The following is a 390,095-nucleotide window of genomic DNA, read 5'->3' on the forward strand; positions in this document are numbered from 1 at the left end:
GTTGTCCGTCCCGTTCGGCCAGCACAAGCAGCACGTCGTCGCGCATGGTCCGGTCCACGCCGTCAAAGAAGGCGCGGGTCAGATAGGGCGTGCCCCATTTGCGGTTGCCGGTGTCCTGATAGAAGCGCCAGAACGCATCCCAGTGCTCGGGCCGCAGCGCGTCCCCGGTCAGGTGCCGGATCGTTCCGCCGAAATCCTGCGCCCGCTGCCGTTCCTTTCGCAGCGCCTTTCGCTTGCGCGAAGAAAGGTCGGCCAGGAAATCGTCATAGCTGCCATAGTCGCGATTGAACCAATGGAATTGCTGGGTGACGCGTGGCAGAAAACCCGCCGCCTTGCCCAGTGCGGCCTCTTCGCCGGTGCAGAAGGTGACATGGACGCCCGATGCTCCGCCGCGCTCGGCCAGCTGCGTCATGCCGGCCAGCAGCGCCCGTTGCACGCCGGGTTCGGGCGACAGCAGACGCGCGCCCGTTGCGGGCGTGAAGGGCACGCAGGATTGCAGCTTGGGATAATAGTCGCCGCCCGCCCGCATATAGGCCTGCGCCCAGGCGTGATCAAAGATGTACTCACCCTGGCTGTGCGATTTCGCGTAAAGCGGGGCGGCGCCGACGATCTGTCCGTCTCTCTCGATGGTCAGGTGAAGCGGCTGCCAGCCTGTTCCCGGTCCGACCGATCCCGAAAGCTCGAGCGCGTTCAGGAAGCGATGCGAGGTGAAGGGATTGCCGTCGCCAAGCGCGTCCCATGTCTCGGGCGCGATCTCGGCGATGGCGGAATGGGTGGTCAGTGTCAGCGGCGCGCTCATGGGACCAGGCCAGGGACCTGCGCGCGCAGTGGCAGCGCGGCCTGGCTCACGATCGCCTCGGCTGCGGCGATCTGCCGGCGGCGCCCGCGCCCGCAGCGAAGTGGACCGATTTCCGGTCTGCGTTCCCCCCCGCAGGGGTCCGGGGGTGTGAGCCCCCCGGCCACCGCCTGCCCGCAGGGCAGGCAGCGTTGCATCCGCGCGGTTCAGACATCGGGGCGGTATCCCTCGAAGGTGATGTTGTCCGCGACCTCCCGCGCGGCGGTCTCCTGCTCGGCGCTGCGGACTGTCCAGCACAGGACCGGGACGCCCTGCGCCTTCAGCGCATCGACCCGCAGATTGGCCAGATCCTTTCTGTCATGCGAGATGAAGCACGCGCCGGTGTCGGGAAAATCGTCGATATCGGCCAGGCGGCGGCGGGTTTCTGCGTCCAGTGCTGGCCAATCCTCGGCCGGAAACCCGCACGAGGTGATCCCGACCGGGATCTCTGGTGCACGCTCGTGAAATGCCTTCACCACATGCGGGTTGAAGGACATCACAGCGACCGGCCCTTCATAGGCTTTCAACTGGTCGGCGACATGCCGGTGCAGATCGCCGATATGCGGCCCAAGGCGCCCATCCTGATCCTTGATCTCGATCAACAGCGGCACGCGCCCCTCGACCAGCCGCAAGAGGGCGGCCAGTGTCGGGATCGTCTCGGCGCTGGTCAGCAGCCGCCGTTCGGCCAGTTCGTCGGAGTCGATATCCGCGATGAAGACCTCCTCACCCGCGAGGCGGGCCAGATCGTAATCGTGAAACACCATGGGCACGTCGTCCGCCGCCGGCTGGACGTCGATCTCGATTCCATAGCCCGCTTCGATCGCGGCCTGTGCGGCCGCGAGGCTGTTTTCGGGTATGTCCTTCCCATGCAGACCGCGATGGGCGATCGGGATGCGGATGAATTCGGACGGCAGGGCGGCCATCAGGCGACCTCGAAGATCGCTTCGATCTCGACTGCGACGCCCAGAGGCAGGGACGGTGCCGAGACGGCCGCGCGCGCATGGCGCCCGGCATCGCCAAAAACTTCGACCATCAGATCAGAGCAGCCGTTGATGACCTTGGGCTGGTCGGTGAAATCGGGGGTGGAATTGACGAAACCCGTCAGCTTGACCACGCGCTTGACCCGGTCCAGATCGCCCACAGCGGCTTTCAGCTGCGCAATCAAGGACAGGCCGCAGCGCCGCGCGGCCGCCGCCCCGGCCTCGACCGACAGGGCCTCGCCCAGCTTGCCCTTGATCAGACCGTTCTCGTCCGCACTGATCTGGCCGGACACGAAGATCAGGTTGCCGCTTTTCACGAACGGCACGTAATTCGCCGCCGGGGCGGGCGCGTCCGGCAGGGTGATGCCTTTTTCGGCCAGGGTTGCGTCGATGCTCATCGGATGTCCTCATCGGTCAGGGCCGTCCGGCATCGCATCCCGGACGGCGGTCGGGATTCGCGCGCAGCCTAGCGCGGGGCGGATCAGGCGACCAGAGCCTCGGCGCGTTTCAGATCGACGCTGACCAGCTGGCTGACCCCCTGCTCGACCATCGTCACGCCGAACAGCCGGTCCATCCGCGCCATCGTCACGGCATGATGGGTGATGATCAGGAACCGCGTCTCGGTCTTGCGTGTCATCGCGTCCAGCAGGTCGCAGAAGCGGCTGACATTGGCGTCGTCCAGCGGCGCATCGACCTCGTCCAGCACACAGATCGGCGCAGGGTTGGCCAGAAACACCGCGAAGATCAGGGCCAGCGCAGTCAATGTCTGCTCGCCCCCCGACAGCAGCGACAGCGTGGACAGCTTCTTGCCCGGCGGCTGGCACATGATCTCGAGCCCGGCCTCCAGCGGATCGTCGGATTCGACCAGCACCAGCCGCGCCTCGCCGCCACCGAACAGGGTGGTGAACAGCGTGGTGAAATTGCCGTTCACCGTCTCGAAGGCGGTCAGCAGACGTTCGCGGCCTTCGCGATTCAGGCTGCCGATCCCGGCGCGCAGCTTGCGGATCGCCTCTTCCAGATCCGTCTTCTCGGCGGCAAGCCGGTCACGTTCCTCTTCCAGTTCGCGCTTGTCCTCGTCAGCCCGCAGGTTCACCGCCCCAAGCGCATCCCGCTGGCCGCGAAGCCGGGCGATCCGGTCCTCCAGCGCTGAGACCGCGATGCCGGTGTCGGTGTCGCCAAGGCTGTCCAGAAGCGCCTGCGGCGTATCCTCGCTGTCCTCGTGGATGCGAAGACGGGCGGCAGCCTCGCTGTCGCGGGCGGCTTCGGCGCGCGCCTCGCGGGCGGCGCGGATCTCGCGCGCCTCGGATGCGGCGCGCTCGGCGTCGCGCTCGGCATGGGCGGCTGCGCGCGCCGTCTCGTCGGCCAGGGACAGCGCATCGCGGGCGGCGGCAAGGCGCCGGTCGGCCACGACCTCGCGCTCTGTCAGGCTGTCGCGCCTTTGGGCGAGGATCGCAGGCTGCGCCTCGGCCGCTTCCAGCTCGTCAGCAGCACCGTCCCTCCGCGCGGCCAGCTCGGCGGCGCGCGTGCCGGCCTGTTGCAGGCGCAGCTTCCAGCCGGATTCCTCCTTGGCGATTTCCTGCAGCCGCCTGATGCGGGCATTCCCTTCGCGCCGCAATTCGTCCAGCGCGGCCCGGCGGGTCATGGTTGCGATCCGCGCGGCCTCGACGCCGGTGCGGGCGTTTTCCACGGCGGCGGCGGCATCCGCTTTGTCGGGCAGATCCGCCAGGGCGCGTTCAGCCTGGCCCAGGCGACCGTGCGCATCCTGGGCATCAGCGCGGTGGCGGGCAAGCTCGCCCCGTGCCGACTCCAGCCGGCTGCTGGCCATCGACAGATCCGATTCCGCCCGTGTCGCGGCCCGCGACGCATCCGACAGCAGCCGCTCTGCCTCTCGCCGCGCATCGCGGGCGGATTTCTCGTTGCCCGAGGCTTCGGCCAGGCAGGCCCTGGCGGCATCATGCCTGTCGGCGGCCACCGCAGCGCGGGCCTCGGCCGCCTCGGCCTGTCCGGCGATCTCGTTCAACTGGTTGACCTTCTGAAGATGCAGGGCGGCCGACGACGACGCCTCGCCCGCCATGACCCGCATTCCGTCCCATCGGAACAGATCGCCCGCGGGCGTCACGAGCCTCTGCCCGGGCGCCAATCCCGCCTGCATCGCGGCACCGGTCGCGACGTCGGCGACCCAGCCGACCTGCGACAGCCTGCGCGACAGGGCGTCCGGACCCGCCACCTGAGCCGATAGCGGCCGCGCCCCTTCGGGCAGGGGTTGCGGCGCGTCCCAGCCCGGCAGCGCATGCCAGCCGGTTTCGCCATCCTCTGCCAGACCGGCCCGCAGATCGTCGCCAAGCGCGGCACCGAAGGCATTCTCGAAACCCTTGCTCACCTGCACCCGGTCCAGGATCGCCTTGCCGCCCGAACGGCCACGGTCCACCAGCCGCCGCAGCGCAGCCATCTCGGCGGCAAGCGCGCCGTTTTCGCCCTCGGCCTCGGACCGGGCCGCGCGCGCCGACGCCTCGGCGGACTCCGCCTCGGCGCGGGCGGCCTCGGCTTCGGCAAGGGCATCCTCGGCGGCTTCGGCGCGATACCGGGCGGCCTCCTGCGCCTCTTCGGCCGCGCGCAGCGCATCTGCGGCGGCGTTGCCGGCCTCGGCTGCGCGGGCCGCGTTGCCTTCGGCTTCGGCGGCGGCGCGTTCGGCCCGGTCTCGCATCGCGCGAAGATCGGCGACCAGCCTGTCGGCAGATTGGTGCCGCGCCGCCAGCCGCGCCGATTCGTCGGTCAGCTCGGCCAGCCGCGCCTCGACCTCGCGCAGCGCGTCTGCAGCTTCATCCGCCTGCGCCGCCGCGATGTCCAGACGGGCCTCATGCCCCTGCCCGGCCTTTTCCAGTTCGGCCTGCTCCCAGGCCAGCCGCTCCACCACCTCGCCCGCGTCGCGGTTCAGGGCGTCCTCGCGCTCGATGTCGCGGTCGAGTTGTGCGATCCGGGCGACGAGGCCGCGCACCTGTTCGGCCGCGCGCGCCTCGGCCTCGTCCAGCGCCTCGCGCTCGACGACCAGCCGCGAGAGGATCGCCGCGGCGACCTGTTCCTCCTCGCGCAGGGGGGGCAGTGCCGCGTCCGCGGCCTCGCGCAGCGACGCCGCCTGCCGCGATGCCGCCTCGGCCTGGGCTGCGGATCCCAGGGCATCGGCCAATGCGTCGGCCGCAGCCAGCCGGGCGGCCTCTGCCTCGGCCCAACGGCGATACAGCAGCACCCCCTCGGCCAGCCGCAGGGAAGCGCCGAACTCGCGATATTTCGCGGCCGCGCGCGCCTGGCGCGCAAGGCTGGCCGCCTGCGCCGTCAGCTGCTCCAGCGTGTCATCGACGCGCGTCAGGTTGTTTTCTGCCCCGTTCAGCTTCAGTTCGGCCTCGTGCCGGCGCTGATAGAGGCCGCTGATTCCAGCCGCCTCTTCCAGGATGCGGCGCCGGTTCTTGGGCTTGGCGTTTATCAGTTCGCTGATCTGCCCCTGACGGACCAGAGCCGGGGAATGGGCGCCGGTCGAGGCGTCCGCGAACAGCATCTGCACATCGCGCGCCCGGACATCCTTGCCTCCGATCTTGTAGGCAGAGCCCGCGTCGCGCGTGATCCGGCGCACGATATCGAACCGATCGTCGTCGTTGAAGCCCGCCGGTGCCAGCCGGTCGCGGTTGTCGACCGTCAGCATGACCTCTGCGTGGCCGCGCGCGGACCGGCGCGATGTGCCGGCAAAGATGACATCCTCCATGCCCTCGCCACGCATCGCGGTCGGGCGATTCTCGCCCATCACCCAGCGCAGCGCCTCGAGCAGGTTGGACTTGCCGCAGCCATTCGGACCGACGACCCCGGTCAGCCCCTCACGGATGACCAGATCGGTCGGGTCCACGAAGCTCTTGAAGCCATTGAGGCGAAGCCGGTCGAATCGCACCTTGGCGCTCCGTCTTGTTCTGCTCGGTTAGCGGATTGTTGCCGCGCCACCGCAACAAGTCAACCGAAACGCCATATATGGCCTCAAGCGAGCGCGCATCCACAAGATGCGCGCGTGTGCCACCGCTGCGATCGATCCTGCTGGCGCCCGTGTCGTGGCGGCGCTAGCGTCCGGCCATGATCGCCACGCTTGCCATCATCCTGTCCTTCCAGCTTGTCGGCGAGGTCGCCTCGCGGGCGCTGGACCTGCCGCTGCCCGGTCCTGTCGTCGGACTGCTGCTGCTGGTGGGAACCTGTATCGCCAGGCCCGCCCTTGCCGACCGGATCCGACCCACCACGATGGGGCTGCTGCAACATCTGTCGCTGTTCTTCGTGCCGGCGGGCGTAGGGATCGTGGCCCATTGGGAACTGCTGCGCGATCATGGGCTGGGGCTTGCGCTGGCGCTGGCGGGATCGACGGTGCTGGCCATCGGCGCGGGCGCGCTTGCGTTCACGGCGGTCGCACGATTGGCCGGGTCCGAAGACCCGACCGCGATCAAGGGCCGGGGCGATGAGTGATCCGCTGCTGATCTGGTCCTATCTGTCCGAAGGCCCGCTGCTGTGGCTGACGGCGACGCTGGTCGCCTATCTGATCGGGGACGCGGCGTTTCGCGCAAGCAAACGGAAAAGCTGGGCAAATCCTGTCATGATCGCGATCATCCTGCTTGCGCTGATGCTGTTGGTGACGGGCACCGATTACGCGACCTATTTCGAGGGGGCGCAGTTCGTCCACTTCATGCTGGGGCCGGCGACCGTGGCGCTGGGGCTTCCGCTCTATGACAACCTGCCGCGCGTGCGCAAGGCCGCGTGGCCGATGCTGGCGGGGTTGCTGGTGGGCTCGTCGGTTGCCGTGGTTTCGGCGCTGGCGATCGCGAAATCCCTTGGAATCCAGGGCTCTGTCCTGGCCTCTCTGGCGCCGAAATCGACCACGGCGCCGGTCGCCATCGGGATCGCCGAACGGCTTGGCGGCCAGCCCACGCTGACCGCCGCGCTGGTTCTGCTGACCGGCATCTTCGGGGCGATCATCGTCACGCCTCTGCTGGACGCGCTGCGCGTAACAGACTGGCGGGCAAGGGGTTTTTCGGTGGGCGTGGCCGCCCACGGGATCGGAACCGCCCGCGCCTTCCAGGTGAACGAGACGGCGGGCGCGTTTTCGGGCATCGGCATGGGACTGAACGCGGTGCTGACGGCGATCATCGCGCCGGTCGCGTTGCGGCTGTTCGGCGGCTGAGGCGTTGCGTGCAGCATGCGTGCGTTGCGTGATGCGATGTTTCGGGCAGGCCGTCGGGAAGCGCCAGCAAATGCCGGGTTTCCGGCTGCACAGGGCGTGCACCTGGGCGACACCGGACATGCACAGGCTGTCCACAGCTTGCGAACGGCCAGGCGTTGCGCCATCCGCGCCGTCCATGCAGCCGGGCTGCCGACGCGCGGCGTGCGACCGCGGGAACGTGAACCGCACAAATCCGCAGGGAATATGATGTAATCGCCGCAAGATACCCTATATGTGGACGAGGCCACCGGGCATGTGCGGGCGGTACCAAGGGGTCGTGCGATCACTTCAGAACAGTGCCGCGCAAGCCGGAACCCCATGGCGATCATCGGCTGCGCCCGACGGGTCGTGTCAGGCGACCGGCAAACATTCGGGTCAGACAAGGCCCATCCGCAACGCGGCAGGACATGCCGATCTTTCAGTTAGGACCCATGTGACACGCAAGGAAAAACCAAGCCCGCTGTTCGGTCAGCATTTCAGGCCGCCGGAAACGCTGCAGGACAGGACGACCGCTGCCGCCAAGCTGATCATCGAGGAGGACCGCTCGCGCCGGGATGAAATTTCCACCCGGCTACGCGAGGCCCGGCTGGAACGCGACGAAAAGCGCGTTGCCGCCGCAAAACCCAAAGCCCCCGCAGTCAAGCGCAGCCGGAAAAAGGCATCCGACTGAGCCCCCCCTGGCTTTGGGCGTCCGCCGGCCGCCCCAGCGGCGGGCCGGTCCGGGCCCGCCACTCTATCCGGCCTTTGGCCGGAAGGCCTCGATCCTGGCCGGATCGGTTTCGATACGGGCCGCGCCGAGCAGATCGAGGCAATAGGGCACCGCCGCAAACACCGCGTTCAGGCAGGTGGCGATGGCCGAGGGCTTGCCGGGGATGGTGATGATCAGCGTGGCGTCGCGGCTGACAGCCGTCTGGCGCGACAGGATCGCGGTCGGCACCTCGCGCAGCGACGCGCGGCGCATCTCCTCGCCAAAGCCGGGATATTCGCGTTCGGCCACGTCCATGACCGCCTCGGGCGTCTGGTCGCGCGGCGCGGGGCCGGTGCCGCCGGTGACGAGGATCAGGTCGGCACCCCCTTCGACAAGTTCGCGCAGTTTCGCGGCCACGCCTTCGCGGCCGTCGGGGACGATGTGGCGGGCGATCTCAACCGGCGAGGTGATGACATCGCGCAACCAGTCCTCTGCGCCGGGGCCGCCCTTGTCCTCGTATTCTCCGCGCGCGGCGCGGTCCGACACGGTCACGATGGCGATGCGGGCGGGACGGGTCATGAGTGCAACCTTTCGGATCAGGCGGTTTCGTCGTCTTCCGGCATGAACGGCAGATCGGTGTCGCCGGGCCGTTCGCCGGCTGCGGTCAGCATCGCGTGGATCTGGCCGCGATGATGGGTCTGGTGGTTGAAGATATGCATCACCACGAGGCGCCTTGGCTTGCTCATCTCGCGCCCCATCGCACCCGAGAACCAGCTGAGGTCGCCGTCGAACCAGTCTGAACCGAGGCCGCTCGCCCAGTCCAGCATCTTGTCATCCAGATCGGTCCGGGCCTGGCGGAAATCGTCCCATCCGCCGTCGAAATCCACCGACTGCGCGATGCCGCCTGCCGGTGCCGGGACATCGGCAAACCGGCTCATCCAGATCCGGTCCGCCCAATAGACATGGTGAAACGTCTTCTCGATCGAGCCGAAGAAGGCCCCCCGGTCCCGCGCCCGCTGATCGGCCCCGATCCGGTCGGCCGCGCGCAGCAGGTTGCCGTTCTGCCAGCGGTTATAGCGTGCCATCGTCAGGGCGTAATCCGGGGTCGCCATGCCAGCATCCATCCGTCAGGACCACGGCGGGGCTGCACCAGGCCGGCGCAGCCCCGCCCGTCGATCTATTTCACCCGCGCATTGCGGTTCGCGACCAGTTTCAGGCGCAGCGCATTCAGCTTGATGAAGCCTGCCGCGTCCTTCTGGTCGTAGGCGCCGGCGTCATCCTCGAAGGTGACATGGGCTTCGCTGTAAAGCGAGTGATCGGACCAGCGGCCGACGCAGGTGACGCTGCCCTTGTAGAGCTTCAGCCGGACGGTTCCGGTGACATGCTCCTGGGATTTGTCGATGGCGGCCTGCAGCATCTCGCGTTCGGGGCTGAACCAGAAGCCGTTATAGATCAGTTCGGCATAGCGCGGCATCAGGCTGTCCTTCAGATGGCCCGCGCCGCTGTCCAGCGTGATCTGTTCGATGCCGCGATGGGCCTCGAGCAGGATCGTGCCGCCGGGGGTTTCATAGATGCCGCGCGACTTCATGCCGACGAAACGGTTTTCCACGAAATCCAGCCGGCCGATGCCGTGCTTGCGTCCGTACTCGTTCAGGTCGGTCAGGATCGTGGCGGGCGACAGTTTGGCGCCGTTGATCGCCACCGCGTCGCCCCTTTCGAAGGTGATCTCGACATGCTCGGGCGTATCGGGGGCGTCCTCGGGGTTCACGGTGCGCTGATAGACGTAATCGGGCGCCTCCACGGCCGGATCTTCCAGGGCCTTGCCCTCGCTGCTGGTGTGCAGCAGGTTCGCGTCCACGCTGAAGGGTGCCTCGCCGCGCTTGTCCTTGGCGATCGGGATCTGGTTCTGTTCGGCGAATTCCAGCAGCTTCGTGCGCGAGGACAGGTCCCATTCGCGCCACGGCGCGATGACCTTGATCGCCGGGTCCAGCGCATAGGCCGACAACTCGAAGCGGACCTGGTCATTGCCCTTGCCGGTCGCGCCGTGGGCCACCGCGTCGGCGCCGTGTTGATGTGCCAGCTCGACCAGCCGCTTGGAAATCAGCGGGCGGGCGATCGAGGTGCCCAGCAGGTAAAGACCCTCGTAGAGGGCATTTGCGCGGAACATCGGGAAGACGAAGTCGCGCACGAATTCCTCGCGCAGGTCCTCGATATGGATGTTCTGGGGCGCGATGCCCAGCAATTCGGCCTTGGCGCGCGCGGGTTCCAGTTCCTCGCCCTGGCCAAGATCGGCGGTGAAGGTGATGACCTCGCAGCCATATTCGGTTTGCAGCCATTTCAGGATGATAGAGGTGTCGAGCCCCCCGGAATAGGCAAGGACGACTTTCTTCGGCGCGTCGGACATGGCGGACCCCTTTGGATTTTGTCGTGGGGAATAAGGCCAATCGCGCGGTGTCACAAGGGCGGCGCGCGCAATAACCGTGCGCGGCCCTTGCCAAGTTTGCGCTTTCGGGGCATGGCGCGGGGATGGAAAACTTTGTCGCCTCCGTCAAGAATGCCGAGGCCGCGCTTCGCGACCTGTTCGGGCCCACGCCGTTGCAGCGCAACGATCATCTGTCGGCGAAACATGGCGCCGACATCTGGCTCAAGCGCGAGGACCTGACGCCGGTCCGCAGCTACAAGCTGCGCGGCGCCTTCAACGCGATGCGCAAGCTTGTGGGCGACAGGCCGGGCACGAACGCGCATTTCGTCTGCGCCAGCGCCGGCAACCACGCCCAGGGCGTCGCCTATGCCTGCCGCCATTTCGGCGCGCGGGGCACGATCTTCATGCCGATCACCACGCCGCAACAGAAGATCCACAAGACCCGCATCTTCGGCGGCGACGCCATCGAGATCGTGCTGACGGGGGATTATTTCGACCAGACCCTGGCCGCCGCGCAGGCCTTCTGCGCCGAACAGGGGGCGGCGTTCCTGTCGCCCTTCGACGATCCCGACATCATCGAGGGACAGGCGACGGTCGGGCTGGAGATGCTGGACCAGCTGGGCCGGGCGCCCGATCTGGTGGTGCTGCCGGTCGGCGGCGGCGGGCTGTCTGCGGGCGTGACGCGCTATCTGGGTGAGACGGGGGCCGAGACCCGCTTCGCCTTCGCCGAGCCGCTTGGCGGCGCCAGCCTGAAAGCCGCGCTGGACCATGGCGCGCCGGTCGCGCTGCCGGCCGTCGACAGCTTTGTCGATGGCGCGGCGGTGGCGCGGATCGGCGCCCTGCCCTTCGACACGCTGCGCCGCTTCAGCCCGGCTGACGTGCATCTGGCCCCCGAGGACCGGATCTGCCGCACCATGCTGGAGATGCTGAACACCGAAGGCGTGGTGCTGGAACCGGCAGGGGCGCTGGCGCTGGACGTGCTGGAAGACCTGGGCGACCTGTCCGGCAAGACCGTCGTCTGCGTCTGTTCGGGCGGCAATTTCGACTTCGAGCGGCTTCCCGAGGTCAAGGAACGCGCCCAGCGTTTCAGCGGCGTGAAGAAGTATTTCGTGCTGCGCATGCCACAGCGCCCGGGTTCACTGCGCGATTTCCTGCAATTGCTGGGTCCGGACGATGATATCGCGCGGTTCGAGTACCTGAAGAAATCGGCCCGCAACTTCGGCTCGGTGCTGATCGGGATCGAAACGACCGAGCCTGCCAACCTGACCACGCTGGTCCAGAGGCTGGAACAGGCAGGGTTCGCCTATCGTGACATCACCAATGACGGCATCCTGGCCGAACTTCTGGTCTGAGGAGGCGCCGCCGACAGGCTATGCCACGCCCAGCCCGCCCAGCGGATCGACGCCGGCGACATGCGGAAGGTCGCGCAGGAACAGCTGCTTGGAGCGGGAATAGCACGACAGGACGGCGTCCAGATCGGCCTGGGACGCATGCCCGGTCGCCGCGCGGCTTTCGCCGATGGCGCAAAGTCTGACGAATTCGCTGAATCCCAGGTTCAGCGCGCATCCCTTGAGCAGGTGCATGTCACGGCAAAGCTGGTCGGCATCGCTGACATCAAGTCGCATCAGGACCGCCTCGACCTCGTCCAGAAACATCTCCACCACGCTTGCGAACGCGCCGCTGCCGATATCGTCGCGCAGTTTCAGCACGTGTTCCCATTCGATCATCATCGCTTCGCGTCCTGCCTTCTTCATCGTCGGGGGTCAGGTTAACCGCGACAGATTTCGGAATATTTAAGGCGCTGCCCGCCGCCGCTTTACCGCTTCTTTACAGGCATTCGGCTAGAACCGCAGACATGAATTTCGCGAATCGAACCCCAGAGGTCACGCCCTCACCCAAAGGCAAGCGCCAGGCCCGCAAGGTGCTGCTGGTCGATGACAGCCGCGCGCAGCGGAATCTGATCGGGGTGCAGCTGCGCCGGGCGGGTTATGCCGTCACCGAGGCCGCTTCGGGGGACGAGGCGCTGGCGCTGTGCGATGGGCTGGAGCCCGATTTCATCCTCTCCGACTGGGTCATGCCCGGCATGTCGGGTCTGGATCTTTGCCGCGCGTTCCGCGCTCGGGCACGCAAGGTCTATGGCTATTTCGTGCTGTTGACCTCGAATGCCGAAGAGGGCGACATCGCCAGGGGGCTTGATGCCGGGGCCGACGATTTCCTGACCAAGCCGATCGCCGGGCAGGAATTGCTGGCCCGGCTGTCGGCCGGCGAACGCATCCTGCGCATCGAGGAGGAACTGCGCGCCAGCAACGACCAGCTGCGGCGCGCGCTGGACAAGCTGGAGGAGACCCAGGCCGCCATCGACCGCGACCTGCGCGAGGCGCGCAAGCTTCAACAGGGGCTGGTGCGCGAACGCGCCGGCCGGTTCGGCCCGCTGCAGCTGTCGCTGCTGTTGCGCCCGGCCGGACATATCGGCGGCGACCTGGTCGGGTTTTTTCCGATCAATGCCGACCGTGTCGGGCTGTATGCGCTTGACGTGTCGGGCCACGGCGTCACCGCCGCCCTGCTGACGGCCCAGCTTTCGGTGCATCTGTCGGGCGCCGCTGACCAGAATGTCGCGCTGCGCGCGGCGCAGGCCGGCAGCGACGCGGTCACGCCCGCCGCGCTGGCGCATTTCTTCAACAACATGATGCTGGAGGAGATGAGCACCGACAGCTATTTCACCATGATCTACGCGGAGCTGAACCACCTCACCGGCCGCGTCCAGATGGTTCAGGCCGGTCATCCCCATCCGATGCTGCAAAAGCCCGACGGACGTGTGTTGAAGATCGGCAATGGCGGCATGCCGGTGGGGGTGTTCGACAATCCGATCTTCGACGAGATCGAATTCACGCTGGAACCCGGCGACCGGCTGCTGATCGCCTCGGACGGCATCACCGAGGCGTCAAGCTCCGCCGGCCCGCTTCTGGGCGAGGAAGGGCTGGAAGCCATCATGCGGACCAACGCCTTTCTGAGCGGACACGCCTTCCTGGAATCGATGGCCTGGTCGGTGTCGGAATACTGCCGCGGCGAACGGCTCGACGACATGTCCGCGGTGCTGATCGAATATCTGCGCCCGGCCGAGACGGTCAAGCTGCCTCGTCACTGAGCCCGGCATCGCGCAAGGGCGGGCATGCCCGGCGCCGCCATCAGATCCGCCGGCCCCGGCCGGCGAGGGCGTCACGCAGAAAGGCCCGGGCCCCCGGATCGGCCAGGCGGCGGGCGGCCTCGGACGCCGCCAGCCAATGCGCGCTGTGACCGGGTTCCGTCGGCGCGGCACGGCGCAGAACCGGCCGTCCGGTCCAAACCGAGCACAGTTTTTCCGCCCACATCCCGTAATCCGGCATGTAGCAGAACCGCCGATAGGCGCCGATTCGGCAGAGCCCCGAAATCGTCCAGCCGGTTTCCTCAAGCACTTCGCGGTGCAGCGCGCCGATCGCGCCTTCGCCCGGATCGATCCCGCCACCGGGCAGCTGGAACTCGGGGTCGGGGGCGTCCTGATGGGTCAGCAGGACCCGCCCGTCGCGGATCAGGACCGCGTAGGCGCCGGGCCTCAGACGATAGCGCCGGGCCCGTCGAGGGGTATGGCCAAAGCGGGGAATCATGGGCGCTCCTTGCTAGATCGGCGCCTTGATAGCGCGGGGCGGCGGGCGGCGGAACCGCCCATGCCGCAGGGGCGCGCCGTCGCCAGCCCCCTTGGGATCGGCGCCGAAAACCTTATATTGGGCCCCGACCCGGCCCGCCTGTGCGCGGTGCCCCAAGGATTTCAAGGATACGCCATGAGCAAGATCAACCAGATCGCCTGGGACGACACGGTCCTGCCCTTCCAGCTGGACCGGTCATCGATCCGCGGCCGCGTCGCGCGGCTGGACGGCGTGCTGGACCATATCCTGTCGCGCCACGACTATCCGGCCCCGGTCAGCGCGCTGGTGGCTGAACTGGCGTTGCTGACGGCGCTGACCGGACCGACCGTCAAGCTGCGCTGGAAGTTGAGCCTGCAGGTCCGCGGCAACGGCGCCGTTCGCACGATCGCCGCCGATTTCTTCGCGCCCCAATCCGACGACACGCCCGCGCGCATCCGCGCCTGGGCCAGCTTCGACCCCGAGCGGCTGGACGATCGCCCGCCCTTCGAACAGATCGGGGACGGCTATTTCGCGATCCTGATCGACCAGGGACCGGGCAGCCAGCCCTATCAGGGGATCACGCCGCTGTCCGGCGGCTCTCTGTCGTCCTGCGCGCAGACCTATTTCGCCCAGTCCGAACAGCTGCCGACCCGCTTTCAGCTGGCCTCGGGACGGTCGCAGATTTCGGGGCAGCCGGAACACTGGCGGGCCGGCGGCGTGATGTTGCAGACGCTGCCCGCCCGGCCGATGGAGGCGGGCGAGGGCGAGGGCGGCAGCGGCGAAGGCGGGCTGATCGAGGCCGCCGACATCCTGCAGGGCGCCGAATCCGAGGACTGGAACCGCGCGAACCTGTTGCTGGACACGGTCGAGAAGCTGGAGCTGATCGGCCCGACGGTCGGCCCGACCGACCTGCTGTTGCGACTGTTCCACGAGGAGACCCCCCGCGTCTTCGATGCGCAACGCGTCGAGTTCGGCTGTTCCTGCACCTCGGACCGGGTGCGCGACACGCTGTCCATCTATTCGGCCAAGGACATTGCGTCCATGACCACCGATAACGGCGTGGTGACCGCCGATTGCCAGTTCTGCGGCGCCCATTACGAATTCGATCCCAACAGCCTCGGCTTCGAGGCGACGGTGGATCAGGATGGCAAGCCGATCGACCCGGACCGGTATGACGGCGACGCGCAGGGCAGGGCCGCCGAGTGACGCCGCAATGGTCCGAACACGGCCTGCGCGAGGCACTGGCGTCCGAGGAGGCGCCCAGTTCGGACTATGATCTGGACGGCACCCCGCCGCCGAATGCGCCGACCCGGCCGGCGGGCGTGCTGGCGGCGTTCCACGAGGATGACGGGCGGCTGGTGCTGACCAAGCGCGCCTCGGGATTGCGTCACCATCCGGGACAGATCTCGCTGCCCGGCGGCAAGGTCGATCCGAACGACAGCAACGAGGTCGCGGCGGCATTGCGCGAGGCCCGCGAAGAGATCGGGCTGGACCCGGCGCAGGTCGATCTGATCGGCATGTTGCCGCCGCATCGCACCGTCACCAGCTTTGCCGTGACGCCCGTCGTCGGCATCATCAGGGGCCCCTTCACGCCGATTGCCGAACCCGGCGAGGTCGTGGAGGTGTTCACCCTGCCCTTCGCCCATATCGCCGATCCCGACCGCTACCGGGTCGAGCGGCGGCGCTGGCGCGGCGGCTGGCGCAACTACTATGTCGCGCCATGCGGGCCTTATTACCTGTGGGGTGCGACCGCGCGGATGCTGCTGGGGCTGGCGCGCAGGCTGCGCCAATGACCCGGCTGCCCGATACCCTGCCCGACCGGCTGCTGGACGATCCGGCGCTGGCCGCGGTGCTGGACGCCATCGAGGCGGACGGCCACCGTGCCCTGCTGGTCGGGGGGGCGGTCCGCAACGCCCTGCTGGGGCAGGCGGTGGAGGACATCGACATCGCCACCGATGCCCGCCCCGAAACGGTGATGCGACTGGCGCAGGCGGCCGGGCTGAAGCCCGTGCCGACCGGCATCGACCATGGCACGGTCACCGTCATCGCCGCAGGGCGCGGCTTCGAGGTCACGACATTCCGCCGCGACGTGGAAACCGACGGGCGACGCGCCGTGGTGGCGTTCTCGGATGACTTGTCCGAGGATGCGCGGCGGCGCGACTTCACCATGAACGCGCTTTATGCCGATCGCGCAGGCAAGGTGATCGATCCGGTCGCCGGGCTGCCCGATCTGGTTTCGCGCCGGCTGCGCTTCGTGGGCGATCCCGAGGCGCGCATCCGCGAGGACTATCTGCGCATCCTGCGATTCTTTCGCTTCCTGGCCTGGTATGGCCGCGAGGCCGAGCCCGAGGCGGTGACGGCCTGCTCCGGGCTGAAGGACGGGCTGAGGCGGATCGCGCGCGAACGCATCGGCGCCGAGACGAAAAAACTGCTGGCGGCACCCGATCCCGGGCCGGCGCTGGCGCTGATGGCCGAAACCGGCGTTCTGGCGCAGGTGCTGCCCGGCGCGGACGCGACCGTGCTGCCATCGCTGATCGCCGCCGAGAACGGCCTCGCCCCCGCCTGGCCGCGCCGCCTGGCCTGCCTGCGCGCGCCCGGCGTGGCCGAGGCGCTGCGCCTGTCGCGCGGCGAGGCCAGGACGCAGGCCGCGCTGGCGCACGCCCTGTCCGAGGGTTGGACGCTGAGCGAGGCAGGCTATCGTCTGGGCGAGGCCACCGGCGCGGACTATGCGCTGATCCGTGCGGCCGAGGGCGAGACGCTGCCCGAGGGCTGGCAGGCACGGCTGGCCCATGCCGCCGCCGCCAGCCTGCCGATCGCGGCAAGGGACCTGATCCCGCAGTTGCAGGGCGCCCAGATCGGGCGCGGCCTGAAGGCCGCCGAGGATGCCTGGATCGCGGGCGATTTCGCGATGCCGGCCCCGGCGCTGATCGACGCGGCCCTGCTGGCCGGAAAGGACGGGCCATGAGCCTGCATCAGCGTTTCGGTCGCATGGTCGATGCGTTTCGGCCCGCCGACGGGCCGCCGCCCGACACGTTGCTGGCCTTTTTCCGCTGGTGCCTGTCGGGGGCATGGCGCGGGCTGTCCGTCGCGGCCGTCACCTCGGCGCTTGGCGGGGCCGCGGATGTGGTCTCGGCCATGCTGCTGGGACGGATCGTGGATGCCGTCAGCGTCAGCACATCGGGTGGTTTCTGGGCCGAGAACGGCCTGCTGGTCGCGGTCTTCATCGGCTTTTTCCTGATCCTGCGTCCGGCGATCTTCGGGCTGTCCACCGCCAGTTCCAACGTCATCATCGGGCCGAACATCCTGCCGCTGGTCCTGTCGCGGCTGCATCGCTGGACGATGGGCCATTCGGTGACCTTCTTCGACGACGATTTCGCCGGCCGGCTGGCGCAGAAGCAGATGCAGACCGCCCGCGCCGTCACCGATGTCGCCAGCGAGATGGTGAACGTGGTGGCCTTCGCGCTGGCCTCGGTGATCGGTTCGGCCGCGTTCCTGCTGTCGGTCGATGGCTGGGGCGCAGTGGCGCTGATCGTCTGGCTGGGGGTCTATTTCGCGCTGATCCGGTTCTTCCTGCCGCGCATCAGGCGGCGGTCGGGCGCGCGCGCCTCGGCCCGCGCGATGGTGACCGGCCAGGTCGTGGACACGATCACCAACATCAAGACCGTCAAGCTGTTCGCCCATGCCGAACACGAGGACCGCGCGGCGCTTGGCGCGATGGCCGGGTTCCGGGAACGCGCACTGGATTTCGGCGTCGTCTCGACCTGGTTCCGGCTGTCGCTGATGATCGTCGCAGGCATCCTGCCGGTCATCCTGGTGGGCGGCGCGATCCTGCTGTGGCGGCAGGGGCTGGCGACGCCGGGCGACATCGCCGCCTCCGGCGCGATCGCCATGCGGCTGTCGCAGATGACCGGCTGGGTCAGCATGGCGCTGATGGGGATCTGGGGCAATGTCGGCGAGGTCGAGGACGGCATGAAGACCCTGTCGCCGCCGCACGCGCTGACCGACATGCCGGGCGCGGTCAGGCTGGACGGCGTGGCGGGGCGAATCGAGTTCGACCATGTGGATTTCGCCTACGGCCGTGACGAGGGCGGCATCCGCGATCTGACGCTGGACATCGCGCCGGGCGAGAAGGTCGGGATCGTCGGCGCCTCCGGGTCGGGGAAGTCAACGCTGGTGGCGCTGCTGCTGCGGCTTTACGACGTCGAGGACGGCGCGATCCGGATCGACGGGCACGATCTGCGCCGCGTCACGCAGGAAAGCCTGCGACGCCAGATCGGCATGGTCACGCAGGAAACCGCGATGTTCAACCGCTCGGCGCGCGACAACATCCTGTATGGACGGCCCGACGCCAGCGACGCGCAGATCGAGGCCGCGGCACGCGCGGCCGAGGCGCATGAGTTCATCCTGGGGCTGCAGGACCACGCCGGTCGGCGCGGCTATGGCGCCAATCTGGGCGAGCGCGGTGTCAAGCTGTCGGGCGGCCAGCGGCAGCGGATCGCGCTGGCCCGCGCGTTCCTCAAGGACGCCCCGATCCTGGTGCTGGACGAGGCGACCAGCGCGCTGGACAGCGAGGTCGAGGCGCAGGTGCAGGAGGCGCTGGTCCGCGCGATGCGCGGCAAGACGGTGCTGGCCATCGCCCACCGCCTGTCCACCATCGCCGAGCTGGACCGGATCATCGTCCTGGATGCCGGCCGGATCGTCGAACAGGGCAGCCACGCCGAGCTGCTGGCCCGCGGCGGGCTTTACGCGCGCTACTGGGCGCGGCAGTCGGGCGGTTTCCTGGGCACCGAAGAGGCCGCCGAGTGAGCGTCTGGACGATCGACAGGCTGGGACGGCGCGGCGATGGCGTGGCGATCGGGGACCGGGGACGTGCGCTGGCCCCGCTGACGCTGCCTGGCGAGCAGATCGAGGGCGAGGCCGAGGACGGCCGGATCGCCGCAGCGCGCATCCTGACGCCGTCGGCTGCGCGGGTGAAGCCGCCTTGCCCGCACTATCGCGCCTGCGGGGGCTGTTCGCTGATGCATGCCTCCGACAGCTTCACCAGCGCCTGGAAGCGGCAGGTGGTCGAAACCGCGCTGGCCGCCCAGGGGGTGCAGGTGCCGTTGCAGGGGATGCATGTCTCGCCGCCCCGCTCGCGCCGGCGGGCGGTGCTGTCGGGCCGGCGGACGAAAAAGGGGGCGTTGCTGGGGTTTCACGCCCGCGCCTCGACCGTGATCGTGGACCTTGCCGACTGCCATGTGCTGCGCCCCGAGATCACCGCCGCCTTGCCGCTGCTGCGACGGATCGTGGCCACGGGCGCGTCGCGATCGGCTGAAATCACGCTGACGGTGATCCTCGGCCCTGCCGGGCTGGACGTGGCGGCCCGTGGCGGCAAGCCGATGGACCCGGCGCTGTTCCAGGCCCTGGCGGCGCTGGCCGAGCAGGGCGATCTGGCCCGACTGGACTGGGACGGCCAACCGATCACGCGCCGACCGCCGGCCCTGCCGATGGGCCGCGCGCGGATCGTGCCGCCGCCCGGTGCCTTCCTGCAGGCCACCGCCGAGGCCGAGGCCGCATTGCGGACGGTTGTGCAGGACATCACCGCGGGCGCGGCCCGGATCGCCGATCTGTTCGCCGGCTGCGGCACATTCGCCCTGCCCCTTGCCGAGACCGCAACGGTCCACGCGGTCGAGGGACTTGCCGCGCCTCTGGCCGCGCTGGACAGCGGCTGGCGGGCGGCGACGGGGCTGCATCGCATCACCACCGAGATTCGCGATCTGGCGCGCAACCCCTTGCTGACCGACGAAATTAACCGCTTTGACGCAATCGTGATCGACCCGCCCCGATCGGGGGCCGAGGCCCAGTGCCGCCAGATGGCGGCCTCGACCGTCGGGCGCGTGGCCTTCGTGGCCTGCGATCCGGTCAGTTTCGCCAAGGATGCGCGCATTCTGGCCCAGGGCGGGCTGCATCCGACCCGGTTGTGGGTGGTCGATCAGTTCCGCTGGTCGCCGCATGTCGAGATCGCCGCAGAGTTCCGGCGCCGCTAGCCCGGAACGGGTTTTCGTGGTAGTTGATCCTCATAAAAACGCAAGAAACAGACCGAGGCAGTGATGTACCAAGCGACCCGCCGAACCGTCACATTTTCGCTGCTGGCATTGCTGGCGGCGTGTGGCAAACCGCCATCCAAGTTCAAGGCCTATGACGGCCCGCCCGTGACCCAGGTCGTCGTCAAGAAGGGCCAGCGGCGGATGTATCTGCTGCACAACCAGACCGTCGTGAAGGCCTATGACATCGGGCTGGGCAACGCGCCGATCGGGCACAAGCAGTTCGAGGGAGACGGCAAGACGCCGGAAGGCGTCTATTTCATCGACCGCTTCAATCCGCGCAGCGCCTATCACCTGTCGGTCGGCGTATCCTATCCGAACGAGCGCGACTCGGCCCACGCGCAGTCCTTCGGTTTCCTGCCGGGCGGCGACATCTTCATCCATGGCCGCGGCCCCGAGGGCAACGCCAAGGCCCCCAAGCTGCGCGACTGGACAGCGGGCTGCATCGCGGTGAAGGACGAGGAAATCGAGGAAATCTATGCGATGCTGCGTCCCGGCGTGCCGATCGTCATCAATCCCTGACCGCCGAAGCCGGCACCCCCGCGCCCCAGGATGACAAAGCCCCGGCGGCTGCCGGGGCTTTTCGGTGCGGGGCCTTTCTGTCGCAAGGCGGGTCAGCTGCCCGCCAGCAGCGTCCACCAGACCTTGCCCGACGGTTCCTGATACCAGGCGAAACCCAGGTTTCTGGCTGCCGGGTCCATGATCACGTCGCGGGTGTCACGCTCGCTCATCCAGGCATTCAGGGTCTGGATGTCGTTCTCATAGGTTTCCGAGATGTTCTCGCCGACCAGCGTGCCGTAATAGCCCTGGCGACGCGCACGCTCGATCGGCGACGACCCGTCCGAACCCCAGTGCCAGGCGCGGTTCTGGGCGGCCATGTCGCGCGAATGCGCCAGCGCCGCGGCGCTGAGTTGCGGGTTCAGCATCATCGGGGGCAACGCCAGATTGGCCCGCAGCATGTTGACTTGCTGCAACACCCGGACGGGAATTTCCGCGGCTTCGCGTTCGTCGATCCTGAACGCGACCGGCAGCGGCTGACCATCGGGACCCAGTTGTGGCGCGGTGCGGGGCTGGCACGCGGCCAGCGCGATCAACGACAGGATCGCGAGCACCTTGAAATTCATCATTATCCTTACCCCTCGTGTGCGATTGCAGGCAGATCTACAGAAACCGGACCCGCCCTTCAAACGCACGAATACGTGAGGACCCCGGCCTGTGGCCGCGCCGCCTCTGACGGCGGTTTGATTTGCCCTGCAGGCGAGGCAGGACTATACCGTTTCCATCCGCACGAGGCGGAGCAGTCAAGGCCGTCCGCAAGAACGGTCAGTCGAACGAAGGACACATGCCAATGAGCACATCGTCTGCCCTCAACCGCCGGGCCTTCCTTGGCTCGGCCGCCGCACTTGGCGCCGCCGGTCTGGCGTTGCCCTCTTTCGCGCAGCAAATCGATCCCTATACCGGCCAGCCGATCATCGGGGCGACCCCCGGCGCCACGCCTGACGCGGGCGCCGTGCAATACGACGCCGAGTCGAACCAGCGCCACAATATCTCCAGCTTCCGGTCGCAGGACTGGCGGCCCTATTTCGACAATCTGACCAATGGCGCGATCCTGTGCGACCTGACCTCGCGCGCGGTGCATTTCTGGTCCGAGGATGAAACCGTCTATCGCCTCTACCCGTCATCGATCCCGGTCAGCAGGGATCTGACACGCACCGGCCGCACCGAGGTCATCAAGAAGGTCGAGGGCCCCAGCTGGGCGCCCACGCCCGAGATGAAGGCCCGGAACCCGGAATGGCCCGATTTCGTGCCGCCCGGCCCCGACAACCCGCTTGGCACCCATGCGCTGTGGCTGAGCTGGCAGTATTACCGCATCCACGGCACCCACGACACCCGCAAGATCGGCCGCAAATCCTCGAACGGCTGCATCGGGTTGTATAACGAGCATATCCAGGAGTTGTTCGGCCTGACCACGATCGGCACGCAGGTTCTGTTGATGTGACAGGGCTGCATCAGTGACGCAGGAAAAAGGGGCCGCGAGGCTCCTTTTTTGTTCCTGATGAATGGCGGCTGTGAGCCCCAAGCGGACCAAAGAAAACCGCCTCAGGCACAGCAGGAAGTGTGCTATCAATGCCCGACAAAAAAGGGGGCGGAGATGACGGACGCGCAGACCATTGCGGATCACTGGGGCAAGGGAGACGTCTATTCCCTGATCCTGGAAACGATGGAATTGGCCGGTATTGATCCCAGCTCCGTTACCATTGAACAACTCGCTCCCGTGGACCATTTCCATGCCAGGGGGTTCCCGGCCACCGTGGAGCTGGCGGATGTATTGCCGATCCGAAGGGGGGATCAGCTCGTGGACATCGGCTGCGGGCTTGGCGGTCCCGCCAGGTATTTCGCGAAGCGTTTCGGTTGCCACGTCGACGGCATCGACATCACGGCCCCGTTTGTCGATGCGGCCAACCGGCTGAGCGCGCTTGTCGGAATGGAAGATGTGGTTGCGTGTCGGCACGGTGACGGACAGAAACTCCCCTATGGCGACAACTCGTTCGATGGCGGCTACACCCAGCACGTCACGATGAATGTCCCGGATCGACGTGCCTTCTTCAGCGAGGCGTTCCGGGTCCTGAAGCCGGGGGCGTTCTTCGCCTTGACTGAACACGGGCTCGGCGAAGTCGGTGATCCGCACCACCCGGTTCCCTGGTCGGAAGACGGAGGTGGGGCTTACCTAATGCGCCCCGCCGATACCATAGCCGCATTGGAAGATGCAGGTTTCTCGGAAATCGCGGCCACGGATATCGGTGAAAAGCATCTCAAGGGTTATCACTCGGCCATTGCGCTCGCGGAAAAGGGCGAAGCACCCGTTTTCGGAACGCACATACTGTTGGGGAAGCAAGCCCCCCTAATCGTTCGTAACGCTGCTCGCAATATCGAAGAGCGAAGAACCCAACCGGTTCAGATCCTTTGCTACAAGCCCGGATAAAATCTTCTCGGGTTCTTCGTCTCAAGGTCTGCTTCGTCCCGCATAGCAGACGCCCTTCAGGCGAGAATCGTCAGACCCAACCGCCCAGATTGTCGCGCAGGACGTTCAGCATCACCTCGATATGGGCCGGGTCGTCGTTCAGGCAGGGGATATAGGTGAACGCCTTGCCGCCGGCATGTTCGAAGCTTTCGCGGATCTCGCCGTTGATCTCCTCCAGCGTCTCGATGCAGTCCGAGGCGAAGGCGGGCGAGATCACGGCGATGTCGGTATGGCCCGCCCGCGCCAGATCGGCGACATGTTCCACGGTATAGGGGCGCAGCCATTCCTCGCGGCCGAAGACCGACTGGAAGGTGGTGTCGATGATGCCGTCGGGCCAGCCCAGCGCCTCCTTCAGCAGGCGCGAGGTCTTCTGGCACTGGCAGTGATACGGGTCGCCCTGCATCAGATAGCGTTTCGGCATGCCGTGATAGGACGCCACCAGCTTGGTCGGCACCCGGTCCCCCAACGTCCGGCGCACGCTGTCCGCCAGCGCGGCGATATAGTCGGGTCGGTCGAAATAGGGCTCGCAGGTCCGCACCGAGGGTTGCCAGGTCTGCTTCATCAGCGCCCGGAACAGCTGGTCATTGGCGGTGGCCGAGGTGGCGCCGGCATAGTGCGGATAAAGCGGCAGGAAGACGATGCGGCGGCAGCCCGCCTTGACCATGCGCTCCAGCACCTCGTCGGTGGTGGGGTTGCCATAGCGCATGCAGAACTCGACCATCACCTGATCGCCCCATTCGGCCTGCACGCGCGCGCGCAGCGCCTCTGTCTGGTCGCGCGTGGTGGTCATCAACGGGCTTTCGCCCTTTTCCTCGTTCCAGATCAGCTTGTAGTTCGCACCCGACGTGAAGGGCCGCTTGGTCAGGATGATCGCCTGCAACAGCGGCTGCCATTTCCAGCGCGGCAGGTCGATGACCCGGCGATCCGACAGGAATTCGTTCAGGTAGCGCCGCATCGACCAGTAGTCATAGCCGTCGGGCGTGCCCAGATTGGCGATCAGGATGCCGGTCCGTGCGGCCGGGATTGCCGGATGGTCGGGGCCGGCATGGACGGGCACGCGGGCGGCCGAGGCCTGGTTGGCGGAGATCTGGTCGGCTGGGACCTGGGTAGCGGGCGCAGTGGCTGGCTTCATGTCTTTTTCCTGATTTCGTTCAGCGCGTCGGCAAGATGTGTCTGCGCCGAACCGGGCCGCAAGGGCTTGGGCTGGGTGTCCGACGGCGACCATCCGGTCAGAAAGACCAGATCGAAGGTGACGCCGATACGGGACGGATCGTCGCGGTCGGGGTGGTGTTCGGCCATGATCGCGGCCGCGCGGGCAAAGACCGCCGCCCGCGTCGGACGGCGCAGCCGGGCGGCCAACGCGTTGCCCTCGCCCATCGCGCGCAGATCGCGGGCAAGATGCAGCAGGTCACGATAGCTGGCCGGCTGGCTCAGCAGATCGGCCACCGGCAGCGCCAGCCCCGCACGGGCCAGCAGCGCCCCCATGTCCCGGATCTCGCCCATCGGCAGGACGCGCGGCGACAGGCCGCCGGTGATTTCGGCCTCGGCCTGCGCCAGGGCGGCGCGCATCCCGGACAGGGTCTGCCCGCCGAAGCAGACGGCGATGAACAGGCCGTCCTCGCGCAATGCGCGGGCGCATTGCACGATCTGCCCGACCGGATCGTCGGCCCAGTGCAACGCCATCGCGTGGACAACCAGATCATGTGCGCCGGGCGCCAGATCAAGCTGCGGATCGTCGGCAACCACCCGCGCCTGCGGAAACCGCGCGGCCCACGGATCGGAAAAACCCGTCACGATGGCGGGCCGCGTAAACGATCTGTTAATCTCGGCAAGCCTATCCTCGATCTCGTCGGCTGCGATTCGATGCAGAATGTCTGCATGGCCGGAGCGGTTCGCACGATCGCGCTGACGCAGCAGCGCGATGCGATCGGTCAGCACGGGTCGGTCGGGGCCGGAGGGGGTGTTCATGGGGCAGGAACATAGGCTGCTTCGCGCGGCGATGAAAGGCGCGCTGAGGCTGCTTTATCCCGCGCAATGCCTTGGCTGCGGGCAGCCTGTCGCCGGCGAACCGGATGACGGGGTCCGGCTGTGCCCGGACTGCTGGCGCGACACACAGTTCATCACCGGCGCCTGCTGCGCGCGTTGCGGCGCGCCGCTGCCCGATGACGGCAGCGGCGCGCGCGATGATTCCCTGATCTGCGACGACTGCCTGACGATCGCGCGGCCCTGGCGGCAAGGGCGTGCGGCGGTGGTCTATGCCGGCACGGGACGCCAGCTTGTGCTGACCCTGAAACACGGCGACCGGCCCGATCTGGCGCCCGCGCTGGCGGGCTGGCTGTCACGCGCGGCCGCGCCGCTGGTCCGGTCCGGCATGGTGGTCGTGCCGGTCCCGCTGCATCTGAAAAGGTTGATGAAGCGCCGCTACAACCAGGCGGCGCTGGTCTCGACCCATCTGGCGCGCGCAAGGCGGCTGGAACACCTGTCCGATCTGCTGATCCGGCACCGCCACACCGAAGGGCAGGACCACCGCAGCGTCAGCGACCGGTTTGCCAATCTGCGGGGCGCGATCACCGTGAACCCGCGCCGCGCCGCGCGGATCGAGGGCAAGGCGGTGCTTCTGGTCGATGACGTGATGACCTCGGGCGCGACGCTGGCCGCGGCGGCCGAGGCGCTGCTGGCGGCCGGATCGGGACCGATTTCGGTCGCGGTTCTGGCGCGCGCGGTCAAGGATGACTAGATCTGGTCCCGAAGCCGCGAAACAGGAACCCCATGACCCAGGCCCCGAAGATCGAGATCTATGCCACCCGCACCTGCCCCTTCTGCGTTTCCGCCAGGGCCCTGCTTGACCGCAAGGGCGTCAGCTATGCCGAGATCGATGTCGGCGCCGCGCCCGGGCGCCGTGCCGAGATGACCCGGCGTGCCGGCGGCCGCCGGACGGTCCCGCAGATCTTCATCGGCCCGACCCATGTCGGCGGCTGCGACGAGCTTTACGCGCTGGACCGCGCCGGCAAGCTGGACCCGCTTCTGCAGGGGCGCGCAGCATGAGCGACGCCGGGATGCTGAGTGTCGGTCTGGTCCAGCTGACGGTCGGTGACGACCCGCTGGCCAACCTGTCGCAGACCATCCCGATGGTGCGACGGGCGGTGGCCGAGGGCGCGCGTTTCGTGCTGACCCCCGAAGCCACCAATCTGCTGTCCCCCGACCGCAAGCGCCAGCAGCAGGTGCTGCAGGTCCAGCACGAGGACCCGACCCTGTCGGCGCTGCGCGCCGAGGCGAAGGCGGCCAAAATCTGGCTGCTGATCGGATCGCTGGCGCTGAAATCGGGCGACAACGACGATCGCTTCGTCAACCGCAGCTTCCTGATCGACCCCGAGGGCGGGATCGCCGCCAGCTATGACAAGCTGCACATGTTCGACGTCGCGATCTCGGACACCGAGCAGTATCGCGAAAGCAGCGCCTATCGGCCGGGCGGACATGCGGTGATGGCGCGCGCGTGCGGCGTGAATGTCGGCATGACGATCTGTTACGACCTGCGATTCCCGCATCTCTACAGAACCCTGGCCCAGGCGGGCGCGCGCATCCTGACCGTGCCCTCTGCCTTCAGCCCGACCACCGGCGAGGCGCATTGGCAGGTGCTGCTGCGCGCCCGCGCGATCGAGAATGGCTGTTTCGTGCTGGCGCCCGCGCAATGTGGAACCCACCCCGCCCCGCACAGCCGCGAACGCCAGCCGCGCCGCAGCCACGGGCACAGCCTTGCCGTCGATCCCTGGGGCAAGGTGCTGGCGGATGGCGGGCTGACTCCGGGTGTGACGATTGTCCAGCTTGACCTGCAGGCGGTTGACAGGGCACGGTCCCGTATTCCGTCGCTGAGCCATGACCGCGACTTTGACGGTCCCTGATCCGCCGCTTCACAATGCCGTGACCCCTATGAACAAACCCGTGACAGATATCGACAAACGGCAAGCAACCGACCGGCTGGCGGCAAGCCTGTTCGCCGAGGTGCTGATCGCGGAACAGCTGTCGCGCAACCTGATCAGCAAGGCCCTGCCGCGCGGCATGCAGATCTCGCATTTCTCGGTGCTGAACCTGCTGGCCCATGTGAACGAGGAACGCACTCCGGCGCAGCTGGCCGAGGCGTTCCACATCACCCGCGGCGCGATGACCAACACCCTGTCGCGGCTTGAATGGGCGGGGCATGTTCACATCCGGCCCGACTGGGATGACGCGCGGCGCAAATTCGTGTCGATCAGCACGGCGGGCCGGTCGGCCCGCGACGCGGCCATCGCCGCCTTCATGCCGCTGATCGCCGAGGTGGTGCGCGACATCGGTGCCGACCGGGTTCGCAGCGCGCTGCCGGTGCTGCGCGAATTGCGGATCCGGCTCGAGGGCGGCCCCGGCTAGGTGGGTCGCCGCGCGGTCAGGATATAGTTCACCGACAGGTCGCGATCCGACAGGCGCCAGCCGAAACCGATCGGGTCGAAGACCATGCCGCGCCGGTCCACCGCCTCGCACCCCGCATGGACGGCCATCTGCGCCAGCTCGTCCGGGGTGATGAACCGCGCCCAGTCATGGGTGCCCCTGGGCAGCCAGCGCATGATCCATTCCGCGCCGATGATCGCCGCGCCAAAGCTTTTCGCGGTCCGGTTCAGTGTCGAGGCGATGACCAGCCCGCCGGGCCGCACCAGATCGTGACAGGTGCCGATGAAGGCGGCCGGATCGGCGACATGCTCGACAATCTCAAGCGCCAGGACGACATCGAAGACCTCGTCCGCCGCTGCCAGCGCCTCGGCGGTGGTGGCGCGATAGTCGATGTCGAGGCCCTGCTGATCGGCATGCAGGCGGGCGACGGCGATGTTGCCCTCGGCCGCGTCCGCGCCCACCACCTCGGCGCCCAGCCGCGCCATCGGCTCCGCGACCAGCCCGCCCCCGCATCCGATATCAAGCACGCGCAGCCCGGAAAGCGGGCGCAGATCCTTGCGCTCGCGGGCAAATTCGCCGGCAATCTGACTGACGATGTAATCCAGCCGCACCGGGTTCATCATGTGCAAGGGCTTGAACTTGCCCTTCGGGTCCCACCAGTCGGCGGCCATCGCCTCGAACTTGGCGATTTCGTCGGGGTCGATGCTGCTCATGCGACGGTCCTTCTGGCGGGCGCTACGGCTTGCCTCTATACTGGCAGGATGGACCGAATGTCAGCGCAAATCTCCGCGACACATGGCCGCCTGCATCCGGCGGACGAACCCTACGACCGCCGCACGCTGGATGTGGGCGACGGTCACCGCCTTTATGTGGAACAATGCGGCAATCCGAAGGGCAGGCCGGTGCTGGTGGTGCATGGCGGGCCGGGCGGCGGCTGCAGTCCGTTCATGCGGCGGTTCTTCGACCCACGCCATTACAGGATCGTGCTGTTCGATCAGCGCGGCTGCGGAAGGTCGCGGCCCACCGCCTCGGTCGAGGCCAACACCACCGCCCATCTGATCGCCGATATCGAGCGTATCCGCACCGATCTGGACATCCGGGACTGGCTGCTGTTCGGCGGCAGCTGGGGTGCCACGCTGGCGCTGGCCTATGCTCAGGCCTATCCCGCCTGCGTCAGCGGCCTGGTGCTGCGCGGCGTGTTCCTGGGTCGCCAGGCCGAGCTGGACTGGTTCTACGGCGGCGGGGCCGCGCGCTTCTTTCCCGATCTCTGGGCGCAGTTCCAGGACCCGATCCCCGAGCCCGAGCGCCATGACATGATCGGCGCCTATCACCGGCGGCTGTTCTCGGAGGATATCGGCCGACAGGGACGCTATGCCCTGCCCTGGCTGATGTGGGAAAACGCCCTTGCGGGGCTTCAATCGGCACCGGTCAGCCACGCGCCGGCGGAATATGCGCGCGCCTTTGCCCGGCTCGAGAACCACTATTTCTCGAACCGCTGTTTTCTCGAGGAGGGCCAGTTGCTGCGCGACCGCCACCGGATCCAGCACTTGCCCGCCGTGATCGTTCAGGGCCGCTATGACATGGTCTGCCCGCCGGGAACGGCTCATCAGCTGGCCCAGGGCTGGGACGGCTGCGATCTCAGAATCGTTCCCGCCTCGGGCCATGCCCTGTCCGAACCACGCATCTCGGCCGAGCTGGTGCGAATCATGGACGGCATTCGCGACGACGATCCGCAGACCGCCGGAAGGGACCGGTGATGCTGGCCTTTCTGTTCTTCCTGCTGGCCAGTGGCGCGGCGGCCTCGACCGGGGCGATCTTCAAGCCGGGCAACTGGTATGACGGCCTGACAAAGCCCGGCTTCACGCCCCCGAAATGGGTCTTTCCGGTCGCCTGGACCACCATCTATCTGCTGTCGGCGATCGCGGCCGCGCGCATCGCGGGGTTGCCCGGCGCCGGCACGCCCCTGGCGATATGGGCGGCGCAGATCGCGTTGAACACGCTGTGGACCCCGGTGTTCTTCGGGGCTCGGCGGATGGCGGCGGCGATGGTGGTGATGGCGCTTCTGTGGGTTGCCGTGGTCGGCATGACCATCGCCTTCTGGCGACTGGACACGCTGGCAGGCGTCATGCTGCTGCCCTATGTGGTCTGGATCTGCATCGCTGCGGCGCTGAACTGGCGGGTCTGGCGCGACAATCCCGGCGCTTCGGCACGCTAGGCGGATGCACGCTGCGCGATCCGGTCCAGCCCTGCATCCAGCGTCGGCGCCTCGATCGCCAGCGCGTCGGCCTTCGCTGTTGCCTGATCCCCTCCAGTCATGCCATTCAAATGTCATGATGAGCATGAGCGATCTCTCATGAGGCAAAGGCCAGAGGCTACATCGCGCGACGGGACGCCGCCGCGCCCCTTGTCGGCCTGGCTGGACTATCTCTCGCGCGTCGCGATGGGCAAGGTTCTTCGCCGGGGCAACCCGTTCACCGATTGGCCGCCCGGGCGGCCGGCCGAGCAAGCCGGGGTCATGGCCTGTCGGGCCGCGATCATCGAGACGGATCAGCTGTCGCGCGTCGTCCAATGCGCCTTCGGGCAGACGCTGGAAAGCCAGATGGCAGTCCTGACGGCGACGCGGTTTCAGGAAGTGCCGCCACACGTCCTGGAATTGGGCGAGGCGATCATCATCGGCGGCGTCGCGGTCACGCCGCGCGATCTGTTCTGGATGCAACCCTTCCGGCCAAGCCGGTCGAGCCTGCTGTCGGACCTGCCAGCGCGCGATCGGGCGGTCGTTCCGAATTCGGCACCAGGGCTGCAATTCTTCGGGCACTGGCTGGGCGACGATTGCAGCGCTCATGAATTCCTGCGCGGCGATCCCGACCTGATGACCACCCGGCGCCCGCGCTGGGGTGACGCGGCGACCTATGAAATCCTGTTCGAACAACGGTGGGACGATGCCGAGGCAATCCGGGCCCGCAACCTGACCATCGTCACCGATCTCGGGTTCAGCCGCGGAAAGCGGGACCGATATCACCGCCTGAGGCGGTGCCTGCGAGACAGGCTGAAAGCCGCGGGGCCGGCCGCGAAGGTGATTTATGTCCGACGTGGCCCCTCGGCGGAAAAACGCGATATCGTCAATCAGGCGGAACTCGAAGCCACGCTGGCGAGTGCCGGGGTCGAGATTGTAACGCCCGAGGGCGACACGCGGCAATTTCTCAGCAGGATCGTCGATGCCGACGTGATCATCTCGATAGAGGGCAGCCAGGCCTGCCATGCCATCTATGCGCTTCGCGATGGCGGGGCGCTGCTGGTGCTGCAACCACCGGAACGTTTTTTCGCCGCGCCGCATGAGTGGATGCGCTGTCTCGACCTCCGCTGCGGCATGGTCGTTGGTGAAAAATGCGAAGGAGGGTTCCGGATCCATGCCGACGAAGTGCTGGCCATGACAGAGAAACTGCTGGATCGCGTCGCCCAGACCCAGCCGTAGGCGACAGCCCCCTCTTGCATTTCCCGCAATCCGCGTCTAAGTGGAAGCCAACAGCGGCGCAGGCTTCCACCCCCTGCCCACCGGACGCTTTCGCATGGGCCCGCTGCGGGCCCTTTTTCGTATCTGAAGGATGTCATGTCGAACGACCTGATCGCCAAGACCGCCATCGACCGGCGCCTGGCCGAGATCATCACCCCGGTGATCGAGGATCTGGGATTCGAGCTGGTGCGGGTGCGCCTGCAGGGCGGCAAGACGGCCACGTTGCAGATCATGGCCGACCGTCCCGAAGGCGGCATCAATGTCGATGATTGCGGCGAGATCTCGGTCGCGGTCAGCGCGACGCTGGATGTCGAGGACCCGATCGAGGACAACTACTACCTTGAGGTGAGCAGCCCCGGCATCGACCGGCCGCTGACCCGCCTGAAGGATTTCGAGGCCTTCGAGGGCTACGAGGCGAAGCTCGAGACGAATCAGGCCATCGACGGGCGGAAACGCTGGAAAGGCGTGCTTGCGGGGGTGGAAGGCGACGAGGTTCTGCTGAACATCGACGAGGCCGGCCAGGTGCAGACCATCGGGCTGAACTTCGACTGGCTCAGCGATGCCAAACTGGTCCTGACGGACGAGTTGATCCGTGAGATGCTGCGCCAGAAGAAGGAGGCCGGCATCGCGATCGAAAATCTGGACGAAAGCGCCTTCGATGCGATCGAGGCCGATGGCGACGGCGAAACCGAAGACAATCAAGGCGCGAACGGCGCCCATGCCAAGGAGTAAGTGATGGCGATCACCTCTGCCAATCAGCTTGAACTGTTGCAGACGGCCGAAGCCGTCGCGCGCGAGAAGATGATCGAGCCAGAACTGGTCATCGAGGCGATGGAGGACAGCCTGGCCCGCGCCGCAAAGTCGCGTTACGGCGCCGAGATGGATATCCGGGTCAAGATCGACCGCAAGACCGGCAATGCCCGCTTCACCCGCATCCGCACCGTCGTCGCGGATGACGCGGTCGAGAATTATCAGGCCGAACTGACCGTCGAGCAGGCCCGCCCCTATCTGTCCGATCCCAAGATCGGCGACGAGATCGTGGACGAGGTTCCGCCGGTGGAACTGGGCCGGATCGCCGCGCAATCGGCCAAGCAGGTGATCCTGCAGCGGGTCCGCGAGGCCGAGCGCGACCGTCAATACGAAGAGTTCAAGGACCGCGCGGGCACGATCATCAACGGTATCGTCAAGCGCGAGGAATACGGCAACATCATCGTCGATATCGGCCGTGGCGAGGCGATCCTGCGCCGCAACGAAAAGATCGGCCGCGAAAGCTATCGCCCCAACGACCGCATCCGCGCATATGTCAAGGATGTGCGCCGCGAGACGCGCGGACCGCAGATCTTCCTGTCGCGCACCGACCCGCAATTCATGGCCGAGCTGTTCAAGATGGAGGTGCCGGAAATCTATGACGGCATCATCGAGATCAAGGCCGTGGCCCGCGATCCGGGCTCGCGCGCCAAGATCGCGGTCATCAGCTATGACAACTCGATCGACCCCGTGGGCGCCTGCGTCGGCATGCGCGGCAGCCGCGTGCAGGCCGTGGTCGGCGAGTTGCAGGGCGAAAAGATCGACATCATTCCGTGGAACGAGGATCAGGCCACTTTCCTGGTGAACGCGCTGCAGCCGGCCGAGGTCAGCAAGGTCGTGTTCGACGAAGAGGCCGGCAAGATCGAGGTCGTGGTGCCCGACGAACAGCTTTCGCTGGCCATCGGCCGGCGCGGCCAGAACGTGCGCCTGGCCAGCCAGCTGACCGGGCTGGACATCGACATCCTGACCGAGGAAGAGGAATCCAAGCGCCGTCAGGCCGAGTTCAATACCCGCACCCAGCTGTTCATGGACGCGCTGGATCTGGACGAGTTCTTCGCCCAGTTGCTGGTCGCCGAAGGCTTCACCGATCTGGAAGAGGTGGCCTATGTCGAACAGGACGAATTGCTGACCATCGACGGCGTCGATGAGGGCACGGCAGCCGAGCTTCAGGCCCGGGCGCGCGACGTTCTCGAGGCACGCGCCAAGACGGCGCTGGAAAATGCCCGCGCCCTGGGCGCCGAGGACAGCCTCATTGAATTCGAGGGGCTGACCCCCCAGATGGTGGAGGCGCTGGCCAAGGACGGGATCAAGACGCTCGAGGATTTCGCCACCTGCGCCGACTGGGAACTGGCCGGTGGCTGGACCACGGTCAACGGTCAGCGCGTGAAGGACGATGGCCTGCTGGAACCCTTCGAGATCAGCCTCGAGGAAGCCCAGACAATGGTGATGACGGCCCGCGTGATGCTGGGTTGGGTCGATCCGACCGAACTGGACCCATCCGCCGAGGCCGACGACGCCGAAGCCGAACCGAACGAGGAATCCGGGGCGTGATGCCCCGGATCTGCCTCCTTGAGTCGCGGTGGACGCATAAAGGATCGTGACGAGCCCGAGCGGCGCTGCATCGTCACCGGTGAGGTGCAACCCAAACGCGGGCTGATTCGTTTCGTCACCAGCCCCGATGGCCTGATCGTTCCCGATCTGGCCGAGAAACTGCCCGGCCGGGGCATCTGGGTCGCCGCCGATCGCGGCGCGCTGGACAAGGCGGTTGCCAAGGGTCTGTTTTCGCGGGCCGCACGGGCCCCGGTGACGATTCCGGAAGGGCTGACCGATCTGGTCGAGGCAGGCGTTGCGAAACGACTGGTGGAACTGGTCTCGCTGACCCGGAAATCGGGCAGGGCCGTGGCCGGTTTCGAAAAGGTAAAGGGCTGGCTGGCCGAAGGACGCGCAAAGGTGCTTCTGCAGGCCAGCGACGGCTCGGAACGTGGCAAGGGCAAGCTGTGGACGCCCACCGGCGGACGCTGGTTTGGCTGCCTGACCGCGTCAGAATTGGGTTTGTCCTTCGGGCGCGATCATGTCATACACGGCGCGCTTGCGGCGGGTGGCCTGACGGACAAGGTGATCTTGGAAGCCGGCAGACTGACGGGTCTGCGCGGGCATGACGGTGGTAATACGGCCACCGGGAAGGAATGAAGACGCAGATGAGCGACAATGACGGAAAGAAACCTCTGGGCCTTGGCGGCAGCGGCCGCTCGGGACAGGTAAAGCAAAGCTTCAGCCATGGCCGCACGAAAAGCGTGGTCGTGGAGACCAAGCGCAAGCGCGTCGTGGTGCCCAAGCCGGGCGCCGCGCCGGGTGCGGCTGGCGAAAAGCCGAAAACGACGGTCTCGAAGCATGCCGGTGATCCGTCCAGGCGTCCGGCAGGCATCTCGGAAGCCGAGATGGAGCGTCGGCTGAAGGCCCTGGCCAATGCCAAGGTCCGCGAAGTCGAGATCGCCGCCGCCCGCGAGGCGGAAGACAAGGCCCGCGAGGAAGAGCGCGAGCGCCGTCGCGCCGAGATCGAGGCCAAGGAGCGCGAGGACCGCGAGCGCGAAGAGGCGCTGAAGGCCAAGGCAGACGAAGAGGCGCGGCTTGTCCGCGAGGCCGACGAAAAGGCCAGGCGCAAGGACGAACCCAAGAAAGAGGAAAAGAAGCAGCCCGAGGCCGCGCCGGATCAGGCCGCCATCGAGGCTGCCGCGACCCGTGCCGAGACCAAGGGCGTCGCTGCCGCGGGTCCGCGCAAATCCGATCGCGACCGTGCCGACCGCGGCGCCGAGCGTGACACGCGCAGCAAGGCCGCGCGCGACGACAGCCGCCGCGCCGGCAAATTGTCGCTGAACCAGGCCCTGTCGGGCGAAGGTGGCCGCCAGCGCAGCATGGCCGCGATGAAGCGCAAGCAGGAACGCACCCGCCAGAAGGCGTTGGGCGGCACCCAGCGCGCCGAAAAGCAGGTCCGTGACGTTCAGCTGCCGGAAACCATCGTGGTTTCGGAACTGGCGAACCGGATGGCCGAACGCGCCGCCGATATCGTCAAGTCGCTCATGAAGATGGGCATGATGGTGTCCATGAATCAGCCGATCGACGCGGACACCGCCGAAATGGTGATCCAGGAGTTCGGCCACAGGGCCGTGCGTGTCAGCGATTCTGACGTCGAGCAGGTGATCGACATGGTTGAGGACAAGAACGAGGATCTCGTGACCCGCCCGCCGATCATCACGATCATGGGCCACGTCGATCACGGAAAGACGTCGCTGCTGGACGCGCTTCGCCACGCCAATGTCGTGTCCGGCGAAGCCGGCGGGATCACCCAGCATATCGGCGCCTATCAGGTGACCACGGATTCGGGCGCGGTGCTGTCGTTCCTCGACACGCCGGGCCACGCCGCCTTCACCTCGATGCGGGCGCGCGGTGCGAATGTCACCGACATCGTCGTGCTGGTCGTCGCCGCCGATGACGCGGTGATGCCGCAGACCATCGAGGCGATCAATCATGCCAAGGCCGCCAAGGTGCCGATGATCGTGGCGATCAACAAGGTCGACAAGCCCGACGCCGATCCCGACAAGGTGCGCACCTCGCTGCTGCACCAGGAAGTGGTCGTCGAAAAGCTTTCCGGCGACGTGCAGGATGTCGAGGTTTCGGCCAAGACCGGTCAGGGACTGGACGAGTTGCTGGAGGCGATCGCGCTGCAGGCCGAGATCCTGGAACTGAAGGCCAATCCTCATCGCGCCGCCCAGGGCGCCGTGATCGAGGCGCAGCTTGACGTGGGCCGCGGCCCGGTCGCGACGGTTCTGGTGCAGAACGGCACGCTGAGGCGCGGCGACATCTTCGTGGTCGGCGAACAGTGGGGCAAGGTCCGCGCGCTCATCAACGACAAGGGCGAACGTGTGGAAGAGGCCGGTCCTTCGGTTCCGGTCGAGGTGCTGGGGCTGAATGGCACGCCCGAGGCCGGCGACGTGCTGAACGTCGTCGAGACCGAGGCGCAGGCCCGCGAAATCGCCGAGTATCGCGAACAGCATTCCAAGGACAAGCGCGCCGCCGCCGGCGCGGCCACCACGCTGGAACAGCTGATGGCCAAGGCCAAGGCCGATGAAACCGTCACGGAACTGCCGGTTGTCGTCAAGGCCGACGTGCAAGGGTCGGCCGAGGCGATCGTCCAGGCGCTGGAAAAGGTCGGCAACGACGAGGTGCGCGTGCGCGTGCTGCATTACGGCGTCGGTGCGATCACCGAATCCGATATCGGCCTGGCCGAGGCATCGAAGGCTCCGGTCATCGGCTTCAACGTCCGCGCCAACGCTCCGGCCCGCAACTCCGCGAACCAGAAGGGTGTCGAGATCCGCTACTACTCGGTGATCTACGACCTGGTGGATGACATCAAGGCGGCGGCTTCGGGGCTGCTGTCGGCCGAGGTTCGCGAGAAATTCATCGGCTATGCCTCGATCAAGGAAGTGTTCAAGGTCACCGGCGTCGGCAAGGTCGCGGGCTGCCTGGTCACCGAAGGCGTCGCACGTCGCAGTGCCGGCGTGCGCCTGCTGCGCGACAACGTGGTGATCCACGAAGGCACGCTGAAGACGCTCAAGCGCTTCAAGGACGAGGTCAAGGAAGTCCAGTCTGGACAGGAATGCGGCATGGCCTTCGAGAATTATGATGACATCCGCCCCGGCGATGTCATCGAGATCTTCGAACGCGAAGAGATCGAACGCACGTTGTGACGTGGGACCTTCTTCGACAAATGCAAAAGGGCGGCCAATTGGCCGCCCTTTTTTTCATCGCTCGCCACCGCGATCGACGGTCGTCTCAGCCCGCGACCGGCTTGCCCTCATAGATACGGCTGCCGACCCGGATGATGATGTTGCCATTCGGAGCCAGCCGCTCGAACAGCCCCTGAACCGAGATGTAGCGTCCCAAGGAAATGGTGCGAATCATGTCAAGTGTCCTCTTCCCAACAAGACAAGCCTGTCACGAAATGTTTAAGGAAAGGGCATATTTCGGCGGATCTGCTGCGTTATCAGGACGGTCATGCGACCGAAAAGCCGCGCTATGTGCGGTCAAAGCCACATTTGCAGGATCGGGATCAGCGGTATGTCGGCCGGCGGCATGGGATAATTGCGCAAATCCGCGGCCCGCGCCCAGCTGAGTCCCTGCCCTTCGCGCGGCTGGACGATGCCCTGCCATTTGCGGCAGGCGTAAAGCGGCATCAACAGGTGGAAATCGTCATAGCCGTGGCTGGCAAAGGTCAGCGGCGCAAGGCAGGACTGCCATGTGTCGATCCCCAGCTCCTCGTGCAGTTCGCGGATCAGCGCGGCTTCGGGCGTTTCGCCGGGTTCGACCTTGCCGCCCGGAAACTCCCACAGCCCGGCCATCGACTTGCCCTCGGGGCGCTGTGCCAGAAGCACGCGCCCGTCGGGATCGATCAGCGCCACTGCGGCGACCAGAACGGTTTTCACCTGCGCGGTCCCGGCATGGGCTTCACGACCGGTAATCGGCGTTGATGTCGATATAGCCATGCGTCAGGTCGCAGGTCCACACCGTCCGCGCGCCCGTCCCCAACCCCAGATCGACCGAGATCCGCAGATCCTGGTTCTTCATGTAGGCGCTGGCCGCGGCCTCGTCATATCCCGGCGACCGCCAGCCATGCTCGGCCAGCACCATGTCGCCAAAGCGGATGGTCAGCCGGTCGCGGTCGGCCTCGGCCCCGGACTTGCCGACCGCGGCGACGATGCGCCCCCAGTTGGCGTCTTCGCCCGCGATGGCGGTCTTGACCAGCGGAGAGTTCGCGATCGCCATGGCGACCTTGTGGGCCTCGGCATCAGAGGTCGCGCCGGTGACCGCGATCTCGACGAACTTCGTCGCGCCCTCGCCGTCGCGCACGACCAGCTGCGCCAGTTCGCGCATGACACCGTGCAGCGCCTCGACGAAGGCCGCGCCCTCGGCGCTGTCCAGCGCGGTGATCGGGGCGGCGCTGCTGCGGCCGGTCGCGGCGAGGATCAGCGCGTCCGACGTCGAGGTATCGCTATCCACCGTGATCGCGTTGAACGTCGTGTCCAGCCCCGATGACAGCGCCGTTTGCAGCAGCCCCGCCTCGATCCTCGCATCGGTGAAGGCATAGACCAGCATGGTGGCCATGTCCGGCGCGATCATGCCCGAACCCTTGGCGATGCCGACGATGCTGATCGCGCCGCCGTCGCCGGCGACGGTGGCGGATGCGCCCTTGGGGAAGGTGTCGGTGGTCATGATGGCGCGGGCGGCGTCGGCCACCCCGCCCTCGTCCAGATCCTGCACCAGATCGCCGATGATCGCCACGATCCGCTCATGCGGCAGCGGTTCTCCGATGACCCCGGTCGAGGACGAGAACACCCGCTCGGCCGGAACCCCGCTCGCCCGGGCCACGGCGGCGGTGACGGCATCGACCGATTCCTGCCCGCGTGCGCCGGTGAAGGCGTTGGCATTGCCGGAATTCACGATGATCGCCGCGCCGTCCGGCGCGTCCCCGCCCCGGGCCAGCTTGGCCTGGTTGTCCAGCACGCAGGCCGCGCGCGTCGAGGACCGGGTGAACGCGCCGGCCACGGACGAGCCGGCCGCGATGCGTATCAGGGTCACATCCTTGCGACCCTGATATTTCACCCCCGCCGCGCCGCTGGCGTATTCGACGCCCGCGATCACCGGCAGGTCGGGAAAGCGCGCAGGCGCCAGCGGCGAGACGGGCAGCCCCGCCTTGGCCATCACTCGGCCCCCAGCAGGGCGCTGTCGTTCAGCAGCGCCGGGTCGATGCCCTCGGTCTTTTCGACCGTCGCGTCCTGGACCATGCGCGCGATCTCGGCCTCGACCTTTTCGCGGCGGACCAGTTGAACCAGTTGCTCGCGCACCTCGTCCAGCGCCGGCGCCTCCCTCAGGCGCGTATCGTTCAACCTGATGACATGCCAGCCGAAATCGCTTTGCACCGGGTCAGAGATCTGACCCTTTTCCAGCCCCTTCACCGCCTCGGCGAAGGGCGGGACCATCTGGTCGGCACCGAACCAGCCCAGATCGCCTTTGTTCGGGCCGCTGGGTCCGGTCGAATTCTCTTCGGCCAGCTTGCCGAAATCGGCGCCGTCATCAAGCTGCGCCTTCAGTTCCTTGGCCTTTTCCTCGGTCTCGACCAGAATATGCGCGGCCGAATATTCGGCTGTCGCCTCGGCGTTGGCGAACAGCTTGTCATAGGCGGCGTTGACCTCGTCTTCCGACGGCTCGACCTCGGCGATCTGGCTGACCGCCGCCGTGGCCAGCGTGTTGCGGCGCTGCAATTCCAGCTGGGCACGCACGCCGGCGGTCTCGGTGCCGGCCTCGGACACGGCGGTCTGGCGGATCAGCTGGTCCAGCATCATGTCCCACAGCGCCTGGTCGGGCAGCGCCGCCATCTGCGGGTCCTGCACCGACTGCTTCATGACGATCATCTGTCCAAGCGTGATCGGCTGGTCGTTCACGGTGGCCACGACCGTGTCGGCGGTCTTGTCCTGCGCCAGCACCGACACCGGCAGCATCACCGGGGTCGCGATCACGACAGCGGCCAGAATCGAACGTTTCAGCATGAAAATTCCTTTTCGGGTCTTGACCGGGCCCCTAGCAGGACCGGGCCAGCGTTGACAGTCAGGCGGGCGCGGCATACATCCCGTCGCAACCGTGGAAGGCGCCGCCGCCGCGTTTCGTTCAGGCCCCTGATACGGCAATGCGGCTGGTGCGGGCAAGTGGCCCACCCCAGACAGGCTTTCCCAACAACGTGATTGCGAAGGTAACATGCTCGGCATCGGAACTATGGCGAAGAAGGTCTTTGGCACGCCCAACGACCGCAAGGTGAAATCGACCCGCCCGCTGGTGGCCAGGATCAACGCGCTGGAGGAACAGTTCCAGGCGCTCTCCGATGACGCACTGATCGAGAAGACCCGCGAATTCCAGAAACGCGTCCAGGAAGGCGAAAGCCTCGACGCGATCCTGCCCGAGGCCTTCGCCAACTGCCGCGAGGGCGCGCGCCGCGCGCTTGGCCTCCGGGCCTTCGACGTGCAGCTCATGGGCGGGGTGTTCCTGCATCAGGGCAACATCTCGGAAATGAAGACCGGCGAAGGCAAGACGCTGGTCGCGACCTTCCCCGCCTATCTGAACGGGCTGACCGGCAAGGGCGTGCATATCGTCACCGTCAACGACTACCTGGCCAAGCGTGACGCGGAATGGATGAGCAAGGTCTTTGCCCAGCTGGGCATGACCACCGGCGTCGTCTATCCGTTCCAGCCCGAGGCCGAAAAGCGCCTCTCCTATGCCGCCGACGTGACCTATGCCACCAACAACGAGCTGGGCTTCGACTATCTGCGCGACAACATGAAGGGCAGCGTCGAGGAAATGGTCCAGCGCGGCCACCACTTCGCCATCGTCGACGAGGTGGACAGCATCCTGATCGACGAGGCGCGGACGCCGCTGATCATCTCGGGCCCAAGCCAGGACCGCAGCGAGCTGTATCGCGTGCTGGACAAATATGTGCCCCTGCTGACCCAGGAACACTACAAGCTGGACGAAAAGGCCCGCAACGCGACCTTCACCGAAGAGGGCAACGAGTTCCTGGAACAGCGCCTGCTGGCCGACGGGGTGCTGCCCGAGGGGCAGACGCTTTACGATCCGGAATCGACCACCATCGTCCACCACGCCAGCCAGGCCCTGCGCGCGCACAAGCTGTTCCTCAAGGACCAGCACTACATGGTCCGCGATGGCGAGGTGATGCTGATCGACGAATTCACCGGCCGGATGATGAAGGGCCGCCGGCTGTCGGACGGCCTGCATCAGGCGATCGAGGCCAAGGAAGGCGTCGATATCCAGCCCGAGAACGTGACCCTGGCCAGCGTGACCTTCCAGAACTATTTCCGCCTCTACGACAAGCTGGCCGGCATGACCGGCACGGCCAGCACCGAGGCCGAGGAATTCGCCGAGATCTATCGGCTGGGCGTCGTCGAGGTGCCGACCAACCGTCCGATCCAGCGTCTTGACGAACATGACCGCGTCTACCGCACCGCCGCGGAAAAGTATTCCGCCGTGATCGAGGCGATCAAGGAAGCCCACGCCAAGGGCCAGCCGACACTGGTCGGCACGACCTCGATCGAGAAATCGGAGATGCTGTCCGAACTGCTCAAGCGCGACGGCATCCCCCATAACGTCCTCAATGCCCGCCAGCACGAGGCCGAGGCGCAGATCGTCGCCGATGCCGGCAAGCCCGGCATGGTCACCATCGCGACCAACATGGCCGGTCGCGGCACCGACATCCAGCTGGGCGGCAATGTCGAGATGAAGGTGATGGAGGCGCTGAATGCCGACCCCGACGCCCATCCCGACGCGCTGCGCGCCCGCATCGAGGCCGAACACGCCGCCGACAGGCAGGCGGTGCTGGACGCCGGCGGGCTGTTCGTGCTGGGCACCGAACGCCACGAAAGCCGCCGCATCGACAACCAGCTTCGCGGCCGCTCGGGCCGTCAGGGCGATCCGGGGCGGTCGCTGTTCTTCCTGTCGCTGGACGACGACCTGATGCGGATCTTCGGCTCGGAACGGCTGGAATCGGTCCTCTCCAGGCTGGGCATGAAAGAGGGCGAGGCGATCATCCACCCCTGGGTCAACAAGTCGCTGGAACGCGCCCAGGCCAAGGTCGAGGGCCGCAATTTCGACATCCGCAAGCAGCTGCTGAAATTCGACGACGTGATGAACGACCAGCGCAAGGCGATCTTCAGCCAGCGGCGCGAGATCATGGACAGCAACGAGGTCGGCGAAATCGCCGCCGACATGCGCCATCAGGTGATCGAGGATCTGGTGGACGATTTCCTGCCGCCGAAATCCTATGCCGACCAGTGGGACGGCGAGGGGCTGAAGACGGCCCTGCGCGAGAGGCTGAACATGAACCTGCCGGTCGCGGAATGGGCCGAGGAAGAGGGCGTCGACCAGGAGGCGATGCGCCAGCGCATCCAGGAGGCCACCGACACCTACATGGCCGACAAGGAACAGCGCTTCGGCGTCGAGAACATGCGCATGATCGAAAAGCAGGTGCTGTTGCAGACGATCGACCAGAAATGGCGCGAGCATCTGGTGACCCTGGAGCATCTGCGCTCGGTCGTGGGCTTTCGCGGCTATGCCCAGCGCGACCCCCTGTCGGAATACAAGACCGAGGCGTTCCAGCTGTTCGAGACGCTGCTTGACGGGCTGCGCCTCGATGTCACCCAGCGCCTGGCGCAGATCCGCCCGCTGACCGAGGCCGAACGCGAGGACATGCTGCGCCAGATGGCCGAGCAGCAGAAGGCCGCGCGCGACCATCTGACAATGGAACATGGCGCCGAGAAGCAGTCCGAGGACGATGCGGACAAGCCTGTGCCGCTGGTAGAAGGCTTCGACGAGACCAACCCGGCAAGCTGGGGCAATCCGTCGCGCAACGACCCGTGCCCCTGCGGCTCTGGCAAGAAGTTCAAGCACTGCCACGGCGCGATCTGAGCCGGCCTGGCGCCCCGGTTGCGTCCCGCGACGGCGTTCGCGCCCGCCGGGCGGGGGTCAAACCCCCGCCACGCCCGGGCGCGAAGGACGGCTGCGCCGTCCCTAGCCCAGACGCGCCGGAAGTCTCCAGCCACGAAGCATCTCGCCGGCCGACATCGGCCTCTTGCCCTGCCGCTGCGCCTCGATGATTTCGACCGCGCCCTCGCCGCAGGCGACGCGAAACCCCGACAGGACCTCGCCCGGCGCGCCCCCTGCCTCGATCAGCCGGCTGCGCAGCAGCTTGACGCGCTCGCCATCGATGTCGCACCAGGCCCCCGGAAAAGGCGACAGGCCACGGATCTGGCGGTCGACCTGCCAGGCAGGCGCGGACCAGTCGATCCGCGCCTCGGCCTTGTCGATCTTGGCGGCATAGGTCACACCATCTTCGGGCTGCGGCGTCGCGGCCAGCGGCAGGGCAGCAAGAACCTCGACGATCAGGTCCGCGCCCAGCCGCGCCAGCCTGTCGTGCAGGTCGGCGGCCGTGTCCTCGGGTCCGATCGGCGTGCGCGCCGCTGCCAGCACCGGCCCGGTATCCAGCCCTGCCTCCATCTGCATGATCGCGATCCCGGTTTCGGCATCACCCGCCATCAACGCCCGCTGGATCGGCGCCGCCCCCCGCCAGCGCGGCAACAGCGAGGCATGGATGTTCAGGCAACCGAGACGAGGGGCATCCAGCACCGGCTGCGGAAGGATCAGCCCATAGGCTGCCACCACCGCCACATCCGCATCCAGCGCGGCCAATGCCGCCTGCGCCTCGGAATCACCCAGCCGCGCCGGGGTCCGGACCGCGATCCCCAGCCTGTCCGCTTCCGCATGAACCGCCGAGGGCCGCGCCGTCTGCCCGCGCCCTGCGGGACGCGGCGGCTGCGAATAGACCGCCACCACATCATGGGCCGCGGCGATCGCGCGCAGCGCCGGAACCGAGAACCCGGGCGTTCCCATGAAGATCACGCGCATCTCAGCCTCCTGCGTTGGTCCACAAATATCCTGCAGGGGGGCTCTGGGACGCGAACTCCCACAGCCTGCCCTGTCCTCACCGCGCCAGCTTGGCAGATTTCCGAACCAGCATCCTGCGTCGCAGCGGCGTCAGGTGATCCACATACAGGCGGCCGTCCAGATGGTCGATCTGATGCTGCACGCTGGTCGCCCACAACCCGACGAAATCGCGGTCCTCGATCTGACCCGTCTCGTTCAGGAACCGCACGGTCACCGCGCGCGGCCGACTGACCGTGGCGGACACGCCCGGCAGATTCGGACTGGCCTCGTCGTGACGGCGCATCTGCATGCTGGCATGCAACACGCTCGGATTGGCCATGCGGACGGCCTGCCCGCGCCGTTCGGACGCGTCCACGACGGCAAGCCGGAGCATGATCCCGATCTGCGGCGCGGCAAGACCGACGCCCGGCATCGCCTCCATCGTGTCGACCATGTCGTCCCAGACCATCCGGACGGTCTCGGTCACCGCCTCGACCGGCTCGGCCGCGACATGCAGCCGTCGGTCGGCATAGGGCAGGAAGGCGCGGACAGTCACAGGAAATCCACGATCAGCCGGCCTTCGAGGTGATCGGCCTCGTGCTGTGCGATGCGCGCGGCCGCCCCCGACAGCGCGCGGCGGCAGCGGCGGCCATCCAGATCGTACCAGGCCACCGTCACCTGGTGCGGGCGCACCACCTCGACACGCTGGCCGGGGATCGACAGGCACCGTTCGCCATCCCGCTGGGCGCGGTCCGAACGGACGACGATCTCGGGGTCCAGCATCACCATTGGCTCGGAGACACCCTGCTTCCAGCCGGCATCCATCACGAAGATCCGCCGCAGAACGCCGATCTGCGGCGCGGCCAGCCCGCGCCCGCCCGCCTCGTACATGCTGGCCAGCAGATCGGCGGCCAGTTGCCGCAGATCGGGACCCTTCAGATAGCCCGAGGGCTGCGAGACATCGCGCAGGACCGGGTCGGGATGGATCAGGATCGGGCGCAGGACGCCGCCCGCCAGCGCGTCCGGAAGGGCGGGTCGCGCCCTGCCGGCATCGGGCCGGTCAGGCACGGGTCCGCTCGCGCTTCAGCTTGACCATCCTGCGGGTAATCATCTGGCGCTTGATCGCCGACAGGTGGTCGATGAACAGCACCCCGTCCAGATGGTCCAGTTCGTGCTGGGCACAGGTCGCCCAGAGTCCGTCGAACTCTTCCTCGTGGGTCTTGCCGTCCAGGCCCAGCCAGCGCATCCGGACCTCGGCGGGCCGGGTCACATCCGCATACTGATCGGGGATCGACAGGCAGCCCTCGTCATAGGTGTTCAGAGTGTCCGATGTCCAGGCGATCTCGGGGTTGATCAGCACCATCGGGCGGCGCTCGGCGTCGGGGTCGCGCGTCGCGTCCATCACGAAGATCCGCTGCAGCACGCCCACCTGCGGTGCCGCCAGCCCGACGCCCGGCGCGTCGTACATGGTGGCCAGCATGTCGTCGGCCAGCGCCTCGATCTCGGGCGTGACGCGGGCAACGGGGGCGCATCTCTTCTTGAGGCGCGGGTCGGGATGGATCAGGATCGGACGAATGCTCATGGCTGACGATTTAGGGGATGGCTTCACCTGACGCAACAACCGGCGTATTCAGGACCCGAAACAAGATCCGAGGCCCTCGATGACCAGAACCGATCTCGACCGGATGCCCGGTTTCGACCTGCCCGATTGCGACGCGGCGCCCGATTTCGACGAGGTGATCGATCGCGTCGGCACGCATTGCTCGAAATGGGACGACATGGAGGCGGCCTACGGCGTCTCGCCCGACCAGGGCGGGCTGGCGATGTGGGTGGCCGACATGGATTTCCGCCCGCCCGCCGCGGTCCAGCAGGCGGTCGAACGCGCCGCCGCGCACGGCGTCTATGGATATCCCGGCGCCAACGCGCCCTATCTTCAGGCCATACGCTGGTGGATGGCAGAACGGCACGGCTGGCAGATCGACCCCGACTGGGTGCTGACGGCGACGGGCCTCGTCAACGGCGTCGCGATGGCGCTGGACGCCTTTACCGCGCCGGGCGACGGCGTGGTGGTGATGTCGCCCGTCTATCATGCCTTTGGCCGGGTCATCCGCGCCTCGGGGCGCAACATGATCGAGATGCCGCTGGCGCTGCAGGACGGGCAGTACCGGATGGACTGGTCGCGCTGGGAAACCATGCTGACCGGGTCCGAGAAACTGCTGATCCTGTGCTCGCCCCACAATCCCGGCGGCCGCGTCTGGACCGACGAGGAACTGCGCGAGGTCGCCGATTTCTGCACCCGTCACGACCTGATCCTGGTCTCGGACGACATTCATGCCGATCTGGTCATGCCCGGTCATCGGCACCGCATGATCGCGACGCTGATCCCCGGGATCCGCGACCGGCTGGTGACGCTGACCGCCGCCACCAAGACCTTCAACATTGCCGGCGCCCATATCGGCAACGCCATCATCGCCGATGACCGCCTGCGCGCCCGCTTCAAGGCCGCGCTGGTGGCGCGGGGCATCTCGCCGGCCTTCATGGGCATGGACATGGTCGCGGCGGCCTATTCGCCCGCGGGCGCGGCATGGGTCGATGCGCTGGTGGCCTATCTTGACGGCAACCGCAGGCTCTTCGACGCGGGGGTGAACGCCATCCCCGGCCTGCGCTCGATGCCGTTGCAGGCCACCTATCTGTCCTGGGTCGATTTCTCGGGCACCGGCATGTCCCCCGCCGAGTTCAGCGCCCGCGTGGAACGCGGCGCCCGCATCGCCGCCAATCACGGCGCGACCTTCGGGCCGGGCGGCCAGAGCTTCCTGCGCTTCAACATCGCCACGCCGCGCGCCCGCGTGGCCGAGGCGGTCGCCCGGCTGCGGGACGCCTTTTCCGACCTGCAATGAGGGCGCTTGCGCGGCTTTTCGCGGCGCTGACGCTGCTGGTGCTGATCGGGGCTTCATGGCTGATGCTGGCGCCCCGGCCCGACATCGCACCGCCCGACCGCCCGCCGCCGCAGCCCTCCGTCCTGACCGGGCCCGTGGACCGCATCCTGATCGAGAAATCCGCCCGCCGCCTGACCGTGTTCCGCGACCAGATCCCGCTCAGGACCTACCGCGTCGCGCTTGGCTTCTCGCCCGATGGCGACAAGGCCCGGCAGGGCGACGGCAGGACGCCCGAGGGGGTCTTTCGCATCGACCGGCGCAACGATGCCAGCGCCTATCACCTGTCGCTGGGGATCGACTATCCCCGGCCGCAGGACCGCGCCCGCGCCGCCGCCCAGCGCGTGGACCCGGGCGGCGACATCTTCATCCACGGCCAGCCGAATCAGCGCCCCGACGGCGACATCCTGGCGGGCGACTGGACCGCCGGCTGCATCGCGCTGACCGACGCCGAGATCCGCGAACTGTTTGCCGCCACCGCGCTCGGCACCCGGGTCGAGATCCGCCCCTGACGCGCCGCACGCTTCGGTGCGTTGCATTCCGTCGCCGGGCCGATCATAACTGGCCCGTATCGATTGCAGCCCCGGAGCATCCCGCGCATGGTCTATCTGGACTTCGAAAAACCGCTGGCCGACATCGAGGGCAAGGCCGAAGAGCTTCGGACCATGGCCCGCAAGGCCGATGGCCCCGTCGATGTCGAGAAAGAGGCCGCGGCGCTGGACAAGAAGGCCGGCGACCTTCTGAAGGAACTCTACCGCAGCCTCGATCCCTGGCGCAAGACACAGGTCGCGCGCCACCCCGACCGGCCGCATTGCCGCGACTACGTGGATGCGCTGTTTTCGGAATACACGCCGCTGGCCGGCGACCGCGCCTTTGGCGACGACCACGCCGTGATGGGCGGCCTGGCGCGGTTCAACGACGCGCCCTGCGTGGTCATCGGCCAGGAAAAGGGCAACGATACCAAATCCCGCATCCACCACAATTTCGGCATGGCCCGGCCCGAAGGCTATCGCAAGGCGATCCGGCTGATGGACATGGCGCATCGCTTCGGCCTGCCGGTCATCACGCTGGTGGACACGCCCGGCGCCTATCCCGGCAAGGGCGCCGAGGAACGCGGCCAGTCCGAGGCCATCGCCCGCTGCACGCAGAAATGCCTCGATATCGGCGTGCCGCTGGTCAGCGTGATCATCGGCGAGGGCGGATCGGGCGGCGCGGTCGCCTTCGCGACGGCGAACCGCATCGCCATGCTGGAACACTCGATCTATTCGGTGATCTCGCCCGAGGGCTGCGCGTCGATCCTGTGGAAGGACGCCGAACGCATGCGCGAGGCCGCCGAGGCGCTGCGCCTGACCGCCCAGAACCTGAAGAGACTGGGCGTGATCGACCGCGTCATCGCCGAACCGCTTGGGGGGGCGCAACGCGACAGGGCCGCCGCGATCAAGGCGGTCGGCACCGAGATCGCCGCCATGCTGAAGGATCTGTCCGGCAAGAAACCCGCGGAGCTGATCAAGGACCGCCGACAGAAATTCCTGTCGATGGGATCGAAGTCGCTGGCCTGACCCGGACCCGCGCCCTGCCGCGGCGCATTCGTCACCCGCTGCCGACCGTCGCCGCAAGCCTGCGCGTCGCGCGGAACGGAAAACGCAGCCTCCATTCGGTTCCCTGATCCAGCCGGCACTCCATGCTGCCATCGATCTGGCTGACAAGCGCGCCCACCATGTAGGGCTGGCGCGGTTCTCCGGCCCGGTCGACGGGCAGGCCGACGCCATCATCGCTGACCGTTATCTCGATTTCGACGTCCAGGATGGTGCAGCGGCAATGGATCCGGCCTGAACTGCGGCCAGGGAAGGCGTGCTTGATCGCGTTCGTTACCAGTTCGTTGACCAGAAGCGCCAGCGGCAGCGCCAGGTCGATATGGATCGCCGCGCTTTCGGTCTCGACCTCGATCCGGATATGTTTCGGGCAAAGAGCCGCGCGGATGCCGTTGATCAGCTTCGGCATAAGCTCGGCCAGTTCGACGATTTCGGTCTGATGGTTGCTGTCGAGGATGTCGTGAACGACGGCAATCGACTTGATCCGGCTGGCTGCGCTGCGCAGGGCGCCGCTGACGCTCTGATCGCCTGCCGAACGGGCCTGCTCGTTGAGCAGGGCCGAGATGATCGCCAGGTTGTTCTTGACCCGGTGCACCAGTTCGCGTTCCAGGAACTTCGCCACCGCCACCGAAGCTTCCAGCTCGTCCGATTTCTTCTGGTAAAGGGCAAGCTGGGAATTCAGGTCCCTGATCTGCTGCGCGTGGATCGAGAATTGCGCGGTGGAATCGGCGACCGATGCAATCAGGATGCGAGGCATGGCCGTGCCATCGGGCGGCAGACCGCGCGCCCTGGCGTGGATCGAAACCTCATCGCGGAAGAAATGCGCCGGGATCCAGTTCGACGACATGGACGCGGATCGCAACAGGTCGGCAAGCGGCATGGGCCGCGTCTTCCAGCCGGCAATATCGCACGGCACGGGTCCGGACGGTCGGGCCAGCCCGAAGGCGTTTCGCCCGGCGGCGTTCGCATAAAGCACGCGCCCTTCCAGATCGACGACCAGCGTCGTGCAGGGATGCGCGTCCAGCGCCAGATCCGCGATCGGCGCCTGGCTGCGCCCGGTCATGATGTCTCGTCAGCGGGATGGCGCGGCAACCGATAGTATTCGCGCGCGTCCGGGGCGGCGTCGTCATGCGGTTTCAGATGGACGACGACGCGGCAGCCCGGATCACCCCTTGCGATGGTCTCGTCCAGCTGCACGCGCGCATAGCCAAGATTGTCCGCAGATATCCGGCCAAAGACATTGGATGTCATCATGCAAAGCGATGTCCGGCCGACGACCATCTCCCCGAACGGGCAGCGGCGATTGCCGAAGACCATCTTGTCCTCATCGATGGAGATCAGGTAGAAATCTCCGCCGATGCGCTTCTTGAGATCGACGCAAACGGACGCGACCTCTTCGGGGCGAAGCTGCGTCTTGCCGAGGACCTCGCGATACGATGCGTCGATCCACAGCCCGACCTGACCGCCCACGGTGCTGATATAGCCCTCGGCGGCTTCAAGACCCACGACACCTTCCAGCGTCCCGCTCAGGTCGCGCAGCAACCTGCGAAAGAACAGATCGCGGTCAAGGGCCACGTCTGCATCGGACATGTCTTCAGGCAAGGCGCCACCCCAATGTCGGTTCCCGGTCCTTTTCTAGGTGGTCTGCGGTGTCATCGCAATGGCGAGGACAACGCGGGTCACGTTGCCGGCAGCGACGTCAGGCGGCGCGGCCCCGGCCTTGCCTGTCGCAGCCCGGAAATTGACGCTTTCCTGACCGGGGGTCCGCAAGCGGTGTACGCGCTGTGCACCCTCGGTGCCTGTCCGGTGCAGGCGTTGTGCCGGCGATTTCCCTGCATTTGCTGGACCGGACGGCACGGGGACAATCTGCCGGTCACCCGCAACGCCCGCTGCCGTTGCGCGCAACACCCGGACTGCCGGGCCGCGCGCTCAGCCGGCGTCGGGCGCAAATCCGGCCTCTGCCATCAGCCGATCGGAATGATCCTCGATCTCGGCCCGAAGCCGCGGCATGAAGGCATGTCGCGGCAAATCGGCCCCGATCACCGGCAGGAACTCGACCACCGCCCGTCCCGGCCGCACGCCCCAGCCCTTGCGGGGCCAGAACAGGCCGGTATTCACAGCGACCGGCACGACCGGCAGCGTCGTCGCCGCACGCAGCGTGCCGACGCCGTGCTTGTAGTCGCGATGCTCGCCCGGCCGGGTCCGCGTTCCTTCCGGATAGATGATCAGCTGGCCCAGCCCCTCGCCCGAAGTCATCCGCGCATTGATCTCGCCCGAGATCGCCCGCAGCGCGTCGCGGCCACGCGACCGGTCGATGGGGATGCCGCCGACCTTGTAGGCGTACCAGCCCATCACCGGCACCCGCATCACCTCGCGCTTCATGATGAAGGCGGGCCGTTTCACGGCGTGGGCGATGGCCAGAATGTCCAGGAAACACTGATGCTTGGCTGCAACGATGCAATCGCCGGTCGGGGGCGTGCCGCGCACTTCGCAGGTGACGCCCAGATGCAGCCGCGCCGCCCATAACAGGTAGCCGACCCAGCGGCCAGCCACCGCACTTGCGGCCGCCCGGCCGCGCATCATGACCCAGGGCAAGCCGCCCATCCCGATCGCCACCGTGGCCAGACCGATATGCAGATAGTAAAGCGCGTTCTGCAGATATTGCCACGGCCCCAGCGGTCCGGGTGTCGACGATTGCGCGCTCATCGGACAGCCTCCAGCATGTTGAGCGCCGCCCATCGGGTCGCGAAGAACCCGACCGCCGCAGCGACGATCGGGATCAGCAGCGGCAGCAGCCAGCCCCAGCCCTGAAAGCCAAGTCCGGTCAGAAACCCGCCGGCCGCGTCCATTCCCGGAAGCAGCGCGACGGCTCCCATGCCGATCAGTGTGCCGACCCCGGCACCGATCGCCGCGCGTTGCGTGAAACGGCGCACGAAGGCGGTGGCGATGGTGATGTCGCGCGCCCCGATCAGCCGCAGCACGCGGATCACCTGCCCGTTCGCCGCCAGCGCGGCCTTGGCCGCCAGCGTGATCATCGAGGCCGACGCCGCCACGATCAGCAGCAGCGAGATCACCCCCAGGACCCGCAGCCGGTTCGCCGCCGAGACCAGCGGTCGTCGCCATTCGGTATGGTCGTCCAGAACCGCCCCGGGCGCCTCGGCCTCCAGCCGCAGCCGCAAGCCTTCGGCATCGAACTCCGCGCCGGTGATCGGCAAGTCGATCAGGGCGGGCACCGGCAGCGCATCCACCGGCATGTCGGGGCCGAACCAGGGGGCCAGCAACTCGGCCACGGCCTCGTTCGACAACAGCCGCGGCGTCCCTGCACCCGGCGTCGCCTGAAGGATCTGTACGACCGCCTGCGCCCGCGCCTGCTGTTCGGAGGCGGGCGCGCTGACACGCACCGTCACCGACTGCGCCAGTTGCGACGACCAGCGATCCGCCAGCCGGCCGGTGGCCAGCGCCAGCGCCAGCGCGAACACCGCCAGAAACGCCATCGCCCCTGCCGAGAACAAGGTCAGCTGCGCGGTATAGCCCGTGGGTGGCACGATCCTGTCGCCCTTGTCGCCATCGCGCCGCAACAGGCCCTGCCACAGCGCGCGCAGGTTCAGCGCCCTGAATTCCGTCCGTCTCACAGATCCGCCCCCGCCAGATGAAGCGCGCCGCCGGCGATCCGCAGCACCCGCGCCGCGACCTGCGCCTTGGCGGCGCGGATCAGGTTCAGGTCATGTGTCGCCACCAGCACGGTCTTGCCCGACTTGTTCAGCTCGATCAGCAACTGCATCAGCCGCATCGACATTTCCCAATCCAGATTACCCGTCGGCTCGTCGGCCAGAACCAGGTCCGGCGACAGGATCACCGCTCGCGCCAGCGCGGCACGCTGGCGCTCCCCGCCCGACAGAGACGGCGGCAGCGCGCGCGCCTGCTGCGACAGCTGCACCCAGCCCAGAAGATCGCGAAGCGCGTCCATGTCCACCCCCTGCCCCGACACGTTCAGCGGCAGGGCGACATTCTCGGCGACCGGCAGGTGATCCAGGAACTGGGTGTCCTGATGAACCACGCCGACGCGCCGCCGCAGCATCGCGATGTCGTCGCGCCCAAGTCCGCGCAGGTCCTGGCCAAAGACGCTCATCCGGCCCGATGTGGGCAGCAGATCCGCGTAGCACAGCCTGAGAAGCGTGGTCTTGCCAGATCCGGACGGCCCGGTGAGGAAATGGAACATCCCCGGCTGCAGGCTGAGCGTCATGTTCGACAACAGCTCGGCGCCGCCGTGATAGCCGAAGCCGACATCTTCCATCTGGATCAAGCGCCACCCCCTTTGTTGCGGGCATTTGTTGCGGCATGCTGCGCCGGCCGCTTGGAAGCCGGGCCCGCGCTTGATAGAACAGCGGGCAGGCGAATGCGAGGGTCGGCATGGGTGAAATAAGGTTGATTTGTCCGGGCTGCGGTGCCGAATACCGCCTGCCCTCCGCAGCCGTTCCCGCAACCGGGCGCGAGGTCGAATGCACAGCCTGCGGCAGGATATGGAAAGCCGGCGCGACGGGCTCGGCCCCGCCGGCACCGGCCAGTTCAAAAGCCGCGGACGAAAGCCCCGAGCAGGTTTCATACACGCTTGCCTTCGGCCCGTCCGCGAATGTCCGACGCGAAACGCCCCAGCCGCAGGTGCCTGACCCCGCGCCGCTGGCACGCAGGGTTCCGGCAAGCGTCCTGACCATCCTGCGCGAGGAAGTCGAGCACGAGCGGCGGGCCCGGCAGGCCGAGAACGCGCGCTCCGGGTCCGGCGACGATGATGACGAGGCAGCGGACCGGATGGCGGTGATCGGCGACACCGACACCGAATGGCCGGCGACCACCGTCACCGGCCCTGCCGACCGGCCGCCGCCGGCCGGCCCGCAACCCGTCGTTCCGGCCGGCGCGACCCGTGCGATGGTCAGCGCACCCGCGCCGCAGCCTGACCCCACGGCGGAGCTGAGCCTGCCGCCTCACGCCCCGGCAACCCAGCCGACCGGGCGCGGTCATCCCGCCGCCGAGGTCACAAGGGACCATCGCCCTGCTTCACATCACGCCGGGTTGGCCGCCTCATCCCCGGGATCGTCCGGCTACAGCATGGGATTTGGATTGGCGGCGATGATCGCCGCTGTCGGCCTGACGCTGTATCTTCTGGCGCCGGGCATGTCCGACGAGGGCACGGTGGGCGAGGCGCTGGCCGGATTCAGGCAGATGGTTGACCGGGGTCGGATCTGGCTTCAGGCCGGGGTGAGCAGCCTGTTCGGCTGACGGCCGGGACGCAACCCGCCCTCAGAACCGTTCCAGCAACCGGCCCAGATAGTCGCGCTCGTCCTGCGGGCGCTCGCGCTGGCCGCTGCGCCGACGGATTTCGTCCAGCAGATCGCGCGCGCGCCGCGCCGGATCGATCCCCTCGGCCAATGGATCGCCCATGGTGATGATGTTTCCGTTTCCATCCCGCTGGCGCCCCAGGGGATCAAGCATTGCGCGCCTGTCGCTGCCGTTCATGTCCTGACCGGCCTGCCCCGAATCGCCGGGCTGGTCGCCCGGTTGCTGGCCGTCTTGCTGGCCCTGCTCGGCGCTGCGGCGATCCTGCTGCCCCATCATGTCGGACAGGGCCCGCATCCCCTCGCGCATCGATTCGATCGCGTCGGCCTGGCGCTGCAAGGCGCTGCCGGTATCGCCCTCGCGCAGGGCCTGTTCGGCGTCCTCCATCGCGCGCCCGGCCTCGTCCAGCTGGCGACCCGCCTGGTCGCCCTGTTCCGAGCCCTGCCCCGGCAGCATGCCGCGCTGCTGGCCCAACTGTTCGCGCAGCTCGCGCTGACGTTGCGCCAACTCGTCGGCGCGGCCCGAAGGCTGGCCCGGCTGCCCCTGGCCGAACTGCTCCTGCATGTCGCGAAACGCCTCGTCGGACAGCCGCTGCTGCTCGCGCAACGTGTCAGCCAGCCGGTTCATCGGTTCGTTGCCCTGGCTGCCCTCCTGTCCCTCGCCACCCTGACCCTGCGTGACCTGCAGATTTTCCATCATCCTGTTGAACTGCTCCAGCAATTGCTGGGCCTCGGCCATCCGACCCTCGTTCATCAGGCGCTGGATCTCGTCCATCATCTGCTGGATCTGGTCGCCGGTGATCGTCTGGGTCTGCTGGTTCTGTGCAAATCGGTCCGCCGGATCGCGCTCGCCCTGCTCGGCGAGCATCCGTGTATAGGCGTCGGTCGCCTCTCGCAGCTCGTCCATCAGCCGCTGAATCTCGTCGGGGCTTGCTCCGTTGCGGATCGCCTCGGACAGTTTCTCCTGCGCCTGCTTCATGCGCGCCAGGGCGTCAGCCAGACCGCCGTCCTCGAGCAGGATGGCCGCTTTCCACAGCGCCTCGGCCAGCTTGTCGCGCGCCTCGTCATCCAGCGGGCCGGCTTCAAGCTGGCGCACCGCAGCGCGCAGCTGCCGATACAGGGATTGATCGATGTAGCCGTCAGGCTGCCAGGTGATCGCACGCAGGATCTCGGCGCTGCGCCCGGCATTCTCGCGCGACCACAGCAGGTCGCGGCGCAGTTCGATCAACGCGGCAGCGCGCGGCTCGAAGAAGCGTCGGCCCGGCAGCAGCGTCCGCAGCGGCGCAGCCTCGCCGACCTGGTCGATGCCGTCGATCGCCTCGAGTGTCAGGCTGACCGGCAGGTTGGCCCAGGGATGCCGCGCCAGATCCTCGACCAGTTGCCCCTGCACCGCGCGCCGATCACCGCCGCGCGGCATGGGAAGGGCAAGCGCGATCGGCGCGCGCGGCTCGGGCTCGACCGCCAGCCCGAACCGCCGGTCCACCGCAGCCAGATCCAGCGCGATCCGCGCCTCGCCGGCGATGACACCGTGGTCGTCCTCGGCCTCGAAATCCTGCATCATCCGCCCATCGGCACGGCGCGTCGGCGCGGCCCCGGCCTTGATCACCGGCGGCTGGTCGGGCGAAACGGACACATCGATGCGCTGTCCCGCGACCGCGATGACGCCCGATCTCTCGGCCCGGAAACCCGGGGCGCCGGGATCGTCGCTTACGATGCTGCCGATGTCCTGCGTCACGGCGGCTCCGTCCCCGTACAGCCGGAACGTCACGGCGCTGCCCTTGGGCAGTTCCAGAACCTGCCCCGCGCGCAGGGCGTTCAGATAGATCGTCGGCCTGCGCGTGTAGGCCGGCGGCTCGGCCCAGCCTTCCCAGCTGGGGCCGGTCTCGGCAGTGGCTCCGGCCAGCGGCCGCCCGACCGTGGCCGCAATCGCCGACACGCCCTGCCCCATCTGCGCGGCGCCGCCAAAGATCAACGCCATCACCAGCGCCACCAGCGAGGCCAGACGCAGCGCCAGCGGATCGCTTCGGGCCAGATCGGCATCGGGCCGGACCGCCCGCGCCGCGGCCGCCCGCGTCCGCATCTGCGCCAGATGCGCCTGCCACAGCGCGCCCTCGCCGCCAATCGCCGCGCTGTCGCCCAAAGCCGCCAGGGGGCGGCCCTGCAAGGACCGGTCCAGTCGATCCACCGCCTCGGGCGCCCGTACCCGGCGATAGCGCAGCCCGCCGCGAATCGCTGCAAGGATGACAGCGACCAGCGCCAGCCCCGCCGCCCAGGGCAGCACCGATTGGGGAATCGCCGTCACGCCACCCAGCGCGAAACCCGCGAAAATCGCGCCCAGCAAAGCAGCCAGCGGCCAGAAGGCACGCGCCGCTCGTTCCCACACCATCCCCCAGCGGGTCAGCCGAAGCGCCAGCAGGATACCGGCCTGCCTTGGTCCGTAAATATCCTCGGGCGTCCGGGGGCAGACAGCCCCCGGCGCTGACGGTTCGCGCAAGCGTCGGGTCAAAGCCATTCCGGGATGGTATCGCGGGACAGCATGTCCTCAAATGTCGGCCTTGCGCGGATGACGGCGAAGTGATCGCCGCTGACCAGAACCTCGGGCACCAGCGGGCGCGAGTTGTATTCGGAGGCCATGACCGCGCCGTAGGCCCCGGCGGATCGGAACGCGATCAGGTCGGCCGCCGCCAGCATCGGCAACTGCGTGTCCTTCTGGAAGGTGTCACCCGATTCGCAGACCGGGCCGACCACGTCGAAGCGCCGGACCTCGGCGCCGACGGCCGGTTCGACCACCGGCACGATGTCGTGATGCGCGCCATACATCGCCGGTCGCAGCAGGTCGTTCATCGCCGCATCCACAATCAGGAAATCCCGCCCCTCGCCCTGCTTGAGATAGATGACCGAGGCCAGCAGGATTCCGGCATTCCCGACGATGTTTCGGCCCGGCTCGATCTCGATCTCGCAGCCCAGTTCGCCGACCGTCTCGCGGATCACCTCGCCATATTCGATCGGCAGCGGCGGGGCGTTGTTGTCGCGTCGATAGGGGATGCCAAGCCCGCCGCCCAGATCCAGCCGGGTGATCGCGTGACCGTCCGCGCGCAGCGCCCGCGTCAGATCGGCGACTTTCGCGTAGGCCACGCGATAGGGGTCCAGATCGGTCAGTTGACTGCCGATATGGACGTCCACGCCGACAATCTTCAGCCCTGGCAGCGCCGCCGCCTCGGCATAGACGGTCCGCGCCCTGGCGATCGGGATGCCGAACTTGTTGTCGGATTTGCCGGTTGCGATCTTCTCATGCGTCCGGGCGTCCACGTCCGGGTTCACCCGGATCGCCACCGGCACCTCGGTGCCCATGCTGGCAGCCAGGTCCGACAACGCACGCATCTCGGGCTCGCTCTCGATGTTGAACTGCCGGATTCCGCCTTCGATCGCCTGTCGCATCTCGGGGATGGTCTTGCCGACACCCGAGAACACGATGCGCTCACCCGGCACGCCGGCGGCCCTGGCGCGCCGATACTCGCCACCCGAGACGACGTCCATGCCTGCACCGAGATCGCCCAACAGCTTCAGCACGGCAAGGTTCGAGTTGGCCTTCACGGCGAAGCAGACCAGATGGTCCGTCCAGTCCAGCGCCTGCCTGAACAGCCCGAAATGGCGCGTCAGCGTGGCGGCGGAGTAGACATAAACAGGCGTGCCCACCTGCGCCGCGATGCGCGACAGAGGCACGTCTTCGGCATGCAGCGCGCCGCCATGGTAGTTGAAGTGATCCACCTACAACTCCGTCACGACGCCCGTCGTGGCGTGTCCGGACATCGAGATGCTGGATTTCGCAGGAGTCCTGGGCGCCGCTGGCCGCTCGGGAGGGCCGTCGACCCCGCAACCCGCCAGCAGCGTGGCGGTCAGGACAAGAAGCGCGGCTGCGCCGGAGACTGGAATACGTATCATCTGCGTCACCCCTGGCAATGACGCATCTATGTCAGAGGCGGCGGCGAAAGCAAATATCCCGCCGCCTCCCGGAAAGCCGCTATTCGGTCACCGCGGCCAGCTGGAGAAGCCGGGCAAACTGGTCCGCACTCAGCACCTCGCGCCAGTGATCGACGCATTCCGAACGCATCATGATCAGAGCCGTCTCTTTCTCACCGATCTGCCGGGCCAGCGATTCGCGCTCTTCGGCCGGTGCGCCGGCGGCAATCTTGGCACGGATTTCGGTGCGCAGGGCGACCGCTTCATCCTCGAGCGACTTGCGCATGGCGGGCATCTCGGCCAGCCAGGACGCAAGTGCGGCCTTTTGCTCGTCGTTCAGCGCAAGCGTGTCCGTGTTCTTCGCCAGAACACCGGTCAGCGCGATGACCGGCTGCGACAGCCCGGTTGCTGCCGGGTCGGACGGCTGCATCTGCGCAAGCGCGAGACCGGGCGACGCGACCGCAAGAACGGCGGCCAGAACGAATGCCTTCATCAGGGTGTCCTCCATTACATTCAGGTTCATGAATATTGCAATGGACTGACGGCGCGCGCACCGTGTCAGATTGCCGCGCTCAGCCGTGCAACCTGGTTTTCCAGCGCGTGATCTGCGCGCGCACCTGATCGGGGGCCGTACCGCCATAGCTTTGGCGCGAGGCGACCGAATTGTGAACGCCCAGCACCGAATAGACCGACGGGGAGATGGCCGGGTGGACCGACTGCATGTCCGAAAGCGGCAACTGATCCAGATCGCACCCTCTGGCCTCGGCCATTGCGACCAGCGAACCGGTGACATGGTGGGCCTCGCGGAAAGGCAGCCCGGCTTCGCGCACCAGCCAGTCGGCCAGGTCGGTCGCGGTCGAGAAGCCGGCCGAGGCCGCTGCCTCCAACCGGTCGCGATTGGCGGTCAGGTCGGACAGCATCCCGGCCATCGCCGCCAGCGCCAGCATCAGGTTGTCGGCGGCGTCGAAGACCTGCTCCTTGTCTTCCTGCATGTCCTTGGAATAGGCCAAGGGCAGGCCCTTCATCACGGTGAACAAAGCCACCGTCGCGCCCAGGATGCGGCCGATCTTGGCGCGAATCAGCTCGGCCGCGTCCGGGTTGCGCTTCTGCGGCATGATCGAGGAGCCCGTAGACCATCTGTCCGACATCGCGACGAAGCGGAACTGGGCCGAGGACCAGATCACCAGCTCTTCCGACAGGCGTGACAGATGCACGGCGCAGATCGAGGCGGCGGACAGGAATTCCAGCGCGAAGTCGCGGTCGCTGACCGCATCGAGGCTGTTCGCCATCGGCCGGTCGAAATCCAGCGCGGCGGCGGTCGCTTCGCGGTCGATCGGATAACCGGTGCCGGCCAGCGCCGCAGCGCCAAGGGGTGATTCGTTCATTCGCCGGCGCGCGTCCTGAAAGCGCGTCAGGTCCCGCCCGAACATCTCGACATAGGCCATCATGTGATGACCCCATGTGACCGGCTGGGCGGTCTGCAGATGCGTAAAGCCCGGCATCACCCAGTCTGCCCCCGCCTCGGCCTGGCCAAGCGCCGCGGCGATCACCGCATGAAGACTTGCAATGGCCGCATCGCACTGGTCGCGCACCCAAAGCCTGAAGTCGGTCGCCACCTGATCGTTGCGCGACCGGCCGGTGTGCAACCGGCCCGCCGGCTCGCCGATGATCTCTTTCAGTCGCGCCTCGACATTCATGTGGATATCTTCCAGCGCGGTCGAGAACGGGAAATCGCCGGCCTCGATCTCTGACAAGACCGTGAGAAGCCCTTCCCCGATGGCCCGCGCATCGCTATCGCTGATGATGCCTTGTGCGGCCAGCATGGCGGCATGGGCCCGGCTGCCCCGGATGTCCTGGGCGTAAAGCCGCCGGTCGAAACCGATCGAGGCGTTGATCGCCTCCATGATCGCGTCGGGACCGGTGGCAAAGCGTCCGCCCCACATGCTGTTGGCGGCATCCTTGGCTTGGGGCCGGTCGGTCATTGAAAAGTCCTTCGGAGGTAACATGCTGCATTCCGCCCTGCTTTATACGGCGCTGGTTATCGGTGCAAACACCGCCTTCGCCGGCGAGGTCGACTGGCAGGCGGCCAAAGACGCGGGGATGGTCAAGCTGGTCCCGTCCGAAGACGCGCCAAGCCTGCCCGACACATCTTTCACGGACCCCGACGGGGGCGCCCACAGCCTTGCCGATTACAAGGGCAAGGTGGTGCTGCTGAACTTCTGGGCGACCTGGTGCGCGCCCTGTCGCGAGGAAATGCCCTCGCTGGACGCGTTGCAGACGGAACTGGGCGGCGACGAATTCGAGGTCGTACCGATCGCCACGGGCCGCAACGCGCCCGCCAAGATCGAATCCTTCTTCGAAGAGACGGGTGTCTCGAACCTGCCGGTTCTTCTGGACCCCAGGCAGAAACTGGCACGCGAGATGGGCGTGGTCGGGCTGCCGGTCAGCGTGCTGATCGACCGCGACGGCAAAGAGGTGGCCCGTCTGCTGGGGGATGCGGACTGGGCCAGCGAGCCTGCCAAGCAGGTCATCCGGCAGCTGACAGCCGACTGACCTGCGCGTGGCGCGGGCAACTGGTCATGTGATCGTTGACCATGCCCGTCGCCTGCATGAAGGCATAGGTGATGACCGGCCCGCAGAAACTGAAGCCCCGCTTCTTCAGCGCCTTTGACAGCGCAACCGATTCGGGCGTGGCGGCTGGCACCTCGGTCGCGTCGGCGAATCCGTTCTGGATCGGATCGCCGCCCACAAAGGACCACAGCCACGGCGAAAAGCCCTCGGCCTGCTCGATCTCGAGGAAACGTCGCGCGCCGTTGACGGTGGCCGCGATCTTGCCGCGATGGCGGATGATCCCGCGGTTCTGCAGCGCCTTGTCGATCCGTCCTTCGTCCCAGCACGCCACGCGTTCGGGATCGAAGCCCTCGAACTCCTCGCGGAAATTGTCGCGTTTCTTCAGGATGGTGATCCAGCTGAGGCCGGCCTGGAATCCGTCCAGCACCAGCTTTTCCCACAGCGCACGGGGGTCGCGTTCCGGGACGCCCCATTCCTGGTCGTGATAGGCGACATAGATCGGGTCGGTGCCGCACCAGCTGCAGCGTGTCATGGGACGTTAACCTCGAGTCCAGATTGTCCTGCGATTTTACGCAAAGTTAGGCAATCATGCGCACAGTGCAAGAAAACCCGTTCCGAAGATGAGGCCCGATGTGAGCAACGGCACCATTCCGAAAGGCTCGCCGCTGGATTACGCGATCGACCAGCAAAGCCGGATCACCCTACCCGCTGTGCGCGCCGCGGTCGAGCGCGGCAGCGGTGTGCTTGCCTTTCAGCCGATCGTGCAGGCGCAGCGCCCCCAGCGCGCGGCCTTCTACGAAGGGCTGATCCGCATCATCGACGATTCGGGCCGGATCGTTCCCCTCAGGGATTTCCTGCCGGCGGCCGAAACGACCGAGCTTGGACGCCAGATCGACTGCCTCTCGCTGTCGCTTGGCCTCAAGGCGTTGGCCGAGGACCCGTCGCTGCGGCTGTCGATCAACATGTCAGCACGTTCGATCGGGTATCCCGACTGGATTCGCACCCTGCGCGACGGAATCACCGACGATCCCCATATCGGCGAAAGGCTGATCCTGGAGATTACGGAAAGCTCGGCGATGGGGATGCCCGATCAGGTGCAGAACTTCATGCGCGAGGTCCAGCGCCAGGGCATCAGCCTGGCGCTGGACGATTTCGGCGCCGGCTATACGTCGTTCCGCTATCTGCGCGATTTCTGCTTCGACATGATCAAGATCGACGGGCAGTTCATCCGCGAGATCGCCCGGCACCCGGACAATCAGGTTCTGACCCGCGCGCTGATGTCGATCGCACATCATTTCGACATGTTCACGGTCGCCGAATCGGTTGAAACCGCCGAGGATGCAAGCTTCCTGATCGACAGCGGTATCGACTGCCTGCAAGGCTACTATTTCGGCGCGCCGACCATCGCGCCGCCGTGGAAGTCGCCCCCGTCGGTCGCGCGGCGCTGATCCCCCCGCCGCCAGAGCCGGCGGCGCGGCAGTCGCGAAGCGGCAGGGCGGGTCTGGTCAGATGTCGAGCCCATGGTCCTCGAGGCGCGGCCCGCGACAACCGCGCGGAAACCGCGATATGCGAGAAGCCGGCCCCGCGCGACAGCGATCGCCCGTCACCGGCTTGACGCGACGGCGCGAACCCGCATCCTAACCGCGATTCGCCGAACATTCGGCGCAGATGGGAAGGAGCCCTTCATGACCAAAGCCGTTATCGTATCCGCCGCCCGCACGCCGGTCGGCAGCTTCATGGGATCATTCGCCAATGTTCCGGCGCACGATCTGGGCGCAGCGGTGCTGCGAGAAGTGGTCGCGCGTTCCGGCATCGATCCGGCCGAGGTCAGCGAAACCATCCTCGGACAGGTACTGACCGCGGCTCAGGGACAGAACCCGGCGCGTCAGGCGCATATCAATGCCGGCTTGCCGCAGGAATCCGCCGCCTGGCTGATCAATCAAGTGTGCGGCTCGGGGCTGCGCGCGGTCGCGCTGGCCGCCCAGCAGGTCGTGCTTGGCGATGCCACGGTCGTTCTGGCGGGCGGACAGGAAAGCATGTCGCTGGCCACCCACGCCGCCTATCTGCGCGCCGGGCAGAAGATGGGCGACATGAAGATGATCGACACGATGATCCGTGACGGGCTGTGGGACGCGTTCAACAACTACCACATGGGCCAAACCGCCGAGAATGTGGCGGAAAAGTGGCAGATCACCCGCGATCAGCAGGACGAATTCGCCGTTGCCTCGCAGAACAAGGCCGAGGCCGCCCAGAAGGACGGTCGCTTCAGCGACGAGATCGTTTCCTACACCGTCAAGTCCCGCAAGGGCGACAGCGTCGTGGACAAGGACGAATACATCCGGCACGGCGCGACGATGGACGCGATGCAGAAGCTGCGCCCGGCCTTTGCCAAGGATGGCTCGGTCACGGCGGCCAACGCCTCGGGGCTGAACGACGGTGCCGCCGCAGTCATGGTGATGACCGAGGAAGAGGCCGCGCGTCGGGGGCTTACGCCGCTGGCACGCATCGCCTCTTATGCGACCGCCGGTCTGGATCCTGCGATCATGGGCACCGGTCCGATCCCTTCCAGCCGCCGGGCGCTGGAGAAGGCCGGCTGGTCGGTCGGCGACCTCGATCTGGTCGAGGCCAACGAGGCTTTCGCCGCTCAGGCCTGCGCCGTCAACAAGGACATGGGCTGGGATCCGTCGATCGTCAACGTGAACGGCGGCGCCATCGCCATCGGTCATCCGATCGGCGCATCCGGGTGCCGCATCCTCAACACCCTGCTGTTCGAGATGAAGCGCCGTGACGCGAAAAAGGGCCTGGCGACGCTGTGCATCGGCGGCGGCATGGGCGTGGCGATGTGCCTCGAGCGCTGATTGGCAGAAGCCGGCGCGCAACGAACTTGCGCGCCGGAAGCTGGATCGGTAACAAGATTGCCTAACACCCAAGTTCGGAAGGGGGGAATTATGTCGAAAGTTGCACTGGTCACGGGGGGTACGCGTGGCATCGGCGCGGCGATTTCCAAGGCGCTGAAAGAGGCCGGTTACACCGTGGCGGCGAACTATGCCGGCAATGATGAGGCCGCGAAGGCCTTTACCGACGAAACCGGCATCAAGACCTATAAATGGTCGGTCGCCGACTATGATGCCTGCTCGGCCGGCATCAAGCAGGTCGAGGACGAGTTGGGCCCGGTTGCGGTGCTGGTCAACAACGCCGGCATCACCCGCGATGCGATGTTCCACAAGATGTCGCCGCAGCAGTGGAAAGAGGTCATCGACACCAACCTGACGGGCCTCTTCAACATGACCCATTCGGTCTGGGGCGGCATGCGTGACCGCAAGTTCGGGCGCGTCGTCAATATCAGTTCGGTGAACGGCCAGAAGGGTCAGGCCGGTCAGGCGAACTATTCGGCGGCCAAGGCCGGCGATATCGGTTTCACCCGCGCTCTGGCGCAGGAGGGTGCGCGCGCTGGCATCACCGTAAACGCCATCGCGCCGGGCTATATCGGGACCGAAATGGTGCGTGCCATCGACGAAAAGGTCCTGAACGAGCGGATCATCCCGCAAATTCCGGTTGGTCGACTGGGCGAGCCCGAAGAGATCGCACGGACAGTTGTCTTCCTGGCCGCGGACGATGCCGGTTTCATCACCGGCTCGACGATCAGCGCCAATGGCGGGCAGTTCTTCTCGTAACGCCACCCACGGAAACGAAAATGGCCCGCGCAGATCGCGCGGGCCTTTTGCATTGCTCTGTCACCGTTCAACGCGTCAGTGGGACAGCCGGGAGATTTCTTCCTTGAGGCGAAGCTTTTCGCGCTTCATCGAGGTGATCTCAAGATCATTCGTACCAGGACTTCTCTGCGCCTTTTCAACGGCATCCGAAAGTGACTGGTGCTTCCTGCGCAGCTCCTCAACATGGGAAGTAACCGACATCGCGTCCTCCTCTGTGGTTATGTCGAACATGATTATTGCACCACAGCTTTTTGATTCTGTCACGAGACTTTCGCAAACAGCCCCGTGATCGGCTTGCCCTCGCGCAGGACCTGCCGCGCATCCACCGTCAGATCCTCGCCGTCTGCACCATGCACGGGCGCCTGGTGAATCACGAACGGTGCCAGCAGGCGCAGCGAAGAGCGCGCGCCCTTGCGGGCCGTCAGCAGGACGCGCCCCGCCTCGCGGCCGGCACGCGCCGCGACCGGAAGGATCGTCAGTGCCCCGGCGCGCCCCGCCAGCGACGCGATCAGGGCATCCAGCCGATCCGCCCGCTGGATCACGGCAAACATGCCGCCGGGTCGCAGCCGTCTGAGGCCGGCGTCGATCCAATGGGCCAGCGGAGTGTCCTCTTGCCTGGCGGCGGCGCGACCGGGCAGCATGGACGGTGTGCCGCCAAGAAAATAGGGCGGATTGGCGATGACATGGTCGAAGGCCTGCTGCCGCAACGAATCTGGCGGATTGGCCAGGTCGCCGGTCAGGACGGTCATCTCGATGCCATTGACTGCAGCGTTGTGTCGCGCCAGGTCGGCGTATTCAACCTGTCGCTCCAGCCCGGTCAGCCGAAGGCCCGGAACCCGCCAGCCCAGGCAAAGGCTGGCCACCCCGGCGCCGCAGCCAAGCTCCAGCACCGACTGTCCTGGCCGCGCGGTGCAGGCGGCTGCCAGCATCACCGCGTCGGCGCCCGAACGATATCCGCGCGCGGGTTGGGCGATCCGCAATCGCCCGTCCAGGAACCCGTCCTCGCGCAGTTCAGTCATCCAGCCCGGCGTCGCGCAGGATCGCACGCGCCATGAATTCGTCGCGATCGGCGATCATCACGCGCCGCGGCAGGATGCCGATCGATCCTTCCAGCACGCTCATGTGCTGGTCCAGTTCGAATGCAAGGATGCCCTCGCCCTGAAGAAGGTCGAGGACCCGCGAAATGCGGACGGGGTCGTTGCTGCGCAAAAGTTCTTTCATGAGAAACAGGTAAGCGGCGGTTGCGAATTTGTCGATGCCGTGGCAATGCGAGGGCTCGGGAACAGGGTGTGGGCATGGGTGTGAACGAAAACGTCCAGAAACCGCTGGATCGGTTGTCGGAGAAGCTGGCCGCCGAGATGGAGGCCGTGAACGCGCTGATCCGGGCGCGCATGTCCAGCCGGCACGCGCCGCGCATCCCCGAGGTGACCGCGCATCTGGTCGAGGCTGGCGGCAAGCGATTGCGGCCCATGCTGACCTTGGCGGCGGCCAGGCTGGTCGGCTATGACGGCCCATACCACGTGCATCTGGCGGCGACGGTCGAATTCATCCACACCGCAACCTTGCTGCATGACGATGTGGTGGATGAAAGCCGCCAGCGCCGTGGACGGGCGACCGCCAACCTGCTGTGGGACAACAAGTCGTCGGTGCTTGTCGGCGACTACCTGTTCGCCCGCAGCTTCCAGCTGATGGTCGAGCCGGGAAACATGCGCACGCTTGAAATCCTGGCAAATGCCAGCGCGACGATTGCCGAAGGCGAGGTTTTGCAGCTGACGGCCTCGCAGGACCTGGCCACCGACGAAAATGTCTATCTGCAGGTCGTCCGCGGCAAGACCGCGGCGCTGTTTTCCGCCGCGACCGAGGTCGGCGGCGTCATCGCCGGGGCGCCCGAGGCGCAGGTTCAGGCGCTGCATGATTATGGCGACGCGCTGGGGATCGCCTTCCAGATCGTCGATGACCTGCTGGATTACGGCGGGGCGACGCAAACCATCGGCAAGAATGTCGGCGATGATTTTCGCGAGCGCAAGCTGACCCTGCCGGTCATCAAGGCTGTCGCCAAGGCCGATGCCGACGAGCGCGCCTTCTGGGTCCGCGTGATCGAAGAGGGCGACCAGCGCGACGGCGACCTGGAGCATGCGCTGCAACTGCTGTCACGTCACGGCGCGATGCAGGCGGCGCGCGCCGATGCGCTGGACTGGGCTGAACGGGCCAAGGCTGCGCTGTCGCTGCTGCCTCGGGATCCGATTCGCGACATGCTGTCGGATCTGGCCGATTTCGTGGTCAGCCGGGTCGCCTGACCGGCCGCGCGCATCCCGAACACCGCCGCCCCGCGCCGTTCTTCACCTGAAAGGCGGGCCGCTTGCGCGGCCCGCCTCTCTCCGGGAAGAGACTCTGTGTGCGGTCTATTTCGCCTGCACGAAGTCGGGATAGGCCTCCATACCCATTTCCGAGATGTCGAGCCCGGTGATCTCGGCCTCGCGATCGACACGGATCCCCATCGTCGCCTTGAGCACCGTCCAGATCACGAAGCTGACGATGAAGGTAAAGGCACCGATCGCCAGCACGCCGATCGCCTGCGTCACGAAGCTGGTATCGGGGTTGGTCGCCGGCACGATCATCGTGCCCCAGATACCCGCGACCAGATGCACCGGGATCGCGCCGACCACGTCGTCGATCTTCAGCCTGTCCAGCAGCGGCACCACGATGACCGCAATCGCACCACCCACGCCGCCGATCAGCAGGGCCGCGAAGACCGTAGGAGCCAGCGGTTCGGCCGTGATCGACACCAGTCCCGCCAGAGCCCCGTTCAGGACCATCGTCAGGTCGATCTTGCCGTACAGCAGTTGCGTCGTGATGATCGCTGCGATGGCCCCGGCCGAGGCGGCCATGTTGGTGTTCACGAAGATCCGGCTGACATCGGCCGCGTCGTTCACCGACCCGATTGCCAGCTGCGACGCTCCGTTGAAGCCGAACCAGCCCAGCCAGAGGATGAACGTCCCCAGCGTGGCCAGCGCCAGATTCGAACCCGGCATCGGCTGCATCCGACCGTCGCGGCGATACTTGCCATAGCGCGCGCCCAGCACGATCGCGCCGGCAAGCGCGGCGAACCCGCCCGTGGCATGCACCAGCGTCGAGCCGGCGAAATCCGCGAAACCCATTTCGGACAGGAAGCCGCCGCCCCACTGCCAGCTTGCCTCGATCGGATAGATCACCCCGGTCAGGATGACGGTGAAGATCATGAACGGCCACAGCTTGACCCGCTCGGCCAGGGTGCCCGAAACGATCGACGCCGTCGTGGCGCAGAACATCAACTGGAAGAAGAAGTCGGATCCTGCGGAATAGCCGTCATCCACCACGCCGGCGCCGACCGGGTCCAGAGCCTTGGGACTGAAGATCTCGCCAATGACGCCGGACACGGTCCAGTCGGCCGGATACATCAGATTGTAGCCGATCAGCCAGTACATGATGCCCGCGATCGCGAACAGCGAGATGTTCTTGAAAAGCTGGGTCGTGACGTTTTTCGACCGGACCAGCCCCGCCTCGAGCATGGCGAAGCCGGCGGCCATCCACATCACCAGAAAGCCCCCGATCAGGAACAGCAGCGTGTTGAAGATATAGGCCACCTCGGCGCTGACGGCAGGGGGGGCGTCGGGTTCGGGCGTTGGCGCGGCCTCCTGCGCCAAAGCAGGCAGCGCGATCAGTGCAAGCGCCGCAACCAGTCCGGGGATCATCTTTTTCATAAGTCGTCACCTGTCTTCTGGTGGGGCGGCCGCAATGTGGACCGCCAACTAGGGCTTGATCCGCAGTTCCACCCCATCTGCACAAGTCATGGGCGGTGAAGCAGGAGGCAGAAACAGGAATTGCCTGCAAGAGGGGCATACTGGCGTGGACATGCCGGATTTCACGGCAACCCGGGAGCGCCCCCGGCGCGATCCGCGGCAAATCCGTGCGGCAGCGACGAGTCCGATTGCAGCGCTTGCAGCCTGATCCTGGCCGCATCGGCGGTTGGCCGCAGACAGGTTTCCCTACGCCATCACGGATTGGTCAGGTCAATTCCATCGCGGCAGTTCTTGCTGTATGGTGCATCTCAATTTGGCCACGAAAACCGGCCCGGCAGAGACGCAGGCATCCAACGAATGAAACGACCCACCGGCACCCCGAAGCGAACGGGCCGCAGCCCCGTTGCCGAGAAACGCAACCAAACCGCTCCGTCGGGCCAGCCGAAGGCAAGCGTGAAACGGCACAAGACCCGCCCGGCCCGCCGCGGCAATGCCGTCGTGCGGGCGATCACCGGCACGGTCAGCCTGCTGTGGCGGATCATCTGGGGATCGCTGTGGCGGCTGGCGATGGTGATGCTGCTGATCGTCGGCGCAGCTTCGGCCTATTACTATACCGGCCTGCCCGAACCCGAGGAACTGTTCGACGCCCGCGCCCGCGGCAGCGTGACCATGCTGGACCACGAAGGCCGCGTCTTCGCCTGGCGCGGCGAATCCTTCGGCACGGTGACCAGTGAAAAGATCGCCCCGGTCCTGCGCAATGCCGTGGTCGCGACCGAGGATCGCCGTTTCTATCAGCATCTCGGCATCAGCCCGCGCGGCATCGCCGGTGCCGTCAAGATCAACCTGGCCGAGGGCCGCGGACCGCTTGAGGGCAATGGTGGCTCGACGATCACCCAGCAGGTCGCAAAGCTGTTGTGCCTGGGCGAGACCTTCGATCCGATTCGCTGGGAGAACGAGGCAGAGTTCGAAGCGGACTGCCGCGTCGGCAGCCTGTGGCGCAAGGCCAAGGAAGTGCCATTCGCCTTCGCGCTGGAGGCCAAGTATTCCAAGGATGACATCCTCAACATCTACATGAACCGGTCCTATCTGGGCGCCGGAGCACGTGGCTTCGAGGCCGCCAGCGAACGTTACTTCAACAAGCCCGCCACCGATGTGACGCCCGCCGAGGCCGCGATGCTGGCCGGGCTTCTGAAGGCGCCCAGCTACTTCGCGCCGACCGCCAACCTGCAGCGCAGCCAGGATCGCGCCAATGTGATCCTGAGCCTGATGCACGAAGAGGGCTACCTGGACGACCAGGAACTGGCGACCGCCAAGGCACGGCCGGCGGTCCTGTCCAAGGCGGCCTCGGCCCGCGCGGGCGGGTATTTCGCGGATTGGGTGATGGAATCGGGCCCGGGTTTCCTGACCAGCGAAACGGCCGAGGATGTGACGATCAAGACGACGTTCGACCAGCGCATTCAACGCGCCGCAGAACGGGCCATGGCGCGCACGTTCGATGAGAAGGTGAAATCCGGCAGCAAGGCGCAGGTCGCGGTCGTCGTCATGTCGGCCGACGGTGCCGTGCGGGCGATGATCGGCGGGCGTGACACCACCGTGAACGGCGCGTTCAACCGCGCCATCCAGGCCAAGCGCCAGACCGGGTCCAGCTTCAAGCCGTTCGTCTATGCCGCGGCGCTAGAGGCCGGGTATTCGCCGTCGGATACGGTGCAGGACGGTCCGTTGACCATCCGCATCCCGGGCAGCAAGCCGTGGTCCCCGCAAAACTATTCGCGCCGCTTCTATGGGCCGGTCACCCTGACCGAGGCCCTGAAACGCTCGCTCAACACCGCCACGATCCGTGTTCAGGAATCGGTCGGCCGCGACGCGGTGCGACAGGTCGCCCATGATTTCGGCATCGTCAGCAACCTTACCACAAGCCCCTCGCTGGGTCTGGGGGCCTCTGAAGCCACGCTGCTGGAACTGACTGGCGCCTATGCGGGCATCCGCAACGGCGGCACCTCGGTCGCGCCATACGGCCTCGTCGAGCTGAACATCAAGGGCGATGACCAGCCGTTGATGGGCCAGATGGGCGGCATGGGGGAGCGCGTCATCAGCCAGCGCGCGGCCGGGCAGTTGATCTACATGATGCAGCAGGTGATCGACAGCGGTACCGGCACCCGTGCCAAGCTGGGCGATCGCCCCGCAGCGGGCAAGACCGGCACAACCAGCAGCTACCGCGATGCCTGGTTCGTCGGTTTCACCGAGCAATATGTGACCGGTGTCTGGATGGGCTATGATGACAACACCCCGCTGACTGACGTGACCGGGGGCGGCCTGCCGGCCGAGATATGGCAGGCGGTGATGTCCGATATCCACGAGGGCCTGCCGGTCCTTCCGCTTTCCACGGTGTCGCCGGATGGCAGCGGGATCATCATGTCGCATGGTCAGGGAACGCCCAAGGTCGTCACATCCGGCTCGGCCGATGATCCGCTGGCGGCGGCGCTGGCCGGCGTGATGAACGGCGTGGACAATCAGCGCAACGCCGAGCAGTCGGGCGGTCGCGTGCTGACCGCCCCGACCGAGATCGGTGGCGGCGGCGCCCCGCGGACCGAGGGGACAAGCAACAGCGCCAGTTCGGACGACGCGCTCAGCCGCGCCTTGAACGGCATATTTGGCGGCAACTAGCGCCCGCCCTTCACGGCTGTCCAAACGGGACTGCGTCAGGCTTCTCCGGGGTTGTCCATGTCCGGCAGGACCGTGACCAGCGCCTTGATCAGCTTCTCGCGCGCTATCGGCTTGGCGACGCTGAGATCCATGCCGCAGGCGAGGTATTCCCGGATCTGGTGCAGCATCACGTTTGCGGACAGCGCCACGATCGGGGTTCGCGGCAGCCCGGCTTCGGCCTCGACACGCCGGATGGCCTTCGTCGCATCGATCCCGCTCATCACCGGCATCGCCACGTCCATCAGGATCACGTCGGCTGCCTCGGCCTTCCAGGCATCCAGCAACGCCTGCCCGTTCGCGACGATTTCCAGCCGCAGGTCATAGCGGCTCAACAGGCTTTTCAGCACCAGCTGATTGGTCAGGTTATCCTCGGCGGCCAGCACCCGCAGCGGCCTGCTTGCCAGCCGGTCGATGAACCGTCGCTCGTGGTCGAGAGGCGCAGCCTTCGGCTGCACAGTGACCCGCGCAACGCGCATCGTCGCGGTAAAGAGGCTGCCTTTTCCGGTCCGACTTTCCGCGACCAGATCGCCGCCCAGCATCCGACACAGCCGCCGCGAGATCGCAAGACCCAGCCCGCTGCCGCCATAGCGCCGCGAGATGCCGGCATCGGCCTGGTTGTAGGGAATAAACAGGCAAGACATCTGCTCGGGGCTTATGCCGATCCCGGTATCAGACACCTCGATCCGCAGCAGCCCGCCGGCATCCGCCGCATCATCCATGCGGACATTCACGGAGATCTGCCCCCTGTCCGTGAACTTGACCGCATTCGAAAGCAGATTGCCCAGGACCTGTCGGAGGCGTGTCGGATCGCCCGTGATCCAGCTTTCCGTCTCGATCTCGACAGCCAATTCCAGCCCCTTTTCTTCGGCCTTCAGCCGGTAAAGACGTTCGATCGCTCCGACCGCCTCGGTCAGATCGAAGGGCATGGTCTCGATTTCCAGCCGGTCGGCCTCGATCTTGGAAAGGTCGAGGATGTCGTTCAGGACGGACAGCAGCAGATCACCCGATTCGACGATCACCGCCAACATCTTGTGTTGCGAGGGCGACAAGGACGTCTCGGTCAGTGCCGTCGCCGTGCCCAGGATGCCGTTCAGAGGGGTGCGGATCTCATGGCTCATATGAGCCAGGAACGCCGATTTCGCTGCGTTGGCCGCCTCGGCCTGGTGGCGCGAGGCCTCAAGCTCGGCAGTGCGTTCGCGCACCGCCCTTTCCAGCCGCCTGGCCTCGCGGACAAGGCGCTGATTGGCCTCGTAAAGCTGGCGACTTTTCGCTTCCAGCAGCGTCTCGGCCTCGTGGCGAGCGCGACGCTCTCGTTCATAGCGGGTCCGGGACACCGCCGGATGCGGCCCATTCCTGCCCTGGGTCATGCCGGTCATGTGGTGTCAGCCTGCCATGCGGACGGTGAATTCGGTTGCATGCTCGTCCTGAAGGCTCAGGTCACGCCGCGAAATATGAGCCGGCTGCCCAAAATGCAGGACACATGCCTCGATCAGCCCGTGGCAGACATCGGGCAGCGCCCGGGGCGATCGATAGATCAGGCGCAGCGACCTGCCGTCCGCAAGGCGATGGCTTTCGAAGGTCGGCAGTTCCGCATCCGGGTAAAGCTTCCGTACCTCGACATGCACCTCGCCTTCGATCGCTTCCAGCATCGACAACGCATCCGTCCGCGCCGCGAAATGGGTCGGATAGGTTTCTACAAAGCGTGCGTGCATCCATTTGCCGAAGGCGCGCTGAAGGTCTGCCGACGATGTGTTGGCGCGATCGGAGAACGCGCCCACCAGATGCATCAAATCGCTGCAGGGGTAATTGCCGACCGTGGAATAGGCACCGCCGGAGGACAGTGGCACGCTGTCGAGCACCTCGTCGACCGCCGCTTCTCCAAGCAGATCATCGGCCATCGCCAGCAGCTCGACGAATATCATTCCCTTCACGATGTTCCCTCCGCGATATCGGCGGGAATCACCTTACGCTGCAGCGATTAAGGCTTTCTGAACGACATGGGGTTCAGCCTGCCCGCTGCAGATCCGCGGTCAATGCGGCGACATCGCCCCGGCGGCGCGACAGCATCGCCGCCATCTCGGCGCGCTCGGAGGCCAGCATGTTCACACCCTCGATGATGATGTTGAAGAACAGGTTTCGCCCCGACTTGTCCGAGACATGCCATTCCACCTCCATCGGCGCGCGGCCGTTCAGATAGGCCGTCGAGGTTACGGCGAAGAAGCTTTTCAGGGGCCTGGCGCCGCCCACCTGCACGCGCGCGCCAACGAAATCGCGGAACCGCTTGCCGTATTTGCGGCCGATATAACCCTGGAACGCCTGTTTGTAGGCCGCGAATTGCTGGCCGCCCAACTGCCGGGCAGTCGGGCCCAGTGCCGAGCGGGCAATGATGTCGACATCGGCATAGCGCGCAAAGATCGCCTCGAACTGACGATACATCTGGGCGGGCGGCTGGCCGCTGTTGATGACGGAATAGACCTCGCCAAGCGCCTTGTCGATGAGCGCCCTGGCCTGTTCGGAATCCAGCGCGTGGGCGGGGCTGGCGCGCAGCAGCATCGCGGATGCCCCGCCCGCAGCCAGAAGCGCCAGCACCCGTCGGCGATCATTCCGCATAGGGGTCGATGGGATCGGGGCCCGAGCCGGTTTCGTCATAAGGATCAATTTCATCGCCATCTTCTCCCAGATCGTGACGGCGGTGCATCAGATAGATCAACCGCGTTTGTGCATAGCTGTCGGCACTATCTCGCAGGACACTGTCCACCGTATCCCCGAAACGTGCGCGATCACCGGCTTTTGAGCCCACCCGCAGGCCAAGCGCCAGCACCCGCTGACGGTCGGTCCCCAGCAGTTGCCGCAGCGGGTCGATGACAGCATCGACCAGCTTGCCGACCGCGTCGCGCTGGGTCGAGGGGCCCAGAACCGGCAACTCGACATAGGCGCCTTCGGGGACCCCCCAGACCGCCAGCGTCTCGCCGAAATCGGTGTCGGCCTCGGGAAGCCCGAAATCACGGCCCGCAGGATCGAACAGACCCGCGATCCCCAGCGTCGAGTTCACCGCGAATCTGAAGAAATTCTTCGCGGCCGGTTCCGGGCGGCCCTGCAGAAGGCTGTTGGCCACCTTGCCGGGCAGGGACAGGTTCGAGCCCATGTTGATCACCAGATCCAGAGGGCCGGGCGATCCGGCGTCCGCCGCCCCTTCGTCGCTCCCCTTGGCAAGTCGTGCGACCGGGCCGATCACACGGGCGTCAAGCGCCTTGTTGAACGCATGCACGCGGCGATTGCTGACCTCGTATGGATCGTCGATCCGAATTCCATCCTGCATCACCGGCCGCGAGGCACAGCCTGACACGGCAAGCGACAAGAGCACGATGACGGGGTAAAGAAACACAGGGCGGCGCAAAGGAATTCCTAACCATTCGGGCATTAAGCCGATCCAGACAGGACGAAGTGCTGACAGTCGGCGCTTGACGGGCAATAATGCTCCGGCGACCTTGCGGCAAGTCGGTCTCGGCTGCAATGCCGCACCAACGCCGCCACCGGGCGATACAGGAAGAGACAGGTCATGAGGACGGTAACGGCATGAGCAAGGCGCCATTTCTGCCGGATGGCGGCCAGGAGCTGCGAAAGGCCCGATCGGCCGGGCTGCCGCTGTTCGCGGCCGTGGCGCTGTTTTCGGCGGTCGTCAACCTGCTGATGCTGACCGGCCCCCTGTTCATGCTGCAGGTCTATGACCGCGTGCTCAGCTCGCGCTCTCAGGAAACGCTGGCGGCGTTGTTCATTCTGGTGGTCTTCCTGTTCTTGCTGATGGGCATTGTCGATCTGGCCCGCAACCGCGTGACCCAGCGGATCGCCGCGCGGTTCCAGGACCGGATGGAGGGGCGCGTCTTCACCGCCGCGCTTCGCGAGGGGGCAATCTCGGGCGACGAGTCGGCGGCGGCCGCCAGTGGCATGCGCGATCTGGATTCCGTGCAGCGATTCGTCGGGTCACCGGTGATGCTGGCGATCTTCGATCTGCCCTGGGCACCGATCTTTCTGGCGGTGGTGTACATCTTCCACCCGATTCTGGGCGTGGTGGCCACCATCGGCGGGCTGATTCTGGTGATCTCGACGATCGCGAATCGCTGGATGACGCGCCGCCCGCTGCAACAATCGACCCGCGCCTCGGCACAGGCGCAGCGGATGGCCGATCTTTACCGTGACGAGGGAGAGGTCATCGGCGCGCTGGGGATGCGCAGCGCCACCTTCGACCGCTGGCGCAAGGCGCGCAGCGACGCGCAGGAGAATGCCGTACGCGGAGCCGATGTCTCGACCGGCTTTACCGTGTTTTCGCGCAGCTTCCGGCTGTTCCTGCAAAGCGCGATGCTTGCGGCTGGCGCCTATCTGGTGCTGCGACAGGAACTGACGCCGGGCGCCATGATCGCCAGTTCGATCATGATGGGCAGGGCGCTGGCCCCGGTCGAGCAACTGGTCGGGGGATGGGCCGTCGTGCAGTCGGCGCAGGACGGCTGGGAAAGGCTTTCCCGGCTGCTGTCGCGCCAGCCCGCCGAACAGCCCAGGACCCCCCTGCCCCGGCCCGAGGCGCAGCTGGACGTGCGGCAGCTTTCGGTGGCACCTCCGGGTCAGCCGTTGGCGACCCTGCGTGGCGTCAGTTTTTCGGTGGCTCCAGGCCAGGCGCTCGGGGTGATCGGACCGTCCGGCGCGGGCAAGACCACGCTGGCGCGCGCCTTGATCGGCGCCTGGCAGGTGGGCGCGGGCTCGATCCGGCTGGGCGGTGCGACGCTGGATCAGTTCGACCCCGACGTGCTGGGCTCGATGATCGGTTACCTGCCACAGCAGGTCACGTTGTTCGACGGCACGATCGCCGAAAACATCGCCCGGCTATCGCCCAATCCCGATCCCGAACGGGTTGTGCGCGCGGCGCGCGCCGCGGCCGCACACCAGATGATCCTTGACCTGCCCAACGGCTATGACACGCGGATCAGCCAGACTTCGGGGCGGCTTTCGGGGGGGCAGATCCAGCGCATCGGCCTGGCGCGCGCGCTTTATCCCGACCCGGTGCTGCTGGTTCTGGACGAGCCGAATTCCAACCTGGACAACCAGGGATCCGAGGCGCTGAACGCAGCGATCCGGCGCGTCAAGGCACAGAAAGGCACCGTCATCATCATGGCGCACCGCCCCGCCGCCATCAACGAATGCGAATTGCTGCTGGTGCTGGAGCAGGGCGTCCGCAGGGCCTTTGGACCCCGCGACCAGGTCCTGCAAGAGATGGTGCAGAACTCGGCGCAGATCAGGAAGGCGCAAGAGGCTGGCCGCAGCGGAGGCGTGACATGACCGAGGACAGCCGCAAGCCAGGCGCTCCGGATCCGGATGCGCGGGCCAAGGCAAGGCCGGCGCCGACCGATCCGCCGCTGCGCCTTTCCAACCCCGAGGGCCCGCCGACGGAGAGGACGGAAACACGGGATGTGCCGACAGCAGCGCCGCATGCCGGCCCGGCCGCGCCCGGACCCCTGCAGGGCGCGGCGGCCGGGCCGCAGACCCGGCCGGGATTGGCGCGGTCGTCCTCGGCGGCCGCGCCAGGCAGTCCGGCGCGGCCGCCGCGCAAGGTCCCGCCGCCCTCTCCGCCGCCACCGCCCAGACCGATCGCCGCCGCTGATCCGGACCGTTGGCCGGTCCGGGGCCCGCTGATCCTTGGGATGCTGGGCATCGTCGTGCTGATCGGCGGATTCGGGCTTTGGGGCATGCAAAGCCGGATCTCTGGTGCGGTCGTCGCACCCGGCCAGGTCGAGGTGGAACAGCAGCGGCAAGTGGTCCAGCATCCCGATGGCGGCGTCGTCAGCCGGATCGCAGTCGTCGAGGGACAGACCGTGGATGCCGGCGATCTGCTGATCAGTCTTGACGGCACGCTTCTGGCAACCGAACTGGTCATCGTCGAGGGTCAGTATTTCGAGATCCTGGCCCGCCGCGGCCGGCTGGAGGCCGAGCGCGCGGATGCCGACCAGATCAGCTTTCCCGAGCAGCTGACAAGCGCCGCCGGCACGAACGAAGATCTGACCGGCCTGGTCGACGGGCAGCGAAGCCTGTTCGAAAGCCGCCGCGATACGCTGCGCCAGTCGCTGGAGCAGTTGCAGAAACAGTCCGAACAGGTCAGTGCGCAGATCAACGGCATCGACGCGCAGATCGACGCCTTGGGCAAGCAGCGCGAACTGATCGCCGAGGAGCTTGAAGACCAGCAGTCCCTGCTTTCGCGTGGGCTGGCGCAGTCGTCCCGTGTGCTGGCGCTGCAGCGCGAGGCGGTGCGGCTGGACGGCCAGCTTGGCGAATTGCAGGCCAACCGCGCGGAGGCCGAGACCCGACAGACCGAACTGGACATCCAGCGCCTTCGCATGGGGGCACAGCGTCGCGAAGAGGCCGAAACCCAACTGCGCGACCAGGGCTATCGCGAACTGGAACTGGCCGAGCGCCGCCGGAGCCTGATCGAGCAGATCGAGCGTCTGGAAATCCGCGCGCCGGTGTCGGGGATCATCTACAACCTCCAGGTCACCACGCCGCGCTCTGTCATCGGTCCGGCCGATCCGGTGATGTATGTCATCCCGCAGGACCGTCCGCTGGTGATCGGCGCGCGGGTCGCGACCATCAATGTCGATGAAATCCAGATCGGTCAGCCCGTCGCCCTGCGCTTCTCGTCCTTTTCCTCGCGCACAACGCCCGAGATCGACGGCAAGCTGGACCGGATTTCCGCCGATGCGCTGATGGATGAGGCGACGCGAACGCCCTACTACCGCGCCGAGATTACCATCCCGGCCGAGGAACGCGAAAAGCTGGGTGAGTTGGCGCTTATTCCGGGCATGCCGGTCGAGGTGTATATCCAGACCGGCGAACGCAGCCCCATGTCCTATCTGCTGAAGCCCCTGGCCGATTACTTCAACCGCGCCTTCCGCGAGAACTGAGCCGCCAGGTCACAGCGGTCACCCAGCCACGCGCGACGGGCGAGCGCATTTTCTTGCCTTTCGGGGCAGCCTGCCGCAGGCTGCCCCAAAACAACAAGGAACACCAACATGTTGAGAGCCCTGTCCCGGCCGGCGACCAGACTTATGGAAAGCTGGCTGCCCGACGCCTTCATCTTCGTGATCATCCTGACGCTGGTCGCCGCCGCGGCCGCGATCGCGACACAGGGCGTGTCACCCGTAGCGCTGGTGGGGATATGGGGGAACGGATTCTGGTCGTTGCTGCAATTCGCCATGCAGATGCTGCTGGTGCTGGTCACCGGCTTCATCCTGGCCAGTTCGCCACCCGTGCGGCGCATCCTGCAATGGGTGGCGGGGTTTGCCACTTCGCGCGGCTCTGCGATCATCCTCGTCAGCCTGGTGTCGTTGGGGGCAAGCTGGATCAACTGGGGGTTCGGGCTGGTCGTCGGCGCGATATTCGCCAAGGAGCTGGCACGCCAGATCCGGGTGGATTATCGGCTGCTTGTTGCAGCGGCCTATTCGGGCTTCGTGATCTGGCATGGCGGGCTGTCGGGCTCGATCCCGCTGACCATCGCGACCGAGGGCCATTTCACCCAGGACCAGATCGGCGTGATTCCGACCTCGGAGACGATCTTTTCGGCCTTTAATCTGCTGATCCTGCTGGCGGTTGTGATCGTCGTCCCTGTCGTCAACCGGCTGATGCTGCCACTGGAATCCGAACAGGTGCTGATCGACCCGGCCAAGCTGAACGACGACACAGGGCCCGCGCCCCTGTCACGCCACGCCACCCCGGCCGAGCGGCTTGAAAACAGCCCCGTCCTGATGTGGCTGATCGGCATTCCCGGTCTGATCTGGCTGGCCACCTATTTCGCCGGCGGCGGCGGCATCAACCTGAACGTCGTGAATTTCCTTTTCCTGTTCCTCGGCATCCTGTGCCACGGCACGCCCCGCAGCCTGCTGGCGGCGCTTGATGACGGGGTGCGCGGTGGTGCGGGTATCGTCATCCAGTTCCCGTTCTATGCGGGGATCATGGCGATCATGACGGATACCGGCCTGGCAGCCAGCCTGTCGGAATGGTTCGTCTCGATCTCGACGGCCGACAGCCTGCCGTTCTGGAGCTTCATCAGCGCCGGGATCGTCAATGTCTTCGTTCCGTCGGGCGGCGGGCAATGGGCGGTCCAGGCCCCGGTGATGCTGCCGGCAGCCGAGGCGCTGGGTGCGGATATTTCGCGTGTGGTGATGGGCATTGCCTGGGGCGATGCGTGGACCAATCTTCTGCAGCCGTTCTGGGCGCTGCCGATGCTGGGCATCGCGGGGCTGAAGCCGCGTGACATCATGGGTTTCTGCGTGGTGCAGCTGCTGATCACCGGGGTCATCATCGGCGGGCTGCTGTATCTGCTTTAGCGTCACCCTGCCGACATATCGGCGCGGATATCCATGCAACGGGGCAAGGGCGGGAATTCCCGCCCTTATCTTTTCCGGCGACGCTTGGAGGCGCGCTTGATCTCGGCCAGGCGCGACGTCGTCGCCATGCGACGCGGCCCGCCGCCGCGCTTGCCTTTTTGCGGGCCGCGCGGCAGGGGAGCGCCGTCAAGCTCCAGAAGTTCCAGCGTCAGACCTCCGGTGACCGGGACAGCCTCGGTCAGACGCACCATGACCCGCTGACCGATGCCGATCCGAAGCCCGGTATCCGCGCCCGTCAGCAGCTGTGCATCGGGATCGTAGTGGAAATATTCCCGGCCCAGATCGCGGATCGGCAGCAGCCCGTCGGCGCCGGTCTCGTCAAGCTTCACGAACGCGCCGAAACGCTGGATGCCACTGATCCGGCCGGCCATCTCGGTGCCCACCCGGTCGGCCAGATAGGCCGCCAGATAGCGGTCGGTGGTGTCGCGTTCGGCGGCCATGCTGCGACGTTCGGTTTCGCTGATATGGGTGGCGGTCTCGGACAGCCTTTCCATATCCTGCGCCGACAGCCCGTCAGGCTTGCCGTCGCGGCCCCCGCCCCAGCCATGCGCCGTGATCAGCGCACGATGCACGACCAGGTCGGAATAGCGCCGTATCGGCGAGGTAAAATGCGCGTAGGATTTCAGCGCCAGGCCGAAATGGCCATAATTCTCGGGATGGTAATACGCCTGCGTCATCGATCTCAGGGTCGAGATGTTGATCAGTTCGTCGAAGTCGGTGCCTTCGGACTGGGCAAGAAGCCGGTTCAGATGGCCGGTATGCAGCACCTGCCCCTTGGCCAGGTTGAAGCCCGACGCCTGGGCCACCTCGCGCAGCGCGTCGATCTTGTCCAGGCTGGGCTCTTCATGGACGCGGAACAGCAGCGGGCGCTGACGACGCGTCAGCTCCTCGGCTGCCGCGACATTGGCCAGAACCATGAATTCCTCGATCAGCCGGTGCGCGTCAAGGCGTTCGCGGAAATTCACGGCCTTCACACGCCCGTCCGGCGTCAGTTCGATCCGGCGTTCGGGCAGGTCCAGATCAAGGGGCTGGCGGCGCGCGCGCGCCTCTTTCAGCAGGCCATAGGCATGCCACAGCGGCTTGATGACGCTGTCCATCAGCGGTTCGGTATGGCTGTCCGGATTGCCGTCCGCGCCGGCCTGGGCCTGTTCATAGGACAGGCTCGCGCGGCTGTTCATCATGCCACGATGGAAATTGTGACTGATCTTGTTGCCCTGTGCATCCAGACGCATCCGAACGGCGATCACCGCGCGATCGACCCCTTCGTGCAGCGAACACAGGTCCGCCGACAGCGCCTCGGGCAGCATCGGCACCACGCGGTCAGGGAAGTAGGTCGAGTTTCCGCGCGTCCACGCCTCGCGGTCCAGCGCCGAGCCGGGCCGGACATAATGGGCGACATCGGCGATGGCGACCCAGATCGAGGCCCCGCCATCCTGTTCGATCGTCGCCCCCACCGCATCGTCGTGATCCCGCGCATCCGACGGGTCGATCGTCACCAGAGGCAGGTCGCGCAGATCCTCGCGGCCCTTCATGGTGGCAGGTTTCGCGGCTTCTGCCTCTTCGATGGCCTTGTCGGGAAATTCGTCGGGGATGCCGTGCTGGTGGATCGCGATCAGGCTGACAGCCTTGGGCGCCGAAGGATCGCCCAGCCGCTCGACGATGCGCGCCAGCGGCAGGCCCATGCGCGCCTTGGGACCGGCCTGCTCGGCCTGGACCAGCTCACCGGGTTGCGCGCCAAGCGTGGCGTCGGCTTTGACGCGCCATTCCTTGTCCTGCCCCTTGTCGATCGGAACGATCCGGCCGCCTTCGGTGTCCTTGCGGAAGATGCCGACGATCCGGTGCGGCGCGGCCGTGATCCGGCGCATCAGGCGGGCCTGGTATTGGTGGTCCTCGCCGTGAACCTCGACCAGCCGGGCCAGAAAGCGTTCGCCACGGGCCAGCGCGGGATCGCTTTCACGCGGCATGTAGAGGATCCGCGGCATCGGACCCTCGCCCCGCCACTCCATCGGTCTGGCGAACAGGTCGCCGGACCCGTCCGGCGCAAGCAGTTCCAGAACCGACACGGCGGGCAGCTTCTCGGCGTCCAGATAGTGCCGACGGCGGCGTTCCAGCTGCCCCTCGGCCTCGAGTTCCTTCAGAAGGCGCTTCAACTCGATCCGCTGCGCCCCCTTGATCCCGAAGGCCTTGGCGATGTCGCGCTTGGAATTGGCGTCGGGATTGTCCGAAACCCAATCCATGATCTGTTGCTTGCTGGGAATCTGCGTCATGGGTCTGCCTGAATTGGATGAAAGCGCGATGATGCGGGCCGCGTCAAAGTTCTCGGGTCATGTCGCGATGAGCGATCCCGGCATCGTCATAGATGGGGCCGTCCACGCTGAAACCAAGCCGCTCGTAGAACCCGATCGCATGGACCTGGGAGCCCAGCCGCGCATGGGTGATGCCGGGGCGCGCGCGCAGCACGTCCATGGCCGCGCGGATCAGCGCGGCGCCCAGCCCCGAACCGCGCGCCTCGGCCAGCACACAGACGCGGCCGATCTTTCCCGTCGCACCCTTGAGCAGGATCCGCGCGGTGCCGACCGGCGCGCCCTCCTGCCAGACCAGCAGATGCAGGGCCTCGCCGTCCAGACCGTCCCACTCTTCGGCCTCGGGCACGCCCTGTTCCTCGATGAACACGGTGCGTCGCAGCGCCCGACACGCGTCAAGGTCCCGGGTCAGTTCGATCCTCATGACTGCCTCACGCGAAATATTCCTCCAGAATACGCTGATAGATCGCCTTCAACTGGTTGACCTGGTCCTCGGGCACGCGTTCATCGACCTGGTGCATGTAACGGCCGACAAGCCCGAATTCGACCACCGGGCAATGATCCTTGATGAAGCGCGCGTCCGACGTTCCTCCGGAAGTGGACAGTTCCGGTCGCCGCCCGGTTTCCTGTTCGACGATGCGCCGCACCAGATCCACGAACGGCCCCGGTTCGGTCAGGAAGGCCTCGCCCGAGAGATCGACCTCGATCGTCAGCGTGACGCCGGTTTCATCGCTGATCGCGCGCGCGCGCCGTTCCAGATCCCTCGACAGCGATTCGCCGTCATGCAGGTCGTTGAAGCGGATATTGACGACTGCGGAAGCCGTTTCGGGAATGATGTTCGAGGCGGGGTTGCCACAATCGATGCTGGTGATCTGCAATCCCGACGGTTCGAAATGCTCGGTCCCCTGGTCCAGCGGCGCAGAGATCAGGCCATCAAGCAGCCGCGTCAACGCGTGCAGCGGATTGCGGGCGCGATTCGGATAGGCGGCGTGGCCCTGCACCCCGCGGGCCGCGATCCGGAAGGTGGCGGATCCGCGCCGGCCGATCTTGATCATCTCTCCCATCTCGCTGGGGTTCGAGGGCTCGCCCACAATGCAGACATCCATCCGTTCGCCCTGCGCCGCCATCCAGTCCAGCAATGCCCGCGTGCCATCCCGGGACGGCCCTTCCTCGTCCCCGGTGATCGTCAGGATCACGGCGCCGGCAGGCGGCGTCGCGGTGACGAAATCGATGGCGGCGGCAACAAACGCCGCGACGCCGGATTTCATGTCGGTCGCGCCGCGGCCCCAGATCACGCCGCCCTCGACATGACCGCTGAATGGCGGATGGGTCCAGGAGCCCAGATCGCCGGGCGGCACCACATCGGTGTGGCCGTTGAACCCGAAGGTTCTGGCGCCCCTTGCGCCCCAGCGGGCGAACAGGTTGGGCGTATCGCCGCGATCGACGCGCCGGACCTCGAAACCTGCGGCGGACAGCAGGTCGGCCAGCATGACCAGCGCGCCGCCCTCTTCGGGCGTCACCGAGGGGCAGCGTATCAGGCGGGCGGTCAGGTCGGCGGCATCGGTCATGTCATTTCCAGAAATCGAAGGCGCGGCGGACAAGGTTCAGGCCGGTCAGCACCAGCAGCACCAGCGTCCAGCGCCGAAACTGCACCACATCCAGCCGGTCCTGCAAGGCAAAGCCCGCCATCATGCCGGTCACGGCGGGCAGGCACAGCACCGCCGACAGCGGCAGCGTGTGCGCGTTCAGCACGCCCGAGACCAGATGCGCCGCAAGCAGAACCACCGCTCCCAGCAGGAAGACGACGCCCTGCACGCGCACCTGCTCGCGCTTGTCCACCCCCAGCGACAGCAGCAGGACAATCAGTGGTGGACCCCAGATGCCCGATATTCCCCCGTATAGCCCGCCGATGACACCGCTTCCGATCTCGGCCCGGCGACGGTGATGCACCGGCAACGCCAGCGGCCGCCCCGACAACTGCCAAAGCGCGAACAGCACGATCGGAAACCCCAGCAGCGCAAACATGATCCCCTGCGGGATGGCGCGGGCGAACCCGGCCGAGACGCAGATGAACACCAGCACCGTTCCGATATGCCAACGGAAGCGCAGGACCGATCCCCATGCCTCGCGCCGCCCCTGCCGGAACGCCTGCTGGCCATTGGTCAGCAATGTCGGAAGGATCAACGCGGCCAGCGCGGTTGTCGCAGGCAGGAACGACCCGAATGCCGACAGCATGATCATCGGCATGGCAAAGCCGACCGCGCCCTTGACGAAGCCCGCAAAGCCGGTGATCGCCACCGCCGCCCAGAATTGCCAGATCTCAAGACCGAACATGGACGCACGCTATGATGCACAGCGCGCAAATGAAATGCAGCTTGGCGAGGATCGGGACATCCACGCAGCGATGTTCAATGCAGGACACTTTCAATCCCAAAACAAGCTTTTCGCGCATCATAGTTGCGCTGCGGCTGCGAAAGTTCTAGCTATGCTGCATTGCCGCAAGAGGACGAATCGATGAAAGACATGCCGCATCACGCCGAAACCGTCCTGTCAGAGATCGAGGATCTTCAGAAACGCGCCACCGATGCGCTGCGCGCCCTGGTCGCGCCCGACGGCAAGACGGATGCCGCCGCGCTGGAAACCCATCAGCGCGCCGCACACGCGCTTGCATGGCTGGCGACCTATACCGAGGCGCTCAAGCAGCTTTCGGCGTGGTCGGGCCGGGTGTCCGGCGAGATGGAGGAATTGATCTGCCGGATCGGTCTGGGCGAATACCTGACCCAGATCGCCGGTGGCATCATGATGAGCCAGAACGAATTTGCGCGCCTGTCCGATCTTGGCATCGACTGGCAGCCTTCCGAGGCGGCGCGCGCGCTGATGGCTGCCAATACGCCGCAGGCGCGCGCCCGGCTCGCACAGCTTATGGCCGAGAGCCGCGGCAGCGCGACCTTTGGCACATCCGGGCTGGACGAGGATCTGGAAATGATCCGCGACCAGTTCCGGCGCTGGACCGACGACAAGATCGTCCCGCATGCCCATGATTGGCACCTGAAGGACGAACTGATCCCGATGGAGATCATCGAGGAACTGGCCGAGCTGGGTGTCTTCGGGCTGACCATTCCCGAGGATCTGGGCGGCCTTGGCATGTCCAAGGCGGCGATGGTGGTCGTCTCCGAGGAATTGTCGCGCGGCTATATCGGCGTGGGCAGCCTTGGCACCCGCAGCGAGATCGCGGCCGAGTTGATCATCGGCGGCGGCACGGACGCTCAGAAGCAGCATTGGCTTCCCAAGCTCGCCAGCGGAGAGATCCTGCCCACCGCGGTCTTTACCGAGCCGAACACCGGCAGCGATCTGGGCAGCCTGCGGACCCGTGCGGTCAGGGACGGCGACAACTGGAAGGTGACCGGCAACAAGACCTGGATCACCCACGCCGCGCGCACCCATGTCATGACCCTGCTGGCCCGCACCGAACCCGACACGACCGATTATCGCGGCCTGTCGATGTTCATCGCGGAAAAGACCCCCGGCACCGATGAGGCCCCGTTCCCGACGCCGGGCATGACCGGCGGCGAGATCGAGGTTCTGGGCTATCGCGGCATGAAGGAATACGAGCTTGCCTTCGACGGGTTCGAGGTCAAGGGCGAGAACCTGCTGGGCGGCGTCACCGGCCAGGGCTTCAAGCAGTTGATGCAGACCTTCGAATCGGCCCGCATCCAGACCGCCGCCCGTGCGATCGGCGTGGCTCAGAACGCGCTTGAACTGGGCCTGCAATACGCGCTGGACCGCAAGCAGTTCGACAAGCCGCTGATCGCCTTCCCCCGCGTCGCCGACAAGCTGGCGATGATGGCTGTCGAGATCATGATCGCCCGCCAGCTGACCTATTTCAGTGCCTGGGAAAAGGATCACGGCCACCGCTGCGACCTCGAGGCCGGCATGGCAAAGCTGCTGGGAGCCCGCGTCGCCTGGGCCTGCGCCGACAACGCCCTGCAGATCCATGGTGGCAACGGCTTCGCGCTGGAATACCAGATCAGCCGGGTGCTGTGCGATGCGCGGATCCTGAACATCTTCGAAGGCGCCGCCGAAATTCAGGCACAGGTGATCGCAAGGCGGCTGTTGGGCTGATCCTCTATGGGCTAGAGTGCTGGAACCGCGACGGAATTATCGCGTTCTGTAGTGATTCGCGCCTGAGGAGAAGCCGATGCCCGCATTATCCCGCCCCCGCCTTGCTCTGGTCAGCCTTGTTGCCATGATGGGGCTTGCGGCGTGCGAACCGGTCGCCACGGCGACGCCGACCGGGGATGACCTCGGCTTCATCCCGGGTGGAAGCTACGTGCTGGTGGGCATGGATGGCAAGACCGTGCCGCTGCGCAACGTGACGCTTCTGGTCGAGGAACAGCGCCTGTCGGGCCAGGGCCCGTGCAACAGCTACTCGGCCGCGAACAACGCATCCCTGCCCACCGTCGCACTGTCGCCGATCATCTCGACGAAGATGGCGTGCAAGGACCTGGAGCTTGAAGACCGCTTCCTGTCGGTGCTTCAGCAGGCCAGCGAGATGGAATTCTATGGCGGCGTCCTGAAAATCAAGTCGCCCTCGACCTGGCTGATTTTCGAACACGGGGTTCGGGCCAGCGGTGCCGACGCGCTGGAACGCGCCCGCGCCAGCCAGTAGCCGGGTTTCGGTCCGCCGCCACGTGCCGCCGGCTACGGCGAATCGAGGCGGCGCAGCAGCCGGGCGCGCGCAGCAGGCAGGGGCCGGCCCACCAGTTCGCGCGCCAGCCGGGTCTCGAGGAAATGCCCGGTGATTGCCAGGCCCTCGGCCAGTCCGTTGCCACGATTATCCCCCGCCCCCCCCAGCAGCGCGGGCAGCGGAAACAGTCGCTCGGCCCATTCGCCGGCCGCACCCCGGCTGACAGCACGGCCGGATCGCGGGCTGACATAGGCCAGCCCCTCGGTCGCCCCGGTCACGGCGCAGCTTTCCAGGTCAAGACCGAACCCCATTTCGTGCAGCAGCCGCATCTCCCATTTCAGATAGAGGCTTCCCCATTCCCCGCCTGCCTCGATCGCGTCCAGAAGCGCCTCGGTCCTGGCGACCAGCGCGGGGTGCGGATCACGCTCTGGCAAGGCAAAGATCAGCAGCGCGCAAATCGCGTTCAGTCCCGCCAGCCCCAGAGGATCGGTCAGGAAGCCCGGGCGCAGCCTCACCGGCTCGACCGAGAAATGCCCAAGCTGATCGTCCGACCGCGCCCGCCAGCGCAGATCCAGACGAGAACCGGGTTGCAGCATTGCCGCCCGCTTTCGTGACGCCCCGCCGGGCACAAGGCCTGCATGCCGACCGTGCTGGGCTGTCAGAACCTGGATGATGACGGCGGTCTCGCCATGCGCCCGGCGCGAGATGACGGTGCCTTCGGCGTGCCATTCCATCGCGTCGCCTCAGTCCCGCGCATCCGGCAGCGTCAGCGAGCCGTCATCGGCAAGCGGCCAGAACGGATTTGTGGCGATTTCCCAGACATGGCCTTCGGGATCGGCAAAATATCCGGAATAGCCGCCCCAGAACACCTTTTCGGGGCGTTTCAGGCAGGTCGCGCCCGCATCCAGCGCCGCCTGAAACACCTTGTCGGTCTGGGTGTCGTCAGTGCAGTTCTGAGCCAGCGTCACGGCGCCCGTTCCCAGATCCGCCGGGTCACGTCCCTGATCGGCGGCCAGATCGTCCCGGCCGAACAGGGCAAGAACCGCGCCGCGCATCTGGTAGAAGACGACGCCGGGTTGCGATGCCGGGTGCGCCCTCCAGCCCCATCGACCGTAAAACTCCCGGGCCCGATCAAGATCGGTGACGCCAAGCGTGATCAGTGTCACGCGTTGCACGGAATGGGTCATCTGGCGCGCCTCCCTGGAACCGTGCCAAGGCTGGCATCCGCCGGCCGCAGGGGCAAGCCAAGCTTTCTGCGCCAACGTCCAGGGTCAGTGCGGCCCCGGCTTTCTCGGCAGACGCCTGGCCCGGCGTTCAAGGGCGCGCCGCGCACCGGCGCCAGAAAAGCCGGAACGGTCCCGCCCACGATTCCGCGCAAGCGCGATTCCCGGGCTGGCCGACCATCGGGATGCCTACTGCATGCGTTGCGTGACGGCCTGGCTGCGACTGCGGCGGCGCGCGCCGGCCTCGCGCAGCAGTGTCACCGAATAGATCGCAAGCGCCGCCCAGATCAGCGGGAACGCGATCAGCCGCGGCAGGCCCAACGGCTCGCCGAAGATCAGCACGGCGCACAGGAAAATCATCGTCGGCGTCACATATTGCAGGATGCCCATCGTGGACAGGCGCAGCAGCTTGGCGCCGTTCGCATAGAACAGCAGCGGGATCGCGGTCACCGGGCCGCAGCCCAGCAGCAGCAGCATGTTGCCTTTCCCGCCACCAAGGAAATGGCCCTGCTCGGTCACCGCCAACCAGCCCAGATAGGCCAGCGCGATCGGACACAGCAGCAGCACCTCGAGCGTGAAGCCCTGATTGGGACCCAGCGGAAGGCTTTTCTTGAAATAGGCGTAAAGCCCCCAGCTGAGGGTCAGGATCACGGCCACCAGAGGCAGGCGCCCCGCCTGGACCGTCAGGATGACCACCGCCGCAAAGGCCAGCGAGATGGCCAGGATCTTGGCGCGGTTCAGTCTTTCGCCCAGCAGCAAGCCCCCCAGCAGAACGCTGAAAAGCGGATTGATGTAGTAGCCAAGCGCGGCGTCCAGCGCGTGGTCGTTGGTGATCGCCCAGACATAGGTCAGCCAGTTGATCGAGATCAGCGTCGCCGTCACCGCGGCCATCGCCAGCAGCCGGGGCCGGCGCAACGCCGCCGCGACATCATCCTGCCGACGCTGCCACAACAGCACAGCCGCCACGATCGGCAGCGACCAGATCACCCGGTGCGCGATGATTTCCGCTGCCGGTATCTGCGACAGGGCCTTCATGTAGATCGGCAGCAGCCCCCACAGACCATAGGCCGCCAGCGCAAACGCCAGACCGCGCGGCGAATCGCCGCTATGTTGCTCGGGGCCCATCATCAGAGTTGCATATGCTGCAATATCCGAGGACGCCAGAGGCGGAATCACTGGGCTGGCAGCAAGGCGACCTTGTTGCGCGCGTGACGGCGGGCCAGATTGCGTCCCTGCCGGCCCGGCACAAGCGGTCTTGCCGGTGGCACCGATGGTTGTCCAGGCTCTGCAAGCTGCGGAAAAAGCGCCAGCAGTTCGGCGCGCGCCGTCGGCTCGACCGCGCGCAGCGCCTGAGGTCCGGGATACAGTGCCTCGGCCGGCGCACCATGGGCGAACACCACCTCGTGCCTGTCGCACGCGAAATGCCAGTAGTCGACCGGCGCCGTTCCCGGTCGCGCCAGGATCCCGGGCAGGCCGCAAAGGTGGCGGGCGGCGACCAGGACCTCATCGGTGCCGAACATCCGGCGCGCGATTTCGGACCGCACCAGCAGACGGTGCTGCGGCGACACCAGCAGGTCCCGTCGCGGCAGCCCCGCCCCAAGCGCGGCTTCAGCGATATGTATCGGCCTCAGTTGCGGCATCGCGGCCAGCAGGCCTGACCCGACCCGGCGCCGGGCGATCCAGCGGACAGGCTGCAATCCGCGATCCCGGGTCACGACCAGATCACCGACCCGCAGCGTTTCGACCGCAACCTCGCCCGTGGACGTGGCGATGGCGGTTCCGGCCGCAAAACAGATCACCGCGCCATTGCGGTTCAACCGCGCGTTCGTCCCGGCGCCGCTGGTCAGAAAGCTGGCGCTGGTCTTGAACTGGCCAAGATTCGGCGTCCCGATCAGCGTGTCGCCATCGATCAGCGTCAGCACGCTGCCCGTCGGACAAAGCCCCGCCGGTCCTTCGACATAGCGCCCCGCCTCGGCGTCCCACCCGCGTGAGATGCTGACCCCGACCGGCACGTTGCCGATCGCCAGCCAGGTCGCCCGGAAATGGAGGCCGCTGGAGGGCTCCAGAAAGATCATCTCGAAATCGGCCTCGACATTCGCGCCCGCCGCGAAGCTTGTGCCGTTCAGCGTCACCGCCGCGTCAAGCCGCGCGCCGCCATCGTCGGGATAGTCGTCCGCACCGTTCGGCATGGCGGTGGTGACCTGAGCGGTCGCGCGGCTGGCGAAGGACACGGTGTCGACACCCGTCTTGCCGCCCGATCCGATCTCGCCCTCGGACTGGCCGGTCTTGCGAAACAGAGCATGGGGATCGATGACCGAAGCCCACTCGATGATGGAAAAGGTAAAGGCCATGCACCCCCCGGCTTGCACAAGACGCCGCGGGCATCAGAGGCCAACAAGGTTAACGGAAGATTAAGGCAACACCCGAAAATCCGCGCGGCGATCGCCTCAGGACAGGCCCGGCTCGTCCAGCAGGGTGCGGCCGTCGCGGCTTTCGATCTCGATCACCCACAAATCGGGATCGACACCCCGCTGGCGGCGGATCGCCTCGTCCACCTCGCCCTCGGGTCCGTCGGCGGCCAGCCGCCAGGCGCGCCGGTCGGTCTGGAAATCCCATTCGCGGGCGTAAAGCAGTGCGCTGCCGTCCAGCCGCGCGCACTTGACCAGCACCGCGCCCGCGGTGTCGTCGCCATGCGCAAGCACATAGGCGGGGATATCGGCCAGCCTCAGCCGCGTCAGATAGGCCGAGACCCAGATCCCCGCAGCCAGCCTTGGCTCAGCCATCGCCGTCGCGGAAATTCAGGCCGATCTCGCCATAGCGTTCGGCCTCGTCCTGCCAGTTCTCGCGGACCTTCACCTGCAGGAACAGATGGACGCGTCGGCCCATGAATTCCTCAAGATCGCCGCGCGCGGCCTGTCCCACGGCCTTGATCGTCTCGCCGCCCTTGCCCAGAACGATGCCCTTGTGTCCGGGGCGCGAGACATAGACGACCTGATCGACGCGGGCGCTGCCATCCTTGCGCTCTTCCCAGGCTTCGGTCTCGACCGTCAACTGGTAGGGGATTTCCTCGTGCAGGCGCAGGGTCAGCTTTTCGCGCGTGATCTCGGCCGCAATCATCCGCATCGGCAGATCGGCGATCTGATCCTCGGGATACAGCCACGGCCCCTCGGGCAGGCGCGCGGCCAGCCAGCCGGCCAGATCATCGCAACCATAGCCCTTCTCGGCCGAGATCATGAAGCTGCGTTCGAACGGATAGGCCTCGTTCAGCTTCTGCGACAACGCCAGCAGCGCCTCGGATTTCACCCGGTCGATCTTGTTGATGACCAGCGCGACCGGAGTCTGGCGGTCCAGCGCCTTCAACTGGTCGATGATCGCCTGCGCCCCGTCGGTCAGGCCGCGATGCGCCTCGATCAGCAACAGGATGATGTCGGCATCGGCCGCCCCGCCCCATGCCGCCGCGACCATGGAGCGGTCAAGCCGACGGCGCGGCCGAAAGATGCCCGGCGTGTCCACGAAGACGATCTGGCTGGCATCCTTGATCGCGATGCCGCGGATCCGGGCGCGGGTGGTCTGCACCTTGTGGGTGACGATACTGACCTTGGCGCCGACCATCCGGTTCAGCAGCGTGGACTTGCCGGCATTCGGCTCACCGATCAGGGCGACAAAGCCCGCGCGGGTCGTTTTCTCGGTCATGCACGGCCCTCCAGCCGGTCCAGAAGCGCCCGTGCGGCCTCCTGTTCGATACTGCGTTTCGTGCCCGCCCCACTGGCCTGCGCCTCGCGGCCATCCTCGATCCGCGCGGTGATGTGAAAGACCGGTGCGTGGTCGGGACCGCTGCGCGCGGTCTGGTCATAGACGGGGGGCGGCATGCCATTCGCCTGTGCCCATTCCTGCAATGCGGTCTTGGCGTCGCGGGGATCGTCCTCGAGGCTGTCCAGCCGGTCCTGCCACAGCCGCAGGATGACCCGACGCGCGGCCTCGAAGCCTGCGTCCAGATAGACTGCGGCGATCACCGCCTCGATCGCGTCGGCCAGCAGCGCCTCCTTGCGGCGGCCGCCCGACATCATCTCGGACCGGCCCAGTTTCAGCACCTCGCCCAGACCGATCTGCCGGGCCAGCGCGGCGCATGTCTCGCCCTTGACCAGCGCGTTGTAGCGCGGCGCAAGCTGGCCCTCGCTGGCGGACAGATCGGCATGAAACAACGCCTCGGCCATCACCAGCCCCAGAATTCGGTCACCCAGGAACTCCAGCCGCTGGTTGTCGGGCCGGGTCCCCGAGGCAAGCGAGCCATGCGTCAGCGCACGGATCAGCAGTTCGGGCCGCGCAAACTCGTGCCCCAGGCGATCCATGAAGGCGCGTATGTCCGCGCCGGTCTTCAATTCACGGCCTTGAGGAAACGATCGGCCCGCCATGTCCAGAAATACAGCAGCGACCGGCCCGCCGACGAGAACATGATCCGGTCCGCGCGGCCGATCAGGTATTTCGCCGGCACGAAGCCCAGCCCGCCGACCTGCTGGGGAAAGCGCGAATCCTCGGAATTGTCCCGGTTGTCGCCCATGAAGAAATACTGGCCCTCGGGGACGGTGAAGGTCGGCGTGTCGTCGGCGACCCAGCCATCCAGGATGTTGAGGACATCATGGCTGGCGCCGTTCGGCAGGGTTTCCGTGAAGCGCGGCTTGACGCATTCGCCGCCCTGCGGCACCGGATCGTTCGCGCAGCGCGGGATCAGCCCCTGCGGCCCCTGTTGGTCCTTGATCTCGATGAAGTCCCCCGCGGGCTGCACCGGCACCTCCTCGCCGTTGAGCCACAGCCGGCCGCCCCGCATCTGGATGGTGTCGCCCGGCAGGCCGATGACGCGCTTGATGAAATCGACACCGCGGACCGGATGGCGGAACACCACGACATCGCCGCGCTCGGGGTCGCTGCCAAGGATGCGCTCGCTGATCGGACACAGCGCGAACGGGCACGAGACGGCCGAATAGCCATAGGCCATCTTGTTGACGAACAGGAAATCGCCGATCAGCAGCGTGTCCTTCATCGAGCCCGAGGGGATCCAGAAGGGCTGGAAGAACAGCGTGCGGAAGATGCCGGCGATGACCAGCGCCCAGAAGACCGTCTTGATCGTCTCCCAGATGCCTTCCTTCTTCTTGCCTGCCGTGCTGTCGGCCATGTCGCTGTGTCCTTTGGCTGCGTGGCACCGGGCCGCGTTTGTCGAGCGTGTTGGTGCGCTTCATGGTCCCCTGCGGCGCACAAAGTCAAGCAGGCGGGGCAGCGGCCGGCCTCGCCTCGATGACGACGAAAGCCTGCGCCCAGGGGTGATCGTCAGTCAGGGTGACATGCACGATGGCCAGATGGCCGGGCGGCGTCATCTGCGCCAGCCGGTCGGCGGCCCAGCCGGTCAGATGCATGACGGGCTGACCGGTGGGCAGGTTGCTGACCGCCATGTCGCGCCAGGAGATGCCCATCGCAAGCCCGGTCCCCAGCGCTTTCGAGCAGGCCTCCTTGGCGGCCCAACGCTTCGCCAGAGTTCCGGCCTCGTCCCTGCGGCGCGCCGCCTTGGCAAGCTCGGTCCGGCTGAAGACCCGGTTGCGGAATCGGTCTCCGAACCGGTTCAGCGTGGCCTGAATCCGGTCGATATTGGCAAGATCGGTGCCGATCCCCAGAATCATGCGCCCGGCCGCACGGACAGGACAAGCCGAAAGGGGATGCAGGGCCGGCGTTCGGCCATCAGTCGAAACCCTGAAAGCGGACCTCGCCGGTCTGCTGGTCGATCCTGATGGCCACCAGCGCCCAGCCCGCCTGCGGCCCTTCGCCGGTCTCCATCCGAATCGGCATCGAGATCGTCAGACCGGTCGCCGGATCGTAGCTTGCCGTTCGCTCGGCAAATCGGATCTCGGCGAAACCGATATGGGCGGCGGTGGCGACCAGATGGCATTGCCGGGCGCCCATCTCGTCCCGCGGCGGATGCAGGATGGCCAGTTGATACGCGGCCGCGGCGGGCTCGATCAGGTCGATCAGGGCGATCCGCACCGCGCCGTTGGCATAGCTGGCGGTATTGTCCTCCCAGGGCTCGACGATCGCATCAAGCTCCATTCCTTCGGGGCAGGGAATGGCAGGCGCCGACGCCGTGGGGTCCAGCGCCATGGCCGGCGCGGCACCCAGCGCAAGCGCCGTGACGATCTGGCGGATCATCATGGTCGCGCCTCGTCCATGCGTCGGCGCATTTCGCGGATCGCGTCGTCCAGCCCGGTAAAGACCGCCTCGGAGATCAGGAAATGGCCGATATTCAGTTCCATGACCTCGGGCAGCGCGGCGATCGGGCCGACCGTATCGAAGGTCAGCCCGTGGCCGGCATGGACCTCAAGGCCCAGGCCGTGTGCCAGCGACGCACCCTTCGCCAGTCCGGCCAGTTCGGCGTCGCGCTCGGCATGCCTGGCTTCGGTGTCCAGATCGCAATAGGCACCGGTATGCAGTTCAACCACCGCCGCACCGATCCGGGCGGCCGCCTCGATCTGGGCCGGTTCGTGCCCGATGAACAAAGAAACCCGGCAGCCCGACTCGCGCAGTGGCCCGATGTAATCGGCCAGCTCGCTTTCGCGCCCGGCGACGTCCAGCCCGCCCTCGGTCGTCCGCTCTTCCCGTTTCTCGGGAACGAGGCAGACGGCGTGCGGGCGATGCCGCAGCGCAATTCGTTGCATCTCGGGCGTCGCGGCCATTTCCAGATTCAGCGGCAATTGCAGATGCGCCATCAGGGCGTCGATATCGGCATCGCTGATATGGCGGCGATCCTCGCGCAGATGGGCGGTGATGCCGTCGGCCCCGGCCGCCTCGGCCAGTCGGGCGGCGCGCAGCGGGTCGGGCCAGGGCGAGCCGCGAGCGTTCCGGATGGTGGCGACGTGGTCGATATTGACGCCAAGGCGCAGCATGGGTTCCTCCGCTGAATTCGCGGGCAGTCTAGCGAGGCCCGGGCGGCGGTGCCAGTTCGGAAGCAACCGCCCACCATCCATACTGTCTCAAGCAACTCGCGGCCCTGGCAGCGCGGTCCGCACTGTCGAAAAATCCGAAACACGTGGCGCCGGAACCGGACATCCGCGCGAACAAGGCGCCGGTCGCGGCCAGCGCGTCCAGCACCTGCCCGATTGCCGGCGCAAGCCGGCAAGCGGGGTCCTGAAGGTCGTTGCGCGTGTCGCGCAACCACAGGATCAGCCGTTCCGAATCGGCGAACCGCGGAATCGCCGGCAAGGGCGCGTTGTCGCGCCGCGCGAGCGCTTCAAAGACCTGCGGTGTCGAAAGGCCGATCCCGGGATTGACCAGCACCAGCGGCACCGGCGGCAGGGCCGGCAGCTTCGTCACGATCTCGCCCGTGCCCTGCATCCGGGCGGGGGCCGACAGCAGGCAGACCGGCACATCCGCGCCCAGCATGGCGGGCGCTGCGGGCAGCGCATGACCCATCCGCGCAAGCCCGCGCAACACGGCGGCGGCGTCCGCCGAACCGCCGCCGATGCCCGAGGCGACCGGCAGCCGCTTGTCCAGCGTGATCGCGGCATCCGCGCCCGCCAACCGGGCGGCACGCAGGCACAGATTGCCCTCGCCCGCTTCAAGACCTGCCGCGAACGGCCCCGTGATGCGCAACGACAGCGGACCCGGCGACAGGTGCAGCCGATCGCCCACACCAGCGAACGCCACCAGGGAATCCAGCAGGTGATAGCCATCGGCGCGACGGCCGGTGACATGCAGGGCAAGGTTCAGCTTGGCCGGGGCAGGCTCGACCACCTCCGCATCAGGCATCGGTCGGCGTCACTCCGAGGCCGTTTCGGCCTGCGCCTGCGGCGGCAGCTGCGTGGTGCCGGCCGATTCCTCTGCCAGCACGGCATCGAGCCCACGCTCCAGCTTGGCGCGGATCCGGTCGGGATCGACATCATCGGTTTCCGACGGGTCCAGCGACAAGGCGCGCTGCCACTGGATCTCGGCCTCGCGGTGACGGCCAACCTTCCAGTAGATGTCGCCCAGATGATCGTTCACCAACGGGTCCGCCGACATGGTGGCGATCGCTTGCTCCATCGGGGCGACCGCCTCTTCATAGCGGCCGAGCCGATAATAGGCCCAGGCCAGCGAATCAAGGATGTAGCCATCGCCCGGGGACAGTTCGACAGCCCTGGCGATCATGTCCAGGGCGCGGTCCAGATTGACGTTCCGGTCGATCCAGCTGTAGCCCAGATAGTTCAGCAGGCTTGCCTGGTCGGGCCTGATCTCGATGGCGGCCAGCAGGTCCTGTTCGGCCCGGTCGAACTGGCCCGAACGCTCCAGCGCGATGCCGCGAGCGTAAAGCGGGAACCAGCGGGCCTGCTGTGGCGCATCCTTCAGCAGCGTCAGCGCCTTGTCATAGGCGGGAACCGCCTGGGCGTATCTTTCCTGCTGGCGCAGCAGATCGCCAAGCGCCACCCAGGCCTGCGACAGATCGGGATAGGCGGCGGTCAGCGACAGCGCGGCCTTTTCAGCCTCGTCCCGGCGGCCGGCACGCGACAGCGCATCGATGCGCGCCAGTTCCGCGACCGGGCGCATCTGACCCATCCGGCGCAGCGCCTCGAATTCCGGCTCTGCCAGGTCGAATTGCTGCCGGTCCTGCAGAAGCTGGGCGACGGTCAGCCGCGCCTCGGCCGTGTCCGGGGACAGCCATGCCGCCAGCCGCGCATGGATCAGCGACAGCGGTTCGGGATCGGCGCTGGACGCCAGCGCCGAGGCAAAGGTCAGATAGATCTGCGCGATGCCGTCGGCCGGGGTCGTGACCACATCGAAGGCCACCGGCTGGTCGGTATCCAGACGGTCCCGCATCGCCTGCAACTGGGGCTCGGCCTCGATGCCGGGCACGGCCTGCAGCAGGCGGACCGCCTCGTCGCGCCGCTCCAGCCGTGCCAGAACCTGGGCCCGCGCCATGAAACCCAGCATATGCGCGCCGGTCGCCTCGTCGGCCAGCAGTCGTTCGGCACCTTCGTAATCGCCGACCATCGCGCGGGCCAGTGCAAGGTGATAGTTCACCATCGGCGCCACCTCGGGATTGGCCGCAAGCGTCTCGAAGGCGGCCAGCGCATCCGATGCCCGGCCCGCGCCCATCAGCGCCCAGGCGCGGACCGTTCCGCCCAGAAGGTCGGTCCGCTCGCCGTGGGCAGCCCGTTCGGGCTGGGCCAGCACGGCGTCCCATTTGCCCTGATGAACCAGGTCGGCCAGGTGGATCATGCCGGACAGTTCCGTCCTGCGCCCGTCGTCCTCCATGTCGGCGGCCAGCTTGACCGCGCGACCGACATCGCCCGCTGAGACCAGCGCGACCAGAGCGCTGTCCAGCAGGTAGCGATCGGTCGGATCATGGGCGACAGCTTGCGCGAAATAGCGCGCCGCGGCACGGAAATCACTTTCCACGGCGGCCATCCGCGCGGCCAGATAAGGCCCCGCCAGCCCGAACATTGGCGGCGCGGGCGCGGGCTGGGCGTCCTCGGGCACGGAGTCCGCCGGCGCGGTCTGCACCTCGTCGGGACGAGGTTCTGGCCGCGGTTGAGCCTGAAGCCCCGCCGGCATGACAAAGGTCAGCAACAGCGGGGCGACAAGGGCCAGGCTCGGGCGGGTCAGTTTCACGGCAATCATCCCGATCTTCACAAATGCGTTGCGACGACCCTAACTGCGGGCAAGGGGCGTCGCAACGCCGCCGGGCTTCGAGCGGCGATCACATGTTCGGGTAATTCGGCCCGTCGCCGCCCTGCGGAGTCGTCCAGTTGATGTTCTGCGAGGGGTCCTTGATGTCGCAGGTCTTGCAGTGGACGCAGTTCTGGAAGTTGATCTGGAATTTCGGCCCCTCGGGGCCTTCCAGCACCTCATAGACCCCAGCCGGGCAATAACGCTGCGCCGGCTCGGCGTATTCGGGAAGGTTCACCGCGATCGGCACCTGCGGGTCCTTGAGCTTCAGGTGGCAGGGCTGGCTTTCCTCGTGGTTGGTAAAGGAAAACGCCACGTTGGTCAGCCGGTCGAAGCTGAGCTTGCCGTCCGGTTTCGGATAGTCGATCGGGGTGAAGTCCTCGGCCTTGCCGGTCGCCCTGGCATCCGACTTGCCGTGTTTCCAGGTCCCCAGCGGGTTCCAGCCGGTCAGGTTCGATACCCACATGTCGAAACCGCCCAGGACCAGCGACGGCCACAGGCCAAGCTTCGACCAGATCGGCTTGACGTTGCGGACGCGCTTGAGGTCGCGGGCGATCTCGCCGCCGCGCACCGCGGCGTCATAGGCCTCCAGCCGGTCGCCCTCGCGGCCTTCGCGCAGCGCGGCGGCGGCGGCCTCGGCCGCCTCGATCCCCGAAATCATCGCGTTGTGATTGCCCTTGATGCGCGGCACGTTGACCAGACCGGCGCTGCATCCCAGCAGCACGCCACCGTCAAAGGAAAGCTCGGGGATCGACTGCCAACCGCCCTCGCTGATCGCGCGGGCGCCATAGGCCACGCGCTTGCCGCCCTCCAGCAACTCGGCGACCATCGGGTGGTGCTTGAATCGCTGGAATTCGGCATAGGGATACAGATGCGGGTTCGCATAGTTCAGGTGGACGACAAAGCCGACCAGCACCTGATTGTTCTCGAAATGATAGATGAAGCTGCCGCCGCCGGCATTCTTGCCCAGGGGCCAGCCCATCGTGTGCACGACCCGGCCCTTGTGGAACTTCTCGGGCGCGACCTCCCAGATCTCTTTCATGCCCAGGCCGAATTTCTGCGGGCAATGTCCGTCGGACAGGTTCAGCCTTGCCATGATCTCCTTGGCCAGCGATCCCCGCACGCCCTCGGCGATGAACACATACTTGCCGTGCAGTTCCATCCCGGGCTCGTATTGGGGCCCGGGCGTGCCGTCGGCGTCGAGCCCCATCTCGCCGGCGACGACGCCCTTCACGCGGTTGCCGTCCCAGACGACCTTGCTGGCGGCCATCCCGGGAAACACCTCGACGCCCAGCTCTTCGGCCTGTTCGGCCAGCCAGCGGCAGACATTGCCCATGCTGACGATGTAGTTGCCGTGATTGTTCATCAGCGGCGGCATCGGCCAGTTCGGCACGCGAATCTCGCCAGATTCGCCCAGCACATAGAAATTGTCGTCGGTGACCTCGGTCGAGATCGGCGCGCCCTTGTCCTTCCAGTCGGGGATCAACCGGTTCAGCCCCGACGGGTCCAGCACCGCGCCCGACAGGATATGCGCCCCGACCTCAGAGCCCTTCTCCAGCACCACGACCTGGATCTCGGGATCGATCTGCTTCAGACGGATCGCCGCCGACAGGCCGGCAGGCCCCGCACCCACGATCACGACATCGTATTCCATGGACTCGCGTTCGATCGGGTTCTGGTCGGTCATGGCGCGGCTTCCTCCTTCGCACTGGCTTTGCCAGCACTAACGCGCCGTTCGCGCGGGGGCAATTGTTTCGCGGCGGCGCAGCAAGCCGAAAACTGCCGGCGGCGCGGATCGCGGGCTTGCAATGGCCGCAAAATTGCGTTCACGATGGCTTTGACGAGATTTCGCGCCCCTGCCATTCCTGAATGGCGGGGGCGTTCGATTAGCGTCGGGACGAGGACCGCACCCCGAAAGGACAGGGCAGCGATGGACAAGATACCAATGACCCGCGGCGGCTATCAGTCGCTGGAACGCGAACTGACCGAGCTGAAATCCCGGGAGCGCCCGGCCATCATCCGCCAGATCGCCGAGGCGCGCGAACATGGCGACCTGTCCGAGAACGCCGAATACCATGCCGCGCGCGAGAAGCAGGGCTTCATCGAAGGCCGCATCAAGGAGCTGGAATCGATCCTGTCGCGCACCGAGGTGATCGATCCCGCCAGGCTGTCCGGATCGGTCAAGTTCGGGGCCACCGTGCATCTGATCGACGAAGACACCGAAGAAGAGCGCACCTACCAGATCGTCGGCGAGGCCGAGGCCGATATCGAGCGCGGTCTTCTGAACCTGCGCTCGCCGCTGGCCCGGGCACTGATCGGCAAGGACGAGGGCGACAGCGTCGATGTCACCACGCCGGGCGGCCAGCGCAGCTACGAAATCATCGCGATCCGCTACGAGTGACGCGCATGTCGCTGACCAGCCGCATTGCATCGTTGGCACAGCGCGACGCAGCCACCATCGTCGGGCTGGCGCTGACCGGGGCGTGGCTGCTGCTGGTCGGGCTGTTCTGGTTCCTGGCACCGGGCGGCGACGGCGCGGCCGGCGGCGTCACCAGGCTGGTCGCCGCCATGGGCGTCGTGTTGCCGCTGGTGCTGATCTGGACGGCGATCTCGCTGGCCCGGTCGATCGCATTGCTGCGCGCCGAGTCCCAAGACCTGCGCCAGCGCCTCGGCCAGTTGCGCGAATATGCGGCGACGCGCCGGCCCCCGCATCCGGCCGGCGACGGGCCGCGCGATACCGCCACCGGCACGCAACCGGCCGGCCAGATGTCCCGGCCCTTGCCGACCGCGACCCCGCAGCCGGCGGGGGCGCGTCCGCAGCCGCAGGGTGGCCAGCCGATTTCACATGGCCGCCCGCGTCCCACCGATCTGCGGCAGGCGGCGATGCGTTTCGATGCGCCCGAATCGATCCGCGTCCCGCCCGAGACGCTGATCCGTGCGCTGAACTTTCCCGACGGCGCCGACGACACCCAGGCGATCTCGGCGCTGCGTGCCGCGCTGAAGGACCACGACAATTCCCGTGTCCTGCGCGCCGCGCAGGATGTCGTCACGCTGTTGGCCGCGCAGGACATCTATATGGACGACCTGCCGCCCGATCCGGCACCCGTCGGCGTCTGGCGCCGGTTTGCCGAGGGACAGCGCGGCAGCGCCATCGCCGCGCTTGGCGGCATCCACGACGAAACCGCGATCGAGATCACCGCGGCCCTGCTGCGCAGCGACGAGATCTTTCGTGATGCAGCGCATCATTTCCTGCGCCATTTCGACCTGCTTCTGACCCGGCTTGTCTCCGATCTGGACGACGCGCAGATCGAGTTTCTGGCCCAGACCCGATCGGCCCGCGCCTTCATGCTGGTGGGACGCGTGACCGGGATCTTCGGCTAGGATCCGATCCGGCTCGCGCCCCGATCCGCCGGGCTGGCCGCGCGCTCGGGCCTTGCCGTGTCCGTGCCCGGATCGCGCCGCAGGATCAGCACCTGACCCGACCAGGGCCAGCCGAAGCGACCGCGGTGCATCTCGACAAAGCCCAGCCGCAGGTAGAAGGCCAGCGCGACGCGGTTGCTTGCCTCGACCTCGGCCCGCAGGCCCGTATGGCCATGGGCGCGGGCATGCGCATCGGCGGCGGCAATCAGCGCGCGGCCTGTGCCGCGCCGGACGGTGCGAACCACGATCCCGTCGATCACCAGATCCGTGGTCGGCGGCGCGGGCCGGAACGCCAGCCGCGCCAGCCACGGCATGCTGACCAGGAATCCGCCCCCCGCGTCGCGCAGACCGGCGATACCCGCCACCCCGCCAGCCGCGTCCAGAGCGGCGATCCCGTGGCTGGCGCGCATCGGGGGCGGAGGCCGCAACCACGGGCCGGGCCAGACACCGCGCCACCAAAGCGCGGCGGCCTCGGGCAGCAGGCTGGCGGGAACGGGATTCAGAATCTGCACGGGCCTGCCTTGTCATGGATTGCACATCGTGCAAGCAATGTTGCCGCGAATGCAGCGAAAACGAAAGCGTGATGGCCCCCTCGCCCGTCCCCAGCCCCCCGCATCAGCGCCCTGCCGCCGATGATCCCGCCGCCGATGAACCCGCCGTGGTGCGGGCGCTGGCGCGCACGCCCCGGCAGGCTTTCGCGCACGGCATCGTGCAATCGCTGCCGTTCATGATCGTCATCGTGCCCTTTGCCCTGCTGTTCGGAGTGGTCGCGGTCGAGGCGGGCATGGACCTGGCGCAGGTGATGGGTTTCTCGGTGCTCGTGCTGGCGGGCGCATCGCAGTTCACGGCGGTGCAGTTGCTGTCCGACCAGGCCCCGGCGCTGATCGTCATCCTGTCCGGGCTTGCGGTCAATCTGCGTATGGCGATGTATTCGGCCTCGCTGGTGCCTTGGCTGCGCGGCGCGACCGGCGGTCAAAGGCTGTTGATCGCCTATGCGCTGATCGATCAAAGCTATGCGCTGTCGATCCAGCATTATGAGCGCCATCCGCGCCTGAGCCTGCCCCAGCGCCTGGGCTATTTCGCCGGCACGGCGGTGGCGGTCTGCGTGCCGTGGATGATCGCCTCGTGGCTGGGCGCGACGGTCGGCCGGGCGATCTCGGACGACATCGCGCTGGACTTCGCGATGCCGATCACCTTCCTGGCGATGATCGCGCCGATGCTGCGGACTCCGGCGCATCTGGGTGCCTGCTTTGTCGCCGTCCTGGCCGCGCTGCTGCTGGCCGGGCTGCCGTCCGGGCTGGGCCTGCTGATCGCCGCGCCGATCGGCATGGCGACCGGCGCGATGCTCGAGGTCTGGGCCGAGCGGCGGCAGGGGGCGACATGAACGGCGCTGTGTCGGATCTGACGGTCTGGATCGTGATCGTGGCGCTGGCGATCGGGACGTTCCTGATTCGCTGGTCGTTCCTCGGCGCGCTGGGGGATCGCGACCTGCCGGCCTGGGCGCTGCGGATGCTGCGCTATACGCCCGTGGCGGTGCTGCCCGCGCTGGTGGCGCCGCTGGTCATGTGGCCCGAGGCCGCCGGCGGCGAGCCCGATCCCGCGCGCCTGTCGGCGGCCGCCGCGACGCTGGTCGTGGGCGTACTGACCAGGAACGTGATCCTGGCCATTCTGGCCGGCGGGTCGACGCTGTTCGGTCTGCTTTACGTCCTGGGATAACCGGTCATCACACCGTTCTTCTGGCGAATCAGCACGTTGTGGTTATTGGCCGGATCGCCGTCCTGAAAGCGCCGCGACCGCACGCCGGGCAAGGTCATGAACCAGTTGCGAAGCTTCAGCGGCGAGAACGCCGATGGCGCCCCCTCGAACCCCGGCAGGCCACGCAGGATCGATGCGGTCTCGATCGCACAGAAGCTCTTGTTGGCGGCGCCCTGCGCCTCGGCCCGCCGGATCGCCAGATCCGCGACCTCGCGGCTGACCGGAACGGTGTCCTCGGCCACCCAATAGGTGCTGCGGGCGTGGTAATCGACATAGAAGCGCCGGAAATTGTCGGTGATCCCGTAAAGCACGTCGTGGCGTTCCGGGATGCGCGGGTGGTTCCAGGTTCCGGCCGGATCATAGATGATCCGCTGGCTGCCGTTGATCAGCAGCGACGAATGCCCCCCCTCGCCCCGCGGGATGCCGATCACCGTGTAAAGCGTGATCGAGGGCGGTTCGTCCGAGACGAAGCGGGCGGCCCGCACGGCCTCGTCGCTGGCCCATATGTTGTCCGCGCCGCAGGCAGCCAGAAACGCCGGCAGCGACGCCGCCAGAAAGACACGTCGTTTCATTGTGGAATGCCCTTCGCCGGAATCAGGCGTTGACCAGCGCCATGAAGATCAGCACCAGGATCGACAGTACCGAAACCCAGACCGCCATCCTGATGAAGCCCGCGAAGGTCTTCTGCTGCTCGGTGATGTCCATCTTGCCATGCTCGTGTTCGGCCATTGCTGCGCTCCGTATTGTCCGTTGCCTCGCGATAGCCCAAACCGGCGGCGCTGTCACGCCCCCCACAGCACCGCACCGTCCCTTTCGCCGACCGCGCGGATGCGCCCGGCAAGGCGCAGATGGTTGACATGTGCGACCGCCTCGACCAGCGCCAGCCCGAACTCCATCGCCGCGATCCGCCGCTTGAACAGGATCTCGAAACAGCCGACCGCGCTGCGCGGCTCGATCCGCAGAGCGGCCTCGATCCGGGCCAGCGCGCCGTGGTGATTGTCGGCCAGCTGCCGCAACCGGTCGGGCAGCCCGGTAAAAGGCAGCTTGTGGCCCGGCAGGACCAGATGCCGCGCCGCGGCCAGCTCGGCCATCCGGGCGCAGCTGGCCAGCCATTCACCGACCGGATCGGCGTCGGGTTCGTTCGGATAGACGCCCAGGTTGGGCGAGATCGAGGGCAGCAACTGATCTCCGCCGATCACCAGATCGTCATCCAGCGACCAGAACGTCGCATGGCGCGGCGCGTGCCCGTCGCCCATCGCCACCAGCCAGCGCCGCCCCCCCATCCGGATCTGCGTCCCCTCGCGCAGGCGGCTGAAGCCGGGCGGCAGGGCGTGGACGACATCGGCGCTGTTATAGGGCCGCTCGGCGGCGCGTTTCGCCAGCATCCCTTCCGGCATCCCGGCGCGGCGCCAGAACGCGATTGCCTGCGCGGTGGGGTGGTCCTGAACGTCCAGGTGCAGCATGCGGGCGGTCAGCCAGGCGGTCCGGCTCATCGCCAGTTCGGCGCCGTCGGTCTGCATGAACCAGCCAGCCAGCCCGATATGGTCGGGGTGATGATGGGTGCCGATCACCCGCCGGATCGGCAGCCCGGCCAGTGGCCCTGCGCGCAGCGCCTGCCAGACGCCACGCGCCCGCCCGGTGTCGAGGCCGGTATCGACAATGGTCCAGCCGTCATCCTCGCGCAGCGCGTAGACATTGACGTGGTCCAGCGCCATCGGCAGCGGCAGGCGCAGCCACAGCACACCCTCGGCCATCTCGACGGCCTCGCCCTCGGCGGGCGGGGCCGCATGCGGATAGACGATCACGCCGCGAAATCGCCCGCCAGCGTCGCGTCGCTGATCGCGCTCAGATCGTCCAGCCCGGCCAGCGCCTCGGCCAGATCGCCGGCATAGCGCGGCAGGACGCGGGCCATGTACACCCCGGCCATCGCCTTGTGCGAGTCCCGGCCGGCCTTGGCCGCGCGCAGATGGTAATGCGCGCCCAGCACGCGGGCAAAGGCGCGCAGATAGGAATCCGCACCCGCGAAACGCTGAGGCATGTCGCGCTCGAGCAGCGTCTGGGTGGCCTCGCGCAGCGTTTCGGCGGCCTGCCAGACATGGTTGGCCAGTTCCGGGTGGTCGCCCTGCGCGGATTGCGCGCCGTCCAGCACCTCGTCCAGCAGGCGCATGGCCGCATCGCCGCCATCGGACAGCTTGCGGCCGACCAGATCCATGGCCTGGATGCCGTTGGTGCCCTCGTAGATCGGCGTGATGCGGACATCGCGCAGGTATTGCGCGGCACCGGTTTCCTCGACATAGCCCATGCCGCCATGGACCTGCACGCCGATATCGGCGACCCGGCAGCCGACATCGGTGCCGTGGGCCTTGGCGATCGGGGTCAGGAAGGCGGCGCGGGCGGCATGTTCCGCCTCGCCGGTGGCGCGCTCGAGATCGATCGCCACGGCGCAGGCCAGGCAGATGGCGCGCGCCGCGAAAACCTCCGCCCGCGCGGTGGCCAGCATCCGGCGCACATCGGGATGCCGGATGATCGGACCCATCTGGTCGCGGTCCTTCGCGTAGGCCACGGCCTGCTGCAACGCGGCCTCGGCGACGCCGACGCCCTGCATGCCGACGCCAAGCCGGGCGCAGTTCATCATCGTGAACATCGCGGCCATGCCCTTGTGTTCCTGCCCGATCAGCCAGCCGGTCGCGCCCTCATAGCTCATCACGCAGGTCGGGCTGCCGTGGATGCCCAGCTTTTCCTCGAGGCTGACGACTTTCAGGCTGTTGGCGACGCCCGGTCTGCCATCCGCGTCGGGGATGAGTTTCGGCACCATGAACAGGCTGATCCCGCGCGTGCCCTTGGCGCCATCAGGCAGCCGCGCCAGCACCGCGTGGCAGACATTCTCGGTGACATCGCTGTCGCCCCAGGTGATGTAGATCTTCTGCCCGGTGATCGCATAGCTGCCGTCGTCGTTGCGTTCCGCCCTGGTGGTCAGCGCGCCGACATCGCTGCCGGCCCCCGGCTCGGTCAGGTTCATCGTGCCCGACCAGTCGCCGCTGATCAGCCGGGGCAGGTACAGGGCCTTCATCTCGTCGCTGGCGTGATGCTCCAGCGCCTCGATCTGGCCCTGGGTCAGAAGCGGGTTGAGTTGCAGGGACAGGCAGGCCCCCGACATCATGTCGGCGACCGCCATGTTCAGCGATTGCGGCAGGCCCATGCCGCCATGTTCGGGATCGGCGGCCAGTCCGATCCAGCCGCCTTCCGCGATCGCCCGGAACCCTTCGGCAAAGCCGGGCGAGGAGCGGACCCTGCCGTTTTCCAGTCGCGCCGGAACCTCGTCGCCCTTGCGGTTCAGCGGTGCCAGCACGTTGCCGGCCAGCTTGCCGGCCTCGGTCAGGATGGCGAGGGCGGTTTCCGGGGTCGCCTCGGCGAACCTGTCGGTCGCGGCCACCTCGGGGAAGGAAACGACATGCTTCAGGATGAATTCGATCTGCTCGACCGGCGCGACATAGCTCATGTGGACCTCGTTCCCATGCGCCTTGGCAAAAGCTGCCGGCGCGACTATCAGACTGTTCCGACCGCATCTTAGGTGGATGCGACCAAGGCTCAACCGAAACCCGGCGTCACGGATGAAGACCGAACGACTGACACCAGATCCCGACGGGCTTGAACGCGCCGCCGATCTGCTGGTTCGCGGCCAGACCGTCGCCATGCCGACCGAGACCGTCTATGGCCTTGCGGGCGACGCCCGCGACGGGCAAGCCGTGGCACGGATCTTTGCCGCCAAGGGCCGGCCGGCCTTCAATCCGCTGATCGTTCATGTCCCGGACCTGGACGCGGCGCGCCGGATCGCCGCGTTCCCCGACGAGGCGCTGGCGCTGGCCCAGGCCTTCTGGCCGGGCGCGCTGACGCTGGTGCTGCCGCTGCGCCGGGATTCGGGGCTGGCGCCGCTGGTCACGGCCGGGCTGGCGACCGTCGGGCTGCGTGTGCCCGCCCATCCCGTGGCGCAGGCCCTGCTGCACGCCTTCGGCGGACCACTTGCCGCGCCCTCGGCCAATGCGTCCGGGCGGGTCAGCCCGACCAGCGCCGATCATGTGCTGGACGCCGATGGCGGACTCGGCGGCCGGATCGCGGCGGTGCTGGATGCGGGACGTTGCCCGGTCGGGGTCGAATCGACCATCATCGGCTGGCCCCTGGGGCGGGCGACCCTGCTGCGCCCGGGCGGCATCCCGGCCGAGGCGATCGAGGCCGCGCTTGGCCACGGCCTGGCCCGGCCTGCCGCGGATCCGGGCCGCCCCAGCGCGCCCGGCCAGCTGGCCAGCCATTACGCCCCGAAGGCAAGCCTGCGCCTGAATGCCGTCAAGGCCGCACCCGGCGAGACGCATCTTGGCTTCGGCACGCCCGGCCCGTTCAGCCTGTCGCCCACCGGTGACCTGACCGAGGCCGCCGCCAATCTGTTCGGCATGCTGCGCGAGGCCGATCGCCTGGGCCGCCCGATCGCGGCTGCGCCGATCCCCGATCACGGCCTGGGCGCCGCGATCAACGACCGCCTGCGCCGCGCCGCCGCGCCCCGCGACTGAGGTCGCCTTGTCCGCACAAGGAATGCCGAAGCCGGGCCCCATCGAGGGGCCCGGCTTCGGCGGCGGGGGCACACCCCCGCACCCCAGCGCCCGTCCCCTGCGGTTGCGCGACCCCGCTATAGCCCCAGCGAGCCATAGACGTTCGAGATCCGCCGGATCGCCACCACATAGGCTGCCGTGCGCAGATCGTCGACGCGGCGATTGGCCATCCAGACGTCGCGCATCTTTCCGAACGCCTCGCGCATCGTGTCGTCCAGACCCGAGCGCACCAGATCCAGCTCATCGGCGCCGTGCAGGAACTGTTCCCTGAAGCCGGCGGCCAGCTTGAAATTCGTGCCGGTGTCGGCCGAGATCCGCTCCAGCTCCTCGATCAGCATCCGCGCCCGGGCTTCCTCGTAGCGGCGCTCCATCCGGCCAAGGCTGATCTGCGACAGGTTCTTCACCCATTCGAAATAGGACACCGTCACCCCGCCCGCGTTGGCATACATGTCGGGGATGATGACCACGCCCTTGCGCTTGAGGATCTCGTCGGCGTCGGCGGTGACCGGCCCGTTCGCGGCCTCGATGATCAGCTTGGCCTTGATCCGCTCGGCATTGCCGGAATGGATCACGCTTTCCACCGCAGCCGGGACCAGGATGTCGCATTCATGCTCCAGCATGGCCAGGCCTTCCTCGTGATACTGACCGCCCGCGAAGCCGCGCACCCCGCCGGTCGCGACGATATGCCCGCGCAACGCGTCGATATTGATCCCCTGCGGGTTGACGATCGCACCGTCCCGCTCGATCACGCAGGTGATCAGCGCCTTGTCCTCGACCGACAGGAACTCGGCCGCGTGATAGCCCACATTGCCCAGTCCCTGCACGATCACCCGCTTGCCGGCCAGCGTGCCTTCCAGCCCGGCCTTCTTCATCACATCGACATGACGGAAGAACTCGCGCAGCGCGTATTGCACACCCCGGCCGGTCGCCTCGACGCGGCCCTCGATGCCGCCCGCTGTGCGCGGCTTGCCGGTCACGCAGGCTTTGGCGTTGATGTCGTCGGGATGCAGCCGCTTGTAGGCATCGGCCATCCAGGCCATCTCGCGCTCGCCGGTGCCCATGTCCGGTGCCGGCACGTTCTGGCTGGGCGAGATCAGGTTGCGGCGCGACAGCTCGTAGGTGAACCGCCGGGTGATCTTTTCCAGCTCCTCCGCGTTCCAGGCGCGGGGGTCGATGCACAACCCGCCCTTCGAGCCGCCGAACGGCACCTCGACCAGCGCGCATTTGTAGGTCATCAGCGCGGCGAGCGCCTCGACCTCGTCCTGGCTGACATCCAGCGAATAGCGGATGCCGCCCTTGACCGGTTCCATGTGTTCGGAATGGACAGACCGATAGCCGGTGAAGGTGTGGATCTCGCCCCGCAGCCGCACCCCGAACCTGACGGTGTAGGTCGAGTTGCAGACCCGGATCTTTTCCTCAAGCCCCGGCGACAGATCCATCAGACCTGCCGCGTGCGTGAACATCCGTTCGACAGATCCCCTGAATGAGTTTTCCATATTCGCCATCTCGGCCTCCCCGCCTGAAATTAATGGTCGCGATACTGATTCGTTTTCCTCGCTGCGAAGCTAGGACAATCGTCGCAGATGTTCCACTTCCAAGCCCGGATCAGGGGTGGCGCGCACCGGCCGACGCGCGCCGGGCTTGCCACAGCCGCCAAATCGGCGATAAAGATCGTTCCATTACAAGCAATTCCTGCCCGTCCAATTTCAGATGAAACCAGAACACTCATCCCGGCATTCCATTCGGTCATGTCCCGAGGCTCATGCCGATGGCGACGCATTCCAAGGGAACGAATCATGAAAAAAGATCAGGCCTTCAACCCTGGCCGCAAGTTCGATCAGGTTCGCCGCGGCGCCAGGGAGGTCTTCTTCCGGGACGGATATGCAGGCTCAAGCGTCGACGACATTGCCAGCGCGTCGCGCGTGTCCAAGGCCACGCTCTACAGCTATTTTCCCGAAAAATCCCTGATCTTCCAGGACGTGCTGTCGAACGAGATGGACCAGATCTCGGCCCGGGCGCCGATTCAGATCGACACGGCGATGCCTCTGGCCGAGGCGCTTGCCCTGATGGCCCGGCAGATCGCGGGCTGGCTTGTCTCGCAGCCGGTCGTGCTGCTGCATCGCGCCAGCATCGCCGAGGCGTTCCGCTTTCCCGACCTCGCGCGTCGCTACCACGCACTGCTCCAGACGTTGCTGCACGATACGGTTCGGGAACATCTGGACCGCTGGGTGGCCATGAACCAGTTGCATATCGACGACACGTCGCTGGCAGCCGCGCAACTGGTCCGACTGTCCGGTGCCGTGGTCCACGAGCCCGCGCTTCTGGCCGGGGCGACCGAGCCCGATGAATCCACCATCCACCGGATCGGTGACGGCGCGGCGCGTGTCTTCCTTGCGGCGCACGGGGCGGAACGCAGCGAGGCGTCGCTTGCAGCCCCTGGCTGACGGGCGGACGGGCCGAGGGTCGGCAGATAACCGCCGAAACGATGACGCGCCGATGATCGAAACGTGATTCCCCTGCCGGGTTCTCAACCCGTGGCGGACATCCTATAACCATCGCCAGGACAATACCGCCCCGGCAAGGGGCTACCGAGGGACGCCGACACCATGTTCAACACGAAGATCCTTTCCATTGCGGCGGTCGCCGCCGCGCTTGCCGGCTGCGCGCCGGCGCCCGCACCGGCACCCATGCCGGTCGCCGTGGCCCCCATTCCGCCTGTGCCGACCTCCGGCATCGCCGGGCTCGAGGAACGCCAGCCCGACCTGTGCGACGCCGGCGATTACGTGCCCTATCTGGGGCAGCCAGGCTCGATCATCCCGACGCTGGCGATCACCCGCGAATACCGCGTGGTCGAATATCGCGGCATCGAGCCGCAGGAATACAATCCGCAGCGGATCGTGTTCCGGCTGGATGGCTCGGGCAATATCTACAACATCGATTGCGGGTGATCCCATGCGCCTTTCCAGCCTGCTTCCCGGACTGTGCGCCGTCGCAGTCCTCGCCGCCTGCGAGCCAGTCGCGCCGCCCGTGCTGCCAGACCCGCCCGCCGATGAATGCGGCGCCGCGGGCTATCAGGGCCTGGTCGGTCAGCCGCGCGACATCCTGCGCCCGATGACCTTCCCGCTTGGCACGCGGGTGATCGGCCCCGACGACGCGGTCACCGCCGATTTCCAGCCCGAACGGCTGAATATCGAATACGGGCGCGCGGGGCGGATCGAAAAGGTCAGCTGCTTCTAGGCCGCCAGACAGCGGGCGCCGCGCCGCCGGCACCGCCGCCCGTTTTTCGTTGCGTTGGCCTGCGCCGGGTGTCACCATTCCGTCATGATGAACGCTTCACCGCCGTTTCAGGCCGATGTCGATCGCGTGGTCTTCAACCGGCAGGAACTGACGGCGATCCTGTCGGTCTATGGGCGTTTCGTGGCTGCCGGCGAGTGGCGCGACTACGCGATGTCGTTCCTGCGCGATGCCGCCGTGTTCAGCGTGTTCCGCCGGGCGACCGAACATCCGCTCTACCGGATCGAGAAGCGTCCGAAGCTGCGCGCCGCGCAGGGGGCCTATGCCGTGATCGGCATGGATGGCCGGATCCTGAAACGCGGCCACGACCTGGCCCAGGTGCTGAAGATCCTTGAGCAAAAGCTGATCCGCGCGGTCGATTGAGACCCCCGACCCGGGCTGCGGGGTGCTGCGACAGGGCGCAGCCGTTGCGCGCCGCCTCAGCTTCCCCTTGGCTTGGCCCGCGTCGTCGGATCGGCCGAGGTCGGGTCCTCGGGCCAGGGATGGCGCGGATAGCGCCCGCGCATGTCCTTGCGCACATCGGCATAGCTCGACGTCCAGAATCCCGGCAGGTCGGTGGTGACCTGCACCGGCTTGCCGCCCGGCGACAACAGGCTGATCCGCAAAGGCTTTCCGCCGACGACCGGATGCCGTGTGACGCCGAACAGCTCTTGCAGGCGCAACGCGATCGAGGGCGTCTCGTGGTCGTAATCGATCGGCACCCTGCGCCCCAGAGGCGTGACGAAATGCGCCGGAACCTCGGCTGCAAGGCGCTGTTGGCCGTCCCAGCCGATCCGCGCCTTCAGCGGCTCGACCAGATCCAGTGCGCGCAGATCGGCCAGCGTCCGCGCCCCGCCCAGCCAAGGCAGCAGCCATGCGCCATCCTCCAGCAACGTCGGGTCATCCACCGCCCCCAGACCATCCACCAGCGCGATCCGCGCCCGCAGGCGCGCCGCCGCCCTGGTCCACGGCAGCCCGTCCTGGCGCAGCCCCTCCAGTGCGGCCAGCGCCACCGCCTCCTGAGGCGCCTCGGGCCAGGGCCGATCCGACAGCAACAGCGACCCCAGGCGCTCCTGCTGCCGCGCCAGCACCCGCCCCTCCCGGCGCGACCATTCGCACAGGCAGAGCGGCTCGATGCGGTCGCCATGCAGCGCGCGCAGTTCGGCTTCGTCCAGCGCCACGGCCATCCGCACCCGCGCCTCGCGCTGATCGCCGTCCAGATCGACCGCCACGATCAGCCGCTGACCGGCCAAGGGATCGGCGATGTCCATCGCCGCACCCTTTCCGCCCGACAGGATCCATCGCGGCTGGTCGCCCTTGCGCCGCAGGCCGATCCGGTCGGGATAGGCCAGCGATGCCGCGCCGCCCGGCGAAAGCTGCCGGTCCTCGCCCATCGCCTCGAAGCCCGCCTGAGAGGCGCGAACGCGGGGGGGTGCGGGGGGGCGGTCAGCCCCCCCGCCGTCGCGGGACGCAACCAGCCGGCGCAGGCGACGCGATTCGTCGCGGATCCTCTGGATCGCGGCACGATGGATTTCGAAGGGATGGCGTCTGGCGAAACCTTCGGGATCGCGAATCGCCGTCAGCCGCAGAGCCAGATCCGAGGGCGCGCCGCGCAGGGGATCGCGATCGGACAGAAGTGCCGCCATATCCGCCGCTTCGGCGCCGGCTTGGATCAGCATATGCGCCAGTCGCGGATGCAGCGGCAGCCGGGCCAGCGCCTTGCCGTGATCGGTGATCCGGCCGTCGCGATCCAGCCCGCCCAGCCCGGCCAGCAGGGCCCGCGCCTCGGACATCGCGGCCTCGGGGGGCGCTGTCAGAAACGCCAGTTCCCCCGGTTCGGCCCCCCAGGCGGCCAGTTCCAGCGCCAGCCCCGTCAGATCCGCCACGGCAATCTCGGGCGGTGCGAAAGAGGGCATCGCGCCCTCTTCGGCCCTTGCCCACATCCGGAAACACAGCCCCGGCGCGACCCTTCCTGCCCGGCCGCGCCGCTGATCGGCTTCGGCGCGACTGACGCGCTCGGTGACCAGTCGCGACATGCCGCTGCCCGGATCAAAGCGCGCCCGGCGTGCCCGTCCGGCGTCGACGACCACCCGCACCTCGGGAATGGTCAGCGAGGTCTCGGCGATCGCCGTGGCCAGCACGATCCGCCGGCACGCGCCCGGCGATGACAAGGCCAGACGCTGCGCGGACGCATCCAGCGCCCCGTAAAGCGGCAGCACCTCGCACCCGGTGTTCGCCAGCCTGGCCATCACGCCGCGGATCTCGCGTTCGCCCGGCAGGAAGGCCAGGATCGAGCCGCCGGTCTCGCGTGTCTCGCGCTCGGCGCGGGCGATCAGCGTGGCCGTCTCGTCGATCACCCGCGTCCCGACGGGCAGCGGGCGGTCCAGCCAGCGTGTCTCGACGGGGAAGGACCGGCCTTCGGACCGGACCACGGGGGCGTCGTCCAGCAAGGCCGAGACCGGCGCCGCATCCAGCGTGGCCGACATCACAAGGACCGCAAGATCCTCGCGCAGCGCGCCGCGCGCCTCCCAGACCAGCGCCAGCCCCAGATCGGCATTCAGGCTGCGCTCGTGGAACTCGTCGAAGATGACGCATCCGATGCCGGTCAGCGCCGGGTCGGACTGGATCATTCGCGTCAGGATTCCCTCGGTCACGACCTCGATCCGCGCGCCGCGCACCGCCTCGCCCCGGATGCGGTAGCCCACGCGACCGCCGACCTGCTCGCCCAGCCCCTCGGCCAACCGCTCGGCGGCGGCCCGCGCGGCCAGCCGGCGCGGCTCCAGCATCACGATCCGGCCTGCGATCTGATCCAGCAAGGCCAGCGGCACCCGCGTCGTCTTGCCCGCGCCGGGCGGGGCGACCAGGACGACGCGGCCATGCCGGGCCAGGGCCGCGCGCAGCGCGGGAAGTGCATCATCGATCGGCAGCGGGTCGGACATGCCTGCGTTATGGCGAAGCCTGACCCGGCTGAAAAGCACCCTTGCGCCGCGATCGGACCGGATGCGGCTGCGGATGCGGCCTCGCCGCCCGAACTCTGCCCACACCCTACACATTCCAGACGCCAACGCCTATCGTGCGCCGACCGGCTGGTCTGCGGAGTAGGTGATGGGCATTGGCAGCGATCTGATGGCGGGGCTGGGACTGGGTGATCCGATCATCCGGCTTGGCGTGACCGGGTTGTCGCGCGCCGGCAAGACCGTGTTCATCACGTCGCTGGTCGCCAATCTGATGGATCGCGGACGCATGCATGCGCTGCGTGCGGCCGCGGATGGCAGCCTCAAGGCCGCGTGGTTGCAACCGCAGCCCGACGACACCGTGCCGCGCTTCGATTTCGAACGGCATCTCTCCGCCCTGACCGGCCCCGAGCCACACTGGCCCGACGGGACCCGCCATGTCAGCCAGCTGCGACTGTCGCTGCGGATGGAGCCGCGAGGACTGTTTTCGGGCCTGCGCGGCCCGCAGACGGTTCACCTGGATATCGTCGATTATCCGGGCGAGTGGCTGCTGGACCTGCGCCTCATGGAAAAAGGTTTCGGGGAATGGTCGACCGAAGTCCTTGACCGGATCGAGCAGCGGCCCGGGGCGGCCGACTACATGGCCGCTCTGGCGTCGGTCGGTCCCGGCGCCGCGTTCGACGAACCGACTGCCCAGACGCTCGCCCGGATCTACACCGAGCATCTGCAGGCCTCGCGGGAGGCCGGGTTTTCGGACTGCACGCCGGGCCGCTTCCTGATCCCGGGCGAGATGGCCGGCTCGCCCGCGCTGACCTTTGCACCGCTGCCTGCAAGCCTGCGCGAGGGGCGGCTTCATCGCGAGTTTCGCCGCCGCTTCGACGCCTACAAGTCGCGCGTCATCAAGCCGTTCTTCCGCGATCACTTTGCCCGAATCGACCGCCAGGTAGTGCTGGTCGATGTGCTGGGCGCCATCCATCAGGGCCCGCCCGCGGTCGAGGACATGCGCCGCGCGATGGCCGACATCCTGACCGCGTTCCGACCCGGAAGGGCAGGCTGGCTGGCGCAGATCCTCGGCACGCGCCGGGTCGAACGCATCCTGTTCGCCGCCACCAAGGCCGATCACCTGCACCATATCCAGCATAATCGCCTGACCGCGATCCTGTCGGCGACGCTGCGCGAGGCGCGCGATCGGGCCGACTTCTCGGGCGCGCGAACCGAGGCGATGTCGATTGCGGCGCTTCGCGCCACGACCGAGGACATGATCCGCCAGGATGGCGATGACCTGCCGGCCGTGCGCGGTCGGCTGCTGGACGGGCGCCAGGCGGCCTTCTATCCGGGCGAGTTGCCCGCCGATCCCGCGCTGCTTCTGCATCCGGCCCGCGCCGGGGCGGATCAATGGCTGGACGGCGACTATGCGATCATGAACTTCGCGCCCGCAGCGATGACCGCCCGCCCCGGCGATGGTCCGCCGCATATCCGGCTGGACCGTGCCGCCGAATTCCTGATCGGAGACAGGCTGTGAGCGACGATCCGACCCGCAAGCGCGGCCCCGTGCTGATCGAACTGGACACGCCCGGCAGCGACGATGACACGCTCCGGATGCGCCGCGAGGCCCGCGACCAGACCCGCGAAGACCCCCAGCCCAGCCCCGCCGATGCCCCGCCCATCGACGAGGCCAGCCGGTCGCTGCCCCGCCCGCGCACGATGGAGATGGTTACACGGCTGGTCGGGCGGCCGCCCTCGGCGCTGACCCGGTTCTTCATCAATTCCGGTGTGGCGCTGTTCACCTTTCTTCTCGCGATCGCCGCGCTGGATTTCATCAACGGGCTCTTGAACAGCTATCCGGTGCTGGGCTGGATCGGGATCGCGCTGTTCACGCTGTTCACGCTGGCTGCGCTGGGGATGGCGTTGCGCGAATATCGCGCCTGGGCGCGTTTCGCGCGGATCGACGCGATCCAGCGGCAGGCCGGCGCCGCGCTGGCCGACGACAGCATGGACAGGGCGCGGCAGGTCACGGATCAGCTTCTGGCACTGTATCGCAAGCGCCCGGAACTGGACTGGCAGCGCAAGCGCCTGGCCGAGAACCGCGGCGATGTCTTCGACGCCGCCACCCTTCTGACCATGGCCGAGACCGAACTGCTGGCTGGCCTGGATCAGGAGGCGCGGCGCGAGATCGAGGCGGCGGCCCGCACCGTCGCCGCCGCCACCGCGCTGATTCCTCTGGCACTGGCGGACGTCGCGGCGGCGCTGGCGGCCAATCTGCGCATGATCCGGCGCATGGCCGAGATCTATGGCGGACGGGCGGGCGCTGTCGGAGGATGGCGCTTGGCGCGCACGGTCATGACGCATCTGGTCGCGACCGGCGCGGTGGCCGCGGGCGACGACCTGATTCACACCGTCGCCGGCGGCGGGGTTCTGGCCAAGCTGTCACGCCGCTTTGGCGAGGGCGTGGTCAACGGCGCCCTGACCGCCCGCGTCGGCATCGCCGCGATGGAGGTCTGCCGCCCGCTGCCCTTCATGGCCCAACCCCGACCCAAGGTCGGCAACCTGGTGACACGGGGGCTGCGCGGCCTGTTCGGCGACAGCGATGCCGGCGGCACCGGTTCAGGCCGCTAGCACGTCTCGCGGTCGTCGCGCGGGACCGGCGCGGCCGGGATCCGGCAAAACCGCCCGACTTCGATGTGCCTGTCAGTCGCCCCCGGAAGGCAAAGCGTCGGCCGGCATGTCGGGCGCGCTGACATCCTCGGCCGCGCCGGAGGGTACGTCCCGGCCATCCGGCACGGCCGAAGGGGTTGCCGCCGGGCTCTGGGCGGAGGGTTCATCGGCGTCGATCAGCCGGTTGTCCTGCCACTTGCCCGACGCCACCTGTCCTGTCGCATAGCGCATGACGCCCTGTCCCTGACGCTTGCCCGCCTCGAAATGGCCTTCATAGCGGTCGCCATTGGCATAGGTCGCGATCCCGTCGCCGTCGATCTCGCCCGCGATCCAGCCGCCCTCGTAGACGAACCCGTCGGGTGTGGTCAGCTTGCCCTGACCTTCCCGAAGCCCGTTCGCGAAGATGCCGGTATAGACCGTGCCGTCGGGGTAGGTCGCCTGCCCCTCGCCGTGGCGCTGGCCGTCCTTCCAGGCGCCGGTATAGACATAACCGTCGGGATAGGTCATCCGGCCCTGCCCGTCGTTGCGGGCGTTCCGGAAGCTGCCCTCATAGACCATGCCATTGGCATAGGTGGCCTTGCCATCGCCGTCGATCACGCCCCCGACCCACTGGCCCTCATAGGTGGAACCGTCGGGATAGGTTATCTTTCCGCGGCCGTCGGGGCGGTCGGCCTTCATCTGGCCGACATAGACCGAGCCGTCGGGATAGGTGATCTGGCCGCTACCCTCCATCCGCCCCTCGACCCAGTCGCCGGAATAGACATAGCCGTCCGTGCCCGTGAACGTGCCCTTGCCATGGCGTCGGTCGGCCCTGAACTGGCCGTCATAGACATCGCCATTGGCATAGGTCGCGATGCCCTGCCCCTCGCGCTTGCCGTTGTGCATCTGGCCTTCGTACCGGTCGCCCGAAGCCTGGACCAGCACGCCCGTGCCCGACATCTGGCCGGCTGACCAGATGCCGTCGTAGGTCATGCCGTCGGCCATGGTCAGCTTGCCGCGCCCGGCGCGCTGGCCGGCCAGCATGCCACCCTCGTAGATCGCGCCATCGGGATAGGTGATCCTGCCCTGGCCCTCTTTCACGCCGGAATTCCAGTCGCCCTCGTAACGATAACCGTTCGGCTGCGTCAGAACGCCCTTGCCCTGATGCAGGCCGCGGACGAACTGGCCCTTGTAGACGCTGCCGTTGGCGTAGTGCGCCTCGCCCTCTCCGGTGATCTCGCCGGCGATCCAGTCGCCCTGATAGGTGCCGCCATCGGCATAGGTGATCTTGCCCTTGCCGTCCGGCTTGCCCCTGGCGAAATGCCCGACATAGACCGAACCGTTGGGGAAAGTCGCGGTGCCCTGACCCAGGATCTCGCCCTCGACCCAGTCGCCTTCGTAGCGATAACCGTTGGGCAGAGTGTAGCTGCCCTGTCCGTGCTGGCGTCCGTTGCGGAACGTGCCTTCGTAAACTCCGCCATCGTCATATTGCTTGGTGATGACCTGTGCATCCGCGCCAAGACCCGCCGCCATCAGCGCCAGCGCCACCGCCCCTGCCCGAACTGCTGCCTTCATCGCCCGCATCCTTCGTCTTTTGCACCATGGTCTAGCGCAGGGCGACCGCACGCGCAAAGGCCGACTTTTCCTTTCCGGCGGCTTCCCCTATCACAGAGACGCGAAAACACGAGGCCCTGCCATGACCGATCGCTTCCGCCTGACCATCGGCCAGCTGAACGCCACCGTGGGCGACCTGCCCGGCAATGCAGCCACGGCGCGCGAGGCATGGGCGGCGGCGCGCGAGGCCGGGGCCGACATGCTGGCCCTGCCCGAGATGTTCATCACCGGCTATCAGACCCAGGACCTGGTGCTGAAGCCGGCCTTCACACGGCAGGCCGAGGCGGCCGTGATGACGTTGGGTGAAAGCTGCACCGGCGGTCCGGCCATCGGCATCGGCGGGCCGTGGCGCGATGGAGACAGGCTTTACAACGCCTATTGGGTCTTCAGGGATGGCCGGCTGATCGCCCGCGTGCTGAAGCATCACCTGCCCTACAAGCAGCTTTTCGACGAGCTGCGGCTGTTCGACAGCGGCCCGATCAGCGGGCCCTATCCGGTCGGGGCCGCGCGCATCGGCAGCCCGATCTGCGAGGACAGCTGGTATCCCGACGTGGCCGAGACACTGGCGGAAACCGGCGCCGAGATCCTGATCGTGCCGAATGGCAGCCCCTATCACCGCGAGAAGCTGGACCTGCGGATGGGCCACATGGTCGGCCGTGTGGTCGAGACCGGCCTGCCGCTGGTCTATGTGAACATGGTCGGCGGGCAGGACGACCAGCTTTATGACGGCGCCAGCTTCGTGCTGAACCCCGGCGGCAACAAGGTGGTGCAACTGCCGCCCTTTGCCGAAATGCTGGCGCATGTCGATTTCACGCGCGGCCCGGAAGGATGGCGGGCCGAGCCCGGCCTGATGGCGCCACAGCCCGACGCGTGGGAGCAGGATTATCACGCGATGATGCTGGGCCTACGGGAATATCTGCACAAATCGGGCTTTCGCAAGGTCGTGCTGGGCCTGTCGGGTGGAATCGATTCCGCGCTGGTCGCGACGATCGCGGCCGACGCGATCGGTCCGGAAAACGTGCGCTGCGTCATGCTGCCTTCGGAGTACACGTCGCAGGCCAGCCTTGACGACGCCGCCGACTGCGCGGGGCGCCTGGGCGCGCGGCTGGACACGGTCCATATCGAGGGCGCGCGCGACGCCGTGGGCGCGGCACTGGCGCATCTGATGAAGGGCACCAGTCCCGACACGACCGAAGAAAATATCCAGTCCCGTCTGCGCGGCGTGATGCTGATGGCGATTTCCAACAAGTTCAACGAGATGCTGCTGACCACCGGCAACAAGTCCGAGGTCGCGGTGGGCTATGCCACGATCTATGGCGACATGGCCGGCGGCTATAACCCGATCAAGGATCTCTACAAGACCCGCGTGTTCGAAACCTGCCGGTGGCGCAACGCCAATCACCGCGACTGGATGATGGGCCCCGGGGAAGAGGTCATCCCGCCGCAGATCATCAGCAAGCCCCCCTCTGCCGAGTTGCGTCCCGACCAGAAGGACGAGGATTCGCTGCCGCCCTACGAGGTGCTGGATGCAATTCTGGAAGGGCTGGTCGAGAAGGATCTGGCGCTGACCGATCTGGTCGCGCAGGGCTTTGACGCCGACACCGTCCGCAAGGTCGAAAAGCTGCTGTATATCAGCGAATGGAAGCGGTACCAGGCGGCCCCCGGACCGCGCATCTCGACACGGGCCTTCTGGCTGGACCGCCGCTATCCGCTGGTCAACCGCTGGCGCGACGAATTGTGACGCCGGTGCGGCACGCACCCAGGCCGGAAGGCGGGCCCGATGCAAGCGCTCACTCGCGGAAGAAGCGGCTTTCCTTGACCTGATCCCAGGCCCACACCACTTCGGCCAATCTGTCCTCGTCCGAACGATCGCCGCCATTCATGTCGGGGTGCAGGTCCTTGACCAGTGATTTGTACTGCTTGCGGATCTCGGTCCGGGTCCAGTGATCCTTGGCCTCCAGGATCTCCAGCGCCTTGCGCTCGGTGGGCGGCAGCTTGCGGCTGACGCGAGCGCGCGCTTCGGGCGAGGTGCCGTTGGCGCCGAGGATCTCGTGCGGGTCGCTGACACCATGCCGGGCCCAGGCCTGTTCCTGGGCGGCGCGACCGAAGGGCTTGGTCGGGCGCTCCCAGACCGTGGCATTGTCAAGGAATTGCTGGAACTCCTCTTCGCTCTGGCCCTGAAAATAATTCCAGTTCGCGTTGTATTCGCGTACATGGTCTTTGCAGAACCAGAAATAATCATCCAGTTTGCGCGGGTTCTTGGGCGCGCGATACTGGCCGGGCTCTTGGCAGCCATGCTTTTCACAGATTCGGGTCGACGTCTCGAACGCGCCGGACATGCCGCGACGACCCTTGTTGCGCCGCTTCTTGTCCTTGGCGGCGGAGATGTCGAATCCGAACGGGTCGTTACTGCTCATTCTGGGGCACCTTTGCGACTCGGAGGCGGCAGTTTAGGGTATTTCACGGCACATGAAAGGTCTTGACGGAGGATATGCGGATGATCGAGGACGAGATGCGGCAGCGACTGGCCACGCTGGAACCCAGCCGGCTGGAGGTGATCGACGAAAGCGACGACCACCGCGGGCATGCCGGCTATCGAGAAGGCGGGCAAAGCCATTTCCGCATCCGCATGGCCAGCCCGGCCTTTGCCGGAAAAAGCCGGCTGCAGCGGCATCGCCTTGTCCATGGCGCGCTTGGCGACATCGTGCCACGCATCCACGCGCTTGCGCTTGAGCTGGCGGATTGCTGATCCGTTAGCGCCGTCAGGCTTGCCGGACTTCGGGGTGGCGCGTAGAAGCCGGGCTGAGCAGTGGTAAAGAGGGAAGAGGTCATGACCGCGCCGAAGGATTTCAACGATCGCATGCTGTCTCTGGGGCTGGCGCGCGTCAGCGAGGCGGCCGCGCATGCCTCGGCCCGGCTGATCGGCCGCGGGGACGAGAAGGCCGCCGATCAGGCCGCCGTCAATGCCATGCGAGATCAGCTGAACATGCTCGACATCAAGGGCGTTGTCGTGATCGGCGAGGGCGAGCGCGACGAGGCCCCGATGCTGTATATCGGCGAAGAGGTCGGTAACGGCAACGGCCCCGAGGTGGATATCGCGCTGGACCCGCTGGAGGGCACCACGCTGACCGCAAAGGACATGCCGAACGCCCTGACCGTCATCGCCATGGCGCCGCGCGGCACTTTGCTGCACGCGCCCGACGTGTATATGGACAAGCTGGCGATCGGACCCGGCTACGACAAGGACGTGGTCAGCCTGGCGATGGCGCCGGCCGAGCGGGTCCAGGCGCTGGCCAGGGCGCGCGGCTGCAAGGACAGCGACATCACCGTCTGCATCCTCGAACGTCCGCGACACGAAGAGATGATCGCCGAGGTCCGCCAGACAGGCGCGGCGATCCGGCTGATCACCGATGGTGACGTGGCTGGCGTCATCCATTGCGCCGAGGCCGAACTGACCGGCATCGACATGTATATGGGTTCGGGCGGCGCCCCCGAAGGCGTCCTCGCCGCGGCGGCGCTGAAATGCATGGGCGGCCAGATGTGGGGCCGGCTGCTGTTCAGGAACGACGACGAGAAGGGCCGGGCGAAAAAGGCCGGCATCACCGATCTGGACCGCATCTATGCGCGCGACGATCTGGTGACGGCGGACGTGATCTTCGCGGCCACCGGAGTCACCAACGGGTCGATCGTGGCGGGCGTCAAGCGCGAGCCCGGATATCTGACGACCGAAACGATCCTGATGCGATCGAAGACCGGCTCGGTGCGCCGGATGATCTATCGCAACCCGGCGAAGTAGAAAGCGGGGGCGCTGCCCCCGTCCCCGCGAGACTCATCGCGGATATCCGAACCACAGCAAAGGCCGCGCATCGTGACGTTCCTGGGCATCGAGCAATCGCTGACCGGCCGGCGCTGGATCGGCCCCGAGGCGGCCGTCGAGCGGCTGTCGCAGGCTCTGGCGCAGAAGACCGCGCTGCCTCTGGCGGTGGCGCGCGTGCTTGCCGAGCGGGGCGTCGAGGCCGAGTCTGCGGCCGCTTTCCTGACGCCCAGGCTTCGCGACCTGTTGCCGGATCCTTCGACCCTGCGCGACATGGAGGCGGCGGCGGCGCGGATCGTGGCGGCGGCCGAGGCCGGCGAGAGGATCGCGATCTTCGCCGATTATGACGTCGATGGCGGCACCTCGGCCGCGCTGCTGCTGGACTGGCTGCGCGCTCAGGGACGCGAAGCCACGCTTTATGTGCCGGACCGGATTGACGAGGGCTACGGGCCGAACGCTCCGGCAATGGCGGGCCTGGCCGACGCGCATGACCTGATCGTCTGCGTGGATTGCGGCACGCTGAGCCATGACGCGCTGGCGGCGGCCGCAGGCACGGATGTGATCGTTCTGGATCACCATCTGGGCGGCGAGACGCTGCCGCCTGCGCTGGCCGTGGTGAACCCCAACCGCGCGGACGAGGACGGCGCGCTGGGGCATCTGTGCGCGGCAGGCGTGGTGTTCCTGACCCTCGTCCAGGCAGGACGCGAACTGCGCAGGCTGGGCCGACCCGAACCGGACCTGATGGGCCTGCTGGATCTGGTGGCGCTGGCGACCATTGCGGATGTCGCGCCGCTGGTCGGCGTCAATCGCGCCTTCGTGCGGACCGGCCTGGCGATCATGGCCCGGCGGAAGCGGCCGGGGCTGGTCGCGCTGTCCGATGTGGCGCGGCTGGACGGGCCGCCCAACGCCTTTCATCTGGGCTTCCTGCTGGGTCCGCGCATCAATGCCGGCGGGCGCGTGGGGCGCGCCGATCTGGGGGCGCTGTGCCTGTCGTGCCGGGATCCTCATGAGGCTGGCCGGCTGGCCGCGCAGCTGGACGCGTTGAACCGCGACCGCCGCGCGATCGAGACCGCCGTACGCGGCGAGGCGCTGGCGCAGGTCGAGGCGCGCGGCGATGGCGCGCTGTCCTGGGCCGCCGGCGAAGGCTGGCATCCGGGCGTGGTGGGGATCGTCGCGGCGCGGGTCAAGGAGGCGACCGACCTGCCCTCGGTCGTCATCGGCGTCGAGCGCGGTATCGGAAAGGGGTCGGCGCGTTCGGTGCCCGGCGTCGATCTGGGCCGGGCGATCCAGCGGCTTGCGCACGAGGGTCTTCTGATCAAGGGCGGCGGACACGAGATGGCGGCCGGCCTGACCGTGGCCGAAGACCGGATCGGCCCGGCGATGGAGCGGCTGGCCGAGTTGATCGCGCCTGCGCTTGCAGCGCGCAGCGGCGGGCGCGACTTGCGGATCTCGGGCCTGCTCGAAGCTGGAGGCGCGACGCCGCAGATGTTTCGCCAGCTGGAGGATGCGGGCCCCTTTGGTCAGGCCGCGCCCGCGCCGCGCTTCGCCTTTGCCGATCAGGTGATCGACAGCGCCGCCACCATGGGCGACAGCCATCTGCGGCTGAATTTTCGCACCCCCGGCGGACCGGCGCTGGAGGCGGTTGCATGGGGCGCGATGAACGGGCCGCTCGGGCCCGCGCTGATCGGCGCAAAAGGGCGCCGCTTTCACCTGGCCGGCAAGCTTGAACTGTCGACATGGGGCGGGCGCGAGCGGCTTCGCCTGCGACTGGACGACGCCGCCCCGCCCCGTGCGTGACGATCCCGTGCGTGACGATCCCGGCGCGTGACGATCCCGAAGCCGCAAGACCGCCGACCGCCCTCACGGCTGGCCATGCCGTCCCGGCGCGGTTAACCTGCCGCGCAGCTTGCAACAGGAGGCAGCGATGAAACTGACCTGGCTTGGCCATTCCGGATTCCGGCTCGAGATCGAGGACGCGGTGATCCTGATCGACCCCTGGCTTTCCGGCAACCCCGTCTTCCCCGAGGGCCGTCGCGACGCGGCCATTGGCGGCGCCACCCATGTCCTGCTGACCCACGGGCATGGCGATCATTCAGGCGACACGGTGGCCATCGCGAAAGAGCTGAATATCCCGGTCGCCGGCATCTATGATCTGATCAACAGCTGGTCCACGCATCACGGCATCGAGGGTATCGGCTTCAACAAGGGGGGCACGGTCGATCTGGGCGGCGCGAAGGTCACGATGGTCAACGCCAGCCATTCCAGCTCGCTGGATGGCGCCGACGGGCCTGTCTATGCAGGGCACGAATCCGGCTACATGATCGCGGGTGAGGGCCACACGATCTATGTGTCGGGCGATACCGACATCATGGCCGACATGCAGTGGATGGGCGAGTTGCACCAGCCCGATATCGGCATCCTGTGTGCTGGCGGCCATTTCACCATGGACATGAAGCGCGCGGCCTTCGCGGCGCGGAAATATTTCGCCTTCCGGACCGTCATCCCCTGTCACTACAAGACCTTCCCGCTGCTGGAACAGTCCGCGCAGGCACTGAAGGACGGCTTGCCCGATGTCGATGTGATCGAACCCGAGGTGATGAAGGCGATCGAATTTTGAGCTTGCAGAGCTTCGACGATCCCGCCGCGGGCGACGATCACCCCGGCCGACTGGCCGGTCTTCGCGCCAGGATGCGCGAATTGCGGCTTGATGCCTTTGTCATTCCCCGCGCCGACGCCCATCAGGGCGAGTATGTCGCCGATGCCGATGCAAGGCTGGCCTGGCTGACGGGTTTCACGGGCAGCGCGGGCTTTGCGATCGTCACGCATGACCGGGCCGGCGTCTTCACCGACGGTCGCTATCGTGTTCAGGTCAAGTCGCAGATCGACCTCGCCCATTTCACGCCGGTGCCGTGGCCGGAGACGAGGCCCTCGGACTGGCTGCGCGAGGCCCTGCCAGACGGCGGTCGCGCCGGTTTCGATCCGTGGCTGCATACCCGCAAGGAAATCGAGGGGATGGAGAACGGGCTGGCTGACAGCGGCATCGGCCTGATCGCCGTCCAGACCAACCCGATAGACACGATATGGCTGGACCGCCCTGCGCCGCCGGTCGGCGCGGCCCGCGCGCATGACGATGCCCTTGCCGGCGAATCCTCGACGCACAAGCGCGCGCGGCTGGCGCAGCACCTGCGCGACGAAGGGCAGGCGGCGGCCTTCCTGTCGCTGCCTGATTCGATCTCGTGGCTGCTGAACATCCGTGGCAGCGACGTGCCCAAGAACCCGATCGTGCAAGGCTTTGCGGTGCTGTCCGACAAGGGTCACCTGGCGTTGTTTGCCGATCCGGACAAGTTCGACCATGCGCTGCGCGACCATCTGGGCAGCGAGGTCTCGATCCTGCATCCCGAAGGGCTGGCCGCCGCGCTTCTGGATCTGAAGGGGCCGGTCCGGATCGACCCCGCGACCGCGCCCGAGGCGGCATTCCGCCTGCTTGAACAGGCCGGCGCCGACATCGTCCGCGGCGCGGACCCGGCGATCCTGCCGAAAGCGCGCAAGAACGCCACCGAATTGCGCGGCATGCGCGCGGCTCATCGTCGCGACGGGGCGGCGATGGTGCGCCTTCTGGCATGGCTTGACGGGCAGGACCCGGCGGCGCTGACCGAGATCGACGTGGTCCGAAAGCTTGAATCCCTGCGCCGCGATGCCGGCATCCTGGACATCAGCTTCGACACGATCAGTGGCGCCGGACCGCACGGAGCGATCGTGCATTACCGCGTGACGGAAAGCACCAACCGGCGCCTCGCGCGGGGCGAGATGATGCTGATCGATTCGGGAGGGCAGTATCCCGACGGCACGACGGATATCACCCGCACCCTGTCGCTGGGGCCACCTCCGCAGGACGCCGTCGCGCCCTATACCGCAGTTCTGCGCGGGATGATCGCGATCAGCAGGGCACGATTTCCGCATGGCGTTTCGGGCGCGCATCTTGACGCCCTCGCGCGCCAGTTCCTGTGGCAGCAGGGTCTGGACTATGACCATGGCACCGGTCACGGCGTCGGTGCGGCGCTCTGCGTTCATGAGGGGCCGGTGCGCATCAGCCGGGCAAGCGACCTGCCGCTGGAGACAGGCATGATCCTGTCGAACGAGCCCGGCTATTATCGCGAAGGGGCATTCGGCATCCGGATCGAGAACCTGGTCGCCGTGATCGAGGCGGATGCCGAGCCGGGCCGCCGCATGATGCAGTTCGAGACGCTGACCCTGTGTCCGATCGACACAAGCGCCATCGATCGCGCGGCGCTGTCGCGGGATGAAAAGGCCTGGCTGGACGCCTATCACGCAACGGTCCGCGACGCGCTGTCGCCCCTGCTGGACGAGGCCACGCAACGCTGGCTGCAAGACGCGACCGCGCCGATCGGCTGAGCCCAGGCCCGTCTCTTCGTTGCGACGACCGTGCGGCCCTGATCGGATGATGGAGCCGTGGCGCGGTTGCCTAAAGCGCCGTCAGGATCCGCTCGGCCTCGGACGCGCACGGAGTCAGCCCGGCGCGATCCTCGCCCGGAAAGAACCTCGCCCTTACCGCGGTCGGCATCGGCGCGGGGCTGTCGATGACGACCCGCGGACCGGTCCGTGCCGTTTCCGCCTGCCAGCTTCTGGCCAGCGCGATCTGCGCCGCCTTGGTCGCACCGTAAGACCCAAAGAACTTCGATCCCGCCCGCGCATCCTCGAAGAACAGCGCGGTGCCCTGCCGCAGCCTGAGGGCCGGTTCCAGCAACGCGATCAACCCGCGCACGATCTCGACATTCAGCAGCAGGGATTTCGCCCAGTCCTTGCCGTCGATATGCGGCACGGGCGACAGCGGTGCGGCATGGATCGCGCAATGCGCCCAAAGTTCCAGCCCTCCCCATCGTTCCAGGATGGACTCGGCCAGGCGCTGCATCGCGGACGCGTCGGTCACGTCCATCGGCGCCAGGGTCGCAGTGCCGCCTGCGGCACGAATCCTGTCGTCAAGCTCTTCCAGCCCGCCCACGGTCCGGGCAACGGCCAGCACGTGATAGCCACGTGCCGCCAGCGCCTCTGCCAGTGCCGCGCCCAGCCCGCGAGAGGCCCCGGTCACCAGCGCAAGCCTTGCGCCCTGCCTGTCGTTTCGATCATCGCTCATGAAAGGTCCATGCCATCAGCCTGACCAGCGCGCAAGATGTGCCACCGTCCGTTCACACCAATTCGGGTGGCCCCAGAAAAACCCCTACCAAAGACGGCTGATGATTGTTATCAATAATTGAGAACAATAATTGACATACCCCTTGGATAGAGCGTCTGACAGGAGGAACCCCATGTTTTCACGCTTCTTCGCCCTTGTTCCCGGATGGCTTCGCTCGGCGTTGCCGGCCTTCAGCCTGCTTGCCGCGCTTCTGGCGGCCCCCGCCCTCGCTCAGACACCGGGCAAGACCATCGTTCTGATCAACCCCAACTCGAATCAGAACGCCACGCAGTCGATGACCGAACTGGCCTCGCAGGCCGCAGGCGAGGGTGTCGCAGTGATCGGAGAGAGCAACGTCGACGCCCCGCCGTTGCTGACCACCCCGCAGGACATGATCAATGCCGCCTCGGGCGTGGTCGAGATCGGTCGCGCAGCAGCAAGCGATCCTTCGGTCGGCGCGATCATCGTCGCCGCGTTCAGCGACCCTGGACTTGCCGAACTGCGCGCAGCGGTGGACCTGCCGGTGTTCGGCATCGGCGAGGAGGTCTTTCACGAAGCCGCCCGCGATGGCCGCAACTTCGCGATCGTCACGGTCACCCCCGACGAGGGCCTGATCGAATCGTTTCGACAGAAGGCCGCGGCGCTTGGATACGGGGCACAGTATCGCGGCACCCGAGTGACGGAAGGTGAGCCGAACGAGCTTGTCCAGAACCCCGATCGGCTGGATGCCGCGCTGGCCGAGGCCGTGCGGGTCGCGGTCGATCAGGATGGCGCCGAAGCCGTGATCATGGGCGGCGGGCCGCTGTCCGCCTCTGCCCTTCGACTACAGCCACAATTCGACGAGCCCCTTGTCGTCGCGGTCAATGCGGCCGCGCGGGCAGCGGCAGCCGCGATCCTGGCCAGGGACTGATCCCCGGGACGCGATCCGGGATCATCATCAGGCAAGCAAGAACAAAGGGGGCGTCACCGCCCCCTTCCGCTTTCTTGCAGCAGCGCAATTCTCAGCGCTTGGACAGGTCCAGATAATCGCGCTTTTCCGAGCCGACATAGAGTTGCCGCGGGCGTCCGATCTTGTTCTGCGGATCGCTGATCATCTCTTTCCACTGCGCGATCCAGCCAACCGTGCGCGACAGGGCAAAGATCGGCGTGAACATCGCGGTCGGGAATCCCATCGCCTCAAGAATGATCCCCGAGTAGAAATCGACATTCGGATACAGCTTCTTCGAGACGAAATACTCATCCTCGAGTGCGATCCTCTCAAGCTCCTTGGCGACCTGCAGCGTCGGATTGTCGTGGATGCCCAGCATGTCCAGGACCTCGTCGGCGGATTCCTTCATGACCTTCGCGCGCGGGTCGAAGTTCTTGTAAACCCGGTGACCAAAGCCCATCAGACGGAACGGATCGTCCTTGTCCTTTGCACGGGCGATATATTCCGGGATATTCTCGACGCTGCCGATCTGGCGCAACATTTCCAGACAGGCCTGGTTTGCGCCGCCATGCGCGGGCCCCCACAGGCAGGCGATGCCGGCCGCGATGCAGGCGAACGGGTTCGCACCGGACGATCCGGCCAGACGAACCGTCGAGGTCGAGGCGTTCTGCTCGTGATCGGCATGCAGCGTGAAGATCCGATCCATCGCCTTTGCCAGCGCCGGATTGACATTGTATTTTTCGGACGGGACCGAGAAACACATGTGCAGGAAGTTCGAGGCGTAATCCAACTCGTTCTGCGGATAAACGAAGGGCTGGCCGATCGAGTATTTATAGGCCATCGCCGCGATCGTCGGCAGTTTCGCGATCAGCCGGATCGAGGCCACCTCGCGCTGCCAGGGATCGCTGATGTCTGTCGAATCGTGGTAAAAGGCAGACATCGCGCCGACCACGGCCACCATCGTCGCCATCGGGTGGGCGTCCCGGCGGAAGCCGCGGAAGAAGTATTGCATCTGCTCATGGACCATCGTGTGACGGGTCACGCGCGTCTCGAAGTCACGCAACTGATCGGCGCTGGGCAGATCGCCGTAAAGCAGCAGGAAACAGACTTCGAGGTAATGCGACTTGGCTGCCAACTGCTCGATCGGGTAGCCGCGATACCACAACTCGCCCTTGTCCCCGTCGATATAGGTGATGGTCGAATCACAGCTTGCGGTCGAGGTGAAGCCGGGGTCATAGGTGAACACACCGGCCTGGCCATACAACTTGCGGATATCCAGCACATCCGGACCCACGGTCGGACTGAGGATCTCCAGTTCGTGTTCGGCGTCGTTCAATCGCAGTGTGGCAGTCTTCGGTTCGGCCATCAAAACGTCCTTTCCGGCAGAGCCGGGCCAGGCGCGATCCAGCGCGTGTGCCCGGGCGTGTGATGGCAGGCGTCAGCCTGCCGAAACCGTCTGATCCTGCAACCGGGCCAGCGACTCGCCGCGGCCTAGCGCCGTCATCATGTCGAACACGCTGGGGGTCGCACTGCGTCCGGCCAAAGCGGCGCGCAGGGGCCCCGCAAGCTTGCCCAATCCGACACCGTTTTCCTCGGCGACCTGCTTGGCGGCCCGCTCCAGCTCGTCTCGCGTCCAGCTAGCATGCTGCACCGCGGCAGTCAATGATTTCAGCATACCACGGGATACCGGATCCAGCGCCTTGCCCGCCTTCTCGTCGATATCGACGGGCCGGTCGATCAGCGCGAACCGCGCCTGTTCCAGCAATTGCGGCAGGGTTCTGGCCTTTTCCTTCAACACCGGCAGCGCGGGGATCAGTCGGTCCTTCTGCTGCTGGGTCAAGGGCGGTGCCCCGGTCTCCGCCAGATAATCCTGCAATGCCGCAAGCAGGGCGGCGTCGTCCATCGCGCCGATATGGTGTCCGCTGACATGTTCCAGCTTCTTGAAATCCAGACGCGCAGGCGCCCGTCCGATCCCCGCCAGATCGAACCAGTTCCGGGCCTCGGCGTCGCCGAACAACTCGTCATCCCCGTGACTCCAACCAAGCCGGGCCAGGTAGTTGCGCATCGCCGCCGGTGGATAACCCAGCGACGCGAACTCGTGCAGCCCGACGGCACCATGACGCTTGGACAGTTTCTTGCCGTCCTCGCCGTGGATCAGCGGAATATGGGCGAAAACGGGTCGCCTCCAGCCCATCGCATCGTAGATCTGGATCTGACGCGCCGTGTTCGTCAGATGGTCGTCACCGCGAATCACATGCGTCACGCCCATGTCGTGATCGTCCACGACGACCGCCAGCATGTAGGTCGGTGTTCCGTCGCTGCGCAACAGCACCATGTCGTCCAATTGCTCATTGGCGACGCGCACCTCACCCTGCACGGCGTCGTCGATCACGGTCTCTCCCTCCCGAGGCGCCTTCAGACGAATCGCATAGGGCGCATCGGGCAGTTCGCCTGCCTCGCGCCACGGGCTGTTGAAGGCCTCGCGCGGATGAGTTTCGCGCCAGGCCGCGATTTCCTCGGTGGTCGAGAAGCACTTGTAGGCCGCGCCGGTCGCCAGCATCTGCCGTGCGACTTCGGCATGCCGATCCTTGCGGGCGAACTGGCTCAACGGCTCGCCGTCCCAATCCAGACCCAGCCATTCCAGCCCCTTCAGGATGGCGGCCGTCGCCTCCGGGGTCGAGCGCGCACGGTCCGTGTCCTCGATGCGCAACAGGAACTTTCCCCCCCGCCCGCGCGCATAGAGCCAGTTGAACAGCGCCGTCCGCGCGCCCCCGATATGCAGATATCCGGTGGGAGAGGGGGCGAACCGGGTGACGATCTTGGCTTGGTCGGACATCGAGGCCTTCCTGGTCGCGAATTTCGGGGCAGTCACGGCGGCGTTAACATTTTGGTAAGCAGGTCGTGCCATGGTCGTGAGCACAGATAGAGAAGCACCGCGGAAAGGACAAGAATGACCGCCCAGTCCGGCATTGCGTCGGGCCCCGTGACGGACAAGAAGGCGCCGCCCGCGCCGGACGCGCTGCCGGGATTTGCTCCGTCCCGCACCCGTGCGTCCCGGCACATGGCAAAGCGCCGACCCCGCCCGGCCGCAGCAAGCCGGGCGGGTCTGTTTGTCTGGGTGCCGGTCTGCCTGTCTGCGGGCATCGCGTTCTGGTTCGCGCTGCCGATCCTGCTCCAGCCATGGCAATGGATGCTGCTTGCCGCAGGTGCCATCGGTGCTTTCGCCACCACGCGCGCCGCCCTGCCGCTGGCCGAACGGGGACAGATCGGCTGGGTCCTCGCCGATGGGCTGCGGGTCGGTGGGATGGCCCTGGTCCTGATCGCGGTCGGCTTCGGCCTGGCTGGCCTGCGCTCGGCACAGGTCGCCGCACCGATCCTGGAATGGCGGTATTATGGTCCGGTCGAAGGGCGGCTGGTCGATATCGACCGCTCTGCCCGCGACCGCATCCGCCTGACGCTGGACCGGGTAACGTTGCGCGATCTTGCGCCCCGGAAAACTCCGGCGAGGGTGCGGCTTTCGCTGATGGACGCCGCGACCGAGAACCTGCCCGTGCTGGGGCAACGCGTCATGCTGACCGGTCATCTGGGCCCGCCATCCGGTCCCGCCTCGCCGGGCAGCTTCGATTTCAGGCAGCACGCCTGGTATCAGGAACTGGGGGCCGTGGGTTACACGCGCACCCCGATCCTTGCGATTTCTCCGCCCGAGGAGGGGTTGTGGGGCATGCACCGCGCGCGGATCGCGATCAGCACCGCCATCCAGCAGAGGATCGGCGGCCAGGAGGGCGCAGTCGCGGCCGCGCTGATGACCGGGGACCGCTCGGGCATCCATGAGAAAACCAACGAGATCATGCGCGCCTCGAACCTGTACCACATCATCTCGATCTCGGGCCTGCACATGAGCATGCTGGCCGGTTTCGTCTATGCCGCGCTGCGGCTGACGCTTGTCCTGGCGCAGGGGGTGGGCGCGCCCTTGCCACAGGCGGTTCACAAGCTTGCGGCAGTCGGCGCGCTGGCAGCGGCGGCGGCCTATCTGTGGCTGTCCGGCGGCGGGGTTGCGACCGAGCGGGCCTTCGTCATGGTTGCGGTCATGCTGTGCGCCATCCTTGTCGACCGGCGCGCGATATCGCTGCGGACCGTGTCGCTGGCCGCGACGATCATCCTTGTCTACAGCCCCGAGGCGCTGACGTCGCCGGGCTTCCAGATGAGCTTTGCCGCCACCATCGCCCTGATCCTGACATACGGGCCCTGGTCGAGGATCAGTCCGCATCTGCCGATATGGATGCGCCCGGTGCTGATGCTGCTGGTTTCCTCCTTCGTCGCGGCGCTGGCCACGTCCCCGATCGCGGCCGCGCATTTCAACCGGATGGCGCAATACGGGCTGCTGGCGAACATGCTCGTGGTGCCGGTGATGGGCACGCTGGTGATGCCGGCGGGCGTGATTGGCGCGATTCTGGCACCCATCGGGCTGGCCGGTCCGGCGCTGTGGGTGATGGGGCTTGGCACCGCCTGGATGCTGCGCGTGGCCGATTTCGTCGCAGGCCTGAACGGTGCTGTCACCGCCGTTGCACTGCCGCCTGCGGCGGTGGTTCCGCTGATGGGATTCGGCGCTGCGCTTGCCGTGTTGTGCTGGAGGCAGAAGAACGCGGCGCCACGCCCCCTGCCGATGACAGCGGGCTTTGCCCTGGGGCTTGCGATGCTGGCCACTGCCTTTGCCCTGTGGCTGAGCGCGAGCCGGCCGATGATCCTGGTCGCGCCCGAAGGCGAGGCCGTCGGCCTGATGACGCCTGCGGGTCGCGCGGTCTCGAAACCCGCCGGAGGCGCCTTCGTCGTCAACACCTGGCTGCTTGAGGATGGCGACACCGCCAACCAGGCGCAGGCTGCGGCGCGACCCGCCTGGACAGGCGATCGCCGCGACCGGCAGGCGTCACTGCCCGATGGCTGGCGGCTGCTGCATTTCACCGGCAAGGGATCGGGTCAGCGGGCCGCCGCCGGATGCCGGCCGCGCCACATCGTCGTTGCGACCGAACGCGTCGACCTGCCCGGCGGCTTGCCGCGCTGCGTGCTTCTGGACCCGTCGCGGCTGCGGCAAAGCGGGGCCGTCGCGATCGACATGACCAGCAGCGGCCCGCAACTGACGACCGTTGCAGACCGACACCGCGCACCGGGCTGACGACCGGCGACCGGCCCGGTCTCAGGCGATTTCGGCGAAGACCTCGTTCAGGGCTTGCTCCAGCTTCTCGAACATCTCGTCCATCTGCGGCTCGGTCAGGATGAAGGGCGGGCACAGAACGATCGACTGCCCCAGAGGGCGACAGATCAGACCCAGATCCGTGCAGGTGTTCGCGATACGCTCGCTGACGGACAGATCCCCATCGAACGGCGTCTTGGTCGCCTTGTCCTTCACCGCTTCCAGCGCCCACATGAAACCGACACCGCGCAACTCGCCGATATGGTCGCTGCGATCCATGATGGCGCGGAGCCCGGCCTCCATCCGCGGCGCCAGTTCTCGGACGTTTTCGGCCAGTCCCTCGTTCATCACGACATCGATGGCCTTCAAAGCGATCGCGCAGCCGACCGGATGCCCTGACGCTGTGAACCCGTGCGGAAATTCCTCGATCTCTTCCACGGCGGCCTGCAACCGGTCCGACAGTTCCGGCCCCAGGATCACCGCGCCCATCGGGAACAGCCCCGCGGTCAGGCTCTTGGAACTGATGATCGCGTCAGGCATGAAATCATAGGTCTGGCAGCCCCAGGTATTCCCGGTCCGCCCGAAACCGCAGATCACCTCGTCCGAGATCACCGGGATGGCGTGCTTGCGCAGGATCGGCAGGATCGCCTGGAAATAGCCCTTCGAGGGCGGGATGACGCCCCCCGCACCCATCACCGGCTCGGCAAAGAAGCCGGCGATGGTGTCGGCGCCCTCGCGTTCGATGGTCTCTTCCAGTTCTCGCGCGAGGCGGGCGGTAAACTCTTCCTCGGTCTCGTCCGGTTCCCCGAACCGCCAGTAATGCGGGCAGGTCAGATGGAAGAAACCGTCCAGCGGCAGGCCGAACACTTCGTTATAGGGCTTGCCGGTCATGCTGGCCGACACCACGGTCACGCCGTGATAGGCGTTCATCCGGGTCAGGATCTTGCGGCGCTTGGGGTTGCCCTCGCTGGCATGCAGGAACCACAGCATCTTGACCATGGTGTCGTTGGCCTCAGAGCCCGAGTTGGTATAGAAGACCTTGCCGCGTTCGAACGGCGACACCTCGACCAGTTTCTCGGACAGCATGACGGTCTGATCGGACATCCGCCCGAAGAACGCATGGTATCCGGGAAAACGATCGTATTGCGCCTTCGCCGCCTCGGCCAGACCCTTGTGGTCAAAGCCCGCAACCATGTTCCATAGCCCCGAATTCGCGTCGAGATAGCGCCGGCCGTTGACATCCACCACATAGGGACCCTCGCCATGCGTCAGCACAACGGCGCCGCGCTTATGGACGCTTGGCAGGTCGGTAAAACCGTAAAGCGAAAATTCGTCGGCGCGGGCTTCCCAGCTTTGGGGTTTGTTCATCGTCATGCCTCCATGGACAGGTTTGGGATGCAGGCTATCCGGCGCATGCGGGGCGTTCAATGGGCGTCAAGGCGTCGCCGGCGGATCGCCCGGGCCGTCCGCGCCCGGATCACAGGAATGATCGGGCCACCGACGAATTGCCGATTGTCCCGTTCGGGCCTACGCCCTAGGCTGCGGCAATCATGCACCGTCTCTTCATCCCCCTTCTGATCGCCTTGCTGCCGATCCCCGCACTTGCAGAGCAGACCGCGATTCTGCCGATCAAGTTTCTTGACACGTCAGGCGAAGCCCGCGACCAGCAGGACCAGCATCAGCGGCGGCTGGATATTCTGGCCGGGACGCTGCGCGATGAATTGGGCAATGCCGTCCTGATCGATGCGGCAAGCACCGCAACCTGCCAGCCGCAGACCACGGATTGCCTGCTCGCTCTTGGCCGCGACGCCGGCGGAGACCGCACGCTGTTCGTGGTCGCGCAGAAGACCAGCACGCTCATTCTGCAACTCTTCGCCAATCTGGTCGACACGGAAAGCGGCACCTTGATCCGCAGCCGCAATCTGAATTTCCGTGGCGACAACGACGATGCCTGGCGGCGCGCCGGACGCTTCCTGGCCGGGCAGATGCGCGACGCTTCGAACTAGCCGGAAGCCCGGGAACCGATGGTCGCGTTCCGCATCGCTTGGGTCATCACAGCGAGGCATCCTCTGGCCGAACGCAGACAGCGGACCGGCTTCGCCGGCTGATACTCACAATCTGGCAGCCAAGGCTTCAAGCTGGTCGGCAACCGCGTTCCAGCCCTCGTGAAAACCCATCGCCTCGTGTTCGCGGCAGGCCTCATCAGTCCAGTGACGGGCCCTCGCGACATATCTGGTGTTGCCGTCGCCGATATCCTCCAACAGGATCTCGGCCACCATGAACGGTCGGCCGGAAGGCAGCCAGCCAGGCAGCAAGGCGTCGGTAAAGACCAGCTTGCTTCCCTCGACCACCTCCAGGAAGACGCCGGTGCTGGGAATTTCCTCGCCACCGGGACCATGCATCACGGAGCTGAACTCGCCCCCCGGCCGTGCGTCCACCACGACATCCGAGACATGCCAGGGCTTGGGACAGAACCAGTCTTCCATCAGCCGGGGATCGGTCCAGCAGCGCCACAGATTGTCGCGCGGGGCGTTCAGGATGCGGTCGATGACCAACTCGTGCGACTGGGTCGGCATCGCGGTGTGACAGCTCATTTTTTCCTCGCTTCGGCCTGGTCCAGGATCAGCGTGCGACAATGCTTCAGTTGATCCGCGCTGTCGCGTGGCCTCCATCAGCCCTGTCCGTGCACTGCCCCGACCAGCTGCCGGTTCGGCGGCGCCTGACAGGGCGAATCATAGCAATCGGTCGGTCGGCCGTGCAAACGGTTTCGGCCCGCAAGGCACGGCGCGATCGGGGCCCGAGGGCCGGACCGGACCAGGCCGATGCGCATGCCCGCCTTCCCAAAGGCCGCGCTTTCATGTATCAGCGCGCGAATTCCAAGGACAGCATGACATGAGCGACCCCGCCGGCCCGGCCGCAAAGAAGCTATTCATCAAGACCTATGGCTGTCAGATGAATGTCTATGACAGCCAGCGCATGGCCGAGGCCATGGGCGCCGAGGGATATGTCCTGACAGAGGACCAGGCCGAGGCGGACATGGTCCTGCTGAACACCTGCCACATCCGTGAAAAGGCGGCCGAGAAGCTTTACAGCGATCTTGGTCGGCTGAAGCCGTTGAAAGCCGCAAGGCCCGACCTGAAGATCGGCGTGGCGGGCTGTGTCGCGCAGGCCGAGGGCGCCGAGATCATCCGCCGGATGCCGCTGGTCGATCTGGTTGTGGGGCCGCAGACCTATCACCGCCTGCCGGCGATGCTGCGTGGCGAGGCACCTGCGATCCTGACCGATTTTCCGGAAGAGGACAAATTCGACCATCTGCCGGAACGCCGGGCGACCCGCCGCGCGCCCGCGGCTTTCCTGACCGTGCAGGAAGGCTGCGACAAGTTCTGCGCCTTCTGCGTCGTGCCCTACACGCGCGGGGCAGAGGTCAGCCGACCGGTCGCGCGGATCGTGCATGAGGCACGCGACCTGGTCGCCCGCGGCGTCCGCGAGATCACCTTGCTGGGACAGAACGTCAATGGCTGGCACGGCATCGGCGAGGACGGGCGCGAATGGGGATTCGGCCGGCTGATTCGCGCGCTTGGCGACATCGAGGGGCTGGACCGCATCCGCTATACGACCAGTCATCCGAACGACATGGCCGACGACCTGATCGCGGCGCATCGCGACGTGCCGCAGTTGATGCCCTATCTGCATCTGCCGGTGCAGTCCGGCAGCGACCGGATTCTGAAGGCGATGAATCGCAGGCATACGGCCGACCAGTATCTGCGCCTGATCGATCGCATCCGCGAGGCTCGTCCGGACATGATGCTGACCAGCGACTTCATCGTCGGCTTTCCCGGCGAAACCGATCAGGACCACGATGCCACGCTGCGATTGATCGAACAGGTCGGCTTCGGCACTGCGTTCAGCTTCAAGTATTCGCCGCGGCCGGGTACGCCGGCCTATGACCGGCCCGAGGTCGAGAGCGCCGTGGCAGACGCGCGGCTGCAGGAATTGCAGGCGCTTCTGACCCGCCAGCAAAAGGCCACGCAGCAGGCCATGGTCGGCCGGACCCTCCGTGTGCTGTTCGAGAAATCGGGTCGCATGACGGGCCAGATGGTCGGCAAGTCGGATTACCTGCACTCGGTCTTTGTGGATGCTCCCGAAGCCCGGATCGGCGATCTGGCAAAGGTCCGCATCCTGGAAACTGCGGCGAATTCGCTGCGGGGCGAGTTGTCAGCCTGAAGAGGTCCTGGGCGGCATGGACGCCTCGCCCTCGACCGGCATGGGTTTGGTGCGCGGCGGACTCGCGTGATGACGCTCGCCTGACACGCGCGAAGTTGCTAGGAGTAAGCACCGGCCCCCAAGGAACGCGCGAACATCTGGGGGCCGGTCTCTTCCACGCGGACTAGCCTGCGCGAAAGACCATGCCTGGGACGACGCCGGGGAACCCGGCCAGGCCCAGAGCGGTTACAGGGTTGGCCGCCCCCCAAGGAACGCGCGAACAGGAAGGGGGGCGGCCCCTTTCATACCGGCGAGCCGGCATGAAAAGCGGGCACGGTCTGGGCGGCTTACTCGCCGCCGCCCAGACCGTGGACATAGGTTGCGACGGCGCGAATCTCGGCCTCGCTGAGACGTGATGACCAGGCGGGCATCACCCCGTAAGGCCCCTCGGTCACGATCCGCGTGACCGTGGCGATGTCGCCGCCATACAGCCAGACCGCATCCGCCAGGTTGGGCGCACCCTGAGCCTGATCCCCCGAGCCGTCCTCCATATGGCAGAACGCGCAATTTTCCAGATACACGACCTCGCCTTCGCTGGCCAAGCCAGCATCATGCGGCTGGTCCGACATGGACAGGACATAGTTTGCCACCTGGCTGATCTGCGCCCGGTCCAGCAAGCCGTCACGGCCATAGCGCGGCATCTCGGAATAGCGGGTGTCGGGATCGTGCGGGTCGCGGATGCCATGTTGCAGGGTCAGATGGATGTCTTCCAGCGTTCCACCCCAAAGCCAGTCATTGTCCAGCAGGTTGGGATAGCCCGGGCCGCCGGCCGCGCCGGACCCGTGACATTGCGCGCACCAGGTGCGGAACACCGCGCCGCCCGCATTGGTGGCATAGCTGACCAGTTCGGGGTCATTGGGGATCTGCTCAAGTTCGACCGAGGCCAGCCTTGTCTGGATTTCCGCGTTGGCCTGATCGAAGCGTTCGATCTCGGCTGCAACCTGCTGGCGTGTCGTGGTGCCCAGCAGACCCTGCGTCGCGGAATTGACCAGCGGGATCGCGGGATAGGCGATGAGGTACCCGATGGCCCAGACGATCGTGGCGTAGAATGTCCACAACCACCAGCGCGGCATCGGATTGTCATATTCCGTGATGCCGTCCCACTCGTGCCCGGTCGAGGGCACCTCGTTCATGGCGACCCCGTGGCGGCCCTTGCGGCGATGCTTGGGTGTCTCGGGCTTGTCCGGCCCCTCGCGCGAGGGAACGTCGCCGGCAATCTTGGCCGCGTGTTCGGCATCGGCGGCCTCACGCCGAAGGGAGAGCTTGTCCTCGTCGCCCGGCTTCTTGTCCTTCTCGTCGGCCATCAACGGCCCTCCTTCTCATCCGCCGCAGCGGGGCGGGACTCGTGGCGGAAGATGCTTTCGGCGGCATCGTCCTGAAGCTTTCTCGAACCGGGGCGAAACACGAACACCACGACGCCCACGAAAAACAGCGTCAGCGCCAGCAGCGCCCAGCTGTCGGCCAGTTCGCGCAAGAAGCTGTAGAGATCCATCCTCTCCTCCTCAGCGTCGGTCATCGGGCTGGAACGTCGAGAAATCGACCATCGTTCCAAGCACCTGCAGATAGGCGACCAGCGCATCCATTTCGGTCAGCTGCGGCTGCCGGTCGAAATTGCGCTGCTGTGCGCCCGGATACCGCTCCATCAGTCCGTCGGCATCCGCATCGGGATTGGCTTGCGCACGGAAATCCTCGACGGCGGCGGCGATCATCTCTTCGGTGTAGGGCACGCCGACCATCGCATCGGTTTCCAGGCGCTGCGCGATATGTTCGGGGCCGATGATGCGGTTCTTCAGGAACCCGTATTTCGGCATGATCGATTCCGGCACCACGGATTTCGGATCGGTCAGGTGGTCGATATGCCATTCATCGGAATAGCGCCCACCCACGCGCGCCAGGTCGGGACCGGTGCGCTTGGAGCCCCACTGAAACGGGTGGTCATACATGGATTCCGCAGCCAGGCTGTAATGACCGTAGCGCTCGACCTCGTCACGCATCGGTCGGATCATCTGGCTGTGGCAGACATAGCACCCCTCGCGCACATAGACGTCCCGTCCGGTCAGTTCGAGAGGCGTGTAGGGGCGAACCCCTTCCACCTTCTCGATGGTGTTTTCCAGATAGAACAGCGGAGTGATCTGGACGATGCCGCCGATCGTGACGACCAGGAACGAAAACACCAGCAGCAGCGAGGCGTTCTTTTCAAGGATCTTGTGTTTGGAAAGTATGGACATGGTTGGGATCCTTCACTCGGCCGCTACGGCGACAGCGGTCGAATACGCCTTTGGCTGACGGGCGACGGTCGCCCACAGGTTATAGGCCATGATGATGCCGCCCGTCAGGAACAGCAGCCCCCCGAGGCCCCGCACCACGTTCATCGCGAACTTGGCCTGCACGGTGTCGGCGAACGCGTTGACCAGGAAGCCCTGGCTGTCGACTTCGCGCCACATCAGACCTTCCATGATCCCCGACACCCACATCGACGAGGCGTAGAGAACCAGCCCGATGGTTGCCAGCCAGAAGTGCCAGCTGACCAGCGACAGGCTGTACAGACGTTCGCGTCCCCACAACCGCGGAACCAGGTAGTAAAGTGCGCCGAAGGTGATCATCCCGTTCCAGCCAAGCGCGCCGGAATGGACATGGCCGATCGTCCAGTCGGTATAGTGCGACAGGCTGTTCACGGCCTTGATCGACATCATCGGTCCCTCGAACGTGGCCATGCCATAGAAGCCGACGGCCACGACCATCATCCGGATGATCGGGTCGGTGCGCAGCTTGTCCCAGGCGCCCGACAGGGTCATCAGGCCGTTGATCATGCCGCCCCAGCTGGGCATCCAGAGCATGATCGAGAACGCCATCCCCAGCGTCGAGGCCCAGTCCGGCAGCGCCGTGTAATGCAGATGGTGCGGACCGGCCCAGATATACAGGAAGATCAGCGCCCAGAAGTGGATGATCGACAGCTTGTAGCTGTAGACCGGACGCTCGGCCTGTTTCGGGATGAAGTAGTACATCATGCCCAGGAAGCCTGCGGTCAGGAAGAAGCCCACGGCGTTGTGCCCGTACCACCACTGCACCATCGCGTCCTGCACGCCCGAGAACACCTGGACGGACTTGCTGCCAAAGATGCTGACGGGGATCGACAGGTTGTTGACCACATGCAGCATCGCGATCGTCACGATGAAGGCCAGGTAGAACCAGTTGGCGACATAGATATGCGGTTCCTTGCGCTTGACGATCGTTCCCAGGAAGACCGCCAGATAGACCAGCCACACCGCGGTCAGCCACCAGTCCACATACCATTCCGGCTCTGCGTATTCCTTGGACTGCGTTGCGCCGAGGATATAACCGGTGGCGGCCAGAACGATCACAAGCTGATAGCCCCAGAACACGAACCATGCCGCATTGCCGCCCCACAGCCGCGCAGCCGAGGTTCGCTGGACGACATAGAACGAGGTGGCGATCAGCGCGTTCCCCCCGAAGGCAAAGATCACCGCACTGGTGTGCAGCGGGCGCAACTTGCCGAAATTCGTGTAGCCCTGAAACACGTCACTGAAATTCAGCGCCGGGAAGGCCAGCTGGAAGGCGATGATGACGCCGACCAGGAAGCCGACGACGCCCCACACGGTCGTGGCGATCACGCCGGCGCGAACCACGCCGTCCATGTATTCGTTCGGATCGGGCGCCACGACAGGTTCGTCGATGCGGCGCAGAGTCCAGATGAACAGCCCCGACGCGACGAACATCACCGTCAGCGCATTGACCATGTATGCTGCATCATGCGCCAGGTTGGCGCCGATCGCGGACGCCACTGCGACCACCCCCAGCAAGATCAGCTTTACGTAATTCCCCATGGCTTTCCCGTGTCCCGTTCACTCAATGCTGCGCCTCCCGCGGGCGAATCGCTTTCGCCCAGGCACCTGCACTCGATCATGCAGGAATAGGGACCGTCGCCTCAAGCAGCCTTGATCTGGGTCAATCTGCGGATTTGACGCCGATCAATGTCGCCAGTCTTCCGAAAGGCGATGATCGACCCGATGACACAAAGGAGGCTGCCATGGCCTACAAGACAATCCTGACCGTCCTTTCCGACAAGCGTCAGATGCCGCAACTGGACGCCGCTGCCGAGTTGGCCGCGCGCGAGGATGCGCATCTGGACATCCTGTGCCTGGGAATCGACCACAGCCAGGCGGGTTACTACTTTCCCGGAGGCACGCCCTATGCCTTCCAGGAATCCATCGATGCCGCGATGCAACAGGCCGAGTCGATGGAGGAAGCGGTCCGGCAGCACCTGGCAGGCGCAGGCGACATGCGCTGGTCGGTGGAATCGGCGGTCGCGCAGTCTGGCGGGATTCCCAACCTGGTTGGAATGCGGGCGCGATTTTCAGACCTGACGGTGCTGGGACGTCCCTATGGCGAGACCGCGCCGGGCGACGCCGAGGCGGTGACCGAAGCGGCCCTGTTCGAAGGGCGCTGTCCGGTCCTCGTGCTGCCCGAATCGGGTTTGCCGGCCGATCCCCCGGACCGAATCCTTGTGGCCTGGAATCAGTCGGTCGAGGCTTTGGCGGCGATTCGCCGCGCCATGCCCCTGCTGAAAGCCGCCAAGATGGTCGAGGTGACTGTCATCGATCCGCGCCGCGGCGGCGTCGAGAGATCGGATCCCGGCGGGGCGCTGACCCAGATGCTGACCCGGCACGGCGTGCGGGCGGAAATCGCGGTGCTTGCGCGCACGGCGCCGACCGTCAGCGACGAGATCGCCCGACGTGCGACAGAGATCGATGCCGGCATGATCGTCATGGGTGCCTATGGCCACTCTCGCTTCCGCGAGGCGATCCTTGGCGGTGCCACGCGCAACATGCTGGAAAAAACCAAGGTGCCCGTCTTCATGGCCCACTGAATCGCCTTGCGAACAACGAAGAAAGGCGGCCCGAGGGCCGCCTTTCCAGATCATCACTCGCCTGACGTTATCAGACGAATTGCAGGTTCGACGCCGATTCGCGGCCGTCACGGCCGGTTTCGATGTCGAAAGTCACGGCCTGGCCGTCCTGCGGATGCGGCAGACCCGAGCGCTCGACTGCCGAGATGTGCAGGAACACGTCGCGCTTGCCGTTTTCCGGCTGGATGAAGCCGAAGCCTTTGGTTGCGTTGAACCATTTCACGGTGCCATTGGCCATCGTGAGATCTCCTTAACAATTGCCGCCCGCGGAACTGCGGCGGCCCGGCTGGTCAGATCAAACTCGAAGACTGAAGCCGGATTAGGGAGACAGATCGAAGCAGAGATAACGTAGCCGCTTGTAAATAGCGTCTTGCACCCGTTTCGACAAGATGCCGGCGTCAAAAAATTTTGCGCCCCGTGCCATCGGGCCCGGAAACCAGGACGATCCGCGTCGGATCAGCTGATCCAGCCGCCATCGCTATCGTCGCCGGACTCCTCGACCAACCGGTCGAAGTCGGGCAACACGACATTGCGCTTGCCGACCAGTTCAATGATGCCTCCGCGCTTCAGCGCGCTGACCTGACGACTGACGGTTTCCAGTGTCAGGCCCAGATAATCCGCCATTGCCTCTCGCGTCAGGGGCAGTTCGACCTGCATGCGGCCGCCGGGATGGCGCTTTTCCAAGGCAGCCTCGCGGCGGGCGACGATGGCGATGAAGGACGCGATCTTCTCGCGCGCGGTCTTGCGACCCAGAAGCAGCATCCACTCACGCGCCGCATCCAACTCGTCCAGGGTCATTTCCAGCAGGCGATGCGACAGATGCGGCATGTCGCGCAGCATGTCGTTGAAAGGCTTGCGGCGAAAGCAGCACAGCACGACCTTGGTCGTCGCCACAGCATTGTAAGCCGCCTTGTCGCGGCCCGGCCGCCCAAGGAAATCGCTTGGCAGCAGCAGGCCGACCATCTGCGTGCGCCCGTCCTCGAGCGTCTGGGTCAGCGTCGCCACGCCGGTGACCACCGACGCCACGAAGTCCATGTGGTCGCCGCCCCAGACGATCGCCTGACCCGGCTCGTAGCTGCGATAGAACTTGATCTCCTCGAGCCGCGGCAACTCGGCATCCTCGCAATCGGCGCAGACCGCCCGATAGCGGATCGGGCAGTCTTCACACCGCAGCTTGACCGGCACGTCGGCAGGTCGTCCGCTTGACTTGATCTGGGTCAATGTTTGCGCGCTCATCCTGTCTTATCTCTAGCCCTATGAGCACCGTTTCGCAACTGAGGCAACTGGGACTGTTTGACGCGCGCGTGCCGCGCTACACCAGCTATCCCCCGGCCACACAATTCTCATCTGGAACCGATCCCGATCTTGTTTCGGCCTGGATCGCAGGCATTCCGGCCGAAGCGCAGATCTCGCTCTATGTGCATGTGCCGTTTTGCCGCAGGCTTTGCTGGTTCTGCGCCTGCCGTACCCAGGGGACGCAGAAGCTGGAGCCGGTCATCGCCTACACCGATACACTCCTGGCCGAGCTTGTGGGGCTTCGCGCCCGCATGGCGCCCGGCGTGCGCCTGTCGCGGCTGCACTGGGGCGGAGGCACCCCCACCTTGCTGCCTCCCGAACAGATGCACCGGCTTGCAGCCGCGATCTTCGAGGCGTTCCCGTTGGCCGAGAACGGCGAGTTCTCGGTCGAGATCGATCCGGCGGAAATCGACGCCGCCAGGATGGACGCGCTGGCGTCCGCCGGCATGACCCGCGCATCGATCGGCGTCCAGGATTTCGATCCGCTGATCCAGCAGGCCATCGGTCGAGACCAGAGCTTCGAGATGACCGCCAGGGCCGTGGGCCTGATTCGCGACCATGGCATCGCCAGCCTGAACGCCGACATCCTGTATGGCCTGCCCTATCAGACGCCGACGCGCATGGCGGATTCGGTCCAGAAACTGCTGGCGCTGGGGCCCGACCGGGTCGCGCTTTACGGCTATGCCCATGTGCCGTGGATGTCGAAGCGTCAGGTCATGATCCCCGAGGACAAACTGCCCGACAACGAGGCGCGGCTGGAATTGTTCAGGACGGCGCAGCAGCTTTTCCAGGCGGATGGCTATCTCGAGATCGGGATCGATCATTTCGCACGCCCGTCGGATTCGCTGGCGCAGGCTGCTGGACAGGGATCGCTGCGGCGCAACTTCCAGGGCTACACCGATGACCAGGCTGACGTGCTGCTTGGACTGGGTGCGTCGTCGATCTCGCGCTTCCCTCAGGGCTATGCCCAGAACGCCCCCGCCACCGGCGCCTATACCGCCGCCGTCCGGGCAGGTCGCCTGCCGGTCACGCGTGGCCATGCATTGTCGGACGACGACATTCTGCGCGGCCGCATGATCGAGGCGCTGATGTGCGACTTCCGCATCGACACGCGGGAAATGCAGCAACGCTACGGCGTCTCGGCCGCGCGGTTGGAGTCACTTCTCGCGCCGCTGCTGGACCGGTTCGGCAGCGTGATCCGCACCAGTGCCGACGGGCTTTGCATCACGCCCGAGGGTCGTCCCCTGACGCGCATGATCGCGCATCAGCTGGATTTCTACGCGGCCGCGCCAAGCAGCCATTCATCCGCCGTCTGAGCCATTCCGGCGCGACGGGTTTGCGTCAGGGCGATCGTCGCGGGCGCGGTCGTCTTGCCTGCCTGCCCCGTCCGCGCAAGTGTCGGGCCGCTCGACCTCGATCGTGGCGTGACCGATTCGGAATTCGCGGCGCAGGGTCTCTTTCGCCCGCCGCGTCACGCTGGCGAAGTCGTCGCTGTCGACCACCAGGTGAACCGAGGCGGCATTGCGCCTTTCGTCGATCTGCCACAGATGCAGGTGGTGCGCATCACGTACGCCGGGCAACCCGCGCAAGGCCGCCATGACCCCCGGCGGATCGCTGCCGGGCGGGGCAGCCAGCATCAGCATCCGGAACACCGGCCCGATTTGCAGCACGACGTGCCAGATGATGATCGCCGAGATCCCCAATGTCAGGATCGGGTCGGCGAGGTTCCACCCGTAAGCCCAGATCAGCGCGCCGCCCAGGATGACCGCAACCGACACGGCAGCATCCGCGAGGTTGTGCAGAAACGCCGCGCGGATGTTGATGCTGTCTTTCGACAACCGCCAGACCAGCGCCGCGGTCGCCATATCCACGACCAGGGCAAAGGCGGCCAGACCCATCACCAATCCGCCAACCACCTGCGGCGGGTCTGCCAGCCTGCCGATCGCCTCGGCCGCCAGCCACAGCGAAACGGCGATCAAAGCAAGATAATTGACGAACGCCGCCACGATCTCGGCCCGGCCCCAGCCGAAGCTGTAATCGGGCGTGGCCGCGCGGCGCGCCAGGCGGCGCGCGCCGAAAGCCATCACCAGCGCCATCGCGTCGGACAGGTTATGCACACCGTCGGCAATCAGCGCGGTGGAATCGGCCAGAAGGCCACCCACGATCTGCGCCGCCGTCAGGCTCAGGTTGACGGCGACGGCCCAGCCGATCGACCCGTCGCCCCTCGCGGCATGGTGATGATGCCCGTGACCCTGGTGGTGCGAACGCCCGCTCAATGCGCTTCTGCCCAGTTCGCGCCACTGCCCGCGTCCACATCAAGCGGGACCGACAGCTTGATCGCGGGCTCGGCCGCGCTCTCCATGACCTGCCTTGCGGCGACGATCAGATCGTCCACGGCACCTTCTTCAACCTCGAAGACCAGTTCGTCATGGACTTGCAACAGCATCTTCGCCGGCAGCCCGGCTATGGCATCCGGCATGCGGATCATCGCGCGCCGGATGATGTCGGCCGCGGCACCCTGGATCGGCGCGTTGATGGCCGCGCGGCGCGCGCCGCCCGCAGCCGGTCCGGACTGGTTGATGCCGGGGGTGTTGATGCGCCGCCCGAACAGCGTCCGCACGAAGCCGGTTTCCTTGGCGTCCGCGACCGTCCTGTCCATGTAGGCCCGAATCTCGGGGAAGCGTTCGAAATAGGTGTTGATGAAGTCCTGAGCCTCGGCGCGCGGTATGCGCAGGTTCCGCGACAGCCCGAAGCCCGAGATACCATAGATCACGCCGAAATTGATGGCCTTTGCCTGCCGGCGGATCATCGGGTCCATGCCCTCGACCGGCACCCCGAACATCTGGCTTGCGGTCATCGCGTGAATGTCCATTCCGTCCTTGAAAGCCTGCTTGAGGGCGGGAATTTCTGCGACATGAGCAAGGATCCGCAACTCGATCTGGCTGTAGTCCAGGCTGACCAGCCGGTGCCCGGGCGCCGCCACGAACGCCTCGCGGATGCGGCGACCCTCTTCGCTGCGGACCGGGATGTTCTGGAGGTTCGGGTCGGTAGAGGCCAGCCGCCCGGTCTGCGCCCCCGCGATGGAATAGCTGGTATGGACGCGCCCCGTGACCGGATTGACATGGCCTTGCAGCGCATCGGTATAGGTCGATTTCAGCTTGCTGACCTGCCGCCAGTCCAGGATCCGCGCCGGCAGGTCGTGGCCCTCGGCCGCCAGATCCTCCAGCACGTCGGCGCTGGTCGAATAGGCACCGGTCTTTCCCTGCTTGCCGCCCGCCAGCCCCATCCTGTCGAACAGGATCTCGCCCAACTGCTTGGGGCTGCCGACGTTGAATTTTTCTCCGGCCAGCTCGTGGATCTCTTCCTCGAGCTGCGCCATCTTCTGTGCAAAGGCGTTGGACATGCGCTTCAGGTGTTCGCCGTCCACGCGTATGCCGGCCATCTCCATGCGCGCCAGCACCGGCACCATCGGCCGCTCCAGTGTCTCGTAGACAGTGGTGACACTTTCGGCCGGCAGCATCGGTGCGAAATGCTGCCACAGCCGGAACGTGACTTCGGCATCCTCGGCGGCGTAGGGCGTGGCCTTGTCGATCGCAACCCTGGCAAAGCCGATCTGCGCCTTGCCCGACCCGATCAGCTCCTTGATGGGGATGCATTTATGGCCAAGATAGCGTTCGGCCAGCTCGTCCATGCCGTGATTATGGGTGCCGGCGTTCAGCGCGTAGGACATCAGCATCGTGTCCGCGATCGGCGCCATCCGGATACCGCCGGCAGCGGGCAGCTGCCGCGCCATGATCTTCCAGTCATACTTGATGTTCTGGCCGATCTTGAGGATCGCCGGATCCTCAAGGACCGGCTTCAGAGCCGCCAGCACCTCATCCCGGTCCAGCTGCCCTGCAGCCAGCGACGCGGTCCCGAACAGATCGTCGCTGCCCTCGACATGGCCCACCGGTACATAGCAGGCACGACCCGGCGCGACCGCCAGCGAGATGCCCACCAGTTCCGCCTTCATCTCGTCCAGATCCGTGGTTTCGGTGTCGATGGCGAAACGACCCGCCTCGCGGATATCCGCGATCCAGCGATCCAGCACCGCCAGATCGGTGACGCATTCATGGCTGGCCGGGTCGATCGCCGGCAGCTCGGGGGCGACGGCGACATGGGAAGGTGGCGCCGAGGCGACGACGGGCGGCTTGGCGCCCAACCTTTCGGCGACCCGCGCGGTCAGGGTGCGGAACTCCATCTCGGCCAGAAAACCCAGCAGCGAATCGGCTTGCGGATCGCGCACCTCCAGGCTTTCCAGGGTGAAATCAAGCGGTGTCCTGCAATCCAGCTGCACCAGCCGTTTCGACACGCGGATCTGGTCGGCATGGTCGGTCAGGGTCTGGCGTCGCTTCGGTTGCTTGATCTCGTCCGCGCGGGCCAAAAGTGTTTCCAGGTCGCCGAAATCGTTGATCAGCTGTGCCGCGGTCTTGATGCCGATCCCCGGCGCACCGGGCACATTGTCGACCGCATCGCCGGCCAGCGCCTGCACGTCGACGACCCGATCCGGTCCGACGCCGAATTTCTCGCGCACCTCGTCCGGCCCGATCAGCCGGCCCTTGATCGGGTCCAGCATGTCCACGCCGTCGCCGACCAGCTGCATCAGGTCCTTGTCGCTGCTGATGATGGTCGCCGATCCGCCCGCTGCGCGAGCCTGGCAGGCCAGCGTGGCGATGATGTCATCGGCCTCGTAACCCTCGATCTCGATACAGGCGATGTTGAAGGCGCGCGTGGCCTCGCGGGTCAGCGGAAATTGCGGGCGCAGATCCTCGGGCGGTTCGGGGCGATTGGCCTTGTAAAGCCCGTAGATCTCGTTGCGGAAGGTCTTGGCCGAATGGTCGAAGATCACCGCGGCATGCGTCGGCGCCGTGCTGCCATGCTCGTCGGTGACGTATTTCCACAGCATGTTGCAGAATCCCGCCACCGCGCCCACGGGCAGCCCGTCGGATTTTCGGGTCAGCGGAGGCAGCGCGTGATAGGCGCGGAAGATGTAGGCCGAGCCATCGATCAGGTGAAGATGGCAGCCCTTGCCGAACCCGTCACTCATGTCAGTCTCCATCGCCGTTCCACGCTGCGTTGTGGCATGTTAGGCAGACCGGTTCCAGTCGCGTGGCGGACCATCGGCGGTCCATGAACGGAGGCGAAGGATGGCACGCATGCGCCGCAAGGCCGACCTGCCGCAGAAGATCTGCCTGCATTGCGCGCGGCCCTTCACCTGGCGGCGGAAATGGGCTCGGGACTGGGATCAGGTCCGCTACTGCTCGGCCAGATGCCGAGGCGCGGGACAAACGCAGCGGGGCCACCCGGGCGGCAAGGCCGCCCAGCCCTGAGGCCCCCTCGATGGGGGCCGAAGGGCTTTCCCGGGCCGGGCCGGGACCTGCCTTCAGTGGTCGCCGGCGACGTGATCGCGGTCGATGACGAAACGCTTGTCGCAATAGCCGCAATCGACGAACCCCGAAGCGGGCGAGATCGCCAGCCAGACGCGCGGATGGCCCAGACCCGCCGCGTCGTCACCGTCGCAGGCGACGCGCCAGGTCGTCACCACGAACTCCTCGGGTGCGGGAAGCCTCGAGGACTCGGGACCTTGCTCGGTCGACAGCGGATTCTCGGGTGTCACGTGCTGGGTCATGGCTGGCCTTCTTGTGGCGGCTTGCATCATCTGCTCTAACCCCAATACCGCAGCGCCGCCTGCCTCCGCAAGCTCTGCAAGGACCGTCCCATGAGCAATGCCATCGACATCAAGGGTCTGCACAAGACCTACCGCGCGCAGGGCAACGCGCCCGCCAAGAAGGCGCTGAAGGGGATCGATCTGGCGATTCCCGCGGGCAGCATCTTCGGCCTGCTTGGACCGAACGGCGCCGGCAAGTCGACTTTGATCAACATCCTCGCGGGGCTGGTCAACAAGACCGACGGGAAGGTGGTGATCTGGGGCTTCGATCAGGACGTGAACCCCCGCCAGTCGCGTGCCGCCATCGGGGTCATGCCGCAGGAGCTGAACATGGACCCGTTCTTTACGCCGCGCGCCAGCCTCGAGGTCCAGGCGGGGCTTTATGGGGTGCCGAAATCCGAGCGCTGGACCGATGAGCTTCTGGAACTGGTCGGCCTGACCGATCAGGCGAACGCCTATGCCCGCAACCTTTCGGGCGGGATGCGTCGGCGCCTGCTGCTGGCCAAGGCGCTGGTCCACCGGCCGCAGATCCTGGTGCTGGACGAACCGACGGCCGGTGTCGACATCACCCTGCGCGAGATGCTGTGGCAGAATGTCCGCCGCCTGAACCGGGCCGGCATGACGATCATCCTGACCACGCATTACCTCGAAGAGGCCGAGCAGATGTGCGACGAGATCGCCATCATCAATCATGGCGAGCTGGTCGTCCGGCAGGGAACGCGCGATCTGCTGAACCGCGCGGACCGCAAGACGCTGCTGATCGACGCGGGTGGGCGGGTGGATCTGCCACCCCTGCCCGCGGATGCAAGGCCCGACTGGCGTCCCGACGGAAGGCTGGCGATCAGCTATCCGCCGTCGCGGATTCGCGCCGATCAGGTGCTGGATGCGCTGCGCAATGCGGGCGTGCCGATCCTCGACGTGGCGAGCGAACAGCCCGACCTCGAGGATGTGTTCGTCGAGATGACCCGGACCTGAGCCTCAGTCGCGCAGATTGAGCATCGGCCCCATCGGCCGGCCGCCCATGATATGCAGGTGGAAATGCGGCACCTCCTGCACCCCGTCCGGGCCTGCGTTGGTGATCCCGCGAAATCCGGCATTGCCCCCGTCAAGCCCGACGCCCTCTTTCGCGCAGACCTCGGCGCATAGCCGCATGAAGCCGGCGATCTCGGCATCCGACGCGTTCGCCGCGAAATCGTCGAAGCTGACATAAGCGCCCTTCGGGATCACCAGCACATGCACCGGGGTCTTGGGCGCGATGTCGCGGAACGCCAGCGCATGATCGTTCTCGGCGACCGTGTCGTTGGGGATCTCGCCGCGCAAGATCCTGGCGAAGATGTTCGTGTCGTCATAGTCGAATGCCATGATGGGTATCCTGCTCAGTCTGAGAAAAGATGCGGGCTAGCGGCCAGATCCTGCGCGATTTCCGGGGAAACATCCAGAAACCGGGCGATGGCAGCGGCATTGAGGTCGGGCGCGAGATCGGCAGCGATCGTCTCGAACCGGGCGAAGTCCATGTCACGCAACCTTTCGGCCTCGTGTTCCAGATCGGCACGCACGACCGGTGCCAGCCGAAGATACATCTCTGGCGGAGTGGTCTCGTTGGCAAGTCCGATCCGGCGCATGTGACCGCAAAGATAGTCATGGTCGAACGCGGAGTCGATGAACAGGATACGAGTCTCGGCACGATCGGCGGTAAAGTCGCTGATCAGGCTCAACGCCGACGGATCGAGGCAAAGCACCAGATTCCGGGCCTCGAACTGCTCGAACAGAAGCTTGACCAACGCCCGGCGATGACGCTCGCGCTTGGCGATGGTCGAGGCCACGCCGCCCATGTCGGGCAGCCCGGCATCCAGCTCGTTGAAGACGTAATCGACGGCCGGAATCTTGGTCAGCGCGCGAATCCGCTGAGTCAGGCGCTTGGCGACATGCCATTTCTTGGCCACGATCAGATGCACGACCCGCGACCGTCCCAGATTGCCGTCTGTCTCCCAGAAACGTGGCGCGAATCGCCGCCCGATGCGGCCGCGCGAGGTCAGGAAGGCGAACAACCGCGGACCCTCGGCCGAGATCGGAAAATCCTGCCCCGAAGCCTGCCACAGCGTGCCCAGCCTTTCCCGCAGCTCCTGCGCCTCGTCGCTGATCTTGCGCGCGAACAGGAAATCCTGCCGCAGCAACAGGTCGTAGTGGTCGTTGTAGAAGGTGATCGGCATGCCATAGTCGGAAAACAGCAGGAAGGTCGGGGTGCGCGACCGGATCTGGGATTTCGGCACCAGATGCGCGACAAGCGTCTGGAAAAAGGTTTCGTCCGGAATCCATGTGCTGCGGAAAAACCGGACATAGTGCGGACGCGCGGCGATCAGCGCCAGCATCGCCTCGATCGTCTGCCGCCGCAGGCACCACCATTGCGACCCGATCATGATCTGCAGGTCCTCGGGGATCCGGCGCTGCAGGCGCAGCCGCTTTTGCAGGTCCAGGCTGGTATAGAACAAGGCCTTCTGGGTCCGTTCGTTGAACCAGTGCCGATAGATCAGCCGCTCTTGCCTGATGCCGGTCTTGATCCAGCCGCTGTCGAAGAAATCGAAGCTTTCGATGAAGTCGCAATCCTCGGCATCCAGAAAGGCCCGCGCATGTTCCGCCGACTTGATCGGCATGCAGTCGCCCGACAGCATGTAGAAGTGAGTGGCTTGCTGGAACGCCTTCTCGGCCGCGCGCAAGGCTTCCAGCGTCGCCGCGACCAGCGACCATTCACCCCAGCCGCAATTCAGCCGCCGCGCCGCGAACACCACCCCAGGGTGTCCGGCAAGGGCCTCGCGGACCATCCGGTATTCCGCGACCGGGGCGCCCTTGTCATAGTGGATCGCGACGTAATCGCCCGACGCGGTCAGACGCCGGGCCTGGTCGATCACGCCTTGCGGATCCTTGTGCGTCAGCAGGATGAAGGCGATACGGGCCATTGCAGGCAACTATATCCGTCCAGTTCATGGCGAGGTGAAGGGAGGCCGTTGATAATCCCCTCGTCTTTTGATCTTTGTTCCTAAACATTTTCAGCGCGTGGGCAAGCGGCGTGCGGTCAGAACCGCGACACGACCGCAACCGCGCCGCGAAACGGAGTTGCGGCAGAATGGGTTTTCCCGGCGTCTGGATGACGGAAAGCGAAAGCATGATCTATCGGGTGGTGCCGAAATGCGCCTGCTCGACCATCGGCCAGATCATGTTCCATTCCGATCACGGCAGGTTCTTCGACGGCGATATCCACGATTCCAGATCGGGCCTGCACAAATGGTCGCAGGAAGACAGCCAGCCACTGATCGAACAGGCGGTCCGCGCCCACACGGCCCTGACCTTCACCTGCGTCCGCAACCCCTACGCGCGCCTGCTGTCGTCGTTCTTCGACAAGATCGCGGGTATCCAGCGCAACGGAAGACGCTATCGCGGCAACCTGGTGCCGCAGCTGGTCCAGCGCTATGGCATCGATGTCGGCAGCCCCGAGAACGGGTTCGCATTCGACCAGATCGCCAGCTTTCGCCGGTTCCTTCTGTTCGCGCGCGATACGATCCGCTGGCGCCGCCCGATGGAGCCGGATATCCACTGGTCGGCGATGTCGGGACATGTCTCGACCTTCATCCTGAACGGCGGACGCTATGACCGCATCTTCTTCACCGAGATGTTCAATGAAGGCATGCAACAGGTTCTTGACGCCGCCAGGACGCCCGTCTCCGTCGATCTGGCGCAGGTGCCGCGCTTCAACGAGAGCGAAGGCCACGGCCCCCGGCGCGCGCACAAGGTCAGCGACTATTTCGACGACTTGTCCCGGCACCTGATCTGGGAAATCTACAAGGACGACTTCCTGCTGTTCCGCTATGACTTCGACGATCCCGACAACAAGATGCCAACCGGCGAGATCGACCTGGAAGAAGTCCACGCCAAGCTGGGTCGCTGACCGGCATGCGCGGACGGGCGGACCCGGCCTGCCGGTTGGCACGGCACAGGCGCCGCTGACCGGCTTTATTCCAGGTGGCTTTCCATGAACCACAGGTCCTTGTCTGCCGTCCGCGAGGCGGCGGTCAGGATATCGGCGGTGTCCGCGTCGCCGGCCTGATCCGTGACGTCGATCCCTGCACGCAGTTTCGCGCCGTGGTCGCGCATCCGCTCGCAGACCGCCTTGATGTGATCGGCAGCCTTGGTCAGATCGGTGGGATAGGGTTCGATCGACGTCCTCTTGGTGACCTCTTCGGCCGTCCCGATCGCGACGCCGTCGAGGATCTGGACGCGCTCGGCCATGATGTCGACATGTTCCTGAATATTGGCGTAGACGCTGTCGAACAGCTCATGGACGGCGATGAAGTTGGGGCCCTTCACGTTCCAATGCGCCTGCTTGATCGCCAGACCCAGGGCGATGGCGTCGGCAAGCCGGGCGTTCAGTTCGGATATTGCAGTCTTGCGACCATTGTCGGACAGACCTTGCAGATTCACAGCCATGACATGTTCCTTTCGGCTTTCCCCGAACAACGCGCGCGGCGGTGCGCGGTTCCACGCGCGGATCGGCAAGCACGAAAAAACGGCGCCTCTCGCAAGAGAGTGCGCCGTTTCAAGGCCGTCATTCGGCAAGCCGCCATTCCGGCCAGGCGTCGTGTCAGACGGCGCCCTTGATGAAGGTTACCGCATCACCGACGGTCTGGATCGTCTCGGCGGCGTCATCCGGAATCTCGATCCCGAACTCTTCCTCGAAGGCCATAACCAGCTCGACTGTGTCGAGGCTGTCGGCGCCCAGATCGTCGATGAACGAGGCGGAATCGACCACCTTGTCTTCTTCGACGCCCAGATGCTCCACCACGATCTTCTTCACGCGATCAGCGATATCGCTCATGTCATATCCTCGTTCTCGCGGGCATCCGCCCAAGTTGTGCGCGGGCACGGGCCCGGTTCAGCACAGGGCGGTTCCCCTGCTGCTAAGGGCGGGGATATAGCACCCATGTTCACTCATGCAACCAGTTTTCAAAGGATTCTCGCGCCGCGTTGCAGCGTTGCAGAACCGGCTCAGATCATCGCCATCCCGCCATTGACATGCAACGTCGCGCCGGTGACGTATCCGGCGTCGGGGCTTGCGAGGTAGGCGACGGCCGCCGCGATATCCGCGGGCCTGCCCATCGCACCTGCCGGGATCTGCGCCAGGATCTTGCCCTTCTGCTCGTCACTCAGCTTGTCGGTCATGGCTGTCGCGATGAAACCGGGGGCCACGCAGTTCACGGTGATGCCGCGGCTGGCGACCTCGTAGGCCAGCGATTTCGACATCCCGACCAGCCCGGCCTTCGCGGCGGCGTAATTGCCCTGGCCCGGGTTGCCGGTCGTGCCCACCACCGATGTGATGTTGATGATCCGGCCCCAGCGCGCCTTCATCATCCCGCGCAGCACGGCGCGGCTGAGCCGGAAGACGCTGGTCAGATTGACCTCCAGCACCTGCGCCCACTCGTCGTCCGACATCCGCATGAACAGGTTGTCGCGCGTGATCCCGGCATTGTTGACGAGGATATCGACCGACCCCATCGCCTCGGCGGCCGCCTTCGGCAGCGCCGCGACGGCATCGGCGTCCGACAGGTTCGCGGGCACGACATGGGCGCGCTCGCCCAATTTCTCGGCCAGTTCCGCCAACGGTGCCTCGCGTGTGCCGGACAGTGCCACGGTCGCGCCGGCGCCGTGCAGCGCCTCGGCGATCGCGCCGCCGATCCCTCCCGACGCGCCGGTTACCAGCGCGTTCCTTCCGCCCAGATCGAACATCTCAGCCCCTTTCTTCCTCACAGAATCCACGCGTGCGGGCCTCAGCCCTTCAGCGCCGCGATGTCGCCCGGGACGCCGATATTTCTGACCACCGCGTCCCTCGCGGTCCGCTTGATCATCCCCGACAGCGCCTTGCCGGCGCCGATTTCCCAGAACTCGGTCACGCCCGCCTCGGCCAGGTTGGCGATCGACTCGCGCCAGCGCACCGTCCCGGTGACCTGCTCGACCAGCAACCGCCTGATCGCGCCGGGCTCGATCACCGCCTCGGCGCGGACATTGGCAATCAGCGGCACTGCCGGAGGCTGGATATCCACCCCTGCCAGCGCGTCGGCCATCACCGCCGCCGCAGGCTGCATCAGCACCGAATGGAAGGGGGCCGAGACCGGCAGCATCAGCGTGCGTTTGGCACCGGCCTCCTTCGCCGCCGCCGCCGCGCGCTCGACCGCGCCCCGGTGACCCGAGATCACGACCTGTGCCGGGTCGTTGTCGTTGGCGGCCTGGACCACCTCGCCGCCCGCGGCCTCGCGGGCGATCCGGTCGACGGTCTCGAAATCCAGCCCCAGCACGGCGGCCATCGCGCCCTGACCGACCGGCACCGCCTCCTGCATGGCCTGGCCCCGCAGCCGCAGCAGACGCGCCGTGTCCTCGAGGCTCAGCGACCCCGCCGCGCACAGCGCCGAATATTCCCCCAGGGAATGACCCGCGACATAATTCGCGTCATGGATGCCGAAACCCTCGGCCTCCAGGGCGCGGAACGCCGCCATCGACGCGGCCATCAGCGCGGGCTGGGCGTTCTGGGTCAGGGTCAGGGTCTCGATGTCGCCGTCCCAGATGAGATCGGACAGCTTTTCGCCCAGGGCTTCGTCCACCTGATCGAATACGTCGCGCGCGGCCGGATAGGCCTCGGCCAGTTCACGACCCATCCCGATGGTCTGCGCCCCCTGTCCCGGAAAGACGAATGCCCGCATTGCGGCCCCCTGAAATTATGTTCCCGACAAACGGCATACCTTGCACGGGGCCTTGCCGCAACTGACAGCACCAAGCCTAGCTTTCGGGAAAGCCCAGCCAGGGTTCCATGTCTTCCCGGGTGACGCCCATGGGATGCGCGCGGCTCTGCCCCGGAATGCCGATATGTCCGAAGACCGGCGACAGCTGCCATTCCGCCGCTTCCCCGCCCCCTCCGGCGATCCCGGCTCCTTACAGCGCCGAGGCGAGCCCGGTCCGGTCAGCCCCGCCCATGCCGTGAATCAACAGCGGCCTTGGCGCACCGCGCATGACCTGCAACAGATCCTGAACCTGTGCGCGATCCAGCGAACGCGGCCGCAGCCCCCATTCAAGGATACCAACACCCAGAGCGCATGAAAAAAGGCGTCCCCGGGGGAGGCCTTTCTCAGATCGTGTATCGCGGCAGCTTAGCCGACCAGTTCCAGCCCCGAGAAGAAGAAGGCAATCTCTTCCTTGGCGGTTTCCGGCGCGTCCGACCCGTGGACCGAATTTTCGCCGACCGACAGCGCGAATTCCTTGCGGATGGTGCCCTCGTCGGCGTTCGCCGGGTTGGTGGCGCCCATCACGTCACGGTTCTTGGCAATCGCGTTCTCGCCTTCCAGCACCTGCACCACGACCGGCTCGGACGCCATGAACTCGACCAGTTCGCCATAGAAGGGGCGGTCCTTGTGAACCTCGTAGAACTTGCCGGCCTGTTCGGGCGACAGCTTGATGCGCTTCTGCGCAACGATGCGCAGTCCGGCATCCTCGAACTTGGCGTTGATCTTGCCGGTCAGGTTGCGACGTGTCGCGTCGGGCTTGATGATGGAAAGGGTGCGTTCGGTGGCCATGGGTCTACCTTGTCTGTCTGCGGCGGGCATCGGCCCACCTGTCATGAAATCCGCGCCCGGTTAGCAGGCTTGCGATGCCCCGGCAAGGACCAGCACCCGGGTCCCCGCGGGCGACAAGCCGTCCCGGTCCCCTTCTGGCTGCGGCGAAACGTGATAGATGTTGGTTCAGGCAAGCGCCTGATGGAAGGAGTCCGTATGACCGAGCCCCATCCCGACCCGAAGGACAGGGACCGCCGACGTCGCTTCTCGCGCATGGCGGACATCCCGTTTGCGACCATCATCGCAGTCTTCGCCATCGGCCTCTTGCTGCTGGCGATCCGGACCTTGTCCACGGTATTTCTGATGGCCTTTGCCGCCATGCTTCTGGCGATCGCGCTGCGCGGCGGCGCACGGGTGCTGAACCGTAGCCTGCGCCTGCCGTTCAAGTCGGGTGTGCTTCTGACCGCCATGCTGGCGGTGGGATCGATCTACGCGGCCTTCGGCGCCGTCGGTCCCGAGATTTCGAAACAGTTCGACGAACTGCTGTCCAGCCTGCCCGGCGCGTGGCAGCAGGTCAGCGACTGGCTGGAGAGCAGCAATATCGGGCAGTTTCTGGAACGCCAGATCGAGGCGGACCCGGATGGCGGTGACGGGGCGGCGGCGGCAGGCAGCATCCCCTCGATCTTCGGCTATGTGACCGGCACGATCACGACGGTTTTCGGCGGGCTTGCCAATCTGGTGCTGATGGTGACGATGGCGATCTTCCTGGGCATGGACGCGCCAACCTACAGGGGCGGTTTCCTTCGGCTCGTTCCGTTCGGTTATCGCGAACGCGCCGGCGGGATCTTCGACGAATGCGCAAGCGCATTGGCGCGGTGGATGGGCGGACAGGCGCTGGACATGCTGGCCGTTGCGTTGCTGACCGGGCTGGGACTTTGGCTGCTGGGGATCCCCCTGGCGCTGGTGCTGGGCCTGATCGCGGGCCTGACCAACATCATCCCGGTGATCGGCCCGTTCCTGTCGGGCATTCCGGCGGTGATGTTCGCGCTGACCCAGGGCATGGACACGGCCATCTATGTGGCATTGCTGTTTCTGGTCATCCAGCAGCTCGAGGGCAATATCCTGATGCCGATGATCCAGAACTACGCGGCCCATCTGCCTCCGGTGCTGACGGTCATGGCCATCGTCGCCTTCGGCAGCATGTTGGGGCTGTTCGGCGTGATCCTGGCCACGCCCCTGCTGCTGGTCTCGATCATCCTCGTTCAGCGGATCTACGTCGAGGACGTGCTGGGTGACACCATGCCCGCGCGCGACGACATCGAGGACCCCTGATCGCCAGGCGCGTGTCTTGTCAGATCAGGGTCATTGTGCTTTCGCGGAACTGACACAAGATCAGGATATGGCTTGCGCCGAGACATCAGGGGCACTTACCACATGCCACCATTCCGCCGAGGTCGATACCAGGCTCGACTGGCCGAAACCCCCCAGGACGTGCACGCAGCGCAGCGGCTGCGGTGGCTGTGCTTCATCGCTCGCAACGAAGGACGCGATGACGGCGTGCAGATCGACAGCGATGCGCTGGACGCCGACTGCCGGCACATGCTGGTCGAGGAGGTTGCGACCGGCACGCTTGTCTGCTGTTTCCGCTTCCTGCAACTGGCGGGCGGGTCCGAGATCGGCCGCAGCTATTCCGCGCAATTCTACAATCTCAAGGCGCTGGAATCCTTTGACGGCCCGATGGTCGAGATGGGTCGTTTCTGCATCCACCCCGAGCAGCGCGATCCCGACATCATCCGCATCTCGTGGGCCGCGATGACCCGATTTGTCGAGGCGGCGGGGATCGAGATGCTGTTCGGCTGCTCCAGCTTCGTGGGCACCGAACCCGATGAGCACGCCGAGGCTTTCGCGATCCTCAGGGAACGCCACCTGGCGCCACGACGCTGGTGGCCGCGCGTCAAGGCGCCCAGGGTGTTCAGCTTTGCGCAGGCCTTGCGGCTGCGCAAGCCCGATCCCAAGCGCGCCATGGCCGCGATGCCGCCGCTGCTGCGCAGCTATCTCGCCATGGGCGGCTGGGTCAGCGACCACGCCGTGGTCGATCCTGTGCTGCAAACGATGCATGTCTTCACCGGAGTCGAAATCCGCGCCATCCCGCCATCCCGCCGCCGCCTGCTGAGCGCCTCGGCGGTCTGAGACCGGGTCCGACGCGGGCGACAGCGCCGACGGCTGATCTCGGGCTGGGTATCACCCCCTCGAACCGTCCAGATCCTGCCCGATATTCCCGCAATCGGCCCGCGTCGCGGGCAAAGCGCCGGGCGTTTACTTCGGCACGGCCTTCGCCGCTTGCGGGGTTCATTGACCTGGGATCGGGCGGCGCGCCCAGTGCCGTCATGTTCGATGCCTCCGCCCAGCCGATCACCATGCAGCGCAGCTCCGGCCGCGCATATGTCAGTCTGGGCCCGCGGGGGATCATCGACCTGGCGCAGTCCGGATCTGCCAGGGTGATGCTTCCCCGTGTGACGGCGGGACTGCCCGAGATCGTTTTCCTGAACACGTCAGGCGGGCTGGCCTCGGGCGACAGTCTGGAATTTGCGGTCGAGTTGCGCCCCGGCACCCGCGCGCTGGCCACGACGCAGACGGCCGAGCGCGCCTACCGCGCCGAGCAGGCACCGGCCCGCGCCGCCGTGCGGCTGAAGGTCGCCGAGGGGGCGTGGCTGCACTGGCTGCCGCAGGAAACGATCCTGTTCGACGGCGCCAGGCTGTGCCGCCGGACCGAAATCGATCTGGCCGAGGGCGCCGGCTGCATGCTGCTGGAAATGATCGTGCTGGGTCGGCTGGCGATGGGCGAACAGCTTGCGCGTCTGACATTGGGCGACAGGCGGGTGGTCCGACGCGCCGGGCGGCTGGTCCATCATGACGCGCTGATGCTGGACGATGACGCGCTGAACCGGCTGGACGGTGCGTCGATGCTGGGCGGCGCGCGCGCGATGGCAACGCTGGCGGTCATCGCGCCCCAGGCGCCCGATCTGTTGGCCAGGGCCCGCGACGTGCTGGACGAACCCGGCGTCACCTCGGCAGCCAGCGCCCCTCCCGGGCGACTGGTGGTGCGCTTGCTGGGCGGCGATGGCTGGCCGCTGCGCCGGCAGTTGAACCGCCTCCTGTGCTCGCTGCGCGCCGATCCCCTTCCCCGTATCTGGCAGGTCTGAGATGAAGCTTTCCCCTCGCGAACGCGAAAAGCTGCTGATCTCGGTCGCCGCGATGGTCGCGCGCGGCCGGTTGGGCCGCGGCGTCAGGCTGAACCATCCCGAGGCAATCGCGCTGATCACGGATTTCGTCGTCGAGGGGGCACGCGACGGCCGCAGCGTGGCCGACCTGATGCAGGCGGGCGCCCATGTCATCACCGCCGGTCAGTGCATGCCGGGGGTGCCCGAGATGATCGACTCCGTCCAGGTCGAGGCGACCTTTCCCGACGGCACCAAGCTGGTCACCGTTCACCACCCCATCCGCGAGGAGGCCTGACATGAACAAGCTTACCATTCTCGTGGCCGCGCTGCCCGCCACGGCGCTGGCGCATGCCGGCGATCACGGTCAGGCAGGCGCGTTCCATGTGCTGACCGCACCCGATCACCGGGCCGTTGCCGCCCTGGTCGCGGCGCTGATGGTCTGCGTCTGGATCTGGCAACGGGGCAGGTCATGATTCCCGGCGAAGTTTTCCCGGCCGACGGCCGGATCACCCTCAACCAGGGCCGCGAGCCGGTCACGATCCTGGTCGCCAATACCGGCGACCGCCCGATCCAGGTCGGCAGCCATTATCACTTCGCCGAGACGAACCCGGCGCTGGACTTCGATCGCCGGGCCGCGCGTGGCATGCGCCTGTCGATCCCCGCGGGGACCGCCGTGCGCTTCGAGCCCGGCCAGTCGCGCGAGGTGCGGCTGATCCCCTATGCCGGCAACCGCGTGGTGCAGGGCTTTCGCAAAGACATCATGGGGGCGCTGTAACATGGCCCTGCCGCTGTCTCGCGCCGACTACGCGGCGCTCTACGGCCCGACCACCGGCGATCGCATCCGTCTTGCCGATACCGAATTGCTGATCGAGGTCGAACGCGACCTGACCATCCCCGGCGAGGAGGTCAAGTTCGGGGGCGGCAAGGTGGTCCGTGACGGCATGGGTCAGTCCCAGGTCACCCGCGCGGGCGGCGCGATGGACACGGTCATCACCGGCGTCGTGGTCTTCGACCATCAGGGCATCACCAAGGCCGATGTCGGCCTGAAGGACGGGGTGATCGCGGGCATCGGCAAGGCCGGCAACCCCGACACCCAGCCCGGCGTGACCCTGATCATCGGCCCCGGAACCGAGATCATCGCCGGCGAGGGCCGCATCCTGACCCCGGGCGGATTCGATTGCCACATCCACCTCATCTGCCCCCAGCAGGTCGATCACGCGCTGCATTCGGGCGTCACCACGCTGCTGGGCGGCGGCACCGGCCCCGCCCATGGCACGCTGGCCACGACCTGCACGCCGGGACCGTGGCACATTGCCCGCATGCTGGAAGCCTGCGCCGACCTGCCCGTCAACATCGGCGTCGCCGGCAAGGGCAATGCCAGTCAGCGCGCTCCGCTGGAGGATCAGGTCCGGGCCGGGGCCTGCGCGCTGAAGCTGCACGAGGACTGGGGCACCACGCCCGCCGCCATCGACACCTGCCTTGCCGTCGCCGACACGATGGACGTGCAGGTGATGATTCACACGGACACGCTGAACGAATCGGGCTTTGTCGAGGATACGATGGCCGCCATCGCGGGCCGCACGATCCACGCCTATCACACCGAGGGCGCGGGCGGCGGCCATGCCCCCGACATCATCCGCATGGTCGGGATGGCGAATGTGCTGCCCTCGTCAACCAACCCGACGCGCCCCTACACCGCCAACACGGTCGAGGAACATCTCGACATGCTGATGGTCTGCCACCATCTGGACCGCCGCGTGCCCGAGGATGTGGCCTTCGCCGAATCCCGCATCCGCCGCGAGACCATCGCCGCCGAGGATATCCTGCACGATCTGGGCGCGTTCTCGGTCATGGCTTCGGACAGTCAGGCCATGGGCCGGGTCGGCGAAGTCATCATCCGCACCTGGCAGACGGCCTCCAAGATGCGCCAGCAGCGCGGCCGACTGCCCGAGGAACAGGGCGATAACGACAACCTGCGCGCCCGCCGCTATATCGCCAAATACACGATCAACCCGGCCATCGCCCATGGTGTCAGCGCCCATATCGGCAGCATCACGCCGGGCAAGCGCGCCGATCTGTGCCTGTGGTCTCCCGCCTTCTTTGCCGCCAAGCCCGAGATGGTGCTGGTCGGCGGCCAGATCAGCGTGGCTCAGATGGGCGATCCCAATGGCTCGATCCCCGTGCAGCCGGTCTTTTCGCGCCCCATGTGGGGGCATAACCGCCGCGCCTCGGCGCTGTTCCTGTCAAGGGCCGGGATGGAGGACGGCGCGGCAAGTCATCTGTCCAAGGCCCTGATCGCCGTCGAACACACCCGCGACATCGGCAAGTCCGACATGGTCCTGAACAACGCCATGCCCCGGATCGAGGTCGATCCCGAGACCTACGAGGTCCGCGCCGATGGACAGTTGTTAACCTGCGAGCCGGCGACGGAACTGCCGCTGGCGCAGCGCTATTTCCTATTTTGAGGCAGGACCTGACATGACTGCAACCGCTCATACCATCACCCGGAACGCGCCCGCGCCCTTTGACGGCGAGGTGGCGCTGGATTACGAAGGCCGCCTGCTGCGCCGCAAGCGGCTGACCTGCGCGCGCGGCGATTTCCTCGTGGATCTGCCCGAGGTCACCAGCCTCGAGGATGGCGACGTCTTCGCGCTGTCCGACGGCCGCCAGATCGTCGTGCGCGCCGCCCCTGAACCGGTGCTGGTCGTTCGCGGCCACCTGGCGCGACTGGCCTGGCATATCGGCAACCGACACACTCCCTGCCGGATCGAGGCCGACCGGCTGATTATTCGCCAGGATCATGTGCTGGAGGCGATGCTGAAGAAGCTGGGCGCCCAGATCGCCCATGCCGAGATGCCCTTCCGCCCCGAGGGCGGCGCCTATGGTCACGGTCGCACCTTCGGCCATGACCACGGCCCCGACCACACGCACCACCACACGCACCACCACCATCGCCACCATGGTCATGACCACAGCGAACACGCCTGAGATCGCAAGGCTGCAGCTGGCGCAGTATCTGTCGCCCGCCTTTCCGGTGGGGGGCTTTGCCTGGTCCCAAGGGTTGGAATGGGCGATGGATCAGGGCGCGGTGACGCGCAGCAGCCTGCCCGCCTGGCTGTCAGACTGGCTGGATCACGGGCAAGGCTGGGGCGATGCCGTGCTGCTGTCGCTGGCGCTTCGTGCGCGTGCGGACCACGCGGCGCTGGACGATCTGGCCCGCGCCGCCTGCATGAGCAGCCAGCGCCTGACCGAAACCCTGGAACAGGGCGCGGCCTTTGCCGCCAACATGGCTGCGCTGACAGGCAGGCCCCATAAGCCCGTCGCGCTGCCCATAGCGCTTGGCCGCGCCTGCGCCGCCCTGCCCTTGCCCGCCCCCGAGGTGATCGCGGCATTCCTTCAGGCGCAGGCCGCGAACCTGATCAGCGCCGCCGTCCGCTTTCTGCCGCTTGGTCCGGTCGAAGGACAAGGCATGCTGGCCCGAATGCAGCCGCGCATCCTGAGCCGGGCGAACCGCGCCGCAATCGCCTGCGAGGCGGATCTGGCCAGCGCCGCCTGGGGCGCGGATATCGCTGCCATGCACCACGAAACCATGACCTCAAGGATCTTTCGCTCATGAGCCTCAACGGACCTTTGCGCGTCGGCATCGGCGGCCCCGTCGGGGCCGGAAAGACCACGCTGACCGAACAGCTTGCCCGCGTGCTGGCGCCCCGGCTGTCGATGGCCGTCATCACCAACGATATCTACACGCGCGAGGACGCCGAGGCGTTGATGCGCGCGCAGGTCCTGCCCGCCGAACGCATCCGGGGCGTGGAAACCGGCGGGTGCCCGCACACCGCCATTCGCGAGGATGCCAGCATCAACCTGGCCGCCATCGCAGACCTGACCGCCGCGTTTCCCGATCTGGACCTGGTGCTGATCGAATCGGGCGGTGACAACCTGGCCGCCACGTTCAGCCCCGAACTGGCCGATCTGACCATCTATGTCATCGACACCGCCGCCGGGCAGGACATCCCTCGCAAGCGTGGTCCGGGTCTTGCGCGGTCCGACCTGCTGGTCGTCAACAAGACCGACCTCGCGCCGCATGTGGGTGTGGATGTGGCCTTGCTTGAAGCCGACGCGCGACACGCGCGCGCGTCCCGTCCCGTGGTCATGGCCGCGCTGCGGCGTGGCGCTGGCGTGCAGGATGTCGTCGCGTTCCTGATCCACCAGGGCGGGCTGCAACTGACCCCGGCGTGATCGTGATGTTGTCCCGGGCATGTGCGGCACAGCCTGCCTGTGATCGAACCAGCGCCAGGCGGGGCCTCTCGAAATCCGCCCGAAGCCTGTCCAAATGCCTCGGTCCGTCATGTGCTGCATCTGCGAAGGTCCAGACCTTCCACAAGATCACAACAGGGACACCGGCCATTGCGGCGGGCGAAAGGGTGATGATGACCGGTGCGGCCGCGCTGGCGAATGGCGCCTCGGCACAGGAGGACGCGCCGATCAAGACCGGTGTGCTGCACTCGCTGTCGGGCAGGATGGCGATTTCCGAGACGACGCGTGAATTGCTGGCCATCAGCGACGTGAACGCGATCTTCGACTGCTGGACAAGCGTCAGCCGCAAATCGGTGCTGCCGGTCATCGAGGAGCTGAACGGATTGCAGCTCTATCCCGTGCCGTACTTGGGCGAGGAATCGTCGAAGAACGTCATCCATACCGGCGCCGCGCCCAACCAGCAGCCCATCCCGGCGGTGGACTACATGATGGAGGGTCTGGGCGTCGAATTCTGGGCGCTTCAGGGCACGGGCTATGTCTGTCCGCGCACCACGAACAACATCCGCGACGCCGATGTGGGCTTCTGAAAGGAGCTGGCGGCGGCGGGGGTGTCGGCCGATGATATCCCGCTCATGGCCTTCTCGGTCGGCGAAGAGGAACTGGCCGGGCAAGGCATGCGGCATGTTCAACACCGAAACGAAGGCCTGCGGCAGGTCCGGTCGAACTGCCGATCCGCGTCAGACCGTGGGGCGGGATGCACCGCCCCTCGTTTCCCGAACGCTCGGAACGTTTTCGACGTGACCCATCCGGCCCGCCCGCTGATCGGGCCTGCGCCGGCGCTGTTCCTGCTGTTGCCCGGTCCGCCAGCGACCGCCAACGAGGCGTTGCAAGCCCTGCTGAACGACAATCCCGAACAGATCGGCAAACCCTCGCGGCGCATGGTCGGGCCGCTGATCGCCCAGATCGCGGCGATCGGGGACGCTGGACGCTGTCGCCGGTCTTGGCGCCGCCCCTGGCCTTCGCGGTGACCTTCGGCGCCGGCGTTATCCTTTCCCGGCTGGTGATCCGAAACCTGGCGCTTCGGCCGCTGGAACCACTGCTGGCGACCTTCGGCGTGTCGATCGCGCGGCAACAGCTGGCCAGGAACATCTTCGGCACGCAGGCAAGCTGCGTGATGGGCAGTAACGGCGTGGGCAAGACCGCGCTGATGACCCTGTGGCGAGTCGGCCCCCGCGTTCCGGCCGAGAGGTCGGCCTTGAGGGCAGGCCGCTGGGCCGCATCAACGCTCGGCCGATGGCGCGGCTCGGCGTCGGTTGCGTGCCGCAGGGGCGCGCGATCGTTCCCACGCGGACCGTGCGCGAGAACATGGAGACCGGCTTTGCCCGCCTGCGCCGCGACGAACGCCGCATTCCCGACGCGATCTTCGACCGTTGCCCGGTGCTGGCCGAGATGGCGCAGCGACGCGGCGGCGCGGGCTGTTGCTGGACGAACCGGCCGAGGGAATCCAGCCCGGCATCATCACCCAGATCGGCCGGGTCATCGCCGCGCGGCGCGACCGTGGCGACATGGCGATCGTGCTGGTCGAACAGCTCTTCGGCTTTGCGTGGCATTTGGGCGACGAATTCCCGGTGCTGGAACGCGGACATGCGGTGCTGCAGGGACAGAAGTCGGACCTGCGACGCGAGGATCCGCATGCAAGCCTGGCGGGCCACGCCGAGGCGGTCTGAGCCGCGCGATCATCCCGATGCGGTCGCCTCCTTCCTCAGATCCGCCCGCAGCGCCCCGGTGGCGGCAGCAAGCGCCATCGCCAGCGTCGCGGTCGCGGTCATCGGGCGTGACCCCGCCGCCTCGACCTCGACCAGCGTCAGGGACAGCGCGCTGCTTCCCAGTCGCGCGGCGACGCCGGGATCGGTGATGGCGACAATCTGAGCCCCATTGCCGCGCGCGGCGGCGCAGACATCCAGCGTTTCCTGCATGGCGGGCGAGAGCGCGATCGCCAGCACCGCATCGCCCCGGCGCACCGAACCGGCGCCGATGACCTGGCCGAACGCCCCGTGCAACAGGGCCGGGACATCGACCCGTTCGAGGATATAGGCCGAATGAGCGGCGACGGCAAAGCAGCGCCCAGGCCCGACGACATGAATCAGCCCCGCCCGCGCCAACACCCCCGCCGCGCGGTCGAACCGCGTCGGATCGACGGTCTCGAGCATCCTCTCCAGCGACAGCCGACCGGCCTCGACACATTCGGCCAGAAGGGTGACGGGTCGGGCGGTTCCGTGGCGTCTGAGCTGTTCAAGGCGCTGCGCAATATCGGGCCGGGGCAGCTCGAGCGGGCTACGGTACAGGTCGCGCATCTGGGCATAACCTGAAAATCCCATCGCCTGCGCGAACCGCACCACCGCCGATGCGGGCACCCCGGCGCCGCGCGCGAATTCGGCGATCGTCGCCTGGGCCATGCGTGCCTGCTGGGCGGCGGCGTATTCGGCACATTGACGCAACCGTCTGGGCAAGCTGGCATGCATCGCCCGGATCCGGGCGATCAGTTCATCCGTGTTGTCCGGTGCTCCACCTTTCATGAATCGCACCACTCTGCCGGCACCCATGCGAAGTGTGACGCCGGACAGCCGAATGATCCACGAGATTCGACACAACCTATTGGTGAAAACGGATTCTCGAGCGCAGAGCGTGCCGCCCCCCAGGCCTAGCGCTTGCGCTGCCAGCGGCCGCCCTCTTCGGACCAGTATTCGGCGGCGACCCCGGCGGCGGTCAGCAGGCGCCATTGGTCGCGGGCGCGCGCGACCGCGTCGCCGCTGCCGCCGTCAAAGACGATGCAGGCGCGCTCAAGGCGCGCGACCTCGGCGGCCGCGACCTCGGCGCCGTCCAGCGCCATCAGGCAGACGGGGTCATTGCTGGCGAGATCCTGTCCGGCGACGGTCAGCAGGACGGGCTGGCGGGCGTCGTGCGGGCCGCCGGCCAGCCCGTGGGGCAGGAAGCCGTCGCCGAGCCAAAGCTGCCGGTCCAGCCAATCCATGCGTTCGGGGTCGGCGCCGCGCAGCTCGACCCGCCAGCCTGCCTGAAGGGACTTGCCGATCAGGATCGGCAGCAGCGCCTCGGCGGGCTGGCGGGTGAGGTGATAGAACAGCGCGTTGCCCATCGCAGCCCCTTAGCGCCGCGCAACGGCTGCGTGCGTTGCGTGTGGCAACACAGCCAAAGCGCAGGTCAGAAGCGCCAGCAAATGCTGTGGTTTCGGCCGCACCGCCCGTGCACAGCCCGTGCACAGCGCGTGCACAGCCTGTACACCGCGTGCGCGCGTTGCGCGGCTCATTCGTCCTCGAACCTGTCGCGCACCAGCCGGTCCAGCGTCATCACGCCCCAGCCGGTCGCCCCCTTGGGCGCCAGTTCGGTCGCCGAGGGCGGCAGCGCCACGCCGGCGATGTCGATATGCGCCCAGGGCTGATCCTTGCGGATGAAGCGTTGCAGGAACTGCGCCGCGGTGATCGCGCCTGCTGCGCGTCCGCCGGTGTTCTTCATGTCGGCGAGGCGCGACTTGATCAGCTTGTCATAGCCCGGCCCCAGCGGCAGCCGCCACGCGCCCTCTCCCTCGGCGCCCGCGGCCGACAGGATCCCGTCGGCGAGCGCGTCGTCATTGGCAAAGACGCCGGCATTGTCGTGGCCAAGCCCGATGATGACCGCGCCGGTCAGCGTCGCAAGGTCGATCACCGCGCGCGGATCAAAGCGGGTCTGCGCGTACCACAGAACATCGGCCAGCACGAGGCGGCCCTCGGCGTCGGTGTTGATGACCTCGATCGTGTCCCCCTTCATCGAGCGCACGATATCGCCGGGGCGTTGCGCCTTTCCGTCGGGCATGTTCTCGACCAGACCGACCAGACCGACGACATTGGCCTTGGCGCGGCGCAGCGCCAGCGTGCGCATCACGCCCGCCACGACCCCGGCGCCGCCCATGTCCATGGTCATTTCCTCCATGCCGGCGGCGGGCTTGATCGAGATGCCGCCCGAATCGAACACCACCCCCTTGCCGACCAGCGCCAGCGGCGGCGCATCCTTGGCGCCGCCGTTCCAGCGCATCACCACGACCTTCGAGGGCGAGGCGCTGCCCTGTCCCACCGCCAGCAGCGCGCGCATGCCCAGCTGGCGCAGTTCGTCCTCGTCCAGCACCTCGACGGTCAGGCCGATTTCCTCCATCGCCTGCAGCCGGTCGGCGAAATCGGTGGTGGTCAGGATATTGGCGGGCTCGTTGACCAGATCGCGGGTGAAGAACACGCCCTCGGCCACCGCGGCCGCCGCCTGCGCGGTCTTGGCCAGCGACTCGGGGTCCCTGGCCATGAAGGTGACGCGGGCCTTTTCGGAAACCGGGCCGGCGGCGTCGGCAACGTCATCGGCGGCCTCGCCGGGCGTCTGCGCATCGGTCAGGCGCGCGTCGCCCGCCGAGCCCTGCCGCGAGATGCTTTGCGGCGGCGTGGCCGATGCGTCCTCGCGATCGGCGCCGTCGGTTTCGGAACTGGTGTGATAGGCCGAGAAGTCATAGGCCCGCAGCGCGATGCCCAGCGCCACCTCGTTGGCGCGCTTGTGCTGTCCGGCCAGAACCAGCGTATGCAGCTTGCCCAGCCTGGCGCCGATGGCGGCGCCGGCCTTGCGGGCCTGCGCAATCGTGGCATCGGCGGGCAGCGCGACAAGTTGCAGCGCCTCGGCCAGCATGCCGGCCGGAAAGGCCAGCTCGATCGTATCGCCCGGCTTCAGCGACGATCCGGCTTTCGACCCCAGCGCCCGCTGGACCACGTCGCGGGTCGCGCGCGGCAGTCCGGCGGGCAGCCGCCCGCCCGGTGCCACGATCAGCGCCACGCGCCCCTTGTGCCCGGCCAGCTTGTCGGTCGCGGTTTCGGTGAAGGTGATTTCGACAGGCTGTGTCATGGGATCTCCTCACATCTGATTGCCCGAAACCCTAGACCCGTGCTCGGGCCTTGGCCAGAGCCGCCCTAGCAGCTAATCAGGTGCGAACGCTTTTCGCAGGACGCCCGACGCGCCATGACCCGGATCGACCGATACATACTCGGCCAGATGCTGACGCTGTTCGGCTTCTTCGCGCTGGTGCTGGTGTCCGTCTACTGGATCAACCGCGCGGTCAGCCTGTTCGACGACCTGCTGAACGACGGCCAGACCGCGATGGTGGTTCTGGAATTCACCGTGCTGACGCTGCCGCTGGTGATCTCGGTCGTGCTGCCGGTCGCGGCCTTTGCGGCCACCGCCTATGGGGCGAACCGGATGGCAAACGAATCCGAGCTGGTGGCGATGCAGTCAGCGGGGCTGTCGCCGTGGCGGCTGGCGCGGCCGGTGCTGGTCTTCGGTGTGTTCGTGGGGCTGATGGTGGCCGTGCTGGTCCACGGGCTGGTGCCCATGGCGCGCGCCCGGCTGGCCGAGCGGCAGGCCGAGCTTGCGCAGAACTTCACCGCCCAGTTCCTGCGCCCCGGGACCTTCCGGTATCCGACCGACGGCATCACCCTGTTCATCCGCGACGTGGCCACCGACGGCCGTCTGCTGGACCTGTTCATCGAGGACGCGCGCGACCCGGGCGACCAGACCACCTATACCGCCCAGGAGGCGCTGGTGGTGCGCAAGGACAGCGGCCCGGTGCTGATCCTGCTGCGCGGCATGGCGCAGAACCTGCGCGGCACGGGCGACGCTCCGCGCCTGTCGCTGACACGGTTCGACGAACTCAGCTACGATATCGGCGCGATGATCGGCACCGGCACCCGAGGCGGCCGCGACCTGCGCGACTATGGCACGCCGCGGCTGCTGCGCCCCGATGCCGAGATGCTGGCCGCGACGGGCGCGCAGGCAGACGATGCCAGGCGCGAGGCGCATGAGCGGATCGCGCAGCCGCTGCTGGCCCCGATCGCTGCGCTGATCGGTTTCGCGACGCTGCTGATCGGCGGCTATTCGCGCTTTGGCGTCTGGCGGCAGGTGCTGTGGGCGATCCTGGGGCTGATCGGCGTGCAGTTCCTGACCAACGCCGCGGCGAACGAGGCCGGGCGCGACGCCGCGCTGTGGCCGTTGCTGTATCTGCCGGCGCTGCTTGGTGCGGGGCTGTGCGTGGTGCTGTTGTGGCTGGCATCGCGGCCGCGCAGGCTGCGCGGCGGCGCGGCGGCCGCGGCCGGTCCCGCCGGTCCCGCCGGTCCTGCCGGTGCCGAAGGAGCGGTGCCATGATCCTGGCCCGCTACGTCGCGCGCCGCTTTCTGCGGTCGTTCCTGGTGATCGCGGGCGTGTTCCTGATGATCCTGATGCTGATCGACATGATCGAGATGATCCGCCGCTTTGCCGACCGCGACATCGGGGTATCGGGGGCGGCGCGGCTGGCGGGTCTGAACATCGCCGGCAGCTTCTACGCGATCCTGCCGCTGATCACCGTGCTGGCGGGGATCGCGCTGTTCATGGGCCTGGCACGCAGCTCCGAGATGGTGGCGATCCGCGCCTCGGGGCGCTCGGCGCTGAAGGTGGTGGCCGCGCCCGCGGTGACGGCGGCGCTGGCCGGCGCGCTGATCGTGGCGCTGCTGAACCCGCTGGTCGCCGTCACCGGGCAGCGCTTCGACGAATCGGTGTCGCGGATCGAGCGCCAGGGGCAGCAGACGGTGTCCGTCGGCGAAACCGCCGTCTGGCTGCGGCAGGCGGTGGTCGAGGACGGCGAAGAGGCCGGACAGGTCGTCATCCGTGCCCGGCGGGCCAGCCCGGACGCGACCACGCTTTACGATGCCGCCTTCCTGGTCTTCGATCAGGACAGCGGCCCGGTTCGCCGCCTCGAGGCGCGCGAGGCCCGCCTGACCCCCGGCGCATGGCAGCTGAGCGGCGTGCGCGACTATCCGCTGGACCAGCCCAACCCCGAAGCCTCGGCCCAGGCCAGCGAATCGCTGCGACTGGCCTCGGACCTGACCGCGCAGCGTATCCGCGAGGGTTTTGGACGCCCCGAGGCGGTGCCGGTCTGGCAGTTGCCGGGCTTCATCGCCGGGCTGGAGCGCGCCGGCTTCTCGGCCAACCGGCACCGCGTCTGGTTCCAGATGGAGCTGGCCCGGCCGTTCCTGATGGCGGCGATGGTGTTCATCGCGGCGGCGTTCACCATGCGCCATATCCGTGGCCGGAATACCGGCGTCGCGGTGCTTCTGGCCTTTGGCGCAGGGATCGGCCTGTTCTTTCTGCGCAATCTGGCGCAGATTCTGGGCGATAACGCGCAGATCACCCCGGCGATGGCGGCATGGACGCCGCCTCTGGTGGGAATGCTGCTGGCAGTGGCGCTGATCCTGCAGCGGGAGGACGGATGACGGGGCCGGGTTCTGGGCCGGGACGGCTGACACGGATCGCGGGGCTGCTGCTGGCGGGGCTTGCCGCGTCGGGCATGGCCGCTGGCCAGACGCTCTTTGGCCAGGACGATACCGGCATGTCGGGCGCCCAGATCAGCGGCGCGCCGCTGGCCACCTCGGCTGGCGAGGCGGCGCTGGCACCCGCCGCCACCCCGCTGCGCAACACCCCGCTGAGCGACGGCACCGAAACCGCCACGCTGGAAGCGGTCGATCCGGCTGCCGACATCACGCTGCCCGACCGCGCGGCCGCGGGCGAGGCCACCGACTCGGCCACGGTGCTGGCCGACAGCATGGTGCTGCAGGGCGACCGGACGCTGATCGCCGCCGGCGGTGTGGTGGTCTGGTATCAGGGCGCCCGGCTGGTCGCGTCGCGACTGATCGTGGACGGGGCCAGCGGCGACCTGACCATCGAGGGTCCGATCCATCTGTCACGCCCGGGCGCCGCCGATCCCGACGCCGAGGCGGTGCTGATCGCCGATTCGGCCCAGCTGGACCGCCGGTTGCAGGACGGAATCATCCGCGGTGCGCGGCTGGTCATCGCGCGCGAATTGCAGATGGCATCCCGGGAGCTGACCCGAACCGGCGGCGGACGCATGACCCGGCTGACCCAGGTCGTCGCCTCGAGCTGCCAGGTCTGCGCCGACGACCCGACGCCCTTGTGGGAAATCCGCGCGCGCAGCATCACCCATGATGCCGAGACGCGCCTGCTGAGCTTCGACCATCCGCAATTGCGCGCCTTTGGCGTTCCGATCGCCGCCGCCCCCTTCGCCATCACCGCGCCCGACCCGACCGTGGCGCGCAAGTCGGGCTTTCTGCGGCCCGAGATCCGCACGACCTCGGGCCTGGGTTTCGGCATCAAGATCCCCTATTTCCAGACCCTTGGCGACCATGCCGACCTGACCCTGACGCCCTATCTGTCGGCCAGCCGGACGCGCACGCTGGAACTGCGCTATCGGCAGGCCTGGCGCAGCGGCGTGGCGCAGTGGCACGGGTCGATCAGCCGCGACGACATCGAAACCGGCGAAACACGCGGCTACCTGTTCGGCAACGCGCTGGTCGATCTGCCGCGCGGCTACCGGCTGGGGGTGCAGCTTCAGGTCGCCAGCGATCGCGGCTATCTGCTGGATTACGACGTGACCGACGCCGACCGGCTGTGGAGCGGGCTGTCGGTGGAGCGCGTCACCCGCGACAAGCTGTTCTTCGGGCGGGTCGGGAATTACGATTCGCTGCGCGACGACGAGGACAACGCGACCTCTCCCGCGCAGGTGGCCGACGCCTTGTGGCGGCGGCGTTTCTCGCCCCGCGTGATCGGCGGCGAGGCGCTGATGGAATGGTCGGTCCACGCCCATCGCCGCCCCTCGGACGCGGACATCGTCGGGCGCGATGTCGCGCGCGGCTCGATCGGGCTTGACTGGCGGCGGACCGAGATCCTGCCCGGCGGGCTGGTCGGCGCCACGATCGCCGGGCTGGACGCGGATCTGTACCGGATCGCGCAGGACGATCGATACGACGACGTGGTCAGCCGCGTCGATCCGCTGGTCGGGGTCGAACTGCGCTGGCCGCTGGCCGGCAGCAGCGGCGGCGCCACCCATATCGTCGAGCCGATCGCCCAGCTTCTGTGGTCGCCGCGCGGCCAGGATACCGACATCCCCAACGAGGACAGCCGGTTGATCGAGTTCGACGAGGGCAACCTGTTTTCCGACAACCGCTTTGCGGGCTGGGACCTGCGCGAGACCGGGCTGCGCGCCAATGTCGGGATCGGCTGGACCCGCATCGACCCGGCTGGATGGTCGCTGGGGCTGACCGGCGGGCGGGTGCTGCGAACGGACCCGGACGAAGCCTTCCGGCCCGAATCGCCGCTTGGCGGGCGGCGCTCGGACTGGATGCTGGCGGCGCATTACGACAGCGGCACCGGCCTTGCGATCGCCAACCGCGCGCTGTTCGACGATTCGTTCACGGTCTCGCGCAACGAGTTGCGGCTTGGCTGGCTGCGCCCGGACCTGCAAGTGTCGGCGGGCCATCTGTGGATCGACAGCGACGAGAACGAGGGCCGCGAGACCGACATCAGCGAACTGACCGCCAATATCGGCTGGCAGATCGCCGAAGGCTGGTGGGGCAACGCCGAGACGCGCTATGATTTCGCCGCCGACCGGGCACAGACCGCCGCGCTGGACGTGACCTATCGCAACGAGTGCATCGCGGTCGAGATGGGGCTGTCGCGGCGGTTCACCGCATCCAGCAGCGTGCGGCCGGAAACCAGCCTGGACCTGTCGGTCCGGCTGGGCGGGTTCGGCAGGCCGAAAGACGGTCCAGGCACGGTGGCGCGGCGCAGTTGCATGCGCTAGTCTGCGGGCGAAGAATGATAGTGGGGGCAGCAGATGCGGCACATCCTTTCCGGCATCGTCCTGGCGGCGAGCCTGCTTACAGGCGCAGCCGTCCCGGCAGCCGCGCAAAACCCGTTCGAGCCGGTCGTTTATGTCAACGACCGCGCGGTCACGCGATACGAGGTGCAACAGCGCCTGCGCTTCATGCAGATCCTGGGCGCGCCGGCGACCACGGCGGCCGAGGCCGAGGATGCGCTGGTCGCGGACCGGCTGCGGATGCATGCCGCGCGGCAGCAGGGCATCGAGGTCACCGACGAGGGCTTGCAGATCGGGCTTGATGAATTCGCCGGTCGGGCGGGACTGTCTTCGGCCGAATTCGCCGCAGCGCTGGAGCGGGCCGGGGTCGAACGCCAGGTCTATCGCGATTTCGTCGAGGCCGGGGTGGCGTGGCGCGCGGTCATTCGCCAGCGCCTGGTGCCGCTTCTGAACATCTCTGAGGCCGAGATCGATCAGGAGATGAAGCGCCAGGTCGAGACGCCGATCGTCACCCGCGTGTTGCTGTCCGAACTGATCATCCCGGCTCCGCAGGGCCAGGAACAGGCGGCCATGAGCCGCGCCGCCTCGATTGCCGGGGGCAACCCGTCCGAGGCGCAGTTCGCCGCCGCCGCACGCCAGTATTCGGCGGCCGGGTCGGCCGGTGCCGGGGGCCGGCTGAACTGGGTCGATATCGACAATCTGCCGCCGACCCTGCGGCCGGTGATCCTGGCGCTGCGGCCCGGCCAGACAAGCCAGCCGCTGAACATTCCGGGCGCCGTGGTGCTGTTCCATCTGCGCGACACGCAGGGCACGCTTCGGCCCGGCGCGAAGGAACAGGTGCTGGACTACATGACCCTGCGGCTGGCCTCGGCCGCCGAGGCGACGGCCCTGGCCGCGCGCGTGCGCAGCTGCGACACGCTTTACGCCGAGGCCGGCAGCGCCGCCGCCGCGATCCAGCGCCAGACCGTCTCGCAGAACGCCATCCCGACGCTGATCGCCACCCAGCTTGCCTCGCTGGATGACGACGAGGCGGCGGTGGTCAATTACGGCAACGCCGCCGAACTGGTGATGCTGTGCTCGCGCCAGCCGGCGATCCTCGCCGAGGCGCAGAACGACGTGGCCACCACCGCGCTGCCCGATGACGGGGTCGAGGCGGCCGTGCCTGACAACCGGGGCGTTCCCAGCCGCCAGGTGGTTCGCGAAGAGCTGTTCAGCCGCAAGGCCGCCACCGCGGCCGACGCCTATCTGGCCGAACTGCGCGCCGACGCGGTGATCCGGCGGCCTTGAGATGGGCGGTGCGGCGGCAATGACCGGGCGAGCCACCAGCGGCCGGATCCTCCTGACCTGCGGCGAACCCGCCGGGATCGGCCCCGAACTGGCGCCGCTGGCGCTGGCATCGGGCGTGGAGTTCGCATGGATCGGCGATCCGCGCCACCTGCCCCCAGGGACGGGCTTTCAGGAAATCAGCGCGCCCTCTGACCCCGTGCCAGAGGGGCTGCTGCCGGTGCTGCCGCACGAATTCGCCGCTGCCGCGACGCCCGGCAGACCCGACCCCGCCAACGCGAAGGGCGTGATCGCGGTGATCGCCCGCGCCGTGGAAATGGTCATGCATGGCGAGGCGGCGGCGATCACCACGCTGCCGATCAGCAAGCAGGCGCTGAAGGAGGGCGCGGGCTTCGCCTTCCCGGGCCACACCGAATACCTTGCCGATCTGGCCGGCGGCGTGCCGGTCGCGATGATGCTGGCCTCGACCACGATCGACCCGCCCTGCCGCGTGGTGCCCGCCACCATCCACATCCCGCTGTCGCAGGTGCCGGCCGCGCTCAGCGATCAGGCGCTGGAACAGGCGATCCGCATCACCCACTCGGCGCTGATCCGCGATTTCGGCATCCCGGACCCGCGCCTTGCCGTCGCCGGGCTGAACCCCCATGCCGGCGAAGGCGGCACGATGGGGCGCGATGAAATCGACCGGATCCGCCCGCTGCTGGACCGGCTGCGCGCCGAGGGGCTGGACATCGCCGGCCCGCTGCCCGCCGACACCATGTTCCATGCCGCCGCCCGCGCCCGCCATGACGCGGCGATCTGCGCCTATCACGACCAGGCGCTGATCCCGATCAAGACGCTGGACTTCGCCGGCGGCGTGAACGTCACGCTGGGTCTGCCCTTCATCCGCACCTCGCCCGATCACGGCACCGCCTTCGACATTGCCGGCCGGGGTCGCGCCGATCCCACCTCGACCATCGCCGCGCTTCGCATGGCCCGGGACATGGCGGCGACCCGCGGATGAGGATTCCGCGTCGCGCGAAGGCCTGCGGGGGTCCGGGGGCAGCCAGCCCCCGGCCGTCGCGGGACGCAACATGCGGGTCGGACGCCGGATGAGCAGCATCGACAACCTGCCCCCCCTGCGCGAGGTCATCGCCCGCCACGATCTGCGCGCCAGGAAGCAGCTCGGCCAGAACTTCCTGCTGGACCTGAACCTGACCGCCAAGATCGCCCGGCAGGCGGGCGACCTGACACGCTGCGATGTGCTCGAGATCGGGCCCGGTCCGGGTGGGCTGACGCGCGGCCTGCTGGCCGAGGGAGCCCGGCATGTGCTGGTGATCGAGAAGGACGGCCGCACATTGCCCGCGCTGGCCGAGATCGCCGCGGCCTATCCGGGCAGGTTGACGGTCATCGAGGGCGATGCGCTGAAGATCGATCCGCTGGCGCATCTGACCCCGCCGATCCGGATCGCCGCCAATCTGCCCTACAATATCGGCACGGAACTGCTGATCCGCTGGCTGACCCCGCCCGACTGGCCGCCGTTCTGGCAATCGCTGACGCTGATGTTCCAGAAAGAGGTTGCCGAGCGGATCGTCGCGCGGCCCGGCGGCAAGGCCTATGGCCGCCTCGCGCTTCTGGCCCAGTGGCGGGCCGACGCGCAGATCGTGATGACCCTGCCGCCCGAGGCCTTCGTGCCCGCGCCCAAGGTCCACTCTGCGGTGGTGCAACTGACAGCGCTTCCCGAGCCGCGCTTTCCGGCCGATCCGGCGGTCCTGTCGCAGGTCACCGCGGCGGCGTTCAACCAGCGCCGCAAGATGCTGCGCGCCAGCCTGCGCGGCCTGCATCCCGGGATCGAGACCGTTCTGGAACGGGTTGGCATCGTCCCCACGGCGCGGGCCGAGGAAATCGACCTCGAACATTTCTGTGCGCTGGCGCGCGCCTTGAAATCGCTGCGCGAGACCGCCGCGGAACCCTAGACCCGCCGCGTCCGCGGCGGTGCCGCTTGCCCGGCAGGGGCTGCGTCGCGCAGGCTGGCCCGCGAACTTCATCGGAAAGGCCGTGGCCGACACCGGCCGGACCCATGAAAAAAGACCGCGCAAGCGGTCTTTTCCAGTCGGATCGCCCGCTTCGCTCAGCCTTGATCGGCGTCGCTGTCAGCCGGCCTGGACGCAGCCGGGCCGGGCTCTGCCGTGTCGTCGGCAGAGGGCTTGCGGCGCGTGCGTGGCGCGGCACTGCGCGGCGCGCGGGGCCTGGCGGCTTTCGGCTTGGGCTTCTCGGCCTCGTCGCTGCCGAACGATGCCGCCTTTTCGGCGCCGTCGGAATCCACGGCGTCCGGCAGAGCTTGCGGGCCTGTGTCCTGATCGGCCCCGCGGGCAGCCTGCGGCGCACGGCGCGTACGGCCGCGCGGTTCAGGCTTTCTCTGATCCGTATCGCGCGTCTCGGAACCATTCGCCGGCTGCTCGTCGCGGCGCGCTTCGGCGGGCTCTTCGTCGTGCCGGCGGTTCTGGTCGCGCTGCCCATGGTCGCGCTGGACGTCGTCGCGCCCGGACTGATCCCGGCTACCCTGTTCGCGCCCGGACTGGTCGCCGCCCGACTGATCGCGCCCGGGATGGTCGCGCCCGCCATGATCGCGACCCGTGCCGTTCTGGCCGCCTTCGCGGCCATTCCCCTCGCGGGCGGACTGATTGTCGTCGTCGCCCTGCTGGCGCGGGTTCTGGCCGTGCTGGCCCTGTTGCCGCTCGGCCATTTCCCGCTGCGCCTCGCCCAGCATCCGCGTGTAATGCTCGGCATGCTGGAAGAAGCTCTGCTCGGCCACGCGGTCGTTGGAAAGCTGCGCGTCACGCGCCAGGGCCAAGTATTTCTCGATGATCTGCTGTGGCGTGCCGCGGACCTTGCCCTCGGGACCCGAGCTGTCAAAGACACGGTTCACAATGTTCCCCAGCGAACGCTGGCGGTTCGTCTTGTTACGCGAACGGGATTTGGATGATCTCATCAGTCTGTCTGTCGTGGTTCCAGGGAATTCCGGGGTCCAGATGGGTCTGGATGTCGATTCGGGCGGCAACGCGGAAAATCACCGCGCCGTGCCGTCATCCTCCGCCTTGTATCTTTCGGGGCGCGATCTGCGTCCAGTTGGCATCGGCATGTCAAGGCTGACCCGTGCGGAAGCCTTTCGGCCCCGACACGACCGTGACTAACCATGCGGGCGCGACGGTGACAAGGGCCAATCGGGCATTTGACGGGCTTTTTCGGGCCGATTGTCGCGCGTCACGACCCGAAGCAGGCCGAGACGACGCGATCCCGCCCGTCGAGGTCGCGGATCAGGCGAATTTCCGCGCCCTGCGCGCGAAGAATCGCGGCGACATCGGCGCCCTGCGCGGGCCCGATCTCGACCAGCAACCGCCCCCCCGGGGTCAGATGGTCGCGTGCGCCCGCGGCGATGATCCCATAGGCGGTCAGGCCGTCCGCCCCGTCGGTCAGGGCCTTGCGCGGTTCCCATTCCCGCACCTCGGGGCTCAGCCCCGCCATCTCGGATTCGGCGATATAGGGCGGGTTGGACACGATCAGATCAAAGCGGCCCACGACGCCATCATACCAGTCCGCCTGCTGGAACCGGGCAGCCACCCGCAGGCGCCGGGCATTGTCACGGGCCACCTCAAGCGCGGCCGCCGAGATGTCGGTTCCCGTCCCGGTCGCGCCCGGACGCGCCGCCAGCAGCGACAGAAGGATCGCGCCGGTCCCGGTGCCCATGTCCAGAACACTGCGCCACGGCATCGCCAGCGCGGCCTCGACCAGAGTTTCGGTCTCGGGGCGAGGGTCCAGCGTGTCAGGGGTCACGCGGAACCGGTGGGCGTAGAAATCGCGAAAACCGACGATCTGCGCGACCGGCTGGCGGGCTGCGCGTGCGGCGATGCCCGCGCGCAGGCGCGCAAGTTCGGGCGCGGTCAGTGGACGGTCATCGGCGCTTCGCAGGCGCGCGGGCTCGATCCCCAGCAGGCCGGCCAGGATCCGGTCGGCATCGCGCGCCGCGCCCGCGATCCCGGCCTCTCGCAGCGTGGCGACCGCCTCGGCCCGCGCCTGCGACAGCTTCATTCCTGGGCGGCCAGTCGCGCCGCCTGATCATGGGCGGTCAGGGCGTCGATGATTTCGGTCAGGTCGCCGGCCATCACCCGGTCCAGCGCATAGAGCGTCAGGTTGATGCGATGATCGGTCATGCGGCCCTGGGGAAAATTATAGGTCCGGATACGCTCGGAGCGGTCGCCGCCGCCGACCTGGCTCTTGCGGTCGGCGGCACGCGCGGCATCGGCCTGGCTGCGCTGCATGTCGTAAAGCCGGGCGCGCAGAACCGCCATGGCGTTGGCGCGGTTCTGGTGCTGCGACTTTTCGCTGCTGGTGACGACGATTCCGGTCGGCAGGTGGGTGATCCGCACGGCCGAATCGGTCGTGTTCACATGCTGGCCGCCCGCCCCCGACGCCCGCATCGTGTCGATGCGGATATCGCCGGCCGGGATGTCGATATCGACATCCTCGGCGGCCTCGGGCAGCACGGCGACGGTCGCGGCGCTGGTATGGATCCGCCCCCCGGATTCCGTCGTCGGCACGCGCTGGACCCGATGCACGCCGGATTCATATTTCAACCGCGCAAAGACGCCCTCGCCCTCGATCCGCGCGACCGCCTCCTTGACGCCACCAAGCTCGGTCTCGGCCAGTTCCAGCAACTGGAAGTTCCAGCCCTGCTGTTCGGCATGACGGCGATACATCGTCAGCAGATCCGCGGCGAACAGAGCGGCCTCGTCGCCGCCGGTTCCGGGACGGATCTCGATGATCGCAGGGCGCGCATCGGCCGCGTCCCTGGGCAGCAGGGCGACCCGCAGCGCCTGCTCCAGCGCGGGCAATTGCGCGCGCAGCCGCGCCGTCTCCTCCTCCGCGAGGCCGCGCATCTCGGGATCGACCAGCATCGCCTGTGCGTCCTCGATGCCATCGCGCGCCGCGCGCCACTGCGCGATCTGTTCGACCACCGGCTTCAACTCGGCATATTCGCGGCTGATCACCGCGATCTTCTCGGGCGAGGCTCCGGCATTCAGCTGCGCCTCGAGAAACTCGAAACGCTGGACAATCTGGGCAAGGCGGTCTTCTGGCAGCATCCGGACCGATTACCCGCCCGTCCCGCTCTGGGCAAGCGACCGGGCCTGCTTTGGTCGGGAAATATCCTCGCGGGGTCGGCGGGGGGGGGGGTGGCCGGGGGGTCCGGGGGGCGGAGCGCCCCCGGCCGCCGCGGGACGCAATTCAGCGCCGCGTCCAGCCGTAAAGCGCGATCAGTTCCGTTGCGACATGGGCGCCTGCGATGGCGGTCGCGCCGGTGGTGTCATAGGGCGGCGAGACCTCGACCACGTCGCCACCGATCAGATCGATTCCGGCAAGCCCGCGCAGCAGCGCCGCCGCCTGCCACGACGCCAGCCCGCCCCAGACCGGCGTGCCGGTGCCGGGCGCAAAGGCCGGATCCAGCGCGTCGATGTCGAAGGTCACATAGACCGGACGGCCCGCCACGACCTCGCGGATCCGCGCCAGCGTCCGCGCGATGCCGTCCTCGTGAACCGAAAGCGCGTCGAGGATGGTGACCCCCAGCGTGTCGGGATTGTCGGTACGGATGCCGACCGAGACGCTTGCGAGGGGATCCACGATCCCCTCGCGAATCGCCTTGTAGAGGAATGTGCCGTGATCGATCCGGTCGGGGTCGTCATCGACCCAGCTGTCGGAATGGGCGTCGAACTGGATCAGAGCCACCGGGCCCCGCCTGCGCGCCACCGCGCGCAGGATCGGCAGGGTGATCGAATGATCGCCCCCCAGCGTCACCGGCGCCGCACCCGAGTCCAGGATCGCACCGACATGCGATTCGATTCGCGACGGCACATCCTGCGTCCTCGCATAGTCGAAGGCCATGTCGCCGCAATCGACGACATGCAGCAGCGACAGCGGGTCATAGCCCCAGCCATAGGGCGGATCATAAGGTTGCAGGGTCGAAGCCTCGCGGATCGCGCGCGGCCCGAACCGGGTGCCGGGCCGGTTGGTCACCGCCTGATCGAAGGGTATGCCGGTCACCGCGACATCGACCCCGGACAGATCCTTGGAATAGCGGCGGCGCAGGAAGCTGGTCGCGCCCCCGAAGGCGTTCTCATAGGACGGTCCGCGCGGATCATCGCGCGCAAAGGCCTGATCGACCTGCGTCTTGGCATCTTCCAGCGCCATGGCGCCCCCCGTCGTCACGTTTCGTCAACCGCACAGTGCCCCTCGGGCTGCGGCATCGCAAGCCGCCGGGCCACCGGCGGCCCGGTCCATGTCACGGAGGTGACCGAACGCCGCAACGGCGCTGCCGGCAGGGTGCGCGGACCACGGATGGAAAAAGCGTTGAGCAGGACTTATTCGCGGGCCGAATCGACCCTTTGCGGCGCGCCGCTCGACATGTCGGTGCCGATATAGCTCTTGCCCGCCTCTTTCCACGCCGCAAAGCCGCCTTGCATATGGGCGATCTTCGCGTGTCCGGCCGCCAGCAGCGAGCGGGCCACGTTCTCGGACCGTTTGGACGATCCGCAGTAGAAGACCAGCGGCTTGCTATCCGTCGAAGGCAGCCGATCGGGGCGGATCTGGCCCATCGGAGCCAGAAGCGCGCCGTCGATATGCTCGAACATGTATTCCTGGGCGGTGCGGACGTCGATCACGGCGATGTTGCCCTTGTGCAGCGCGTCGTGGACTTCGTCCACGGTCCATGTTTCCAGCACGCCGTGCCCGGTGTCTTCGCTCTTCATGACGATGGCTCCTCGAATTTGTTGGCCGGTATCTTGAAGTAACTCTGCCCGTCCGCTTCGGGTTCAGGCAGGCGGCCGCCGCGCAGATTGACCTGCAAGGCGTGCAGCATCCGGTCGGGCAGGGCGAGGGTCGCGTCGCGGTCGTCGCGGATCTTCATGAACGCCTCGCGACCGACGCCGCCACCGACATGGGCGTTATGGGCCTTTTGCTCTGCCACGGTCGATTCCCAGGCAGGCTCCTCGCGCTCGCTGGTGCCATAGTCGTGGCCGATGAAGACCCGTGTGTCGTCGGGCAGGGACAGGATCGACATCAGGCTGTCGTAAAGCTCGCTGGACGAACCGCCCGGGAAATCCGCGCGCGAGGTGCCGACATCGGGCTGCATGAAGGTGTCGTGAACAAAGGCGGCGTCGCCGATGACATAGCTGATCGACCCCAGCGTGTGCCCGGTATGCAGCATGACGCGCACCGGGATCTCGCCCAGCATGAATTCGTCGCCATCCGCGAACAGATGGTCGAAATCCGCACGCGGATCGAAGGCGCCGGGGGTGTTGTAGATGCCCTCCCACAGATCCGCGATTTCAAGCACCTTCTCGCCAATGGCGTTCTGCACCCCGGTCTGCTGTTTCAGCCAGGCCGAATCCATCAGGTGATCGGCATGCGGGTGGGTATCGAGGATCCATTCCAGCGTCAGGTCGCGCCGCGCGATCTGGTCCAGCGCCCATGCCGCCGCGTCGTGGCGGGTCGAGGCGCTGCGCGGGTCGAAATCCTGCACCACGTCGATCAGGGCGGCCTTCCTGGTGGCCGGGTCCCAGACCAGATATTGCGCGCTGCCGGTCGGCTGGTCGTAGAAGCCGACGACATGGGGCGATCCGCTGCCGCGCGGTGGGCTTTCCTTGCTGAACATGGGTCCTCCGGTTCTTGATATAGATTTTATGGAATATAATCGGCCGCGGGCGAAATGAAAGGGCGGCCGCGTATCGCGACCGCCCCGACTCGTGACCATACTCGACTCGTCAAACTCTAGAAGCTCAGCACGACACTTCCGGGACGGATAAGTTCATCCGCCATCGCATCGGGTCTGGCGGGGGTCACACCCTCGACCAACGCCTCGGGACCTTCGCCGCGGCCGGGCAGGTATATCGCACAGACCTGCGCCTGAACGCCGGCCTCCTGGACCATCTTCAGCATCAGCCCCTGCGGCGAGGCGTCCTTCGGCGGCTGGCCCTGGGTCGCGCTGGCCGGCGCGTCCTTCAGCGCGATGTCGGCAGCCGGACCGCACAGCAGGATGCTGGCCTCGGCGCCCTTGGCAACCGCGTTCGCGGTCAGGACCATCGCCATCAACTGGGTCTGCGGCTCGGGCGCGGTCAGGATGGTGATGACGCGGGGCGTGTCGGGCTGTTGCGCGACGGCCAGCGCGGGCAGAAGCGCCAGCACGGCGGCGACAATCGTGGATTTCTTCATGAAATCGTTCTCCTCATTCGGGTTGGCAGATTTCCCCCGCCAGAATGGCGCGGAACGTGCGCCACAGCAGCGCAAGGATCAGGGCGGACAGCACGCCCGTCAGGGCCATGCCGATGTCGCGATGCAGGGGCGATGCCGCGACCTCGGCATGCAGCAGGCTGGCGATTGCCAGCGCGGCCACCGGAAAGCTGAGCGCCCAGAAGGACAAGGCGAAGGGCAGCCGCATGATGCGCGGCAATTGCGTGGCCACCAGCGCCGCGAACACATAGCCCAGATTCAGCAGGACATGGCCGAAGGCGTCGTTCCCGTCGGTCAGCCGCACCCAGGCGATATAGGCGACGGCGGGCGGGGCGATCAGGATGACCAGCGTCGGCTGCAACCGGCCGGGCAGCGGATCGTGAAAGATCAGCCGGTTGAAGACCACGGTCAGCAGCATGATCCAGAAGATCATGCCCGCCGAAAAGAACAGCCAGCTGGTCTCGGTCCAGCCCAGCTGCGCTCCGGCGACCGGCACGATGACATTGCCGACCGCGGGGATGAACCATGCCGGCGAGATATGGCCATGCTGGAAGCTGCGCGCCCCGATCCAGCCCGAGACGACGGCGAGGGTCAGCGCGCCCTGCCCGATCGTCCCCACCAGCCAGACCAGCGCCGCGGTCCGTGGCAGCACCGGCAGCATCGCCGTCGCCAGGATCAGGATCGAGATCGTGATCGTTGGAAAAAACGCCAGCCGCACCGGGTGATGCCATTCCGACGCGACCGCTGCCGGATGGCGCAGGATCTTCGCCAGATAGAGCCCGGCCACCGCCAGGAAAACCAGCGACGTCAGCGCCAGCGCGCCAAGATGCAGGGACGACGCCGCGCCGAAGCCCGCGCGCAGCGCCAGGGTCAGCCCGCCCAGACCCATCGTGGTCGCGAAGAAGGTGATCGGGAAATGCTCCAGGCGGCTCGGCACCGCCGTCGAGATGTCGTTCATGGCGTGTTCCATCCTCTTGCCGCCAGCCGTTCAGGCCGGGGGTCTGCGCCGGGCCAGCCCGCCAAGGGCATAGGCCCACATCACCGCGCCGACCCCGCCCCAGATGCCCAGGCCAAGCAATGCGATCCAGTCGATCGGCCCGCCGATATCGGTCAGCCGCGAACTGGTCATCCACAGCATGAAACCGACCATGGCGATCGCGCCGGGGGGAAACCACAGCTGCGCCAGCAGGAACCGGCGCGAACTGACACCGCCATCGCGCCAGAGCGTCCACAGAAACAGGCCGGTGATCGCCAGCGCCAGCAGCACCAGAAGCCAGAAGGTCAGCCGGCCGAAGATCTCTTCGGACACGGCGATCAGGGTTTCGACGGTCAGATCCTCCATCGTTCAGGCCTTTCCGCGCAGCATGGCGTTGTAGGTGGGCTTGAGGGCGATTTCCTTCATCAGCCAGCTGACCCACAGCTCTTCGAGGGGCGCGATGATGCCGGGGAAGGACGGTGTCAGGTTGTTGTCGTAGTCGAACTCGACCAGCATCGCCCGGCCGATCCGGGTGATCAGCGGACAGGAGGTGTAGCCGTTATAGCGCTGCGTGCCTTCGCGTCCCTGGATGTCCGCGACAAGGTGATCCTCGACCACCGGCACCTGCCATTTGACCGAGGCTGCCGTCTTGCCCTTGGGCACGCCATTGATATCGCCCACGCCGAAGACATTGGGATATCGCAGATGACGCAGCGTGGCGGGATCGACCTCGATCCAGCCCTGGTCGGTCCATCTGTCCCCCCAGGAGAGGCCGGCATCCCGCACGACCTGAGGTGCCCGTTGCGGCGGGATGACGTTGATGAAGTCGTAGTCCAGAGACGTTTCGCCCTCGGGCGTGTCAAAGACGGCTTGCCGCGCGGCGGGGTCCACGGCCTTCAGCACATGGTTCCAGCGGGTATCCACGCCGCGATCGCGATAGAGCAGCTTGACCTTCTCGTTCACGATCGGGACCGAGAACAACGTGTCATTGTGGGCCGCATAGATGAGGTTGCTGTCGGCGCGTGTGCCACGGCGGCGCGCATAGTCGTCGGTGATGAAGGTGTATTTCAGCGGCGCGCCGGCGCATTTCATCTCGGTCGGCGGGCGTCCGAACAGGGCGGTGCCGCCTTTCCGCGTGAAGTCGTCCATCGCACGCCAGGTCGCCGCGGCGTGTTCGGGGCCGGCATAGACCGCGCCCAGACCGTTCTGGCCGACCTGCGCCAGATCGAACCCCTCGATCGCGGCCCAGTCGAGGACCAGGCCGGTGGCGAGAATCAGGTAATCATAATCCAGCGCGTGACCCGACACCGTGGTCACACGCTGCGCCACGGGATCGATCGAGGCCGCGTATTCGGGAAGCCAGGTGATGCCCTCGGGCAACCAGAGGTCCGTGGCGCTGACCGAATAGGCGGCCGGCTTCAGCCCGGCCGCGATCAGCGTGAAGCCCGGCTGATACCAGTGATCCTTGCGGCCATCCACGATGGTGATGCTGGCGCCCTCAAGCCGCGCGGCGAGGCGGTTTGCGATCGCAGCGCCGCCTGCCCCCGCGCCCAGGATCACGATCCGCGCATTGCTGGCCACACGCGAAGCCGCCGCCCGCGCCGGGCCGGGCAGCACCGCGGCCGCGCCGCCGGCGGCGGCCAGTCCCAGCACGCTGCGCCGGTTCAATCCGGCAGTATCGAGGCGACGCATGTTCCCTCCGTAGCTTTCATATATTAAATTGAGAATATGATTTTCGGGCAGCGGCGACATTGATCTGTGTCAAGCGGCGCAGCGTTGCCCTGCGCGAAGACCGCAACGCAGACCCCGCGCCCCGAATTGCCTTGCATCCGCAGCGCTTGCCGATATAAGGCCGCATCCTTCCGCCGAGATCTTGCAACCGCGCAACCTCTCGTGGCGGGTGCGGAAGGTCTGATCCCGCCTATGAAGTGCGCCCGATGATGAAAGGATCGCCATGCCTCTGTATGAGCATGTGCTGATCGCCCGCCAGGACCTGTCGAACACGCAGGCCGAAGGGCTGATCGAACATTTCTCGACCATTCTCGCCGATAATGGCGGCAAGGTCGTGGACAATGAATACTGGGGTGTCCGCACCCTCGCCTACAAGATCAACAAGAACCGCAAGGGCCATTACGCCTTCATGCGCAGCGACGCCCCGTCGGACGCCGTTCAGGAGATGGAGCGTCTGGCACGCCTGCATGATGACGTGATGCGCGTGATGACCATCCGCGTGGACGAGCATCAGGAAGGCCCCTCGGTTCAGATGCAGAAGCGCGAAGAGCGTGGCGACCGCCGTGGCGATCGCGGCGATCGTCGCGACCGCAACTAAAAAGGATCTTAGGACATGGCGAACAAACCGTTTTTCCGCCGCCGCAAGGTCTGCCCGTTCTCGGGCGATAACGCGCCGGCGATCGACTACAAGGACACCCGTCTGCTGCAGCGCTATATCAGCGAACGCGGCAAGATCGTGCCCTCTCGCATCACCGCCGTCTCGGCCAAGAAGCAGCGCGAGTTGGCCCGTGCCATCAAACGCGCCCGCTTTCTTGCCCTGCTGCCCTATGTCGTGAAGTAAGGAGGACCGAGAACATGCAAGTCATCCTGCTGGAACGCGTGGCCAAGCTGGGCCAGATGGGCGAAGTGGTGAAGGTCAAAGAAGGCTTTGCACGCAACTTCCTTTTGCCCCAGGGCAAGGCTCTGCGCGCATCCGACGCCAACATCGCCGCTTTCGAGGATCGCAAGATCCAACTGGAAGCCCGCAACGCCGAATCCAAGGCGGAGGCCCAGAAGGTCGCCAGCAAGCTGGACGGTGAAACCTTCGTCATCATCCGCTCGGCTTCCGATTCGGGCGCGCTTTACGGTTCGGTCACGACCCGTGACGCCGCCGACACCGCGACCGAAGCCGGCTTCACCGTCGACCGCAAGCAGGTCGTCCTGCGCGCTCCGATCAAGGATCTGGGCCTGCATGACGTCACCGTCGTGCTGCACCCCGAGGTCGAGGCGACAATCACGCTGAACGTTGCCCGGTCGAACGAAGAAGCCGAACTTCAGGCACAGGGCAAGTCGATCCAGGACCTGGCCGCCGAAGCCGATGCCGAGGCCGAATTCGAAATCTCCGAGCTGTTCGACGATATCGGCGGCGCCTCGGCGGACGAAGACGGCGCTTCGGACGACGATCGCAACTGATCCTTGCGGATCGGGACGTTTTCTGGGCCGCGCCGGGCAACCGGCGCGGCCCTTCGTTCGTTCGGGGACAAATTGTTTCTTCGTCGCGGACCGTTTACGCTGTCGCAGGGTGCTGATAGCCCAAGGCCCACGCCGCCGACCGTTCAAGAGGAACTTCCATGACCGACCCGCTGAGCGACCTTCTGAAAACGCGCGACTGGCTGCTTGCCGACGGGGCCACGGGCACCAATCTTTTCAACATGGGACTCGAGGCCGGCGAGGCCCCGGAATTATGGAACAGCGACCAGCCGGACAGGATCCGCGCGCTGTATCGCGGCGCGACCGAGGCGGGGTCGGACATCTTCCTGACCAACAGCTTCGGCGGCAATGCCAGCCGCCTCAAGCTGCACAACGCCGAGAATCGCGTCGGCGAGCTGAACCGGATCGCGGCCGAGCTGGGGCGGGAAATCGCCGACGCCGCCGGACGCAAGGTGATCGTCGCCGGCAGCATCGGTCCCACCGGCGACATCATGACCCCGATGGGCAGCCTGACGCACGAAAGCGCCGTCGAGATGTTCCACGAACAGGCCGAGGCGCTGAAGGCCGGCGGGGCGGATGTGCTGTGGGTCGAGACGATCAGCGCCGCCGAAGAGTTCATGGCTGCCGCCGAAGCCGCAAGGCTGGCGGACATGCCCTGGTGCGGCACGATGAGCTTTGACACCGCCGGGCGGACAATGATGGGTGTGACAGCAGCCCAGCTTTCGGCGCTGGTCGAAAGGCTTCCCAATCCGCCCGTTGCCTATGGCGCGAATTGCGGCGTCGGGGCGTCCGACCTGCTGCGCACGGTGATCGGTTTCGTCGCCTCGGGCAACGAACGTCCGATCATCGCAAAGGGCAATGCCGGCATCCCGCGCTTCGAGGCAGGCCATATCCATTATGACGGCACGCCCGAACTGATGGCCGATTACGCCTGCCTGGCGCGCGATATGGGCGTCAGCATCATCGGAGGATGCTGCGGCACCATGCCGGACCATCTGCGCGCCATGCGCGCCGCGCTGGAAAGCCGCCCGCGCGGCGACCGCCCCTCGCTTGAGCAGATCGCCGAAAGGCTGGGCGGGTTCAGCTCGACCGGCGATGGAAGTGGCGATGACGGCCCGACGCGCGAGCGGCGCGGACGCCGCCGGGGCTGAGCGCGGCCCGCTAGAACAATGACAGCTGGTCGCCGCTGCGCGGCGGCGCGCCAAAGCGGCTGCAATCCAGCGCGGGTCCGCCCTCACGGTATCCCAGCCGCTTGCGCGCCAGCCGAAAGCGATTGCGCGCCAGTTGCGCCTCGACGCCCTCGCCCATGAAGCGGTGACCAAAACGCGGATCGTTGTCGCGCCCGCCACGCATGGCCTGAACACGGTTCATCACATGCGCCGCCATGGCTGGTCGGTGGCGTTCCAGCCAGTCGCGGAACAGCGGTGCGACCTCGTGCGGCAGGCGCAGCGCGATCATGCTGGCAGTGGTCGCCCCGGCCTCGCGCGCCGCCGACAGGATCGCCTCGATCTCTGGCTCGGTCAGGACCGGGATCACCGGTGCGACCATGACGCGGACGGGCACGCCGGCGCGCGCCAGTTCGCGGATCATCCTCAGCCGTGTCGCCGGGGTAGGGGCGCGCGGTTCCAGCGCGCGCGCCAGGCCGGCATCCAGCGTGGTCACGCTGATCCCCACGGCGGCCTGGTCCCTTGCCGCCATCTCGGCCCACAGGTCCAGATCGCGCAGCACGGTCTGCCCGCGCGTCACCAGCGTGACGGGATGGTTCCAGTCGCGCAGCACACGCAGGATACCGGGCATGATCGCCAGCCGGGACTCGATCGGCTGATAGGGGTCTGTGTTCGTCCCCAGCGCAATCGGCGCGGGCCGATAGGACCGCCGCCCAAGCTCGCGTTCCAGAAGCCTCGCCGCGTCGGGCTTGGCGGTGATCCTGGTTTCGAAATCCAGTCCCGGCGACAGCCCCAGATAGGCATGGCTGGGCCGCGCATAGCAGTAGATGCAGCCATGTTCGCAGCCACGATAGGGATTGATCGAGCGGTCGAAGGAAATATCGGGCGAGGAGTTGCGGGTGATGATGCTGCGGGGCGTCTCGTTGACGACCTCGGTCCGCAGCAGATGCGGCTCCTCGGCAAGGTCCCAGCCGTCGGATTCACGCTCGCGGCGATAGGGCTCGAACCGCCCGCCTGGCCGGGTGTCGGCGCCTCGGGCCTTGACGGTTTCATCGGGATCACGCGGTGGCAACATGACCGCAGACTAGAACATAAAAGGAACACCCGCCAGAGATTCGTGCGGCACGTCGCCCGTGAACCGCAAGATGTCGCTTTGCTGCATGTAGAAAACGTCAATCGCCAGCATCCAGACGGGGCAACCCAGCAGGAGTCGGACCATGGCAGCCGGAGACGACGAGATCATCCTATCGGAACTCAGCGATGAGGAACTGGTCCAGCAGATGATGGACGACCTCTATGACGGCCTGAGGGACGAGATCGAGGAAGGCGTCAACATCCTGCTGGAACGCGGATGGACGCCCTATGACGTGCTGACCAAGGCGCTGGTCGCCGGGATGACCATTGTCGGGCATGATTTCCGGGACGGCATCCTGTTTGTTCCCGAAGTGCTTCTGGCCGCGAACGCCATGAAGGGCGGCATGGCGATCCTCAAGCCGCTGCTGGCCGAGACCGGCGCGCCGAAGATGGGCAAGATGGTGATCGGAACCGTCAAGGGCGACATTCACGACATCGGCAAGAACCTGGTTTCGATGATGATGGAAGGCGCGGGTTTCGAAGTGGTCGATCTGGGCATCAACAACCCGGTCGAGAACTATCTCGAGGCGATCGCCCGCGAAGAGGCCGACATCCTCGGCATGTCCGCCCTGCTGACCACGACCATGCCCTACATGAAGGTCGTCATCGACACGATGAAGGAAAAAGGCATCCGCGACGATTATATCGTGCTGGTGGGTGGCGCTCCGCTGAACGAGGAATTCGGCCGGGCCATCGGCGCCGACGCCTATTGCCGCGATGCCGCCGTGGCGGTCGAGACGGCAAAGTCCTTCATCGCCCGCAAGCACAACCAGCTATCCGCCGGCTGATCCAAGGCGGGTGCCTGCGACTCTCGGATGGGCCCGGCGGAGATTGTCCCGCCGGGCCCGTCGCATTCTCGCACAGTCCCGATGCAACGCCTGATGCGTTGATCTTTGCGGCGATGGCACACATGTTTCAGGGCAGCAAAGCGATCAGACAGGACATGTGATGAACGACGACTATATTCCGCCCAAGGTCTGGACCTGGGACAAGGGCAGCGGCGGCGAATTCGCCAGCATCAACCGGCCCGTCGCCGGACCCACCCATGACAAGCCCCTGCCGGTGGGCAAACATCCGCTGCAACTTTATTCGCTGGCCACGCCCAACGGCCAGAAAGTCACCATCATGCTGGAAGAACTGCTCGAGGCCGGGCATGACGCCGAATACGACGCCTGGCTGATCCGGATCGGTGACGGCGACCAGTTCGGCAGCGGCTTCGTCGAGGCGAACCCGAACTCCAAGATCCCGGCGATGATGGACCATTCGGCCTCTCCGCCAAGGCGGGTTTTCGAATCCGGCGCGATCCTGCTCTACCTGGCGGAAAAATTCGGCGCCTTCCTGCCACGCGATCCCGTCGCCCGCACCGAGACGCTGAACTGGCTGTTCTGGCAGATGGGCTCGGCACCGTTCGTCGGCGGCGGTTTCGGGCATTTCTATGCCTATGCGCCGGTCAAGATCGAATACGCGATCGACCGCTATGCGATGGAAACCAAGCGGCAACTGGACGTGCTGAACCGGCATCTCGCCACGAATCGTTTCATGGCCGGAGACGATTACAGCATCGCCGACATGGCCATCTGGCCCTGGTATGGCCGGCTGACGACGGGCGGGGTCTACAATGATGCCGATGTGTTCCTGGACGGTGCGAGCTACGACCATGTGCTGCGCTGGACGCGCGAGATTGCCGCCCGCCCCGCGGTCAAGCGCGGCATTATCGTCAACAAGACCTCGGGCGACCCCGCCAGACAGCTTTGGGAACGCCACGACGCCTCGGATTTCGCGCTGCGGACGCAGGACAAGCTGTCCGACTGACGGCGGCGAAGAAAGGGGGCCGGCGGCCCCCTCCTCCGTTCCGGCAGATCAGGTTGCCGACCATCGCGAGACGCGGATCAGTTGCGGGCGCGATCGACCATCTTGCCCTTGCTGATCCACGGCATCATCTCGCGCAGCTTGGCGCCGACCTGCTCGATCTGGTGCTCGTCATTGATGCGGCGGGTCGCCTTGAAGGACGGCTGCCCGACGGCATTTTCCTGCATGAAGTCGCGCACGAACTTGCCCGTCTGGATGTCACGCAGCACCGCCTTCATGCGGGCCTTGGTCTCGTCATAGGGAAGGATGCGCGGGCCCGACACGTATTCGCCGTATTCCGCGGTGTTCGAGATCGAGTAGTTCATGTTGGCGATGCCGCCCTCATAGATCAGGTCGACGATCAGCTTGACCTCGTGCAGGCATTCGAAATAGGCCATTTCCGGCTCGTAGCCGGCCTCGACCAGCGTCTCGAAGCCCATGCGGATCAGTTCGACCAGACCGCCGCACAGCACCGCCTGCTCGCCGAACAGGTCGGTCTCGCATTCCTCGCGGAAATTGGTCTCGATGATGCCCGATCGACCACCGCCGATCGCCGAGCAGTAGGACAGGCCCAGATCCATCGCCTTGCCGCTGGCATCCTGATGCACCGCGACCAGACAGGGCACGCCGCCGCCCTTGACATATTCGCCGCGCACGGTGTGACCTGGCCCCTTGGGTGCCATCATGATGACATCGACGCCGGGCTTCGGCTCGATCAGTCCGAAATGGACGTTGAGCCCGTGGGCAAAGGCGATCGCCGCGCCCTCGCGCAGGTTGTCATGGACGTATTTCTTGTAGGTTTCCGCCTGCAATTCGTCCGGCATGGTGAACATGATCAGATCGCACCATGCGGCGGCCTCGGCGATGCCCATCACCTTCAGCCCCTCGCCTTCGGCTTTCCTGGCCGAGGCGCTGCCCTCGCGCAGGGCGACGACGACATTCTTCGCACCCGAATCGCGCAGGTTCAGCGCATGGGCGTGACCCTGGCTGCCATAGCCGAGGATGGCGACTTTCTTGTCCTTGATCAGGTTCACATCGCAATCGCGATCGTAATAAACGCGCATGAGCAGGTCCTTTCTTCTTTGATGGCCGTCTTTCTATCGGCCTGATGCCACCGCGCATGTTCATTCTTCGCGGGATATGCAAGACAGACAAGAAGATCATGCCGTTCCGTCACCCAAGGTGAAAAATTCATGCTCGATGCGACCGATCGCCGAATTCTGCGACACCTGCTGGCCGACCCTGACGCCGCCAATGCCCGTCTGGCCGAGCGCGCGGGCGTCACCACGGCCAGCCTCTGGCGACGGCTCGACAGGCTGCGCGAGTCCGGTGTGATCGCGGCGATCCAGTCCCGCATCGACTGGCGGGCCCTGGGATGGGAGGTTCAGGTCAGCCTGCGCTTCACGCTGGACAAGACCGATCCACGGGCCTTCGACAATTTCATCGCCGCCGCGCGCGAGGTGCCCGAAGTGACCGAGATCCAGACATTCCTGGGCAGCGTTGACCTGCGTCTTTCGGTCATCGCGCGCGACATGGGCCACTGGCAGCAGATCTATCGCGACCGCATCCTGACGCTGCCGCATGTCTTGGACAGCGATGCGCTGATGCTGGTCTCGACCATCAAGGACAGCGCCGAGCTGGCGCTATGAGCGGGCTTGACGCCACCGATCTGGCAATCCTGCGGATCCTTGCGGCGGACGCCACCAGAAGCGCGGCCGAGGTGGGGCGCGCGGTCGGGATCGGCCAGCCTGCCGCCTGGCGGCGGATCCGCAAGCTGACCGATCAGGGTATCCTGGCCGGCCGCCGGGTGGTGGTGGACAGTGCCGCCGTGGGCTTTGGCGTGACCGTTTTCCTTGGCGTGCGCCTTGCCGCGAAGGGCCGCACCAGCCTCGAGGATTTCGAACGCGCCGTGACCGCCATCCCCGAGGTCCAGACCGTCCAGCATGTGCTGGGACAGTTCGACTATCGTCTGCGAATCACCGCCCGCGACATCAGCGATTTCGAGCGGATCCTGCGCCGGCGGATCATGACGCTGCCGGGCGTGGGCCAGGTCGAGGCCAATGTCATGCTGTCCGAAGAGCGTCGGCCCGGCCCGCTTGGCGCGCCGGCCTGACCGCGCGACGCCGGAACTTTGGCGCCCTGGTCATCGTTGGATCCGGGCTCGCAACGAAAGACGCTTCTGATGACAAAGACCGCACGCCTCTACCGGATGATGATGCCCGGCCACCGCTGCCCCTTCGGCCAGAAGTCGAAATGGCTGCTGGAGCGGAATGGCTATCAGGTGGAAGATCACACGCTTCGCAGCCGCGAAGAGACCGAACGCTTCATGCAGGAGCACGGGGTCGAGACCACGCCCCAGACCTGGATCGGGGATCGGCGCATCGGCGGCTATGATGATCTGCGTGCCCATTTCGGCAATCCGCTGCCCAAGAAGGGCGCGACGAGTTACAAGCCGGTGATCGCGATCTTTGCCGTATCGGCGCTGATCGCGCTTGCGATCGGCTGGTTGATGGGCGGGCCGGTCTGGATGATCCTGCCGCGCTTCGCAGCGACCGCAATGGTGCTGCTGGGGCTGCAAAAGCTTCAGGACGTGGAAAGTTTTTCCACCATGTTTCTGAACTACGATCTGCTGGCGCAGAAATGGGTTCCCTATGGTTATGCCTATCCGTTCCTGGAAACCGGCGCTGGCCTGCTGATGATCGCCGGGCTGTTGCCGTGGCTGTCCGGCCCCGTGGCACTGTTCATCGGCGTCGTGGGTGCATGGTCGGTGTACCGCGCCGTCTATATCGAAAAGCGCGAACTGAAATGCGCCTGCGCCGGTGGCAACAGCAATGTTCCTCTGGGTTTCGTCTCGCTGACCGAGAATCTGGTGATGATCGCCATGGGGATCTTTACCATCGCAAGGGCGCTGAGTTAGGCGCCGTTCAGCGGACCGACGCCACGCTCCCGACCGCGCCTGCCACCCGATCAGTCAGGCACAACCCTCACCGCACCCCTGGCGGCGCTGGTCGCCATCGCCGCATAGGCACGCAGCGCGGTCGAAACCTTGCGCTGGCGCGGCCTGGCGGGCTTCCAGCCCTCGGCCTCGCGTCGTTCACGGCGGGCGGCCAGTGTCGCGTCATCGACCGCCAACTCGATCACCCGGTTGGGGATGTCGATCCTGATCAGGTCGCCCTGTTCGACCAGCCCGATCGTGCCGCCCTCGGCCGCCTCGGGCGAGACATGACCGATGGACAGCCCCGACGACCCGCCCGAGAAACGGCCATCCGTCACCAGCGCGCAGGCTTTCCCCAGCCCCTTGGATTTCAGGTAGCTGGTCGGATACAGCATTTCCTGCATCCCGGGCCCGCCGCGCGGACCCTCGTACCGGATCAGGACCACCTCGCCTTCCTTGACCTTGCCGGTCAGGATGCCTGACACGGCGTCGTCCTGGCTTTCGAAGATATGGGCCGGGCCGGCGAAGACCAGGATCGATTCGTCCACCCCCGCCGTCTTCACGATGCAGCCATCCTCGGCCAGATTCCCGTAAAGCACCGCCAGGCCGCCATCCTGCGAGAACGCGTGCCCGGCGCTGCGGATCACGCCAGCTTTGCGGTCCAGATCGACCGCGTCATAGCGGCGGTCCTGCGAGAACGCGGTCTGGGTGGGCACCCCGCCCGGCGCGGCGCGATAGAAGTCATGGACGCTGGTCGAATCGGTGCGCACCACGTCCCAACGCTCCAGCGCCTGCGCCAGCGTCCCCGAATGGACGCTGCCGACCGAGCTGTCCAGCAGACCGGCCCGGTCCAGCTCGCCCAGGATCGCCATGATCCCGCCGGCGCGGTGGACGTCCTCCATATGCACATCCGACTTGGCCGGCGCGACCTTGCACAGCACCGGCACCTGCCGCGACAGCCGGTCGATGTCGGACATGGTGAAATCCACCTCGCCCTCATGCGCGGCGGCCAGCAGATGCAGAACCGTGTTTGTCGACCCGCCCATCGCGATATCCAGCGTCATGGCGTTGCTGAAGGCGCTGACGGTCGCGATGTTGCGCGGCAGTACCGAGGCATCCTCGCCCTCGTAATACCGCCGCGCCAGATCGACGATCAGGTGCCCGGCCTCGACGAACAGCCGCTTGCGGTCCGCATGGGTGGCAAGCGCCGAGCCGTTGCCGGGCAAGGACAGGCCCAGAGCCTCGGTCAGGCAGTTCATCGAATTGGCGGTGAACATGCCCGAACAGCTGCCGCAGGTCGGGCAGGCCGCGCGTTCGATCGCCTGCACATCGGCGTCGGTCATGGTGTCGTCGGCGGCGGCGACCATTGCATCGACCAGATCCAGCGCCTTGATCCGGCCGTCCTCCAGAACGACCTTGCCGGCCTCCATCGGGCCGCCCGACACGAAGACGACCGGGATGTTCAACCGCAGCGCCGCCATCAGCATGCCCGGGGTGATCTTGTCGCAATTGGAGATGCACACCATCGCGTCGGCGCAATGGGCGTTGACCATGTATTCGACCGAATCGGCGATGATCTCGCGCGAAGGCAGCGAATACAGCATCCCGTCATGGCCCATCGCGATGCCGTCATCGACGGCGATGGTGTTGAATTCCTTGGCGATGCCGCCCGCCGCCTCGACCTCGCGCGCGACCAGCTGTCCCAGATCCTTCAGATGGACATGGCCTGGCACGAACTGCGTGAAGCTGTTGACGATTGCGATGATCGGCTTGCCGAAATCGCTGTCCTTGACGCCGGTCGCGCGCCACAATCCGCGCGCGCCCGCCATGTTGCGGCCATGGGTCGTGGTACGGGAACGATAGGCGGGCATGGCTGGTCTCCTCTGGCTGGCGCGCGGTCTATCACCCCGTGGCAGCGAAGGAAATTGCCGAAATCTTGCCGCGCGCGCGTCGCGCGGATCGGTCTCACGCGGACAGCTTCGTGACGCGGGGTCGTCCTCGCCCGGCCCGGAAAGGCCCCGATCCCGGATTTCAAGCGGGCCGCCTCGCCGTTCAGCGTCGCCCCGGCTGGGGGTCCGGGGGGAGCGAACGCCCCCGGCGATCGCGGGACGCAAACTGCCGGGTCGCCGCCTCAGCGCATCCCCAGCCCGGCGCGCATCATCAGTCGCCGCACCGGCGCGATACCGTAAAGCCCGCCCAGCGCCGCGGCCCGCAGATCCCGCAGCGGCCTGAGCGACGCCTGGCTGGCCCGGTTCAGCGCATCGATGCCCAGCAGTCGCGCATAGGCCTCGGGCCGGCGGGACCGGTCATAGCTGGCCAGGCTGGCGGCGCTGCCGGGATCGGCGCGCGACAGCTCGATCAGCGAGGAAAGGTCCGCCAGGCTCATGTTCAGACCCTGCGCGCCGATCGGCGGCACGACATGCGCGGCCTCGGCGATCAGGGCGGTCCGTTTGCCGCAAAAGCGATCCGCGATCTGGCTGATGATCGGCCAGCAGGTCAGCGCCGTGGCCTGTGTCAGGGGACCCGCAACACCCGCCGACCTCGCGTTCAGGGCGGTCTCGAATTCATCGCGAGGCAGTGCCTGAAGCCGGGCGATCTCGCGACCGTTCTCCATCCACACGACCGCCGAGCATGGCCGGCCATCCCGGTCCGGCAGCGGCACCAGGGTGAAGGGTCCGCCCGAGCGGTGGATCTCGGTCGAGATGTTGTGATGAGGCCTCTCATGGGTGACGGCGAAGGCCAGCGCCTTCTGACCATAGCGAAACCGCCGCACGCCGATCCCCAGCGCCCGGCGCACCGGCGAGTCGCGGCCGTCGGCGGCGATCAGCAGGCGGGCCTGGACACGCCGCCCATCCGACAGCGTGACAAGCGCCGCCTCGTCGCGGGCAAGGACCTCTGCCGCGCCGGTGCCGGGCTGAAAGCGCACCGTCTGCAACTGGTCCAGCCGGGCCGCGATCTCGCGCCGCAGCAGCCAGTTCTGCAGGTTCCAACCGAACGGCTGGTCGCCGATCTCGGCGGCGTCGAATTCGCGGCTCAGACGCGGCTCGGGGCGCGCGCCGCCGGCATCCACGATTCGCATGACCTGAAGCGGCGTGGCAAAGTCCGCCAGCCGGTCCCACAGGCCGATGCGGTCCAGCAGCGCCACCGACGGCGCCAGAAAGGCCGTGGTCCGCAGATCGGCGCCCTCGGCCGCTTCGGCCGTGATCGGCGGCGCGGGATCGACGCACAGCACCGAAAACCCCTCGGCGCCAAAGGCTGCCGCAGCGATCAACCCGGCGATGCCGCCGCCCGATACGAGAATGTCGACCTTTTCCAGCCCTGCGCTCATCTCCGGCCTCTTTCTGCACGCCCGGCGAGCATGCCCTGCGGCTGTGCCGGGGACCAGCGGACGCGCTGTCGCAGCCTAGTTGCCGGAGGTGAAGGTCAGCATGATGGCGAACACGACAAGCGTCAGCGCGATGCCGATCAGGCCAAGCGCCGGCAGGCCGAACGTCCAGACCAGCAGCGCCGCGATCACCAGGACGACCAGCACGGCAAGATAGATGCGGATGGCAAGGCGGGTGCTGTCGGGCGCGGAATCTTCGGTCATGTTCACGGATCCTAGAGAGCTGGCGCGTTCGTCGTGCATAGTGCCCGTTTCAGACGACGGGCGCAATCGCATGCAGGAAAGACACCAGATCGTCGGTGCGATGCCGCACATGTCCGTCCGGTGTCCCGCAATGCGCATCCGGGCCCTGACGCCCCGCACCGACCAGAACGGTCTGCATGCCAAGCTGGTGGGGCACCTCGAGGTTGCGCGGGTCGTCCTCGAAAAACGCCGCGCGGGTCGGATCGATGCCCGCATGCGCGATGACGGCCTCGAAGGCGGCGCGCCGGGGCTTGGGGTGGAAGCCCGTTTCCTCGACGCCATAGACCGCCTCGAACAGATCCAGACCGCGAGCGTCCAGCACCTTGCGGGCATAGCGGGAATCGGCATTGGTGTGGACAATCTTGCGCCCCGGAAGGGCAGCGATCGCGGCGGCCAGTTCGGGGGCGGGCTCAAGACGCGTGAAGTCGATGTCATGAACTTCGGACAGATAGGCCAGCGGATCGATGGCATGTTCGGCCATCAGCCCGGCCAGCGTTGTCCCGTGACGGCGCCAGTAGTCGCGGCGCAGATGGTCGGCATCTGCGGTTTCCACCTTGAGCAATCGCATGACATAGGCGGTCATGCGCGCCTCGATCTGCGGGAACAGCGCCATCTCGGACGGGTAAAGCGTGTTGTCCAGATCGAAGATCCAGGCATCGACATGCGCGAAATCCATGACGGTGGCATAGCCCGGCACGGCCGCGCTTGCAATTGCCGGCCAGAGCGCCAATCGTGTCGGTCATGAAAGACGATGCCTATTCGCTGATCCTTGCCGCCATCGAGGCCGGCAGCTATCGCCCCGGCGACCGGCTGGTGGAATCCGAGCTGGCCGAGCGTTTCGGCGTGTCGCGAACCCCGGTGCGCGAGGCGCTGCAGCGGCTGGAGACCCAGGCGATGCTGGTGCGGGATGGGCGAAGCCTGATCATCGCCTCACTGGATCACAACCAGCTTTCCGAATTATACGTCGTGCGCGCCGAGCTTGAAGCGCTGGCCGCCAGACTGGCCGCGCGCCACGCCACGCCCGAGGAGGTGCGCGTGCTGGCCCAGATGGTGGATGAGGACCAGAAGGCGGTCGGCAACCCCGAGGCGCTGGCCCGCGCCAACAAGCGCTTCCACCACCAGATCCACCTGGCCTCGCATAACCGCTACCTGATCCAGCAGCTTGACCTGGTCCATCGCAGCATGGCGCTGATGGCCAAGACCTCGCTGGCCGCCGAGGGCCGGGGCGCGACCGCGTTGGCCGAGCACAGGCGGATCGTCGAGGCGATCGAGTCCGGCGATGGCGACGCCGCCGACAAGGCGCTGCGCCAGCATATCTCGATGGCGTGGGAAACCCGGCTCAAACTGGAGGCAGGATCGGATCATGGCTGAGCAGCTTTCGCGCATCGATCCCAAGAACCTGATCCGGGAAAGCTTCCGCATCGAGGGGATCGGCGCGGCCGAGTGCCGGTCGATCTTTCTGGACTGGGCGATGTCGCTGCCCCAGGACGTCGAACCGATCGCCGCGATCCGCCTGTTGCTGGATCACTACGCCCCCAAGGCCGCGCCCGGGACGCAGCCGCATCCGATGATCGCGGTCCTGGTCGCGGGCGCCCAGGCCAGCGCCGTCACACCGCGCCGCCGCGGCGGCCGGGCCGCGCGCATGGACCCGTGAGGCTGATCGAGACCGATGCCGACCTGATCGAGGGCGCCGCCCATCTGGCGCGGGTCTGCCCGGTCTGGGCCCGCGTCCTGCCCGATATCGTTCCTTTGCCGCTGCGCCGCCGGCCCGACGGGTTCGACGCCATCGCAAGCGCCATCGTCGCGCAACAGATCTCGGTCGCTGCCGCCACGTCGATCTGGAACCGGCTGGAGAATGCGGGATTGACCGCGCCCGATCGGATCGCTTCGGCCGCGGACGAGGACCTGCGCGCCGCCGGCCTGTCACGACCCAAGGCCCGCTATCTGCGCGGCATCGCCCTGGCGCGGATCGACTGGGACGGCCTGCGGGACCTGCCGGATGACGAGGCCATCGCGACGCTGGTCGCCCTGCCGGGCATCGGTGTCTGGACGGCGGAAATCTATCTGAAATTCGCGCTGGGGCGGCCGGACGCGTTCGCGGCCGGCGACCTAGCGCTGCAGGAGGCCGCCCGGATCATGTATGGGCTGACGGACCGGCCGGGCCCGAAGGTCCTGCGCGCGATGGCCGAACCCTGGCGGCCCTGGCGCGCGGTTGCGGCGCGCGGGCTGTGGGCCTATTACCGGCTGGCAAAACGACGCGAGGGAATTCGATGACGGAACTGAAATCGGCCCGCAGGGGACCGGCAAAGGCGGACGCGGTGGTGGTGTTCCTGCATGGCTACGGGGCCGACGGCGCCGATCTGCTGGGGCTGGCCGATCCGTTGTCGCCGCATCTGCCGCACACCGCCTTCCACGCCCCCGACGCACCCGAACGCAGCGTCAACAATCCCATGGGCTATCAGTGGTTTCCGATCCCGTGGCTTGACGGTTCGTCCGAGGCCGAGGCCAGGAACGCGATGGCCCGCTCGATCGCCGCGCTGGACGGCTGGCTGGACCGTGTTCTGAAAGACGAAGGGCTGAGCGCCGACCGGATGGTGGTGATCGGCTTCTCGCAGGGCACGATGATGGCGCTGCATGTGCTGCCCCGCCGGTCCGAAGCCGTGGCCGGCATCGTCGGCTTCTCGGGACGGCTGATCGCGCCGGAAACGCTTGCGGCAGAGGCCCGGGTCAAGCCGCCGGTGCTGCTGCTGCACGGCGATCAGGACCCGATGGTGCCGTTCGAGGAGATGGGGCTGGCCGGCGAGGCGCTGGAGAAGGCCGGCTTCACGGTCTATGGCCATGTGATGAAGAATACCGCGCATGGGATTTCGCCCGACGGGCTGTCGGTCGCGCTGAGCTTTCTGAAGGATCGCCTGGGCAAGTGACGCTGCCAGCCTGACGGCTGGCGGTGGCCGGGGGCCGGCCCCCGGACCCCCCGGTCACCCCTGCCTGGCAGCCGCGCTTCAGCCATGGTCCGAGGCTGGCCGCGCCCAGATTGCCGGATCGGCGAGTTCTATGGAATTGCCCGCAGGATCGCGGAAATAGATCGAGCGGGCACCGTTCGGCCAGAGGAAGTCCGCCTCGATCGCAATGCCGCTGGCGATCAGATGGCTGCGCCAGGCGTCTAGCGCGCCCGGCGAAGCGGCAAGGCAGAAATGGCCCGGCCCGGATGCACCGTGCGGGGGAACCGGCAGCCTTGCATCCGGCGCGGGCGGTCGTCGCGTCGCCTTGGCGCGGAACACCAGCAGAACCTGCGGATGGGGCTTGTCGCTGACACGAAAGAACACGTGGCGGCCGGGCACGGTCTGGAACGGGCTGAGCCCGATCACGTCGCGCCAGAACGCGGTCGCCTTGTCCAGATCGTCGGCATAAAGCGCGCTTTCCAGGGTGCCAAGCAGGGAGGGAATGGTCCGGGTCATGCACCGACCCTGCCATCGCGGCAGGCATCAGGCAATCTGTCATCGAGATGTCACCCGCAGGCGCTACTCCATTCCCGGATCGAGTACATCCGGGCGCTTGCCAGAACCGGGACGCGATATATAGTCGAAGTCACGGATCTGATGGGCGCTCCGACCTCGCATATCGGGGCAAGCGGGAAAGCAGCATGCTGGACGAACATCATCACAGGGAATTCCGGACCCAGTTCGTGCGAGAACCGGCCGGGCTACGCCATCATCCGGCACTGGTGCTGAACGCGGATTATCGGCCGCTGAGCTACTATCCGCTGTCCCTGTGGCCCTGGCAGGAGGCGATCAAGGCGGTCTTTCTGGATCGGGTCACCATCATCGCCGAGTATGAGGAGGTGGTCCGAAGTCAGCGGCAGGTGTTCCGAATCCCGTCCGTCGTCGTTCTCAAGGATTACGTAAGACCCCAGAAGCGCGTGGCATTCACGCGCTTCAATCTTTTTCTGCGCGACGAATTCTGTTGCCAGTATTGCGGCGCGAAGGGCGATCTGACCTTCGACCACGTCGTGCCGCGGTCGCGCGGCGGTGTGACCAGCTGGGAAAACGTCGTTGCGGCCTGCAGCCCGTGCAACCTGCGCAAGGCCAATCGCAGCCTGCGTCATTCCGGTCTTTCGCTGCGCCGCAGGCCGCACCAGCCGTCTCCCGATGAAATGCACGCGGTCGGGCGTCGGTTTCCGCCAAACCACCTGCATGACAGCTGGATGGATTTTCTTTACTGGGACGCCGAGCTGGAAAGCTGAGCCAGAACGTCGGGCAGGTCGCCATAAGCCGTCGCACGCCGTTCATAACGCAGCCCCAGGCGCCGCGCCGCCTCGGCGGCCTTTTCGTCCAGCGCGGGATCGTCGGTCTGGGCCAGATAGATCAGACGGTCGTAATGGGCGAAATACATGTCGCGCAGCTGCGGGTGCCGATCCAGCCCCATGGCCCGCCAGACGAAGGCATCGAACTGCCGGACCAGGAAATCAGTCAGGTAGAAGGCGGTGAATTCGGTGTCGGCCCGCGCCGCATTGGCCTCGACTCCATCGAAGAACGCGTAGCAATGCGGGCCGGGGATCATCGGGACCCCCAGCTGGTCACAGCGGGCCTGCAGCAGCCCGCCGGTGCCGCAATCCGCATAGACCACGATGATGCTGTCGTAGTCTGGCCCATGGCGCCGGACGGCCGCTTCGACGGCGTCGGGGATACGCTCGGGGCGCAGATGAAGGTCGGCAGGAAGGCAATGCAGGTCCATGTGCGTCCAGCCATTCGCGTCCCTGATCGCCAGCAATTCGCGTGCCAACGCCCCGCAGGCCAGCAGCAGGCAGCGCGAGGGCAGGACGGCATCCGGGGCGGGCTCAGCCCTCGTGGTCATGAACGCGGCGATGACGAAGATGCATCCATGCCGCCGCGCCAAGCACGATCAGCGCCAGGACGACTTCCGGGACGCCGGCGGCAAAGCTTGCCAGCAGGGTCAAAGCGGCGGCCATGACGACGGCCAGGATCAGCATCAGGAAATGCGGCAAAGGCATGGTGCGAACTCTCCTCCCCCCCAATATGGGTCCAAGAGCGCGCCTTGAAAAGCCTGCCGTGAAAATCCGCGCGAGTTTCAGCCGCAACTTTGCGCAGAGCCAGCCCTGAATTGCCCGCGTGCTCGGCAGATCGCGTATCGGGGCGCGGATCGGCCTGCGCCGCCGGAATGAACAGCCCGCAGCGATTCGCCTACCAGCGCAGCATCCGTCTTGCCATCAGCGCACCCAGCGCGGTCACGATCATGATCCCCAGACTGTACCAGGTCAGGAAGAACAGCGGCGCATCCTCGTCGCAATGCAGGGCATAGATGGCGGCGGCAAGACCGCCCGAAGCCAGTCCCAGCAGCGCCCCGCTGCGCGCCGGCGCAGTGCTGGCGCCCTCGCTCAGGATCCTCAGTCCGACGACCAGCGGGACGATGCCGACCAGCGTCACCGAGGTCAGGCAGATCAACGCCGTGCTGCCCCGAATCTGTGGCCACAACGCGCCCGGCGGGGCTGAGACCGCCGCCAGGACCAACCACAGCATCGCCATCAGCGCCACGGTCACGGACAGCCACTGCGCGGGCGCGCTGCGGACCTGCGGACGCGCCAGACGCAGCGCGGCGCGCAGGGCCGGCAGGGCCGCGGCCAGCGGCAACACCCATTTCATCAGCGTGACCGGGTCGGCCAGCGCCGCAAGCAGATCCGGACGGATGCCCAGCACCCCCAGGGCGACCGCGGCCGACCCTGCAAGCCCGACGCCGGCATGGGCCATGAGCCGCGGCGCGATCGGGCGTGGCGGTGTGTCATCCGCGCCAAGCAGCGCGACAAGATCGTCGGTCCGCATCACTCCACCTCCTGCCGCAGCCGTGCCAGACGCTGCAAGGCACGGTGCAGGGCGACCCGCAACGCACCCGGCGTCAGCTCCAGCCGCGCACCACATTCAGCCTTGCCGCGCTCTTCCAGGGCCAGGCAGCGCAGCAACGCTGCATCGCGTTCGGGCAGGCGATCAATCAGCGTTTCCGCATCGCGCTTCTCCAACCTGTCGGGCTCGGGCGCGGCCGGCAGCGTCTCGGCAAAATCCTCCACCGGCAGGTGCACGCTGCGGCCGCGTCGCCGGAAGGCGTCCACCAGCTTGTGCCGCGCGATGGCATAGATCCAGGGGCGCAGCGGCAGGCCGCTGTCCCAGGTCGCGCGTTTCAGGTGGATCGCCAACAACGTCTCTTGCAAAACATCCTCGCACCAGCTTGCATCCATGCCGGGCGCACGGGCCCGGATCAACCCGCGCAGCACCGGCGTCATCGCGATGAGAAGCTGTCGATAGGCAGCCTGATCGCCCGCGATCGCGGCACGCATCAGGTCCGACCAGTCCGGTTCCGGCTTTGCGCCGCTCTTCGTCATCGCTCTTCCTTACGTCGCGCACAGTGCCAGCGTTACAGCATCAGGACTGGCCGGTCCGCATATCACGTCTCGGTGATCGAAGTAACGGGTTGGCGGTTTCCTCCGACTGGTCATGCGGGACGGCACCGCCGCCCGCAAACCAAAAGGAGAGCTAGATGATGACCCCGAAATTTGCCGCAGCCCTTGCCACAGCCATCAGCCTTGCCGGCGTCGCCGCCCATGCCGACGAGACCAAGACCGATGGCGAGATGGAGAAATGCTACGGCGTCGCGCTGGCCGGCGAAAACGACTGCGCGGCAGGCCCCGGCACGACCTGCGCCGGGACCTCGACCACGGACTATCAGGGCAACGCCTGGAAGCTGGTTCCTGCGGGCACCTGCGCCGAGATCGAGACGCCGGCCGGTCATAACGGCTCGCTGGAGCCGATCGAGATGTGAGCCGAACCTCGGGGCGGCCCGCTGAGGGCTCGCCCCGACCCCTCATGCGCCAATCACCAAGGACATTCCGATGCCCCTGCCCGCCCAAGCCGGACTTGGTTTCAAGCCGCAGCATTTTCCCGCAATCCGCGACATCAAGCCCGATCTGGGGTTCTTCGAGGTCCATGCCGAGAACTACATGGGGGACGGCGGCGCGCCCCACGCCATGCTGTCCGCCCTGCGGCAGGATTACGCGATCTCGATCCATGGCGTGGGGCTGTCGATCGGCGGGCCGACGCTGGACCCCGCCCATCTGGCGCGGGTCCGGGCGCTGTGCGATCGCTATCAGCCCGACAGCTTTTCGGAACATCTGGCCTGGTCCAGCCATGGCGCGGAATATCTGAACGACCTGCTGCCCCTGCCTTATACGGGCGCGACGCTGGATCGCGTCTGCGACCATGTGGACCGGGTGCAGGAGGTGCTGGGCCGTCGCCTGCTGCTGGAAAACCCGGCGACCTATGTGATCTTCGCGCAAAGCGAGATGCCCGAAACCGAATTCCTGTCCCGGATTGCCCGCCGCACCGGATGCGGCCTGCTGCTGGATGTGAACAACGTCTTTGTCAGCTGCGTCAATCACCGCGCCGATCCGCTGGCCTGGCTGGACGATTTTCCGCTGGACCTTGTCGAAGAGATCCATCTGGGCGGCCATGACGAAGAGGAGCTGCCCTCCGGTCCGTTGCTGATCGATTCGCACGGGGCCGAGGTGGCACAGCCGGTCTGGGCCCTCTATGCCGAGGTGCTGGACCGCGCCGGTGCGTTGCCGACACTGGTCGAATGGGACAACGACGTGCCCGAATGGCCGGTGCTTCATGCCGAGGCGGCACGCGCCGCCGCCATGATCGCGGATCGGAGACAGCATGCCGCAGCGCAGTGACCCGTGCCGGGACGTCACGCCCGATTTCCGCGCCGCGCTGGCCGGCGGCCCGGTGCCGGGCTGCGTGACCGCAAGCGACCCTGACGAAATCGCCCGGCGCTTTGCCGTCTATCGCAACAATGTCGCCCACAGCCTGCGCGAGGCCCTGGCCCGTCGTTTCCCGGCGGTCCGGCGCCTGGTCGGGACAGAGTTCTTCGCTGCGATGGCGGCAGAGTTCATCGCCGCGCATCCTCCGCGCACGCCCGTTCTGCAGGATTGGGGCGACGCCTTCGCGACGTTTCTGGACGGGTTTCCGCCGGTCGCGACGCTGCCCTATCTGGGCGACGTGGCACGGATCGAATGGGCGCGCGGTCGCGCCTATCACGCCGCCGACGCCACCGCGCTGCCGACCGATCGTCTGACCGACGCCGAACCGCTGCGGCTGCACCCGTCGCTGCGGCTTGTGCCGCTGTCCCACCCGGCCGTGGCGATCTGGCGCGCGAACCAGCCTGGCCGCGACGGCAAGCCGCGCGCGATCGGCCCGCAGATCGCGCTCATCTGGCGCAGGCCCGACTTCGATGTCTCGGTCGAGGCAATTTCGCCAGCAGACGCAAGCCTTGTCCACGCCCTGATGGCCGGTCGGCCGCTGGCCGTTGCCGGCCTGCTCACCGACCCGGTGCCGATGCTGACCCTGCTGCTGCGCGATGGGCTGATCTGCGAGCATGAGAACAGTCCGGAGCGCTGATCGCGCCCCGCCCCGGCAGCGCCCCGCCCCGGGAGCGCGTCGTCCGACAGCGTGCCGCCCGTCCTGGCAGGCCAGCCGCTCAGATCAGCCCGGCATGGGCCAGTGCCGCGTCGATCAGGCGCCGCGTCGGCTCGGTCAGCGGCACCAGCGGCAGGCGCACGCGCTCGTCGCACAGACCCAGCCGCGACATCGCGTATTTTGCGCCGACCAGACCCGGCTCGACGAAGATCGCGTGGTGCAGCGGCATCAGCTTGTCCTGAAATTCCAGCGCCAGCGCGTAGTCGCCGCGCAGGGTCGCCTCCTGGAACTGGGCGCACAGCCTGGGCGCGACATTGGCCGTCACGCTGATGCAGCCGACGCCGCCATGCGCGTTGAAACCCAGCGCGGTCGCGTCTTCGCCCGACAGCTGGACAAAGTCCGGCCCGCAGGTGATCCGCTGCTGGCTGACGCGCTCCAGCCGCCCGGTCGCGTCCTTGACGCCAATGATGCCGGGCAGACGCGACAGCACGCCCATCGTCTCGGGCAGCATGTCGATCACCGAACGGCCGGGGATGTTGTAGATGATGATCGGCAGGTCCACCGCCTCGGCCAGCGCGGTGTAATGGGCGATCAGCCCGGCCTGCGTCGGCTTGTTGTAATAGGGGGTCACGACCAGCGCGGCATCAGCCCCGACCTCTTGCGCGTGGCGGATCAGCCCGATCCCCTCGCGGGTCGAGTTCGAGCCCGCTCCGGCGATGACCGGGATCCGGCCGGCGACGGCCTTGACGACCTCTTCCACCACCAGCCGGTGTTCGTCATGGGTCAGTGTCGGGCTTTCGCCGGTGGTGCCGACCGGCACCAGTCCGTGCGTTCCCTGATCCACATGCCATTCCACCAGTTTCTTCAGCGTGTCCAGATCCACCTCGCCGTCCGGGTCGAACGGCGTGACCAGTGCGGGCAGAGACCCCTTGAACATGACACGCTCCTTGATGATCCTTGAATGTCGCGCCTAACTAGCTTCGGCCGGCTGTCTTGCCAAGGATGTGAATTGCACGCGGCGGCGAAGGCGGCGACACAGGTGGATGATGGGACGATTGCGCGACATTTTGGGTGCGGCCGTGCTGTCGGTCCTGACTCTGGCCACGTCCGCCGTGGCCGAAGACAAGGGCGCGATGGCGCTGGCACTGGCGGCTGCGGACAGCCGCGACTGGGCGACCGCGCGCGACGCGGCGCGCCGGTCCGGCCCGGTTGCCGAGGCGCTGGTCGGGTGGCAGGCCCTGCGCGCCGGCGTCGGCGCGTTCGACGACTACCTGGAATTCGTCCGCGACCACCCTGACTGGCCCGGCCTGGCCCAGTTGCGGGAACGCGGCGACACGCGGTTGCGACCCCAGCTTCCGGCCGCCCGGATCCGCGAATGGCTCTCGGACCGCCTGCCGACGACGCTGCGTGCAGAGACCGCCTATCTGTCGGTGCTGGGCGATCGCGAGGCGCGCGACGAACGGGCCCGTTTCTGGACCCATGTTCCGCTGGATGCCGCCGATGAAGCGGCATTCCTGGAAAGCCATCAGGACGAGCTGACACCGCTGGTGACCGCGCGTGCCGTGGCGATGCTGGACCAGCAGGACTGGCGGCAGGCAGAACGGCTGCTGGACCTTCTGCCCGAGGCCGATCGTCCGCTGATCGTCGCCCGGATCGCGCTTCTGGCGCGGCGAACCGGCGTGGACGACCTGATTCTGGCGCTGCCTGACCCGGATCGCGCCGATCCCGGCCTGACCATGGACCGCTTCCTGTGGCGCGTCCGCGCCAAGGTCCACGACGGCGCACAACAGCTGATGCTGGAGGCGTCCACCAGCGAGGCGGCGCTGCGCGTGCCCGAGATCTGGGCGCCCATGCGCGTCGATTACGCCCGGCTGGCGATGCGCAACGGCGACTGGGCGCGGGCCGAAAAGCTTGCAGCGCCGCATTTCCTGACGCCCGACAGCCGGCACTACGCGGATCTTGAGTGGCTGGCGGGCTTCGCCGCCCTGAAACAGGGCGCCGCCGATCGCGCGCTTGACCATTTCCTGCATCTGGAAACGGTCGTGGGCAGCGCGATCAGCACCTCCCGCGCGCTTTACTGGCAGGGCCGCGCGCACGAGGACCTGGGCGACCGCGCCGCAGCACGGGCGGCCTATGTCCGCGCCGCCGAAAAGCCCGGCGTCTATTACGGGCAACTGGCTGCCGAAAAGGTCGGCAGGGTGATGACCGCCGACCATGCGGTGCAAGGCAAGGGGATCGAGACCCTGCCCGACTGGCGTGGAGCCCTGCGCGACAACAGCGTCTTCCAGGCGGGCCTGTGGTTGCTTGCGACAGGCCGGATGGACGAGGCGCAGCGCTTCTTCCTGCATCTGTCGGAAACCGCGCAGCCCGACGACATCGCCCGCATGGCCCGGCTGATGATCGAGGCCGGCGCCCCCTGGCACGGGCTGCGACTGTCCAAGCGTGCCGCCGATCAGGGCGCGATCTATCCGGCGGCGCATTTTCCGCTTACCGGGCTGGAACAGGCCGATCTGGGCCTGCCGCCCGAGCTGGTGATGTCCATTGCGAGGCAGGAATCCGAATTCAACCATACCGTCAGCAGCCATGTCGGCGCGCGTGGGCTGATGCAGTTGATGCCCGGCACCGCCGAGCAGATGGCCCGCCAGCTTGGCATGCCCTATCAGCCGGGCCGGCTGACCACTGATCCGTCCTACAACGCCCGCCTTGGCGCGGCCTATCTGGCCGGCTTGCGTGACCGGTTCGGAAGCTCGACCGCGCTGACGGCTTCGGGCTACAATGCCGGGCCGGGCCGGCCGGCGCGCTGGCTGAAGGATTTCGGAGACCTGCGGCGCGATGGCGATCCGGTGGAATGGGTCGAGCTGATCCCCTTCGACGAGACCCGCAACTATGTGATGCGGGTCACCGAGGCCATGCCCATCTATCGTGCGCGCATCCACGGCAAACCCGCGCCGATCGTTCCGACATGGGACCTGACCGGGGGCGGGCTGATGCCCCCTCCGGTCGCGCGCCTGACCCTGGCGCTGTCGGCGCGACCGCCGCAAAAGCCGTTCATCGGCCCGCGCCTGCCCTCGGACTGGACCATGCCCGTGATGGCCGACGCCGACGCAACCGGCGAGGCGGGCTAGGCCGTTTTCACCCGCGTCCGCCACAGCGTGAACAGCCCCGCCAGCACGACGATCGCCGCGCCCATGACGACATTCGGGCGCAGAACCTCGGAAAACACCAGCACGCCGAGGATGCTGACCCAGACAAGCTGGGTGTAGGCAAAGGGTTGCAGCGCGGACGCCTCGGCCATTTCATAGGCCCGGATCAGAAGGTAATGCGAGGTTATCCCGCACAGGCAAAGCCCGGACATCCACAGCCAGTCGATCGGCGCCAGCCATTGCCAGTCCCAGATGCCGACAATCGTGATCGCCACGGCGCCAGCGATCCCGGTCCAGAAGAAGCTGACCATCGAGGGATCGTCGCGCGACACATGCCGCGTCAGCAGGCCATAAAGCGCGAATATCAGCGCGGCGGCCAGCGGAAGCAACGATTCGATCCGCATCACACCGCTGCCCGGCTGCAGGATGACCAGGATTCCGCAGAACCCGATCGCGATCGCGGTCCAGCGGCGCCAGCCCACCTTCTCGCCCAGCACCGGCCCGGACAGCGCCGCGACCAGCAGGGGATAGACGGTGAAGACGGCATGGGTTTCGACAAGCCCCAGGCGCACGAACGCCTCGACCATGATCAAGACCTCGAAGACCAGCAGCACCCCGCGGGCGATCTGGGTCAGGGGCCGCCTGGTCCGCATGGCACGCTTCAACCCGCCCGGCTGCCGGGACACCAGCGCGATCACGAAGGCCGCGAACGCCCAGTAGCGGATCATCACGACCAGAACCGGCGGATAGCCCTCGCCCAGGATGCGCGAGAACACGTCCTGCATGGCGAAGATCAGCGCTGTGGCGCACATCAGCAGGATCGCCAGCCGCGTGCGGTCTCGGATCGGTGGCCGCGTCTTCGGCGGCACCGGCGGAGGCGCAGAGGCAGAGGCCGCCGTGGCGGCATAGGGGGGTGTGTCGTGATCGTGCGGCATGATCGCGTTCCAAGGATGGACCGGCCATGCGCCGTCGGCGCGGCAAGGTCAAGGCAAGGCTGATTTGCAGTCAGTGCAAACCTGAATGGCCAGGCCGCGACAGCCGCCGCGATCAGTCGCGGCTGCGGATGATCCTCGCGAAAGCGTCGAAGACCTGCGCGTTCGCGGCGATCATCCGGCCCGATTCAAGCGGGTCGTCGCCGTCGCGGATGCCTTCGACAAACCCGCCCGCCTCGCGCACCAGAAGGATGCCTGCCGCCACGTCCCAGGGCTGGTTTCCGCGCTCCCAGTAGCCGTCGTAGCGGCCGGCGGCGACATAGGCCAGATCCAGCGAAGCCGCGCCCAGACGGCGGACCCCCGCCGTCAGCGGCATCAGCCGGGCCAGGTCCTGCAATGCGGCCGGCAGCGGTCCGCGCCCGGCGAACGGGATGCCGGTTGCAAACAGCGAATCGTCCAGACGGCGGCGCCCGGAGACCCGCAGCCGCTGGTCGTTCATGAACGCCCCGCCGCCCTTTTCCGCGAAGAAAAGCTCGTCCTTCGCGGCGTCAAAGATCACGGCCGCGACGATTTCCTTCTTGTGTTCCAGCGCGATGCTGACGGCCCAGTGCGGCAGCCCGTGCAGGAAATTCGTGGTTCCGTCCAGCGGGTCCACGATCCAGCGCCGGGTCGGGTCCTCGCCGGCCTCTTCGCCGGTTTCCTCGCCCAGCCAGCCGTAAGTCGGTCGGGCGCCGCGCAATTCCTCCTTGATGATCCGCTCGGCCTCGCGATCGGCCCGGGTGACGAAATCGCCCGCGCCCTTGACGCTGACCTGAAGGTTCTCGACCTCGCGGAAATCCTTGACGAGGATGCGGCCGGCCTTGCGGGCGGCCTTGATCATGATGTTGAGATTGGCGCTTGCCATCATTCGCTCCGGTATGAGGTTGGGCGGGTCATAGGGGCAAGCGGCGCAAATGCCAAGGATCACGCAGCGGCGCCGCGCAGCATCCGCAGGGGTTCGGTGCGCGAAAGCCGCAGCACATGCGCCATGTAGGGCTGCGCCAGATCGTCCTCGCGTACGGCGGCGTAGAGGCGGCGCAGCAATCCGCCCCGACCCAGCGGCAGCATGGCCAGTTCGGGATTGGCGGCCTCGCGGCGAAGCACCCAGTCGGGCATCACCGCGACCCCGCGCCCCGAGGCGACCAGCATCAGCGACACCGCGGTCAGTTCGACCGTGCGCTGCTGCGCCGGCTCGACCCCGGCAGGGGTCAGGAACTGGCTGAAAACATCCAGCCGCCCGCGATCCATCGGATAGGTGATCAGCGTCTCGGCCGCCAGATCCTGCGGCTCGGCATGGCCCTTCGCGACCAGCGGATGCCCAGCCGGGACGACCAGTGTCGGGGCATAGTCGAACAGCGGCTGATAGGTCACCCCCGGCACATCCTCGGGGTCCGAGGAAATCACCAGATCGACCTCTTCCCGCGCCAGCGCAGGCAACGCCCCGAAAGCCAGCCGCTGCCGGATATCCACATCCACGTCGGGCCAGGCACGGCGAAAGATGTCCAGAACCGGCAGCAGCCAGTCGAAACAGGCGTGGCATTCCATCGCGATATGCAGCCTGCCGATCCGTCCGGCCTCGACGCCCTTGAATTCGGCCTCGGTCGCGGCGACCATCGGCAGGACCTGTTCGGCCAAGCGCAGCAGGCGCATCCCCGCCGCCGACAGCCGCATCGGCTTGGTCCGGCGGACGAACAGCTCGACCCCGGCCTGCTCCTCGAGGCCCTTGATCTGGTGCGACAAGGCGGACTGGGTGATGTTCAGCGTCTCGGCGGCGCGCGCAAGTCCGCCCTCCTGGTGGATGGCGCGAACCGTCCGAAGATGGCGCAGTTCCAGATGCATGTGAACCTCTTTCAAGTTAATCTTGAAGATTATGAATTTGTCTCACAGGTAATGACATGGCACAAGATGGGAAAGGAAAGGAATCGTCATGCCCCGCACGGCCCCCAAGATCAGCTTCGAGTTCTTCCCGCCCAAGACGCTCGATGCCTCGTTCCGGCTGTGGGAAGCGGCGCGCGCGCTGGCACCGCTGGAGCCCGATTTCGTCTCTGTCACCTATGGCGCGGGCGGGACGACCCGCAAGCTGACCCACGACGCGGTGACGACGATCAACCGCCATTACGGGCTGGATGTCGCCGCCCATCTGACCTGCGTCGAGGCAACCCGCGCGGAAACGATGGAGATCGTGCAGTCCTATGCGGATGCCGGTATCCGCGAGATCGTGGCGCTGCGGGGCGATGCGCCCAAAGGCGCGGACCGTTTCACAACCCATCCCGATGGATTCGCGAATTCGGTCGAACTGATCGAAGCGATCGCGGCTCGCGGCGACATGACCATCCGCGTCGGCGCCTATCCCGAACCGCATCCCGACAGCGCCGACACGGATGCCGATGTGGCATGGCTGAAGCGCAAGATCGACGCCGGCGCGTCCAGTGCGATCACGCAGTTCTTCTTTGAGCCGGAAACATTCTTCCGGTTCCGCGACAAATGCGTCAGGGCCGGCATCGACGCGCCGATCATTCCCGGCATCCTGCCCATCCAGGGCTGGGCCGGCGCAAAGCGGTTCGCACAAGGATGCGGAACGCAGATCCCGCAATGGGCCGAGGATGCCTTCGCGGACGCCATCCGCGATGGCGGCGACGGGGAACGCCTGCTGGCAACGGCGATCTGTACGGAACTGTGCGACACGCTGATCGAGGGCGGCGTGGACCGGCTGCATTTCTACACGCTGAACCGCCCCGAGATGACCCGCGATGTCTGCGCTGCGCTTGGGGTCCAGCCGCGCCGGCAACTGGAAGCGGTGGCCTGACCGTCAGGCTCGCCGGACCCCGATATCGGGGTCGGCGTCATCGCGCGGCTCCTCGATGTCGGGTCCGGCCGCTGCCCGAAGCCGAAGAAAGCCGCGACGCGGCCGTTTCCGTTCATCCTCTGCGGCCAGATGCCCGACCAGCAACGCCGGCCCTGGATAGCTGTCGCGATCGACGCTGGAATGCAGCGCCTCGGTGTCGAAACGCCCGGACATGCGCGGCGCGCGCGCCAGAAACGCCTTGCCCCAGAATCGCCATGAGCCGATCGGTGGCGCGGTCGGATCGCAGGGGAACTGGTCGCGCCACCCACTCGGCAGCGGCAAGCCAACCGATTCCGCACGCCCCAGCATCCAGACAAGCGGAATGTTGGCAAGCGGGCGGGCAAATTCCAGGCCCCGCAGCTGACCCCCGATATCGGCATGCGCGCCGCGAAACCAGGTCTGTTCGATCCGCTCGGCCAGGCAGTTGTCATCCCACAGGATCGGGGCGAAGGCCGCCCGCGTCTCGTCCAGCGCCAGCGCCTGGAAGCCATGCTCGACCTCGGCCACCAGATGGGCGTCGTGAAAGCGGAAACGCGGCTCGGCGAGCATCCACAGAAACGGCAGGCGCACCCCGAACGCCGTGACGGTATCGAAACAGCCCACCATCCGGATCGGTGCCGCCGGCCAGCAGCGCCTGGCGCGAAACCGCGCCATGTATTTCTCCGAGCCACCATTGCGGTAATAGTTCCAGGCGGTGCGGGTGTTGCGTTCGGTCGCGGCCTCGGCGCGCAACAGCCCGACCCGACCGATCATGCCCGTCAGGCTGCGCACCGCGAAAGCGCCGCGCGAATAGCCGATGAGGAAGATCAGATCCCCCTTGCGATAGCCCGAGGCCAGCCAGCCATATGCGTCGATGATGCGCCGTTCCAGCGCGCGCCCCATCGCAAGCTCCGGCAGGGTGCGCAACTTGTTCCATTGCTGGCCCATGCCGTAATGCAGCCTCAGTCGCGGTCGGGGCGAAGGCAGCTCGCCCATCGCCCCGCTCAGCAATGCATGGATGCGCCCGATCGAACTGCGACGCCCTTCGGCGAGCGAGGCGAAGGTGCCGTCCATCAGCACCACGTGGATCGTGATTGGGCGATTCTGTAACATCGTCCCAAGGCTAGCATGGCTGTCTTAGAAATTGGTTAGCCCAGGGACAGGACTGTCGCATTCGTCATTGCGCCGAATCCGTTGAAGCGCGTGTTGGTGACGGTGGAATACGCCCCTGCACCGTGGAATATGACGTAATCCCCCTCGGCGATGTCGGCAGGCATGCCCAGTTCGCCGGGCAGCCGGTCAACGGAATCGCAGGTCGGCCCGAAGATCACCCGGCCCGATCGTTCTGCGTCGCGCGGCCTGCCTTGCGGAGTGAGGACCTCGATCCGGTCAAGATTGCCGACGATGGGCAGTTCGGCGAGCCCGCCATACACGCCGTCATTCAGGAATATGCTTGCGCCGTCACGGATGCCCTTGACGCGGGTGATCAGCGAAAAGGCGTCGGCGCACAGGCCGCGACCCGGCTCGCAGACCAGCGCCGGAGCGTCGTCTCCGAAGCTTTCGGCAACGGTATCCGCGATCTCGCTGAAGATCGCGCCAAGATCAGGATCCACGCCGGCGACACGATGCGAGGGAAATCCGCCACCCACATTCAGCCGCCTCGCCGGCACCCCGGCCATGTCGCAAATCTCGCGCGCAACGCGGATGTAGCTTTCCCATGCGATCGGATCGACGCACTGGGTTCCCGGATGGAAGGTCAGCGACGGAATATAGCCGCGCTCTGCCACCAGCCCCAGCAACTCGGCCGCAAGCTCGGGCGTGGCCCCGAATTTCGAACCGAAATCATAGACCGCGCCCAGGACCGGCAGCTTGAAGCGCGGCGAGATCTCGACGCCTTGATCGCCGACCCGGGTCGGCACCATCTCGAAAAGCTTTTCCAGTTCGCTGCGGCTGTCCACCGACCACGAGGTGATTCCGGCCTGCACGGCATGGGCAATCTCGGACCGGGCGCGAACCGGGTTGTGATAATGGCGCGCGGCCTGCGGCGCCATGCGCCCGATCAGGTCGATCTCGAAGGGCGAGGCCACATCGAAGCCGCGAATGCCCGCCGTCACCAGGTTCTGGATCACCGCCTCGTCCGGGTTCGACTTGACGGCGTAGGTCACAAGACCGGGGAAACCGTCCAGAAACTGCCTGGCCCGCTCTTGCAAGGCGGTCGGCGCGAACACCATCACCGGATCCTCTGGCTGAAGATGGCGGATGAGGTCGGCCGGATTGCTCCAGACGGTCTTGTGATGTCCCATTCATGGTCCTTTCCTACGGTCAGTCAGGGCGGATCGGGGGCAGAAGGCCCAAAACCCAGAATGGCGCTTTTGAGTTCCAGTTTCATCAATGAAAAGGATAGATTTGCCCTGTCGCGCGGTTAATATGCCGGAACTGGTGGCGATTTGACGAAACAGGCTGGGGCAATGGCAGTGGACGATCTGGACCAAAGCATTCTAGCCCAGCTGGCGCAGGACGCGCGGATGTCGGTGGCCATGCTGGCTCGGCGGCTGAAGGTGGCGCGGTCGACTGTCCAGGCGCGCCTGGAGCGGCTGGAAAGCTCGGGCGCGATCGCGGGCTATACGCTGCGGCTTGGCGAAACGGCGCGGCTGTCGCTGATCCGCACCACCGTGCTTCTGGTGATCGAACCGCGCAGCCTTCCGGGCATTCTGGCCCGGTTGCGGACCATGCCCCAGGTCGAACGCATTCACACCACCAGCGGCCGCGTCGACCTGCTGCTGCAATTGGGAACGTCTTCGACCGCGCAGCTTGACGACATTCTGGACCGGATCGGGGGGATCGAAGGCGTCCGGTCATCGGAAAGCCTGATCCACCTGTCCACCAAGCTGGACCGTGCGGTCTGACACTCAGCGAAGGCTGAACAGGCCCACGAAGCCCTGCGCCGCGCCGCCGTTGCCCGACAGCGAGATCACGCCTTGCGCCGCCAGATCCTGCAAGCTTTCGCGACCATAGACCGCCCGCGCCAGCGCGTTGCCTTCACCATCCAGGATGAAATCGGCGCCGGCGGGCTGCGCGGCCTCGACGCGCAGGATGCCGTCGCCTGCCAACCGCAGGACAAAGCTCTCCGGTCCCGACCGGAACCCGGCGGACACCTGCCAGCCCTGCGCCGCAGCCGAGTCGATCATCGCCGTCATCGAAATCATCAACGCCGTCGGACTGATGAACCGGCGCGGATCATGGCCGGGATGCGTCGCCCCCCAGCGACACATGGCCTGCAAGACCGGCAGCAGGTCGCGCCCTGACGCGGTCAGGGCATAGACGCCCAGATCGTCATCATGCATCACGACCCCGGCCTGCGCCAGCTGCCCCAGCCGCTGCGTCAGGACGCTGGCCGTGACCCCTGGCAGGCCGGCACGGATCACCTGAAAACGCTTGGGCCTCAGCATCAGCTCGCGCACGACAAGCAGGGCCCAACGGTCGCCGATCACATTCAGCGCGTGGGCCGCAAGGCAGCCCTCGTCATAGCGGATGCGCGCGGTCTTGCCTGCTTCGGTCACGCACTCATGGTATTGGTTGCTTTTTCATACCGCAAGCCTCATGCTTCGATCCAGCGAGCATCCGGGGGGAGGGTGGAATGAGCTATTATACGGGCTTTGTCGCGGCCGTGCCGAATGCCAGCAAGCAGGCCTATATCGATCATGCCAAGGCCGCCTGGCCCATGTTCAGCAAGCGCGGCGCACGGCGGATGGTCGAATGCTGGGGCGAGGATGTCCCGCACGGCACGCTGACCGATTTCCATCGCGCCACACAGGCACGGCAGGACGAGACGCCGGTCTTCTCGTGGATCGAATGGCCTGACCGTGCGACCGCCGATGCGGCCTGGCAGTCGATCATGGAAGACCCGCAGATGCAGGCCATGGGCGAGATGCCCTTTGATGGCAACAGGATGTTCTGGGGCGCATTCAGCCCGATCGTCGAGGACGGCGAAAGCCAGCCCGGCCGCTATGTTCAGGGCTTCGTTCTGGCCGCCCGGGCCGACATGAAACAGGCCTATATCGACATGGCGCGCAGCGCGTCGCAGATGTTTCGCGATCACGGCGCCACATATCAGATCGAATGCTGGGGCGAGGATGTTCCGCACGGAAAGCTGACCGATTTCTACCGCGCCGCCGATGCCCAGGAGGGCGAAGTGCCGCTGTTCTCATGGATCGAATGGCCGGATCGGGCGACCTGCGACACAGCCGCCCGCAAGATGGAGGCCGAGATGGCCGATTTCCAGATGCCGGCCGAGATGCCGTTCGACGGCAAGCGGATGTTCTGGGGCGGTTTCTCACCCATCCTGGACCAGGGCTGAGGACACCGCCGATGCGCACCGGTGGCGCCTGTGCAGGCCTGTGCGCCGCGATTCCGTCACCTTTTCCCGTTCAGGACCTGATCCCCGACGGTTTCCTCTGGCCGCTGCATCTTGGCCTTTGCGTGCCCATTCGTTAAGCCATTCCCCAAGCAAGGGGATCTGCCAGCATGACGATGGACAAGAGTTTTGACGCCAGGGCCGCCGAGGCCCGCATCAGCGCCGAATGGGAACGCGCCAACGCCTTCGCGGCCGGGGCCAATGCCTCGCGCGGCGAAAGCTTCAGCGTGATGATCCCGCCTCCCAACGTGACCGGCAGCCTGCATATCGGCCACGCCTTCAACAACACGTTGCAGGACATCCTCGTGCGCTGGCACCGGATGCGGGGCTTCGACACGCTGTGGCAGCCGGGCCAGGACCATGCCGGCATCGCGACCCAGATGGTGGTCGAACGGCAGATGGCGCTGCGCGGCGAGCCGGACCGGCGCGAGATCGGCCGCGATGCCTTTGTCGAAAAGATCTGGGCATGGAAACAGGAATCCGGCGACACGATCATCAACCAGTTGAAGCGTCTGGGTGCGTCCTGCGACTGGTCCCGGAACGCCTTCACGATGTCCGGCGCCCCCAGCGCACCGGCGGGGGAGGACGGCAATTTCCACGACGCGGTGATCCGGGTTTTTGTCGACCTCTACGACAAGGGCATCATCTATCGCGGCAAGCGGCTGGTGAACTGGGACCCGCATTTCGAGACGGCAATCAGCGATCTGGAGGTCGAGAACCGCGAAGTGCAGGGCCATATGTGGCATTTCAGGTACCCGCTGGCCGATGGCGAGACCTATGACTATGTCGAACGCGACGCGGACGGCAACGTCACCCTGCGCGAGACGCGCGACTATATCAGCATCGCCACCACCCGTCCCGAAACCATGCTGGGCGACGGCGCGGTGGCGGTTCACCCGGACGATGCGCGCTACGCCCCCATCGTCGGCAAGCTGTGCGAAATTCCGGTCGGGCCGAAGGCGCATCGCCGCCTGATCCCGATCATCACCGACGACTATCCCGACCCCGATTTCGGCTCGGGCGCGGTCAAGATCACCGGCGCACATGATTTCAACGATCATGGTGTGGCGACTCGCAACGGCATCCCGCTTTACGCGCTGATGGACGGCAGGGGCGCGATGCGCGAGGACGGCCTGTCCTACGAGGAAAGCGCAGCCATCGCCACGCGCGCCGCGAAAGGCGAGGATGTGGGCGACGTGTCGGCCGTCAACCTCGTGCCCACCGATCTGCGCGGGCTGGACCGCTATGACGCCCGCAAGCGGGTGATCGAGGCGATCACGGAAGAAGGGCTGGCGGTCACCGACGCCGAGGGCAACCCGGTGGTCGAATCGAAGCGGATCGTTCAGCCATTCGGCGACCGCTCGGGCGTGGTGATCGAACCGATGCTCACCGATCAGTGGTTTGTCGACACGCAGCGCATTGTCGGCCCCGCGCTGGCTGCTGTCCGCGACGACCGGACCCGGATCCTGCCCGAGCAACACAAGAAGGTCTATTTCCACTGGCTCGAGAATATCGAGCCCTGGACGATCAGCCGCCAGCTTTGGTGGGGACATCAGATCCCGGTCTGGTACGGGCTCGACCTCAGGATCGAGAACTTCGTCGATGACGAGGGCGATGGTGCGCTGGACGAGGTCGAGATGTTCGGCCTGCTGGTGGACGGGCTGGTCCATACCGGCCGCCGCCAGCATTGCGCCGCAACCTTCGAGGCGGTCCGGAAGAAGTTCCGGGACGACATCGCCGGGCTGCCGCAGCCGCTGGAAATCAGCCGCGTGGTCGAGGTCGCGGACCGCGAGGCCGCCATCGACCTGCTGTCGCAAAGCCTGGCCGACTACACGCTGTCGCAGGACCCGACCCATCTGGTCTATCCGGTCTGGCGCGATCCCGATGTCCTGGACACCTGGTTCAGCAGCGGCCTGTGGCCGATCGGCACGCTTGGCTGGCCCGAAGACACTCCCGAAATGCGGAAATACTTTCCGACCGACGTGCTGGTGACCGGCTTCGACATCATCTTCTTCTGGGTCGCCCGAATGATGATGATGCAGCTTGAGGTGGTGGGGGACGTGCCCTTCCACACCGTCTATGTCCACGGCCTGGTGCGCGACGAGAAGGGCGCGAAGATGTCGAAGTCGAAGGGCAACGTCATCGACCCGCTGACCCTGATCGACGAATATGGCGCCGACGCGCTGCGTTTCACGCTGACCAGCATGGCCGCGATGGGCCGCGACCCCAGGCTGGGTCCGAAACATGTCGAGGCGAACCGCAACTTCGTCACCAAGATCTGGAACGCCACCCGCTTTGCCGAAATGAACGGCGTGCGTGGCGGCGGCGCCCGTCCCGAACCGCAGCACACGGTGAACCGCTGGATCATCGGAGAGGTCGCGCATATCCGCCAGGCCACGGACGCGGCGCTTGAAACCTATCGCTTCAACGACGCGGCAACCGGTCTTTACGCCTTTGTCTGGGGCAAGGTCTGCGACTGGTATGTGGAATTCGCCAAGCCGCTTTTCGATGGCCCCGAGGCCGAGGAAACCCGCGCCACGATGGGCTGGGTCCTGGACCAGTGCTATCTGATGCTGCACCCGATCATGCCCTTCGTGACCGAAGAGCTGTGGGCGCTGACTGGCGATCGCGGCAGGATGCTGGTCCATGGCGACTGGCCGGACTATGGCGACGAACTGATCGACCCCGCCGCCGACCGGCAGATGAACTGGGTGATCGCGGTGATCGAGGGGCTTCGCTCGGCTCGCGCGCAGATGGGCGTGCCGGCCGGGGCAAGGCTGGACCTGATCGTCACCGAGGCCGACGAAGCCGCGCGGACGGCCCTCGCCGCGAACGGCCCGCTGATCGAACGGCTGGCGCGCGTGAACCCGGCCCGGGACGGCGTGGCAGCGAAGGGAATGATCTCGGTCGCCGCGCAGGGCGCCAGCTTCGCGCTGCCGATCGAAGACGTCATCGACGTGGCGGCCGAGACGGCGCGGCTGGAAAAGTCCCGGGCCAAGGCCCGCAAGGACGCCGACGGGCTGAAGGCCCGCCTGTCGAACCCGAAATTCGTCGCGAACGCCGAGCCCGAGGTGATCGACGAGACGCGCGACAAGCTCGCCGCGCTGGAGGATGACATCGCCCGGCTGCAGACGGCACTGGCGCAGCTGGCGGCGATGTGACCCTGTCCCGCCGGGCCCGGCGCCGCTTCACGCGGGGCCGAGCCGGGCCAGCACGCGCGGCAGCGCATCTTCCAGCGCGTCCAGCTCGGCCGAAGGGCCGCAACTGATGCGGATGCAGCGATCCAGCGGGGCGACGCCCGGCATGCGGACGAAGATGCCCTCGGCCTCCAGCGCCGCGACCAGCGCGCGGGCATGGTCGCCGTCGGCCCCGGTGTCCAGCGCCACGAAGTTCGTCGCCGAGGGCAGCGCGGTCAAACCGTTCATGGCGCCGATTCGTCCGATGCGGTCGCGCGCGGCGGCCATGTTGGCCACGACATGCGCCAGCCAGTCCTGATCGCCCAGCGCCGCCAGCGCGCCCGCCTGCGCGATACGGTTCACCCCGAAATGATTGCGGATGCGCTCGAATCCGGCGATCAGGTCGGGATGCCCGATCGCATAGCCGATCCGGGCACCCGCCAGCCCGTAGGCCTTGGAAAAGGTCCGCATGCGGATCACACGCGGATCATCGGCTGAAATCCGCGGCAGAGCCTCGGCGGGCGCGAACTCGATATAGGCCTCGTCCAGAACCAGCAACGTGTCCTTTGGCAGGCTGTCAAGCATCCCCCGGATCGCCGCGCCCGAATGCCAGGACCCCATCGGATTGTCGGGATTGGCCAGATAGACCAGCCGCGCGCCGCTGTCATGCGCGCGCGCCGCAAGCGCCGCGAGGTCCTCGCTATCGTCGCGATAAGGGACCTTGTGCAGCACCCCGCCAAAGCCTGCGACATGATAGTTGAAGGTCGGATAGGCGCCGTCCGAAGTCACCACCGCATCCCCCGGTGCGACCATCAGCCGGACCAGATTGCCCAGCAGCGCGTCCACGCCTTCGCCCACGGTGACGCTGCCCACCGGAATTGCGAGATGGGCGGACAAGGCTTGCAGCAGATCGTGGCTGGTGGAATCGCCATATTGCCAGATCTCGGGCACCGCCGCCCGCATCGCCGCAATCGCCGCCGGGCTGGGTCCGAAGCCGTTCTCGTTCGCGCCCAGCCTCGCCGCGAAGCGTCGGCCAAGGCGGCGTTGCAATGTCTCGGGACCGACAAAGGGCACGGTGGCAGGCAAGGCTGCGGGAATCGGGGCGAAGGGCGGTATCTTCATGGCCCCGATTGGTCGCCGATTTCGCCGCCACCCGCAAGCGTCAGGCGACCGCGGCCTCGGGGTCGATCAGAACGCGCGGAACGTCATCGTCGTCAGCGTGCGGCTGATATGGGGAATGTCGAACAGCCTGTCCGACAGGAACCGGCCGACATCCTCGTCCTCGGGGATATAGACCTTGGCCAGCAGATCGTAATCGCCCGAAGTCGAGTAAAGCTCGCTGACGACCTCGCGGTCATAGATCGCCTCGGCAACCTCGTAGGTCTTGCCGGGCTCGCAGCGGAACTGGACGAAGACTGGACGCATCGCTGACCTCCTGAAGGAACTGCCGGGCGCAGGTTAGACCGGAGCCAGAGGCGCGGTCCAGTCCCCCCGCGCGTGACCGCGCCAGAACCGCACCAGCAGCAGGACGGCAGCCACCGTCAGCCCGGCGACCAGGCCCAGCCACAATCCCGGCGCCCCCAAGCCCAGCGGGAACGCCAGGCCCCAGGCAATGGGCATCCCGATGACCCAATAGCTGAACCCGGCGATCCACATCGGCACGCGGGTGTCGTGGACGCCGCGCAGCAGCCCCAGCGCCACGACCTGCATCGCATCGGTCAACTGGAACAGGGCCGCATAGAACAGCAGCCCCGCACCGATGGCGACGATCTCCGCCGCCTGCGGATCGGCCGGGTCAAGATACATCCGCACCAGCGGCTCGGGAAGGATCAGATACAATGCCATCGCCAGCACCGCAAAGCCAAGCGACAGGGCCATGACCGCCATGGCCGCATCGCGCATCCAGACCGGATCGCCCCTGCCCTTGGCCTGGCCGATCCGCACCGTTGCCGCGTTCGACAGCCCCAGATGCGCCATGAAGGTAATCGAGGTGATCTGAAGCGCGATGCCATGCGCAGCCAGCTCCTGCGTGCCGATCCAACCCATCATCAGGTTCGAGGCGACAAACAGCCCGCCCTCTGCCAGCATGGTGATGCCGATCGGCAGTCCCAGCCAGAAGATCTCTCGGAAGGCCGGCCAGTCGGGCCGCCAGAAGCGCTGGAACAGATGGAATTTCCGCGCCAGTGGCAACCAGGCTGCATAGAGGACCAGCATGGCCAGCTGCGTGACCTGCACCGACAGGCTGGCGATCGCCGCGCCGCGCACGCCCAGTTCCGGTGCACCCAGATTGCCGAAGATGAAGACCCAGTTCATCGCGACATTCAGCGGCAGCCCAGCCAGCGTGACCCACATGACGACCTGCGTCCGCTCAAGCGCGGCCAGATAGGAATTCAGCGTCAGACCGGCCAGCATCGGCAGCAACCCCCAGCCGGCGATCCGCAGATAGTCCTGGGACAGTTCGGATATCAGCGCCGTCTGCCCCAGCGCCAGCAATATCCCCTCGGACCACCACATCAGCGGCATCATCAGGATCGAGAAGAGCCCTGACAGCCACAGCGCCATGCGGGTTCCACGCCGGACTTCGGTTTCGTCGCCACGCGCCATGGCGGTCGCGATCAACCCCATCACGCCAGTCCCGAAGCCCATGCCCAGGAAAAACAGGATGATCAGGAACGAGGTCGCGATCACCAGCGCCGCCAGCTGCTCGACCCCGAACCAGCCGACCATGACCGTGTCGCTGACCCCTATGGCCATGCGCGCCAGGTGGCTGCCAATCAGCGGCAAGCCCAACGACAGCGTCGCGGCGACATGGGGAGCATAGCGTCCAAGCATGCCTATCGCATATCCTTGGGCGCGATTCTCGGCAATCTCCGGATTTGCATCCTGTGCAGAAACCTGCCTCCCGGTCTTCTTGAAAATCCCTCGCGGGCCGAGCGTTCGGAGCGGGCGCGCGGGCCGGCTTGCCGCATGCCCGCCCATCTGCGATAGAGAAGCGACCGCGATCCTGCCAGAGGCCGACCATGACCTTCCGCGCCCGCCATCTTCTGGGCATCGACCATCTCGCGCCGGCGGAAATTACCACATTGCTGGATCTGGCCGAGGACTATGTCGCACTGAACCGCCGCACGGTGAAACACTCGGACGCGCTGGCGGGCATGACCCTGATCAACATGTTCTTCGAGAACTCGACCCGCACCCAGGCCAGTTTCGAACTGGCGGGCAAGCGGCTGGGAGCCGATGTCATGAACATGGCGGTCTCGCATTCGTCGGTGAAGAAAGGCGAGACACTGATCGACACGGCGCTGACGCTGAACGCGATGCAGCCCGACCTGCTGGTGGTCCGGCACCCGAGCTCGGGGGCGGTGAAGCTTTTGGCCGAAAAGGTCAACTGCGCCGTCATCAACGCCGGTGACGGACGGCACGAACACCCGACCCAGGCGCTGCTGGACGCGCTGACGATCCGACGCGCACGCGGGCGGCTGCACCGGTTGACGATCGCGATCTGCGGTGACATCGCCCATTCTCGCGTCGCGCGCTCGAACCTGATCCTGCTGGGAAAGATGGAGAACCGCATCCGCCTGATCGGCCCGGCCACGCTGATGCCCGCGGGCGTCGCGGAGATGGGGGTCGAGCTTTACGAAGACATGCGTGAGGGTCTGAAAGGCGCGGACGTGGTGATGATGCTGCGGCTTCAGCGCGAACGGATGGATGGCGGCTTCATTCCGTCCGAGCGCGAATACTATCACCGCTGGGGGCTGGATGCCGAAAAGCTGGCACTGGCCGCACCCGACGCCATAGTCATGCATCCCGGCCCGATGAATCGTGGGGTCGAGATCGACGGAACCATCGCCGACGACATCAATCGCAGCGTCATCCAGGACCAGGTCGAAATGGGCGTGGCCGTCCGCATGGCCGCGCTTGACCTGCTGGCGCGAAACCTGCGCGCCGAACGGGGCCGCGCGGCGGCGGGGGTGATGGTGTGAGCACCCTTGTCCTGGCCAACGCACGCCTGATCGATCCCGAGGCGCAGACCGACAGGCCCGGCAGCCTGCTGGTCCGTGACGGGCGCATCGCAGGAACGGGCGCCATCGAAGAGGCCCCCCCCGACGGCGCGACGGTCATCGATTGCGGCGGACATGCCCTGGCGCCGGGGCTTGTCGACTGGGGGGTGAAGATCGGCGAACCGGGCGAACGGCACAAGGAAAGCTTCCGCAGCGCCGGGCGGGCCGCCGCCGCCGGAGGCGTGACCACGCTGATCGCGCGCCCCGACACCTCGCCGCCGATCGACACGCCGGAATCGCTGGAATTCGTCACCCGCCGCGCCGCCGATTCGCCGGTCAATATCCGCCACATGGCAGCGCTGACCAAGGCCCGCGAAGGACGCGAGATGGTCGAGATCGGGTTTCTCAACGATCTTGGCGCGATGGCCTTCACCGATGGTGTGCGGGTCGTCACCGACACCAAGGTGCTGTCTCGGGCAATGACCTATGCGCGCGGGCTGGACGCGCTGATCGTGGGCCACCCGCAGGATGCCGGGCTGTCGAAAGGCGCCGCCGCCACCTCTGGCAAGTTCGCCTCGCTCTACGGCCTCCCCGCCGTGTCGCCGATGGCCGAGGTGATGGGGCTGGACCGCGACCTGTCCCTGGTGGCGATGACCCGCTGCCGGTGGCATGCCGACCAGATCACCACCGCGGACGCCCTGCCCGCCCTCGTCCGGGCCCGTGAGGCTGGGCTGGACGTGACCGCCGGAATCGCGATCCACCACCTGACGCTGAACGAATTCGATATCGGCGACTACCGGACCTTCTTCCGTTTCACGCCACCGCTGCGCTCCGAGGACGACCGGCAGGCGATGGTGCAGGCCGTGGCGGACGGACTGATCGACGTGATCGCCAGCTTCCACACGCCGCAGGACGAGGAATCCAAGCGTCTGCCCTTCGAGGCGGCGGCCCCCGGTGCTGTCGGGCTGCAGACGCTGCTGCCGGCCGCGCTTCGTCTTTATCACCAGGGCGGGTTGTCGCTGCCGCAGCTATGGCGGGCGCTGGCGCTGAACCCGGCCCGGCGGCTGGGACTGCCCGCCGGCCGGCTGACCAGGGGCGCGCCCGCGGATCTGGTTCTGTTCGATCCTGATGCGCCCTTCCTCCTGGACCGCTTTTCGCTGCTTTCCAAATCCAAGAACACGCCGTTCGACGGTGCCCGGATGCAAGGCCGCGTGCTGGGGACCTGGAGGGCGGGGCAGCGAGTCTTCGGAGCGGACGCATGACCCTGATCCTGTGGAGCATTCTCGGCTATCTGCTCGGCTCGATCCCGTTCGGCCTGGCGATCGCACGCGCGCTGGGGTTGGGCGATCTGCGCAAGATAGGATCGGGCAATATCGGAGCCACGAACGTGCTGCGAACCGGCAACAGGCCCGCGGCCCTGGCCACGCTGCTTCTGGATTCCGGCAAGGGTGCCATCGCCGTGCTGATGGCCCGCCATTTCGGCGGCGAGACGGCGGCGTTTCTTGCAGGCGGGGCCGCGTTTCTCGGCCATTGCTTCCCTGTCTGGCTGGGCTTCAAGGGCGGCAAGGGTGTCGCCACCTTCCTCGGCACGCTGATTGCCCTGCACTGGCCGCTGGGGCTGATCGCCTGCGCGATCTGGGCGCTGAGCGCCGCGATCGCGCGGATCAGCAGCCTCAGCGCGCTGCTGGCGGCGGCACTGTCGCCGGTCTTCGCCTGGGCGATGGGGCGCAACGACCTGATCCTGGTCGCGATGTTCATGGCCGTGCTGATCTTCATTCGCCACAAGGCCAATATTGCCCGTCTCCTGGACGGGACCGAGCCGCGGATCGGCGGCAAACGCTAGATCAGCGTTCCGCCACCAGCTTGCGCGCGCCCATGCGCGCTGGGGCGACGCCCTCGGGCGAGCCGGTTTCCTCACGCGACGGGGTGGCCGAAAGGGGTCGCGGCGTCGGACCGGGGGACGGCGAAGCCGTCGCGCCGCCGCCCTGCGCCGCAATACGCCGCAACATCTCGGCACCGTGCCGCACCGAGATGGAGATCGAGATCACCGCCATGCACGCACCCGCCAGCAGGATCAGCAGCACGGCCCCCAGAAGCCCGACATAGATCGGCAGAGGCGGAGTGCCCTCGGCCTGCCTGACCAGCGCGAACACGGCCGCGCCAAGCGCGACCAGCCCGATCAGGAAGACCGCTCCGACCAGCCGCTGCACCCATGTCATCAGATCACCCCGCATCGCATGCCCCCGTTTCAGCCCTTCATCGGGTGCCATCGGATGCCGGGCAATTCAACCCGCTGCGTCCCGCCGACGGCTCACCTTGTTGTGCGCCCGAGCGGGCCCTGGCGGTGACGGCATTGGCCCCAAGATATGCTCGGGGGGTCCGGGGGGCAGACAGCCCCCCGGCCATCGCGGGACGCAATCAATAGGAATATTCGGCATAGATGCGTGACAGATCGCCCTGCCAGTCGCCGTGATAGCGCTCCAGCAACTCGTCGGCCGGCACCTTGCCGCTATCCACGCTTTCCTTCAGCGCGTTCAGGAAATGGGTCTCGTCCGGCACCAGCCCGCCAGCGCCCGGGAAGGCGCGATTCTTCAAGCCCTGCTCGGCGATCGCCAGCACCTCTCGCGCCAGGTCGTGCAGCCGGATGCCACCAGCCTCGCCCTGCAATGCGTCGCGACCGGCGGCCGCCCTCAACCCTTCGCGGGTTTCGTGGTCCCAGCCCTTCACCAGGTCCCACGCAGCGTCCAGCGCGTCCTGGTCATAGGTCAGGCCGACCCACAGCGCCGGCAGCGCGCACAGCCTGCGCCACGGGCCGCCATCGGCACCGCGCATCTCGATGAACTTCTTGACCCGCGCCTCGGGAAAAACCGTGGTCAGGTGATCGGCCCAGTCGGACAGCGTCGGCACCTCGCCCGGCAGTGCAGGCAACCGGCCGTCAAGAAAATCCCGGAACGACTGGCCAAGCGCGTCGATGTAGCGGCCGTCGCGATAGACGAAATACATCGGCACGTTCAGCACGTAATCGACCCACGCGTCGTAGCCAAAGCCGTCCTCGAACACGAAGGGCAACATCCCGGTCCGCGCCTCGTCCAGATTCTGCCAGATATGGGCACGCCAGCTCTTCATGCCGTTCGGCTTGCCGTCCAGAAACGGCGAGTTTGCGAACAGTGCCGTCGCCACCGGTTGCAGCGCCAACGCCACCCGAAGCTTCTGGACCATATCGGCCTCGCTCGCGTAATCCAGGTTCACCTGGACCGTGCAGGTGCGATACATCATCTGCTGGCCCAGGGTGCCGACGCGCGACATGTAATCCGTCATCAGCCGATAGCGTCCCTTCGGCATCATCGGCATCTGGTCCTGCGACCAGATCGGCGCGGCGCCAAGGCCGATGAACCCTGCTCCGATCCGGTCGGCCACGGCCTTCACCTCGGACAGGTGCTGATTCACCTCGTCGCAGGTCTGGTGGATCGTCTCGAGAGGCGCCCCCGAAAGCTCCAGCTGCCCGCCCGGTTCAAGGCTGACATTCGCGCCGTCGCGTTCCAGCCCGATGATCTTGTCCTGTTCCAGCACCGGCGACCAGCCAAAGCGTTCCTGCAGCCCGGTCAGCATCGCCGTGATCGAACAGTCGCCCTCATAGGGCAAGGGCAGTTTCTGCGCCTTGGAGTATCCGAACTTCTCGTGCTCGGTTCCGATCCGCCACGCATCGCGCGGCTTTTCGCCCGAGGCGATGTAGTCGGCCAGCTGATCGCGGCTTTCGATCGGGCCTCCGCCCTGCTGCGGGATGGACATGGGTGGCGGCCTTTCACGAATTGACGGTCGGTCACAGGTGGCAACAGGCGCCGCGCAAGTCAACCCGACTCAGCCCGGCCTCCGCCAAACGGTGCGGACCGCATCCGGCTGGTCCGCGACATGCGCCAGCGCGGTCGAGACCGCGCCCATGTCAAGCCCTGGCAGGGCGGTGAAGGCATGGGCCAGCGCCTCGGCGCCCGCCGCATCGACGGGGATCAGCAAGGCCTCGCCCGTGGCATTCCCGAGGCGCCAATGGCCGTGGCCGCGCAGGCGCAGCAGACGGATCTCGGAAAGGTCGCGCAGCGCAATCTCGCCGCCCGGACTCTCCGCGCCATAATAGCGGACAGCGCCCTCGACCACCTCGACGACGCCGGGCGCATCGACCTGGCGCCGGAAGGGAAGCCGTCGCCATGCGCCGATCAGCAGCGCCGTGCCGACCAGGCTCACCAGCCCGCCAAGCGCCGCGAAGAACCAGCCGCCGCGCAGCACAAGCCAGCCGCCGGACAGGACGACCGCGCAGGCCACCAGAATCTCGGACCAGCGCGCGGCAAGGGCGCGCAATTCGGGACGGATCATGGCGCGCGCCCATGCTGGCGAGCCGGCCAGCTCAGCCACGCCCGGCGTGCAGCGGATCCGTGGAACGGCATGATTCGGGCGCGGAAAGCGGTCACCAGCGCGACAACGCGGTCTCGTCGCTGGCCTTGGCGTCCACCCAGCACGCGGTTCCGTCCCGGCCGATCTCGCGCTTCCAGAAGGGTGCGCGGGACTTCAGCCAGTCCATCAGGTAATCTGCCGCATCGAAGGCGGCGCGGCGGTGACGGGCGGCGGTCGCGACCATCATGATCGGTTCTCCTACCGCCAGCCGCCCGTGGCGGTGCACGATCCGCCAGTCGGCCAGGCCGAAGCGGGATGCCGCCTGCTGGCCGTAATCGTTCAGCGCGCGCTCGGTCATGCCCGGGTAATGCTCGATCTCGAGCGCGGCCATCCGGCCGCTGTCGTCGCGCACGACGCCGGTGAACGTGACGACGGCTCCGGCGCCGGTTCCGAAACCCGCAAGCTCGGTCGCAAGATCGAAACCGGCAGACTGGACCCGCGCGCGCATGATCGGAGACGTCATGGATCAGCCGCCGGTCATCGGCGGAAAGAACGCGACCTCGCGGACCCCGTCCAGCGCTGCGTCGAGTTCGCTCAACTGCTGGTCCAGGGCGCAACGCACGGCGCCCAGATCGGCGAAGGCGGCGGCATGCCAGTCGTCGCGCGCCGCCAGTTCGGCGATCAGGTCGCGGACCGTCCTGGCCGAGGTCTCGACCTGTTCGCGCGGGGTTCCGATACGCTCGCGCAGCCAGGCGAAATAAAGCACGTCAATCGTCATCGGCAGGTTCCCGCAGATAGGGCAGCGCCTTGACGAAATAGTCCCAGCCGGTCCAGCCGGTCAACGCCGCCGCAATCCAGATCAATGCCAGCCCCGCCTGGTTGGCCATATCCGACCAGCTGTCGGACCAGGGCAGCTGTCCCTCGCCCACCAGCGGCGCGCGGCCATGTTCGACATAGGCCAGGCCCGTGCCCAGAAACAGCACGGCGATGGCGACCATCTGCAAGGTCGTCTTCCACTTGGCCAGCTTCGTGACCTTCAGAAGCCTGGCATCGGCGCCCAGGAATTCACGCAGGCCCGAAACGAAAACCTCGCGGAACAGGATGACTGCGACCGGCAGGATCAGCCAGGGATTCATGCCCGAATATCCGGTGATGACGACGATCGCGATGACCACCATGGCCTTGTCCGCGATCGGGTCCATGGCCGCACCGAAGCGGCTTTCCTGATGCCAGGCACGGGCCAGATAGCCATCGAACCAGTCTGTGATCGCCGCCACCAGGAACAGTGCCAGCGCCGCCCAATCCGCCCATGGGCGATGAAAATACAGGAACATCAGCGGCACGCCGGGCGCCGCGATCAGCCGAAGCATGGTGAGGATATTGGGAACGGACCAGCGCATCGCCGCAACCTAATCCCTGCCGCATCGGTTGGAAAGAGGCGGCAAGGGTCCTGGCGCGTGCGCGGCGACGGACCAGGCAATCTGGATGACGTTCAGGGCGACGGCGGCGGGGCAATGCAGAAGAAGACCATGGCCAGTGCGGCGCAGGGCCTGGCGATGCCCCGCCAGGCATCGCAGGGGGATCAGGCGACCGCGGTGCGGTCGGAGTAAAGCTCGAATGCCTTGTCTCCGATCGTCACATGGGTGGCCTTGATGCGCATCTCGCCGAAGTGATGTGTCCGGCGACCGACGACCGAGACGAAATCGCCGGGCAGTGCCTGCGATTCGGTCAACCCCACCGCAAGGTTGCGGCTGCGGGTTGCCAGTTCGATGGTCCAGTTCACGCCGTCGCGGGCGCGCACCTGCAGCGTGGGATCGCTGCCGGCAATGTTGTTGTCGATGATGGTCGCATCCAGACGGATCATTTCGTCTTCGAAATCCGTCCACTTGTCCCGAGTCAGGGCGTCATCCGGGGCGAAGACAGGCCTGCGGGTCACGGCAGGGCCGAAAGGCGGGAGGTGGGGCATGGCAGCCTCCTTCATCAATGGGTCGGGTGAGCAGATCGCAACCATAGCGTGAAGTCTTCGCAAGACGGCGGTAGAAAGCTACCGCAAATTTTGACCGGCAGGATGACGCTTCCGTCGTCACGGCGCCGGGCGCCGACATGCGGCCGGGGATTGCCGCCACCAGAGGTCAGCCCCGGGGGTGGAAATGGTCATGAACCTTCTGCGCCATCGCGGCCGAAATACCCTCGACCGCCAGCAGATCGGCCAGCCCGGCGCGGCTGACGGCCTTGGCGCTGCCGAAATGGGCCAGAAGCGCGCGCTTTCGCGCGGCCCCGATTCCCACGATCTCGTCCAGAGGATTGGCCATCACGGACTTGGCGCGCTTGGCGCGGTGCGTGCCGATCGCCCATCGATGCGCCTCGTCGCGCAGCCGCTGGATGAAATACAGGACCGGATCGTTCATGCGCAGCGCGAAGGGGCGTTGGCCGGGACGATGGAATTCCTCCTTGCCCTGGTCGCGGTCCACGCCCTTGGCGATGCCGACGACCGGGATGTCCTCGACCCCGAGATCGGCCAGGATGCCGTCCACCGCGGAAACCTGCCCCGCGCCGCCATCGATCAGCAGCAGATCGGGCCAGGCCTCGGTCTGACGGTCGGGGTCCTCTTTCAGCAGCCGCTGAAACCGTCGGGTCAGCATCTCTTTCATCATGCCGAAATCGTCGCCCGGCGTGATCTCGGTGCCCTTGATGTTGAACTTGCGATACTGGCTCTTGATGAACCCTTCGGGGCCGGCAACCACCATCCCGCCCACGGCGTTCGTGCCCATGATGTGACTGTTGTCGTAGATCTCGATCCGGCGCGGCACGACCGGCAGTCCGAACGCTTCGCCCACCCCTTCCAGAAGCCGCGCCTGTGCGGCCGATTCGGACATGCGACGGGCCAGGCTCTCGCGCGCATTGCGAAGCGCGTTGGCCACCAGTTCGAATTTCTCGCCCCTCTGGGGAACGAGGATCTCGACCTTGCGGCCGGCGCGTTGCGACAGCACCTCGGCCGTCAGTTCGGGATCCTCGGCAAAGTGGGACAGCAGAATCTGCCGAGGCGGCGGCTTGTCGTCGTAGAATTGCAGCAGAAAGGCCTGCACTACCTCGTCAGGCGATTCGGCCCCGCCGAGGCGTGGGTAGAAGTCCCGGTTTCCCCAGCTTTGATTGCCGCGGATGAAGAACACCTGCACGCAGGCCTGACCACCTTCCATGTGCAGCGCGACGATGTCGGCCTCGGCCACGCCACGCGGGTTGACCGCCTGCACCGACTGGACGGCCGTCAGCGCCTTGATCCGGTCGCGCAGCGCGGCAGCGCGTTCATACTCCATCGCTTCGGCCGCTTCGTTCATCTCAAGCGCCAGCGTGGCCTGGATGTCGGTGGACCTGCCCTGCAGGAAGCGCTCGGCATCGCGGACCAGCGCAGCGTAATCCTCTTTGCTGATGCGCCCGACACAGGGCGCACTGCACCGCTTGATCTGGTACAGCAAACAGGGTCGGGTGCGACTTTCAAAGGTCGAGTCCGTGCAGTTGCGCAGCAGAAAGACGCGCTGCAACTGGTTCAACGTGCGGTTTACCGCGCCAGCGCTTGCAAAGGGGCCGTAATAGTCGCCCTTTTCCGACTTTGCGCCACGATGCTTCTTGATCTGCGGAAAATCATGCACCTTGGCCACCAGGATGTTGGGAAACGACTTGTCGTCACGCAAAAGCACATTGTAGCGCGGCTTCAGCTGCTTGATGAGGTTCTGCTCCAGCAGCAGCGCCTCGGTCTCGGTCCGCGTGGTCAGGAACATCATCGAGGCGGTATCGCGGATCATGCGCGCGATGCGGCCGGAATGGCCCGAGGGCCGGGCATAGTTCGACACACGCGCCTTCAGATCGCGCGCCTTGCCGACATAAAGCACCGCGCCCTGTGCATCCAGCATCCGATAGACACCGGGGCTGGCGTCGAGCGAGCGAAGATAGTCATGGATCAGCGCGTGGCCGGTCTTCTGCGTCATGGCATCAAGAAAGTGATTCTCGCCACCGGCTGCAAGTTCCGAAGGGCGAGTGCAAGGGTGAAGCTGTCCACGACTCCTGTGGACAAGTCTGTGGGAGAGCTGTGCGGGAGGTCAGCTTCTGCCAGCAATCGTTACAGTTTCGTGAACCTGCCTTCAAAACAGGCACATATGCAAGCGATTGAAAGGAAAAGATATTTTTTAGCACCCGATCAAGGCCCTGAAATTTTTCACAGAATCGCGCCATCCGGCACCGGCCGCGTCGAGAGGTGGACAAAAGCGGCATAATGGCCGGCTTGCCCGGTTCGCACGGCCCCGATGGGGCGGCTAGAGCAGGACCCACAGGTAAACCCCGTAGGCCGCGAAGAACGCGCCGCCGGCGACGCGACCGATATAGAGCCCGCGGAACAGGAACGGTCCAAGCAGCAGCGCGCTGGCCAGCATCACCCACAGATCCAGACGCAGAATCTCGGCGGGGACTGGCAAGGGCTGAACCAGCGCCGTCACGCCGAGGATCGACAGGATATTGAAGATGTTCGAGCCGACGACATTGCCAAGCGCCATATCGGCTCGCCCCCGCATCGCCGACGCGACCGAGGCCGCAAGCTCCGGCAGCGACGTTCCGACCGCCACCAGCGTCAGGCCGATCACCGCCTCGCTGATGCCGAACGCCAGCGCGATGTCCGACGCGCCGCTGACAAGAAGATTCGCGCCGATCGGCAGGCCGATCAGCCCGCCTGCCAGCCAGATCGAAATCTGACGCCAGCGCGCACCCAACGCCGCGCCCTCCAGATCGGCGCCATCCTTGTCGGCCCTCGCCGTGGACAGCTGCCGCCACAGCACAAGCCCGAGCGCGATCAGCAGCACCAATCCCTCGACCCGTCCGATGACCCCCGTGAACGCCATGCCGATCAGCAGGACAGAGGCCGCGATCATCATGCCCCAGCTTTCCCTTAGGTCATGTTCATGGGTGGGAATCCCCGAAACCAGCGCGGCGGCCCCCAGGATCAACAGCACATTCGCGATGTTCGAGCCGACGACGTTGCCCATGGCGATGGCGCTTGCGCCTTTCAGCGCCGCCGACACCGACACGATCATCTCGGGCGCCGAAGTCCCGAAGGCCACCACCGTCAGACCCACGACAAGCGGCGCGACCCCCAGCCGCAAGGACAGGTTCACCGACCCCTTGACCAGCAGGTCACCACCCAGGACCAGAAGCACCAGCCCGGCCAATACATACAGAAGATCAACGATCACGGCGTGAGATGCCCAAGAGTTTCAGAAGAAACTTGCGAAAACCCGGGCCACTGAACAGGGCCAGCGCGACCATCACAAGAAGGAACAGGACGACGATCCGGACGCTCATCCGTTAGCCCCGAACCGGGCGAAGGCCGCGCGTTCCTCGGCGCTGTCGATCAGTGTCTGGGCGGAAAGGCCCATCCGCCGGAACAGCGACTGGCGCGGACTGTGCACGGAGAAACGCGTCTTGTCGCCGTAGAGCGCCTTCATCTTGGGGACCAGGTGGGCGATCCCGTCGGCGAGACCCAGACGCACGGCCTCCTGTCCGGCCCAGAACTCGCCGGTGAACAGGTCGCGATCCCCGGTCAGGCGGTCACCGCGCCTTTGCCGGACATGGTCCTTGAACGCCTCGTGGATCGGCTCCAACACGTTGCGCAAGCGTTCGACGTCCTCGCTGCTTTCGGGACGGAACGGGTCCAGCGTCGATTTCGACCGGCCTGCCGTATGGACCCGCCGCTCGATTCCCCATCGCTCCAGAAGCTGATGAAAACCGAACCCGGCCGAGATCACCCCGATCGATCCCAGTACCGAACTGTCATCAGCCCAGATTCGGTCCCCTGCGCAGGCCAGCCAGTAGCCACCCGAGGCGGCCATATCCTCGACGAAGGCGTGAACCGGCGTGCCGGTCTCGTCGGCCAGGCGACGGACGCGGGCGGCGATCAGCGATGATTGCACCGGGGACCCTCCGGGCGAATTGATCGACAGCGCCACGGCCGTCGGCTTGCCCCGACGAAAGGCGCGCTCGAACACCGGCGCAAGCGCTGCGTCGTTCAACGCGCCCACGCGACCGACCATGCCGATCGCACCGTGCAGCCTCACGACCGAAACGCGCGGACCGCGCCAGAGAATGCGATTCAGATAGGGTATCTTCATGTTGCCTCAGATAGTGCCGCTGCGGTGGCACCACAAGGCGGTCGGATCAGTTCCGAGCGCTGCCGGCGGGTGCGCGGATCGTATCGCCGGGAATGAAGGTCGGCGCCAGCGCGATCAGGCGATCGGGCGGCATTGCGTCCTTGCCCGCCACCAGCCGCGCCGCGCGGCGCCCGATTTCGACCCGGCGGGCATCCGTGGTGGTCAGCCTCACCGGCAACCCGTCCAGCAGATCGACACCGTTGAAGCCGGCCAGCCCGATGCGGTTCGGGATCTCATAGCCCGCCTCAAGGCAGTAAAGCAATCCGCCCGCCCCTATCATGTCGTTGGAGTAATAGAGAAAATCCAGATCAGGGGCGCGCGTCAGGATGCGCTCTGTCAGTTCGCGCCCTTTCAGCAGGGACGATCCCCCCTGATAATATTCGCGGGCCTCCAGTTGCAGCCCCGCCTCGGCCAGCCCTTCCTCGAACCCGACAAGGCGCTTTCGGGCCCGATGGTCCTCGGGCATGTGCGTGCCCACGAACCCGATGCGGCGGTAACCGGCCTCGACGATCCGGGCCGCCATCTCGCGACCGGCGCGGATATGCGAGATGCCGACCAATGTATCAATGGCCTCTCCGTCGATATCCATGATCTCGATCACGGGAATTCCTGCGTTTGCCAGCATCGCGCGCGATGCCTTGCTGTGCTCGACCCCTGCCAGAATGACCCCTGACGGTCGCCAGGACAGCATTTCGTAAAGCACCATCTCTTCCCGAGCGGGGGAATAGTTCGTCACGCCGATGACCGGCTGCAGCCCGGTGTCGTCCAGTTCGGCCGAGATCCCGCCCAACACGTCCGGAAATACCAGGTTGGACAGCGACGGGATGACCACGGCGACAAGATTGACACGTTGGCTGGCCAGGCCGCCGGCGATCTTGTTGGGAACATATCCCAGCGTCTTGGCGGCGGTCAGGACTTTTTCACGGGTCGCGGCCGAGACATCGCCACGGTTTCGAAGCACCCGACTGACCGTCATTTCGGATACGCCGGACGCCTCGGAAACGTCGCGCAGGGTCAGGGGACGTCGGGGACGTAGGGCTGTCATGGCTGCCGGATCTGTTATGGCGGTTGCGGGATGTTAGCGGACGGCATCGCGCGCGACAAGCTTGCCAATCCGTCCATCCGCCGTCAAAAGGGCAGCTGGCGGCCCCGTGGCTCAACTGGATAGAGCAGCCCCCTCCTAAGGGGCAGGTTACAGGTTCGAATCCTGTCGGGGTCACCAAAGCCCAATAAATTATGGCGTTTTGACAGCGGCTTGCGAAGGCGGCTGCGGAAACGCACGTCTGATTTCGCGGGCGTTCGGGCGCTTCGGACGGGATTCTTCTGCAGAACCAGTGCACGTCAAGCCGCGATCCAGTCCCTCTGAGGCGCTGCGATGAGCTGGCGTATCGTGAACGAATGCGCCGAACGCCGCTTCGGCAGCGCCGGACCCTCTGGGTCGCAGGGGGGGGGGCGGCGAAAAGGCACGAGGTCAAAAAGGGCGCTGGCGGCATTTTTGACCGACAGGCCTGGTGATCGGTCGTCGCCAGTGCTCGCCGACTGACACGATATACCCGGTGACGGCCTACGCCCCGAACCGGGCGCGCCGACCATCGGGGAGTTTGCACGTGCAGCGAGACCCGCTTCAACGCGATCGGTCGTGACCCGATCTTCAAAGGCCCATCAAGCGCTGGCATGACGCGTGGCAGAGCCGCCTTTCGCGGGGTTTCCGGCGCCTCCTCTCGGGCGCCCGAGGACGGCAACGCGGTGGAGACACCAAGTCGATGCCGCGGCACCAGGTTTCGGTATATGCGATGTCCGATCCGTTCCTGTTGCAACTGGAGCGTGGAGACGTCTCGTCCCGCAACGGGCTTCCGCGCTTTACCGATGGTCCTGTCGCATGTCATCGAGCACCGCGTAGAGCGCCGGCAGCACCAGCAGGATCAGCACCGTGGCAGCCAGAAGGCCGAAGACCACCGCGATCACCAGCGGCTTGAGCGTCTGCGCCTGGGTCGAGGTCTCCAGCAGAAGGGGCGCCATGCCCATGATGGTGGTCGAGACGGACACGAAGATCGGCCGGAACCGCGAACGCACCGCCTCTCCGGCGGCATCCGTGGCAGAACACCCTTCGGCGCGGCGGGTCTTGATGACACCGACCAGCAGGATGGCGTTGTTCACGACGATCCCGGCCAGCGATGCCGCCCCCACGAGCGATGGCATCGAGATGTTGTAGCCCATCAGCACGTGACCCCAGATCACCCCCAGAAAGGCCAGCGGAATGGTGATCATGACGATCAGCGGCTCGATGTAGCTGCGGAACTGGAAGCTGAGCACGATATAGACCCCGACCAGCCCGATCACGAAGCCCCGCAGGATCGAGCCGACGGTTTCCGCCGAATTCGCGGCCTGTCCGGCGATATCGAAGCCGAGGGCGGGGGTCCGGGTGACAAGGTCCGGCAGGAATCCTTCGGCCAGCCGGGCGGTGATCGCGTCGGCATTGCCGGCACGTCCGTCCACATCCGCCGATACGGTCAGGGTGCGCAGACCGTCGCGACGCGTGATGCTGCCCCACCCCCGCGCCTCGGTCAGGGTCGCGACAGAGGCCAGCGGCACGGTGTCGCCACCGGGCAAGGCGATCTCGAACTCGGTGAGATCGGCACGGGTGGCCCGGTCGGTTCCGCTCAACCGGACTTCCAGATCCCAGGCAAGGTCGCCGCGCCGGATTTCGGCAAGCTGCGTTCCAAGGAAGGCGGCGCGCAGCTGCGCCGCGACATCGCTCGCCGTCAGCCCAAGGGCCTCGGCCCCCGGCGACAGGCTCAGCCGCAATTCCGGCGTGCCGGGGCGCAGGTCGAGGATCGCATTGCGGACGCCCGCGTAGCTTTGCAACTCGGCCAGCGTGGCGCGGCCCGCGGCCGCCAGCGTCGCGAGGTCAGGGTGGGTCAGGCGCAGTTCCACGGCAATGCCTTGCGGGCCGATGCCCGGTTCGGTCAGGATCAGCGAGGTGACGCCGGACAGCGGGCCGATTTCCGCACGCCATAGAGTGACAATCTCGTCGAGCGTGCTGGTTCGCGTCTCCGCCCCCAGAAGGTCCACCGCGACGGTCGCGACATGGGTCCCGGTCTCGCTTGCCGACAGGTTGCGGCCCAGCCGCGTGATGCGGCGGATCACGAGGGGCTGTGCGTCGGGTTGGTCGGGGGTCAGGCCGGCGTCCACCCGGTCAAGCGCAGCCTCGACCTGCGCGACCGCTTCGCCAGTGCGCGCCAGCGGGGTGCCCGCGGGGAGCATCAGCCGCGCCTCCAGCACGTCGCCGTCGATCTCGGGCATCGCTTCGCGCTTGACCACGCCACCACCGAGTGCGCCGATGGTCAGGATCAGCGTGCCGATGGCCATCCCCGCCACCAGCCAGCGCCAGCGAATCGCGGCATCGGCCAGGCGGCCCACGCCGCGCTCGCGCAAGGCGTCGAACCCGGCATCGAAGCGGCGGCGAAAGCGGGACGGCGCGCGCTCTTTCATCCCGCCCTTCAGGTGATGCGGCAGGATCAGGAAGGCCTCGACCAGCGAGGCGGCAAGGGCCGCCAGCAGGACGACCGGCAGCACCTCCAGCACCGCGCCCAGCTCGCCCGCCAGAAAGGCCAGCGGCAGGAACACGGCGAGCGTGGTCAGGAAAGAGGAGAGCACGCCCGGGGCCACGGCGGCAACGCCAGCGGCCACGTCTTCCACCGTTGCGCCCTTGGCGGCATGCACGGCGATCGAATCCGCGATCACGATGGAATCGTCCATCACGATCCCGATCGCCATCAGCAGCGCCACCAGCGTCATCATGTTCAGGCTGAGTCCGGTCAGCGCCATCCAGGCGAAAGCGCCGGCAAAGGCCACGGGCAGGCCCATTGCGGCCCAGATCGCGAATCCGGGGCGGAAGAACAGGCTCATCACCGCCACGACCAGCACAAGGCCGATCACGCCGTTCTGTACCAGCATCAGCAGCCGGTCGCGGATGATGGAGGTCAGGTCCTGCACCACCTCGACCTTGACTGTCTCGGGCAGGCGCGCCGTCTCCGCCGCCACCAGCGCGGTCACGTCATCAAGGACGCGCAGCGCGTCGGCGTCCAGCGCCTTGGCCACGTCGATCACGATCGCGGGCGTGCCATCGACGAAGGCACGGTCCTGCGGCGGCTCGAACCGTTCCTCAATGACGGCCACGTCGCCCAGGGTTAGGGTCGCGCCGTTGGGCAGGACCAGCACCGGGATCGTGGCAAGCGCCGTCGCCGTGTCCCGCTCGGCGGCAAACCGCAGCGTCAGGTCGGCGCCCGCGCCTTCCAGCGTGCCGGCGGGCAGGTCGATGTTCTGGGCGGCGATGGCGCTGGCCAGGGACGCGGGCGTCAACCCATGGCTTGCAAGGACCGCCTCGCGCGCCGAGACGTGCAGCGTGCGCACCCCAAGGCCCGACCGCGTCACCGTCGCCACCCCGGGCAGGACGCTCAGCCGGTCGGACAGGCCGTCGGCGTAGAGATCCAGTTCGCCCAGCGGCAGATCGCCCGAGACGGCGACGGACGTGACCTGATCGGTCCGGTGCAACTCGCGGGTGATGGCGGCATCGGCGCTGGCCGGGAATGTATCGATCGCGGCAACCTCGGTGCGCAGCGAATTGACAAAGCGCAGGGCGTCATTGCCGGGGGCCATGGTTGCGACCGCACGGGCGCGGCCGGTCTGCGCGGTGCAGGTCAGCGTCTCAAGCCCCTCGACGCCCTGCACCCCGTCCCACAGCGGCGCGCAGATGGCGCTTTCCACGTCTTCGGCGGTGGCGCCACGCCAGGGCACGGTGATCTCGGCCTCGGTTGCGCGGAAATCGGGAAAGGTCTCACGCAGCAGGCCGGGCGCGGCGAAGACACCGGCAGCCAGGAACAGCAGCAGAAGAAGATTGCCCGCCGTCGGATGCCCCGTGAACCAGCGGATCATTCCGGCGCCTCTACCGGCAAAAGCGCCATGCCGGGGATGGCCGGCGCGATGTCGTCGATCACCACGCGGTCGCCCGCGGCAAGCCCCTCGTCGATCACCACGCGCCCGTCCTGGTCGAAGGCGGGTGTGACCGGGCGCAGTTCCAGCCGATCACCAGCGCCTGCGACGCGCACCATGCCCCCGTGAAGGGCCGCCTCGGGGATGGCGATGACCCCGCTTCGCGGCGCGCCCTTGAAGGCAAGCTGCACCTGCATGTTGGAGACGAGCGGCAGGCGGCGGGGCGGGTCCGCGCCCGCGTAAGGATCGTCGACCGTCACCACCACGGGCACGGTGCGGGCGCGGGCATCAAGCGCGCCCTCGATCCGGCTGACGCGCGCGGGCCATTCCTGCGCGGGGTCGGACAGGGGGCTGAGCGTCACGCCGATCTGCGTGGCGGGCACACCGCGCATCATGTCATCGACGGAGATACCCCCGGGCAGATCGGCCACGAGGCGGCGAAAGCTGTCGATTGGCAGATGCGCCACGACCTCGGCCGCGGCGATCCCGTCGGCGCGGATGACCACCTGACCGGGTGCTACGGTCTGAAAGCGTTCGGCGCTCACCTCGGTCACGCGCAGATCGAAGGGTGTCGCCAGCGCGGTCCGGTCAAGCGAGCGGCGCGCGCGGTCGATGGCGGCCTGCGTCCGCGCGGTCTGCGCCGCGATGCGCGCCTCGCGCGACGGGATGAGGGCCAGCGTGTTCTCCAGCTCCGCCACCGTGCGACGGGCCAGAAGGGTGGCACGCTCGGCCTCGTCCAGACGCGCCTGCGGCACGGTCCCCTGTTCGGCCAGCCGGCGGGTCCGGGCCAGATCGGCCTCGGCCAAAGCCAGCCGGTCGCGTTCCAGTTCGAGGATACGACCCGTGTTGGCGGCCTCGGCGGTCAGTTGCGCGGCTTCGGCGGAAAAAGCTTTCAGATCGGCCTCGGCCTGCGCGAGCGCCAGTTCGTAATCGGCCGGATCGATCCGCAGCACCTCTGTCCCGGCCGGAATCAGGCGGCCCGGCTCAAGGTCGGGGTGACGCCAGATCACCTCGCCCTGCACCTCGGACACCGCCACCCAGGTTTCGGCGGCGCGCAGGTTGCCCCAGGCGGTGGCGGTGGGGCGAATCTGCTGCGCCGCGACCGTGATCACACGGACAGGCAGGGCCGCGTCACCGCCCTCGATCTGCGCGGGACCGGGGGCCTGCGAGATCATCCAGACCGCCGCGGCGATCCCGAGCCCGATGGGTGGCAGGGCGAGAAGGGGCGCAAACCGCATGGCCTCAGTCCTGCGCCCGGCGCATCCGCGCCAGCGTGCCGTCGCGAAGGATGAACTGGTGATAGAGCGCGCCGACGACATGCAGGACGATCAGCGCCAGCAGCACGATCTTCATGACGTTGTGCCCCTGTGCGGCCGCTTCGACGCCGCCGAACCAGGCCAGCGCCCCGCTGACCGGCATCAGGATCATCAGCGCATACAGGCCGACATGGGTCAGCCTGGCAAGCAGGGCCTGCCCCGTGCCGCTTTCGACGGCAGGCGGCACACCGCGCCGGGCGCGCAGGGCAAGGCGCCAGACAGCAAGCGTCAGGACCAGCGCGCCGCCCGCCACATGGGCCAGCACAAGCGGGTCGAACCCGACCTCGAGCCCTTCGGTGACACGATCCCAAGCCGCGGACATCGCATCCTTGAACAGGTATTGTTGCGCGATCAGCGCGACAACGATCCAGTGCAGTGCGATCTGCAGGCGGGAATATCCGGTCGGGGCGGTCTCGGGGCGCATGGCGGGGCCTTTCTGTCGGATGCGTGCGAGTCGGAATGGAGGTTGCGGATGACAGGAGTGTATGTAAGTTAGTTATCACTAACAAGAGGAACTCGCATGGCAGGGCGTCAGAGCGCGGAAGATCGCAAGGCGCAGATCGTCGCCGAGATGTTGCGGCTGGCCGACGAGATCGGGCCGGACCGTCTCAGCACGACGGACGTGGCCCGGGCGGTCGGGCTCAGCCAACCGGCGATCTTTCGGCATTTTCCAAGCAAGGGCGCCCTCTGGCTTGCCGTGGCCGAGGACATCGCGGCGCGTTTGCGCAGGGCTTGGACTGCGGCCGAGGCGCAGGAAGCCACGCCGGACACGCGCCTGAAGGCGCTGATCGGGGCGCAACTGGCCGCCATTGCCGGGACGCCCGCCCTGCCCTCGATCCTGTTCTCGCGCGAGCTGCAAGTGGACAACATCGCGCTTAGGGACGTGTTTCGCGGGCTTCTCGCCACGTTCACGGGACGCCTCGTCACCGCGCTCCGGGATCAGCAGGCATCGGGCGTTCTGCGCCGCGACATCGCGGCCGAGGACGTCGCGATGCTGCTGACATCGCTGGTGCAAGGGGTTGCGATCCGGTGGACGCTGGGCGCGCGCGGCTTTCCCCTTGTCGAGGAAGGTCTGCGGCTCTTTGATCTTCAGATGGCATTGCTGCGCACACAGGAGGACGCACCCGATGGGCACGACAAATAGGGCCTCGCGCATCGCGGGCGCCGTCGCGATCGGCTTTGGCCTGCTGACGATCGCGTCAGGTGGCGCCACCCTGCTTGGCGGGCTCGACATGGGGCGGGTCGTAGGCTTCGTTCTGTGGTTCAACACGCTGGCCGGGCTGGCCTATGTCGCGGCCGGTCTTGGCCTCTGGCGGGGGCGGCCATGGGCCTTTGCCCTGTCGCTCGCCATATTTGTGGCGACGGTGCTGGTCTTCGCGGGATTCGGCCTGCACGTCGCACAGGGCGGCGCGTTCGAGATGCGGACCGTCTTCGCCATGACCCTGCGCAGCGCGGTCTGGGGCGTCATCGCGCTTGTGGCGCGCCTGTCCCGACCGCCGATGCATCGCGGCTAGGATCGCCGGGGACACGCGGCGCTTCGCCGTTGCCCCATTGGCACGGTCTGCCTGATTGGCGCACGCGGGGTCTCGACCTTGTCGTCACCAGAAGATCAGGTCACGCCGGCGGGAAAGACAAATTCCCGGAACACCCTGGAGCGCGCGACGAGGTCGTCGGATGTCACGCGGAGGATGAACACGGCCGTCATGTCCGTTTCGGCGATCCCGTCGACCGCGCAGTCCTCGAAGGCGAGCATTCAGGCCGTAGTCAGAACGCAGCTTTCGCCGGCATGGACGCGGTAGAGAAAGACCTCGCGCCCGGTCTCGGACCGTTGCTGCACCCGGACGGAGCCCGGCGGTAGCAGCATCAGATTGTCCGCGGATTGACCAGGCGCGACGACCTGCGCGCCGGCCGGGACGCTTGCGATCTGGCTGCCATGCGCCCATTCGGTGCGCATCTTCGCGGCGAGGTTCGTCAGACCCTCGAAACGGTCGATCCAGCCCTCGTCCTCGGTCCTCGCGACGCCTCCAGTCGTTCGGCAGGTGTCGGCGCGGCGGTAGCCCGCATCGCCGGGAATGCGCAGGTCACAGGGACCTTGTCGAGAAATACCAGACCTTCGTGTCGTGCCTTCGCCGATGCGCGCCTCGGCTTCAACCATGGCCTGCGGCGTCGGCACGATTGCATCCTCACCGGGCTGCCCGTTCTCGGGTGTGGCGACCTTGTGCGCCTCGGCGCCCTGCTGGCTGGCCCGCATGGTCAGGATCAGCCCCCAGCAGCGCCGGTGCCTGGTGCGCCAGGAGAGCGGCGCCGTTCGGCAGCAGCCAGAACAGGGACCGGGGGCGCCCATTGCGCGGCGACGAAGACCGGGCGCCAGAGCGCCCTGAGCGCGAGCAGCCCGCCCGGGGCCGCCAGCACGAACAGCGCGCCATGGCCACCACGGCACCCGGCAGACCGAAGCCGCCTGAACCCAGCGCAGGCGCCAGACCGATCAGGCCCATGGTCATCCCCGGAACGCTGATCGGAAAATGTTCAAGCCGTTTCGGCAGGGAGGCGTGTTCGGTCTGGACACTCATCGCGCGCCTCCGTCAGTCGTCGTCGTCGCCGAAGGCGACCAGCTTGGCGCTGCAGGTCTTCTCGCCAAGCCGCTCGATCAGATCGCGTTGCAGGTCCAGCCAGCCTTGGCGGCCTTCCTCGTCCAGCACGATCGTCTCGAAGAGCGCGCGGGCGCCGATGTCGCCCAGCTCGGCCACGTGCATGGCGGCCCTGGTGTAGCAGGAGATCGCCTCTTCCTCGTCCGCGAGGTCACCCCTGAACATGGCGGGCAGTGTTTCGGCCGCGGGCGGGCGCCTTGTCGAAACCAAGCTGCGGCTTGGCCTTCAGGACCATCAGCCGGTCGATGAACACGTCGGAATGGCCCGGCCCTTCGGACATGTCCTCGTGCATCTGGTCGGCGAGCCCGGTCAGCCCCCAGTCGTCCAGCGTGTGGGCGTGCAACCGTTATTGATGCGCCGCGGTCATCTTCACTGTCACGGCGCGTTGCAGATATTCGATGATCCGTTCGTTTGACATGGTTGTTCTCCCTGCCTTGCGGGCAGTCTTTTCCAGGCGCAGACACCGCTGGTGTCAGTCGTGCTCGCCCCTGGTCCGATCGCTGCCGATCAGGGCCTCGACGGTGTAGACGAAAATCGCCATCCCGATGACCCCGGCAGCGGCCACGCCCAGCAGGACGATGATGTCAACCGGGCCACCCATATCCGACCGATGCGAATGGGTCATGCCCCCGCCAGAGATGCGGGCAACGAACGCGGGCAGACGCGACGCGTGTCGCCGAACGCCTGCGCGGCGGAAAAGGATACTCTTCGTCACCAGGTCTCGCAACTCTTCGAGGGGCAGCACCAGCCAGCTGCTCGGCGTCAGACAGACTGCGCGCACGGCGATTTCCGAGCGGGCGAGGATTGTCGCGGTGACCGGCATGCCATCCTGGCCACCAAACGCGCGGCATTCGGCCCAGGGCTCCGTCGGTTCCTCGTGCGAAAATGGACCCGGATGCTTCCGCACGCCAAAGGAACGAAGTATCGGGGCGGACCCTTCCATTGAAGGGCCACCTCGCCCGCGAGCGCTGTTCGCGGTTGCCCCACGGCCGCAAGCACGTCTTCGACAAGAGCACGTTCTTCGGCTTGGCTCGTCAACGGACCAGTCCTGCTTCCGAGAGCGCGCCTGCGTCAGCCGAATGTTCGACGACTGCGGCGGTGCGGCAGGCGAACGGGTCCGGCGACAGCAAAGGCTCGGCGTGCAAGCCAGCGAAGTCTCCAGCATTGCCGCAGGCGAGGAAACTGGCGCGCACCCAGAGCACGGCTGAGCAACGCGAGGTGCGTGGCATGTGATCACCCTCACCATGTGATCGCGGTCGTGCATGGCGGGCAGGCTCAGGACGGTGACTTCGTCACGTTCGGTTCGAAGCAACCTGTCACGGTGCTTAGCCGGGCACCCGGATATCGATGGACGGCAAGGGACGCTGCCTCGACACCATCCTCATCGAACGCCTCTGGCTGTCCCCGAGGAGGAGCGCGTCCATCTGCGCGCTTGGGAAACCGGCGCACAGGCCGGGGCGGGCATTGGCAGATCGATCAGCCTCGGCAACCATCAGCGGCTTCACGCCGCCCATGGCGCTCAACCGCCCGCCGTGGCCTGCGTCAACCGGATCGAAACCGACCAGCAGCGGCAGAGAGCCGCTTCAATCATCCCGGGATCTGTGCAGGAATGGGATAAGCTCCGCCCGGACGAGGTGACGGCAGTTGTGGCTTTTCTTGCCGCGGGCAACGTCGCATACATGTCCGGCTCTCTGGTGGAAATGGCCCGCGCCCAGGCCGTCGCCTGAGTCCGGCTCGCTTTATGAAGGAGGCTTCGATGACGCTAGATCTGACACAGAACGACATATCCGAAGTGGTCGCGGCCGACCGCCAGCATGTCTGGCATCACCTGAGCCAGCACAAGCAGTATGAGACCAACGACCCCCGCGTCTTTGTCGAGGGCAAGGGCATGCGGCTTTGGGACGCGACCGGCAGGGAATACCTCGATGCGGTCTCGGGCGGCGTGTGGACGGTCAATGTGGGCTATGGCCGCGAAAGCATCGCCAACGCCGTGCGCGACCAGCTGGTCAGGCTCAACTATTACGCCGGGGCTGCCGGCAACGTACCGGCCGCGGTGTTCGCCGAGAAGCTGATCGCGAAGATGCCCGGCATGAGCCGTGTCTATTACTCGAATTCGGGTTCCGAAGCCAACGAGAAGGTCTACAAGATGGTCCGCCAGATCGCGGCGCGCCATCACGGCGGGCGGAAATGGAAGATCCTGTACCGCGACCGCGACTATCACGGCACGACGATCGCCACCCTCGCAACATCGGGCCAGGATCAGCGCGCGGAACAATACGGGCCCTACCCGGACGGGTTTGTCCGCGTCCCCCACTGCCTGGAATACCGCAAGCAATGGGATGTCGAGAACTATGGTCAGCGCGCCGCCGATGCGATCGAGGAGGTGATCCTGCGCGAGGGACCGGACTCCGTCGGGGCGATCGTGCTGGAGCCGGTGACCGCAGGTGGCGGCGTCATCACCCCGCCCGAGGGATACTGGCCGCGCGTGCAAGAGATCTGCCGCAAATACGACATCCTGCTGCATATCGACGAGGTGGTCTGCGGGCTGGGCCGCACCGGCGCCTGGTTCGGCTACCAGCAATACGGGATCCAGCCGGATTTCGTGACCATGGCCAAGGGCGTGGCCTCGGGTTATGCCGCGATCTCGTGCACCGTCACGACCGAGCGCGTCTTCGAGATGTTCAAGGACGCGCCCGCAGACAGCATGAGCTATTTCCGCGACATCTCGACATTCGGCGGCTGCACGGCGGGACCCGTGGCGGCACTCGAAAACATGCGCATCATCGAGGACGAGGGGCTGCTGGAGAACTGCACCCGGATGGGCGAGCGGTTGCTGGCCAATCTGCGGACGCTGATGGACAGGCATCAGGTCATCGGCGATGTGCGCGGCAAGGGGCTGTTCTGCGGCGCCGAACTGGTTGCGGATCGGCAAACAAAGGAACCGCTGGACGAGAAGAAGGTGCAGGCCGTCGTCGCCGACTGCATGGCCCAGGGCGTCATCATCGGCGCGACCAACCGCTCTCTCAACGGCGGGCTGAACAATACGCTGTGCCTGTCGCCCGCGCTGATCGTGACCGAAACCGACATCGACCGCATCACCGACGCGATCGACCGCGCCCTGTCCAGCGTGGCGGGCTGACCGGACCATGCGGCGGGGAAACCGCGCCGCATGTCCCTGGACATTCCCGCTAGGGCAGCATGGCTTCAGCCTTGCTGAAACCGGACAGCTGGAAGGACAGCGCGATGTCGCGCCCATCGCGGCCCTTGACGGTCGCGGTCAACTGTTCGCCCGCGCGCATGGCTTGCAGCCACGCCTCGTCAACCGCACCGCTGGCATAGCAGCCCTGGCCATCGCAGCTGTCATAGGCAAGCGTCGCCACCGACTGCTCATCGACAGACATCGCCACGCCCTGCGACAGCGATACCCCGAACGGCACCGTCATCACCGAGCGGGTCGCGTCCTGTCCGGCGACGCGGGCGAACGAAGCCGTCGCAAGGCGCTGGTTGCCTTCGGACACGATCAGGCTTTGCGAGAACTCGCACAGAAGCTCGTCCGGGTTGGCCTGGTTCGAGCACGAGATCAGCCATAGCGGCGGTGGCGGCGGCGCGGCTGTTGTCGCGTCCTCCTGTGCCACGGCCTCGGACCCTGTCAGCAGCGCCAGCGCGACTGCGACCGTCATCGCGGTATTCCAGATCATCTCGTTCCTTCCATCCGGTTTCTCAGAAGCGCATTCCGAAGCTGAGGCTGGCGGTGTGACCCACCGTGTCGCGGCCCCATTCGCCCTGGTAGCCGACGCTCATATACCCCGTATTGTCGTCGGAATAGAATGTCACGCCGGCCTTCAGGCGCCGAGTGCGGTCGCTGATCTGGCTGTAGTTGCGGAATGTGCCGTCTTCGGGGCTGGTGCCGGGGAAGGCCGCATTCACATACACGTCGTCCGCGTTCGCGAAGGTCATCTCTCCGCGCAAATAGGCGCGCATCCGATTGCGATCATCGACCTGCATGTCGGCCCCGATCTCGACCGAAGGCGTCGCGGACAGGACCCACTGGCTGGTCTTTTTCAGTTCCAGCCCATAGCGGTCGCCGCGTTCGCTGGTCGCGGCCGAATGCAGCCAGGTCGCGTCCAGATCCAGCCCGGGACGCAGATAGAAGCTGCTGCCCTCGGGTTGATAGCGATAGCCGCCGCCGATCCGGATATTGGCCTGGGTGATCGACTGGCTGACGCGTGTCCGACCGGCGGTGATGATGTCGCCATTGGGCAACGTCCCGGTGATCCCGATGATCCGCGTCACATCCGCATCGCCCTTGCTGCCGGTCAACTGGCCATACGCCTCCCACGGGCCACGATAGGTGGACAGCGAGACGCCCAGATGGGCGCGCTTGCCATCCGCCGCGAAGCGGTCGCCATTGGACAGGTTGTAATTCTCGAACCCGGCCGCCATGCCGAGATACAGATCGTCGCCGACAGGCATCCGCATTCCTGCCGAGAAGGTCGAGCTGTCCAGTGCAAAGCGCTTGGATTCGCCGGTCGCGGCGCGTTCCAGATTGGCCGCCTCGGCCGCAACCCAATAGCAGGCCCGCACATCGTCGGGGCGCGCGGCCATGTTGGCCTTGTCGCAGTTCCCCATCGTGCCGGCGAACTGACGTCCCGCGTGAAGCGCGCTGGCCTGGGTCGCGGCATAGCCTTCGGATGTCAGCCGGTCGAGCGCGTCGATCACCTCGGCCCGGGTCTGCATGTTGGCGATGAGCGCGAATATCGGTCCCATCTGGACCGATCCCCGCCCAGACAGCACCCGGTTGATGTAACGGGCGACCTCTGACTGGTTGCGGTTGGTGCCGGGCAGCGCGAAGTCCACATCGGCCAGCAGGTTGATGCTGCCGATGCCACCCGCCCGCGAGACGCTGATCGCATAGTCGATCACCGCCGTGTCGATGACGACGGTGCCGTCGTCGACCGCGCGCCCGCCAGCCTCGATCAGCGCCAACGGACGCGTGCGCTCCAGCAGTTGCAGCACCGGACGGACGGTCCCGGACAGCGTCGCATCACCCGACACGCGGATCAGGTCGCTTTCGCCGCCCGCCGCGCCGTCGGCCCGGAAATACACGTCCGGGGTATAGGTCGCGCTGCGCCCGAAGCTCAGCGAGCCGGTCAGGTCTGTTGTCTGGCTGACATTCTGGGTCAGCCGGAACTGGCTGGCGCGGGTTCCCGCGCCAAGGCTGCGACCGCCCGCCAGATAGGGATCGCCGCCCAGATACAGGTCGCCATTGATCCGCATGCTGCCATCGGTGCCCAGATCGACCAGATCGAGGGCCGTGAAGCTGGCGCCGCGCGCGATCGTCAGGCGGTTCACTCCGCCGCCCAGATCGACATTGCCGACCGCGCCGCCATTCAGCGTCACCTGATCGGCGCCGGCGCCGCCCGACAGGATGCGCTGGTTCAGAGACATCAGGAAGCTGTCGGCCGACAGGGTGACGGTGTTCATCGTGCCGCCGTCGATCACGATCGCCGCCGGTCCGGCCGTCGATCCCGCCGGGCTGACCGGGGCACGCGCCGACAGCACGCCGCGGGGGGCCGTCGTTCCGCTGCCACCCACGATCACGCCGTCAAGCGCGATGCCGATGCTGTCCGCGCCGTCGCGGCCCGCCGATTGCGCCATCACCGCGATGCCGTCCCGGCCAAGCGACATGATGTTGCCGCTCAGGTCCAGATCGATGGCGCCGCCGCGTCCGGCCCCGCCCGCCGCGCCGCGGAACAGCCCGTCCACCGCTCCGCCACCGCCGCCAAGGCTCTGCGCCAGCACGCCGACCGCGTCGCGGCCGGTCGCCAGGACATGGCCGCGATTGGAGAAGCCGATATCTCCGCCATCGCCGCCATTCGCGGCCGACAGGTTCACCACCAGCGATCGCGCCGTCAGATCGGTCGCGATCAGGCCGCCGCCGCCGCCGATCGATTGCAGCACGAACCCGTTCGCCGCATCGCCCGCGGTCGAAACAGTGCCGCGATTGGCCAGCGAGATCGCACCGCCATCGCCGGTCGAACCGTCGCTGGCACCCAGTGTGATGGTGGCGCGATCCAGCCCGGCCAGCATCGCCTGACCGCCGCCAGCGCCGATCGACTGCACGATCTGGCCGCTGGCATGATCGCCAAGGGTCGCGATGGCACCGCGCAGGGTCAGGGCCACGTCGCCGCCATGATTGCGGAAGGACGGATCGGCCCCCAGCGTCACACGCGCCGCCCGCGTTCCGGTGCCGGCACGACCCGCGCCGACATTGACCGTCAGCCGGCCGCCGCCGCCGCCGACGGACTGGACCAGTCCTGCCGCCGACATGGCGCCCCGCGTCTCGACCGCGCCGATGCGCCGGGCGATGATGTCGCCGCCGCCCGCGTCGTCGGTGTTCCGTGCGCCCAGCATGGCGCGCAGACCCAGGTCTCCGGTGCTGCCTGCCCTGACATCCGTCAGGGCGGTGCCGCCGCCGCCACCGACGCTTTGCACCATCATCCCCGTCGCGCGCGCCGCGGTGGTCAGCATGTCGCCGCGATGGGTCTGGCTGAGATCCGATCCGGCGCTGCCACTGACATTGCGGCCGCCAAGCGACAACAGGCTGGTGACGCCGACCCGGGGCCGCGCCGCAGCGGCCAGGCGCGGACGCGCCGCGCTGCCCTCGGTCCTGGTGAAGTCAAGGAATGTCTGGACGTTGCCGCCGCCGCCGTTCACCGACTGGTTGAGGATGGCCTGGCTGTTCGCACCCAGCACGACGATATCGCCGGTGCTGTCCACCGTGACCGTGCCCGCGGTCCCATCGGTGCCGGTCCGAGCGCCCAGCAGCGTCGAGACGACATAGTCGGCCACCATCGCCACCGGAGTCGAGATCGACAGCCCGGCATTGCCGCCGCTGCCACCAACCGATTGCGCGAGGATGCCGAAGGCATTGTCTCCGCGCACGGTGATCGTGCCGCTATGGGTCACCGACACGTCGCCGCCATCCGCGCCATCTCCGCCGGCGCCGCCGATGGCGATCTTGCTGTAGGATCGGCCGCGGGCCTGGTTGGCAAGGTCGTTCAGCGACAAGGACACGGCCACGCCACCATTGCCGCCGCCGCCGCCCACGGATTGTGCCAGCACGCCATGCGCGCCGTCGCCCGATACGTCGATCTGGCCGCGATTGGCCACGCTGACCGTTCCGGCTGCATTCCCGCTGCCGCCCGAGCCACCGATATTCAGCGCAAGCGTCGGATCCGAGCTGGTTCCGGTCCGCAGGATCGCGGTGCCGGTGATCGAGTAGCCGCCATTGCCGCCGCCGCCGCCCACCGACTGCGCCAGAACACCGTGCGCCCCCGCTCCGCGCGTGATGATCACGCCGTCATTGCTGACCTCGACCGCGCCGCCGGTCCCTCCGGCTCCGCCCGACCCGCCGATGCCCAGTTGCAGCCCCTGCCGAACCTTGGCGGTGCTGCCCGGTCGGCTGACCGACACGGACAGCACGTCGCCGCCATTGCCGCCGCCGCCGCCGACGGATTGCGCGAAGATGCCGTGGCTTTCCGCCCCCTCGGTGAGGATGCGTGCGGCGCTGACATTCGCGACGCTGACCGCACCGCCCGCGGCACCCGTGCCCCCCGACCCGCCGATCAGCAGGGCGTTGCGCGAGCTGTTGTCGGCATCCGCTCCGGCCAGGATGTTGCGCACATATTGCGCGTCCCCGCCGCCACCGCCGACCGCCATCGCGAGGATGCCGGCGGATTTCGCACCGGCAGTCGCGATCGTGCCGCGGTTGAGAACATCGACATCGCCCGAGACCGCGCCGGTTCCTCCGCTGCCGCCGACCGACAGCGTGGCGGTGGTCGCGATGGTCGAGCGCAGGTTGACGATGGTATTGTCCACCAACCCGCCCATGCCGCCGCCGCCGCCGACAGACTGTGCAAAGACGCCATGTGCGTAATCGCCATCGGTCGTCACGACGCCTGCGGTCTCTACGCCGACATCGCCCGAGATCATGCCCGCACCACCCGTGCCGCCGACATTGATCGAGGCGGTTGTGCCGACCTCCGACCCCTTGACCAGATTCTTGAGAATCGCGAACGCGCTGGTGCCGCTTTTCACATAGCCGCCGGTCCCGCCTGCCCCGCCGACCGATTGCGCCATGATGGCGGTCGAACGGTCACCTTCGGTCGCGATCCGCGCGATGCTGGCCACATCGACCGCCCCCGAGACGCCGCCCGTCCCGCCGCTGCCGCCGATATTCAGCGAGAAAGAGGTGCCAGCCCCGGCCGAACCGCCCGCGCCGCCGCCGGTTCCGCCGCCGCCGCCGACCGATTGCGCGAAGATCCCGTAGGAATCGTTACCAATGGTGTACAGAAGCCCCTCGGCCTGCGCGGTCACGGCGCCCGCCGCACCACCCTCGCCGCCTTCCAGGCCGACGCTCAGGCTGAAGTTGCTGCCCTTGTCCTCGGTCGTCTTCGGCGTCGCCAGCGAGATCGAGGTCGCGCTGGAATTGCCGCCGCCATTGCCGATCGACTGTGCAAACAAACCGTGCGACCGCAGGCCGCGCGTGACCACCTCGCCATCGCTGCTGGCCAGGACATCGCCCGCCGTGCCGCCGATGCCGCCGGTACGGCCGATCTGGATGGCGACATTGCCGCCCTCGCCGCCCGTCGTCAGCGAGGTATAGCCGGCGTTGCCGCCGCCGCCGCCGACGGATTGCGCAAACACGCCATGCGCGTCGTCGCCATGGGTGTCCACGTCGCCGGTATTGGCGACGCCGACATCGCCACCCGAGCCGCCATCACCGGTCCCGCCCCCGATGGCAAGGCCGAAGCCCTTGTTCTGCTGTGCATTCCCGCTTTCAAAGATCAGGCCCAGGTTCAGGGCCGCGTTGCCCCCGCCGCCGCCAAGCGATTGCGCAAAGACGCCGTGACTGCCGTTCTGTCGCGTTTCGATGTCGCCGAAATGGGTCACATCGACCTGTCCGCCGTTGCCGGCATTGCCAGCCGACCCGCCGATCGCGATCAGCGCGGAATTCACCTGCTTGGCCTCGCCCGCGGCGGGCGGCTCGCTGGTCTTGCCCTCAAGCTCGTCGAGGACCGCGTTGAAATTGGTGATCACGCTGTCATCGACGCCGGTATTGGTGGGCGTCTTGCGGTCGCCGGCGGTGCCTCCGTTGCTGTTTGAACCGGTGGTCCGGCTGAAGCCCAGCACCGCATTGATGCCTGCGTCGCCGCCGCCACCGCCGATGCTGCTGGCCTCGATCCCGTGTGCCCCGGTTCCGTCGGTATCGATCCGCCCCGCCGCCGCCGTGGCGGTGCCGCGCGTCACGCTGACATCGCCCGCATCGCCGCCGCTGGCGCCGAACCCGCCAACGCCGATCCCGACGGGCGAGCTGTCCTTGGTGCCGACCGCCGTGATGTTCATCCCGCCAGTTCCGCCGCCGCCGCCAATGGATTGCGCGAAGACGCCGCGCGCATGATAGCCACGCGTGGCGATGTCGCCGGTCGAGATCACCTCGACATTGCCCGCATCCGCGCCGATCCCGCCATGGCCGCCAAGCCCGGCGACGATGCTGAGGTCGGTGGCGCCGCCCGTGCCTTCCGAGCTGCCCCAGTTCAACTGGCCGCTGACATTCAATCCGCCGTTGCCGCCGCCGCCGGCGACCGACTGTGCGAAGATGCCGTGCTTCCAGTTGCCCGCGACGCCGATCGCGCCGGCATGGTCGGCCAGCACGTCGCCCGACACGTTGGCCGCGCCGCCGAAGCCGCCGATCCCGAAGGTCACCGACGGGATCTTTCCGTCCTTGCTGAGCGCAAGCCCGCCCGAGACGTTCAGCCCGCCATTCCCGCCACCGCCGCCGATGGACTGCGCCAGAAGACCCGCCGAACCCTCGGTTTCGGGCAGCGCGTCGCCCTTGAACAGGCCAAGATCGACGAACAGCGTCTTCAGCCCCTTGGAGTCGACCATGTCCTCGGCCGCGTCCACGACGCTATCGCCCAGCACGTCGCGCAGCTTGGCCTCGAAACTGTCGTCCGTCGGTTCGCCGAAGTCGTCAGGATTCGTGGTCACACCGATGTCGGCGCGCGCCGTCACGGTAACATTGTCGGCCCGGCCGGCATTGCCGCCCATGCCGCCGACTCCGACGATCAGCGAGGTGTCCGAGACGATGCCGCCGCTGACATTCAGCCCGCCATTGCCGCCGCCGCCACCCACGGACTGCGCCAGGATGCCCGACCGGCCGGTGCCATGCGCGGTGATCACGCTGCCCGCGGCAACATCGACATTCACGGCGCCCGCATTGCCGCCGGTGCCGCCGAAGCCCCCGACGCCGACCAGCACACCATAGGATTTGCTGCCGTCGGTCTGGCCCGCGCCCGGCTTGCTGCTGATCGCGACGCCTGCGGTCACATTGACCCCGCCATCGCCGCCGCCACCGCCGATCGACTGTGCGACAAGACCGTTGGCGCCCTGCGTCGGGTTCAGCGTGATCGTGCCGTCGCCGTTCACCGTGCGCGGCAATGCGGTCAGCGCACCACTGTAGCTGACATCGACGCCGCTTGCATCGCCGCCGCCGCCACCGAAGCCGCCGACACCCGCCGCGATCGAGAAGATCGTGTCCGACCCCGAGGGCTTGGTCAGCGCCAGCGTGCCCGACACGTTCGTTCCGCCGGTGCCGCCGCCGCCGCCCAGCGACTGCGCCATCAGGCCATGCGCGCGGTCGCCCATCGTGCTGACCGTCCCCGTCACATCCATGCTGACGGTGCCCGCATCGCCGCCTGCCCCGCCAAAGCCTCCGACGCCAAGCGCCACGGCGGCGCCGGACTGCCCCGTGAGGCTGATCGCGCCGCTGACATTCAGCCCGCCCGATCCGCCGCCTCCGCCGACCGACTGCGCCAGCACAGCGATGCTGTCGTCGCCGCGGGTCTGGAAGCTGTCGGTCGCCGCGCCGGTCGCGACGATGCTGGTGACCGCGCCGCCATTGCCGCCACCGCCGCCGAATCCGCCGACCCCCAACGAGCCTGCGCCGCCGCTTTCCTGGGTCAGGTTGATGCTGCCGGTGACATTGGCGCCGCCATTGCCGCCCCCGCCGCCAAGGCTTTGCGTGACGATGCCCGCGCTGCGGTCGCCGAAGGTCAGCACGCCTCCGCTGTAGCGCGATGCCGTCAACGGACCCGCATCGGCGCCGCCACCCCCGAAACCGCCGACGCCCAGCCCGACCGCCGCGCTGGTCTGGCGCGACAGGGACACCGCGCCGCTGACATTCAGCCCGCCATTGCCGCCACCGCCGCCAAGACTCTGGCTGAGAACGCCGATGGAATCGTCGCCCGAGGTCTGGACATAGCCCGCAACGCCGTGATCGACCGATCCCGCCGTGCCGCCGCCGCCACCAAAGCCTCCGACGCCAAGACCCACCGCGCCCGAGAAGCTGGAGCCGACCGAGATCCCCGCCGAGACGTTGATGCCGCCATTGCCGCCGCCGCCGCCAAGCGACTGCGCCACGATACCGGCGGAACGGTCGCCGAAGGTCAGCGTCGTGCCTGCATAGGCGGCGGTCACGTCGTCGGCCACGCCGCCGCCCCCGCCGAAGCCACCGACCCCGATCGCAGCCACACCCGAGCCGCTGCCGCCGATGCTGACCGCCCCGCTGACATTCAGCCCGCCATTGCCGCCGCCGCCGCCAAGCGACTGCACCATCACGCCGGCCGAGTTCGCGCCAAGCGTGGTCACGTCACCCGTGACGCTGCCGGTGGCTGTGCTTCCCGCGCCACCCAAGCCACCTGCACCGCCGATGCCAAGCCCGACCGCGCCGCTGGATTCGCTGGACAGGCTGACCGCACCGCTGACATTCAGGCCGCCATTGCCGCCGCCACCGCCAAGCGACTGCACCAGAACGCCGCCCGAGCGGTCGCCCTCGGTCCGCACATCGCCAGCCAGCGTTCCCAGGGCCGCCGCCGCGTCGCCGCCATCGCCGCCAAACCCGCCGACGCCGATCGCCGCCGCGCCGCTGCCGCTGCTTGCCGCGCTGAGCGCGGCCGAGACGTTGATGCCGCCATTGCCGCCGCCGCCGCCAAGCGACTGCACGGCCATGCCGGTGGAATCGCTGCCAAGCGTCACGATGTCGCCGGTCACGCTGCCGGTCGCACTGCCCGCGCCGCCGCCGCCGCCGCCCATCCCGCCGATGCCGATGGCGGCCGCGCCGCCGCCGCTGCCCGCGATGCTGACCGCGCCACTGACGTTCAGGCCGCCATTGCCGCCGCCGCCGCCGAGCGACTGGACCAGGACGCCGCCCGAACGATCGCCTGCCGTCGCCACGTCGCCGGTCAGCGTCCCCAGTGCCGCCGCCGCGTCGCCGCCACCGCCGCCAAAGCCGCCCACGCCGATCGCCGCACCGCCACCGCCGCTGCCCGTCGCGCTGAGCGTGCCGGACACGTTGATGCCGCCATTGCCGCCGCCGCCGCCAAGGGACTGGACGGTCAGGCCGGTCGAGTTCAGCCCGGCGGTCAGGATATCACCGGTCATCCGGCTGGTCGCGGTGCCGGCATCGCCGCCGCCGCCGCCACTGCCACCGATCCCGACAGCCAGCGCACCGCCTCCGCTGCCGCTGAGGTTCACGGCGGCCGAGACGCTGATCCCGCCATTGCCGCCGCCGCCGCCTGCCGACTGCACCACGACCGCCGAGGAATTGTCGCCAACGGTCTGCACATTGCCGGTGATGGTATTGTCGGCCGCAGCCGAATTGCCGCCATCGCCACCGCTGCCACCCAGACCGACCGACACGCCCCCCGATCCCGTCCCTGCCCCCGTCACGATCGCCGAGACATTCAGCCCGCCATTGCCGCCGCCGCCGCCGAGCGACTGCACCGTGACCCCGCTCGAGTTCGTGCCCAGGCTCACCACGTTCCCCGTCAGGACCGATGTCGCGCTGCCGGAATCGCCGCCGGCGCCGCCTGTTCCACCAAGTCCGACCGAGGCGCCCCCCGAGCCCGTGCCAGCCACCGCAACCGCTGCCGTAACATTCATTCCGCCATTGCCGCCGCCACCGCCAAGCGATTGCACGACAAGCCCGCCGGCGCTTTCACCCAGCGTGAACAGGTTGCCGGTCACGCTGCTGGTGACGGTTCCCCCGGTTCCACCCGCGCCGCCGCGGCCGCCAAGACCGACGCCTACCGCACCCGATCCCGTGCCTGCACCGGTGCCCGTGGCGGTGACGTTGAACCCACCATTGCCGCCGCCGCCGCCGACCGATTGCGCCACCACGGCCGCGGATTGATTGCCACGGGTCAGGACGCTGTTGACCACGGTCAGCCCGACGCTGCCGCCATTGCCACCGCCCGCTCCGCTGCCGCCAAGCCCGACCGCGACCGAGCCCGACCCTACGCCCGCTCCGGACAAAGTGGGGGTGATGCTGAAGCCGCCATTTCCGCCACCGCCGCCGATGGACTGCGCCAGGATGCCGGTCGAGGCCACGCCGCGGGTCTCGATATTCGCGGTCGTGCGCGCGAGGACCGATCCGCCGTCGCCGCCACCCGCGCCACTGCCGCCAAGCCCGACACCGACGCTGCCCGCGCCGGTGCCGCCGAATGCCAGCGCCGCGCTGACGGAAAACCCGCCATTGCCGCCACCGCCACCGACGGACTGCGCCACGAATCCGCTCGATGCGAAGCCATGGGTCAGGATCGTGCCGTTCGAGGTCGAGTCGACCGCGCCCGCCGCGCCGCCGCCGGCACCGCTGCCGCCAAGGCCGACGCTGACCGAGCCTGCCCCGACGCCCGCCCCGGCAATCGACCCGGCCACGCTGAACCCGCCATTGCCGCCGCCGCCGCCGATGGATTGCGCGACCACGCCCGATGACCGGTCGCCCTGTGTCCAGACATCACCGCCGCTGGTCAGGATCACCGTTCCTGCGCCCGCGCCGGTGCCGCCGCTGCCACCCAGGCCGACGCTGACCGCGCCGCTGCCGGTGCCGCTGCCGGTGATCGTACCCGCAACGCTGAAGCCGCCATTGCCGCCGCCGCCGCCCACCGACTGCGCCAGGATAGCCGTCGAATCGCTGCCTTCGGTGGTGACATCGCCGGCGACATCGGCCGTGACCGCGCCGCCGCTGCCGCCAGCCGCGCCGCCGCCGCCCAGGCCGACCGCGACCGAGCCGCTGCCGACGCCCGCGCCGGACACCGCCCCCGATACCGCGAACCCGCCATTGCCGCCACCGCCACCGATGGATTGCGCGACCACGCCCGCCGCGCGGTCGCCCTCGGTCGTGACGTCGCCGTTGACGGTCGCGGTCACGGCATTGCCCGCGCCGCCAGTCCCGCCCGAGCCGCCAAGCCCGACCGTCACATTGCCGGCCCCGGCGCCGCCTCCAGCGGCCCCGGCTGCCACGCTGAAGCCGCCATTGCCGCCGCCGCCGCCGATGGATTGCACCACGATTGCGCCCGCATCGTCGCCTCGCGTGCCGACGACCGCATCGACGCGGGCATTGACCACGCCGCCGGCGCCGCCGCCGCCGGCCGAACCGCCGACCGAGATATTGACGTTGCCGGCCCCGGCGCCGGCGCCATCAGCACCCGCCGCGATGGCATAGCCGCCATTGCCGCCACCGCCACCCACCGATTGGACCAGAACGCCGGTGGAGAACCGTCCACGGGTGCGGATCGAACTGCCGCCCGCGATCAGATCGACATTGCCGCCCGCGCTGGCTGCGGCGCCACGGCCCGCGACGGCAAGGTTGATGCCAGCCGCGCCGCCCCCGCTGCCGTTCACGCCGGCGGCGATGCTGCCGCCGCCATTGCCGCCGCCGCCGCCGACGGACTGCACCATCAGCGCGGTCGCACTGTCCCCGATCGTGCTGATGCCGGCATCGGTATAAACGCGAACCCGTCCACCCGCGCCGCCCCCGGCCGCCGAACCGCCCACGCCCACCGAGACGCTGCCGGAAAAGATCAGCGAGCCGCCTCCGGATGCCGCGACCGCCAGCCCGCCATTGCCGCCGCCGCCGCCGACCGACTGGAACAGCATGCCGGTCGAGCGGTCTCCGGTCGTCACCACGCTGCCGCTGAAGCCGGGCGCCGTCAGGTTGCCACCGCCGTCGATCGAACCGACACGGACCTCTCCGCCTGCCCCGCCCGAAGCGCCGGCACCACCGACACCGACCGCCAGCGAGCCCGAGACCGGCCCCGCCGAGGCCGCCGCGGCGACCGAATAGCCGCCATTGCCGCCACCACCGCCCACCGATTGCAGCAGAATACCTGTTGCGTCCTCGCCCCCGGTCTGGACCGAGGCCGAGCCACTGCCGCCGAGGATCGCGGTTCCGCCCGCGCCGCCAGCCCCGCCGGAACCCCCGACCGAGACCGACGCCGCGCCGAACGCGCCCACCGCCACCGAGACCGCGCCGCCGCCATTGCCACCGCCGCCGCCCACCGACTGGACGAACACCCCGGTCGCCCGGTCGCCTTCGGTGCGGATCTGGGAAGGCTGGCTGGGATCGGTGTCGGACAGCGTCACATTCGCCGCGCCACCCGCCCCGCCAGCCGCGCCGCCGCCGCCGACAGCCACGCCGACGAACGCGCCGACCGCCCCGGCCGAGCCGCCATTGCCGCCGCCGCCGCCGATGGACTGCGCCAGAATGCCCATCGCATCATCGCCCTGGGTGGTGATGACGCCGTCATTCACCACGGTCACGGTGTTGCCGCTGCCGCCGCCCGAGCCGGTGCCGCCGACCGCGACCATGCCTGCCGACGATCCGCCGTCGCCGCCGCCGCCGCCGATGGACTGGGCGACAAGGCCACGCGCCCCGACGCCGGTCGTCTCGATCCGACCGAAGTTGCTCACGCTGACCGCCGCGCCGCTGCCGCCGCTCGATCCCGATCCGCCGACGCCGACAAGCCCGAACGCGTTTGCGCCCTGGCCGCCGCTGCCGCCGATGGATTGCGCCATGATGCCGTCGGAGAGGCTGCCGGTCGTCACGATCGTCCCGGTACCGGTGTTGCTGACGCTGACCGCGCCGCCGGAACCGCCGTTGGACCCGACCCCGCCAAGCGCCAGCGAGACCAGCCCGCCGGCCGTGCCGCCGGCTCCGCCGCCGCCGCCGATGGACTGCGCCATGATGCCGCGCGACAGTGCCCCCGAGGTCTGGATCGCGCCGCCATTGCTGACCGTGACGGTCGAACCGTTGCCGCCGTTATCGGCGCTGCCGACCAGCGAGACCAGCAGGTTGCCGCTGATCCCGGCAGAGCCGCCGGACCCGCCGATCGACTGTGCCAGGATGCCGTTGGCGAAGGCGCCGCTGGTCAGAATCGTCCCGCCTGCGAAGGTGTTCACGTCGACCTGGCCGCCATTGCCGCCGAAACCGCCGCTGCCGGATTCGCCGACAAGCCCCCATTGGTCGCCGCCATTGCCGCCGTTGTTGCTGACGCTGAGCGCATAGATGCCATGCGCGTTCGTGCCACTGGTCGAAATCTCGCCGGACTGGTTCACCGTCACGTGCCCACCGTCCGAGCTGTGTCCGCCGGTGCCGCCGCCCGGCGCGGCAAAGCCGCTGCCGCCATCGCCGGCACGACCGCTGCGGCTATAGGCGAACAGCCCGTAATTGTTGGTTCCACTGGTCTGGATGGTGCTGGTGGCGCTTTGGGTCGCGATCACCCGGCCCCCCGCGCCGCCGTCGCCGCCGTCGCGCCCGCTCCAGAAGCTGAGATAGGAATTGCCGCCCCGGCCGCCCGCGCCGCCGACGCTGCCGATCTCCCAGCCGATATTCGAGGTTGCGTTGACATCGCTCGACAAGGTCTGGATCTGGGTCGGGCCGGTCGCGCCGTTGCCGCCCGTGGCAGGGGGCACGAACAGCGCACCGGCCCGGCCGTTGCTGCCCGCCTGGCCGGTGACGACCTGCTGCACGCCGTTGGGCCCGGTCACGTTGACGGGGTCGGGAATCGGCGGGGTCGTGCCGCTGCTGTTGAAGTCGCTGTCGAACGATGCGGTGGTCTGCCCGGTCGGAAAATCGACGCTGCCGGTGGCTTCGCTGCTGGTGACAGAGGCAGAGCCGGACGCGATCGCCGTGATCGTGAAGGCGATCGGCGGGCTGTCGCTGTTGTAGAACGTCTCACCTGCGGACTTCACCAGGAACGTGTAGCCATCGGCGGTCTGCACGAAAGCGGTGTCGCCCGCTGTCGGCGTTCCGGCAGGATCGACCAGAAGACTGCTGACGGTGGTCTCGAGACCGGTGATCGGATTGGTCACCGTGTCGCCCACCGACGAGGTCTCGGAGGGTGCGGGCGGTGGATCCGCCTGCGCCAGTGCCGGGACCGGCGCAAGGCCGACGCTCAGCATCATGATCCCTGCCGGCAGCGAACTGATCGCCAGGACACGGGCAATCGCGGAAAACGACAGAAGCGCACCGCGCGCGGTTGTGCTGACAAAGCGTTGCATGACCACCTTCCGAGTTATTTTTCGGGCCGTCATCATTGGGGCGATGCTGAGGGCGCCTATTAAGAAGGCTCCGTTAACCTTCTTGTGTCAATAAAATTAACGATTGATTCAATATTTGCGGCGGTTGATCGAATCAGGAAAACGGATGTATGTTAAACAGTTTTAAGCGACTTCAAGGTTCAAGCCCGTCGATCTGATCGCATAATTTTTTCTTTGCAATTCAAAAACTTGCATTAACTCAGGCAAGAGGCTTCACGACGGTCTGAGACAGACCGCCGAGACCGGCTTGCCGGAATCTCTGCTCGCCCGGCTTGCCAGGAAACATGCTGGATGCAACGGGTCAGAAGGCCCCTCACCAGAGCCGGGCGATTTTCCCGACGATGCGAGGCATTCTCGCGGCCGCAGAATCCTCGTCCCGGGCTGGTTTGCAGATCTGCGCGCGCATCGATCATCCGGCGTGGAATCGCAGCGCGGCCGGACGGCACGCCGCGCTTCTGGCGAGGCGGATTCAGTCCCTGATGCCGCGCAGCATGGCGGATAACGCACCGGTCTGCGGCTTGTCGTCGTCAAAGCTGATCCCGGCCTCGATGTGGCGCAGATGCTCGTCCAGCAGGCGCTGCGCTTCCGCCTCGTCGCGCGACTCGATCGCGTCCACGATGCGCGCGTGTTCATCCTCGGCGCACAGCGTCGCGTGGCCTTTTGCATAAAGCCCGATGATCAGCGAACTGCGCATCGTCAGCTCTTCCAGATATCGCGCCAGCACGGGATTTCGCCCGATACGGCCCAGCATGACGTGAAAACCGCGCGACAGACGCACGGCAACAGGACGGTTGTCACTGCCCTTCGCCGCCTGCTCCTGGCGCAGATGCTCGCGCAGGGCGGCGATGTCACCCTGTGTCGCCAGACGCACGACGTTGCGACAGATCACGGTCTCGATCGCACGGCGGGCCTGAAAGATGTCACGCGCGTCATCGGGTGTCGGGGTCGCTACATATGCGCCGCGATTCGGCAGGTGATCGACCACCTGATAGGCCGTCAGCGCGGCCAGTGACCGGCGAACCTGTGCGCGATTGCAGGCGAACAGGTCCGACAAGGCCTGCTCACCCAGCTTCGTCCCGGCGCGCAGCCGCTGGTCGGCAATCGCGTCCAGGATGCTGTCGACGATGATTGTCTCAAGGGGCTTGTCCATCGAACCCAGATTGCATGCCGGCAGGGACCGCGCAACAGAGTTTCGCCCCTTCCGAACGCAGCAGAAATATCTTTTTGGATTGTGAACAATCTGTGTTATCAATTCTTGGAATCAAGGAGGACCGTGCATGAAGCTGGTTGTGATCAATCCCAACTCGACCCAGTCGATGACCGACAAGATCATCGAGTCCGCCCGCGCTGTCGCCGGCCGGCACGTCCAGATCGAGGGCCGCACCGCCCATGGCGCGCCGGCCAGCATCGAGGGGCATTTCGACGAGGTCATGTCGGCCACGCATCTTCTGCGTGAAGTGCAACTGGCCGAGGCGGATCATGCCGACGCGATCGTCGTCGCCTGTTTCGACGACCCGGCCATCGGGGCCTGCCGCGAGATCGCGACCGGGCCTGTGCTGGGCATCTGCGAGGCCGGCGTAAAGGCCGCCAGCATGATCGCGACCTCGTTCTCGGTGGTCACGACGCTGCCCCGCTCGGTCCCGATCATCGAAGAACTGGTCCGCAAATACGGCCTTGAACACCAGTGCAGAAAGGTCCGTTCGGCCGCAATCGAGGTGCTGGCGCTGGAAGAGCCCGGCTCGAATGCCCGGCAGCTCATTCGCGACGAGATCATGCGCGCCATCGACGAGGACAAGTGCGAGGCCGTCGTCCTGGGCTGCGCGGGCATGTCCGATCTGACCGACTGGCTGACCCATGAGACCGGCATTCCGGTCATCGACGGCGTCGGCGTTGCCACGAAATTCGCCGAGGCGCTGGTGGGCGCCGGGCTGAAGACCAGCAAGATCGGGGCCTACGCGGCACCCAACAAGAAGTGAAACTGTCCTCATCCGCCATACAGGGAATCCACAGATGACACAGACTGATTTGGGCGCAGGCGCGCCGCCGCTGATCGCGGAACACCAGAAGGGACTGGGCGAGGAATCGCTGGCCCCGCAGCAGATCCGGATCATGGACCCCTGGTCCTATCTTTTCGCCTGGCTGGGCGGCTGCGTGTCGATCGGCACCTTCACGGTCGGATCGGGCCTCGTCGGCACGCTGAACCTTCTGCAGACCTTCGTCGCCATCGCCATCGGTTGCACGGTGATCGGGGTGGCGCTGATGATCAACGGCCGCGCCGGGCACAAATATGGCATCCCCTTCATGGTGCAGGCGCGATCGGCTTTCGGCTTTTCCGGCACAAGGCTTCCGGCGCTGGTGCGTTCGGTGCCCGCGGTCGTGTGGTTCGGCTTTCAAAGCTGGATCGGTGCCGGAGCCCTGAACCTCGTCTCGGACACGATGTTCGGCTATTCCAACATCTGGGCGTTCTTCATCGGCTTCCAGTTCCTGCAGATCGGCCTTTCGGTGCTGGGCTTTCACGGCATCAAGTGGCTGGAAAACATCGGCTCGGTCTTCATCATCGGATCGCTGATCTACATGTTCTTCAGCGTCATCAACAAATACGGCGCCGAAATCAGCGAGAACCTGGTCAATGTCGATGGCACCTGGGGCGCGCCCTTCTGGGGGGCGACGATGCTGTTCCTCGGCATCTATTCGACCATGATGCTGAACGTCTCCGACTACAGCCGCGAATTGCGCCACGAGGTCGGCCGCGTGCGCCAGGTCGTGATCTATGCCAACTCGATCCTTCCTGCGACGCTGTTCATGGGGCTGATCGGGCTGATGGTGTCGGGGGCGACCGGCGAGGTCGATCCGATCAAGGTCTTCTCCAGCGCCGTGGACAACAAGCTGCTTCTGGTCGTCACGCTGCTGTTCATCGCCTTCGCGCAGGTCACCACGAACATCCTGAACAACGTCGTCCCGCCGGCCTATGCGCTGATGGATGTGTTCAAGCTGAACTTCCGGACCTCGGCCGTGCTGGTCGGCCTGCTGGCCTTCTGCACCTTTCCCTGGATGCTGGTTCGTGACGAATCGGCCGCCGGCCTCAGCCTGTTCATCCAGACCTACAGCGCCTTCCTGGGTCCGATCTTCGCGATCCTGGTCGTCGACTACTACGTGATCCGCAAGCAGACGCTGAACCTGCAACATCTCTATGACGAGACCGGCCCCTACCAGGGCTTCAATCCGGCCGCCGTCATCGCGACCGTCGCAGGCGTCGTGACTGCGCTGATCTTCTCGAGCATCAGCTGGTATGCCAGCCTGATCCCTGCCGGCGTGACCTACTGGCTGCTGATGAAACACCTGCCCGCCTCCCGCCGCTTCCTCGCCTGAGGACGGTCATCACGGGCAGATGGGGGCGGGCCTTCGGCGGAAGGCTCGCCCTTTTCGCTGGACGAGCGGGCTTGCCGTGTGCCTGCGTCGGGCGCGTCGTTGGCCAGCATGCACCGCCGGTCGTCGGCCATGACCCCCCGAATGGCCGTTTCTGGTCCTTCCGTGACCGATCCATGTCGCCCCCCCCCGCCCCTGAAGCGAACCGACCCGGGCGGTGGCAAGCACAGCAGGCCGCGTCACGTGTCGTGCCGTCGAGGGCGATCGGTGTTGCATGACGATTCTTGTTTTCCTTGGGTCATCGCGCGACAGCACGCCGCCACGCCCCGCGCGTCCCGGCTTGCGCGTGTCGGCCATGCGCCACCGCCTGTCGCGCGTCCGCGATCGCGACGTGCAGCGTGTCGATCCGCTGGATCTCGACATGGCCCGCGTTTTCAAGCCGCATCTTGCCGATGCCGAAGGCCGGCCCCCGCAACCGCTGGACGAACTGGCCCAAGCCATTCCCGCTGCGGACGGCTACGTGATGGTCAGCCCGGAATACGATCACTCCGTGTCGCCCGCCCTGGCGCAGCTTCTCAGTCACTTCGGCGCGTCGCGGTTCGCGTGGAGGCCAAGTCCCATCGTCACCTGTTTTGCCGGTCAGTGGGGCGGGGCGCGCGCGGCCCGGCGATCGAGACCGGATCGGGACGATCCGCGAAAGGGCGCCCGACCGGGATCATGCTCCCATAAGCACCCTTGCAGCCCTGACAAGAACCTTCGGATCAAGGTCTGTTCGCGCAACCGGAGGGGGCGCTTTCACCTTTCCGGTCATCGCCGCGGCAGCCATTCGTGCGGAACGGATCGAATACTCGACCGTAAAGACGCAATCACGCGGCAGTTCGCAGTACTGCCCCATCACCGCAAAGTTTCTTGAGCCTGCGGGGCGAATGTCGGGCCGATCTCCGGGGCTGCGGGGCATGAACTGGCTGGTGATGAACGGCATCCGGCACGGAATGACGCGCGCCGTGTCAAACCATTGCATTTGCTGAACGCTCAGCCTCAGATGTCCGCAAAGCTCGGAGATGATTTCGTTTCCGGTTGCCTGCCACATCGGTTTTTGCACGAAGTTTCCGGTGCGGTCCCCGCGCAAGCCATAGCCCCAGAACGTATAGGTGCCATGTTTCTGGCCGCGGAAATGGGGCTGATGAAACAGGACCACCGACAGCGTCCATCCCGAGTCGGCAAACGTGACGAGGCCGCCCGTGCCTGTCCGGTTGTTGGTGAAATCCTCCATGAACTCGAAGAAATCGGGGCTGTCGAGGGTGACCGTGAAGGAATGCCACGCGGTTTTCCCGGTATCGCTGCAAAAGGCGCCGGGGCGGCCAAGCCCCTCGTGCCGTGCAGCCAGTTTTTGCCACAGGGCCCACGCGCCGCCCTCATGATCCTGAAGGCTGGGGGCCTGCTGGTTCGAGCCGATGACGGACCCGTCGGTCATCGAACCCAGCGTCAGATACACGCGATCCTCAGTACCGACCGCCACGTTGCGGCCATCCGCGAGGATGAGATTTGTCACGAAACGATCCTGCCTTGTCCCTTCGATCGTGACATCCGCGATCTGTGCCAGGGTTTCGATCTTTAGTCCTCGATCCCGCAACCATGTCACGACAGGCGCAATCAGCGAGTCGTACTGGTTGTAGCGGGTCCGCAGTATCCCGGCGATCCGCGTGAACCCGGGAAACAGATGGATGAACCGGCGCAGATAGCGGCGCATTTCGATCAGCGCGTGCCAGGGCTGGAACGAGAACATGGTGGACCACATCAGCCAGAAATTGCTTTCGAAAAAGCTGGGTCGGAACCAGTCCTCGATTGTCCGGTCACCAAGACTGCTTTCCGGGTGCAGGATCAGGCGATTTATATCGAGAATGTCATGCGCACCAAGGGTCAGGTCATATCTGTCGTCGGCCGGCTTGCCGTCCTTGACGAGACGGCAGTTCGACGAGCCAGGAACCATGCGATTGAAGGCAAGTATGTCATCCGTGACGGAGATCGTGGGGTCATCGGCGGATGGAATGGACGACAACAGGTCAAAGGTGCAGGCAAAGTGTTCCTCGAACATGCGCCCGCCACGGATCAGATAGCCGGTGCCTGCGTCACCCGATCCGTCCAGAGAGCCGCCGACAGCACCCGACTGTTCGTAGATGTGGATTCGTTCGCCGGGTATGCCGGCATCGCGCATCAGGAAAACAGCTGTCGCCAGACCCGCGATCCCTCCGCCGATGATGTGATGATCCTGCTGGGATACGGCCGTCTGCATGATGGGTGCTCCTTGCCGTCGTGTCAGAAGGAGCCTGGCACATTGAAGATGTCGTGGCGTTGACGCGGATCAAGGCGAACCGGCCACGGCGATACCGGACCAGTCCAGGCCCCGCATCGGGAAGATCACGCGTGTCGCCGGGCATGACTGCCGGTGACGGAGACCAGACAGGGTGACTTTCCTCTCCGTCGTGGATCGGGGCCAGCCATGGCTTGCTCACCCGCAGCGCAGACTCTAGAGGCAGGGGCGACACGCTCTTGCAGCCGAACCCCGTCAAGGACGACGTGCCAATGCCCGCTGACAGACTCTCGCATCGCCAGCCAGACACGGATCGACCGGTCGCGCTGCTGCGGCTTTTCGGGCTGGCAGGGGGACCGGTTGGCGCGGCTCTGCTGCTGTGGCTCTCGCCTCCGGCGGACATGCCGCCGGAAGCGTGGCGGATGCTGGCCATCGCCTTGTGGATGGTCGTCTGGTGGTTGTCCGAGGCGCTGCCGATCCCGGCCACGGGGCTGTTGCCGTTGGTGCTGATGCCGGTCATGGGCGTGCAGGACATGTCCGAGACCGCGGCACGCTATGCCAACCCGCTGATCTTCCTGTTCCTGGGCGGGTTTCTTCTGGCCGCCGCGATGCAGAGGGTGGGGCTGCACCGCCGGATCGCCCTGCGGATCGTGTCCGTTGTGGGTGCGGCGCCAGACCGGATCGTCCTGGGCTTCATGCTGGCCACGGCATTCCTGTCCATGTGGATCTCGAACACGGCGACCACGATCATGATGTTCGCGGTTGCCTTGTCGGTGATCGACTTTGTCGGCCAGCGAACCCGTGACGACCGGATGGTGCGCAATTTCGGTGTCGCTCTGATGCTGGCTGTCGCCTATGCGGCGTCGATCGGCGGGTTGGGCACCCTGATCGGGTCGCCGCCCAACGCCATGCTGGTCAGTTTCGTGCAACAGACCTACGGGATCGAGGTCAGCTTTGCCCGCTGGATGATGATCGGACTGCCAGTCGTCGTCGTGATGCTGCCGCTGACATGGTTGCTGCTGACCCGCGTGCTGTTTCCTGCGCGCAGGATGGATGTGGGCGATGCCGGCAGGCTTGTGCGCGCAGAGTTGAAGGCGATGGGTCCGATGAACCGCGGCGAAGGTCTGGTGGCGGCCGTGTTCGGGGCCGCCGCCCTGGGCTGGATGCTTCGCGACCCCCTGGTGCGGCTGACGGGCCTGCCGCTGGATGATGCGATGATCGCCATCACCGCAGCCCTGATCCTGTTCGGCGTGCCGGTGTCGCGCAATCCAGGGCGCTATGCGCTGGATTGGGCCGCCACGCGTGACCTGCCCTGGGGGATTCTTCTGCTCTTCGGAGGCGGGCTGGCGCTGGCCAGCGGCTTTACCTCCTCGGGTCTGGCGCAGGTCATCGGCGAAAGCGTGGCCGGCATCGACATCGGCACCGTCTTTCTGGTCCTGGCCGTGCTGGTCGCCATTGTCTATCTGACCGAGATCACCTCGAACACGGCCTCTACGGCGACGTTTCTCCCGATTCTGGGCGCTGTCGCCGTGGGATTGGAACTGAATGTGCTGATCCTGACCGTGCCGGTTGCCCTCGGTGCTTCCATGGCCTTCATGATGCCCGTGGCGACGCCGCCCAATGCCATCGTCTTCGCCTATGAGCGGATGCAGCTTTCCGACATGGTGCGTGCGGGGCTGTTGATGAACATCATGGCCATTGCCGTGGCCTTCGGCGTTTTCGTTCTGCTGGGGCCGCTGGTGTTCGGCATCGACTTCTAGCCACCCGCCCGAATTGCGCGCACCGGGGCATGCCGGATGACCCGCCCCCGGCCGTCCGTTTTCGTGACCAGCCTCCCCGCGGTCGGTCGGAGCCCGGGTCACGACAGCCGTCCCAAGGATCGGCGCGCACGAGGCCCCGCTATCTTGGGACGGCCCGGATCTGCGGAGCCAGTTCACCCTCGGCGACTCCGACGATACCGGCTGCGTTCGCTTCGTCGGTGTCGATATGCATCTCGGTGGCCGCTCCGGGCGCGACACGCACCAGCGTGCGCCCAAAGACCAGCCCGCGCCCACCGGCGCCGTGCACCTCGATATCGACCAGTTCGCCATCCTCCAGGCCCATCGCCGCGGCGTCGGCGGGATTGGTGTGGATATGGCGCGCCGCAACGATCAGCCCGGCGGATTCGACCTCTCCATGGGGTCCGATCAGACGCACCCTGGGCGTATTCTCAAGCTGGCCGCTGTCGCGCACGGGTGCGTCGATACCAAGCGCGAAACTGTCGGTGCGCGAGACCTCGATCTGGGTGCGGTCGCGCAGCGGACCAAGGATCGCCACATGCGGCAAGCGGCCCTTCGGCCCCTCAAGGGTGATGCGCTCGCGGGCGACCCAGTTCCCGGGCTGGCGCAGCGGTGCCTCCTCGGTCAGGCGATACCCGGGGCCGAAAAGCGCCTCGACGGTCGCGGTGGACAGGTGAACATGACGCCCCGAGACCGCGATCGGTATCGAGATCGGACGCGGGGGCGCGGCGGCGCGGCCAATCAACTGCCGCAACTCGCGCGCAATCATCAGCTGTTCGGCCGTCTCGGTGACGATCACCGCGACGCGGCTGCCCTGTGCCTGAAGCTGCGGAGCGGCACGATCCGACAGGTCGGGCGCCCGGTTCCGGTCCTCGTCCAGCATCAGACCCAGGAATTCCAGCCCGTCACAGATCCGGCGCCGCATCGAGGCCGAATTCTCGCCGATGCCGCCGGTGAAGACGACGGCATCCACGCCCCCCATCGCCGCCGCATAGGCACCGATATACTTGCGCGCCCTGTAGGCGTAGAGATTGATGGCAAGCTGCGCCTCGGCATCGCCCTCGGCCGCCCGCTTCTCGACATCGCGCATGTCCGAACTGCCGGTCAGCGCCTTCAGCCCGCTTTCGGAATAAAGCGCCTGTTCGATCTGCGGAATATCCAGCCCAAGCTGGCGCTGCAGAAAGCCGAAGGCGCCGGGGTCGATATCACCCGACCGCGTGCCCATCACCAGCCCTTCCAGCGGCGTCATCCCCATCGAGGTGTCGACGCTGGCACCGTACTGGACCGCGCAGGCGCTGGCGCCATTGCCCAGATGCACGCTGATCATGCGCAGCGCGGCAAGGGGCTGGCCAAGCGCCTCGGCGGCCCGATGCGCGACATATTTGTGCGATGTACCGTGAAAGCCGAAGCGGCGCAGCCCCGCGTCCCGCCACTCCGCCGGCACGGCGTAAGTCGTCGCCCGCGCGGGATTGGTCAGGTGAAAGCTGGTGTCGAACACCGCCACCTGCGGCAGATCGGGCCACACTCGCCGCGCCAGACGCATCGCATCCAGCATCGCGGGGTTGTGCAACGGGGCAAGCGGCGTCTGCGCCTCGATCCGGGCAATCATGGCCTCGTCGATCAGCGCCGGTCCGGTGAATTCGGTGCCGCCATGGACAAATCGATGGCCGACAGCGTCGATCTGCGTCAGGTCGTGCGCTGCCAGGACGTCCGGTACCGCCTCGATGGAAGCGGCAAGGTCGGAATGCGGGGCATGGCCCCGTTCCGGCTCGCAGTCGGGGCCGACAAACGCATAGTCGCAGCCGTCCTCGCGAAACCGGTCGAAACTGCCCTTGAAGAGATGGTCGTCGCCATCGAAGAAACCGAATTTCAGGCTTGAGCTGCCTGCGTTGAAGACAAGTATCCTCATGCGTTGACCTCGTTCGGGTTGCGTTTCGGACAGGCTCCGGCGCGCTTTTCGATCTGCGCAATCGCAAGCCGCAGCTAACAGATTCCTGCGCCAGAGGCCAGAAATCCCGACTGACACGGCGTGATGGCCGGTTCGGGAAGCGATCTCACCGTTCGAAGCCGGATGCGCGCCGGCGCCGCGCCTGCCCGATCGGGCAGGTGCCCGCCGCGACGCGTGATGCCGTCGCGACGCAACGCGCAGCCCCACGCCCAGCCAATGCCGGGTGTGAGGCTTCACGGGGCCTTGCACAGCGCACACACGGCCTGCGCGCGGTGGTGTTGCGCAAGCCCGGCCGGTCAGCGTCTGGCCGGGCAGGTCCTGATTCCAAGCAGCGTATAGGCCGGGCACCAGCCGATCAGGCCGGTCGCAAGCGGCACCAGGCCGATCAGCCCCCACATCGATTGCGGTCCGACAAACACCAGCGACAACAGCACAAGGCCGACGATGATGCGCAGGGCGCGGTCGATATTTCCTTCGTTTCTGGTCATGGCCAGGAGCTCCTTCAAATGGATGATGCCCAAGCATAGGGATCGTCGCCCCGCGAGGACGGTGACAAAGTCACCGCGGATCTGCGACAATTCGTTCCAGGGCCGGCCTGTCGAGCAGCGCGACACCGTCCGCCATCTGCCGGACCAGGCCGCGCCGCGAGAATTCAGACAGTCTGCGCGAGACATAGGCCCGCCCCGAGGCCGTTTCCGAGGCCAGTGCCGCATGTGTCGCCGTCACCTTGCCGCTTGCGTCGGCAAGCCGCAACAACACCTTGGCCAGCCGGGCGTCGAAGCTGGTGAGGACCACCTCTTCGATGAGCAACTGGTATTCGAAGAACCGTGACGCGACCGAATGCATGATCCGGCTGCGAAACGCATCGTCCTGGGCAAGCCGCCTCTGGAAATCCTCGGCCGGGACAAGGTCGCCTTCCAGGTCGGTTTCCGCCACACCCTCGGCGCTGTAGCTGTTCCCCTCGACCAGACAGGAAAATGTCTGAAGGCACACATCGCCGGGCCGGACGCGGTAAAGCACGACCTCGCGCCCGCTTGCGCCGGTCAGCGTCACCTTGATCGTTCCCGCCGACAGGGTCACGAAGCCCGGGCAGTCCTGCCCCGGCTGGAAGATCACCTTGCCTTTCGGCGCCTCGAACTTGCGCATCATGACGGCTGGGCCACCTCTGCAAGACATGTTGTCATTCGCCGGGCGTCATCCGGGATCGCCTTCCCCCAACCGCCCGAAGCCGGACCTTGGCACAGGCCGCGCCGCGCATCCAGATGATCGTGCCCGTCGGCGGGCCGCACCAGGAACGCGTCTCTCTAGCTGCCGATCGGCGCGATATGCCAGATGTCGCGCATGTAGCCCCGGATCGTGCGATCCGAGGAAAAGAAGCCCGAGCGGGCAATGTTCAGCGCGGCCATCCGATCCCAGCCGGCGCTGTCGCGATACGCCGCATCGACCGTGCGCTGGGTGCCGAAATAATCATCGAAATCCGACGTGACAAGGAACGGGTCATCGTTCCATGTGCGGTCCAGAAGCGAGAAATACGGATCGGCGCGGCCGCCCGAGAACCGGCCCTCGGCGACCATCTGCAAGGCGGCCCGAAGATCGGCACTGGCCTCGATGGCGGCGCGGGCATGGCCGGGGATGGCACGGAGCTTGTCGGCCTCGTCCGCGGTCAGGCCGAACAGGAAGAAGTTCCCGGCCCCGACATGGTCGCGGATCTCGACATTGGCACCGTCCAGCGTGCCGATGGTCAGCGCGCCGTTCATGGTGAATTTCATGTTGCCGGTGCCCGATGCCTCCTTGCCGGCAGTCGAGATCTGTTCGGACAGGTCGGCTGCCGGGACAAGATCCTCGGCCATCGAGACATTGTAGTTGGGCGGATAGGCGATCTGCAGCAGGTCACGCGTCACCGGGTCGGTGTTGATCGTGGCAGCGACGTCGTTGATCAGGTGGATCACGGTCTTGGCCAGCCAGTAGCCGGGCGCGGCCTTGCCACCGAAGATCTTGACGCGCGGCGTCCAGTCGCCGTTCGGGTCATCGTGGATGCGCCGCCACAGCGCGATCGCCTCGAGGATGTTCAGCAACTGGCGCTTGTATTCATGGATGCGCTTGACCTGCACGTCGAAGATCGCGTCCGGGTCGGCCTTGACGCCCAGCCCGGCCAGCAGCCCGTCGGACAGCCAGACCTTGTTGGCGCGCTTGGCGGCGTGCAGCCGGTCGAGAAAGCCCGCATCATCGGCAAAGGGTTCCAGCCGCTGCAACTGGTCCAGATCGCCCGTCCAGCCGTCGCCGATCGTCTCGTCAAGCAGCGCCGACAGCGCCGGGTTCGACATCCGCAGCCAGCGGCGCGGCGTGACGCCGTTGGTTTCGTTCACGATCCGGTCGGGATGCAGCTTGTGCAGATCCGCGAAGACGGTCGATTTGACCAGTTCGGTATGCAGCGCCGAGACGCCGTTCACACGGCCCGCCATGATGAAGGCCAGCTCTCCCATCTGAACCTGGTCGTGCCTGACGATGCCGACATGCTGGGGCCGGCCGCTGGTCTTGCGGTGGTCGTCGTCGATCATCTGGATGATCTGCATGTGACGGGGCAGCACCCGGCCCATCAGCCATGTGGACCAGCGTTCCAGCGCCTCGGGCAGCAGCGTGTGGTTGGTGTAGTTCAGGGTTCCGCGCGCCAGTTCCAGCGCCCGGGCGAAATCCATCCCGTGATCGTCCATCAACAGGCGGATCAGTTCCGGCCCGGCGATGGCGGGATGGGTGTCGTTCAGCTGGATCGCGACCTTTTCGGGCAACAGGGACAGGTCGTCATGTTCGGCCAGAAAGCGGCGCAGGATGTCCTGAAGCGCGGCGGCGGTCAGGAAATATTCCTGCTTGAGCCGCAACTCCTTGCCCGATTCGGTGCCGTCGTCGGGATAGAGCACGCGCGACAGCGTGCGGGCCAGCGCCTCGGGCTCGGCGGCCGCCGCATGGTCGCCGGCATTGAAGCGGTGCAGGTCGAACAGCGTCGTCGGATGCGCCCCCCACAGCCGCAGCGTGTTGGCCCATTCGCCCTTCCAGCCGATCACCGGCGTGTCATAGGCGCGCGCGACCACGCTTTCGCCCGGATGCCAGACGGCGCGGCCGTCCACGGTCTCGACATGGCCCTTGAAGCCGATGGTGAAGCTGTAGTCGAGACGGACGAATTCCCAGGGATGGGGCTGGTTCAGCCAGTCCTCGGGGGTTTCGACCTGCTGGCCGGCCTCGAATCGCTGGCGGAACAGGCCATGTTCGTAGCGGATGCCATAGCCGAGGGCGGGGCATTTCAGCGATGACAGCGATTCCATGAAACAGGCCGCCAGCCGGCCCAGCCCGCCATTGCCCAGTGCCGCGTCGGGTTCGTCGTCGAGGATTTCCTGCTTGTCGAGGCCCAGCGTCTCGAGCGCCTCATCCATCAGGTCGTCGAGGCCCAGGTTGATGATCGCGTCGCCCAGCATCCGGCCGATCAGGAATTCCATCGACAGGTAGTAGACCCGCTTGGCGCCCTGGTCGCGGGCGGCGCGGATGCCGGCCATCCACGGCGTCACGATCAGGTCGCGGATCGTGTAGCTGACCGCCAGGCGCCAGTCGAAGGTCGTGGCGAATTCCGTGCCGCGGCCCTGGGTGTGGGTCAAGTGATAAAGGATCTGGTCGCGAAGATCCTGTGCGGAAGGAAACTGGGTCAAATCGGGCCTCTTGCGGCGTTGAAGATCAGGACATCCAGACACGGCCATAGGGGGGCAGCAGCAGCATGTCGTCATGCAGCGCCACCATCATGTCCGACAAGAGGTCGCGCATCTCCGTGAGGCCGTGATAGCGCAGCCACGACCCGGAAATCTGTTGCCAGCTTTCGGTGAAATTGAAAAGACAGAGAATACTGCCCGACGGCGCGCGGCGGGCACATGCGAAGATCGCGGCATTGCCGCTGTCGAGAATTTCGGTCGGATGCCCGCCATGCAGGCGGTCCACGGCCCGCCGCCGGTGCAGGATCGCGCGGGTTCCGGCCAGAATCCGGCCCTCGGGCGTGGTGGGGTCGGCACCGGCGCGGGCGGCGCGGTCCCAGTCCATCGCCGGCCGGTGGATCCAGCGGCTGTCAGCGGCGTGGTGCGGATCGTCCAGATAGCTGTCGTCGTTCAGCAGCCCGATCTCGTCGCCCATGTAGATCAGCGGGATGCCGCCGAAGCTGGCGATCAGGGCGTGGCCCATCAGGATGCGGTCGATGGCCAGGCCGGCGGCCTGCGGATCGCCCGACTGCAAGCCCGCCTCGAGCCCTGCCAGCGACGCGAAGCTGCCCGAGATGCGCTTGTCGCCGGTCTCGGGGTTGAACTGGAGCAGCGCGCCGCGCGCGAAGCTGGTCGGATAGCTGCCATCGTAGAAATCCGACAGGAAGGCGCGGTGGGCGCGACCGGAAAACCCCAGGTCGCGGGCGTCCTCGTCGGTGACAGCCCAACCGATGTCGTCGTGGCAGCGGATATAGGTCGCGTAGGTCGCGTTGGTCAGCGCGGGGGGAAAATGCGTCCGCAGAACATGCGTCATCAGCCTGGTGTCGCGGGTGGCCAGCGCGCCCCAGTACTGGACCATCAGGCTGTTGTGATAGGCCAGATTGCCCTCGCGCCCGTCATGCTCGCCGCGCCCGAAATAGGTCAGCATCTCGGCCGGGCCGACGATCGCCTCTTCCAGATGGATCACCGCGCTGGCGGCAATGCGGGTGCAGGCGCGCAGGGCGCGCAGCAGCACATGCACCTCGGGCTGGCCCTGGCAGGTGGTGCCGATGCGTTTCCACATGAAGGCGACCGCGTCCAGGCGCAGCACATCCACGCCCTTGTTGGCAAGGTTCAGCATGATCCGCACGATCTCGAGAAAGACCCGCGGGTTGGACCAGTTCAGGTCCCATTGATGTTCGTTGAAGGTGGTCCAGACCCATTTGCCGAATTCCGGGTAGTGGGTGAAGCTGCCGGGCGCGGTGTCGGGAAAGATATCAACCAGAGTCTGGCCGTAGGCGCGGGGCCGCGTCTCGTCGTCGAACATCAGGTACATGTCCTGAAACTCGGCCTCGCCCGCCGCCGCGCGCCGCGCCCAGTCATGTTCCCTGGCGGTGTGGTTCAGCACCAGATCGACGCACAGCGACATGCCGCGCGCCCGCAGATTGCCGGCCAGCCGCGTCAGGTCGGCCATGCTGCCGTATTCGGGGTTGATGCGGCGGTAATCCATCACCGAATAGCCGCCGTCGCTGTCGCCGGGACGCGGCATCAGGCAGGGCATCAGGTGGACATAGCTGACGCCCAGGTCGGTCAGGTAGTCCAGCCGCTCATGCACGCCCGGAAGATCGCCGGCGAAGCGGTCGATATAGAAGACATAGCCGACCATGCCGGCGCGCTGGAACCAGTCGGGTTCCAGATCGCGGGCCAGATCCAGGCGCTTGAGGTCGGCGGGCCGGGCTTTCCACGACGCACGCAGGGTCTGCTCCAGCTGGGCGCAGAACTCGGCGTAGTCGGCGCGCTCGCCATAGAGGCGTTGCAGCATCGGCCACAGGTCGGGCGCGCTGCGCGCCAGCCGCATGTCGAAGATGGCGGACGGGGCGGGCGAGGGCCTCACAACATGGAGCCCGGATCGCTCAGCACGAACGCGGTGACGGCGTTCGCCGCGATGGTCTCGACCTCGTCGGCGGGGGCATCCACGTCGCCGTCGCGGGCGCTGTCAAGCTGACGGCGCCAATGCACGCCGGCGGGCGTCCGGGGCAGTTGCACCTGCGCCTCGGTCCCGGCGTTGAAGACCACGAAGACCGCGCCGGGCAGCGCGGCATAGGCGGGCGTTCCCGAGGCCATCCGCATCTCGGCCGCCAGCAGCCGCAATTCGGGGTCGTTCCAGTCCTGGTCGGTCATCGGCGCGCCATCGGCGCGACGCCAGAACAGGTCGGGCAACCCGTCCTGTTCCCGCGGCTGGCTGTGCAGGAAGCGCTTCTGGCGCAGGATCGGATGGGCCTTGCGGAACGCGATCACCCGCCGGCAGAAATCCAGAAAGCCCTGATCGGCGCCATCCCAGTCGATCCAGCCGATCTGGTTGTCCTGGCAATAGGCGTTGTTGTTGCCCTGCTGCGAATTGCCCAGCTCGTCCCCGGCAAGGATCATCGGCGTGCCCTGCGACAGCAGCAGCGTGGCCATCAGGTTGCGTCGGCGGCGGGCGCGGCAGGCCAGCACAGGCCGGTCGTCGGATGGCCCTTCGGCACCGCAATTGTCCGAGACGTTGTGGTTGTGGCCGTCGCGGTTGCCCTCGCCATTCGCCTCGTTGTGCTTGCTGGTGTAGCTGACCGTGTCCATCAGCGTGAAGCCGTCATGGGCGGCGATGAAATTGACGCTGGAGGTCGCGGGCCGGCCGTCATGGTCGAAGCGCGCGGCCGAGCCGGCGACCCGCTTGGCCAGCTTGCCGATCAGCCCGGCATCGCCGCGCCAGAAGCCGCGGATCTGGTCGCGATAGCGGTCGTTCCATTCCGCGAAGGGCGCCGGGTAGCTGCCCAGCTGATAGCCGCCTTCGCCGATATCCCAAGGCTCCGCGATCAGCTTGACGCGGTTCAGCACCGGGTCCTGGCGGATGGCGCGGAACAGCGGTGCGTCGCGGTCGAAGACCCCGCGCGTGCGCCCCAGCACCGAGGCCAGGTCGAAGCGGAACCCGTCCACATGCATCACCTCGACCCAGTAGCGCAGGCTGTCCATCACCAGCCGCAGGGTGAAGGGGCTGTCGAGATTCAGCACATTGCCGGTTCCCGCGTCGTTCACATAGTAGCGCGGGTCCGCGGCCAGGCGGTAATAGGCGGCGTTGTCGAGACCCCGGAAGCAGAGGGTCGGGCCCATCTCGTTGCCCTCGGCGGTGTGGTTGTAGACCACGTCCAGGATCACCTCGATCCCGGCCTGATGAAAGCGCGCCACCATCTGCTGGAATTCCGCGATCTCGCCGTCGCGCATGTAGCGCGGCTCGGGCGCGAAGAAGCCATAGGACATGTAGCCCCAGTAGTTCCGCAACCCCTTGTCGGTCAGGAACCGGTCGTCGGTGAAGGCGTGGACCGGCAGCAATTCGATGGCAGTCACGCCCAGTCTGTTCAGGTGTTCGAGGATCGGGTCCGAGGCCAGCGCCAGATAGGTCCCGGCATGGGGGATGTCGGCGCGGCCGGCGGTCATGCCCTTGACATGCGCCTCGTAGATGATCGTGTCGGTCAGCGGGTAGCGCAGCGGCCGATCGGTCCGCCACGCAAAGCTGGGATCGACCACCACCGATTTCGGCATGTGGTGGGCGCTGTCGCGGCGGTCGAAGGACAGGTCCGCATCGGCGTGGTCCGCGCGGTATCCAAACAGCGCGTCGTGGCTGGCCGGGGTGCCGGTCAGGCGCTTGGCATAGGGGTCGATGAGCAGCTTGTGGGCGTTGAAGCGGTGGCCTTCATGCGGCTTGTAGGGCCCGTGGACGCGGTAGCCGTATTTCTGCCCGGGCCCGAGCTGAGGGATATAGCCATGCCAGACATGGCCGTCGCGTTCGGGCAGGTCGAACCGGGTCTCGCGGTCGCGCTTGTCGAACAGGCACAGCGTGACACGCTCGGCATGTTGCGAGAAGAGGGCGAAGTTCACACCGGCGCCGTCGAAGGTGGCGCCCAGAGGCGTCGGGTGCCCGGCGGCAATCACGTGGCTGTCGTTCATTCGGTCGTGGTCAGCTCGGCGTAGAGGGCGGCGTAGGCCTTGGCCGACTGATCCCAGCCGACCGGTTGCACCATCGCGTTTGCCTGAAGCCGGGACCATGTTTCGCCATCCTTGTAAAGGGCGCAAAGCCGCGTCAGCGAAAGACGCAGCGTATCGGCCGTCACCGGCCAGAACTGGATGCCGGTGGCGACGCCCCGCGCCAGCGCGGCGGGCGAGGCGTTGATCACGGTATCGGCAAGCCCGCCGGTCAGCGCGACCAGCGGGACGGTGCCATAGCGCAGGCCGTAAAGCTGGGTCAGGCCGCAAGGCTCGAACCGCGACGGCACCAGGATCGCGTCGCCGCCCGCGATCAGCCGGTGCGAGAAGGCCTCGTCATAGCCGATGCGCACCGCGACACGAGGATCCTGCGCGGCGTTCCGGAAAGCGGTCTGCAACTCGGGCGAGCCCGAGCCGAGGACGGCAAGCTGGCCGCCGCCATCCAGCAGCGCGGGCAGCGCCTGCAGCACCAGGTCCAGCCCCTTCTGATGGGTCATCCGCGAAACGATCACGCAAAGTGGGCCGTCGCTGTCGGGCAGCCCCATTTCCGCCCGCAGCGCGGCCTTGTTCGCGGCCTTGCCTGAAGCGGTTGTGAACGGCACGATCGCGGGGTCGGTGGCCGGGTTCCAGACGACCTCGTCGATGCCGTTGAGGATGCCGGTCAGCGCATCGCGTCGGTGGCGGATCACGCCGTCGAGCCCCATCCCGAATTCCGGCGTCATCAGTTCCGAGGCATAGGTGGGCGAGACGGTGGTCAGCCGGTCGGCGCCCATCAGCCCGGCCTTCAGCGCCGAGATGCCGCCCCAGAATTCGAACCCCTCGCTGTGAAACCGCGCGGGGTCCAGGCGCAGCGCGTGCAAGCGCACCGGATCGGCGGGACCGGTGAAGGCGATGTTGTGAATGGTCAGCACGCTGCGGACATCCCGCGCGTCCATCCGGCGCAGATATTCGGTCACGAATCCCGCCTGCCAGTCATGACCGTGGACGATCTGCGGACGCCAGCCCGCCGCCCCCCGGGCGGCGATCTGCGCGCCGACCCATGACAGTGCCGCAAAGCGTTCCGGGTTGTCCGGCCAGTCGTTGCCATCCGGCCCCAGATAGGGGTTGCCCTCGCGCGCGAACAGATGCGGCGCGTCGATGGCCAGCAGGTCCAGCCCCGCAGCCCGTCCCGACAGCAGCCGCGCGGGGCCGCCGAACAGGTCCTCGAAATCCGCGGCCGGCGTCGCGTCCTTCAATGCCGACAGCACCGCCGGATAGCCCGGCAGCAGGGTCCGCATCTGCACCCCCTGCCCGGCAAGCGCCGCCGGCAATGCGCCGACAACGTCGGCCAGACCGCCGGTCTTGACCAGCGGCGCGCATTCCGAAGCAATCGACAGCACCCGCATCACAGACTTGCCGCCCGCCTGTCCAGCATCCCCTGGGTGATCAGCGTCACGCCGCCCTCGCTGACGCGGAACCACTTGCCGTCCTCGGCCGGGTCTTCACCGACTACCAGCCCTTCGGGAACGGTGACGCCGCGATCGATCACCGCGCGGGTCAGCCGCGCGCGGCGATGCACGGTCACATAGGGCAGCGCGACGACGTGATCCAGAGAGGCGTAGGAATTGGTGTGCACCTGCGTGAACAGCAGAGAGTTGCGGATCTCGGTCCCCGAGACGACGCAGCCCCCCGACACCATCGACGAGATCGCGACCCCGCGGCGGTCGGCCTCGTCATGGATGAACTTGGCCGGCGGCACGCTTTCGGAATAGGTCCAGATCGGCCAGTCCTGATCCCACAGATTCAGCTCTGGCGTGAAATCGGTCAGGTCGATATTGGCCTGCCAGAAGGCATCGACGGTCCCGACATCCTTCCAGTAGGCCGGCTCGCCCGGCTGGCGCACGCAGGAAACATCAAAGCGATGGGCCATGGCCTTGCCGTTCCTGACGATGTCGGGGATCAGGTCATTGCCGAAATCATGGCTGGAATTGCTGTCCTCGGCATCGCGCCTGAGCAGGTCGCGCAGGAATTTCCAGCTGAAGACATAGATGCCCATCGATGCCAGCGCCTTGTCCGGATCATCGGGCATGCCCGGCGGATCGGCGGGCTTTTCAAGGAACGAGGTGATGCGCCCGGTCCCGTCGACCGCCATGACGCCGAAGGCGCTGGCCTCCATCCTCGGGACGCTCAGGCAGCCGATGGTCACGTCCGCGCCGCTTTCGACATGCTCGCGCAGCATGATCTCGTAGTCCATCTTGTAGATATGGTCGCCGGCCAGGATGACGATGTAATCCACGTCATAGCTGTCCACGATGTCGATGTTCTGGGTCACGGCATCCGCGGTGCCGCGATACCAGTGGTCTTCGGACACGCGCTGGCTGGCGGGCAGGATGTCCAGGAATTCGTTGCGTTCCGCGCGAAAGAAGTTCCAGCCGCGCTGGCAGTGGCGGATCAGGCTGTGGGCCTTGTACTGGGTCGCGACCGCGATCTTGCGGATGCCGGAATTCATCGCGTTCGACAGCGCGAAGTCGATGATCCGCGTCTTGCCGCCGAAATAGACGGCCGGCTTGACCCGCCGGTCAGTCAGTTCCTTCAGACGGCTGCCGCGCCCGCCGGCCAGCACGAAGGCCATCGCGCGGCGGGTCAGTCTTTTCGTTTCGACCATCTCAACATTCTCCCCTGCAAGCTCATTCCGACCCGGTTTCGGTTCCGGACCCGGCAACGAAGATCACCACCGAAAGCGGCGGCAATGTCACCGCCATCGAGGCTGGCTGGCCGTCCTGCGCCGCGCCATCGGCCTCGACGCCGCCCAGGTTGCCCATGCCGCTGCCGCCATAGACGGCGGCGTCGGTGTTGATCGCCTCGCGCCAGTGGCCCGCCCGCGGCACACCGATCCTGAACCCTTCGCGCGGCACCGGGGTCATGTTGCAGACCACGACCGCCGGAGGATCGCCGCTGTCGCCGCGCCGCACCCAGGCATAGGTGGATTGCGCCGGATCGCTGGCGATCCATTCGAAACCGTCGGCTTCGCAATCCTTCAGGTGCAGCGCCCGGGTGTCGGCGTAAAGACGGTTCAGATCGCGCACCAGCGACTGCACGCCCCTGTGCAACGGCTGTTCGGCGGCGCGCCAGTTCAGTTCGCCGTTGTGGTTCCACTCCTCGGGCTGGCCGAATTCGCAGCCCATGAACAGCAGCTTCTTGCCCGGATGGCCCCACATGAAACCGTAATAGGCGCGCAGATTGGCGAATTGCTGCCATTCGTCGCCGGGCATCTTGCGCAGCATGCTGCCCTTGCCGTGCACCACCTCGTCATGGCTGATCGGCAGGATGAAGTTTTCCGAGAACGCGTATATCAGCCCGAAGGTCATCTGGTCGTGGTGATATCTGCGATGCACCGGGTCCTGCTGCATGTAGCGCAGCGTGTCGTTCATCCAGCCCATGTTCCACTTGAACCCGAAGCCCAGCCCGCCGGCATCGACCGGCGCCGAGACCTTGGGAAAGGATGTGCTTTCCTCGGCCGCGGTCAGGATTCCGGGCAGCTCGCCATAGGTGACGGTGTTCATGGTCTGCATGAAGGCGATGGCCTCCAGATTCTCGCGCCCGCCATGCCTGTTCGGAAGCCAGTCGCCGTCCTTGCGCGAGTAGTCGCGATACAGCATCGACGCGACCGCATCCACGCGCAGCCCGTCGACATGGTATTCGTGCAGCCAGTACAAGGCGTTGGCGATCAGGAAGTTCTGCACCTCGGTCCGGCCGTAATTGTAGATCAGGGTGTTCCAGTCCTGGTGGAACCCCTCGCGCGGGTCAGCATGTTCGTAAAGCGCGGTGCCGTCGAACCGCGCAAGCCCATGCGCGTCGGTCGGAAAATGCCCGGGAACCCAGTCCAGCAGCACGCCCAGCCCCGCCTGATGCGCGGCGTCCACCAGGTCGCGGAACTCGTGCGGCGTGCCGAAGCGGATGGTCGGCGCATACAGCCCGACCGGCTGATACCCCCATGATCCGTCGAACGGGAACTCGCTGACCGGCATCAGTTCGAGATGGGTGAAGCCCATGTCGGTGGCATAGGCGACCAGGTCGCGGGCCAGTTCCTTGTAGGACAAGGGCTGGCCGTCCTGGTCCCAGCGGCGGCGCCAGCTGCCAAGATGCACCTCGTAGATGCTGATCGGCGCATGGCGGTCCTGCGCCGTCGCGCGCCCCGACATCCACGCCGCGTCATGCCAGCCATAGCCCCCGATATCGCGCACCACGCTGGCCTTTTCAGGCGGGTGCTGGCTGCCGAAGCCGACCGGGTCGGCCTTCTGCATGACCGAATCGTCAGCTCCCAGGATCTCGTATTTGTAAAGCTCGCCATCGCCGATGCCGGGCAGGAATATCTCCCACACGCCGCTGCCGCCGACGCGCCGCATGGGGTGGCGGCGCCCGTCCCACTGGTTGAAAGGCCCGACGACCGAGACGCGCCGCGCATTCGGGGCCCAGACCGCGAAATGCGTGCCGGCAACCTTTTCATGCGTGATCGGATGCGCGCCCAGCGCATGCCACAGCCGGCGATGCGTGCCTTCGCCGATGAGATGGGTATCCAGATCGCCCAGCACCGGGCCAAAACGATACGGATCGTCGAATTCCCATTCGACGCCGCCGCCCGTGCGCGCCTTCAGGCGATAGGGTCCGGCACCGATGCTGCCCGCGAACAGATCGCCCTCGACCCGATCGAGTGGAACCTCGCCGCTGGCTGTGATCGCGCTCAGCGCGGCGATGTCGGGCAGGAACGCCGTGACCCGGACGCTGCGACCCTGCCTGTGCGGGCCCAGCAGATCGAACGGTCGATCACAGCGCCCCTCACGCAACCGCGCAAGCTCGGCCGGCTCAAGATGTGTCAGCTTTGCCACGTCACCTCCGTATCCCACTTTAGCCCTCGTTCGGATTCGGGCAATGCCGTGGTTAACGCTAACATCTCCTTTGTCATCCGGCTATAGTCATGCTTGAGTAGAAGCGAATCCAGCGCAGAGGGGGGCGGAACGATGACAGAATGGTGGCGGGACGCGGTGATATACCAGATCTATCCGCGCAGCTTTCAGGACGATGACGGAGACGGGATCGGCGATCTGAAAGGCATCGCGCGGCGTCTCGATCATGTCGCCGCGCTGGGGGCCGACGCGATCTGGCTTTCTCCGATCTTCACCTCGCCGATGAAGGACATGGGCTATGACGTGTCGAACTATACCGACATCGATCCGCTGTTCGGCACGCTTGAGGATTTCGACACGCTGGTCGAACGCGCGCATGATCTGGGCCTGAAGGTCATCATCGACCAGGTCATCAGCCACACCAGCGACAACCATCCCTGGTTCGAGGAATCACGCCAGGACCGCAGCAATCCGAAGGCCGACTGGTATGTCTGGGCCGATCCGAACCCCGATGGCACGCCGCCCACGAACTGGCCCTCGGTGTTTGGCGGCCCCGCATGGGAATGGGAACCGCGCCGGCGGCAATACTATCTGCACAACTTCCTGATCGAGCAGCCCGACCTGAACTTCCACCACATGCCGGTGCAGGACGCCTTGCTCGAGACGATGCGCTTCTGGCTGGATCGCGGCGTCGATGGCTTCCGGCTGGACACGGTGAACTACTACTTCCACGACGAAAACCTGCGCGACAACCCGCCGAACCCCGATCATGAGGGACCCGACACCTACGGCTTCCAGCAGCATCTCTACTCGAAGAACCGCCCCGACAACATCGCCTTCCTGAAACGGATGCGCGCGCTGACCGACGAGTATGACGACCGGATGATGGTCGGAGAGGTCGGTGACGGCGGCGAGACGGCGATCCGCATCATGGCCGAATACACGGCGGGCAGGGACCGGCTGCACATGTGCTACAGCTTCGAGATGCTCAGCCCGGAATTCACCGCCCGGCATTTCCGCCACACGATCGAAGGCGTTCACGACGGGGCACCCGACGGCCATTCCTGCTGGAGCTTTTCCAACCACGACGTGCCCCGCCACGTCACCCGCTGGCTGAAGCATGCGGCCGACGCCGACCTGTTGGCCAGCCAGGCGGCGGCGATGCTGATGTCGTTTCCGGGGACGATCTGCCTTTATCAGGGCGAAGAGCTGGGCCAGACCGAAACCGAGCTGGTCTATTCCGAACTGACCGACCCGCCGGCGCTGCGCTTCTGGCCCGAGGTCAAGGGCCGCGACGGCTGCCGCACGCCGATGGTGTGGGATGACAGCCCGCATGCCGGCTTCAGCAGCGGCGAGCCGTGGCTTCCGGTCAAGGCACCGCAGGCCGCGCGCGCGGTCGCGGCCCAGCAGGACCGCAGCGACAGCGTGCTGGCCGCCTATCGCGCGGTCATCGCCTTCCGCAAGTCGCAGCCGGCACTGCGCTGGGGCGAAACCGAATTCCTTGACCTGCCAGAGCCGATTCTGGCCTTCCGCCGCAGCCATGACAAGGGCGCGCTGACCTGCGTCTACAACCTCTCCAGGACGCCCGCGACGCTGACGGTATCGGACGATGCCGCGCTGGCCGGCCCCTCGCGCGCGACGCTGGAGGCCGCGACGTTGACACTGCCCGCGAACGGCTTTGCATGGCTCGAGGGAAAGCCGCGCCTCGACGCCTGACGAAAGCCGGCTTTCAGGCGTCGGGCTTGCGCCAGACGAACAGTGCAAGCCCAAGATAGACGCCTCCCGCCGCGAACAGCATCGCCCAGATCGGGCTGTTGAAATACAGCTCGATCCCCGCCCAGATCAGCGGCAGGGCGACGCACAGGACCCGAACCCACAGCGCGCGAAAAAACGGGGCATTCGGATCGACCAGCATGATTCCCTCCGGCTTGCCGAGCGGTCATGTTGCGCTCGTCTTCGCGACGAGGATAGCCGGGGAGGTCCGGGGAGCAAGCCCCTCGGCCGCCGCCACCGGCAATGGGCCGGTGGCGGACCTCCCGGCGTGACGGACCGGCATGGCCGCCCGTGTGGATGACGGTCTCGCCTCGGTCCGCAGCCGGACAGGCGTGTGGTCCGCCACATGACCCAACGGCGAATCCGGGACGGCGCCGTCAGCTGTCGCAGGCCATCGCGTCGCGCCGGGTCGGTTGTTCGCCCCAGGGCGCGGTCGCTTGCGCGCGCATGATCGGCGCGATCCATCCCTGCCTGCCGGTCGGGATCGAGCGCTCGTCATGCGATGGCGGCGGCGGCGCCAGGCCCGGCTTCGACTGGTCGCCGCTTGCCTTGCGCGTCACCCGGCCCGCCCGCTCGTCCTGTCACCGTCAAGTCCGCGCTGCCAGGGCGGGATCTCGGCGAAGGCACCGGCCAGATGGTCGATGAAGGCGCGCGTCTTGCGCGGCATCGGCCTGATCGGGGGCCAGACCAGACTGACCGGCAAGGGGCGTTGCGGCAGTTGCGGCAGCAAACGGACCAGCCGGCCGTCTCGCAGCGCGTCATGCACGATGAACAGCGGCAACAGCGCAACGCCCAGCCCGCCGATCGCCAGATCCCGCATCGCCTCGCCGTTATTGGCGGTGATGCGGCCGACCGGCGGGGGTGGCACCTGGGGTCCGAAGGGCCATATCTCGGCAAGGCGGGCGTTCAGGTAACCGATGGCACGATGGCGGGCCAGGTCCTCGGCTTCGGCGACTGCGCCCTGTATCGCAAGGTAATCCGGGCTGGCGACCAGCACATGCGGGTCCTCGCAGATCCGCCGCGCCATCAGATTGCTGTCCTTCATGTGCCCGATCCGCAACGCCACATCAAAGCCTGCCCGTCCCAGGTCGGTCAGCTGGTCATCATAGTCCAGAACGATGTCCAGCTGTGGATGGGCCCGCGCGAAGCCGGCAATCAGCGGTCCCAGATGGCGGATCCCAAAGCTCATCGGGGCGGCGATCGCCAGCCTGCCGCGCAGCGGAAGTTGGGGGTCGGCGACACTTTCGGTGGCCGCCAGCAGCTCGGCCAGCGCCGGCCGGACGCGCTCGGCCAGGGCGTGGGCGTTGTCGGTGGGCGCGATCCGCCCGGCATGGCGGACGAACAGCGGCACGCCAAGCGCGGCCTCGAAATCGCTGATCCGCTTGCTGACCACCGATTTCGACAGATCGGCCCGCGCGGCCGCGGCCGAGATGCTGCCGGCGTCCAGCACGGCCAGGAAGGTGCGGATATCGCTGATCGTCCAACTCATGCTCGGAACCATAGCCGGCTTGCGGCCGTTCGCAATCAGCGAACGCCGCTTTGCCTTCGGGACGGGTGCCACGAACGCCCTGCCCGCGCCATATTGGACCCGGGCAATCGCAAGGAGCCGGATCATGCAGCTGGCGGGCATTCACCATCTGACGGCGATCACCGCCGACGCGCCCGGAAACAATCGTTTCTACACCCAGACACTGGGCCTGCGCCGCGTCAAGAAGACCGTGAACCAGGACGACACTTCGGCCTACCACCTGTTCTTCGCGGATGGGGCGGGCACAGCGGGCACCGACATCACCTTCTTCGACTGGCCGGCCTCGCCCGAGCGGCGCGGCACGCAGTCGATCAGCCGCACCGGGTTGCGCGTGGCCGAGGACAGCCTCGAGTACTGGGCCGGCCGGCTGGCCGATCTGGGCGTGTCCTCCGGCCGGATCGCGACGCTGGACGGCCGCCCCAGCCTGGATGTCGAGGACCCCGAAGGCCAGCGCCTGCGTCTGGTCGCCGCGCCGCAGCCCGTGGGCGAGCCATGGGCGCGAAGCCCGGTCCCGGAGGAACACCAGATCCGCGGTCTGGGGCCGATCACCATATCGGTTCCCGAACTGGCCCCGACCGAGGCGGTCCTGACGCAGGTCATGAACATGACAAAGGTCCGCGACTATGCCAGCCCCGACGGCGAGGGAACGGTCCATGTCTTCGAGATGGGCAAGGGCGGTGCGGCCGCCGAACTGCATGTGGCGGTGCAGCCGGGCCTGCCTGTCGCGCAGCAGGGTGCGGGCGGCGTCCACCATGTCGCGTTCCGCGTGCCGGGCAAGCCCGAGCTGAGCGAATGGGCGCAGCGTGTCGCGCGGTTCAAGATTCCCAATTCCGGCGAGGTGGAGCGCCATTATTTCCGGTCGCTCTACTTCCGCGAACCGGCGGGCAATCTGTTCGAGATCGCCACCGACGGACCCGGCTTCGACGTGGACGAGCCGCGCGAGACGATGGGCGAAAGCCTGTCGCTGCCACCTTTCCTCGAGGACAAGCGCGACCGGATCGAGGCCGGGCTGAAGCCGCTGGATTGATCGTCCGGACTGATCCGCCGGAGGGGGGCAAGCCCCCTGCACCATGAAAGAGGAGACGGGCATGACCACGATTCTCGGCCTCAGCGGCAGCCTGCGCCGCGCATCCTACAATTCCGGCCTGCTGCGCGCGTCCCGCGAGGCGGCGCCCGATGGCGTCGAGATCATCATCGGCGCGATCGGCCAGGTGCCGCTTTACGACGCCGACGCCGAGGCCGCCACGGGGACGCCACCGGCGGTCACGCGGCTGACCGAACAGCTGGCCCAGGCCGATGGGCTGCTGCTGGTGACGCCGGAATACAACAACGGCATTCCGGGCGTGTTCAAGAACGTCATCGACTGGATGTCGCGCGGCGAGGGGCTGGCGCTGTTCAAGGGAAAGCCGGTCGCCGTCATCGGCGCCTCTCCCGGCAGTTTCGGCACGACGCTGGCCCAGACGCATTGGTTGCAGGTGCTGCGCACACTGAACACGCGGCCCTGGCATGAAGGCCGGCTGATGGTCTCGCGTGCGGGCGATCTGTTCGATGACGACGGCAATCTGACCGACGACAAGACCCGTCAGCGCCTGGCCGATTTCATCGCCGGATTCGCCGCGACGCTTTAGAGGGGCCTTCAGCCGATGGGCCAGGTTGCCGCCAAGCCGGACAGGAAGCAAATGGTGCTGGGCCTTCTGAACCCCCGGCCGGACGCACATTGGGGCTGCCGCGCCGATCGTCCAGGGGCTGGCCGGCGGCGGCATCGCCGCCGCCGGCCAGGAAAGACGAGGATGCCATGACCCCGCCGACCATCGACCACGTCGCCCTGAACGTTCGCGACCTGCCGGGCATGGCAGCGTTCTACGAAACCGTGCTGGGGTTGCGTCCCGTGGGAGGCGACGGCGCGACCCGACGGCTTGGCGCAACCGACGGCGCATTGCTGGAACTGCGCGGCGATCACGCCGCCAGGCCCCGCGACCCGCGTGAGGCCGGGTTGTTTCACACCGCTTTCCTGCTGCCTGATCGCGCCGATCTGGGACGATGGCTGCGCCACGTAGCGCGGGGCGGCATCCGGCTGACCGGCGCCAGCGATCACGGCGTCAGCGAGGCGCTTTATCTTGACGACCCCGAAGGCAATGGCATCGAGGTCTATCGCGACCGGCCGGAAGCAGACTGGTCCCGCGATGGCGACCGGATCGAAATGGTCACCAGGAAGCTGGACCTGAACGATCTGGCGGCCGCCTCGTCCGGCGACTGGCAAGGCATCCCCACCGGCAGCAGAATCGGCCATGTCCACCTGCAGGTGGGCGATCTCACGCAGGCTGACGCTTTCTTTCGCCGCGACCTTGGACTGACCCGAACCTTCGAGGCTGCGGGCGGGGCGTGGTACGGATGGAACGGCTATCATCACCACATCGCGGGCAATGTCTGGAACAGCCGGGGCGCCGGCCCTCGGGACCCTGACCGCACCGGATTGGCCGAGGTGGTGGTCCGCGATCCGGGCCGTACCGGCAGCGCGATCGCCGACCCGTGGGGCACGCAATTCCGCTTTGTCTGATCCGCAGCGCGTCCCCTGCCGCATGCGGTTCAGCCTGCGCCGGTTCCTGCGCAGCCACAGCGGCCCCCATGGCCGAAGCGTCGCGGGAACGCAGCGCCGTCAACCCCGCGTTCGCCAGGGCCGAACGCCATGACGCTTGGATGTTTGCCGGATTCGCACCATCCTGACCCCAGAACAGGAGAAACGCACATGAGTTGGAACCCCGCCCTCGCACCCGGATGCCCCGACGAGATCGGCCCCGACGCCATCGAGACCCTGATCATTCCCCGCGCCCGCGACATCGGCGGATTCGAGGTGCGGCGCGCCCTGCCCGCCCCCAGGCGGCAGATGGTCGGCCCCTTCATCTTCTTCGATCAGGCCGGGCCGGCCGAGTTCCTGACCGGGCAGGGCATCGACGTGCGCCCCCATCCCCATATCGGGCTTGGAACCGTCACCTATCTTTATCGCGGCGATTTCCACCACCGAGACAGCATCGGGTCAGACCAGATCATTCGCCCCGGCGCGCTGAACTGGATGGTGGCGGGCAAGGGCGTGACACATTCCGAGCGCACCTCCGCCGCGGCGCGGCAGGGACCGAACAGCCTTTTCGGGATCCAGACCTGGATCGCCTTGCCGGAAAGTCACGAGGACATCGCGCCGGCATTCGAACATCACGGCAGCGACTCCTTGCCGCTGATCACCGATCAGGGCATCAGCGCCCGGCTGATCCTGGGCCGCGCCTATGGCGCGACCGCCCCCGCGACGCTGTATTCCGACATGTTCTACCTGGACGTCACCCTGGAACCCCGGGCGCTGTTCCCGCTGCCGACCGACCACGAGGATCGCGGCATCTATGTGACCGAGGGCAGCATCAAGGTTGCAGGGCAGGCGTTTGCGGCCGGTCGGATGATGGTGTTCCGACCCGGCGACGCGATCACCGTGCAAGCCGGCGACCAGGGTGCCCGGCTGATGGCGCTGGGCGGAGAGACTCTGAACGGTCCGCGCCATATCTGGTGGAACTTCGTGGCCTCGTCGCGCGACCGGATCGAGGAGGCCAAGCGCCAGTGGCAGGCAGAACGCTGGGGCCAGGGCATGTTCGACCTGCCCGCGAATGACCGTGACGAGCATATTCCGCTGCCCGGCTGAGGAGAAAAGCCCATGTCTCTCAAATCCCCGCAGGATGTCCGCGATTTCTGGTTCTCGGAAGAGATGAAACCCTTCTGGTTCGCGAAATCCGACCAGATCGACAACCGGATCATCCAGCTTTTCGGCGAAACCTACGAGGCGGCGCATGCCGGGCGGCTGGAGCACTGGCTGGACGCGCCGCAGGACGCCCTGTCGCTGACGATCGTGCTGGACCAGTTCCCGCGCAACATGTTCCGCGGATCGGACCGCAGCTTCGAAAGCCAGGATCTGGCGCTGTCCGTGGCGCGTCGCGCCCTGGACCAGGGCCATGACCAGCGCGTCGAACCGTTGGCACGGCAGTTCTTCTACCTGCCCTTCATGCACAGCGAGGATCTGGCTGACCAGGAACGCTCGGTCCGGCTATACGAGGCGCTGGGGAACGCCAACTCGCTGCATTTCGCACGCGAGCATCGCGACATCGTCGCCCGGTTCGGCCGATTCCCGCATCGCAACGCCGTGCTGGGACGCGCAAGCACGGAAGACGAGGTCGAATTCCTGAAGACTCACCAAGGCTTTTAGGCCGAGCAACGTGACGCGCTATCTTGTCTGCACTGCGATGGTTGCTGATTCATACGCGCAGCGGGACTCGATGCGCTTCGGCGCTGGATCGCCGGTCGGCATGGGCACGATACCGCAATCTCCCGGATCGCCAAGACGCCGCGCAAGGTCCATGCTGGACAGGCTGGCGGCCCGCACATGAATATGCGTCCCGAAGCGATCAACAAAGCGCGGCTCCACCGGTGACAGACCGTCGGGCAGGACAAGCCGATCAGGCGTATCCGGGCTGCGAAGAATCTGTGTGACCGCGCCGCCCGTCAGGTAATGGACCGGAAAATAGACTGATCCCCAATTGGCATTGGCATCGTGGATGACGACGGTATCGGCGGGATTCTCGATGAATTCCGAAACCCACTCTCCCGGGCCATGGGTGTAGGCAGTCGCGTGGCGCAACAGAATGACATCGGCAATCAGATTACTGGCCACGATCACCAGAGCAAGCGCGGATGCAAGCCTTCGCCAGGGCGACAGCGAAAGAGGCAGAGCCAGGAAAAGCGCCACCAGCGGTACCATCCAGATGCTGTAATGCGGCGCCAGCGCATCGAAGCTGGCAACGGCCAGCTTGACCAGCGCCTGCAACCCGAAGCCCAGCAGCACCGGCAGGATCACGAAGAAGCCCGGATGTATCGGCCTTGCGTCTGAACCAGACCGAAGAAGCACCGCGTGAAGTGCCATCAGCATCAGCCCCCCGGTCGCCGCGAGCATGGCCGCGGCGATGAGTTGGCTTGACAGGTGAACCCCGTGCAGTTGCATCCGGAAGGCCAGTCGCGCCAGGTCGCGAAGCAGATCGGACAGGCCGGGCGCGTCCCCAACATCGCTGGACACTCCGAGCGCAGCCAGCACGAATGGCACGAGCCCCAGCATCGCCACCGCCGAGGCGATCCCCCCTGCCAGCACCGGAACCACACGCCCTCCCATCGAAAGGCGGCACATCAGAAGCGAGGCCCACATCGAAAAAGCCATCACCACGCCGAAGAAATGCGTGTAGGCAGCCAGAACAGAGAACACGGCCAAGCCAAACAGCCAGGCCCCGCCGCGATCGCGAACGGCCTTCACATAAGCCAACGCGGCCCATGCAGACAGGGACAGGAACACCGGATAGGCCCGGATCTCACCGGCCTGCGTCAGGATGGTCGGCGTCAACAGAACGCCACACAGGGCGAAAAGCGCCATCTTGGCCGCGTCGCCGCGGCCTGCCATCTCTTGTGCACTCAGGACGATCGCAGGCGCGCCGCAGGCCAGCGCCACGATCCCGAAGACCCGCATCGACATCTCGTTCAGGCCGAACAGGGCGGCCCAGCCGGAGCCCAGCCAGTAAGAGATTGGTGGCATTCGGTCCGGCGGAACACCGGGAACCGGGTTGACCTGTCCCAGCAGCCACATCAGCTGCTCTTTGAAACCCAGGCCCAGCCCCGAAAGCTGAGTGGTCTCGTCGATCCAGACAGACTGCACACGCGCGAACGAGAAAGCGATCGCGACAAAAAGCAGCACAATCGCTCCGCTCGCGGCGGCCAATCGTGTCATTGGATATACCGCTTGCGGAAGACGAGATAGCGATTGCCGAGGAAGTTGAACAACATGCCCGTCGCGATGCCACAAAGCGAGGCAATGTAGATCGACGTTCTGGTATCATCCAGCACATACTCGATCAGATAGATCGATACCAGGAAGTTCACGGCCATCCCGACCGCAGAAGCGGCGACGAAACCCAGGAACTGCTTGAACGGGTTGCGGTCGCGCGCATAGCTGAAGGTAAAGCGCCTGTTCAGCAGGAAGTTCGTGCAGACGCTGACGACGATGCCGCCAGCGATCGCGGTTTTCGGGCCAAGCCCGAACATCAGCAGCAGCGTCAGAACCACGAGGTTAACCACGACACCAAGCGCGCCCACGACAAGGAACTGCAGCAAATACATGGCGTTTGCGAATCGGAACAGATAGAGCCGCCGCAGATGCTGTATGTATTTCAGCTGCTCGCGAAGCGTCAGCTTGCTTTCTCCGTGGACGCGATCCGAGAAATGGATCGGCACCTCGCCGACATTCTCGAAACCGCATTTCACGATCAGTTCCAGCGCGATCTTGTAGCCGACGGGATTGAGTTCTGACGCCCGATCGAAATCCCTGCGGCGAAGCGCAAAGAAACCGGACATCGGGTCGCTGACCGCGGTCAAGGGGCGCGCAAGAAGCGTCGCAACACGGCTGTTGAGCCATCGAAAGAAGCCCCAGTCATCATCGGTCGATCCTCCGGGAACGTAACGCGATCCAATAACCATCTGCTGTCCAGCCGACAGGCCATAGACCATTTGCGGGATCTTTTCTGGTGGATGACTGAGATCGCAATCCATGCAGACCAGAACCGGGTTCGTGGCGATGCGAAACCCGTCGATCACTGCAGGACTCAGCCCGCGATCCTGGTGACGCTCCACGATGCGAACCCAGTCGTGACCGCAATTCGCAACCGCCTCGACGCTGCCATCGCAGCTGGAATCATCCATGAAGATAAGCTCGGCCTCGACGCCGCTGTCAGAACGCAGCTTCCGGACCCGCTCGATCAGCAATGGTATGTTCTCGACCTCCTTGTAGGTCGGTACGATGATCGAGACAGGCTTGACGACCTCGATGCGAGCCAGTTCTTCGTCCTGACCGATCGCATCGGCCGCATTTTCTGAAGGGGTCGTCAATGTCATGCGCAAAAAGCTCACATAGAACGGGACCGATCACGATCCGAATGCATACAGGGACCATCGTGCGAGGATCAGCATACTGGTACAGTCTGTCAATGGCGACCAGAACTTCGGGACAGGTCGGGGCGTGCAGTCATCGGGTTGCCAAGCCGCAGAATGGACCATAGCCTCGTCATCCGCGATGCAATCGTATGAGCTGCGATGTCCCTGCTTCCCTGCTTCTACGCGCCCGAGACCGAGGCGCATGACCCGCGATTCTGGATGCTGCGTGGTGTTCCGGGCCCGAACAAGGAACTGCCGGAACGGGCGTATCGCCTGCTGGCAGGACTGGATCTGGTCGGGCTGGACCCACAGGTGCCACCGGAAGCCGACCGCGCGGCGATGCGGGAGATTCACACCGACCGCTATCTGCGATTCCTCGAGACATGCTGGGAGGACTGGCAGCGATTTCCCGGCGCCGGTGCCGAGGTGGTCGCCAATCTGCACGCCCAGAAAGCGACCCAGACCTATCCCGAAAGCGTCGTGGGTCGCGCCGGGTGGCACATGGCGGACACCGCCTGCCCGGTCGGACCGGGCACCTGGGCCGCCGCGCTGCGGGGCGTGGATACGGCACTGGCCGCGGCCGAAGCGGTCGCTGGCGGGACGCGGGCGGCCTATGCGCTGTGCAGGCCGCCGGGTCATCATGCCGATGCCGACAGCGCCGCGGGTCATTGCTTCCTGAACAACTCCGCCATCGCCGCGCAGGCGCTGCGCGCCCGTCACGACCGGGTTGCGGTGCTGGATATCGACGTGCATCACGGCAACGGCACGCAGGACATCTTCTACGATCGCGCGGATGTGCTGACCGTCTCCGTCCACGCCGAGCCGCGGAATTTCTACCCGTTCTATCTTGGCTACGCCCACGAAACCGGGCGGGGTCCCGGTGAGGGCTTCAACCTGAACCTGCCGCTGATCCAGGGCTCGGGGAACGACGTCTGGCTGGCGGCCATCGACAGCGCCATGGCGCGGGTTCTGGATTTCCGCGCCGGCGCCCTGGTCCTGGCGCTGGGACTGGACGCCCACGAAAACGATCCGCTGCGCGGCCTGTCGGTCACGACCGGCGGGTTCAATGACGCCGCCAGGCTGATCGCCGGGGCGGATCTGCCCACGGTGATGGTCCAGGAAGGCGGTTATCTCTCCGACGACCTGACGCATAACATTGCGGCCTTCCTGAGTGGCTGGCTGGAGTCGGACTGAGGCGATCCAGACGGCCGGCCTGATGCCCGGATCGTCACGAGAGACGCGGCTGGTCCGGCAAATCAGCGGGCGCAGGATTTACAGAAGCCCTTGCGCGTGATGATCCTGTGCGGGGCGAGGCGCGGCCAGACGGCCGTCGCCCGGGCGAGCAAACGCGGCGCAAGGGCGCCGTCTGGCGAAAGGACACGACATGGCCGAGGCACTGGTTCTGGAACGGAAGGGGCAGTTGTCGCTGCGGGACTTTCCGCTGAAGCAGCAGCTTTCCCCTGGCGATGTGCGGATCGCGATCCGCACGGTGGGGATCTGCGGGTCGGACGTGCACTTCTATACCCACGGCAAGATCGGCCCGTTCGTGGTGAACGAACCGATGATCCTGGGCCACGAAGCCGCGGGCGTCGTGGTGGAAGCCGGCGCCGACGTCACCAATCTTGAGGTCGGGGATCGTGTCTGCATGGAGCCGGGAATCCCCGATCCGAAGTCCCGCGCCTCGAAGCTGGGGATCTACAACGTCGATCCGGCGGTGACCTTCTGGGCGACTCCGCCGGTGCATGGCTGCCTGACCCCCGAGGTGGTGCATCCGGCCGCCTACACCTACAAGCTGCCGGACAATGTCTCGATGGCCGAGGGCGCGATGGTCGAGCCGTTCGCGATCGGCATGCAAAGCGCCCTGCGCGCGCGCATCCAGCCCGGCGATATCGGTCTGGTGACCGGCGCTGGCCCGATCGGCATGATGACCGCGCTGGCCGCGCTGGCCGGTGGATGCGCCAGGGTCTATGTTTCCGATCTGGCGCAGCCCAAGCTTGACATCATCGGCGCCTATGACGGCATCGAGACCATCAATATCCGGCAGCGCCCCGCGGCCGATGTGATCGCCGAGGCGACGGGCGGCTGGGGCGCGGATGTGGTCTTCGAATGCTCGGGCGCCGCACCCGCGATTCTGGGCCTGCCGGCGCTTGCGCGGCCAGGCGGCGCGATCGTGCTGGTCGGGATGCCGGTCGATCCGGTTCCCATGGACATCGTCGGCCTTCAGGCCAAGGAGTTGCGGGTCGAGACGGTGTTCCGCTATGCCAATATCTATGACCGCGCCATATCGCTGATCGCGGCGGGCAAGGTCGATCTGAAGCCGCTGATTTCGGCCACGCTGCCCTTTGCCGACAGCATTGCGGCCTTCGACCGGGCGGTCGAGGGGCGCGAAACCGACGTGAAGTTGCAGATCCGGATGCCGGCGGACTGACCTGCGCGGCGCGCGGCGGCAAGAGCGCGCGCCGCGATCATGGCGGAGGACCAGACGGGCCAGGGCGAATCCTGTCAATCGGCGATCTTTCGGGGCCCTCTTGTGGCTGGGGTCGCCGGGCCGGACCCGCGGCGCTTTCAGGTGGCTGGGGGCCAGGCGCCTCGCCGCTGGCCGCGAGCGACGACCGGTCATGGACGCGCCGGGCGCGCCGGACTATCACGACCCGGACAACGGAGGGCGCTCATGCGGATCTGCATCATCAATTCCGGCGGCACCATCATGTGTACGGGCCAGCCCCTGGCCCCCATGCCCGCAGCCGATTTCGCCGCCGCCACGCGGCGTCTGCTGCAACCGGCCCTGAAGGCCGCGCTGCCCGACCTGGATCTGCATTTCGACACTGAGCCGCGCTTCGTCAGCCCGTCGGGCACGCGCGACAGCACCGATCTGCGACCCGCCGACTGGTGCCTGATCGCCGGCCATGTGCTGAAGCGGTACGCCGAGTTCGACGGATTCGTGATCCTGCACGGCACCGACACGATGGAATTCAGCGGCGCGGCCCTGCCGTTCCTGCTGAATGTCGTGGACCCGCTGGGGATCGGTCGCGCGGTGCTGTCAAAGCCGGTGATCCTGACCGGCGCGCAACTGCCGCTGTTTCGCGAAACAGCCGAAGGACTGGTCCTGAACGCCGGCAGCGACGCCTTTGTCAACCTGGCGGGTGCACTCGCCTGCACCCGCCTGCGACTGCCCGAGGTCGCACTGTTCTTTGCGGGCAGGCTGTGGCGCGGCAGCCGGGCGCTGAAGACCTCGACGACAGGCTTCGACGCCTTCGAAAGCCCCCATCTGCCCGCATTGGCCGAGGCTGGCATCGGAGTCTGGCACGGTTCCGCCTCGCCGCTGCCGGGCCCCGTCAGCCCGGAAGTCGCGCTGGATCACCCGGACGCACGGCGTCTGGCAGTGGCGCAGTTGCGGGCCATCGCCGCCGCGCTTCCGGATCATCCTGTCATGCAGATCCCCATCCTGCCCGTGGATCACCGCGCGCCGGCAGCCCTGATCCCGCGCCTGATCGATGCGGCCGTGGCCGAGGGGGTGAAAGGCATCGTGATCGAGGGCTATGGCGAGGGGAATGTTCCTGCCGGCGATGGCGCGATGGAACGGTCCCTGCGGCAGGCCGATGCGGCCGGCGTCGTGATCGTCATCTGCACGCGCTCGATCGGCGGGCAGGTCGGTCAGTTCCACTATGCGGCCGGGGCGTGGATCGCCGCGACGGGCGCCATCAGCGGGCTGGACATGACGCCCGTCGCGGCTTTCGCCAAGCTGATGCTGCTGCTGGCCGCCGCCGATCACCACCGCTGGACGCCCGCGATCCTCAGGGCGCTTGTCCGGCGGAACCTTGTCGGCGAATGCCGCGATCAGGACCGGTTGCCCGACGCAGGCGTGCTGCGCCCCGGCGAATCGCTGAGCGGCGGTGGCGCCGTTCTGTTCAACGATCCGGAAACCGGGCCGGAACTGCGCGGACCGGACGGACATCTCATCTGGTCCGCTGGCGGCCCCGGGCGGCTCGAGATGCGCGACGGATTGCGCCTGATCGGTCCGGAAGGCACACGATCAACGTGCAGCGTACCGGCACAGGGCGCGATGCTGATCGTCGGGGCCGAGGGGCGGCCCTCATTGACTCTGCATGATCCGGCGCACCGCGCGGCGCCAGTGGTCGTCGCCGACACCGATTTTCGGCGCTGATCGGGCATCGGTGCAGCGCGGGCGGTGAAAAAGCCGCCGATGCGTCTGCCGCAGGGAGGAGGAAGGCGGCAGGGCTCGGCGGCTTTGACAACTCGCCCGCTTGCGCGAGCATGGGGGGAGACCTCGAAGCTTAAGCGCTTCGATAACTTCACGATGCACGGTTACCGTTCCGGCGTCACGTTCTTGCTGCGCACGCGATGCCGCGATGCGGCGAGATGCCTTGATTTTCCACATCCGGCACGAGAAACGGGCAGAGGCGGCGCGCAATGTCTGGCATGCGGGCAGGCCGGGCCGGATATTCAGCGCAGATCAGCCTTGGCGAAGCGCATCCAGATAGGCTGCGGACCACCAGCCGACATCCTGCTCGATCACGCCGCGCAGCAGCGCGGCGTGACGACGGCGCCGCTCGTTTGCGGTCATCCGCATCGCCCGGGCCATGGCAGCGGCAAGTTCGGCCGGGTCGTGGGGGTTGATGATCAGCGCATCCGCCATCGTCTCGGCGGCACCGGCAAAGCGCGACAGGATCAGCACCCCGGGATCCGAGACGTCCTGCGCGGCAACATACTCCTTGGCGACAAGATTCATTCCGTCAGCCAGCGGTGTGACCAACCCGATTCGCGCCTGCCGGAACAGCCCGGCCAGCACGTTGCGGGGCATCGGGCGATGAATGAAGCGGATCGGCGTCCAGTTGACGGTCGCGAACTCGCCGTTGATGCGTCCGGCCAGATGCTCGGTTTCCTCGCGGATGTCCTGATATGCCTCGACGGCCTCGCGGGTCGGTGGCGCGATCTGCAGGAAGACGATCTTTTCATGCAGATCGGGATTTTCCTCCAGAAGCAGATGGAAGGCGCGAAACCGCTGCGGGATGCCTTTGGAATAGTCCAACCGGTCCACCCCGATCATCATCTGCGCGCCTGTCAGGAAACGCATCCGGTCCTCGTCGGGGGCGTGCCGGGCCAATTCGATGAAGGCGGCGGTGTCGATGCCGATCGGAAACGCCCCGGCCCGGACCTGTCGTCCCGACAGCCTGTAACATCCGTCGTCGATCTGATCGAAATCCGCCAGTTGCCGGGCGCTTTCGGCAAAATTCGACACGTCGCGCTGCGCCTGAAAGCCCAGAAGATCGTAATGCGACAACCATTCGAACAACTCCGGCGGGTTCGGCATCGCGGCACAATCCGCCGATCCCGGAAACGGGATATGCAGGAAATGGCCGATCGGGCTTTCAACCCCCCTGGCACGCAAGTCGGCCGCCAGCGGAAACAGATGATAATCCTGAACCCAGATCCGGTCGTCGGGTCGCAGATACGGCACCAGCAACTCCGCAATCCGCGCATTCACGCGGCGATAGCCCTCGATATATTCGGGCAGGATCCGCATGAGGTCGGCGCGGCCATGACACAGCGGCCACAGGATCGAATTCGAATAGCCCAGGTAATAGCTTTCGTAGTCCTGCCGCGACAGGTCAAAGCTGGCGCGCTCGAACCGCGCGCCGGGATGAAATTGCAGCCCGTCCCGGGGCTCGTCCACCGGTTCTCCCGCGAAGCCGACCCATAGCCCACCCGAGCTTCGCAGCGCGTCCTCCATCGCGACGACAAGCCCCCCGGACGGGCTGTCGCCCAGCGGCAGGCGGTTCGAGACGACGACAAGTCTGGACATCGTAATACCCTGTCAGGAGGACAGCGCGCTGTCCAGCCAGCGTGCCAGTGCGGCGGGATCGCCAAGCCTGAAGCGGGCGCCGGTCTCGCCCTCGCCGATCTTGATGCCAAAGCCGCCCCGTGACTGGGCCTCGGCGATCGCCGCCTCGTCGGTCAGGTCGTCGCCGGCATAGACAGGCAGGCGGCCCGCGAAATCGGGCAGATCCATCAGCCGCGCCAGCGCGCGATCCTTTCCCACGCCGTCCGGCCGCAATTCGACCGCCATCTTGGCCTGCTGCTGCACCAGTCCCGGATGATTGTCCGCCAGTTGCTGCATCGCGGCCTCGACAAAGCCTCGCAGGGCCGGGTCGGCACGATAATGCAGGACCACGCCGTGTGGTTTGGGCTCGACCAGAACCGCCGGATGAGGAGCGGCGATGTCATGCGCCTGGCGGTGCAGGGCGGCGACATCCAGCGTCGCGCCATGCGTAGCCTCGATCCCATGCCCGCCAAGCGACAACTCGGCGCCGTGACTGCCCGCGACCGCACCGGGGAAATCGGGCAGATAGGCGCGCAGATCCGCGACGCCGCGGCCTGAAATCAGCGCGACCGCGCCGCCGTGGCGCCGGTGAAGGCGCTTCAACCTGCCAGCCAGCGTGTCCGGAATGACGATGCTGTCCGGGCGGTCGGCGATTTCGACCAGGCAGCCGTCGAAATCCAGAAACAATGCGGCATCGGCAGGCAGGTCAGGCGGGTTCATCGGGCGGTGTCTCCTCGCTCGGGGTCGGTTGTGCGGCACGGCAGGCAAACAATTCAACCCGCCTTTTGGTTCACGGTTGCGTTCAGAACGTGACTCCGGCATGGGCCTTGACCCTGCCCCTGAAGGGGTGCCTGCCCATCACCATCACCATCCCGATCATCGGCTGCGCCGACTGGATGCGGACCTTTGACGCGCCACGTCCGGTCAGCGCGCCGTGGGTCAAACGCGAGGGGGCAAGGATGGCCCGGGAATTCCTGAGCCGGAAAGACGCTCTTTATCCCATGCTTGCGTCTGCACAAACGACTGCGGCGGCCTCGCCGCCTTTCGGTCGCCGATTGCCCGCCGCTGCGCGCTCAGTAGGCGATTTCGGGAGGGCCGGCATCAGGGATGAGGATGAATTGCGATCCGGCGTTGAAGGCGTCGAAGCTGTGGGTCCAGACATGATGCGGCCACCAGACCTGCATCTCGCCCTCGGCCGGCATGTAGGCCGCCGTGTAAAGCGTTCCGAAGCCTGACGAAAATGCGGTCGAATACAGCGGTGGACGCAGGAACACGCTGATGAAACGATCCTGCGTCTCGGGATGCATGGTCAGCCGGCTCAACAGGAAACGCTGCCGTTCGATGGTGGCGGTAAAGCGGGCATGGCTGGACCATTCCACGCGTTCCTGGTGGTTTGTCGCGACCGGCACATGCGCGATGACCGGCGCCCGGTCCGGAGTCAGATAAGCCGTGAAATAGCGCCGGTGGCGGTCCAGGACGGTGATGTTGTAGCTCATGTGGCACGGGATGCGGCGCAGGACCGCGGCCGCCTCGTCCAGCGTCTCGCAGACTTGCAGGATATAACGCAGGATCAGCGGGATGCCGAAGCCTTCTCCGACCTCGCGTCGGCCGCCGAAGGTCAGTGACAGCGCCAGCCCGGCGTCGTTCATGCCGTCGATCAATCCGAACATGCCGTCGCTCATGCCGATCACCCGGCGACCCTGCCAGCCCGTCGACAGCAGGATCGCGTCGAAGGCTCCGGGATGATAGTCGTAGTTGCGCACAAGCAGCGGCCTGTCGCCCTGCCAGATCGCCTGGCTGCACCCCGACAGATAGCGCGGCGGGCAATAGAAGCTGAGGAACCGCGCCTGGCTGTCGCCGCCACCGGCCAGTTCGCACAGTTCCTCGTAGAGCGGCAGGATCTCGGGCATGTGGTTGCGGATCGCAAGCCGGCATTCGCGATAGGTGGGCCGTCCGGTCACACCTTCCGATGCCCACCATCGACGATAGGACGGCCAGAACACCTTGAACAGCCCGGCCCAGATCGGGCCGGGCTGTTCCTCGCTGATCGCCTCGAAATGGAGGGACATCGTGTCAGGCGCTACATGATCTTGAAGGCCGGCGGTTCGATCGCCTGCGCGGCGGGCAGCGGACGGGCAGAATAGGCACCCTTGATGCCGTGGATCCATTTCTGCGCGCGTTCGGTCAGCTTGAACCCCGAGGTCATCGAGCGGCCGCGCATCACCAGGATGCCCAGATCCGCACCCTCATAACGATAATCATCGACCCCCGAGATCCGCAGGAAGAAGGCCTCGTTCTCGGTTTCGACCGCGCGGCGGTGATAGTCGAAGCGGTCGAACACCACGCGTCCGTCCTCAAGCATCTTGTAGATGCCGCTTTGCGGGGCATCGGTGATGATATCGACATTGTCGTCGGTGTGCTTGATGACCATCTGGGACCAGCTGTCGATCATCTCGGGGTCGGCCCACCGGGCATTCAGCTCGTCCACGTTCAGTTCGAACGGCTTTTTCGAGAAGGCCAGCAGGTGGAACAGGAACAGCGGCGCGTCGGCATGGGCGAAGGCCGCGTGGTTGGTCATCGAGCTGCACCCGGTGATGCGCGGGTTCAACTCTCCCAGCCACAGATCGCCGGTCTTCTTGTCGATCAGGAAATCCAGCTCGAAATAGCCCCGATACCCTTCCTTGCGCAGCTGTTCGCCGAACTTGAAGGTCAGGTCGCGGGCCTGCTGGCGTGCCTTGGGAGGGAATGAGGTCGCGAAGATCTCGTTCCCGCACCAGCCGCCGCGATACGGAGTCAGTTCCTTGAAGCCGACCAGTTCGGTCATCAGCGGACCGACGATCGTGCCAGCCTGGGTCACGCAACCTTCGATCGCCGAGCCGCGACAATCGATCCGCTTCATGATCTTGATCTCGCCCTCGCCGACGATCTCGTGTTCGTGCTTGCGGAAGTCGGACTCGGACTTGATGAAGAACGTGGTGTGGCCGCTGTCGCCATAGGCGGACTGCAGCACCAGATCGTGGCCCAGCCCGGCCTTCTCGCAGATCTTTCTGAGATGCGCGTAGTCCTTGACTTCGGACAGGGTGTTGGGAACCGAAGGCACGCCCGCCTTGTTGCCGATCCGCACTGTCTCGATCTTGTTGTCGCAGCGCTCGCGCAGCGAGGCCTTGGGGAACCAGACTTCGCCACCCAGCTCCTTGACCAGCATCTCTGTCTTTTCGTCGAACATCAGAAACACGAATTTCGGCTTGCCGCCGCGCCGCTTCACAAGGTCGATGACCTCCTTGTGCTGCAACAGGTAGTTGTTGATGTCCTCGATCGACTGGAATTCCTCATGCGGCATTTCCGACGGCACGAAGACATTCGGATGGCGTCCGTCAAAGCAATCCATGTAGCAGATATACTTGAAGTTCTTGACCCACTCGTCGATGCCGAGAAGGTTGAAATTCGTCGCCGAGACGAAATAGATCGGGTCCTGGTTCGTGTGGAAATAGCGCCGGATCTCGGAGATGTTCTTGAGAGTCTTCTTGGGCATTGTGCTTTTCTCTCCCTGTTTGGTCGTTTGTTCTTTTGTGTTCTTTTGGCCTCGCGTGACGTCGCGCATCTGCGCAACGCCCGCGAAGGGCTTGGTCTATGCCCTGACCGTCAGACTTGCGCGCATCGGCGCGTGACGCAAGGGTTCAGTGCTGGCATCAGCGCCAATGAGGGCCATGCGCCAGTGTGCCGGGGGCGCTCAGTCAGTCTCGCCCGCAGCGATCGGAAAGGGCGCAAGATTGTCGCGATAGGCCGCCCGTCCGAAGCTTTCGCGGCGCGCATCCTCGGCCGCCCCCAGCGCGGTGCGCGGATCGGCAGACCTCAGGCCCGCGGCAGAGCCCTGAAGCGGCGTCTGCAACGGCCCCAGGGTCTTGAGATAGGCGTCGACCCCGCTGTCGCGATCATAGACCGAGAAGTCGGCATCGCGGTCACGGAAGCTTTTCAGCACCTGACCCAGCCCCTTCATGCCGGTTTCCCGCTGGCGGCGGACCATGTCCAGATCAACCTCGATGGGGAAGATATCCTCCTGCCCGGCGGACTGGTGCAGCACCAGGGAGGTCGGGTCCACGACCAGAGACCGGCCCACGCCGCCCGCGCCCAGGCCGTTCACGTCGAAGACATAGCACTGGAATTGCGCGGCGGTGGCGCGCGCGATCGCCAGTTCGGCATCGCGGTCGGTGGTTCCGGTCAGAACCGGGTGCAGCAGCACCTCGACGCCCTGGCTGGTCAGCTGGCGCGTGGTCTCGGGGAACCAGATGTCATAGCAGATCGACAGGCCGAATCGCCCCACCTCCGGCACGTCGAAGATGCAGAAGTCGGTGCCCGCCGCGATTCCCTCTTCATAAGGACGGAAGGGGAACATCTTGTTGTAGGTCGCGACGATCTCGCCGTCCGGGTTGATGACGACAGAGCTGTTCATGACCCGCCCGTCTTCCAGCTTCTCGAACATCGAGCCGGGAATCAGCCACAGCCGGTGCTGCCGGGCCTTGTCCTGGAACTGTTGCAGCGCCTCGTTCGGGAAGGGCTGGGCATACCGGTGCAGCGGCCCATAGGGCGCCAGCTCGCTGAACAGCGCCATCTGCGTCCAGGGAAAGCGCGCCATCAGGATATCGACGCGGTGCAGCATCGCCTCGACATTCGAGTGCAGCGCATCGACATGCATCTGTATGCCGGCAATCGCGAAGGGTGTCATATTGTTCTGTTCTCCAGATTCAGTCCGCGCGGGCCGTCCTTTCGGGACGACCCGCGCGGCAATTTCGCAAGGCTATGACGTGGCGCAAGAAGGCTCAAGCGGCGTGGCACAAGGATGCGCCTGCGGTCTCAACTCTGCCCGGCCTACTGGCGCTTCCGCCTCGTCCCTGCCCATATCGAGTCAGGCGGCCGCCCGACCTGCGTCGAGCGCGGATTTGGCGGCGCGCAACGATTCCGCCAGAATGTCCTGCGCTTCCGCGAAAACGGCGTCCTCGATGGTGATCGGCGACAGGAAACGGATGACGTTTCCATAGACACCGCAGGTCAGCAGGATCAGGCCGCGCCGCATCGCCTCGTCACGCACGGCGACAGCCATCTCGGGCATCGGCGTGCCGTCCTCGGCCATGAATTCCGCCGCGACCATGAATCCGGGCCCGCGGATATCGGCCAGTTCCGGCACCTCGTTCCGCAGCGCCGACAGCCGCGATTTCAGCTGCTGGCCCAGGTTTTCGGCACGCGCGCACAGGTCCTCGTCGCGAATCACGTCAAGGACCGCCAGCGCGGCGGCAACACCCAGCGGGCTGCCACCATAGGTGCCGCCCAGCCCCCCGGGATGGGGCGCGTCCATCACGTCGGCCCGGCCGACCACCGCCGACAGGGGATAGCCGCCGGCCAGGCTTTTCGCCATCGTGGTCAGGTCGGGCGCGACGTCATGGTGATCCATCGCGAACAACTTGCCGGTGCGCGCGAATCCGGTCTGAACTTCGTCGGCGATCAGCAGCATGCCGTGCTTGTCGCACAGCGCGCGCAGGTCGCGCATCAACTCGGGCGGGGCCGGATAGAAGCCACCTTCGCCCTGAACAGGCTCGATGATGATCGCGGCGACGCGGGCGGGATCGACATCGGCCTTGAACAGCCCCTCGATCGCGGCGATCGAATCAGCCGCCGTGATGTCGTGCGCTGTCATCGGGAAGGGCACATGCCAGACATCGCCCGGCATTGCACCGAAGCCCGCCTTGTAGGGCTGGACCTTGCCGGTCAGCGCCATCCCCATGAATGTGCGGCCGTGAAATCCGCCGGAAAAGGCGATGACGCCCTGACGGCCGGTAAACGCGCGCGCGATCTTGACGGCATTCTCGACGGCCTCGGCACCAGTGGTTGCGAACAGCGTCTTCTTGGGGAAGTCGCCCGGCGCGGCGGCGTTCAGCTTTTCGGCAAGTTCGACATAGTTTTCATAGGGCGCGACCTGATGGCAGGTGTGGCTGAACTTGTCGATCTGGGCCTTGACGGCCTCGACCACGCGCGGGTGGCCGTGGCCGGTGTTCACCACCGCGATGCCGCCCGCAAAGTCGATATAGCGCTTGCCCTCGCTGTCCCACAGCTCGGAATTCCTGGCGCGGCTGGCGAAGAGCGGCGTCGAAACACCCACGCCGCGCGCGATCGCGGCGGCCCGGCGGGTCGAAAGTTCTGCGTTTGTCATGGCGTGACTCCTGAATCTCTGCTCAATATATTAATCACGGCGATCAGCGGGGCAAGGCGTTTCAGGCTCACTGGACGCGAGACGGCCTTTCCCTGCCGGTCAGGTGTGGCCAATGAAACACGCGCAGACGGGAGACAGGATGAGCGATACGGAATTCGACATCGGCACGCGGCTTCGCAACCTGCGCCAGGACAGGCGGTTGTCGCAGCGCCAGCTGGCAGCGCGCGCCGGCGTCACGAACGGCCTGATCTCGATGATCGAGCAGAACAAGATCAGCCCATCAGTTGCCAATCTCAAGAAGATCCTCGACGGTCTGGCAACCAGCATGGTCGATTTCTTCATGGAGGCGGCAGAAGAGCCCAGGACCTTCTGGCGCCACGAGGAACTGCCCGAGATCCGCTCGGCCGCGGTCCACGGCCCCGAGGCGACGATGGCCAAGCTGTCCCTGCTGCGGATCGGGCGCGCAGGTCGCAACAACCTGATGCTGCTGCACGAAACCTACGATCCCGGCGCCGATACGGGCGAATCGCTTTACAGCCATGACGCGGAAGAGGCCGGGATCGTGATCGAGGGCCGGATCGAGATCACCGTCGGCGACGAGGTGTCACTGCTTGGGCCCGGGGACGCCTATATCTTCGACAGCCGACGCCCGCACCGGTTCCGCAACACCGGCAACAGCCGCTGCGTGATCGTCAGCGCCTGCACACCGCCGACCTTCTGAGGCCGCGCCGGAGCTGCCGGCGCGGTCTTTCCGAAGGATCAGCCCCTGGCCGCTTCCAGGCGCTTCAGCGCCTCGGTGGTGAACACCCGCAAGCCCAGGTCAGGTCGGTATCCGTGGATCTCGCTGACATCCAGTGCGCGCATGAAGGTCAGGATCTCGCGGCTGATGACCTGGCCGGGCACAAGGATGGGGAAGCCCGGCGGATAGGGGATGATGAACGAGGCCGAGACCAGCTCCTCGCCGTTTTCCAGCTTTTCCTGCAACGCCTGGTCAAGGTCCAGATAGTCGCAGTTGTCCTCGTCATAAGCCAGAAAGAACGCGCTGCGGATATCGCCCTCGGGCGTCTCTCCATGCCGGAACGCTGCATGAAAGCGGCTGAAATCGGGCAGCGGAGGAACATGGTCGACAAGGCTTTTCACCCGGGCATCGAACGACCGTCTCTCCATCTTGGATGCGTCGTCCAGCAGATCCTCGAGATCCTTGGCGATGCTGATCAGAACCTCGATCAGATAGGCGATCGACGACCGGGTGGTGCCGATATTCGTCATGAACAACACCGTGTTGCGCGATGTCTTGTTGATCTGGATGCCGTGCTTGTCCATCAGGATCTGGGTCTTGAAGGTGTCGCCGTCCCAGCCGGTCCCCCCCACGGCCACGGTGATCTTGGTCGGGTCCAGCACGAATTCGTCCGTGGCCCAGTGATCCCAGCTGTCCAGCCAGCCCCGCTTGGGATCGAAATAGGCCTTGGCGCCGCTTTCGCGATATTCGCCGGGGATCATGTCGGCCAGTGTCAGGACCTTGAAATACTTGGTCAGCAGGGGGTGCATGCCGATCGCCCGGCGCAACGACATCGCGCTTTCGATCTGGCGTTGCACGAATTCATATCCCTCCAGCTCGACCTGCCGCCGGCCGACATCAAGCGAGGCGATGATCTGGTAATTCGGCGAGGTCGAAGTATGGGTCATGTAGGCTTCGTGGAACGCCTGCTCGGTCTCGCCCTTGAAGTCCTGGTCGTAGACATGGATCATCGACCCCTGTCGCAGCGAGGTCAGCGTCTTGTGCGTCGACTGGGTCGCATAGACGCGCACCCGGGCATCGGGCGGCGCGATCAGGCGGGTGTTGAGAAGGGTCGCGTCATCGGCGTCCTTCATGGCCTCCTGCTGCGCCTCGAAGGCGCGGGCGCGCTCGGGGCTGCGCAGCGTTCGGCGCAGATTGGCCGCCGAGGCCATCGCCGTGCGCTGGCGGAAGGCCGGGTTGAAGCGGGCGAAGGCGAACCACGCCTCGTCCCACAGGAAGACCAGATCCTTCTTGATGGCCAGGCACTCTTCCATCACCCGTTCGACGTTATAGATCATCCCGTCGAAGGTGCAGTTCGTCAGCAGGACCATCCGCACCTTGTCCAGCTTGCCGGCCTGTTTCAACTCCAGCAGCTTGTGCTTGATCTCGTGGATGGGAACGGCGCCGTACATCGAATATTCATGCAGCGGATAGCTGTCCATGTAGACAACGCTCGCCCCCGCCAGCACCATGCCGTAATGATGCGATTTGTGGCAGTCGCGATCGACCAGCACGATGTCGCCGGGGCGGATCAGCGCCTGCACGACGATCTTGTTGCAGGTCGAGGTGCCGTTCGTGGCGAAGAAGGTCTGCTTCGAGCCGAAGGCGCGCGACGCGGACTCCTGAGCCTTCTTGATCGGGCCGCGCGGCTCCAGCAGGCTGTCCAGCCCGCCCGACGTGGCCGAGGTTTCGGCAAGGAAGATGTTGGGCCCGTAAAAGGCACCCATGTCCTGGATCCAGTGGCTGCGGGCGATCGACTTGCCGCGGCTGATCGGCATGGCGTGGAACACGCCTGTCGGCTGCTTGGAATATTCCTTCAGCGCCGTGAAGAACGGGGTCTTGAAGCGGCTGTTGACGCCGCGCAGGATGTTCAGGTGCAGTTCCAGGAAATCTTCCTGATTGTAGAACACCCGGCGGCATCCGCCCAGATCCATCGCCGCGATGGTTTCGGCGGACCGGTCGGTGACCAGATAGGTGTCCAGCTCGGGCCGGATCTTGTGGACCAGCCGGCATGTCTCGGGGCCGTATTCGTCGGGGTGCAACCCGTCGACATCCTCTTCGTCGCTGGCCCGGCGGAGATACTTGTTCAGGATCTCGACATTGTTGCGCGACTTCAGCGCCAGGCCCGGGCGGACGACGACTGCCTGGATGTTGTGGTTGAACATGATTCCGATCAGTGCGTCCTCGAGGCTGGGAACGATCACCGGCTCATAGATGAAAGAGTCCTCGGGGCGCCGTGCATGTTGCAGGCTCTGCCGCAACCAGCGCTCCTGATGCTCGTTCAGGTCATCGACGATCAGGACCTCGAAATAGGGCCTTCCCAACGCGCGGGCATCGGGCGACAGCGAGGCCTCGTCCTCGAAATCCTCGGTCTCGCTATCCTCGGCGGTCAGCTGGATGCCGCGCCGCCGATAGGCCCCCGAAATCAGCGCCCGCGCGGCCCGGCGAACCGAGTGCGAGAAATCCGGGATCTTCTGCTGATCCAGCAACCGGCGCATGTAACCGAAGGCATTGGCGCCGGGAAACGCCCAGTAGGTTTCGATCGGCGCCAGCGCGTCGAACAGCTCCACGGCCTCGGCCAGCAGCTTGCGACCTCGCCGACCTTCGCCGCCGTGACGGGACAGTTCTTCGGCAATGTCGCGAAGCACGCTCCAGCGATCGGCGCGCAGCTGTGTCGCGCTGTAATAGTCACCGATGCGAGCCTTGTCGCCCTGCCCCTTGACCAGGCGGGGCGATATGGTGGACCCGTGACCTTGTTCGTTCATATTGCAATACCCCCTGTCGTTCGCGTCATGCGCAGTCGGTGCTTGTGCACCTTGTCAACACCAAGCATGGCCCACAAAAGACCGCGGACACAATCGCAAACAGCCATCGCGGGGCCGGACAGCCTTTCAGCCGGCGATCCGGACGGCGCGGCGCGCGACGTTGCGTCAGTCCCGCGACGGATAGTTTCCCTCAAGCGCGATGATGAAATTCAAGCAAAGCCCGGGCGGCATGTTTTCGTGCGGCTCACCCCGACCCGTGACCGAAATGGCCTCGACCGCCATCGCCGCAGTCGGGCCAGTGCCACCGCCGTTGCCCGCCTCGCCGGCATAGCCCTTGGCCTGCGCCAGCATCGCGCGGCCAGGACGGTCCGAATCGGCCGGGCGATTCGCGGCGATCAGCTCATGGGCGTGCGCCGGCATCTGCGATTCCTCCAGGCCCACCCGCTCGGCTCCCATCGCCTCACCCAGCCGGCGGGGCTGAAGCCCCTCGCCCGCGCCGGCATGCAAGGGCACGCGACCGCGCAGGTCGGGCAGCGCGAAACTGGCCCGGCCGTCGCCGCCATAGGTCGTGCCAAGCAGGCTGAACAGGACCTGATACCGCTGGATGTCAAGCAACTGGCCGTCGCACAGCGCCCAGCCCCGCGGCGCGAAGGTTCCCGCGAACATCGCGATCTGGCCGATGAAAGGTTCCACTCCATCCCCTCCGATAGACAGTGATGGCAAGGGACGCGCGAGGCGCGCGGCCCAACTTGTGCCTAACGTCGAACCAAATCCGGTTCTGTGTCCCAGAGCACAGAAGAGGGGCCGGGAACCGGTTAGTCATGAAGCATGAACCCGGATCGACCGGACGCTTCCCATTCGGTCCTGGCTTCGGATCCGGGTTCCGTGTTCTGACGGGTCGGGGGTGCGACACGTTGGGTAAAGAGTGTCTGGCCTGCGGCTTTTTCCTGGGGTGCGGGCCTGGCGGACGGCGGCTGGCAGGCGGCCGTCCGCTGGTTTCCTGCGCGATCACGCAACCATGCCGCAATCGGGTTCTGCCTTCACAAGCGAGTGATTTGCGGTCATGCTCAACCGGCAAGTTCGGATAATCCGACATCTTTCCGGGTATGCGAGGTCGTGATGCCATCGACGCCCCAGAAGATCGCGATCATCGGTGGCGGCGTCGGTGCGGTCACCGCCGCCTATGCGATCACGCAACTGCCCGACTGGCGCGATCGCTTTGACGTGACGCTGTACCAGATGGGATGGCGGCTGGGCGGCAAGGGTGCCAGCGGGCGGAATGCCGCGATGGGCGAGCGGATCGAGGAACACGGGCTGCATATCTGGGCCGGCTTCTACGACAACGCCTTTCGGTTGATGCGCGATTGCTACCAGACCCTTGTCAGCGAGGGGCTGCGCAAGCCCGACGCCCCGCTGGCCACGCTGGAACAGGCGTTCCACGGGCTGAACCATTTCATGCTGGCCGAAGAGGTCGCACAGCCCGATGGCAGCAGGGCGCTTCACCCATGGCGGATCGATTTCGAGGCGAACGGCGAAAAGCCCGGCACCGGTGGCGTCGTCCCGTCGCCCTTCACGCTGTTCAAGATGCTGCTGGACCGGGTCGCGCAGATGATGGAACAGGCCGGCCAGACCAGCACGGTCGGCCATAGGGTGCCATCGCGATTTCACGCGACCTTCCGGGAGCGCGATCTTGGCCTGACGGCACCGACGCCGCTGCACCATCTCGGGGCGTATGCCCGCATCCTGCCCGACGACGCCTCTCGTCACGGGCGCGGCGACCGCGCCGTGCTGGCGGCGCTGGCCGCCGAGGCGCAGGACTGGCATGGCGACGTGCTGGCTCGATTGCCGCAGGACGATGCTGCGCGCCGCCTGCATTACCTCGTCAGCCTGTCGCTGGCCTTCGCTCGCGGCACCATCGCGGAGGGCTGTTTCCTTCAGGGCTTCGACGCCATCGACGACTGGGAGATCAGCGACTGGCTGCTGCATCACGGCGCCGCGCGCGATGCGGTCTTCTCGGCCGTGTTCCGGGGCTGTTATGATTATGTGTTCGGCTATCCGGGCGGCGTCACCGATCATCGCAGTGTCGGGGCCGGGACCGCGATCCGGGGGCTGTTGCGGCTTGCCTTCTGCTACAAGGGCTCGCTGTTCTACAAGATGCAGGCCGGGATGGGCGACACGATCTTCGCGCCCTATTATCAGGTGCTGCGCCAGCGCGGCGTGAGGTTCCGTTTCTTCAATGCCGCGACACGGCTGGTCCTGGACGGGGATCGCAGCGGCGTCGCCGCAATCGAGATGGTCGAGCAGGCACGGGTCGCGGGCGACGAATACCATCCGCTGCGCGATGTGGCCGGGCTGCCCTGCTGGCCGTCAGAGCCGCTTTGGGACCAGATCAGCGACCATCCCGACACCGATTTCGAAAGCGAGAAGATGCCACCGCGCGGACGCCCCTACCGGCTGGATCGCGGCAAGGATTTCGATCAGCTGATCCTTGGCGCCTCGCTGGGGTCGATGCCCTATCTTGCGGACGCGTTGATCGCGGCTTCGCCGCGCTGGCAGCGGATGATGGACAAGGTGCAGACCGTCGCCACCCATGCCGCGCAGTTCTGGACCGACCGGACGCCCGAGGATCTGGGCTGGAACAAGCTTGTCGCCGCCCACAATCCCGGCCCGCAGACCGATCTTCAGACCGTCATCACCAGCTTTGCCGAACCGCTGGACACCTGGGCGGACATGAGCGATCTGCGCGGACGCGAGACATGGCCCGACCCGCCGCCCAAAGCCATCGCGTATTTCTGCAGCCCGGCCCGCGACGCGGACATCGAATCCGGCAGCATGCAGCAGCGCACCCGGAAATGGGCGGACAGCCAGCTGGTGCGCATGTGGCCGGACGCATCGAAGGACGGGCGGTTCGACGCACGGATCCTGCACGCGATCAACGGCGGCGATGACGACGCCCGCTTCTCCGCGCAGTATTTCCGCGAGAACCTCTACGGTTCCGAACGCTATGTCCTGTCGGTTCCGGGCAGCGTGCAATACCGGCTGCCACCGGACGGGTCGGGCTTCGACAACCTCTACCTGGCGGGCGACTGGACGCGCTGCGGCATCAATGCGGGCTGTGTCGAGGCTGCCACCATCTCGGGGTTGATGGCCGCGCGCGGGCTGACCGGCGCCGATATCGGGATCGTCGGCGAGGGCGATCTGGCCCCCGATCACGGGCCCGGCGACTCGGCGCGTCTGGCCAGCCCCTATGCCCAGACCGCCCCCTGGCCGCTGACACCGTTCTACGGCACGGGCAGCATCGACGGCTTCTTCAGCTTTCATGCCGTCGACGCCACCGCTCTGGAGGCCGTTCTGCCCGACGGCATGCACCTGCTGCCCCAGCCCCTGACACCGGCCGGAACCCATCCTGTCGCGATCCTGGCCAACCAGCAGGTCGGCGTAAGGCTGTCGGTCCTGCCGCGGCTGCTGGGCTATCGCGACTATTTCGAGGCGATCGTCGCGGTCAACTGGGTCGGGATCGAGGGACAGGACGGCATCTTCAGCTACCTGCCGAACCTTTATCTGAACAGTCGCGCGCCGCAGCTGGCCGGTGTCTGGATGTATGGGTTCAACAAGCGCATGGGCAGGTTGCAGATGGGCGAAGGCAGCTACAGCGTCGCTTCGCCGGCCGGAGAGCCGATCTGGTCGGGACGCTACCAGCAGCCCGGCCTGGCACAGCCGCTGATGGATTCACCCGAATGTGCGGCTGTCGAGGCCCTGTGTCAGCAGGTCGTGGCCAGCCGCAGCCGGGTCGGCGGCGGCTGGCATTTCTCGGCCTTTGATTTCAACCTGACCTCGGCGAGGGTCGCGCCCGTCTCGGCCCGGATCGAGGTCGCGTACCCGCCTCTTGCCAATCTGCCGGCGGGCGCATTGCAGGCGCGACCGCTGTCGATGCAGCCGGGCAAGGCAGCACCGCGCGATCATCGCCTGCCCGGCGCCTTCCGGATCTGGACCAGCTGGACGCTTTCGAATCCGTTCGACAGCCGACGCCTGGCGATGCTAGAGGCAAGCAGGTCACGCCTGCCTTGAGGGGTCGGGCTGAAGGGAAAGACGATGTCGGTGACCGTCAACCGTGGCATTCCGGATCAGAGAGGCGAGCGTCGCCAGGTCACAGCGCTGTTCGTTGACGTGGTCGGATTCAGCAGCTTTGCCAGCACCGCCGACGCCGAGGACCTGCAGGACTGGCTGGACCATTTCTATCGTCGAGCGCGCGCGATCGTCGAAACCGGCGGCGGAGAAATCACCGAGTTCCTCGGGGACGGGATCGTCGCGGTCTTCGGCCTCTCGCGCGCCGAGGAGCTGGCCGCCCGAAAGGCCGTCGAAGCCGCGCTCTCGGTCGTGACATTGCCCCGGTTCCTGTTTCCCGACGGCACGGCGGTCTCGCTGCGCGCCGGCGTCGCCACCGGCGAGGTCGCGACGCGTGCACACGACTCAGCCGACGGCTCGCTGCCGCGCATGACCGGAATGGTGACGACGCTCGCCCAAAGGCTGCAGACGGCAGCCGCCCCGGGCGAGGTGCTGATCGCCGCCGAGACACGCGCATTGCTGCGCGGTGCGCTGCGGCTTTCAGCGCGCGCCGATACGCCGTTGAAGGGTTTCGGCACCGTCACCGTCTATCGGGTTGATCCCGGTATCCCGGTCGCCCACTCCAGCCGCGATGCCGCGCACCGCCCCTTCGTCGGTCGGCATCGCGAACGCAGCCGCATCCTGTCCAAGTCGGACCGCCCGTGCCTTCTGGTCGGCCCGGCCGGGATCGGCAAGACCGCGCTGGCCGGCACGTTCCTTCAGGATGGCATGCCCTGTGCGATCTTCCAGGCCGACCCGCTTCATAGCGGCGAGGGGCTTGCCCCCTTCCGCCAATGGCTTCGGTCGCGGTTCGGCGGCGTCCAGCCCGCGATCTCGGAACTGCGCGCAGGCTTTCCCGGCCTGTCCGACGACGCGATCCTGTGCCTCGCGCTGGTTCTGGACCTGCCGCAGGGGCAGGCGCTGCTGGCCCGATTCGCCAGCAACGCTCTGCGCGACCGGATCGAGGCGAGCCTGTCACAGGCGATCCGCGACCGGCTGCCCGACGGCGTGCTGCTGGTCGAGGATCTGCACTGGCTGGACAGCGCCAGCTTTGGCGTGCTGCGCCGCCTGGTCCGCGACCTGCGGGACGGTCCGCAACGGCTGCTGATGACCAGCCGCGAAACGGTCAAGATCGCCCGCCACCTGTCCGATCTGCCGGTCGAGATCATCGGCATCGACGCCTTCGCCCCCGAGGAATCGGAGGCCTATCTCGATGCATGTGGCCATGTCGGCATCGCCCCCGAAACCCGCGACGATGTCATTCGCCACGCGGGCGGGGTGCCGCTGTTTCTGGAACAGCTTGTCAGGCATGCATTACAGCGAAGCCCGACGCGCGACGGTCTTCCCGCGACGCTCAGCGATCTGCTGACCGAACGGATCGACGCCGCCGGCCCTGCCCGCCAGGTGCTGCTGAAGGCGTCGGTGCTGGGTCGCAGCTTCTCGCAGCGCCTGCTGGAGGCACTGGCCGCCGCGGATGCCGACACCCCGCAGATGCTGGAAGAGGCGCATCGGGCCGATCTGGTTCACCCGACGGGCACCGATCGCTGGTCGTTCAGCCACGCGCTGCTGCATCGCGCCGCCTACCGGCTGCTGCTGCGCGGCACCCGCGAGGCGCTGCATGCCCGCGTGGCCGAACTGCTTCAGGGCGAATGCGCCGATCTGGTCGAGGCCGGTCCCGCACTGCTGGCCAGTCATCAGAGCCGTGCGAAGCGGCATCTGCCTGCCGCCCGCAGCTATCTTGCGGCCAGTCAGCAGGCGTTGCTGCGCGGTGCATTCGCCGATGCCGAGGAGCATGCCCGCGCCGCGCTGGAAATGTGCGCGCAGTCCGGCGGCGGCGCGCCGGAACGGAGCCAACTGGAAATCGCCGGTCACACCGCGCTTGGATCGACCCTGATGCAATCGCAGGGCTACGCAGCCGCGCCAGTCCGCACCGCCTTCGCCGAGGTGCTGCGACTGGCCAGCGATGATGCCGCCTTCGGCCGGGGCGGCAACGGCGCGGCGCTGTTCGGCAGCTACTCGCACGCGATCATCGCCGGCGACCGCCAGGGCGCGGACGACCTGTGCAGGCTGCTGATCGAGGCGGCCGAGGGCGCGGAACGGGACATGCGACCGGATCGCGTGCAGATCCGCCTCGCCGCCGAGGCTGCGGCGAATTGCGGCTGCTTCTACGCGGGTGATTTCCGCGACCAGCTCGTTCATATCGCCCGCATCCGGCAGCTCTACAGGCTTGAAATCCACGCGCCGATGATCGCGCAATACGGCATGGACATCTTTGCGGCCGCGCAGATGTTCGAGGTCCCGGCGCGGGTCTTCTGCGGCGAGACCGGCGGTCTGACCGATCTGCTGGCCGAAACGGACAGGCATCAGCAGGCGCTGAACATTCCGGTGATGCAGCCCTATGCGCTGATCTGGGGCAGCGTTCCGCTGCATGCGGCGGGCCGCAGCGACGAGGCGATGGCGCGGCTGCAACGCGGGCTGGCCATCGCATCCGAACAGGGCGCCGAGTTCTGGTTGCTGATCGGGCAATGCTGGCAGCATGTCATCAATCCCGCTCAAAGCGACAGCCAGGCGGGCCGCGACGCCTTCCGGCAGGCCATCGAGACGCTGCGCGCGATCGGCGCGTTGATCGGGCTGCCCTATTTCCAGGCCCACTATGCCGCAGCCCTGGCGCGCGCAGGCTGTCTGCAAGAGGCCTTCGCCGTGTCTCGGTCGGCGGTCGAAGACGGCAGTCGCTCGCGACTTTGGTGCTGGCAGGCCGAAACGCTGCGGCTGCACGCCGCCATGACGCACCGCATAGGCCGGACCGAGGACGCGGCACGCGTCCTGCGGCAGGCGATTTCGCTTGCCGACGCACAGGGCGCGCGCCTGTGGCAGCTGCGCGCCGCGCTGGACCTGGCGGACCTGCCGGATGGCGACGGCGCGGCGGCGCGCGAAGCGCGGGCGTATTTTTCAGTCGATGCGGCCCTGCCCGAACTGAACGGCGGCCGGGTTCCGCTGGCGGGCTGACGGTCACGGATGGCAGCCAGCCTGCTCACATATGACCTGCCTCTGCTGGAGGGGCTGACCGAAGCGGATCTTCGCGACCTGAACATCCGCAGCCACGTCACGCAGCTTTCAGCCTGGCAGACGCTGTTCCAGCAAAGCGACGCCGACAGCGACGTGTATTTCCTGATCTCGGGCGCGCTGATGGCAATTCACTGGGCCGAGGACGGGCGCGAGATCATCTTCACGCGGTTCCAGCGCGGCGAGCATTTCGGGGAACTGGCGGCGCTGGACGGGGACAGGCGCTCTCTGGCGGTGGTCGCGCGCGAAGCGTCTCGGGTGCTGGTGCTGGAACGGCACTCGTTCCTGTTGCTGATCGACCGCCTGCCGCAAGTTCGCGAAAGACTGTTCCGCGCGCTCACCGCCCGCATCCGCCTGCTGACGCAACGCAACCTGCAACTGGTGACTCAAAGCGTCGAAGAGCGGGTCCGCGCCTATCTGCTGTCGGTCGCGTTCGAACGGGGGCGCCTGCATCCCGGCGCCGTGATCGAGGACATGCCCACGCATTCCGAGATCGCCGCCAGCATCGGCGCAAACCGCGAGATTGTCAGTCGTGTCATGTCGCAGCTGCGCCGCGAAGGGCTGATCAGAACCGGCCGACGGCGAATCGAATTGCTGGATCCCGGCGGGCTCGCGGCCGTGCAGCACTAGCATCGCGCCGCCGTTCGGCCCCGGCTTCGCCTTCATCGTCGTCCCGCTGGCGGGCCTGATCGCGCCACTGCTGCCGGCAAGACACGACCAACCGGCCGGTTGCCGGGGTCGCGGCCGGTTTCGGCGCCCTCACGGAGCTGATGATCCGCACCACGACCGCCCGAAAATGGGCTTGCCGATTTTCCTTGCTTTTCCCGCCGCTCGTATCAGACTGCGAGACATGGTCCCGTATGATGAAACGCGCTGGCCCCGATGCACCTGGATCGTCTGATCACGATCCTCGAGGTCGTCGCGGTCGCCGGTCGGCCCGTGTCGGCATCCGAGATCCAGAAGATCACGGGTTTGCCCAAGCCGACCTGCTACAGGCTCATCCAGACACTTGAGGATCATGGTCTGATCGCGATACCATCAGGTGACGGGCGCGTGGCGATCGGCGATCGCCTGATCCGCATTGCGCTTCTTGGCAAGTCCGATGTGGATGCGCGCAAGGCGACTGCACCGCTTCTCAAGGCGGCGGCGATCCAGTTCAACGAAACCGTGTTTCTTTCGCGGTTTCGAAACAACCAGGTCGAGATCATCCATGTCGAGACCCCCGATGATCCGCAGCGTGCCTTCGTCCACCCTGGGCTGGGTGTCCGCCCGATGCATGCCTGCTCCTGTTCAAAGGCCATCGCGGCCTTTGCCGAGCGGGAATTCCAGGACTCGATCATCAGTCACGGCATGAAGGCCTATACCGAGAACACCAAGACGACCGAGGCAGAGCTGCGTGCGGAATTCGATCGGATCGTCGCGCGCGGTTTTGCCGATTGCGACCAGGAGATCGACATCGGAATCGCCAGCGTGGCTGCGCCGGTCTCGATCGGCAAGATCGGCGCGACATTCAGCGTGGGCGCCGTTGGTCCGATCCGACGCTTCGGCAAGGCTTACCGGTCCGAAATCGGGCTCAAGCTGATAGACTTGGCCGGCCGCGTCAGCGGCGCCATCCAGCTTTGCAACGTGGCCGAGGTTTGAGGAGGCGACGGCCACGCCGCCAAGAAGAAAGGTCGAACCAGACCAACTGCCCGTGACGGGCCCATTCATTCAAGGGAGGACGACATGACCTTAAGACCGGATCCGACGTTCCACGCCACCGCGCAGCTTGCCATGCAGGCCCCTGCCGAGAATTACGGCTTCACCGTGATGCTCAGCCCCGACGGCTCTCAGCCCGATGGCATCGCCGTGATCGACCTGAACCCCAAATCCGCCAAATACGGAACCATCGTCCACCAACTGCTGATGCCGAACAAGGGTGACGAGTTTCATCACTTCGGCTGGAACGCGTGTTCTTCGTCCCTGTCGCCGCTGTCGGGCCATGCCTTTCTGGAGCGCCGCTACCTGATCGTGCCCGGCATCCGGTCCTCGCGCATCTACGTCATCGACACCAAGGATCCGCTGGATCTGAAGATCCACAAGATCATCGAGCCCGAAGAGGTCTTCGCCAAGACCGGCTATTCGCGCCCCCACACCATCCATTGCGGGCCCGAGGGTATCTACGTCTCGACCCTGGGCGGCGGTGGCGCGGATGGAACCGACGGGCCTCCGGGCATCTTCATCATGGATTGCGAGACCTTCGAGATCATCGGCCAGTACGAGATGGACCGCGGCAAACAGGACAAGCATTACGATTTCTGGTGGAACCTGCCGCAGGACTACATGGTCAGTTCCGAATGGGGCCTGCCGCCGCAGTTCGAAAACGGCCTGGTCGCCGAGGATCTGCTGTCCAACAAATACGGCCACTCGATCCATTTCTGGGACCTTCGCAAGCGCAAGAACATCCAGACGATGGACTTTGGTGAGAACTATCAGATGGCGCTGGAAATTCGCCCTGCCCATGACCCCAAGAAATCATACGGGTTTTGTGGCATCGTGGTCGACACGAGCAATCTGCAGGGGGCGGTCTTCACCTGGTGGCGCGGCGAGGACGGCTCGTGGCAGAGCAAGAAGACCATCACCATAGACCCGCGCCCCGAAAAGCCCGAGAATCTGCCGCCGCTGCTGCAGGGCTTCGAGGCCGTGCCGCCGCTGGTCACCGATATCGACCTCAGCCTTGACGACAGATATCTCTATGTCGCCTGCTGGGGTCTGGGCGAGATGCGCCAGTATGACGTCTCGGACCCGATGAACCCGGTGTTGACCGGCACAGTGGAACTGGGCGGCATCGGGCGCGGCACCAAGCATCCGGGCGGAGGTGATTTCGCCTTCGGTCCGCAGATGGTCGAGATCAGCCGCGACGGCAAGCGCGTCTACTGGACCAACTCGCTCTATTCCACCTGGGACAGCCAGTTCTATCCCGGCGAGGAAGGCGGGCAGATGGTCATGGCCCATGTCGGCGAGGATGGCGGGCTGACACTGGACAAGGATTTCCATGTCGATTTCCCCAAGGGCCACCGGGCCCACCAGATCCGGCTGGAGGGTGGTGACTGCTCGACAGACAGTTTCTGCTACCCCAACGTCTGAATGGATTTCGACGCAAGCACGATGACGGCTCTCTGGGGGGCCGTCATCCTTTCGGGGGCCTATCACGGCGTCAATCCCGGCATGGGCTGGCCGCTCGCCGTATCGGCCGGACTGATGGAGGCCAGGCACCGGGCGATGGCAAAAGCCATCGCCGCGCTGGCGGCGGGACATCTGCTGGCGATGCTGGCGATCCTGCTGCCGTTCTCGATGATGACCGCGTTGATCGACTGGCAGACGGAGCTCCGCGTCGGTGCGGGGCTGCTGGTGATCGCCATGGGCGTCTATCTGCTGATCAATCGCAGGCATCCCCGGTTCCTGGCCCGGATCCCGCCCTCGCGGCTGGTGCTTTGGTCATTCCTGGCCGCCATGGCCCATGGCGCCGGGCTGATGCTGGTGCCGATCTATCTGGGAATCTGCGGCATCGACATTGCCGAGGGCAACCACGAGGCTGCCCGAGAGTTGATGGGACAGAACCTGGCCTCCGCCTTCATGGTGGCATTGGTGCACACGGCTGCGATGACCGCCGCGGGCGGCGTGATCGCGGTCGCGATCTACGCGTATCTCGGGCTGAAGTTCCTGTCACGGACCTGGTTCAATCTCGACATCGCCTGGGCATCGAGCCTGATCCTTGTGGGGGCGTTCGGGATCTACAGCGCAGTTCAGGGCCATTGATGCGGTCCGGGCGTGTCACCGCATGCGATCGGTCACGCAGAGGCGCCGGAACGCCGCCAACCAGGATGGCTTCAGCAGAATGAACGGCGCGACCGGATCGCATCCCGTAGCCGACAATTTTTATAATATATAATGCCACGTATATTCGAATCGAATTTTATGTTATCGAGTATCCGGATTAAATGGTGTGCCTTGTATATTCGGGCCGGGCTATATCGCAGGTGACAGCGCTCATGCCTTTCGTTGCGCCACGCTGCCGATCGCCCGCAGGCCTGCATGCACGGGGAATCAATCAGGCCCCGCTGATTACGGACGCACCAACTGGTCCGATCCGACCCTGCCGGACAGTCCGGCAGACCGCTTCAGCGAGGTATTCTGATGGCACGCGAAAACAAGGAAATCACGATCCGGCTGGATTACGAGGGCATCGGCGCCGACGAGGCACGGCCCAAGACCGTCCTGATCGCGCAGGATGATCGACGTAGGGAAATTCACAGGGTCGAATTCGGCAAGGAAAACAAGGCCAGCCTGCCCGCCGATGTCCTGAAAAAGGCGATGCGGCTGGTCGTTGGCCCTGCCGAACAGGAAGACGATCCGAAATCGGACCAGGCGGCCAATCTGCTGATCTATCGCCGCGATGCCTTCGACCGGCTGGTCGAGCGCGGCTCGATCCAGATCGCCAGTGGGATATGGAAGTCCTGGCTGTTCCATCTGCGCTGCGTCAGCGGCCGCGTCCGGGTGTGCCGCCGCTCTCCCTGGTGGTTCCGCGACCTGGCGAATCTGGCGGTCCAGCCGCAGCTTGCATCGGATGTCGGTCGACGTCCGATGGCAAGCCGTGCCATGGACGACGAGGCCGGCTCGCAGCTCGCCGCTGCGACGAAGGCGCCGGCGCGTCTGGCCCCGGTGGCATCGCTGGATCACCTGATCGCATGGCCTTTCCGCTGCTTTCCGGTCTGCAACGGCCGTGTCCAGGTCTGGCGGCGCGTCTGCTGCTGCAAGCCCTGGGTCGTCTTCGACCCGCGCATTCCCGAACTGATCCGCGACCTTGAAGATCTGGTCCGGCGCATCCCGCGCGACCCGATCCCGCTGCCCGAGCCCGGGCCCGATCCGATCCGGGGCGAAGCCGGCGACACGGTGCTGTTCCGCGAAGGCGCGCTGGACGAGAAATCGTTGCGCGCGGCACAGGATCTGAAAGCGTTGCGCGCACTCGACCCCAAGCTGATCCCCGACTACATCAACGCGCGGCCCTATCTGCTGTGCCGCAGCTACAGCTGTGGGAATCCGGTCAAGGTGGCCGAGGGCAATCTCGGCGCCGGCGGCGTCTTCAATGTCTGCTGGTTCAGCGCCAACCCTCTGCTGCCCTTCGGCTGCCACGAAGAGTTCGCCTATATCGTCAGCCAGCCTTTCGGCCCGTTCAACCTGACGATCTACAATGGCGTGGCGGCGGGGCACTGGTACCACCGCGGCGACAATCCGACGCTGACCAGCTACAGCCCCTGGGCGTATGGCTGCCGCGACAATCCGGACGGCAATTTCGTCTTCCTCGACCTGATCGGCGACACCGGCGCGCATGAGCTGATCACGCCCGACGCGGACGGCGCGACCTCGGTCGCGAACCCGGCCTATAACAGCGGGCTGGTCTTCCCCGCGCCCAACCCGGCCGCCGCCGAGGGCGCTGCCCTGAACCGCAACTGGGGCGGCACGCTGAAGCTGTCCTTCCTGTTCAGCGAGGGGATGCAGGATGTCGGCGCCAAATACTATCGCGTCAGCATCGTCGAAGCCGACGGCGCCGGGAACCCGACCGGCACGCGGCACTACTACGACGCCGGCCTGTCGTGGAACAAGGCGGTTCCCGATGGCGGCGGCGGGGTCGATATCGTCCCGGTCAGCCTGGGGCCGACCGCGGCGGGTGCGGGGGCGGATGAGCAGAATTTCCTGTATCTGATCCCCTACGATACCAATCCGACGACCGACTGGAACGCCGGCCAGTATCACGCCCATATCAACACCAATGATCCTCGATGGAGCGCGCCGAACGTGCGGCATCTGATCATGCTGGAACTGTTCGACGAGAACGGACGGCGACTGCGCCCCGACGGGACCCCCGCGACCGGGCTGGGCGGCCAGGAGGCGACGGCGGCCTTCACCTATCGGCGGAGGTTCCAGAATACCGGCGCCACCGCGAATGTGCCCTTCGGCGCGTTGACGCACATGTTCTGGTGGGACAATCGCGACGTCGTTGGCGACATCGTGGATCTGCGTCGCAACGGGTTGGTCTACAACGCCGAGTGCCTGTTCTTCGGCGGGACCGAAAGCACGACCTTCAGCGTCGGTTATCGTGCCTATCACCCGCGAGAGCAGTTCCAGCTGTATCACCGCATCTGGTGGCGGCGCGGGCTGGGCTCGACGGCAGGATCATCGGGCGTGTTGCAGCCAACCTTGTCGGCGAATGTCGGCCAGCCCCCCGCGGCAGCCGGAGGCAGCGCGACGAACAGCTTTGCCGACATGCTGCGGCCGGATCTGGATCCGACGCGGCTGAGATGCGCCTTCACGGCATTCCTGGATGTCTGGAACAAGCGCACGGACGGTGACGATCTGGGCTTCCAGCGCGCCGGCGACACGGCGGCATTCGTGGTCGAGATCGACGCCTGACAGGCTTTGCGCCTGCCCCGCCATCAGACCGGGGCAGGCGCCTTCTTCTCTGGGGCCTGCCACCCCGCGGCCCCGGCGCGAATCGCCGGCGAAGATGTCCTTCAGGCGGCCCTGGCCCCGTCCTGCACGATCAGATGCCGGGGACCATAGGGAAAGCCGGTGATATTGCGGTTGCCGGCATCCTCGATCACAAGAATGTCGTGTTCGCGATAGCCCCCGGCGCCGGCCATGCCCTCGGGGATGGTGATCATCGGCTCCATGGACACGACCATGCCGGGCTCCAGCACCGTTTCGCAATCCTCGCGCAGTTCCAGCCCGGCCTCGCGACCGTAATAATGGCACAGCACGCCGAAGCTGTGGCCATAGCCGAAGCTGCGATATTGCAGAAGGTTCTCGGCGGCATACATCTCGTTCAGCTCAGCCGCGATGTCCGAACATTTCTTTCCCGGAACCAGCAGTTCCTTGCCGCGGTCATGGACCTTGCAGTTGAAGTCCCAGAGGCGCAGATGTTCGTCGCTGGCTTCTTCGGCAAACAGCGTGCGCTCCAGCGCGACATAGTAGCCCGCGACCATCGGGAAACAGTTCAGCGACAGGATGTCGCCGCGTTGAATCCTGCGGCTGGTGACGGGGTTATGTGCCCCGTCCGTGTTCAGGCCCGACTGGAACCAGGTCCAGCTGTCCAGCAGTTCGGCATGCGGCCAGGTCTTCGCGATCTCGCGCACCATCGTCGCGGTCGAATGCAGCGCAATCTCGTGCTCGGGCACGCCGACCGCGATCGCCTCGACGCAGGCTGCGCCACCGATATCGGCGATCCGGGCCATCCTGGTGATGTGGGCGATCTCTTCGCCCGACTTGACCATCCGCAAGCGCATGGCGAGCGCGGCGATATCGACGAATTCCACGTCCGGAAACCGGGATTTCAGCTGGCTCAGCAATTCGATAGTGACGTGGTCGAACTCGATGCCGATGCGCCTTGGCGCGCCGACGATCTGCTGGATGGCGTGGAAATAGTTGTCTTTCTGCCAGTCCGTGTAGGTGACATTGCGCCCGAAGCTTCGGCGCCAAGGCTGGCCGCCATCGATGCCTGCGCTGATCGAGGTCGCGCTGTCATGATCCACAACCAAGCCATAGCGTCGCCCGAACTGGCAATAGAGGAAATCAGAGTAGTAGTTGATGTTGTGATAGGACGTGAAAAGCGCCGCATCGATGCCGCTTCGGGCCATGCCGGCGCGGATCGCATCAAGGCGGCGCTGCATTTCTGCCGTCGAGAAGGTCGGCTGCGCCTTTGCGCCATTGCCGGCAAAGCTTTGCAGTCTGTCGCGCTGGGTCATTTTTCTTCTCCCGATCAGATTTCCTCTATCTGCATGTTCTGGTGGCACGGCGTCAAAGGATGATATCTAATGGCTTCATAAGAAATTCTCATGGAGTGCCGGATTGAGCCTGCCCCCTCTGAACGCATTGCGCGCCTTCGAGGCCGTCGCCCGGACCGGCAGCTTCCGGGCAGCGGCAGAGACGTTGTTCGTGACCCAGCCCGCGATCAGCCATCAGGTCCGGCATCTCGAGGAATGGGTCGGGACGCCGCTCTTCGACCGCGGCGGCCGGCGGCCCGTCCTGACCGCAAGGGGCCAGGCGCTGGCGCGTGACCTGACCCTGGCTTTCGAAAGCATCGACGCGGCATGCAGCCGCGCGCGACCAGCGCGCCGCCCCGACGCCCTGGTCGTCGCGGCGATCCCGTCGGTTGCGATTTGCTGGCTGATTCCCCGGCTGCCGCGACTGCGCGAACGCCATCCCCGGATCCCGCTCAGGATCGTCTATGCCCATCACGGCGAAGCCGTCGATTTCTCGGAAGTCGATCTCGCCTTCGTCTTTGCCCGATCGACACCGCAAGGAGACGGCTTCACGGCGCGACCCTTTCTGCCCGGAGCCAGTGTCCCGGTCTGCAGCCCCGCCCTGCTGGCCGACAGGTCGATTTCCGAACTCCGTCCCACGGATCTGCCGTCGATGGAGTTGTTGCACGATACCGATGACAGCGGCTGGCGCGAATGGCTGATCAAGGCGCATGTCCGGCCGCCGGCCAGCCTGCCCGGGGCGACCTTCGAGGATTTCAACCTTCTGCGCATCGCGGCCCTGTCGGGACAGGGAATCGCCCTGTGCTCACGCGCGATGATCCAGCCCGACCTTGAGAGCGGGCGCCTTGTCCGGTTGTCCGACATCACGGTTCTGGAGGATTACGGCTATTTCCTGACGATCTCCAACCTCGCCGAACGACGGAGCGGCATTGCAGACGCGCGGACGGCGTTCCTGGGCTGGCTTGCCGAAGAGCAGGCGGCCAGCCTGTCGCAGATTGCCGCTTGACCCGGCCCCTGCGCACGAACAGACCTGCAAGGATCATTGCCATCACAGGATCACGATGCCCGAACCCTTTCCCCTGGTGCTGTCCGACGAACATGTCGCTCGCGTTGCCCCGGCCGAGGGCCTGCTCTACGATCCTGGCTGGAAAATGCTCGAGGACCCCGATCTTGACCTGCTGGCCCGGCATCTGACCGACGGACGCCCCCGGCCGATTTCCATCTTTGCCTATGGGTCGCTGATCTGGAACCCGGGATTCGAGGTTCAGTCCCGGCGTCGCGGCACCGCGATCGGATGGCATCGCGACTTTTCGCTGTCGCTGGAGCATTTCCGCGGCACGCCCGAGCGACCCGGCCTCATGCTGGCTCTCGCCTCGGGCGGCAGCTGCGAAGGGCTGGTCCTGGATGTCGCGGAAGGCACCGAAACGCCGTCGCTGCGCGCCATTCTGAAACGCGAACTGGTCGCCCACGAACTGTCCGCCAATGCCTGCTGGATCGAGGTGCAGACCTCGCGCGGCCGCGAAAGCGCGCTGACCTTCTACGCGGATCCGGTCGATGCGCCCGTCGTGCGCCTGACGGTGACCGAACAGGCCCGCAGGCTGGCCACGGCGGCAGGGGCGGCCGGATCCGGGGCGGAATATCTTTTGCGGACCGCCCGCGGGCTGGCCGAGTTGGGGGTCCATGACGACTATATCTGGACCTTGCAACGGATGGTGGCCGAAGAGATCGAGGCGCGTCGGGCATCCGGCCCCACCTGAGGCGCAACCGGCACCGACTCTGCCCAGATCGCCAATCGCAAGCGCCTTCGGCATTTATCCGCGAGGCCACGTCTGTTAACACTCGATCTGACGCGACTTCTGTCCAGGGGACCGACATGCGGCTCACCTCGTTCACCGACCATGGCCTGCGGGGGCCGATGCGGCTTGCCGTGCGGCGCTGCCATCGGCATCCGGCCGCCGAAACGGAACGGGAATTGCAGTCGTCGCGCCCTCAGCTGGTGACGAGGGCCCGTCATCCTGAACCGCGTGACGTCGCCCGGCCGAAGCCGCGGCCGGCATGACGCAGTCCGGTCCCGCCGCACCAGGCCAGCCACGTCCGCCGAGCAAGGTGGTGATCGAAAACGGCGCGCCGGTCGTTGACGCGGCCGAAATCGCTGCCTTGCTGGGGCTTGATGTCGCCGCATTCCGAAAGGCTGTGCAGTCCGGTGAAATCTCGACCCGGCTGGAGCGCGGCGAGGACGCCGACGCCGGGAAGATGCGGCTGACCTTCCTGACACCCGAGCGGCGGCTGCGGCTGACATGCGACGGCGAGGGAAATGTCCTGTCGATATCGCGCGCGCAAAGAGGCGGCTCGACCACAGACGGCTGACCCCCGGCGTGCTTGCGAAACCGTCCAGAATGCTGCCACGTGGCGATGGTCGGGGATGCGCGTGATCCGGCGGCGCGACCCTTGCCTGCGACCACTCGAAGACGCCCCGGCTGCGCGGTCCGCCGTCAGGACGATGCCGAATAGGCCGTGGACATCCCTGGTCTGGCACGCCATGATATGATTGAAAAAATTCGCGGATGAAGGGCCCTTGCTGCCGCAGCGGGACGCAACGATCCGCGCAATTGAATCTGGGAGCAGCCATGGTGGCCGTCGATGCGGTCAAATTCGACCTTTCGACCGAGTTGCAGGACGATCTGCTCGTTCTTTCAGGTGACCTTGTGGTCTGGTCGCTTCGCGTGCTGTCTGACACTTCGCATGCCGGACGCATCGATCTGTCCTCTGTCAACCGCATGGACACGGCTGGTGCCTGGGAGCTGATACAGCGGCGCGAGGCCGGCAGCACCCTGATCGGCCTTTCCGACCGCCATGCCGAGCTGCTGGAAACCGTGACCAAGGCCCTGCCGGTCGTGGAACCCACCGCACCGCCGCCGCCGCCCTGGCGTCGCCTTCTCGAGGCGACCGGGCGCTGGATGGCCGGCTTCTGGGTCTATCTGGCCGAACTGGCCGAATATCTGGGACGCAGCATGGCCGCGCTGGGGCGCGCATTGCGCCATCCCTCGGACTTTCCCGGCACGTCGTTGATCCATCACTGCCAGGAAACCGGCCTTCGCGCCGTGCCGATCGTCGCCGTCATGTCGTTTCTGATCGGGGTGGTGCTGGCGTTCCAGGGATCGGATCAGCTGCGTCAGTTCGGGGCCGAGGTCTTCGTCGTCGATCTGATCGCGATTTCCATCCTGCGAGAGCTTGGCATCCTGCTGACGGCGATCATTGTCGCCGGTCGGACGGCCTCGGCGCTGACCGCATCCATCGGCTCGATGAAGATGCGCCAGGAGATCGACGCGATGCGGACCCTGGGTCTTGACCCGGATCTGGTGCTGATCATGCCGCGCGTGCTGGCATTGGTCCTGATGCTGCCAATTCTCGGGCTGGTCTCGGCGCTGACCGGGCTTCTGGGCGGTGCCGCCATGTCCTGGATCGAGCTGGGCATCTCGCCTGCCATGTTCCTGACCCGGCTGACCGATATCAGCGTCACTCATGTGATCGTCGGCTTCATCAAGGCGCCGGTCTTCGCGCTTATCATCGGGGTGATCGGCTGCCACGCGGGAATGCAGGTCGGCAAGGATGCGGAGTCGCTTGGCCGGATGACGTCCTCGGCGGTTGTCAGCGCGATCTTCGCGGTCATCATCGCCGACGCGGCCTTCTCGGTCTTTTTCGCGCAGGTGGGGCTGTGAGCGACGAACCGGTGGTCCGGGTCCGCGGCTTGCGTACCCAGTTCGGAACCCATGTCGTGCATGAAGGCCTGGATCTGGATCTGAACCGCGGAGAGATCCTGGGCGTCGTCGGCGGCTCGGGAACCGGCAAGTCAGTCCTGTTGCGCGCGATCGTCGGCCTCGAGACGTCGCAAGCCGGTGACATCGAGGTCCTGGGCAGCCAGATCGGGTCGCTGTCCGGCGCCGAGCGCCGGGCGCTGGAACAGCGATGGGGCGTGATGTTCCAGGACGGCGCGCTGTTTTCCTCGCTGACGGTGCGCGAGAATGTCGAGGTGCCGCTTAAGGCCGTGCCCGGCCTGTCGGACGCGCAGCGGCGGGGCCTGGCGGAACTCAAGGTATCGATGGCCGGGCTGCCGTGGAAGGCCAACCAGAACTACCCGTCCGACCTGTCGGGGGGGATGCGCAAGCGCGCAGGGCTGGCCCGCGCCCTTGCCCTGGACCCCGAGATCCTGTTTCTGGACGAACCCACCGCCGGGCTGGACCCGATCGGCGCCTCGGCCTTCGATCGGCTGATCGTCATGCTGCGCGATGCGCTGAACCTGTCGGTGTTCCTCGTCACGCACGATCTGGACACCTTGCACGCCTGCTGCGACCGCGTCGCGGTGCTTGCCGAACGCAAGGTCCTGACGACGGGCACGATGAGCGATATGCTGAAGATCGACCACCCTTGGGTGCATGAATATTTCAACGGACCCCGGGCGCGCGCCGCGACCGCAGGCCTGCCGGGCAAGGACTGACTGCATGGAAACCAAAGCCAATTATATGCTGATCGGCGCCTTCAGCATCGCGGGGTTCCTTGGCATCCTGGGCTTCGTGATGTGGTTCGCCCGGCTCGAGCTGGACCGCCAGTTCGCCTATTACGATGTCTACTTTCCCGAGGTTTCGGGGCTTGGGCCCTCATCCGAGGTGCGCTTTGCCGGGCTGCCTGTGGGCCGCGTCGTGGACATGCAGCTGGCGCCCGGCAATCCGCTTCCGGTCCGCGTCAGGCTGGAGGTGGTCGAGGATACGCCGATCCGCAAGGACAGCACCGCCGCACTGGAAATCCAGGGTGTCACCGGCGTGGCGCTGGTGGCGATCAGCGCGGGCTCTGAACGCGCGCCGCTGCTGCGGGATGCCGACACGTCGGCAGTGCCGGTCATCCCGTCCAGCCGTTCGGCCCTGCAGACCCTGACGGATGAAGGGCCACAGATCATCAGCCGCCTCAGCCTGGTGGCCGAGCAGCTGGCGCAGATTCTGGGCGAGGAAAACCAGGCGCGGGTGGCGATGATCCTGGGCAATGTCGAACGATCCAGCGGCAATCTCGATCAGGCGCTGGACGATGTGGCAGAAGCCAGCAAGGCCATCTCGCAGGCGGCCGGGGGGATCGCCACGTTCGGTGAGCAGATGGAAGACCTGAGCCGCAGCGCCGGCACGACACTGGACCGCTTTGCCGATGCCGCCGCCCAGGCCGAGACAACGCTGGCCGGAGCGACCTCGACCCTGGAACGGGTGGATGGCTATGTCTCGGGCGACCTGACAACGCTGACGCAGCAGCTGGAACGCAGCGCCGCCGGGCTGACCGGGCTGACCGAGCGCGGACAGGCCAGCCTGGACAGGCTGGACGTGGCCCTGAACGCAGGCACACGCGCCTTCGATGCGGCCGAGGGCATCATCAGCAGCGACGTCGCGCCCGTCGCCGGCGACCTGCGCGCCACACTTGGCACCCTGAACAACGCGCTGGCCGACCTGCCCGATGACCTGCCGCAGATCAGCGCCAGCCTGCGCGAGGCTTCGGACGCCGCCGCCGCCGCCTTTCGCTCGCTGCGAGGCGTGCTGGACAGCGCACGCGAGCCGGTTCAGACCTTTGCGGGCGGCACGCTGCCGCAGATCGGCCGCCTGTCTCAGGACATCCGGGCGCTGGTCGAGAACATGAACCAGCTGGTCTCGACCCTGCGCCGGAACCCGGCGCAGTTGCTGTCCGGACCGCGCACCCCCGAATTCCGCAGATGATGAGGTTCGTTATGCGACTGCCCACCGTCCTTCTGGTCATCGGCCTCGGCACCCTGCCGGGATGCGGCGCCCTGTCCGCCTTGCAGGGGGAACCCGCGCGCGACCTGTTCGAATTGCGGCCGCCCGCCGCCGTGACATGCGGAAAATCCCGCGTCGGCGAGATGGTGATCGAACCGCCCAAGGCGCGCGGCACGCTTGACAGCAACCGCATCATGATCCGCCCGTCGGCGCTGCAGACGCAATACCTGCCGGATGCGGAATGGGGCGACACCGTGCCTGCAATGCTGCAACGCCTGCTGGTCCAGAACCTGGGCGCCACCCGCAGCTTCGATCATGTCGGGCGCGCGCCTCTGGGCCTGTCGGGCGATGTGGCGATGATCAGCGAGATCGAGGATTTCAACGCCGAACTGACCCCCGACGGCGTCGTCATCCGGATGACCGTTGACGCGCAACTGGTCAGCGAGATGTCTGCGGACGTGATCTCTCGCGGCCGATTTGCCGCGACCGTCCCGGCGGCCAGCACCCGCACCGCAGACCTGATCCCGGCCTTCGACGCCGCCGCACGGCAACTGGTCACGCAGATGACCGAATGGGCCCTGACCGCCTCGGGCACAAGCCTCGCGGGTTGCCGCTGATCCTGCGCCGGCGCAGGGCTTGGCGATCGATCTGCCGGGTGCCGGCGCGCCGCCCCGCGATGCGCCCGAGTCACGATGCCGCCTCGCACGATCATGCCCGAAGCGCCGTCTAGGCAGGGATTTCAGCGACGCATCCCTGCCGAGGAAACCTGTCGCGAGGAAGGGATCCCGCAGGAACCGGTCTCGCGGCTTTCCGACTCCGGGCGCATTGCCGGTCCCTGACCCGCGACCGCAAGCCCCTCGGAGCCGGCAGCGCCGTCAGCCGACGCGCCGTCCCGAAGGACCCGTGGCGCAGACAAGCATGCTTTGACAGCGTCGCTTGCGGTGCTATATCGCTTGCATCCGCCAAACATGGCGGATGCAGTTCGGTGACCGGGCCCCTCTGGCGGATGTGGCGGCGCATCCGTGATGTCGGCATCGCAACTTGTCAGGCCGCCGAGACCCTTCCCATGCAAGACAGAACTACCCTCACGGGCGACGCCCACAGCGATTCCGCGGGCCTGCGTTCCACGCTGCGCTATTTCCGTTGGGCCTTCATCGTGACCGCGCTGGGGCTGGCCCTGGGGGCTGTCCTTGGCTGGCAGACCACCGGCACATGGTCCGGCGCGCTGACCATCTTCTTCATTTGCTCGGTGCTGGCCGTGCTGGAAATTTCGCTGTCCTTCGACAACGCCATCGTGAATGCCAACAAGCTGAAGGCGATGCGCCCGGAATGGCAGCGGCGATTCCTGACATGGGGCATCCTGATCGCCGTCTTCGGCATGCGGATCGTCTTTCCGCTGCTGATCGTGGTGGTCGCGGCAAGGATCGGACCCTGGCAGGCGCTCGTGCTGGCGGCTGCCCAGCCCGAGGCCTATGCGCGGATCATGGAGGACGCCCATCTGCCGATCGCGGCTTTCGGCGGCACGTTCCTGATGATGGTCGGGCTCAGATTCTTCTTCGACCACGAAAAGGACGTGCACTGGGTGCACTGGCTGGAGGGGCGGATGTCGCGCTATGCCACCATCCGAAGCGTCGAGGTGACGGTAACGTTGCTGACCGTTCTGGGCTTTGCGCGGATGCAGGAAGGCGAGGCGCAGACCGTGTTCTTCTCGGCGGCGATCTGGGGGCTGCTGACCTTCCTGCTGGTCGAGGTTCTGGGCGGCTTGCTGGATGACGCGCATCATGCGCGCAACACCGCGGTGCACGGTGGTCTGGGCGCGTTCCTTTATCTCGAGGTGCTGGACGCATCGTTCAGTTTCGACGGCGTGATCGGGGCGTTCGCGCTAAGCCAGAACCTGTTCGTGATCGCCATCGGGCTTGGGATCGGCGCGATGTATGTGCGGTCGATGACCATCATGCTGGTCGAACGCGGCACGCTGACCCAATACCGGTATCTGGAACATGGCGCCTTCTATGCGATCATCGCGCTGTCGCTGATCATGTTCGCGCAGTCGCTGGTCCACATCCCCGAAATCATCACCGGGCTTGGCGGGGCGGCTTTGATCGGGCTGTCGCTCTGGTCCTCGATCCTGTCGAACCGGCGTGAGGCCTCGGGCGGTCAGACCTAGTCCTTCGGGTCGTCTTCCGCCGCCCGCGCCGCCGCCAGGTCGAACTGACGCTGGCGCTCGCGGAACCGGGCACGGTCGGCCTGGTCGTATTCGCCCAGGCAGCGATGGCATGACACGCCCTGCTCGTATTCCGGTCGCGCGCGATCCTCGGGGGAAACGGGTCGTCGGCAGGCATGGCACAGCCCGTGACGTCCCTGGCGCAGGCCGTGGCCAAGGCTGACGCGCTGGTCGAACACGAAACACTCGCCGCGCCACAGGCTGTCCTGTTCGGAAACGTCCTCGAGATATTTCAGGATGCCGCCCTTGAGGTGAAAAACATCCTCGACTCCCTGCGAGATCAGGTAGTTGGTCGACTTCTCGCACCGTATGCCGCCGGTGCAGAACATCGCGACGCGCTTGTTGTGAAATCGGTGGGCGTTCTGCGCCCACCATGCCGGGAAATCGCGAAAACTGCCTGTGCCCGGATCGACCGCGCCCTCGAACGTGCCGATTTCGACCTCGTAATCATTGCGGGTGTCGATGACGGCGACGTCCGGGGCGGAAATCAGGGCGTTCCAGTCGGCAGGCTCGACATAATGTCCGACGGCGGCGGTCGGATCGACATCCGGCTGGCCCATGGTCACGATCTCGCGTTTCAGCCTCACCTTCATGCGCGCGAAGGGCATGGCTTCAGCGGGGCTTTCCTTCCATTCCAGTCCGCTGCATCCCGGAAGGGACCGGATATGGGCCAGCACCGCATCGATGTCCGCCCGAGAGCCGGCAATGGTGCCGTTGATGCCCTCGCGCGCCAGCAGCAGCGTGCCCCTGACCCCGCGTGCGCAGGCCAGCCGCGCCAAGGGCCCCCGCAATGCTTCGGGGTCCTCGAATCGGGTAAAGTGATACAGTGCGGCAACAGTCAGCATGGGCGCGGCATAAGCCAGCCAAGTCCCGCCTGACAAGGGTCGGAACGCCATCCCCTTCGCCAGGCCCCCGTCGGCCGGCAGCACCGATCCAATTTCGCGCCGAAACCCGGACTCCTGAGCGGGTGCAATCCATCGTGGAAAGACGCGAACGGGCCTCGCGCGGCCAGGCTAGGTCTTGCATCCCTGCGGCGCTTTGCGATTTCCTGCATCACGACAGAACCCGCAAGGAGCCCTGAGAATGGCACACGCACTGATCGTGATCGACATGCAGAACGATTTCTGTCCAGGCGGTGCGCTGGCCGTGGCAGACGGCGATGAAATCATCGGGCCGATCAACGCGATGATGGCCGATTTCGATGCGGTCGTGCTGACCCAGGACTGGCATCCCGCCCATCACGCCAGCTTCGCCGACAATCATCCCAACGGCGAAGCCTTCAGCGTCATCGACATGCCCTATGGCAAGCAGGTTCTGTGGCCCCGCCACTGCGTCATCGGCAGCGAAGGCGCCGCCTTCCATCGCAGCCTGGACCTGTCCCGCGCGGATCTGGTGATCCGCAAGGGGTTCCGGCCGCAGATCGACAGCTACTCGGCCTTTTTCGACAATGACCACCGGACGCCGACGGGCCTGGCCGGCTATCTGCGCGAACGCCAGATGGACGCCGTGACCTTCGTCGGCCTGGCCCATGATTTTTGCGTCGCGTGGAGCGCGCTGGACGCCGCCAGGCTGGGCTTTTCCGTCACCGTCGTCGAGCAGGCGACCCGCGCCATCGATCTAGACGGCAGCAAGGCAAGGGCGCAAGGCGACATGCGCGAAGCGGGCGTCATCCTGCGCTAGACGCGCGGCGGGCTTGCACACTCCGCCGCTTTCGGGGCACCAAGGGCGGATGAAGGGGACCCGGACATGGTCGATATCGCCACGCGCGTCTATAACCACAAGTGGAAGATCGACCCCATCGTGCGGTCGCTGATCGACACGGATTTCTACAAGCTGCTGATGTGCCAGTCGGTTTTTCGCAACCGGCGCGACACCAACGTCACCTTCAGCCTCATCAACCGCACCAAGTCGGTTCGACTGGCCGACCTGGTGGACGAGGGTGAACTGCGCGAGCAGCTGGACCATGTGCGCGGCCTGTCGCTGGCGCGCGGCGAAAGCACCTGGTTGCGCGGAAATACGTTCTACGGCAAGCGTCAGATGTTCCGGCCGGACTTCATGGAATTCCTCGAGGGATTGCGCCTGCCCCCCTATCATCTCGAAAAGAACGACGGCCAGTACGAGCTGACATTCGAGGGCAGGTGGCCCGAGGTGATGCTGTGGGAAATCCCTGCCCTCGCGATCCTGATGGAACTGCGATCCCGGGCCGAGTTGAAGGATATGGGCCGGTTCGAATTGCAGGTTCTTTATGCCCGCGCCATGACCCGGCTTTGGGAAAAGATCGGGCTGCTGAACGGCCTCCAGGGCCTGCGGATTGCCGATTTCGGGACCCGCCGACGGCACAGCTATCTGTGGCAGGACTGGGCCGTGCAGGCGATGATCGAGGGGCTGGGGGATCGCTTCGCGGGCACTTCGAACTGCGCGATCGCGATGCGTCGCGACATCGAGGCGATCGGCACCAATGCGCACGAGTTGCCGATGGTCTATGCGGCGCTGGCGCGGGATGATGCCGAACTGCGCCGCGCGCCCTATGACGTTCTGGCCGACTGGCACGAGGAACATGACGGCAATCTGCGTATCATCCTGCCCGACACCTATGGCACCGACGGGTTTCTTCAGCATGCGCCCGACTGGCTGGCGGGCTGGACCGGCATCCGGATCGACAGCGGCGATCCGGTGCGCGGCGCAGAGACCGCGATACGCTGGTGGCGCGAGCGCGGCGAGGATCCGCGCGAAAAACTGGTGATCTTTTCCGACGGGCTGGACGCCGACAAGATCGTGGAACTTCACCGCCAGTTCCACGGCCGGGTGAAGGTCAGTTTCGGCTGGGGCACGCTTTTGACCAACGATTTCCGCGGGCTGGTTCCTGGCAATGGCCTGGCCCCGTTCAGCCTTGTCTGCAAGGCTGTGGCGGCCAATGGCCGTCCAACCGTCAAGCTTTCGGACAACCCCGCCAAGGCAACCGGCCCCGCGGATGAAATCGAACGCTACCGGCGGGTGTTCGGCGTCGAGAAACAGGCTTCCCAGCCGGTCCATGTCTGACCTGGCGGGGCTCTCGACGTCATGTCAGCCGCAGGATCAGCAGGCAGCACGCGCCTCCCAGCAGCGCCGTAGCCGGCACCGTCACCACCCATGCAGCGGCGATCGTGGCGACGTGGCTGCGGCGGATCAGCATGCGGCGGCGGGTTTCCTCTGCCGGCATCGGAGATCGTGACTTGTTTCTTCGGCGGTCAAGCCATTCACGCGCAAAGCCCACGCCGAAGATCCCGCCAACCGCGACATGGGTCGTGGACACCGGCAGGCCAAGCGCCGACGACGCCAGGACCGTCGCCGCCGTCGCCAGCGAGACGCAGAAGGCGCGTCCGGCATTCAGGCGGGTAATGCCGCTGCCGACCATCACCACCAGACGGCGACCGAACAGCAGCGTGCCAAGCGCGATGGCCAGGCCGGCCATCAAAAGGGCGCCGACCGGCATGACGAAGGATCCGGTGGTCGCGCTGCCGGCAAGAATCACCGATAGCGGACCCGCGACGTTGCCGACATCGTTCGCCCCATGCGCGAAGCCCATCATCGTCGCGGCGACCAGCAGGGCTGGCCGGAACAGGCGCTTGCTGCCGGTTTTCCCGTCCGAGAGGATCAGCTCGGCATTCACCTTGCGGCGCATCAGGGCGGCGCCGATCAGGGCAATCGCCACCCCTGCGGGCACGACCATCGGCATGGTTGACAGCAGGGGCAATCGGGGCCGCGCAAGCAGCACCAGATAGGATGCGAACAGCCCGCTCATCGCGCCCACAAGCAGCGGCAGCCAGACCCGCGCGGCGGCGGCCCGGTCGGCCGCATCCAGAACCTGCAACCGCACGAAGATGACCAGCAAGCCGGCCACTGCGCCGGCGATCAGGGGCGCGATCAGCCAGGTCGAGGTGATGATCGCCAGCGTGGTCCACTCCACGGCGCTCGTCCCCAAAGCCGCCATCCCGGCACCGGCGATCCCGCCCACGATGGAATGCGATGTGCTGACCGGCAGGCCGATCCCGGTCGCCGTGGTGATCCAGGCCGCCGCGCCGACAAGGGCCGACAGCATGACGATCTGCGCCTCGATTCCCACGGTCAGCGCTCTTGCGTCGATGATCCCGTTGGCCAGCCTGTCCGTCACCGCGCCGCCGGCAAGGCTGGCGCCCGCGACCTCGGCCAAAGCCACCAGCAGCAGGCCAGGCAGCAATCCGATCGCACCGGCCCCCACCGCTGGTCCAAGCGAGTTCGCCACATCGTTCGACCCGATCGCCAGCCCAAGCCAGCCCGCAACGATCAGCCCGGCAGCCAGCGCGGCATAGTCCGTGTTCCCCAGCCCAAACGCCGTCGCCAGGATCAGCGCAGCGACCAGCAACAGCACCGCCAGCCCCAGGCGCCAGACAGGCCGGAACGCATGACGCTGTGCCGCCTCGGTATTGGTGACGCGCCCGAGATCCTTGTCGAGCGTATGGAAACTGCGTCCGGTGCGCATCAGCCCTTGCCCGCCTTGCCGATGCCGCGTCGTGCCTCAAGGCCTGCTGTCATCGACCGCCCCGCGCCCATGCCCGGGCGCATCCGTCATGCTGGCCAGGATCCGCCTCAGCCCCGGCTCGGCGACCAGCCGCGCCGCCTCGTGGGGCGGGAACCAGCGGCGGCGACGCTGATCGGATTCCGGAAATTCGCTTGAGGAGCGTGACACATGCAGCGGAAAGACGCGTACCTCGACCGCAATCGCGAAACCGCTGTCGTCGTCCTTCTGATAGGAATAGCGCCCCAGCTCCTCCAGGCCCACGCGCCCCTCGACGCCCGCCTCTTCCCAGGCTTCGCGTGCTGCGGCGCCGGGCAGCGTCATGCCCTCCATTGGCCAGCCCTTGGGAATGATCCAGCGGCCAGTTCCCCGGCTGGTGATCAGCAGAACCTTGCCGGTGGCCGGATCAAGACAGACCGCACCGACCTGCAAGGCAGGCGGCCTTTTCCCGATCAACATCCGAAATGAGCTGCGCAGCGCGTTCATTCGTTGGAATCCACCTTTCCCCTCAAGGCCTTGACCTCACCGCGCACGGTCTTGGCCTTCAGCCGTCGTTTCTTGCTGCCAAGCGTCGGACGCGTCGCGATGCGCCTTTTCGGCGCCACGGTCGCCTTTCGGATCAGTTCGGCCAGTCGATCCCTTGCGATCTCGCGGTTTCTTGCCTGGCTGCGGGTTTCCTGAACCACGATCAGGACCGCGCCGTCCGACGTCCAGCGTCGTCCCGCCAACCGCTGAAGCCGGCGTTTCACCTGATCGGTCAGGCCAGGAGAACGCGCGGCCTCGAAGCGCAGTTCCACGGCGGTTTCGACCTTGTTCACATTCTGGCCGCCCGGCCCTTGCGACCGGGTGAACTGCTCGGACAGCTCCCACTCCTCAATCTCGATCTGGTCGGTCACATACAGCATGACCGCAAGATATGGCGTTCTTTCCTGCCAGTTAAAGCAGGATTGATTAAGGAATGGTAAAATCCGCAACAGGCGGATGCAAAAACGCCTCAGATAAGCCCGGAACTCGCGGATTCGGGCCAATGGGCATAAGGCAGAACCGCGCCATCGCGCCGGCTTTGCGCGACCCGGGCAAGGTCGATCTCGGCCATGACCCAGCCGGGACTGTCCATCGCGCCTTCCGCGATGATGCCGGTTTCGGGCCAGAGCCCGTCGGGCGGGCCATAGATGGCGGCGCGGCCTCGGTTTTCGTCCAGCGCCGGATTCCAGTCCACCGGCCCGACCGTCGGGGCGTGAACCACGACGCACTGGCTTTCCAGCGCGCGCGCCATCGCGCCGATGCGGACCCGGTGATAACCCGCGACCGTATCGGTGCAGCTTGGGACAAGCAGCAATTCGACGCCGGCCTCTGCAAGAACGCGGCCCAGCAGGGGAAACTCGCTGTCATAGCAGATCAGCACGCCGATGCGCCCGATCGACGTGTCGAAGACGCGCAGCCCATGCCCTCCGACAACACCCCAGGGATCGCGTTCGAACCGCGTCATGACCTGCTTGTCCTGGTGCCCGATTCGGCCCTGCGGGCCGAACAGCACGGCTCGGTTCAACGGGCGCCCGGCCTCGAAGCAGGGGCCCGAGGCGGCGAGGATGTGGCAGCCATTCTGCGCCGCCAGCCGCGCGTGCAGATCGGCCGCAGCCCGTTCATGGCGGGCGACCTCGTGCAGCGAGGCTTGCAGATCGCCCGCGACCTGGCGCCCCCCGATCGAGGCCAGTTCCATCGCGCCATATTCGGGAAAGACCAGCAGGTCCGCGCCCTGCGCATCCTGAACCCAGCGGGTCAGCTTGGCCTCGTATGCGGCGAAATCGTCGAACCAGTCGAGCGGATAGGCGGCGGCGGCGATCTTCATAGCTCTCTCATCCAGAATTGCAGCTGTTTCTCGGTCTCGCTGTCCTCGCCCAGGTCTTTCCAGGAAAAGCTGGCGGTGACACCCGGCAGTTGCCGATAACCGCGCTTGTGCCAGAACCCGTCCAGCGGGCGGTAATCGGCGGGCCGCGCCGGATGATCGGCCGGCCGGATCACACTGCAAAAGGCGCAATAGCGGGCGCCCAGAGCGCGGGCATGTGCCTCGCGCGCATCGAAGAAGGCGTGGCCGATGCCATGGCCGCGATACTCGGGGAGCAGCACCGATTCCGCACAGTAAAAGATCTGCGACAGCGGTTCCGGCCGGTCCGCCCAGGCGGCGGCGAAATCCGCGGCGTGGTCGGCCATTGGCGCGCCGGTCGCTGCGCCGACGATCCGTTCGCCATCCAGCGCGGCCACCACCACCGCGCCGGGCGACTGATAGGCTTGCAGGTAATCCTCTTCGTATTCCGCGTCGCCGTCATAGAGATAGGGCCAGTCGCGGAACACCGCCATGCGCAGACGCGCCACGTCGGGCAGCGCGGCCGCCAGCGCATCGCCGGTCAGAACGCGCGTGCTGACGGTCATTGGCTGACCTGCCGCACCCAGTCGGCCAGGTTGTAATAGGTGGTGACGCGGGCGATCTTGCCGTCGCGGATCGTGAAGAACGAACCTGCGGGCAGCCGGTAGGTTTGTCCATGCGCCTCGGGCAGGCCCTCATCGGTCTTGAGATAGGTGCCGTTCACGATGAACTCGGCAGCCGCCCGGTCGCCCTCGTCGTTTGCAAAGACCTGCAAATCGGTCAGCTCTTCCTTGTAGCTGTCGGTCATATGCGCGTTGAATTCCGCAAACAGGGCCTTGCCGCGCCGGATCTTGCCCTCGTTGACGTGATGCTCGATCTCGTCATGCAGCAGGTCCAGCATCCGGTCGGTCTGACCTGCGTTGAACGCCTTGAAATAGTCTGCGATCAGGGTCCTGGTATCCATCGCGGTTCTCCTTCTTGCCTGTGGCCGGACTAGCCTTGTTCGTGCTGCGCGTCACCTCGGCGCAAGGGACCAGGTGAGGCGGTATCCACAGCTAACACTTGCGCGGCCGGAAAGGATCGGCGCCATCCGACCCACCACGCGACGGGCGCGACATCCCGAATCCCGGATCGCGCCGCCGCAGACTGGCCATGCTTGAATTTAGATGGCAAGCTGTTAGCGCTATTGCAAACCCGCGTATGGAGGATTCGCGCTTATGGACGGACGGGACCAGCTTGGCCACCGGGAGATCACCTGCTTCAAGGCCTACGACGTGCGCGGCGAGCTTGGCAAGAACCTGGATACCGATGTCGCCTACCGGATCGGGCGTGCCTTCGCGCAGGCGCGCAAGGCCGGGCGTGTCGTCGTTGGCCGCGACAGCCGTGAAACCTCGCCCGAACTGGCCCGCGCGCTGATCGAGGGCCTGACCGACGCAGGCGCCGACGTGCTGGACCTGGGCCTTGCCGGCACCGAAGAAGTGTATTTCCATACCGGGTTTCACGACACCGATGGCGGGGTCGAGGTCACCGCCTCGCACAATCCGATCAACTATAACGGCATGAAGATCGTCGGACGCGGCTCGGCGCCGCTGGACCCGGCGACCGAACTGCCCCCGATCGTGGAGCTGGCGACCTCGGGCGACTTCGCGCCGGTCGCGAAGAAGGGCGAGGTCACCGATTTCAGTCACGCCCGCGCCGGTTATGCCAGGGCGATGGTCGATTTCGTGGACATCGAGGCATTGCGCCCGATGACGATCGTGGTCAATGCCGGAAACGGTACGGCGGGACCGACCTTCGATGCGATCGCCGACGAATTGCACCGGCGCGGGGCGCCGCTGACATTCGTGCGCATGCATCACGACGTGGACAGCAGCTTTCCGAACGGCATCCCCAACCCGCTGCTGCCTGAAAACCAGCCGCCGACCGTCGCGCGGATGATCGAGGAGAAAGCCGATCTGGGCGTGGCGTGGGACGGCGATTTCGACCGCTGCTTCTTCTTTGACGAGAATGGCCGGTTCATCCCGGGAGAATATATCGTCGGCCTGCTGGCCGCGGCGTTCCTGGAAAAGTCACCGGGGGAAAAGATCGTGCATGATCCGCGGGTGATCATGAACACCCGCGCGATGATCGAGGAAGCGGGCGGCGAAGCTGTCGTCAGCAAGACCGGCCATGCCTTCATCAAGCGCAAGATGCGCGATGTCGGCGCGATCTATGGCGGCGAGATGTCGGCGCATCACTATTTCCGCGACTTCTATTATTGCGACAGCGGCATGATCCCCTGGCTGCTGATGGTCGAGTTGCTGTCGCGCAAGGGCAAGACCCTGGCCGAACTGTTGTCGGAACGGATGCGGCTGTATCCATCCTCGGGCGAGACCAATTACCATATCGAGGACCCGGACGCGGCGATCGCACGGTTGATCGACCGCTACGAGCCGCAGGCCGACAGCCGCGACGATCTGGACGGGGTATCGCTGGATTTCGGCAACTGGCGCTTCAACCTGCGCAAGTCGAACACCGAGCCGGTCGTGCGGCTGAACCTCGAGGCCGACGGAGACGCGGAACTGGTGGCGGAAAAGCAGGCAGAGCTGGCCGCGCTGCTGAAGGCCTGAACGCAGGGATTGCCGGCACAAGGCCGCGCCCCGGAAGGCGCGGCCCTTTCGTCTCAGGGCCGGTCCGCAAAACCGAACGAGACATAATCGCGCAGATAGGCGGATCTGGCGGCGGCGATCAGCGCAGGGTCCGAAAGGAAGTCCGGATGTTCCTCGGCGGCCAGCCGGTCCTCGCGCATCTCCTCGATACCGACCTGCCGGCACAGAAAGCCCAGATCCTCGGCCAGCCGCGATTCGCGGACCAGCAGGTCGGGTTGGGCAAAGCGGGCGAATCCCGCAACGATCTCGGACTGCGTCGCCCAGACCGGATGGGTGGGCAGCGTCGTCTGGCCGTTCAGCTGCCGGCGCAGGAACGCAAGGAAATCCGCGAAGAGCGCGGCGGTGCGATCCTCTGCCAGATCGGCCAGCGCCTCATCCTCGGGCAGCGGCACCCGATGCACCTCGCGCATCAGCTTTCGCAGGTCGGGCCGGGCTGCGGTCAGCAAATGCAGGAAGGCATCCCAGGCCCGCAGCAGCGGATGGCGCAGCACGGCAAAGCTGCGATGGCCGGGATGGGCCCGCTTCCACTGGCGCAGGCTGTTCTGATTGAAGTTGCCAGACACCGCCCCAAGGGCGCGCATCCAGCCTTGCAGCATCTCGACGGGGCCACCTGGGATCGGCATGTGCAGCAGGCCGGCGCCGGCCGCGCAGACCTGAAAGCTTGGCACGGCAGGGCCGCGGCGGGGTTCGAAATTCGGGATCCTGCGCAGTGCGAACGGGTCCAGTCGCGCCAGATCGGCCTGCATCGCGCCGAAATTGGTCACCTTGTCGGCCAGTTCGCGCGGATTCTGCGGCACCTGATCGCGCGCCGGATCGACCTGTTCGATATCGCTGCGTCCCAGCCAGTGCAGAAGGCCGGTCATCACCTCGGAATCGCGCAGATCCTCGTATCCCAGCCAGAAGGCCGCCTGCCCGGTGGATTGCAGGCGGTGCATCACCCGCAGCTGGAACGCCTCGACCTCGGCCAGAAGCTGCTGGAATTCGGCGCCATCATAGGTGATTGCGGCAGGGATCGCGGATTCGGTCTCGTTCAGCTTCCACTGGTTGGTCTCTTGCGCCAGCCGGGTCGAGACATAGCTGTCCAGCGGGTTGCGTGTCAGCACGATCTTGGCGCAGGCGCGGTTGTCCATGATGGCGTCGAACACCCGCGGATCGTGGTCGTGGAAATAGCGAAAGCCCGGCAGATGCCCCGGCTTGTCGAACAGCCTGGCCAGCAGCGGCATCGGATCGGCCTCGCGCTCGGCGCGGCTGACGCCCTGCAACTCCTCCTTGTCGGGCCAGCCCATCATGTAGGGATTGAAGGCCTCGCCAAAGCAGGTGACCTTCTTGACCCGGTTCAGCGTCGCCTCGAGGAGATTGGATCCCGTGCGCATCTCGGCAAAGATCACGAAACTGCGGAAGCCTGTCGTCATTCGGCGGCGGTCCTTTCGTTGTCAGGCTGTTCGGGCAATCTCAGCCCGTCGCCGGTCAGCCGGGGCCTGAGACCGGCGTTGCGCAGCTTCCGCAACAGTTCATCCAGCCCTGTCAGATCGCGCATCCGGGGCAATGCGTCGATCGGGTCAACCGTCGGCTGGACCTGGCGCACCGCCTCGTCCAGCAGCGCCAGCGGCCGCGCCAGGAAGTCGCTCAGATCATGGATCTGGACGCGAGCCTTCACCCAGACCGAGTTCAGCACCTCAAGCTGCGCCAGCTCGGCGCGCTGAAGCTGCGCGGTCACCCGGCGGATATCGTCGAAGGGCATGCCCGAATGCAGAAGCGGCAACATCCACGCGCCGGTGATGACCAGAAGATGGGCGTTGGGGTCGGTGGCGATGAACCAGTTCAGCACCTGGTTGTCGCGCGGGCTGAACTGGAACACCTGCATCCGCGGGGTGATCCGGATCAGAGCGGTCAGAAAGCCCTGCGCGTCGTGGTCACGCAGCACCGGGTTGGCCGAGATCGCCCCCGGCCCGACCTGCGGCCGGCCGGCGAATTCGACCTGTTCGGGGCCCAGAAGATGGCCATGCACGTCCCCCGAAAGGCGCCCCGACAGCCATTGTTCGAAGTCCGGAAAGACATCGCTGAAACCCTGAAAGACCGCGTAGGGGGCAGAGGTCTTGCCGTTTTCGGCATCCTTGCGGGGAAAACGGCTTTGCATGTAGAGGCCCGGCCGCCCCAGCACCCGCCGCCTTACGGTGCGGTTGATCAGCCTTTCGATCCGCGCCGGTTGTGGTGGCGACGGATCCGGCACCGCGCCCGCAGGCAGCGGGAAATGTGACAGCAAGTTCGCCGCTCGCGGCCATGCCTTGCGCGCCACGAAGCAGCGCGACTCTTCCAGCATCCGGATGTGATCGTCATAAAGCTGGTAGGGTCGGCCCTTGTGATCGAACTTGGCCAGCGTCAGCGACTGGCTTTCGATAGTCACCGAGTGACGGCGTGCCAGGGTCTGGAAATAGCTCTCGTCCGGGATCCAGCTCAGCCGGAAATAGCGGTCGAACTCGGCCCGCCGGGGATCGTTCAGGATGGACTGCAAGGTGGCCGTCGTCAGGCACCACCATTGCGACCCCAGATGCGGGGAAAGGCCGCGCGGCACGCGACGCCGCACATTCAGCCGCCTCTGCCATTCGACGAAACGATCGAACAGCCAGCGGTGTCGCCGCCAATCCAGCGGATAATACAGCGTGAAGCGTTCTTCGTTCAGCCCGCCGACGGTCCAGCCGACCTCATGGGCGCTGACGCTTTCGATATGGTCACGCTGCGGGTCGGCGGCCAGATAAGCCGTCAGCTCGGCCACCGGGCGCAACGGAAGACAGGCGCCCGAGGCAAGATAGACATGGGTCGTGTCGGGAAAGGCCGCAAGCAGGTGCTGCGCGGCGTCCTGCGTCGCCCTGACCAGGCTGAACCGGCCCCAGGCGCAGCGGTGGCGCCGCGAATAGACGACGTTGTCCAGATCGGCCAGCGCGGTGCGCATCGGCGACATCCTGGCCTCGGGCACGTTGAGGTCCACATGGATGACCACATGCGCGCCGCCTTCGGCCCAGATGCGGGCCATCCGGGCCGCGACCTCCAGTTCGGCATGGCAGAGCAGGATCACGCCAAGACGGACCGCCGCTGTCATGCCCAGTTCCCCCGGCTGATCAGCCCCAGATCCTCAAGTTGCCGCCAGCCCTGGTATTCGCGCGATTCGCTGCACCAAAGCCGGGTTCCGGTCTGCAACCCGGCGTGATACGCACGATATTCCTTGCTGTTGGCATAATGCTGACGGCGGTCCAGCTCTTCGGTCGATTTCTCGGCGAAGGTGGACAGAAACTTCGCATGCAGCAGACAGCCCGAGGCCATCTCTCCGCCATCCTCGTCATAGACCTCGTTCAGGCTTCGGGGCAGCAGCATGTGGGTCGAGCTGACATAGGCATAGCGCCAGTTCCACCTGACCAGCGGGATCTTGTTCAGCGCCGGTCCGGTCAGCGGGTCATAGGTGAAGAAGGCGCGGGTCCGCGGTCCGCCCTGGATCCACAGATTGCCGAAATACTGGTTCTTGCTGATCGAGTAGTTCGCAGGGTCGAACCAGCGCGCGATCTGGAACGGATCCTGACCTTCGGCATAGGGCTCATCCTCGATCCCGCCGCGGGGATACATGTCCAGCAGCATGGCCGGAAAGGACCGGCGCCCCGAGGCATCCAGCCAGTCGGTCAGCGCCGGCAGCGGGCGGCTGTCGCAATGGGGATAGATCAGGAACTCGTCCGGATCGACGGTCAGGCACCAGTGATGGCGCCCGTATCGCAGCAGCAGCCAGTTGATCCAGTCCATCCCGAACCGTGCCCGCTTGTAGCTGGCGTCGGTCCACCACAACGAGACATCGGGCTGCTCGCGCAGATAGTCGGTGCTGCCGTCGTCGCTTGCGTTATCGACGAACAGGAAATGGCGCACACCCATCTCGCGGTAGTAATCCAGGAAATAGGGCAGGCGGATCCGCTCGTTCCGTTGGGTCACGAAGGTCAGGATATCGTCGGGCAGGATCTGCCCGGTGCGGTCGATCACCGATCGCAGCGCCCGGCGCCGGTTTGCCGCGCGCCCGATCAGCCATTGCCGCTCTGCCCTGCGACGAAGGCGTTCTGGCAGCGGAATATTGCTGAGGCGCATCATTGGGTGGCGCAGACTGGATCGGATATTGCCGTTCGGACCATCGTCTTGGACATGCGGTCTTGCGGGCCGATTGGCAAGGGATTTCACGCATCGGCTGCGTTGTGGCCCAACCACTCGCCCGACCCCATCAGCCCAAGCCCGACCAGCTGTGCAGGGCCCTGATACCGAAGCGAGGCGGGCTGCCACAGCACGGGCGCCGCCGCCAGGGCGCGATGATAGCCGACATAGAGATCGGGGTTGGCGAAGTGCTGGCGGCGCTGCAGTTCCTCGCGTGACCTGGGGACAATCTGCGGCAGGAACTTGCCGTGCAGAAGCACCCCCGACAGACGCGGATCGCCCGGCCCGTCATAAAGATCGTTCAGCCCCGGCGGCAGCATCGAATGGGTCGAATTGACATAGGCATAATGGCGGCGCCAACGAATCAGAGGCAGCTTGTTCAGCGTCGGTGACCGGTGCGGGCGATCGGCGAAGAATACCCGCTCGCGCGCGCCGCCCTGGACCCAGCGGTTGCGTTTCGGCAACTGCACCTGACAGCGATACGGGCCAGCATCGAAAAACGGCAGACGGTCCGTCAGAGCCGCGCCCGGGGGCGCGTCCGCGCGGTTCAGCGGGCCCTGCGGATAGAGGTCCAGCATCAGCGCGCCCATGCCCGCCAGCCCGCGGCGCTGAAGGTGGTCGGTCAAGGTCCGCAGATTGCTGCGATCACAATCCGGATAGACCAGCAGCTCATCAACATCGACCGTCAGGCACCAGTGCCCGTGCCCGTGCCGGAACAGCAACGCCCCCAGCCAGTCCATGCCAAAGCGGCTGCCGCGATAGCTGTCGGTGATGCGCCACAGCGAAACGTCCGGCTGTTCGCGCAGCAGAGCGGTCGAACCATCGTCGCTGTCATTGTCGACGATCAGGAAATGCGCCACGCCCAGAGCGCGGTAATGGGCCAGGAATTCTGGCAGCCGCGCGACTTCGTTGCGCTGCGTGGCAAACAGCAGCACGTCGCCGCGCCGGATCGCGGCCGTCTGGTCCGACAGCGGCGTCAGGCGCCTTCCGCGCCGGATCGCCCGCCAGATCAGTCCCCGTCGCTTCCAGCGCAGGCGATAGGCCGACCATGCCCGGCGCAGTCGGCCCGGTGCCATGCTAACCCTCGTAATTGCCGTTCTGGTGCCAGCGCCAGGCGTCACCGATCATCTGCCTCATGGTCGAGCGATCCGGCCGCCAGCCCAGCTGGTCGCGGGCGCGCTGGCTGCCGCAGACCAGCTTGACGGCGTCGCCGCCGCGCCGTGGACCGTCCTGGACCGGAACCGGGCGGTTCGTGACGTGGCGCGTTGCATCGACCACCTCGCGAACCGAAAAACCGTCGCCCGTGCCCAGACAGAAGACCCGGCTGCCCTTGCCCGCCCGCAGCCATTCCAGCCCGGCGAGATGGGCATCGACGAGGTCCATGACATGGACATAGTCGCGGATACAGGTGCCGTCCGGCGTCGGATAATCGTTGCCATGGACGGTCAGCGCCGGGCGTTTGCCGTCCACCGCATCCAGGATCAGCGGGACCAGATGCGTCTCGGGACGGTGGAATTCGCCGACCTCGGCGTCAGGGTCCGCGCCCGCGACGTTGAAATAGCGAAAGATCACATGCCGCAACCCGTGGGCGGCGTCGAAATTCACCAGCATGTCCTCGATGGCACGCTTGCTTGCGCCATAGGCGTTCAGTGGGGCCTGCGGCGTTTCTTCGTCCAGAACCTCGCCGTCCCGGTCACCATAGGTGGCGCAGGTCGAGCTGAACACGACGTTCAGACACCCCGCCGCCACCGCCGCCTCGATCAGGGTCAACGAGCCGGTGACGTTGTTTCGCCAGTATTTCCCCGGCTCGACCATCGCCTCGCCGACCTGGCTCAACGCCGCGAAATGCAGCACTGCGACAGGCCGGTGTTCGGCGAATGCCGCGTCCAGCGCGGCCCGGTCCAGAAGGTCGGCCTGCACGAAGGGCCCGAACCGGACCGCGTCGCGCCACCCGGTGGACAGGTTGTCCAGCGTCACCGGCACATAGCCCGCACGCGCCAGCGCCTTGCAGGCATGCGACCCGATATAGCCGGCGCCACCTGTCACCAGAACCGTTTCGGACATGCGCTATTCTGCCGCCCTGCGCATCGCCATCGTCTCGTGCAGATACTCCGCAAACTCTTCCTTCAACTCGTCGCGCTCGAGCCCGAATGCCACCGTGGCCTGCAGGAAGCCTGCCTTCGAGCCGCAGTCGAAGCGCTGTCCCCGGAACCGCAGCCCATACACGCCGCGCCCGGCCGCGATCTCGTCCGCGATCGCGTCGGTCAGCTGGATTTCACCGCCCGAACCGGCCTTCAGCTTGTTCAGATTCTGCATGACGGTGGGCGCCAGGATATAGCGTCCGATGACCGCCAGATTCGACGGCGCGGTGCCAGGCGCCGGTTTCTCGACCATGCCGCGCACCTTGACGATGGCGCCCATGTCCTCGGAGACGTCCAGAACGCCATAGGATTGCGCCTTTTCGGGCGCGACCTCCATGGTGGCGACCATGCTGCCGCCGGTCTCGCGATAGGCTTCGATCATCTGTTGCAGGCAAGGCGGCTCGCCCATGATCACGTCGTCGGTCAGAATCACCGCGAAGGATTCGTCCTCATTGACCAGACGGCGGGCGCACCAGACCGCGTGGCCCAGGCCAAGCGCCTTGTGCTGCCGGATATAGGCGATGGCGCCCGATTCCATGTTCGTGGCGCGCAGCACGTCCAGAAGTTCCGTCTTGCCGGATTTCTTGAGGCTGGATTCCAGTTCGTGCGCGTGATCGAAATAGTCTTCGAGCGCCCCCTTGCCGCGCGAGGTCACGAAGATGAACTCCTTGATCCCGGCGGCACGCGCCTCGTCGATGGCGTACTGGATCAGGGGCCGGTCAACCAGAGTCATGATTTCCTTGGGAATGCTCTTGGTAGCGGGAAGAAAGCGCGTTCCCAGACCGGCCACGGGGAAAATGGCTTTCGTTACCTTGCGACTCATTGGCTGACACCCTCTGTTCAAACACACTCGCCGTGGCGGCGTCACGACATACGGCGCGAAGCGCGCCCAGACACAAGCGGCAGGATAAGCGTCCCGACGGCTTCACGCCAAGACATTCGCTGCATTTCGACGGAAAATTGCCGCTTGTGTGCGCGGCCGGTGCGCATCGACACGGGCCGACATCTCCGTCTCAGTCGATCTTCATCTCGCGCATCATCGTCTCGATCCGCGCAACGTCCTCGGGATTGTTCAGTTCCCAGAACTGTCGCCCGCGGGCTTCGACCTCGACGCACAGGATGCGGCTGCCGCGTTCCAGGAATCGCAGCTGTTCCAGCCCCTCCAGCTTTTCCAGCTTGCCCTCATCCCAGCCGGCATAGGCCACCAACGCGCCGGGCCGGTAGGCATAGACGCCGACATGGTGAAAGACCGGGCTGTCGGCCTGGGCGGCGAAGGTTCCCGCCGCGAAGGGAATCACTTCCTTGGAGAAATACAATGCCTGACGATCATGACCGAAAACCGCCGTCGTGCCCCCGACGCGGCCCGCCATGCGATCCGCGATCAGATCGTCGCGCATCCGGCCCGAACAGCGCAGCACCGGGGTCGCCACGTCGGCGCCGGGATGGGCGCGCAGGCCGGCGACCAGATCCTCGACGAACCAGGCGGGCGTCAGCGGCGCATCGCCTTGCAGGTTGACCACGATCTCGGGCGAGACGCCAAGATTGGCCACGGCCTCGGCGCAGCGCTCGGTCCCGTTGCGGCAGGTCGTCGCGGTCATGACGACCTCGGCCCCGAAATCCTCGGCATGTTGGCGGATGCGGTCATCGTCGGTTGCCACGACAACGCGATCGACACCCTGGACGGCCATCGCGGCATCCCAGCTGCGGCGGATCAGTGTGCGCGGCTGGCCCGACGCACCCGTCAGATCGACCAGCGGCTTGCCCGGATAGCGGGTCGAGGCATGCCGGGCCGGGATGATGAGGAGGGCCGACATGTCAGTCCTTCACCAGCAGGACGCCCGGCGCGAAGGCGATGAAGAACGGATTCTCGAAGCCGGGCTTGCCATAGCAAAGCGGTGTGTGATCGTCAAAACGGACCACCTCTCCGCCGGCGCCGCGCAGAACCGCGTCACCCGCGGCCGTATCCCATTCCATCGTCCGGCCAAGCCGGGGGTACAGATCGGCCTCGCCGGTGGCCACAAGGCAGAATTTCAGGGACGATCCCGCGCTGGTCATGTCGCGCACACCGTAACGCGCGATATAGGCGTCGGTCGCCGCGTCGCGATGCGATTTCGAGGCGACCACCATCAGTCCGCGATTATCCGGCATCGGGTTGACCCCGACCGGCAGCGTCTCGCCCGGCTGGTCGCCAAAGGGTGCGCGCTCCTCGACCGAACGACCATCGGTGGTGGTATAGAACAGCCGGCCCTTTGCAGGCGCATAGACGACGCCGTGCAGGGGAACGCCATTCTCGACATAGGCGATATTGACGGTGAAATCGCCGCGCCGCTGGAGGAATTCCTTGGTGCCGTCCAGCGGGTCGACGATCAGGAAGGTCTGCGCATTTTCGGCATGTGTCGCGGCCTGTTCCTCGGTGATCAGCGTGACATCGGGAAACGCCTCGCGCAGACCGGCCGAGATCAGCGCGTCGGCCGCGTCGTCGGCCGCGGTCACCGGTGAATCGTCGGACTTGGCACGCACCTCGAACTCGTCGGACTCGTAGATCTCCATGATCTTTGCACCGGCCTGCAGCGCGAGGCGGCGCATGTGGTGGGTCAGTCGATCAAATTCCATGCAGTTTTCCTTCCCTCGGGCGCCCCGGCGCGGCCCGCACGATTGTCTGGACGGCCGCGCCCCCTTATGATCGCGTCAAACGGCTTGGGCAAGCACCAGCCAGGATTTCAAGGCGTAGCCCGATAATCGCGGGCCCCGCGCAACCCTGCTATCAGACGGACCTTGCCAGTTTGTTCATCCAGCGCCGAAACCAGAACCTGATCCAGGCCGCCGGCACCACGCTGGCGCTGATCTATCATCAGACGGTCTACAACCTGCGCACCGACCATCGCAACGCGATCGTGGGCCTGTTGCTGACGATCCTGCAGACGATCGTCTTCATGGGCGCGTTCCTGCTGCTTTATCTGGTGATCGGCATCAGGCAGTCACCCATCCGCGGCGACTTCATGATGTATATCATGTCGGGCATCTTCATGTTCATGACGCATGTGAAGACGGTGGGCGCGGTGTCCAGCAGCCATTCGGTCTCGGGCGGGCTGGTCAAGCACGAACCGCTGAATGCAGCCGTGCTGATCGCGGCGTCGGCGCTGGCGGTGCTGTATCGGCAGACGATCAGCTGCCTGGCGATCCTGTGGCTTTATCATGTGCTGCTCAACCCCGTGAGCATCGCGGACCCGGTCGGCTGCCTGGCCATGTTCATGCAGGCCTGGTTCTCGGGGGCATGCGTGGGACTGGTCTTTCTTGGGATCCGGCCGTGGGCGCCCAAGGCGTCGCAGATCCTGACCACGGTCTATCAGCGGATCAACATGTTCGCCTCGGGCAAGATGTTCGTCGCGAACGTGCTGCCCGGCTTCATGCTGCCCTGGTTCCTGTGGAATCCGCTTTTCCACATCATCGACCAGACGCGCGGCTACATGTTCATCAATTACGACCCGCGCAACACCGATCCGCTCTACGCCGTCTGGTTCTCGCTTGCCGCACTGATGGCGGGGCTGCTGATCAACTTCTCGACCCGGAAATACGAATCGATCAGCTGGGGCGCGGCCCAGTAGCACGGGGCTGCGGGTTGCCCACACAATCGCCTGGGTGGGACACCCGGCGGGGAAAATTGGATATCTCCGATGCTTGCGGGTCCGAAAACCATCCCTATATACAGCCCCGAAGCCTCCGGGCATGTCCGGAGGCCGTCAATCACTGGGATCGGGCGGCGGGGGCCACAACGGACCCAACGCCCAAGATATCGCCGCAAGAGAGGTTAGAATCACATGTCCAAAGTTATCGGCATCGACCTTGGCACCACCAATAGCTGCGTGGCCATCATGGATGGCAGCCAGCCGAAGGTCATCGAGAACAGCGAAGGCGCGCGCACCACGCCCTCGATCGTCGGCTTCACCGATGGCGAGCGTCTGGTCGGCCAGTCGGCGAAACGCCAGGCCGTGACCAACCCCACCAACACCGTCTTCGCCGTCAAGCGCCTGATCGGTCGCCGGATCGGCGACGAGGCGGTCGAGAAAGACAAGAAGCTGGTTCCCTACTCGATCGTGGATGGCGGCAATGGCGACGCCTGGGTCGAGGTGAAGGGCGAGAAATATTCCCCCGCGCAGGTCAGCGCGATGATCCTTCAGAAGATGAAGGAGACCGCCGAATCCTATCTTGGCGAAGAGGTGACGCAGGCCGTCATCACCGTTCCGGCCTATTTCAACGACGCCCAGCGTCAGGCCACCAAGGACGCAGGCAAGATCGCTGGCCTCGAGGTTCTGCGGATCATCAACGAGCCGACCGCAGCCGCGCTGGCCTATGGCCTGGACAAGAAGGAAACCAAGACCATCGCGGTCTATGACCTTGGCGGTGGCACATTCGACATTACCATTCTGGAGATCGACGACGGCCTGTTCGAAGTGAAATCGACCAACGGGGACACGTTCCTTGGCGGCGAGGACTTCGACATGCGGATCGTCAACTACCTTGCCGACGAGTTCAAGAAGGAACACGGCGTCGATCTGACCAAGGACAAGATGGCCCTGCAGCGCCTGAAAGAGGCCGCCGAGAAGGCCAAGATCGAGCTGTCCAGCTCGTCCCAGACCGAGATCAACCAGCCCTTCATCAGCATGGACAAGGACAGCGGCACCCCGCTGCACATGGTCATGAAGCTGACCAGGGCCAAGCTGGAATCGCTGGTCGGTGACCTGATCAAGCGCACCATGAAGCCGGTCCAGGACGCGCTGAAGGATGCCGGCGTGTCCAAGAGCGACATCGACGAGATCGTCCTGGTCGGCGGCATGACCCGCATGCCCAGGGTGGTCTCGGAGGTCACCGACTTCTTCGGGAAGGAGCCGCACAAGGGCGTGAACCCCGACGAGGTCGTGGCGCTGGGGGCCGCGATTCAGGCCGGCGTGCTGCAGGGCGATGTCAAGGACGTGGTGCTGCTGGACGTGACGCCGCTGTCCCTGGGGATCGAGACGCTGGGTGGCGTGTTCACCCGCCTGATCGACCGCAATACCACCATCCCGACCAAGAAGAGCCAGATCTTCTCGACCGCCGAGGACAACCAGAACGCGGTGACGATCCGGGTCTTCCAGGGCGAGCGCGAGATGGCGGCCGACAACAAGATGCTGGGTCAGTTCAACCTCGAAGACATTCCGCCCGCGCCGCGCGGCATGCCGCAGATCGAGGTGACCTTCGACATCGACGCGAACGGCATCGTGTCGGTCAGTGCCAAGGACAAGGGCACCGGCAAGGAACAGAACATCACCATCCAGGCCTCGGGCGGGCTGTCGGACGAGGATATCGACCGCATGGTGAAGGACGCCGAACAGAATGCCGAGGCCGACAAGGGCCGGCGCGAACTGGTCGAAGCCCGGAACCAGTCCGAAAGCCTGATCCATACGACCCGCAAGTCGCTTGAAGAACATGGCGACAAGGTCGACGAATCGACCGTCGAGGCCATCGAACTGGCGATCGGCGCGCTGGAAGAGGCCGTGAAGTCGGACGACGCCGGCAAGATCAAGTCGGGCATCCAGAACGTGATGGACGCCTCGATGAAGCTGGGCGAAGCGATCTACAAGACGCAGCAGGATGGCGCGGCAAGCGCCGGCGACGACGCCGATTCGCCGCGCGATGTGGATGACGACATCGTGGACGCCGACTTCGAAGATCTCGGCGACGACAAGAAGCGCGGCTGATCCGGGCCGCTCCCCGCTTGGGCCGGTCCGCAGTTTGCGGGCCGGCCGCTTTCTTGGGGCACTGAACAGGAAACGACATGGCCAAGCGTTGCTACTACGAGGTTCTGGGCGTCACCCGCGGAGCCTCGACGGACGAGATCAAGAAAGCCTATCGCGGCAAGGCGAAAGAGCTTCACCCTGATCGCAACAAGGATGACAATCAGGCCGAGGCGCGGTTCAAGGAAGTCAACGAGGCGTATGACTGCCTGAAGGACGACCAGAAGAAGGCAGCCTATGACCGTTTCGGGCATGCCGCGTTCGAGAATGGCGGCATGGGCGGCGGCGGCTTTGGCGCGCGCGGCGCCCATCCCGGCGATTTCGGCGCGGCCTTCGCCGATGTGTTCGACGATCTGTTCGGCGACATGATGGGCCGCCGCGGCGGACCTGGCGGCGGCCGGTCACGGGCGCAGCGCGGTCAGGACCTGCGCTACAACCTGCAGGTCTCGCTGGAAGAAGCCTATGCCGGGCTGCAAAGGGCCATCTCGGTTCCCGGTTCGGTCGCCTGCGGCGAATGCAGCGGCACCGGTGCCGAAGGTGCGACGCAACCGGCCAACTGCCCGACCTGCGCCGGCATGGGCAAGGTCCGCGCACAGCAGGGGTTTTTCACGGTCGAGCGCAGCTGCCCGACCTGTGGCGGCGCAGGCCAGATCGTCAAGAACCCGTGCAAGGCCTGCCATGGCGCGGGCCGGGTCGAAAAAGAGCGGGCCCTGTCGGTCAACATTCCGGCAGGCGTCGAGACCGGCACCCGCATCCGCCTTGCCGGCGAGGGCGAGGCTGGCCTGCGGGGCGGGCCAGCGGGCGATCTCTACATCTTCATCGAGGTCAAGGAACACGATATCTTCCTGCGCGACGGCAAGATGCTGGCCTGCCAGGTGCCCGTCAGCATGGCCAGCGCCGCGCTGGGGGGCGAGGTCGAGGTCCCGACGATCGACGGTGGGCGGGCACGGGTGAAGGTGCCCGCAGGCAGCCAGTCGGGACGCCAGATGCGGCTGCGCGGCAAGGGCATGCCGCCACTGCGCCATGGCGCGGGCGCGAATGGCGAGGCCGGCGACATGCTGATCGAGCTTGTCGTCGAAACGCCAGTCAACCTGACCGCAAGACAAAAGGAACTGCTGCGGGAATTCGAGGCGGTGAAGGCTGACAACAGCCCGCAATCCGACAGCTTTTTCCGCAAGGTCAAGGGCTTCTGGGACGACATGACCCGCTAGCGCGGTCATCCGGTCGCGTTAACCGGTTTTTCACGACTGCCGGGCCATGTTGGCTTCATGGACCCGAATCGCGCCTTCGGCGAAATGCCGCTACCCCTGTTCAGTCCCGCGCCCGATGACGTGGCGATGCCGGTCGCGATGGCGCGACCAGCCGGCAAGCAGGCGACGCCATCCTATCTGGCCGACCACCGCGCCCGACTGCGCGAACGTTTCATGCAGGGTGGCGCGGCGGCCATGCCGGATTACGAACTGCTGGAGCTGGTGCTTTTCCGGGCCATTCCCCGTCAGGATGTCAAGCCGCTGGCCCGGCGCCTGATCGATCTCTTCGGGGATTTCAACCGCGTCCTGTCCGCAAACCCCGCCCGGCTGACCGAAGTCGAGGGCGTCGGTCCGGCCGTCGTTGCCGAGTTGAAGATCATCGAGGCCGCCGCTCAGCGCCTATCGCGCGCCCGCGTCATGCATCGTCCGGTGCTGTCAAGCTGGGACGCGCTGCTGGATTATTGCCACATGGCGATGGCGCATCGCGAGATCGAACAGTTTCGCGTCCTCTATCTGGATCGCAAGAATGTCCTGATCGCCGACGAGGAACAGGGACGGGGCACGGTCGACCACGTTCCCGTCTATCCTCGCGAAATCATCAGACGCGCCCTCGAACTGAACGCCTCGGCGCTGATTCTGGTCCACAACCACCCGTCGGGCGATCCGACCCCATCCGACCAGGACATCGCCATGACCGCACGGATCGCGCAGGCCGCCGACAGCATGGGAATCACCATCCACGACCATCTGATCATCGGCAAGTGCCGCGAGCTCAGCTTCCGCTCGGAAGGGCTGCTCTGAGCGCGCATTGCCTGCCCCGCCCGGTCATCGTCCCGGGACCGGCATCAGGCAGGACCGGGCAAGAAGGCTCCCCGCAACCGTCCCGGCCACGTCCGTGGCCGGGCAGCGCGACAAAAATCCAACAGATGCGGCATTATGCGCTGGTTCGCACAGGGTTATCGGCTGGACTGACAGGGAATTGACCGTTAGAACCGCCCTCGCGAAGGCTGCGATCAGACGCGGCCCGGATTTTCGTATCGGCCGGTCCGCCGGCCCGAATTGGAGAATGACCCGTGTCCCACGCAGATGATCACGTAGGCACTCGGAGGGATTTCCTCTACTTTGCCACTGCGGGCGCAGGGACGGTGGCCGCCGGTGCCGCCGCCTGGACGCTTGTGAACCAGATGAACCCGTCCGCTGATGTTCAGGCGCTGTCGTCGATCCAGGTCGATGTCGGCGGCATCGAGACCGGAACCCAGTTGACCGTCAAATGGCTGGGCAAGCCCGTGTTCATCCGCCGCCGGACCCAGGCCGAGATCGACGAGGGTCGCGCAGTCGACCTCAACGATCTGATCGACCCGTCGGCACAGAACCCCAATCTGGGCGGCGTGGAACCGGCAACGGACGAGAACCGCACCCTGGACGAGGCCGGCGAATGGCTGGTCCAGATCGGCGTCTGCACCCATCTGGGCTGCGTGCCGATCGGCGACGGGGCCGGCGATTTCGGCGGCTGGTTCTGTCCGTGCCACGGCTCGCACTACGACACCGCCGGACGCATCCGCAGGGGCCCGGCGCCCCAGAACCTGCATATTCCCGTCGCCGAGTTCCTCGACGACACCACCATCAAGCTGGGCTGAGGAGGGCTTCGCACATGGCCGGTATTCCGCACGACCATTACGAGCCCAAATCGGGCTTCGAGCGCTGGCTGCACCGCCGCCTTCCGGTGGCCGGCATCCTTTACGACACGTTGATGATTCCAACCCCCAAGAACCTCAACTGGATGTGGATCTGGGGCGTTGTCCTGGCATTCTGCCTGGTCCTGCAGATCATCACCGGGATCGTGCTGGCGATGCACTACACGCCGCATGTCGATCTGGCATTCGCCAGCGTCGAACACATCACGCGCAACGTGAACGGTGGCTACATGCTGCGCTACCTGCATGCCAACGGCGCGTCGCTGTTCTTTGTCGCCGTCTATCTGCACATCTTCCGGGGCCTGTACTACGGCAGCTACAAGGCCCCGCGCGAAGTCACATGGATCATCGGCATGCTGATCTATCTGTGCATGATGGGCACCGCCTTCATGGGCTACGTGCTGCCCTGGGGGCAGATGTCCTTCTGGGGCGCCACGGTCATCACCGGCCTGTTCGGCGCGATCCCCGGCATCGGGCCGTCGATCCAGACCTGGCTTCTGGGCGGGCCGGCCGTGGACAACGCCACACTGAACCGCTTCTTCTCGCTGCATTACCTTCTGCCGTTCATCATCGCGGCGTTGGTGGTGGTTCATATCTGGGCCTTCCACACGACCGGCAACAACAACCCGACCGGCGTCGAGGTCCGCAGGACCAGCAAGCAAGAAGCCCAGAAGGACACCCTGCCGTTCTGGCCCTATTTCGTGATGAAGGACCTCTTCGCCCTTGGCGTGGTCCTGATCGTCTTCTTCGCGATCGTGGGCTTCATGCCCAACTATCTGGGCCATGCCGACAACTATATCGAGGCGAACCCGCTGGTGACGCCCGCCCATATCGTGCCGGAATGGTATTTCCTGCCCTTCTACGCGATCCTGCGCGCGTTCGACAGCGAGGTGTGGCTGGTCCAGCTGGTCAGCTTCCTGTCCTTCGGGATCATCGACGCCAAGTTCTTCGGCGTGATCGCGATGTTCGGCGCGATCCTGGTCATGGCGCTGGTGCCGTGGCTTGACACCAGCCGCGTGCGCTCGGGCCGCTATCGTCCGCAGTTCAAGTGGTGGTTCGGGCTGCTTTGCGTGGATTTCGTCGTCCTGATGTGGGCGGGGGCCATGCCTGCCGAGGGGATCTATCCCTATATCGCGCTGGCCGGCTCGGCCTACTGGTTCGCCTATTTCCTGGTGATCCTGCCGCTGCTGGGGGTGATCGAGAAGCCCGACCCGATGCCTGCGACGATCGAGGAAGACTACCTCGCGCATTACGACGCGCCAACGCGCATGGCCGAGTAAGGAGAGCCATCAATGACCCTGAGAACCAAGACGCTCACGGCTGTTGCGGCCCTGACCCTGTCCGCGACCGGCTTTGCGCTGGCGCAGGAGGGCTCGACCACGACGGTGCCGATGGAGCAGCCGGGCGAGGCCCAGGTCGCGCCCGATCAAGGCACGACCTTCGTCGCAACACCGGACGAGACGGTCGAACCGGCGGCGGGCGACGCGGCCGCCGAGGACGTCACGGCAGAACCTGCCCAGGAACAGTCGGCCGATCAGGCCGAAGCCGAGGCAGAATCACCACAGGACGACAGCGCCGCCGAGGACACGGGCGCCGAACAGGAAGCCGCAGCGGACGCTGAAGCCGGTGCCGACGATGAGTCGGCCGACGGTCAGACGGCCGAAGCCGAAGACGGGCAAGAGCCCGTTGACGCTGAAACCACGGACGCTGAAGCCACCGAAGCTGAAGCAACGGACGCGGAAGCCGCGGAAGCTGAAGTCGTGGACGCAGAAGTCGTGGACGCAGAAGTCGCGGCCGCCCGGGACGGCATCGAAACGGCCGACGCGGGTGACGACCATGCCGAGGAAGATCATGGTGCCGGCGATCACGCCACTGTCCATATCGAAGACATCGCGTTCAGCTTCGAGGGACCGTTTGGCAAGTATGACCAGTTCCAGCTTCAGCGCGGTTTGCAAGTCTATACCGAGGTGTGCTCGGCCTGCCACGGCATGAAGTTCGTCCCGATCCGTACCCTGCATGACGAAGGCGGGCCGGGGCTGCCCGAGGATCAGGTTCGTGCCTATGCCGCCTCGATGATCGAGATCACCGACCAGGAAACCGGCGAAGACCGTCCGCGCCTGCCGACCGACCACTTCCCGGCGGTCAGCGGCGAGGGCATGGGGCCCGACCTCTCGTTGATGGCAAAGGCCCGCGCCGGGTTCCACGGACCCTACGGCACCGGCATCAACCAGCTGCTCAGGGGCGGCGGGGGCCCGGAATACATCCACGCCCTGCTGACCGGCTATACCGGCGAGGAAATGGAGCAGGCGGGTTCGCTGTTCTATGAGAACACCGCCTTCTCATCGGGCTACATCTCGATGGCACCGCCGCTGTACGAGGATCTGGTGACCTACGAGGACGGCACCCCCGCCACGGTTGACCAGATGGCCCGTGACGTGTCGGCCTTCCTGATGTGGACCGCCGAACCGAAGATGATGGACCGCAAGATGGTCGGTTTCGTGTCGGTTCTGTTCCTGATCGTGCTGACCGCGCTGCTGTACCTGACCAACAAGCGGCTTTGGGCGCCCCACAAGGGCAAGAAACGGGAACACTGATCCCGACACGCCCGGACACCCTGAACGCGCCCCTTTTCGGGGCGCGTTCTTCGTTACTGGACAAGCCTTGTCCCGGGCGGTCAGATTGGGCCGGGAAGCAAGGGGACGCTCATGGCGATCTGGAATCTGGGCTCGATCAATATCGACCACGTCTACCGGCTGGTCCACCTGCCCCAGCCCGGAGAGACGGTTCCTTCGCAGGCCTATTCCGTCGGACTGGGCGGCAAGGGCGCCAACCAGTCCGTGGCGGCGGCGCAGGCGGGCGCGATGACCCATCACCTGGGCGCGATAGGCCGCGATGATGAATGGGTGGTGGATCGGTTGCGCGCGGCAGGCGTGTGCCCCGCCGATATCCAGCGCCTGCCGGGCGAGGTCACCGGCCATGCGGTCATCCTGGTGGACCGAGACGCGGAAAACGCCATCGTCATCCATCCCGGGGCAAACCGCGCGATTTCGGCAGAGGACCTTCGCGGCGCCCTGAAGCGGATCAAGGCCCAGGACACGCTGCTGATCCAGAATGAAACCGGTTGCCAGATCGAGGCCGCACGCATCGCACGCGCAACCGGTGCGCGGGTGATCTACTCCGCCGCGCCGTTCGATATCGACGCGGTCCGCGACGTGCTGCCGCATGTCTCGGTTCTGGCCATGAATGCGGGTGAGGCCGAACAGCTGTTCGCCGCGCTGTCTGGAGAACTGCCGGTCGAGGGATTGCTGATCACGCGTGGCGCCGAGGGGGCCGAATATCGCGATCTGCGGCGCGGGGTCACGCATCGCCAGCCGGCTTTTCGGGTGGCGCCCGTCGATACGACCGCGGCGGGCGATACCTTCGCGGGTTATTTCGCAGCCGCGCTGGACCGGGGAGACACTGTCGCAGACGCGCTTCGCCTGGCAGCCGCGGCTGCCGCACTGAAGGTAACCCGGCCAGGCGCAAGCGACGCGATCCCGACGCTGGAGGAGGTGCTGGACTTCATCCGGTCGCAGGACGCCTGACAGCCGCCGGGCGGAGTCAGCCCAGCGCGTAACCGGTCCCGCGCACCGTGCGGACCGGGTTTTCGCCGCCATTCTGCATCAGCGCCTTGCGCAGCCTGCCGACATGCACGTCGATCGTGCGGGTGTCGACATAGATGTCACGGCCCCAGACCCGGTCCAGCAACTGTTCGCGCGTCCATACGCGGCCCGGCTTTTCCATCAGGGTCGACAGCAGACGGAACTCGGTCGGGCCAAGATGCAGCGGCTGACCGGCGCGAAAGACGCGATGCTCGGCGGCATCGAGGATGATGTCGGCATAGCTGAGCCGCTCTCCCATGCTGGCAGGGCGCGTCCGGCGCAACTGCGTGCGCAGCCGGGCCATCAGCTCGACCACGGAGTAGGGCTTGACGACGTAATCGTCGGCACCGGTTTCCAGACCGCGCACACGGTCGGATTCCTCTCCGCGCGCCGACAGCATGATGATCGGGATGCCGCGCGTCGCCGGATCGGCCTTGACCTGACGGCAGACCTCGATCCCGCTGACCTTGGGCAGCATCCAGTCCAGCACCATCAGATCGGGCTGTTCTTCCTGAACCAGCAGCAGCGCGTCCTCTCCGTTGTCGGCGACGACCACCTCGAACCCTTCCGATTCGAGGTTGTACTGCAACACCTCGCGCTGCGCGCCTTCGTCCTCGACGACCAGCACGCAGGGGCTTTGACGGGACATCGGGCTTACCCTTCCGTGATTTCCGCTGTATCGGCGGGGACCGAATTGCCCTTGGGCCGCGCGTCATCCGGCATCTCGCCGGTCACCAGGTAGATCACCTGCTCGGCGATGGCCGTGGCGTGATCGCCCATGCGTTCGGTATTCTTGGCAAGAAAATGCAGATGCATGCAGGCGGTGATATTGCGCGGGTCCTCCATCATGTGGGTCAGGAACTCGCGGAACAGCGCGTTGTACATCTGGTCCACCTCAAGATCGCGCTGGCGGACATCCTCGGCCAGTTCCGCATCGCGGCGGATATAGCTGTCCAGCGCGTCCTGAAGCATCTTGCTGACCGCCACGCTCATCCGGCGCAGGGCGATGCCCGATCCTTCGATGGCGGGAAGATGAGACAGGACCGCGGTGCGCTTGGCCATGTTCTTGGCATAGTCCCCGACCCGTTCCAGCGATGCCCCGATCTTGATGACCGCCAGCACCATCCGCAGATCGGTCGCGGTCGGGGCACGCAGGGCGATCAGCCTCGCCGCATCCTCGTTGATCCGGACTTCCATCGCGTCGATGGCCTTGTCGCGACGGCGGACCTGTTCGGCCAGCTCTTCGTCGCGGTTTTCCAGCGCGGTCGCCGCGTCCGTGATCGACGCTTCGACCATGCCGCCCATCTTCACCACCTGAGCCTGGATGGTTTCCAGATCGCGGTCGAACGCCGAGGATATGTGTTTGTCGCGGTTCATCTTGCCTGGCTCCCTGCCCGTCAGCCGATCCGGCCCGAGATATAGGACTCGGTCCTTGGATCTTGCGGTTTCGTGAAGATCTCGTCGGTTTCACCGTATTCCACGAGGCTGCCCAGGTGGAAGAAGGCGGTCTTCTGGCTGACGCGCGCGGCCTGCTGCATCGAATGGGTGACGATCACGACCGAAAAGTCCTGCCGCAGGTGGTCGATCAGTTCCTCGACCTGGCCAGTCGCGATCGGGTCCAGCGCGCTGCACGGCTCGTCCATCAGCAGCATTTCAGGCGAGGTCGCGATGGCGCGGGCGATGCACAGACGCTGTTGCTGGCCGCCCGAAAGCCCGGTGCCGGGCTCTTGCAGGCGATCCTTCACCTCGTTCCACAGGGCCGCGTCACGCAGCGATCGTTCGACGATCTCGTCCAGTTCGGCGCGGTTTCGGGCAAGGCCGTGAATGCGCGGGCCGTACGAGACGTTGTCATAGATCGACTTCGGAAACGGGTTCGGCTTCTGGAACACCATGCCGACGCGCGCGCGCAGCTGGACCGGATCGATGCTGCGGTCATAGATATCCTCGCCGTCCAGCCGGATCTCGCCTTCGATACGTGCCGAGGGAATGCTGTCGTTCATCCGGTTTATGCAGCGCAGAAAAGTCGATTTCCCGCAGCCCGACGGGCCGATGAAGGCGGTGACGGTCTTGTCGAGGATATCCACATCGACATCCTTGATGGCGTGCGTTTCGCCGTACCAGACCTGCACATTTCTTGCCGATATCTTGATTTCGTCCTGGCCCACGGCATTCTCCACTCGATTCATATCGTACATCCTGGCCTCCTTTCGGCCCTCACCAGCGGCGCTCGAAGCGGCTGCGCAGGTAGATGGCGATTGCGTTCATCATCACGAGGAACCCCAGCAACACCAGGATAGCCGCCGATGTGCGGGCCACAAAGCCCCGTTCGGGGCTGTCTGCCCAGATGAAGATCTGCGTCGGCAGCGCGGTCGCGGCATCGAAGGGCGACGAGGGCGCTGCCGTCACAAAAGCGTTCATGCCGATCAGCAGCAACGGCGCGGTTTCCCCCAAGGCCTGCGCCAGACCGATGATCGTCCCGGTCAGGATGCCGGGCATGGCCAGCGGAAGGACGTGGCCGAACACCACCTGCTGCTTCGACGCGCCAACCCCCAGCGCAGCCTCGCGGATCGACGGTGGCACGGCCTTCAGCGCCGCGCGGGTCGCGATGATGATCGTCGGCAGCGTCATCAGCGACAGCGTCAGGCCGCCGACGAACGGCGCCGATCGCGGCATCCCGAACCAGCCCAGGAACACCGCCAGCGCAAGCAGGCCGAACACGACCGAAGGCACGGCCGCCAGATTGTTGATGTTGACCTCAATCACGTCGCTGAGCTTGTTCTTCGGGGCGAATTCCTCAAGATAGATCGCCGCCCCGATCCCCAGCGGGAACGAGATCAGGAAGCACACCAGCAGCGCATAGGCCGACCCGATGATCGCGCCCTTCAGGCCGGCCAGTTCGGGAAAGCGCGAATCGGCGTTGGTCAGCAGCGCCCAGTTGATCGGCAGGGTGATGCGCCCCTCGTCTTGCAGCTGCTTGAAGGCCGCGATGTCGGTGTCGTCAAGGCGTCGCAGCGCCTCGTCCGAATCGATATCGACATTGCCCTTGTTCAGTTGGTCGTAAGGGTCCGAGGTCGGAACATTGATCCGGACTGTCTGACCGATCAGCGACGGATCGTCCACGACCCTGTCGCGCACGACAAACTGCGCGGCATTCGACAGGATGCCGGCCAGCGCGCGCAGTTCGGACGGGTCGGCATCCGGGAAGGTCGTCTGCATGGCATCGCGCATGACCGTGCGATAGTTCCCGTCGGCCGGGTTGGCCGGATCGACGAGTTCGGCCGAGATCGGCACCTCGATCGCGACATGCGTCTGGCGAAACGCCTGCGCGCCACCCGAGATCAGCGTCCACAGAAGGATCGCCAGCATCAGGAAGGCAAGACCGATCGCAGCCAGGCCAAAGCCACGCAGGACAATCTCGCCGCGGCGGCGGCGGGCGAGGTTCTTGCGAAACTGTTCCGAGTTCCAGTCGTGGTTCCGCGTCGGAGAGCCGGTGGTCTGTTCGGTCATGTCGCGTCGAGCCTCAGTCATAGAGTTCACGATATTTGCGCACGACGCGCAGGGCGACGATGTTGATCATCAGGGTCACGATGAACAGCATCAGACCCAGCGCAAAGGCGGCCAGCGTCTTGGGGCTGTCGAAGGCAGTGTCGCCGATCAGCAGCGTCACGATCTGGACGGTCACGGTGGTCACGCTGTCCAGCGGATTGATGGTCATCTTGGCGATCAGCCCGGCGGCCATGACCACGATCATCGTCTCGCCGATCGCCCGGCTGATGGCCAGAAGCACGCCGCCCACGATGCCCGGGATGGCGGCGGGAAACAGCACTTTCAGCACCGTCTCGGACCGCGTGGCGCCCAGCGCCATGCTGCCATCGCGCAGACTGCGCGGGACCGCCGACAGCGCGTCGTCGGCGAAGGACGAGATGAAGGGGATCAGCATGATGGCCATGACACCACCGGCGGCAAGCGCGGTATTCGGTGCCACCGGAATGCCCAGCGCAGCCCCCCAGGCGCGGATCGCCGGCGCCACGGTCAGGATGGCGAAGAACCCGTACACCACCGTCGGAATGCCGGCCAGGATCTCCAGCAGCGGCTTCGCGATGCCGCGAAAGCCCGGGCTGGCGAATTCGTTCAGGTAGATCGCGGACATCAGCCCGACGGGAACAGAGATGGTGATCGCGACAAAGGTGATGACCAGCGTGCCCAGCAGAACCGGGATCCAGCCAAACGCGCCTTCGGCAGCGATCTGGTCGGCCCGGATCGGGATCTGCGGTTCCCAGCTTGTGCCGAACAGGAATTCGGTAATCGGCACCATCTGGAAGAACCGGATCGATTCGAAGACCAGTGACAGCACGATGCCGACGGTCACGAAGATGGCGAACAGCGAACAGGCGATCAGCAGGCCATAGATGATCCTCTCGACCGCCTGACGGGCACGGAATTCCGAGGCCACGCTGCGTCGCGTCACGAAAAGCGCTGCCGCGCTTATCAGTGCGACCACCGCCAGCAACAGCCAGCCGGCCATCGCCTGCAACGCATTCAGGCGCTCGGCGGCCTCGATCTTCCAGGGTTCCGGGGTTCCGAAGACGCGACCCCGCGCGATCGAATGGATTTCGCTCTTGATCAGTTGGACCATGCCCGTGTCGACGTTCTCGGTCGCCCCGTCCGGCAGGCCCGACATGATGATGGCGTCGATCACCGAACTTTGCAACGCAAGCCATAGCAGCGTCACGATGATCGCCGGCACCAGAACCGCAAGCGCGGCATACATCCCGTGGAACATTCCAAGAGAGTGCAGACGTTGCCCGCCGTCGCGAAGGGCCAGTGCGGCCCGCCTGTTCATCATGTAACCAGCAAGCGCTGCCGTCAGCAGCATCGCAAAGGCTATTCCCGTCATGCCGACCTCGTGGGAAGAGAGGCTCCGCCCGGACCAGTCCGGGCGGAGCGGAGGCGTTGTTACTCGGTCACTTCAAGCTTGACCGAACCGGTCGTCACGGATTCCTGCAGCTTCGCGCGCTCTTCATCGGGCAGTGCGACAAGGCCACGCTCGGCAAGATAGCCGCGGGGGCCGAGCGCGTTTTCCGACATGTATTCCTCGACGAATTCCTGGAGGTTCGGGATCACGCCACGATGGGCGTTCTTGACGTAGAAGAACAGCGGGCGCGACAGCGGATAGTCACCCGACGCAATGGTTTCCATGGCGACTTCGACACCGTTCAGCTTGACGCCCTTCAGCGTGTCGGTGTTCTCGTAGAGGAACGAGTAGCCGAAGATGCCCAATGCATTCGGATCGCTGTTCAGGCGCTGAACGATCAGGTTGTCGTTCTCGCCGGCTTCGATGAACGGGCCATCGGTCCGCATGCGCGAGCAGTTTTCGTTCACCCAATCGTCGTTTCCGGAATCCTCGGCGATCTTCTCGACTTCCTCGAGCGATTCGCATCCGGCATGCATGGCCAGTTCGACGAACGCGTCGCGGGTGCCCGAGGTCGGGGGCGGACCCAGAACAACGATCTCGGTGTCCGGCAGCGAGCCGTCGATTTCGGACCATTTCGTGTAGGGGTTCGGCACCATCGCGCCGTCCTGCGGAACCTCGGCGGCCAGCGCCAGGAAGACCTGACCCAGCGTCAGATCCCAGTCCGACTCGTTTGCGCGGCTGACGGCAATCGCAAGGCCATCGTAACCGATCATGGCCTCGCTGATATCGGTCACGCCGTTTCCGGCACACAGATCGAATTCCGATTTCTTCATGGCGCGCGAGGCGCCAGTCAGGTCGGGATGGCCTTCTCCGATTCCGCCACAGAAGATCTGCATGCCGCCGCCGGTGCCGGTCGATTCCACGATCGGTGCGGACGCGCCGGTCTGATTGGAAAATTCTTCGGCGACCGCCTGAGTATAGGGGAACACGGTCGAAGAGCCGACGATGCGGATCTGATCGCGGGCCGAAGCGGCGGTGGCCGAGGCGGCAATCACGGCAAGCGCCGAGACGGTGAACTTGATGGTGGTCATGGATCTCTCCTGAGTCATTCTGCACCCTGATCTTGGGGCTGCCCGCTGCCTATTCCCCGCAGGTGACGTTAATGCGAAAACTATGTGACGTTCTCGTGACAGCCCCCGCGCGCAGCCATTGCAGGCCAAACCGCTTGGAAACTCAAGGTTGTGCGGCCTTGCGGCGACACAATCTGCAGGTTCAAGGCGGTCGTTTGTGACAGCCGCGAACGCAGCTTTCCGGCAGATCCGGTCAGCCTATCCGCCCCCGGACCCCTCCTGTCTGGGCACGGTCCATCAGCAGATGGTCAAGGATCACACAGGCCGCCATGGCCTCGGCCACCGGCACCGCGCGGATACCGACGCAAGGATCATGCCTGCCCTTGGTGATCAGTTCGATTTCCTCGCCGTGCTGATTGATGGTCCGGCGCGGCGTGGTGATCGAACTGGTCGGCTTGACCGCGAATCGCACCACGATGTCCTGTCCGCTGGAAATGCCTCCAAGAACGCCACCCGCGTGGTTCGACAGGAACATCGGCCCGTCATTGCCCATCCGGATCTCGTCGGCATTGTCAGTACCGGTCAGCCCGGCCGCAGCCATGCCCTCGCCGATCTCGACACCCTTCACGGCGTTGATCGACATCATCGCAGCGGCCAGATCGGTGTCCAGCTTGGCATAGACCGGCGCGCCCAGGCCGGGCGGGCAACCCTCGATCAGCACTTCGATTGCCGCGCCGACGCTGTTCTGGTCCTTGCGGATCGCGTCCAGATAATCGCTCCAGGCGGCGACAGCCGAGGCATCAGGCAGAAAGAACGGGTTGTCCGGGATGGCGCGCGTGTCGAATCTCGCGCGGTTCAGGCGCATTTCGCCCATCTGCACCATGTAGCCGATGATCTTGAGTTCCGGCACAAGATGGGCCAGCACCGCCTGCGCGACGCCCCCGGCCGCGACCCGAGCCGCGGTCTCGCGCGCCGATGAGCGTCCGCCGCCTCGATAATCGCGCAGCCCGTATTTCAGGTGATAGCTGATATCGGCATGGCCCGGCCGGAAACTGGTCGCGATCTCTCCGTAATCCTTGCTGCGCTGGTCGGTGTTCTCGATCATCAGCTGGATGGGCGTTCCCGTGCTGCGGCCTTCGAAGACCCCCGAAAGGATACGAACCTGGTCGGCTTCCTTGCGCTGCGTCGTGTGCTTCGACGTGCCGGGGCGTCGGCGGTCCAGGAATTGCTGGATACCGCCCTCGTCCAGCGGGACGCCGGGCGGCACGCCGTCGACCGTCGCGCCAAGCGCAGGGCCATGGCTTTCGCCCCAGGTGGTGAACCGGAATTCGCGGCCGAAGGTATTGAAGCTCATGCGGTCTCTCCGGTCAGGGCTTTGAGTTCGTAGATCAGGTCCAGCGCCTCGCGCGGCGTCAGGCGGTCCGGATGGATGTCCCTGATCCGGGCATCCAGCCTGCTATCCGCCGGCTTCACGGGCGCGGAATGGACCGCGCGGAACAACGGCAGGTCGTCGATCAGCGCGGCAGGTCGGGCTGCGCCTTCGCGTTCGCCGCTTTCCAGAGCGTCCAGGACCTCGCGCGCGCGATCCACGACCGAACCGGGCAAGCCGGCCAGTCGCGCGACCTGGACACCATAGCTGCGATCGGCCGCGCCCTTGCGCACCTCGTGCAGGAAGATCACGTCGCCCTCCCATTCCCGCACGGCCACGGTGGCATTCTCGACCCCGTCCAGCCGGGCGCTCAGTGCCGTCATCTCGTGGTAATGGGTGGCAAACAGGGCGCGGCAGCGATTGACCGCGTGCAGATGCTCCATGACGGCCCATGCGATGGACAGCCCGTCCCAGGTCGCCGTGCCACGCCCGATCTCATCCAGGATCACCAGCGCGTGGTCGTCGGCCTGGTTGAGGATGGCGGCCGTTTCGACCATTTCGACCATGAAGGTGGACCGGCCGCGCGCCAGGTCATCAGCCGCACCGACGCGGGAAAAAAGCTGGCTGACCATGCCGATATGGGCGGCCCGAGCGGGCACGAAGGCCCCCGCCTGCGCCAGCAGCGCGATCAGCGCGTTCTGGCGCAGGAAGGTCGACTTCCCGGCCATGTTCGGCCCCGTCAGCAGCCAGATCGCCGGGGTGCTCCCGGATGTCAGGTCGCAATCATTGGCGACGAAGCTTTCGGATTTCCGCTTCAACGCGCGCTCGACGACCGGGTGCCGCCCGGCTTCGATGACAAAGGCGCGGCTGTCGTCCACGCGCGGGCGGGACCACCCCTCGCCGGTCGCGATGTCGGCGAAAGCGGTGGCCAGATCGATCTCGGCCAAGCCGCGGGCGGCCTGCCCGATCAGGGCGGCCCGGTCCAGGACGGCCGCCCTGAGGCGGTCAAAGATCCCCCGCTCGATTTCAAGCGCCCGGTCGCGGGCGTTCAGAATGCGAGTTTCCAGTTCCGACAGTTCGACCGTGGTGAAGCGGATCTGGTTGGCGGTGGTCTGGCGATGGATGAACAGGTCCGACAGCGGCGGCGCCAGCATCCGTTGCGCATGCGCCGCGGTGGTCTCGATGAAATAGCCCAAGACGTTGTTGTGCTTGATCTTCAGGCTGCCGACGCCGGCCTTCGCGGCATAGTCGGCCTGCATCGAGGCGATCACGCCACGGCCTTCGTCGCGCAGCCGGCGGGTCTGGTCCAGGTCCTCGTCATGACCGGGGGCGACGAAGCCGCCATCGCGCACCAGCAAGGGCGGCTCGGCCACCAGCGCATCATCCAGAAGATCGATCAGGGCGTCATGGCCGGTCAGATCGCCTGCCGCGTCACGCAGCAGCGCCGGGCTTTCATCGGCAAGGCGCGCTGCGATCGCGGCACCCTGGGTCAGTCCGGCGCGCATCGCGGCCAGATCGCGCGGCCCGCCGCGGTCCAGCGCAAGACGCGACAGGGCGCGGTCCATGTCGGGCACGCGGGCCAGCGCCGCGCGCAGATCCGCCGCCAGACGCGCGTCGTCGACCAGCGACGCCACCGCATCCTGCCGCGCATGAATCAGCGACAGGTCGCGCGACGGCGCGCTGATCCGGCGCTCCAGCAGGCGCGCCCCGGCCGCCGTCACGGTCCGGTCGATGGCCGCGATCAGCGATCCTTCGCGCCCGCCCGACAGCGCCTGCGTGATCTCGAGGTTGCGGCGGGTGGCGGCGTCGATCTGCATCGCGCCGCCGACCCTTTCGCGAACCGGAGGCCGCATCAGCGGCCGTTTGCCCTTCTGGGTCATCTGAAGATAGTCGACGATCGCGCCCATCGCGGACAGTTCGGCGCGACCGAAGCCGCCAAAACCGTCAAGGGTCTCGACACCGTAAAGGTCGCAAAGCCGGCGCGCGCCCGTCGCGCTGTCGAATGCGCCGGGATGCAGGCTGGTCAGCGCCGCGCCCGTATCCGCGATCAGATCGTCCAGCGCCGCACCCTCGACAGCCAGCAATTCGCGTGGCGCGAGGCGCGCCAGTTCCGGCGCAAGGCGCAACAACGGGCAGTCCATCACCTGAAACGCGCCGGTCGAGATGTCGACCCACGCCAGCGCGCCTTCGTCGCGCACGGTCGCAAAGGCGGCAAGAAAGTTGTTGCGGCGCGCCTCGAGCAGCGATTCCTCGGTCAATGTGCCGGGCGTGACAAGGCGCACCACGTCACGCGCGACCACCGATTTCGAGCCACGTTTCTTCGCCTCGGCCGGGTCTTCCATCTGCTCGGCGATGGCGACGCGAAACCCCTTGCGGATCAGCGCCAGCAGATAGGATTCCGCCGCATGGACCGGCACGCCGCACATCGGGATCGGCTGGCCCGCATGGGTGCCGCGTTTCGTCAGCGCGATGTCGAGGGCGGCGGCGGCCTGCACGGCGTCCTCGAAGAACATCTCGTAGAAATCGCCCATGCGATAGAACAGCAGCGCACCCGGATTGGCCTCCCGGATCGCCAGATACTGCGCCATCATAGGGGTGGGCTGATCGTTCATCGTGGTCCTTCGGCTGCCCTCGCCGGCGTTTCTAGCTGTCGGCGCGGGGCTTGGAAACCACGCTTTCACCTTGCGGCGCGCAGGATCCGCACTATGTTCCGGAAGTACCTCGGGGGGCCCTGCCAGGGCTGAGACGCGCAAGCGGACCCGTTGAACCTGATCCGGCTCACACCGGCGGAGGGAAGGTGACGCTGTCCTTTCTTTCGTAACCCGAAAAGAAGGAGCACAGCGATGAACATCCGCCTAATTGCCCTTGCCATGCTGGCCGCGACCCCCGTGGCCGCGCAGGAAAAGCCCGTGCTGACCATCTATGCCGGCGACTACATCGCCAGCGAATGGGGTCCGGGACCGAAGATCGAAGCGGGATTCGAGGCGATCTGCGCCTGCGACCTTCAATTCGTCACTGGCGACATCCTGCCTCGCATCCTGATGGAGGGCGACAGGACCGAGGCCGATCTGGTTTTCGGGCTGAACACCGACATGACGGCGCGTGCTCGCGCCTCGGGCCTGTTCGCGCCGCATGGCCAGGACACGTCGGACATGTCGCTGCCGATCGAATGGACCGACGACATCTTCCTGCCCTACAACTGGGGCGAGACCGCCTTCGTCTATGACAGCACGCGGCTGGAAAACCCGCCCGCCAGCTTCGACGAACTGCTTGAAGCGGCCGGTGACCTGAAGATCGTGATCCAGGATCCGCGCAGCTCGATCTCGGGCCTGGCGCTGCTGCTTTGGGTCAAGGCGGTCTATGGCGACCGGGCCGACGAGGCATGGGAAAAGCTGACGCCGAAGGTTCTGACGGTGACCCGGGGCTGGTCCGAATCCTACGGCATGTTCACCGATGGAGAGGCCGACATGGTGCTGTCCTACACCACGTCGCCCGCCTATCACATCGCGGCTGAGGACGACACGACCAAGCAGGCCGCGATCTTTCCCGAAGGTCACTACTTCATGGCGGAACTGGCTGCGCAGCTGAAATCGACGGACCAGCCCGAACTGGCGCAGCAATTCATGGACTGGATCCTGACGCCCGAATTCCAGCGCGAGATTCCGCTGGCCAACTGGTCGCTGCCGGCCAGGCTGCCGCGGGACGAATGGCCGCAGGTCATGCGCGATCTGCCGCGCCCCGACAAGACGCTGTTCCACACCGAGGACGAGGCCGAGGCGCTGCGCCAGCCAGCGCTGGACGAATGGCTGCGGGCCTTCACGCGCTGAGGCCGGTGGCCGGGGGGGCCGCGGTCGCCGCAGGGCTGGCCGCGTTGATCCTTGGGACGCTGGCGGTCGTCGCGTGGCATGCCGGCGGCCTGTCGGGGCTGGGTCCGTGGGACTGGCGGGCGGTGTGGTTCACGATCTGGCAGGCGGTCGTGTCGGCCGCGTTGTCGGCGGCGCTGGCCATCCCCGTCGCGCGGGCCCTGGCGCGGCGACGATTTCCGGGGCGGGCGGCGCTGGTCACGCTGCTGGGGGCGCCGTTCATCCTGCCGGTGATCGTGGCGATCATGGGGCTGATCGCGGTGTTCGGCCGCAACGGTGCGATCAACGATGCGCTGCGCACGCTGGGGCTGCCGGAATTCAGCATCTATGGCTGGCAGGGGGTGATCCTCGCCCATGTGTTCTTCAATCTTCCGCTGGCGGTGCGCCTGATCCTGCAAGGCTGGCAGGCGATCCCGGCCGAGCGGTTCCGGCTGGCGGAAAGCCTGGGCTTTGGCCCGCGCGACGTCGCCCGGCATCTTGAGTGGCCGATGCTGCGCGCGGTCCTGCCGGGGGTCTGGCTGGCGGTGTTCCTGGTCTGCCTGACATCGTTCGCGGTCGCGCTGACATTGGGCGGAGGTCCCTCGGCGACGACGGTCGAACTGGCGATCTATCAGGCGTTCCGTTTTGATTTCGACCTGGGCCGCGCGGCGGCGCTGGGGCTGGTCCAGATCGGGCTGTGCGTCGCGGCAATGGCGCTGGCGCGTTGGATCGCGATCCCGGCGGCCTTCGGCGCGGGGCTGGATGAAAGCCGCCATGCGCGCGCCCCGCGGGGCTGGCGGGTGGGCATGGACGCGCTGGCGATCGCGCTGACGACGCTGGCGCTGTTGTGGCCGATCCTTGCCGTCAGCATGCAGGGTCTGCCGCGCATTGCCTCGCTGCCGCCCGAGGTCTGGACGGCGGCGCTGCGGTCGATCGTGATGGCGCTGGTCTCGGCGCTGCTGGCGCTGCTGATGTGCCTGACGCTGGCGCTGGCCATCGCGCGCGGACGGGCGGCGTGGATCGAGGCGGCCGGGATGCTGCCGATCATCGCCTCGCCGCTGGTGCTGGGCACGGGGCTGTTCATCGTGTTGAGAGGATGGTTCTCCACCGACGCGATGGCCCTGCCCGTCACCGTGATGATCAACGCGATCATGGCCCTGCCCTTCGGCCTGCGCGCGCTGATCCCGGCCGCGCGGACCCTGCGCGCCGATTACGGCAGGCTGGCCGATTCGCTGAACATGCGCGGCGTCTCGCGCCTGCGCTATCTGACCCTGCCGCGGCTGGCCCGGCCACTGGGATTCGCAGGCGGGCTGGCGGCCGCCCTGGCGATGGGCGATCTGGGGGTCATCACCCTGTTTGCGACCGATCAGCCCACGCTGCCCCTGAAACTGTACCAGCTGATGAATTCCTACCGCATGGCCGATGCCTCGGCCTGTGCGGTACTGCTGATGGCGATCAGCTTTGCGCTGTTCTGGATGTTCGATCGCGGAGGCCGCCTTGCTTGAGTTCCGCGACATCCAGGTTACCCGAGGCGATTTCACCCTGCACGCGGATCTGGCCGTCGCGGCCGGAGAGCGCGTCGCGGTCATCGGCGCCTCCGCTTCGGGCAAATCAACGCTGCTGTCGCTGGTCGGCGGGTTTCTGGCGCCCGACCGGGGCCGGATCCTCTGGCGCGGACGCGACATCACGGACCTGCCGCCCGGTGAGCGTCCCGTCTCGTTCCTGTTTCAGGACCAGAACCTGTTTCCGCATCTGACCGTCGCGCAGAATATCGGCCTTGGCCTGCGCCCGGACCTGCGCCTGAACGAGGCGCAACGGACCCGTGTGGCGCAGGTCATCGAGGAGGTCGGCCTGAAAGGCCTGGACCAGCGTCGCCCGGCGAATCTGTCCGGTGGGCAGCAGAGCCGGGTCGCGCTGGCCCGTGTCCTGCTGCGCGCACGGCCGGTGCTGCTGCTGGACGAACCCTTCGCCGCGCTGGGTCCGGCCCTCAAATCCGAGATGCTGGACCTGCTGGCCCGGATCGCGGCCGAGACAGGCGCAACCGTGCTGATGGTCACCCATGATCCCCGCGACGCGGTTGCCTTTGCGCCACAGACGATCCTGATCGACCAGGGCACCGCGATGCCGCCCGCGGCGACGGGGCCGCTGCTGGACGATCCGCCGCCGGGGTTGCGCGCCTATCTTGGCTGATCAGCCATCCGCCAGCTGGTCCCAGACAGCCAGCGCCTTGGCCGCATACATCAGCCCCGGACCGCCGGCCATGTTGATCGCCATGGCGCAGACATCCGCCATTTCCTCACGGCTGGCTCCGGCCTTCATCAGCGCCTCGACGTGAAACTCGATGCAGGGCATGCAGCGCGTCGCGATGGCGATGCCAAGGGCGACGAACTCCTTTTCCTTCACGCCCAGAACGCCGCCTTCCTTGATCGCCTTCTGCATCGCCCCGAAGCCACGGGTCGCGTCGGGATGCGCGCGGTTGAGGCTGCGAAGCTGGTCCCTCATCTCTTCGATACTCGCCCGGGCGTCCATGCAATGATCTCCTTTTCACATTCGAAGCCATGAATATCTTTGCGCTGCGGCGCACGCAAGCGCGAAAGATACCGCCTCAGTAACGCCCTGGCTATCACGCTTAGCGCGAATAGTTATGCAAATTTCCAACCATGCGGCGATATCATGTTTCGGACTTTCATTTCGCTCGCGGATCGCAATCCCGTCCCCGTACAAAACAAGAATCATATCATCGTGACCAATCAGCCGAAGCGGCATGAAAAGCGGCGCAACAAGCTCATACAAAAAGAAAAATACAGGTGATTCGCACGTCTCGGAATAGGTTTTTGAAAGCAATTCATAATGGAATCAATACGCAATTTTTTTCACGCCTGTTTCACGCCGACGGCGTATCACCAATCCCGATACAGCTTTCCCGATCAACGGGAGGCGCAGAAAGAAGAAAGGGAGAACATCATGGCGACGTATTTTGGCGACAACAACAACAACACCATCATCGGCGGCGCAGCCGCGGACCTGATCTACGGGTTCGGAGGCAATGACAGCCTGGGCGGCGGCGGCGGCACCGACACCATCTATGGCGGGTCCGGCAACGACACGATCCGGTCCAGCGGGGCGGGGGTCTATGACGGGCAGGACGGAAACGACTACGTCTATGCCGGTCTCGGCACGCCCGAGACGCTGCGCGGCGGGGCCGGGACGGACTGGCTGAACACCACGACCTTCAACGGCGACTACACCGTCAACCTGACCACCGGCCTGACCAACTGGGCCGGCGAAAGCTTCACCCAGTTCGAGAACCTTGTGACCGGGTCTGGCAACGACAACCTGACCGGGACGACCGGCGACAACATCATCTATAGTGGCCTCGGCAACGACACCGTCGACGGGCTGGCCGGTAACGACTACATCTATGGCGATGCCGGCAATGACAGCCTGATCGGCGGCGGCGGCACCGACACCATCTATGGCGGGTCCGGCAACGACACGATCCGGTCCAGCGGGGCGGGGGTCTATGACGGGCAGGACGGAAACGACTACGTCTATGCGGGTCTCGGCACGCCCGAGACGCTGCGCGGCGGGGCCGGAACCGACTGGCTGAACACCACGACCTTCAACGGCGACTACACCGTCAACCTGACCACCGGCCTGACCAACTGGGCCGGCGAAAGCTTCACCCAGTTCGAGAACCTTGTGACCGGGTCTGGCAACGACAACCTGACCGGGACGACCGGCGACAACATCATCTATAGTGGCCTCGGCAACGACACCGTCGACGGGCTGGCCGGTAACGACTACATCTATGGCGATGCCGGCAATGACAGCCTGATCGGCGGCGGCGGCACCGACACCATCTATGGCGGGTCCGGCAACGACACGATCCGGTCCAGCGGGGCGGGGGTCTATGACGGGCAGGACGGAAACGACTACGTCTATGCCGGTCTCGGCACGCCCGAGACGCTGCGCGGCGGGGCCGGAACCGACTGGCTGGATACGACGACGTTCAATGGCAACTACCGCGTCGACCTGAGCACGGGCCTGACCAACTATGCCGGCGAAAGCTTCACCCAGTTCGAGAACCTGCGCTCTGGCGGGGGCAACGACACGCTGCTGGGGACCAACGGCGCCAACCAGATCCGTGGCGGTGATGGAAACGACGTGCTTGGCGGGCGCGGCGGCAATGACCGCCTCTATGGCGATAACGGCAACGACCGTCTGTCCGGTCATGGCGGGAACGACTACATGCGCGGCGGCAATCACAACGACACGCTGAACGGCGGGTCCGGCAATGATCGCGCCTATGGCGACGCAGGCAATGACCTGTTGCTGGGTGGCAGCGGCAACGACTTCCTGCATGGCGGCACCGGCGATGACACGCTCAATGGCGGGTCGGGTAACGACACGCTGGCTGGCAGCAGCGGGCGCGATGTCATGATCGGCGGCGGCGGAAACGATGTCTTCCGCTTCTACAGCACGTCCGATTCCCCCTACGGCGTCACGAGCGCCTATGACAGGATCGAGGACTTCCAGGGCGCCGGGATCAACTGGTTCGGCACCACCGAAGACAGGATCGACCTGTCCGCCATTGATGCGAATGTCAACCTGGCCGGCAACCAGGCCTTCGTCTTCAATGGGACCACCGCAGGCGGCGCAGGCACGATCTGGATGCAGAATGTCGGCGGCGAGACGTGGTTGCGGGTCAACACCGACAGCGATGCGGCGCCCGAGATGACCGTCAGGATCGTCGATGGCCTGTCGGATGCGAACGACTACTGGGCGGGTGACTTCATTCTCTGATCTTCAACCCTTGTCGGATCACTGGGCGCGGCCGCAATTGGCCGCGCCTTTTCGCCGTGCCGGCCCGTATCGCGTCTCGCCCCGCGCCGAACTGGCGGAATCGGTGCGCCAGGCCATCCGGGATCCGTCCGGACCCGTCGTGATTCCTGACAGGATCGGCGGGCTGGCCCGCATCGTTCGATCCATCAGTCACCTGCGGGCGGGCCGTCTTCGCGGCTGCCAATCCTGCCGTCGCCCAGGCCCCTGGTGTCTGCGTCGTTCTGCGCGGGTCCGCCTGAGCCCGAGGGACAATCCTCTTTTTCTGTTGCAGCAATTTCGGGAAAGGCGTATTCGCGGCGGTGGGACACCCCTCCCCAACGAGGGGCTTTTAGCTGGAAGGCTGAGTCACATGACTGATCCGACGATCCCGGCCGCGCGGCCGGAAAATCCGCGTTTTTCCTCGGGCCCCTGCGCCAAGATCCCCCATTACAGGCTGGACATGCTTGCCGACGCCCCGCTGGGCCGTTCGCATCGGGCCGCCATCGGCAAGGCGAAGCTGGCAGAGGCGATCGACCTGACCCGCGAGGTCCTTGGCATACCGGCGGATTACCGCATCGGCATCGTGCCGGCCTCGGACACCGGCGCCGTCGAAATGGCGATGTGGACCATGCTGGGCGCGCGCCCCGTCGAGATGCTGGCCTGGGAAAGCTTTGGCGAGGGCTGGGTGACGGACGCCGTCAAGCAGTTGAAACTGGACGCCACCGTCCGCACGGCGGATTACGGTCAGATCGTCGACTTCGCGCAAGTCGATTTCGACAAGGATGTCGTGTTTACCTGGAACGGCACGACTTCGGGCGTGCGCGTCCCGAACGGCGATGCCATCCCTGCCGGGCGCGAAGGGCTGACCATCTGCGACGCAACCAGCGCCGCCTTTGCGATGGACCTGCCCTGGGACAAGCTGGATGTGGCGACCTTCAGCTGGCAAAAGGTGCTGGGCGGCGAGGCCGCGCATGGCATGCTGATCCTGGGACCGCGCGCGGTTGAACGGCTCGAAAGCTTTACACCCGACCGGCCGCTGCCGAAGATCTTCCGCCTGACCAAGGGCGGCAAGCTGAACGAGGGCATTTTCCGGGGCGAGACGATCAATACCCCTTCGATGCTGGCCGTCGAGGACTACCTCATCGCCCTGAAATGGGCGAAGGAAATCGGCGGGCTGGATGGTTTGATCGGACGGGCCGACGCGAACGCCGCCGCCGTTCGGGACTTCATCGCGGACAAGGACTGGATCGCCGATCTGGCCCAGGATCCGGCGACGGCCTCGACCACCAGCGTCTGCCTGAAATTCACCGATCCGGCGATCAAGGACAGCGCGGCCTTCGCCAAGGCCGTCGCCAAGCGCCTGGAAAGCGAGGGCGTCGCGCTGGACGCCGCGGCCTATCGCGACGCACCGGCGGGTCTGCGGATCTGGTGCGGGTCGACGGTCGAGACTGCCGACGTCGCAGCCTTGATGCCCTGGATCGAGCACGCCTACCGCGCCGAACTGGCCGCGCAGTAATTGCGTCCCGCGACCGCTGGGGGACTTTGCGTCCCCCAGGCCCGTTGCAGGATATTTGCATACCGAAGACCAACACAGCGTCTGCGAGGCGGTGCCCGGGCGCAACTCATGAAGGATGAATGACATGCCAAAGGTTCTTGTGTCCGACAAGCTGTCGGAAACAGCCGTCCAGATCTTTCGCGATCGCGGCGTCGAGGTCGACTACATGCCCGACCTGGGAAAGGACAAGGACAAGCTGGCCGAGGTGATCGGCCACTATGACGGGCTGGCCATCCGGTCGGCCACCAAGGTCACCGAAAAGCTGCTGGAAAAGGCCGAAAACCTGAAGGTCGTCGGCCGGGCCGGCATCGGCGTCGACAACGTGGATATTCCGGCGGCCTCCAGGAAGGGCGTGATCGTGATGAACACACCGTTCGGCAACTCGATCACCACGGCCGAGCACGCCGTCGCGATGATGTTCGCGGTGGCGCGGCAATTGCCCGAAGCCAGCGCCTCGACCCATGCGGGAAAATGGGAAAAGACCCGCTTCATGGGCGTCGAGCTTTTCAACAAGACGCTTGGCGTGATCGGCGCAGGCAATATCGGATCGATTGTCATCGACCGCGCCCTGGGCCTGCATATGCGCGTTCTGGCTTATGACCCCTTCCTGTCCGAGGATCGCGCCCGCGAAATGGGCGTCACCAAGGTCGAGCTGGACGACCTTCTGGCGAAATCCGACTTCATCACCTTCCATGTGCCGCTGACCGACAGGACGCGCAACATCCTGTCGCGCGAGGCCATCGGCAAGCTGAAGAAGGGCGCGCGGATCATCAACTGCGCGCGCGGCGGCCTGGTCGATGAGGAGGCGCTGGCCGAGGCCCTGAAGGATGGCCGGGTGGCAGGGGCGGCTTTCGACGTCTTCGCGGTCGAACCGGCCACCGACAGCCCGCTGTTCAACCTGCCCAATGTCGTGGTGACCCCGCATCTGGGCGCCTCGACGACCGAGGCGCAAGAGAATGTGGCCCTTCAGGTGGCCGAGCAGATGTCGGATTATTTGCTCACGGGGGCCGTGCAGAACGCGCTGAACATGCCTTCGGTAACGGCCGAGGAGGCCGCGGTGATGGGCCCGTGGATCAAGCTTGCCGGGCATCTGGGCGCGTTTGTCGGCCAGATGACGGAAGAGCCCATCAAGGCGATCAACATCCTCTATGACGGCGTCGTGTCGGAAATGAACCTGAACGCCCTGAACGCAGCGGTCATCGCGGGCGTGATGAAGGCGACCAACCCGGATGTGAACATGGTCTCGGCGCCGGTCATGGCGAAGGAGCGTGGCGTCCAGATCGCCACCACCCGCCAGGACAAGGCCGGTGTGTTCGAGGGCTATGTCAAGCTGACCGTGGTGACCGCCAAGCGCGAGCGCTCGATCGCCGGCACGGTGTTCAGCGACGGCAAGCCGCGCTTCATCCAGATCCGCGGCATCAATATCGACGCCGAGGTCGGCGAGCACATGCTTTACACCCGCAACAAGGATGTTCCGGGCGTCATCGGTGCGCTTGGCGGGACGCTTGGGGATCTGGGCGTGAACATCGCCAACTTCACCCTTGGCCGCTCATCCACCGGCGAAGACGCCATCGCCATCCTGTATCTGGACGAGGCGATCAGCGAAGAGGCCCTGGCCGCGCTGCAGAAGACCGGAAAGTTCCTGCAGGTCCGGCCATTGCATTTCGAAATCTGAGCGTCGCCGGTGCGCCATCCGGTCGGGTGGCGCGCAACCCCTTCTTCCTTGGGGCCTTCACGTGGTGACCGCATCGAAAGGGTCTTCATGCGCCTTTATGCCATCGGCGATATCCACGGTCAGCTGGATCTTCTGAAAGCCGCGCATGAGCGGGTTTTGCGCGATGGCGGTCCGAACGCCATGATCGCGCATGTCGGTGACCTGATCGATCGGGGGCCGGATTCGCGGGGAGTGGTCGAATATCTGATGCGCGGCCAGCAAGAAGGCCGGCCCTGGGTGGTGATGCGCGGCAACCACGATCGCTTCCTGCCCGCCTTTCTGCGCATGCCCGACTGGATCGATCCGGGGCTGAGTTCGGGACAGCACTGGGTCGATCATCCGGGGCTGGGCGCAGCCGAGACGCTGGCTTCCTACGGGCTTGACCCCGAGGCGCCTCGCGACCGGCTGTGGGCCGAAGCACTGCGCGCAGTGCCGACCGGGCACGCGGATTTCCTGGCCTCGCTGCCGTTATGGTTTCTGCATCCGCAGGCGCTGGTGGTGCATGCGGGCATCCGTCCGGGCATCGACCTGCGCAACCAGGCCGAGCAAGACCTGGTCTGGATCCGCAAGGGGTTTCTGGATTGCGATGCCGATCACGGAGCGCTGGTCGTTCACGGCCATACCGCGATCAGCACGGCAACCCATCACGGAAACCGGCTGAACATCGACGGGGGCGCGGCCTATGGTCGCCCGCTTTGCACGGTTGTGATCGAGGACGGGGAGGTGCATCTTGTCGAGGATGAGGGCCGCACGCCCCTGTTGCCGGAGTGATACCATGCTGCGCCTGCTTGCGTTGACTCTGATCCTGTTGCCCCTCGAGGCGCCGGCCGAAGAGGTCGGCAAGGTCGGGGTGGACTGGATCGGCAACGACGTCATCATCGAGGCGATCCGCGACCCAAAGGTCGGCGGCGTCACCTGTCATCTGGCCTATTTCAGCCGCTCGATGCTGGATCGGCTGAGCCAGGGAAACTGGTTCGAGGATCCTTCGAACAGTGCCATCGAATGCGCCCAGACCGGGCCGATCGACCTGAGCCAGGTCCGCCGAGGGAGCGATGGCGAGGACGTGTTCAGCGAAGGCCGGTCGCTGGTGTTCAAGAGTCTGCGCGTGAAGCGCATCTATGACGAACAGAATCAGGTGCTGATCTATCTGGCCCATGCGAACCAGATCACGGAAGGTTCGGCCAAGATGGCGATTTCGACAGTGCCGCTGTTCCGGGCGATTTCCGGCGGACAACCGCAAGACTAGGCCGCTGCCCGCGCAGAGACGCCGCAGATGCGTGCAATTCATGCAAATGTTGGCGATCCGGTGGACAGAATCAGCCGTGGGGATTAGAAGCCTTGCAGTCTGACAACAGGTCTGGTGCCCTCATGGAAATGCTCAGTACGCAGGCACAAAATCGCATCGCGAAATATTGCCTGGGCCAAGTCGTGCGTCATCGCGATCGTCCTTTTCGGGGCGTTATCTTCGATGTCGATCCGGAATTCGCCAATACCCAGGAATGGTATGATTCGATCCCCGAGGATGTCCGGCCTGACAAGAACCAGCCCTTCTACCATCTTTATGCCGAGACCGAGGCAACCTATTACGTGGCCTATGTGTCCGAACAGAACCTGATCCCCGATCCTTCCGGCGAACCTCTGGAACATCCGGATGTTCCGGACATGTTCGGTGACTTCAGCGACGGACGCTATCCGCTGGCGGGCCGTCTGAACTGACCGTCCGGGGCGCACCGTCGCCACTCATCGTGGCGAGGTGCCCGAAACGATCGGCGGACGACGCGGTCGCGGCGTCACGGGTTCGTCGCACGATGCAGGAATGGCACGCTGAACGCCAAGAAATTGCGGTTTCCCTCGCGATAATAGCACAGCGCCTGCGTCAGGTCCTGGATCAGATACCAGCCGAAGCCGCCTTCAGGCAAATCCTCGGTGTCGATGATCGGCAGGCCGCGCGGCAGCACGCAGTTCGCCGGCAATGCCACACCGTCGTCCGTGATCGCACAGGCAAGCCCGGATTCGTGCAGAACGATGCTGAGATGGATCGATGGGATCTGGCTCCGGTCCGGCGCCCCCAGTTGCGTGGCGGCGTGTTCTGCCACGTTGTTCATGACCTCGGCCAGGACCAGTTCAAGCCGGCCAAGCGTGTCGTCGCTGACCTCGCTGCAAAAGCGTTTGCGGATCTCGATCAGGGTGTCGCGCACGGTCCCCGGGCGCGCAGCAAGCACGCGGTGAAACATCGGCTGGGATCGCGCCGAAACGCGGCCCTTCAACCCGGCATTCTGCCGTTCGGTAGAGGTCATTTCCTTTACTCCTCATTTTCGGCCTCTGGGCGGATATCGAAGACCGTATCCATCCGCGTCAGGCGGAAGACGCGTTCCACATTCGGTGTCAGCCCTTCCAGCGTCAGCGGCAGATCCTCGGACAGCGCCTTGCGCAGGGCGATCATCGCGCCCAGGCCGGAACTGTCCATGAAATCGACGGCCCCCATCTGCATCACCACGGGCTTGCGGTGGTGAACGACCACCTCGCGCAGATGGTCCTTGAACCGGGTTGCAATCGCAGCATCGATCCGCGCTTCTCCAACCGCGATGACGAGGGTCGGGCCGGTATCGGTCACGGTCAACTGCATTGCAAAACCTCGGGCTGCGTTCCTTTCGTCCTGACTAGACTCAAAAGGTTACGATCCGGTAAGCGGCGAACGCGTGGCGCGGACGGCGCCCGGGTCGCAACTGATGCTGCCCAAAGTTTTGGCATCCGGCCCCGCGCGCGCCCGGTCACGCGCGGCCGCGAAGGGAAAAACCCCATGAATTGCCGAACTTTGGTGCAAGAATGCCCCTTCACCGGTGGACTTCGCAAAAATGTGCCTCCAATCATCGGGCAGCGAGAAGCCCGCTCGGAGGGCGCCGTCCTGAAACGGGGGGGAAGATGAACTTTTACAACGAGATGTTCGACGGCGAGCGGGTTCGCGAACCCTATGCACGGCTCAGCGACTGGGTCGCGACCATGCCCGACGACTTCCGTCAGATGAAGCAGGCCGAGGCGGAGACCCTGTTCCGGCGGATCGGCATAACCTTCGCCGTCTACGGCGAGGGCGGCGATCCTGACCGGCTGATCCCCTTCGACATGATGCCGCGCGTCTTCGAGCAGGCCGAATGGCGCAGGCTCGAGCGCGGGATCAAGCAGCGCGCCCGCGCCCTGAACGCCTTCCTGCGCGACGTCTATGGCCGCGGAGAGATCGTGCGCGCGGGCCGTATCCCCGCCCGCCTCGTCTATCAGAACGAGGCCTACGAAAAGGCGGTGGTCGGGGTCGTGCCGCCGCGCGGCGTCTATTCCCACATCATCGGCATCGACCTGGTCCGAACCGCAAAGGACGAGTTCTTCGTGCTCGAGGACAATTGCCGCACGCCGTCCGGTGTCAGTTACATGCTGGAAAATCGCGAGATCATGATGCGGATGTTCCCGCAGCTGTTCCGCGGCAACCGGATCGAGCCGGTGGACCAGTATCCCGAGTTGCTGCGCCGCACGCTGGAATCGGTCGCGCCGTCCAAATGCACCGACCGGCCGACCTGCGTGGTGCTGACGCCGGGCCATTTCAACAGCGCGTATTACGAGCACAGCTTTCTGGCGAATCTGATGGGCGTGGAACTGGTCGAGGGTGCCGATCTGTTCGTGGATGGCGAGTTCGTGTACATGCGCACCACGCAGGGGCCCAAGCGCGTCGATGTCATCTATCGCCGGATCGACGACCCGTTCCTGGACCCGCTGTGCTTCCGGCCCGATTCGATGCTGGGCGTCCCCGGCCTGATGGACGTCTATCGTTCGGGAGGTGTCTCGATCTGCTCGGCCCCGGGTGCGGGTGTTGCCGACGACAAGGCGATCTACACGTTCGTCCCCGAGATGGTCCGCTTCTATCTGGGAGAGGAGCCGTTGCTGAACAACGTGCATACCTGGACGCTGTGGAAGCAGGACGACTACCGCTATGTCATGGAAAACCTGGCCGATCTGGTGGTCAAGGAAGTGCACGGGTCTGGCGGATACGGCATGCTGGTCGGGCCCAAGGCCAGCAAGGCCGAGGTCGAGGCGTTCCGCAGGAAGATCGAGGCGAACCCGTCGAACTACATCGCCCAGCCCACGCTGTCGCTGTCGACCTGCCCGACCTTCGTCGAGGAGGGGATCGCGCCCCGCCACGTGGATTTGCGGCCCTACTGCCTGTGCGGGGACCGGATCGAACTGGTGCCGGGCGGGCTGACCCGCGTGGCGCTGCGCGAAGGCAGCCTTGTCGTCAACTCGTCGCAGGGCGGTGGCGTCAAGGACACCTGGGTCCTGTCGGAATAAGGGAACGGAACAGATGCTCAGCCGCACAGCCTCGAATCTCTTCTGGATGGGCCGTCACCTGGAGCGCGCCGAAACCGCCGCGCGCCTGCTGGATGTCGGGCAGCGGATCACCCTGCTGCCCAATACCGAAGCCGGCTACCAGAACGAATGGAACTCTCTCTTGCAAGCCTCGGGCGCATCCGCGCGGTTTGCCGAGAAACATGGCGAGATCACCCAGGAAAAAATCGAGGATTTCATCTTCTTCGACCGTCAGAATCCGTCCTCTGTGGCGTCCTGCATCGAAAAGGCGCGCGAAAGCGGGCGGATCGTGCGGACCGCGCTGACCAGTGAAGTCTGGGACGCGCTGAACGTCGCCTACCAGGAGCTTCGCAAGATCGAGAAGAAGCCCCGGTCCAAGGTGGACACGGCCTCGCTGACCGAATTCACCACCGGGCACACCGCGACCGTGCGCGGGGCGATCAACTCGACCCAGCTGCGCAACGATGGCTGGCATTTCATGCATCTGGGCTATGGGCTGGAGCGGGCGGATGCGACCGCGCGGCTTCTGGACGTCAAGTATTTCGTGCTGCTGCCGCGGGTCGAATTCGTGGGGTCGGGTCTTGATAGTTACCAGTGGCAGGTGATCCTGCGGGCGTTGTCGGCGCACCGGGCCTTTCACTGGGCCTATCGTGGCGACGTCTCGGCCGGTCGGGTGGCGGATTTCCTGATCCTGAATGGCGAAAGCCCGCGATCGCTGATCACCTCGCTCTACGAGGCGACCTGGCATCTGGAAGGGATCTCCAAGCGCTATGGCGACGCCGTGCCCGCAACCGCGCGCGACAAGGCGCGCGAGGTGCTGGCGGCCTTGCAGGCGCGCGACATCGACATGATTTTCGATGAAGGGCTGCACGAATTTCTGAGCTGGTTCATCAACGAGATCAGCCTCGTCTCGATGCGGGTCCACGAGGATTATCTTCTGGGAGGGGCGTGACGATGAAACTGCGCATTTCGCATCAGACGGCCTATCGCTATGGCCATCCGACCCGCAACATCGTGCAAAGCCTTCGGCTGACCCCTTCGGTGTTCGAGGGCCAGCGCACGCAGGACTGGCAGATCGAGGTCCGGGGCGGCATCCGGGGTCCTGGTTTCCGCGACGGGGCCGGCGACTGGATCGAGGGCTGGACGGTCCGCGGCCCCAGCCAGGAGGTCGTTGTCAGCGTCCGCGGCCGGGTGGAAACCCGCGACACGGCGGGCGTGCTGCGCGGTCATCGCGAGATGATCAATCCCCTCGCCTATCTTCGCGACACCAAGCCCACCGCGCCCGATGACAATCTGCGCGACCTTGCCGGTTCGGTCTCCGAGACCGCGGACCGGCTGGATCTGGCGCACAAGCTGTCAGCAGCGGTCAGCGCGGCGATTGCCTTTCGCCCCGGCGTGACCGAATCTCACACGACCGCAGCCGAGGCGCTGAAGCTGGGTGAAGGAGTCTGCCAGGATCACACCCATGCGCTGATCGCCACGGCACGGCTGCGGGAAATGCCCGCGCGATACGTGTCGGGCTATCTGCACTCGACCATCAATGGCGAGCCGGATGACGCTGCCCATGCCTGGGCCGAGATCCATATCGCGGGGTTGGGCTGGGTGGGCTTCGACGCCGCGAATGCCTGCGGTCCCGACGAACGCTATGTCCGGCTGGGGTCGGGCCTTGACGCCCAGGACGCCGCGCCGATCCGCGGGATCTCTCAGGGTCGCGGCGGTGAAATGATGGACGTTTCTGTCAGCGTCGAGGAACTGGAAAGCTTTCAGCAGCAAAGCCAGTCGCAGACCCAGAGCTGAGCGGACAGCATCTTCGCGGTCGAGGCTGGTTCAGCAGGCTGGCTTCACCCTCGTGCGCGTCGCGCTGCGGCCGAACGGCCTTGCGCGAGGGGGCTGGGCGAAGCGCCTGAAACCCGACTGCCGACCGCATGGCACACCAGACCAGTCGAATTGCCTGCCTGCCATCCAAGGAAAAAAGGCCTGTCTGATGTGATCGGACCCCGCGCGGCGGATGCCTCAAGCCGACTTTGACGGGCGAGCCTGCCGGATGGGCCAGACCTCCAGCACACCGGCGAGCAGGACCAGAAATCCTCCTGTGATTTCAATGGTATGTAGTCGCTCATCCGCGAGGATCGCTGCCGATATCGCGCCCACCAAGACCTCGGACATCAGCAATATCCCGACCCGCGCCGGTTCCAGCCGGATGGTAGCCCACATGAGACTGACCATGGAGAGTGCCCACCAGATTCCCCCGGCGGCAAGGGCGACAGAAATCAGCCGGCCCAGGCTGCCGAGGGTTTCACCGCTCGGCAGCGGTGCCAGAACAGGAGCAAGCATGCACGATATCACCAACGCGCCGGCAGAGAAGACAAAGGCAGCTTCGGCGAGCCCGAGGGCGGACTTCGCGCGGATACCGGTTGTTGCGATCGACCACACAAGCCCGGCGAGCAGGGCCATCCATTCACCGGTGCTGCGCGGAATCGGCGCGGTGCCGTCAGCACTCAGCATCACGGTCAGGCCGACGAGGCCCACCCCGATCGCCACAAGGCGCATGCGAGGCGTTTTCCAGCCCATGACATATCTGCCGATGAGCGTGCTCCAGACCGGCGTCAGGAAGTAGAGGAGGATGATGATTGCCACTCGGCCGTAGACAAATGCCACGGAGTAGAGGGCGAAGGCTGCGCCGCCCAGAGCGATCGATATCAGGGCAACGGAACCTGCGTTTCGGATCGCCCGCCAGCTTCGAACTGCCACAGGCAGCAAGAGGGCGACAGCCGAGCCTGTAATCGCAACCGTTCCCCACGCACCCATCAGGCCCAACTCTGTCAGGGCGCGAACAGGAAGCCAGTAAAATCCCCAGAATGCTCCTGTCGCAAAGACGATTGCGGTGGCCAGAATGGCGGCACGATCATTCATCATGCGCGTGGCATTAGCGCAGGTTCACCCAAGGAACAACATGGCAGCGGCTGGCAAGCGCCGCCGCGATCTTCAGCCATCACGACCCTTGTCGCGCTGGTCGGCGTCTTTGTGGCGGCGCCGGCCGATTTCCGAAAATCAGGCGTGACCAGGTCCGGCCACCCGCGTGGGCGCATCGCGCCAGGCGATACTCAACCGCCCGCAAACCCCTTGCCTTTTCTGGTGGATAACAGGGAATTCCTGCGCAACGAGAGATTGCTACGCCAATCCGGCAGGCATAGGTTGGCATCGACTTTATGGGATTTCCTGCGATGACTTACTGTGTCGGTCTGAAACTGAATGACGGGTTGGTGCTGTTGTCTGATACCCGGACGAATGCCGGGCTGGACAACATCGCCTGCTATCGCAAGATGTTCTTCTTCGAGAATCCGGGCGAACGGGTGATCGCGATCATGACCGCCGGATCGCTGTCGGTGACCCAGACCGCGCTTGCGCGGCTGGACGAGGCGAACACCGACGAGATGGCCGACGAGGCCAGTTCGATCCTGAAGGCGCAGACCATGCTTCAGGTCGCCACCATCATCGGCAACACCCTGTCGCGCACGCGCCGCGAGATCGCCGATCAGTGCCGCGACCTGCGCCAGCAGGCCTCGGCCAGCATGATCGTGGCGGGTCAGCGGGCTGGCGGCGACATGCGGATGTTCCTGATCTATCCCGAGGGAAATTTCATCGAGGCGACCGAGGACACTCCCTTCCTGCAGATCGGCGAGCACAAATATGGAAAGCCGATCCTGGACCGCGTGGTGACGCCCGCGACCAGCCTTGCCGACGCGCAAAAGGCCGTGCTGCTTTCGATGGATTCCACGCTGCGGTCGAACCTGTCGGTGGGCATGCCCCTGGATCTCGCGGTGATCGAGAAGGACGCCTGCCGGGTCTCGGCACGCAGACGCATCCTGGAAGGCGATTCCGACTTCATGGAGATGAGCGCAGCCTGGTCCGCCGCCTTGCGCGAAAGCTTCGTGAATGTCTCGCTCTAGCATCAGGATCTTCGCGGTCGGCCGGATCGTCCCGTCCCGCAATGTGCAGGGCCCCGGCGGCCACGCTGGCCGGCGCGCGGTGGACCGGTGCATGGGCCGCCGGACGATGCGGCCATGAGGGTCCGCCTTCGGCGTTGAGGCTTTCCTGCGACCACGTTAATCAGGCCGAAGGCAGGGGGGACATTCATGACCGACAAGACGCGCCGCGGCGCCCGCATCACGCCCGAAGAGGCGCTGGCCTATCACATGGAGCCGCGCCCGGGGAAATTCGACATCACACCCTCGACGCCCATGACCACGCAGCGCGATCTGTCGCTGGCCTACAGTCCCGGCGTCGCGGTGCCCGTCCAGGCGATCGCCGACAAGCCCGAGACCGCCTATGACTATACGACCAAGGGCAATTTGGTGGCCGTGATCTCGAACGGCACGGCGATCCTGGGGATGGGGAATCTGGGCGCGCTGGCCTCGAAGCCGGTGATGGAAGGCAAGGCGGTGCTGTTCAAGCGCTTTGCCGACGTGAATGCCATAGACCTTGAGCTGGACACCGAGGACGCCGAGGAATTCATCAACGCCGTCAAGCTGATGGGACCCACCTTCGGGGGTATCAATCTGGAGGACATCAAGGCGCCCGAATGCTTCATCATCGAGCAGCGCCTGAAGGAGTTGATGGACATCCCGGTCTTCCATGATGACCAGCACGGGACGGCGGTGATCTGTGCCGCGGGTCTGCTGAACGCCCTCGAACTGACCGGCAAGAAGATCGAGGATGTCCGGATCGTCCTGAACGGCGCCGGTGCCGCGGGCATCGCCTGCCTGGAACTGCTGAAATCCATGGGCGCGCGGCACGACAACTGCATCATGTGCGATACCAAGGGCGTGATCTGGCAGGGTCGGACCGAGGGCATGAACCAGTGGAAATCGGCGCATGCGGCGGTGACCGAGGCGCGCTCGCTGGACGATGCGATGCGGGGCGCCGACGTGTTCCTGGGAGTCAGCGTCAAGGGCGCGGTCACGCAGGAGATGGTCCAGTCGATGGCCGACAACCCGGTCATCTTCGCGATGGCCAATCCCGACCCGGAAATCACGCCCGAAGAAGCCCATTCCGTCCGGGCCGACGCGATCGTCGCCACCGGGCGCAGCGACTATCCCAACCAGGTCAACAACGTGCTTGGCTTTCCCTATCTGTTCCGCGGTGCGCTGGACATCCACGCCCGCGCCATCAATGACGAGATGAAGATCGCCTGCGCCCGGGCCCTTGCCGGGCTGGCGCGCGAGGACGTGCCTGACGAGGTGGCCGCCGCCTATGGGCGCAAGCTGCAATTCGGTCGGGACTACATCATTCCGACGCCCTTCGATCCGCGCCTGATCCATGTCGTGCCGCCCGCCGTCGCCCGTGCCGGGATGGATACCGGCGTCGCCCGCCGCCCGATCATCGACATGGACGGCTATACCCAGGCGCTGAAGGCGCGGATGGACCCGACTGCGGCAATCCTGCGCGGAATCCATGTGCGCGCGCGCCAGAAACAGGCCCGCATGATCTTTGCCGAGGGCGACGATCCGCGCGTGCTGCGTGCCGCGGTGTCCTGGCAGCGGACCGGAATGGGACAGGCCCTGGTCGTGGGCCGCGAACATGACGTGAAGGAGAAGCTGGAAGCCGCCGGGCTTGCCGACGCGGTACGCGAGATCACGGTCGTCAACGCCGCCAATTCCCGGCACCTCGACGCCTATCACGAATTTCTCTACGCCCGCCTGCAACGCAAGGGCGTGGACAGGGAGGACGCGCACAAGCTGGCCAATCGCGACCGCCACGTGTTTGCGGCGCTGATGCTGGCGCATGGGCACGGCGATGGTCTGGTCACCGGTGCGACGCGCAAGAACGCCCATGTGCTGGCACAGCTTGGACAGGTCTTCGACCTGCGCCCGCAGGACGGCGCGGTGGGGATCACCGCCGTCCTGCACAAGGGGCGGATCGTGCTGATCGGCGATACGCTGGTCCACGAATGGCCCGAGGCTGACGATCTGGCCGACATCGCGATGCGCGGGGCCGCGGTGGCACGCGGGCTTGGGCTGGAGCCACGGGTGGCCTTCCTCTCGTTCTCGAATTTCGGCTATCCGATCAGCGAACGCGCCATCAAGATGGCCGAGGCGCCGAAGGTCCTGGACGCGCGCGGCGCCGATTTCGAATACGAGGGCGAAATGACGGTGGATGTCGCGCTGAACGCCGAATCGGCCGCACGATACCCGTTCAGCCGACTGACCGGTCCGGCCAATGTTCTGGTCGTGCCGGCACGCCATTCGGCCTCGATCTCGGTCAAGCTGCTGCAAGAGATGGCGGGCGCGACGGTGATCGGCCCGATCCTGACCGGGGTGCGGATGCCGATCCAGATATGCTCGACCAGCTCGACTGTCAGCGACATCCTGAACATGGCGGCAATCTCGGCCGGTGGGCTGGGGATCGGAAAATGAGCGGTGCCGTGCCGACCCCCCAGGGCAGTCAGGTGCGGTCGGCGATCACGGAAGCCTGATCACGTTCGCGCGCGGCCGTGGGCGCCCGACGGCCGCGCGGGCCGGGCACCAGAGGGGCTTTTCTGAAAGACCGTTGCCCCTGCCTTGACATTGTCGCGAAGGCGGCCGGATGGTCTGCCCGGCGGGCAGCCGCAAGCGGCACCGCTTCCAACACATGAGTCACCGGCCCGCGAATACCATGATCGCGGGGCTTTCTATCGCTTCGCCCGACCTGAGCGCCCTGCTTCAACTTTCACTCACCGCCGATGACGGCGCAACCGCAACCGGCGGCTGGACCAGTCTGATCGACTCGCTGGCCTTGCCCGGCAAGCGCGCTGACCCGGTTGCGTGTTTCGGTCGATGAAACCGGCGACTGAGGGCCGGCCACCACCGCAATCCTCGGATCAGGACAAGCCCGCATGCAGGAAGGGCGGCCCCTTTCCGGGGGCCGCCCTTCGTCATGTCGTCGCGGGTCGGGCCTGTGGTCTCAGGCGGCCGTCTTGGCGGCCGAACCGGCTTTTTCCGCGACCTCTTTACCCA

Annotated in this window: 361 protein-coding genes, 1 tRNA gene, 3 pseudogenes and 1 riboswitch (1 of these 366 running past the window's edge); of the genes and pseudogenes, 169 read left to right on the forward strand and 196 right to left on the reverse strand. The window is 66.4% G+C overall.

From position 1 onward, the window contains the following. From L1965_RS04670 to L1965_RS04685, 4 genes are all read right to left on the reverse strand, one after another. Positions 1–799, reverse strand: partial view of a GNAT family N-acetyltransferase gene (locus L1965_RS04670; protein WP_235755247.1) — the 5' portion only. The gene continues 350 nt to the left of window position 1, outside the view; 799 of the gene's 1,149 nt are visible here — the first part of the coding sequence; it begins with the start codon at positions 797–799; its stop codon lies off the left edge, out of view. Positions 800–1,002: 203 nt separating this feature from the next. After that, positions 1,003–1,758 carry a glycerophosphodiester phosphodiesterase family protein gene (locus tag L1965_RS04675; RefSeq protein ID WP_235755248.1) on the reverse strand — a complete coding sequence of 252 codons (756 nt, stop codon included), beginning with the start codon at positions 1,756–1,758 and terminating at the stop codon, positions 1,003–1,005. Then, positions 1,758–2,213, reverse strand: coding sequence for a RidA family protein (locus L1965_RS04680; RefSeq protein ID WP_235755249.1), 456 nt, complete (start codon positions 2,211–2,213; stop codon positions 1,758–1,760). The genes L1965_RS04675 and L1965_RS04680 overlap by 1 nt, the downstream gene beginning before the upstream one ends. Positions 2,214–2,296: 83 nt before the next feature. After that, complete coding sequence (locus L1965_RS04685) at positions 2,297–5,749, reverse strand: chromosome segregation SMC family protein (RefSeq protein WP_235755250.1); 3,453 nt, start codon at positions 5,747–5,749, stop codon at positions 2,297–2,299. Between the two features lie 176 nt (positions 5,750–5,925). On the opposite strand from L1965_RS04685, the gene L1965_RS04690 reads away from it, so the two are divergent. The 3 genes from L1965_RS04690 to L1965_RS04700 all read left to right on the forward strand — a co-directional run bounded on the left by L1965_RS04690 (position 5,926) and on the right by L1965_RS04700 (position 7,727). Next, positions 5,926–6,306, forward strand: a complete 381-nt coding sequence (locus L1965_RS04690; RefSeq protein WP_235755251.1) for a CidA/LrgA family protein — start codon at positions 5,926–5,928, stop codon at positions 6,304–6,306. Then, positions 6,299–7,018 (forward strand): LrgB family protein, encoded by a 720-nt coding sequence (locus L1965_RS04695; protein ID WP_235755252.1) that lies wholly within the window; start codon positions 6,299–6,301, stop codon positions 7,016–7,018. The genes L1965_RS04690 and L1965_RS04695 overlap by 8 nt, the downstream gene beginning before the upstream one ends. Before the next feature lie 472 nt (positions 7,019–7,490). Beyond that, complete coding sequence (locus L1965_RS04700; RefSeq protein ID WP_235755253.1) at positions 7,491–7,727, forward strand: hypothetical protein; 237 nt, start codon at positions 7,491–7,493, stop codon at positions 7,725–7,727. Between the two features lie 63 nt (positions 7,728–7,790). On the opposite strand, the gene mog is transcribed toward L1965_RS04700, so the two are convergent. The 3 genes from mog to L1965_RS04715 all read right to left on the reverse strand — a co-directional run bounded on the left by mog (position 7,791) and on the right by L1965_RS04715 (position 10,149). Further along, complete coding sequence (gene mog, locus L1965_RS04705) at positions 7,791–8,324, reverse strand: molybdopterin adenylyltransferase (RefSeq protein ID WP_235755254.1); 534 nt, start codon at positions 8,322–8,324, stop codon at positions 7,791–7,793. A 17-nt stretch (positions 8,325–8,341) separates the two neighbouring features. Continuing rightward, positions 8,342–8,857: a DinB family protein gene (locus L1965_RS04710; RefSeq protein WP_235755255.1), complete on the reverse strand. Its 516-nt coding sequence runs from the start codon at positions 8,855–8,857 to the stop codon at positions 8,342–8,344. A gap of 65 nt (positions 8,858–8,922) precedes the next feature. Continuing rightward, a complete protein-coding gene (locus tag L1965_RS04715; protein ID WP_235755256.1) occupies positions 8,923–10,149 on the reverse strand; it encodes an argininosuccinate synthase in 1,227 nt (408 codons plus the stop codon). Positions 10,150–10,271: 122 nt separating this feature from the next. Between L1965_RS04715 and ilvA the strand changes: the two genes are divergently transcribed. Further along, positions 10,272–11,519 carry a threonine ammonia-lyase IlvA gene (ilvA, locus tag L1965_RS04720; RefSeq protein WP_235755257.1) on the forward strand — a complete coding sequence of 416 codons (1,248 nt, stop codon included), beginning with the start codon at positions 10,272–10,274 and terminating at the stop codon, positions 11,517–11,519. Positions 11,520–11,537: 18 nt separating this feature from the next. Here ilvA and L1965_RS04725 read toward each other — a convergent pair whose 3' ends face one another. After that, complete coding sequence (locus tag L1965_RS04725; protein WP_235755258.1) at positions 11,538–11,897, reverse strand: Hpt domain-containing protein; 360 nt, start codon at positions 11,895–11,897, stop codon at positions 11,538–11,540. Positions 11,898–12,022: 125 nt separating this feature from the next. On the opposite strand from L1965_RS04725, the gene L1965_RS04730 reads away from it, so the two are divergent. After that, the gene (locus L1965_RS04730; RefSeq protein ID WP_235755259.1) at positions 12,023–13,312 is read left to right on the forward strand and encodes a PP2C family protein-serine/threonine phosphatase; all 1,290 of its coding nucleotides are present in this window, start codon (positions 12,023–12,025) and stop codon (positions 13,310–13,312) included. A gap of 40 nt (positions 13,313–13,352) precedes the next feature. Here the strand turns inward: L1965_RS04730 and L1965_RS04735 are convergent, their stop codons facing one another. Further along, positions 13,353–13,808 carry an NUDIX domain-containing protein gene (locus L1965_RS04735; RefSeq protein WP_235755260.1) on the reverse strand — a complete coding sequence of 152 codons (456 nt, stop codon included), beginning with the start codon at positions 13,806–13,808 and terminating at the stop codon, positions 13,353–13,355. A gap of 174 nt (positions 13,809–13,982) precedes the next feature. Here L1965_RS04735 and hslO point away from each other — a divergent pair, with 174 nt between their 5' ends. The 6 genes from hslO (at position 13,983) to L1965_RS04765 (ending at position 20,431) form a co-directional block, all read left to right on the forward strand. Continuing rightward, a complete protein-coding gene (gene hslO / locus L1965_RS04740) occupies positions 13,983–15,032 on the forward strand; it encodes an Hsp33 family molecular chaperone HslO (protein WP_235755261.1) in 1,050 nt (349 codons plus the stop codon). Then, the gene (locus L1965_RS04745) at positions 15,029–15,619 is read left to right on the forward strand and encodes an NUDIX hydrolase (RefSeq protein WP_235755262.1); all 591 of its coding nucleotides are present in this window, start codon (positions 15,029–15,031) and stop codon (positions 15,617–15,619) included. The genes hslO and L1965_RS04745 overlap by 4 nt, the downstream gene beginning before the upstream one ends. After that, entirely contained in the window at positions 15,616–16,791 is a 1,176-nt protein-coding gene (locus L1965_RS04750) for a CCA tRNA nucleotidyltransferase (RefSeq protein ID WP_235755263.1), read from the forward strand. Before L1965_RS04745 ends, L1965_RS04750 begins: the two co-directional genes overlap by 4 nt. After that, entirely contained in the window at positions 16,788–18,632 is a 1,845-nt protein-coding gene (locus L1965_RS04755) for an ABC transporter ATP-binding protein (RefSeq protein ID WP_235755264.1), read from the forward strand. Before L1965_RS04750 ends, L1965_RS04755 begins: the two co-directional genes overlap by 4 nt. After that, on the forward strand, positions 18,629–19,852 hold the full coding sequence (locus tag L1965_RS04760; RefSeq protein WP_235755265.1) for a class I SAM-dependent RNA methyltransferase: 1,224 nt from the start codon (positions 18,629–18,631) through the stop codon (positions 19,850–19,852). The genes L1965_RS04755 and L1965_RS04760 overlap by 4 nt, the downstream gene beginning before the upstream one ends. A 63-nt stretch (positions 19,853–19,915) precedes the next feature. Continuing rightward, positions 19,916–20,431 carry a L,D-transpeptidase family protein gene (locus L1965_RS04765; protein ID WP_235755266.1) on the forward strand — a complete coding sequence of 172 codons (516 nt, stop codon included), beginning with the start codon at positions 19,916–19,918 and terminating at the stop codon, positions 20,429–20,431. A 92-nt stretch (positions 20,432–20,523) separates the two neighbouring features. Here the strand turns inward: L1965_RS04765 and dalA are convergent, their stop codons facing one another. Next, on the reverse strand, positions 20,524–21,036 hold the full coding sequence (gene dalA, locus L1965_RS04770; RefSeq protein ID WP_235755267.1) for a divisome-associated lipoprotein DalA: 513 nt from the start codon (positions 21,034–21,036) through the stop codon (positions 20,524–20,526). 221 nt (positions 21,037–21,257) lie between these two features. Here dalA and L1965_RS04775 point away from each other — a divergent pair, with 221 nt between their 5' ends. Both L1965_RS04775 and L1965_RS04780 read left to right on the forward strand, forming a co-directional pair. Further along, positions 21,258–21,908 carry a L,D-transpeptidase gene (locus L1965_RS04775; protein WP_439332047.1) on the forward strand — a complete coding sequence of 217 codons (651 nt, stop codon included), beginning with the start codon at positions 21,258–21,260 and terminating at the stop codon, positions 21,906–21,908. Positions 21,909–22,061: 153 nt separating this feature from the next. Then, positions 22,062–22,892 (forward strand): class I SAM-dependent methyltransferase, encoded by an 831-nt coding sequence (locus L1965_RS04780; protein WP_235755269.1) that lies wholly within the window; start codon positions 22,062–22,064, stop codon positions 22,890–22,892. 70 nt (positions 22,893–22,962) lie between these two features. Here L1965_RS04780 and hemH read toward each other — a convergent pair whose 3' ends face one another. Both hemH and L1965_RS04790 read right to left on the reverse strand, forming a co-directional pair. After that, complete coding sequence (gene hemH / locus L1965_RS04785; RefSeq protein WP_235755270.1) at positions 22,963–24,063, reverse strand: ferrochelatase; 1,101 nt, start codon at positions 24,061–24,063, stop codon at positions 22,963–22,965. Beyond that, positions 24,060–24,899: a class I SAM-dependent methyltransferase gene (locus tag L1965_RS04790; RefSeq protein WP_235755271.1), complete on the reverse strand. Its 840-nt coding sequence runs from the start codon at positions 24,897–24,899 to the stop codon at positions 24,060–24,062. Before L1965_RS04790 ends, hemH begins: the two co-directional genes overlap by 4 nt. Between L1965_RS04790 and L1965_RS04795 the strand changes: the two genes are divergently transcribed. Genes L1965_RS04795 through L1965_RS04810 form a run of 4 tightly spaced genes read left to right on the forward strand, consistent with a single transcriptional unit; the run spans position 24,898 to position 27,332 of the window. Continuing rightward, a complete protein-coding gene (locus L1965_RS04795; RefSeq protein ID WP_235755272.1) occupies positions 24,898–25,668 on the forward strand; it encodes a double zinc ribbon domain-containing protein in 771 nt (256 codons plus the stop codon). The genes L1965_RS04790 and L1965_RS04795 overlap by 2 nt on opposite strands. Positions 25,669–25,700: 32 nt before the next feature. After that, entirely contained in the window at positions 25,701–25,976 is a 276-nt protein-coding gene (grxC, locus tag L1965_RS04800; RefSeq protein WP_235755273.1) for a glutaredoxin 3, read from the forward strand. Continuing rightward, a complete protein-coding gene (locus L1965_RS04805) occupies positions 25,973–26,830 on the forward strand; it encodes a carbon-nitrogen hydrolase family protein (protein WP_235755274.1) in 858 nt (285 codons plus the stop codon). The genes grxC and L1965_RS04805 overlap by 4 nt, the downstream gene beginning before the upstream one ends. Positions 26,831–26,870: 40 nt before the next feature. Continuing rightward, positions 26,871–27,332: a MarR family winged helix-turn-helix transcriptional regulator gene (locus tag L1965_RS04810; protein ID WP_235755275.1), complete on the forward strand. Its 462-nt coding sequence runs from the start codon at positions 26,871–26,873 to the stop codon at positions 27,330–27,332. On the opposite strand, the gene ubiG is transcribed toward L1965_RS04810, so the two are convergent. Continuing rightward, on the reverse strand, positions 27,329–28,063 hold the full coding sequence (gene ubiG / locus L1965_RS04815) for a bifunctional 2-polyprenyl-6-hydroxyphenol methylase/3-demethylubiquinol 3-O-methyltransferase UbiG (RefSeq protein ID WP_235755276.1): 735 nt from the start codon (positions 28,061–28,063) through the stop codon (positions 27,329–27,331). The genes L1965_RS04810 and ubiG overlap by 4 nt on opposite strands. A 48-nt stretch (positions 28,064–28,111) precedes the next feature. On the opposite strand from ubiG, the gene pip reads away from it, so the two are divergent. The 7 genes from pip to infB all read left to right on the forward strand — a co-directional run bounded on the left by pip (position 28,112) and on the right by infB (position 36,413). Then, complete coding sequence (pip, locus tag L1965_RS04820; protein WP_235755277.1) at positions 28,112–29,107, forward strand: prolyl aminopeptidase; 996 nt, start codon at positions 28,112–28,114, stop codon at positions 29,105–29,107. Continuing rightward, complete coding sequence (tspO, locus tag L1965_RS04825) at positions 29,107–29,565, forward strand: tryptophan-rich sensory protein TspO (protein WP_235755278.1); 459 nt, start codon at positions 29,107–29,109, stop codon at positions 29,563–29,565. The genes pip and tspO overlap by 1 nt, the downstream gene beginning before the upstream one ends. A gap of 138 nt (positions 29,566–29,703) precedes the next feature. Continuing rightward, positions 29,704–30,822, forward strand: a complete 1,119-nt coding sequence (locus L1965_RS04830) for a glycosyltransferase 61 family protein (RefSeq protein ID WP_235755279.1) — start codon at positions 29,704–29,706, stop codon at positions 30,820–30,822. 135 nt (positions 30,823–30,957) lie between these two features. Further along, positions 30,958–31,593 (forward strand): ribosome maturation factor RimP, encoded by a 636-nt coding sequence (rimP, locus tag L1965_RS04835; RefSeq protein ID WP_235755280.1) that lies wholly within the window; start codon positions 30,958–30,960, stop codon positions 31,591–31,593. Positions 31,594–31,596: 3 nt separating this feature from the next. After that, positions 31,597–33,219, forward strand: coding sequence for a transcription termination factor NusA (gene nusA, locus L1965_RS04840; protein WP_235755281.1), 1,623 nt, complete (start codon positions 31,597–31,599; stop codon positions 33,217–33,219). A gap of 18 nt (positions 33,220–33,237) precedes the next feature. Beyond that, entirely contained in the window at positions 33,238–33,858 is a 621-nt protein-coding gene (locus L1965_RS04845; protein WP_235755282.1) for an RNA-binding protein, read from the forward strand. A gap of 8 nt (positions 33,859–33,866) precedes the next feature. Then, positions 33,867–36,413: a translation initiation factor IF-2 gene (infB, locus tag L1965_RS04850; RefSeq protein WP_235755283.1), complete on the forward strand. Its 2,547-nt coding sequence runs from the start codon at positions 33,867–33,869 to the stop codon at positions 36,411–36,413. A gap of 85 nt (positions 36,414–36,498) precedes the next feature. Here the strand turns inward: infB and L1965_RS16030 are convergent, their stop codons facing one another. The 4 genes from L1965_RS16030 to L1965_RS04865 form a co-directional block, all read right to left on the reverse strand. Then, positions 36,499–36,627 carry a hypothetical protein gene (locus tag L1965_RS16030; RefSeq protein ID WP_277882939.1) on the reverse strand — a complete coding sequence of 43 codons (129 nt, stop codon included), beginning with the start codon at positions 36,625–36,627 and terminating at the stop codon, positions 36,499–36,501. A 122-nt stretch (positions 36,628–36,749) separates the two neighbouring features. Further along, a complete protein-coding gene (locus L1965_RS04855; RefSeq protein WP_235755284.1) occupies positions 36,750–37,148 on the reverse strand; it encodes a (deoxy)nucleoside triphosphate pyrophosphohydrolase in 399 nt (132 codons plus the stop codon). 22 nt (positions 37,149–37,170) lie between these two features. Continuing rightward, a complete protein-coding gene (gene argJ, locus L1965_RS04860; RefSeq protein WP_235755285.1) occupies positions 37,171–38,424 on the reverse strand; it encodes a bifunctional glutamate N-acetyltransferase/amino-acid acetyltransferase ArgJ in 1,254 nt (417 codons plus the stop codon). After that, on the reverse strand, positions 38,424–39,269 hold the full coding sequence (locus tag L1965_RS04865) for a peptidylprolyl isomerase (protein WP_235755286.1): 846 nt from the start codon (positions 39,267–39,269) through the stop codon (positions 38,424–38,426). Before L1965_RS04865 ends, argJ begins: the two co-directional genes overlap by 1 nt. Before the next feature lie 205 nt (positions 39,270–39,474). Between L1965_RS04865 and secA the strand changes: the two genes are divergently transcribed. Beyond that, positions 39,475–42,192, forward strand: coding sequence for a preprotein translocase subunit SecA (gene secA, locus L1965_RS04870; protein WP_235755287.1), 2,718 nt, complete (start codon positions 39,475–39,477; stop codon positions 42,190–42,192). A 102-nt stretch (positions 42,193–42,294) separates the two neighbouring features. Here the strand turns inward: secA and fmt are convergent, their stop codons facing one another. From fmt to def (L1965_RS04890), 4 genes are all read right to left on the reverse strand, one after another. After that, positions 42,295–43,188 (reverse strand): methionyl-tRNA formyltransferase, encoded by an 894-nt coding sequence (gene fmt, locus L1965_RS04875; protein WP_235755288.1) that lies wholly within the window; start codon positions 43,186–43,188, stop codon positions 42,295–42,297. A 76-nt stretch (positions 43,189–43,264) separates the two neighbouring features. Beyond that, a complete protein-coding gene (def, locus tag L1965_RS04880) occupies positions 43,265–43,762 on the reverse strand; it encodes a peptide deformylase (RefSeq protein ID WP_235755289.1) in 498 nt (165 codons plus the stop codon). Next, positions 43,759–44,274, reverse strand: a complete 516-nt coding sequence (gene def, locus L1965_RS04885) for a peptide deformylase (protein ID WP_235755290.1) — start codon at positions 44,272–44,274, stop codon at positions 43,759–43,761. The genes def (L1965_RS04880) and def (L1965_RS04885) overlap by 4 nt, the downstream gene beginning before the upstream one ends. Continuing rightward, the gene (gene def / locus L1965_RS04890; protein WP_235755291.1) at positions 44,267–44,788 is read right to left on the reverse strand and encodes a peptide deformylase; all 522 of its coding nucleotides are present in this window, start codon (positions 44,786–44,788) and stop codon (positions 44,267–44,269) included. The genes def (L1965_RS04885) and def (L1965_RS04890) overlap by 8 nt, the downstream gene beginning before the upstream one ends. A gap of 103 nt (positions 44,789–44,891) precedes the next feature. Here def (L1965_RS04890) and L1965_RS04895 point away from each other — a divergent pair, with 103 nt between their 5' ends. From L1965_RS04895 to L1965_RS04905, 3 genes are all read left to right on the forward strand, one after another. Continuing rightward, the gene (locus L1965_RS04895; protein WP_235755601.1) at positions 44,892–46,103 is read left to right on the forward strand and encodes a MalY/PatB family protein; all 1,212 of its coding nucleotides are present in this window, start codon (positions 44,892–44,894) and stop codon (positions 46,101–46,103) included. Next, positions 46,100–46,651, forward strand: a complete 552-nt coding sequence (locus L1965_RS04900; protein WP_235755292.1) for a L,D-transpeptidase family protein — start codon at positions 46,100–46,102, stop codon at positions 46,649–46,651. Before L1965_RS04895 ends, L1965_RS04900 begins: the two co-directional genes overlap by 4 nt. Positions 46,652–46,738: 87 nt before the next feature. Next, the gene (locus L1965_RS04905) at positions 46,739–47,698 is read left to right on the forward strand and encodes an acetyl-CoA carboxylase carboxyltransferase subunit alpha (RefSeq protein WP_235755293.1); all 960 of its coding nucleotides are present in this window, start codon (positions 46,739–46,741) and stop codon (positions 47,696–47,698) included. 31 nt (positions 47,699–47,729) lie between these two features. On the opposite strand, the gene L1965_RS04910 is transcribed toward L1965_RS04905, so the two are convergent. The 5 genes from L1965_RS04910 to L1965_RS04930 form a co-directional block, all read right to left on the reverse strand. Further along, complete coding sequence (locus tag L1965_RS04910; RefSeq protein WP_235755294.1) at positions 47,730–48,794, reverse strand: sensor histidine kinase; 1,065 nt, start codon at positions 48,792–48,794, stop codon at positions 47,730–47,732. Continuing rightward, the gene (locus L1965_RS04915) at positions 48,791–49,321 is read right to left on the reverse strand and encodes a methanogen output domain 1-containing protein (RefSeq protein ID WP_235755295.1); all 531 of its coding nucleotides are present in this window, start codon (positions 49,319–49,321) and stop codon (positions 48,791–48,793) included. The genes L1965_RS04910 and L1965_RS04915 overlap by 4 nt, the downstream gene beginning before the upstream one ends. 339 nt (positions 49,322–49,660) lie before the next feature. Continuing rightward, complete coding sequence (locus tag L1965_RS04920; RefSeq protein ID WP_235755296.1) at positions 49,661–50,437, reverse strand: lysophospholipid acyltransferase family protein; 777 nt, start codon at positions 50,435–50,437, stop codon at positions 49,661–49,663. Further along, positions 50,434–51,363, reverse strand: coding sequence for a cell division protein FtsX (locus L1965_RS04925; RefSeq protein ID WP_235755297.1), 930 nt, complete (start codon positions 51,361–51,363; stop codon positions 50,434–50,436). Before L1965_RS04925 ends, L1965_RS04920 begins: the two co-directional genes overlap by 4 nt. Next, positions 51,360–52,025, reverse strand: coding sequence for a cell division ATP-binding protein FtsE (locus L1965_RS04930; RefSeq protein ID WP_439332060.1), 666 nt, complete (start codon positions 52,023–52,025; stop codon positions 51,360–51,362). The genes L1965_RS04925 and L1965_RS04930 overlap by 4 nt, the downstream gene beginning before the upstream one ends. A gap of 116 nt (positions 52,026–52,141) precedes the next feature. Here L1965_RS04930 and L1965_RS04935 point away from each other — a divergent pair, with 116 nt between their 5' ends. Next, entirely contained in the window at positions 52,142–53,005 is an 864-nt protein-coding gene (locus L1965_RS04935; RefSeq protein ID WP_235755299.1) for a zinc-ribbon domain-containing protein, read from the forward strand. 21 nt (positions 53,006–53,026) lie between these two features. On the opposite strand, the gene L1965_RS04940 is transcribed toward L1965_RS04935, so the two are convergent. The 5 genes from L1965_RS04940 to argH form a co-directional block, all read right to left on the reverse strand. Next, complete coding sequence (locus L1965_RS04940) at positions 53,027–55,567, reverse strand: DUF4175 domain-containing protein (RefSeq protein WP_338421465.1); 2,541 nt, start codon at positions 55,565–55,567, stop codon at positions 53,027–53,029. Beyond that, positions 55,564–56,829: a diaminopimelate decarboxylase gene (gene lysA, locus L1965_RS04945; protein WP_235755300.1), complete on the reverse strand. Its 1,266-nt coding sequence runs from the start codon at positions 56,827–56,829 to the stop codon at positions 55,564–55,566. Before lysA ends, L1965_RS04940 begins: the two co-directional genes overlap by 4 nt. Further along, the gene (locus L1965_RS04950; protein ID WP_235755301.1) at positions 56,830–57,003 is read right to left on the reverse strand and encodes a lipoprotein; all 174 of its coding nucleotides are present in this window, start codon (positions 57,001–57,003) and stop codon (positions 56,830–56,832) included. Between the two features lie 79 nt (positions 57,004–57,082). Beyond that, positions 57,083–57,544: a hypothetical protein gene (locus L1965_RS04955; protein ID WP_235755302.1), complete on the reverse strand. Its 462-nt coding sequence runs from the start codon at positions 57,542–57,544 to the stop codon at positions 57,083–57,085. Positions 57,545–57,593: 49 nt separating this feature from the next. Continuing rightward, on the reverse strand, positions 57,594–59,003 hold the full coding sequence (gene argH / locus L1965_RS04960; RefSeq protein WP_235755303.1) for an argininosuccinate lyase: 1,410 nt from the start codon (positions 59,001–59,003) through the stop codon (positions 57,594–57,596). 22 nt (positions 59,004–59,025) lie between these two features. Here argH and L1965_RS04965 point away from each other — a divergent pair, with 22 nt between their 5' ends. Continuing rightward, positions 59,026–59,574, forward strand: coding sequence for a TlpA disulfide reductase family protein (locus tag L1965_RS04965; protein ID WP_235755304.1), 549 nt, complete (start codon positions 59,026–59,028; stop codon positions 59,572–59,574). Here L1965_RS04965 and L1965_RS04970 read toward each other — a convergent pair. Further along, the gene (locus tag L1965_RS04970; RefSeq protein ID WP_235755305.1) at positions 59,549–60,124 is read right to left on the reverse strand and encodes a DNA-3-methyladenine glycosylase I; all 576 of its coding nucleotides are present in this window, start codon (positions 60,122–60,124) and stop codon (positions 59,549–59,551) included. The genes L1965_RS04965 and L1965_RS04970 overlap by 26 nt on opposite strands. A gap of 88 nt (positions 60,125–60,212) precedes the next feature. Here L1965_RS04970 and L1965_RS04975 point away from each other — a divergent pair, with 88 nt between their 5' ends. The 3 genes from L1965_RS04975 (at position 60,213) to phbB (ending at position 63,266) form a co-directional block, all read left to right on the forward strand. Further along, a complete protein-coding gene (locus L1965_RS04975) occupies positions 60,213–61,040 on the forward strand; it encodes an EAL domain-containing protein (protein ID WP_439332048.1) in 828 nt (275 codons plus the stop codon). Positions 61,041–61,277: 237 nt separating this feature from the next. Further along, the gene (locus tag L1965_RS04980; RefSeq protein WP_235755307.1) at positions 61,278–62,450 is read left to right on the forward strand and encodes an acetyl-CoA C-acetyltransferase; all 1,173 of its coding nucleotides are present in this window, start codon (positions 61,278–61,280) and stop codon (positions 62,448–62,450) included. Between the two features lie 90 nt (positions 62,451–62,540). Next, a complete protein-coding gene (gene phbB, locus L1965_RS04985; RefSeq protein WP_235755308.1) occupies positions 62,541–63,266 on the forward strand; it encodes an acetoacetyl-CoA reductase in 726 nt (241 codons plus the stop codon). A gap of 75 nt (positions 63,267–63,341) precedes the next feature. Here the strand turns inward: phbB and L1965_RS04990 are convergent, their stop codons facing one another. From L1965_RS04990 to L1965_RS05000, 3 genes are read right to left on the reverse strand one after another with little or no spacing between them, the layout of a single operon-like run. After that, positions 63,342–63,506 (reverse strand): YdcH family protein, encoded by a 165-nt coding sequence (locus tag L1965_RS04990; RefSeq protein WP_235755603.1) that lies wholly within the window; start codon positions 63,504–63,506, stop codon positions 63,342–63,344. Between the two features lie 59 nt (positions 63,507–63,565). Continuing rightward, on the reverse strand, positions 63,566–64,324 hold the full coding sequence (locus tag L1965_RS04995; RefSeq protein ID WP_235755309.1) for a tRNA1(Val) (adenine(37)-N6)-methyltransferase: 759 nt from the start codon (positions 64,322–64,324) through the stop codon (positions 63,566–63,568). Continuing rightward, complete coding sequence (locus L1965_RS05000; RefSeq protein ID WP_235755310.1) at positions 64,317–64,526, reverse strand: putative signal transducing protein; 210 nt, start codon at positions 64,524–64,526, stop codon at positions 64,317–64,319. The genes L1965_RS04995 and L1965_RS05000 overlap by 8 nt, the downstream gene beginning before the upstream one ends. A gap of 74 nt (positions 64,527–64,600) precedes the next feature. Here L1965_RS05000 and L1965_RS05005 point away from each other — a divergent pair, with 74 nt between their 5' ends. Continuing rightward, positions 64,601–65,602, forward strand: coding sequence for a polyprenyl synthetase family protein (locus L1965_RS05005; RefSeq protein ID WP_235755311.1), 1,002 nt, complete (start codon positions 64,601–64,603; stop codon positions 65,600–65,602). A gap of 105 nt (positions 65,603–65,707) precedes the next feature. On the opposite strand, the gene L1965_RS05010 is transcribed toward L1965_RS05005, so the two are convergent. Beyond that, a complete protein-coding gene (locus tag L1965_RS05010; protein WP_235755312.1) occupies positions 65,708–67,045 on the reverse strand; it encodes an ammonium transporter in 1,338 nt (445 codons plus the stop codon). A gap of 396 nt (positions 67,046–67,441) precedes the next feature. Here L1965_RS05010 and L1965_RS05015 point away from each other — a divergent pair, with 396 nt between their 5' ends. After that, positions 67,442–69,748 (forward strand): transglycosylase domain-containing protein, encoded by a 2,307-nt coding sequence (locus L1965_RS05015; RefSeq protein ID WP_235755313.1) that lies wholly within the window; start codon positions 67,442–67,444, stop codon positions 69,746–69,748. A 35-nt stretch (positions 69,749–69,783) separates the two neighbouring features. On the opposite strand, the gene L1965_RS05020 is transcribed toward L1965_RS05015, so the two are convergent. The 4 genes from L1965_RS05020 to L1965_RS05035 form a co-directional block, all read right to left on the reverse strand. Then, positions 69,784–71,163, reverse strand: coding sequence for an ATP-binding protein (locus tag L1965_RS05020; RefSeq protein WP_235755314.1), 1,380 nt, complete (start codon positions 71,161–71,163; stop codon positions 69,784–69,786). A 6-nt stretch (positions 71,164–71,169) separates the two neighbouring features. After that, positions 71,170–71,709 (reverse strand): heme NO-binding domain-containing protein, encoded by a 540-nt coding sequence (locus tag L1965_RS05025; protein ID WP_235755315.1) that lies wholly within the window; start codon positions 71,707–71,709, stop codon positions 71,170–71,172. Positions 71,710–71,791: 82 nt separating this feature from the next. Next, positions 71,792–72,397 (reverse strand): MlaC/ttg2D family ABC transporter substrate-binding protein, encoded by a 606-nt coding sequence (locus L1965_RS05030; RefSeq protein WP_235755316.1) that lies wholly within the window; start codon positions 72,395–72,397, stop codon positions 71,792–71,794. Then, on the reverse strand, positions 72,387–73,184 hold the full coding sequence (locus L1965_RS05035) for an MlaA family lipoprotein (RefSeq protein WP_235755317.1): 798 nt from the start codon (positions 73,182–73,184) through the stop codon (positions 72,387–72,389). Before L1965_RS05035 ends, L1965_RS05030 begins: the two co-directional genes overlap by 11 nt. 179 nt (positions 73,185–73,363) lie before the next feature. On the opposite strand from L1965_RS05035, the gene L1965_RS05040 reads away from it, so the two are divergent. The 3 genes from L1965_RS05040 (at position 73,364) to L1965_RS05050 (ending at position 78,153) form a co-directional block, all read left to right on the forward strand. Then, on the forward strand, positions 73,364–75,115 hold the full coding sequence (locus L1965_RS05040; RefSeq protein WP_235755318.1) for a type I secretion system permease/ATPase: 1,752 nt from the start codon (positions 73,364–73,366) through the stop codon (positions 75,113–75,115). A gap of 362 nt (positions 75,116–75,477) precedes the next feature. Next, complete coding sequence (locus tag L1965_RS05045) at positions 75,478–76,731, forward strand: HlyD family type I secretion periplasmic adaptor subunit (RefSeq protein ID WP_235755604.1); 1,254 nt, start codon at positions 75,478–75,480, stop codon at positions 76,729–76,731. A gap of 108 nt (positions 76,732–76,839) precedes the next feature. Then, on the forward strand, positions 76,840–78,153 hold the full coding sequence (locus L1965_RS05050; protein ID WP_235755319.1) for a short-chain fatty acid transporter: 1,314 nt from the start codon (positions 76,840–76,842) through the stop codon (positions 78,151–78,153). A gap of 65 nt (positions 78,154–78,218) precedes the next feature. Here the strand turns inward: L1965_RS05050 and rnr are convergent, their stop codons facing one another. From rnr to L1965_RS05070, 4 genes are read right to left on the reverse strand one after another with little or no spacing between them, the layout of a single operon-like run. Further along, positions 78,219–80,480, reverse strand: coding sequence for a ribonuclease R (gene rnr, locus L1965_RS05055; protein ID WP_235755320.1), 2,262 nt, complete (start codon positions 80,478–80,480; stop codon positions 78,219–78,221). A gap of 43 nt (positions 80,481–80,523) precedes the next feature. After that, entirely contained in the window at positions 80,524–80,940 is a 417-nt protein-coding gene (locus L1965_RS05060; RefSeq protein WP_235755321.1) for a GNAT family N-acetyltransferase, read from the reverse strand. Positions 80,941–80,947: 7 nt separating this feature from the next. After that, positions 80,948–82,084, reverse strand: a complete 1,137-nt coding sequence (gene dapE / locus L1965_RS05065) for a succinyl-diaminopimelate desuccinylase (RefSeq protein WP_235755322.1) — start codon at positions 82,082–82,084, stop codon at positions 80,948–80,950. A gap of 1 nt (position 82,085) precedes the next feature. Continuing rightward, positions 82,086–82,850 (reverse strand): sulfite exporter TauE/SafE family protein, encoded by a 765-nt coding sequence (locus tag L1965_RS05070; protein WP_235755323.1) that lies wholly within the window; start codon positions 82,848–82,850, stop codon positions 82,086–82,088. Between the two features lie 180 nt (positions 82,851–83,030). Between L1965_RS05070 and L1965_RS05075 the strand changes: the two genes are divergently transcribed. Continuing rightward, a complete protein-coding gene (locus tag L1965_RS05075; protein ID WP_439332049.1) occupies positions 83,031–84,638 on the forward strand; it encodes an acyl-CoA dehydrogenase family protein in 1,608 nt (535 codons plus the stop codon). Between the two features lie 76 nt (positions 84,639–84,714). Beyond that, positions 84,715–85,185 (forward strand): META domain-containing protein, encoded by a 471-nt coding sequence (locus L1965_RS05080; protein WP_235755324.1) that lies wholly within the window; start codon positions 84,715–84,717, stop codon positions 85,183–85,185. Between the two features lie 32 nt (positions 85,186–85,217). Here L1965_RS05080 and recO read toward each other — a convergent pair whose 3' ends face one another. The 14 genes from recO to L1965_RS05150 form a co-directional block, all read right to left on the reverse strand. Further along, positions 85,218–85,937 (reverse strand): DNA repair protein RecO, encoded by a 720-nt coding sequence (gene recO, locus L1965_RS05085; RefSeq protein WP_235755325.1) that lies wholly within the window; start codon positions 85,935–85,937, stop codon positions 85,218–85,220. Positions 85,938–85,946: 9 nt separating this feature from the next. Beyond that, positions 85,947–86,390, reverse strand: a complete 444-nt coding sequence (locus L1965_RS05090; protein WP_235755326.1) for a VOC family protein — start codon at positions 86,388–86,390, stop codon at positions 85,947–85,949. A gap of 225 nt (positions 86,391–86,615) precedes the next feature. After that, positions 86,616–87,554 carry an EamA family transporter RarD gene (gene rarD, locus L1965_RS05095; RefSeq protein ID WP_235755327.1) on the reverse strand — a complete coding sequence of 313 codons (939 nt, stop codon included), beginning with the start codon at positions 87,552–87,554 and terminating at the stop codon, positions 86,616–86,618. Positions 87,555–87,598: 44 nt separating this feature from the next. Beyond that, positions 87,599–88,777 carry a Hint domain-containing protein gene (locus L1965_RS05100; RefSeq protein ID WP_235755328.1) on the reverse strand — a complete coding sequence of 393 codons (1,179 nt, stop codon included), beginning with the start codon at positions 88,775–88,777 and terminating at the stop codon, positions 87,599–87,601. 96 nt (positions 88,778–88,873) lie between these two features. Continuing rightward, positions 88,874–89,209, reverse strand: coding sequence for a DUF1491 family protein (locus tag L1965_RS05105; RefSeq protein ID WP_235755329.1), 336 nt, complete (start codon positions 89,207–89,209; stop codon positions 88,874–88,876). Continuing rightward, positions 89,202–90,119: a GTPase Era gene (gene era / locus L1965_RS05110; RefSeq protein ID WP_235755330.1), complete on the reverse strand. Its 918-nt coding sequence runs from the start codon at positions 90,117–90,119 to the stop codon at positions 89,202–89,204. Before era ends, L1965_RS05105 begins: the two co-directional genes overlap by 8 nt. Continuing rightward, positions 90,116–90,805, reverse strand: a complete 690-nt coding sequence (rnc, locus tag L1965_RS05115) for a ribonuclease III (protein ID WP_235755331.1) — start codon at positions 90,803–90,805, stop codon at positions 90,116–90,118. The genes era and rnc overlap by 4 nt, the downstream gene beginning before the upstream one ends. Next, positions 90,802–91,596, reverse strand: coding sequence for a signal peptidase I (gene lepB / locus L1965_RS05120; protein ID WP_235755332.1), 795 nt, complete (start codon positions 91,594–91,596; stop codon positions 90,802–90,804). The genes rnc and lepB overlap by 4 nt, the downstream gene beginning before the upstream one ends. Positions 91,597–91,681: 85 nt before the next feature. Beyond that, on the reverse strand, positions 91,682–92,095 hold the full coding sequence (gene acpS, locus L1965_RS05125) for a holo-ACP synthase (protein ID WP_235755333.1): 414 nt from the start codon (positions 92,093–92,095) through the stop codon (positions 91,682–91,684). Between the two features lie 58 nt (positions 92,096–92,153). Next, on the reverse strand, positions 92,154–92,621 hold the full coding sequence (locus L1965_RS05130) for a hypothetical protein (RefSeq protein ID WP_235755334.1): 468 nt from the start codon (positions 92,619–92,621) through the stop codon (positions 92,154–92,156). Beyond that, positions 92,618–93,352 (reverse strand): pyridoxine 5'-phosphate synthase, encoded by a 735-nt coding sequence (locus L1965_RS05135; protein ID WP_235755335.1) that lies wholly within the window; start codon positions 93,350–93,352, stop codon positions 92,618–92,620. The genes L1965_RS05130 and L1965_RS05135 overlap by 4 nt, the downstream gene beginning before the upstream one ends. A gap of 28 nt (positions 93,353–93,380) precedes the next feature. Continuing rightward, a complete protein-coding gene (locus L1965_RS05140; RefSeq protein WP_235755336.1) occupies positions 93,381–94,214 on the reverse strand; it encodes a 4-(cytidine 5'-diphospho)-2-C-methyl-D-erythritol kinase in 834 nt (277 codons plus the stop codon). Positions 94,215–94,223: 9 nt separating this feature from the next. Then, positions 94,224–96,053 carry a tetratricopeptide repeat protein gene (locus tag L1965_RS05145; protein ID WP_235755337.1) on the reverse strand — a complete coding sequence of 610 codons (1,830 nt, stop codon included), beginning with the start codon at positions 96,051–96,053 and terminating at the stop codon, positions 94,224–94,226. Between the two features lie 88 nt (positions 96,054–96,141). Continuing rightward, complete coding sequence (locus L1965_RS05150) at positions 96,142–97,797, reverse strand: electron transfer flavoprotein-ubiquinone oxidoreductase (RefSeq protein ID WP_235755338.1); 1,656 nt, start codon at positions 97,795–97,797, stop codon at positions 96,142–96,144. 243 nt (positions 97,798–98,040) lie between these two features. On the opposite strand from L1965_RS05150, the gene greA reads away from it, so the two are divergent. Together greA and L1965_RS05160 are read left to right on the forward strand one after the other, a co-directional pair. Next, positions 98,041–98,511, forward strand: coding sequence for a transcription elongation factor GreA (gene greA, locus L1965_RS05155; protein WP_235755339.1), 471 nt, complete (start codon positions 98,041–98,043; stop codon positions 98,509–98,511). 5 nt (positions 98,512–98,516) lie between these two features. Further along, on the forward strand, positions 98,517–99,491 hold the full coding sequence (locus tag L1965_RS05160; protein WP_235755340.1) for a hypothetical protein: 975 nt from the start codon (positions 98,517–98,519) through the stop codon (positions 99,489–99,491). Here L1965_RS05160 and L1965_RS05165 read toward each other — a convergent pair. Then, a complete protein-coding gene (locus L1965_RS05165; RefSeq protein WP_235755341.1) occupies positions 99,488–100,042 on the reverse strand; it encodes a GNAT family N-acetyltransferase in 555 nt (184 codons plus the stop codon). The two genes, L1965_RS05160 and L1965_RS05165, sit on opposite strands and share 4 nt — an antisense overlap. 71 nt (positions 100,043–100,113) lie before the next feature. Between L1965_RS05165 and L1965_RS05170 the strand changes: the two genes are divergently transcribed. Further along, a complete protein-coding gene (locus tag L1965_RS05170) occupies positions 100,114–100,914 on the forward strand; it encodes an AzlC family ABC transporter permease (protein WP_439332050.1) in 801 nt (266 codons plus the stop codon). Beyond that, on the forward strand, positions 100,911–101,246 hold the full coding sequence (locus L1965_RS05175) for an AzlD domain-containing protein (protein ID WP_235755342.1): 336 nt from the start codon (positions 100,911–100,913) through the stop codon (positions 101,244–101,246). The genes L1965_RS05170 and L1965_RS05175 overlap by 4 nt, the downstream gene beginning before the upstream one ends. Here L1965_RS05175 and L1965_RS05180 read toward each other — a convergent pair. Genes L1965_RS05180 through L1965_RS05195 form a run of 4 tightly spaced genes read right to left on the reverse strand, consistent with a single transcriptional unit; the run spans position 101,231 to position 104,784 of the window. Continuing rightward, positions 101,231–101,857: a hypothetical protein gene (locus tag L1965_RS05180; RefSeq protein WP_235755343.1), complete on the reverse strand. Its 627-nt coding sequence runs from the start codon at positions 101,855–101,857 to the stop codon at positions 101,231–101,233. The two genes, L1965_RS05175 and L1965_RS05180, sit on opposite strands and share 16 nt — an antisense overlap. Before the next feature lie 22 nt (positions 101,858–101,879). After that, a complete protein-coding gene (locus L1965_RS05185; RefSeq protein ID WP_235755344.1) occupies positions 101,880–102,014 on the reverse strand; it encodes an aa3-type cytochrome c oxidase subunit IV in 135 nt (44 codons plus the stop codon). Between the two features lie 53 nt (positions 102,015–102,067). Then, positions 102,068–103,039: an MBL fold metallo-hydrolase gene (locus tag L1965_RS05190; protein WP_235755607.1), complete on the reverse strand. Its 972-nt coding sequence runs from the start codon at positions 103,037–103,039 to the stop codon at positions 102,068–102,070. A gap of 47 nt (positions 103,040–103,086) precedes the next feature. Next, complete coding sequence (locus L1965_RS05195) at positions 103,087–104,784, reverse strand: acyl-CoA dehydrogenase (protein WP_235755345.1); 1,698 nt, start codon at positions 104,782–104,784, stop codon at positions 103,087–103,089. Positions 104,785–104,896: 112 nt separating this feature from the next. On the opposite strand from L1965_RS05195, the gene L1965_RS05200 reads away from it, so the two are divergent. Beyond that, positions 104,897–105,847: an L-threonylcarbamoyladenylate synthase gene (locus tag L1965_RS05200; RefSeq protein ID WP_235755346.1), complete on the forward strand. Its 951-nt coding sequence runs from the start codon at positions 104,897–104,899 to the stop codon at positions 105,845–105,847. Between the two features lie 116 nt (positions 105,848–105,963). On the opposite strand, the gene L1965_RS05205 is transcribed toward L1965_RS05200, so the two are convergent. After that, complete coding sequence (locus L1965_RS05205; protein ID WP_235755347.1) at positions 105,964–107,391, reverse strand: Glu/Leu/Phe/Val family dehydrogenase; 1,428 nt, start codon at positions 107,389–107,391, stop codon at positions 105,964–105,966. A gap of 291 nt (positions 107,392–107,682) precedes the next feature. On the opposite strand from L1965_RS05205, the gene L1965_RS05210 reads away from it, so the two are divergent. The 4 genes from L1965_RS05210 to L1965_RS05225 all read left to right on the forward strand — a co-directional run bounded on the left by L1965_RS05210 (position 107,683) and on the right by L1965_RS05225 (position 109,543). Then, complete coding sequence (locus L1965_RS05210; protein WP_235755348.1) at positions 107,683–108,330, forward strand: TetR/AcrR family transcriptional regulator; 648 nt, start codon at positions 107,683–107,685, stop codon at positions 108,328–108,330. Between the two features lie 162 nt (positions 108,331–108,492). After that, positions 108,493–108,834: a hypothetical protein gene (locus L1965_RS05215; protein ID WP_235755349.1), complete on the forward strand. Its 342-nt coding sequence runs from the start codon at positions 108,493–108,495 to the stop codon at positions 108,832–108,834. A 4-nt stretch (positions 108,835–108,838) separates the two neighbouring features. After that, positions 108,839–109,123, forward strand: a complete 285-nt coding sequence (locus L1965_RS05220) for an I78 family peptidase inhibitor (RefSeq protein ID WP_235755350.1) — start codon at positions 108,839–108,841, stop codon at positions 109,121–109,123. 87 nt (positions 109,124–109,210) lie between these two features. Then, positions 109,211–109,543, forward strand: coding sequence for a DUF2794 domain-containing protein (locus L1965_RS05225; protein ID WP_235755608.1), 333 nt, complete (start codon positions 109,211–109,213; stop codon positions 109,541–109,543). Positions 109,544–109,599: 56 nt separating this feature from the next. Here the strand turns inward: L1965_RS05225 and hrpB are convergent, their stop codons facing one another. Then, positions 109,600–112,098 carry an ATP-dependent helicase HrpB gene (gene hrpB, locus L1965_RS05230; protein ID WP_235755351.1) on the reverse strand — a complete coding sequence of 833 codons (2,499 nt, stop codon included), beginning with the start codon at positions 112,096–112,098 and terminating at the stop codon, positions 109,600–109,602. Between the two features lie 166 nt (positions 112,099–112,264). Here hrpB and L1965_RS05235 point away from each other — a divergent pair, with 166 nt between their 5' ends. After that, positions 112,265–113,635 carry a YcjX family GTP-binding protein gene (locus tag L1965_RS05235; protein ID WP_235755352.1) on the forward strand — a complete coding sequence of 457 codons (1,371 nt, stop codon included), beginning with the start codon at positions 112,265–112,267 and terminating at the stop codon, positions 113,633–113,635. Between the two features lie 77 nt (positions 113,636–113,712). Continuing rightward, on the forward strand, positions 113,713–114,729 hold the full coding sequence (locus tag L1965_RS05240; protein WP_241865449.1) for a YcjF family protein: 1,017 nt from the start codon (positions 113,713–113,715) through the stop codon (positions 114,727–114,729). A gap of 72 nt (positions 114,730–114,801) precedes the next feature. Here L1965_RS05240 and L1965_RS05245 read toward each other — a convergent pair whose 3' ends face one another. Continuing rightward, a complete protein-coding gene (locus L1965_RS05245) occupies positions 114,802–116,322 on the reverse strand; it encodes an MORN repeat-containing protein (protein ID WP_439332051.1) in 1,521 nt (506 codons plus the stop codon). Between the two features lie 121 nt (positions 116,323–116,443). Here L1965_RS05245 and L1965_RS05250 point away from each other — a divergent pair, with 121 nt between their 5' ends. Further along, the gene (locus tag L1965_RS05250) at positions 116,444–118,102 is read left to right on the forward strand and encodes an NAD+ synthase (RefSeq protein ID WP_235755354.1); all 1,659 of its coding nucleotides are present in this window, start codon (positions 116,444–116,446) and stop codon (positions 118,100–118,102) included. Positions 118,103–118,151: 49 nt separating this feature from the next. Here the strand turns inward: L1965_RS05250 and L1965_RS05255 are convergent, their stop codons facing one another. Beyond that, entirely contained in the window at positions 118,152–118,778 is a 627-nt protein-coding gene (locus tag L1965_RS05255) for a J domain-containing protein (protein ID WP_235755355.1), read from the reverse strand. 80 nt (positions 118,779–118,858) lie between these two features. On the opposite strand from L1965_RS05255, the gene L1965_RS05260 reads away from it, so the two are divergent. From L1965_RS05260 to L1965_RS05280, 5 genes are all read left to right on the forward strand, one after another. Beyond that, positions 118,859–119,110: a BolA family protein gene (locus L1965_RS05260; protein WP_439332052.1), complete on the forward strand. Its 252-nt coding sequence runs from the start codon at positions 118,859–118,861 to the stop codon at positions 119,108–119,110. Positions 119,111–119,191: 81 nt separating this feature from the next. Continuing rightward, positions 119,192–120,157 (forward strand): class II fructose-bisphosphatase, encoded by a 966-nt coding sequence (glpX, locus tag L1965_RS05265; RefSeq protein WP_235755356.1) that lies wholly within the window; start codon positions 119,192–119,194, stop codon positions 120,155–120,157. Between the two features lie 72 nt (positions 120,158–120,229). After that, entirely contained in the window at positions 120,230–121,972 is a 1,743-nt protein-coding gene (recJ, locus tag L1965_RS05270; RefSeq protein WP_235755357.1) for a single-stranded-DNA-specific exonuclease RecJ, read from the forward strand. Between the two features lie 127 nt (positions 121,973–122,099). Then, entirely contained in the window at positions 122,100–122,792 is a 693-nt protein-coding gene (locus L1965_RS05275) for a metal-dependent hydrolase (RefSeq protein ID WP_235755358.1), read from the forward strand. After that, positions 122,789–124,588: an aminopeptidase P family protein gene (locus L1965_RS05280; RefSeq protein WP_439332053.1), complete on the forward strand. Its 1,800-nt coding sequence runs from the start codon at positions 122,789–122,791 to the stop codon at positions 124,586–124,588. Before L1965_RS05275 ends, L1965_RS05280 begins: the two co-directional genes overlap by 4 nt. Positions 124,589–124,658: 70 nt before the next feature. Here L1965_RS05280 and L1965_RS05285 read toward each other — a convergent pair whose 3' ends face one another. Beyond that, positions 124,659–125,327, reverse strand: a complete 669-nt coding sequence (locus tag L1965_RS05285; RefSeq protein WP_235755359.1) for an SDR family NAD(P)-dependent oxidoreductase — start codon at positions 125,325–125,327, stop codon at positions 124,659–124,661. A 172-nt stretch (positions 125,328–125,499) separates the two neighbouring features. Here L1965_RS05285 and L1965_RS05290 point away from each other — a divergent pair, with 172 nt between their 5' ends. Beyond that, positions 125,500–126,276 (forward strand): aspartate/glutamate racemase family protein, encoded by a 777-nt coding sequence (locus tag L1965_RS05290; protein ID WP_235755360.1) that lies wholly within the window; start codon positions 125,500–125,502, stop codon positions 126,274–126,276. A 91-nt stretch (positions 126,277–126,367) separates the two neighbouring features. On the opposite strand, the gene gltA is transcribed toward L1965_RS05290, so the two are convergent. Together gltA and gltX are read right to left on the reverse strand one after the other, a co-directional pair. Further along, entirely contained in the window at positions 126,368–127,660 is a 1,293-nt protein-coding gene (gene gltA, locus L1965_RS05295; RefSeq protein ID WP_235755361.1) for a citrate synthase, read from the reverse strand. 72 nt (positions 127,661–127,732) lie between these two features. Continuing rightward, positions 127,733–129,130, reverse strand: a complete 1,398-nt coding sequence (gltX, locus tag L1965_RS05300) for a glutamate--tRNA ligase (protein WP_235755362.1) — start codon at positions 129,128–129,130, stop codon at positions 127,733–127,735. A gap of 114 nt (positions 129,131–129,244) precedes the next feature. Here gltX and L1965_RS05305 point away from each other — a divergent pair, with 114 nt between their 5' ends. Further along, positions 129,245–131,464: a ComEC/Rec2 family competence protein gene (locus tag L1965_RS05305; protein ID WP_235755363.1), complete on the forward strand. Its 2,220-nt coding sequence runs from the start codon at positions 129,245–129,247 to the stop codon at positions 131,462–131,464. Between the two features lie 21 nt (positions 131,465–131,485). Here the strand turns inward: L1965_RS05305 and L1965_RS05310 are convergent, their stop codons facing one another. Next, positions 131,486–132,850: an aminotransferase gene (locus L1965_RS05310; protein ID WP_439332054.1), complete on the reverse strand. Its 1,365-nt coding sequence runs from the start codon at positions 132,848–132,850 to the stop codon at positions 131,486–131,488. 182 nt (positions 132,851–133,032) lie between these two features. Here L1965_RS05310 and L1965_RS05315 point away from each other — a divergent pair, with 182 nt between their 5' ends. After that, on the forward strand, positions 133,033–133,488 hold the full coding sequence (locus tag L1965_RS05315; protein ID WP_235755365.1) for a DUF2380 domain-containing protein: 456 nt from the start codon (positions 133,033–133,035) through the stop codon (positions 133,486–133,488). A 105-nt stretch (positions 133,489–133,593) separates the two neighbouring features. On the opposite strand, the gene L1965_RS05320 is transcribed toward L1965_RS05315, so the two are convergent. Next, positions 133,594–134,076 carry an SRPBCC family protein gene (locus L1965_RS05320; protein ID WP_235755366.1) on the reverse strand — a complete coding sequence of 161 codons (483 nt, stop codon included), beginning with the start codon at positions 134,074–134,076 and terminating at the stop codon, positions 133,594–133,596. 298 nt (positions 134,077–134,374) lie between these two features. Between L1965_RS05320 and miaB the strand changes: the two genes are divergently transcribed. Next, a complete protein-coding gene (miaB, locus tag L1965_RS05325; protein WP_235755367.1) occupies positions 134,375–135,706 on the forward strand; it encodes a tRNA (N6-isopentenyl adenosine(37)-C2)-methylthiotransferase MiaB in 1,332 nt (443 codons plus the stop codon). 326 nt (positions 135,707–136,032) lie between these two features. Here miaB and ccoP read toward each other — a convergent pair whose 3' ends face one another. The 4 genes from ccoP to ccoN all read right to left on the reverse strand — a co-directional run bounded on the left by ccoP (position 136,033) and on the right by ccoN (position 139,590). Then, positions 136,033–136,878 (reverse strand): cytochrome-c oxidase, cbb3-type subunit III, encoded by an 846-nt coding sequence (gene ccoP, locus L1965_RS05330; RefSeq protein ID WP_235755612.1) that lies wholly within the window; start codon positions 136,876–136,878, stop codon positions 136,033–136,035. 170 nt (positions 136,879–137,048) lie between these two features. After that, positions 137,049–137,237, reverse strand: a complete 189-nt coding sequence (locus tag L1965_RS05335) for a cbb3-type cytochrome c oxidase subunit 3 (RefSeq protein WP_235755368.1) — start codon at positions 137,235–137,237, stop codon at positions 137,049–137,051. Positions 137,238–137,247: 10 nt separating this feature from the next. Beyond that, positions 137,248–137,973, reverse strand: coding sequence for a cytochrome-c oxidase, cbb3-type subunit II (gene ccoO / locus L1965_RS05340; protein WP_235755369.1), 726 nt, complete (start codon positions 137,971–137,973; stop codon positions 137,248–137,250). A 12-nt stretch (positions 137,974–137,985) separates the two neighbouring features. Beyond that, positions 137,986–139,590 carry a cytochrome-c oxidase, cbb3-type subunit I gene (gene ccoN / locus L1965_RS05345; protein WP_235755370.1) on the reverse strand — a complete coding sequence of 535 codons (1,605 nt, stop codon included), beginning with the start codon at positions 139,588–139,590 and terminating at the stop codon, positions 137,986–137,988. A gap of 203 nt (positions 139,591–139,793) precedes the next feature. On the opposite strand from ccoN, the gene L1965_RS05350 reads away from it, so the two are divergent. Continuing rightward, a complete protein-coding gene (locus L1965_RS05350; protein ID WP_235755371.1) occupies positions 139,794–140,633 on the forward strand; it encodes a universal stress protein in 840 nt (279 codons plus the stop codon). A 70-nt stretch (positions 140,634–140,703) separates the two neighbouring features. Here the strand turns inward: L1965_RS05350 and L1965_RS05355 are convergent, their stop codons facing one another. After that, positions 140,704–140,910: a cold-shock protein gene (locus L1965_RS05355; RefSeq protein WP_209054581.1), complete on the reverse strand. Its 207-nt coding sequence runs from the start codon at positions 140,908–140,910 to the stop codon at positions 140,704–140,706. Between the two features lie 218 nt (positions 140,911–141,128). Then, positions 141,129–141,908, reverse strand: coding sequence for a transcriptional regulator FnrL (gene fnrL / locus L1965_RS05360; RefSeq protein WP_235755372.1), 780 nt, complete (start codon positions 141,906–141,908; stop codon positions 141,129–141,131). 20 nt (positions 141,909–141,928) lie between these two features. On the opposite strand from fnrL, the gene hemN reads away from it, so the two are divergent. After that, positions 141,929–143,284 (forward strand): oxygen-independent coproporphyrinogen III oxidase, encoded by a 1,356-nt coding sequence (gene hemN / locus L1965_RS05365; protein WP_235755373.1) that lies wholly within the window; start codon positions 141,929–141,931, stop codon positions 143,282–143,284. Here the strand turns inward: hemN and L1965_RS05370 are convergent. Next, on the reverse strand, positions 143,270–144,244 hold the full coding sequence (locus L1965_RS05370) for a cation diffusion facilitator family transporter (RefSeq protein WP_235755374.1): 975 nt from the start codon (positions 144,242–144,244) through the stop codon (positions 143,270–143,272). The two genes, hemN and L1965_RS05370, sit on opposite strands and share 15 nt — an antisense overlap. Continuing rightward, complete coding sequence (polA, locus tag L1965_RS05375) at positions 144,241–147,054, reverse strand: DNA polymerase I (protein WP_235755375.1); 2,814 nt, start codon at positions 147,052–147,054, stop codon at positions 144,241–144,243. The genes L1965_RS05370 and polA overlap by 4 nt, the downstream gene beginning before the upstream one ends. Before the next feature lie 109 nt (positions 147,055–147,163). Between polA and L1965_RS05380 the strand changes: the two genes are divergently transcribed. After that, positions 147,164–147,337, forward strand: a complete 174-nt coding sequence (locus L1965_RS05380) for a DUF2256 domain-containing protein (protein WP_439332055.1) — start codon at positions 147,164–147,166, stop codon at positions 147,335–147,337. A 53-nt stretch (positions 147,338–147,390) separates the two neighbouring features. Here the strand turns inward: L1965_RS05380 and L1965_RS05385 are convergent, their stop codons facing one another. Next, positions 147,391–147,636: a zinc-finger domain-containing protein gene (locus tag L1965_RS05385; protein WP_439332056.1), complete on the reverse strand. Its 246-nt coding sequence runs from the start codon at positions 147,634–147,636 to the stop codon at positions 147,391–147,393. A gap of 90 nt (positions 147,637–147,726) precedes the next feature. Here L1965_RS05385 and L1965_RS05390 point away from each other — a divergent pair, with 90 nt between their 5' ends. Beyond that, positions 147,727–148,650 carry an ABC transporter ATP-binding protein gene (locus tag L1965_RS05390; protein ID WP_235755377.1) on the forward strand — a complete coding sequence of 308 codons (924 nt, stop codon included), beginning with the start codon at positions 147,727–147,729 and terminating at the stop codon, positions 148,648–148,650. Between the two features lie 3 nt (positions 148,651–148,653). On the opposite strand, the gene L1965_RS05395 is transcribed toward L1965_RS05390, so the two are convergent. Then, a complete protein-coding gene (locus L1965_RS05395; RefSeq protein WP_235755378.1) occupies positions 148,654–149,037 on the reverse strand; it encodes an HIT domain-containing protein in 384 nt (127 codons plus the stop codon). A 14-nt stretch (positions 149,038–149,051) separates the two neighbouring features. Continuing rightward, on the reverse strand, positions 149,052–150,629 hold the full coding sequence (locus tag L1965_RS05400) for a DUF5928 domain-containing protein (protein ID WP_235755379.1): 1,578 nt from the start codon (positions 150,627–150,629) through the stop codon (positions 149,052–149,054). Between the two features lie 167 nt (positions 150,630–150,796). Between L1965_RS05400 and L1965_RS05405 the strand changes: the two genes are divergently transcribed. Next, the gene (locus L1965_RS05405; RefSeq protein ID WP_235755380.1) at positions 150,797–151,615 is read left to right on the forward strand and encodes a sulfotransferase family protein; all 819 of its coding nucleotides are present in this window, start codon (positions 150,797–150,799) and stop codon (positions 151,613–151,615) included. 65 nt (positions 151,616–151,680) lie between these two features. On the opposite strand, the gene dps is transcribed toward L1965_RS05405, so the two are convergent. From dps to ndk, 5 genes are all read right to left on the reverse strand, one after another. After that, positions 151,681–152,154 carry a DNA starvation/stationary phase protection protein Dps gene (gene dps, locus L1965_RS05410; protein WP_235755381.1) on the reverse strand — a complete coding sequence of 158 codons (474 nt, stop codon included), beginning with the start codon at positions 152,152–152,154 and terminating at the stop codon, positions 151,681–151,683. A 154-nt stretch (positions 152,155–152,308) separates the two neighbouring features. Continuing rightward, positions 152,309–152,542: an acyl carrier protein gene (locus L1965_RS05415; protein WP_235755382.1), complete on the reverse strand. Its 234-nt coding sequence runs from the start codon at positions 152,540–152,542 to the stop codon at positions 152,309–152,311. A 170-nt stretch (positions 152,543–152,712) separates the two neighbouring features. After that, on the reverse strand, positions 152,713–153,450 hold the full coding sequence (fabG, locus tag L1965_RS05420; RefSeq protein WP_235755383.1) for a 3-oxoacyl-ACP reductase FabG: 738 nt from the start codon (positions 153,448–153,450) through the stop codon (positions 152,713–152,715). Between the two features lie 41 nt (positions 153,451–153,491). Beyond that, positions 153,492–154,418: an ACP S-malonyltransferase gene (gene fabD, locus L1965_RS05425; protein WP_235755384.1), complete on the reverse strand. Its 927-nt coding sequence runs from the start codon at positions 154,416–154,418 to the stop codon at positions 153,492–153,494. 444 nt (positions 154,419–154,862) lie between these two features. After that, on the reverse strand, positions 154,863–155,285 hold the full coding sequence (ndk, locus tag L1965_RS05430) for a nucleoside-diphosphate kinase (protein ID WP_235755385.1): 423 nt from the start codon (positions 155,283–155,285) through the stop codon (positions 154,863–154,865). Positions 155,286–155,480: 195 nt separating this feature from the next. On the opposite strand from ndk, the gene L1965_RS05435 reads away from it, so the two are divergent. The 13 genes and pseudogenes from L1965_RS05435 (at position 155,481) to L1965_RS05500 (ending at position 164,466) form a co-directional block, all read left to right on the forward strand. Continuing rightward, positions 155,481–156,596 (forward strand): AI-2E family transporter, encoded by a 1,116-nt coding sequence (locus L1965_RS05435; RefSeq protein WP_235755386.1) that lies wholly within the window; start codon positions 155,481–155,483, stop codon positions 156,594–156,596. A gap of 102 nt (positions 156,597–156,698) precedes the next feature. Continuing rightward, positions 156,699–157,454 (forward strand): GNAT family N-acetyltransferase, encoded by a 756-nt coding sequence (locus tag L1965_RS05440; RefSeq protein WP_235755387.1) that lies wholly within the window; start codon positions 156,699–156,701, stop codon positions 157,452–157,454. Positions 157,455–157,651: 197 nt separating this feature from the next. After that, positions 157,652–158,467 carry an urease accessory protein UreD gene (locus L1965_RS05445; RefSeq protein WP_235755388.1) on the forward strand — a complete coding sequence of 272 codons (816 nt, stop codon included), beginning with the start codon at positions 157,652–157,654 and terminating at the stop codon, positions 158,465–158,467. 1 nt (position 158,468) lies between these two features. Next, the gene (locus L1965_RS05450; protein ID WP_235755389.1) at positions 158,469–158,780 is read left to right on the forward strand and encodes an urease subunit gamma; all 312 of its coding nucleotides are present in this window, start codon (positions 158,469–158,471) and stop codon (positions 158,778–158,780) included. Between the two features lies 1 nt (position 158,781). Beyond that, positions 158,782–158,958, forward strand: a complete 177-nt coding sequence (locus L1965_RS05455; protein ID WP_235755390.1) for a hypothetical protein — start codon at positions 158,782–158,784, stop codon at positions 158,956–158,958. Further along, positions 158,955–159,260: an urease subunit beta gene (locus L1965_RS05460; RefSeq protein ID WP_235755391.1), complete on the forward strand. Its 306-nt coding sequence runs from the start codon at positions 158,955–158,957 to the stop codon at positions 159,258–159,260. Before L1965_RS05455 ends, L1965_RS05460 begins: the two co-directional genes overlap by 4 nt. Before the next feature lies 1 nt (position 159,261). Then, positions 159,262–160,950: an urease subunit alpha gene (ureC, locus tag L1965_RS05465; RefSeq protein ID WP_235755392.1), complete on the forward strand. Its 1,689-nt coding sequence runs from the start codon at positions 159,262–159,264 to the stop codon at positions 160,948–160,950. 13 nt (positions 160,951–160,963) lie between these two features. Beyond that, the gene (locus L1965_RS05470; RefSeq protein WP_235755393.1) at positions 160,964–161,473 is read left to right on the forward strand and encodes an urease accessory protein UreE; all 510 of its coding nucleotides are present in this window, start codon (positions 160,964–160,966) and stop codon (positions 161,471–161,473) included. Continuing rightward, positions 161,451–162,101, forward strand: a complete 651-nt coding sequence (locus tag L1965_RS05475; protein WP_338421470.1) for an urease accessory protein UreF — start codon at positions 161,451–161,453, stop codon at positions 162,099–162,101. The genes L1965_RS05470 and L1965_RS05475 overlap by 23 nt, the downstream gene beginning before the upstream one ends. Continuing rightward, positions 162,098–162,721, forward strand: a complete 624-nt coding sequence (ureG, locus tag L1965_RS05480; protein ID WP_235755395.1) for an urease accessory protein UreG — start codon at positions 162,098–162,100, stop codon at positions 162,719–162,721. The genes L1965_RS05475 and ureG overlap by 4 nt, the downstream gene beginning before the upstream one ends. A gap of 191 nt (positions 162,722–162,912) precedes the next feature. Then, positions 162,913–163,407, forward strand: a pseudogene (locus tag L1965_RS05485) (transporter substrate-binding protein); the annotation flags it as partial. Positions 163,408–163,536: 129 nt separating this feature from the next. Continuing rightward, positions 163,537–163,767 carry a hypothetical protein gene (locus L1965_RS05490; RefSeq protein ID WP_235755622.1) on the forward strand — a complete coding sequence of 77 codons (231 nt, stop codon included), beginning with the start codon at positions 163,537–163,539 and terminating at the stop codon, positions 163,765–163,767. A gap of 450 nt (positions 163,768–164,217) precedes the next feature. Then, on the forward strand, positions 164,218–164,466 hold the full coding sequence (locus L1965_RS05500) for a hypothetical protein (protein WP_235755396.1): 249 nt from the start codon (positions 164,218–164,220) through the stop codon (positions 164,464–164,466). A 9-nt stretch (positions 164,467–164,475) separates the two neighbouring features. Here the strand turns inward: L1965_RS05500 and L1965_RS05505 are convergent, their stop codons facing one another. The 3 genes from L1965_RS05505 to L1965_RS05515 all read right to left on the reverse strand — a co-directional run bounded on the left by L1965_RS05505 (position 164,476) and on the right by L1965_RS05515 (position 167,668). Then, positions 164,476–165,315 (reverse strand): MurR/RpiR family transcriptional regulator, encoded by an 840-nt coding sequence (locus L1965_RS05505; RefSeq protein WP_235755397.1) that lies wholly within the window; start codon positions 165,313–165,315, stop codon positions 164,476–164,478. 125 nt (positions 165,316–165,440) lie between these two features. After that, the gene (locus L1965_RS05510; protein ID WP_235755398.1) at positions 165,441–165,893 is read right to left on the reverse strand and encodes a DNA polymerase III subunit chi; all 453 of its coding nucleotides are present in this window, start codon (positions 165,891–165,893) and stop codon (positions 165,441–165,443) included. Between the two features lie 167 nt (positions 165,894–166,060). Next, positions 166,061–167,668 carry a leucyl aminopeptidase gene (locus tag L1965_RS05515; protein ID WP_235755399.1) on the reverse strand — a complete coding sequence of 536 codons (1,608 nt, stop codon included), beginning with the start codon at positions 167,666–167,668 and terminating at the stop codon, positions 166,061–166,063. 114 nt (positions 167,669–167,782) lie between these two features. On the opposite strand from L1965_RS05515, the gene lptF reads away from it, so the two are divergent. From lptF to rsmA, 6 genes are all read left to right on the forward strand, one after another. Next, complete coding sequence (gene lptF, locus L1965_RS05520) at positions 167,783–168,961, forward strand: LPS export ABC transporter permease LptF (protein ID WP_235755400.1); 1,179 nt, start codon at positions 167,783–167,785, stop codon at positions 168,959–168,961. Then, positions 168,958–170,067, forward strand: a complete 1,110-nt coding sequence (gene lptG / locus L1965_RS05525; RefSeq protein WP_235755401.1) for an LPS export ABC transporter permease LptG — start codon at positions 168,958–168,960, stop codon at positions 170,065–170,067. Before lptF ends, lptG begins: the two co-directional genes overlap by 4 nt. Continuing rightward, entirely contained in the window at positions 170,064–172,451 is a 2,388-nt protein-coding gene (locus L1965_RS05530; RefSeq protein ID WP_235755402.1) for an LPS-assembly protein LptD, read from the forward strand. Before lptG ends, L1965_RS05530 begins: the two co-directional genes overlap by 4 nt. A gap of 33 nt (positions 172,452–172,484) precedes the next feature. Beyond that, the gene (locus L1965_RS05535; protein ID WP_235755403.1) at positions 172,485–173,753 is read left to right on the forward strand and encodes a peptidylprolyl isomerase; all 1,269 of its coding nucleotides are present in this window, start codon (positions 172,485–172,487) and stop codon (positions 173,751–173,753) included. Between the two features lie 19 nt (positions 173,754–173,772). After that, the gene (gene pdxA, locus L1965_RS05540; RefSeq protein ID WP_235755404.1) at positions 173,773–174,753 is read left to right on the forward strand and encodes a 4-hydroxythreonine-4-phosphate dehydrogenase PdxA; all 981 of its coding nucleotides are present in this window, start codon (positions 173,773–173,775) and stop codon (positions 174,751–174,753) included. An 88-nt stretch (positions 174,754–174,841) separates the two neighbouring features. After that, positions 174,842–175,705, forward strand: coding sequence for a 16S rRNA (adenine(1518)-N(6)/adenine(1519)-N(6))-dimethyltransferase RsmA (rsmA, locus tag L1965_RS05545; RefSeq protein ID WP_235755405.1), 864 nt, complete (start codon positions 174,842–174,844; stop codon positions 175,703–175,705). Between the two features lie 155 nt (positions 175,706–175,860). On the opposite strand, the gene L1965_RS05550 is transcribed toward rsmA, so the two are convergent. The 10 genes from L1965_RS05550 to L1965_RS05595 all read right to left on the reverse strand — a co-directional run bounded on the left by L1965_RS05550 (position 175,861) and on the right by L1965_RS05595 (position 184,677). After that, positions 175,861–176,721, reverse strand: a complete 861-nt coding sequence (locus L1965_RS05550; RefSeq protein WP_241865425.1) for a DUF4167 domain-containing protein — start codon at positions 176,719–176,721, stop codon at positions 175,861–175,863. A gap of 272 nt (positions 176,722–176,993) precedes the next feature. Beyond that, positions 176,994–177,818 (reverse strand): peptide chain release factor N(5)-glutamine methyltransferase, encoded by an 825-nt coding sequence (gene prmC, locus L1965_RS05555; protein ID WP_235755407.1) that lies wholly within the window; start codon positions 177,816–177,818, stop codon positions 176,994–176,996. Beyond that, positions 177,815–178,870: a peptide chain release factor 1 gene (gene prfA / locus L1965_RS05560; RefSeq protein WP_235755408.1), complete on the reverse strand. Its 1,056-nt coding sequence runs from the start codon at positions 178,868–178,870 to the stop codon at positions 177,815–177,817. The genes prmC and prfA overlap by 4 nt, the downstream gene beginning before the upstream one ends. A 142-nt stretch (positions 178,871–179,012) precedes the next feature. Further along, on the reverse strand, positions 179,013–179,972 hold the full coding sequence (gene speB / locus L1965_RS05565; protein WP_235755409.1) for an agmatinase: 960 nt from the start codon (positions 179,970–179,972) through the stop codon (positions 179,013–179,015). Between the two features lie 170 nt (positions 179,973–180,142). Next, on the reverse strand, positions 180,143–180,529 hold the full coding sequence (locus L1965_RS05570; RefSeq protein WP_235755410.1) for a rhodanese-like domain-containing protein: 387 nt from the start codon (positions 180,527–180,529) through the stop codon (positions 180,143–180,145). After that, positions 180,526–181,434 carry an MBL fold metallo-hydrolase gene (locus L1965_RS05575; protein ID WP_235755411.1) on the reverse strand — a complete coding sequence of 303 codons (909 nt, stop codon included), beginning with the start codon at positions 181,432–181,434 and terminating at the stop codon, positions 180,526–180,528. Before L1965_RS05575 ends, L1965_RS05570 begins: the two co-directional genes overlap by 4 nt. Before the next feature lie 116 nt (positions 181,435–181,550). Continuing rightward, positions 181,551–181,991, reverse strand: coding sequence for a DsrE family protein (locus L1965_RS05580; protein WP_235755412.1), 441 nt, complete (start codon positions 181,989–181,991; stop codon positions 181,551–181,553). A 13-nt stretch (positions 181,992–182,004) separates the two neighbouring features. Then, the gene (locus L1965_RS05585) at positions 182,005–182,967 is read right to left on the reverse strand and encodes an SLAC1 anion channel family protein (protein WP_235755413.1); all 963 of its coding nucleotides are present in this window, start codon (positions 182,965–182,967) and stop codon (positions 182,005–182,007) included. Positions 182,968–182,997: 30 nt separating this feature from the next. Beyond that, positions 182,998–183,351, reverse strand: a complete 354-nt coding sequence (locus L1965_RS05590) for a DUF5368 domain-containing protein (RefSeq protein ID WP_235755414.1) — start codon at positions 183,349–183,351, stop codon at positions 182,998–183,000. Positions 183,352–183,354: 3 nt separating this feature from the next. Next, the gene (locus L1965_RS05595; RefSeq protein WP_235755415.1) at positions 183,355–184,677 is read right to left on the reverse strand and encodes an NAD(P)/FAD-dependent oxidoreductase; all 1,323 of its coding nucleotides are present in this window, start codon (positions 184,675–184,677) and stop codon (positions 183,355–183,357) included. Positions 184,678–184,939: 262 nt separating this feature from the next. Between L1965_RS05595 and rpsF the strand changes: the two genes are divergently transcribed. The 4 genes from rpsF to bmt all read left to right on the forward strand — a co-directional run bounded on the left by rpsF (position 184,940) and on the right by bmt (position 187,337). Then, positions 184,940–185,314, forward strand: a complete 375-nt coding sequence (gene rpsF / locus L1965_RS05600; RefSeq protein ID WP_235755416.1) for a 30S ribosomal protein S6 — start codon at positions 184,940–184,942, stop codon at positions 185,312–185,314. A 15-nt stretch (positions 185,315–185,329) separates the two neighbouring features. Further along, on the forward strand, positions 185,330–185,557 hold the full coding sequence (gene rpsR / locus L1965_RS05605; RefSeq protein ID WP_042247758.1) for a 30S ribosomal protein S18: 228 nt from the start codon (positions 185,330–185,332) through the stop codon (positions 185,555–185,557). Between the two features lie 14 nt (positions 185,558–185,571). After that, positions 185,572–186,168: a 50S ribosomal protein L9 gene (rplI, locus tag L1965_RS05610; RefSeq protein WP_235755417.1), complete on the forward strand. Its 597-nt coding sequence runs from the start codon at positions 185,572–185,574 to the stop codon at positions 186,166–186,168. 158 nt (positions 186,169–186,326) lie between these two features. After that, a complete protein-coding gene (gene bmt, locus L1965_RS05615; protein WP_235755418.1) occupies positions 186,327–187,337 on the forward strand; it encodes a betaine--homocysteine S-methyltransferase in 1,011 nt (336 codons plus the stop codon). 10 nt (positions 187,338–187,347) lie between these two features. Here the strand turns inward: bmt and L1965_RS05620 are convergent, their stop codons facing one another. Further along, positions 187,348–188,427, reverse strand: a complete 1,080-nt coding sequence (locus L1965_RS05620) for a PA0069 family radical SAM protein (protein ID WP_235755419.1) — start codon at positions 188,425–188,427, stop codon at positions 187,348–187,350. A 142-nt stretch (positions 188,428–188,569) separates the two neighbouring features. Between L1965_RS05620 and L1965_RS05625 the strand changes: the two genes are divergently transcribed. Further along, the gene (locus L1965_RS05625; protein ID WP_235755420.1) at positions 188,570–189,274 is read left to right on the forward strand and encodes a corrinoid protein; all 705 of its coding nucleotides are present in this window, start codon (positions 188,570–188,572) and stop codon (positions 189,272–189,274) included. A gap of 160 nt (positions 189,275–189,434) precedes the next feature. Further along, the gene (yghU, locus tag L1965_RS05630) at positions 189,435–190,298 is read left to right on the forward strand and encodes a glutathione-dependent disulfide-bond oxidoreductase (RefSeq protein ID WP_235755421.1); all 864 of its coding nucleotides are present in this window, start codon (positions 189,435–189,437) and stop codon (positions 190,296–190,298) included. A 77-nt stretch (positions 190,299–190,375) separates the two neighbouring features. Here yghU and ilvC read toward each other — a convergent pair whose 3' ends face one another. After that, positions 190,376–191,398, reverse strand: coding sequence for a ketol-acid reductoisomerase (ilvC, locus tag L1965_RS05635; RefSeq protein ID WP_235755422.1), 1,023 nt, complete (start codon positions 191,396–191,398; stop codon positions 190,376–190,378). Positions 191,399–191,527: 129 nt separating this feature from the next. On the opposite strand from ilvC, the gene L1965_RS05640 reads away from it, so the two are divergent. From L1965_RS05640 to L1965_RS05650, 3 genes are all read left to right on the forward strand, one after another. Beyond that, positions 191,528–191,983 carry an Lrp/AsnC family transcriptional regulator gene (locus L1965_RS05640; RefSeq protein ID WP_235755423.1) on the forward strand — a complete coding sequence of 152 codons (456 nt, stop codon included), beginning with the start codon at positions 191,528–191,530 and terminating at the stop codon, positions 191,981–191,983. Continuing rightward, positions 191,980–192,447, forward strand: coding sequence for an Lrp/AsnC family transcriptional regulator (locus L1965_RS05645; protein ID WP_235755424.1), 468 nt, complete (start codon positions 191,980–191,982; stop codon positions 192,445–192,447). The genes L1965_RS05640 and L1965_RS05645 overlap by 4 nt, the downstream gene beginning before the upstream one ends. Before the next feature lie 69 nt (positions 192,448–192,516). Next, positions 192,517–193,251, forward strand: a complete 735-nt coding sequence (locus tag L1965_RS05650) for a MauE/DoxX family redox-associated membrane protein (RefSeq protein ID WP_235755425.1) — start codon at positions 192,517–192,519, stop codon at positions 193,249–193,251. Between the two features lie 50 nt (positions 193,252–193,301). Here the strand turns inward: L1965_RS05650 and ilvD are convergent, their stop codons facing one another. The 4 genes from ilvD to L1965_RS05670 all read right to left on the reverse strand — a co-directional run bounded on the left by ilvD (position 193,302) and on the right by L1965_RS05670 (position 197,573). Then, positions 193,302–195,140: a dihydroxy-acid dehydratase gene (gene ilvD / locus L1965_RS05655; RefSeq protein ID WP_235755426.1), complete on the reverse strand. Its 1,839-nt coding sequence runs from the start codon at positions 195,138–195,140 to the stop codon at positions 193,302–193,304. Positions 195,141–195,400: 260 nt separating this feature from the next. Further along, positions 195,401–196,597, reverse strand: coding sequence for a UbiH/UbiF family hydroxylase (locus L1965_RS05660; RefSeq protein WP_439332057.1), 1,197 nt, complete (start codon positions 196,595–196,597; stop codon positions 195,401–195,403). Positions 196,598–196,672: 75 nt separating this feature from the next. Next, on the reverse strand, positions 196,673–196,858 hold the full coding sequence (locus tag L1965_RS05665; protein ID WP_235755427.1) for a hypothetical protein: 186 nt from the start codon (positions 196,856–196,858) through the stop codon (positions 196,673–196,675). A gap of 49 nt (positions 196,859–196,907) precedes the next feature. Next, complete coding sequence (locus L1965_RS05670) at positions 196,908–197,573, reverse strand: pyrimidine 5'-nucleotidase (protein WP_235755615.1); 666 nt, start codon at positions 197,571–197,573, stop codon at positions 196,908–196,910. A 65-nt stretch (positions 197,574–197,638) separates the two neighbouring features. On the opposite strand from L1965_RS05670, the gene L1965_RS05675 reads away from it, so the two are divergent. Genes L1965_RS05675 through L1965_RS05690 form a run of 4 tightly spaced genes read left to right on the forward strand, consistent with a single transcriptional unit; the run spans position 197,639 to position 199,821 of the window. Continuing rightward, entirely contained in the window at positions 197,639–198,268 is a 630-nt protein-coding gene (locus L1965_RS05675; RefSeq protein WP_235755428.1) for a GntR family transcriptional regulator, read from the forward strand. Then, entirely contained in the window at positions 198,261–198,551 is a 291-nt protein-coding gene (locus L1965_RS05680) for a hypothetical protein (protein WP_235755429.1), read from the forward strand. Before L1965_RS05675 ends, L1965_RS05680 begins: the two co-directional genes overlap by 8 nt. Further along, entirely contained in the window at positions 198,548–199,171 is a 624-nt protein-coding gene (locus L1965_RS05685) for a DNA-3-methyladenine glycosylase family protein (RefSeq protein ID WP_235755430.1), read from the forward strand. Before L1965_RS05680 ends, L1965_RS05685 begins: the two co-directional genes overlap by 4 nt. After that, a complete protein-coding gene (locus tag L1965_RS05690) occupies positions 199,168–199,821 on the forward strand; it encodes an alpha/beta hydrolase (RefSeq protein ID WP_235755431.1) in 654 nt (217 codons plus the stop codon). Before L1965_RS05685 ends, L1965_RS05690 begins: the two co-directional genes overlap by 4 nt. Before the next feature lie 78 nt (positions 199,822–199,899). On the opposite strand, the gene L1965_RS05695 is transcribed toward L1965_RS05690, so the two are convergent. Next, positions 199,900–200,355 carry a VOC family protein gene (locus L1965_RS05695; protein WP_235755432.1) on the reverse strand — a complete coding sequence of 152 codons (456 nt, stop codon included), beginning with the start codon at positions 200,353–200,355 and terminating at the stop codon, positions 199,900–199,902. 185 nt (positions 200,356–200,540) lie between these two features. Here L1965_RS05695 and L1965_RS05700 point away from each other — a divergent pair, with 185 nt between their 5' ends. Next, positions 200,541–201,140 carry an HNH endonuclease gene (locus tag L1965_RS05700; RefSeq protein ID WP_235755433.1) on the forward strand — a complete coding sequence of 200 codons (600 nt, stop codon included), beginning with the start codon at positions 200,541–200,543 and terminating at the stop codon, positions 201,138–201,140. Here the strand turns inward: L1965_RS05700 and L1965_RS05705 are convergent. From L1965_RS05705 to L1965_RS05720, 4 genes are all read right to left on the reverse strand, one after another. Continuing rightward, positions 201,113–201,751, reverse strand: a complete 639-nt coding sequence (locus tag L1965_RS05705; protein ID WP_235755434.1) for a DUF1638 domain-containing protein — start codon at positions 201,749–201,751, stop codon at positions 201,113–201,115. The two genes, L1965_RS05700 and L1965_RS05705, sit on opposite strands and share 28 nt — an antisense overlap. Continuing rightward, positions 201,735–201,908, reverse strand: coding sequence for a hypothetical protein (locus tag L1965_RS05710; protein WP_235755435.1), 174 nt, complete (start codon positions 201,906–201,908; stop codon positions 201,735–201,737). The genes L1965_RS05705 and L1965_RS05710 overlap by 17 nt, the downstream gene beginning before the upstream one ends. A 190-nt stretch (positions 201,909–202,098) precedes the next feature. Continuing rightward, the gene (locus L1965_RS05715) at positions 202,099–202,734 is read right to left on the reverse strand and encodes an NrsF family protein (protein ID WP_235755436.1); all 636 of its coding nucleotides are present in this window, start codon (positions 202,732–202,734) and stop codon (positions 202,099–202,101) included. Beyond that, positions 202,734–203,288 carry a sigma-70 family RNA polymerase sigma factor gene (locus tag L1965_RS05720; RefSeq protein WP_235755437.1) on the reverse strand — a complete coding sequence of 185 codons (555 nt, stop codon included), beginning with the start codon at positions 203,286–203,288 and terminating at the stop codon, positions 202,734–202,736. Before L1965_RS05720 ends, L1965_RS05715 begins: the two co-directional genes overlap by 1 nt. 155 nt (positions 203,289–203,443) lie before the next feature. Between L1965_RS05720 and L1965_RS05725 the strand changes: the two genes are divergently transcribed. The 3 genes from L1965_RS05725 to L1965_RS05735 all read left to right on the forward strand — a co-directional run bounded on the left by L1965_RS05725 (position 203,444) and on the right by L1965_RS05735 (position 205,362). Beyond that, positions 203,444–203,725, forward strand: a complete 282-nt coding sequence (locus L1965_RS05725) for a BufA1 family periplasmic bufferin-type metallophore (RefSeq protein WP_235755438.1) — start codon at positions 203,444–203,446, stop codon at positions 203,723–203,725. A gap of 70 nt (positions 203,726–203,795) precedes the next feature. Then, the gene (bufB, locus tag L1965_RS05730) at positions 203,796–204,638 is read left to right on the forward strand and encodes an MNIO family bufferin maturase (RefSeq protein ID WP_235755439.1); all 843 of its coding nucleotides are present in this window, start codon (positions 203,796–203,798) and stop codon (positions 204,636–204,638) included. Continuing rightward, positions 204,622–205,362 (forward strand): HvfC/BufC family peptide modification chaperone, encoded by a 741-nt coding sequence (locus L1965_RS05735; RefSeq protein ID WP_235755440.1) that lies wholly within the window; start codon positions 204,622–204,624, stop codon positions 205,360–205,362. Before bufB ends, L1965_RS05735 begins: the two co-directional genes overlap by 17 nt. A 79-nt stretch (positions 205,363–205,441) precedes the next feature. Here the strand turns inward: L1965_RS05735 and dapA are convergent, their stop codons facing one another. Continuing rightward, the gene (dapA, locus tag L1965_RS05740) at positions 205,442–206,317 is read right to left on the reverse strand and encodes a 4-hydroxy-tetrahydrodipicolinate synthase (RefSeq protein WP_235755441.1); all 876 of its coding nucleotides are present in this window, start codon (positions 206,315–206,317) and stop codon (positions 205,442–205,444) included. A gap of 118 nt (positions 206,318–206,435) precedes the next feature. Between dapA and L1965_RS05745 the strand changes: the two genes are divergently transcribed. Further along, positions 206,436–208,505 (forward strand): lytic transglycosylase domain-containing protein, encoded by a 2,070-nt coding sequence (locus L1965_RS05745; RefSeq protein ID WP_235755442.1) that lies wholly within the window; start codon positions 206,436–206,438, stop codon positions 208,503–208,505. Here the strand turns inward: L1965_RS05745 and L1965_RS05750 are convergent. The 3 genes from L1965_RS05750 to L1965_RS05760 all read right to left on the reverse strand — a co-directional run bounded on the left by L1965_RS05750 (position 208,502) and on the right by L1965_RS05760 (position 211,333). Then, positions 208,502–209,458: a DMT family transporter gene (locus L1965_RS05750; RefSeq protein WP_235755443.1), complete on the reverse strand. Its 957-nt coding sequence runs from the start codon at positions 209,456–209,458 to the stop codon at positions 208,502–208,504. The genes L1965_RS05745 and L1965_RS05750 overlap by 4 nt on opposite strands. 112 nt (positions 209,459–209,570) lie before the next feature. Continuing rightward, positions 209,571–210,362 carry an inositol monophosphatase family protein gene (locus L1965_RS05755; protein ID WP_235755444.1) on the reverse strand — a complete coding sequence of 264 codons (792 nt, stop codon included), beginning with the start codon at positions 210,360–210,362 and terminating at the stop codon, positions 209,571–209,573. 56 nt (positions 210,363–210,418) lie between these two features. Then, positions 210,419–211,333 carry a LysR family transcriptional regulator gene (locus L1965_RS05760; RefSeq protein WP_235755445.1) on the reverse strand — a complete coding sequence of 305 codons (915 nt, stop codon included), beginning with the start codon at positions 211,331–211,333 and terminating at the stop codon, positions 210,419–210,421. Between the two features lie 88 nt (positions 211,334–211,421). On the opposite strand from L1965_RS05760, the gene metF reads away from it, so the two are divergent. Next, positions 211,422–212,300, forward strand: coding sequence for a methylenetetrahydrofolate reductase [NAD(P)H] (metF, locus tag L1965_RS05765; RefSeq protein WP_235755446.1), 879 nt, complete (start codon positions 211,422–211,424; stop codon positions 212,298–212,300). 3 nt (positions 212,301–212,303) lie between these two features. On the opposite strand, the gene L1965_RS05770 is transcribed toward metF, so the two are convergent. Then, positions 212,304–213,431 (reverse strand): T6SS phospholipase effector Tle1-like catalytic domain-containing protein, encoded by a 1,128-nt coding sequence (locus L1965_RS05770; RefSeq protein WP_235755447.1) that lies wholly within the window; start codon positions 213,429–213,431, stop codon positions 212,304–212,306. A 35-nt stretch (positions 213,432–213,466) separates the two neighbouring features. After that, positions 213,467–214,621: a type III PLP-dependent enzyme gene (locus L1965_RS05775; RefSeq protein ID WP_235755448.1), complete on the reverse strand. Its 1,155-nt coding sequence runs from the start codon at positions 214,619–214,621 to the stop codon at positions 213,467–213,469. Between the two features lie 171 nt (positions 214,622–214,792). Between L1965_RS05775 and L1965_RS05780 the strand changes: the two genes are divergently transcribed. After that, complete coding sequence (locus tag L1965_RS05780) at positions 214,793–215,224, forward strand: Lrp/AsnC family transcriptional regulator (protein ID WP_235755616.1); 432 nt, start codon at positions 214,793–214,795, stop codon at positions 215,222–215,224. Between the two features lie 3 nt (positions 215,225–215,227). On the opposite strand, the gene L1965_RS05785 is transcribed toward L1965_RS05780, so the two are convergent. Then, positions 215,228–215,878, reverse strand: coding sequence for a winged helix-turn-helix transcriptional regulator (locus L1965_RS05785; protein WP_235755449.1), 651 nt, complete (start codon positions 215,876–215,878; stop codon positions 215,228–215,230). Between the two features lie 77 nt (positions 215,879–215,955). Here L1965_RS05785 and L1965_RS05790 point away from each other — a divergent pair, with 77 nt between their 5' ends. Beyond that, positions 215,956–216,675 carry a DUF1428 domain-containing protein gene (locus L1965_RS05790; protein ID WP_235755450.1) on the forward strand — a complete coding sequence of 240 codons (720 nt, stop codon included), beginning with the start codon at positions 215,956–215,958 and terminating at the stop codon, positions 216,673–216,675. Between the two features lie 167 nt (positions 216,676–216,842). After that, positions 216,843–219,893 (forward strand): valine--tRNA ligase, encoded by a 3,051-nt coding sequence (locus L1965_RS05795; protein WP_235755451.1) that lies wholly within the window; start codon positions 216,843–216,845, stop codon positions 219,891–219,893. Positions 219,894–219,920: 27 nt separating this feature from the next. Here L1965_RS05795 and L1965_RS05800 read toward each other — a convergent pair whose 3' ends face one another. The 3 genes from L1965_RS05800 to L1965_RS05810 all read right to left on the reverse strand — a co-directional run bounded on the left by L1965_RS05800 (position 219,921) and on the right by L1965_RS05810 (position 222,740). Further along, positions 219,921–221,030: a pyridoxal phosphate-dependent aminotransferase gene (locus L1965_RS05800; RefSeq protein WP_235755452.1), complete on the reverse strand. Its 1,110-nt coding sequence runs from the start codon at positions 221,028–221,030 to the stop codon at positions 219,921–219,923. A gap of 66 nt (positions 221,031–221,096) precedes the next feature. After that, the gene (locus L1965_RS05805; RefSeq protein ID WP_235755453.1) at positions 221,097–221,333 is read right to left on the reverse strand and encodes an Lrp/AsnC ligand binding domain-containing protein; all 237 of its coding nucleotides are present in this window, start codon (positions 221,331–221,333) and stop codon (positions 221,097–221,099) included. A gap of 33 nt (positions 221,334–221,366) precedes the next feature. Continuing rightward, on the reverse strand, positions 221,367–222,740 hold the full coding sequence (locus L1965_RS05810; protein ID WP_235755454.1) for an MATE family efflux transporter: 1,374 nt from the start codon (positions 222,738–222,740) through the stop codon (positions 221,367–221,369). A gap of 188 nt (positions 222,741–222,928) precedes the next feature. On the opposite strand from L1965_RS05810, the gene L1965_RS05815 reads away from it, so the two are divergent. From L1965_RS05815 to plsY, 3 genes are read left to right on the forward strand one after another with little or no spacing between them, the layout of a single operon-like run. Then, positions 222,929–223,891: an aspartate carbamoyltransferase catalytic subunit gene (locus L1965_RS05815; RefSeq protein WP_235755455.1), complete on the forward strand. Its 963-nt coding sequence runs from the start codon at positions 222,929–222,931 to the stop codon at positions 223,889–223,891. Then, positions 223,888–225,171, forward strand: coding sequence for a dihydroorotase (gene pyrC, locus L1965_RS05820; protein WP_235755456.1), 1,284 nt, complete (start codon positions 223,888–223,890; stop codon positions 225,169–225,171). The genes L1965_RS05815 and pyrC overlap by 4 nt, the downstream gene beginning before the upstream one ends. Next, positions 225,168–225,752, forward strand: a complete 585-nt coding sequence (plsY, locus tag L1965_RS05825) for a glycerol-3-phosphate 1-O-acyltransferase PlsY (protein WP_235755457.1) — start codon at positions 225,168–225,170, stop codon at positions 225,750–225,752. The genes pyrC and plsY overlap by 4 nt, the downstream gene beginning before the upstream one ends. Before the next feature lies 1 nt (position 225,753). Here the strand turns inward: plsY and L1965_RS05830 are convergent, their stop codons facing one another. The 11 genes from L1965_RS05830 to L1965_RS05880 form a co-directional block, all read right to left on the reverse strand. Continuing rightward, a complete protein-coding gene (locus L1965_RS05830; protein WP_235755458.1) occupies positions 225,754–226,143 on the reverse strand; it encodes a hypothetical protein in 390 nt (129 codons plus the stop codon). Between the two features lie 184 nt (positions 226,144–226,327). Beyond that, positions 226,328–227,698 (reverse strand): glutamate--cysteine ligase, encoded by a 1,371-nt coding sequence (locus tag L1965_RS05835; RefSeq protein ID WP_235755459.1) that lies wholly within the window; start codon positions 227,696–227,698, stop codon positions 226,328–226,330. Between the two features lie 69 nt (positions 227,699–227,767). Further along, positions 227,768–228,313, reverse strand: coding sequence for a hypothetical protein (locus L1965_RS05840; RefSeq protein ID WP_235755460.1), 546 nt, complete (start codon positions 228,311–228,313; stop codon positions 227,768–227,770). Between the two features lie 52 nt (positions 228,314–228,365). Continuing rightward, complete coding sequence (locus L1965_RS05845) at positions 228,366–228,800, reverse strand: molybdenum cofactor biosynthesis protein MoaE (protein ID WP_235755617.1); 435 nt, start codon at positions 228,798–228,800, stop codon at positions 228,366–228,368. 18 nt (positions 228,801–228,818) lie between these two features. Next, complete coding sequence (gene moaD / locus L1965_RS05850) at positions 228,819–229,064, reverse strand: molybdopterin converting factor subunit 1 (RefSeq protein ID WP_235755618.1); 246 nt, start codon at positions 229,062–229,064, stop codon at positions 228,819–228,821. Next, positions 229,060–229,692, reverse strand: a complete 633-nt coding sequence (gene pgsA, locus L1965_RS05855) for a CDP-diacylglycerol--glycerol-3-phosphate 3-phosphatidyltransferase (protein WP_235755461.1) — start codon at positions 229,690–229,692, stop codon at positions 229,060–229,062. The genes moaD and pgsA overlap by 5 nt, the downstream gene beginning before the upstream one ends. A gap of 182 nt (positions 229,693–229,874) precedes the next feature. Beyond that, a complete protein-coding gene (locus tag L1965_RS05860) occupies positions 229,875–230,258 on the reverse strand; it encodes a hypothetical protein (RefSeq protein WP_235755462.1) in 384 nt (127 codons plus the stop codon). Between the two features lie 166 nt (positions 230,259–230,424). Then, positions 230,425–232,275, reverse strand: a complete 1,851-nt coding sequence (gene uvrC, locus L1965_RS05865; RefSeq protein WP_235755463.1) for an excinuclease ABC subunit UvrC — start codon at positions 232,273–232,275, stop codon at positions 230,425–230,427. A gap of 324 nt (positions 232,276–232,599) precedes the next feature. Further along, positions 232,600–233,529, reverse strand: coding sequence for a calcium/sodium antiporter (locus L1965_RS05870; protein ID WP_235755464.1), 930 nt, complete (start codon positions 233,527–233,529; stop codon positions 232,600–232,602). A 105-nt stretch (positions 233,530–233,634) separates the two neighbouring features. After that, on the reverse strand, positions 233,635–234,444 hold the full coding sequence (locus L1965_RS05875; protein ID WP_235755465.1) for a S49 family peptidase: 810 nt from the start codon (positions 234,442–234,444) through the stop codon (positions 233,635–233,637). Positions 234,445–234,490: 46 nt separating this feature from the next. Further along, positions 234,491–235,528 (reverse strand): LacI family DNA-binding transcriptional regulator, encoded by a 1,038-nt coding sequence (locus L1965_RS05880; RefSeq protein ID WP_235755466.1) that lies wholly within the window; start codon positions 235,526–235,528, stop codon positions 234,491–234,493. A gap of 100 nt (positions 235,529–235,628) precedes the next feature. Between L1965_RS05880 and L1965_RS05885 the strand changes: the two genes are divergently transcribed. Then, positions 235,629–235,705, forward strand: a tRNA-Arg gene (locus L1965_RS05885). 638 nt (positions 235,706–236,343) lie between these two features. Here the strand turns inward: L1965_RS05885 and L1965_RS05890 are convergent. The 3 genes from L1965_RS05890 to L1965_RS05900 are packed head-to-tail and all read right to left on the reverse strand — an operon-like array spanning position 236,344 to position 241,215. Next, on the reverse strand, positions 236,344–239,418 hold the full coding sequence (locus tag L1965_RS05890; RefSeq protein ID WP_235755467.1) for an efflux RND transporter permease subunit: 3,075 nt from the start codon (positions 239,416–239,418) through the stop codon (positions 236,344–236,346). Next, complete coding sequence (locus L1965_RS05895) at positions 239,415–240,713, reverse strand: efflux RND transporter periplasmic adaptor subunit (RefSeq protein WP_235755468.1); 1,299 nt, start codon at positions 240,711–240,713, stop codon at positions 239,415–239,417. The genes L1965_RS05890 and L1965_RS05895 overlap by 4 nt, the downstream gene beginning before the upstream one ends. A gap of 4 nt (positions 240,714–240,717) precedes the next feature. Further along, the gene (locus L1965_RS05900) at positions 240,718–241,215 is read right to left on the reverse strand and encodes a cytochrome b (RefSeq protein WP_235755469.1); all 498 of its coding nucleotides are present in this window, start codon (positions 241,213–241,215) and stop codon (positions 240,718–240,720) included. A gap of 96 nt (positions 241,216–241,311) precedes the next feature. Between L1965_RS05900 and L1965_RS05905 the strand changes: the two genes are divergently transcribed. Both L1965_RS05905 and L1965_RS05910 read left to right on the forward strand, forming a co-directional pair. Next, on the forward strand, positions 241,312–241,935 hold the full coding sequence (locus L1965_RS05905; RefSeq protein WP_235755470.1) for a TetR/AcrR family transcriptional regulator: 624 nt from the start codon (positions 241,312–241,314) through the stop codon (positions 241,933–241,935). Beyond that, a complete protein-coding gene (locus L1965_RS05910; protein WP_235755471.1) occupies positions 241,919–242,305 on the forward strand; it encodes a hypothetical protein in 387 nt (128 codons plus the stop codon). The genes L1965_RS05905 and L1965_RS05910 overlap by 17 nt, the downstream gene beginning before the upstream one ends. Before the next feature lie 95 nt (positions 242,306–242,400). Here the strand turns inward: L1965_RS05910 and L1965_RS05915 are convergent, their stop codons facing one another. The 6 genes and pseudogenes from L1965_RS05915 to L1965_RS05935 all read right to left on the reverse strand — a co-directional run bounded on the left by L1965_RS05915 (position 242,401) and on the right by L1965_RS05935 (position 244,262). After that, positions 242,401–242,544, reverse strand: coding sequence for a hypothetical protein (locus L1965_RS05915; protein WP_235755472.1), 144 nt, complete (start codon positions 242,542–242,544; stop codon positions 242,401–242,403). Further along, entirely contained in the window at positions 242,545–242,964 is a 420-nt protein-coding gene (locus L1965_RS05920; protein WP_235755473.1) for a cyclic nucleotide-binding domain-containing protein, read from the reverse strand. Between the two features lie 3 nt (positions 242,965–242,967). Further along, positions 242,968–243,135: pseudogene (locus tag L1965_RS16160) on the reverse strand (hypothetical protein); the annotation flags it as partial. A gap of 238 nt (positions 243,136–243,373) precedes the next feature. Beyond that, positions 243,374–243,604, reverse strand: coding sequence for a ferritin family protein (locus L1965_RS05925; RefSeq protein WP_235755474.1), 231 nt, complete (start codon positions 243,602–243,604; stop codon positions 243,374–243,376). Then, a complete protein-coding gene (locus L1965_RS05930) occupies positions 243,591–243,782 on the reverse strand; it encodes a ferritin family protein (RefSeq protein WP_235755475.1) in 192 nt (63 codons plus the stop codon). The genes L1965_RS05925 and L1965_RS05930 overlap by 14 nt, the downstream gene beginning before the upstream one ends. Before the next feature lie 129 nt (positions 243,783–243,911). Continuing rightward, entirely contained in the window at positions 243,912–244,262 is a 351-nt protein-coding gene (locus L1965_RS05935; protein WP_235755476.1) for a DUF5368 family protein, read from the reverse strand. 933 nt (positions 244,263–245,195) lie between these two features. On the opposite strand from L1965_RS05935, the gene tpa reads away from it, so the two are divergent. Then, positions 245,196–246,578 carry a hypotaurine--pyruvate aminotransferase Tpa gene (gene tpa, locus L1965_RS05940; protein ID WP_235755477.1) on the forward strand — a complete coding sequence of 461 codons (1,383 nt, stop codon included), beginning with the start codon at positions 245,196–245,198 and terminating at the stop codon, positions 246,576–246,578. A 49-nt stretch (positions 246,579–246,627) separates the two neighbouring features. Here tpa and L1965_RS05945 read toward each other — a convergent pair whose 3' ends face one another. The 3 genes from L1965_RS05945 to L1965_RS05955 form a co-directional block, all read right to left on the reverse strand. Continuing rightward, positions 246,628–247,137, reverse strand: a complete 510-nt coding sequence (locus L1965_RS05945; RefSeq protein WP_235755478.1) for an invasion associated locus B family protein — start codon at positions 247,135–247,137, stop codon at positions 246,628–246,630. A 22-nt stretch (positions 247,138–247,159) separates the two neighbouring features. Further along, positions 247,160–260,842, reverse strand: a complete 13,683-nt coding sequence (locus L1965_RS05950; RefSeq protein ID WP_235755479.1) for an autotransporter outer membrane beta-barrel domain-containing protein — start codon at positions 260,840–260,842, stop codon at positions 247,160–247,162. Positions 260,843–261,350: 508 nt separating this feature from the next. Further along, a complete protein-coding gene (locus L1965_RS05955; protein ID WP_235755480.1) occupies positions 261,351–262,031 on the reverse strand; it encodes a GntR family transcriptional regulator in 681 nt (226 codons plus the stop codon). 127 nt (positions 262,032–262,158) lie between these two features. Between L1965_RS05955 and L1965_RS05960 the strand changes: the two genes are divergently transcribed. The 3 genes and pseudogenes from L1965_RS05960 to L1965_RS16165 all read left to right on the forward strand — a co-directional run. Further along, positions 262,159–262,857 carry an aspartate/glutamate racemase family protein gene (locus tag L1965_RS05960; protein WP_235755481.1) on the forward strand — a complete coding sequence of 233 codons (699 nt, stop codon included), beginning with the start codon at positions 262,159–262,161 and terminating at the stop codon, positions 262,855–262,857. A 34-nt stretch (positions 262,858–262,891) separates the two neighbouring features. Beyond that, positions 262,892–264,250 carry an NCS1 family transporter gene (locus tag L1965_RS05965; RefSeq protein ID WP_235755482.1) on the forward strand — a complete coding sequence of 453 codons (1,359 nt, stop codon included), beginning with the start codon at positions 262,892–262,894 and terminating at the stop codon, positions 264,248–264,250. A gap of 271 nt (positions 264,251–264,521) precedes the next feature. Beyond that, positions 264,522–264,866 (forward strand): annotated as a pseudogene (locus L1965_RS16165) (NADPH-dependent FMN reductase); the annotation flags it as partial. 96 nt (positions 264,867–264,962) lie between these two features. On the opposite strand, the gene L1965_RS05975 reads toward L1965_RS16165, so the two are convergent. Beyond that, a complete protein-coding gene (locus L1965_RS05975; RefSeq protein WP_235755484.1) occupies positions 264,963–266,540 on the reverse strand; it encodes an oleate hydratase in 1,578 nt (525 codons plus the stop codon). 290 nt (positions 266,541–266,830) lie between these two features. On the opposite strand from L1965_RS05975, the gene L1965_RS05980 reads away from it, so the two are divergent. Then, complete coding sequence (locus L1965_RS05980) at positions 266,831–268,318, forward strand: SLC13 family permease (RefSeq protein WP_235755485.1); 1,488 nt, start codon at positions 266,831–266,833, stop codon at positions 268,316–268,318. 139 nt (positions 268,319–268,457) lie between these two features. On the opposite strand, the gene L1965_RS05985 is transcribed toward L1965_RS05980, so the two are convergent. The 9 genes from L1965_RS05985 to glgB form a co-directional block, all read right to left on the reverse strand. Next, positions 268,458–270,245, reverse strand: coding sequence for an acetate/propionate family kinase (locus L1965_RS05985; RefSeq protein WP_235755486.1), 1,788 nt, complete (start codon positions 270,243–270,245; stop codon positions 268,458–268,460). 335 nt (positions 270,246–270,580) lie between these two features. After that, a complete protein-coding gene (locus L1965_RS05990) occupies positions 270,581–270,772 on the reverse strand; it encodes a YgaP family membrane protein (RefSeq protein ID WP_235755487.1) in 192 nt (63 codons plus the stop codon). Between the two features lie 70 nt (positions 270,773–270,842). After that, complete coding sequence (locus L1965_RS05995; protein WP_235755488.1) at positions 270,843–271,433, reverse strand: Crp/Fnr family transcriptional regulator; 591 nt, start codon at positions 271,431–271,433, stop codon at positions 270,843–270,845. 155 nt (positions 271,434–271,588) lie between these two features. Next, the gene (locus L1965_RS06000) at positions 271,589–273,979 is read right to left on the reverse strand and encodes a glycogen/starch/alpha-glucan phosphorylase (RefSeq protein ID WP_235755489.1); all 2,391 of its coding nucleotides are present in this window, start codon (positions 273,977–273,979) and stop codon (positions 271,589–271,591) included. Positions 273,980–274,004: 25 nt separating this feature from the next. Further along, on the reverse strand, positions 274,005–275,888 hold the full coding sequence (locus tag L1965_RS06005) for an amylosucrase (RefSeq protein ID WP_235755490.1): 1,884 nt from the start codon (positions 275,886–275,888) through the stop codon (positions 274,005–274,007). Continuing rightward, positions 275,885–277,975, reverse strand: a complete 2,091-nt coding sequence (glgX, locus tag L1965_RS06010; RefSeq protein WP_235755491.1) for a glycogen debranching protein GlgX — start codon at positions 277,973–277,975, stop codon at positions 275,885–275,887. Before glgX ends, L1965_RS06005 begins: the two co-directional genes overlap by 4 nt. After that, positions 277,972–279,399 carry a glycogen synthase GlgA gene (glgA, locus tag L1965_RS06015; protein WP_235755492.1) on the reverse strand — a complete coding sequence of 476 codons (1,428 nt, stop codon included), beginning with the start codon at positions 279,397–279,399 and terminating at the stop codon, positions 277,972–277,974. Before glgA ends, glgX begins: the two co-directional genes overlap by 4 nt. Then, a complete protein-coding gene (gene glgC, locus L1965_RS06020) occupies positions 279,396–280,655 on the reverse strand; it encodes a glucose-1-phosphate adenylyltransferase (RefSeq protein ID WP_235755493.1) in 1,260 nt (419 codons plus the stop codon). The genes glgA and glgC overlap by 4 nt, the downstream gene beginning before the upstream one ends. A gap of 22 nt (positions 280,656–280,677) precedes the next feature. Then, positions 280,678–282,867, reverse strand: coding sequence for a 1,4-alpha-glucan branching protein GlgB (gene glgB / locus L1965_RS06025; RefSeq protein ID WP_235755619.1), 2,190 nt, complete (start codon positions 282,865–282,867; stop codon positions 280,678–280,680). A gap of 141 nt (positions 282,868–283,008) precedes the next feature. On the opposite strand from glgB, the gene L1965_RS06030 reads away from it, so the two are divergent. Continuing rightward, positions 283,009–284,610, forward strand: coding sequence for an alpha-glucosidase (locus L1965_RS06030; protein ID WP_235755494.1), 1,602 nt, complete (start codon positions 283,009–283,011; stop codon positions 284,608–284,610). A 13-nt stretch (positions 284,611–284,623) separates the two neighbouring features. On the opposite strand, the gene L1965_RS06035 is transcribed toward L1965_RS06030, so the two are convergent. The 3 genes from L1965_RS06035 to L1965_RS06045 all read right to left on the reverse strand — a co-directional run bounded on the left by L1965_RS06035 (position 284,624) and on the right by L1965_RS06045 (position 286,156). Beyond that, the gene (locus L1965_RS06035; RefSeq protein ID WP_241865429.1) at positions 284,624–284,809 is read right to left on the reverse strand and encodes a hypothetical protein; all 186 of its coding nucleotides are present in this window, start codon (positions 284,807–284,809) and stop codon (positions 284,624–284,626) included. Positions 284,810–285,044: 235 nt separating this feature from the next. After that, a complete protein-coding gene (locus L1965_RS06040) occupies positions 285,045–285,227 on the reverse strand; it encodes a hypothetical protein (RefSeq protein ID WP_235755495.1) in 183 nt (60 codons plus the stop codon). Further along, on the reverse strand, positions 285,224–286,156 hold the full coding sequence (locus tag L1965_RS06045) for a LysR family transcriptional regulator (RefSeq protein ID WP_235755496.1): 933 nt from the start codon (positions 286,154–286,156) through the stop codon (positions 285,224–285,226). The genes L1965_RS06040 and L1965_RS06045 overlap by 4 nt, the downstream gene beginning before the upstream one ends. Before the next feature lie 124 nt (positions 286,157–286,280). Between L1965_RS06045 and L1965_RS06050 the strand changes: the two genes are divergently transcribed. The 5 genes from L1965_RS06050 (at position 286,281) to L1965_RS06070 (ending at position 290,435) form a co-directional block, all read left to right on the forward strand. Further along, a complete protein-coding gene (locus L1965_RS06050; protein WP_235755497.1) occupies positions 286,281–287,222 on the forward strand; it encodes a ring-cleaving dioxygenase in 942 nt (313 codons plus the stop codon). A gap of 61 nt (positions 287,223–287,283) precedes the next feature. Then, entirely contained in the window at positions 287,284–287,823 is a 540-nt protein-coding gene (locus L1965_RS06055) for an NADPH-dependent FMN reductase (protein WP_235755498.1), read from the forward strand. Positions 287,824–287,990: 167 nt separating this feature from the next. Next, positions 287,991–288,752, forward strand: coding sequence for a VOC family protein (locus tag L1965_RS06060; RefSeq protein WP_235755499.1), 762 nt, complete (start codon positions 287,991–287,993; stop codon positions 288,750–288,752). Positions 288,753–288,941: 189 nt separating this feature from the next. After that, positions 288,942–289,877, forward strand: coding sequence for a pirin family protein (locus L1965_RS06065; RefSeq protein ID WP_235755500.1), 936 nt, complete (start codon positions 288,942–288,944; stop codon positions 289,875–289,877). A gap of 12 nt (positions 289,878–289,889) precedes the next feature. After that, a complete protein-coding gene (locus L1965_RS06070; RefSeq protein WP_235755501.1) occupies positions 289,890–290,435 on the forward strand; it encodes a DUF924 family protein in 546 nt (181 codons plus the stop codon). Positions 290,436–290,453: 18 nt separating this feature from the next. Here the strand turns inward: L1965_RS06070 and L1965_RS06075 are convergent, their stop codons facing one another. Then, positions 290,454–292,073: a glycosyltransferase family protein gene (locus tag L1965_RS06075; RefSeq protein ID WP_235755502.1), complete on the reverse strand. Its 1,620-nt coding sequence runs from the start codon at positions 292,071–292,073 to the stop codon at positions 290,454–290,456. Beyond that, a complete protein-coding gene (locus L1965_RS06080; RefSeq protein WP_235755503.1) occupies positions 291,995–293,158 on the reverse strand; it encodes a glycosyltransferase in 1,164 nt (387 codons plus the stop codon). The genes L1965_RS06075 and L1965_RS06080 overlap by 79 nt, the downstream gene beginning before the upstream one ends. A gap of 198 nt (positions 293,159–293,356) precedes the next feature. On the opposite strand from L1965_RS06080, the gene L1965_RS06085 reads away from it, so the two are divergent. The 3 genes from L1965_RS06085 to L1965_RS06095 all read left to right on the forward strand — a co-directional run bounded on the left by L1965_RS06085 (position 293,357) and on the right by L1965_RS06095 (position 297,362). Next, a complete protein-coding gene (locus tag L1965_RS06085) occupies positions 293,357–294,391 on the forward strand; it encodes a histone deacetylase family protein (RefSeq protein WP_235755504.1) in 1,035 nt (344 codons plus the stop codon). Between the two features lie 190 nt (positions 294,392–294,581). Continuing rightward, complete coding sequence (locus tag L1965_RS06090) at positions 294,582–295,625, forward strand: NAD(P)-dependent alcohol dehydrogenase (protein WP_235755505.1); 1,044 nt, start codon at positions 294,582–294,584, stop codon at positions 295,623–295,625. A gap of 243 nt (positions 295,626–295,868) precedes the next feature. Further along, positions 295,869–297,362: an asparaginase domain-containing protein gene (locus L1965_RS06095; RefSeq protein WP_235755506.1), complete on the forward strand. Its 1,494-nt coding sequence runs from the start codon at positions 295,869–295,871 to the stop codon at positions 297,360–297,362. Between the two features lie 309 nt (positions 297,363–297,671). Here the strand turns inward: L1965_RS06095 and L1965_RS06100 are convergent, their stop codons facing one another. From L1965_RS06100 to L1965_RS06125, 6 genes are all read right to left on the reverse strand, one after another. Further along, positions 297,672–299,021: an alpha,alpha-trehalose-phosphate synthase (UDP-forming) gene (locus L1965_RS06100; RefSeq protein ID WP_235755507.1), complete on the reverse strand. Its 1,350-nt coding sequence runs from the start codon at positions 299,019–299,021 to the stop codon at positions 297,672–297,674. Positions 299,022–299,033: 12 nt separating this feature from the next. Continuing rightward, positions 299,034–299,759, reverse strand: coding sequence for a trehalose-phosphatase (otsB, locus tag L1965_RS06105; RefSeq protein ID WP_235755508.1), 726 nt, complete (start codon positions 299,757–299,759; stop codon positions 299,034–299,036). A 353-nt stretch (positions 299,760–300,112) separates the two neighbouring features. Further along, on the reverse strand, positions 300,113–301,108 hold the full coding sequence (locus L1965_RS06110) for a C45 family autoproteolytic acyltransferase/hydrolase (RefSeq protein WP_235755509.1): 996 nt from the start codon (positions 301,106–301,108) through the stop codon (positions 300,113–300,115). 11 nt (positions 301,109–301,119) lie between these two features. Next, positions 301,120–302,640: a biotin carboxylase gene (locus tag L1965_RS06115; RefSeq protein ID WP_277882940.1), complete on the reverse strand. Its 1,521-nt coding sequence runs from the start codon at positions 302,638–302,640 to the stop codon at positions 301,120–301,122. Between the two features lie 129 nt (positions 302,641–302,769). Beyond that, positions 302,770–303,762: a carbon-nitrogen hydrolase family protein gene (locus L1965_RS06120; RefSeq protein ID WP_235755511.1), complete on the reverse strand. Its 993-nt coding sequence runs from the start codon at positions 303,760–303,762 to the stop codon at positions 302,770–302,772. 180 nt (positions 303,763–303,942) lie between these two features. Next, positions 303,943–305,241 carry a 4-aminobutyrate--2-oxoglutarate transaminase gene (locus L1965_RS06125; protein WP_235755512.1) on the reverse strand — a complete coding sequence of 433 codons (1,299 nt, stop codon included), beginning with the start codon at positions 305,239–305,241 and terminating at the stop codon, positions 303,943–303,945. Between the two features lie 139 nt (positions 305,242–305,380). On the opposite strand from L1965_RS06125, the gene L1965_RS06130 reads away from it, so the two are divergent. Next, positions 305,381–305,962 carry a cupin domain-containing protein gene (locus tag L1965_RS06130; protein WP_235755513.1) on the forward strand — a complete coding sequence of 194 codons (582 nt, stop codon included), beginning with the start codon at positions 305,381–305,383 and terminating at the stop codon, positions 305,960–305,962. A gap of 38 nt (positions 305,963–306,000) precedes the next feature. On the opposite strand, the gene L1965_RS06135 is transcribed toward L1965_RS06130, so the two are convergent. Continuing rightward, positions 306,001–308,784, reverse strand: a complete 2,784-nt coding sequence (locus L1965_RS06135) for an aminotransferase class I/II-fold pyridoxal phosphate-dependent enzyme (protein ID WP_235755514.1) — start codon at positions 308,782–308,784, stop codon at positions 306,001–306,003. A 165-nt stretch (positions 308,785–308,949) separates the two neighbouring features. Next, entirely contained in the window at positions 308,950–309,477 is a 528-nt protein-coding gene (locus tag L1965_RS06140; RefSeq protein WP_235755515.1) for a phage tail protein, read from the reverse strand. Positions 309,478–309,903: 426 nt separating this feature from the next. Here L1965_RS06140 and L1965_RS06145 point away from each other — a divergent pair, with 426 nt between their 5' ends. The 7 genes from L1965_RS06145 to L1965_RS06175 all read left to right on the forward strand — a co-directional run bounded on the left by L1965_RS06145 (position 309,904) and on the right by L1965_RS06175 (position 322,401). After that, a complete protein-coding gene (locus tag L1965_RS06145; RefSeq protein ID WP_235755516.1) occupies positions 309,904–312,852 on the forward strand; it encodes an NAD(P)-binding protein in 2,949 nt (982 codons plus the stop codon). A gap of 24 nt (positions 312,853–312,876) precedes the next feature. Then, complete coding sequence (locus tag L1965_RS06150) at positions 312,877–315,894, forward strand: ATP-binding protein (RefSeq protein WP_235755517.1); 3,018 nt, start codon at positions 312,877–312,879, stop codon at positions 315,892–315,894. Positions 315,895–315,903: 9 nt separating this feature from the next. Further along, positions 315,904–316,581, forward strand: a complete 678-nt coding sequence (locus L1965_RS06155) for a Crp/Fnr family transcriptional regulator (protein WP_235755518.1) — start codon at positions 315,904–315,906, stop codon at positions 316,579–316,581. Positions 316,582–316,833: 252 nt separating this feature from the next. Continuing rightward, positions 316,834–317,592, forward strand: coding sequence for an IclR family transcriptional regulator (locus L1965_RS06160; RefSeq protein WP_235755519.1), 759 nt, complete (start codon positions 316,834–316,836; stop codon positions 317,590–317,592). A gap of 84 nt (positions 317,593–317,676) precedes the next feature. Beyond that, entirely contained in the window at positions 317,677–319,077 is a 1,401-nt protein-coding gene (locus tag L1965_RS06165) for a selenium-binding protein SBP56-related protein (protein WP_235755520.1), read from the forward strand. Further along, positions 319,078–319,749, forward strand: a complete 672-nt coding sequence (locus tag L1965_RS06170) for a hypothetical protein (RefSeq protein WP_235755521.1) — start codon at positions 319,078–319,080, stop codon at positions 319,747–319,749. A gap of 378 nt (positions 319,750–320,127) precedes the next feature. Next, complete coding sequence (locus L1965_RS06175) at positions 320,128–322,401, forward strand: hypothetical protein (protein ID WP_235755522.1); 2,274 nt, start codon at positions 320,128–320,130, stop codon at positions 322,399–322,401. A 101-nt stretch (positions 322,402–322,502) separates the two neighbouring features. On the opposite strand, the gene L1965_RS06180 is transcribed toward L1965_RS06175, so the two are convergent. Beyond that, complete coding sequence (locus L1965_RS06180; protein WP_235755523.1) at positions 322,503–323,732, reverse strand: aminopeptidase P family protein; 1,230 nt, start codon at positions 323,730–323,732, stop codon at positions 322,503–322,505. Positions 323,733–323,835: 103 nt separating this feature from the next. On the opposite strand from L1965_RS06180, the gene L1965_RS06185 reads away from it, so the two are divergent. The 8 genes from L1965_RS06185 (at position 323,836) to L1965_RS06220 (ending at position 331,682) form a co-directional block, all read left to right on the forward strand. Continuing rightward, entirely contained in the window at positions 323,836–324,756 is a 921-nt protein-coding gene (locus tag L1965_RS06185; RefSeq protein WP_235755524.1) for a LysR family transcriptional regulator, read from the forward strand. A gap of 55 nt (positions 324,757–324,811) precedes the next feature. Beyond that, complete coding sequence (locus L1965_RS06190; RefSeq protein WP_235755525.1) at positions 324,812–325,507, forward strand: gamma-glutamylcyclotransferase; 696 nt, start codon at positions 324,812–324,814, stop codon at positions 325,505–325,507. Between the two features lie 298 nt (positions 325,508–325,805). After that, a complete protein-coding gene (locus tag L1965_RS06195; RefSeq protein WP_235755526.1) occupies positions 325,806–326,117 on the forward strand; it encodes a DUF6522 family protein in 312 nt (103 codons plus the stop codon). A 260-nt stretch (positions 326,118–326,377) separates the two neighbouring features. Continuing rightward, a complete protein-coding gene (locus L1965_RS06200; RefSeq protein WP_235755527.1) occupies positions 326,378–327,469 on the forward strand; it encodes an MlaE family ABC transporter permease in 1,092 nt (363 codons plus the stop codon). Then, positions 327,466–328,245, forward strand: a complete 780-nt coding sequence (locus L1965_RS06205) for an ABC transporter ATP-binding protein (protein WP_235755528.1) — start codon at positions 327,466–327,468, stop codon at positions 328,243–328,245. The genes L1965_RS06200 and L1965_RS06205 overlap by 4 nt, the downstream gene beginning before the upstream one ends. A gap of 4 nt (positions 328,246–328,249) precedes the next feature. Continuing rightward, positions 328,250–329,497: an MlaD family protein gene (locus L1965_RS06210; protein ID WP_235755529.1), complete on the forward strand. Its 1,248-nt coding sequence runs from the start codon at positions 328,250–328,252 to the stop codon at positions 329,495–329,497. Positions 329,498–329,508: 11 nt separating this feature from the next. Then, entirely contained in the window at positions 329,509–330,132 is a 624-nt protein-coding gene (locus L1965_RS06215; RefSeq protein ID WP_235755530.1) for an ABC-type transport auxiliary lipoprotein family protein, read from the forward strand. 449 nt (positions 330,133–330,581) lie between these two features. Further along, positions 330,582–331,682 carry a DUF475 domain-containing protein gene (locus tag L1965_RS06220; RefSeq protein ID WP_235755531.1) on the forward strand — a complete coding sequence of 367 codons (1,101 nt, stop codon included), beginning with the start codon at positions 330,582–330,584 and terminating at the stop codon, positions 331,680–331,682. Here L1965_RS06220 and trhO read toward each other — a convergent pair. Then, positions 331,679–332,584, reverse strand: a complete 906-nt coding sequence (gene trhO, locus L1965_RS06225; protein ID WP_235755532.1) for an oxygen-dependent tRNA uridine(34) hydroxylase TrhO — start codon at positions 332,582–332,584, stop codon at positions 331,679–331,681. The two genes, L1965_RS06220 and trhO, sit on opposite strands and share 4 nt — an antisense overlap. A gap of 238 nt (positions 332,585–332,822) precedes the next feature. Between trhO and pncA the strand changes: the two genes are divergently transcribed. Beyond that, complete coding sequence (gene pncA / locus L1965_RS06230; protein WP_235755533.1) at positions 332,823–333,419, forward strand: bifunctional nicotinamidase/pyrazinamidase; 597 nt, start codon at positions 332,823–332,825, stop codon at positions 333,417–333,419. A gap of 66 nt (positions 333,420–333,485) precedes the next feature. Continuing rightward, a complete protein-coding gene (gene pncB, locus L1965_RS06235; RefSeq protein ID WP_235755534.1) occupies positions 333,486–334,778 on the forward strand; it encodes a nicotinate phosphoribosyltransferase in 1,293 nt (430 codons plus the stop codon). Between the two features lie 19 nt (positions 334,779–334,797). Here pncB and L1965_RS06240 read toward each other — a convergent pair whose 3' ends face one another. The 6 genes from L1965_RS06240 to L1965_RS06265 form a co-directional block, all read right to left on the reverse strand. Continuing rightward, positions 334,798–336,237 carry an inorganic phosphate transporter gene (locus L1965_RS06240; RefSeq protein ID WP_235755535.1) on the reverse strand — a complete coding sequence of 480 codons (1,440 nt, stop codon included), beginning with the start codon at positions 336,235–336,237 and terminating at the stop codon, positions 334,798–334,800. Positions 336,238–336,273: 36 nt separating this feature from the next. Next, a complete protein-coding gene (locus L1965_RS06245; protein ID WP_235755536.1) occupies positions 336,274–336,759 on the reverse strand; it encodes an NUDIX hydrolase in 486 nt (161 codons plus the stop codon). Next, positions 336,756–337,178 carry an alternative ribosome rescue aminoacyl-tRNA hydrolase ArfB gene (gene arfB / locus L1965_RS06250; RefSeq protein WP_235755537.1) on the reverse strand — a complete coding sequence of 141 codons (423 nt, stop codon included), beginning with the start codon at positions 337,176–337,178 and terminating at the stop codon, positions 336,756–336,758. Before arfB ends, L1965_RS06245 begins: the two co-directional genes overlap by 4 nt. An 89-nt stretch (positions 337,179–337,267) precedes the next feature. Then, positions 337,268–338,122 carry a carbon-nitrogen hydrolase family protein gene (locus tag L1965_RS06255; RefSeq protein ID WP_235755538.1) on the reverse strand — a complete coding sequence of 285 codons (855 nt, stop codon included), beginning with the start codon at positions 338,120–338,122 and terminating at the stop codon, positions 337,268–337,270. Next, on the reverse strand, positions 338,119–338,703 hold the full coding sequence (locus L1965_RS06260; RefSeq protein WP_235755539.1) for a GNAT family N-acetyltransferase: 585 nt from the start codon (positions 338,701–338,703) through the stop codon (positions 338,119–338,121). The genes L1965_RS06255 and L1965_RS06260 overlap by 4 nt, the downstream gene beginning before the upstream one ends. Beyond that, positions 338,700–339,101, reverse strand: a complete 402-nt coding sequence (locus L1965_RS06265; RefSeq protein WP_235755540.1) for a ketosteroid isomerase-related protein — start codon at positions 339,099–339,101, stop codon at positions 338,700–338,702. The genes L1965_RS06260 and L1965_RS06265 overlap by 4 nt, the downstream gene beginning before the upstream one ends. Before the next feature lie 253 nt (positions 339,102–339,354). Between L1965_RS06265 and L1965_RS06270 the strand changes: the two genes are divergently transcribed. Beyond that, entirely contained in the window at positions 339,355–340,746 is a 1,392-nt protein-coding gene (locus L1965_RS06270) for a phosphohexomutase domain-containing protein (RefSeq protein WP_235755541.1), read from the forward strand. Positions 340,747–340,799: 53 nt separating this feature from the next. Here L1965_RS06270 and L1965_RS06275 read toward each other — a convergent pair whose 3' ends face one another. From L1965_RS06275 to cysQ, 8 genes are all read right to left on the reverse strand, one after another. Then, positions 340,800–342,197 carry a hypothetical protein gene (locus tag L1965_RS06275; RefSeq protein ID WP_235755542.1) on the reverse strand — a complete coding sequence of 466 codons (1,398 nt, stop codon included), beginning with the start codon at positions 342,195–342,197 and terminating at the stop codon, positions 340,800–340,802. Continuing rightward, positions 342,194–343,882 (reverse strand): DUF5927 domain-containing protein, encoded by a 1,689-nt coding sequence (locus tag L1965_RS06280; RefSeq protein WP_235755543.1) that lies wholly within the window; start codon positions 343,880–343,882, stop codon positions 342,194–342,196. The genes L1965_RS06275 and L1965_RS06280 overlap by 4 nt, the downstream gene beginning before the upstream one ends. Beyond that, on the reverse strand, positions 343,879–344,907 hold the full coding sequence (locus L1965_RS06285) for a glycosyltransferase family 2 protein (RefSeq protein ID WP_235755544.1): 1,029 nt from the start codon (positions 344,905–344,907) through the stop codon (positions 343,879–343,881). Before L1965_RS06285 ends, L1965_RS06280 begins: the two co-directional genes overlap by 4 nt. Before the next feature lie 83 nt (positions 344,908–344,990). Then, entirely contained in the window at positions 344,991–346,040 is a 1,050-nt protein-coding gene (locus L1965_RS06290) for a glycosyltransferase family 2 protein (RefSeq protein WP_235755545.1), read from the reverse strand. 1 nt (position 346,041) lies between these two features. Further along, the gene (gene galE, locus L1965_RS06295) at positions 346,042–347,028 is read right to left on the reverse strand and encodes a UDP-glucose 4-epimerase GalE (RefSeq protein ID WP_235755546.1); all 987 of its coding nucleotides are present in this window, start codon (positions 347,026–347,028) and stop codon (positions 346,042–346,044) included. Between the two features lie 3 nt (positions 347,029–347,031). Then, on the reverse strand, positions 347,032–347,928 hold the full coding sequence (locus L1965_RS06300) for a UTP--glucose-1-phosphate uridylyltransferase (RefSeq protein ID WP_235755547.1): 897 nt from the start codon (positions 347,926–347,928) through the stop codon (positions 347,032–347,034). Positions 347,929–348,118: 190 nt separating this feature from the next. Beyond that, positions 348,119–348,919: a 3-deoxy-manno-octulosonate cytidylyltransferase gene (locus tag L1965_RS06305; RefSeq protein WP_235755548.1), complete on the reverse strand. Its 801-nt coding sequence runs from the start codon at positions 348,917–348,919 to the stop codon at positions 348,119–348,121. Position 348,920: 1 nt separating this feature from the next. Continuing rightward, positions 348,921–349,718, reverse strand: coding sequence for a 3'(2'),5'-bisphosphate nucleotidase CysQ (gene cysQ, locus L1965_RS06310; protein ID WP_235755549.1), 798 nt, complete (start codon positions 349,716–349,718; stop codon positions 348,921–348,923). Positions 349,719–349,888: 170 nt separating this feature from the next. On the opposite strand from cysQ, the gene L1965_RS06315 reads away from it, so the two are divergent. From L1965_RS06315 to L1965_RS06350, 8 genes are all read left to right on the forward strand, one after another. Continuing rightward, the gene (locus L1965_RS06315; RefSeq protein ID WP_235755550.1) at positions 349,889–350,710 is read left to right on the forward strand and encodes an ABC transporter permease; all 822 of its coding nucleotides are present in this window, start codon (positions 349,889–349,891) and stop codon (positions 350,708–350,710) included. 213 nt (positions 350,711–350,923) lie between these two features. Continuing rightward, positions 350,924–352,840: a molecular chaperone DnaK gene (gene dnaK / locus L1965_RS06320; RefSeq protein ID WP_235755551.1), complete on the forward strand. Its 1,917-nt coding sequence runs from the start codon at positions 350,924–350,926 to the stop codon at positions 352,838–352,840. A 77-nt stretch (positions 352,841–352,917) separates the two neighbouring features. After that, entirely contained in the window at positions 352,918–354,087 is a 1,170-nt protein-coding gene (gene dnaJ / locus L1965_RS06325; RefSeq protein ID WP_235755552.1) for a molecular chaperone DnaJ, read from the forward strand. A 57-nt stretch (positions 354,088–354,144) separates the two neighbouring features. Further along, positions 354,145–354,927, forward strand: coding sequence for a RadC family protein (gene radC, locus L1965_RS06330; protein WP_235755553.1), 783 nt, complete (start codon positions 354,145–354,147; stop codon positions 354,925–354,927). Between the two features lie 272 nt (positions 354,928–355,199). Then, on the forward strand, positions 355,200–355,763 hold the full coding sequence (petA, locus tag L1965_RS06335) for a ubiquinol-cytochrome c reductase iron-sulfur subunit (RefSeq protein WP_235755554.1): 564 nt from the start codon (positions 355,200–355,202) through the stop codon (positions 355,761–355,763). 14 nt (positions 355,764–355,777) lie between these two features. Beyond that, a complete protein-coding gene (gene petB / locus L1965_RS06340) occupies positions 355,778–357,100 on the forward strand; it encodes a cytochrome b (RefSeq protein ID WP_235755555.1) in 1,323 nt (440 codons plus the stop codon). 528 nt (positions 357,101–357,628) lie between these two features. Further along, positions 357,629–358,414: a cytochrome c1 gene (locus L1965_RS16110; RefSeq protein WP_439332061.1), complete on the forward strand. Its 786-nt coding sequence runs from the start codon at positions 357,629–357,631 to the stop codon at positions 358,412–358,414. Between the two features lie 111 nt (positions 358,415–358,525). After that, complete coding sequence (locus L1965_RS06350) at positions 358,526–359,404, forward strand: ribokinase (protein WP_235755556.1); 879 nt, start codon at positions 358,526–358,528, stop codon at positions 359,402–359,404. Positions 359,405–359,420: 16 nt separating this feature from the next. Here the strand turns inward: L1965_RS06350 and phoB are convergent, their stop codons facing one another. The 8 genes from phoB to mutS form a co-directional block, all read right to left on the reverse strand. Continuing rightward, positions 359,421–360,110 (reverse strand): phosphate regulon transcriptional regulator PhoB, encoded by a 690-nt coding sequence (phoB, locus tag L1965_RS06355; RefSeq protein WP_235755557.1) that lies wholly within the window; start codon positions 360,108–360,110, stop codon positions 359,421–359,423. Between the two features lie 5 nt (positions 360,111–360,115). Then, on the reverse strand, positions 360,116–360,838 hold the full coding sequence (gene phoU / locus L1965_RS06360; RefSeq protein WP_235755558.1) for a phosphate signaling complex protein PhoU: 723 nt from the start codon (positions 360,836–360,838) through the stop codon (positions 360,116–360,118). A gap of 20 nt (positions 360,839–360,858) precedes the next feature. Beyond that, positions 360,859–361,656, reverse strand: coding sequence for a phosphate ABC transporter ATP-binding protein PstB (pstB, locus tag L1965_RS06365; RefSeq protein WP_235755559.1), 798 nt, complete (start codon positions 361,654–361,656; stop codon positions 360,859–360,861). A gap of 19 nt (positions 361,657–361,675) precedes the next feature. Continuing rightward, positions 361,676–362,968, reverse strand: a complete 1,293-nt coding sequence (gene pstA / locus L1965_RS06370) for a phosphate ABC transporter permease PstA (protein WP_235755560.1) — start codon at positions 362,966–362,968, stop codon at positions 361,676–361,678. A 13-nt stretch (positions 362,969–362,981) separates the two neighbouring features. Next, positions 362,982–364,358 carry a phosphate ABC transporter permease subunit PstC gene (pstC, locus tag L1965_RS06375; protein WP_235755561.1) on the reverse strand — a complete coding sequence of 459 codons (1,377 nt, stop codon included), beginning with the start codon at positions 364,356–364,358 and terminating at the stop codon, positions 362,982–362,984. 59 nt (positions 364,359–364,417) lie between these two features. Next, entirely contained in the window at positions 364,418–365,467 is a 1,050-nt protein-coding gene (locus L1965_RS06380) for a PstS family phosphate ABC transporter substrate-binding protein (protein WP_235755562.1), read from the reverse strand. Between the two features lie 232 nt (positions 365,468–365,699). Beyond that, the gene (gene aroC, locus L1965_RS06385; RefSeq protein ID WP_235755563.1) at positions 365,700–366,800 is read right to left on the reverse strand and encodes a chorismate synthase; all 1,101 of its coding nucleotides are present in this window, start codon (positions 366,798–366,800) and stop codon (positions 365,700–365,702) included. Further along, complete coding sequence (gene mutS / locus L1965_RS06390; RefSeq protein WP_235755564.1) at positions 366,797–369,427, reverse strand: DNA mismatch repair protein MutS; 2,631 nt, start codon at positions 369,425–369,427, stop codon at positions 366,797–366,799. The genes aroC and mutS overlap by 4 nt, the downstream gene beginning before the upstream one ends. 100 nt (positions 369,428–369,527) lie before the next feature. Further along, a riboswitch (TPP riboswitch) is annotated at positions 369,528–369,627 on the forward strand. Positions 369,628–369,658: 31 nt separating this feature from the next. On the opposite strand from mutS, the gene L1965_RS06395 reads away from it, so the two are divergent. The 3 genes from L1965_RS06395 to L1965_RS06405 are packed head-to-tail and all read left to right on the forward strand — an operon-like array spanning position 369,659 to position 372,847. After that, positions 369,659–370,642 (forward strand): thiamine ABC transporter substrate-binding protein, encoded by a 984-nt coding sequence (locus tag L1965_RS06395; RefSeq protein ID WP_235755565.1) that lies wholly within the window; start codon positions 369,659–369,661, stop codon positions 370,640–370,642. Continuing rightward, positions 370,618–372,162, forward strand: a complete 1,545-nt coding sequence (locus L1965_RS06400; protein ID WP_235755566.1) for a thiamine/thiamine pyrophosphate ABC transporter permease ThiP — start codon at positions 370,618–370,620, stop codon at positions 372,160–372,162. Before L1965_RS06395 ends, L1965_RS06400 begins: the two co-directional genes overlap by 25 nt. After that, entirely contained in the window at positions 372,155–372,847 is a 693-nt protein-coding gene (locus L1965_RS06405; protein ID WP_235755567.1) for a thiamine ABC transporter ATP-binding protein, read from the forward strand. The genes L1965_RS06400 and L1965_RS06405 overlap by 8 nt, the downstream gene beginning before the upstream one ends. On the opposite strand, the gene L1965_RS06410 is transcribed toward L1965_RS06405, so the two are convergent. Then, a complete protein-coding gene (locus tag L1965_RS06410) occupies positions 372,848–373,186 on the reverse strand; it encodes a carboxymuconolactone decarboxylase family protein (RefSeq protein WP_235755568.1) in 339 nt (112 codons plus the stop codon). Between the two features lie 435 nt (positions 373,187–373,621). On the opposite strand from L1965_RS06410, the gene L1965_RS06415 reads away from it, so the two are divergent. The 6 genes from L1965_RS06415 to hspQ all read left to right on the forward strand — a co-directional run bounded on the left by L1965_RS06415 (position 373,622) and on the right by hspQ (position 380,466). Further along, positions 373,622–375,463, forward strand: coding sequence for a calcium-binding protein (locus L1965_RS06415; protein ID WP_235755569.1), 1,842 nt, complete (start codon positions 373,622–373,624; stop codon positions 375,461–375,463). A gap of 388 nt (positions 375,464–375,851) precedes the next feature. Next, positions 375,852–376,997 (forward strand): phosphoserine transaminase, encoded by a 1,146-nt coding sequence (locus tag L1965_RS06420; RefSeq protein WP_235755570.1) that lies wholly within the window; start codon positions 375,852–375,854, stop codon positions 376,995–376,997. A gap of 124 nt (positions 376,998–377,121) precedes the next feature. Continuing rightward, positions 377,122–378,711: a phosphoglycerate dehydrogenase gene (serA, locus tag L1965_RS06425; protein ID WP_235755571.1), complete on the forward strand. Its 1,590-nt coding sequence runs from the start codon at positions 377,122–377,124 to the stop codon at positions 378,709–378,711. Between the two features lie 87 nt (positions 378,712–378,798). Continuing rightward, a complete protein-coding gene (locus L1965_RS06430; protein ID WP_235755572.1) occupies positions 378,799–379,521 on the forward strand; it encodes a metallophosphoesterase in 723 nt (240 codons plus the stop codon). A 4-nt stretch (positions 379,522–379,525) separates the two neighbouring features. Beyond that, positions 379,526–379,996 carry a CreA family protein gene (locus L1965_RS06435; RefSeq protein WP_235755573.1) on the forward strand — a complete coding sequence of 157 codons (471 nt, stop codon included), beginning with the start codon at positions 379,526–379,528 and terminating at the stop codon, positions 379,994–379,996. A 128-nt stretch (positions 379,997–380,124) separates the two neighbouring features. Next, the gene (gene hspQ / locus L1965_RS06440) at positions 380,125–380,466 is read left to right on the forward strand and encodes a heat shock protein HspQ (RefSeq protein WP_235755621.1); all 342 of its coding nucleotides are present in this window, start codon (positions 380,125–380,127) and stop codon (positions 380,464–380,466) included. 74 nt (positions 380,467–380,540) lie between these two features. Here hspQ and L1965_RS06445 read toward each other — a convergent pair whose 3' ends face one another. Next, positions 380,541–381,047: an ATP-binding protein gene (locus L1965_RS06445; RefSeq protein WP_235755574.1), complete on the reverse strand. Its 507-nt coding sequence runs from the start codon at positions 381,045–381,047 to the stop codon at positions 380,541–380,543. 5 nt (positions 381,048–381,052) lie between these two features. After that, positions 381,053–381,376, reverse strand: coding sequence for an STAS domain-containing protein (locus L1965_RS06450; protein ID WP_235755575.1), 324 nt, complete (start codon positions 381,374–381,376; stop codon positions 381,053–381,055). Between the two features lie 296 nt (positions 381,377–381,672). Between L1965_RS06450 and L1965_RS06455 the strand changes: the two genes are divergently transcribed. From L1965_RS06455 to L1965_RS06465, 3 genes are read left to right on the forward strand one after another with little or no spacing between them, the layout of a single operon-like run. Then, the gene (locus L1965_RS06455; RefSeq protein WP_235755576.1) at positions 381,673–383,082 is read left to right on the forward strand and encodes a circularly permuted type 2 ATP-grasp protein; all 1,410 of its coding nucleotides are present in this window, start codon (positions 381,673–381,675) and stop codon (positions 383,080–383,082) included. Between the two features lie 13 nt (positions 383,083–383,095). Continuing rightward, positions 383,096–384,052: an alpha-E domain-containing protein gene (locus L1965_RS06460; protein WP_235755577.1), complete on the forward strand. Its 957-nt coding sequence runs from the start codon at positions 383,096–383,098 to the stop codon at positions 384,050–384,052. Positions 384,053–384,054: 2 nt separating this feature from the next. After that, on the forward strand, positions 384,055–384,897 hold the full coding sequence (locus L1965_RS06465; protein ID WP_235755578.1) for a transglutaminase family protein: 843 nt from the start codon (positions 384,055–384,057) through the stop codon (positions 384,895–384,897). Between the two features lie 216 nt (positions 384,898–385,113). Here the strand turns inward: L1965_RS06465 and L1965_RS06470 are convergent, their stop codons facing one another. Beyond that, a complete protein-coding gene (locus L1965_RS06470) occupies positions 385,114–386,016 on the reverse strand; it encodes a DMT family transporter (RefSeq protein WP_235755579.1) in 903 nt (300 codons plus the stop codon). Positions 386,017–386,324: 308 nt separating this feature from the next. Between L1965_RS06470 and L1965_RS06475 the strand changes: the two genes are divergently transcribed. From L1965_RS06475 to L1965_RS06485, 3 genes are all read left to right on the forward strand, one after another. After that, entirely contained in the window at positions 386,325–387,050 is a 726-nt protein-coding gene (locus L1965_RS06475) for an Ntn hydrolase family protein (protein WP_235755580.1), read from the forward strand. Positions 387,051–387,236: 186 nt separating this feature from the next. Continuing rightward, positions 387,237–389,516 (forward strand): NADP-dependent malic enzyme, encoded by a 2,280-nt coding sequence (locus tag L1965_RS06480; protein ID WP_235755581.1) that lies wholly within the window; start codon positions 387,237–387,239, stop codon positions 389,514–389,516. 169 nt (positions 389,517–389,685) lie between these two features. Beyond that, positions 389,686–389,919, forward strand: coding sequence for a hypothetical protein (locus L1965_RS06485; protein WP_235755582.1), 234 nt, complete (start codon positions 389,686–389,688; stop codon positions 389,917–389,919). Positions 389,920–390,095 lie beyond the last annotated feature (176 nt).

This window comes from Paracoccus salsus (assembly GCF_021556615.1).
Classification (GTDB): domain Bacteria; phylum Pseudomonadota; class Alphaproteobacteria; order Rhodobacterales; family Rhodobacteraceae; genus Paracoccus; species Paracoccus salsus.

What these genes read in the sequence shown, in the direction of transcription:
- L1965_RS05795 (WP_235755451.1), top strand. Translation starts at nt 216,843, where the DNA reads ATGACGATGGACAAGAGTTTTGACGCCAGGGCCGCCGAGGCCCGCATC.
- hemH (WP_235755270.1), bottom strand. Translation starts at nt 24,063, where the DNA reads ATGAAGCCAGCCACTGCGCCCGCTACCCAGGTCCCAGCCGACCAGATC.
- ilvA (WP_235755257.1), top strand. Translation starts at nt 10,272, where the DNA reads ATGGAAAACTTTGTCGCCTCCGTCAAGAATGCCGAGGCCGCGCTTCGC.
- L1965_RS06410 (WP_235755568.1), bottom strand. Translation starts at nt 373,186, where the DNA reads ATGGACGCCCGGGCGAGTATCGAAGAGATGAGGGACCAGCTTCGCAGC.
- L1965_RS05690 (WP_235755431.1), top strand. Translation starts at nt 199,168, where the DNA reads ATGACGGAACTGAAATCGGCCCGCAGGGGACCGGCAAAGGCGGACGCG.
- L1965_RS06475 (WP_235755580.1), top strand. Translation starts at nt 386,325, where the DNA reads ATGACTTACTGTGTCGGTCTGAAACTGAATGACGGGTTGGTGCTGTTG.
- trhO (WP_235755532.1), bottom strand. Translation starts at nt 332,584, where the DNA reads ATGCTGACTGTTGCCGCACTGTATCACTTTACCCGATTCGAGGACCCC.
- L1965_RS06135 (WP_235755514.1), bottom strand. Translation starts at nt 308,784, where the DNA reads ATGAACGAACAAGGTCACGGGTCCACCATATCGCCCCGCCTGGTCAAG.
- L1965_RS05045 (WP_235755604.1), top strand. Translation starts at nt 75,478, where the DNA reads ATGCTGGGCATCGTCGTGCTGATCGGCGGATTCGGGCTTTGGGGCATG.
- prfA (WP_235755408.1), bottom strand. Translation starts at nt 178,870, where the DNA reads ATGCTGCCAGAAGACCGCCTTGCCCAGATTGTCCAGCGTTTCGAGTTT.
- nusA (WP_235755281.1), top strand. Translation starts at nt 31,597, where the DNA reads ATGGCGATCACCTCTGCCAATCAGCTTGAACTGTTGCAGACGGCCGAA.
- lptF (WP_235755400.1), top strand. Translation starts at nt 167,783, where the DNA reads ATGACCCGGATCGACCGATACATACTCGGCCAGATGCTGACGCTGTTC.
- L1965_RS04735 (WP_235755260.1), bottom strand. Translation starts at nt 13,808, where the DNA reads ATGATTCCCCGCTTTGGCCATACCCCTCGACGGGCCCGGCGCTATCGT.
- L1965_RS05030 (WP_235755316.1), bottom strand. Translation starts at nt 72,397, where the DNA reads ATGCGGAATGATCGCCGACGGGTGCTGGCGCTTCTGGCTGCGGGCGGG.
- L1965_RS05475 (WP_338421470.1), top strand. Translation starts at nt 161,451, where the DNA reads ATGACCACAGCGAACACGCCTGAGATCGCAAGGCTGCAGCTGGCGCAG.
- L1965_RS05090 (WP_235755326.1), bottom strand. Translation starts at nt 86,390, where the DNA reads ATGACCCATTCCGTGCAACGCGTGACACTGATCACGCTTGGCGTCACC.
- phoB (WP_235755557.1), bottom strand. Translation starts at nt 360,110, where the DNA reads ATGTCCCGTCAAAGCCCCTGCGTGCTGGTCGTCGAGGACGAAGGCGCG.
- phoU (WP_235755558.1), bottom strand. Translation starts at nt 360,838, where the DNA reads ATGAACCGCGACAAACACATATCCTCGGCGTTCGACCGCGATCTGGAA.
- aroC (WP_235755563.1), bottom strand. Translation starts at nt 366,800, where the DNA reads ATGAGCTTCAATACCTTCGGCCGCGAATTCCGGTTCACCACCTGGGGC.
- L1965_RS05350 (WP_235755371.1), top strand. Translation starts at nt 139,794, where the DNA reads ATGGCCTACAAGACAATCCTGACCGTCCTTTCCGACAAGCGTCAGATG.
- L1965_RS05750 (WP_235755443.1), bottom strand. Translation starts at nt 209,458, where the DNA reads ATGCCGCACGATCACGACACACCCCCCTATGCCGCCACGGCGGCCTCT.
- L1965_RS05150 (WP_235755338.1), bottom strand. Translation starts at nt 97,797, where the DNA reads ATGACCGACCAGAACCCGATCGAACGCGAGTCCATGGAATACGATGTC.
- L1965_RS05305 (WP_235755363.1), top strand. Translation starts at nt 129,245, where the DNA reads ATGACCGCCCAGTCCGGCATTGCGTCGGGCCCCGTGACGGACAAGAAG.
- L1965_RS05390 (WP_235755377.1), top strand. Translation starts at nt 147,727, where the DNA reads ATGAGCAATGCCATCGACATCAAGGGTCTGCACAAGACCTACCGCGCG.
- L1965_RS05275 (WP_235755358.1), top strand. Translation starts at nt 122,100, where the DNA reads ATGAAACTGACCTGGCTTGGCCATTCCGGATTCCGGCTCGAGATCGAG.
- L1965_RS04955 (WP_235755302.1), bottom strand. Translation starts at nt 57,544, where the DNA reads ATGAACCTGAATGTAATGGAGGACACCCTGATGAAGGCATTCGTTCTG.
- L1965_RS04930 (WP_439332060.1), bottom strand. Translation starts at nt 52,025, where the DNA reads ATGGAAGATGTCGGCTTCGGCTATCACGGCGGCGCCGAGCTGTTGTCG.
- L1965_RS05955 (WP_235755480.1), bottom strand. Translation starts at nt 262,031, where the DNA reads ATGGACAAGCCCCTTGAGACAATCATCGTCGACAGCATCCTGGACGCG.
- L1965_RS05105 (WP_235755329.1), bottom strand. Translation starts at nt 89,209, where the DNA reads ATGGCTGAGCCAAGGCTGGCTGCGGGGATCTGGGTCTCGGCCTATCTG.
- L1965_RS04675 (WP_235755248.1), bottom strand. Translation starts at nt 1,758, where the DNA reads ATGGCCGCCCTGCCGTCCGAATTCATCCGCATCCCGATCGCCCATCGC.
- L1965_RS05070 (WP_235755323.1), bottom strand. Translation starts at nt 82,850, where the DNA reads ATGTTCGGTCTTGAGATCTGGCAATTCTGGGCGGCGGTGGCGATCACC.
- L1965_RS05135 (WP_235755335.1), bottom strand. Translation starts at nt 93,352, where the DNA reads ATGCTGCGCCTTGGCGTCAATATCGACCACGTCGCCACCATCCGGAAC.
- L1965_RS06165 (WP_235755520.1), top strand. Translation starts at nt 317,677, where the DNA reads ATGACCTTAAGACCGGATCCGACGTTCCACGCCACCGCGCAGCTTGCC.
- L1965_RS06120 (WP_235755511.1), bottom strand. Translation starts at nt 303,762, where the DNA reads ATGACACCCTTCGCGATTGCCGGCATACAGATGCATGTCGATGCGCTG.
- pdxA (WP_235755404.1), top strand. Translation starts at nt 173,773, where the DNA reads ATGACCGGGCGAGCCACCAGCGGCCGGATCCTCCTGACCTGCGGCGAA.
- dnaK (WP_235755551.1), top strand. Translation starts at nt 350,924, where the DNA reads ATGTCCAAAGTTATCGGCATCGACCTTGGCACCACCAATAGCTGCGTG.
- L1965_RS05160 (WP_235755340.1), top strand. Translation starts at nt 98,517, where the DNA reads ATGTCGCTGACCAGCCGCATTGCATCGTTGGCACAGCGCGACGCAGCC.
- L1965_RS05255 (WP_235755355.1), bottom strand. Translation starts at nt 118,778, where the DNA reads ATGAGCAGTAACGACCCGTTCGGATTCGACATCTCCGCCGCCAAGGAC.
- L1965_RS05185 (WP_235755344.1), bottom strand. Translation starts at nt 102,014, where the DNA reads ATGGCCGAACACGAGCATGGCAAGATGGACATCACCGAGCAGCAGAAG.
- L1965_RS05845 (WP_235755617.1), bottom strand. Translation starts at nt 228,800, where the DNA reads ATGCGCGCGCGGGTCCAGTCTGCCGGTTTCGATCTTGCGACCGAGCTT.
- plsY (WP_235755457.1), top strand. Translation starts at nt 225,168, where the DNA reads ATGACCCTGATCCTGTGGAGCATTCTCGGCTATCTGCTCGGCTCGATC.
- hrpB (WP_235755351.1), bottom strand. Translation starts at nt 112,098, where the DNA reads ATGTCCGACCCGCTGCCGATCGATGATGCACTTCCCGCGCTGCGCGCG.
- L1965_RS04905 (WP_235755293.1), top strand. Translation starts at nt 46,739, where the DNA reads ATGGTCTATCTGGACTTCGAAAAACCGCTGGCCGACATCGAGGGCAAG.
- L1965_RS05535 (WP_235755403.1), top strand. Translation starts at nt 172,485, where the DNA reads ATGCGGCACATCCTTTCCGGCATCGTCCTGGCGGCGAGCCTGCTTACA.
- rplI (WP_235755417.1), top strand. Translation starts at nt 185,572, where the DNA reads ATGCAAGTCATCCTGCTGGAACGCGTGGCCAAGCTGGGCCAGATGGGC.
- L1965_RS04680 (WP_235755249.1), bottom strand. Translation starts at nt 2,213, where the DNA reads ATGAGCATCGACGCAACCCTGGCCGAAAAAGGCATCACCCTGCCGGAC.
- ureG (WP_235755395.1), top strand. Translation starts at nt 162,098, where the DNA reads ATGAGCCTCAACGGACCTTTGCGCGTCGGCATCGGCGGCCCCGTCGGG.
- rnr (WP_235755320.1), bottom strand. Translation starts at nt 80,480, where the DNA reads ATGACGCAGATTCCCAGCAAGCAACAGATCATGGATTGGGTTTCGGAC.
- L1965_RS05725 (WP_235755438.1), top strand. Translation starts at nt 203,444, where the DNA reads ATGATGACCCCGAAATTTGCCGCAGCCCTTGCCACAGCCATCAGCCTT.
- L1965_RS05935 (WP_235755476.1), bottom strand. Translation starts at nt 244,262, where the DNA reads ATGCCGGTCACCGCGACAATCCTCGCCCGCTCGGAAATCGCCGTGCGC.
- mutS (WP_235755564.1), bottom strand. Translation starts at nt 369,427, where the DNA reads ATGAACGATCAGCCCACCCCTATGATGGCGCAGTATCTGGCGATCCGG.
- L1965_RS06445 (WP_235755574.1), bottom strand. Translation starts at nt 381,047, where the DNA reads ATGACCTCTACCGAACGGCAGAATGCCGGGTTGAAGGGCCGCGTTTCG.
- L1965_RS06400 (WP_235755566.1), top strand. Translation starts at nt 370,618, where the DNA reads ATGGCTGCGGGCCTTCACGCGCTGAGGCCGGTGGCCGGGGGGGCCGCG.
- L1965_RS05590 (WP_235755414.1), bottom strand. Translation starts at nt 183,351, where the DNA reads ATGGAGGATCTGACCGTCGAAACCCTGATCGCCGTGTCCGAAGAGATC.
- L1965_RS06435 (WP_235755573.1), top strand. Translation starts at nt 379,526, where the DNA reads ATGCTGCGCCTGCTTGCGTTGACTCTGATCCTGTTGCCCCTCGAGGCG.
- L1965_RS04805 (WP_235755274.1), top strand. Translation starts at nt 25,973, where the DNA reads ATGAGCGACGCCGGGATGCTGAGTGTCGGTCTGGTCCAGCTGACGGTC.
- L1965_RS04715 (WP_235755256.1), bottom strand. Translation starts at nt 10,149, where the DNA reads ATGTCCGACGCGCCGAAGAAAGTCGTCCTTGCCTATTCCGGGGGGCTC.
- galE (WP_235755546.1), bottom strand. Translation starts at nt 347,028, where the DNA reads ATGTCCGAAACGGTTCTGGTGACAGGTGGCGCCGGCTATATCGGGTCG.
- glgX (WP_235755491.1), bottom strand. Translation starts at nt 277,975, where the DNA reads ATGAACGACAGCCACGTGATTGCCGCCGGGCACCCGACGCCTCTGGGC.
- hspQ (WP_235755621.1), top strand. Translation starts at nt 380,125, where the DNA reads ATGCTCAGTACGCAGGCACAAAATCGCATCGCGAAATATTGCCTGGGC.
- L1965_RS05335 (WP_235755368.1), bottom strand. Translation starts at nt 137,237, where the DNA reads ATGGATCTCTACAGCTTCTTGCGCGAACTGGCCGACAGCTGGGCGCTG.
- L1965_RS05445 (WP_235755388.1), top strand. Translation starts at nt 157,652, where the DNA reads ATGTTCGATGCCTCCGCCCAGCCGATCACCATGCAGCGCAGCTCCGGC.
- L1965_RS05400 (WP_235755379.1), bottom strand. Translation starts at nt 150,629, where the DNA reads ATGGCCCGTATCGCCTTCATCCTGCTGACGCACAAGGATCCGCAAGGC.
- L1965_RS05005 (WP_235755311.1), top strand. Translation starts at nt 64,601, where the DNA reads ATGGGTGTGAACGAAAACGTCCAGAAACCGCTGGATCGGTTGTCGGAG.
- L1965_RS05770 (WP_235755447.1), bottom strand. Translation starts at nt 213,431, where the DNA reads ATGTTACAGAATCGCCCAATCACGATCCACGTGGTGCTGATGGACGGC.
- L1965_RS06100 (WP_235755507.1), bottom strand. Translation starts at nt 299,021, where the DNA reads ATGTCCAGACTTGTCGTCGTCTCGAACCGCCTGCCGCTGGGCGACAGC.
- L1965_RS05050 (WP_235755319.1), top strand. Translation starts at nt 76,840, where the DNA reads ATGTTGAGAGCCCTGTCCCGGCCGGCGACCAGACTTATGGAAAGCTGG.
- grxC (WP_235755273.1), top strand. Translation starts at nt 25,701, where the DNA reads ATGACCCAGGCCCCGAAGATCGAGATCTATGCCACCCGCACCTGCCCC.
- L1965_RS06480 (WP_235755581.1), top strand. Translation starts at nt 387,237, where the DNA reads ATGACCGACAAGACGCGCCGCGGCGCCCGCATCACGCCCGAAGAGGCG.
- L1965_RS06155 (WP_235755518.1), top strand. Translation starts at nt 315,904, where the DNA reads ATGGCAGCCAGCCTGCTCACATATGACCTGCCTCTGCTGGAGGGGCTG.
- L1965_RS05060 (WP_235755321.1), bottom strand. Translation starts at nt 80,940, where the DNA reads ATGAGGATCGAACTGACCCGGGACCTTGACGCGTGTCGGGCGCTGCGA.
- L1965_RS06415 (WP_235755569.1), top strand. Translation starts at nt 373,622, where the DNA reads ATGGCGACGTATTTTGGCGACAACAACAACAACACCATCATCGGCGGC.
- L1965_RS05075 (WP_439332049.1), top strand. Translation starts at nt 83,031, where the DNA reads ATGAAAGACATGCCGCATCACGCCGAAACCGTCCTGTCAGAGATCGAG.
- polA (WP_235755375.1), bottom strand. Translation starts at nt 147,054, where the DNA reads ATGAGTGACGGGTTCGGCAAGGGCTGCCATCTTCACCTGATCGATGGC.
- speB (WP_235755409.1), bottom strand. Translation starts at nt 179,972, where the DNA reads ATGGCGCTGGAAGATGCCAAGACGCAGGTCGATCAGGCCTTTGCGCGC.
- L1965_RS05715 (WP_235755436.1), bottom strand. Translation starts at nt 202,734, where the DNA reads ATGCGGACCGACGATCTTGTCGCGCTGCTTGGCGCGGATGACACACCG.
- gltX (WP_235755362.1), bottom strand. Translation starts at nt 129,130, where the DNA reads ATGTCCGACCAAGCCAAGATCGTCACCCGGTTCGCCCCCTCTCCCACC.
- L1965_RS05980 (WP_235755485.1), top strand. Translation starts at nt 266,831, where the DNA reads ATGCCCGCTGACAGACTCTCGCATCGCCAGCCAGACACGGATCGACCG.
- serA (WP_235755571.1), top strand. Translation starts at nt 377,122, where the DNA reads ATGCCAAAGGTTCTTGTGTCCGACAAGCTGTCGGAAACAGCCGTCCAG.
- L1965_RS04920 (WP_235755296.1), bottom strand. Translation starts at nt 50,437, where the DNA reads ATGAGCGCGCAATCGTCGACACCCGGACCGCTGGGGCCGTGGCAATAT.
- L1965_RS05250 (WP_235755354.1), top strand. Translation starts at nt 116,444, where the DNA reads ATGACCGATCGCTTCCGCCTGACCATCGGCCAGCTGAACGCCACCGTG.
- L1965_RS05015 (WP_235755313.1), top strand. Translation starts at nt 67,442, where the DNA reads ATGAAACGACCCACCGGCACCCCGAAGCGAACGGGCCGCAGCCCCGTT.
- L1965_RS05550 (WP_241865425.1), bottom strand. Translation starts at nt 176,721, where the DNA reads ATGAGATCATCCAAATCCCGTTCGCGTAACAAGACGAACCGCCAGCGT.
- L1965_RS06065 (WP_235755500.1), top strand. Translation starts at nt 288,942, where the DNA reads ATGAGTTGGAACCCCGCCCTCGCACCCGGATGCCCCGACGAGATCGGC.
- tspO (WP_235755278.1), top strand. Translation starts at nt 29,107, where the DNA reads ATGCTGGCCTTTCTGTTCTTCCTGCTGGCCAGTGGCGCGGCGGCCTCG.
- petB (WP_235755555.1), top strand. Translation starts at nt 355,778, where the DNA reads ATGGCCGGTATTCCGCACGACCATTACGAGCCCAAATCGGGCTTCGAG.
- ilvC (WP_235755422.1), bottom strand. Translation starts at nt 191,398, where the DNA reads ATGCGCGTTTATTACGATCGCGATTGCGATGTGAACCTGATCAAGGAC.
- L1965_RS05720 (WP_235755437.1), bottom strand. Translation starts at nt 203,288, where the DNA reads ATGACGAAGAGCGGCGCAAAGCCGGAACCGGACTGGTCGGACCTGATG.
- L1965_RS06305 (WP_235755548.1), bottom strand. Translation starts at nt 348,919, where the DNA reads ATGTCGGCCCTCCTCATCATCCCGGCCCGGCATGCCTCGACCCGCTAT.
- rarD (WP_235755327.1), bottom strand. Translation starts at nt 87,554, where the DNA reads ATGATGGGCCCCGAGCAACATAGCGGCGATTCGCCGCGCGGTCTGGCG.
- L1965_RS05320 (WP_235755366.1), bottom strand. Translation starts at nt 134,076, where the DNA reads ATGAGCTGTCACACCGCGATGCCGACCCAGTCGCACGAGTTGGTCATC.
- L1965_RS06270 (WP_235755541.1), top strand. Translation starts at nt 339,355, where the DNA reads ATGGACGGACGGGACCAGCTTGGCCACCGGGAGATCACCTGCTTCAAG.
- yghU (WP_235755421.1), top strand. Translation starts at nt 189,435, where the DNA reads ATGAACGACGACTATATTCCGCCCAAGGTCTGGACCTGGGACAAGGGC.
- L1965_RS05170 (WP_439332050.1), top strand. Translation starts at nt 100,114, where the DNA reads ATGGCCCCCTCGCCCGTCCCCAGCCCCCCGCATCAGCGCCCTGCCGCC.
- dnaJ (WP_235755552.1), top strand. Translation starts at nt 352,918, where the DNA reads ATGGCCAAGCGTTGCTACTACGAGGTTCTGGGCGTCACCCGCGGAGCC.
- L1965_RS04750 (WP_235755263.1), top strand. Translation starts at nt 15,616, where the DNA reads ATGACCCGGCTGCCCGATACCCTGCCCGACCGGCTGCTGGACGATCCG.
- L1965_RS05200 (WP_235755346.1), top strand. Translation starts at nt 104,897, where the DNA reads ATGAAGACCGAACGACTGACACCAGATCCCGACGGGCTTGAACGCGCC.
- L1965_RS06200 (WP_235755527.1), top strand. Translation starts at nt 326,378, where the DNA reads ATGGTGGCCGTCGATGCGGTCAAATTCGACCTTTCGACCGAGTTGCAG.
- L1965_RS05975 (WP_235755484.1), bottom strand. Translation starts at nt 266,540, where the DNA reads ATGCAGACGGCCGTATCCCAGCAGGATCATCACATCATCGGCGGAGGG.
- L1965_RS06090 (WP_235755505.1), top strand. Translation starts at nt 294,582, where the DNA reads ATGGCCGAGGCACTGGTTCTGGAACGGAAGGGGCAGTTGTCGCTGCGG.
- L1965_RS04975 (WP_439332048.1), top strand. Translation starts at nt 60,213, where the DNA reads ATGAGGCCCGATGTGAGCAACGGCACCATTCCGAAAGGCTCGCCGCTG.
- ureC (WP_235755392.1), top strand. Translation starts at nt 159,262, where the DNA reads ATGGCCCTGCCGCTGTCTCGCGCCGACTACGCGGCGCTCTACGGCCCG.
- infB (WP_235755283.1), top strand. Translation starts at nt 33,867, where the DNA reads ATGAGCGACAATGACGGAAAGAAACCTCTGGGCCTTGGCGGCAGCGGC.
- L1965_RS05245 (WP_439332051.1), bottom strand. Translation starts at nt 116,322, where the DNA reads ATGAAGGCAGCAGTTCGGGCAGGGGCGGTGGCGCTGGCGCTGATGGCG.
- L1965_RS05925 (WP_235755474.1), bottom strand. Translation starts at nt 243,604, where the DNA reads ATGTTCAGGGGTGACCTCGCGGACGAGGAAGAGGCGATCTCCTGCTAC.
- L1965_RS06050 (WP_235755497.1), top strand. Translation starts at nt 286,281, where the DNA reads ATGCAGCTGGCGGGCATTCACCATCTGACGGCGATCACCGCCGACGCG.
- L1965_RS06350 (WP_235755556.1), top strand. Translation starts at nt 358,526, where the DNA reads ATGGCGATCTGGAATCTGGGCTCGATCAATATCGACCACGTCTACCGG.
- L1965_RS05505 (WP_235755397.1), bottom strand. Translation starts at nt 165,315, where the DNA reads ATGAAAGGTGGAGCACCGGACAACACGGATGAACTGATCGCCCGGATC.
- L1965_RS05435 (WP_235755386.1), top strand. Translation starts at nt 155,481, where the DNA reads ATGACCGAGCCCCATCCCGACCCGAAGGACAGGGACCGCCGACGTCGC.
- pstA (WP_235755560.1), bottom strand. Translation starts at nt 362,968, where the DNA reads ATGACCGAACAGACCACCGGCTCTCCGACGCGGAACCACGACTGGAAC.
- L1965_RS06450 (WP_235755575.1), bottom strand. Translation starts at nt 381,376, where the DNA reads ATGCAGTTGACCGTGACCGATACCGGCCCGACCCTCGTCATCGCGGTT.
- rsmA (WP_235755405.1), top strand. Translation starts at nt 174,842, where the DNA reads ATGAGCAGCATCGACAACCTGCCCCCCCTGCGCGAGGTCATCGCCCGC.
- hslO (WP_235755261.1), top strand. Translation starts at nt 13,983, where the DNA reads ATGAGCAAGATCAACCAGATCGCCTGGGACGACACGGTCCTGCCCTTC.
- metF (WP_235755446.1), top strand. Translation starts at nt 211,422, where the DNA reads ATGCCCCGCACGGCCCCCAAGATCAGCTTCGAGTTCTTCCCGCCCAAG.
- L1965_RS05140 (WP_235755336.1), bottom strand. Translation starts at nt 94,214, where the DNA reads ATGCCTGATGCGGAGGTGGTCGAGCCTGCCCCGGCCAAGCTGAACCTT.
- L1965_RS05530 (WP_235755402.1), top strand. Translation starts at nt 170,064, where the DNA reads ATGACGGGGCCGGGTTCTGGGCCGGGACGGCTGACACGGATCGCGGGG.
- L1965_RS04900 (WP_235755292.1), top strand. Translation starts at nt 46,100, where the DNA reads ATGAGGGCGCTTGCGCGGCTTTTCGCGGCGCTGACGCTGCTGGTGCTG.
- L1965_RS05670 (WP_235755615.1), bottom strand. Translation starts at nt 197,573, where the DNA reads ATGGATTTCGCGCATGTCGATGCCTGGATCTTCGATCTGGACAACACG.
- L1965_RS05805 (WP_235755453.1), bottom strand. Translation starts at nt 221,333, where the DNA reads ATGCGTCCAGTCTTCGTCCAGTTCCGCTGCGAGCCCGGCAAGACCTAC.
- L1965_RS05195 (WP_235755345.1), bottom strand. Translation starts at nt 104,784, where the DNA reads ATGAGCTATGTCGCGCCGGTCGAGCAGATCGAATTCATCCTGAAGCAT.
- L1965_RS05380 (WP_439332055.1), top strand. Translation starts at nt 147,164, where the DNA reads ATGCGCCGCAAGGCCGACCTGCCGCAGAAGATCTGCCTGCATTGCGCG.
- L1965_RS05010 (WP_235755312.1), bottom strand. Translation starts at nt 67,045, where the DNA reads ATGAAAAAGATGATCCCCGGACTGGTTGCGGCGCTTGCACTGATCGCG.
- L1965_RS06420 (WP_235755570.1), top strand. Translation starts at nt 375,852, where the DNA reads ATGACTGATCCGACGATCCCGGCCGCGCGGCCGGAAAATCCGCGTTTT.
- L1965_RS06095 (WP_235755506.1), top strand. Translation starts at nt 295,869, where the DNA reads ATGCGGATCTGCATCATCAATTCCGGCGGCACCATCATGTGTACGGGC.
- L1965_RS04830 (WP_235755279.1), top strand. Translation starts at nt 29,704, where the DNA reads ATGAGGCAAAGGCCAGAGGCTACATCGCGCGACGGGACGCCGCCGCGC.
- miaB (WP_235755367.1), top strand. Translation starts at nt 134,375, where the DNA reads ATGAGCGACCCCGCCGGCCCGGCCGCAAAGAAGCTATTCATCAAGACC.
- L1965_RS05985 (WP_235755486.1), bottom strand. Translation starts at nt 270,245, where the DNA reads ATGAGGATACTTGTCTTCAACGCAGGCAGCTCAAGCCTGAAATTCGGT.
- L1965_RS06115 (WP_277882940.1), bottom strand. Translation starts at nt 302,640, where the DNA reads ATGCGCGACGTCACGCGAGGCCAAAAGAACACAAAAGAACAAACGACC.
- L1965_RS05900 (WP_235755469.1), bottom strand. Translation starts at nt 241,215, where the DNA reads ATGCGCCCCGAGACCGCCCCGACCGGATATTCCCGCCTGCAGATCGCA.
- dapE (WP_235755322.1), bottom strand. Translation starts at nt 82,084, where the DNA reads ATGACCGATGCCGCCGACCTGACCGCCCGCCTGATACGCTGCCCCTCG.
- L1965_RS05700 (WP_235755433.1), top strand. Translation starts at nt 200,541, where the DNA reads ATGCTGGACGAACATCATCACAGGGAATTCCGGACCCAGTTCGTGCGA.
- L1965_RS05455 (WP_235755390.1), top strand. Translation starts at nt 158,782, where the DNA reads ATGAACAAGCTTACCATTCTCGTGGCCGCGCTGCCCGCCACGGCGCTG.
- L1965_RS05405 (WP_235755380.1), top strand. Translation starts at nt 150,797, where the DNA reads ATGGGTTTTCCCGGCGTCTGGATGACGGAAAGCGAAAGCATGATCTAT.
- fnrL (WP_235755372.1), bottom strand. Translation starts at nt 141,908, where the DNA reads ATGAGCGCGCAAACATTGACCCAGATCAAGTCAAGCGGACGACCTGCC.
- L1965_RS05175 (WP_235755342.1), top strand. Translation starts at nt 100,911, where the DNA reads ATGAACGGCGCTGTGTCGGATCTGACGGTCTGGATCGTGATCGTGGCG.
- L1965_RS05470 (WP_235755393.1), top strand. Translation starts at nt 160,964, where the DNA reads ATGACTGCAACCGCTCATACCATCACCCGGAACGCGCCCGCGCCCTTT.
- L1965_RS05260 (WP_439332052.1), top strand. Translation starts at nt 118,859, where the DNA reads ATGATCGAGGACGAGATGCGGCAGCGACTGGCCACGCTGGAACCCAGC.
- L1965_RS04980 (WP_235755307.1), top strand. Translation starts at nt 61,278, where the DNA reads ATGACCAAAGCCGTTATCGTATCCGCCGCCCGCACGCCGGTCGGCAGC.
- L1965_RS06150 (WP_235755517.1), top strand. Translation starts at nt 312,877, where the DNA reads ATGTCGGTGACCGTCAACCGTGGCATTCCGGATCAGAGAGGCGAGCGT.
- L1965_RS05950 (WP_235755479.1), bottom strand. Translation starts at nt 260,842, where the DNA reads ATGCAACGCTTTGTCAGCACAACCGCGCGCGGTGCGCTTCTGTCGTTT.
- L1965_RS05460 (WP_235755391.1), top strand. Translation starts at nt 158,955, where the DNA reads ATGATTCCCGGCGAAGTTTTCCCGGCCGACGGCCGGATCACCCTCAAC.
- L1965_RS04965 (WP_235755304.1), top strand. Translation starts at nt 59,026, where the DNA reads ATGCTGCATTCCGCCCTGCTTTATACGGCGCTGGTTATCGGTGCAAAC.
- L1965_RS06300 (WP_235755547.1), bottom strand. Translation starts at nt 347,928, where the DNA reads ATGAGTCGCAAGGTAACGAAAGCCATTTTCCCCGTGGCCGGTCTGGGA.
- L1965_RS05660 (WP_439332057.1), bottom strand. Translation starts at nt 196,597, where the DNA reads ATGAGCGCAGGGCTGGAAAAGGTCGACATTCTCGTATCGGGCGGCGGC.
- L1965_RS05205 (WP_235755347.1), bottom strand. Translation starts at nt 107,391, where the DNA reads ATGGCGAATATGGAAAACTCATTCAGGGGATCTGTCGAACGGATGTTC.
- phbB (WP_235755308.1), top strand. Translation starts at nt 62,541, where the DNA reads ATGTCGAAAGTTGCACTGGTCACGGGGGGTACGCGTGGCATCGGCGCG.
- L1965_RS05310 (WP_439332054.1), bottom strand. Translation starts at nt 132,850, where the DNA reads ATGAACAAACCCCAAAGCTGGGAAGCCCGCGCCGACGAATTTTCGCTT.
- L1965_RS06145 (WP_235755516.1), top strand. Translation starts at nt 309,904, where the DNA reads ATGCCATCGACGCCCCAGAAGATCGCGATCATCGGTGGCGGCGTCGGT.
- L1965_RS05020 (WP_235755314.1), bottom strand. Translation starts at nt 71,163, where the DNA reads ATGACCGGCATGACCCAGGGCAGGAATGGGCCGCATCCGGCGGTGTCC.
- L1965_RS04695 (WP_235755252.1), top strand. Translation starts at nt 6,299, where the DNA reads ATGAGTGATCCGCTGCTGATCTGGTCCTATCTGTCCGAAGGCCCGCTG.
- L1965_RS05450 (WP_235755389.1), top strand. Translation starts at nt 158,469, where the DNA reads ATGAAGCTTTCCCCTCGCGAACGCGAAAAGCTGCTGATCTCGGTCGCC.
- L1965_RS05710 (WP_235755435.1), bottom strand. Translation starts at nt 201,908, where the DNA reads ATGCCTTTGCCGCATTTCCTGATGCTGATCCTGGCCGTCGTCATGGCC.
- acpS (WP_235755333.1), bottom strand. Translation starts at nt 92,095, where the DNA reads ATGATTCTGGGGATCGGCACCGATCTTGCCAATATCGACCGGATTCAG.
- L1965_RS05510 (WP_235755398.1), bottom strand. Translation starts at nt 165,893, where the DNA reads ATGGGCAACGCGCTGTTCTATCACCTCACCCGCCAGCCCGCCGAGGCG.
- argH (WP_235755303.1), bottom strand. Translation starts at nt 59,003, where the DNA reads ATGACCGACCGGCCCCAAGCCAAGGATGCCGCCAACAGCATGTGGGGC.
- ccoP (WP_235755612.1), bottom strand. Translation starts at nt 136,878, where the DNA reads ATGAACGAGGTGCCCTCGACCGGGCACGAGTGGGACGGCATCACGGAA.
- L1965_RS04990 (WP_235755603.1), bottom strand. Translation starts at nt 63,506, where the DNA reads ATGTCGGTTACTTCCCATGTTGAGGAGCTGCGCAGGAAGCACCAGTCA.
- L1965_RS06030 (WP_235755494.1), top strand. Translation starts at nt 283,009, where the DNA reads ATGACAGAATGGTGGCGGGACGCGGTGATATACCAGATCTATCCGCGC.
- L1965_RS05385 (WP_439332056.1), bottom strand. Translation starts at nt 147,636, where the DNA reads ATGACCCAGCACGTGACACCCGAGAATCCGCTGTCGACCGAGCAAGGT.
- L1965_RS05290 (WP_235755360.1), top strand. Translation starts at nt 125,500, where the DNA reads ATGTTTTCACGCTTCTTCGCCCTTGTTCCCGGATGGCTTCGCTCGGCG.
- L1965_RS04995 (WP_235755309.1), bottom strand. Translation starts at nt 64,324, where the DNA reads ATGACTGAACTGCGCGAGGACGGGTTCCTGGACGGGCGATTGCGGATC.
- def (WP_235755291.1), bottom strand. Translation starts at nt 44,788, where the DNA reads ATGAGCATTCGTCCGATCCTGATCCATCCCGACCCGCGCCTCAAGAAG.
- L1965_RS05640 (WP_235755423.1), top strand. Translation starts at nt 191,528, where the DNA reads ATGCTCGATGCGACCGATCGCCGAATTCTGCGACACCTGCTGGCCGAC.
- ilvD (WP_235755426.1), bottom strand. Translation starts at nt 195,140, where the DNA reads ATGCCCGCCTATCGTTCCCGTACCACGACCCATGGCCGCAACATGGCG.
- fabG (WP_235755383.1), bottom strand. Translation starts at nt 153,450, where the DNA reads ATGTTCGATCTGGGCGGAAGGAACGCGCTGGTAACCGGCGCGTCGGGA.
- L1965_RS05880 (WP_235755466.1), bottom strand. Translation starts at nt 235,528, where the DNA reads ATGACAGCCCTACGTCCCCGACGTCCCCTGACCCTGCGCGACGTTTCC.
- L1965_RS04765 (WP_235755266.1), top strand. Translation starts at nt 19,916, where the DNA reads ATGTACCAAGCGACCCGCCGAACCGTCACATTTTCGCTGCTGGCATTG.
- ubiG (WP_235755276.1), bottom strand. Translation starts at nt 28,063, where the DNA reads ATGAGCAGCATCGACCCCGACGAAATCGCCAAGTTCGAGGCGATGGCC.
- L1965_RS05945 (WP_235755478.1), bottom strand. Translation starts at nt 247,137, where the DNA reads ATGATCTGGAATACCGCGATGACGGTCGCAGTCGCGCTGGCGCTGCTG.
- glgC (WP_235755493.1), bottom strand. Translation starts at nt 280,655, where the DNA reads ATGGTCGAAACGAAAAGACTGACCCGCCGCGCGATGGCCTTCGTGCTG.
- era (WP_235755330.1), bottom strand. Translation starts at nt 90,119, where the DNA reads ATGACCGAGAAAACGACCCGCGCGGGCTTTGTCGCCCTGATCGGTGAG.
- L1965_RS06125 (WP_235755512.1), bottom strand. Translation starts at nt 305,241, where the DNA reads ATGACAAACGCAGAACTTTCGACCCGCCGGGCCGCCGCGATCGCGCGC.
- L1965_RS05650 (WP_235755425.1), top strand. Translation starts at nt 192,517, where the DNA reads ATGACAAAGACCGCACGCCTCTACCGGATGATGATGCCCGGCCACCGC.
- rpsF (WP_235755416.1), top strand. Translation starts at nt 184,940, where the DNA reads ATGCCTCTGTATGAGCATGTGCTGATCGCCCGCCAGGACCTGTCGAAC.
- L1965_RS05025 (WP_235755315.1), bottom strand. Translation starts at nt 71,709, where the DNA reads ATGATATTCGTCGAGCTGCTGGCGATGGCCGATGATCTGCTTGGAGAA.
- L1965_RS04795 (WP_235755272.1), top strand. Translation starts at nt 24,898, where the DNA reads ATGGGGCAGGAACATAGGCTGCTTCGCGCGGCGATGAAAGGCGCGCTG.
- dapA (WP_235755441.1), bottom strand. Translation starts at nt 206,317, where the DNA reads ATGTTCAAGGGGTCTCTGCCCGCACTGGTCACGCCGTTCGACCCGGAC.
- fmt (WP_235755288.1), bottom strand. Translation starts at nt 43,188, where the DNA reads ATGCGCGTGATCTTCATGGGAACGCCCGGGTTCTCGGTTCCGGCGCTG.
- L1965_RS04755 (WP_235755264.1), top strand. Translation starts at nt 16,788, where the DNA reads ATGAGCCTGCATCAGCGTTTCGGTCGCATGGTCGATGCGTTTCGGCCC.
- ccoO (WP_235755369.1), bottom strand. Translation starts at nt 137,973, where the DNA reads ATGTCCATACTTTCCAAACACAAGATCCTTGAAAAGAACGCCTCGCTG.
- L1965_RS06260 (WP_235755539.1), bottom strand. Translation starts at nt 338,703, where the DNA reads ATGACCGTCAGCACGCGCGTTCTGACCGGCGATGCGCTGGCGGCCGCG.
- L1965_RS05240 (WP_241865449.1), top strand. Translation starts at nt 113,713, where the DNA reads ATGCGCCGCGAGGCCCGCGACCAGACCCGCGAAGACCCCCAGCCCAGC.
- L1965_RS05790 (WP_235755450.1), top strand. Translation starts at nt 215,956, where the DNA reads ATGAGCTATTATACGGGCTTTGTCGCGGCCGTGCCGAATGCCAGCAAG.
- L1965_RS05620 (WP_235755419.1), bottom strand. Translation starts at nt 188,427, where the DNA reads ATGTTGCCACCGCGTGATCCCGATGAAACCGTCAAGGCCCGAGGCGCC.
- L1965_RS06465 (WP_235755578.1), top strand. Translation starts at nt 384,055, where the DNA reads ATGAAACTGCGCATTTCGCATCAGACGGCCTATCGCTATGGCCATCCG.
- L1965_RS06255 (WP_235755538.1), bottom strand. Translation starts at nt 338,122, where the DNA reads ATGAAGATCGCCGCCGCCGCCTATCCGCTCGACTGGTTCGACGATTTC.
- L1965_RS04710 (WP_235755255.1), bottom strand. Translation starts at nt 8,857, where the DNA reads ATGGCGACCCCGGATTACGCCCTGACGATGGCACGCTATAACCGCTGG.
- L1965_RS05665 (WP_235755427.1), bottom strand. Translation starts at nt 196,858, where the DNA reads ATGACCGAAGATTCCGCGCCCGACAGCACCCGCCTTGCCATCCGCATC.
- L1965_RS05440 (WP_235755387.1), top strand. Translation starts at nt 156,699, where the DNA reads ATGCCACCATTCCGCCGAGGTCGATACCAGGCTCGACTGGCCGAAACC.
- L1965_RS05675 (WP_235755428.1), top strand. Translation starts at nt 197,639, where the DNA reads ATGAAAGACGATGCCTATTCGCTGATCCTTGCCGCCATCGAGGCCGGC.
- L1965_RS05210 (WP_235755348.1), top strand. Translation starts at nt 107,683, where the DNA reads ATGAAAAAAGATCAGGCCTTCAACCCTGGCCGCAAGTTCGATCAGGTT.
- rimP (WP_235755280.1), top strand. Translation starts at nt 30,958, where the DNA reads ATGTCGAACGACCTGATCGCCAAGACCGCCATCGACCGGCGCCTGGCC.
- L1965_RS05225 (WP_235755608.1), top strand. Translation starts at nt 109,211, where the DNA reads ATGAACGCTTCACCGCCGTTTCAGGCCGATGTCGATCGCGTGGTCTTC.
- L1965_RS06470 (WP_235755579.1), bottom strand. Translation starts at nt 386,016, where the DNA reads ATGATGAATGATCGTGCCGCCATTCTGGCCACCGCAATCGTCTTTGCG.
- L1965_RS04915 (WP_235755295.1), bottom strand. Translation starts at nt 49,321, where the DNA reads ATGTCCGATGCAGACGTGGCCCTTGACCGCGATCTGTTCTTTCGCAGG.
- L1965_RS16030 (WP_277882939.1), bottom strand. Translation starts at nt 36,627, where the DNA reads ATGATTCGCACCATTTCCTTGGGACGCTACATCTCGGTTCAGGGGCTG.
- L1965_RS06060 (WP_235755499.1), top strand. Translation starts at nt 287,991, where the DNA reads ATGACCCCGCCGACCATCGACCACGTCGCCCTGAACGTTCGCGACCTG.
- prmC (WP_235755407.1), bottom strand. Translation starts at nt 177,818, where the DNA reads ATGAAGCTGTCGCAGGCGCGGGCCGAGGCGGTCGCCACGCTGCGAGAG.
- L1965_RS06430 (WP_235755572.1), top strand. Translation starts at nt 378,799, where the DNA reads ATGCGCCTTTATGCCATCGGCGATATCCACGGTCAGCTGGATCTTCTG.
- bufB (WP_235755439.1), top strand. Translation starts at nt 203,796, where the DNA reads ATGCCCCTGCCCGCCCAAGCCGGACTTGGTTTCAAGCCGCAGCATTTT.
- L1965_RS06275 (WP_235755542.1), bottom strand. Translation starts at nt 342,197, where the DNA reads ATGACGACAGGCTTCCGCAGTTTCGTGATCTTTGCCGAGATGCGCACG.
- L1965_RS04725 (WP_235755258.1), bottom strand. Translation starts at nt 11,897, where the DNA reads ATGATGATCGAATGGGAACACGTGCTGAAACTGCGCGACGATATCGGC.
- bmt (WP_235755418.1), top strand. Translation starts at nt 186,327, where the DNA reads ATGACCGACCCGCTGAGCGACCTTCTGAAAACGCGCGACTGGCTGCTT.
- gltA (WP_235755361.1), bottom strand. Translation starts at nt 127,660, where the DNA reads ATGGCCGAACCGAAGACTGCCACACTGCGATTGAACGACGCCGAACAC.
- L1965_RS06110 (WP_235755509.1), bottom strand. Translation starts at nt 301,108, where the DNA reads ATGTCCCTCCATTTCGAGGCGATCAGCGAGGAACAGCCCGGCCCGATC.
- L1965_RS05395 (WP_235755378.1), bottom strand. Translation starts at nt 149,037, where the DNA reads ATGGCATTCGACTATGACGACACGAACATCTTCGCCAGGATCTTGCGC.
- secA (WP_235755287.1), top strand. Translation starts at nt 39,475, where the DNA reads ATGCTCGGCATCGGAACTATGGCGAAGAAGGTCTTTGGCACGCCCAAC.
- L1965_RS06485 (WP_235755582.1), top strand. Translation starts at nt 389,686, where the DNA reads ATGGTCTGCCCGGCGGGCAGCCGCAAGCGGCACCGCTTCCAACACATG.
- cysQ (WP_235755549.1), bottom strand. Translation starts at nt 349,718, where the DNA reads ATGGAATTTGATCGACTGACCCACCACATGCGCCGCCTCGCGCTGCAG.
- L1965_RS05355 (WP_209054581.1), bottom strand. Translation starts at nt 140,910, where the DNA reads ATGGCCAATGGCACCGTGAAATGGTTCAACGCAACCAAAGGCTTCGGC.
- L1965_RS06265 (WP_235755540.1), bottom strand. Translation starts at nt 339,101, where the DNA reads ATGGATACCAGGACCCTGATCGCAGACTATTTCAAGGCGTTCAACGCA.
- rpsR (WP_042247758.1), top strand. Translation starts at nt 185,330, where the DNA reads ATGGCGAACAAACCGTTTTTCCGCCGCCGCAAGGTCTGCCCGTTCTCG.
- L1965_RS06245 (WP_235755536.1), bottom strand. Translation starts at nt 336,759, where the DNA reads ATGAACGCGCTGCGCAGCTCATTTCGGATGTTGATCGGGAAAAGGCCG.
- L1965_RS06240 (WP_235755535.1), bottom strand. Translation starts at nt 336,237, where the DNA reads ATGCGCACCGGACGCAGTTTCCATACGCTCGACAAGGATCTCGGGCGC.
- L1965_RS06210 (WP_235755529.1), top strand. Translation starts at nt 328,250, where the DNA reads ATGGAAACCAAAGCCAATTATATGCTGATCGGCGCCTTCAGCATCGCG.
- pncB (WP_235755534.1), top strand. Translation starts at nt 333,486, where the DNA reads ATGGTCGATATCGCCACGCGCGTCTATAACCACAAGTGGAAGATCGAC.
- L1965_RS04950 (WP_235755301.1), bottom strand. Translation starts at nt 57,003, where the DNA reads ATGATACGTATTCCAGTCTCCGGCGCAGCCGCGCTTCTTGTCCTGACC.
- L1965_RS05705 (WP_235755434.1), bottom strand. Translation starts at nt 201,751, where the DNA reads ATGACCACGAGGGCTGAGCCCGCCCCGGATGCCGTCCTGCCCTCGCGC.
- L1965_RS06195 (WP_235755526.1), top strand. Translation starts at nt 325,806, where the DNA reads ATGACGCAGTCCGGTCCCGCCGCACCAGGCCAGCCACGTCCGCCGAGC.
- ccoN (WP_235755370.1), bottom strand. Translation starts at nt 139,590, where the DNA reads ATGGGGAATTACGTAAAGCTGATCTTGCTGGGGGTGGTCGCAGTGGCG.
- L1965_RS05285 (WP_235755359.1), bottom strand. Translation starts at nt 125,327, where the DNA reads ATGAGCGATGATCGAAACGACAGGCAGGGCGCAAGGCTTGCGCTGGTG.
- L1965_RS05890 (WP_235755467.1), bottom strand. Translation starts at nt 239,418, where the DNA reads ATGATCCGCTGGTTCACGGGGCATCCGACGGCGGGCAATCTTCTTCTG.
- L1965_RS06035 (WP_241865429.1), bottom strand. Translation starts at nt 284,809, where the DNA reads ATGCTGGTCGATCCGAATGCCCCGTTTTTTCGCGCGCTGTGGGTTCGG.
- L1965_RS04790 (WP_235755271.1), bottom strand. Translation starts at nt 24,899, where the DNA reads ATGAACACCCCCTCCGGCCCCGACCGACCCGTGCTGACCGATCGCATC.
- L1965_RS05100 (WP_235755328.1), bottom strand. Translation starts at nt 88,777, where the DNA reads ATGGCCTTTACCTTTTCCATCATCGAGTGGGCTTCGGTCATCGATCCC.
- L1965_RS05835 (WP_235755459.1), bottom strand. Translation starts at nt 227,698, where the DNA reads ATGTCCATCCCGCAGCAGGGCGGAGGCCCGATCGAAAGCCGCGATCAG.
- L1965_RS06070 (WP_235755501.1), top strand. Translation starts at nt 289,890, where the DNA reads ATGTCTCTCAAATCCCCGCAGGATGTCCGCGATTTCTGGTTCTCGGAA.
- L1965_RS05220 (WP_235755350.1), top strand. Translation starts at nt 108,839, where the DNA reads ATGCGCCTTTCCAGCCTGCTTCCCGGACTGTGCGCCGTCGCAGTCCTC.
- ndk (WP_235755385.1), bottom strand. Translation starts at nt 155,285, where the DNA reads ATGGCCACCGAACGCACCCTTTCCATCATCAAGCCCGACGCGACACGT.
- L1965_RS05080 (WP_235755324.1), top strand. Translation starts at nt 84,715, where the DNA reads ATGCCCGCATTATCCCGCCCCCGCCTTGCTCTGGTCAGCCTTGTTGCC.
- L1965_RS06080 (WP_235755503.1), bottom strand. Translation starts at nt 293,158, where the DNA reads ATGACATTGACGACCCCTTCAGAAAATGCGGCCGATGCGATCGGTCAG.
- L1965_RS06395 (WP_235755565.1), top strand. Translation starts at nt 369,659, where the DNA reads ATGAACATCCGCCTAATTGCCCTTGCCATGCTGGCCGCGACCCCCGTG.
- L1965_RS06045 (WP_235755496.1), bottom strand. Translation starts at nt 286,156, where the DNA reads ATGAGTTGGACGATCAGCGATATCCGCACCTTCCTGGCCGTGCTGGAC.
- L1965_RS04910 (WP_235755294.1), bottom strand. Translation starts at nt 48,794, where the DNA reads ATGACCGGGCGCAGCCAGGCGCCGATCGCGGATCTGGCGCTGGACGCG.
- L1965_RS05830 (WP_235755458.1), bottom strand. Translation starts at nt 226,143, where the DNA reads ATGCGGGGTGATCTGATGACATGGGTGCAGCGGCTGGTCGGAGCGGTC.
- fabD (WP_235755384.1), bottom strand. Translation starts at nt 154,418, where the DNA reads ATGCGGGCATTCGTCTTTCCGGGACAGGGGGCGCAGACCATCGGGATG.
- L1965_RS06085 (WP_235755504.1), top strand. Translation starts at nt 293,357, where the DNA reads ATGTCCCTGCTTCCCTGCTTCTACGCGCCCGAGACCGAGGCGCATGAC.
- L1965_RS05810 (WP_235755454.1), bottom strand. Translation starts at nt 222,740, where the DNA reads ATGCTTGGACGCTATGCTCCCCATGTCGCCGCGACGCTGTCGTTGGGC.
- otsB (WP_235755508.1), bottom strand. Translation starts at nt 299,759, where the DNA reads ATGAACCCGCCTGACCTGCCTGCCGATGCCGCATTGTTTCTGGATTTC.
- uvrC (WP_235755463.1), bottom strand. Translation starts at nt 232,275, where the DNA reads ATGACGCAGAAGACCGGCCACGCGCTGATCCATGACTATCTTCGCTCG.
- dalA (WP_235755267.1), bottom strand. Translation starts at nt 21,036, where the DNA reads ATGATGAATTTCAAGGTGCTCGCGATCCTGTCGTTGATCGCGCTGGCC.
- radC (WP_235755553.1), top strand. Translation starts at nt 354,145, where the DNA reads ATGGACCCGAATCGCGCCTTCGGCGAAATGCCGCTACCCCTGTTCAGT.
- L1965_RS05235 (WP_235755352.1), top strand. Translation starts at nt 112,265, where the DNA reads ATGGGCATTGGCAGCGATCTGATGGCGGGGCTGGGACTGGGTGATCCG.
- L1965_RS05965 (WP_235755482.1), top strand. Translation starts at nt 262,892, where the DNA reads ATGACACAGACTGATTTGGGCGCAGGCGCGCCGCCGCTGATCGCGGAA.
- L1965_RS05575 (WP_235755411.1), bottom strand. Translation starts at nt 181,434, where the DNA reads ATGTTCAGCAAGGAAAGCCCACCGCGCGGCAGCGGATCGCCCCATGTC.
- L1965_RS05190 (WP_235755607.1), bottom strand. Translation starts at nt 103,039, where the DNA reads ATGGCCGAGGGTGTGCTGTGGCTGCGCCTGCCGCTGCCGATGGCGCTG.
- L1965_RS05915 (WP_235755472.1), bottom strand. Translation starts at nt 242,544, where the DNA reads ATGCTCGCCTTCGAGGACTGCGCGGTCGACGGGATCGCCGAAACGGAC.
- L1965_RS06455 (WP_235755576.1), top strand. Translation starts at nt 381,673, where the DNA reads ATGAACTTTTACAACGAGATGTTCGACGGCGAGCGGGTTCGCGAACCC.
- L1965_RS05180 (WP_235755343.1), bottom strand. Translation starts at nt 101,857, where the DNA reads ATGAAACGACGTGTCTTTCTGGCGGCGTCGCTGCCGGCGTTTCTGGCT.
- L1965_RS04895 (WP_235755601.1), top strand. Translation starts at nt 44,892, where the DNA reads ATGCCCGGTTTCGACCTGCCCGATTGCGACGCGGCGCCCGATTTCGAC.
- L1965_RS05215 (WP_235755349.1), top strand. Translation starts at nt 108,493, where the DNA reads ATGTTCAACACGAAGATCCTTTCCATTGCGGCGGTCGCCGCCGCGCTT.
- L1965_RS05625 (WP_235755420.1), top strand. Translation starts at nt 188,570, where the DNA reads ATGGCAGCCGGAGACGACGAGATCATCCTATCGGAACTCAGCGATGAG.
- L1965_RS05515 (WP_235755399.1), bottom strand. Translation starts at nt 167,668, where the DNA reads ATGACACAGCCTGTCGAAATCACCTTCACCGAAACCGCGACCGACAAG.
- L1965_RS05130 (WP_235755334.1), bottom strand. Translation starts at nt 92,621, where the DNA reads ATGATGATCCGCCAGATCGTCACGGCGCTTGCGCTGGGTGCCGCGCCG.
- greA (WP_235755339.1), top strand. Translation starts at nt 98,041, where the DNA reads ATGGACAAGATACCAATGACCCGCGGCGGCTATCAGTCGCTGGAACGC.
- L1965_RS04865 (WP_235755286.1), bottom strand. Translation starts at nt 39,269, where the DNA reads ATGCTGAAACGTTCGATTCTGGCCGCTGTCGTGATCGCGACCCCGGTG.
- L1965_RS05680 (WP_235755429.1), top strand. Translation starts at nt 198,261, where the DNA reads ATGGCTGAGCAGCTTTCGCGCATCGATCCCAAGAACCTGATCCGGGAA.
- pip (WP_235755277.1), top strand. Translation starts at nt 28,112, where the DNA reads ATGGACCGAATGTCAGCGCAAATCTCCGCGACACATGGCCGCCTGCAT.
- L1965_RS06285 (WP_235755544.1), bottom strand. Translation starts at nt 344,907, where the DNA reads ATGATGCGCCTCAGCAATATTCCGCTGCCAGAACGCCTTCGTCGCAGG.
- L1965_RS05595 (WP_235755415.1), bottom strand. Translation starts at nt 184,677, where the DNA reads ATGCGTCGCCTCGATACTGCCGGATTGAACCGGCGCAGCGTGCTGGGA.
- glpX (WP_235755356.1), top strand. Translation starts at nt 119,192, where the DNA reads ATGACCGCGCCGAAGGATTTCAACGATCGCATGCTGTCTCTGGGGCTG.
- L1965_RS06160 (WP_235755519.1), top strand. Translation starts at nt 316,834, where the DNA reads ATGCACCTGGATCGTCTGATCACGATCCTCGAGGTCGTCGCGGTCGCC.
- L1965_RS06190 (WP_235755525.1), top strand. Translation starts at nt 324,812, where the DNA reads ATGCCCGAACCCTTTCCCCTGGTGCTGTCCGACGAACATGTCGCTCGC.
- L1965_RS05800 (WP_235755452.1), bottom strand. Translation starts at nt 221,030, where the DNA reads ATGAAGATACCGCCCTTCGCCCCGATTCCCGCAGCCTTGCCTGCCACC.
- L1965_RS05815 (WP_235755455.1), top strand. Translation starts at nt 222,929, where the DNA reads ATGACCTTCCGCGCCCGCCATCTTCTGGGCATCGACCATCTCGCGCCG.
- pncA (WP_235755533.1), top strand. Translation starts at nt 332,823, where the DNA reads ATGGCACACGCACTGATCGTGATCGACATGCAGAACGATTTCTGTCCA.
- L1965_RS05040 (WP_235755318.1), top strand. Translation starts at nt 73,364, where the DNA reads ATGAGCAAGGCGCCATTTCTGCCGGATGGCGGCCAGGAGCTGCGAAAG.
- L1965_RS05990 (WP_235755487.1), bottom strand. Translation starts at nt 270,772, where the DNA reads ATGACCAGAAACGAAGGAAATATCGACCGCGCCCTGCGCATCATCGTC.
- L1965_RS05875 (WP_235755465.1), bottom strand. Translation starts at nt 234,444, where the DNA reads ATGAAGATACCCTATCTGAATCGCATTCTCTGGCGCGGTCCGCGCGTT.
- L1965_RS06180 (WP_235755523.1), bottom strand. Translation starts at nt 323,732, where the DNA reads ATGACCCAGCGCGACAGACTGCAAAGCTTTGCCGGCAATGGCGCAAAG.
- recO (WP_235755325.1), bottom strand. Translation starts at nt 85,937, where the DNA reads ATGGAATGGCACGCCGAAGGCACCGTCATCTCGCGCCGGGCGCATGGC.
- L1965_RS05755 (WP_235755444.1), bottom strand. Translation starts at nt 210,362, where the DNA reads ATGATGGCAAGCGCCAATCTCAACATCATGATCAAGGCCGCCCGCAAG.
- pstC (WP_235755561.1), bottom strand. Translation starts at nt 364,358, where the DNA reads ATGACGGGAATAGCCTTTGCGATGCTGCTGACGGCAGCGCTTGCTGGT.
- L1965_RS05995 (WP_235755488.1), bottom strand. Translation starts at nt 271,433, where the DNA reads ATGATGCGCAAGTTCGAGGCGCCGAAAGGCAAGGTGATCTTCCAGCCG.
- L1965_RS06170 (WP_235755521.1), top strand. Translation starts at nt 319,078, where the DNA reads ATGGATTTCGACGCAAGCACGATGACGGCTCTCTGGGGGGCCGTCATC.
- hemN (WP_235755373.1), top strand. Translation starts at nt 141,929, where the DNA reads ATGAGCACCGTTTCGCAACTGAGGCAACTGGGACTGTTTGACGCGCGC.
- L1965_RS04780 (WP_235755269.1), top strand. Translation starts at nt 22,062, where the DNA reads ATGACGGACGCGCAGACCATTGCGGATCACTGGGGCAAGGGAGACGTC.
- L1965_RS05585 (WP_235755413.1), bottom strand. Translation starts at nt 182,967, where the DNA reads ATGAACGACATCTCGACGGCGGTGCCGAGCCGCCTGGAGCATTTCCCG.
- L1965_RS05910 (WP_235755471.1), top strand. Translation starts at nt 241,919, where the DNA reads ATGGGCACGACAAATAGGGCCTCGCGCATCGCGGGCGCCGTCGCGATC.
- L1965_RS06460 (WP_235755577.1), top strand. Translation starts at nt 383,096, where the DNA reads ATGCTCAGCCGCACAGCCTCGAATCTCTTCTGGATGGGCCGTCACCTG.
- dps (WP_235755381.1), bottom strand. Translation starts at nt 152,154, where the DNA reads ATGGCTGTGAATCTGCAAGGTCTGTCCGACAATGGTCGCAAGACTGCA.
- lepB (WP_235755332.1), bottom strand. Translation starts at nt 91,596, where the DNA reads ATGGCCGACAGCACGGCAGGCAAGAAGAAGGAAGGCATCTGGGAGACG.
- L1965_RS06175 (WP_235755522.1), top strand. Translation starts at nt 320,128, where the DNA reads ATGGCACGCGAAAACAAGGAAATCACGATCCGGCTGGATTACGAGGGC.
- pgsA (WP_235755461.1), bottom strand. Translation starts at nt 229,692, where the DNA reads ATGCGCTGGTCCGTTCCCAATATCCTCACCATGCTTCGGCTGATCGCG.
- L1965_RS06055 (WP_235755498.1), top strand. Translation starts at nt 287,284, where the DNA reads ATGACCACGATTCTCGGCCTCAGCGGCAGCCTGCGCCGCGCATCCTAC.
- L1965_RS05905 (WP_235755470.1), top strand. Translation starts at nt 241,312, where the DNA reads ATGGCAGGGCGTCAGAGCGCGGAAGATCGCAAGGCGCAGATCGTCGCC.
- L1965_RS06290 (WP_235755545.1), bottom strand. Translation starts at nt 346,040, where the DNA reads ATGGCACCGGGCCGACTGCGCCGGGCATGGTCGGCCTATCGCCTGCGC.
- argJ (WP_235755285.1), bottom strand. Translation starts at nt 38,424, where the DNA reads ATGGCCAAGGCGGGGCTGCCCGTCTCGCCGCTGGCGCCTGCGCGCTTT.
- L1965_RS05315 (WP_235755365.1), top strand. Translation starts at nt 133,033, where the DNA reads ATGCACCGTCTCTTCATCCCCCTTCTGATCGCCTTGCTGCCGATCCCC.
- L1965_RS06130 (WP_235755513.1), top strand. Translation starts at nt 305,381, where the DNA reads ATGAGCGATACGGAATTCGACATCGGCACGCGGCTTCGCAACCTGCGC.
- L1965_RS05000 (WP_235755310.1), bottom strand. Translation starts at nt 64,526, where the DNA reads ATGAAAGAACTTTTGCGCAGCAACGACCCCGTCCGCATTTCGCGGGTC.
- pstB (WP_235755559.1), bottom strand. Translation starts at nt 361,656, where the DNA reads ATGTACGATATGAATCGAGTGGAGAATGCCGTGGGCCAGGACGAAATC.
- L1965_RS04970 (WP_235755305.1), bottom strand. Translation starts at nt 60,124, where the DNA reads ATGACACGCTGCAGCTGGTGCGGCACCGACCCGATCTATGTCGCCTAT.
- L1965_RS05695 (WP_235755432.1), bottom strand. Translation starts at nt 200,355, where the DNA reads ATGACCCGGACCATTCCCTCCCTGCTTGGCACCCTGGAAAGCGCGCTT.
- L1965_RS06215 (WP_235755530.1), top strand. Translation starts at nt 329,509, where the DNA reads ATGCGACTGCCCACCGTCCTTCTGGTCATCGGCCTCGGCACCCTGCCG.
- L1965_RS04730 (WP_235755259.1), top strand. Translation starts at nt 12,023, where the DNA reads ATGAATTTCGCGAATCGAACCCCAGAGGTCACGCCCTCACCCAAAGGC.
- L1965_RS05960 (WP_235755481.1), top strand. Translation starts at nt 262,159, where the DNA reads ATGAAGCTGGTTGTGATCAATCCCAACTCGACCCAGTCGATGACCGAC.
- mog (WP_235755254.1), bottom strand. Translation starts at nt 8,324, where the DNA reads ATGACCCGTCCCGCCCGCATCGCCATCGTGACCGTGTCGGACCGCGCC.
- L1965_RS05735 (WP_235755440.1), top strand. Translation starts at nt 204,622, where the DNA reads ATGCCGCAGCGCAGTGACCCGTGCCGGGACGTCACGCCCGATTTCCGC.
- L1965_RS06280 (WP_235755543.1), bottom strand. Translation starts at nt 343,882, where the DNA reads ATGACAGCGGCGGTCCGTCTTGGCGTGATCCTGCTCTGCCATGCCGAA.
- arfB (WP_235755537.1), bottom strand. Translation starts at nt 337,178, where the DNA reads ATGCTGTATGTGACCGACCAGATCGAGATTGAGGAGTGGGAGCTGTCC.
- L1965_RS04775 (WP_439332047.1), top strand. Translation starts at nt 21,258, where the DNA reads ATGAGCACATCGTCTGCCCTCAACCGCCGGGCCTTCCTTGGCTCGGCC.
- L1965_RS05645 (WP_235755424.1), top strand. Translation starts at nt 191,980, where the DNA reads ATGAGCGGGCTTGACGCCACCGATCTGGCAATCCTGCGGATCCTTGCG.
- L1965_RS04690 (WP_235755251.1), top strand. Translation starts at nt 5,926, where the DNA reads ATGATCGCCACGCTTGCCATCATCCTGTCCTTCCAGCTTGTCGGCGAG.
- L1965_RS06220 (WP_235755531.1), top strand. Translation starts at nt 330,582, where the DNA reads ATGCAAGACAGAACTACCCTCACGGGCGACGCCCACAGCGATTCCGCG.
- L1965_RS05415 (WP_235755382.1), bottom strand. Translation starts at nt 152,542, where the DNA reads ATGAGCGATATCGCTGATCGCGTGAAGAAGATCGTGGTGGAGCATCTG.
- L1965_RS05760 (WP_235755445.1), bottom strand. Translation starts at nt 211,333, where the DNA reads ATGCATCTGGAACTGCGCCATCTTCGGACGGTTCGCGCCATCCACCAG.
- L1965_RS05570 (WP_235755410.1), bottom strand. Translation starts at nt 180,529, where the DNA reads ATGAAGAGCGAAGACACCGGGCACGGCGTGCTGGAAACATGGACCGTG.
- L1965_RS05775 (WP_235755448.1), bottom strand. Translation starts at nt 214,621, where the DNA reads ATGGGACATCACAAGACCGTCTGGAGCAATCCGGCCGACCTCATCCGC.
- tpa (WP_235755477.1), top strand. Translation starts at nt 245,196, where the DNA reads ATGACGCTAGATCTGACACAGAACGACATATCCGAAGTGGTCGCGGCC.
- L1965_RS05895 (WP_235755468.1), bottom strand. Translation starts at nt 240,713, where the DNA reads ATGCGGTTTGCGCCCCTTCTCGCCCTGCCACCCATCGGGCTCGGGATC.
- L1965_RS06380 (WP_235755562.1), bottom strand. Translation starts at nt 365,467, where the DNA reads ATGACCACCATCAAGTTCACCGTCTCGGCGCTTGCCGTGATTGCCGCC.
- L1965_RS05860 (WP_235755462.1), bottom strand. Translation starts at nt 230,258, where the DNA reads ATGCCCCACCTCCCGCCTTTCGGCCCTGCCGTGACCCGCAGGCCTGTC.
- L1965_RS04935 (WP_235755299.1), top strand. Translation starts at nt 52,142, where the DNA reads ATGGGTGAAATAAGGTTGATTTGTCCGGGCTGCGGTGCCGAATACCGC.
- L1965_RS05580 (WP_235755412.1), bottom strand. Translation starts at nt 181,991, where the DNA reads ATGAAGAAATCCACGATTGTCGCCGCCGTGCTGGCGCTTCTGCCCGCG.
- lptG (WP_235755401.1), top strand. Translation starts at nt 168,958, where the DNA reads ATGATCCTGGCCCGCTACGTCGCGCGCCGCTTTCTGCGGTCGTTCCTG.